The 461,373-nt window shown below is 70.6% G+C and carries 398 protein-coding genes, 2 tRNA genes and 12 pseudogenes; 199 read left to right on the forward strand and 213 right to left on the reverse strand.

All coding sequences use genetic code 11. The features are described 5' to 3' along the window. The first annotated feature begins 238 nt into the window (after positions 1–238). Positions 239–991 (forward strand): hypothetical protein, encoded by a 753-nt coding sequence (locus ACN28F_RS09300; protein ID WP_421357473.1) that lies wholly within the window; start codon positions 239–241, stop codon positions 989–991. A gap of 60 nt (positions 992–1,051) precedes the next feature. On the opposite strand, the gene ACN28F_RS09305 is transcribed toward ACN28F_RS09300, so the two are convergent. Beyond that, the gene (locus ACN28F_RS09305) at positions 1,052–1,699 is read right to left on the reverse strand and encodes a DUF4360 domain-containing protein (protein ID WP_289207632.1); all 648 of its coding nucleotides are present in this window, start codon (positions 1,697–1,699) and stop codon (positions 1,052–1,054) included. Between the two features lie 466 nt (positions 1,700–2,165). On the opposite strand from ACN28F_RS09305, the gene ACN28F_RS09310 reads away from it, so the two are divergent. Then, positions 2,166–2,816 carry a DUF4360 domain-containing protein gene (locus tag ACN28F_RS09310; protein WP_421357474.1) on the forward strand — a complete coding sequence of 217 codons (651 nt, stop codon included), beginning with the start codon at positions 2,166–2,168 and terminating at the stop codon, positions 2,814–2,816. A 96-nt stretch (positions 2,817–2,912) separates the two neighbouring features. On the opposite strand, the gene ACN28F_RS09315 is transcribed toward ACN28F_RS09310, so the two are convergent. After that, entirely contained in the window at positions 2,913–3,902 is a 990-nt protein-coding gene (locus ACN28F_RS09315; protein ID WP_421357475.1) for a DUF6745 domain-containing protein, read from the reverse strand. Positions 3,903–4,135: 233 nt separating this feature from the next. Here ACN28F_RS09315 and ACN28F_RS09320 point away from each other — a divergent pair, with 233 nt between their 5' ends. Both ACN28F_RS09320 and ACN28F_RS09325 read left to right on the forward strand, forming a co-directional pair. Then, entirely contained in the window at positions 4,136–4,792 is a 657-nt protein-coding gene (locus tag ACN28F_RS09320; RefSeq protein WP_421357476.1) for a hypothetical protein, read from the forward strand. A 39-nt stretch (positions 4,793–4,831) separates the two neighbouring features. After that, positions 4,832–5,455 carry a hypothetical protein gene (locus ACN28F_RS09325; protein ID WP_421357477.1) on the forward strand — a complete coding sequence of 208 codons (624 nt, stop codon included), beginning with the start codon at positions 4,832–4,834 and terminating at the stop codon, positions 5,453–5,455. Positions 5,456–5,526: 71 nt separating this feature from the next. Here the strand turns inward: ACN28F_RS09325 and ACN28F_RS09330 are convergent, their stop codons facing one another. Next, entirely contained in the window at positions 5,527–6,216 is a 690-nt protein-coding gene (locus ACN28F_RS09330) for an SDR family oxidoreductase (RefSeq protein WP_289207637.1), read from the reverse strand. Between the two features lie 60 nt (positions 6,217–6,276). Between ACN28F_RS09330 and ACN28F_RS09335 the strand changes: the two genes are divergently transcribed. Further along, positions 6,277–6,654 (forward strand): MerR family transcriptional regulator, encoded by a 378-nt coding sequence (locus ACN28F_RS09335; protein WP_289211091.1) that lies wholly within the window; start codon positions 6,277–6,279, stop codon positions 6,652–6,654. Positions 6,655–6,686: 32 nt separating this feature from the next. On the opposite strand, the gene ACN28F_RS09340 is transcribed toward ACN28F_RS09335, so the two are convergent. Both ACN28F_RS09340 and ACN28F_RS09345 read right to left on the reverse strand, forming a co-directional pair. Beyond that, positions 6,687–7,538, reverse strand: coding sequence for a cytochrome c biogenesis CcdA family protein (locus tag ACN28F_RS09340; protein WP_421357478.1), 852 nt, complete (start codon positions 7,536–7,538; stop codon positions 6,687–6,689). Continuing rightward, on the reverse strand, positions 7,539–8,126 hold the full coding sequence (locus tag ACN28F_RS09345; protein WP_421357479.1) for a redoxin domain-containing protein: 588 nt from the start codon (positions 8,124–8,126) through the stop codon (positions 7,539–7,541). 177 nt (positions 8,127–8,303) lie between these two features. Between ACN28F_RS09345 and ACN28F_RS09350 the strand changes: the two genes are divergently transcribed. Next, a complete protein-coding gene (locus ACN28F_RS09350) occupies positions 8,304–8,912 on the forward strand; it encodes an MOSC domain-containing protein (RefSeq protein WP_421357480.1) in 609 nt (202 codons plus the stop codon). A 15-nt stretch (positions 8,913–8,927) separates the two neighbouring features. Here ACN28F_RS09350 and ACN28F_RS09355 read toward each other — a convergent pair whose 3' ends face one another. After that, on the reverse strand, positions 8,928–10,550 hold the full coding sequence (locus ACN28F_RS09355; protein ID WP_421357481.1) for an L-lactate permease: 1,623 nt from the start codon (positions 10,548–10,550) through the stop codon (positions 8,928–8,930). Positions 10,551–10,727: 177 nt separating this feature from the next. Between ACN28F_RS09355 and ACN28F_RS09360 the strand changes: the two genes are divergently transcribed. Together ACN28F_RS09360 and ACN28F_RS09365 are read left to right on the forward strand one after the other, a co-directional pair. Then, positions 10,728–11,756, forward strand: a complete 1,029-nt coding sequence (locus ACN28F_RS09360) for an MDR family NADP-dependent oxidoreductase (RefSeq protein WP_421357482.1) — start codon at positions 10,728–10,730, stop codon at positions 11,754–11,756. 25 nt (positions 11,757–11,781) lie between these two features. Continuing rightward, on the forward strand, positions 11,782–12,210 hold the full coding sequence (locus ACN28F_RS09365) for a MerR family transcriptional regulator (protein ID WP_421357483.1): 429 nt from the start codon (positions 11,782–11,784) through the stop codon (positions 12,208–12,210). A 12-nt stretch (positions 12,211–12,222) separates the two neighbouring features. On the opposite strand, the gene ACN28F_RS09370 is transcribed toward ACN28F_RS09365, so the two are convergent. Continuing rightward, the gene (locus ACN28F_RS09370) at positions 12,223–12,537 is read right to left on the reverse strand and encodes a response regulator transcription factor (protein ID WP_421357484.1); all 315 of its coding nucleotides are present in this window, start codon (positions 12,535–12,537) and stop codon (positions 12,223–12,225) included. Positions 12,538–12,931: 394 nt separating this feature from the next. Beyond that, the gene (locus ACN28F_RS09375; protein WP_421357485.1) at positions 12,932–13,474 is read right to left on the reverse strand and encodes a class IV adenylate cyclase; all 543 of its coding nucleotides are present in this window, start codon (positions 13,472–13,474) and stop codon (positions 12,932–12,934) included. Positions 13,475–13,641: 167 nt separating this feature from the next. On the opposite strand from ACN28F_RS09375, the gene ACN28F_RS09380 reads away from it, so the two are divergent. The 4 genes from ACN28F_RS09380 to ACN28F_RS09395 all read left to right on the forward strand — a co-directional run bounded on the left by ACN28F_RS09380 (position 13,642) and on the right by ACN28F_RS09395 (position 15,101). Then, a complete protein-coding gene (locus ACN28F_RS09380; RefSeq protein ID WP_278118340.1) occupies positions 13,642–13,893 on the forward strand; it encodes a type II toxin-antitoxin system Phd/YefM family antitoxin in 252 nt (83 codons plus the stop codon). Between the two features lie 3 nt (positions 13,894–13,896). Then, complete coding sequence (locus ACN28F_RS09385) at positions 13,897–14,313, forward strand: type II toxin-antitoxin system VapC family toxin (protein ID WP_421357486.1); 417 nt, start codon at positions 13,897–13,899, stop codon at positions 14,311–14,313. Between the two features lie 225 nt (positions 14,314–14,538). Then, positions 14,539–14,820: a type II toxin-antitoxin system prevent-host-death family antitoxin gene (locus tag ACN28F_RS09390; RefSeq protein WP_421357487.1), complete on the forward strand. Its 282-nt coding sequence runs from the start codon at positions 14,539–14,541 to the stop codon at positions 14,818–14,820. Further along, a complete protein-coding gene (locus ACN28F_RS09395; RefSeq protein ID WP_421357488.1) occupies positions 14,817–15,101 on the forward strand; it encodes a type II toxin-antitoxin system RelE family toxin in 285 nt (94 codons plus the stop codon). The genes ACN28F_RS09390 and ACN28F_RS09395 overlap by 4 nt, the downstream gene beginning before the upstream one ends. Positions 15,102–15,314: 213 nt before the next feature. On the opposite strand, the gene ACN28F_RS09400 is transcribed toward ACN28F_RS09395, so the two are convergent. After that, on the reverse strand, positions 15,315–15,956 hold the full coding sequence (locus ACN28F_RS09400; protein ID WP_421361330.1) for a GNAT family N-acetyltransferase: 642 nt from the start codon (positions 15,954–15,956) through the stop codon (positions 15,315–15,317). Beyond that, on the reverse strand, positions 15,950–16,315 hold the full coding sequence (locus ACN28F_RS09405; RefSeq protein ID WP_421357489.1) for a hypothetical protein: 366 nt from the start codon (positions 16,313–16,315) through the stop codon (positions 15,950–15,952). Before ACN28F_RS09405 ends, ACN28F_RS09400 begins: the two co-directional genes overlap by 7 nt. Before the next feature lie 415 nt (positions 16,316–16,730). Between ACN28F_RS09405 and ACN28F_RS09410 the strand changes: the two genes are divergently transcribed. Further along, positions 16,731–17,771: an NAD-dependent epimerase/dehydratase family protein gene (locus tag ACN28F_RS09410; RefSeq protein ID WP_289207648.1), complete on the forward strand. Its 1,041-nt coding sequence runs from the start codon at positions 16,731–16,733 to the stop codon at positions 17,769–17,771. Here the strand turns inward: ACN28F_RS09410 and ACN28F_RS09415 are convergent. After that, positions 17,757–19,121, reverse strand: coding sequence for a helix-turn-helix domain-containing protein (locus tag ACN28F_RS09415; protein ID WP_421357490.1), 1,365 nt, complete (start codon positions 19,119–19,121; stop codon positions 17,757–17,759). The genes ACN28F_RS09410 and ACN28F_RS09415 overlap by 15 nt on opposite strands. A 182-nt stretch (positions 19,122–19,303) precedes the next feature. On the opposite strand from ACN28F_RS09415, the gene ACN28F_RS09420 reads away from it, so the two are divergent. Genes ACN28F_RS09420 through cutA form a run of 3 tightly spaced genes read left to right on the forward strand, consistent with a single transcriptional unit; the run spans position 19,304 to position 20,849 of the window. Next, a complete protein-coding gene (locus tag ACN28F_RS09420; RefSeq protein WP_421357491.1) occupies positions 19,304–20,077 on the forward strand; it encodes a DddA-like double-stranded DNA deaminase toxin in 774 nt (257 codons plus the stop codon). Continuing rightward, positions 20,074–20,484, forward strand: coding sequence for an Imm1 family immunity protein (locus ACN28F_RS09425; RefSeq protein WP_289207651.1), 411 nt, complete (start codon positions 20,074–20,076; stop codon positions 20,482–20,484). Before ACN28F_RS09420 ends, ACN28F_RS09425 begins: the two co-directional genes overlap by 4 nt. 35 nt (positions 20,485–20,519) lie before the next feature. Beyond that, on the forward strand, positions 20,520–20,849 hold the full coding sequence (gene cutA / locus ACN28F_RS09430; protein WP_421357492.1) for a divalent-cation tolerance protein CutA: 330 nt from the start codon (positions 20,520–20,522) through the stop codon (positions 20,847–20,849). Between the two features lie 88 nt (positions 20,850–20,937). Here the strand turns inward: cutA and ACN28F_RS09435 are convergent, their stop codons facing one another. Both ACN28F_RS09435 and ACN28F_RS09440 read right to left on the reverse strand, forming a co-directional pair. Next, positions 20,938–21,570 carry a GNAT family N-acetyltransferase gene (locus ACN28F_RS09435; protein ID WP_421357493.1) on the reverse strand — a complete coding sequence of 211 codons (633 nt, stop codon included), beginning with the start codon at positions 21,568–21,570 and terminating at the stop codon, positions 20,938–20,940. Further along, a complete protein-coding gene (locus ACN28F_RS09440; RefSeq protein WP_421357494.1) occupies positions 21,555–21,929 on the reverse strand; it encodes a hypothetical protein in 375 nt (124 codons plus the stop codon). Before ACN28F_RS09440 ends, ACN28F_RS09435 begins: the two co-directional genes overlap by 16 nt. Positions 21,930–22,581: 652 nt before the next feature. Between ACN28F_RS09440 and ACN28F_RS09445 the strand changes: the two genes are divergently transcribed. Together ACN28F_RS09445 and ACN28F_RS09450 are read left to right on the forward strand one after the other, a co-directional pair. Next, the gene (locus tag ACN28F_RS09445; protein ID WP_421357495.1) at positions 22,582–23,760 is read left to right on the forward strand and encodes a transcriptional regulator; all 1,179 of its coding nucleotides are present in this window, start codon (positions 22,582–22,584) and stop codon (positions 23,758–23,760) included. A gap of 4 nt (positions 23,761–23,764) precedes the next feature. Then, complete coding sequence (locus ACN28F_RS09450) at positions 23,765–24,475, forward strand: SDR family NAD(P)-dependent oxidoreductase (RefSeq protein WP_421357496.1); 711 nt, start codon at positions 23,765–23,767, stop codon at positions 24,473–24,475. An 80-nt stretch (positions 24,476–24,555) separates the two neighbouring features. On the opposite strand, the gene ACN28F_RS09455 is transcribed toward ACN28F_RS09450, so the two are convergent. From ACN28F_RS09455 to ACN28F_RS09470, 4 genes are all read right to left on the reverse strand, one after another. After that, positions 24,556–26,097, reverse strand: a complete 1,542-nt coding sequence (locus ACN28F_RS09455; protein ID WP_421357497.1) for a PIN-like domain-containing protein — start codon at positions 26,095–26,097, stop codon at positions 24,556–24,558. Between the two features lie 101 nt (positions 26,098–26,198). Further along, positions 26,199–27,716: a type I restriction-modification system subunit M gene (locus ACN28F_RS09460; protein WP_421357498.1), complete on the reverse strand. Its 1,518-nt coding sequence runs from the start codon at positions 27,714–27,716 to the stop codon at positions 26,199–26,201. After that, positions 27,713–29,104: a restriction endonuclease subunit S gene (locus tag ACN28F_RS09465; protein WP_421357499.1), complete on the reverse strand. Its 1,392-nt coding sequence runs from the start codon at positions 29,102–29,104 to the stop codon at positions 27,713–27,715. The genes ACN28F_RS09460 and ACN28F_RS09465 overlap by 4 nt, the downstream gene beginning before the upstream one ends. Next, positions 29,101–32,598, reverse strand: coding sequence for a type I restriction-modification enzyme R subunit C-terminal domain-containing protein (locus tag ACN28F_RS09470; RefSeq protein WP_421357500.1), 3,498 nt, complete (start codon positions 32,596–32,598; stop codon positions 29,101–29,103). The genes ACN28F_RS09465 and ACN28F_RS09470 overlap by 4 nt, the downstream gene beginning before the upstream one ends. A gap of 362 nt (positions 32,599–32,960) precedes the next feature. Between ACN28F_RS09470 and ACN28F_RS09475 the strand changes: the two genes are divergently transcribed. The 6 genes from ACN28F_RS09475 to ACN28F_RS09500 all read left to right on the forward strand — a co-directional run bounded on the left by ACN28F_RS09475 (position 32,961) and on the right by ACN28F_RS09500 (position 38,037). Then, complete coding sequence (locus ACN28F_RS09475) at positions 32,961–33,794, forward strand: SDR family NAD(P)-dependent oxidoreductase (RefSeq protein ID WP_289207667.1); 834 nt, start codon at positions 32,961–32,963, stop codon at positions 33,792–33,794. Positions 33,795–33,888: 94 nt separating this feature from the next. Then, positions 33,889–34,725 carry a hypothetical protein gene (locus ACN28F_RS09480; RefSeq protein ID WP_289207668.1) on the forward strand — a complete coding sequence of 279 codons (837 nt, stop codon included), beginning with the start codon at positions 33,889–33,891 and terminating at the stop codon, positions 34,723–34,725. Beyond that, entirely contained in the window at positions 34,722–35,504 is a 783-nt protein-coding gene (locus ACN28F_RS09485; RefSeq protein WP_289207669.1) for an HpcH/HpaI aldolase family protein, read from the forward strand. The genes ACN28F_RS09480 and ACN28F_RS09485 overlap by 4 nt, the downstream gene beginning before the upstream one ends. A gap of 38 nt (positions 35,505–35,542) precedes the next feature. Next, positions 35,543–36,337 carry a 2OG-Fe(II) oxygenase gene (locus tag ACN28F_RS09490; protein WP_289207670.1) on the forward strand — a complete coding sequence of 265 codons (795 nt, stop codon included), beginning with the start codon at positions 35,543–35,545 and terminating at the stop codon, positions 36,335–36,337. 74 nt (positions 36,338–36,411) lie between these two features. Beyond that, a complete protein-coding gene (locus ACN28F_RS09495; protein ID WP_289207671.1) occupies positions 36,412–37,125 on the forward strand; it encodes a hypothetical protein in 714 nt (237 codons plus the stop codon). 66 nt (positions 37,126–37,191) lie between these two features. Continuing rightward, the gene (locus ACN28F_RS09500; RefSeq protein ID WP_289207672.1) at positions 37,192–38,037 is read left to right on the forward strand and encodes a hypothetical protein; all 846 of its coding nucleotides are present in this window, start codon (positions 37,192–37,194) and stop codon (positions 38,035–38,037) included. Positions 38,038–38,187: 150 nt separating this feature from the next. Here the strand turns inward: ACN28F_RS09500 and ACN28F_RS09505 are convergent. From ACN28F_RS09505 to ACN28F_RS09515, 3 genes are all read right to left on the reverse strand, one after another. Further along, positions 38,188–38,264: transfer RNA gene (locus ACN28F_RS09505), tRNA-Met, on the reverse strand. A gap of 187 nt (positions 38,265–38,451) precedes the next feature. After that, positions 38,452–41,448 (reverse strand): UPF0182 family protein, encoded by a 2,997-nt coding sequence (locus ACN28F_RS09510; protein WP_421357501.1) that lies wholly within the window; start codon positions 41,446–41,448, stop codon positions 38,452–38,454. A gap of 131 nt (positions 41,449–41,579) precedes the next feature. Next, positions 41,580–42,602: a YlbL family protein gene (locus tag ACN28F_RS09515; RefSeq protein ID WP_289207674.1), complete on the reverse strand. Its 1,023-nt coding sequence runs from the start codon at positions 42,600–42,602 to the stop codon at positions 41,580–41,582. A gap of 126 nt (positions 42,603–42,728) precedes the next feature. Here ACN28F_RS09515 and ACN28F_RS09520 point away from each other — a divergent pair, with 126 nt between their 5' ends. Beyond that, positions 42,729–44,027, forward strand: a complete 1,299-nt coding sequence (locus ACN28F_RS09520) for a zinc-dependent metalloprotease (protein WP_421357502.1) — start codon at positions 42,729–42,731, stop codon at positions 44,025–44,027. Between the two features lie 26 nt (positions 44,028–44,053). On the opposite strand, the gene ACN28F_RS09525 is transcribed toward ACN28F_RS09520, so the two are convergent. Further along, positions 44,054–44,644, reverse strand: a complete 591-nt coding sequence (locus tag ACN28F_RS09525; protein WP_289207676.1) for a hypothetical protein — start codon at positions 44,642–44,644, stop codon at positions 44,054–44,056. A 115-nt stretch (positions 44,645–44,759) separates the two neighbouring features. Further along, positions 44,760–45,290, reverse strand: coding sequence for a M48 family metallopeptidase (locus ACN28F_RS09530; protein WP_289207677.1), 531 nt, complete (start codon positions 45,288–45,290; stop codon positions 44,760–44,762). 484 nt (positions 45,291–45,774) lie between these two features. Here ACN28F_RS09530 and ACN28F_RS09535 point away from each other — a divergent pair, with 484 nt between their 5' ends. From ACN28F_RS09535 to ACN28F_RS09545, 3 genes are all read left to right on the forward strand, one after another. Then, entirely contained in the window at positions 45,775–45,942 is a 168-nt protein-coding gene (locus ACN28F_RS09535; protein WP_281553399.1) for a DUF5679 domain-containing protein, read from the forward strand. Positions 45,943–46,134: 192 nt separating this feature from the next. Next, positions 46,135–47,199 (forward strand): hypothetical protein, encoded by a 1,065-nt coding sequence (locus tag ACN28F_RS09540; protein ID WP_421357503.1) that lies wholly within the window; start codon positions 46,135–46,137, stop codon positions 47,197–47,199. 10 nt (positions 47,200–47,209) lie between these two features. Further along, positions 47,210–48,538, forward strand: a complete 1,329-nt coding sequence (locus ACN28F_RS09545) for an ABC1 kinase family protein (protein ID WP_289207679.1) — start codon at positions 47,210–47,212, stop codon at positions 48,536–48,538. A gap of 373 nt (positions 48,539–48,911) precedes the next feature. Here ACN28F_RS09545 and ACN28F_RS09550 read toward each other — a convergent pair whose 3' ends face one another. The 3 genes from ACN28F_RS09550 to ACN28F_RS09560 all read right to left on the reverse strand — a co-directional run bounded on the left by ACN28F_RS09550 (position 48,912) and on the right by ACN28F_RS09560 (position 52,088). Next, on the reverse strand, positions 48,912–49,316 hold the full coding sequence (locus tag ACN28F_RS09550) for a WhiB family transcriptional regulator (protein ID WP_289207680.1): 405 nt from the start codon (positions 49,314–49,316) through the stop codon (positions 48,912–48,914). Between the two features lie 140 nt (positions 49,317–49,456). Then, entirely contained in the window at positions 49,457–49,849 is a 393-nt protein-coding gene (locus ACN28F_RS09555) for a hypothetical protein (protein WP_421357504.1), read from the reverse strand. A 64-nt stretch (positions 49,850–49,913) separates the two neighbouring features. Continuing rightward, positions 49,914–52,088 carry an ATP-dependent DNA helicase UvrD2 gene (locus ACN28F_RS09560; RefSeq protein ID WP_289211093.1) on the reverse strand — a complete coding sequence of 725 codons (2,175 nt, stop codon included), beginning with the start codon at positions 52,086–52,088 and terminating at the stop codon, positions 49,914–49,916. 187 nt (positions 52,089–52,275) lie between these two features. Between ACN28F_RS09560 and ACN28F_RS09565 the strand changes: the two genes are divergently transcribed. The 4 genes from ACN28F_RS09565 (at position 52,276) to ACN28F_RS09580 (ending at position 54,627) form a co-directional block, all read left to right on the forward strand. After that, complete coding sequence (locus ACN28F_RS09565) at positions 52,276–52,521, forward strand: mycoredoxin (protein WP_282225713.1); 246 nt, start codon at positions 52,276–52,278, stop codon at positions 52,519–52,521. Positions 52,522–52,680: 159 nt separating this feature from the next. Further along, on the forward strand, positions 52,681–53,820 hold the full coding sequence (locus ACN28F_RS09570; protein ID WP_289207682.1) for a helix-turn-helix domain-containing protein: 1,140 nt from the start codon (positions 52,681–52,683) through the stop codon (positions 53,818–53,820). 41 nt (positions 53,821–53,861) lie between these two features. Then, the gene (locus ACN28F_RS09575; RefSeq protein ID WP_282225711.1) at positions 53,862–54,098 is read left to right on the forward strand and encodes a DUF397 domain-containing protein; all 237 of its coding nucleotides are present in this window, start codon (positions 53,862–53,864) and stop codon (positions 54,096–54,098) included. A gap of 271 nt (positions 54,099–54,369) precedes the next feature. After that, a complete protein-coding gene (locus tag ACN28F_RS09580) occupies positions 54,370–54,627 on the forward strand; it encodes a hypothetical protein (protein WP_289207683.1) in 258 nt (85 codons plus the stop codon). 166 nt (positions 54,628–54,793) lie between these two features. On the opposite strand, the gene nudC is transcribed toward ACN28F_RS09580, so the two are convergent. Genes nudC through ACN28F_RS09605 form a run of 5 tightly spaced genes read right to left on the reverse strand, consistent with a single transcriptional unit; the run spans position 54,794 to position 59,733 of the window. Continuing rightward, complete coding sequence (gene nudC, locus ACN28F_RS09585; protein WP_289207684.1) at positions 54,794–55,789, reverse strand: NAD(+) diphosphatase; 996 nt, start codon at positions 55,787–55,789, stop codon at positions 54,794–54,796. After that, positions 55,786–57,141, reverse strand: coding sequence for a M16 family metallopeptidase (locus ACN28F_RS09590; RefSeq protein WP_289207685.1), 1,356 nt, complete (start codon positions 57,139–57,141; stop codon positions 55,786–55,788). The genes nudC and ACN28F_RS09590 overlap by 4 nt, the downstream gene beginning before the upstream one ends. Then, the gene (locus tag ACN28F_RS09595; protein WP_421357505.1) at positions 57,138–58,448 is read right to left on the reverse strand and encodes a M16 family metallopeptidase; all 1,311 of its coding nucleotides are present in this window, start codon (positions 58,446–58,448) and stop codon (positions 57,138–57,140) included. The genes ACN28F_RS09590 and ACN28F_RS09595 overlap by 4 nt, the downstream gene beginning before the upstream one ends. A 56-nt stretch (positions 58,449–58,504) precedes the next feature. Further along, positions 58,505–59,485 (reverse strand): hypothetical protein, encoded by a 981-nt coding sequence (locus tag ACN28F_RS09600; protein WP_289207687.1) that lies wholly within the window; start codon positions 59,483–59,485, stop codon positions 58,505–58,507. Between the two features lie 47 nt (positions 59,486–59,532). Next, positions 59,533–59,733, reverse strand: coding sequence for a hypothetical protein (locus ACN28F_RS09605; protein ID WP_289207688.1), 201 nt, complete (start codon positions 59,731–59,733; stop codon positions 59,533–59,535). A gap of 385 nt (positions 59,734–60,118) precedes the next feature. On the opposite strand from ACN28F_RS09605, the gene ACN28F_RS09610 reads away from it, so the two are divergent. Together ACN28F_RS09610 and ACN28F_RS09615 are read left to right on the forward strand one after the other, a co-directional pair. Continuing rightward, entirely contained in the window at positions 60,119–61,975 is a 1,857-nt protein-coding gene (locus ACN28F_RS09610) for a glycoside hydrolase family 15 protein (RefSeq protein ID WP_289207689.1), read from the forward strand. Next, positions 61,972–63,372: a glucose-6-phosphate dehydrogenase gene (locus ACN28F_RS09615; RefSeq protein ID WP_289207690.1), complete on the forward strand. Its 1,401-nt coding sequence runs from the start codon at positions 61,972–61,974 to the stop codon at positions 63,370–63,372. Before ACN28F_RS09610 ends, ACN28F_RS09615 begins: the two co-directional genes overlap by 4 nt. Here the strand turns inward: ACN28F_RS09615 and ACN28F_RS09620 are convergent. The 6 genes from ACN28F_RS09620 to ACN28F_RS09645 form a co-directional block, all read right to left on the reverse strand. Beyond that, positions 63,325–64,674, reverse strand: a complete 1,350-nt coding sequence (locus ACN28F_RS09620) for a DEAD/DEAH box helicase (RefSeq protein ID WP_289207691.1) — start codon at positions 64,672–64,674, stop codon at positions 63,325–63,327. The genes ACN28F_RS09615 and ACN28F_RS09620 overlap by 48 nt on opposite strands. A gap of 160 nt (positions 64,675–64,834) precedes the next feature. After that, positions 64,835–65,038, reverse strand: coding sequence for a transcription antiterminator/RNA stability regulator CspE (gene cspE / locus ACN28F_RS09625; protein ID WP_123605346.1), 204 nt, complete (start codon positions 65,036–65,038; stop codon positions 64,835–64,837). Positions 65,039–65,278: 240 nt separating this feature from the next. Beyond that, positions 65,279–68,674, reverse strand: a complete 3,396-nt coding sequence (locus tag ACN28F_RS09630) for an ATP-dependent helicase (RefSeq protein ID WP_289207692.1) — start codon at positions 68,672–68,674, stop codon at positions 65,279–65,281. Beyond that, entirely contained in the window at positions 68,671–72,135 is a 3,465-nt protein-coding gene (locus ACN28F_RS09635) for an ATP-dependent helicase (RefSeq protein ID WP_421357506.1), read from the reverse strand. Before ACN28F_RS09635 ends, ACN28F_RS09630 begins: the two co-directional genes overlap by 4 nt. 58 nt (positions 72,136–72,193) lie before the next feature. Then, positions 72,194–72,739 (reverse strand): TIGR00730 family Rossman fold protein, encoded by a 546-nt coding sequence (locus ACN28F_RS09640; RefSeq protein WP_289207694.1) that lies wholly within the window; start codon positions 72,737–72,739, stop codon positions 72,194–72,196. A gap of 10 nt (positions 72,740–72,749) precedes the next feature. Further along, positions 72,750–73,661, reverse strand: coding sequence for a TIGR00730 family Rossman fold protein (locus tag ACN28F_RS09645; RefSeq protein WP_289207695.1), 912 nt, complete (start codon positions 73,659–73,661; stop codon positions 72,750–72,752). 237 nt (positions 73,662–73,898) lie between these two features. On the opposite strand from ACN28F_RS09645, the gene ACN28F_RS09650 reads away from it, so the two are divergent. Continuing rightward, positions 73,899–74,051, forward strand: coding sequence for a hypothetical protein (locus ACN28F_RS09650; protein WP_282225699.1), 153 nt, complete (start codon positions 73,899–73,901; stop codon positions 74,049–74,051). Positions 74,052–74,106: 55 nt separating this feature from the next. On the opposite strand, the gene dapE is transcribed toward ACN28F_RS09650, so the two are convergent. Beyond that, on the reverse strand, positions 74,107–75,180 hold the full coding sequence (dapE, locus tag ACN28F_RS09655) for a succinyl-diaminopimelate desuccinylase (RefSeq protein ID WP_289207697.1): 1,074 nt from the start codon (positions 75,178–75,180) through the stop codon (positions 74,107–74,109). A 124-nt stretch (positions 75,181–75,304) separates the two neighbouring features. Here dapE and dapD point away from each other — a divergent pair, with 124 nt between their 5' ends. Continuing rightward, complete coding sequence (gene dapD, locus ACN28F_RS09660; protein WP_421357507.1) at positions 75,305–76,258, forward strand: 2,3,4,5-tetrahydropyridine-2,6-dicarboxylate N-succinyltransferase; 954 nt, start codon at positions 75,305–75,307, stop codon at positions 76,256–76,258. 178 nt (positions 76,259–76,436) lie between these two features. On the opposite strand, the gene ACN28F_RS09665 is transcribed toward dapD, so the two are convergent. The 5 genes from ACN28F_RS09665 to fdxA form a co-directional block, all read right to left on the reverse strand. After that, on the reverse strand, positions 76,437–79,856 hold the full coding sequence (locus ACN28F_RS09665; RefSeq protein ID WP_289207699.1) for a S8 family serine peptidase: 3,420 nt from the start codon (positions 79,854–79,856) through the stop codon (positions 76,437–76,439). A 248-nt stretch (positions 79,857–80,104) separates the two neighbouring features. Continuing rightward, the gene (locus tag ACN28F_RS09670) at positions 80,105–83,251 is read right to left on the reverse strand and encodes a putative bifunctional diguanylate cyclase/phosphodiesterase (protein WP_421357508.1); all 3,147 of its coding nucleotides are present in this window, start codon (positions 83,249–83,251) and stop codon (positions 80,105–80,107) included. Positions 83,252–83,532: 281 nt separating this feature from the next. Beyond that, entirely contained in the window at positions 83,533–84,204 is a 672-nt protein-coding gene (locus ACN28F_RS09675) for an SIMPL domain-containing protein (RefSeq protein WP_289207701.1), read from the reverse strand. A gap of 9 nt (positions 84,205–84,213) precedes the next feature. Further along, the gene (dapC, locus tag ACN28F_RS09680) at positions 84,214–85,335 is read right to left on the reverse strand and encodes a succinyldiaminopimelate transaminase (protein WP_421357509.1); all 1,122 of its coding nucleotides are present in this window, start codon (positions 85,333–85,335) and stop codon (positions 84,214–84,216) included. Positions 85,336–85,355: 20 nt separating this feature from the next. Then, complete coding sequence (fdxA, locus tag ACN28F_RS09685) at positions 85,356–85,682, reverse strand: ferredoxin (RefSeq protein ID WP_282225692.1); 327 nt, start codon at positions 85,680–85,682, stop codon at positions 85,356–85,358. Between the two features lie 80 nt (positions 85,683–85,762). Between fdxA and ACN28F_RS09690 the strand changes: the two genes are divergently transcribed. Continuing rightward, positions 85,763–86,884, forward strand: a complete 1,122-nt coding sequence (locus tag ACN28F_RS09690; RefSeq protein ID WP_421357510.1) for a GNAT family N-acetyltransferase — start codon at positions 85,763–85,765, stop codon at positions 86,882–86,884. Here the strand turns inward: ACN28F_RS09690 and ACN28F_RS09695 are convergent. The 3 genes from ACN28F_RS09695 to mshB all read right to left on the reverse strand — a co-directional run bounded on the left by ACN28F_RS09695 (position 86,853) and on the right by mshB (position 88,766). Further along, on the reverse strand, positions 86,853–87,317 hold the full coding sequence (locus ACN28F_RS09695) for a hypothetical protein (protein WP_289207704.1): 465 nt from the start codon (positions 87,315–87,317) through the stop codon (positions 86,853–86,855). The genes ACN28F_RS09690 and ACN28F_RS09695 overlap by 32 nt on opposite strands. Positions 87,318–87,390: 73 nt before the next feature. Further along, complete coding sequence (locus ACN28F_RS09700; RefSeq protein ID WP_289207705.1) at positions 87,391–87,849, reverse strand: hypothetical protein; 459 nt, start codon at positions 87,847–87,849, stop codon at positions 87,391–87,393. 23 nt (positions 87,850–87,872) lie between these two features. After that, complete coding sequence (gene mshB, locus ACN28F_RS09705; protein ID WP_289207706.1) at positions 87,873–88,766, reverse strand: N-acetyl-1-D-myo-inositol-2-amino-2-deoxy-alpha-D-glucopyranoside deacetylase; 894 nt, start codon at positions 88,764–88,766, stop codon at positions 87,873–87,875. A 78-nt stretch (positions 88,767–88,844) separates the two neighbouring features. On the opposite strand from mshB, the gene ACN28F_RS09710 reads away from it, so the two are divergent. From ACN28F_RS09710 to ACN28F_RS09745, 8 genes and pseudogenes are all read left to right on the forward strand, one after another. Beyond that, positions 88,845–90,968: a prolyl oligopeptidase family serine peptidase gene (locus ACN28F_RS09710; RefSeq protein WP_421357511.1), complete on the forward strand. Its 2,124-nt coding sequence runs from the start codon at positions 88,845–88,847 to the stop codon at positions 90,966–90,968. A 25-nt stretch (positions 90,969–90,993) separates the two neighbouring features. Continuing rightward, positions 90,994–92,430, forward strand: a complete 1,437-nt coding sequence (locus ACN28F_RS09715) for a TldD/PmbA family protein (protein ID WP_289207708.1) — start codon at positions 90,994–90,996, stop codon at positions 92,428–92,430. Further along, the gene (locus ACN28F_RS09720; RefSeq protein ID WP_421357512.1) at positions 92,427–93,887 is read left to right on the forward strand and encodes a TldD/PmbA family protein; all 1,461 of its coding nucleotides are present in this window, start codon (positions 92,427–92,429) and stop codon (positions 93,885–93,887) included. Before ACN28F_RS09715 ends, ACN28F_RS09720 begins: the two co-directional genes overlap by 4 nt. 477 nt (positions 93,888–94,364) lie before the next feature. Next, positions 94,365–95,171, forward strand: coding sequence for a hypothetical protein (locus tag ACN28F_RS09725; protein ID WP_289207710.1), 807 nt, complete (start codon positions 94,365–94,367; stop codon positions 95,169–95,171). Between the two features lie 13 nt (positions 95,172–95,184). After that, positions 95,185–97,122, forward strand: coding sequence for a fumarate reductase/succinate dehydrogenase flavoprotein subunit (locus ACN28F_RS09730; protein WP_421357513.1), 1,938 nt, complete (start codon positions 95,185–95,187; stop codon positions 97,120–97,122). Continuing rightward, positions 97,122–97,878, forward strand: a pseudogene (locus ACN28F_RS09735) (succinate dehydrogenase/fumarate reductase iron-sulfur subunit); the annotation flags it as partial. The gene ACN28F_RS09730 and the pseudogene ACN28F_RS09735, both read left to right, overlap by 1 nt. An 80-nt stretch (positions 97,879–97,958) precedes the next feature. Beyond that, positions 97,959–98,180: pseudogene (locus ACN28F_RS09740) on the forward strand (succinate dehydrogenase/fumarate reductase iron-sulfur subunit); the annotation flags it as partial. Positions 98,181–98,463: 283 nt separating this feature from the next. Continuing rightward, positions 98,464–99,240: a GH12 family glycosyl hydrolase domain-containing protein gene (locus ACN28F_RS09745; RefSeq protein ID WP_289207713.1), complete on the forward strand. Its 777-nt coding sequence runs from the start codon at positions 98,464–98,466 to the stop codon at positions 99,238–99,240. On the opposite strand, the gene ACN28F_RS09750 is transcribed toward ACN28F_RS09745, so the two are convergent. Further along, on the reverse strand, positions 99,234–99,668 hold the full coding sequence (locus ACN28F_RS09750; RefSeq protein WP_421361332.1) for a (deoxy)nucleoside triphosphate pyrophosphohydrolase: 435 nt from the start codon (positions 99,666–99,668) through the stop codon (positions 99,234–99,236). The two genes, ACN28F_RS09745 and ACN28F_RS09750, sit on opposite strands and share 7 nt — an antisense overlap. Positions 99,669–99,835: 167 nt before the next feature. On the opposite strand from ACN28F_RS09750, the gene ACN28F_RS09755 reads away from it, so the two are divergent. From ACN28F_RS09755 to ACN28F_RS09770, 4 genes are all read left to right on the forward strand, one after another. Beyond that, positions 99,836–100,147 (forward strand): 4a-hydroxytetrahydrobiopterin dehydratase, encoded by a 312-nt coding sequence (locus tag ACN28F_RS09755; RefSeq protein WP_289207714.1) that lies wholly within the window; start codon positions 99,836–99,838, stop codon positions 100,145–100,147. Positions 100,148–100,220: 73 nt separating this feature from the next. Continuing rightward, positions 100,221–100,583: a PH domain-containing protein gene (locus ACN28F_RS09760; RefSeq protein ID WP_282225679.1), complete on the forward strand. Its 363-nt coding sequence runs from the start codon at positions 100,221–100,223 to the stop codon at positions 100,581–100,583. A gap of 54 nt (positions 100,584–100,637) precedes the next feature. Further along, positions 100,638–101,741 (forward strand): hypothetical protein, encoded by a 1,104-nt coding sequence (locus ACN28F_RS09765; protein ID WP_421357514.1) that lies wholly within the window; start codon positions 100,638–100,640, stop codon positions 101,739–101,741. A gap of 443 nt (positions 101,742–102,184) precedes the next feature. Beyond that, entirely contained in the window at positions 102,185–102,793 is a 609-nt protein-coding gene (locus ACN28F_RS09770) for a hypothetical protein (protein WP_421357515.1), read from the forward strand. A gap of 95 nt (positions 102,794–102,888) precedes the next feature. Here the strand turns inward: ACN28F_RS09770 and ACN28F_RS09775 are convergent, their stop codons facing one another. The 3 genes from ACN28F_RS09775 to ACN28F_RS09785 form a co-directional block, all read right to left on the reverse strand. Beyond that, the gene (locus tag ACN28F_RS09775; RefSeq protein WP_289207717.1) at positions 102,889–103,128 is read right to left on the reverse strand and encodes a GntR family transcriptional regulator; all 240 of its coding nucleotides are present in this window, start codon (positions 103,126–103,128) and stop codon (positions 102,889–102,891) included. A 381-nt stretch (positions 103,129–103,509) separates the two neighbouring features. Then, positions 103,510–103,905, reverse strand: a complete 396-nt coding sequence (locus ACN28F_RS09780; protein WP_289207718.1) for a PIN domain-containing protein — start codon at positions 103,903–103,905, stop codon at positions 103,510–103,512. Next, entirely contained in the window at positions 103,902–104,141 is a 240-nt protein-coding gene (locus ACN28F_RS09785; protein ID WP_289207719.1) for a hypothetical protein, read from the reverse strand. Before ACN28F_RS09785 ends, ACN28F_RS09780 begins: the two co-directional genes overlap by 4 nt. Before the next feature lie 74 nt (positions 104,142–104,215). Here ACN28F_RS09785 and ACN28F_RS09790 point away from each other — a divergent pair, with 74 nt between their 5' ends. Next, positions 104,216–104,590, forward strand: coding sequence for a Uma2 family endonuclease (locus ACN28F_RS09790; RefSeq protein WP_421357516.1), 375 nt, complete (start codon positions 104,216–104,218; stop codon positions 104,588–104,590). Here the strand turns inward: ACN28F_RS09790 and ychF are convergent. From ychF to ACN28F_RS09815, 5 genes are all read right to left on the reverse strand, one after another. Further along, positions 104,580–105,665 (reverse strand): redox-regulated ATPase YchF, encoded by a 1,086-nt coding sequence (gene ychF / locus ACN28F_RS09795; RefSeq protein WP_282225676.1) that lies wholly within the window; start codon positions 105,663–105,665, stop codon positions 104,580–104,582. The two genes, ACN28F_RS09790 and ychF, sit on opposite strands and share 11 nt — an antisense overlap. A gap of 33 nt (positions 105,666–105,698) precedes the next feature. Further along, complete coding sequence (locus ACN28F_RS09800) at positions 105,699–106,205, reverse strand: hypothetical protein (RefSeq protein WP_421357517.1); 507 nt, start codon at positions 106,203–106,205, stop codon at positions 105,699–105,701. An 81-nt stretch (positions 106,206–106,286) separates the two neighbouring features. Further along, positions 106,287–106,751, reverse strand: coding sequence for a hypothetical protein (locus ACN28F_RS09805; RefSeq protein ID WP_289207722.1), 465 nt, complete (start codon positions 106,749–106,751; stop codon positions 106,287–106,289). A 116-nt stretch (positions 106,752–106,867) separates the two neighbouring features. Further along, positions 106,868–108,454, reverse strand: coding sequence for a hypothetical protein (locus ACN28F_RS09810; RefSeq protein WP_421357518.1), 1,587 nt, complete (start codon positions 108,452–108,454; stop codon positions 106,868–106,870). Further along, positions 108,451–109,374, reverse strand: a complete 924-nt coding sequence (locus ACN28F_RS09815) for an ABC transporter ATP-binding protein (RefSeq protein ID WP_289207724.1) — start codon at positions 109,372–109,374, stop codon at positions 108,451–108,453. The genes ACN28F_RS09810 and ACN28F_RS09815 overlap by 4 nt, the downstream gene beginning before the upstream one ends. Positions 109,375–109,538: 164 nt before the next feature. Here ACN28F_RS09815 and ACN28F_RS09820 point away from each other — a divergent pair, with 164 nt between their 5' ends. Genes ACN28F_RS09820 through ACN28F_RS09840 form a run of 5 tightly spaced genes read left to right on the forward strand, consistent with a single transcriptional unit; the run spans position 109,539 to position 116,586 of the window. Further along, complete coding sequence (locus ACN28F_RS09820) at positions 109,539–110,771, forward strand: MFS transporter (RefSeq protein ID WP_421357519.1); 1,233 nt, start codon at positions 109,539–109,541, stop codon at positions 110,769–110,771. Between the two features lie 51 nt (positions 110,772–110,822). Next, a complete protein-coding gene (locus ACN28F_RS09825) occupies positions 110,823–112,373 on the forward strand; it encodes a DNA-3-methyladenine glycosylase 2 family protein (RefSeq protein ID WP_289207726.1) in 1,551 nt (516 codons plus the stop codon). Beyond that, positions 112,373–112,894: a methylated-DNA--[protein]-cysteine S-methyltransferase gene (locus ACN28F_RS09830; RefSeq protein WP_289207727.1), complete on the forward strand. Its 522-nt coding sequence runs from the start codon at positions 112,373–112,375 to the stop codon at positions 112,892–112,894. The genes ACN28F_RS09825 and ACN28F_RS09830 overlap by 1 nt, the downstream gene beginning before the upstream one ends. A gap of 30 nt (positions 112,895–112,924) precedes the next feature. Then, positions 112,925–114,709, forward strand: a complete 1,785-nt coding sequence (locus ACN28F_RS09835) for an ABC transporter ATP-binding protein (RefSeq protein ID WP_421357520.1) — start codon at positions 112,925–112,927, stop codon at positions 114,707–114,709. Continuing rightward, positions 114,706–116,586 carry an ABC transporter ATP-binding protein gene (locus ACN28F_RS09840; protein ID WP_421357521.1) on the forward strand — a complete coding sequence of 627 codons (1,881 nt, stop codon included), beginning with the start codon at positions 114,706–114,708 and terminating at the stop codon, positions 116,584–116,586. Before ACN28F_RS09835 ends, ACN28F_RS09840 begins: the two co-directional genes overlap by 4 nt. Positions 116,587–116,608: 22 nt before the next feature. Here the strand turns inward: ACN28F_RS09840 and ACN28F_RS09845 are convergent, their stop codons facing one another. Together ACN28F_RS09845 and ACN28F_RS09850 are read right to left on the reverse strand one after the other, a co-directional pair. Then, the gene (locus ACN28F_RS09845) at positions 116,609–117,439 is read right to left on the reverse strand and encodes a class I SAM-dependent methyltransferase (protein WP_289207729.1); all 831 of its coding nucleotides are present in this window, start codon (positions 117,437–117,439) and stop codon (positions 116,609–116,611) included. Positions 117,440–117,566: 127 nt separating this feature from the next. Then, complete coding sequence (locus ACN28F_RS09850) at positions 117,567–120,959, reverse strand: beta strand repeat-containing protein (RefSeq protein ID WP_421357522.1); 3,393 nt, start codon at positions 120,957–120,959, stop codon at positions 117,567–117,569. 275 nt (positions 120,960–121,234) lie between these two features. Between ACN28F_RS09850 and ACN28F_RS09855 the strand changes: the two genes are divergently transcribed. Further along, complete coding sequence (locus ACN28F_RS09855; RefSeq protein WP_421357523.1) at positions 121,235–121,852, forward strand: GNAT family N-acetyltransferase; 618 nt, start codon at positions 121,235–121,237, stop codon at positions 121,850–121,852. 101 nt (positions 121,853–121,953) lie between these two features. Continuing rightward, a complete protein-coding gene (locus ACN28F_RS09860) occupies positions 121,954–122,709 on the forward strand; it encodes an SGNH/GDSL hydrolase family protein (RefSeq protein WP_421357524.1) in 756 nt (251 codons plus the stop codon). 51 nt (positions 122,710–122,760) lie between these two features. On the opposite strand, the gene ACN28F_RS09865 is transcribed toward ACN28F_RS09860, so the two are convergent. Together ACN28F_RS09865 and ACN28F_RS09870 are read right to left on the reverse strand one after the other, a co-directional pair. After that, positions 122,761–123,402, reverse strand: coding sequence for a hypothetical protein (locus ACN28F_RS09865; RefSeq protein ID WP_421357525.1), 642 nt, complete (start codon positions 123,400–123,402; stop codon positions 122,761–122,763). 36 nt (positions 123,403–123,438) lie between these two features. Continuing rightward, the gene (locus ACN28F_RS09870; RefSeq protein ID WP_421357526.1) at positions 123,439–124,209 is read right to left on the reverse strand and encodes a hypothetical protein; all 771 of its coding nucleotides are present in this window, start codon (positions 124,207–124,209) and stop codon (positions 123,439–123,441) included. A gap of 93 nt (positions 124,210–124,302) precedes the next feature. On the opposite strand from ACN28F_RS09870, the gene ACN28F_RS09875 reads away from it, so the two are divergent. Both ACN28F_RS09875 and ACN28F_RS09880 read left to right on the forward strand, forming a co-directional pair. Continuing rightward, on the forward strand, positions 124,303–125,547 hold the full coding sequence (locus tag ACN28F_RS09875) for a DNA recombination protein RmuC (RefSeq protein WP_421357527.1): 1,245 nt from the start codon (positions 124,303–124,305) through the stop codon (positions 125,545–125,547). Positions 125,548–125,718: 171 nt separating this feature from the next. Continuing rightward, positions 125,719–128,976: a S8 family serine peptidase gene (locus ACN28F_RS09880; protein WP_289207735.1), complete on the forward strand. Its 3,258-nt coding sequence runs from the start codon at positions 125,719–125,721 to the stop codon at positions 128,974–128,976. 124 nt (positions 128,977–129,100) lie between these two features. Here the strand turns inward: ACN28F_RS09880 and ACN28F_RS09885 are convergent, their stop codons facing one another. From ACN28F_RS09885 to ACN28F_RS09895, 3 genes are all read right to left on the reverse strand, one after another. Beyond that, the gene (locus tag ACN28F_RS09885) at positions 129,101–130,000 is read right to left on the reverse strand and encodes a sulfotransferase domain-containing protein (RefSeq protein WP_289211097.1); all 900 of its coding nucleotides are present in this window, start codon (positions 129,998–130,000) and stop codon (positions 129,101–129,103) included. Positions 130,001–130,156: 156 nt separating this feature from the next. Next, positions 130,157–130,606, reverse strand: a complete 450-nt coding sequence (locus tag ACN28F_RS09890) for a hypothetical protein (RefSeq protein WP_289207736.1) — start codon at positions 130,604–130,606, stop codon at positions 130,157–130,159. A gap of 5 nt (positions 130,607–130,611) precedes the next feature. Beyond that, on the reverse strand, positions 130,612–131,619 hold the full coding sequence (locus ACN28F_RS09895; RefSeq protein ID WP_289207737.1) for a 4-hydroxy-3-methylbut-2-enyl diphosphate reductase: 1,008 nt from the start codon (positions 131,617–131,619) through the stop codon (positions 130,612–130,614). 91 nt (positions 131,620–131,710) lie between these two features. On the opposite strand from ACN28F_RS09895, the gene xseA reads away from it, so the two are divergent. Both xseA and ACN28F_RS09905 read left to right on the forward strand, forming a co-directional pair. Next, positions 131,711–132,940, forward strand: coding sequence for an exodeoxyribonuclease VII large subunit (gene xseA, locus ACN28F_RS09900; RefSeq protein ID WP_289207738.1), 1,230 nt, complete (start codon positions 131,711–131,713; stop codon positions 132,938–132,940). Between the two features lie 13 nt (positions 132,941–132,953). After that, positions 132,954–133,229: an exodeoxyribonuclease VII small subunit gene (locus ACN28F_RS09905; RefSeq protein ID WP_289207739.1), complete on the forward strand. Its 276-nt coding sequence runs from the start codon at positions 132,954–132,956 to the stop codon at positions 133,227–133,229. 19 nt (positions 133,230–133,248) lie between these two features. Here ACN28F_RS09905 and ACN28F_RS09910 read toward each other — a convergent pair whose 3' ends face one another. The 5 genes from ACN28F_RS09910 to ACN28F_RS09930 all read right to left on the reverse strand — a co-directional run bounded on the left by ACN28F_RS09910 (position 133,249) and on the right by ACN28F_RS09930 (position 136,634). Next, complete coding sequence (locus tag ACN28F_RS09910) at positions 133,249–133,761, reverse strand: AtzH-like domain-containing protein (RefSeq protein ID WP_421357528.1); 513 nt, start codon at positions 133,759–133,761, stop codon at positions 133,249–133,251. Beyond that, the gene (locus ACN28F_RS09915; protein WP_421357529.1) at positions 133,758–134,447 is read right to left on the reverse strand and encodes a cysteine hydrolase family protein; all 690 of its coding nucleotides are present in this window, start codon (positions 134,445–134,447) and stop codon (positions 133,758–133,760) included. Before ACN28F_RS09915 ends, ACN28F_RS09910 begins: the two co-directional genes overlap by 4 nt. An 8-nt stretch (positions 134,448–134,455) precedes the next feature. Beyond that, complete coding sequence (locus tag ACN28F_RS09920; RefSeq protein ID WP_421357530.1) at positions 134,456–135,145, reverse strand: cysteine hydrolase family protein; 690 nt, start codon at positions 135,143–135,145, stop codon at positions 134,456–134,458. Positions 135,146–135,254: 109 nt separating this feature from the next. Continuing rightward, entirely contained in the window at positions 135,255–135,920 is a 666-nt protein-coding gene (locus tag ACN28F_RS09925) for a GntR family transcriptional regulator (RefSeq protein ID WP_421357531.1), read from the reverse strand. Between the two features lie 78 nt (positions 135,921–135,998). Continuing rightward, positions 135,999–136,634, reverse strand: coding sequence for a DUF4245 domain-containing protein (locus tag ACN28F_RS09930; RefSeq protein ID WP_421357532.1), 636 nt, complete (start codon positions 136,632–136,634; stop codon positions 135,999–136,001). A gap of 202 nt (positions 136,635–136,836) precedes the next feature. On the opposite strand from ACN28F_RS09930, the gene glpX reads away from it, so the two are divergent. Continuing rightward, positions 136,837–137,877: a class II fructose-bisphosphatase gene (gene glpX / locus ACN28F_RS09935; protein WP_289207744.1), complete on the forward strand. Its 1,041-nt coding sequence runs from the start codon at positions 136,837–136,839 to the stop codon at positions 137,875–137,877. A gap of 55 nt (positions 137,878–137,932) precedes the next feature. On the opposite strand, the gene ACN28F_RS09940 is transcribed toward glpX, so the two are convergent. The 6 genes from ACN28F_RS09940 to ACN28F_RS09965 all read right to left on the reverse strand — a co-directional run bounded on the left by ACN28F_RS09940 (position 137,933) and on the right by ACN28F_RS09965 (position 143,488). After that, on the reverse strand, positions 137,933–138,901 hold the full coding sequence (locus ACN28F_RS09940; protein WP_421357534.1) for an NAD(P)/FAD-dependent oxidoreductase: 969 nt from the start codon (positions 138,899–138,901) through the stop codon (positions 137,933–137,935). A 111-nt stretch (positions 138,902–139,012) separates the two neighbouring features. Continuing rightward, positions 139,013–139,660, reverse strand: coding sequence for a rhomboid family intramembrane serine protease (locus tag ACN28F_RS09945; RefSeq protein ID WP_282225647.1), 648 nt, complete (start codon positions 139,658–139,660; stop codon positions 139,013–139,015). 147 nt (positions 139,661–139,807) lie between these two features. Further along, on the reverse strand, positions 139,808–140,494 hold the full coding sequence (locus tag ACN28F_RS09950; RefSeq protein WP_289207746.1) for a transglycosylase SLT domain-containing protein: 687 nt from the start codon (positions 140,492–140,494) through the stop codon (positions 139,808–139,810). Between the two features lie 301 nt (positions 140,495–140,795). Continuing rightward, a complete protein-coding gene (locus ACN28F_RS09955) occupies positions 140,796–142,070 on the reverse strand; it encodes a PhoH family protein (protein ID WP_289207747.1) in 1,275 nt (424 codons plus the stop codon). 601 nt (positions 142,071–142,671) lie between these two features. Next, on the reverse strand, positions 142,672–143,121 hold the full coding sequence (locus tag ACN28F_RS09960) for a hypothetical protein (protein WP_421357535.1): 450 nt from the start codon (positions 143,119–143,121) through the stop codon (positions 142,672–142,674). A 22-nt stretch (positions 143,122–143,143) separates the two neighbouring features. Further along, a complete protein-coding gene (locus ACN28F_RS09965; RefSeq protein WP_289207748.1) occupies positions 143,144–143,488 on the reverse strand; it encodes a hypothetical protein in 345 nt (114 codons plus the stop codon). A 265-nt stretch (positions 143,489–143,753) separates the two neighbouring features. On the opposite strand from ACN28F_RS09965, the gene ACN28F_RS09970 reads away from it, so the two are divergent. From ACN28F_RS09970 to otsB, 3 genes are all read left to right on the forward strand, one after another. Further along, positions 143,754–144,194, forward strand: coding sequence for an XRE family transcriptional regulator (locus ACN28F_RS09970; RefSeq protein ID WP_289207749.1), 441 nt, complete (start codon positions 143,754–143,756; stop codon positions 144,192–144,194). 166 nt (positions 144,195–144,360) lie between these two features. Then, entirely contained in the window at positions 144,361–144,735 is a 375-nt protein-coding gene (locus ACN28F_RS09975) for a hypothetical protein (protein WP_289207750.1), read from the forward strand. A gap of 103 nt (positions 144,736–144,838) precedes the next feature. After that, positions 144,839–145,663 (forward strand): trehalose-phosphatase, encoded by an 825-nt coding sequence (gene otsB, locus ACN28F_RS09980; RefSeq protein ID WP_289207751.1) that lies wholly within the window; start codon positions 144,839–144,841, stop codon positions 145,661–145,663. A gap of 78 nt (positions 145,664–145,741) precedes the next feature. Here otsB and ACN28F_RS09985 read toward each other — a convergent pair whose 3' ends face one another. From ACN28F_RS09985 to ACN28F_RS10000, 4 genes are read right to left on the reverse strand one after another with little or no spacing between them, the layout of a single operon-like run. Then, a complete protein-coding gene (locus tag ACN28F_RS09985) occupies positions 145,742–146,512 on the reverse strand; it encodes an isoprenyl transferase (RefSeq protein WP_289207752.1) in 771 nt (256 codons plus the stop codon). Positions 146,513–146,522: 10 nt separating this feature from the next. Further along, positions 146,523–147,695 carry a geranylgeranyl reductase family protein gene (locus ACN28F_RS09990; RefSeq protein ID WP_289207753.1) on the reverse strand — a complete coding sequence of 391 codons (1,173 nt, stop codon included), beginning with the start codon at positions 147,693–147,695 and terminating at the stop codon, positions 146,523–146,525. A 12-nt stretch (positions 147,696–147,707) separates the two neighbouring features. After that, positions 147,708–148,613, reverse strand: coding sequence for a hypothetical protein (locus ACN28F_RS09995; RefSeq protein WP_289207754.1), 906 nt, complete (start codon positions 148,611–148,613; stop codon positions 147,708–147,710). A gap of 20 nt (positions 148,614–148,633) precedes the next feature. Further along, positions 148,634–150,481, reverse strand: a complete 1,848-nt coding sequence (locus ACN28F_RS10000) for a phosphoenolpyruvate carboxykinase (GTP) (protein ID WP_289207755.1) — start codon at positions 150,479–150,481, stop codon at positions 148,634–148,636. Between the two features lie 328 nt (positions 150,482–150,809). On the opposite strand from ACN28F_RS10000, the gene ACN28F_RS10005 reads away from it, so the two are divergent. The 3 genes from ACN28F_RS10005 to ACN28F_RS10015 all read left to right on the forward strand — a co-directional run bounded on the left by ACN28F_RS10005 (position 150,810) and on the right by ACN28F_RS10015 (position 152,550). Then, positions 150,810–151,346 (forward strand): GtrA family protein, encoded by a 537-nt coding sequence (locus tag ACN28F_RS10005; RefSeq protein WP_421357536.1) that lies wholly within the window; start codon positions 150,810–150,812, stop codon positions 151,344–151,346. 68 nt (positions 151,347–151,414) lie between these two features. Further along, positions 151,415–152,044 (forward strand): GtrA family protein, encoded by a 630-nt coding sequence (locus ACN28F_RS10010; RefSeq protein ID WP_289207757.1) that lies wholly within the window; start codon positions 151,415–151,417, stop codon positions 152,042–152,044. Positions 152,045–152,052: 8 nt separating this feature from the next. Then, positions 152,053–152,550, forward strand: coding sequence for a MaoC/PaaZ C-terminal domain-containing protein (locus ACN28F_RS10015; RefSeq protein WP_421357537.1), 498 nt, complete (start codon positions 152,053–152,055; stop codon positions 152,548–152,550). A 68-nt stretch (positions 152,551–152,618) separates the two neighbouring features. On the opposite strand, the gene ACN28F_RS10020 is transcribed toward ACN28F_RS10015, so the two are convergent. From ACN28F_RS10020 to ACN28F_RS10030, 3 genes and pseudogenes are all read right to left on the reverse strand, one after another. After that, positions 152,619–153,206 (reverse strand): PH domain-containing protein, encoded by a 588-nt coding sequence (locus tag ACN28F_RS10020; RefSeq protein WP_421357538.1) that lies wholly within the window; start codon positions 153,204–153,206, stop codon positions 152,619–152,621. 158 nt (positions 153,207–153,364) lie between these two features. Continuing rightward, positions 153,365–154,294, reverse strand: a pseudogene (locus ACN28F_RS10025) (biotin--[acetyl-CoA-carboxylase] ligase); the annotation flags it as partial. 20 nt (positions 154,295–154,314) lie between these two features. Next, complete coding sequence (locus tag ACN28F_RS10030) at positions 154,315–154,806, reverse strand: hypothetical protein (protein ID WP_289207761.1); 492 nt, start codon at positions 154,804–154,806, stop codon at positions 154,315–154,317. A gap of 132 nt (positions 154,807–154,938) precedes the next feature. Here ACN28F_RS10030 and ACN28F_RS10035 point away from each other — a divergent pair, with 132 nt between their 5' ends. Next, positions 154,939–156,531: an acyl-CoA carboxylase subunit beta gene (locus ACN28F_RS10035; protein WP_289211098.1), complete on the forward strand. Its 1,593-nt coding sequence runs from the start codon at positions 154,939–154,941 to the stop codon at positions 156,529–156,531. Positions 156,532–156,573: 42 nt separating this feature from the next. Here ACN28F_RS10035 and ACN28F_RS10040 read toward each other — a convergent pair whose 3' ends face one another. Continuing rightward, positions 156,574–157,299 carry a M50 family metallopeptidase gene (locus tag ACN28F_RS10040; RefSeq protein WP_289211099.1) on the reverse strand — a complete coding sequence of 242 codons (726 nt, stop codon included), beginning with the start codon at positions 157,297–157,299 and terminating at the stop codon, positions 156,574–156,576. Positions 157,300–157,372: 73 nt separating this feature from the next. Here ACN28F_RS10040 and ACN28F_RS10045 point away from each other — a divergent pair, with 73 nt between their 5' ends. Next, positions 157,373–157,897 (forward strand): Uma2 family endonuclease, encoded by a 525-nt coding sequence (locus tag ACN28F_RS10045; protein ID WP_421357539.1) that lies wholly within the window; start codon positions 157,373–157,375, stop codon positions 157,895–157,897. 21 nt (positions 157,898–157,918) lie between these two features. Here ACN28F_RS10045 and ACN28F_RS10050 read toward each other — a convergent pair whose 3' ends face one another. The 4 genes and pseudogenes from ACN28F_RS10050 to ACN28F_RS10065 all read right to left on the reverse strand — a co-directional run. Continuing rightward, the gene (locus ACN28F_RS10050) at positions 157,919–158,599 is read right to left on the reverse strand and encodes a hypothetical protein (protein ID WP_289207763.1); all 681 of its coding nucleotides are present in this window, start codon (positions 158,597–158,599) and stop codon (positions 157,919–157,921) included. After that, positions 158,596–160,137: a glycoside hydrolase domain-containing protein gene (locus ACN28F_RS10055; RefSeq protein ID WP_421357540.1), complete on the reverse strand. Its 1,542-nt coding sequence runs from the start codon at positions 160,135–160,137 to the stop codon at positions 158,596–158,598. The genes ACN28F_RS10050 and ACN28F_RS10055 overlap by 4 nt, the downstream gene beginning before the upstream one ends. 131 nt (positions 160,138–160,268) lie before the next feature. Continuing rightward, positions 160,269–160,475, reverse strand: coding sequence for a hypothetical protein (locus tag ACN28F_RS10060; protein WP_289207765.1), 207 nt, complete (start codon positions 160,473–160,475; stop codon positions 160,269–160,271). Positions 160,476–161,617: 1,142 nt separating this feature from the next. Further along, positions 161,618–162,820 (reverse strand): annotated as a pseudogene (locus ACN28F_RS10065) (protein kinase domain-containing protein); the annotation flags it as partial. 185 nt (positions 162,821–163,005) lie between these two features. Between ACN28F_RS10065 and ACN28F_RS10070 the strand changes: the two are divergent. From ACN28F_RS10070 to ACN28F_RS10080, 3 genes are read left to right on the forward strand one after another with little or no spacing between them, the layout of a single operon-like run. Then, on the forward strand, positions 163,006–163,230 hold the full coding sequence (locus ACN28F_RS10070) for an acyl-CoA carboxylase epsilon subunit (protein ID WP_289207767.1): 225 nt from the start codon (positions 163,006–163,008) through the stop codon (positions 163,228–163,230). Between the two features lie 23 nt (positions 163,231–163,253). Continuing rightward, entirely contained in the window at positions 163,254–163,898 is a 645-nt protein-coding gene (locus ACN28F_RS10075) for a Maf family protein (protein WP_289207768.1), read from the forward strand. A gap of 18 nt (positions 163,899–163,916) precedes the next feature. Continuing rightward, positions 163,917–164,570: an O-methyltransferase gene (locus ACN28F_RS10080; protein ID WP_289207769.1), complete on the forward strand. Its 654-nt coding sequence runs from the start codon at positions 163,917–163,919 to the stop codon at positions 164,568–164,570. 150 nt (positions 164,571–164,720) lie between these two features. On the opposite strand, the gene ACN28F_RS10085 is transcribed toward ACN28F_RS10080, so the two are convergent. Genes ACN28F_RS10085 through ACN28F_RS10095 form a run of 3 tightly spaced genes read right to left on the reverse strand, consistent with a single transcriptional unit; the run spans position 164,721 to position 167,139 of the window. After that, positions 164,721–165,485 carry an ABC transporter permease gene (locus ACN28F_RS10085; RefSeq protein WP_282225624.1) on the reverse strand — a complete coding sequence of 255 codons (765 nt, stop codon included), beginning with the start codon at positions 165,483–165,485 and terminating at the stop codon, positions 164,721–164,723. A 16-nt stretch (positions 165,486–165,501) separates the two neighbouring features. Beyond that, the gene (locus ACN28F_RS10090) at positions 165,502–166,461 is read right to left on the reverse strand and encodes an ATP-binding cassette domain-containing protein (protein ID WP_289207771.1); all 960 of its coding nucleotides are present in this window, start codon (positions 166,459–166,461) and stop codon (positions 165,502–165,504) included. 54 nt (positions 166,462–166,515) lie between these two features. Continuing rightward, entirely contained in the window at positions 166,516–167,139 is a 624-nt protein-coding gene (locus ACN28F_RS10095) for a PadR family transcriptional regulator (RefSeq protein ID WP_421357541.1), read from the reverse strand. Between the two features lie 109 nt (positions 167,140–167,248). Between ACN28F_RS10095 and ACN28F_RS10100 the strand changes: the two genes are divergently transcribed. After that, entirely contained in the window at positions 167,249–169,000 is a 1,752-nt protein-coding gene (locus tag ACN28F_RS10100) for an acetyl/propionyl/methylcrotonyl-CoA carboxylase subunit alpha (protein ID WP_421357542.1), read from the forward strand. 14 nt (positions 169,001–169,014) lie between these two features. Here ACN28F_RS10100 and ACN28F_RS10105 read toward each other — a convergent pair whose 3' ends face one another. From ACN28F_RS10105 to ACN28F_RS10120, 4 genes are all read right to left on the reverse strand, one after another. Next, positions 169,015–169,320, reverse strand: coding sequence for a hypothetical protein (locus tag ACN28F_RS10105; protein ID WP_289207774.1), 306 nt, complete (start codon positions 169,318–169,320; stop codon positions 169,015–169,017). Positions 169,321–169,329: 9 nt separating this feature from the next. Beyond that, positions 169,330–180,402 (reverse strand): LamG-like jellyroll fold domain-containing protein, encoded by an 11,073-nt coding sequence (locus ACN28F_RS10110; RefSeq protein WP_421357543.1) that lies wholly within the window; start codon positions 180,400–180,402, stop codon positions 169,330–169,332. Positions 180,403–180,658: 256 nt separating this feature from the next. Continuing rightward, positions 180,659–180,961 carry a hypothetical protein gene (locus ACN28F_RS10115; RefSeq protein ID WP_289207776.1) on the reverse strand — a complete coding sequence of 101 codons (303 nt, stop codon included), beginning with the start codon at positions 180,959–180,961 and terminating at the stop codon, positions 180,659–180,661. Between the two features lie 10 nt (positions 180,962–180,971). Further along, positions 180,972–192,050: a LamG-like jellyroll fold domain-containing protein gene (locus ACN28F_RS10120; RefSeq protein ID WP_421357544.1), complete on the reverse strand. Its 11,079-nt coding sequence runs from the start codon at positions 192,048–192,050 to the stop codon at positions 180,972–180,974. A 331-nt stretch (positions 192,051–192,381) separates the two neighbouring features. Between ACN28F_RS10120 and ACN28F_RS10125 the strand changes: the two genes are divergently transcribed. Beyond that, the gene (locus ACN28F_RS10125; RefSeq protein ID WP_421357545.1) at positions 192,382–193,818 is read left to right on the forward strand and encodes a GuaB1 family IMP dehydrogenase-related protein; all 1,437 of its coding nucleotides are present in this window, start codon (positions 192,382–192,384) and stop codon (positions 193,816–193,818) included. A gap of 30 nt (positions 193,819–193,848) precedes the next feature. Here ACN28F_RS10125 and ACN28F_RS10130 read toward each other — a convergent pair whose 3' ends face one another. From ACN28F_RS10130 to ACN28F_RS10140, 3 genes are read right to left on the reverse strand one after another with little or no spacing between them, the layout of a single operon-like run. After that, the gene (locus ACN28F_RS10130) at positions 193,849–194,712 is read right to left on the reverse strand and encodes a transglutaminase family protein (protein WP_289207779.1); all 864 of its coding nucleotides are present in this window, start codon (positions 194,710–194,712) and stop codon (positions 193,849–193,851) included. A gap of 43 nt (positions 194,713–194,755) precedes the next feature. Beyond that, positions 194,756–195,721: an alpha-E domain-containing protein gene (locus tag ACN28F_RS10135; RefSeq protein ID WP_289207780.1), complete on the reverse strand. Its 966-nt coding sequence runs from the start codon at positions 195,719–195,721 to the stop codon at positions 194,756–194,758. Beyond that, positions 195,715–197,328 carry a circularly permuted type 2 ATP-grasp protein gene (locus ACN28F_RS10140; RefSeq protein WP_421357546.1) on the reverse strand — a complete coding sequence of 538 codons (1,614 nt, stop codon included), beginning with the start codon at positions 197,326–197,328 and terminating at the stop codon, positions 195,715–195,717. Before ACN28F_RS10140 ends, ACN28F_RS10135 begins: the two co-directional genes overlap by 7 nt. A 265-nt stretch (positions 197,329–197,593) precedes the next feature. Between ACN28F_RS10140 and ACN28F_RS10145 the strand changes: the two genes are divergently transcribed. Further along, positions 197,594–199,129 carry a hypothetical protein gene (locus ACN28F_RS10145; RefSeq protein WP_421357547.1) on the forward strand — a complete coding sequence of 512 codons (1,536 nt, stop codon included), beginning with the start codon at positions 197,594–197,596 and terminating at the stop codon, positions 199,127–199,129. 159 nt (positions 199,130–199,288) lie between these two features. On the opposite strand, the gene ACN28F_RS10150 is transcribed toward ACN28F_RS10145, so the two are convergent. The 3 genes from ACN28F_RS10150 to ACN28F_RS10160 are packed head-to-tail and all read right to left on the reverse strand — an operon-like array spanning position 199,289 to position 200,183. After that, positions 199,289–199,765, reverse strand: coding sequence for a hypothetical protein (locus ACN28F_RS10150; RefSeq protein WP_421357548.1), 477 nt, complete (start codon positions 199,763–199,765; stop codon positions 199,289–199,291). Then, entirely contained in the window at positions 199,762–200,016 is a 255-nt protein-coding gene (locus ACN28F_RS10155; protein ID WP_421357549.1) for a hypothetical protein, read from the reverse strand. The genes ACN28F_RS10150 and ACN28F_RS10155 overlap by 4 nt, the downstream gene beginning before the upstream one ends. Then, on the reverse strand, positions 200,013–200,183 hold the full coding sequence (locus tag ACN28F_RS10160; RefSeq protein ID WP_421357550.1) for a hypothetical protein: 171 nt from the start codon (positions 200,181–200,183) through the stop codon (positions 200,013–200,015). Before ACN28F_RS10160 ends, ACN28F_RS10155 begins: the two co-directional genes overlap by 4 nt. A 178-nt stretch (positions 200,184–200,361) precedes the next feature. Between ACN28F_RS10160 and ACN28F_RS10165 the strand changes: the two genes are divergently transcribed. Further along, entirely contained in the window at positions 200,362–201,195 is an 834-nt protein-coding gene (locus ACN28F_RS10165) for a GntR family transcriptional regulator (RefSeq protein WP_289207785.1), read from the forward strand. A gap of 37 nt (positions 201,196–201,232) precedes the next feature. Here the strand turns inward: ACN28F_RS10165 and ACN28F_RS10170 are convergent, their stop codons facing one another. The 3 genes from ACN28F_RS10170 to ACN28F_RS10180 form a co-directional block, all read right to left on the reverse strand. Further along, complete coding sequence (locus tag ACN28F_RS10170; protein WP_289207786.1) at positions 201,233–201,670, reverse strand: DUF5615 family PIN-like protein; 438 nt, start codon at positions 201,668–201,670, stop codon at positions 201,233–201,235. Continuing rightward, positions 201,670–202,305, reverse strand: a complete 636-nt coding sequence (locus tag ACN28F_RS10175) for a DUF433 domain-containing protein (protein ID WP_289207787.1) — start codon at positions 202,303–202,305, stop codon at positions 201,670–201,672. The genes ACN28F_RS10170 and ACN28F_RS10175 overlap by 1 nt, the downstream gene beginning before the upstream one ends. Before the next feature lie 533 nt (positions 202,306–202,838). After that, positions 202,839–204,257, reverse strand: a complete 1,419-nt coding sequence (locus ACN28F_RS10180; RefSeq protein ID WP_289207788.1) for an NAD(P)H-quinone dehydrogenase — start codon at positions 204,255–204,257, stop codon at positions 202,839–202,841. Between the two features lie 133 nt (positions 204,258–204,390). On the opposite strand from ACN28F_RS10180, the gene ACN28F_RS10185 reads away from it, so the two are divergent. Next, positions 204,391–204,846 (forward strand): gamma-glutamylcyclotransferase, encoded by a 456-nt coding sequence (locus tag ACN28F_RS10185; protein ID WP_282225613.1) that lies wholly within the window; start codon positions 204,391–204,393, stop codon positions 204,844–204,846. A 73-nt stretch (positions 204,847–204,919) separates the two neighbouring features. Here the strand turns inward: ACN28F_RS10185 and ACN28F_RS10190 are convergent, their stop codons facing one another. Both ACN28F_RS10190 and ACN28F_RS10195 read right to left on the reverse strand, forming a co-directional pair. After that, positions 204,920–205,660 (reverse strand): SCO6745 family protein, encoded by a 741-nt coding sequence (locus ACN28F_RS10190; protein ID WP_289211100.1) that lies wholly within the window; start codon positions 205,658–205,660, stop codon positions 204,920–204,922. Between the two features lie 106 nt (positions 205,661–205,766). Then, positions 205,767–206,654 carry a hypothetical protein gene (locus tag ACN28F_RS10195; RefSeq protein WP_421357551.1) on the reverse strand — a complete coding sequence of 296 codons (888 nt, stop codon included), beginning with the start codon at positions 206,652–206,654 and terminating at the stop codon, positions 205,767–205,769. 146 nt (positions 206,655–206,800) lie between these two features. On the opposite strand from ACN28F_RS10195, the gene ACN28F_RS10200 reads away from it, so the two are divergent. Next, positions 206,801–207,922 (forward strand): DUF4349 domain-containing protein, encoded by a 1,122-nt coding sequence (locus ACN28F_RS10200; protein WP_289207790.1) that lies wholly within the window; start codon positions 206,801–206,803, stop codon positions 207,920–207,922. 37 nt (positions 207,923–207,959) lie between these two features. Here ACN28F_RS10200 and ACN28F_RS10205 read toward each other — a convergent pair whose 3' ends face one another. Further along, the gene (locus ACN28F_RS10205) at positions 207,960–209,222 is read right to left on the reverse strand and encodes an amidohydrolase (protein ID WP_289207791.1); all 1,263 of its coding nucleotides are present in this window, start codon (positions 209,220–209,222) and stop codon (positions 207,960–207,962) included. Between the two features lie 474 nt (positions 209,223–209,696). Here ACN28F_RS10205 and ACN28F_RS10210 point away from each other — a divergent pair, with 474 nt between their 5' ends. From ACN28F_RS10210 to ACN28F_RS10225, 4 genes are read left to right on the forward strand one after another with little or no spacing between them, the layout of a single operon-like run. Next, positions 209,697–211,802, forward strand: a complete 2,106-nt coding sequence (locus ACN28F_RS10210; protein WP_289207792.1) for a protein kinase domain-containing protein — start codon at positions 209,697–209,699, stop codon at positions 211,800–211,802. A gap of 4 nt (positions 211,803–211,806) precedes the next feature. Further along, positions 211,807–213,561, forward strand: coding sequence for a phospho-sugar mutase (locus tag ACN28F_RS10215; protein ID WP_289207793.1), 1,755 nt, complete (start codon positions 211,807–211,809; stop codon positions 213,559–213,561). Between the two features lie 58 nt (positions 213,562–213,619). Next, a complete protein-coding gene (locus tag ACN28F_RS10220; protein WP_421357552.1) occupies positions 213,620–215,602 on the forward strand; it encodes a hypothetical protein in 1,983 nt (660 codons plus the stop codon). Between the two features lie 27 nt (positions 215,603–215,629). Next, positions 215,630–216,121: an NUDIX hydrolase gene (locus ACN28F_RS10225; protein WP_289207795.1), complete on the forward strand. Its 492-nt coding sequence runs from the start codon at positions 215,630–215,632 to the stop codon at positions 216,119–216,121. Between the two features lie 20 nt (positions 216,122–216,141). Here the strand turns inward: ACN28F_RS10225 and upp are convergent, their stop codons facing one another. After that, positions 216,142–216,774, reverse strand: a complete 633-nt coding sequence (gene upp, locus ACN28F_RS10230; protein ID WP_421357553.1) for a uracil phosphoribosyltransferase — start codon at positions 216,772–216,774, stop codon at positions 216,142–216,144. Then, positions 216,755–218,056 carry a glycosyltransferase gene (locus tag ACN28F_RS10235; protein ID WP_289207796.1) on the reverse strand — a complete coding sequence of 434 codons (1,302 nt, stop codon included), beginning with the start codon at positions 218,054–218,056 and terminating at the stop codon, positions 216,755–216,757. The genes upp and ACN28F_RS10235 overlap by 20 nt, the downstream gene beginning before the upstream one ends. 125 nt (positions 218,057–218,181) lie before the next feature. On the opposite strand from ACN28F_RS10235, the gene deoC reads away from it, so the two are divergent. Genes deoC through ACN28F_RS10250 form a run of 3 tightly spaced genes read left to right on the forward strand, consistent with a single transcriptional unit; the run spans position 218,182 to position 221,418 of the window. Continuing rightward, positions 218,182–219,147 (forward strand): deoxyribose-phosphate aldolase, encoded by a 966-nt coding sequence (deoC, locus tag ACN28F_RS10240; protein WP_289207797.1) that lies wholly within the window; start codon positions 218,182–218,184, stop codon positions 219,145–219,147. A gap of 5 nt (positions 219,148–219,152) precedes the next feature. Next, positions 219,153–220,583 carry an aldehyde dehydrogenase family protein gene (locus ACN28F_RS10245; protein WP_289211101.1) on the forward strand — a complete coding sequence of 477 codons (1,431 nt, stop codon included), beginning with the start codon at positions 219,153–219,155 and terminating at the stop codon, positions 220,581–220,583. Beyond that, complete coding sequence (locus ACN28F_RS10250; RefSeq protein ID WP_421357554.1) at positions 220,576–221,418, forward strand: aldehyde dehydrogenase family protein; 843 nt, start codon at positions 220,576–220,578, stop codon at positions 221,416–221,418. Before ACN28F_RS10245 ends, ACN28F_RS10250 begins: the two co-directional genes overlap by 8 nt. Positions 221,419–221,446: 28 nt before the next feature. On the opposite strand, the gene ACN28F_RS10255 is transcribed toward ACN28F_RS10250, so the two are convergent. Continuing rightward, positions 221,447–221,638: a hypothetical protein gene (locus tag ACN28F_RS10255; RefSeq protein WP_289207799.1), complete on the reverse strand. Its 192-nt coding sequence runs from the start codon at positions 221,636–221,638 to the stop codon at positions 221,447–221,449. On the opposite strand from ACN28F_RS10255, the gene ACN28F_RS10260 reads away from it, so the two are divergent. Continuing rightward, positions 221,637–221,888, forward strand: coding sequence for a hypothetical protein (locus tag ACN28F_RS10260; RefSeq protein ID WP_421357555.1), 252 nt, complete (start codon positions 221,637–221,639; stop codon positions 221,886–221,888). The genes ACN28F_RS10255 and ACN28F_RS10260 overlap by 2 nt on opposite strands. 90 nt (positions 221,889–221,978) lie before the next feature. Here the strand turns inward: ACN28F_RS10260 and ACN28F_RS10265 are convergent, their stop codons facing one another. The 5 genes from ACN28F_RS10265 to ACN28F_RS10285 form a co-directional block, all read right to left on the reverse strand. Then, the gene (locus ACN28F_RS10265) at positions 221,979–222,587 is read right to left on the reverse strand and encodes a dihydrofolate reductase family protein (protein ID WP_421357556.1); all 609 of its coding nucleotides are present in this window, start codon (positions 222,585–222,587) and stop codon (positions 221,979–221,981) included. Between the two features lie 32 nt (positions 222,588–222,619). Then, positions 222,620–223,378: an SRPBCC family protein gene (locus tag ACN28F_RS10270; protein ID WP_289207802.1), complete on the reverse strand. Its 759-nt coding sequence runs from the start codon at positions 223,376–223,378 to the stop codon at positions 222,620–222,622. 7 nt (positions 223,379–223,385) lie between these two features. Further along, a complete protein-coding gene (locus ACN28F_RS10275; RefSeq protein ID WP_289207803.1) occupies positions 223,386–223,994 on the reverse strand; it encodes an ArsR/SmtB family transcription factor in 609 nt (202 codons plus the stop codon). A gap of 171 nt (positions 223,995–224,165) precedes the next feature. Then, positions 224,166–225,146, reverse strand: coding sequence for a serine hydrolase domain-containing protein (locus tag ACN28F_RS10280; RefSeq protein WP_421357557.1), 981 nt, complete (start codon positions 225,144–225,146; stop codon positions 224,166–224,168). A gap of 93 nt (positions 225,147–225,239) precedes the next feature. Further along, a complete protein-coding gene (locus ACN28F_RS10285; protein WP_289207805.1) occupies positions 225,240–226,238 on the reverse strand; it encodes an NAD(P)-dependent alcohol dehydrogenase in 999 nt (332 codons plus the stop codon). A gap of 193 nt (positions 226,239–226,431) precedes the next feature. On the opposite strand from ACN28F_RS10285, the gene ACN28F_RS10290 reads away from it, so the two are divergent. Genes ACN28F_RS10290 through ACN28F_RS10300 form a run of 3 tightly spaced genes read left to right on the forward strand, consistent with a single transcriptional unit; the run spans position 226,432 to position 229,482 of the window. Then, positions 226,432–227,655, forward strand: a complete 1,224-nt coding sequence (locus ACN28F_RS10290; RefSeq protein ID WP_421357558.1) for a sensor histidine kinase — start codon at positions 226,432–226,434, stop codon at positions 227,653–227,655. Continuing rightward, complete coding sequence (locus tag ACN28F_RS10295) at positions 227,652–228,317, forward strand: response regulator transcription factor (protein WP_289207807.1); 666 nt, start codon at positions 227,652–227,654, stop codon at positions 228,315–228,317. The genes ACN28F_RS10290 and ACN28F_RS10295 overlap by 4 nt, the downstream gene beginning before the upstream one ends. A gap of 34 nt (positions 228,318–228,351) precedes the next feature. Beyond that, positions 228,352–229,482, forward strand: coding sequence for a Fic family protein (locus tag ACN28F_RS10300; RefSeq protein ID WP_281553284.1), 1,131 nt, complete (start codon positions 228,352–228,354; stop codon positions 229,480–229,482). 4 nt (positions 229,483–229,486) lie between these two features. Here ACN28F_RS10300 and ACN28F_RS10305 read toward each other — a convergent pair whose 3' ends face one another. Further along, on the reverse strand, positions 229,487–229,699 hold the full coding sequence (locus ACN28F_RS10305) for a hypothetical protein (RefSeq protein ID WP_421357559.1): 213 nt from the start codon (positions 229,697–229,699) through the stop codon (positions 229,487–229,489). Beyond that, positions 229,696–230,298: a hypothetical protein gene (locus tag ACN28F_RS10310; RefSeq protein ID WP_421357560.1), complete on the reverse strand. Its 603-nt coding sequence runs from the start codon at positions 230,296–230,298 to the stop codon at positions 229,696–229,698. The genes ACN28F_RS10305 and ACN28F_RS10310 overlap by 4 nt, the downstream gene beginning before the upstream one ends. A 162-nt stretch (positions 230,299–230,460) precedes the next feature. Between ACN28F_RS10310 and ACN28F_RS10315 the strand changes: the two genes are divergently transcribed. The 6 genes from ACN28F_RS10315 to ACN28F_RS10340 all read left to right on the forward strand — a co-directional run bounded on the left by ACN28F_RS10315 (position 230,461) and on the right by ACN28F_RS10340 (position 234,474). Continuing rightward, positions 230,461–231,315: a helix-turn-helix domain-containing protein gene (locus ACN28F_RS10315; RefSeq protein WP_421357561.1), complete on the forward strand. Its 855-nt coding sequence runs from the start codon at positions 230,461–230,463 to the stop codon at positions 231,313–231,315. A gap of 26 nt (positions 231,316–231,341) precedes the next feature. Further along, positions 231,342–231,539, forward strand: a complete 198-nt coding sequence (locus ACN28F_RS10320; protein ID WP_421357562.1) for a DUF397 domain-containing protein — start codon at positions 231,342–231,344, stop codon at positions 231,537–231,539. Positions 231,540–231,570: 31 nt separating this feature from the next. Continuing rightward, positions 231,571–232,068 carry an HAD domain-containing protein gene (locus tag ACN28F_RS10325; protein ID WP_421357563.1) on the forward strand — a complete coding sequence of 166 codons (498 nt, stop codon included), beginning with the start codon at positions 231,571–231,573 and terminating at the stop codon, positions 232,066–232,068. Between the two features lie 221 nt (positions 232,069–232,289). Then, on the forward strand, positions 232,290–232,901 hold the full coding sequence (locus ACN28F_RS10330; protein WP_281555434.1) for a nucleotidyltransferase domain-containing protein: 612 nt from the start codon (positions 232,290–232,292) through the stop codon (positions 232,899–232,901). Between the two features lie 80 nt (positions 232,902–232,981). Next, the gene (locus ACN28F_RS10335; protein WP_421361335.1) at positions 232,982–233,878 is read left to right on the forward strand and encodes an ADP-ribosylglycohydrolase family protein; all 897 of its coding nucleotides are present in this window, start codon (positions 232,982–232,984) and stop codon (positions 233,876–233,878) included. After that, positions 233,833–234,474, forward strand: coding sequence for a hypothetical protein (locus tag ACN28F_RS10340; RefSeq protein ID WP_421357564.1), 642 nt, complete (start codon positions 233,833–233,835; stop codon positions 234,472–234,474). The genes ACN28F_RS10335 and ACN28F_RS10340 overlap by 46 nt, the downstream gene beginning before the upstream one ends. 50 nt (positions 234,475–234,524) lie before the next feature. Here the strand turns inward: ACN28F_RS10340 and ACN28F_RS10345 are convergent, their stop codons facing one another. The 7 genes from ACN28F_RS10345 to ACN28F_RS10375 form a co-directional block, all read right to left on the reverse strand. Continuing rightward, positions 234,525–234,917, reverse strand: a complete 393-nt coding sequence (locus tag ACN28F_RS10345) for a VOC family protein (RefSeq protein ID WP_421357565.1) — start codon at positions 234,915–234,917, stop codon at positions 234,525–234,527. Beyond that, a complete protein-coding gene (locus tag ACN28F_RS10350) occupies positions 234,914–235,198 on the reverse strand; it encodes an ArsR/SmtB family transcription factor (RefSeq protein ID WP_421357566.1) in 285 nt (94 codons plus the stop codon). Before ACN28F_RS10350 ends, ACN28F_RS10345 begins: the two co-directional genes overlap by 4 nt. 154 nt (positions 235,199–235,352) lie before the next feature. After that, positions 235,353–238,337: a choice-of-anchor M domain-containing protein gene (locus ACN28F_RS10355; protein ID WP_421357567.1), complete on the reverse strand. Its 2,985-nt coding sequence runs from the start codon at positions 238,335–238,337 to the stop codon at positions 235,353–235,355. 134 nt (positions 238,338–238,471) lie between these two features. Next, complete coding sequence (locus ACN28F_RS10360; RefSeq protein WP_421357568.1) at positions 238,472–239,188, reverse strand: hypothetical protein; 717 nt, start codon at positions 239,186–239,188, stop codon at positions 238,472–238,474. A 33-nt stretch (positions 239,189–239,221) separates the two neighbouring features. Then, complete coding sequence (locus tag ACN28F_RS10365) at positions 239,222–240,451, reverse strand: M48 family metallopeptidase (RefSeq protein ID WP_421357569.1); 1,230 nt, start codon at positions 240,449–240,451, stop codon at positions 239,222–239,224. Between the two features lie 41 nt (positions 240,452–240,492). Then, positions 240,493–241,092: a TIGR03086 family metal-binding protein gene (locus ACN28F_RS10370; protein WP_289207824.1), complete on the reverse strand. Its 600-nt coding sequence runs from the start codon at positions 241,090–241,092 to the stop codon at positions 240,493–240,495. A gap of 39 nt (positions 241,093–241,131) precedes the next feature. Further along, entirely contained in the window at positions 241,132–242,040 is a 909-nt protein-coding gene (locus ACN28F_RS10375) for an alpha/beta fold hydrolase (protein ID WP_289207825.1), read from the reverse strand. A gap of 175 nt (positions 242,041–242,215) precedes the next feature. Here ACN28F_RS10375 and ACN28F_RS10380 point away from each other — a divergent pair, with 175 nt between their 5' ends. Continuing rightward, positions 242,216–242,701 (forward strand): hypothetical protein, encoded by a 486-nt coding sequence (locus tag ACN28F_RS10380; protein WP_421357570.1) that lies wholly within the window; start codon positions 242,216–242,218, stop codon positions 242,699–242,701. 118 nt (positions 242,702–242,819) lie between these two features. Beyond that, positions 242,820–243,389 (forward strand): hypothetical protein, encoded by a 570-nt coding sequence (locus ACN28F_RS10385; RefSeq protein ID WP_289207827.1) that lies wholly within the window; start codon positions 242,820–242,822, stop codon positions 243,387–243,389. 106 nt (positions 243,390–243,495) lie between these two features. On the opposite strand, the gene ACN28F_RS10390 is transcribed toward ACN28F_RS10385, so the two are convergent. Beyond that, positions 243,496–244,551 carry a hypothetical protein gene (locus ACN28F_RS10390; protein ID WP_421357571.1) on the reverse strand — a complete coding sequence of 352 codons (1,056 nt, stop codon included), beginning with the start codon at positions 244,549–244,551 and terminating at the stop codon, positions 243,496–243,498. 254 nt (positions 244,552–244,805) lie between these two features. Here ACN28F_RS10390 and ACN28F_RS10395 point away from each other — a divergent pair. From ACN28F_RS10395 to ACN28F_RS10410, 4 genes and pseudogenes are all read left to right on the forward strand, one after another. Next, positions 244,806–245,228: pseudogene (locus ACN28F_RS10395) on the forward strand (helix-turn-helix transcriptional regulator); the annotation flags it as partial. Between the two features lie 17 nt (positions 245,229–245,245). Beyond that, positions 245,246–245,524, forward strand: a pseudogene (locus tag ACN28F_RS10400) (VOC family protein); the annotation flags it as partial. A gap of 87 nt (positions 245,525–245,611) precedes the next feature. Continuing rightward, positions 245,612–247,939, forward strand: coding sequence for an ATP-binding cassette domain-containing protein (locus ACN28F_RS10405; protein WP_421361337.1), 2,328 nt, complete (start codon positions 245,612–245,614; stop codon positions 247,937–247,939). A 96-nt stretch (positions 247,940–248,035) separates the two neighbouring features. After that, positions 248,036–249,004 carry a hypothetical protein gene (locus ACN28F_RS10410; protein WP_421357572.1) on the forward strand — a complete coding sequence of 323 codons (969 nt, stop codon included), beginning with the start codon at positions 248,036–248,038 and terminating at the stop codon, positions 249,002–249,004. A gap of 2 nt (positions 249,005–249,006) precedes the next feature. Here ACN28F_RS10410 and ACN28F_RS10415 read toward each other — a convergent pair whose 3' ends face one another. Further along, the gene (locus ACN28F_RS10415) at positions 249,007–249,438 is read right to left on the reverse strand and encodes a DUF3817 domain-containing protein (RefSeq protein ID WP_421357573.1); all 432 of its coding nucleotides are present in this window, start codon (positions 249,436–249,438) and stop codon (positions 249,007–249,009) included. A 68-nt stretch (positions 249,439–249,506) separates the two neighbouring features. Between ACN28F_RS10415 and ACN28F_RS10420 the strand changes: the two are divergent. Continuing rightward, positions 249,507–250,130 (forward strand): annotated as a pseudogene (locus ACN28F_RS10420) (SDR family oxidoreductase); the annotation flags it as partial. Here ACN28F_RS10420 and ACN28F_RS10425 read toward each other — a convergent pair. From ACN28F_RS10425 to ACN28F_RS10435, 3 genes are read right to left on the reverse strand one after another with little or no spacing between them, the layout of a single operon-like run. Beyond that, a complete protein-coding gene (locus tag ACN28F_RS10425; protein WP_289207834.1) occupies positions 250,115–250,480 on the reverse strand; it encodes an MmcQ/YjbR family DNA-binding protein in 366 nt (121 codons plus the stop codon). The pseudogene ACN28F_RS10420 and the gene ACN28F_RS10425 overlap by 16 nt on opposite strands. Before the next feature lie 21 nt (positions 250,481–250,501). Further along, positions 250,502–251,308, reverse strand: a complete 807-nt coding sequence (locus ACN28F_RS10430) for a trans-aconitate 2-methyltransferase (RefSeq protein WP_289207835.1) — start codon at positions 251,306–251,308, stop codon at positions 250,502–250,504. Positions 251,309–251,319: 11 nt separating this feature from the next. Next, positions 251,320–252,783, reverse strand: coding sequence for a GNAT family N-acetyltransferase (locus ACN28F_RS10435; RefSeq protein ID WP_421357574.1), 1,464 nt, complete (start codon positions 252,781–252,783; stop codon positions 251,320–251,322). Positions 252,784–252,853: 70 nt separating this feature from the next. Between ACN28F_RS10435 and ACN28F_RS10440 the strand changes: the two genes are divergently transcribed. The 3 genes from ACN28F_RS10440 (at position 252,854) to ACN28F_RS10450 (ending at position 256,200) form a co-directional block, all read left to right on the forward strand. Continuing rightward, entirely contained in the window at positions 252,854–254,173 is a 1,320-nt protein-coding gene (locus tag ACN28F_RS10440; protein WP_421357575.1) for a hypothetical protein, read from the forward strand. Between the two features lie 86 nt (positions 254,174–254,259). Next, the gene (locus ACN28F_RS10445) at positions 254,260–255,207 is read left to right on the forward strand and encodes a hypothetical protein (protein ID WP_421357576.1); all 948 of its coding nucleotides are present in this window, start codon (positions 254,260–254,262) and stop codon (positions 255,205–255,207) included. A 63-nt stretch (positions 255,208–255,270) separates the two neighbouring features. Next, the gene (locus tag ACN28F_RS10450; RefSeq protein WP_289207839.1) at positions 255,271–256,200 is read left to right on the forward strand and encodes a diacylglycerol/lipid kinase family protein; all 930 of its coding nucleotides are present in this window, start codon (positions 255,271–255,273) and stop codon (positions 256,198–256,200) included. A gap of 74 nt (positions 256,201–256,274) precedes the next feature. On the opposite strand, the gene ACN28F_RS10455 is transcribed toward ACN28F_RS10450, so the two are convergent. Then, entirely contained in the window at positions 256,275–256,493 is a 219-nt protein-coding gene (locus tag ACN28F_RS10455) for an RICIN domain-containing protein (protein WP_421357577.1), read from the reverse strand. A gap of 105 nt (positions 256,494–256,598) precedes the next feature. Between ACN28F_RS10455 and ACN28F_RS10460 the strand changes: the two genes are divergently transcribed. Continuing rightward, positions 256,599–256,739, forward strand: a complete 141-nt coding sequence (locus tag ACN28F_RS10460) for a hypothetical protein (RefSeq protein WP_353850592.1) — start codon at positions 256,599–256,601, stop codon at positions 256,737–256,739. Between the two features lie 137 nt (positions 256,740–256,876). Here ACN28F_RS10460 and ACN28F_RS10465 read toward each other — a convergent pair. The 4 genes and pseudogenes from ACN28F_RS10465 to ACN28F_RS10480 all read right to left on the reverse strand — a co-directional run. Then, positions 256,877–257,080, reverse strand: a pseudogene (locus tag ACN28F_RS10465) (hypothetical protein); the annotation flags it as partial. Between the two features lie 165 nt (positions 257,081–257,245). Next, a pseudogene (locus tag ACN28F_RS10470) lies at positions 257,246–257,854 on the reverse strand (RICIN domain-containing protein); the annotation flags it as partial. Positions 257,855–258,258: 404 nt separating this feature from the next. After that, positions 258,259–258,840, reverse strand: coding sequence for a DUF1707 SHOCT-like domain-containing protein (locus ACN28F_RS10475; protein WP_289207841.1), 582 nt, complete (start codon positions 258,838–258,840; stop codon positions 258,259–258,261). 57 nt (positions 258,841–258,897) lie between these two features. Beyond that, positions 258,898–259,974, reverse strand: coding sequence for a MerR family transcriptional regulator (locus tag ACN28F_RS10480; protein ID WP_421357578.1), 1,077 nt, complete (start codon positions 259,972–259,974; stop codon positions 258,898–258,900). Between the two features lie 139 nt (positions 259,975–260,113). Between ACN28F_RS10480 and ACN28F_RS10485 the strand changes: the two genes are divergently transcribed. Together ACN28F_RS10485 and ACN28F_RS10490 are read left to right on the forward strand one after the other, a co-directional pair. After that, positions 260,114–260,758, forward strand: a complete 645-nt coding sequence (locus tag ACN28F_RS10485) for a DUF1349 domain-containing protein (RefSeq protein WP_421357579.1) — start codon at positions 260,114–260,116, stop codon at positions 260,756–260,758. Next, positions 260,755–262,083 (forward strand): hypothetical protein, encoded by a 1,329-nt coding sequence (locus ACN28F_RS10490; RefSeq protein ID WP_289207843.1) that lies wholly within the window; start codon positions 260,755–260,757, stop codon positions 262,081–262,083. Before ACN28F_RS10485 ends, ACN28F_RS10490 begins: the two co-directional genes overlap by 4 nt. Before the next feature lie 65 nt (positions 262,084–262,148). Here ACN28F_RS10490 and ACN28F_RS10495 read toward each other — a convergent pair whose 3' ends face one another. Together ACN28F_RS10495 and ACN28F_RS10500 are read right to left on the reverse strand one after the other, a co-directional pair. Then, complete coding sequence (locus ACN28F_RS10495; protein ID WP_289207844.1) at positions 262,149–262,580, reverse strand: DUF4345 domain-containing protein; 432 nt, start codon at positions 262,578–262,580, stop codon at positions 262,149–262,151. Next, positions 262,568–263,389, reverse strand: a complete 822-nt coding sequence (locus tag ACN28F_RS10500; protein ID WP_421357580.1) for an NAD(P)H-binding protein — start codon at positions 263,387–263,389, stop codon at positions 262,568–262,570. Before ACN28F_RS10500 ends, ACN28F_RS10495 begins: the two co-directional genes overlap by 13 nt. A gap of 169 nt (positions 263,390–263,558) precedes the next feature. On the opposite strand from ACN28F_RS10500, the gene ACN28F_RS10505 reads away from it, so the two are divergent. The 5 genes from ACN28F_RS10505 to ACN28F_RS10525 all read left to right on the forward strand — a co-directional run bounded on the left by ACN28F_RS10505 (position 263,559) and on the right by ACN28F_RS10525 (position 268,250). Continuing rightward, complete coding sequence (locus ACN28F_RS10505; RefSeq protein ID WP_289207846.1) at positions 263,559–264,584, forward strand: AraC family transcriptional regulator; 1,026 nt, start codon at positions 263,559–263,561, stop codon at positions 264,582–264,584. Continuing rightward, positions 264,527–265,297: an alpha/beta hydrolase gene (locus ACN28F_RS10510; protein WP_289207847.1), complete on the forward strand. Its 771-nt coding sequence runs from the start codon at positions 264,527–264,529 to the stop codon at positions 265,295–265,297. Before ACN28F_RS10505 ends, ACN28F_RS10510 begins: the two co-directional genes overlap by 58 nt. Beyond that, on the forward strand, positions 265,294–265,890 hold the full coding sequence (locus tag ACN28F_RS10515) for a hypothetical protein (protein ID WP_421357581.1): 597 nt from the start codon (positions 265,294–265,296) through the stop codon (positions 265,888–265,890). The genes ACN28F_RS10510 and ACN28F_RS10515 overlap by 4 nt, the downstream gene beginning before the upstream one ends. A 272-nt stretch (positions 265,891–266,162) precedes the next feature. Then, positions 266,163–267,128, forward strand: a complete 966-nt coding sequence (locus ACN28F_RS10520; protein ID WP_421357582.1) for a hypothetical protein — start codon at positions 266,163–266,165, stop codon at positions 267,126–267,128. 633 nt (positions 267,129–267,761) lie between these two features. Then, positions 267,762–268,250 carry a hemerythrin domain-containing protein gene (locus ACN28F_RS10525; protein WP_421357583.1) on the forward strand — a complete coding sequence of 163 codons (489 nt, stop codon included), beginning with the start codon at positions 267,762–267,764 and terminating at the stop codon, positions 268,248–268,250. A gap of 69 nt (positions 268,251–268,319) precedes the next feature. On the opposite strand, the gene ACN28F_RS10530 is transcribed toward ACN28F_RS10525, so the two are convergent. The 3 genes from ACN28F_RS10530 to ACN28F_RS10540 form a co-directional block, all read right to left on the reverse strand. Further along, entirely contained in the window at positions 268,320–268,940 is a 621-nt protein-coding gene (locus ACN28F_RS10530; protein ID WP_289211104.1) for a TetR/AcrR family transcriptional regulator, read from the reverse strand. 92 nt (positions 268,941–269,032) lie between these two features. Then, positions 269,033–269,704 carry a DUF4166 domain-containing protein gene (locus ACN28F_RS10535; protein WP_289207850.1) on the reverse strand — a complete coding sequence of 224 codons (672 nt, stop codon included), beginning with the start codon at positions 269,702–269,704 and terminating at the stop codon, positions 269,033–269,035. Beyond that, positions 269,701–270,369 carry a hypothetical protein gene (locus ACN28F_RS10540; protein ID WP_289207851.1) on the reverse strand — a complete coding sequence of 223 codons (669 nt, stop codon included), beginning with the start codon at positions 270,367–270,369 and terminating at the stop codon, positions 269,701–269,703. Before ACN28F_RS10540 ends, ACN28F_RS10535 begins: the two co-directional genes overlap by 4 nt. A 358-nt stretch (positions 270,370–270,727) precedes the next feature. On the opposite strand from ACN28F_RS10540, the gene ACN28F_RS10545 reads away from it, so the two are divergent. After that, positions 270,728–271,726, forward strand: a complete 999-nt coding sequence (locus tag ACN28F_RS10545) for a S1 family peptidase (protein ID WP_421361339.1) — start codon at positions 270,728–270,730, stop codon at positions 271,724–271,726. 100 nt (positions 271,727–271,826) lie between these two features. Beyond that, the gene (locus ACN28F_RS10550) at positions 271,827–272,399 is read left to right on the forward strand and encodes an RBBP9/YdeN family alpha/beta hydrolase (protein WP_289207852.1); all 573 of its coding nucleotides are present in this window, start codon (positions 271,827–271,829) and stop codon (positions 272,397–272,399) included. Here ACN28F_RS10550 and ACN28F_RS10555 read toward each other — a convergent pair. Both ACN28F_RS10555 and ACN28F_RS10560 read right to left on the reverse strand, forming a co-directional pair. Next, positions 272,374–272,958: a DUF4232 domain-containing protein gene (locus ACN28F_RS10555; RefSeq protein ID WP_289207853.1), complete on the reverse strand. Its 585-nt coding sequence runs from the start codon at positions 272,956–272,958 to the stop codon at positions 272,374–272,376. The two genes, ACN28F_RS10550 and ACN28F_RS10555, sit on opposite strands and share 26 nt — an antisense overlap. Next, the gene (locus tag ACN28F_RS10560; RefSeq protein WP_289207854.1) at positions 272,955–273,365 is read right to left on the reverse strand and encodes a hypothetical protein; all 411 of its coding nucleotides are present in this window, start codon (positions 273,363–273,365) and stop codon (positions 272,955–272,957) included. Before ACN28F_RS10560 ends, ACN28F_RS10555 begins: the two co-directional genes overlap by 4 nt. Positions 273,366–273,588: 223 nt before the next feature. Here ACN28F_RS10560 and ACN28F_RS10565 point away from each other — a divergent pair, with 223 nt between their 5' ends. Beyond that, on the forward strand, positions 273,589–273,768 hold the full coding sequence (locus tag ACN28F_RS10565) for a DUF6767 domain-containing protein (protein ID WP_282225551.1): 180 nt from the start codon (positions 273,589–273,591) through the stop codon (positions 273,766–273,768). A 13-nt stretch (positions 273,769–273,781) separates the two neighbouring features. Here the strand turns inward: ACN28F_RS10565 and ACN28F_RS10570 are convergent, their stop codons facing one another. After that, the gene (locus tag ACN28F_RS10570; protein WP_421357584.1) at positions 273,782–274,525 is read right to left on the reverse strand and encodes a Type 1 glutamine amidotransferase-like domain-containing protein; all 744 of its coding nucleotides are present in this window, start codon (positions 274,523–274,525) and stop codon (positions 273,782–273,784) included. Positions 274,526–274,654: 129 nt separating this feature from the next. Here ACN28F_RS10570 and ACN28F_RS10575 point away from each other — a divergent pair, with 129 nt between their 5' ends. The 6 genes from ACN28F_RS10575 to ACN28F_RS10600 all read left to right on the forward strand — a co-directional run bounded on the left by ACN28F_RS10575 (position 274,655) and on the right by ACN28F_RS10600 (position 283,240). After that, the gene (locus ACN28F_RS10575) at positions 274,655–275,035 is read left to right on the forward strand and encodes a BlaI/MecI/CopY family transcriptional regulator (protein WP_289207856.1); all 381 of its coding nucleotides are present in this window, start codon (positions 274,655–274,657) and stop codon (positions 275,033–275,035) included. 7 nt (positions 275,036–275,042) lie between these two features. Beyond that, on the forward strand, positions 275,043–276,005 hold the full coding sequence (locus ACN28F_RS10580) for a M56 family metallopeptidase (protein ID WP_289207857.1): 963 nt from the start codon (positions 275,043–275,045) through the stop codon (positions 276,003–276,005). Between the two features lie 5 nt (positions 276,006–276,010). Next, on the forward strand, positions 276,011–277,792 hold the full coding sequence (gene cydD / locus ACN28F_RS10585) for a thiol reductant ABC exporter subunit CydD (protein ID WP_421357585.1): 1,782 nt from the start codon (positions 276,011–276,013) through the stop codon (positions 277,790–277,792). Then, positions 277,789–279,612, forward strand: a complete 1,824-nt coding sequence (gene cydC, locus ACN28F_RS10590) for a thiol reductant ABC exporter subunit CydC (protein WP_421357586.1) — start codon at positions 277,789–277,791, stop codon at positions 279,610–279,612. Before cydD ends, cydC begins: the two co-directional genes overlap by 4 nt. A gap of 117 nt (positions 279,613–279,729) precedes the next feature. Further along, complete coding sequence (locus tag ACN28F_RS10595) at positions 279,730–280,734, forward strand: DNA primase (protein ID WP_289207860.1); 1,005 nt, start codon at positions 279,730–279,732, stop codon at positions 280,732–280,734. Positions 280,735–280,765: 31 nt separating this feature from the next. Next, a complete protein-coding gene (locus ACN28F_RS10600) occupies positions 280,766–283,240 on the forward strand; it encodes a transposase (RefSeq protein ID WP_421357587.1) in 2,475 nt (824 codons plus the stop codon). A gap of 256 nt (positions 283,241–283,496) precedes the next feature. Here the strand turns inward: ACN28F_RS10600 and ACN28F_RS10605 are convergent, their stop codons facing one another. From ACN28F_RS10605 to ACN28F_RS10625, 5 genes are all read right to left on the reverse strand, one after another. After that, the gene (locus ACN28F_RS10605) at positions 283,497–284,084 is read right to left on the reverse strand and encodes a GTP-binding protein (RefSeq protein ID WP_123605491.1); all 588 of its coding nucleotides are present in this window, start codon (positions 284,082–284,084) and stop codon (positions 283,497–283,499) included. Position 284,085: 1 nt separating this feature from the next. Then, complete coding sequence (locus ACN28F_RS10610) at positions 284,086–284,463, reverse strand: DUF742 domain-containing protein (RefSeq protein WP_282225544.1); 378 nt, start codon at positions 284,461–284,463, stop codon at positions 284,086–284,088. Positions 284,464–284,580: 117 nt separating this feature from the next. After that, positions 284,581–284,985, reverse strand: coding sequence for a roadblock/LC7 domain-containing protein (locus tag ACN28F_RS10615; protein ID WP_289207862.1), 405 nt, complete (start codon positions 284,983–284,985; stop codon positions 284,581–284,583). Further along, a complete protein-coding gene (locus tag ACN28F_RS10620; protein ID WP_421357588.1) occupies positions 284,982–288,554 on the reverse strand; it encodes a nitrate- and nitrite sensing domain-containing protein in 3,573 nt (1,190 codons plus the stop codon). The genes ACN28F_RS10615 and ACN28F_RS10620 overlap by 4 nt, the downstream gene beginning before the upstream one ends. A 524-nt stretch (positions 288,555–289,078) precedes the next feature. Then, the gene (locus tag ACN28F_RS10625) at positions 289,079–290,161 is read right to left on the reverse strand and encodes an adenosine deaminase (RefSeq protein ID WP_421357589.1); all 1,083 of its coding nucleotides are present in this window, start codon (positions 290,159–290,161) and stop codon (positions 289,079–289,081) included. 64 nt (positions 290,162–290,225) lie between these two features. Between ACN28F_RS10625 and ACN28F_RS10630 the strand changes: the two genes are divergently transcribed. Then, positions 290,226–291,074, forward strand: coding sequence for a putative RNA methyltransferase (locus ACN28F_RS10630; RefSeq protein WP_289207865.1), 849 nt, complete (start codon positions 290,226–290,228; stop codon positions 291,072–291,074). A 23-nt stretch (positions 291,075–291,097) separates the two neighbouring features. Here the strand turns inward: ACN28F_RS10630 and ACN28F_RS10635 are convergent, their stop codons facing one another. The 9 genes from ACN28F_RS10635 to ACN28F_RS10675 all read right to left on the reverse strand — a co-directional run bounded on the left by ACN28F_RS10635 (position 291,098) and on the right by ACN28F_RS10675 (position 301,398). After that, a complete protein-coding gene (locus tag ACN28F_RS10635; protein ID WP_289207866.1) occupies positions 291,098–291,778 on the reverse strand; it encodes a DUF4272 domain-containing protein in 681 nt (226 codons plus the stop codon). A 132-nt stretch (positions 291,779–291,910) separates the two neighbouring features. After that, positions 291,911–293,224, reverse strand: coding sequence for a thymidine phosphorylase (locus ACN28F_RS10640; RefSeq protein ID WP_421357590.1), 1,314 nt, complete (start codon positions 293,222–293,224; stop codon positions 291,911–291,913). 132 nt (positions 293,225–293,356) lie between these two features. After that, entirely contained in the window at positions 293,357–294,166 is an 810-nt protein-coding gene (locus ACN28F_RS10645) for a cytidine deaminase (protein WP_289207868.1), read from the reverse strand. A 125-nt stretch (positions 294,167–294,291) separates the two neighbouring features. Continuing rightward, on the reverse strand, positions 294,292–295,566 hold the full coding sequence (locus ACN28F_RS10650) for an ABC transporter permease (protein WP_421357591.1): 1,275 nt from the start codon (positions 295,564–295,566) through the stop codon (positions 294,292–294,294). A gap of 6 nt (positions 295,567–295,572) precedes the next feature. Continuing rightward, the gene (locus tag ACN28F_RS10655; protein ID WP_421357592.1) at positions 295,573–296,991 is read right to left on the reverse strand and encodes an ABC transporter permease; all 1,419 of its coding nucleotides are present in this window, start codon (positions 296,989–296,991) and stop codon (positions 295,573–295,575) included. Then, positions 296,988–298,511, reverse strand: coding sequence for an ABC transporter ATP-binding protein (locus ACN28F_RS10660; RefSeq protein ID WP_421361341.1), 1,524 nt, complete (start codon positions 298,509–298,511; stop codon positions 296,988–296,990). The genes ACN28F_RS10655 and ACN28F_RS10660 overlap by 4 nt, the downstream gene beginning before the upstream one ends. Before the next feature lie 142 nt (positions 298,512–298,653). After that, entirely contained in the window at positions 298,654–299,724 is a 1,071-nt protein-coding gene (locus ACN28F_RS10665; RefSeq protein ID WP_289211107.1) for a BMP family lipoprotein, read from the reverse strand. A gap of 319 nt (positions 299,725–300,043) precedes the next feature. Beyond that, positions 300,044–300,385, reverse strand: coding sequence for a hypothetical protein (locus tag ACN28F_RS10670; protein WP_289207871.1), 342 nt, complete (start codon positions 300,383–300,385; stop codon positions 300,044–300,046). 62 nt (positions 300,386–300,447) lie between these two features. Then, positions 300,448–301,398: an alpha/beta hydrolase family protein gene (locus ACN28F_RS10675; protein WP_421357593.1), complete on the reverse strand. Its 951-nt coding sequence runs from the start codon at positions 301,396–301,398 to the stop codon at positions 300,448–300,450. A gap of 230 nt (positions 301,399–301,628) precedes the next feature. Between ACN28F_RS10675 and ACN28F_RS10680 the strand changes: the two genes are divergently transcribed. Further along, a complete protein-coding gene (locus ACN28F_RS10680; RefSeq protein ID WP_421357594.1) occupies positions 301,629–302,615 on the forward strand; it encodes an NAD(P)-dependent alcohol dehydrogenase in 987 nt (328 codons plus the stop codon). 113 nt (positions 302,616–302,728) lie between these two features. Here the strand turns inward: ACN28F_RS10680 and ACN28F_RS10685 are convergent, their stop codons facing one another. The 3 genes from ACN28F_RS10685 to ACN28F_RS10695 all read right to left on the reverse strand — a co-directional run bounded on the left by ACN28F_RS10685 (position 302,729) and on the right by ACN28F_RS10695 (position 315,754). Then, positions 302,729–303,160 (reverse strand): hypothetical protein, encoded by a 432-nt coding sequence (locus ACN28F_RS10685; protein ID WP_421357595.1) that lies wholly within the window; start codon positions 303,158–303,160, stop codon positions 302,729–302,731. A 63-nt stretch (positions 303,161–303,223) separates the two neighbouring features. After that, the gene (locus ACN28F_RS10690; protein WP_421357596.1) at positions 303,224–314,176 is read right to left on the reverse strand and encodes a LamG-like jellyroll fold domain-containing protein; all 10,953 of its coding nucleotides are present in this window, start codon (positions 314,174–314,176) and stop codon (positions 303,224–303,226) included. A gap of 285 nt (positions 314,177–314,461) precedes the next feature. Beyond that, positions 314,462–315,754 (reverse strand): CehA/McbA family metallohydrolase, encoded by a 1,293-nt coding sequence (locus tag ACN28F_RS10695; RefSeq protein ID WP_421357597.1) that lies wholly within the window; start codon positions 315,752–315,754, stop codon positions 314,462–314,464. Between the two features lie 488 nt (positions 315,755–316,242). Here ACN28F_RS10695 and ACN28F_RS10700 point away from each other — a divergent pair, with 488 nt between their 5' ends. After that, positions 316,243–316,803 carry an NADAR family protein gene (locus ACN28F_RS10700; RefSeq protein ID WP_421357598.1) on the forward strand — a complete coding sequence of 187 codons (561 nt, stop codon included), beginning with the start codon at positions 316,243–316,245 and terminating at the stop codon, positions 316,801–316,803. A gap of 175 nt (positions 316,804–316,978) precedes the next feature. Further along, positions 316,979–317,383 carry a VanZ family protein gene (locus ACN28F_RS10705; protein WP_421357599.1) on the forward strand — a complete coding sequence of 135 codons (405 nt, stop codon included), beginning with the start codon at positions 316,979–316,981 and terminating at the stop codon, positions 317,381–317,383. Between the two features lie 12 nt (positions 317,384–317,395). Here the strand turns inward: ACN28F_RS10705 and rnhA are convergent, their stop codons facing one another. After that, entirely contained in the window at positions 317,396–317,899 is a 504-nt protein-coding gene (gene rnhA, locus ACN28F_RS10710; protein WP_421357600.1) for a ribonuclease HI, read from the reverse strand. Between the two features lie 110 nt (positions 317,900–318,009). Between rnhA and ACN28F_RS10715 the strand changes: the two genes are divergently transcribed. After that, positions 318,010–318,624 (forward strand): TetR/AcrR family transcriptional regulator, encoded by a 615-nt coding sequence (locus ACN28F_RS10715; protein ID WP_421357601.1) that lies wholly within the window; start codon positions 318,010–318,012, stop codon positions 318,622–318,624. Positions 318,625–318,716: 92 nt separating this feature from the next. On the opposite strand, the gene ACN28F_RS10720 is transcribed toward ACN28F_RS10715, so the two are convergent. Then, positions 318,717–319,166, reverse strand: a complete 450-nt coding sequence (locus tag ACN28F_RS10720) for a MarR family winged helix-turn-helix transcriptional regulator (protein ID WP_289207882.1) — start codon at positions 319,164–319,166, stop codon at positions 318,717–318,719. A gap of 123 nt (positions 319,167–319,289) precedes the next feature. On the opposite strand from ACN28F_RS10720, the gene ACN28F_RS10725 reads away from it, so the two are divergent. From ACN28F_RS10725 to ACN28F_RS10750, 6 genes are all read left to right on the forward strand, one after another. Then, positions 319,290–320,006: an alpha/beta hydrolase gene (locus ACN28F_RS10725; RefSeq protein ID WP_289207883.1), complete on the forward strand. Its 717-nt coding sequence runs from the start codon at positions 319,290–319,292 to the stop codon at positions 320,004–320,006. 94 nt (positions 320,007–320,100) lie between these two features. Next, positions 320,101–321,498 carry an MFS transporter gene (locus ACN28F_RS10730; protein ID WP_289207884.1) on the forward strand — a complete coding sequence of 466 codons (1,398 nt, stop codon included), beginning with the start codon at positions 320,101–320,103 and terminating at the stop codon, positions 321,496–321,498. Between the two features lie 76 nt (positions 321,499–321,574). Continuing rightward, the gene (locus tag ACN28F_RS10735) at positions 321,575–322,165 is read left to right on the forward strand and encodes a SigE family RNA polymerase sigma factor (RefSeq protein WP_421357602.1); all 591 of its coding nucleotides are present in this window, start codon (positions 321,575–321,577) and stop codon (positions 322,163–322,165) included. After that, entirely contained in the window at positions 322,101–323,240 is a 1,140-nt protein-coding gene (locus ACN28F_RS10740; protein ID WP_289207886.1) for a hypothetical protein, read from the forward strand. Before ACN28F_RS10735 ends, ACN28F_RS10740 begins: the two co-directional genes overlap by 65 nt. A 419-nt stretch (positions 323,241–323,659) precedes the next feature. Then, positions 323,660–327,580, forward strand: coding sequence for a glycosyltransferase (locus ACN28F_RS10745; protein WP_289207887.1), 3,921 nt, complete (start codon positions 323,660–323,662; stop codon positions 327,578–327,580). A 47-nt stretch (positions 327,581–327,627) separates the two neighbouring features. After that, the gene (locus ACN28F_RS10750) at positions 327,628–328,377 is read left to right on the forward strand and encodes a hypothetical protein (RefSeq protein ID WP_421357603.1); all 750 of its coding nucleotides are present in this window, start codon (positions 327,628–327,630) and stop codon (positions 328,375–328,377) included. A gap of 311 nt (positions 328,378–328,688) precedes the next feature. On the opposite strand, the pseudogene ACN28F_RS10755 reads toward ACN28F_RS10750, so the two are convergent. Further along, positions 328,689–329,623, reverse strand: a pseudogene (locus ACN28F_RS10755) (helix-turn-helix transcriptional regulator). Between the two features lie 117 nt (positions 329,624–329,740). Here ACN28F_RS10755 and ACN28F_RS10760 point away from each other — a divergent pair. Further along, complete coding sequence (locus ACN28F_RS10760) at positions 329,741–330,472, forward strand: alpha/beta fold hydrolase (RefSeq protein ID WP_289211109.1); 732 nt, start codon at positions 329,741–329,743, stop codon at positions 330,470–330,472. A gap of 15 nt (positions 330,473–330,487) precedes the next feature. On the opposite strand, the gene ACN28F_RS10765 is transcribed toward ACN28F_RS10760, so the two are convergent. Beyond that, complete coding sequence (locus tag ACN28F_RS10765) at positions 330,488–331,093, reverse strand: TetR/AcrR family transcriptional regulator (RefSeq protein WP_289207889.1); 606 nt, start codon at positions 331,091–331,093, stop codon at positions 330,488–330,490. 306 nt (positions 331,094–331,399) lie between these two features. On the opposite strand from ACN28F_RS10765, the gene ACN28F_RS10770 reads away from it, so the two are divergent. The 12 genes from ACN28F_RS10770 to ACN28F_RS10825 all read left to right on the forward strand — a co-directional run bounded on the left by ACN28F_RS10770 (position 331,400) and on the right by ACN28F_RS10825 (position 345,004). Continuing rightward, positions 331,400–332,350, forward strand: coding sequence for a CPBP family intramembrane glutamic endopeptidase (locus ACN28F_RS10770; protein ID WP_289207890.1), 951 nt, complete (start codon positions 331,400–331,402; stop codon positions 332,348–332,350). Between the two features lie 106 nt (positions 332,351–332,456). Further along, the gene (locus ACN28F_RS10775; protein ID WP_421357604.1) at positions 332,457–332,954 is read left to right on the forward strand and encodes a YcxB family protein; all 498 of its coding nucleotides are present in this window, start codon (positions 332,457–332,459) and stop codon (positions 332,952–332,954) included. A gap of 129 nt (positions 332,955–333,083) precedes the next feature. After that, positions 333,084–334,394, forward strand: a complete 1,311-nt coding sequence (locus ACN28F_RS10780; RefSeq protein ID WP_421357605.1) for an ATP-grasp domain-containing protein — start codon at positions 333,084–333,086, stop codon at positions 334,392–334,394. Next, a complete protein-coding gene (locus ACN28F_RS10785; RefSeq protein WP_421357606.1) occupies positions 334,391–335,245 on the forward strand; it encodes a Rossmann-like domain-containing protein in 855 nt (284 codons plus the stop codon). The genes ACN28F_RS10780 and ACN28F_RS10785 overlap by 4 nt, the downstream gene beginning before the upstream one ends. Then, the gene (locus ACN28F_RS10790; RefSeq protein ID WP_421357607.1) at positions 335,242–336,294 is read left to right on the forward strand and encodes a PLP-dependent cysteine synthase family protein; all 1,053 of its coding nucleotides are present in this window, start codon (positions 335,242–335,244) and stop codon (positions 336,292–336,294) included. The genes ACN28F_RS10785 and ACN28F_RS10790 overlap by 4 nt, the downstream gene beginning before the upstream one ends. Then, positions 336,291–337,310, forward strand: coding sequence for a dipeptide epimerase (locus ACN28F_RS10795; protein WP_421357608.1), 1,020 nt, complete (start codon positions 336,291–336,293; stop codon positions 337,308–337,310). The genes ACN28F_RS10790 and ACN28F_RS10795 overlap by 4 nt, the downstream gene beginning before the upstream one ends. Continuing rightward, a complete protein-coding gene (locus tag ACN28F_RS10800; RefSeq protein ID WP_289207896.1) occupies positions 337,307–338,569 on the forward strand; it encodes an MFS transporter in 1,263 nt (420 codons plus the stop codon). Before ACN28F_RS10795 ends, ACN28F_RS10800 begins: the two co-directional genes overlap by 4 nt. Continuing rightward, complete coding sequence (locus ACN28F_RS10805) at positions 338,566–339,453, forward strand: class I SAM-dependent methyltransferase (protein WP_421357609.1); 888 nt, start codon at positions 338,566–338,568, stop codon at positions 339,451–339,453. The genes ACN28F_RS10800 and ACN28F_RS10805 overlap by 4 nt, the downstream gene beginning before the upstream one ends. A 40-nt stretch (positions 339,454–339,493) precedes the next feature. Continuing rightward, positions 339,494–341,056 (forward strand): ABC transporter substrate-binding protein, encoded by a 1,563-nt coding sequence (locus ACN28F_RS10810; protein ID WP_421357610.1) that lies wholly within the window; start codon positions 339,494–339,496, stop codon positions 341,054–341,056. After that, positions 341,053–342,003 carry an ABC transporter permease gene (locus ACN28F_RS10815; RefSeq protein ID WP_289207899.1) on the forward strand — a complete coding sequence of 317 codons (951 nt, stop codon included), beginning with the start codon at positions 341,053–341,055 and terminating at the stop codon, positions 342,001–342,003. Before ACN28F_RS10810 ends, ACN28F_RS10815 begins: the two co-directional genes overlap by 4 nt. After that, complete coding sequence (locus tag ACN28F_RS10820; RefSeq protein WP_421357611.1) at positions 342,000–344,441, forward strand: ATP-binding cassette domain-containing protein; 2,442 nt, start codon at positions 342,000–342,002, stop codon at positions 344,439–344,441. Before ACN28F_RS10815 ends, ACN28F_RS10820 begins: the two co-directional genes overlap by 4 nt. Further along, complete coding sequence (locus ACN28F_RS10825) at positions 344,438–345,004, forward strand: GNAT family N-acetyltransferase (protein ID WP_289207901.1); 567 nt, start codon at positions 344,438–344,440, stop codon at positions 345,002–345,004. The genes ACN28F_RS10820 and ACN28F_RS10825 overlap by 4 nt, the downstream gene beginning before the upstream one ends. A gap of 31 nt (positions 345,005–345,035) precedes the next feature. On the opposite strand, the gene ACN28F_RS10830 is transcribed toward ACN28F_RS10825, so the two are convergent. Continuing rightward, the gene (locus ACN28F_RS10830; RefSeq protein WP_421357612.1) at positions 345,036–345,620 is read right to left on the reverse strand and encodes a helix-turn-helix transcriptional regulator; all 585 of its coding nucleotides are present in this window, start codon (positions 345,618–345,620) and stop codon (positions 345,036–345,038) included. Between the two features lie 54 nt (positions 345,621–345,674). Continuing rightward, positions 345,675–345,983 carry a helix-turn-helix transcriptional regulator gene (locus tag ACN28F_RS10835; protein WP_421357613.1) on the reverse strand — a complete coding sequence of 103 codons (309 nt, stop codon included), beginning with the start codon at positions 345,981–345,983 and terminating at the stop codon, positions 345,675–345,677. Between the two features lie 63 nt (positions 345,984–346,046). Between ACN28F_RS10835 and ACN28F_RS10840 the strand changes: the two genes are divergently transcribed. Both ACN28F_RS10840 and ACN28F_RS10845 read left to right on the forward strand, forming a co-directional pair. Then, the gene (locus tag ACN28F_RS10840; RefSeq protein WP_421357614.1) at positions 346,047–346,988 is read left to right on the forward strand and encodes an alpha/beta fold hydrolase; all 942 of its coding nucleotides are present in this window, start codon (positions 346,047–346,049) and stop codon (positions 346,986–346,988) included. A 65-nt stretch (positions 346,989–347,053) separates the two neighbouring features. Continuing rightward, a complete protein-coding gene (locus tag ACN28F_RS10845) occupies positions 347,054–348,454 on the forward strand; it encodes a DM9 repeat-containing protein (protein ID WP_353850478.1) in 1,401 nt (466 codons plus the stop codon). A gap of 67 nt (positions 348,455–348,521) precedes the next feature. Here ACN28F_RS10845 and ACN28F_RS10850 read toward each other — a convergent pair whose 3' ends face one another. Further along, a complete protein-coding gene (locus ACN28F_RS10850; RefSeq protein ID WP_421357615.1) occupies positions 348,522–349,559 on the reverse strand; it encodes an NAD-dependent epimerase/dehydratase family protein in 1,038 nt (345 codons plus the stop codon). Here ACN28F_RS10850 and ACN28F_RS10855 point away from each other — a divergent pair. Further along, the gene (locus tag ACN28F_RS10855; protein WP_281553203.1) at positions 349,537–349,974 is read left to right on the forward strand and encodes a MarR family winged helix-turn-helix transcriptional regulator; all 438 of its coding nucleotides are present in this window, start codon (positions 349,537–349,539) and stop codon (positions 349,972–349,974) included. The genes ACN28F_RS10850 and ACN28F_RS10855 overlap by 23 nt on opposite strands. Here the strand turns inward: ACN28F_RS10855 and ACN28F_RS10860 are convergent. The 3 genes from ACN28F_RS10860 to ACN28F_RS10870 form a co-directional block, all read right to left on the reverse strand. Beyond that, positions 349,916–350,359, reverse strand: coding sequence for a pantetheine-phosphate adenylyltransferase (locus ACN28F_RS10860; protein ID WP_421357616.1), 444 nt, complete (start codon positions 350,357–350,359; stop codon positions 349,916–349,918). The two genes, ACN28F_RS10855 and ACN28F_RS10860, sit on opposite strands and share 59 nt — an antisense overlap. A gap of 72 nt (positions 350,360–350,431) precedes the next feature. Further along, positions 350,432–351,025, reverse strand: coding sequence for an HD domain-containing protein (locus ACN28F_RS10865; protein WP_289207905.1), 594 nt, complete (start codon positions 351,023–351,025; stop codon positions 350,432–350,434). 469 nt (positions 351,026–351,494) lie between these two features. Beyond that, complete coding sequence (locus tag ACN28F_RS10870) at positions 351,495–352,622, reverse strand: helix-turn-helix domain-containing protein (protein WP_421357617.1); 1,128 nt, start codon at positions 352,620–352,622, stop codon at positions 351,495–351,497. Between the two features lie 126 nt (positions 352,623–352,748). Between ACN28F_RS10870 and ACN28F_RS10875 the strand changes: the two genes are divergently transcribed. From ACN28F_RS10875 to ACN28F_RS10890, 4 genes are all read left to right on the forward strand, one after another. Beyond that, a complete protein-coding gene (locus tag ACN28F_RS10875; RefSeq protein WP_289207907.1) occupies positions 352,749–352,994 on the forward strand; it encodes a toxin HicA in 246 nt (81 codons plus the stop codon). Continuing rightward, complete coding sequence (locus tag ACN28F_RS10880; RefSeq protein WP_289207908.1) at positions 352,994–353,338, forward strand: type II toxin-antitoxin system HicB family antitoxin; 345 nt, start codon at positions 352,994–352,996, stop codon at positions 353,336–353,338. The genes ACN28F_RS10875 and ACN28F_RS10880 overlap by 1 nt, the downstream gene beginning before the upstream one ends. Positions 353,339–353,428: 90 nt before the next feature. Continuing rightward, the gene (locus ACN28F_RS10885) at positions 353,429–353,965 is read left to right on the forward strand and encodes a hypothetical protein (protein ID WP_289207909.1); all 537 of its coding nucleotides are present in this window, start codon (positions 353,429–353,431) and stop codon (positions 353,963–353,965) included. After that, on the forward strand, positions 353,958–354,452 hold the full coding sequence (locus ACN28F_RS10890; protein ID WP_421357618.1) for a hypothetical protein: 495 nt from the start codon (positions 353,958–353,960) through the stop codon (positions 354,450–354,452). Before ACN28F_RS10885 ends, ACN28F_RS10890 begins: the two co-directional genes overlap by 8 nt. Before the next feature lie 239 nt (positions 354,453–354,691). Here the strand turns inward: ACN28F_RS10890 and ACN28F_RS10895 are convergent, their stop codons facing one another. The 3 genes from ACN28F_RS10895 to ACN28F_RS10905 form a co-directional block, all read right to left on the reverse strand. After that, positions 354,692–355,243 carry an SMI1/KNR4 family protein gene (locus tag ACN28F_RS10895; RefSeq protein WP_289207911.1) on the reverse strand — a complete coding sequence of 184 codons (552 nt, stop codon included), beginning with the start codon at positions 355,241–355,243 and terminating at the stop codon, positions 354,692–354,694. 52 nt (positions 355,244–355,295) lie between these two features. Next, entirely contained in the window at positions 355,296–355,571 is a 276-nt protein-coding gene (locus ACN28F_RS10900; RefSeq protein ID WP_289207912.1) for a hypothetical protein, read from the reverse strand. Positions 355,572–355,662: 91 nt separating this feature from the next. Then, the gene (locus ACN28F_RS10905; protein WP_421357619.1) at positions 355,663–357,411 is read right to left on the reverse strand and encodes a hypothetical protein; all 1,749 of its coding nucleotides are present in this window, start codon (positions 357,409–357,411) and stop codon (positions 355,663–355,665) included. Positions 357,412–357,792: 381 nt separating this feature from the next. On the opposite strand from ACN28F_RS10905, the gene ACN28F_RS10910 reads away from it, so the two are divergent. Together ACN28F_RS10910 and ACN28F_RS10915 are read left to right on the forward strand one after the other, a co-directional pair. Next, entirely contained in the window at positions 357,793–358,248 is a 456-nt protein-coding gene (locus ACN28F_RS10910; protein ID WP_421357620.1) for a hypothetical protein, read from the forward strand. A gap of 33 nt (positions 358,249–358,281) precedes the next feature. Beyond that, entirely contained in the window at positions 358,282–358,980 is a 699-nt protein-coding gene (locus tag ACN28F_RS10915; protein ID WP_421357621.1) for a Clp protease N-terminal domain-containing protein, read from the forward strand. A gap of 96 nt (positions 358,981–359,076) precedes the next feature. Here ACN28F_RS10915 and ACN28F_RS10920 read toward each other — a convergent pair whose 3' ends face one another. Then, the gene (locus tag ACN28F_RS10920) at positions 359,077–359,526 is read right to left on the reverse strand and encodes a hypothetical protein (protein ID WP_421357622.1); all 450 of its coding nucleotides are present in this window, start codon (positions 359,524–359,526) and stop codon (positions 359,077–359,079) included. Between the two features lie 343 nt (positions 359,527–359,869). Between ACN28F_RS10920 and ACN28F_RS10925 the strand changes: the two are divergent. After that, positions 359,870–360,306: pseudogene (locus ACN28F_RS10925) on the forward strand (NUDIX domain-containing protein). Between the two features lie 191 nt (positions 360,307–360,497). Here the strand turns inward: ACN28F_RS10925 and ACN28F_RS10930 are convergent. Next, entirely contained in the window at positions 360,498–360,995 is a 498-nt protein-coding gene (locus tag ACN28F_RS10930; RefSeq protein ID WP_421357623.1) for a hypothetical protein, read from the reverse strand. Between the two features lie 242 nt (positions 360,996–361,237). On the opposite strand from ACN28F_RS10930, the gene ACN28F_RS10935 reads away from it, so the two are divergent. Continuing rightward, on the forward strand, positions 361,238–361,432 hold the full coding sequence (locus tag ACN28F_RS10935) for a hypothetical protein (RefSeq protein ID WP_289207917.1): 195 nt from the start codon (positions 361,238–361,240) through the stop codon (positions 361,430–361,432). A 158-nt stretch (positions 361,433–361,590) separates the two neighbouring features. On the opposite strand, the gene ACN28F_RS10940 is transcribed toward ACN28F_RS10935, so the two are convergent. Beyond that, positions 361,591–361,821, reverse strand: coding sequence for a GPP34 family phosphoprotein (locus ACN28F_RS10940; protein WP_421357624.1), 231 nt, complete (start codon positions 361,819–361,821; stop codon positions 361,591–361,593). Between the two features lie 344 nt (positions 361,822–362,165). Between ACN28F_RS10940 and ACN28F_RS10945 the strand changes: the two genes are divergently transcribed. The 8 genes from ACN28F_RS10945 to ACN28F_RS10980 all read left to right on the forward strand — a co-directional run bounded on the left by ACN28F_RS10945 (position 362,166) and on the right by ACN28F_RS10980 (position 371,060). Next, positions 362,166–363,200 carry a metal ABC transporter substrate-binding protein gene (locus ACN28F_RS10945; protein ID WP_421357625.1) on the forward strand — a complete coding sequence of 345 codons (1,035 nt, stop codon included), beginning with the start codon at positions 362,166–362,168 and terminating at the stop codon, positions 363,198–363,200. A 3-nt stretch (positions 363,201–363,203) separates the two neighbouring features. Continuing rightward, on the forward strand, positions 363,204–363,566 hold the full coding sequence (locus ACN28F_RS10950) for a hypothetical protein (protein WP_289207924.1): 363 nt from the start codon (positions 363,204–363,206) through the stop codon (positions 363,564–363,566). A 55-nt stretch (positions 363,567–363,621) separates the two neighbouring features. Next, on the forward strand, positions 363,622–365,025 hold the full coding sequence (locus ACN28F_RS10955; RefSeq protein WP_421357626.1) for an IS701 family transposase: 1,404 nt from the start codon (positions 363,622–363,624) through the stop codon (positions 365,023–365,025). A gap of 90 nt (positions 365,026–365,115) precedes the next feature. Beyond that, positions 365,116–366,504, forward strand: a complete 1,389-nt coding sequence (locus tag ACN28F_RS10960) for an IS701 family transposase (RefSeq protein ID WP_421357627.1) — start codon at positions 365,116–365,118, stop codon at positions 366,502–366,504. A 239-nt stretch (positions 366,505–366,743) separates the two neighbouring features. Beyond that, positions 366,744–368,066, forward strand: a complete 1,323-nt coding sequence (locus ACN28F_RS10965; protein WP_421356934.1) for an IS701 family transposase — start codon at positions 366,744–366,746, stop codon at positions 368,064–368,066. Next, positions 368,063–369,391 carry a non-ribosomal peptide synthetase gene (locus ACN28F_RS10970; protein WP_289207927.1) on the forward strand — a complete coding sequence of 443 codons (1,329 nt, stop codon included), beginning with the start codon at positions 368,063–368,065 and terminating at the stop codon, positions 369,389–369,391. The genes ACN28F_RS10965 and ACN28F_RS10970 overlap by 4 nt, the downstream gene beginning before the upstream one ends. A gap of 81 nt (positions 369,392–369,472) precedes the next feature. Next, positions 369,473–370,726, forward strand: a complete 1,254-nt coding sequence (locus ACN28F_RS10975) for an MFS transporter (protein WP_289211111.1) — start codon at positions 369,473–369,475, stop codon at positions 370,724–370,726. A 73-nt stretch (positions 370,727–370,799) separates the two neighbouring features. Beyond that, positions 370,800–371,060 (forward strand): pentapeptide repeat-containing protein, encoded by a 261-nt coding sequence (locus ACN28F_RS10980; protein ID WP_289207928.1) that lies wholly within the window; start codon positions 370,800–370,802, stop codon positions 371,058–371,060. Between the two features lie 192 nt (positions 371,061–371,252). Here the strand turns inward: ACN28F_RS10980 and ACN28F_RS10985 are convergent, their stop codons facing one another. From ACN28F_RS10985 to ACN28F_RS11000, 4 genes are all read right to left on the reverse strand, one after another. Continuing rightward, complete coding sequence (locus ACN28F_RS10985; RefSeq protein WP_421357628.1) at positions 371,253–371,993, reverse strand: GOLPH3/VPS74 family protein; 741 nt, start codon at positions 371,991–371,993, stop codon at positions 371,253–371,255. Further along, on the reverse strand, positions 371,990–372,247 hold the full coding sequence (locus ACN28F_RS10990; protein ID WP_421357629.1) for a flavin reductase: 258 nt from the start codon (positions 372,245–372,247) through the stop codon (positions 371,990–371,992). Before ACN28F_RS10990 ends, ACN28F_RS10985 begins: the two co-directional genes overlap by 4 nt. Beyond that, on the reverse strand, positions 372,244–372,501 hold the full coding sequence (locus ACN28F_RS10995) for a hypothetical protein (protein ID WP_421357630.1): 258 nt from the start codon (positions 372,499–372,501) through the stop codon (positions 372,244–372,246). Before ACN28F_RS10995 ends, ACN28F_RS10990 begins: the two co-directional genes overlap by 4 nt. Positions 372,502–372,565: 64 nt before the next feature. Then, entirely contained in the window at positions 372,566–372,979 is a 414-nt protein-coding gene (locus ACN28F_RS11000) for a DivIVA domain-containing protein (protein ID WP_421357631.1), read from the reverse strand. A gap of 943 nt (positions 372,980–373,922) precedes the next feature. Between ACN28F_RS11000 and ACN28F_RS11005 the strand changes: the two genes are divergently transcribed. Beyond that, positions 373,923–375,242 carry a hypothetical protein gene (locus ACN28F_RS11005; RefSeq protein ID WP_421357632.1) on the forward strand — a complete coding sequence of 440 codons (1,320 nt, stop codon included), beginning with the start codon at positions 373,923–373,925 and terminating at the stop codon, positions 375,240–375,242. Next, positions 375,239–376,114, forward strand: coding sequence for a phosphotransferase enzyme family protein (locus ACN28F_RS11010; protein WP_421357633.1), 876 nt, complete (start codon positions 375,239–375,241; stop codon positions 376,112–376,114). The genes ACN28F_RS11005 and ACN28F_RS11010 overlap by 4 nt, the downstream gene beginning before the upstream one ends. Positions 376,115–376,427: 313 nt before the next feature. Here the strand turns inward: ACN28F_RS11010 and ACN28F_RS11015 are convergent, their stop codons facing one another. After that, positions 376,428–377,903 (reverse strand): Fic family protein, encoded by a 1,476-nt coding sequence (locus ACN28F_RS11015; protein ID WP_421357634.1) that lies wholly within the window; start codon positions 377,901–377,903, stop codon positions 376,428–376,430. 847 nt (positions 377,904–378,750) lie between these two features. Here ACN28F_RS11015 and ACN28F_RS11020 point away from each other — a divergent pair. Continuing rightward, complete coding sequence (locus tag ACN28F_RS11020; protein ID WP_421357635.1) at positions 378,751–379,767, forward strand: hypothetical protein; 1,017 nt, start codon at positions 378,751–378,753, stop codon at positions 379,765–379,767. Next, positions 379,764–380,459: a 2'-5' RNA ligase family protein gene (locus ACN28F_RS11025; protein WP_421357636.1), complete on the forward strand. Its 696-nt coding sequence runs from the start codon at positions 379,764–379,766 to the stop codon at positions 380,457–380,459. Before ACN28F_RS11020 ends, ACN28F_RS11025 begins: the two co-directional genes overlap by 4 nt. A 481-nt stretch (positions 380,460–380,940) precedes the next feature. Here the strand turns inward: ACN28F_RS11025 and ACN28F_RS11030 are convergent, their stop codons facing one another. Continuing rightward, on the reverse strand, positions 380,941–381,681 hold the full coding sequence (locus tag ACN28F_RS11030; protein WP_421357637.1) for a hypothetical protein: 741 nt from the start codon (positions 381,679–381,681) through the stop codon (positions 380,941–380,943). Between the two features lie 528 nt (positions 381,682–382,209). Here ACN28F_RS11030 and ACN28F_RS11035 point away from each other — a divergent pair. Then, positions 382,210–384,783, forward strand: a complete 2,574-nt coding sequence (locus ACN28F_RS11035) for a DEAD/DEAH box helicase (protein WP_421357638.1) — start codon at positions 382,210–382,212, stop codon at positions 384,781–384,783. Between the two features lie 11 nt (positions 384,784–384,794). Here ACN28F_RS11035 and ACN28F_RS11040 read toward each other — a convergent pair whose 3' ends face one another. Together ACN28F_RS11040 and ACN28F_RS11045 are read right to left on the reverse strand one after the other, a co-directional pair. Next, positions 384,795–385,634: an abortive infection family protein gene (locus tag ACN28F_RS11040; RefSeq protein ID WP_421357639.1), complete on the reverse strand. Its 840-nt coding sequence runs from the start codon at positions 385,632–385,634 to the stop codon at positions 384,795–384,797. 218 nt (positions 385,635–385,852) lie between these two features. Further along, the gene (locus tag ACN28F_RS11045; protein WP_421357640.1) at positions 385,853–386,188 is read right to left on the reverse strand and encodes a DUF3459 domain-containing protein; all 336 of its coding nucleotides are present in this window, start codon (positions 386,186–386,188) and stop codon (positions 385,853–385,855) included. A gap of 355 nt (positions 386,189–386,543) precedes the next feature. Here ACN28F_RS11045 and ACN28F_RS11050 point away from each other — a divergent pair, with 355 nt between their 5' ends. The 3 genes from ACN28F_RS11050 (at position 386,544) to ACN28F_RS11060 (ending at position 390,225) form a co-directional block, all read left to right on the forward strand. Next, on the forward strand, positions 386,544–387,899 hold the full coding sequence (locus tag ACN28F_RS11050; RefSeq protein ID WP_421361344.1) for a hypothetical protein: 1,356 nt from the start codon (positions 386,544–386,546) through the stop codon (positions 387,897–387,899). Beyond that, entirely contained in the window at positions 387,899–388,816 is a 918-nt protein-coding gene (locus ACN28F_RS11055) for a phosphotransferase family protein (RefSeq protein WP_421357641.1), read from the forward strand. Before ACN28F_RS11050 ends, ACN28F_RS11055 begins: the two co-directional genes overlap by 1 nt. 917 nt (positions 388,817–389,733) lie before the next feature. Next, positions 389,734–390,225: a hypothetical protein gene (locus ACN28F_RS11060; protein WP_421357642.1), complete on the forward strand. Its 492-nt coding sequence runs from the start codon at positions 389,734–389,736 to the stop codon at positions 390,223–390,225. A 48-nt stretch (positions 390,226–390,273) separates the two neighbouring features. On the opposite strand, the gene tnpC is transcribed toward ACN28F_RS11060, so the two are convergent. Next, the gene (gene tnpC, locus ACN28F_RS11065) at positions 390,274–391,677 is read right to left on the reverse strand and encodes an IS66 family transposase (protein ID WP_421357643.1); all 1,404 of its coding nucleotides are present in this window, start codon (positions 391,675–391,677) and stop codon (positions 390,274–390,276) included. A gap of 184 nt (positions 391,678–391,861) precedes the next feature. Here tnpC and ACN28F_RS11070 point away from each other — a divergent pair, with 184 nt between their 5' ends. Then, positions 391,862–392,197 (forward strand): hypothetical protein, encoded by a 336-nt coding sequence (locus tag ACN28F_RS11070; protein ID WP_421357644.1) that lies wholly within the window; start codon positions 391,862–391,864, stop codon positions 392,195–392,197. 232 nt (positions 392,198–392,429) lie between these two features. On the opposite strand, the gene ACN28F_RS11075 is transcribed toward ACN28F_RS11070, so the two are convergent. Next, positions 392,430–393,341, reverse strand: a complete 912-nt coding sequence (locus ACN28F_RS11075; protein ID WP_421357645.1) for an alpha-amylase family glycosyl hydrolase — start codon at positions 393,339–393,341, stop codon at positions 392,430–392,432. Positions 393,342–393,831: 490 nt separating this feature from the next. Here ACN28F_RS11075 and ACN28F_RS11080 point away from each other — a divergent pair, with 490 nt between their 5' ends. Further along, positions 393,832–394,962: a hypothetical protein gene (locus tag ACN28F_RS11080; protein WP_421357646.1), complete on the forward strand. Its 1,131-nt coding sequence runs from the start codon at positions 393,832–393,834 to the stop codon at positions 394,960–394,962. Positions 394,963–395,040: 78 nt separating this feature from the next. On the opposite strand, the gene ACN28F_RS11085 is transcribed toward ACN28F_RS11080, so the two are convergent. The 6 genes from ACN28F_RS11085 to ACN28F_RS11110 are packed head-to-tail and all read right to left on the reverse strand — an operon-like array spanning position 395,041 to position 401,933. Next, complete coding sequence (locus ACN28F_RS11085; RefSeq protein ID WP_289207947.1) at positions 395,041–396,027, reverse strand: hypothetical protein; 987 nt, start codon at positions 396,025–396,027, stop codon at positions 395,041–395,043. Then, positions 396,024–396,374, reverse strand: coding sequence for a PadR family transcriptional regulator (locus ACN28F_RS11090; RefSeq protein ID WP_289207948.1), 351 nt, complete (start codon positions 396,372–396,374; stop codon positions 396,024–396,026). The genes ACN28F_RS11085 and ACN28F_RS11090 overlap by 4 nt, the downstream gene beginning before the upstream one ends. A gap of 53 nt (positions 396,375–396,427) precedes the next feature. Further along, positions 396,428–398,275 (reverse strand): glycoside hydrolase family 13 protein, encoded by a 1,848-nt coding sequence (locus ACN28F_RS11095; RefSeq protein ID WP_421357647.1) that lies wholly within the window; start codon positions 398,273–398,275, stop codon positions 396,428–396,430. A 3-nt stretch (positions 398,276–398,278) separates the two neighbouring features. Beyond that, positions 398,279–399,139 (reverse strand): sugar ABC transporter permease, encoded by an 861-nt coding sequence (locus ACN28F_RS11100; RefSeq protein WP_421357648.1) that lies wholly within the window; start codon positions 399,137–399,139, stop codon positions 398,279–398,281. Continuing rightward, positions 399,136–400,677, reverse strand: coding sequence for an ABC transporter permease subunit (locus ACN28F_RS11105; RefSeq protein ID WP_421357649.1), 1,542 nt, complete (start codon positions 400,675–400,677; stop codon positions 399,136–399,138). The genes ACN28F_RS11100 and ACN28F_RS11105 overlap by 4 nt, the downstream gene beginning before the upstream one ends. Continuing rightward, positions 400,677–401,933, reverse strand: a complete 1,257-nt coding sequence (locus ACN28F_RS11110; protein WP_421357650.1) for a sugar ABC transporter substrate-binding protein — start codon at positions 401,931–401,933, stop codon at positions 400,677–400,679. The genes ACN28F_RS11105 and ACN28F_RS11110 overlap by 1 nt, the downstream gene beginning before the upstream one ends. 154 nt (positions 401,934–402,087) lie before the next feature. On the opposite strand from ACN28F_RS11110, the gene ACN28F_RS11115 reads away from it, so the two are divergent. Both ACN28F_RS11115 and ACN28F_RS11120 read left to right on the forward strand, forming a co-directional pair. Then, on the forward strand, positions 402,088–403,149 hold the full coding sequence (locus ACN28F_RS11115) for a LacI family DNA-binding transcriptional regulator (RefSeq protein WP_421357651.1): 1,062 nt from the start codon (positions 402,088–402,090) through the stop codon (positions 403,147–403,149). Positions 403,150–403,440: 291 nt separating this feature from the next. After that, a complete protein-coding gene (locus ACN28F_RS11120; RefSeq protein WP_421361346.1) occupies positions 403,441–405,123 on the forward strand; it encodes a glycoside hydrolase family 13 protein in 1,683 nt (560 codons plus the stop codon). A gap of 220 nt (positions 405,124–405,343) precedes the next feature. Here the strand turns inward: ACN28F_RS11120 and ACN28F_RS11125 are convergent, their stop codons facing one another. The 4 genes and pseudogenes from ACN28F_RS11125 to trpS all read right to left on the reverse strand — a co-directional run bounded on the left by ACN28F_RS11125 (position 405,344) and on the right by trpS (position 408,381). Next, positions 405,344–405,763, reverse strand: a complete 420-nt coding sequence (locus ACN28F_RS11125; RefSeq protein ID WP_289211115.1) for a hypothetical protein — start codon at positions 405,761–405,763, stop codon at positions 405,344–405,346. Positions 405,764–405,790: 27 nt separating this feature from the next. Further along, positions 405,791–406,726, reverse strand: a pseudogene (locus ACN28F_RS11130) (YhjD/YihY/BrkB family envelope integrity protein); the annotation flags it as partial. Between the two features lie 78 nt (positions 406,727–406,804). After that, complete coding sequence (locus ACN28F_RS11135; protein ID WP_421357652.1) at positions 406,805–407,353, reverse strand: 2'-5' RNA ligase family protein; 549 nt, start codon at positions 407,351–407,353, stop codon at positions 406,805–406,807. A 2-nt stretch (positions 407,354–407,355) separates the two neighbouring features. Continuing rightward, complete coding sequence (gene trpS, locus ACN28F_RS11140; protein ID WP_421357653.1) at positions 407,356–408,381, reverse strand: tryptophan--tRNA ligase; 1,026 nt, start codon at positions 408,379–408,381, stop codon at positions 407,356–407,358. 188 nt (positions 408,382–408,569) lie between these two features. On the opposite strand from trpS, the gene galE reads away from it, so the two are divergent. Genes galE through ACN28F_RS11155 form a run of 3 tightly spaced genes read left to right on the forward strand, consistent with a single transcriptional unit; the run spans position 408,570 to position 411,335 of the window. Next, on the forward strand, positions 408,570–409,556 hold the full coding sequence (gene galE, locus ACN28F_RS11145; protein WP_421357654.1) for a UDP-glucose 4-epimerase GalE: 987 nt from the start codon (positions 408,570–408,572) through the stop codon (positions 409,554–409,556). Beyond that, positions 409,553–410,740, forward strand: coding sequence for a galactokinase (galK, locus tag ACN28F_RS11150; RefSeq protein WP_289207954.1), 1,188 nt, complete (start codon positions 409,553–409,555; stop codon positions 410,738–410,740). The genes galE and galK overlap by 4 nt, the downstream gene beginning before the upstream one ends. 43 nt (positions 410,741–410,783) lie before the next feature. Then, a complete protein-coding gene (locus tag ACN28F_RS11155; RefSeq protein WP_289207955.1) occupies positions 410,784–411,335 on the forward strand; it encodes a hypothetical protein in 552 nt (183 codons plus the stop codon). Positions 411,336–411,393: 58 nt separating this feature from the next. On the opposite strand, the gene ACN28F_RS11160 is transcribed toward ACN28F_RS11155, so the two are convergent. From ACN28F_RS11160 to ACN28F_RS11195, 8 genes are all read right to left on the reverse strand, one after another. Beyond that, entirely contained in the window at positions 411,394–412,683 is a 1,290-nt protein-coding gene (locus ACN28F_RS11160) for a sulfate adenylyltransferase subunit 1 (RefSeq protein ID WP_289207956.1), read from the reverse strand. Continuing rightward, on the reverse strand, positions 412,683–413,594 hold the full coding sequence (cysD, locus tag ACN28F_RS11165; RefSeq protein ID WP_421357655.1) for a sulfate adenylyltransferase subunit CysD: 912 nt from the start codon (positions 413,592–413,594) through the stop codon (positions 412,683–412,685). The genes ACN28F_RS11160 and cysD overlap by 1 nt, the downstream gene beginning before the upstream one ends. Positions 413,595–413,681: 87 nt before the next feature. Further along, positions 413,682–414,515, reverse strand: a complete 834-nt coding sequence (locus ACN28F_RS11170) for a 3'(2'),5'-bisphosphate nucleotidase CysQ (RefSeq protein ID WP_289207958.1) — start codon at positions 414,513–414,515, stop codon at positions 413,682–413,684. A 112-nt stretch (positions 414,516–414,627) separates the two neighbouring features. Beyond that, positions 414,628–415,215, reverse strand: coding sequence for an aminoacyl-tRNA hydrolase (pth, locus tag ACN28F_RS11175; protein ID WP_289207959.1), 588 nt, complete (start codon positions 415,213–415,215; stop codon positions 414,628–414,630). A 75-nt stretch (positions 415,216–415,290) separates the two neighbouring features. Next, positions 415,291–415,959, reverse strand: coding sequence for a 50S ribosomal protein L25/general stress protein Ctc (locus tag ACN28F_RS11180; protein ID WP_289207960.1), 669 nt, complete (start codon positions 415,957–415,959; stop codon positions 415,291–415,293). A gap of 334 nt (positions 415,960–416,293) precedes the next feature. Then, the gene (locus ACN28F_RS11185) at positions 416,294–417,274 is read right to left on the reverse strand and encodes a ribose-phosphate diphosphokinase (protein WP_289207961.1); all 981 of its coding nucleotides are present in this window, start codon (positions 417,272–417,274) and stop codon (positions 416,294–416,296) included. Positions 417,275–417,337: 63 nt separating this feature from the next. Beyond that, the gene (gene glmU / locus ACN28F_RS11190; protein WP_421361348.1) at positions 417,338–418,831 is read right to left on the reverse strand and encodes a bifunctional UDP-N-acetylglucosamine diphosphorylase/glucosamine-1-phosphate N-acetyltransferase GlmU; all 1,494 of its coding nucleotides are present in this window, start codon (positions 418,829–418,831) and stop codon (positions 417,338–417,340) included. A gap of 81 nt (positions 418,832–418,912) precedes the next feature. Next, positions 418,913–418,984 (reverse strand) — tRNA-Gln (locus tag ACN28F_RS11195). A gap of 212 nt (positions 418,985–419,196) precedes the next feature. Here ACN28F_RS11195 and ACN28F_RS11200 point away from each other — a divergent pair. Continuing rightward, complete coding sequence (locus ACN28F_RS11200; RefSeq protein WP_289207963.1) at positions 419,197–420,168, forward strand: acyl-CoA desaturase; 972 nt, start codon at positions 419,197–419,199, stop codon at positions 420,166–420,168. A gap of 165 nt (positions 420,169–420,333) precedes the next feature. Then, positions 420,334–420,939: a TetR/AcrR family transcriptional regulator gene (locus ACN28F_RS11205; protein WP_282229564.1), complete on the forward strand. Its 606-nt coding sequence runs from the start codon at positions 420,334–420,336 to the stop codon at positions 420,937–420,939. Between the two features lie 39 nt (positions 420,940–420,978). Here ACN28F_RS11205 and ACN28F_RS11210 read toward each other — a convergent pair whose 3' ends face one another. The 6 genes from ACN28F_RS11210 to ACN28F_RS11235 form a co-directional block, all read right to left on the reverse strand. Then, a complete protein-coding gene (locus ACN28F_RS11210) occupies positions 420,979–421,449 on the reverse strand; it encodes a DUF4383 domain-containing protein (RefSeq protein WP_289207964.1) in 471 nt (156 codons plus the stop codon). 101 nt (positions 421,450–421,550) lie between these two features. Then, positions 421,551–422,006: a DUF4383 domain-containing protein gene (locus ACN28F_RS11215; protein WP_289207965.1), complete on the reverse strand. Its 456-nt coding sequence runs from the start codon at positions 422,004–422,006 to the stop codon at positions 421,551–421,553. A gap of 91 nt (positions 422,007–422,097) precedes the next feature. After that, positions 422,098–423,963 (reverse strand): ABC-F family ATP-binding cassette domain-containing protein, encoded by a 1,866-nt coding sequence (locus ACN28F_RS11220; RefSeq protein ID WP_421357656.1) that lies wholly within the window; start codon positions 423,961–423,963, stop codon positions 422,098–422,100. Continuing rightward, positions 423,963–424,919, reverse strand: a complete 957-nt coding sequence (locus ACN28F_RS11225; RefSeq protein WP_421357657.1) for a 4-(cytidine 5'-diphospho)-2-C-methyl-D-erythritol kinase — start codon at positions 424,917–424,919, stop codon at positions 423,963–423,965. The genes ACN28F_RS11220 and ACN28F_RS11225 overlap by 1 nt, the downstream gene beginning before the upstream one ends. Positions 424,920–424,982: 63 nt before the next feature. Beyond that, complete coding sequence (gene rsmA / locus ACN28F_RS11230) at positions 424,983–425,867, reverse strand: 16S rRNA (adenine(1518)-N(6)/adenine(1519)-N(6))-dimethyltransferase RsmA (RefSeq protein ID WP_289211117.1); 885 nt, start codon at positions 425,865–425,867, stop codon at positions 424,983–424,985. Next, positions 425,864–426,757, reverse strand: a complete 894-nt coding sequence (locus ACN28F_RS11235) for a TatD family hydrolase (RefSeq protein WP_421357658.1) — start codon at positions 426,755–426,757, stop codon at positions 425,864–425,866. The genes rsmA and ACN28F_RS11235 overlap by 4 nt, the downstream gene beginning before the upstream one ends. 163 nt (positions 426,758–426,920) lie before the next feature. Between ACN28F_RS11235 and ACN28F_RS11240 the strand changes: the two genes are divergently transcribed. Continuing rightward, the gene (locus ACN28F_RS11240; protein ID WP_289207969.1) at positions 426,921–428,222 is read left to right on the forward strand and encodes a hypothetical protein; all 1,302 of its coding nucleotides are present in this window, start codon (positions 426,921–426,923) and stop codon (positions 428,220–428,222) included. 6 nt (positions 428,223–428,228) lie between these two features. Here ACN28F_RS11240 and metG read toward each other — a convergent pair whose 3' ends face one another. Next, positions 428,229–430,031 (reverse strand): methionine--tRNA ligase, encoded by a 1,803-nt coding sequence (gene metG, locus ACN28F_RS11245; RefSeq protein WP_289207970.1) that lies wholly within the window; start codon positions 430,029–430,031, stop codon positions 428,229–428,231. A 41-nt stretch (positions 430,032–430,072) separates the two neighbouring features. On the opposite strand from metG, the gene ACN28F_RS11250 reads away from it, so the two are divergent. Beyond that, a complete protein-coding gene (locus tag ACN28F_RS11250; protein WP_421357659.1) occupies positions 430,073–431,101 on the forward strand; it encodes a hypothetical protein in 1,029 nt (342 codons plus the stop codon). A gap of 95 nt (positions 431,102–431,196) precedes the next feature. Then, positions 431,197–432,915, forward strand: a complete 1,719-nt coding sequence (locus ACN28F_RS11255) for a dolichyl-phosphate-mannose--protein mannosyltransferase (RefSeq protein ID WP_421357660.1) — start codon at positions 431,197–431,199, stop codon at positions 432,913–432,915. A gap of 310 nt (positions 432,916–433,225) precedes the next feature. Here the strand turns inward: ACN28F_RS11255 and ACN28F_RS11260 are convergent, their stop codons facing one another. Both ACN28F_RS11260 and ACN28F_RS11265 read right to left on the reverse strand, forming a co-directional pair. After that, positions 433,226–434,815 carry a sensor histidine kinase gene (locus ACN28F_RS11260; protein WP_289207972.1) on the reverse strand — a complete coding sequence of 530 codons (1,590 nt, stop codon included), beginning with the start codon at positions 434,813–434,815 and terminating at the stop codon, positions 433,226–433,228. Beyond that, complete coding sequence (locus tag ACN28F_RS11265; RefSeq protein WP_421357661.1) at positions 434,815–435,567, reverse strand: response regulator transcription factor; 753 nt, start codon at positions 435,565–435,567, stop codon at positions 434,815–434,817. The genes ACN28F_RS11260 and ACN28F_RS11265 overlap by 1 nt, the downstream gene beginning before the upstream one ends. 204 nt (positions 435,568–435,771) lie before the next feature. On the opposite strand from ACN28F_RS11265, the gene ACN28F_RS11270 reads away from it, so the two are divergent. Genes ACN28F_RS11270 through ACN28F_RS11280 form a run of 3 tightly spaced genes read left to right on the forward strand, consistent with a single transcriptional unit; the run spans position 435,772 to position 438,932 of the window. Further along, positions 435,772–436,659 carry a polyphosphate polymerase domain-containing protein gene (locus tag ACN28F_RS11270; protein WP_421357662.1) on the forward strand — a complete coding sequence of 296 codons (888 nt, stop codon included), beginning with the start codon at positions 435,772–435,774 and terminating at the stop codon, positions 436,657–436,659. 6 nt (positions 436,660–436,665) lie between these two features. After that, positions 436,666–437,343, forward strand: a complete 678-nt coding sequence (locus ACN28F_RS11275; protein WP_289207975.1) for a DUF4956 domain-containing protein — start codon at positions 436,666–436,668, stop codon at positions 437,341–437,343. After that, complete coding sequence (locus tag ACN28F_RS11280; RefSeq protein WP_421357663.1) at positions 437,343–438,932, forward strand: CotH kinase family protein; 1,590 nt, start codon at positions 437,343–437,345, stop codon at positions 438,930–438,932. Before ACN28F_RS11275 ends, ACN28F_RS11280 begins: the two co-directional genes overlap by 1 nt. 23 nt (positions 438,933–438,955) lie before the next feature. Here ACN28F_RS11280 and ACN28F_RS11285 read toward each other — a convergent pair whose 3' ends face one another. Next, positions 438,956–439,810 carry a serine hydrolase gene (locus ACN28F_RS11285; protein ID WP_421357664.1) on the reverse strand — a complete coding sequence of 285 codons (855 nt, stop codon included), beginning with the start codon at positions 439,808–439,810 and terminating at the stop codon, positions 438,956–438,958. A 119-nt stretch (positions 439,811–439,929) separates the two neighbouring features. Between ACN28F_RS11285 and ACN28F_RS11290 the strand changes: the two genes are divergently transcribed. The 5 genes from ACN28F_RS11290 to ACN28F_RS11310 all read left to right on the forward strand — a co-directional run bounded on the left by ACN28F_RS11290 (position 439,930) and on the right by ACN28F_RS11310 (position 451,326). Then, positions 439,930–440,343 carry a TIGR03618 family F420-dependent PPOX class oxidoreductase gene (locus ACN28F_RS11290; RefSeq protein ID WP_289207978.1) on the forward strand — a complete coding sequence of 138 codons (414 nt, stop codon included), beginning with the start codon at positions 439,930–439,932 and terminating at the stop codon, positions 440,341–440,343. 128 nt (positions 440,344–440,471) lie between these two features. After that, positions 440,472–443,480, forward strand: a complete 3,009-nt coding sequence (locus ACN28F_RS11295) for a glycine--tRNA ligase (protein ID WP_421361351.1) — start codon at positions 440,472–440,474, stop codon at positions 443,478–443,480. Positions 443,481–443,875: 395 nt separating this feature from the next. Next, entirely contained in the window at positions 443,876–449,641 is a 5,766-nt protein-coding gene (locus ACN28F_RS11300; protein ID WP_289207979.1) for a ThuA domain-containing protein, read from the forward strand. Between the two features lie 73 nt (positions 449,642–449,714). Next, complete coding sequence (locus tag ACN28F_RS11305) at positions 449,715–450,263, forward strand: hypothetical protein (RefSeq protein ID WP_421357665.1); 549 nt, start codon at positions 449,715–449,717, stop codon at positions 450,261–450,263. A 148-nt stretch (positions 450,264–450,411) separates the two neighbouring features. After that, positions 450,412–451,326 (forward strand): sulfotransferase domain-containing protein, encoded by a 915-nt coding sequence (locus ACN28F_RS11310; RefSeq protein WP_289207981.1) that lies wholly within the window; start codon positions 450,412–450,414, stop codon positions 451,324–451,326. A gap of 176 nt (positions 451,327–451,502) precedes the next feature. Here ACN28F_RS11310 and ACN28F_RS11315 read toward each other — a convergent pair whose 3' ends face one another. The 3 genes from ACN28F_RS11315 to ACN28F_RS11325 all read right to left on the reverse strand — a co-directional run bounded on the left by ACN28F_RS11315 (position 451,503) and on the right by ACN28F_RS11325 (position 454,340). After that, positions 451,503–452,411 carry an ABC transporter substrate-binding protein gene (locus tag ACN28F_RS11315; protein ID WP_289207982.1) on the reverse strand — a complete coding sequence of 303 codons (909 nt, stop codon included), beginning with the start codon at positions 452,409–452,411 and terminating at the stop codon, positions 451,503–451,505. Between the two features lie 215 nt (positions 452,412–452,626). Continuing rightward, the gene (locus ACN28F_RS11320) at positions 452,627–453,391 is read right to left on the reverse strand and encodes an ABC transporter permease (protein WP_289207983.1); all 765 of its coding nucleotides are present in this window, start codon (positions 453,389–453,391) and stop codon (positions 452,627–452,629) included. Between the two features lie 97 nt (positions 453,392–453,488). After that, positions 453,489–454,340, reverse strand: coding sequence for an ABC transporter ATP-binding protein (locus ACN28F_RS11325; protein WP_289207984.1), 852 nt, complete (start codon positions 454,338–454,340; stop codon positions 453,489–453,491). A 720-nt stretch (positions 454,341–455,060) separates the two neighbouring features. Between ACN28F_RS11325 and ACN28F_RS11330 the strand changes: the two genes are divergently transcribed. The 4 genes from ACN28F_RS11330 (at position 455,061) to ACN28F_RS11345 (ending at position 460,195) form a co-directional block, all read left to right on the forward strand. Next, the gene (locus ACN28F_RS11330; RefSeq protein ID WP_281553125.1) at positions 455,061–455,966 is read left to right on the forward strand and encodes a LysR family transcriptional regulator; all 906 of its coding nucleotides are present in this window, start codon (positions 455,061–455,063) and stop codon (positions 455,964–455,966) included. A gap of 236 nt (positions 455,967–456,202) precedes the next feature. Then, on the forward strand, positions 456,203–457,336 hold the full coding sequence (locus tag ACN28F_RS11335) for a glycerate kinase (RefSeq protein ID WP_421357666.1): 1,134 nt from the start codon (positions 456,203–456,205) through the stop codon (positions 457,334–457,336). Between the two features lie 258 nt (positions 457,337–457,594). Continuing rightward, positions 457,595–458,995 (forward strand): MBL fold metallo-hydrolase, encoded by a 1,401-nt coding sequence (locus ACN28F_RS11340; protein WP_289207986.1) that lies wholly within the window; start codon positions 457,595–457,597, stop codon positions 458,993–458,995. Positions 458,996–459,112: 117 nt separating this feature from the next. Beyond that, on the forward strand, positions 459,113–460,195 hold the full coding sequence (locus ACN28F_RS11345; RefSeq protein ID WP_289207987.1) for a tartrate dehydrogenase: 1,083 nt from the start codon (positions 459,113–459,115) through the stop codon (positions 460,193–460,195). On the opposite strand, the gene ACN28F_RS11350 is transcribed toward ACN28F_RS11345, so the two are convergent. Next, positions 460,176–460,583, reverse strand: coding sequence for a transposase (locus ACN28F_RS11350; protein WP_353850479.1), 408 nt, complete (start codon positions 460,581–460,583; stop codon positions 460,176–460,178). The genes ACN28F_RS11345 and ACN28F_RS11350 overlap by 20 nt on opposite strands. Positions 460,584–460,745: 162 nt before the next feature. Here ACN28F_RS11350 and ACN28F_RS11355 point away from each other — a divergent pair, with 162 nt between their 5' ends. Next, complete coding sequence (locus ACN28F_RS11355) at positions 460,746–461,258, forward strand: alpha/beta fold hydrolase (protein WP_289207988.1); 513 nt, start codon at positions 460,746–460,748, stop codon at positions 461,256–461,258. Positions 461,259–461,373: the final 115 nt, after the last annotated feature.

Consider the following 461,373-nt stretch of genomic DNA (forward strand, 5'->3'; position numbering starts at 1 on the left):
CACCTCTCGCACGGACCGGCATCGATAACCGCCAAACGGCGGACCCGGTTCCGCCGTCCCACCGAGGACGGTCGGCGCTGCGGTGGACACCGACGCGTGCGGACATCGGATAAGCTGCATCTCCCACGCCACGCGCGGGTGATCCCGGTGGCCGGCGGGTTCCCTCCCCGTCACCGTCTCGCCGGCCACCGCCACCCGACCGCGTCCGGCCTTGATCGACAGTGGCACGATCGGCGGCATGGATCATGGGCGCGACGGTCTCGAACTCTCCATCGGGTACCCGACCAGCAAACCGACCAGGCTGGCGATGTTCTCGGTGCTGGGTGCCCTTGCGGTGATGGCGTCCTGCGTCGGTGGTGGGGTCCTCGGCGCGATGGCCGGGGACGGTACGGGCACCATCGCGCCGATGCTCGTCGGTGGCGGGCTCGCCGCCGGCGCGGCGACGGTGATGGGGCTGCCGATCGCCCGCACCGCCCGTACCGGCGCCTGGCTGGCTGGCACCCGGCTAACCGTCCGAGGGCTCGTCAGCCGCACAGTGGACCTGACGGTGGCCGAGTCGGTCACCCTGCGGACCGCACCCGACCCGACCGCCACCGCAGCGGACGCCACCGCGACGGACGCCACCGCGACGGACGCCACCGCAGCGGACGCCACCGCACGGGACAGCGCGACACCGGCGTCGGCTGAGCCAGCGGGAACCGGCACCGCTGCGGCGGGCCCGAGCCGTTCCGCGCCGTCGCGACGGCGGTCGGCCGCACCTGGGCGACGCTCCGCGCCGGTAGCTCCGCGCACTCCCACGATCACCGTCGTCGGACCGGACGGCACCGTGACACTGCCGCTGCGCAGCCGCGACGGCACCATGCTGCCGGGTGCCGAGATGGTCGCCCTGGCCCGGGCGTTTTCCGCTGCGTCCTGCCCCGGGGCGCACGAGGCGGTGCACTGGCTGCACACGATGGGCTCGGAGCCGCGTACCGCCGGGGTCGGGCTCTGAGCACGGCGAGGGTGACCGGTCGACGGACCGGTCACCCTCGGGTCGGTACGCGCTACGGCGTCACGGGCAGGGTTGCCAGGCGAGGTGGTACATGGTCTCGATGCTGCCGTCGGTCGAGTCCATCGTCAGGAAGCTGGTCCCCGACGACGAGCCCCGGCTCAGCCGCAGTTCGGTGTTGATGTTGAGGTTGCGCTTCTCACCGCAGGGGTGCCAGACCACCGAGGCGATCGGGACCTCGTCGGTGACCATCCAGTTGTCGTCCAGCGGTGCGGCGATCGGGTGGTTGCTGAACGTGCTCTGGGTCATGCCCTGGAAGTAGTAGTTGGCCCGTTGCGACGCGACAGCGCCCCGGTTGAGCAGGCCGTACCCTCGGTAATCCACCTTGACGATGGCGAAGGTGTAGCCGGCCGGGGCGTGGACCAGCACGTTGAGCTGGCAGTTGCGGCGTCCGTCGGTGACGGAGATGCCGGGTCCGGCCTGGACCAGGTAGTCGCTGTAGATCGTGGTGAAGGCGGTGTTGTCCGGCGATACCGCCACATCAGCGGTGCCCGGCCGGCAGCCGGAACCGGCCATCGCGACCAGGTCGATGACGACCTGGTCGGGGGGCGGATTGTCCATGACACCCCGGGCGGACGCGGGCGCCCCCACGACCAGTGACGAGGCGAGTAGTGCAAGCACCACACCGCCACGCGTCAGCAGTTTACGCATGAAACCTCCTCCGATGCAGGAAACGGCGCTACATGCCGGACAAGCTACTGATGGGCATAGACGGATGTCAACACAAATTTGGCAAAGGAGATCGGCTGATAAATTGCGGGAGTTCGACGGGTTACGGCACCTTCGAGCACCGCAAGAAAAACGGTCAGATAGTTGCAAAACACTACAGAACAGGCCAGCAGCCGACCGAGAGCAGTCGGTCACCAGACCAACATCCGACATGATCCTGACCGAACAGATTCCCAGGTCAGAGGCCAGCCAAGATTAATCGGATATCGACTTATGCTGATGCTTGCGCGGCTCCCATGGCATCGCTACCATCTTGCGCAGAACACCCCCGGACAAGGTCCCAACAATCAATTCTTGATCCACAGTACGGTCTGCGAGCGGCACCCGCCAGCTCGGCGACGAAGCACGTGCGCATCCTCGAACACCAATTGCAACCGAGAGGAACGGAATGAAGAAAGTCCTCGTCGGCACGAGACACGGGTTCCTCGCCGCGCTCGGCGCGGCTCTCGCGCTGTCCCTGGCCACGCCGGCCCACGCGGCACCCGTCACGACCCCCCACACGCCGGACAGCGACATCACCGTCGAGGTGCTGGCCGCCAACGGCTCCGGCTGCGCCCCAGGGACCGCCGTCGTCGTCGCCAACCCTGACAAGTCCGGGTTCCGGATCCGCTACTTCGACTTCGTCGCCAGCGCCGGACGGGGCGTCGACACGACCGCCAGCCGGAAGAACTGCCAGCTGGGTGTCCTGGTCAAGGTGCCGGCCGGCTGGACCTTCGCGGTCGCCACCGCCGACTACCGGGGTCGCGCCCGGATCCCCGCCGGCGCGACCGGCCGCCAGCGCACCCACTACTACTGGCAGGGCTCGTCGGAGAGCAGCCGCACCGAGGCGACGTTCGGTGGTCCGTACAACAGCTACTGGTCCACCGAGGACGTCGCCCCGGTGCTCTACTACCTGCCCTGTGGCCAGCAGCGGGTACTCAACATCAACACCGAGCTGCGGGTCGAGGCCGGCACCGCCACCACGGTCGCCAGCATGTCGATGACGACCACCGAGGGTGACGTCGACACCCTGTTCAACCTCAAATGGGAGCGGTGCTGAACCGCAGGCCGACCAGACACTGACACCGTCGACCGATCGGCATGACATGCGCGACGGGCGCGGGCGGGACACCTGCCCGCGCCCGTCGCATGTCGGTCAGCCCGGCACCGCCCGCAACGACGGAGACCACCCGTCGCGATACCTGATCGGTGCCGCACCGTCGCGCGCCAGGCGGCGCTCGTCGTGCCAACCGCCCGGCACCGGGTCGGTACGGAGCACCACCGGCCGGTCGACGAGCACACAGGTCCGCTCCCCCGGCCACCACCAGCCGGCCTGACGGGCCAGCGTCGCCCACTCGTCGAGCTGCGCCTCGTCGGCCCGGCGGTAGTGGGCCAGGCCGAGCCGACGCAGCGCGTCGTAGTACGCGACCCAGTACGCGTCCTGCTGCCCGTACCAGGCACTGGGCACCGGCCGACCCGAGGCCGCGAGTGCCGCGCGGACCGGCAGGACGAAGCCGTCGACGAGACTGACCCGCAACGCCGCACAGATTCCCTGGCGCAGCACGACCCGCAGCGGGACACCTGCGGCGAACGCCTCGGCCGGCGGCAGCACCGGCCAGCGGGTCCCCGGCGGGTCCGCACCGCCGGCATCGGCCCGTCGGTCGGCCGACCGACGACCGCCGCCCCGGCCGCCCGACCGGCCACGCGACTGCGGTGGCGGAGTCAGATCAGGATGGCCGGCACCGTCGTCCAGCGCGGTGCGCAGCCGGGACCACCCTGCGACGAGGTCGCTGACCAGCGGCGGTACGCCCGGCGGCGGTCGACCGGTGACCCAGCGGTGCAGCATGTCGTGTGTGGGCAGTCCAGCCACCAGTGACAACGCCTCGTGTGGTGAGTCGACCCAGCGGAATCGGGGGCGCTGACGGCGGCGCCGGGCGTAGAGGCGGGCCACGATGTCCTCTGTGGCGGGCCGGTCGGCCGGCGCGGTGTCGAGCCCGTGGTCGAGCCACTCGCGCCGGATCGGTTCGGCCGCCCACCACCGGGCGAGAGCCCGCTCGGCGTAGCCGGCAGAGGTGGTGGAGGTGGTGGAGCCGACAGAGATGGTGGAGATGGTGCCGGCGGCGTCACGCCGCGTCGGCGCGGTCATCGCGCGAGGGCGAAACCGCCCTTCCAGTGGGAAGAAATCATGTCGGCAATGGTGACGTATCGCGATCCCGCGCGCAACCAGGCACCCCGCGCAACCAGGCACCCGTGCCGGCCACCCGACCGGTGGCATCCGGCGAGTCGGTCACCGCGTACCGCTGACCAGCCGATCCCTGGCTGCGGGCCCGGCCGGTAGCGTGGCCGAGCGTTGGCGTTGCCGCAGGTGAACGAGGGGTCGTGGCGGAAAGCTCCGGGTCCACGCGTCGTTGGCTACTACCCGGTGCGGCCGTCGCCGCCGCGCTGGCCACCGTCGGAGGGTGGTGGCTGTGGCAGAGCCTCGACGACGCGTCGACGACCGCGACCGGCACCGGCACCGGCACCGGCACCGGCACCGGCGATGGTCCGGCCGTGACAGCGACGACCGAGGTACCGCAGTCCGGCGCGGCACCGGCCTGTCCGCCCGTCGAGCAGGCCGTCGCGGTCGACGCCGGCGCCACGGTCACCGCCTCCCTGACGTTCGACTCGACGCTCGCCGCCGGTGAGCACGTCGCGGTCGCCCTGTCACCGGCCGACGTCGAGCCCGGGCAGCCGCAGCAGACCCGGCTGCTCGTGCTCGGCTGCACCGCCGACAGGTGGGAACAGGTCTTCGTCACAGCGCTGGACACCACCGCGTGCGAGATACTGCTGACACCGGTCACGGTGCGCGGTGGCGGGGAGCAGGATCTGGTGTTCGGTCGCCGCTGCGGCAGCGGCGGGTTCCTGGACTTCGACGTACTCGGGTTCACCGGCCCGGCGACCTTCGGCGTCCTGCACTCCGAGACCGGCCTCGCGGCCGGGCAGGTGACCCAGGACGGTGGCCGCCTGCTCGTCGCCACCGGCAGGAGAGGACCCTGACATGGCGCGACGGGAAATTCCAATGAGGAGGAAACGCTGATGCGCCGTACCAGGAACCGGGTCGTCATCGGATCGGCCGTCGTGCTCGCCCTCCTCGTCGTCGGCACGGTCTGGCTGTGGAACCGGCCGGATCCGACGCCGCCGGGCGGGTCTGCGGCGCCGACCGGGGGCATCGACGGGGCGACCGAACCGACGGCGGGCGGCGACGCCGGCCCGGCGGACGAGGAGCTGCTGATCACACCGGAGGGGATCGGTCCGCTGCGCCTCGGCGCCAGTGTCGCCGAGCTGGCCGGCGACGGCAGCCTCGGCACCGAGCCCGGCGAGGCCTGCCCGGACCGGCTGGTCGGCACCGCGCAACTGGCCGGGGTGGTGGTGCACACCGCTGTGGACGGCACCGCCGCGATGATCCTCGTCCAGGACCGTCCGCTGTCCACCGCCGACGGTATCGGCGTCGGGAGCACCGCGGCGGCGCTGCGCCAGGCGTACGGGGTGCGGCTTGTCCGGCACACCGCCGCCAACAACCCGTACGCGGAGAACTACGTGGTCAGCGACAGTGCGTCGGGGATCGGTTTCACCGTGTCCCAGGACGCGTTCGGCAAGATCCTGGTCGCGCCCACCGACGTGCTACGGGCCGTGTTCGACGCCGGCGAGTTCCACTGCTGACCCTGCCGACCCCGCGCGTGCCCGGCTGACCGACCGGTGTCACGCCGGCCGGTTGTCACGCCAGGCGGTTGTCACGCCAGGCGGTAGAACTCGCGGGGGTCGGTGGCGAGCGACGCCTTGACCGCACCGGCCGCCGCATCGGCGAGGATCTCCCACTGGCCGGCCTCCAGTCCGTCGAGGGCTGCCTTCGCGATCACCGCCGGGTCGCTTTTCGGTACGTCGTACCCAGCCATCATGTCGGTGTCGACGGCGGCCATCAGCAGTCCGGTGACCTGGGTCCGCTGCGCGGCCAGCTCCAGCCGGACGGCGTTGGTGAGGTTCCACTGGGCCGCCTTCGCCGCCGCGTAGCCGCCGGCACCCGGGTAGGCGCTCCAAGACAGTGCCGACAGCACGTTCAGGATCGCGCCGCCGGCCAGTTGAGGGGCGAAGGCCCGGATCATGGCGAGGGTGCCCCAGAAGTGGGTGTCCATCTCCCGGCGGACCAGGTCGAGGTCGCCGCCGACGAGGTCCGCACCGGTGGAGATCCCAGCGTTGTTGATCAGCAAATTGACGTCCCCGGCGGCCTGCGCGGCGGCGGCCACCGAGTCGGGGTCGGTGATGTCCAGCCGCAGCACCCGCACGCCGGGCAGGTCGACGGACTCGGGGCGACGGGCAGTGGCGTACACCGTTGCGGCGCCGCGTTCGAGCAGCTGGGCGGCGAAATGTCGACCGATACCACGGTTCGCCCCGGTGACCAGGGCGGTTGCTCCAGAGATCTGCATGCCGGCTACGCTAAAACCTGACGTTGACGTCAGAGGCAAAGGATTGTGAGGCAGACCACTGTGCGGATCGGCGAGCTGGCTGAGCGGGCCGGGGTGAGCACGCGGGCGTTGCGCTACTACGAGGAGCAGGGCCTGCTGGTCGCGCAGCGCAGTCCGGCAGGTCAGCGCCACTATCCGGAGTCGGCCGTCGAGCGGGTCCGGCTCATCCAGCGGCTGTACGCGGCGGCCCTGTCCAGCCGTACCATCGCCGACCTGATGCCCTGCGTCGACGCCAAGGTCAACACGCCGCAGTCGCGGGCCCGGCTGGCCGCCGAACGCGACCGCATCGACGCGCGGATCGCCGAGCTGACCGCGGCCCGACGCCGGCTCGACGAGGTGATCGCCGCCGCCGCGCACCCGGCCAGCGGCTGTGTCTACCAGCCGGGGCCAGCGGACTGAACCGGCCGACGGCCGACCGGGCCGCCGGTGGCCTACCGTTTGCGGCGCTTGGCCCGCCAGCCCAGTCCGGCGACGACGAGCAGCAGGACCAGCACCCCGACCAGGGTCACCGGGCCCGCCCGGTCGAGCAGGTCGGCCAGCGACCGCTGGACCACCGCAGCGCCGTCGATGACCGGATCGCCGGGGTCGGCACCGTCCAGCACCCGGATCTCGTACCAGCCGTACCAGGCGACGTAGCCGCCGGCGACGACGAGCAGCGCCCCACCGACGCGCGACAGCAGCGGGCCGGCGCGGCGGAGCCGGCGCAGCAGTCCGTCGCGGGCCAGCGCCACGGCGACGGCGGCGACCGCGACGGTCAGGCCCATCCCCGCGGCGTAGGTGACGAACAGCGCCACGCCGGAGGTGACCGACCCGGCCCGCAGGCTGGTCACCACGATCGCCAGGAACGGCGCGATCGTGCAGGACAGCGAGGCCCCCGCGTACGCCATCCCGAACACCACCATGGACAGTGTGGACGTGCCGCTGCCCGGGGCCCGGGACACGACGGCGCCGAGTCCGGGCAGCTGCCGACCGAGCAGCACCATGACACCCAGCACGACGAGCAGCGCGCCCATGCCGATGGTCAGCCAGGGCAGCTGCCGCTGCACCGCGCCGGCCACCGGGGCCACGACCAGACCGAACACGCCGAAGACGGCGACGAACCCGATGGTCATCGCGGCGGTCGCGGCCAGGGCCCGACCGATGGCGGCGTCCCGGCCGGTGCCGGCCTTGCCGTCACCGACGACGAGAAACGACAGGTACGCCGGCAGCAGCGCGAACCCGCACGGGTTGACCGCCGCGAGCATCCCCGCCGCCAGAGCCAGGGCCAGCGGCGCGTCGGTCACTCAGTCCGCCAGCAGTCGGTCGAGGGTGCCCGGCAGTTCGTCGACGTCGACATGCCCCCGGTCGACGACCTCACCGGCGGCGTCGAGGACCACGAAGGTGCTCTGCGCGGTGATGCCGAACTTCTTCCACACGACACCCTGCTCGTCGGAGAGCTGCGCGAACCCGGCCAGCTTCGCCAGCGCGACGAAGTCGCGCATCGCCGGTTCGCCGTCGAGTCCGGCGACGCCGAGCACGGTGGCGCGGTCGCCGTAGTCGGCGGCGAGGGCGTTCACCCGGTCGGCCTGACCGAGGCAGGTGGTGCACCAGGGTGCCCAGAACCACAGGACCGCCGGCTTGCCGGCCAGGCTGCGTCCGTCGAACGTGGCCCCGTCGAGGGTCCGCGCGGTGAAGTCGTGGCTCTCGGCGGCCGGCTGGTCCGAGGTGGCCGGCTCCTGCGACGTCGTCGGGTCGTCCGCCGTACCGCCGGTGGCGGGCGTTGCGGCGGCCGGCGACGGGTCGTCCGGGGCGTCGTCGGCCGCGTCGCCGCAGCCGGTCAACGACAGCGCGACGACCGCGACGAGGGCGGCGATCCGGTGCCGTACGTCCATCCGTGCCTCCTGGGCAGATAGGGGCTGCGACTGACATCCTCCCCGACCCCGGATGCGGCACGGTAGTCCGGTCCGGGTCCGAGTCCGGTCCGGGTCCGAGTCCGGGTCCGGTCCGCGCACACCGGCGGCCGGGAAACCCCATCGACGGTACGGGCATGCTCTGGGACACTGACGGGCATGGAGCAGGCCAGGGCACACACCATGGCACCCCGCCAACTGTCCACCGCCGAGCTGACCGCCGGCCTCGCCGAGGTGGCCCGGTCCCCCCGCGACGCCGGCACCCTGGACCTGGTGGTCCGCCGGCCGGCCGTCGACGAGCGGGAGGTGCTGGCCGAGGGCACCCTCGACGTCACCGCCGGCCTGGTCGGCGACTGCTGGGCGGCGCGGGGCAGCTCGGCGACGCAGGACGGGTCGGCCCACCCGGGCCGGCAACTCACCGTCATGAACTCCCGCTTCGTCCGGCTGATCGCCGGTGACGACCCGCAGGACTGGGCGCTGGCTGGCGATCAGCTCTTCGCCGACCTCGAACTGCACACCGACGCGCTGCCGCCGGGCACCCGACTGGCGGTGGGCGACGAGGCGGTCATCGAGGTGACGGCCGAGCCGCACAACGGGTGTGCGAAGTTCGCCCACCGCTACGGGCGGGACGCGCACAAACTGGTCTGGAGCGAGGAGGGTCGCCAGGCCCGGCTGCGTGGCCTGTACACGCGGGTCGTCGTCGCCGGGGTCATCCGGCCGGGCGACCCGATCCGGGTGCTCGGCCCGGCCGACGCCGACCGGCCCTGACCGGCGAGGTCGCCGTCAGGGCACCATCCAGCTCAGCACCGGGGTCGACTGCAGGCCGACCAGCAACGCCATCGCGCAGATCAGCACCACGCTCCAGCCGAACATCCGGCGGAACAGGTCACCTTCCCGGCCGCTAAGCCCGACCGCGCTCGCCGCGATCGTCAGGTTCTGCAACGAGATCATCTTCCCGATGACGCCGCCGGAGGCGTTGGCGGCGGCGAGCAGCACCGGGTCCAGGCCGGCGCGCTGCGCGGCGGTTACCTGCAGCGCGCCGAACAGCGAGTTCGATGAGGTGTCCGAGCCGGTGAGCGCCACCCCCAGCCAGCCGAGGACCGGTGAGAGCAGGGCGAACAGGCCGCCGGCGCCGGCCATCCAGGTGCCCAGGGTGGCGGTCTGCCCGCTGCCGTTCATCACGAACGCCAACGCCAGCAGCCCGCAGACGGTGAGGATCGCCCACCGCAGCGACGCCAGCGTCTGGCCGTACGCGACGATCGCGGCGCGCGGGGTGATCCGCAGGATCACCATCGTGATCAGGCCGGCGGCGATCAGCAGGGTGCCGGTCGAGGAGAGCCAGTTGAACCGGAAGACCGGCAACGACGACGGTTCGCCGGAGACGGTCAGCAGGTGCAGACCCGGCCAGTCGAACAGGATGGTGACCGCGTTGAGCGCACCGGAGACCACGGGCACCTGCGACAGACCGAAGATCGCCACGATCACCAGGTACGGGGCGTACGCCCGCCAGACCTCGGCCGGGACGTCCGGCTGGTCGACGCGCTCCTCGACGGCGTCCGGCTGGTCGGCGCGCGTCGCGTCGTCATCGGTACGCCGGGGCGGCCAACTGCGTGCGGTGACGGCCACGACGACGGCGCTGACCAGGCCGGCGACGATGTCGGCCAGGGCCACCGAGAAGTAGTTCGAGGTGAGGAACTGGGCCAGCGCGAACGACAGCCCGCAGATGACGGCGATGTGCCAGGTCCGCCGCAGCCCTCGGCGACCGTCGACCATGAAGACGAGCAGCAGCGGAATGAACAGGGCGATGACCGGCACCTGACGCCCGGCCATCGCGCCCAGCGTGTCCGCCGGCAGGTCGGTGACTCCGGCCAGGGTGGTGATCGGCAGGCCGAGCGGCCCGAACGCGGCCGGCACGGTGTTGGCCACCAGCGCGACGGTGGCCGCCTTCATCGGACCGAAACCCAACGCCAGCAGCATCACCGTGGTGATCGCGACCGGGGTGCCCTGCCCGGCCAACCCTTCCAGGACCGAGCCGAAGCAGAACGCGATCACCATCGCCTGCACCCGCTGGTCGTCGCTGACCCGGGCGAACGAGCGCCGGAGCACGTCGAAGTGTCCGCTCGTCACGGTCATCCGGTAGATCCAGATCGCGGTGCCGAACGTCCATACCAGCGGGAACAGCGCGAAGGTCGCCCCCTGGCCGGCGGTCAGCAGCGCCTGCCCGGTCGGCATCGCGTACGCCAGGATCGACACCCCCAGGGCGACGGCGAGGGCGCCGAGCGCGGCCAGCCAGGCCCGGACCCGGAACACGCCGAGCAGCAGAAACAGTGTGACGATCGGCAGTGCGGCGACGAGGGCGCTCCACGCCAACGAGCCGGCCAGGGGGTCCAGGGTCGGCCGGTACACGCACGCCTCCGGTGAGCAGGACGTCGCCCGGCTCGATGCCGTACGCGATCTTGCTCATTGTCTCCGATCGATCACTGCGCGTCCCCGCAGAAATTGCGCAGTCGTGGGCAGCGCCGCGGCTGCGACCCCGGGACTTCGCTTGACCCTGACGCGCGGGTCAAGGTCTACGGTCGCGTCATGCCCTCGACACCCTTGACTCACCGGGAGGTGCGGCTCGCCGCCGTCCCGGACGGACTGCCCCGACCCGAACACTTCACCGTCGCGCAGGCCCCGACACCACGCCCCGGACCGGGCGAAATCCTCGTCCGCAACCGCGCCTTCCTGGTGTTCGCCGCGCTGCTGCGGACCATGATCGGCGCTGCGGCGGCGGGGTTGCCCGGGGTGCGTCCCGGCGAGCCGCTGCCGGGGCCGGCGATCGGCGAGGTCGTCACCGCCCCCGACGGCAGCGGGTTCGCCCCGGGCGACCTCGTCGGGCACGACCTCGGTTGGCGCGAGTACGCGACGGTGCCCGTCGACCGATGCCGGCCACTGGGGAACTCCCTCGCGGACCCCGTCGCACACCTGTCGCAGGGCTGGACGGCGTACGGCGCACTGACCCGGGCCGTCGACGTACGCCCGGGCGACACCGTCCTGGTCACCGGCGCGGCCGGTGCCGTCGGGTCGCTCGCGGGTCAGATCGCCCGGCTCCTGGGCGCGGGCCGGGTCATCGGCACCACCGGTTCGACGGAGAAGGCCGACCGGCTGACCGCCGACCTCGGGTACGACGCCGTGGTCGTGCGCGGCGCGGGACCTGTCGCGAAGCAGCTCGCCGACGCCGCGCCGGACGGCATCGACGTGCTGCTCGACACCGTCGGCGGCGAACAACTCCAGGCAGCCGTGGCCGTAGCCCGTCCGCACGCCCGGTTCGTCCTCATCGGGGCGCTCTCCGCGCAGTTGGCCGCCGAAGGTCTGGGCATCAGCGCCCCGGTCGAGCTCGACCTGGTGCCGGTCGTGCTCAAACGGATCCACCTGCACGGTTTCAACGCCGCCGACCATCCTGACATGCTCGGCGAATGGACCGAGCGGTTCGGCGGCTGGCTGCGCGACGGCCGCATCCAGTTCCCGCATGTGCGGCTGCCCGGAATCGACCGGGCACCGGAGGCGTTCCAGCAAGTCGCTGAAGGTCGGCACATCGGTGCCGTCATAGTGGAGCTGGTGCCGTCATAGTGGAGCTGGAGCATCGGGAGTAGGAATGCGGATCGGGGACGCGGCGGCAGCGGCGGGGACGACGCCACGGGCGCTGCGCTTCTACGAGCAACGCGGGCTGCTGCCGCCGCCGTCGCGCACCCGCACCGGGCAGCGGACGTACGGCCCCGCCGACGTCGCCCGGGTCCGGATCATCCGGGAGACGCTGTCGCTCGGCCTCACCGTCGAGGACATCGCGGCGCTCAGCGACCGGCTGCACCTGCTCGACGGCGACACGTTGCCTCAGCACATCCTGCCGGCGCACGTCCGGATTCCGGAGGCGGCCGAGACCTTCGGCCGACGACTGGAGGTCATCGACCGGCAGATCGCCCGGCTGATTCAACTCCGCCAGCTGCTGTCCGTCTGTCATGCGCAGCTCACCGACGTCCCGGCAGGCGACGTCGGCGGCGTCGGCACTCAGCCGACTTCGAGGTGAGGCGCAGGCACGCTACGACGCGGAGCCGGGCGCGACGAGCCCGCTCTGGTAGGCCAACGCGACCGCCTGGGCCCGGTCGCGCAGCCCCAGCTTGATCAGCATCCGGCCCAGGTGGGTCTTGACCGTGGCCTCCCCGACCAGCAGCCGACGGGCGATCTCCGCATTCGACAGGCCGTGGGCGGCGACCAGGACGAGCACGTCGCGTTCCCGCCCGGTCAGCGCGGACAGCCGGCCGGGCACGCCGATCGACGGCTCCGGTCGGGCGGCGAAGTCGTCCGAGGTGATCTCGCGGGTGGCGGCGACCACCATGTACGCAGGCCAGTACATCCTCTCCCCCGACGGCCGGTTCGGCCTGCTGATGCAGACCGACGGCAACCTCGTCGTCTACGACAGCTCCGCCGCTGGCGCGGTGCCGCTGTGGGCGTCGAACTGGTCGGCCTGGCGCCCCAACTCATCAGGAGCTGCCAGGCCGATGCCCGGTCCGAGGCGGTGTCGGCGTACCGCAAGCTCTCCCGCTGGGCCTGCGCAGCCGGCCGCGCCGCAGAGCTTGAGCCTGCAGGTTGGGGGAGCCTCGTCGCAACAGCCCCCGGCCCCCGGCGGACCGGTAGTGCGGTAGAGCAATATTCCTGTGTGAATAATTATTCCACACAGGAATACCGTGCAGGTCGACTTTCCGGCAGACCGAGCAGCGCAAGGATCTGAGCCAACTGCGGCCCAGCGGTCAGGCTGAGGCGAGGGCCACGCGGACCAGCGAGTCGTACGTCTCGTCGGTGCGGGACGCCGCGACGCCGAGTGCGGCGACGAACGCGGCCAGCTCGGCCTGCACCGCCTCGCCGGGCACGCCGTCACTGACGATGCGTTCCAGCTCAAGGAAGGTGCCGAGGCCGGCGACGTCGTCGACGCACAGCACGCCGTCGGGCAATTCGGCGGTACGGCGTACTTTCGCGATCCGCACGGTCGGGCGGAAGCCCATCGCCAGGATCGCGGCGTGCATCTGTTCGCGGTCGGCCACGATCGTCTCGTACTCGTCACAAGCCAGCGCGTTGTCGGCGGGACGCTTGAGGGTGAAGGTGTGTCGGCCGCCGACGGTCCGCAACCGTACGAAGGGGACGCCGAACTTGCTGTCACCGTACGACCAGCTTTGCGGCGCGTACGCCTGATCGTCCTGCACGATCGGCGGACCCGGCTCGATGCCGCGCGCGGTGAGCGCGACGAGCAACGCTTCCCGGTCCTGGACGCGGTACTTGACCTCGACCTCGCGCACCGCGCCTCCACCTGCCCGTCGCCACACTGACTGCGCAGCGTCGCACAAGCGTCACCGAGCCGGCAACGCGGCACGCCAGCGGCTACCCGCGTCGACGCAGGAGAAAAGCGGTACAAGCCTCCGACAGCAGGTATAGTCTAGTCAGACTAGACGGAGGTACGGCTGAGATGCACTGGCAGGTCCAAGAGGCGAAGCAGAGGTTCAGCGAGGTGCTTCGCGCAGCCGAGCGGGGTGAGCCGCAGATCGTGACGAAGCACGGCGAGGAGGTGGCCGTGGTTATCGACATCTCGGAGTACCGCCGTCTCCGCGGCGAACAGACCAGCTTCATGGAGTACCTTCGCAGCAATCCCGACATGGACGACGACTTCGAGATCGAACGCCAGCAGGATCTCCCCCGCGACATCGACCTGGCTGGCTGACCGTTGGCATTTCTGCTGGACACCAACGTGGTGTCGGAACTGCGTAAGTCAAACCCGAACCAGAACGTCATCGCGTGGAACAAGACACATTCGGCCGCCGAGGCCTACCTGAGTGTGCTCGTGGTAGGTGAGATCCGGCAGGGAATCGAGCGGCTCCGCCCGCGTGACCCGCAGCGCGCCGAGTCACTTCAGCGCTGGCTGACCGGTCTGATCGCGAGCTTCCGAGATCGGGTGCTGCCCGTGACGACCGAGATAGCGATCGAGTGGGGCCGGATGAACGTCCCGCCTGCACCACCACCGGTCGTTGACGGACTGATCGCGGCGACCGCGAAGGTCCACCGCCTCACCCTGGTCACCCGCAACGTCGCCCACGTCTCTCGGACCGGGGTCAGCACCGTCAACCCCTTCGATCCGCACTGACAGGCGGGACACCTCACACGCAGACGTGTGGCCAGCGACGGCCGCTTGGGTGCCTGCCTCACCTCGATGTAGTAGCGCCTGCACCTCGATCGCTCGGCCGCGACCGGCCGGCCGCGTCAAGGCCGGCACCGCCGATTCACGGGACAAATAAGCACAAAGCACTCATAGGTAAGTACGTGTTGGCGAACGATGGCGTACGACTTGTACAAGGCGTACGATCCGTACGTGACCGCAGAACCGATCAGACCCGAGCAGGAGCTGAGCATCTCGGCCGCCCGAAATGAGTTCGCCGACATCGTGTCCCGTGCCCACTACAGCGGCCGGATCACCTACGTCACTCGACGGGGTCAACGGCTCGCCGCGATCGTTCCTGCCGACCTGGCCGAGGCGATCGAGCGTGCCGAGGACGCCGCCGACGTCGCGGCCGCCCGCGAGGCGCTGGCCCGCATCGACGCGGGCGAGAAGCCTGTCTCGTTGGCAGAGCTTCGCGCCGAGCTCGGGTTGTGACCGGACCGACTCGGCGGCCGCCGTACGAAATCCAGCTCGATACGAAAGCTGCCAAGCTGCTGCGCAAGCTGGACCGACCCGTCCAGTCCCGACTTGTCGCGGCCATCGCCGCCCTCAGCATCGATCCACGACCACACGGGGTCAATGCCCTGACAGGACACCCTGGGCTCCTGCGAATCCGCGTCGGCGACTACCGGGTGGTCTACCAGATCGACGATGGCAAGCTCATCGTTCTCGTGGTGCACCTCGGCCATCGCAGCGACGTCTACGACCTGTTTTAGCCCGACGGCATCGGCGGCGACCGGCACCCGCCAGCACCGAGTACTTCGACGGCCGGTGCCCGAATCCGCCCCGCTTCTTATCCGCCACCATCGACGTGAGGCTGAGACACCCTAAAACGTTAGGTGTCTCAGCCTCACGTCGATGAAGCGCTGCGCTGCCCGACACAGCCGGCAGTAAGCCGGTCAGGGCAGCAACCAGCGACCACCCCTGGTTCAGCCGACGCGGAGGGCGGCGGCCATGGGTGGTTGGTCGACCGGGTCACCGGAGCGGCGCATCGCCCACAACGGCGGCCCACCCGCCGGCAGGTGCGCCACGCGGACGACGCGGTAACCCTGGCGTTCGTAGAACGCCCGCTGCCGCTGGCTGCTCGCCTCCACCACCGCCGGCATCCCGATCCGGTCCAGCCGGGCGTGGTGCGCGGCGAGCAGCGTCGACCCGATCCCTTGGCGTCTCAGCCAGGGGACGGCCGCCAGGAACGCCAGATGATGATGCCGGCCGGTCGGCTCCAGCCGGCCGGTCGGCTCCAGCCGGCCGGCAGTGAACGTATAGTGCGCGTACGGTCCGTGCCGGTCACCACACGACCGCAACCTGCGCCGCTGATGCTCCGCGCCCAGCAGCCGGTCCACCGGATGCGGATACCAGATCGCCACCCCGTCGCAGTGCCCCACCACGTCGACGATCCCGTGCCGCACACCGAACTCCAACTCGGCGGTGAAGAACCGGTGCATCGTCAGATACCGCAACGCGTGATCATTGATCAGCCACGCCACCACCGGATCCACCACACTGGCCTGCGCCAACAGCTCCCCCAACGGCTCCACGTCGGCGGCCGTCGCGGCCCGTACGGTCAGCATGGCCGCCACGTCCACACCAGGAACCGGTCGAACAGCTCGGCCGCCGTGACGTCGGGCAGGTCGAACGCCGCCTCGGTCATCCGCTCCACCGCGTACGTCGCCAACGCGACCGGCCCGAACACCCCCGCCAACTCGACCCGCGCCACCAGACACGGCCACGACTCGCCGCAGCCGGCACACGACCACGACGGCCGCACCGCCACATGACCACCGCCGCCACCGCTGTCGGCCGCCGGGTCCGCACCGGAAACATCGCGGTACGCAGCACCCGCGATCCGGCCGACCCCAGGTTGCCCGTCATGACGGACGACCAGCACCCCACCACCGGCAGCGGCCAGTTCCCGCAACCGCTCCCTCACCGCGACCACCGACCACGGTTCACCCGAGCCGCATCCACCGCAGCCCGACCCACAGCACCGGCCCGAACAGCCCCCGCCGCACCGGGCACGCCGGCCGGACCGGTCGGACTGAACCGCACCGAATGCCGAGGCGCACACTCCGGACACCGCAACGTCGCCCCGCAGCTCGGACACCACCGCCGCTTCAACTGAAACGTGAAGAAGCCAAGCATGAATCCGGCAGCTATGCCCACCATGGTGAACGCCAGCAGTCTTCCCACAGTCGTCTCCCGCAAGTTCGAACGGACACGAATCACGTGCCCACCGAGCGAACCCGCCCGATCTCGTTGTCGGCTACGGATCGCGCCGACGGCAGCAATCGGCTGACACTCCGGGCACATCAGCCGTCGATCCATCGGTGCGCCATGATGAGGACATGCGGCTGCTGATCCTGGGCGGGACCTGGTTCCTTGGACGCCACCTGGCTGAGCGGGCACTCGCCGCCGGCTGGGCGGTCACCACCTTCAACCGGGGCACCTCAGCGGCCGACACCCCAGGGGTATCCGCTGTCCACGGCGACCGGGAGAACCCCGAAGACCTCCACCGGCTGGCCGACCACGGCCCGTGGGACGCCGTGATCGACACCATCGGCTACGTCCCGAACCAGGTCCTGGCCGCCGCGTCGGCACTGGCCCCCGTCGTCGGGCACTACGTCTACCTGTCCACTGTCAACGTCTACACCGGCTGGCCCGACGTGCCACTCGACGAAGACTCCCTTGTCTTCGACTGCCCGCCGGACGCCGGAGCCGGCTTCGGTGCCGACCTCGGCTACGCCAGCCAGTACGGCGCGCTCAAAGCCGGCTGCGAACAGGCCGTGACAGCCGCACTCGGCACCGACAAAACGACGATCCTGCGCCCCGGCGTGATCCTCGGCCGCTACGAGTACGTCGGCCGGCTCACCTGGTGGCTCGCCCGCGCCGCCCGCGGCGGACAACTACTCGCGCCCGCCCCGGCGACACTACCGATTCAGCCGATCGACGTACGCGACGTCGCCGACTTCGCCCTCCGCTGTGCCCGCCACGGCACGTCGGGCACGTTCAACATCACCGCCCCGCCAGGCCACGCCACCTTCGCGGACCTGGTCACCGGCTGCATCACGGCAACCGGATCGGACGCGGAGCCGATCTGGGCGGACCCCGCCTGGCTGACCGCGCACGGTGTCGAGCAGTGGACCGGCCTGCCACTGTGGCGTACCCACGTCGGGGTGTGGGCCGTCGACAGCTCACGGGCACACGCCGCCGGACTGCGCTGCGCACCGCTGGCCGCGACCATCGACGACACCTGGGCGTGGCTGACTGACGGCGGCAGCTGGATAGTCGGCGAGGGCGAAGCTGCCCGCGCCGCCGACCACGGCCTGCCGCAGGAACGCGAACGCGAACTGCTGACCGAGTGGCAGCGCAGCTCAAACGCCCGGTAGCGCCGGAAGCTCAGGCCGTACGGCCACGAACGCGGCGGCCCGATCGACGGTGGACCGGGCGATCGAGCTGCCACGCCACCGGCGGTCGTTGAGCGAGCCTCGTAGCCTGTCGATCCGGCCGATCAGTCCAGCGCGACGCCACTGCGGCGGCATCGCCCACACCGGCGCGAGCGTCGGCTCCACCGCGTCGAGTTGCCCGCCGAGCAGCAGACAGGCCGCCAGGTCGACGCGGGCTTCCGCAACGACCGTCGGCCACTGCGCCCGGATCGCCGCCGCCAGATCGAGAGCCCGCCGCGCCGCATCGGTCGCCTGCCCGACCTGGCCGACCTGCAACAGCGCGGTCCCGTCGCAGCGGGCCTGCTGCTCAATCGTGAATCCGAACTCGCCGCCGACGACGTCGTGCAGCTCGTCACGACCGGCCTGGCTGCGGGCGTCCGCTGCGATTGCGATCGCGGACACTACCGCGCCCGCATCTCCTCGGTACGCCAGGGCCCGAGCAAGGACGCTGTACGCACGGACCCGCGCGACACCTGCCGGAGCGAGATCGGCGGCGGCCTGTGCGTAGTGAACGGCGTCGTCGACCTGACCGGTCCAGTAGGCGATCGTCGCCTGCATCCCTCTGGCGTAGGCGCACGCACCGGCGTGGCCGACGATCTCGCCGTAGGCGTAGGCCGCTCGGGCGTACTGCATCGCTGGTGACCACAGGCCAAGGTCGACGCTCTCGCTGGCCAGCAGCGCCGCCGCCTGGGCGACGATCAGGTACAGCTCGGTCTGCTGGGCCGGCCGGCGGGTGTGCTCCAGCAGGCGCACCGCGAGATCGCGGATGCGGAGCGTCTCGCCGACGATCTGCTGCAGCTCCAGCTCCGGGAAGCGCCGCGCCAGCCGGCTGACGTCGTCGCGCAACTGCTCGATAGCCACATCTGACACTGTCAATGCACCTGCGTTCAAGGCATGTTCACGGGTCTCGTGCGCGGCCTGCACGATCGATCGGACTGCTGCGCCTTGGCCAAACTCCGGCGAGACCTCCGGGATCGTCTCGGGCGGGAACCGGCTGGCCATTTGATCAACTTTATGCTGCCGGTGCTGCGACTCGACACGGTCAAACGCCGCCAGCAAGTCACCACCGGCACCCAGCAGCTTGTCCGCCCGCTGCCAGAAATCTCGTGGCGCTCGCTGACGACCGGTCTCCACATTCGCCACGCTGCTGCGGTGGTAGTGGATCAACCTCGACAACTGATGCTGCGTGTGGCCCGCCGCCTGCCGCAGCACCGCCAACCGACGACCCAACCCGCGACGCACCTGTAGAAGATCATTGATCGGCGACTCTTGATCAACCCGACCCTCGGACATACACAAATGATCTCGCATCCGCCGCCCAACGTGGAGGTGCCGGTTGTCAACATTTTGTCGGCGGGCTCCGAAGATCGTTTACGTTGCGCAGCTGCAGCTACGGTGACCTCATGGCCTCGACCGACCCGACGATCCGCCCATCCGGCCGCCCGGACGAAACCGTCAGCTGACAGGTCAAGCAGATGAGCATGGCCGAACTCGGCAATCGCCTGCAACGGATACTCGACGAGATCACCCGCGAGAAAAGCCGTATTGCTGCCATTGTTGCCATTCTTTCGGAGGAGCAGTCCAAGGCAAGAATTCTCCTAGTCGGAAGCGACCAGCTCTCGACAGGCGGGGTCGTCAGCATGGTCCACCTATCGTCGGAAAGGTTGCAAGAAGCAGCCCAACTGCTACACAGCGCTGCGACAACGCTTGTCGATTACGCCGGCAGCATCGGAATAAGGCTCAGCATGTCCCCGACGAGCCAGCCAAGCACCGCGCCGTCACCGTCACCGTCACCGTCACGCCAGGATACCGCTCCTGCCACCTCTACCAAACCCGACGAACATTCGAAGAGCATCCCAAAGTGGATCACAGAAACAAGCCACCGGCTACCGGACCGAAAGCCAAAAGACCCAACATCCGGAATAGCATTCATCGACGGCAAACAGATTCCGATGAGATCCGGCCGAGATCCAAACGCCGCCGCAGACCTAAAGCCCAGCTACCGGATGATAGCCACCACTACAGATCACCTCGAAGCGAAACTTGCCGCGTGGATGCGTCGAGAGCAAACCAAGGAGGCCAGCCTGATCACGAACAACGCGCCCTGCGACTATGAGCCGTACGGATGCGACGCCATTCTGCCCCGACTGCTACCGGCCGGCTCCAGGTTGACGGTCTTCGTACGCGATGATGACGGGCAGGTCAGGTTCTGGCGCACCTACACTGGCAACGGAAGGGCGATCGCATGAAGGTGAACTGGGCCTACGACAAGGGCAGCCGCAGAGAACACCACAGCGCTGCCGCAACAGACGCCGCAGTACTGGACTCGCTGCTGCGCGAGATCCAACAGCGCGCCGAGCCCGTTGTCGTGACCATCTATGACGAGAGACCCACTGACCCGGACGAGCTGCCGCCCGGTCTGCAACTCGGACTCGGCCACCCCACGCACGCCTTCGTCGGCTACGTCGCCGACGACGGGTACCACCTCACCGCCCCAGACGTCCAGCCGCCGGCTGCCGACATCAGCTTCGACCTAGGCGGCGTCCCGACCGAGTACCCCGCCGAGCACCTCCGCCTTCGACCCGAGACCGCCATCGCGGCAGCAGTCACATACCTACGCTCCGGCGGCGAACCGCCCACCCTGCCAACTCGATGACCTGATGAAGGTCGCCTGCGAAGGAGGCAGCACCGATGTCCGATCCTCAGCATTGCCAGGTCGTCACCGCCACCGACTCCCGTGCGGTGGCAGAGGCACTGGCTGATACTGCGGTCGCGGCGCGGCTGGCTGCTTCCGCGCAGGTCGCCGGCCCGATCAGGAGCACCTACTGGTGGCAGGGCGAGGTTGTAGCTGCCGAGGAGTGGCGGGTGACGTTCAGGACCACGGTCACCCGGTACGCGGAGTTGGAGGAGCACATCCGGGCACGCCACAACTACGACGTGCCCGGCATCGTGTGCATGCCGATCGTTGCCGGACACGCACCGTACCTGCAGTGGATGGCCGCCGAGACGCAGGAGCGCTGACCGCTCACGCCACGTGGGTCAGGAGCCGGTCGTCCAGCTCGGCGAGCCATCGGACCTGTCCGGGTCAGGTGACCCAAGCCGCCCCAGTTCAGCCGACCCGTAGGGCGGCGGCCATGGGTCGTTGGTCGACCGGGTCGCCGGAGCGGCGCATCGCCCACAGCGGCGGCCCACCCGCCGGCAGGTGCGCCACCCGTACGACGCGGTAGCCGTGGCGTTCGTAGAACGCCCGCTGCCGCACGCTGCTCGCCTCCACCACGGCCGGCATGCCGATCCGATCGAGCCGGGCATGATGCGCCGCGAGTAGCGTCGACCCGATGCCCTGGCGTCTCAGCCAGGGTGCCGCCGCCAGGAACGCCAGGTGGTGGTGCCGGCCGGTCGGTTCGAGGCGGCCGGCGGTAAAGGTGTAGTGCGCGTACGGTCCGTGCCGGTCACCACACGACCGCAACCGCCGCCGCTGATGCTCCGCACCGAGCAGCCGGTCGAACGGATGCGGGTACCAGATCGCCACCCCGTCGCAGTGCCCGACCACATCGACGATCCCGTGCCGGACGCCGAACTCCAACTCGGCAGTGAAGAACCGGTGCATCGTCAGATAGCGCAACGCGTGATCACCGATCAGCCAGGACACCACCGGATCCACCACACACGACTGCGCCAACAACTCCCCCAACGGCTCCACGTCGGCGGCCGTCGCCGCCCGTACGGTCAGCACGGCCGCCACGTCCACACCAGGAACCGGTCGAACAACTCCGCCGCCGTCACGTCGGGCAAGTCAAACGCCGCCTCGGTCATCCGCTCCACCGCGTACGTCGCCAACGCGACCGGCCCGAACACCCCCGCCAACTCGACCCGCGCCACCACACACGGCCACACGTCACCACAGCCGGCACACGACCACGACGGCCGCACCGCCACATGACCACCACCACCGCCGCTGTCGGCCGCCGGGTCCGCACCGGTCACATCGCGGTACGCCGCACCGCCGACCCGGCCGACCCCGGGTTGCCCGTCATGCCGGACGACCAGCACCCCACCGCCAGCGGCGGCCAGATCCCGCAACCGCCCCTTCACCGCGACCACCGACCACGGTTCACCCGAGCCGCATCCACCGCAGCCCGACCCACAGCACCAGTCCGACCAGCACCCGCCGCACCGGGCACACCGGCCGGACCGGTCGGACTGATCCGCATCGAATGCCGAGGCGCACACTCCGGACACCGCAACGTCGCCCCACACACCGGACACCACCGGCGGCGTGCAACATTGAGTAGGAACCCCGCGACGAAGCCGACGATGATCCCCGCCAGTAAGCAGAGGAGAAGCTGAGGCACTGGACGCCCTTCCGTCAGATGTGAAGATGGTGCGCCTTCGCCCTCATGTCATGATCAGCTATTGGTAGGGCGCCTTGACGCCCACTCAGCAAAGCGCCGCTACGGACCGACGCTCCACCCGTCAGCTGTTGTCTTGGTGTTGTCTCCACACCCGACCGAACATAAAACGTCCTTTTAGTGCGGCTCGATCGTCACGGTCTCCGGTAGGTTGATCCGAGACGAGAGGGGAACCGTGAGAAGCGATCTATCCCAGAACCAGTCTCGAATCTTGGTGCACCCCGCTGGCCTACGTTCGGCATGATCGAAATTGGAGTCAGCAGGATCTGGTCGACAAGATCGCCCGGCGGCTCAACACCGCTGCCCGACGCGAGAAAGCGTGGCGCTGGGAGCGTTGGGGCGTCGTGCCCGACCTGGCGACACAGTGCGCGCTCGCCGACGAACTTGGCGTACCGCGACAGGCGGTCCGCGAGCTGAGTTGGCCGCACTGGCTACCGGTCGGTCAGCGGATCGACACCGACACCCCTTGGACGATCGACGGCGGATTGACGCTGTTGAGAGAGACGGCGGGAGCAGCAGTGATGGATCGGCGCGGGTTCATGATCCTCGGTGTCGGCGCAGCAGCGACACTCGCACAGCAGTGGCTCACGCTCGACCCGCCACCGTTGCGATCGGCACTGGACGGCGGTCCGCTCGACGCCTCACTCGTCGACTGCTTCGAGCAGCGCCTCCCTACGCTCCGACAGATCGACGCGCTCCTCGGCGGTGGCAGCGTCCGTGACGTCGTGGACGCGGAGCTGCAACTCGTCACCGACCTGCTGAACAACAGCTCCTACTCCGACAGCATCGGCCGACGGATGTTCGCGGTGGCGACTGAACTCGGTCGGATCGCTGGCTGGGCCAGCTTCGACGCCGGCCACCAGGCCGCCGCCGAGCGCTACTGGGTCGCCGCGCTCCACACCGCACACCTCGCCGCCGACCGGACCGCCGGCGCGAACATCCTCAAGTGCATGAGCCTGCAACGAGTCGACAGCGACCGGGCAGACGAAGCACTCGCACTGGCAACCGCCGCCGTCGACGGAGCCGGGGACGCTCCACCGCGGGTCCTGGCAATGTTCGCCACGCGCCAGGCCCGCGCCCACGCCGCCCTCAACGACGCCAGTGCAGCGGAGCGCTGCCTCACCAGCGCCGAAACGCACATGGCCCGAGCCGATGACGAGCCCAGCCCTGCCTGGGCCGACTACTTCGACCAAGCCGAGTACTGCGCCCAAGTCGCGGCCTGCTACCTGATGCTCGACCGCCACCAGAACGCCGACCACTGGCTCGCCCAAGCCTTGGACCTGCAACCCACGACCCGCAGCCGCGACCGCGCCACCTACCTGATCTGGCGAGCGGACGTCACAGCCAGCCTCGGCGACGTCGAACAAGCCTGCGCCTACGTGCACCGCGCAGCACCCGAGGTCGTGAAGACCCGCTCGCTACGAAACCACCACCGGCTGATGGGCATCCACACCCGGCTCGCCAAGTACGACACCCCCGCCACCCGCGAGTTGGACGAACGCGTACGGAGTCTGGTCGCATAGCCCCATGACATCGGACGTCCAGCGGGTAGCCGTCGTCACCGGATCCAACCGAGGGCTCGGCCGAGCAATCGCCCAGCAGCTCGCACAGGCCGGCCTCCACGTCGTGGTCACCGCGAGAAGCGAGGAAGCCGCAGAACGGACAGCCGCCGAGCTGACCGGGCTCGGCCTGCCGGTCTCGGGCCACCAGCTCGACATCACCGACCCCGCCAGCGTCGCCCGCGCCATGGCCGACGTCGGCTACCAGTACGGCAGACTCGACGTCCTGGTCAACAACGCTGCCATCGCCATCGACCGAGGCCAGGCCGCCAGCGCAGCCGACATGGAGAAGGTCGCTGCGACCCTCGACGCGAACCTCATCGGCACCTGGCGCTGCTGCACCGCCGCCATCCCCGAGATGAAGAAGAACCGGTACGGGCGGATCGTCAACGTCACCAGCCACATGGGCACGTCCGCCGAGATGGGCACCGGCAGCGTCTCCTACCGAATCTCCAAAGCAGGAGTCAACGCGCTCACCCAGATCCTCGCGGCAGAGCTACACGAGCACAACATCCTCGTCAACGCCGCATCGCCGGGGAAGGTCGACACCCGCCTCGCCTACGGCAAAGCCGACCACACCCCTGACGAAGCAGCCGACACCTTCACCTGGCTCGCCACACTCCCCGACGACGGACCCACCGGCCAACTCTTCTATGCCCGCAACCCACTCCCCTGGTAGCAGGGCTGGATCGATCAAGCGTTGCGTCACCGAACTTTCTCGCTGCGGGCACTTGTTGCAGATCGACCCAGAACCAACCACTAGACCTTGGTTCGGTAGAACTCGACCGACTCCGCATCGATCCGAACGCCGCGCGACTTGAACCCGGCCGCACTGATGGCCTTCCCTAGGGAATTCTGCGCCGAGTACCAGTACGGAAGATGTCTCCTTGCCGAGGGCGCGAGCGCGTCCCCAATGATATCCTCAACTTTCCCAAATGTCATTCTTACCGAGTCAGTATCGAGCGCATCAAGATAGTCGGTCAACGGCTTATATTTTCCAACAGCTTCCACCTCCACATTTTGCGATTCCACATCGCGAGAGGATGCGTCAGCGAGAATAGGAGATGCCCTCAAACCAAGGATCTCGGTAACCTCCGGAGGGATTCGTACCGCGTGAAGCCGACCGGGTCCACGATACAGTGGGGTGAGCATGGGCGTTACCGAAGCAGGGATGAGCTTCTCGGCTTGCAGATCGGCCGTGATGCGAGCGGTCGGCCGCGTGAACCCGCGCAGCAATCGATCCTCACTGTAATCACAAAGCACATAAACAGCGTCACGGTCAATTGTCCCACCCTGACGAGCAGCCTCAAGAATCACGTCAGCGAGATCCCGGCGACCCTCCGCGCGCAACCGTTCCAGCAGCTTGTCTACAGCTTCTTGCGTCCACTCCCCACTCTCGTCGATGTCCGTACGACTGGCACCCGCATCCTCGGCAGACCCTGGATTGACCTGGACATCGAGAGCATCCGAGTAGACCAGCAAATCTCTAGGGCGCATCAAAAAAAGATGCCGACCAGTAAGGTCAAAGAACTCCTTTACCATCTCCTGGCGCGGTCCGATCAGATCCACCCCTCGCCGCCACCACCAATCCTCCTTCTCATCATTGGTAACAATAAGTAAATCCATCTGACGCCCGCCCGCCTCCTCACATGCCTGGATGTAGACCAAGAAGTCTCCCGCCGCACCCTCCACGTTTTGGTCAACTTTATCGGAATCCATGTAACCCGGAGGCACAGAATCGTCAGCCCGCCTATTTCCCTCGGCGATGAGATCGTTCCAGCGCTCGTCGTCCGGCCGAGCAAGCACCTTGCCATTTAGCAACTCTGCCAGCTTACCCAGAACCGAGTCTGTGTCCGCTGGAGTAGATGGGTGAATCAAATCCGGCGCAGCGCGATCAATGGCCTCCTGGAGAGAGTGGAACACCCGATCCAACGAGGCGCACATGTCCCGCAATTCGGACTCATTCAACGCAACCTTCTTGGACCACGCATCAAGGGCACGAACCGCACTCTGCCGACTCTTGTCTAGCGCGGCACGAGCATCGTTGGTAGCTTGTTCCGGATTCCCAATCGCCTTGAGGCGATTGCGATGAAACTCAAGAACCGCCTGATAAGGAACAACGAGACGGTTGCCCAGCTTCTCAAAAATTGCCAGCAGGTCGTTCGTGGTACGAGAGTTGTAGCGGTAGAGATTAAGGAGCACATTGGCATCAACCGCGACCAGCGCAGACGTCAGCGCGCCACGCTTCTCATCATCACCAACAACACGATAACCTTCAAATCCATCGAATATTCCTACCATTACCACACCTTCTCAATATAAACCATGTAGATATCAATAGCCAGTAATCATTTCAGCATCGTGTCGCCACTCAGCAAAGGATCACCTTGGGACGTAGTCGTTTAAATTGCCTCAGATGACGATTCAACTCTGGCGCCTGGTCGATTTGTGAGCGCGTCGGCGATGGCGGTGAACTCGCGTAGGGCGGCTTGCAGGTCTTCGACGATCTCCTGGGCGATGACCTCGGGTGGCAGCAGCGCGTCGGCGTCCTCCAGCGACGCGTCCTTCAGCCAGGTGATGTCCAGGTTGACCTTGTCCCGGCTCAGCAGCTCGTCGTAGTCGTACGCCCGGAACCGCTCGCTCTCCACCCGCTCGGACCGGTCCTTACCAGGCAGGTAGCAGTCCCTGACGAACTCCTCCAGGTGCTCCCGGCGCAGCGGGTTCTGCTTGAGCGTGAAGTGCTGGTTGGTCCGGAAGTCGTACACCCAGAGCTTGCTGGTCCACGGCTCCTCGCGGGCGCGCTTGCGCTCGAAGAACAGCACGTTGGCCTTGACCCCACCGGCGTAGAAGATGCCGGTCGGCAGCCGCAGCATGGTGTGCAGGTCGTATTGCTTGAGCAGCCGCCGCCGGATCGTCTCCCCTGCACCGCCCTCGAACAGCACGTTGTCGGGCAGGACCACCGCGGCCCGCCCGTCGATCTCCAGCATCGAGGCGATGTGCTGCACGAAGTTGAGCTGCTTGTTCGACGTCGTCGCCCAGAAGTCGGCGCGTTCGATCTCGCGCTCCTCGCGGCTGGCCCGCCCGTCCTCGCCGATCATGCGGATCGACGAGCTGCGCCCGAACGGCGGGTTGGCCAGCACCAGGCTGACCTTGTGCGACGGCTCCCGCCCGAGCGAGTCGCGGACGTCGATCAGCGACGGGCCGCTCGGCGTACCGATGCCGTGCAGCAGCATGTTCATGGCCGCGAGCCGCGCGGTGCCGTCGACCAGCTCGGTACCGGTGATCCCGCCGTTGGCCAGGTGCCGGGCCTGGTCGCGGGTCAGGCTGTCGCCGTGGTGCCGCTGGATGAAGTCGTACGCCGCCAGCAGGAACCCGCCGGTGCCGCACGCCGGGTCGGTGATCGTGTCGTCCGGGGTCGGCTGCACGCAGTCGACGATCGCCTCGATCAGCGCACGCGGCGTGAAGTACTGCCCGGCACCCGACTTGGCATCCTCAGCGCCCTTGGCCAGCAACTCCTCGTACGCGTCGCCCTTGACGTCGACGCCGGCCTGCGACCACTGCTCCTTGTCGATCAGGTCGACGATCAGCTTCTTGAGCTTCGCCGGGTCCTGGATCTTGTTCTGCGCCTTGCGGAAGATGGTGCCGAGCGTGCCGGACTCCTGCCCGAGCCCGCTCAGGATGTTGCGGTACTGCACTTCCAGCCGGACACCGTCGCTGTCGAGCAACGTCTGCCAGCTCAGGTCCGCCGGCACGATCTGCTCCGGCTTGAGCGGCCGATTGGCCCGCTCGTCGGCCATCTTCAGAAACAGCAGGTACGTCAGCTGCTCCACGTAGTCGATCGTGGAGACCCCGTCGTCGCGCAGCACGTCGCAGTAGTTCCACAGCTTCTGCACCAGCCGGCGCGAATCCACGTTGCTCACAGCGGCAACTCTCCCTGCTGAAAATCGGTCCCAATCGCCCTGGTCGCGGGCGCTGCCAGCTCCTTGGACGTACGCCGACCCCGCTGCTTCGGCACCACCACCCGTTGAGCCCGGATGCGCGCCAGCAACTCCGACGCCGGCTCATCCGCCGGATCCTGCTCCACCAACCGCCCCGCAAACGCCTCCGCCAGCAACGAACTCCGGAGACCGGCACTCCGCTTCCTGGCCGCTTCCAAAGTGGTGATGGAGCGAGTCACTTCCGATATTGAACCGATCGACTCAACCACCTCTCGTTGGCGCTCAAGCGACGGGACAGGTATCTCCACCGCCCCCAGCAACGACTGGTTGATCTTGTAGATCCCTGCTGTTGTGCGAACAACAGCCTCGATCTGCCTACGCACCCATCGGGAATTCCAGACAACCGAGAGGAATTTGCGTTCCACCAAGCTCTGATCCACCCGGACCCGAATCAGGGTATCGGGGAACGCAACTGGACGGGGAGTTCCCTCCACCAGACCTCCACGACCAACCAGACGGCGGGATCCGTTCCCACGACTTACTAGGAAATCCCCCTCGCGCACCAGGAACGGCTGCGCCTCTAGGGCATCCCAGTCTCCCTCCTTGAACTCTGACGCATCAACGACATCACCCTTGACGGCGGTAAGGCGCAGCACAGGAAATCCGCCGTGCCGGGATGGAACCGATCTCCCGTTGATCATTGGCTCTGATAGGACGCTCCGCAGAGGACGGCTCTGCCCAAGGTACGGCTCAATCAGTGACGCCGTAAGGGACTCACAAAAGGAAAGTGCCCTGACGCGTGCGGTCGCGACCGCACGGTTGGCCACCGCGATGCGGTCAAGACTCACGTCGAGCGCGGCGACGATGCGGCGCTGCTCGGCGAGCGGCGGGACCGGGATAGGGATTTTACGAATCTCACCCAATCCCAAGCGCGGCCGGCCAACACCGCGCGTCCGAGTAGCGGCATACCGGCGACTTTCCGGAGAAATCAGGGTCTTGAGAATCCACCGAGAGTCGACGGATTCGTGAAGGCGGACACGGATGCAGTCAGCTTTGACGATCGCTGGCGCCTCCAGCGCCGGGACGATGCATGCCCGAGGAAGGTTGTTGCCCAGGGAGGCAATCACCAGATCGCCTCGACGAACGTCATGCGCCTTTAGCTCGTCATAGTGTTCCAGGCTGATATAGGCACGCTCGTCAACAAAGTCTCCGTCGCCGATGTTCTGGAGGCGGATAACACGAGCTCCACCATCGGTGTAGTGCGCCGACGTCAGGTTGGAGCCGAATGGGCCGTCAGTAATGGCGCGAGGCTCGGCAGCTTGAAGGTCGTCGAGAGTAGCCCACTCCCAGCCACGAGGGAGGTCGCTCATGCGGTGAGTTCCTGGTTGAGTTCGGTGAGGAGGGGTTGAGCACGGTCGTTGCCGAAGGCTTGGAGGTAGCCGTCGATGCCGCCGCGTTCGGTGAACGGGGCGCCGTCCAGGTCGTCGGGGGTGACGGCAACGCTTGCCGCTATCACGTTCTTGATCCTTTCCAGCCACCAGAGTTGTTCGGAGGTGAAGGCCGCGCCGGCCTGTTCCTGGCGCAGCAGCCAGGCGTGGAAGCGTTCTTCGACGACCGACCGGTAGGGGCGCAGCTCCTGGTCGAGGCCGAGCTCGTAGCGCACGAGGGTGATCAGGTCGGTGACGCCGCGGTCGCCGGGTGCTTCGGCGGTGCGGCCGAGCAGCACGTACGCCTGCCACAACCGGTCCGGGGTCCACGCCTGCGGCGGCCGGGAGATCCGCGCGGCCAGCTCTTTGAGCTGCTCGAAGTCGACCCGGCCTTTGCCGTCGAAGAAGACCTGCAGCGCGGTGATCTCGTCGCGGTGTTCCTCCAGATAGGAATGCCAGCTGCGGACGACCTTCTGGGCGCGTTCGGCGGCCGGCACCCCGGCGGCCGAGACCAGCCGGTCGGCGTTGACCTCGTCGATGGTGATGTCGTGGGCGCGGCGGATCTCCAGGATGCGCTGCCGCAGCTGCGGTGCGGCGGCCAGCGGCCGGAGCGCTTCGGCGAGCAGATCGCGTACCGCGTCGGGGCCGGCGGTGTGCGCAGGAATCAGCGATTCGGGGGCGACGGCGTCGGTGAGCCGGCGGGCGATCGCGGCCAGGGGTTGGCCGTCGGCGAGGTCGGTCAGCTCGGCGCGTTCGTCGTCGGTGAGTTGGCGGTCGAGTCGGGCCAGTCGGGCGGCCAGGGTCGCCACCTCGTCGACGTCGGCGGTGAGGGTGCCGGCCTTGCCGAGCAGTTCCTTGAGCGAGATCTGTGCTTCGGTGCGCCGGTGCAGCGGCACCGCCTCGTCCAGCTCCTGCTCGGTGACGCCGACCGCGTCGACGATGACGAACCGGTCCTTGACCTGGGCGTCCGGGGTGACGGACTGGAAGTCGGCGGGGTCGATGGTGCGTGCGCCCCGGCCTTTCATCTGCTCGAAGTAGGTGGCGGTGCGGACCGGGCGTAGGAACAGCAGGCATTCCAGCGGCCGGACGTCGGTGCCGGTGGCGATCATGTCGACGGTGACGGCGATCCGCAGCTCCGGGCTGTTGCGCAGCGCCTGGATCAGCTCGTCGGGGTTGTCGCCGGTGCGCCGCGACGCGTACGTGATCTTGGTGGCGAAGTCGTTGCCGCGGCCGAACACGTCGCGGACCATGGTGACGATCTCTTCGGCGTGGTTGTCGTCCCGGGCGAAGATCAACGTCTTGGGTACGGTCGTGCGGCCGGGGAAGATCTCGGTGAAGAGTCGGTCCCGGAAGGTCTCCAGCACCAGTTTCAGCTGGCCACGGGAGATCACCGTGCGGCCGACGTCCTTACCGACGTAGCTGAAGTCCTCCTCCAGCTCCTGGTAGCGCTCGGCGCGGGTCCGCCGGTCGCGCAGCGGCACCACCGTCTTCGCCTCGATGGTCGAGCCGGCGTCGGTGATCTCGGTGCGGATGCGGTAGACGTCGAAGCCGACGTTGACCCCGTCGGCGACGGCCTGCTCGTAGGTGTACTCGGAGACCAGGTTTTGCTGGAAGAAGCCGAGGGTCTGCTTCACCGGCGTGGCGGTCAGCCCGACCATGAACGCGTCGAAGTACTCCAGCACCGCCCGCCACTTGCCGTAGATCGACCGGTGGCATTCGTCCACGATGATGAGATCAAAGGCCTCCGGCGGGATCGCCGGGTTGTAGGCGACCTGCGCCGGTTCGTCCAGCTCATAACTGTCGTACGCCTGGTCGTCGACGTCGACGTCCGGCAGCTCCCGCCCGACCAGCGCGCCGTACAGCCGCTGGATCGTGGAGATGACCACCGCCGACGAGTCCGACATCCCCGACCCGGCCAGCCGGTCCACGTTGTACAGCTCGGTGAACTTGCGCCCATCCCCCGGCGCGGCGTAGCCGGCGTACTCGCGCAGCGTCTGCCGGCCCAGGTTGTTGCGGTCGACCAGGAACAGCACCCGGACTGCCTTGGCGTGGTGCAGCAGCCGGTAACTGCTGGTCACCGCCATGAACGTCTTGCCTGCACCGGTCGCCATCTGGATCAACGACCGGGGCTTGTCTGCGGCGAGGGAGCCTTCGAGGCCGCGTACCGCGTCGATCTGCGCCTGCCGCAACCCTTCCTCCGCAAGCGGCGGCAGTTCCCGCAGCCGGGCCCGCAGCGTCGGGGCCGACGGGTCGTCGTCGGCCTCGCGCATCCAGCGCGCGAGCGTCTCCGGCTGGTGAAAGGCGAAAACTTCGCGGGTACGCGGCTGCGGGTCCAGCCCGTTGACGAACGCCGTCTCGGTGCCGGTGGCGACGTAGCCGAACGGCAGCGGCGCGTCCCGCCGCCAGGCCGAGATCCGCTGCGCGGCGGTCAACCCGCGCAGGTAGCGGTCCAGCTGCGCCTCCACGCCACGCGGCGCGGTCCCCTCCCGCTTGGCTTCGACCACCCCGACCAGTTTCTGCTGTACGTACAGCAGGTAGTCGGCCCGGCCGGTGGCCAGGGTCACCTCCCGGACGGCGACACCGGTCCCCGCGTACAAATTGATCTGGGTTTCGTCCTGGACCTGCCAGCCGGCGGCGGTGAGCTGCCGGTCGATCTCGGCCCGGGTCTGCACCTCGTTGAGCGGCTCGGCCGAGGCGCGCCGGGCGCGGCTGATGAACGCCTCGCGGTTGGCCGCCGACACCTTCGCCGGCGCACGGGCGGCGAACTCCGCACTGGCCGCCGTCATCTGCGGCTCCAGGTCGGCGACCAGCTCGGCGGCGACCGTACGGCGGGCCGCGGACTCGGTGACCGCCCGGTCGGCCGCGGCTTCGGCCGCCGCCTGCGCCGCCGCCACCGACGGCTGCCCGTCGAGCAGCAGTTTGGCCTCGGCCAGCTCGTGGCGGTAGCGGTCCAGCTCGGCCCGCAGACCGTCGACGACGCGCTGCGGCACCTGCTGTGCCGGCGGGCTGGGCGGCACGAAGCCGATCGGGCTGCGGTCGTTGGTCAGCGCCCGGTGGAACCAGACGCCCAACTCGAAGCAGTAGCGCAGCAGCTCCAGCGCGGTCCGCACCTGGTCGAGGTGGTCGTGCACCGCCTGGTTGCCGACCGTACGCAGCCGGTGGAACGCCTCGTTGATCTTCGGTGTGAGTACGCCGGCCGCGTTGAGCGCCTGCACCTGATCGACGAACCTGTCGCTGCCGGCCCGGGTGCCGGTGCGATTCACCAGCTCACGGGCGAGAGTGTCGCCGAACGCCCGCGCCTTGAACATCGCGGCCTGGGCGTCCACGTAGATCAACGACTCGGTGCCGACGCCGTAGAACACCAGCAACGGATGATCCACAAGGAACCCGAAGTTGGCAGACTGGTTGGCGAGCAGCCGGATGCGTTGAAGATCCACAACTCTCCACAGAGGGTGTTGAGCGGTGCAGAACGCTACACGGTATCGACGCCGGCAATCCTTGTCACCCCACCGAAGGGCGGGTGTGGACCGACCGGCCGGCGTAGCCGCCACGGGCCACCGGGCAGACCACTCCCGGCCGACGGTCAGCCCACCCCGTCCACTGGCCGGACCGCCCCGGCCACCGGACGAGTTGCCGCAGGTCGCGACACCGCACAAGATAAGAAGCCCAGATGCTACGAATATGCTCTAATCACCTGATAGCGGCATCCATCAGCAGATCTAGATGATTCCCGAGTGTTCCTGGATCGATCTTCGCGATATTCCTGCATCACGACCACGTTTCACGTTTGGGAGTCACGATGGAGGACCACCAGGCAGGCGTCCCATCGCTGGCCGAATTGACACGACTGCATCCAAAACACCTCTTCGACCTCTCCGGCCGTACCGCACTTGTCACCGGCGCCGCCGGCGGTCTCGGCCAATGGCTCGCGGCCGGCCTCGCCGCCGCCGGAGCCCACACCGTCCTCACCGACCGCGACGCCGAACGGTTGAAGGTCACCGCTGACGCGTTGTCGCCACAGGCCGACACCAGCACCGACGTGGTCGACCTGCACGACCAGCGGGACTGCCAGGAGCTGATCGACCGGACCGTCGAGCGTCTCGGCCGGCTCGACGTGCTGGTCAACTGTGCCGCGGTCAACAGCAGGTCGCCGACGCTCGACGTCGACCAGTCCACCTTCGACCGGATCATGGACAACGACCTGAAGGTCCCGTTCTTCCTGGCCCAGGCGAGCGCCCGGCACATGATCGACCAGGGTGGCGGCTCGATCGTGCACGTCGGCTCGATCAACAGCAGTTTCGGGCTGGCCCGGGTCGCCGTCTACGGTGCCGCCAAGGCCGCGCTGTCCCAGCTCACCCGGGTGCAGGCGGCGGAGTGGGGGCGGCACCGGATCCGGGTCAACTGCCTGGCTCCGGGATTCCTGAAGACCCCGTTGTCGGAGCCGCTCTGGGCGGACCCGGCGATCGCCGACTGGATCCTCGACCGGGTCCCGCTGGCCCGACCCGGCCTCCCGCACGAGATGACCGGCCTGCTCCTGCTGCTCGCCTCCGATGCCGGCGCGTTCCTGACCGGGCACACCTACTATGCGGACGGGGGATTCCTGGCGGGTGGGGACTGGTCGATCGACGGCTGACGCTTGCGCGACTGACACTTGCGCAATGGACATTGTCTAACGACGATGGACTAACACGTTTCATCAGTTGATATTGGACCCGGGGCCCTGCTGCATGATCAAGAATTCCCGACGTCCGGACGCCGACGTCGCGGGAACGGTATCACTCTGGCTGTTCGGTGCGTTCACTCTGGTCGCACTCCCGATCGGTGTCTTCAACCTGTTCACCACCGCCCCGGTGGAGCTGCCCGTCGAGTTGACCATCGGCTACATGTTCGCGACATTGACTGCTTTTGCAGCATACGTCCATGGTCGGCTCGATCACCTCGCCGATCAGCAGGCGAGCATCCTCAACCAGCCGGCGCAGGGCGTCGAGGTGTTCCACACGAGTGAAAAATTCCTCGAAAAGCTGATGGAGATCAGCATCGGGGCCGAGACGGTCAGCACCCTCAACCTCTCCCCGGCGCGCGGCGAACACAGCAACCTCGACGTCTACTTCCAGCGCCTGCACGCCTACATCCGCGCCAGACGCTCCCCGCTGCGCAGCTTCCGCAGCATCGCCAGCATCGACAGCAACCAGAAGCTGCGCTTCCTGCTGGCCCGCTCGCTGGAGCTGACCGCCACCGGCCGCGCGTCGTTCGCCGTGTTCCGCCAGACCACCACCGGGCCACTGCTGCACCCGCTGAGCATGCACATCACCGTCAAGGACGGTCAGTCGTTCGTCTTTTTGTTCCCGCCGGTCAACCTCACCGGGGCGATGGACTCCGTACTCATTCGCAACGAGGCTGTCGCCCAGGTGATGCTCGGCCACTTCGACAAGCTGTGGCACGCCGCCCTGCACATCAACGAAGGTCGTCGGGTCTACGCGGCGAACCTCGACCTGCTGGCCGACCTGCACCCCGAACTGCGGGACACCGACGAATTCCACCGACTCAGGGAAATGGGATCATGACGCTGTCCGCACTGCCGAACCGGCTCGCCACCGCACCACCACTGATCGGCACCCTGGTAACGATGGAAAATCCAGAAGCCGCCGAAGCACTCGCCATCAGCGGAATGCACTGGCTGTTCGTCGACGCCGAACACTCCCCCACCCTGGACACCAGGGCGATTCAACGGATCGCCCAGGCGGTCGCCGGACGTGCGTACGTTATCGCCCGGATCCCGGTCGCCGGCGAAGGCTGGATCGCCCGGATCCTCGACAGCGGCGCCGACGGCGTCATCGTGCCGCACGTACGCTCCGCCGACGACGCCCGCCGCTGGGTCCGGGCCGCGAAGTACCCGCCGTTGGGCACCCGCGGCGTCGGCATCGCCCGCGCCCACGGCTACGGCATGGACCTGGCCGGCTACCTGTCCCGCGCCAACGACGCCACCGCGCTGATCCTGCAGATCGAGGACGCCGAGGCGGTCCGCCACATCGACGACATCGTCGCCGTACCCGGCTACGACGCCGTCTTCATCGGCCCGTACGACCTGTCCGGCAGCCTGGGCCGGCTCGGCAAGGTCGACGACCCGGCGGTCCGTGCCGCCGTACAGCAGGTCCGCGCCGCCTGCGGTGCTGCGAAGGTGCCGTTCGGCATCTTCTCCGGCACCGCCGACGCCGCCGCCGACGAACTGGCGCACGGTGCCAGCTTCGTCGCCATCGGCTCCGACATCGGCCTGATGGCCGGCACCGCCCGCGCCACCCTGGACAGCCTGCACCGCAAGTGGCAACCGGACGACCACCCGTGAGTCACCGACGAGCACCGGTGACCGACGACCACAACTGAATGGAGACGGCCGTGATCCTGGACTCCCCCACCCTGGACACCGCTACCCTCGACGCACTGACCAGCGGGGCAGCCCTGATCGCCCGGGTGCGCGGCTACACTCCGGCGCAGGTCTGCGCCGACGTCGTCCCCGCGCTGCTGGACCACCTGGACCGGGCCGCCGGCACCACCAGCCGCATCTACCGCAGCAACGTCGGCACCTTCAGCGAAGCCCAGAAGGACGCCGAAGCTCTGGCCCACTACCGGTCCCGCGCCGCCGACACGTTGCGCGCCGTCCGGGCCAGCTGCGCCCCGTACGCCTCCCCCGTCGACCGGCTCCGCTGCGAACTGGACGAGAGCTGGCCGGCCGGCAGCCAACTGCTGCGCCACGGCGGCACCCCGCTGGTCTTCGGGATGCTGCGGGTCTGGCAGGACGGCGCACATGCCCTGCCGCACATGGACATCCTGGCCCGGGCCGCGCCCCGGGTGCCCGGGGCCCACCGCTTCACCGGCCAGCTCGGCGTCAACCTCTTCCTGCAGGCACCAGCCGGCCAGGACGACGGCCTGCTGCAGCTGTGGGACGTCGACCCGTACACGGTCGACCGGACCGACCACGGCGTCGCCGGCACCTACGGCTACCGCCGCGACCTGCTGGGTGAACCGGCGGTGTCCCTGGCACCGCGCACCGGCGACCTGGTGCTGCTGCGCAGCGACCGGGTGCACGCCGTCACCCCCACCCACCACGGCCGCCGCGTCACGCTGTCCGGCTTCATCGGGTACGCCGACCCGGCTGACCCGCTGCGCCTGTGGAGCTGACCGCTCCCTGCGACTGTGGAGCTGACCGCCGCGACCCGCTCGTACGGTGGCGTCGGACCTCTACCGTCGACAAGGTGACCGACGGACCGGGAGACGTCGACCCGGCGGCGCTGCGGGACCGGCTCCGCGCCTACCGTCGCCGTGCACGACGAGCCCGCCTGCGCCGGACGCTGCCGCCCAGCGCCGCCATCCTGGCCTGCCAGCTGACGATGGTCGCCGGCTTCGGGGCGATCGGCCGGCACGTTCCACGGATCACCCAGGACGAGGGTGCCCTGCGATGGGCGATGCTGTTCGGTGCGCTGGTCACCGTCGCCGGCATCGCCGGGGTGATGGGCGTGTTCAACCGCCTGGTCGACGAGGACGACCTCGGGGCGGCGCTGCTGACCGGGGTGCTGCTGGTCGCCGCCGCCGGCTACGCCTTCTGCGTGTCGGTCTCCGCGCACCACGACCGGGAAATCCTCCGTATAGGGCCGTCCGCCGTCGCCGTGGTGACCGAGGTGTCCCCGACCTACCAGCCGCTGCCGGGGTTCGGGGACCCGTACCAATCCTACCGGATGCGGCTCCTCGACGGTGACCGGCGGGAATTCACCGTCTCCGGCGACGTCGGCGAGTTCCAGCTCGACGAGCGGACCAAGGTCCAGGTCGACCCGGCCGGCATCCTCTACCCGAAGCTGCCCCGCGACGTCGAACCCGACCACACCTGGCTCTGGATCGCCGGCGCGATCCCGGTCACCCTCGCCGTCGCCAGCGCCGCCCTGCTCTTCACCGCCCTGTGGCGGGAATGGTAGGCACGGCGCCGGGCAGCCGCCCTGCCCGGGGCAGACACCGGCACCGGCCGGGTGAATGATGGCCCGGTGAGCGAGTATCAGTTCTACGACTTCCTTGCCATCGACCGGCCGCTGGACAAGCAACAGCAGGCCGAGCTCCGCGAACTGTCGACCCGGGCGGTGATCACCGCCACCAGCTTCACCAACTCGTACGAGTGGGGTGACCTCAAGGCCGAGCCCATGGCCATGGTCGAGGAGTACTTCGACGCGCACCTCTACTTCGCCAACTGGGGCACCCGGCAACTGGCGCTCCGGCTGCCGCTGCGGCTGCTCGACCTGACCACCGCCCAGCAGTACTGCTGGGCCGAGCCGGCCGAGGCGTACCAGTCGGACGACCACCTCATCCTCAACTTCACCAGCACCGATGAGGACTCCGACGACAGCGTCGACCGCGACGGTGAAGGCTGGCTCGCCGACATCGTCGGCATCCGCGATCAACTCGCCGTCGGCGACCATCGCGCCCTCTACCTGGCCTGGCTGTTCCTCATCCAGGGCGGCGAGTTCGGCGACGAAGCGACCGAGCCGCCGGTGCCGGCCGGACTCGGTCGGCTCACCGGTCCGCTCCGCGAATTCGCCGAGTTCCTGCGGATCGACCCCGATCTGATCGCGGCGGCGGCCCAGGCCAGCGCCCCGGTGACGGCGCAGACAGCCGCCGACTCGGCCGACTCGGCCGAACTGGCCGACTGGGTGGCCGGGTTGCCCACCGAAGCCAAGGACACCGCGCTGGTCGAGCTGCTCTGCGGCGACGGCCCGACGGTCACCGCCGAGCTGCGCCGACGGTTCCGGGCCGACACCGGCAAACTCCCGGACAACACCGTCACTTCCCGCACGATCGGCCAGCTGCTCGACATCGCCGAATCGCTACGGAGTTAGTTGGCGCTGCCGTCTGGGCCCAGGCGCGCTGCCGCCGCCGTCGTCGTCTGGGCCCAGGCGCTGCCGCCGCCGTCGTCATCTAGGCCTGGGACGCAAGACGGTATGCACACGAAACGGCCCGCCAGGGAGTCCCTGGCGGGCCGTTCACCGTGGTAGCGGGGACAGGATTTGAACCTGCGACCTCTGGGTTATGAGCCCAGCGAGCTACCGAGCTGCTCCACCCCGCGGCGATGCGTTAACACTAGCGCACACCGTCCGGCCGCCGCAAAACGACCCCCAACTCCCCCGCCACACCACCCAAGATCCCGGCGATCTTGCACTTATCGTTGGACAATCCGGACATATCTTCTCGATAAGTGCAAGATCACGGGGGGCAGTGGGTCAGTCGGCAGGGGTCAGCCGGGGCAGGCGAGGTCAGCCGGTGGGAGAAGGATCGGCGGCGGGGGGTGGAGCGGCGGCGCCACCGATCCCGGCCGCCCGCTGGGCCTCCTGGAACGCCGTCATCGCCGCGTCCAGCCGGGCCAGCGCCTCGCCGTACCGCTGGAAGTCACCTGCCGCCTGCGCGGCGCGGGCCTCGTCGATCGCGGCACTGACCTCGGCGGCGGCCGCCTGCAGCTCCGGCGTCACCAGACCCGGATCGGTCGGCGTCGTCGGCGGAGGCGTCGGCGGCGTCGGGGTGCCACCCGGCTCCTCACCCTCGCCCTCGCCTTCCTCACCCTCCGGCGGTGTCGTCGGCGCGCCACCCTGCTCAGCCTGCTCGATCAGCTGCCGGATGCCGTCCTGCACGCTGTTGGCGAGCACCACGTACGAACCGCCGTCACCGTAGGAGAGCAGCACCCGCTGCAGCAACGGGTACGCGTTCGTCTGGTTGCTCTTCACGTACACCGGCTCGACGTAGAGCATGCCGTTGCCGAACGGCAGCGACAGCAGGTTGCCGTACTGCACCTGCGCCTGGTTGGACGAGAGCAGGTTCAGCTGCTGGCGGATCGCCGCGTTGTTGGTCATCCGCTGGTGCACCTGCACCGGGCCGGAGATCGCCGTCTGGTCCGGCAGCTCCAGCACCTGCAGCTGCGGCTGCCCGTCGACGTACGAACCGGAGATCAACGCGGCCAGGTTCTGCCGGCCGGCCGGGGTCACCGCCGAGGTCAGCTGGAAGCGTGGCTCGTCCTGCTCCGGCCACTGGGTCAGCAGGTAGTACGGCGGCTGCTTGACCTCGGTGTCCGGGGCGTCCGGGACGTTGGGCACCTCCCAGAAGTCCTGCCCGGAGAAGAACTCCGCCGGGTTGGTGACGTGGTAGCGGGCCAGCAGGTTGCGCTGCACCTTGAACAGGTCCGCCGGGTAGCGGAAGTGGTCGACCAGCGACTGCGGCGTCTCCGCCTTCGGGATCACCAGGTCACCGCCGAACGCCGCGTTCCACGCCTTGAGCACCGGGTCGTTCTCGTCGAACTCGTACAGCCGCACCGTGCCGTCGTAGGCGTCGACGGTGGCCTTGACCGAGTTGCGGATGTAGTTGACGTTCTCCCGGGCCAGCACGAACGTGCCCTGGCCGGTGAGCTCGTCGGCCGTCTCCACCTGCAGGTTGACCCGCTCCGAGTACGGGTAGGTCGCCGAGGTGGTGTAGCCGTCCACGATCCACTGGATGCGCCCGTCGACCACCGCCGGGTACGGGTCGCCGTCGAGCGTCAGGAACGGCGCGACCTTCTCCACCCGGTCACGGGGGTTTCGCACGTACAGCAGCTTCGAGTTCTCGTTGACCGCCTCGGAGAGCAGGAAGTTGGTCTCCTGCTCCTTGATCGCGTACAGCAGCTTGCGGCCGAACGAACCGACCTCGACGCCGCCGGAACCGGAGTACGTGTAGTACTGCTCGCCGCCGCTGGAGGTCGGCCGGTCGAACTCGACGTTGGTGTCGCCGGGCGAGCCGACGATCGCGTAGTCGGTGCCGTCCATCTGCTCGCCGTAGTAGATCCGCGGCTGCTCGACCGGGATCTCCTCGGTCGACGACGAACACTGCTCCTGGGCCTGGTCACCGAGGAAGCCGGAGACGAAGTACGGCTGCCCGCCGCAGACCACCCGGTTGGCCGGCGCGCCGACCATGCCGTACCCGTGGGTGAAGACCGTGTGGCGGTTGATCCAGTTGCTCTGCTGCTCGGTCAGCTCGCCGTAGTTGATCTCCCGCATGCCCACGACGTAGTCCTGGGTCTGCTCGTCGATGGTGTAGCGGTCGATGTCCAGCTTCGTGCCGAAGTCGTAGAAGCCACGGACCTGCTGCAACTGGGTGTAGGTCTCGGAGACCAGCTGCGGGTCCAGCAGCCGGATGTTGGGCACCACGGCCGTGTCGGTGGCCAGGCTCTCCGGCGGCGTCAGGTTCGTCGCCGGGTACGGCGTCTGCTCGCTGATGTCGAGCCCGAACGCCTCCCGGGTGGCGACGATGCCGCGCTCGATGAACTGGGCCTCCTTGTCCCGCAGGCTCGGGTTGACCTCGAAGGTCTGCACCGCCCACGGGTAGATGCCGCCGATCGCCACCGCCGAGATGCCCAGCAGGGCCAGCGAGATGCCCGGCCAGACCAGGTTGCGCATCACCGCGTTGGAGAAGACGATGATCGCGATCGCCACCACGATCGAGATGTAGGCCAGGATCTCCTTGGCCGGCAGCAGCGCGTTGATGTCGGCGTAGCCGGCTCCGTAGATGCGGGCCTGCTCGTTGTACTCCAGCAGCATGCCGCGCCGGTCCAGCACGTACGCCACGGCCTTGAGCAACACGAAGACCGCGACCAGCGTGGTCAGGTGGGCCCGCGCGGCGTTCGTCATCCGGTCGCCAATGCCCTGCAGGCGTACGCCGCCGTAGATGTAGTGCATCGCCAGGCCGCCGAGCACCGACAGCACCACGGCGGTGAACGCCAGGCCGAGCAGGTAGCGCAGGAACGGGTACTCGAACACGTAGAAGCCGATGTCGATGCCGAACTCCGGGTCGGTGATGCCGAACTCCTGGGAGTTGCGGAACAGCAGCCACTGGCTCCAGCGGTTCTGCGCGGAGAGCCCGGCGAAGAGGCCGACCAGCGCCGACAGCACCGCGATCCAGACGCCGATGCGCGGCGTCAGCAGCATCCGGTACCGCTCCAGGCTGACCTGTTCCGGCGAGTGCGGGCGCAGGGTGGGCCGCAGCCGGTACGCCAGCCACAGGTTGACGGCGATGACCAGGGCGACCGCCAGCCCGACGACGGCGAACAGCAGCAGCCGGGTGAACAGCACGCCGGTGAAGACCCCGGTGAAGTCCACTTCCTGGTACCACAACCAGTCGGTCCAGGCGTTCACCCCCCAACCGAGCAGGGTGAAGAGAAGGAAGATCCCGATCAGTACGCCGACCGTGACGCGGCCACGACGGCTCATTCCGGGCATAGGGCTGCTACGCATGACCACGATTGGCACTCCGCACGTTGGTGTGATCCGCTGGCGATCAGGGACCAAGACTACGGGGTGTGTCCACCTCAGGGCCGGTTGAGGTCGACCTGACCGGTGTCAGCCGCCCGCGCCCGGCGGTGGTGTCAGCCGTCGCAGAGCGTCGGCTGGCGCCCGGCGCGCAGGTCCGCCAGCGCGTCGAGCGCCTCGTCGAGCGTCGCCACCCGCAGCAACGGCAGATCCGGTACGGCGTTCGCCACCGCCTCGGCGCAGTTCGCCTCGGGCACCAGGAACGCCACCGCACCAGCCGACTTCGCCCCGACCAGCTTCTGCGGGATGCCGCCGATCGCGCCGACGTTGCCCTGCGCGTCGATGGTGCCCGTACCAGCGATGATCTTGCCGCCGGTGAGGTCCTCCGCCTCGATCTTGTCGATGATGCCCAGGGCGAACATCAGCCCGGCGCTGGGCCCGCCGATCTCGTCCAGGTCGATGGTCAGCTCGAACGGCCGGGGCTGGTCCTCGGTGATCTCGACACCGATCCGGGGCGGGCCGCCGTCGGTGGCCCGGGTGGTGATCTCGGCGGTGCCCGGCTGGTCGGCGCGGGTGTAGCCGACGGTCAACGTCGTCCCGACCGGCTGCGCCCGGATCAGCTCCGTCAGCTGCGTGGCCGAGGTGACCGGGGCACCGTCGACCGAGGTGATCACGTCGTCGGTCTGCAGCACCCCGACCGACGGCCCGTCCGGCGTGACCGCCCGCACCAGCACCTGCACCGGGTAGCCGAGTTGGCGCAGCGCGGCGGTCTCGGCGCTGGTCTGCGAGGCGGCGAAGTCCTCCGCGTTGCGCTCCTCGACCTGCTCACGGGTCTGCCCCGGCGGGTAGATCACGTCGTACGGCACGACCGCCTCGGAGTCGCTCCACCAGCCGGCGATCGCCTCCCGCAACCCCACGTTGGGCCGTACGCCGACCGTGGTCAGCCGCAGCTGGCCCGCCGAGGTGGAGGTGTCGATGCCGGAGATCTGGATGACGTCCTCGCCGTCGTCGGCACCGAGGGTGTCCACCGTCGGGCCGGGGCCGAGCACCACGTACGGCACCGGGGCGGCGAAGACCCCGTACGCGAGCAGTGCGGTGAGCAGCGCGCCGAGGAGGACCGTGACACCGCGACGTCTCATGCGCCGAGCGTACCGATCGCCGTCGCGTCGGACGCCGCCGCAGCCGGGGTTCCCACCCGGTCCGCTTCGCGCTGAGCGGAACTCAGCTGGCCTGTCCGGCCGCGCCGGCCGCGTACCGTGGGGGACGTGCCTGATATTCCGTTCGGCTTCCAGATTCCCGGAGGCCAGCCGCCAGACCCCAACGACCCGCAGCAGCTGCAGCAGTTCATGGCGCAGCTGCAGCAACTACTCGCCGCGCCGGGCAGCGGCCCGGTGAACTGGGATCTGGCCCGCCAGGTGGCGGCCAGCCAGCTCTCCGCCCAGGGTGACCCGGCGGTCAACCCGCACGAGTGGCACACCGTCTCCGAGGCGCTGCGCGTGGCCGACCTGTGGCTGGAGTCGTCGGCGGCGCTGCCGTCGGGGATCCGCACGTCGGTGGCGTGGAACCGCAACGAGTGGATCTACCGGACGCTGGACGTCTGGCGCAAGCTCTGCGACCCGGTGGCCGGGCGGATGGTCGGCGCGATGGGTGACCTGGTGCCGCCCGAGGCGCGCGGCCAGCTCGGGCCGATGCAGGCGATGATGACGACGCTCGGCGGCGCGCTGTTCGGCGGCCAGCTCGGTCAGGCGCTCGGCTCGCTCGCCACCGAGGTGCTCTCGGCCAGCGACATCGGGCTACCGCTGGGACCGGCCGGCACGGCCGCGCTGCTGCCGGCCAACATCAAGGCGTACGGTGCCGGGCTCGAACTGCCCGAGGACGAGGTCCGCCTCTACGTGGCGCTGCGCGAGGCCGCCCACCAGCGGCTGTTCGAGCACGTCCCGTGGCTGCGCGGGCACGTGCTGGCGGCGGTGGAGACGTACGCCTCGGGGATCACCGTCAACCGGGAGGCGATCGAGGACGCGCTCGGTCGGGTCGACCCGACCAACCCGGAGTCGATGCAGGAGATCGCCATGGAGGGGATCTTCACGCCGGAGGACACCGCCGCGCAGAAGGCCTCGCTGGCCCGGATCGAGACCGTACTGGCCCTGATCGAGGGCTGGGTGGGCCACGTCGTGGACAGCGCGTCGGCCGACCGGCTGCCGAACGTGGTGAAGCTGGCCGAGGCGTTCCGCCGGCGGCGCGCCGCCGGCGGGCCGGCGGAGCAGACCTTCGCCGCGCTGGTCGGGTTGGAGCTGCGGCCCCGCCGGCTGCGGGAGGCCGCGGCGTTGTGGGCCGCGTTGACCACCCACCGGGGTGTCGACGGGCGGGACGCGGTCTGGAGCCACCCGGATCTGCTGCCGTCGGACGCCGACTTCGCCGACCCGGACGCGTTCGCGCGTGCCACGTTCGACTTCGATATCGGCGACATCGACTTCAGCTCGGCACCGCCGGAACCACCGGCCCGGCCGGACGCGCCGGACGCCGGACCGGACACGCCGCAGGCCGGACCGGACAAGCCGGAGTAGGCGTTCGGCCGGTGTCGGCGCGGTGCTCAGCCGGCGGTCAGCAGGGACCGGGTGGTCTCCCAGCCCTCGACCGCCGGGTCGAGGGCGGCCAGGTCGGCCGGGCCCCGCAACCGGTGCCACGCCGGTGTCACCGCCACCAGCGCCCGGCGCGGCGCGGCGGCGCGGAGCGACTCCGGGTCGGCGGTCAGCTCCAGCGGTGGCAGCCAGTCCGGGGCCGGTAGGCGGGCGGCCACACCGAGCAGTCCGCCGCCGTACGCCGGTGCGACCGCCACCGGTCTGGTGGTGATCGGCCGCAGCAGTTTGCCGATCAGCAGGCCCGGCAGGTCGGGGGCGTCCGCCGCGAGCACCGCCGCCTGGTCGTAGCCGGCGGCCGCCGTGGCGGTCAGCGCGGCGCTGACCGAGGCCTCCGGCAGGGTGTGGATCGGCATGTCCGGCCAGGCGATCGACCGGGCCAGCGGCAGGTCCTCGGCGACGGCGGCGATCGCTGGTTCCAGCTGGCTGAGGGTGGCGAGCAGGTCGACCATGTCCTCGGCCAGGGCGGCCCGCCAGGTGGCGAGGTCGGTGCCGGGCGGCGACCAGCCGACCGGGCTGAGCAGGATCACCACGGCACGACGCACCCGCCCACTCTAGTGCGGGGCGCCGGTCGCTGCCGGTGCGGCAGTGCCGGCGCCGTGCGGCTGGGGTCGGGACGGTACGGCTGGGTTCGGGGCCGTGCGGCCGGGGTCGGGGCCGTCAGTCGGCCAGGACGAAGCCGGTGGCGGCGGCCACGCCCTCCAGGTAGCCACGGGCCCGCTCGGCCTTGGGGTAGCGGCCGACGAGCTCCCAGAAGCGGGCGTTGTGGCTCGGCACGACCAGGTGCGCCAGTTCGTGCAGCAGCACGTAGTCGATCACCCAGTCGGGCATCTCCTGGATCCGGTGGGAGATGCGGATGGTGCGGTCCGCCGGGGTGCACGACCCCCAGCGGCTGTTCTGGTTGGTGACCCAGCGCACGGTGGCGAGCTCGGCCACCCGGGCGTGCTCGGGCAGGTAGCGGTCGACGAGCCGGCGGGCCCGGCCGACGAGTTCGCTGTCCGAGCGGCGCAGTCGCTCCTCGCGGGCGGCGAGGCGGGCGAGCATCCGGTCGACCCACTCGCTCTCCTCGGCCCGGGAGAACTGGTCCGGGATGAGAATGACGACCCGTTCGCCTTCCCGGTACGCGGACACCGTCCGGCGCCGGCGCTGACTGCGCCGCACCTCGACGACCGGCTTGCGCGCCCCCGCCATCAGCGGCCCGCGCAGCCCCGGGTTTCGCTCACGATGGCACGCTAATCCGTACTGACCAGGTGAACGCAAGAGGCAACACGGTGTAGCGCGCCGGAATCACCCCTTTTGGGGGCGATTGTCGCGAAAAAAGTTAACCACTCGACCGCCCCACCTGGCGCCCGAGCCGCTATGGATCACCGTAGGCGATCGCGAAGAACTTTTCACCTCCGCCCCCCCCGCCGACAGGGCACTCGCGGAGCTTCTACCGGCGTGTCACTGCGAATCTGACTTATCCGATGTATTCCGGCATGCACACTCTCGACGTCGACTTACTCACAGTGTCGGCGAATTGTTGACATGGAACCGCCCAGTCCTGGGTAGGGTCCGCGGACCGGCGGTCAACAGTGGCCGCGGAGAAATCCCAGCGCGCGGCGCCGCAACGGTGGCCGCGCGCGGGTGCACGCCGGGTCTGCAACCACCCGGCGACGAGACGAGGAGGGGCACCGTGGCCGACCAGGCCCAGACCTACAACGGTTACTGCGTGAAGTGCAAGGAAAAGCGCGACTTCGAGGGCACCGTCGCGGTGTCGAAGACCGGGATGAACATGGCCAAGGGCAAGTGCCCGGTCTGTGGCACAACAGTGAACCGGATCTTGGGCAAGGCCAAGGTCTGAACCGGCGCTGCGGGAAGGGGCGGCTACGGCCGCCCCTTCCCGCTGCGCACCGTCGGTGACGACACCCACCGACAGAGTTACCGACGGGTTGTGGAAAACTCGCCGATTCCTGTGGACAACCGAGGGCACGGCGGCCGCCGGCTGTGGACAACGATCCGCACACCGTTCCGTTACGGTGACAGTCTGTCATCCATGACCGCCGACCCCCTGCTCCGGCCGACCCTGCTGCCCGGCCTGGCCCGCCTCTGGCGCGATCCGCACACCCTGCAGCTCGGCGCCGACCCACGCCACGCCGTGCTGCTCGAACTCCCCGACCCGGCCCTGTCCCGGCTGCTCGACACCCTCGACGGCAGTCGCCCCGCCCGCGCCGTCCTCGACGTCGCCGGCCGGCTCGGGATCCCCCGTGAGCAGGCGCAGCAGCTGCTCGACACGCTCGCCGGCCACGGACTCGTCGTCGGCGCGCACACCCTGCTCCCGGCCAACCTGCCCGCACCGGCCCGACGCCGGCTCACCACCGAAGCGACCGCACTGGCGCTGCGCCGGCCGGGCAGCCCTGCCACGCCCGCCCAGATCCTCCGGCGCCGCCAGCGCGCCCGGATCGTGCTGACCGGTAGGGGCCGGCTCGTCCGACCGCTCGCCGTCACCCTGGCCGAATCCGGGATCGGGCACCTCGGCCTCGACCTGCCCACACCGGAACACGTCCGTGACGACGTCGCCCGCGCGGTCGAGCAGGTCGCCCCGGAGACCCGCACCGCCCCGGTGCGGCCCGGCCCGCTCGGCCCGGCCGACCTGGTCGTCCTGCTCGGCGTCGACCGCCCGGCCAACCTGGTCGCGGCGGGCCTCGCCCGCCGCCGGCAGGCGCACCTGCTGATCGACGTCCGGGACCGTACGCCGGTGGTCGGCCCGCTCGTACCCACCCCCGGCGCGCCCTGTCTGCACTGCCTCGACCTGCACCGGCAGGACCGCGACCCGGGCTGGCGGCAGCTCGCCGCCCAGCTGTGCGCGATCGGCCCGGCGACCACCTGTGACGCCGCCACCCTGCTCGCCGCCGTGAGCATCGGCACCGCCGAGATCCTGAGTTTCGTCGACGGTGGGAGCCCGGAGACCATCGGAGCGGCGGTCGAGGTGCACGCCCCCGCCCAGCTGCGCCGACGGGCCTGGTCGGTGCACCCGCGCTGCCCCTGCCAGCGCCGGCCGGCCCCCCGCCGTGGCATGAGCCACGCTCAGGGAGGGGTCACCGTACGCGATCGTCGGTAACAATGGCCAGGTGACCGATATCCCGCGCTGGGCCGTGTCCAGGACCGCCAAGCTCGCCGCGCTGCCGCTGGGCTTCGCCGGCCGTACCGTCCTGGGGCTGGGCAAGCGGGTCACCGGGCTCGCCTCCGACGTGATCTCCACCGAGATCCAGGAACGCACCGCCGAGCAGTTGTTCAGCGTCCTCGGACAGCTCAAGGGCGGTGCGATGAAGGCCGGCCAGGCGCTGTCGGTGTTCGAGGCGGCGCTGCCCGAGGAGCTGGCGGCACCGTACCGGCAGGCGCTGACCAAGCTCCAGGAGGCGGCCCCGCCGCTGCCGGCCGGCAGCGTGCACAAGGTCCTCGCCGAGCAGCTCGGCGCCGACTGGCGGGAGAAGTTCGTCGAGTTCGACGACCACCCGGCCGCCGCCGCCAGCATCGGGCAGGTGCACCGGGCCCGCTGGCACGACGGCTCACCCGAGGGCCGACCGGTCGCGGTCAAGGTGCAGTATCCGGGGGCCGGCGACGCGCTGCTCGCCGATTTCAAACAGCTGTCCCGGCTGAGCGCCATGTTCCGGGCGATCCAGCCGGGGCTGGACATCAAACCACTGCTCAACGAGTTGCGGGACCGGCTCGCCGAGGAGTTGGACTACGAGCTGGAAGCCGAGTCGCAACGGGCGTTCGCGTCGGCGTACGCCGACGACGACCAGATCCGGGTGCCGGCGGTGCTGGCCGCGGCACCCCGGGTCCTGGTCACCGAGTGGATCGACGGTACGCCGCTGTCGAAGATCATCTCAGCGGGCAGCGCCGAGGAACGGGACCGGGCCGGGCTGCTGATGGCTGTGCTGCACTTCTCCGCACCGGCGCGGGCCGGGCTGCTGCACGCCGACCCGCATCCGGGCAACTTCCGGCTGATGGCCGACGGCCGGCTCGGGGTGGTCGACTTCGGGGCGGTCGCCCGGCTGCCGGGCGGGCACCCCGAGCCGATCGGGCGGCTGGTCCGGCTGGCCCTCGACGGCGACGCCGACGCGGTGGTGGCCGGGCTGCGCGACGAGGGTTTCATCAAGCCCGACGATCCGATCGACGCGCCCGCGGTGCTCGAGTTCCTGCTGCCGATGCTGGCGCCGCTGGCCGCCGAGGAGTTCCAGTTCACCCGGCAGTGGCTGCGGGAGGAGGCGGCCCGACTGGCCAACCCGAAGTCACCGGCGTACCAGTTGAGCCGGCACCTGAACCTGCCGCCGGCGTACCTGCTGATCCACCGGGTCACGCTCGGCTCGATCGGGGTGCTCAGCCAACTGGAGGCGAGGGCGGCGTACCGCGAGGTCGTGCAGCGGTGGCTGCCGGGCTTCGCACCGGTGGACTGAACCACCAGCGCAGGACGGTGGACTCTGACAGCGTGCGGGCCGCGCAGTGCGTGCACTGCGCGGCCCGGTAGTCGATGGTGTCGTAGGTGCTGCCGGTGGCGCACCGCATGCGGTGCGCCACCGGCGCGGTCAGCGCCCGCCCAGGGTGCGGGCCCAGTGCTGCCGGGCCTGCATCGCGACGGAACGGGCGGGTCGGGTTGCCTCAGTACGCGCGGTGCCGGCCTGAGGCGATCGCATTCGCGCCCGGGAGAGCGCTTCGTAGAGTAGATGCATGACGGTTTCTCCAGTTACGGTCGGTGCGCTGTAGCCCGGTAGCGCCGGGCTGTCGGTTCGGGCCGGCGGCGCGCCGTCGATCCTCGTGGTCGGGTGCATGTCAGGCCGCCACCTGCACGGCCCGACGGGAGTCGCGGACTCCGTCGGCTGCCATCCGGGTCTCGACCTCGACCCGCAGGGCGGCGTCGCGGGCCAGATCCTCCTTGCGGGGGCGGCCACGCGGCCGCTTGCGCGGCACGACCGCGCCCCGCTCGAAGATCTCGCCGCCCCAGACGCCCCACGGCTCGGCCCGCTCGACCGCGCCGGCCAGGCACTCCACCCGCAGTGGACAGTCCACGCAGAGCGACTTGGCCAGTTCCAGCTCGGTCGGGGAGTCGGAGAACCACAGGTCAGGGTCGAACTTCCGGCACGGCAGGCCTGCCAGCACCTCCGACTGGCCGGTTCCGGCCGGCCGGCAACCCGGCTGGGGGACGCTGCGGTCGAGAGTGGCCAACGCCAGACTCATCGCCCGGTCACCTCTTTCTTTCGCTTCGATCTCGTAGATCGCTTCCGACGTGCTCGTACCTGTGCGGTCGCAAAAAATTAAGGCCGCGGATCCCGGTTACGGGTTCCGCGGCCTCGAGGTGAGCCGGTTGGTCTGATGGTTCAGACCGGCCTTCCTCGAGGGGGAACACCGCTGGCAGCATCCATGAACGGCTTCTTGACCGTCGGGATGGTGGTGCGGAGGCTGCCTTCGGAGCTGTTGATGCCATTGGTCGCCGTCACTACCGACGCACCACGGTGCCGCAGCCATGCCTGGGCCACCTGGGCCCGCTCGGCACCGACCAGACGTCGCGCGGCCAGGCCGGCGGACGCCTCGGTCACCCCGAGTGGGAGCTGGTGGAACTGCTGGGACTGGGCCTGGTGCGCCCCGGATCCTCCGGTGGGCGCGACGGCGGCCAGATAGCCGCCGACCGTCGGAGCGCAGGCAGCGGCCAGCGTCGACGTCGGGATCATGGTGATCTCCATCGTCGCCACCTCCTGCCTGAAACTCGTCACGGATAACCCTCCCACCCCGGTCGAGCAGCCAGAACGACCACTGCTCGCGAGGTGTGACCTGAGGCTAAGCCTCTTGCGTGGCCGGGGGCAAACCATTTTCCGGGTCGGATTCCGAACTTTTTTGCAGCTCAAGATCATCTACGCTGGCGCCAGCCACCAGCGCGGCCACCGACGGGCCGTAAAGGCCCAGCTTGCGTGGCCCGATCCCGGCGATCGCCAGCAGCTCGGCGTCGGTGCCGGGACGCCGCTCGGCGATCGCCACGAGCGTCGCGTCGGTGAACACCACGTACGCCGGCACCCGCTGCTCCCCGGCCGCCCGCGACCGCCAGGTCCGCAACCGCTCCAACAGCTCCTCGTCGAGATCCGACGGGCAGCCCGGACACCGGCCGAGCTTGCGGTCCACGCCGGCCAGCAGGGTCGCCCCGCAGACCCGGCAGGACACCGGCTGGCCACGCCGCCGCTGCGACCCGGCGCCCGCCGTACCGTCGCGCTTCGCTCCGCCGCCGGAGCCGCCGGAGCGGTCCAGCTGCGGCAGGAACCGGCACGGCCGCCGGGCCCGCCCACCCGGGGACCGCGACTGGCCGTACGACAACCACAGCCACTGCCGCGCCCGGGTCACCCCGACGTAGAGCAGCCGCCGCTCCTCCTCCAGCTGCTCCGCCGTACGGGCGTAGGTGGTGGGCAGCGTCCCGTCGGCCAACCCGACCAGGAACACCGCGTCCCATTCCAGACCCTTGGCCGAGTGCAGCGAGGCCAGGGTCACCCCGGCGACCGTCGGCACGTGCTGCGCCGCCGCCCGGCGGGCCAACTCGGCGCAGAAGTCGGCCAGCGACACCGGCCGTTCGCTGACCGCCGCCTCCCCCACCGGCACCACGACCGGCGTGGCGGCGACCTCCTCGGCCAACTGGACCAGCGCCGCCAGCGCCTCCCAGCGCTCCCGGGCCGCGCCGCCGGGCGGCGGCTGCCCGGGCGCCCAACCGGCCCCCTCCAGCGCGGCGACGACCGCCTCCACCAGCGGCGTCTCCCCCGGCGTCGACCGGACCGCCGCCCGCAACGCCACCATCGCCTGACGTACCTCGGCACGTTCGAAGAACCGCTCCGCGCCCTGCACCACGTACGGCACCGCCGCCTCGGCCAACGCCTTCTCGTACGCCTCGGACTGGGCGTTGGTCCGGAACAGCACGGCGATCTCGGCGGCCGGCGTACCGCCGGCGATGAGCTCGGCACAGCGGGCCGCGACCGCCGTCGCCTCGGCCGGCTCGTCGGTGAAGATCCGTACGTCCGGCTCCGGACCGGGCGGCCGTTGCCCGACCAGCTCCAGCCGCAACCGGGCCTCGGTGCCCCGGGCCTGCGCGATCACCGCGTTCGCCAGCCCGACCACCTGCGGCGTCGACCGGTAGTCACGGACCAGCCGGACCACCACCGCGTCGCGGTGGTGGCGGGCGAAATCGATCAGGTACGTCGAGGTGGCACCGGTGAACGAGTAGATCGTCTGGCTGGCGTCGCCGACCACGGTCAGGTCGTCGCGCCCGGCCACCCAGGCCTGCAGCAGCCGCTGCTGCAGCGGGTTGACGTCCTGATACTCGTCGACCACGAAGTGGCGGTACTGCGCGCGGACCTGCTCACCCACGTCCGGGTGCTCCTCGATGCCCCAGATCGCCGCGCGCAGCACGTCCTCGAAGTCGATCACCCCGGAGGAGCGCTTGATCTTCTCGTAGCCGGCGTACACCTCGGCGACCTGGGCCGGGTCGTGCGGTGTCTCGCGCAGCGCCTTGGCCGCCGCGACGGCGTACTCCCCCGGCTCGACCATCGACGACTTGGCCCACTCGATCTCGCCGGCCAGGTCGCGGGCCGCGGCCCGGTCGGTGCGCATCCCGACCCGCCCGGCGGCGAGCGTGACCAGTCGCACCTTGCTGTCCAGCAGCTCCGGCATCTGCCGACCGCCGAGCAGCCGGGGAGCAAAGTAGCGGACCTGGCGCAACGCGGCGGCGTGGAACGTGCGGGCCTGCACACCGCCCACGTCGAGCGCGCCGAGCCGGGCCCGCATCTCGGCGGCGGCCCGGGCGGTGAAGGTGACCGCCAGCACGTGCCGGGCGTCGATCTCACCGGAGAGCACCCGGTAGGCGATCCGGCTGGTGATGGCCCGGGTCTTACCGGTGCCGGCACCGGCCAGGATGCAGACCGGGGCGGCCGACGCGGTCACCGCCGTACGCTGCTCCGGGTCCAGCCCGGCCAGCAACCGCGCGACGCGCGCGGAGGCCGGCCCGCTCGCCGGCCCGGCGTCCGGGTCCCGGTCGGGGGTCGGGGCTGAGTTGAGGTTCGCGGCCACGGGTAGGAATCATCGCAGCCCCGCCGGACGTTGCACCGGACAGCCCGGGCACCGCCCGGGCCGATGCCCTGTCGCCGTATCCCGGAGGACCTCTCTGATGTTGACCATGTATTCGACCAGTTGGTGCGGCTACTGCCATCGACTGAAGTCGCAGTTCGACCGGGAGAAGATCCCGTACGAGGTGATCGACATCGAGCAGGACACCGCCGCCGCGACGTACGTGATGGGCGTCAACGGCGGTAACCAGACCGTCCCGACGATCCGTTTCCCCGACGGTTCGGCATTGACGAACCCGAGCATCGTTCAGGTCAAGCAACGACTCGCCGACCTCGGGGCGAGCTGAGTCGCACTCACGGTCCGTCCGCCGCCATGACGCACGTCGCTTTTGCTAACACGCCCCCCAGCGGACCCCACGAAGGCAGCAACCGGTCCATACTGTTTCGGGCCGCGACGCACAACGCCGCGACATAGGCGGATACCAACGGATCGGGGGGAGTTTCCGGTGCAGCCCGAGCAGCCCATACCCAGTCCGACGCTGCGTCGCCGCCGTCTCGGCAGCGAACTGCGGCGACTGCGGGAAAGCGCCGGGCTCACCGGCGAACAGGTGATCGAGCGGGTCAACTGGGCGTCCGCCTCCAAACTCTCCCGGCTGGAGAACGGGCGCAGCCGACCCGGCGTCGGCGACGTGATGGACCTGCTCGACCTGTACGGCGTCACCGGAGCCGATCGCGACGAGCTCGTCGCGATCGCCCGGGACGCCGGCAACACCCGGGCCTTTCTCAGCTCGTACAAGGTGATGACCAGCCGGCAGCGGGCGTACGCCGAGCTGGAGGCCGGGTGCACCGAGATCCAGGAGTACGGCGCGGTCATCATCCCCGGGCTGCTGCAGACCTCCGCGTACGCGAAGGTGCGGATCATGTCGGCCCGGCCCCTGGTCGGGCCGGGTGACCAGATGACGATCCTGCGCCAGGCGGCCAGCAGCAAGTCCGCCAACCAGAAACAACCGGCCGGTGCCCGCCGCCAGGCCGACGACCCCGACACCGAGGTAGCGGCCCGCCAGTCGCGGCAGTCCATGCTGCTGCGTGACAACGGGGTCCCGCGCTACACCGCGGTGCTGGAGGAGTCCGCGCTGGGGCTGCGCTGCGGCCCGCCGGACGTCATGGTCGCCCAGCTGCAACACCTGCGGGCCATGGCCCAGCTCGACAACGTCACGCTGCGGGTGCTGCCGCCGGGCGCGACGGTCGCCTCCTGGTACCTGTCGGAGACCGCCTTCTCGATCTACCACTTCGCCGACCCCGAGGATCCCAGCGCCGTCGCGATCGAGACCCTGGCCGCCGACATCATCGTCAACGACGCCCCCGTACTGGAACGCTACGGCCAGGTCTTCGACTGGCTCTGCGAGGCCGCCCGCAGCCCGGCGGAGTCGATCGACTGGCTCGCCGAGGAGATCGCCCGGCACGTCGCGGCCGGTGCCACCGAGCTCAGTGCCGTCGGTGACGACGAACCTTCCCCCGCCACCCCTGCCCCGCTGTCCCCGCCGGCCACCGGCGGGACAGGCCCCGGCCGACCGGCCGGGCCGCCGATCCAGCGTGGACCGCGCGAGCGTCCCACGCGCCGGACCGAGCAGGCGACACCGGAGTGACGGTGTGCCCTCGCCGGTCCGCTTCACAGCAAGGAGCAGGAATGAACCCAGCAGATCAGTCCGTCGTGCGGATCGTCGGCGGCGCCTCGCCCACCTGGCGCACCAGTAGCCGCAGCCAGAGCACCAACTGCGTGGAGGTCGGGGAACTGGCTGGTCGCAGTACGCCGGTGCTGATGCGCGACAGCAAGGACCGGTCCGGGCCGGTGCTGTCGTTCGACCGCACCACCTGGCGTGAGTTCATCGACAGCGCCAAGGACGGCGAGTTCGACCTGAGCTGACGGGCCGGTCGAGCCGGGTGGCCGCCGCCACCCCGACCCGGCTCGGTTCCCGCACCCAGCAGCGCGTGCACCGGTGTCGATATCCCCCGAACGGGCACCGGAGACAGGCCGATCGTCAGGTTTAACCGGTCTGCGATCCGGGTTCTCCCCTTATCGAGACACTCGATGGAAATTCCAGACAAGGATCTTTCGCGCGAGAAAATTTCGCATGCGGAATCGTCGCGGAACCTGTCGACTGTCCGATCATCGGTCACGGTTCCCGGAGTCGCCCATGCGATATCTGATCGTCCGCACGGAGATCCGCGCGGTCGCCCACCACGAACTCGTCACCGCCGTCATCGACGGTCGACGTGTCCGCGACGAACAGACCACTCCCGAGCAACGCCGACAGACGTTGCGCGCCACCGACCGCGAATCCGCGATGCGGCTGGCCCGCGCCCTGTCCACGGTCGGCTCGGTCCGCTCCGGCCGGCACCGGGTCAAGGTCGTTCCGGTGCCGGGCGATCCGACACCGACCGCGCCGCACTAGCTGCGGCCCCCGACGACCGTCGTCGCACCGGCCGGCCCCCGCCGCAGGGCGCGCCCGCCGCCACCGGGTCACGACGGTCCATGGCTTCGGCCCGTGGGCATCGCGGCAACGGTGTCCACGGGCCGGGGTCAGGCTGACAACAGGATCACCGGCCCGACATCCAGGGTCAGGCCGACACCCAGCGGCGGATCAGGAAGGCGGCGATCGACGCGGGTCCCGCCAACTGCACCTCGAATCCGTCGCCGGCATCGACCCGCTCCCCGGCCAGCACCGCCGCGAGCTGCGCCCGGGTGAACCAGTGGGCCCGCCGGATCTCCGCCGGATCCACCCGGACCGGCTGTTCGGCGTCGACCAGGCCCAGATAGCCGAGCATCAGCGTGCCCGGGAACGGCCACGACTGGCTCGCCACGTACGTCAACCCGGTCAACGTCACGCCCACCTCCTCGGCCACCTCGCGGGCCGCAGCCGCCTCCGCCGACTCGCCCGGCTCGACGAACCCGGCCAGGCAGGAGTAGAGCCGCCCCGCCCCGGCACCGGGCCGGTCGTGGTGGTTGGCCAGCAGACACCGGCCCGCCGGCCCGGCGACCCCGTCGGTCACCAGCACGATCACCGCCGGATCAGTCCGTGGCCAGTGCCGGGTGCCGGCGTCGTCGACCCGTGTCCAGCCGCCGTCGGCACAGCGGGTGCCCAGACCGGTCGACGACGCGTACGGATGCCGGGCATGCCAGCCGGCCAGCGCCGCCGCCGTCGTGAACAGCCCGGCGTCGCGGTCGCCGAGCAGGTGACCGACCTGCCGTACCGTGGCCAGCCGGGCACCGGCCGGCCACGGGGGCGACCCCGGTGACGGCTCCAGGGGCGCGTCGACGGCGAAGTACGGGGTGCCGTCGTCGTCCGTACCGAGAAAGATCCGCTGCTGCGCCGGCACCGCCGGCGCACGGTCCGCGTCGAGCAGAACCAACGCCACCCCGGCCCCGTCGTCGCAGACCACCGCCGGGCCGCCGGCAGCCGAGTCCACCACCAGCACCCGGGCCCGCGGCCACGCCTGCGCCAACCACTGCGGGTCGGTCCGGTGCCGCGCCGCCCGGTCGACCGCGCGCCGGGCCAGCGCCGGCTGGTCAGCCGGATCGCCGGTCGCGCCCTCCGGCGGCGGTACGTCGCTCACAGTGCGGTGCCGGGCAGCTCGACCTGCGTCAACGCGGCCACCGGCCCGGCGATGCGTGCCACGTCACCGAGCACCACACCCGACGCCCGCGCCGGCGCCAGGTAGCGGGTCGCCGCCTCGGCGACCTCGTCGCGGGTGACCGACGCCAGCCGGGCGATGTGCTCGGCGAGGAACTCCAGCGGCAGACCGAACCCGGCGTACGTGCTGGCCAGGCCGGCCAGCCCGGCCTGGGTGGACATGCCCAGCTGCAGGGTGCCGACCGCGTACTGCCGGGCCTGCTCCAACTCCTCGGCCCCGGGCGGCAGCGCCGCCAGCCGGCCCAGCTCGTACATCGTCTCCAGCAGCGCGGGAGCGGTCACCTCGGTCGCCACGTCGGCGGAGAGCATCAGCACCGAGCCGGCGATCGAATGCTCCACCATCGAGTACGGGCCGTAGGTGTAGCCCTTGTCCTCCCGGATGTTCTCCACCCAGCGGGACGAGAAGTAGCCGCCGAAGACCATGTTGGCCAGCTGCAACGCCGCGTGGTCCGGGTGCCGGCGGTCCACCGCCGGCAGCGCGATGCGCACCGACGACTGCACCGACCCCGGCCGGTCGACCAGCAGCAGCGGTGCCGGCCGGGGATCCGGTGCCGGCGGCAACGTCACCTGCCGTCCGACGGTGGACCAGCCGGCGAGCGCCTGCTCGGCGACGTCCAACGCCCGCTTCGGGGCCACGTCACCGACCAGCACCAGGTGCGCCCCGGCCGGCTGCACCCGCTCGGTGTGCAGCGCCCGCAGCGCCGCCGCCCGGACCGCCCGGACCTGCGCCACGGAGGGCGTCGGCTCGGCGTACGGGTGCCGTCCGTACAACCGGCGGGTCAACGCCGTCCGGGCCAGATGCGCCGGCTGGCTCAGCGCGACCTGAATCCGGTCGGCGAGCCGGTCCCGTTCGATCGCCACCTCGTCGGCCGGGTACGTCGCACCGGTCAGCACCTCGCCCAGCAGTTCGAGCATCCGCCGCAACCCGGTGACCAGCCCGGCACCGGAGATGAGCAGCCGGTCGGCGTCGAGCCCGGCGGCCAGTCCGCCACCGACCGCCTGCAGGTCGGCGGCGAGTCGCACACCGGAGCGCTCGGCGGTGCCGGAAAAGATCGTCTGCGACAGTACGGTGGCCCGGGCCAGCGGGGCCCGGGCGAACGGCACCCAGAGCCGGACCTCGACCAACGGCACCGTCGCCCGGCGGATCGCGATCACCCGCAGCCCGGTGTCCAGGGTCCGCTCGGCCACCGTGGGCACCGGCGGGGTGCGGGTCGGCCCCAGCGCAGGCAACGGCCGCCGGGGCTGCGGCTGCCCGGCCGTACCGGCGGCGGTCACCGGGCACCTCCCGCAACGATCTCGAGCACGGCCCGCCGATGCGGACGTAACGTGGCGGCGGCCTGCCTGATCTGCTCCTCGGTGACCGCGCCGATCAGCCGGGGCAGCTCGTTGATCAGCTCCGGGGCACCGCGCTGCTGCTCCAGCACCGCGATCCGCAGTGCGCGGCCGAGCACCGCGTCGGTGTCGCGCAGCAGGTGGGTCGCCATCCGGGCCTTGACCCGGGCCAGCTCGCCCCGGTCGAAGCCGTCGGTGACGAGCCGGTCCAGCTCCTCGTCGACCGCGGCGAGCACCCGGTCGGCGTCGCCGCCGGGCGGCAGGTGCGCCTGCAGCACCAGCACCGTCGGATCCCGTACGTCGAACGGCTCCCCCTCGAACGACAGGTAGCCGCCGACGCTGGTCACCGACCGGTCGACCCGGACCAGCCGGTCCACCAGCCGCGCGGCGTCGCCGTCGGTGAGCACCTCGGCGAGAACCACGTACGGCAGGTAGCCGGGCAGGTCGTCGATCGGGTCCGGCACTCGCCAGGCGACAGCGACCGCCGGCAACGGCGCCAACGCGTCGGTGTACGTCGTCCGGCGTTCGCCGGTCAGGTCGGGCTCGGTGAAGCTGGGCCGGGGCGGCGCGGGCCGGGCCGGCACGTCCCCGAAGTGCCGTTCGACCAGCGTCGTCGCCTCGGCGACGGAGACGTCGCCAGCGACCGCGAGCACCGCGTTGCCGCTGGCGTAGTAGCGGGTGAAGAAGTCGGCGGCCTCGCCGACCGTGGCGCTCTCCAGATCGACGAAGGACCCGTAACCGTCGTGCGCGTTCGGGAAGCTGTCGAACATCACCGGCGGCAGCAGCAGCCACGGGAACCCACCGTACGGTCGGTTGAGGACGTTGACCCGGATCTCCTCCTTGACCACGTCGACCTGGTTGCGCAGGTTCTCCTCGGTCAGCTGTGGGCCGCGCATCCGGTCGGCCTCCAGGAACAGCGCCCGTTCCAGCGCGTTGCTCGGCAGCACCTCGTAGTAGTCGGTGTAGTCGAGGTGGGTGCTGCCGTTGAAGGTGCCGCCGGAGCCCTGCACGTGGCGGAAGTGCGCCAGCTTCTCCAGGTTGGCCGAACCCTGGAACATCAGGTGCTCGAACAGGTGCGCGAAGCCGGTCCGGCCCGGCGGCTCGGAGCGGATCCCGACGTCGTAGACGACCGCGACGCCGACCACCGGGGCGCTGCGGTCCGGAGCGACGACCACCCGCAGACCGTTGGCGAGGGTGAACCGTTCCACCGGGTACGCGGTCGCCGGGATCCGCACTGTACGTGGTGCCACGCCACCGACCCTAGCCTGTCACCGCCGACCCGTGCCGCACCTGAGCCCAACGAGCGCTACTCGACGCGCACCGATGCGTACAGGTCCTCGACCATCCAGTCGAGGTGACGGTGGGTGCCCGGGATCGACAGGAACAGCACGGCCGCCGTGGGCCGCCCCACGTCGATGCAGGCCACCGCCACGAGTTCGTCGGTGGCCTGCAGCCCCGGCTGGGTGAAGTGCAACCGGAACACGGTCAACCAGGCGGGCCGACCGCCGATCGCGGTCCGCTCGTCACGGATCAGGTCCGCGCGGTTGGGCTGCGGGTAGTACTCGGCGCGGACGTCGGCGGCCACCTGCCGGCCGATGCATTCCAGATCGACGGTGAGCGCGTCGTTGTCGGCCACCGGCACGGCGGCGGACAGGATCGAGGCGTGGTAGTCGCTGAACCCGTTGTACTGCGCCTCGGTGACGAAGTGCTGCCCCACCTTGTACGGCACCTGCAGCGAACCGGCGTTCCACACCGCCCGCCACGGCTGCCACGGCTCGCCGTAGCTGGTGTAGGAGATGCCGGCGTCCGGGTCGACGGTGCGTGGCCCGGTCGGGTCCGGCAGCGCCGGCCCGGGGTCGGCCGGTGGCGGCGGTTCGCTCGCGGTGGGGGTGGCACCGGCACAGAGCTGCGCCAGCGGCGGCCGGACGTCGTCCGGCGGCGGCGGGGTCCGGAACGGATCCGGGTTGCCGCTGAGCACCAGCGCCAGGACGGCCACCAGGCCGACGGCCAGCACGGCCGCGGCGGCACCGCCGAACCACCACAGTCGCCGGTTGTCCGACCGTGGCGGGCCACCGGGCGGACCGGCCGCCGGTGGCGGCTGGGGCACCCCAGCACCGCCGGCCGGCGGGGGGTACGGCAGGCCGGGACGGGTGACCGCACCGGCGGCCCAGTCACCTGGCCGGCTGACCGCACCGGTGGCCCGGTCACCTGGCCGGGTGACGGCTCCGGTGGCCCGGTTCACGGCGGTCCCGGGCGGCGGCCGGTCCGGTAGCGGCGTGGCAGACATCTTCCTTAGTGAAACACCTGTGGTCGCGTACCCGGGCAGGGCCCTGGTCAGCGTGGCGGGGCCGCGTCGATTCCGGTCGTCGCCGGCGAGTGCTGCGGCGCGCGCATCTCGACCACGGACGGACTGGTGGTGGCCGCCGGTCCGACGTACCAGGGGGTGAGGACGGACGCCAGCGCCAACGCGACACCGAGCAGCGCGACGCCGACCACGAAGAGGACCTCCCTCGTCGCACTGGTGTCGGCGGCCATCTCCACAAGACCTCCTGCCGGGGTGACGCTCGGCGAGCCCCGTACTCGCGCGCCATCGACAGGATCCCGGCAACGCCCGTACCGTGCAGTCGGCCATCGGACGAAAAGCGTGGATGTCTCGCGGATCCGCACGACCGGACGATCATCGGCACGGTCCGTCCGGACCGCCCGGTCAGCGACACAGCCGGACCCGTCCGGCCGTACGGCCGACACCCGGCTGGTTACGGCCTGCGACACCTGGCAGGTTACTGCCGGCGAGCAACCGTGACGAGAGGTGACCAGTGAATCACGGCACGACAGGTGAGCGGAAGTCCCCACCGGGGTAGGTGGCCAGACAGGCGCCGGACCACGAGGTCGGGCGACCGCCGACGACGAGGAGACGCCCGTGACGGACCAGTTGGCGGAGACCGCCGCCCGGCCGGTACCCCCGTTCACCGACGGATACCCGCAGATCGCCGACCACGGCCTGATCGGCGACGGACAGACCGCCGCCCTGGTCGGCGTGGACGGCACCGTACGGTGGCTCTGCCTGCCCCGGTTCGACGGCCCGGCGCTCTTCGCCGGCCTGCTCGACACCGACCGGGGTGGTGCCTGGACACTGCGTCCCGCCGGGCTGCGGTCGGTACGCCAGGAGTACCTGCCGGACACGGCGGTACTGCGTACCGAGTTGCACACCGCCACCGGCAGCTGCGAGGTCCGCGACGCGCTGCTGGTGGCCGGCGCCAGCGCACCGACCGGCCCGGCCGGGTTCGGCACCGCCTGCGGTGAGCTGGCCCGGCTGGTCACCGTCACCCACGGCGAGGTGGACCTGGAGATCGGGCTGACCGGCCGGGGCGGACTGCGCTCGCGCGCCGACACCGACCAGATCCACCTCGAGTTCCCGGCCGGCGACGGTACGCCGCTGCGGCTGACCGCCAGCCGGCCGGTACCCGGACTGGACCGGCTGGCCGGCCGGGTGCGGCTGACCGCCGGCGAACGGCTCGGCCTGGTGCTGCGCTGGGCCGACGGGCAGACCCGCCACACCGACGCCGAGCAGGTGGCGGCCGCGCTGGACCGTACCGCCGACGCCTGGCGGGCCTGGGCCAGGGAGATCACCTACCGTGGCCCGTACACCGACCTGGTCCGCCGCAGCGCCATCACGCTCAAACTCTGCGACGACCACGACGGCGGCGCGGTCGTCGCCGCGCCCACCTCGTCGCTGCCCGAGGCGATCGGCGGCGAACGCAACTGGGACTACCGTTTCACCTGGGTCCGCGACGCCGCCTACACCGTGTACGCGCTACGCCGGGTCGGGATGGCCAGCGAGGCCGACGCCTTCCTGTCCTGGGTGCTGCGCGCCTGCACCCAGGACGGACGCCCCCGGGTGCTCTACACCCTCGACGGCACCGCACCGCCGACCGAACACCTCGACCCGCAGCTCGCCGGCTACCGGGGTTCGCGGCCGGTGCGCTGGGGCAACGCGGCCGCCGACCAGATCCAGCACGACGTGTACGGCGAGATCCTCGACTGTGCCTGGCAGTGGGCCCGCGCCGGCGGTGAGCTCAGCGACCAGCGGTGGGCCAGGCTGACCCGGTTGGGCCGCTCGGCGCTGGAGCACTGGCGTACCCCGGACCACGGCATCTGGGAGATCCGTCAGGAGGGCCGGCCGTTCACCTACTCGGTGGCGATGTGCCAGGTCGCGGCCGACCGGATGGCCCGGCTGGCCACCGCCACCGGCCGCCGCGACGAGGTGGAGCCGTGGCGGCGGGCCGCCGCCGAGATCCGCGACACGCTGCTCGCCGAGGCCTGGGATCCGGTCGCCGGGCACTTCACCGAACACCTCGGTCAGCCGGGCACCGTCGACGCCAGTCTGCTGGCGCTGCCGCTGCGCCGGGTCGTGGACCCGGCCGACCCCCGGATGGTCGCCACCGTCGACGCCGTCGTACGCCGCCTCGGTGCCGGCGGCGACCTGCTCTACCGGTACCTGCCGGACGAGTCGCCCGACGGGCTGGCCGGCCATGAGGGGGCGTTCCTGCTCTGCTCGTTCTGGTGGGTCGACAACCTGGCCGGCAGCGGCCAGCTGGACCGGGCGACCGAACTGTTCGAGCGGCTCTGCGCCCGGGTCAACCACGTCGGGCTGCTACCCGAGCAGATCGACCCCGCCACCGGCGCGTTCCTGGGAAACTTCCCGCAGGCGTTCAGCCACATCGGGCTGATCAGCAGCGCGGTCAATCTGGCCCGGTACGGAGGGAGGCGCCCGTGACTGCGACCGTGATCGTGCTCGGTGCCACCGGTGACCTGACCACCCGGTACCTGCTGCCCGGCCTGGCCCAGCTGCGGGAGCTGGGGCGGCCCGTCGACGGGCTGCGGATCATCGGGGTGGCCCGCGACGACATCGACGAACGGCAGTTCCGTCAGCGGATCAGCGTCGCCCTGCGCGAACACGCCCCGACGGTCGGCAACCGGGCCCGCGCGGCGCTGGCCGACGACGCCGGCTACCTGCACGGCGACGTCACCGACCCGGAGGTGCTGCAGGCGGCGCTGCGGGCCGCCCGTACCGGTGGGTCCGCCAGCCGGGGCGACGACGCGGTGGTGGTCTACCTGGCGCTGCCACACGGGCTGTTCGAACCGGTGGCGGTCGCGCTGGGCCGCTGTGACCTGCCGCCCGGTATCCGGGTGGTGGTGGAGAAACCGTTCGGCGAGGACCTGGCCAGCGCCCGGCGGCTGAACACGGTGCTGCACCAGGTGCTGCCCGACGACCGGGTGTTCCGGGTGGACCACTTCCTGGCCAAGCAGACCGTGCTGAACCTGCTCGGGCTGCGGTTCGCCAACCGGGTGCTGGAGCCGCTGTGGAGCAACACCCACATCACCGGCGTCGACATCGTCTTCGACGAGACGGTCGACGCCCAGGGCCGGGCCAGCTACTACGACCACGCCGGGGCGCTGCGGGACATGGTGCAGAACCATTTGCTGCAGCTGCTCACCCTGGTGGCGATGGAACCGCCGCTGACCATCGACCCGGCGGACCTGGCGGTGCGCAAACTCGACGTGCTGCGGGCGGTCCGCCCGATCCGGGACACTGACGTCGACCACTGCACGCTGCGGGGCCGCTACACCGCCGGCACGGTGACCGGCCGAGGCGGCGAACGGTCGGTGGCCGGCTACGTCGACGGGCCCGGCGTCGACCCGGCCCGGGGCACCGAGACGTACGCCGAGCTGACCGTCTACATCGACAACTGGCGGTGGTCGGGAGTGCCGTTCCGGCTGCGTACCGGCAAGGCGATGGCCGCCGACCGGCGGGAGATCGTGGTGCGGTTCGCGGACGTGCCGCACGCGATCTTCGCCGACCGGGACAGCCAGTGCAACGAGCTGCGGCTGCAGCTGGACCCGGACCGGATGTCGTTGAAACTCAACGTCAACGGCATCGGTGACCCGTTCGACCTGGAACCGGTCGAACTGGTCACCGAACTCGCCCGCCAGGCGCCCAGCCCGTACGGCCAACTGCTGATGGCGATCATCGAGGGCGACACCCGCCTGTCCGCCCAGGCCCAGGAGGCCGAGGAGAGCTGGCGGATCATCGAACCCGTGCTCGACGGCTGGGCCGCCGGGCGGTCACCGCTGCGGGACTACCCGGCCGGCAGCACCGGACCGCGACGCTGACCCCGCCGGCCGGCGGCGTCCGCCGGGGCGGCGGGCCGGGCGACGGGCCCCGCCGGAGCCGGCGGCCTGCGCCGTCGGCCGGGCGGGCGGGGCGGCCAGGGTGACCGGCACGCCGCTGGGCGTACGGGCCCCGGTGACCCGGGTCAGTTCCGCGTCGACCGGGCCGACCCGCGCCGACTGCGGACGGATCCGCGCCGCCGCGAACAGCCGGTCCACGTCGCGGCGCTGCTCCGGCAGGACCAGGGTGGCGACCACACCGGTCGCGCCGGCGCGGGCGGTCCGCCCGCCCCGGTGCAGGTAGTCCTTGTGGTCGGCCGGCGGGTCCACGTTGAGGACCAGGTCGAGGTCGTCGATGTGGATGCCCCGGGCGGCGACGTCGGTGGCGACCAGCGCGGTGACCTGCCCGGAGCGGAACTGCTCCAGGATCCGGTTGCGCTGGCCCTGGGACTTGCCGCCGTGCAGGGCCGCCGCGCGCACGCCGGCGGCGAGCAGCTGGCGGGCCAACCGGTCGGCCCGGTGCTTGGTCCCGATGAACATGATGACCCGGCCGTCGCGGGCGGCGATCGCCGCCGCCGTGGCCGGCTTGTCGGCCGCCGACACGTGGAACAGGTGGTGGCTCATCGCGGCGACCGTCGCCGTACCCGGGTCGACCTGGTGGGACACCGGGTTGCTGAGGAAGTCGCGGACCAGCCGGTCCACGCCCCGGTCCAGGGTGGCCGAGAAGAGCATCCGCTGCCCACCGGGCGCGACCTGGCGCAGGATCATGGTGACCTGCGGCAGGAAGCCCATGTCGGCCATCTGGTCGGCCTCGTCGAGGACCGCCAGGGTGACCTGGTCGAGGCGGCAGGCGCCCCGATTGACCAGGTCGTTGAGCCGCCCCGGGGTGGCCACGACGATCTCCGCGCCGGCCCGCAGCGCGTCGGCCTGCCGCTGCAGCGACAACCCGCCGACGACGGTGACGCAACGCAGCCGGGCGGCTCGGGCGTACGGTTCCAGCGCGGCGGTCACCTGCTGGGCCAGCTCCCGCGTCGGCACCAGGACCAGCGCCAGCGGCCGGCCGGCGGTGGCCCGGCGACCGGCGGTACGGGCCACCAGCGGCAGCCCGAAGGCGAGGGTCTTGCCGGAGCCGGTGCGGCCCCGGCCGAGCACGTCGCGGCCGGCCAACGAGTCGGGCAACGTGGCGGTCTGGATGGGAAACGGTGCGGCGATGCCGTTGGCGGTGAGGACCGCGCACAGGTTCGCCGGTAGGCCCAGGTCCGCGAAGGACGGGGTCTGGGCACGGGACAACGTGGTGGTGCTCATGATCGGGTCAGCCTTCCGCTGGTTTGGCACGTAGCGAGGAAGGCGCGACGGCGGCCGGGCCGCCAGCGGTCACAAGCACGAACCAGGTGTGTGTCTGCCGTAGCCCGGCCCCCACCGGATGGTGGGAGCCGGACCGCACGTACGGAAAGTACGAGGTGGTTCAGAGCGGGCGGATGTTGGCCGCCTGCGGGCCCTTCTGGCCCTGGGTGATCTCGAACTCCACCCGCTGGTTCTCGTCCAGGCTGCGGTAGCCGGAGGACTGGATGGCGGAGAAGTGGGCGAACACGTCGGCGCCACCCTCATCCGGGGTGATGAAGCCGAAGCCCTTGTCCGCGTTGAACCACTTGACGGTGCCTACTGCCATGTAACTGCTCTCCTTGACGGAACGATCGGTCCCGAGACTGCCTGCGGGCCGATGGGAGATCCGCGCTCGTCACGCGGATCGGCGTCGCGGTGCTGATCGCCCCATCCGGAACGTTCTCCGGACACAACAAAGAGCGCCTGGGCCGAGATCCCACAGGCGCTCGCACTGTCACTGTGACCGGCCGGTCGGGTGAACCCGAGGGCGGCACGGGGAACCAAAACTGCAACGTCGACCACGCTATCACGGATCCGGCGTTTCACCCAGCATTGGCAACTCACCGATCAGTGCGGCCAGGCCGGCCCGGTCCAGCAGGTCCGCCGGACGCACGGTGACCCCGTCGCGGACGTAGTGGAACGCGGCCCGGACCTGCTCCACCGGCACCCCGGCCAGATCCGCCCAGGCCATCCGGTACGCGGCGAGCTGCACCGTGGCGGCGGTCTCGGCCACCCCGGTCGGCCGGCGACCGGTCTTCCAGTCCACCACGTCGTACCGGCCGGCCGGGCCGGCGAAGACGGCGTCCATCCGACCCCGCACCACCACCCCGGCGATCACCGTGGCGAACGGGACCTCCACCTCGACCGGCACCCGGTCGGCCCACTCGCTGGCCAGGAAGCGCTCCTGCAGCTCCTGCAACGCCTCGTCCCCCGCGGCGTCGGCGTCGGCCGCGCCCGGCAACTCGTCGACGTCGAGCAGCCGGTCGGCCCCGAACCGCTGCTCCAACCAGGCGTGGAAGGCGGTACCCCGGCGAGCGTGCGGGTCCGGCCGGTTCGGCAGCGGCCGGCGCAGCGTACGGGCCAGGGCGAACCGGTCCCGGCGCAGCGCGACCAACTGCGACACCGACAACTGCTCCGGCAGCGGTACGTCGACCGGCCCGACGCCGTGGGCCAACTGGTCGCGTTCGGCGAGCAGGATCCGCGCCTCCCGCCACCAGCCGTCGGCGACGGCGGCATCGGCGGCGGCATCGGCGGCCGGCTGGTGCGCCCCGGCGGCGGCAACCGGGTGGTCCGCCGCCCGGTCCATCGCCTGCCGGACCAGCCCGGCGGCCTCGGCGATGCGCGGCCGCAGCGCACCCAGCGGATCCGCCGGCCACTCGGCCCGTACGGTCACCTCGTCGACCGGGTTCGTCGCCCCCGGCAGCGGCTCCGCCGCCCAGTGGTCCACCACTCCGGCCCCGGCCAGGCAGTCGTCGTGGATCTGCCGCAGGAACGCCGACGGCCCCCGGTGCCGCTTCACCCCGGCCCCCCACCAGTAGCCGGAGCAGAGCAGCAGCCGACGAGGACGGGTCACCGCCACGTACGCCAGCCGCCGCTCCTCCCGCTCGTCGTGCTCACGCCAGCGCTTGCCGAACTCGGTGAACTCGCGCTCCACCGCCTTCTGGTCCTCAGCGTCGTCGAGGTCGAGCACCGGCAGGCCGTCGGCGTCACCGCGCAGCGGGAACGGCAGCACGCCCAGGCCGTACAGGTAGTGGTCGGCGCCGCGCACCGACCCCGGCCAGACGTCGCGGGTCAACCCGGCGACCGCCACCACGTCCCACTCCAGGCCCTTGGCGGCGTGCGCGGTGAGGATCTGCACCGCACCGGAGACCACGTCGACCTCACCCGGGCTGAGCCCACGCTCCTCGTCCTCGGCGGCGGCCAGGAACGCCAGGAACGCCGACAGGGTCGCCGTGTCCGACTCGCCGGCGAACCGGGCCGCGACGTCACCGAGCGCGTCCAGATGCCCCCGGGCCAGGCCGGCGTCCCCACCGCCGGCCCCGCCGGCCCGGACCGCCACCTCCACGTCCAGGCCGGTGGTCCGCTCCACGTCCGCGATCAGATCCGGCAGCGACTGGTCCAGGCGTTGCCGCAGCAGGGCCAGCTCCCGGCCGTACGCGCGCAGCCGGGCGTAGCCCTCCGCCGAGTAGAGCTGGGCCGGCCCCGGATCGGCCAACGCCTCCACCAGGCTCGCCTCGTCCAGGTGGTCGACGACGATCTCCGGCTCGGCGGTGCCCGAACGGGGCAGCTGCCGGCGGGCGTCGGCGATCGCCCGCGCCCGCCGGTGCAGGGCCACCAGGTCCCGGGGACCGATCCGCCACCGGGCACCGGTGAGCAGCCGCAGCAGGGCCGCGCCGTCGGTCGGATCGGCCAGCACGCGCAGCGTACTGACGACGTCACGGACCTCCGGGGTGTCCAGCAGGCCGCCGAGACCGACCACCTCGACCGGCAGCCCACGGGCCCGCAGCGCCGCCTCGATCGCCGGGATCTGACTGCGCACCCGGACCAGGACCGCGCTGGTCGGGCGGGACTCGACCGGGATCTCGTCACCTCGGCCCGGATCCGCGCCGGCCGCCCCCCGCCAGGCCGCCAACATCCCGTCGGCGATCCACTCCGCCTCGTCGAGCACCGTGTCCAGCAGCGCGCAGTGCACCGTCGCCGCCGGCGCGCCACGCGCGGTGCGGCCCGGGATCGGCGGGTCGACCTTCGCGGCGGCCGCCAACGCCGCCACCCGCGCCCCCGCCGAGCGCAGCGGGCCGGACAGCTCGTTGGCGACGCTGAGGATCTCCGGCCGGTTACGCCAACTCGTGGTCAACGTCAGCGCCCGGGCCGGGGTACCGTCGACCCGGGCGAACTCGCCCGGGAAGCGGTCCAGGGTGCCGGCGCTCGCCCCCCGCCAGCCGTAGATCGACTGGCACGGGTCACCGACGGCGACCACCGGATGCCCGCCGCCGAACAGCGACCGCAGCATCACCACCTGGGCGTGGCTGGTGTCCTGGTACTCGTCGAGCAGCACCACCCGGTAGCGGTCGCGTTCCAGCTCGCCCACGGCCGGATGGTCCCGGGCCACCTGCGCCGCCCGCGACATCTGGTCGCCGAAGTCCATCGCCTCGAAATCGGCCTTGCGCTGCTGGTACGCCCGGACCAGCGGTAGCAGCCGCAGCCGGATCTGCTGGATGGTCAACGACCGGCGCACGTCGGCGTAGACCCGACCCGGCCGCGACTGCACCTCGGCGAAGAACCGGCCGGTCCAGCCGGCCAGCTGGTCCGGGGTGACCAGGTGCTCGGCCAACTCGCCGGCGAGGGCGAGGACGGCGTCGGTGACCGTACCCGGCGCCCGGTCCACCTCGGACATGTCACCGTCGTAGTTGCGGACCAGGAAGTCGACGATCTGCCAACGGGACGCCTCGGTCAGCAGCCGGGCCGACGGCTCGAAGCCGGCGCGCAGCCCGTGCTCGGTGACCACCCGGGCCGCGTACGAGTGGTAGGTGGCCACCACCGGCTCGCCGGACAGCGGATCCTCCTCCGGCCGGCGACCCTGCCGGCCGAGCTGGCGGACCAGCTGCCCGAGCCGGGTACGGATCCGGTGGGCCAGCTCCCCGGCCGCCTTACGGGTGAACGTCAGACCGAGCACCTGCTCCGGGCGTACCTGGTCGTTGGCGACCAGCCAGACCACCCGGGCGGCCATCGTCTCGGTCTTGCCGGACCCGGCACCGGCGACCACCAGCAGCGGCTCCACCGGGGCAGCGATGATCGCCGCCTGCTCCGGCGTCGGCGGCGGCAGCTTCAGCAGCCGGGACAGCTCCTGCGGGGTGTAGCGGGGCCCGGCGTCGGCCCGACGACGCGGCGACGGGGTGGCGGCGAAGAGCGACTGCTGGGTCATCCGCGCTCCTCTGACTTCCCGGCGGGCGGCGGCCCCCCGGGCGGCGGCCCGGCCGACGGTGGTTCCACGACCTGCCGGCCCTTGCCGGAGACCGGACAGCTGGTCTTCACCGGGCAGACCCGGCAGGAGGAGTTGGCCACCGCCGAGAACGTCGAGGCGGCCATCGTCTGCGCCGTGCGGCGGACCATCGCCGTCGCCCAGCCGGCGTCGTCGGTGTCGGCCAGCGGCTCCTGCTGCTGCTCCTTCGCCTCCTTCACCGGGGTGCCGAGCTGCACCAGGGCGGCGCCACCGGAGTCGTCGCCGTACTCGACGAACGCCCCCGCCTCGACCGCCGCCTGGTAGGCGCCCAGCTGCGGATGCTCGGCCAGCTCGGCGGCGGTCACCGCGGTCGACTTGCCGGTCTTGAGGTCGATCACCACGAGCCGGCCGTCGGCGTCGACCTCCAGCCGGTCCACCCGACCGGTCAGCTCCACCGGCCGGGTCGGGTCGTCCAGCCGTACGGTGAACTCGTGCTCGATGGCGAGCAGCCGGCGCGGGTTGCCGGCCAGCCAGCGCAGCAGCTTGTCCACCATGCCTTCGGCGCGGGCCAGCTCCGGACCGGCCATCCAGCGGGCCGCCAGGTCGATCGCGTCGAACCGGGCGGCGACGTACTCCAGCAGTTTCGCCCGGTCGACGCTGGCGTCCTCGGCGAGCATCGCCGCCGCGTGCACCAGGTTGCCGACCCCGGCCGCCGCGCTCGGCTCGCCCCGCCCGCCGTGGCGTTCCAGCAGCCAACGCAGGCTGCACCGCAGGGCGCTCTCCATGGTCGACGGGGTGACCCGCACCGGTTCACCGTCGTCGACCAGCGGCCGGTCGTCGGACAACGGCCGCAGCCCCCACCAGTCGTCGGGGTGGGCGCCGGGCACCCCGGCGACGGCCAGCCGGCCCAGCACCGCCGCGGCCTCGTGCCGGCGCGCCGGCGCCGCCGCCTGGTCGGTGACGACGGTACGCAGCTCCGCCACCAGCGCCGGCAGGGTCAACGACCGGGGCGGCCGGCCGACCGGCAACGTCGCCGGTTCCTCGCCGTCGGCGTCCACCGCCGACACCCCCAGCTCGTGCAGGAACCGGCTCGGCTGCTCCTCGTGGTCCAGGCCGCCGACCCCGGCGGAGGCGACCGCCGTCACCAGCAGCCGCCGCCGGGCCCGGGTCACCGCCACGTAGAACAGCCGACGTTCCTCGTCGAGCAGCGCCGAGGTCTGCGCCACCAGCGACGCGCTGAGCCCGGCCCCGTCGGAGCGGCCGCTGAGCACGTCCACCAGCCGTTCCGAACCGAGCAGGCTGCCGCGCAGCCGCAGGTCCGGCCAGACGCCCTCCTGCACCCCGGCGACCGCCACCACGTCCCACTCCAGGCCCTTGGCGGCGTGCGCGGTGAGCAGCCGGACCGCCTCACCCCGGTCCCCGGCGGGCGCCAGGGTGTCGGCCGGCAACTGCTGGCCGAGCACGTGGTCGAGGAAGACCTCGGTCCGGGCACCCGGCAGCCGGTCGACGAACCGGGCCGCCGTGTCGAACAACGCCATCACCGCGTCGAGGTCCCGGTCGGCGGCGGCGGCCCGCCACCGCGCCCCGGTGTCGCTCACCCCTCCGGCCGGTACGGCACCCGCCGGCCCGCCCTGGGTCCGGCCCCGCACGATCGCGCCGAACCAGCGGTCGGCCAGCCCACTGGCCTGCCACACCGCCCAGAGCACGTCCTCGACGGTCGACCCCGGCCGGGCGGCGGTCTCCCGGGCGGTGGCCAGCAGCGAGGCGACCGCCTGCGCCGGGGCCGCCCAGCGGCGTTCGATCGCCGCCAGCTCCGCCGGATCCCGCAACGCGTCGACCAGCAGCTCACCGGAGGGGCGTCGGTCGCCGGCGGCCAGCGCCAACGCCCGCAGCCCCTGCCGCAGTCGCCGTTCGGCCAGCGGATCCGCCCCGCCCAGCGGGGAGTGCAGCAGCGCCACCGCCGCCTCCTCGTCGAGCCGGGCCGGCTCCAGGGCGCAGCGCAGCAACAGCAGCAGCGGCGCCACCGCCGGTTGCCGGTGCAGCGGCAGGTCCTCGGCGTGCACCACGGTCGGTACGCCGGTGATGTGCAGGGCCCGTTGCAGCGGCGGCAGTTGCAACGTGGTGGACCGGACGATCACCGCCATCCGCGACCAGGGCACCCCGTCGACGAGGTGTGCCACCCGCAGCGCGTGGGCCAGGTAGCTGGCCTCGCTGGTCGCCGAGCGGAACACCCGTACCTGGGCGTGGTCGGTCGCCGCCGACCCGCCTGGCGGCGGGGCGGCCTGGCCCGGCTCGGCCTGGGCCGGTGGACGCAGGTCACGGTGGCCGGCCGGACCCCGCAGCCGGCGGGCCACCCGACGCGTCACCGCCAGCAACGCCGGGTCGGCCCGGTAGCAGACCGGCAGCACGATCTGCCGGGCCGGCGCGCCCGACGCGGTCCGCAGCCGCAACCCGAACGCCGGCACGATGCCCGGATCGGCGCCCCGGAACGCGTACGTCGAGGAGTCCGGGTCGGCGAACGCCACCAGCGGTCGGCCACCGCCGGCGATCAGCTGCAGCAGCTCCACCTGGGCAGGATCGGTGTCGGCCAGCTCGTCGACGTAGACGAAGGCGAGCCGACGGCGCTCCGACTCCAGCAGCTGCGGGTCGTCGACCAGCAGCCCGGCGGCGGCCCGGACCAGCTCGGCGTGGTCGTAACCGATCGAGCCCCGGTTGCTGACGTCACGCAACGCCAGTACGGCGACGTACTGGCGCAGGAAGCGGGCGGCCGCCGGCCAGTCCGCCCGGCCCAGCCGCTCGCCGAGGCGGGCCAGCTCGACCGGCCCGACCCCCCGTTCGGTCGCCCGCTGCAACAGGTCACGCAGCTGGGTGGCGAACGCCCGGGTCGGCAACGCCGCCCGCAGGTCCGCCGGCCAGCCCACCGGGTCACCCAACTCGTCGCCCGGTGGCGGCTCGGCGGTCCCGGTGACGGTCCCGGTGGCGGTCGTGGTGGCCTCGCCCGGCTGCGGGCCGGCGACGTCCAGCAGCTCCCGGATGATCAGATCCTGCTCGGGGCCGGTGAGCAGCCGGGGCGAGGGCTCACCCCGCTCGGCGGCGGCCCGGCGCAACAGGCCGAACGCGTAGCCGGGAAACGTGCGTACCAGCGGTTCGTGCAGCACCCGCCGCGACCCGCCGGCGACGGCCGCCTCGATCCGCCGCCGCAACGCCACGGCCGCCCGCCGGTTGAAGGTGAGCACCAGGATCCGTTCCGGGTCGGTCCCTTCGGCGACCCGGGCGGCGACCGCTGCCACCAAGGTGGACGTCTTGCCGGTGCCCGGCCCGCCGACCACCAGCAGCGGACCGTCGGTGTGCGCGACCACGGTCTGCTGCGCGGGGTCGTCGAGGCGCGCCGGCGCGGCCGGGGCCGGCCGACGGACCAGCCGGTACGCCTGCACGCCGCTCATCTCACCACGACGCGGCGACACCACGCGGCGCGCGGGTCCACGCCCGCCCGGCGCCCGGTCAACCGAGCCGGGACTCGATGGCGTCCAGCGCGGCCGGCACCGAGTCGACGACGATCAACAGGTCCAACGCCGTACGCCCGACGAAGGCGGTGTCGGCCAACGCCGACAGCCAGGTCAGCAGGCCCTGGTAGAAGCCGTCCGGGTCGACCAGGACGACCGGTTTGCGGTGCAGCCCCAGCACGGCGGTGGTCCAGACCTCGAACAGCTCGTCGAGGGTGCCCAGGCCACCGGGCAGGGTGACGAACGCGTCCGACTTCTCGATCATCAGCGTCTTGCGGCTGGCCATACCGTCGGTGACGACCAGTTCGTCGGACCGGGTGTCGGCCACCTCCAGGTCGACCAGGGTCTGCGGGATCACCCCCAGGGTGTAGCCGCCGCCCGCGCGGGCGCCGTCGGCCAGTGCCCCCATCATGCCGACGCAGCCGCCACCGGATACCAGGCTGTGGCCGCGCGCGGCCAACTCCCGCCCGGTCTCGGCGGCCAGGTCCAGCCAGCGCTGGTCGAGTGTGCGCGACGAGGCGCAGAAGACTCCGATCGCGGTCACGGTGCTCCCCTCATCCCGCCGGCCGGTGATCACCGGCCGGACCCCGGTGGTCGGCCTGCCGTTCGGCGGCGGCCTGCGCCGACGCCGTCTCACGCAGCGAGGCCTGCTCGGCGGCGAGCGCCGCGTCGGCGTCGACGATGTGCCGCACCGCCTCGTTCACGTCGTCGGTCAGGCAGAGCAGGTCGAGGTCGGCCGCGCCGATCTTCCCCTGCTCCTGCATGGTGTCACGCAGCCAGTCGAGCAGGCCGGCCCAGTACCCGGTGCCCATCAGGACGACCGGGAAGCGGGTCACCTTGCCGGTCTGCACCAGGGTCAGCGCCTCGAACAACTCGTCCATCGTGCCGAACCCACCGGGCAGCACCACGAACGCCTGCGCGTACTTGACGAACATCGTCTTGCGGGCGAAGAAATAGCGGAAGTTGATGCCGACCTCGACCCATTCGTTGATGCCCTGTTCGAAGGGCAACTCGATGCCGAGCCCGACCGAGACCCCGCCGGCGGTGGTGGCTCCCCGGTTCGCGGCTTCCATCACGCCCGGACCACCGCCGGTGATCACCGCGTAACCGGCGGCGGCCAGCGCCGCGCCCAGTTCTTCGGCGAGCCGGCACTCCGGACTGTCCGGCCCGCTACGGGCGGATCCGAATACGCTGACCGCCGGCGGCAGATCGGCCAGGGTGTCGAACCCTTCGACGAACTCCGACAGGATGCGTAGCGCCCGCCAGGAGTCCTTGGTCTGCCATTGGGCCCGGGCCCGCGAATCGAGAAGGCCCTGATCGGCGGTGCCGCGCCGGACCGCCTCCCGGCGCAGCGTCACCGCACCCCGATGCCGTTCCGGGCCGGATTCCGCCGGCGCCGCAAGGGTTTCGTCCGACGGCGCAACCGATTCGTCACCTGCCGTGGGCCCGTTGAGTCGATGGTCCATCCGACCAACCGTAGTGGGCGATATCGCGACAGCGTCGGTCCGGGCGCTCGCGTGTCCAGTCCGGACCGGTCCGGGTCGCCGCCGCCGGAGCTGTCGCGGACCGGACGGATTTCCGCGAATTCGGCGTGAGGTGCAACCAAATCGGCTGCGCTTACGTCTTCATTGGCAGATACTGGGAACGCCCGTGCGGCGGGGAGGACGTCGCACGAGGTGCCTTCGGGGGGAGGAGCAACAATGATGACACGTAGCGAACTGATCCGCGTCCGCCGTCAGATGCACCGTCGGATCCGGGCCGTGGTCGCCGAGCGTCGGGTGGCCGGGGGGCGGCCCGACCCGGTGGAGCCGGCGACCGACCCGGTCACCGAGTCCGAGTCGCTGCTACTGCGCTGAACTGGTCGGCCCCGGCGGTCACGCCGGGGCCAGCCAGCAGGTACCGGCCCGGCGGTCACGCCGGGGCCAGCCAGCGGTGGAGCGTCGCGGCGCCCTCGCGGATCTTGTCGATCTCCACCCGCTCGTCCCGGGCGTGGGCCAGGTTGGGGTCCCCCGGGCCGAAGTTCAATGCCGGGATGCCGAGCGCGGCGAACCGGGCCACGTCCGTCCAGCCCAGCTTGGCCACCGCCGGCTGGCCGACCGCGTCGAGGAACTCCCGCGCCGGGGCTGCGGTCAGGCCGGGCAGCGCGCCGCCGGCGCAGTCGACGATCTCCACCGCGAAACCGTCGAAGACCTCCCGGACGTGCTGCTGCGCCTGCTGCTCGTCACGGTCCGGGGCGAACCGGAAGTTGACCTCGACCGCGCACCGGTCCGGGATCACGTTGCCGGCGACCCCGCCCTCGACCCGGACCGCGTTGAGCCCTTCCCGGTAGTGGCAGCCGTCGATGGTGACCTCGCGGGCCCGGTACTCCCCGAGCCGCCGCAGCACCTCACCGGCGGCGTGGATGGCGTTGACGCCACGCCAGGACCGGGCCGAATGCGCCCGGCGACCGGTGGTCACCACCATCGCCCGCAACGTGCCCTGGCAGCCGGCTTCGACCAGGCCGTACGTCGGCTCGTGCAGCACCGCGAAGTCGGCGGCCAGCCACTGCGGGTGCGCCTGCGCCACCAGGCGCAGCCCGTTGAACCGGGAGTCGATCTCCTCGGCCTCGTAGAACAGGTACGTCACGTCGTACCGGGGCGCGTCCACGGTGACGGCCAGGTGCAGCGCGTGCGCCACCCCCGACTTCATGTCCGAGGTGCCGCAGCCGTGGATCGACCCGCCTTCCACCCGGGACGGAAAGTTGTCCGCCAACGGCACCGTGTCCAGGTGCCCGGCGAGCACCACCCGCTGCGCCCGGCCCAGTTCGGTACGGGCCATCACCGTGTTGCCGTACCGTCGGGTGGTCAACCACGGCACCCCGGCCAGCACCTGCTCGACGCAGTCGGCGATCCGCTGCTCGTTGCGCGACACCGACTCGATGTCGACCAACGCACGGGTCAGCGTCACCGGATCGGCCAGGACCTCGGGGGTCAGCGGGTTGTCCATGGCTGGCACGGTACCGTCTCGACAGGGCCGGCCCGTCCGCTGACCGCCCGGTTCGCCCGGATCGACCGCGCACCCGGACCACGGCCGGCGGTGACCCGTACCACGATCGGAAGGCGACAGTTCGGTGACGGTTTCGACGCAGCCCGCCTGGGGCATCGGCCTGGCCACCAGTACCGAGCAGGGACAGGTGCTGGACACCTGGTTCCCGGCCCGTCAGCTGGGCCTCGGGGAACGCCCGCCGGCACCGGCCGGTGAGCCCGGCGAGCTGCCGGCCGGCGTGGTCGGCCCACGCGCGCTGCCGGGGCTGCGTACCGAGGTCGTGGTGGTCGAGATCGGCTCGCTGGCCGACCCGATCAAGGACGTCCCCGACGCGTACCTGCGGTTGCACCTGCTGTCACACCGGCTGGTCCGGCCCAACGAGCTCAACCTGGACGGCGTCTTCGGCCAGCTGGCCAACGTGGCCTGGACCTCCGCCGGGCCGTGCCCGCCGGAGCGGGTCGACGAGCTGCGGATCGTCGAGCGGGCCGCCGGGCGGCACCTGGCCGTGTACGGGGTGGACAAGTTCCCCCGGATGACCGACTACGTGGTGCCGTCCGGGGTGCGCATCGCCGACGCCGACCGGGTCCGCCTCGGCGCCCACCTGGCCGCCGGGACCACCGTCATGCACGAAGGTTTCTGTAACTTCAACGCCGGCACGTTGGGCACCTCGATGGTCGAGGGCCGGATCGTCGCCGGGGTCGTCGTCGGTGACGGCTCCGACGTCGGTGCCGGCGCCTCGATCATGGGCACCCTCTCCGGCGGCGGCACCGAGAAGATCCGGATCGGCGAACGCAGCCTGCTCGGCGCGAACGCGGGCATCGGCATCTCCCTCGGCGACGACTGCGTGGTCGAGGCCGGTTGCTACGTCACCGCCGGTTCAAAGGTCACCCTGCCCGACGGTCGGGTGGTGAAGGCGCGCGAGCTGTCCGGGGTCGACGGGCTGCTGTTCTGGCGCAACTCGGTGACCGGTGGGTTGGAGGCCCGCCCCCGCACCGGCGCCGGGATCACCCTCAACGCCGCCCTGCACGCCAACGACTGACCACCCCCACCTGCCCCCACCCCTCCGCCGCCCCACCCTCACCCACCCCTCACCCCCGCGATCTTGCACTTATCGACGGACAATCTGGACATAAGTTCTCGATAAGCGCAAGATCGCGGAGAGCGGGGCGGGGCGGGCGGGGCGGGCGGGCGGGAGCGGGGTGGGCGGGGACGAGGGGTCAGCGCACCGTGATCCGGTACGCCTGGATGATCGTCTGCTGCACGGTGTTGCCGTCCCGGTCGGTAACCGAGGCCCGCAGCGACACGAACCCGTCGGCGTCCGGATGGTGCACCGACGCGGTCCATCCGGCCTTGGCCGACCGTACCTGCGCCGGCAGCCAGCTGTCGCCGCCGTCGTAGGAGACCTCGACCACCGGTTTACGGACCCCGATGCCGGCCACACCCGGCTGGTGGGCGATGGTGAACGGGATCTGCGCCGCCCGGCCGGCCGGGGCGGTGTTGCCCGCGTCCACCGCCGGCGCGAACCGCACCGCCATCACCGGCAGCGCCGCAACCTGACCCCGGGTCACCGGCCCGGAGGCGAAGGTCCACACCCCGCTGACCGAGGTGGAGAAGTCGCTGACGTCGTGCGTCGCGGCGACCTCCAGCCGGTATTCGGCCTCCGCCCGGGGCACCTCGAACCAGCCGTACCCGGGGTATTCGCTCTCCCCCACCAGCTTGCCGTCGCGGTACAGCGCGGTCCGCCCGCTGTCGGTCAACGCCGATCCGGGATGGCCGTCGGCGTCACCGAACAGCGGCACCTCCACGGCGATCACGTCACCGTCGCGGCGCACCCAGCCACCCGGGTACGTCGTGTCGGCGAACACCGGCCCGTAGGGTGCCACGTTCCAGGTGTCCTGGATCTGCCGTCCCGGCGGGTACCGCTGCGGCATGGAGGTCAACATCGCGGTGAGCTCGCCCCACTGCTGGCCGGGCACCTTCCGGGAAAACTCCAGGTAACCGTTCCAGGTCAACGTGTCGGCGACGCTGTAGTGCTCCACCCGTACGGTGGGCAGTTCGACCGGGGCGACCAGTGCCCACCCGCCGGGGTCGCGCTCGCCGTGGCTGCCGAAGACGGTCCGGTCGGTCGCGTCACCGTGGGCGACGCCCCGGAACCGGTGCCGCACGGTGGCCAGGTCACGCGGGCGGTAGTGCCGGGTGAACCCGGTCGGCAACTGGTCGACGAAGTGCTCGGTCAGGCCGTAGAAGTACGGGCTGCCGACGAAGCCGTCCGCGCCGTCCGGTCGCAGCCACTGGCTGGCGATGGTGGCGGCGAACTCCCCGCGCCGGGGCGGGGCACCGAACTGGCCGGCGGTCAGCCCGTCGAAGGTGTCCGAGAGCAGCCCGACCCCGGCCCCGGCGTTGTTCCGGGTCCAGTAGGCGAAACCGACGTCGACCAGGGCCGGACGGGCGGTCGGCTCCGGCACGGTGACCCGTACCGGCTGGCCGCGCCGACCGTCGAAGGTGACCGCCGTGTCGGCGGTGACCTTCAGGTTCGGCCGGACCAGGACGGCCAGCTCGAGTTCGGCGTCGTCGCCCTCGCCGATCCGGCGCTCGATCATGCTGGACAGGCCGTACCGGCCGGCAGGCAGCCGGACCGTGACCGATCCGGAGCCGTCGGCGCGCCACGGCATCGCGTCGTACGGCTGGTCGAGCCCGATCGCGACGGTCCAGTACGCGTCGGTCGGGGCCCCGGTCTGGTCCAGGTGCGCCAGGGTCAGGTCGTAGCTTTCCACCTCGCGGTTGACGCCGAACGGGGTGACGACGCGGACCCCGTCGGCGCCGGTGGCGACCAGGTGGCCCGAGTAGTAGCCGTCGGGCCCGTCGACGCTGGTGTCGGCGGTGACGACGACCTCGGCGGTGCCCTGGGCCGGTACGGTCACCTCGGTCGCGCCCGCGCTGAACACGCCGGCCGGTGCCGGCGTACCGGTTGGTCCGACGGCGTCGACGGCCAGCGCCAGGGTCTGGTCGGTGCCGGTGGTGTTACGGTAGGTGACCGTCTTCGTGACGGCCTCGTCGTCGTGGTGCGGCCAGGCGGTACGGCCGAAGGAGACGCTCGCCGGGGTGGCGACGACCCGTTGGGTGATCGCGCGGGCCACGTCGACCCGGCCGGCCCCCTGCGGGTAGGCACCCGTACCGGGCTGTGGTGCCGCCGCGCCCATCAGCGCGGCCTTGAGCCGCTGCGCCGACCAGCCGGGGCGGCGCTGGGCCAGCAACGCGACCGCGCCGGTGACGTGCGGCGTCGCCATCGAGGTGCCGGAGGCGGCGACGTAGTGCGCGTCGACCGGGGTGTCCAGCGTGGTGCCGGCGGCACGGGCGGCGACGATGCCGACGCCCGGCGCGGTGATGTCCGGTTTGACCGCGTCGTCGCCGGTGCGCGGGCCCCGGCTGGAGAAGTCGGCCAGGGTGTCGTCGCGGTCCACCGCGCCGACGGTCAGCGCCGCGTCGGCGCTGCCCGGGGAGCCGATACTGGCGTCGGTGCCGGAGTTGCCGGCGGCGATGACGAACAGTGCGCCGGTCTGTGCGGTCAGCGTGTCGACCGCCTCCTCCAGCGGGTCGATCTCCGGGGTGTCCTGGCCGCCGATGCTGAAGTTGATCACCGTGGCCTGCTGGTCGGCGGCGGCCCACTGCATACCGGCCAGCATCGCCGACTCGGTGCACCAGTAGGACTCGCAGACCTTGCCGGAGACGATCGTGGCGTCCGGGGCGACCCCCCGGTTGGCTCCCTCGGAGGCGGCACCGCTGCCCGCGATGATCGACGCCACGTGGGTGCCGTGGCCGACGACGTCGGCCGGGTCCGGGTCCTCGGTGAAGTTCTCCGCGTCGGCGACCCGGCCTGCCAGGTCCGGGTGGTCGGCGTCGACGCCGCTGTCCAGCACGGCCACGGTCACCCCGGCACCGGTGAGCCCGGCGTCGTGGGCCGCTGGCGCGCCGATCTGGCCGACGCTGTGCTCCAGCAGCAGCCGCCGCTTGCCGTCGAGCCAGATCCGGGCGATCCCGGATCCGGCGGCCAGCGAGCGGGACGCGGTGGTCGGCGACCCGGCGGTGGCCCCGGTGACCGCCGTCCAGAGGTCGCCGGCGGTGGCCTTGTCGGCGCTGACGGCGGCCCCGCCGATGGCGGGCAGGTCTCGGGTGATCCGGGTGCCGGCGAGCGCGCCGGTCGCCCGACGGGCGGCGGTGGCCGGGCCGGCGTACTCGACGAGCAGCGGCAGCCGGTCGGTGGCGGCGTCGTGGTAGCCGTACGTGATCAGGTTGGTGACGTTGAACAGGCGTCGGTCGAGCACCCCGGCGCGGATCAGCGGTTGGGCGTCGGTCGGGACGACGTACCGGCCGTCGGCGAGCTGGTAGGTGTGGAAGCGCAGGTGGCGGCGGCCGGGGGCGGGTGCGACGGCGGCGCCGCGGTCGGTCACGGTGATCCGGTCACCGGTGATCAGCGTGACGGTGGTGGCGCCGAGGTCGACGGCGGCTGGGGACGCCGCGCCAGCGGCGGCCGGGCTGGACGGTCGGGCGGCGGCGGGTGCGGCCCCGCCGACGCCGATCAGGCTCGTCGCCAGGACGGCGGCGAGGGTGGCGGCGGTCGTTCTCCTGACTGGATGCAACTGAACCTCCCCGGTAGACGTCGAGTGACGTCAGGGTCGTGATCCGAAGCCCCAGGATTGCATATTCAGTATGTATGTCGATGCCCCAAAACTCGGGACAATAGGGACCGATATCGACGCGCAGTGATCAACTGACCACCCAGGAACGATCAGCCGTCCGCCCAGTCGTCCGCCCAGCAGACGGCCGGCTACGGACGGGCCGGCTACGGACGGGCCGGCTACGGACGGGCCGGCTACGGACGGGCCGGCTACGGACGGGCCGAGCCCACCGGCCGGCCGCCGGCCACCCACGCCGCCGCCGCCGGCTCCGGCAGCGGCCGGGAGAAGAGATAGCCCTGCCCGAAACCACAGCCGAGATCGCCGAGCAGATTCCGCTCCGCCACCGTCTCGATCCCCTCGGCCACCACGGCGAGCTCGAGGTTGTGCGCCAGCCGGATGATCCCGTCCACCAGCGACCGCTGGCGCGCGGAAAAGGCCATCTCCGCCGTGAACGACCGGTCGATCTTCAGTACGTCGATCGGCAGCTGCCGCAGATAGCTCAACGACGAGAAGCCGGTGCCGAAGTCGTCGATGGCCATCCGTACCCCGAGTTCGCGCAGCTGCGCCAGATCGGACCAGATGTCGTCCTCACTGCCCAGCAGCAGGCTCTCGGTCAGCTCCAGCATCACCTGCTCCGGCGGCAGGCCGGCCTCGGTCAGCGCCCGACGTACCGTGCCGACGAACCCGGTGACCCGGAACTGCCGCGCCGAGACGTTCACGCTGATGTACGGCGCGTCCCCCGGCGCCGCACCCACCTGCCACTGGGCGGCCGCCGCGAACGCCCGACGCAGCACCCAGTCCCCGATCGACTCGATCAGGCCGGTCTCCTCGGCCACGTCGATGAACTGGTCCGGGCGCAGTAGCCCCAGCGTCGGGTGCTGCCACCGCAGCAACGCCTCCAGGCCGACCGCGCTGCCGGTGGCCAGTTCCACGATCGGCTGGTACTCGACGACGAAGTCGGTCTCCGGTGCCGCCCGTTCCAACGTCGTGCGCAGCTCCATCCGCCGGACCAGGCTGACGTGCAGGGCCGGCTGGTAGCGCCGCCAGCGTCCCTTGCCCGCCCCCTTCGCCACGTAGAGCGCGAGGTCGGCGTGGCGCAGCAGGTCGTCGGTGCCGCCAGCGTCCTCGGTGGTGGCGACACCGACGCTGACCGCGCCGCCGACCAGGCGGCCGGCCAGCCGGAACGGCTCCGCGAAGGCCGCCACCACCCGCTGGGCGGCCTGCTCCACCTCGGCCGCGTCGACCGCGTCGTCGATCAGAGCAGCGAACTCGTCCCCGCCGAGCCGGGCCGCCGTGTCGGCCGATCCGAGCGTCGCCGCCAACCGGTTGGCCACCGCGACCAGCAACTCGTCGCCGGCCTGGTGTCCGAGGGTGTCGTTGACGACCTTGAAGTCGTCCAGATCGATGAAGAGGACACCGACGGTGTGCCCGCCCCGGTGGGCCCGCGCCACCGCCTGCTGCACCCGGTCGTGGAAGAGCACCCGGTTCGCCAACCCGGTCAGCGAATCGTGGAACGCCCGGTGGGTCAGCTCCTGCTCCAGCCGCCGCCGCTCGGTGACGTCGCGCAGGGTCAGCACCAGGCCCCGTACCGTGCGGTCCGACCGCAGGTCCCGGCAGCTCACCTCGACCTGTACGGTGCTGCCGTCGGCGTGCCGCAACCGCCAGTCCTGCCAGTCGTGTGGCTCGCCGGAGGTCCGGACCAGGTCGAGTCCGTCGATCACCCGGTCGTGATCCTCCGGGTCCACCAGGTCGGTCACCGGTCCGCCGTCCGGTGCCGGGCGGCCGAGCACCGTGCTCACCGCCGGGCTGGCGTACCGGATCCGGGCCTGCCCGTCGACGATCAGGATGATGTCGGCGCTGTTGAGCACCAGGGTGCGGAAGTACGCCTCGGCGTCGCGCCGGTTGATCTCGTCGCTGAGCCGGACCCGTTCCAGCGCCGTCGCGGCGTGACTCGCCAGCACCTCGATGCTGTCGCGCAGCGTACCGAGGACCGGCGTCTCCGCCGCCACCAGCAGCACGCCGGCGCGCGGACCCGCGACGTCGTTGACGCCGGCGGGCCGCCGGCCGGGCTGCGCGGGCACCGTCGCCGGTGTCGTCGGGCGGCGCTCCGGCAGCACCAGCGGGCAGAGCAGCGCGAACGGAAACGACCCGAGTTGCCGGGCCAGCCCCGGGGTGAGGGCCGACCGGCGCAGCATCCGGGACCGCCGGACCGCCGCGCTCGGCGGCAGCAGCGCGTCGCCCGCAGTCGCCGGCACCGACGGCCCCCAGATGCTGGTGGCCAGTGCCGGCACCCCGCCGGCACGGTTGACCACCAGCACCAGCCGGTGGGCGACGCCCTCCGGAACGATCTGCGCCAGGCCGGCACGGACCGCCCGGTCCACCTCGGCCGCGTCGGCGGCGGAGACCAGGGCCGCGCAGGCGTTGCGCAGCCCCTGCTCGCGGCGCACCGTCTGGCGGTGCGCCGCCAGCACGTCACCGAACCGGCTGAGCACCAGCGCGAAGACCACCGCCGAGGTGATGGCCAGCATCGCGCCGTCGCGGACCTGCCCGGTCAGCGACTCGACTAGCAGGATGGTCGGCGCGATCAGCGTGGCCAGGACGAGCAGCACCGCCCACGGCCGACTCACCTTGCCCTGCTCCAGCTCGGCCGGCTCGGACAGCTGCGCCATCGACGGTTGCAGCCCGGCCGCCCCCCAGGTCAGGTAGAGCAGCAGCCAGCCCAGCTCGATCGGTCCGCCCGGCTGCCACGGCCCGCCGAGCGTGGTCAGCCCGTACAGGATGTCGCTGACCAGCATCCCGGCCGCACCGGTCAGCAACAGCAGCAGCGCCGGAGTGCGACGATTCGTGGCCAGCAGCCGAATCGTCACCGCGAGGACCAACAGATCACCGAGCGCGTACGCGGCGAGCAACGACCGTTCGACCGGGCTCAAACCGTCAGCGGTGATGTACGGCCCGACGATGAAGATCCAGGCGAGCAGCGCCGCGGTGCACAGAAATGTGAGAACGTCGAGCAATCTGGCCCGATCGCCGATCTCCCGATTGCCCTGGGTCAGCAGGAACAACCCCACTGCGGTGAGGACGAAAACCGCGAGGTAGAAAAGCTCGGCGAGCACCGCGCCGGGACGCAGGGCGTACGTCGTGTCGCCGGCGGCCAGAGCGACCACCGCAGCCGCCAGGCACCACCAGGCGGCCGGCCGCTTCGGCCGGTGCCGCCGCAGGCCGACGACGATTCCACCGGCGCTGAACGCGCCGAGGAGCGGCCAGAGGACCGGATGCCAGGCAGGGGCCGCGAAGATCCCCGCCGACAACAGGATCATCACACCGACGTACGCGCCGGTGAATTTTCGGACCGACACGAGCCTCCCCTCTGGCCGGACGCGGACGAACGCCGGACGACGGTCGACACGCCGGTGCCCGGCGCACATCCGGCACGCGGCTACACATCCACCGCTCGGTTTACCAGTCCGACAAGGAGTTGGCCATACTTCTGCCGGTCAATGGTCGTCGAACGATGGGTCGTAAGGGACCCGGATGCGATTTCCCGATTGCGTCGGCGACCGTCCGGTAATACGGCACCACCTGGGCTGATCATTGGCGCCGGGCGGCGCAGCGGTCACCGCGCCAGGCTGCGCGGCCGTCACCGCGCCAGGTCCAGTACCGCCGGGGCGGAGATGGTGAACCGGGCCTCCACGACGGCGTGCACCGTCTGCGTCTGCGGATCGAGGTCGAGATGCGGGACATCGTCGGCGGCCAGCTCCGTCGCGGCGAACGTCCGGCCGGCGGCGCGCAACATCATCGGCTGCGGTGCCGCCATGCCGTGATCGGCCAGCTCCACCAACCCGGTCACCTCGGCACCGAGGGCCTCGGCGTAGTCGCGGGCCCGGGCGATCGCCTCGTCGATCGCCGCCCGACGCGCCTGGCCGTGCACCGGACTGGTCGGCCGCAGCGCCCACCAGGGACCGCTGACCTGCACCTGGTCCTGGTCGGCCAGGCGCAGCATCAGCTCACCGAGAATGGTGAAGTCGACCACGGTGACGGTGGTGGTCACGCTGGCGTGGTAGGCGGCGACCCGCTCACCGGAGCGTTTCCACTCCGGACGTACCTGCAGGGCACCGGACTCGCGGCGCTCGATCGCCGGACCGTACCCGTCGATCAGGGCACGCACCGCGTCGCCCCGCTCGGCCAGTCGGGCCAGGGTGCCCGGCCGGTCCTTGCCACGTGCCGAGGCCGTCACCGCGAACCGGGCGAGCTCGGGGGCGACCTCACGGACCACCTCGCCGCGTACCGCCACCACCGGAGCGCCCGCCATCGCACCAGCCTAGCCGAGCCGGGCCACGGCGGCGGCCACCCGCTCGTCGGTCGCCGTCAACGCGACCCGGACGTGCCGCTCCCCCGCAGGTCCGTAGAAGGCGCCGGGTGCGGCCAGGATGCCCCGATCGGCGAACCAGTCGACCGTCGCCCAGCTGTCCTCACCCCGGGTGATCCACAGGTACAGGCCGGCGGTCGAGTGGGTCACGGTGAAGCCCGCCCCGGTCAGTGCCGTACGGAGCAGTTCCCGGCGGGCCGCGTACCGCTTCAGCTGGTCGGCCACGTGGGTCTCGTCGGTCAGGGCGGCGATCATCGCCGCCTGCACCGGCGCCGGCACGATCATCCCGGCATGTTTGCGGACCGCGAGCAGCTCGGCGACCAGGGCCGGATCGCCGGCGACGAAACCGGCCCGGTACCCGGCCAGGTTGCTGCGTTTGGACAACGAGTGCACGGCGAGCAGACCGGTCAGGTCCCCGCCGCAGACCTCGTCGTGCAGCACCGAGACCGGCTCGGCCTCCCAGCCCAGCGCGTGGTAACACTCGTCACTGGCGACCACCGCGCCGCGCTCGCGTGCCCAGTCGACGACCTTGCGCAGGTGGCCGGTGGGCAGCACCTGCCCGGTCGGATTGCCGGGCGAGTTGACCCAGACCAGACCGACCCGGCTGATCGGCCCGAGGGCGGTGAGCGAATCGGTCCGCACCACCTCGGCACCGGCCAGCCGTGCCCCGACCTCGTAGGTCGGGTAGCAGACCGACGGCACCACCACGACGTCGCCGGGGCCGAGCCCGAGCAACGTCGGCAGCCAGGCGACCAGCTCCTTGGAGCCGATCGTCGGCAGCACTCCGAGCCCGTCGACGGACGCACCGCACTCCCGGACGCACCAGTCGCGGATCGCCCCGCGCAGCGGCGGGCTACCCGCCGTCAGCGGGTAGCCCGGGGTGTCGGTGGTGCCCCGCAACGCCGCCTGGACGGTGGCCGGCACCGGGTCGACCGGCGTGCCGACCGACAGGTCGACGATGCCGTCCGGGTGGGCGGCGGCACGGACCTTGACCGGCTCCAGCCGGTCCCAGGGAAAGTCCGGCAGACCGGCGGCGAGGGATCCGCCACCGGTCACGGTCCGCCGCCCGGCCACGAGCTCCGCCGGCGTCGCGGTCAGTGCCCCTCCCCGCGCGGCGGCTGCCCCGCGACGAACGGAGTGTCCTTCTCGATCTTGCCGACCTTGGAGGCGCCACCGGGCGAACCGAGATCCTCGAAGAACTCGTAGTTCGCGGTGGTGTAGTCCTTCCACTGCTCCGGCACGTCGTCCTCGTAGAAGATGGCTTCCACCGGGCAGACCGGCTCGCAGGCACCGCAGTCGACGCACTCATCGGGGTGGATGTAGAGCATCCGGTTGCCCTCGTAGATGCAGTCGACCGGGCATTCCTCGATGCACGCCTTGTCGAGCACATCGACGCACGGCTCGGCGATGATGTATGTCACTGGCCTTCCTTCCCGCACGACATGCCGCGATCGCCCGCGGCCGTAACGAGCCTAGTATCTCGCCGGGGAGGGGGTCGATCGTGCTCCGGAGACAAGATGTGGGACGCCGCGTGGTAGTCCGCACGAACACCGGTACCGGTGCGGACCGGCCGCGCTACACCGACCTGCTCGGCCTGCTCGTCGAGTTGACCGGGACCGACCTCACGGTGCTCACCCGGCACGGGCCCCGGCAGGTCCCGCTCGCCCGGGTGCACCGGGCGAAACTGGTGCCACCAGCACCGGCCGCCGCCGCCGGAAGCCGGGCCGAAGCCACCGCCGGAAGCCGGGCCGGAGCCACCGCCGGAAGCCGGGCCGGAGCCGGGGCGATGGCCGACCCGGCCGAGGTACACCGACTGGAGGCGGCGGCCAACGAGTCGTGGCCGGCGCCGGTGCAGCAGCGGCTCGGCGACTGGCTGCTGCGGGCCGCCGACGGCTGGACCGGTCGGGCCAACACCGCGCTACCGCTGGGCGACCCCGGCCGGCCACTGGCCGACGCGGTCGACGCGGTGACCGACTGGTACGCCGCCCGTGCCCTGCCGGCGCAGTTCAACGTACCGTTGCCGGCCGCCGCCGACGTGGCCGCCGTGCTCGCCGACCGGAGCTGGCAGGCCCGGCCGCTGGTACTGGTCCAGACCGCCGACCTGGCCGACCTGCGCACCCGAGCCGACGCGATGAACGCCGGCCCCGACGCGATGAACGACGGCGCGACGGCCGCCCGCGCCGACCTGCCGCCGGTACGGCTGGCGTACGAACCGGACGCGGACTGGCTGAGCGTCGTGGCGGCGCGCAAGTCCGCCGGGGAGTCACTACCGGCCGCCGCCCACCAGCTGCTCACCGGCGCGCCACACGTCCGGTTCGCCCAGATCCACGACGCCGGCACCCTGATCGCCGTGGCCCGGGCCACGGTCAGCGCCGACCGTCACTGGTGCGGCGTGTCGCTGCTGGAGGTGGCCCCGGCCGCCCGGCGTCGTGGCCTGGCCCGCCATCTGCTGGGCACGATCGCCGGCTGGGCGCACGACGACATGGGCGCACGACGCGCCTTCCTCCAGGTCGAGCAGCGCAACCCGGCGACGGCGCTCTACACCCGGCTGGGCTTCACCACCCACCACGTGTACGTGCCGTGGGGTCAGGTCAGCGACGCACCACCCGGCGGGGCTTGCTGAGCTTCGTCTCGGCGTAGCGCTGCAGCGACTGCGACCGGTGGTCCAGGCCGAGCGTGATCAGCACCAGATAGCCGAGCAGCGCGCCACCGGCGGAACACCCGCCGTAGAGCCACACCTGTGAGAAGAAGGCACCCGCGCCGTTGGCGAACGGATGCCCGCCGCTGACGAACGGGCCGACCAGGACGGTCAGCAGCAGGCCGATCAGCACCGCCAGCGCCAGGTCGCCACCCCAGCGCTCCACCGGCCGGCGCCGGCCCCAGACGAACGCGACCGTACCGAGCACGAGCCCGATCACCACGAACATCGCCAACGTCAGCCGGTCCTGCGCCTCGGTGTCGGTGCCGAACGCGAACCGGGCGACCAGTCGGGCCACCACGTTGATCGCGAACAACCCGACGGCCAGGATCCCGACCGGCAGCCACCGCTGCCTCATCTCCACCTCCCGGATGCGGAACCGGGAACACTCTCCCGGTACCGGGAATAGTAGAAGCCGTGACCCTTCGGCGTCAGCTCCGCGCACCCGGGCCGGGTGCCGGACGTGGCGACAGGATCGCCCGGAAGGCGATCACCGCGTACGCGATCGCCCCGGCGAAGATCGTCGCGAAGCCGACCCAGTTGTCCCCGGCCAGCAGGATGTCCCCCTCGGTGGTCCCGCCGGCGGCGAGCACCATCACCGCGAACCAGGCGGCCGCCGGCACCGCCACCGCCCACCGGGCCCCCACCGCCCGGATGGCGAACCAGCTGACCAGCACGTTGCCGACCACCGCCAGCAGCACCGACAGGCCGACCAGGTGACCGCCGAGGCGGACCGTGGCGAACTGCAACTCCAGCACCGCGGTGAGCACCGCCGCGACCACCGCGACGGCACCACCGAGGACCCGTACCGTCAGATCCGCCAGCCGGTGCAGCCGGCCCGGTACCGTCGGCGCGGCCGCCGGCACCGGCTGCTCCTGCGTCGCGGACATCGGACCGGACCCACCGGGCCAGGTCACCGCTGCGGCACCTCGGCGACCGGCAGCCCGGCGAACAGGTCGCTCTCCCAGCCGTACGGCCCCTCACCGGGACCGCGTTCGCCGTGGGCGAGGGTGAAGTACTCCATGCCCATGAACTCGCCACCGATGTTGCCGGCCAGCGCGTACAGCCAGGAGTCGGCCGGGATCTGGGTGGCGTGCGCCCGCATCGCGGCCAGCTTCGCCGGGTAGTGGTCGGTGCCATCGACACGGGCGGCGATCTCCGGATCGGGGGTGCCGAACGGCAGGTCGTCGACCTGCTCCACGCCGGCGAACGGATTGTTCGCCGCGCCCCGGAAAGCGTCGATTCCGGCCGCCAGCACGCTCTTCGGCATGGCCGTGAAATAGATCTTGTCGGGAGCGATTCCCTCGGCCGCGGCCAACTCGACCGCCCGCATCGTGACCCGGTGCGCCTGGATGTGGTCCGGGTGGCCGTAGAAGCCGTTGTCGTCGTAGGTGATCACCACCTGGGGGCGGACCTCGCGCACGACCTCCATCAGGTATCCGGCGGCCTCGTCGAGGTCGGCCTGCCAGAACGCCCGCGAATGGTCGTTGGTCGCCAACCCCATCATCCCGGAGTCACGGTAGCGGCCGGCACCGCCGAGGAACCGGTGGTCGGTCACGCCCAGGGCGGCGCAGGCGGCGGCCAGCTCGGCGATCCGCAGGCCGCCGAGCTGATCGGCGGCACCGGCGGCCAGACCGGCGAACTCGGGTACGTGGATCTCACCTTCCTCGCCGAGGGTGCAGGTCACCAGCGTGACGTGGGCACCGGCGGCGGCGTACCGGGCCATCGTGGCACCGGTGCCGATCGTCTCGTCGTCGGGATGGGCGTGCACCAGCAGAAGCCGATGGGCGGCGGCAAGGTTGGTCACTCGGGGAACTTTACGCCGGACGGGCACCTGCGCGAATTACCGGTCTCATGGCGCACCAGCCGGTTCTACGATCCGGGAGTGGAAATTGCGCAATCGACCGTCCGTACCGGTGATTCCGCCCGTGGCGCGCCCCGGGCGGTGACCGTCGGCGCCGACGGCGCCCGCGTCGTGTTCCTGCGTTCCACCGGGCCGCACGACGAGGCCGACAGTCTCTGGGTGCTGGACACCGACAGCGCCGAGGAACGCCGGATCGCCGACCCGACGGTCCTGTCCGCACAGCGCGGTGGCACGACGCAGCGCGGTGCCACCATCGACCGCTACGTCACCGACCCGGCCGCCCGGATCGCCGTGTTCGCCCTCGCCGGCCGGCTGTGGCGGGCCGACCTGGTCGGCGGCGACGTCGTCGAGGTGCCGGTGGTCGGCACCGCCGTCGACGCCCGGCCCGACCCCACCGGCGAACGGATCGCCTACGTGTCCGACAGCGACGCCGCCGACACCGCCACCCGGCCGGCGACGACCGCCCCCGGCAAACTGCGGGTGATCCATCCCGACGGCCGTGACACGCTGCTCGCCGGCGAGGCCGGCGACATCACCTGGGCACTGCCCGACCCGGGCGCCGCCGACTTCGGCCGCGACCGTGGCTACTGGTGGTCGGCGGACGGGCAGACCATCCTCACCGCCCGGGTGGACCGGTCCCGGTTGCCCCGCTGGCGGTACGCCGACCCGGCGCAGCCGCAGCAGCCCGGCCGCACCGCACCGTACCCACTGTGCGGCGGACCGGTCGCCGAGGTGACCCTGCACCTGCTCGACCTCGACGGCGGCTGGGTCGACGTGCACTGGGACCGGGAGACCTACCCGTACCTGGTGTCGGTCGACTGGTCCGACGGCGGCCCACTGATCACCGTGCTGCGCCGGATGCAGCAGCACGGGCTGGTGCTGTCGATCGACCCCCGCACCGGCGAGACCCAGGTGCACGCCGAACTCGCCGACCCGCGCTGGGTCGAGCCGATCCCCGGCACCCCCTGCTACCTGGCCGACGGTCGGGTGCTGGTCGGCGGCGAACTCGCCCACGACGGCTACGACGCCCGCTGCCTGTTCGCCGACGGCACCCTGCTCACCCCGGCCGCGCTGTACGTACGCCGGGTGGTGGGTCGACTGCCCGGCCGGCAGACCAGCCCCGACCTGCTGATCGAGGCCAGCGACGGGGAGCCCAGCGAGCAGCACCTGTACCGGGTCCGCACGGCGGCCTCCTCCGGCGGGTTGGACGCCGCCCGGGTCACCAGCACACCCGGCTGGCACGTCGGCGCGGTCGGCGGCGACGTGCTCGCCGTCGGCTCGGCCGCCCTGGACCAGCACGGCACCCGGTGGACGATCTGGCGCGGCGACACCGAGATCGGCGTACTGCGCAGCCTGGCCGCCCTCGGCCCGACCGCGCCCCGGCCGGCGCTGCAGCGGGTCACCGACCGGCGGCTGCCCGCCGGCGTGCTGTACCCGCAGAGCCACGTCGACGGCCGGCGACTGCCGGTACTGCTCGACCTCGACGGGGGGCCGGGCCGCCAGCAGGTCCGGGCCCGGCGGGCCGACTGGCTGGGCCGGCAGTGGTGGGCCGACGCCGGGTTCGCGGTGGTCGCCGTCGACGGCCGCGGTACGCCCGGAGTCGCCCCGAGTTTCGAGAAGGTGGTGCACCGCAGGCTCGCCGACGTGCTGCTCGCCGACCAGGTCGACGCGCTGACCGCGCTCGCCGACAAGCACCCCGACCTGGACCTGGACCAGGTCGTGGTGCGGGGCACCGGGTTCGGCGGCTGGCTGGCGGGGCTGGCCGTGCTGCGCCGGCCGGACATCTTCCGGGCGGCGGTGGCCCGCGCACCGATCGCCGACTGGGCCCTGCTGCGCGCCGGGTACGCCGAACGCTACCTGGGGGCGCCGGAGACCGACGGCGAGATCTACCCGCACCACAGTCTGGTCGCGGTCGCGGCGGAACCGCTGGTCGGCGGCGACGAACCGCGCCCGCTGCTGCTGGTGCACCCGCTCGACGACGACGACGTCCCGGTGGCGCACACCCTGCGGTTGTCGGCCGCGCTGCTGGCCACCGGCCGGCCGCACACGGTGCTGCCGGTGGCCGCCGGCACCGACCCGGACTCGGCGGCGGTGCGCCGCGCGGAACGGGAGTTCCTCCGGCAGGCGTTGGGATCGATCGGCTGAGCCGATTGTCGAATAGGGTCGACCGATGACCCACTTCGACGTCGCGACGGCAGCCGTGCAGGCCGCCCTCGACGCGGGCGCCCGGTACGCCGACGCCCGGCTGATGCACCGCCGGTACGAGTCGATGACCGCCCGCAACGGCGAGATCGAGGCGCTGGTCCAGCACAGCGACGCCGGGCTCGGTGTGCGGGCACTCGTCGGATCCAGCTGGGGCTTCTACGCCGTACCGGATCCGTCGCCAGCCGCCGCCCGCGCGGCCGGCGGGCGGGCCGCGAAGATCGCCGCCGCCAGCGCCCTGGTCCCGGGGCCGCCGATCGACCTGGTGCCGGCCGGTGCCGGCACCGCCAGCTGGGCCAGCCCGTGCCTGGTCGACCCGCTCGCGGTGCCGTTGTCGGACAAGGGTGACCTGCTGGTGTCGGCCACCGCGACGATGCGGGAGCACGGCGCGGACCTGGCCGAAGGGCTGTACCAGATCTGGGACACCGAGAAGTGGTTCGTCTCCAGTGAGGGCCACCGGATCGACCAGCGGTTTCGCGAGTGCGGGGCCGGGCTCTCGGCGACCGTGATCGGCGACGGCGAGACCCAGCGGCGGTCCTATCCGTCGTACCGGGGCCAGTACGGCACCAGCGGCTGGGAACTGGTCGACAGCCTGGACCTGCCGGCGCACGCCGCCCGGATCGCCCAGGAGGCGCGGGCGCTGCTGACCGCGCCGCCGTGCCCGGCCGGGGAGACCACGCTGATCCTCGGCGGGGAGCAGATGGCGCTGCAGATCCACGAGTCCGTCGGACACGCCATCGAGCTGGACCGGATCCTGGGCTGGGAGGCGGCGTTCGCCGGGACGTCCTGGCTGGACCTGGCCCAGCTGGGCAGCCTGCGGTACGGGTCCGAGCTGATGAACGTCACCATCGACCCGACCATCCCGGGGGCGTTGGGCAGCTTCGGGTTCGACGACGAGGGCAGCCCGGCGGTCAAGCGGGACGCGGTACGCGCCGGCCGGTGGGTCGGCGTACTGGCCGGGCGGGACTCGGCGGCGGTCGCCGGGCTCGACCACGGCGGCAGTGTGCGGGCCGACGGCTGGTCGCGGCTGCCGATGGTGCGGATGACCAACGTCGGCCTGGAACCGGGCCCGCACACCCTGGACGAGATGATCGCGGCGACCGACGACGGCGTACTGATGGACTTCAACCGGTCCTGGTCGATCGACGACAAGCGGCTGAACTTCCAGTTCGGCTGCGAGATCGGCTGGGAGATCAAGAACGGAAAGCTGGGGCGGATGCTGCGCAACCCGACGTACACCGGGATCGGCCCGGTGTTCTGGCGGTCGATGGACATGCTGTCGTCGGAGAGCGTCGCCTGGGGGACGCCGAACTGCGGCAAGGGCCAGCCCGGCCAGGTCGGGCACACCGGGCATCCGGCGGCCCCGGCCCGGTTCACCGACGTCCGGGTGGGGGTGCGCGGATGAGTCTGGACGCGGGGACGACCGGGGTGGCGCTGTCGCCGGCCGAGACCGAACTGGCGGTGCGGGTGGTGGAACTGGTCCGCCGGGCCGCCGGGCCGGAGGCGCAGGCCGAGGCGTACGTCGACCACCGGGCGCTGGCGCTGACCCGGTTCGCCAACTCGTTCATCCATCAGAACGTGGCCGAGGCGACGACCACGGTGTGGCTGCGGCTGCACGTCGACGGTCGGACCGCGATCGGCTCGACGACGCTGACCGGCCCGGACGGACTGGCCGACCTGGTCGAGCGCACCCTGACCGCCGCGCGGCTGTGCCCGCCGGATTCGGCCTGGCCGGGGCTGGCCGGGCCGGCGCCGCTGCACGCCGCCGGCACCTGGGACGAGGCGACCGCCCAGGCCGGGCCGGACCAGCGGGCCGCCCGGGTGCGCGACTTCGTCGCCGCGGCCGACGGCCTGGAATGCGCCGGCTACTGCCGTACCGTGCACCGGTCGACCGGGTTCGCCAATTCTGCCGGGCAGACCGCCGGTGGTCGTACGGCGGAGGCGGCGATGGACGGCATCGCCCGGGTCGACGGGGTCGACGGGGTGGCCCGGTTGGCGGCGGCCCGGCTGGCCGACGTCGACGGCGCGCGGCTCGGCGCGCGGGCGGCGGTCAAGGCGCGGGCCGGGCGGCACCCGGTCGACCTGCCGGCGGGCCGCTACCCGGTGGTGCTCGAACCGACGGCGGTGCTGGATCTGCTGCAGATGCTGGCCCACTACGGTTTCGCCGGCAAGGCGCACCACGAGCGGCGGTCGTTCGTCACCCTCGGCGAGCGGCAGTTCGACCCGGCGATCTCGCTGATCGACGATCCGGCGGTCGGCGGCGGGGTGCCGTTCGACGCCGAGGGCACGCCGACCGACCGTACGGTGCTGGTCGACGCGGGCCGGTCGGTGGCGCTGACCCACGACCGGCGGACCGGGGCGGCGGCCGGGATGGCGTCGACCGGGCACGCGGTGCCGGGCAGCGTGGTCTGGGGGCCGGCGGCCCAGCACCTGCGGCTGGTCCCGGCCGGCCAGGTCGACCAGGGTCCGGCCGGCGACGGTACGGCGGACGCCGCCCCGGTGGTCGGTGCCGGTGCGGCGGACACGGGGCCGGCGGCGGACGGCAGCGCGGCGCTGCTCGGTGGAATGGAGCGCGGCCTGCTGGTCACCGACCTCTGGTACACCCGGGTGCTCGATCCACGCAGCCTGGTGGTGACCGGCCTGACCCGTAACGGAGTGTGGCTGGTGGAGTCGGGTGAGATCGTCGCGGCGGTGGCGAACCTGCGGTTCACCCAGTCCTATCCGGAGGCGCTGGCCCCGGGGGCGGTACGTGGGCTGGGTACGCGGCTGACCCGGCTGCCGGACTCCTGGGACGCCACCTCCTGGCACGCCCCGGCGCTGCACCTGGCCAGTTGGCAGATCACCGGCGGTGCCGCCGGCTGACCATCCGGGTCGCCGGCTGACCGACCGTGCCGCCGGCGACCGTCGGTGTTGACGACATCTCGATCAATAACTTAGGTTAGGCACACCTCACTCTGGTGGGTCCGCGACGGGCGGTGCGGGCTGGTCGACCGCGCCGCCCGTCACCCGTACCAGTGGGTGCCGGACCACCCCGCCGACGGTTGACAACGGCCGATCTGTGACCGACGCCGCTACGGATCCAGTGAGGTTCTGCACATCCGCCCACCCAGCGGCGGGCCGGGCTTTCGTAACCGACGCGATACCGGCGAGACTCCCTTGCGCATACGTCCGTCGGTACGGGGCGTAACGTGTGCACCGGACTGCGCCAGCCGTCGAACGCGCGGCGCGGGATTGGAGCACGCGGTCGCACGGCAATCTGGGCTCTGCCCTGCTCGCCACGGACCGGCCGAAGATATCCGGGTCCGCCTTGGGAAAGTCGGGCCCCGTCAGGGAGACAGGATGACGACTACGGCAACGACGCCGGGGCAGGCGCGGGCGCGCGCCGCCATCGCGGCGAAGACGTTGCGCACCGACCGGTGGTGGCTACCCCCGCTCATCACCGTCATCGGACTCGGTGCCTGGGTCACCTACGCCACTGTCCGTGTTTTCATGCACGACTTCTACTGGGTCGAGGAGCACCACTACCTGACCCCGTTCTACTCACCCTGCGTCACCGAACGCTGCGTACCGGAGGCCGCGCACTTCGGCCGGTTCCTGCCCGGCTGGTGGATCATCCCGGACGCCGCGCTGACCCTGCCGTTCCTGCTGCTGTTCCGGCTGACCTGCTACTACTACCGCAAGGCCTACTACCGGGCGTTCTGGCTCAGCCCGCCGGCCTGCGCGGTGCCGGACGGCCACCAGCGCTACACCGGCGAGACCCGCTTCCCGCTGGTCTTCCAGAACGCGCACCGGTACGCCTTCTACGCCGCCGCGATCATCTCGCTGATCAACACCTGGGACGCGGTACTGGCCTTCGACGGCGAGAACGGCTTCGGCGTCGGCCTGGGCAACGTCATCCTGCTCGGCAACGTGGTCATGCTCTGGGCGTACACGCTGTCCTGCCACTCCTGCCGGCACATCGCCGGTGGCCGGCTCAAGCACTTCTCCAAGCACCCGGTGCGCTACCGGATCTGGACGTTCATCTCCAAGCTCAACGTCCGGCACATGCAGTTGGCCTGGATCACCCTCGGCACCCTGGCGCTGACCGACTTCTACGTGATGGCGCTGTCCGCCGGCTGGTTCAGCGACCTGCGGTTCTTCAACTAAGGGCTTGGACGATATGACTACCCGAATCGAACGACACCACTACGACGTCGTGGTCATCGGCGCCGGCGGCGCCGGGCTGCGGGCGGCGATCGAGTCCCGACTGGCCGGCAAGCGCACCGCGATCATCTCCAAGTCGCTGTTCGGCAAGGCCCACACGGTGATGGCCGAAGGCGGCGCGGCCGCCGCCATGGGCAACGTCAACAGCCGGGACAACTGGCAGGTGCACTTCCGCGACACCATGCGCGGCGGCAAGTTCCTGAACAACTTCCGGATGGCCGAGCTGCACGCCAAGGAGTCACCGCAGCGGATCTGGGAGCTGGAGACGTACGGCGCGCTGTTCGACCGTACGAAGGACGGCAAGATCTCGCAGCGCAACTTCGGCGGCCACGAGTACCCGCGACTGGCCCACGTCGGTGACCGCACCGGCCTGGAGCTGATCCGTACCCTCCAGCAGAAGATCGTCTCGCTGCAGCAGGAGGACAAGCGGGAGTACGGCGTCCACGACGCCCGGATCAAGGTCTTCGCCGAGACCACCATCACCGAACTGATGCTGGAGGACGGTCCGGACGGCCCCCGGGTCGCCGGCGCCTTCGGCTACTACCGGGAGAGCGGCGAGTTCGTCCTGTTCGAGGCGCCGGCCGTGGTGCTGGCCACCGGCGGGGTCGGCAAGTCGTACAAGGTCACCTCGAACTCCTGGGAGTACACCGGTGACGGGCACGCGCTCGCCCTGCGGGCCGGCGCCAACCTGATCAACATGGAGTTCCTGCAGTTCCACCCGACCGGCATGGTCTGGCCGCCGTCGGTCAAGGGCATCCTGGTCACCGAATCGGTCCGGGGCGACGGCGGCGTGCTGCGCAACACCGACGGCAAGCGGTTCATGTTCGACTACGTCCCCGACGTGTTCCGCAAGCAGTACGCGGAGACCGAGGAGGAGGCGGACCGCTGGTACACCGACCCGGACAACAACCGGCGTCCGCCGGAGCTGCTGCCCCGTGACGAGGTCGCCCGGGCGATCAACAGCGAGGTCAAGGCCGGCCGGGGTACGAAGTCCGGCGGCGTCCTGCTGGACATCGCCAGCCGGCTGCCGGCCGAGGAGATCCGTCGCCGGCTGCCCTCGATGTACCACCAGTTCAAGGAGCTGGCCGACGTCGACATCACCAAGCAGCCGATGGAGGTCGGGCCGACCTGCCACTACGTGATGGGTGGCGTCGAGGTCGAACCGGACACTGCGGCGGCCACCGGCCGGGTCAGCGGACTGTTCGCCGCCGGTGAGGTCTCCGGCGGCATGCACGGCTCCAACCGCCTCGGCGGCAACTCCCTGTCCGACCTGCTGGTCTTCGGCAAGCGGGCCGGCGAACACGCGGCGGCGTACGCCGGGAGTCTGGACCGGCGGCCGAAGGTCTCGGCCGAGGAGGTCGAGCACGCCGTCGACCAGGCGCTGGCGCCGCTGTCGCGCGACACCGGGGAGAACCCGTACACCCTGCAGCAGGACCTGCAGGCGGTGATGGGCGACCTGGTCGGCATCATCCGCCGCGAGGGCGAGCTGGCCGATTCCCTGGTCAAGCTGGCCGAGCTGCGGGAACGGGTGACGAAGGTCAGCGCGGCCGGCGGCCGGCGCTACAACCCCGGCTGGCATCTGGCGCTCGACCTGCGCAACATGCTGGTCGTCTCCGAGTGCACCGCCGAGGCGGCGCTGGAGCGCACCGAGTCCCGGGGCGGACACACCCGGGAGGACCACCCGACGATGGCCCCGCAGTGGCGCACGGTCAACCTGGTCTGCTCGCTCGACGGCGAGACGGTCAAGCTGGAACACAAGCCGCTGCCGAAGATGCGCCCCGAGCTGATCAAGCTCTTCGACCGGGCGGAGCTGGCCAAGTACCTGACCGACGAGGAGCTGGCGGAGTTCGACGCGCTGGCGCAGGACGCGCTCGCTGAGGAGGCGGACAACTGATGGGCACGAATCGCCACTTCAGGGTGTGGCGGGGCGACGAGAACGGCGGCGAGCTGCAGGACTACCAGGTCGAGGTGAACGAGGGCGAGGTCGTCCTCGACGTCATCCACCGGCTGCAGGCCACCGAGGCTCCCGACCTGGCCTGCCGGTGGAACTGCAAGGCCGGCAAGTGCGGCTCCTGTTCCATGGAGATCAACGGCATGCCGAAGCTGGGCTGCATGACGCGGATGTCGACGTTCGAGGAGAACGAGACGATCAGCATCACCCCGCTGCGTACCTTCCCGGTGATCCGGGACCTGGTCACCGACGTGTCGTTCAACTACCAGAAGTCGTTGGAGACGCCGGCGTTCAGCCCGCCGGAGGACCTGGCCCCCGGCGAGTACCGGATGCAGCAGGTCGACGTGGAACGCTCACAGGAGTTCCGCAAGTGCATCGAGTGCTTCCTGTGCCAGAACACCTGCCACGTGGTCCGTGACCACGAGGACAACAAGACCGCGTTCTCCGGTCCCCGGGTGTTCATCCGCGCCGCCGAGCTCGACATGCACCCGCTGGACACCAAGACCGACCGCAAGCAGTACGCGCAGGCCTCGCAGGGGCTGGGCTACTGCAACATCACCAAGTGCTGCACCGAGGTCTGCCCGGAGCACATCAAGATCACCGACAACGCGATCATCCCGATGAAGGAGCGCGTCGTCGACCGGCGGTACGATCCACTGGTGTGGCTCGGTAGCAAGATCTTCCGGCGGGGGCAGAACGGCGCGGCGGACAACGGATCAGGGCTCGGTCAGTCCGGCCTCGACCAGCCCGTCGGCACCGTGGCGGCGACCGCGGTGCCGGCCGACGGCGACCACAGCCCGGAAGCGGACGCCGCCCGGGGCGTCAACTGGCACCGGCAGGTCCCCCGTCCGCAGGCCGCGGCGGTGGACGAGAAGGGTCACCTGCCGATCAGCGAGCTGGCCTTCGACAAGCCGGCCGCGCCGTCGCCGTTCGGCGAGGACGTCACCTTCCCGCTGCCGGACAAGTCGCTGAACTACCACCACCCCGACCAGGACCGCTGAACGCGGCCAGCACCCGACGCAGGACCGCTGAACGCGGCCAGCACCCGACGCAGGACCGCTGAACGCGGCTCTGCCGTTCTGATCGACATCGCCCCGGTTGGCGCGCGGAAGCGCCGACCGGGGCGATGTCGCGAGTTGCCAGCAATCCATCGACAGTCGTAGCATCCTCGGCGGAGCCGGGAACGAATCTCGTCGATCGTTTTCCGTCGTGGGCGGTGTCGGGCCGCCGGGCCCACGGCACCAGTCCGCCATGCGGGCTGCCCGCCGAAGGAGCTCCACGGCAATGTGTGCACTCAGGCGCTTCCGCCTGCTTTCGATCATCTTCGCCGCGGTCGTCGCCCTCGGGGTCACCGTCGTCTGGTTCGCACCGGTGGCGGACGCCGGCGAGCTCTGCGGACGGACAGACACGGTCAGCATCGCCGACAAGCGGTACGTGGTGATGAACAACGTCTGGGGAGCCGGCACCCTGCAGTGCCTACGGGTCACCGAGGAGGGCCGGTTCACCGTCAGCCGATCCGAGCACGACAAGCGCACCGGGTCGGCGGCCGCGTACCCGACGATCTACCAGGGCTGCCACTGGGGCAACTGCACGGTCGGCAGCGGGCTGCCGATCAAGGTACGGCAGCTGCGGTCGGCCCGCTCCGACTGGACGTTCGACGCCGCCGACGCCGAGGGCCGGTGGAACGCCACGTACGACCTGTGGTTCCACACGGACGCGAACGCCCACCGCTCGCCGGACGGCGCGGAACTGATGGTCTGGCTGGACCACGACGGCGGTGCCGAACCCGCCGGCACGCTGGTCGCCAGCGACGTCACCCTGGCCGGGGCGACCTGGGACGTCTACCACGCCGACTGGCACTGGAACTACGTCGCGTACGTGCGGACCAGCCCGACCGACCGGGCGGAGGATCTGGAACTGGCGGCCTTCACCCGCGACGCCGTGGGCCGGGGGTACATCGACCGTGACTGGTACCTCACCGGAATCGAGGCGGGCTTCGAAATCTGGCACGGCGGCGCCGGACTCGGCTCCCGGTCGTTCGAGGTCAAGATCAATTACTGAGGCTGACGCAGGTACGGCCCGAGTATGGCGACGATGGGCTGGTCCGCCGGCAGCCAGGTGACCTGGTCGAGTTCGTCGGCGGCCAGCCATCGCAACTCGGCGTGCTCCAGCGCGGTGGGCTGAGCCGACCCGAGCAGGCTGGCCAGGTAGACCCGCAGAACCGACCGACCGTGCCCGAGCACCTGGTCACCGCCGAGCCGCTGCCCGACCGCGACCGCCACGCCCAACTCTTCGTGACACTCCCGGACCAGTGCGTCGATCTCCGACTCACCGGTTTCCACCTTTCCGCCGGGAAATTCCCATTTTCCCGCCGTGCTCGGCGGGTGTGCCCGCGCGCAGGCCAGCACCTGCCCATCGCGGACGATCGCCGCCCCCACCACTACCTGACGCCTTGACTGCCCGGTCCGCACAGCAGACCAGCCTGCCAGATCAATCAGCAATTCGGGTAACCCTGCTGTCTGCACGGACAGTAGATGACGGAAGGGTGGACGTGGACACACCAGCCAGTCAGCGGCCAGACTGGGGGCCACCGACCAAGACACAGGATGGCGACGATTTGGCCACAAGCCGGCAACGACGCCTGGGAGGTGTGGCTTTGCGAGCAATCTGGCCCGGCCGGGTAGGCCGCGACTACCTTAGCGACGCGCTGACCCAGCTGGACGGGTGGACCCAGGACGGCCAGCAGATCCATCGGACCCTGCTGCTCGACGACAGCCAGCACGCCGAGCTGACCGAGCGGATCAAGGTCGCGGCCGACGCCCTGCACCTACGACCGCAGGTACGTCGGGCGGACGGGCACACCCAGATCTGCCTGGGTGATCCGGATGGCGACAAGATCACCGAAGGTGACGTGACGCTCGCCGCCCGGATCGAGGACGCCTACCGTACGATCATCGACGCCGCCTGATCCGACTCCCCTGGCTTGCATCGCGGCCGGTCACAATCAGGGCCGGCTTGTCGATGCGACCTACCCTCGGATCATGGCGAATGTTGCGTACGACCGACGCGAGCAACTACGGCAGATCGAAAGTGGGCTCCTCGACGGCGAGCAGGTGATCGCGGTCTACGACGCGATCGGCACCGGCACCGGCTTCATCGGGCTGACCAACCGCCGCGTGATCATCCAGGACAAGTCCTTCGTCGGCAAGAAGGTCGCCATCACCAGCATCCCGTACTCGAAGATCACCAGCGTCAGCGTGGTGAGCAACAAGTCCTGGGGTGGCTCGTACTTCTCCACCGGCGCCATCGCCATCAACGTCGGCACGCACACCTACGAGGTCGAGTTCCGGGGCGACCAGAAGTCACACCACGTACACAACGTGATCCTGCACTACATCTCGTGACCGGGCCCCATCGGTCGCCAAATGCCCTGGACCAGGGTTGTTACGGTGCCGGTCGTGAAGCGGATCATGCTTGGCGCCACCGCCACCGGACTTGTTCTGACCCTGTTCGCCGCCGGCTGTGGCGACACTGACAGCGACGACGCCGCCGGCCCGTCGCCGGCCGGACCGGCGGGGTCCGCCAGCGCGGCTCGACCCACGTTCGCCGAACGGCTGGCGCTGCTACCGCAGCGACTCGCCGACGACGAGATCGTGCTGCAGATGGCCGATCTCGACCGGGCGGCCGAGCTCGCCGGGCTGGCCCGGCCGACCGACCCCGCCGACGCCGAGGCGGTCCGCGGCTACCTCGCGGCGTTGTCCACCGGCGCGAGCGCCGACGGACCGGCGGAGGTGGCTGCGCTGCTGCCTCAGCAGGCGGTACCGGCCGGGAACCCCGACCTCGCCGGGTTCGCGGCCGAGCTCGGCTGGTCGGTGCTCGACGTCTCCTGGTACGTCGAACACAGCAATCCGCCGAACGTGATGAGCGTGCTCGGCGGCCGCTTCGACAGCGACCGGAAGACCGACGCGATGGGTGAGCCCACCGACGGCGGATGGCAACTCGGCAACGCCGACGGCAGCATCGACCTGGCCGGACGCACCGTCGCCCGACCATTCGGTCAGCCGCTGCACCTGCGGCTGGCCGACGGCAGGCTGACAGTGGCCGGCAACTCCGAGACGGCGACCGCGCTCGACAACGGGGCCGCGTCGTTCGCCGACACGCCGGCCGCAGTCGCACTCGCCGAAGCAATGGACGCCGAGCAGGCGTACTCGGTGTTGTTCCGGGTCGGCGGCGACTACGGCGGCGGGCGGGCCGGGCAGACGCTGCCCGCTGCGTTCGACGGGGTCGCTGGCGGGCTCGCCCACGACGGCGCGCCCGTCATGGTGCTCGCCTATGCCCATGCGGACGCCGACTCCGCGAAGGCCAACGCGGAAGCCTTGGTCACCCTGCTGGAACAGGGCAGCTCCAGCACCGGACAGCCCTGGTCGCAGCGGTTCACCGAGCCCGAGGTACGCCAGGACGGCGACACGGTGGTCGTCCGGCTGCGCCCAGCCGACGGCACGCCGGCGTCGATCGTCTACCAGCTGTTGCAGCGGCAGGAGTCACTGATCACCCACGAGTGACGCCGTCCCTTCCGCCTCGGCCGCCCGCACCCGGAAATGACCCGGCCGCCGACGTGGTTGTATCTGCCCAGCCCCGACCGGCCTGCCCGTCCCCCCGCGTGGGTGTCCTGGCGGACCGGTACTGCGGTAGAGCAGTATTCCTGTGAGGAATAATTATTCCTCTGAGGTATATCGTCCGGACGGGTGTCCCTGTCCGGTGCCGTCACGGTCGGTGACGTGGCGGACCGCGAGGCCACTGCGGGGAATGACCGGCCGGCCCACGTGGTTGGACATGGTCGCGACGCACGGAAGGCCAGCCCCGAGCGGGCGAGCAGCCGCCGCCGCGTCCCCGTACCACCCGGACGACCGTTTACCGCACACCCCACACGACCGCCCGCCCCGGCACGCTTCCCGGGGCCCGGGTGGCGGGTGTGCCCCCTCGGAAAACGGAAGGTGGACCCCCCATGACCACGATCATCACCCGCACCCTGCGCACCACCGCTCTGGGCATCGCCGGTCTCACCCTCGCCGGCGGCGCGATCGCCGGCCCCGCCCTGGCCGCCGACCACGCCCCCACCGCCCTCGCCGCACCCGTGTCCGCCGCAGCCGCGAGCGACAGCGGCAGTGTCGACACCGCCAAGCTCATCCCGCACGGCGTGCAGGGCGAACAGTCCCGCATCGACCTGAGCAGCGAGCAGACCGACAACGTCAAGGGCATCATCGCCGCCACGAAGAAGGCGGGCATGGACGAGCGGGCCGCCGTGGTCGCGATCGCCACCGCGCTGCAGGAGTCGAAGCTGGAGAACCTCGGCCACCTGGGTGACCGTAACGACCACGACTCGCAGGGCCTGTTCCAGCAGCGGCCGTCGTCCGGCTGGGGCACCGTCGAGCAGATCACCGACGTCGAATACTCCACCACCGCGTTCCTCAACGGGCTGAAGGCCGTCGACGGCTGGCAGGACATGCCGCTGACCCAGGCCGCGCAGACCGTGCAGGTGTCGGCGTACCCGGACCACTACGCCCAGTGGGAGACCCAGGCCGCCGAACTCATCGCCCAGCACTGGAACAGCTGACCCGGCCCCAACTGACCGCAGCAGCCTGACCCCAGCACAACGACCGAAGGGCCGGACCCCGTACCCGGGGTCCGGCCCTTCGACGCATTCCTGACTCAGGACTGCCTATCCGGGGTGACGAATGTGCCGCGCCCGGTGAAGGTGACCACTCGGCCTTCCTCGCGCAACGCGTCGAGTGCAGCCCGCACGGTGCCGCGCGCCACGCCGTACGTCTGCGCCAGCGTCACCTCGCCAGGCAGCTTGTGCCCAGGCGGCCACTCGCCGCTGTCGATCCTCGCCTTCAGGGCGTCGGTCACCTGCTCGGCAAACGAACGCGGCGACCAAGGGTCGATCATTCCAACAGGCTGCCACCTGTCCAGCCGAGCCGTTCTGTCTATCTCGTTCACTCTATGGACAGGGTGGACAGGTTCAACTAGTGTCGGATTCACGAAGACAGAGCGGCCCTCGGCTCGCGTGGTAGCGCTCGCCGAGGGCCTTGACGCGAAACGAGGTCGCGCCCGTGAACATTCTGCCCGAGACGCCGTCGCCCGGCGGCCAGCCCGAGACTTCACCCACGCCGCGAGCCCCCAAGCGAAGCACGCGCGGCGATGTGACGACCCCTCAGGAGCCGGGGATCCTGGTGGTCGGGCCGAGAGTGCTGCCGGAGCACGGGACGGTCCAGATCTGGGCCGACTCCGGCGAAGGCGCCAAGGCCCTCTACCGACTGAGGCGCAGCTCTACAGCCTGATAACCCGGACCCGCCGCCCGCACAACTTGGTCATGTCGTCGACATCCGATGTCAGAACGACCACAGGCGCAGGAAGTCGAAGCGCCACCTCGGCGACCATGGCATCGATGGCGTACTTGTGCCCGTGCAGCCCCGCCGCCTTCAACAACTCCACGCTACGGCAGGCGCTTTCCTTTGTCACCGCCTCCACTCGGACCCGGGACAGCAGCCAGCCCAGCCGCGCAATGTCTACCTTGGAGTGCGAAACCTCAATGGTCGTGGCAGCCGAGACGGCAAGGTCTGCCCCGTCACGCTCGGCCTGCTCCAGCAGGCGCATCACCTTGCGATCCCGATCGATCCAGCCGGCGAGACCTTGCGAGTCGAGCACGAGTGACTCGAGGCTCACGCCGCGCGCTCCGTCTCCCCGGTCCCGTGCAGGAGCGTTCGCGCCTCGGCCATCTCCTGGTCGGTGAACGCCCCGAATTCAGCCTGATAGCCGTCCAACTCCTCACGAAGGAGCCTTCGCCGCTCGGCCCGCTCGGCCAGCTCGGTCAGGTAGCCGGAGACGTTGTCGGTGTGCGTCTTCATGCTCTCCAGCAACTCTGCCGGCAGCGTGATCGTGACCTTCTTCGTCCTCGCCATCCCGCGACCATACCATGGTATTACCGCATACTGGAGCACGCATGGCTCCGACTACCGATGTTGCGGTGAAGAACATGACCGCAGTGCCCGAGTGGATGCGACCGCCCTGCCCCGAGGGGAGGTACGCCGATGACCTCGACAAGCTCGCCGAGGCGCCTCGTCACACCGAACTGATCGATGGAGCACTCGTCTTCATGGTGTCCCCCCAGCGGGTCTGGCACGCACGTATCGTCACCGCGCTGGTGAACAGTTTGACCGACCAGGCACCGCCGGGCGTCGAGGTCGACCGGGAGATCACGATCCGACTCGACAGATGGAACCGCCCGGAGCCCGACCTGGTGGCCGCAGCGGCGGCCTACGATCCGTTCCGGACCTACTACACGTCCGAGGAGACTCTGCTGGTCGTGGAGGTGACCGGTGCGGGCACCCGCCCCGGGATCAGACGTTGAAGCGGAACTCGACGACGTCGCCGTCCTGCATGACGTACTCCTTGCCTTCGATCCGGACCTTGCCGGCCGCCTTCGCCGCCGCCATGGTCCCGGCCGCGACCAGATCGTCGAACGAGACGATCTCGGCCTTGATGAAGCCGCGCTGGAAGTCCGAGTGGATCACCCCGGCGGCCTCCGGCGCGGTCGCCCCGACCGGGATGGTCCAGGCCCGTGCCTCCTTCGGCCCGGCGGTGAGGTACGTCTGCAGCCCCAGGGTGCGGAAACCGACCCGGATCAGCTGGTGGAGCCCCGGCTCGCTCTGCCCGATCGACTCCAGCAGCTCCAGCGCCTCGTCGTCGGGCAGGTCGATCAGCTCGGACTCGATCTTGGCGTCCATGAAGACCGCCTCGGCCGGGGCGACCAGGGCCCGCAGCTCGTCGAGGAGCGCGGCGTTGCCCAGCTCGTCCTCGTCGACGTTGAAGACGTACAGGAACGGCTTGGTGGTCAGCAGGTGCAGCTCGCGCAGCTCGGCGACGTCGATGCCGGCGGCGGTCGCCCCCGCGTACAGCGTGGTGCCGCCGTCGAGCAGCTCGGCGGCGGCCTTCGCCGCGGTGTGGATCGCCACCCGGTCCTTGCGCAGCCGGGCTTCCTTCTCCAGCCGGGGCAGCGCCTTCTCCAACGTCTGCAGATCGGCCAGGATCAGCTCGGTGTTGATCGTCTCGATGTCGTCACCCGGCGACACCTTGCCGTCGACGTGCACCACGTTGGGGTCGGCGAACACCCGCACCACCTGGCAGATCGCCGAGGCGTCACGGATGTTCGCCAGGAAGGCGTTGCCCCGGCCCTGCCCCTTGGACGCGCCCCGCACCAGGCCCGCGATGTCGACGAACGACACCGGCGCCGGGATGATCTTCTGCGAGCCGAAGATCTCCGCGAGCTTGTCCAGCCGCCCGTCCGGCAGCCCCACCACGCCGACGTTCGGCTCGATCGTGGCGAACGGGTAGTTCGCCGCGAGAACGTCGTTCTTGGTGAGCGCGTTGAACAGGGTGCTCTTGCCGACGTTGGGCAGGCCGACGATGCCGATGGTGAGACTCACGTCGGTCGAGTCTACGCAGCGCCCAGCGGCGGGTCAGGCGCAGGCGGCCTTGAGCTTGTCGGTCGCCTCGGTCAGCAGCCCGGTCACCTGACCCATCGGGGTGTTGTCGTCCGGGTCGTTGATCTGGGCGACGACATCGGCGGCCTCGGTCAGCGCCTGCTGTACGTCGGCGTCGACCGGGTCGACGGCGAGCGACTGCAGCATCCCGGTCCAGCCGGCGAGCTTGCTCCGGAACTCGGACTCGGCGGTCTCCGGCGCCGACCCGCCCTCGACCGCTGCGGCGATCAGCTTGTCGAAGTCGTCCTCGATGTTCGCGGTGTTCGCCTCGCTGGCCGGCACCGCCATGTCGCACGCCGCCTTCGTGGCCACGGCGGCCTCGTCGTCGGCGGAGCCGGCCGGTTGCGCGTCGGCCGGGGCGCTGGCCGACGGCTGGGGGCTCGGGTCAGCTGCGGCGTCGGTGTCGGTGTCCGCGCCGCCGCAGCCGGCCAGGGTGAGTGCCAGCGCCGTGGTGACGGCGGCGGTGATCAGGGTACGTCGCATCGTGATCCGTCCAATGGGGGTGAGCAAACTGGAGCAGGCTACCCAACGCCCGCACCCGCCCCAGGTCAACCCCTCCCACCCTCACTGGCAGACGGCACCCAGCTTCTCCGGTACGGCCGTGACCGCAGCGATCTGCTCGTCGGTGAACGGGGTCTCCCCCACTTCGGTCGCCGCTTCGATCGCGGTGGTGCTCTCCGCCAGCACGGTCCGCAGCTCCTCGTCGACCGGACCGGTCGCCAGCGAGGTCAGCGTCGCCGACCAGGCCCGCATCTGCGCCTCGAAGTCCTCTGCCGACACCTGCGTCGCGACACTGGCGTCCTCGGGGAAGAGCAGCTTGGCGTCCCGCTCGAACCCGGTCGCGAAGTCGTTGCTCATCGAGACCGCCTGGTTGCAGGCGGCGTTGGTGGCGGCCAGGATGTCGGCCTCGCTGGCGGTGGTGTTGGCGGGGGGCGGCGACGCGGAGTTCGTCGGCGGTTCGGTGCCGCAGGCGGCAAGGCTCAACAGCAGGGCCGAGCCGAGGGCGACGCTGGCCAGTAGGTGACGCATGGGATCTACCGACTCCTTGATCGAGGTGGGGCGAACCGCACCAGCTTATCGATCGATCCCGACATCCACCCGATCAGGTCGATCGAGATCAGCGGATGCCTCGGGTGGCGTACCGGTCAGCTGGTGAACCGGGTCGACACCCGGCGGGCCAGCAGCGTCGCACCGACGACGGTCACCGTCGCGCCGAGCGCGGCGTACCCGCAGGCGGGCCAGTAGGCTCCGGCCGCGCCGGCCTGCTGGGTCAGGCTGACCGCCGCCGGTGGCAGCAGCGCCACCGGCCAGGACGCCGCCGCCGGCCACTGTGCGGGCACCGGCAGCCAGGGCAGCGCGGCAAGGACCATCACCGCGCCACCGAACAGCTTCAGCAGGGCCAGCCCGTGCACCTTGTTCGCCGCGTACCCGGTGACCGCCAGCAGCACGAGCACCGCCTGGCCGGCGGCGACCAGCACCGCCGGGACCAGCCAGCGCGGGTCCGCGTCGGCCAACCCGCTGAGCGGTACGGCGATCAACAGGCCGACCGTCGTCAGCGCGGCGGTGACCCCGACCCGGTAGCCGAGGTAACGCTGCAGAGTCACCGGGGTGACCCGGATCAGCAGCAGCCGTCGTTCGTCGACGTCGTCGAGCAGCAGCAGCGCCCCGACCATCCCGCCGATCACCGGTACGTGGGCGAGCACCAGCAGGGCCAGCAGCAGGTCGCGGTGCGCGGCGAGGTCCACGCCGTACCGCTGGTCGACGAAGGCGGTCGCCGACGGCACCCCGAACCGCAGCGCCACCGCGAGCAGCAGCGGGGCGCAGAGCAGGACGGCCAGCAGCCGGTCCGCGCCGAGCGCCCGCAGGTCGACCCGCAGCAGCGCGGGCAGCCAGCCCACCGGCCACCCCGACCGGGGCACCGGCCGCGCCGCCGGCCGGGCGGGGGTCACCGCCGATCGCCGGGCGGCGTCCGGGGCGGCGAAGACCCGGTCGAACCGCCGGAGGGCGAGCAGTGTCGCCCCGACGATCCACCCGGCGGCGTACCCGGTCGACGCCCCGACCTGCCACCAGCTGACGGCCGCCGTCCCGGCGAGCCCGGCCCGGATCAGCTCGGCGGTGCCGGTGGTCGGCACCAGTTGGCCGACGGGATGGTCGAGCAGTCCGGTCAGGTACGCCAGTGGCACGGCGAGACCCGGCAGCAGCACCAGCGGCGCGGCGGTCAGGTATCCGGCGACTGTCGGCTGCCGCAGCACCAGCAGCAGCGACGCGAGGAGGATCAACAGCGCGGTCAGCGCCACTCCGAGCAACGCCAGGCCGGCTGCGGCGACGGTCGACCACGTACCGCCGTCCCGGCCGACGACGACGGCGATCGGCACCGCCGCGACCACCGACAACCCGGTCAGTACGCCGAGTTTCGCCCCGACCTGCTCGCCGGCGCGCAACGGTGTGACCCGCAGCGCGGCCAGTGCTCCCTCGGCGCGTTCGGTGATCAGCAGCAGCGCGATGAAGAAGGCACCGAAAGCGGCGGTGTCGACGAACAGCAGGACCGGGCCCAGGGTCCGGGCCGCCGGGGCCGGTACGGCGAGCAGCGGCACCGTCCACCCGAGGGCGAAGACCGCCGCGACCGCGACGATCCGGTAGCGCCACTCGACACGTACCTCCAGTGCCACGGCGGTGGCCAGCCGTCGCAGGCTGCGGCGTGCAGCGGCGGCGCGGCGGCGCGACCGGTTCACGGCGGTGGGCCGGCGGCGTCACCGGTCGGCGCGGGCGCACCGGCGGCGGTGACCGCGACGAAGACCTGTTCGAAGGTGGCTTCCCGGGTGTGCATGGTCTCGATCCGGCCGGCCCGCAGCAGCGCGGCGAAGTCGCCGTCGGCACCGAGGGTGGCCAGGTCGTACTCCCGCCGGGCCAGGGTCCCGTCGGCGCGGTACTCGACCAGTACGGTCGACCGGCCGTGGCGCAGCCGGTGCCCGCGCGGGGTGTCCACGGCGACGACCCGGCCGTCGACGACGAACGCCACCCGGTCGCAGACGCTTTCGGCGGTGGTCATGTCGTGGGTGGTCAGCAGGACGGTGCGGCCCTGCGCCGCCTGCCGGCGGATCAGCTGCCGGACCGCGCCGGCGTGCACCGGGTCCAGCCCGGAGGTGGGCTCGTCGAGGAAGAGCACCTCCGGTCGGTGGATCAGCGCCCGCGCCAGGTTGAGCCGCAGCTGCATGCCCTTGGAGAAGCCGGCGACGGGCCGGTCGGCGTCGGCGGCGAGATCCACCTGGTCGAGCAGCACGTCGGGTGGTTCGGTCGGCGACCGGTACAGGCCGGCGACCGCCCGCAGGTTCTCCCGGGCGGTCAGCCGGGCGAAGTGCGCGGGTAGTTCGAAGCTGACGCCGACCCGCTCGTACAGCTCGGGCCCCCAGCTGTGCAGCGGCCGGCCGAGCAGCTCGGCCCGGCCCTGGTAGTCGCGCAGCAGCCCGGTCAGCACCCGGGCGGTGGTCGACTTGCCGGCCCCGTTGGGCCCCAGCAGGCCGAAGACCTCGCCGGCGGCGACGCTGAACGAGACGCCGTCGACGGCGTACCGGGGTGAGTCGCGGTAGCGCACCCGCAGCTGGTCCACCACGATCGCGGACGGTGGGCTGGCAGCGGGCGGGGACGCGGGCACGGCGGCCTCCCCGGGACGGCCGGACGGTGAGCATCGTCATGTTACCTAACAGTTTCAAGTGATCTACCGTCTGTGCAGATGGCTGCCGGCATCGTCCGGCACCGGCCGGCCTGGTGGGCGGCGACGGGGAGGCGGGGAACGTGGTGACGGACAGGTCGACTGTCGTGGCGCGGCCGACGGTCGAGCGGGCCCGGATCGCGGTCGGTGTCGCGTTCGGGGTCAGCGGCCTGGCTTTCGCGTCCTGGATTTCCCGTACGCCGGCCATCCGCGACGCGCTCGAGCTGACCAACGCCCAGTTCGGCCTGCTGCTGCTGTGCATGTCGGCGGGGGCGGTCAGCGCGCTGCCGCTGTCCGGGCCGCTGGTGCACGCCATCGGGCCGCGTCGCACCGTGCTGCTCGGCACCTCGGCGGTGACCGTCGGGATGCTCGCCGTCGCGCTCGGTGTGGCGATCGGGTCGTCGCCGCTGGCCGGCGCCGGTCTGTTCCTCACCGGCACCGGGGTGAGCAGCTGGGACGTGGCGATGAACGTGGAAGGCGCCGACGTCGAGCGCCGACTCGGTCGGCCGCTGATGCCCCGCTTCCACGCCGGCTTCAGCCTGGGTACGGTCTCCGGCGCGCTCGCCGGGGCCGGCTGCGCCTGGCTCGGCGTACCGGTGGACTGGCAGCTGGCCGCCACCGCGCTGCTGGCGATCGTCGCGGTCGCCGCCGCCGTCCGGATGTTCCTGCCGGTGCCGGCCCGGGTGCCCGGTGAGTCCGCGCCCCGGTCAGGGGTGCTGCGGGCCTGGGCGGAGCCGCGCACCCTGCTGATCGGTCTGGTGGTGCTGGCGTTCGCGTTCACCGAAGGGGTGGCCAACGACTGGTTGACGCTGGCGGTCGTCGACGGCTACCGGGTGGGCGACGCGGTCGGCGCGGTCGCGTTCGGGGTCTTCGTCGCGGCGATGACCGGTGCCCGGATGGTCGGCGGCACCGCCCTGGCCCGCTGGGGCCGGGTGCCGGTGCTGCGCGCCACCGCCGTGCTGGCCGTCGTCGGGTTGACGTCGGTGGTGTTCGGCCCGTCGCTGCCGTGGGCGATGGTCGGGGCGCTGCTGTGGGGCGCGGGCGCGTCGCTCGGCTTCCCGGTCGGGATGAGCGCGGCCGCCGACCAGGCCGACCGGGCGGCGGTACGGGTGTCGGTGGTCAGTTCGATCGGCTACACCGCGTTCCTTGCCGGCCCGCCGCTGGTGGGTTTCCTGGCCGAGCAGGTCGGCATCCTGCGGTCGTTGCTGGTGGTGCTCGGCGCGTTGCTGATCGGTCTGCTGGTGGCCGGCGCGGCCCGTCCGCTGCCCGACGGCGACGGCGACGGGGCCGAGAACGGGGACGGTGCCGAGAACGGTGCCGGGGCCGGGGCCGGGAGGTAAGGTCCGATTCCCGCCAGCCGCAGCGTCGGCGCGGCAGGCAGGATTCGACCCATGGAGCTCGACTTCGAGCGGTGCTACCGGGCGGTGGACAGCCGCGACCAACGCTTCGACGGCTGGTTCTACACCGGCGTGACCTCGACCGGCATCTACTGCCGGCCGTCGTGTCCGGCGGTCACCCCGAAACGGGTCAACGTCCGGTTCTTCGTCTCGGCGGCGGCCGCGCAACAGGCCGGGCTGCGCGCCTGTCGCCGCTGCCACCCGGACGCCACACCGGGCTCGCCGGACTGGGACCTGCGGGCCGACCTGGTGGGGCGGGCGATGCGACTGATCCGCGACGGGGTGGTGGACCGCGACGGGGTGTCCGGACTGGCCCGGCGGCTCGGCTACACCGAACGGCACCTCAACCGGGTGCTGACCGACCAGCTCGGCGCCGGCCCGTTGGCACTGGCCCGGGCCCAGCGGGCGCAGACCGCCCGGATCCTCATCGAGCGGACCGCGCTGACCGTCACGGACATCGCGTTCGCCGCCGGGTTCGGCAGCGTACGCCAGTTCAACGACACGTTCCGGACGGTGTACGGGCTCGCGCCGACGGTGCTGCGGGGCCGGGTCCGCGCCGCCGGGACCGGCCCGGACCGGGCCGGTGACGCCGACACGCTCGGGGCGATCACGGTCCGGTTGGCGTTCCGCCAGCCGATGCCGACCGACGCCGTACTGGATTTCCTGGCGGCGCGGGCGGTGCCCGGCGTGGAGGCGGCCTGCGACTCGGCGTACCGCCGGGCGTTGCGGCTGCCGCACGGACCCGGCACCGTCGCGGTGACCCCGCACGCCGACCACTTCGCCGCGACGTTCCGCCTGGCCGACCTGCGCGACCTGGCCCCCGCGGTGGCTCGCTGCCGGGCGTTGTTCGACCTGGACGCCGACCCGGTGGCGGTGGACGCGACGCTCGGCGCGGAGCCGGCGTTCGCGCCGGTCGTCGCCGCCACGCCAGGGATGCGGGTGCCGGGCACGGTCGACGGCTTCGAACTGGCGGTCCGGGCGGTCGTCGGCCAGCAGATCTCGGTCGCCGCCGCCCGCCGGGTCCTCGCCCGGCTCTGCGCGGCGGCCGCCGGCGACCCGACGGCACCCGACGGCGACGACCCGACGGCACCCGACGGCGACAGACAGCCGGTCGCCGACGAGCTGGTGCCGTTCCCGTCGCCGACCGAACTGCTGGAACTGCCCGACGCGGCGTTCGCGATGCCGGCGGCGCGGCGGGCGACGCTGCGTACGCTGGCTGTCGCCGTCGCCGACGGCACCGTCGAGCTCGACCCCGGCGCCGACCGGGCCGAGCTGGTCGACCGGCTCGGCGCGCTGCCCGGAATCGGGCCCTGGACGACCGGGTACGTGGCGATGCGGGCGCTGGCCGACCCCGACGTCCTGCTCGGCACCGACCTGGGCGTGCGCCACGGCGCCCGGCTGCTCGACCTGCCCACCGCGGTGTCCGGGCTGACCACGCACGCCACCCGATGGCGGCCGTGGCGGTCGTACGCGACGTTGCGCCTGTGGCAGTCTGTCACTATCCACAATCGATTGGCGCTGGTCGGCGCCGGAAGGAATCCCTGATGCTACCTGTCACCCTGGACGCGGCGGCGGTGCCGACGCCGGTCGGCCCGTTCACCCTGGTCGTCGACGCCGACGGTGCGGTCCGGGCCGGCGGTTTCACCGACGGCACCGGGCCGCTGCTGCCGCTGATCACCCCGGTCGTCCGGGCGTCGGTGCGCGAGCGGGCCGAGCTGGGGGCGGTCACCGCCGCGGTCCGGTCCTATCTGGCCGGTGAGCTGACCGCCCTCGACACCCTGCCGGTCCGGCAGTACAGCGGCGAGTTCCTCAACGACGCCTGGTCGGTGCTGCGGGAGGTCAAGGCGGGCCAGCCGGTGACCTACCGCGAGTTCGCCACGTTGGCCGGTCGACCGGCGGCGATCCGCGCGGCGGCGAACGCCTGCGGTCGCAACGCGGTCGCCCTGATCGTGCCCTGCCACCGGGTGTTGCGCAGCGACGGTTCACTGGGCGGCTACCGATGGGGGTTGTCGATCAAGAAATGGTTGCTCGATCATGAGCGAGAGGTGACCGATCGGGGGCAGTGAAGAAACGCCGGTACCGGCTACCGTCTTATTGTGGACGACGCACTCGATCGATCATCGCGACCCCGACCCGCCGTCCACAATCTCTGGCGGCTCCGCCGCTACCTGCGTCCGTACCTCGGCCAGCTCGGCTGGCTGCTCGGTGCCGCCGCCGCCGCGACCGCCGCCGGCATCGCCATTCCGCTGGTCATCGCGGGAGTGGTGGACGGTCCGGTGGCGGCCGGCGAGCCCACCGGGCTGTTGCTCCTCGGTGGACTCGCGCTGCTGCTCGGCGTGGTCGAGGCGGCGCTGATCTTCATCCGGCGGTGGACGCAGAGCGCGTCGTCGATCGGGATGGAAAGCACCATCCGCGACGACATCTACGCCCACCTGCAACGGCTCCCGGTCGCCTTTCACGATCAATGGCAGTCCGGGCAGTTGTTGTCCCGTGCCACCAGCGATCTGTCAGTAATCCGTCGATTCCTTTCCTTCGGGTTGCTCTTTCTGCTACTCAACACGGCGACGTATGTCACCGTCGTCGCGCTGCTGCTGCACCTGCACTGGCCGTTGGGGCTGGTCGTGGCGGCCAGCGCCGTCCCGCTGTATCTGTTCAGCCGCCACTTCACCCGGGCGTACCTGCGGATCTCCCGCCGGCTGCAGGATCAACAGGGCGACCTGGCCACCCTGGTGGAGGAGTCCGCGCAGGGGCTGCGGACCATCACCTCGCTGGGCCGGGGGCCGTTGCTGACCGAACGGTTCGCCCACCGGGCCCGCGCCCTGCACGACACCGCGGTCGGCAAGGGGCGGCTGCTCGCCCGCGCCTCCGCCCGCTACGACCTGGTGCCGAACATGGCCCTCGCCGTGGTGCTGGTCGCCGGTGCCGCCGCCGTCGTGTACGAGCAACTCACCATCGGGCAGCTGGTCGCGTTCGTGACGTTGCAGCTGATGCTCGTCTGGCCGATCCGGTCGCTCGGCTGGATCATCGCCCAGGCGCAGGAGGCGATGACCGCCGCCGACCGGATCCACGAGGTGCTGGACACCCCACCGACGATCACCGACCGGCCCGGCGCCACCGGGATCCGGGTCGACGAGGTCCGCGGCGAGCTGCGCTTCGAGGCAGTGACCTTCGGCTACCCGGGCGCGCGGGCGCCGGTGCTGCGCGGCGTCGACCTGACCGTACGCCCGGGTGAGACGCTGGCCATCGCGGGCCTGACCGGCTGCGGCAAGACCAGCCTGGTCTCCCTGGTGCCCCGGCTGTACGACGTGACCGGCGGACGGATCACCCTGGACGGGCACGACCTGCGTGACCTGCGCCTGGACGAGCTGCGCCGCTGCGTCGGCGTCGCCTTCGAGGACCCGACGTTGTTCTCGATGTCGGTCCGGGAGAACCTGACCCTCGGCCGCCCCGACGCCACCGACGCCGAAGTGCGCGCGGCGCTACGCCTGGCCCAGGCCGACTTCGTCGACGACCTGCCGTGGGGGTTACGCACCCGCATCGGCGAGCAGGGGCTGTCACTGTCCGGCGGGCAACGGCAGCGGCTGGCGCTGGCCCGCGCGGTGCTCGGCCGTCCCCGGGTGCTGGTCCTCGACGATCCGTTGTCGGCGTTGGACGTGCACACCGAGGCGCTGGTGGAGAAGGCGCTGCGCCGGGTGCTCGCCGGCACCACCGCCCTGCTGGTCGTCCACCGTCCATCCACAGTGGCACTCGCCGACCGGGTCGCGCTGCTGGCGGAGGGGCGGATCGTGGCGGTCGGCACCCACACCGAGCTGCTCGCCACCGTGCCCGCGTACCGGGCGGTGCTCTCCGCCGACGGACACGGCCTCGTCAGGTCAGCGTGACCAGCGGCAACGGCACCGTCGGAGGGCAGCCGGACTGGCGGGGGGTGGCCGACGACCGGATGGACCACCTGAGCGGGTCCGACCAGGCTGCCGGTGGCGACCCGGCCCGGCTACGGGCCCGCAGCCGCGCCCTGCTCGGCTCGTTGACCCGGCCGCACCGACGGATGATCGGCGTCGCGGTCGCCCTGCTGCTGCTGCAGAACGCCGCCGCGATGGCGGGACCGTACCTGGTCATGGTCGGCATCGACCAGGCCATCCCGCTGCTGCGCGACGACGGCACGGTCGGCCCGCTGGCCGCGGTCGGCCTCGCCTTCCTGGCCGCGACGATCGCCGAGTACGCCGGCAAGCGCACCTTTCTCATCCTGTCGGCCCGGATCGGGCAGGCGATCCTGCTCGAGCTGCGCCAGCGGGTGTACCGGCACTTTCTGCGGCTGTCGGTCGACTTCCACGAGCGGTACACCTCCGGCCGGGTGGTCGCCCGGCTGACCAGCGACATGGACTCGATCGCCGAACTCGTCGAAGGCGGCATCGACGACCTGGTGCTGGCCGGGCTCTCGGTGGTCTCGGTGGCCGGCATCCTGCTGTGGCTGGACACGCCGCTGGCGGTGGTGACGCTACTGGCGTTCCCGTTCCTGCTGTGGATCTCGGTCTGGTTCGCCCGCGCCTCCACCGTGGCCTACCGGCGGACCCGGGAGGCCGTCGCCCTGCTGATCGTCCACTTCGTCGAGTCGCTGGGCGGCGTACGGGCGGTGCACGCGTTCGGCCGCGAGGCCCGCAACCAGGAGATCTTCACCGAGGTCAACGACGGCTTCCGATCGGCCAACCTGCGGGCGTTCCGGCTGATCGCGATCTACTCGCCGGCGTTGAAGGGGATCGGCAACGTCGCGGTCGCCATCGTGCTCACCTACGGCGGCTGGCAGGTGCTGCAGGGCGAGACCGAGATCGGAGTACTCGCCGCGTTCCTGTTGTATCTGCGCCGGTTCTTCGAACCGATGCAGGAGCTCAGCCAGTTCTACAACTCGCTGCAGTCGGCCACCGCCGCACTGGAGAAGTTGTCCGGGGTCCTCGACGAGCGACCCGAGGTGCCCGAACCGGCCCGCCCGCGACCGCTGCCGGTGCCGGTACGGGGCACGGTCGCGCTGCACGCGGTCACCTTCGGCTACCGGCCGGACCGGCTGGTGCTGCCAGAGCTGACCGTACGGATCCCGGCAGGGCAGACGGTCGCCCTGGTCGGGGCGACCGGGGCCGGCAAGTCGACGATCGCGAAGCTGGTGGCCCGACTCTACGACCCGCAGTCCGGCGCGGTCACCCTCGACGGCGTCGACCTGCGCGACGTCGCCGGGTCCGACCTGCGCCGCCACGTGATCATGGTGACCCAGGAGAACCATCTCTTCGCCGGCAGCGTGGCGGACAACATCCGGTTCGGCCGGCCGGACGCCACCGACGCCGAGATCGAGGCCGCCGCGCGGGCGATCGGCGCGCACGAGTTCATCGTCGAACTGCCCGACGGCTACGCCACCGACGTGCACCGTCGCGGTGGGCGGCTCTCCGCCGGGCAGCGGCAGCTGGTCGCGTTCGCCCGCGCGATGCTCGCCGACCCGGCGGTGCTGATTCTCGACGAGGCGACCTCGTCGTTGGACGTACCGACCGAGCGGCTGGTGCAGCGGGCGTTGCAGACGATGCTGACCGGTGGTCCCGCCGGGCGGGGGCGGACCGCGCTGGTCATCGCCCACCGGCTGTCCACCGTGCAGATCGCCGACCGGGTGCTGGTCCTCGACGGCGGTCGGATCGTCGAGGACGGGGCACCGGCCGACCTGGTCGCCGCCGGCGGCCGGTACGCCACCCTGCACGACCAGTGGCGCGACAGCCTCAGCTGAGGCACGACCAGGCGCGACAGCCTCAGCTGAGCTTCACCGCCTGCAGCGTGTAGCTCAGCGGCAGCCGCTGCGGGCGTTCGGTCAGCCGCCACTCGCCGTCGTCGCCCCTGGTCATCCGGCCGGGCAGCGCGTTCCACGGCACACTGTCGTGCTCGACCAGGTCGGTCACCCGCAGCCCGGCAGCGGTCAGTGCGGTGAAGATCTCCCCGATGCCGTGGTTCCACGAGTGCGTCAGGTTGTGGGTGAAGTTGGCGTCGGTGTCGACGTAGGTGCCGGCCTCGTCCCACACCAGCGGCTGCTCCGTCTCGAAGTACGGCAGGTCCAGCACCAGCAGCCCGTCCGGACGGGTCTCGTCGATCGCCCACAGCGCCGGATGCCCCTCGCGCAGGAACAGCCGGCCACCCGGTCGCAGCAGGCCGGCCACCGTCTCGGCCCAGCGGCGCGCGCTGGGCAGCCAGCAGAGCGCCCCGATGCCGGTGAAGACCAGGTCGAACCGGCCGGCACCGAGCACCTCGACGGCCCGGTAGACGTCGGCTTCGACGTACTCGATATGGGTCTGCGCGGCGGCGGCGATCCGGCGGGCCTCGGCCAGCGACGCCCCGGACAGGTCCAGGCCGGTCATCGTCGCGCCCAGCCGGGCCAGCGACAGAGTGTCGGTGCCGATGTGACACTGCAGGTGCACCCCGCGTACGCCGGTGAGGTCACCAAGGCGCGGCACGTCGAACCGGACCACGTCGCTGAGCCCGGTCGGGTCGGCGAGCAGCTCGGCGACCCGGTAGTCCGGTGACGCGGCGTGTGCCGGAGCGCGTTCGTCCCAGCTGGCCCGGTTGATATCGAGGTAGTCGGCAGTCATGTGGCTGACGATGCCACCGCTTCCCGATCCCGACATCCCGTTTATCGGTACGGCGAACCGACAGCGGCGAGCGGGTGGCCCGGAGAGTCGTTCGTCCCCGGACCACCCGCTCCGTCCCCTGTCGTCGTCACGCCATGTTCGCGCGCCTCCGGGCAAGGAGAAGCAGCGCGATACCCATGGCCACGAGTGCACCACCGCTGGTGATCAGATTCGTGGTCGCGCTACCGGTGACCGGCAGCCCCACGTACCGGAAGGCGACCGCGTTCGAGGTGCCGTTCGGTGTGGTCACCGTGATGGTCGTGTGCTTGACGTCGCACGGCGGAGTGACGAAGGTCAGCGAGGTCCCGGAACTGTTGACCGTGACCTTGTTCGCTGGGATCGTCTTGCCGCAGATCGTCACGGTCGTCTGGCCCGGGATGAAGCCGCTGCCTCCGACGACCACTGTGGTCCCGCCGTTGGCCGGTCCCTGACCGGGGTCGACCGAGTCGATCACCGGTGCCGGGCCACCCGAGTAGGTGAAGCCGTCCGGAGCGACCGCGTCGTCACCCGGCAACACCACCACCACATCAACCGGACCCACCGGCCCCGGCGGCGTCACCACCGTCAACGACGTACCCGACGGATCCACCACCAGATCAGTCCCCGGCACACCACCGAACGTCACATCAGTCGCCCCAGTGAACCCGGAACCCGTGATCGTCACCGTGGTACCACCCGTGTTCGGACCCGAATCCGGCACCACCGAATCAATCGTCGGCGGCACATAGGTGAAGATCCCCGCATCCGCAGTACCAGCCGGGAACACCAACACCACATCAGCCGGACCAGCAGCACCCGGCGGAGTCACCACCGTGATCTCCGTACCAGCCGGATTCACCGCAAACCCCGTACCCGCCACGCCATCAAACGTGACACCGGTAGCCCCAGTGAAACCCGAACCAGTAATCGTCACCGTCGTCCCACCAGACGTCGGCCCGAAATCAGGATCCAGACCCGTCACCACCGCATCCGAACCATCAGCCAGATACGTGTACGCCAACGGATCAGTCGAACCACCATCAGTGGTCACCACCACATCGACCACACCAGGCGCATGCGCCGGAGTCACCGCCGTCAACGACGTACCCGACGGATCCACCACCACATCAGTAGCCGGCAACCCGTCAAACGTCACCGCCGTGTCACCCGGCACAAACCCCGAACCCGTGATCGTCACCGTCTGACCACCAGACTGCGGACCAGAATCCGGATCAATCGACGACGCAGTCGGCGGCCCGACCACATAGGTGAAGCCGTCCGGAGCGACCGCGTCGTCACCCGGCAACACCACCACCACATCAACCGGACCCACCGGCCCCGGCGGCGTCACCACCGTCAACGACGTACCCGACGGATCCACCACCAGATCAGTCCCCGGCACACCACCGAACGTCACATCAGTCGCCCCAGTGAACCCGGAACCCGTGATCGTCACCGTGGTACCACCCGTGTTCGGACCCGAATCCGGCACCACCGAATCAATCGTCGGCGGCACATAGGTGAAGATCCCCGCATCCGCAGTACCAGCCGGGAACACCAACACCACATCAGCCGGACCAGCAGCACCCGGCGGAGTCACCACCGTGATCTCCGTACCAGCCGGATTCACCGCAAACCCCGTACCCGCCACGCCATCAAACGTGACACCGGTAGCCCCAGTGAAACCCGAACCAGTAATCGTCACCGTCGTCCCACCAGACGTCGGCCCGAAATCAGGATCCAGACCCGTCACCACCGCATCCGAACCATCAGCCAGATACGTGTACGCCAACGGATCAGTCGAACCACCATCAGTGGTCACCACCACATCGACCACACCAGGCGCATGCGCCGGAGTCACCGCCGTCAACGACGTACCCGACGGATCCACCACCACATCAGTAGCCGGCAACCCGTCAAACGTCACCGCCGTGTCACCCGGCACAAACCCCGAACCCGTGATCGTCACCGTCTGACCACCAGACTGCGGACCAGAATCCGGATCAATCGACGACGCAGTCGGCGGCCCGACCACATAGGTGAAGCCGTCCGGAGCGACCGCGTCGTCACCCGGCAACACCACCACCACATCAACCGGACCCACCGGCCCCGGCGGCGTCACCACCGTCAACGACGTACCCGACGGATCCACCACCAGATCAGTCCCCGGCACACCACCGAACGTCACATCAGTCGCCCCAGTGAACCCGGAACCCGTGATCGTCACCGTGGTACCACCCGTGTTCGGACCCGAATCCGGCACCACCGAATCAATCGTCGGCGGCACATAGGTGAAGATCCCCGCATCCGCAGTACCAGCCGGGAACACCAACACCACATCAGCCGGACCAGCAGCACCCGGCGGAGTCACCACCGTGATCTCCGTACCAGCCGGATTCACCGCAAACCCCGTACCCGCCACGCCATCAAACGTGACACCGGTAGCCCCAGTGAAACCCGAACCAGTAATCGTCACCGTCGTCCCACCAGACGTCGGCCCGAAATCAGGATCCAGACCCGTCACCACCGCATCCGAACCATCAGCCAGATACGTGTACGCCAACGGATCAGTCGAACCACCATCAGTGGTCACCACCACATCGACCACACCAGGCGCATGCGCCGGAGTCACCGCCGTCAACGACGTACCCGACGGATCCACCACCACATCAGTAGCCGGCAACCCGTCAAACGTCACCGCCGTGTCACCCGGCACAAACCCCGAACCCGTGATCGTCACCGTCTGACCACCAGACTGCGGACCAGAATCCGGATCAATCGACGACGCAGTCGGCGGCGCCGGCGCGGCTGGGCGTTCGCAGGTGGCCTCCGCGATGATGACTTCACCGACTGGAATGCTCACCGGGATCCCGAGGACCTCTCCGGTGAGAGTCGCGGTAAGCACGATGGTGGCCGCCGCCGCGCTGTCGGCGGTGACGGTCTCGGTACGCGACAGCGACACGTCGAGCGTCGCTCCGACCAGACCAGGCACCGTCACCGCGGCGCTCACGTCGAGGCTCGGCCCATTGGGAATTAGCACCTCGGGTGAGCCGAACACGGTCAGCCCGACCAACGTCGTGTCGGCCGTCTGCGGCCCGACGAACGGGCAACTGACAGCGGCCTCGACCGCCGAGGCGGTCAGCACGTTCACGCCGAGGATGTCCAATGACACGTCGGCGACTGAGGATGAGGCGAACGACGAGATCGGGCCTCTGGTCGCGCTCACCTCCAGGACGGTGCCGTCGGCGGCGACGCCGATGGCACCCGGCAGAGTGATGTCAATCAGGGTCTCGGTCTCGGTGCCGCCGGCGGGTGGGGCGTCCACCGACCCGATCACCGCGCTGGCCTCGATCACCGGAATGCCGAGCACTTCTGCGGACAGGTCGACGATCACGCCTCTGGCATGCGCGTCGCCGGGGGCGGCGTAGGCCGGTGTGGTCACCGCCAAGCCGCCAGCGGTCCCAAGTAGCGCGGCCAGGGAGAGGCCGGCGACTCGTTTCATTGTTGACTGCACGTTTCCCTCGTCTCGTCCTCAACAGGTGCCGGACGGGCCTCAGGGCCCATCCATCACAAACAAGAACGATCACAAATCGGGCAAGTGGCGCAAAACGCGAGACGGTCATGTGGTTCGAGACGTCTGTCGACCGCGAGTGCGCTGGCCGGACCGCGAGGCGTCGGCTGAACGAATCCATTTCCGCCATTCGCCGGATGCCACCCGGGCCAGCGGCTAGGGTTGCCGTCCGTACGCCACCGGAACGCAGCCCGTATAGTCGGCCGGTGCAGCATCCCGGTTCACCCGACACCGCACCCCCGCCGCAGGTCGCCGTGGCCACCGCCGCCGACCGTGGCCGCACCGTCGACACGCTGGTCGCGGCGTTCGTCGCCGACCCGGTGCTGCGGTACCTGTTCCCTGACGACGCCAGCTACCCGCACTGCGCCGGGGCCTTCTTCGGCCGGCTGTTCGACCGCCGGGTGCCGCACGGCACGGTCTGGACCGTCGGTGGCGGCGACGCGGTGGCGATGTGGCAACGGCCGGACGTCGACGCCGCCGACACCGGATCCGGCGACACCGACGACCTCGCCGAGGTGCTGCCCGCCGACGCACTGGCCCGGGTCCGCCGGTACGACATGGCCGTGCACGCGGCGCTGCCGGCCACCCCGTTCTGGTACCTCGGGGTGCTCGGCACCCGGCCGGACCGGGCCGGCCAGGGGTGGGGTGGGGCGGTGATGCGGGCCGGGCTGCGCCGAGCCGCAGCCGACGGCCTGCCCGCCGTCCTGGAGACCAGCAACCCGGCGAACGTGCAGCGGTATCAGCACGCCGGTTGGCAGGTGGTCCGGCAGATGGCGGCCGACCCGCTGACCATCTGGATAATGCAGCACTCCGGTCTGGACTGATCCGGCGGGATCCGCGTCACAGCGGTGCGCGGTCACCGGCGGGTAGCTTGATGGCCGCGCGTGGCGGGGGCCGGTGTGGTCCACGGGGACGGGAGGTCGCGGTGCGGTACGTGGCGATCGGTGACAGCTTCACCGAAGGGCTCGGCGACGAGCTGCCCGACGGCACCACCCGGGGCTGGGCCGACCTCGTCGCCGCCGGGCTCGCCGCCGCCCACGGCACGACCGTGCAGTACGCGAACCTGGCGATCCGGGGCCGGTTGCTGGAGCCGATCGTCACCGACCAGCTGGACCGAGCGCTGTCGATGTCCCCCGCCCCGACGATGATCACGCTCAACGGTGGCGGCAACGACATGATGCGCCCCGGTGCCGACCTGGACCGGCTGCTGGCGCTCACCGAGGGCGCGGTCCGCCGCTGCGCCGCCGCCGGCGTACGGCTGGTCCTGCTCAGCGGCGGTGACCCGAGCGCGCGGTTGCCGTTCGGCAACGTGATGCGCCGGCGCGGGGTGGCGCTGACCGCCGCCACCGCGGACCTCGCCGCCCGGCACGGCCTGGAGTTCGTCGACGTGTTCAGCGACGTCGAGATCCGCCGCGAGCAGTACTGGTCGACCGACCGGCTGCATCTGAACTCGGCGGGGCACCGCCGGGTGGCGAGCCTGGTGCTCGACGGGCTCGGGTACGCGACCGAGGCGCACGTGGTCGAGCCGGCACCGGCCGGTACGCGACGAGGTCTGCTGGCCGAGGCCCGCTACTACCGGGAGTTCGTGGTGCCGTGGGTGCACCGGCGGTTGCGGGGCCGATCCTCCGGCGACGGGCGGACCGCGAAGTACTTCGACTGGGTGCCGGTCCAGCCGGCCTGAACCGACCGCGCGGCTGGGGCTGCTCGGCCCGGCCAGCAATGTCCCCGGGCGTCACCAGCCGCGCAGGAAGCGCAGGCCGAGCAGGAAGGCCACCACCGCCGGACCGGCGAGCAGGGTCACCGCTTGCAGCCGGTACGGTATCTGGTGCCGGCCGAGGTCGACCGCGTTACCGAGGACCGCGACAGCCGCCAGCATCATGAACGCCCCCCACCAACCGGTGCCCGCGAGATCGACGACGCCGGTGGTGATCAGCAGGAACGTCGCACCGAGCCCGGCACCGGTCAGGCTCAGCAACGCGACCGTACGGTGTAGCCCGCCGCCGAGCGGATGCTCCGGCCGCCAGTGGTAGGTGCCAGCAATCGCCAGGCACGGCAGGATGATCATCACCGGCCAACCGACGCCCGTCAGCCCCAACATGAGCAGCGTCCCGACGGCGAAGACCAGGGCACCGGCGCAGGCGATCACGTACCCGCCGAAGGCCCGACCGCCGCCCCGGGCCAGCAGCGGCCCGCCGCAGGCAGCCAGCAACGCACCAGGTACCAGGACGAAGCCGGCCCACCAGTGGAACCGGCCCGTCGCCTGGGCAAGGGCGGTCACCGTACCGGTGGCCAGGGCCCCCGCGCCGATTCCGGCGAGCCAACCGCGTCGAGTCTGACCGTTCGTGTCCACGACGACGACTCTGCCGGCCGGCATGCCGGCGCACCATCCGGCTAGCCCTACCTCCGACGGTCAGAAATCCCCGAACCCGCCGAAGTCACCGCCACCGAAATCGCCGCCACCGAAGTCCTCGCCACCGCCGAAGTCCTCACCGCCGGAGAAGTCCTCACCGCCGGAGAAGTCCTCGCCACCGGCTCCGGCGTCGTCACCGGCGGCGGCGCCGGCGTCGTAGCCGGGGTCGCCGAACGCCGGGGAGAACAACGCGCTGAAGATCAGCATGCCGCCGAGGGCACCGGCCGCACCGGCCAGCGCCGGCTTCCACAGCGGCTGGGAGTACCAGCCGGCGGGCACCGGCCGACCCTGGTGGTAGCCGCCCGGGTAGTAGTGCGGGGTCTGCGGGCCCGGGTTGGGCCCGGCCCGGAAGGTCTGCCCCTGCACGTCGACCTCGCGCTCCTTGGTGAGCTGCCCGGCACCCCGGGCGGCGGCCAGTGGCGGCAGCTCCGGGCCCGGGTCGATGCCGAGCGCCACCCGGGCGGCCCGCACGTAGGCCAGCCCTTCCAGGGCGGTCTCCCGGGCCAGCTCGAACTGGGTGACGCTGCGGGCCTGCTCCAGCTGCGAACCGGCGGCGTTGTAGCGCTCACCGGCGTCCAGCAGGGCCTGCTTGACCGCCGGGGCGTCGCCGTGCAGGTTCATCACCTGCCCGCCGAGCCGTTCGTACCAACGCTGCGCCTCGGCGCGGGCGTCGGCCAGCGCGCGCTCCTTGCGGGCGGCGCTCTCCCGCCGCCACCACAGCGCACCGCCGGCGAGCAGCGCCACCAGAACCAGGAGCAGAAGAAATTCCATGCCTACGACGGTAGCCGCCCTGATCCACCACCAGCCAACACCACCGCCAGCCGACACCGCCGGCACGACGGGCGTACGTCGTGGGTGTTTGACATGCTTCCCGACGTGGATGTCTCGACGGTGGCGGTGGTGGTCGTCTGTCTGGGTTGTGGTGGGGCGCTCGGCTGGCTGGCCGCGCGGGCCCGGTCGGCGACGGAGATCGCCCGCCTGGCCGCCACCCTGCAGGCGACCAGGGACGGTGAGGGGCGGCTGGAGCAGTCGCTGCGGGCCCTGTCGTACGAGACCACCGCCCAGTCGCAGGAGGCGGTGGCGCGGGCGGTGGCGCCGCTGCACGACACGCTGCGCCGCTACGAGCAGCGGGTCGCCGAGCTGGAGCACGACCGGGTGGACGCCTACGCCGAACTGCGCGAGCAGGTGCGGGCGATGACGACGGTCTCCGGTGAGCTGCGGACCGAGACCAAACAGCTGGTGGCCGCGTTGCGCGCGCCGCAGGTGCGGGGCCGGTGGGGGGAGCATCAGCTGCGCCGCATCGTCGAGGCCGCCGGGATGCTGGAGCACTGCGACTTCGCCGAACAGGTCACGGCGACCACCGACGAGCAGTCGGTCCGGCCCGACCTGGTGGTGCGGCTGCACGGCGGGCGCAGCGTGGTGGTCGACGCGAAGGCGCCGTTCGACGCGTACCTGTCGGCGATGGAGGCACGCGAGGAACGCACCCGTGACCAGCAGTTGGACGGCCACGCCCGGCAGCTGCGGGCGCACGTGGACGCGCTGGCCGGCAAACGGTACTGGTCGGCCTTTGCGCAGACCCCCGAGTTCGTGGTGCTGTTCGTGCCGGCCGATCCGTTCCTGGACGCCGCGCTGCAGCGGGATCCGACGTTGTTGGAGCACGCCTTCAGCCGGGACATCGTGCTGGCCACCCCGGCGACGTTGGTGGCGTTGCTGCGGACGGTGGCGTATTCGTGGCGGCAGGAGGCGTTGGCCCGCAACGCGGTGGCGGTGCATTCGCTGGCCCGGGAGCTGTACGGGCGGTTGAGCACGCTGGGCGAGCACGTGACGAAGCTGGGCAACGCGTTGGGTGGCGCGGTCACCGCGTACAACCGGGCGGTGGGTTCCCTGGAGGCGCGGGTCCTGGTCAGTGCCCGCAAGCTGGCCGACCTCGGAGTGTCCGACGCCGAGCTGGCCGCGCCGGCCCAGGTCGAAGTGGTGCCCCGGCAGGTGCAGGCACCGGAGCTGGATCCGGTGGCCTCCGGCACGGTCGACGACAGCCGGCCGTACCTGACACACGACGCATCGGACACGTCCCGAGTGGACCGGTTGAGCAGGAAAACTCTCGATTGACCTCACTCATTGCAGGCAATTCGCTACCACAGTCCCTGCCATTCAAAAATGTGCATGTCACGGGCTGGTCACAACGCGGTGAGAAGTAGTGACAGCGATCGTCCGGAGCACAAAGGATGCGGTCACACGTGTCCTGCACCCCAGGGCCCAGTTCTTCCGGAGGAAGAGAACGTGAGTAAACCCCGCATCTGGAGGCGGCGAACCTCTGCCGCGCTCCTGGCATCCGTCATGGCAGCCGGTGCCGTGACGCTGGCGGGTGGTGCGTCCACCGCGAGCGCCAACCCGTCGACCGAAGCCGACGTTTTGAAGGACACCCCTGCCGATACGTTGGGGTCACGCGACCTTGACCTGCTCGCCGAGGCCGAGGCCAAGAGTGAGCAGAGCGTCACACTGCTGGTCGCCACCGACAAGGGCCAGGCCCCGAAGGTCGCCGCGGAGCTGAAGAAGCTCGGCGGCGTCATCGGCAACCAGGTCGACGAGGTCGGTTACGTCCGGGCCCGGGTGCCGACGGGCAACGTCATCAAGGCATCGAAGCTCGCCGGCGTCGCCGCGATCGACCTCAACGAGACCATCCAGCTGCCGGACCCGACGCCGGAGAGCCTGCCGGCCGCTTCCTCCGTGGCCACCGAGTCGACCGGTCCCGGACCGGACACCGGTGCGGTCAACCCGTACATGCCGACGAACGAGACCGGCGCGGTCTCGTTCAAGAAGAGCCACCCCCGCTGGGACGGACGCAACGTCGTCGTCGGCATCATGGACTCCGGCGTCGATCTGGACCACCCGGCGCTGCAGACCACCACCACCGGTGAGCGCAAGATCGTCGACTGGGTCACCCCGGTCGACCCGGTGTACGAGAACGACGGCACCTGGCGGCCGATGCTGACCCAGGTCGCCGGCCCGAGCTTCAGCTACGCCGGGGTGACCTGGACCGCACCGGCCGGCACCTACCGGATCAACCTGTTCTCGGAGAACATCACCGTGGGCGGAGCGTCCGGCGGTGACGTCAACCGCGACGGCGACACCACCGACCGGTTCGGCGTCCTCTACGACCCGGCCACCGGCGACGTGCGGGTCGACACCAACCAGAACTTCGACTTCACCGACGACGCGCTCATGCGCCCGTACAACGAGCGTTTCGACGTCGGGCACTTCGGCGCGGACGACCCGGCCACGCCGATCTCCGAGCAGGTGCCGTTCGTCGTCGAGTACCGCACCGGCGTCGACACCACCCCGGTCGGCGGCCCCGGCCTGGTCGACTACGTCAACATCGGCCTGATCTCCTCGTCGCACGGCACCCACGTGGCGGGCATCGTGGCCGCCAACGACATGCTCGGCAACGCCGACTTCGACGGCGCGGCGCCCGGCGCCAAGCTGGTCTCCTCCCGGGCCTGCACCTTCGCCGGCGGCTGCACCGCGGCGGCGCTCACCGACGGCATGGTCGACCTGGTCCTCAACCGGGGCGTCGACATCATCAACATGTCGATCGGCGGCCTGCCGGCGCTCAACGACGGCAACAACGCCCGTGCGACGCTCTACAACATCCTGATCGACGAGTACGGCGTGCAGATGTTCATCTCCGCCGGCAACTCCGGCCCCGGCACGAACACCATCGGCGACCCGTCGGTAGCGTCCAGCGTGGTCAGCGTCGGCGCGAGCATCAGCAAGGACACCTGGCTGGCCAACTACGGCTCCGAGGTCAACGTCCGCAACGGGATGTTCAACTTCTCCTCCCGCGGCCCGCGTGAGGACGGTGGCTTCAAGCCGAACATCAGCGCGCCGGGCTCGGCCATCTCGACGGTCGCCGGCTACGAGGCGGGCGGCCCGGTCCCCGAGGCCGGCTACCCGCTGCCACCGGGCTACGCGATGTACAACGGCACCTCGATGGCCGCCCCGCAGGCCACCGGCGCCGTCGCGCTGCTGCTGTCCGGAGTGAAGGCCAACGACCTGGAGGTCAGCACCGCGCAGCTGCGGCGGGCGCTCTACAGCGGCGCCCGGTGGATCAACAACGTGCCGGCGCACACTCAGGGCAACGGCATGCTGCACGTCGCCGACACCTGGAAGCTGCTGCGCGAGGGTGTCACGACCGCGGAGTACACCGTGGACGCTCCGGTCTGCACCCCGATCTCGGAATTCCTGGCCACCCCGCACCGGGGCACCGGCGTCTACAACCGGTGCGCGGCCGACGCCGGCGGGCACCGGCCGGGCCAGTTCAAGTCCTACCCGGTCACCATCACCCGGACCACCGGCCCGGACGTCGACCTGCTGCACAAGCTCGACTGGGTCGGCAACGACGGCACCTTCGCCGCCCCGGGTCAGGTCGTCCTGCCGCTGAACGAGCCCGTCACGATCAACGTACGGGCCACCCCGGCCAGTGGCGTGCGCAGCGCCATCCTGCGGGTGGACAACCCGTTCACCTCGACCGTGGACTTCGAGTTCATGAACGCGGTGGTCGTGTCCAACGCGCTGACCAGCCCGGAGTACGGGTTCAGCGCCTCCGGCAGGGTCGCCCGCAACGGCTTCACCTCGTACTTCGTCACCGTGCCGGAGGGTGCGACGGCGCTGCAGGTGAACCTGTCCGGAATCGCCGAAGGGTCGCAGACCCGGTTCCTCGCGATCAACCCGTACGGTGTGCCGTTGGAGTCCGGCAGCAGCCTGATCTGCTTCACCAACTTCTCCGACCCGAACGTCTGCAAGCCGGACGAGCGGGACTACCAGAACCCGCTGCCGGGTGTCTGGGAGATCGAGGTCGAGTCGCGGCGGACCTCGCCGATGCTGCAGAACCCGTACACCCTCACCGCAGAGGTGCTGGGCGTGGCGGTCGACCCGGCCACCACCGTGCTGGAGGATGTCACGCCCGGTGAGGCGACCCCGATCGAGTGGGAGATCAGCAACACGTTCGGCCCGGTCACCGTCGCCGGCCAGGGCGGATCGCTCGGCTCGTCGAACAGCGAGCGGCCGACGATCGCCGACCTCGAGACGCAGTCCTTCCAGGTGACGGTTCCGGCCGGGGCGACCCGGTTGTTCACCAAGATCGGCAACACCAGTGATCTCGGTGCCGACCTGGACCTGTTCGTCTACCGTGCCGGGACGCTCGTCGCCTACAACGCCGACGGTGACTCGGAGGAGCAGGTCACGATCAACAACCCGGCACCGGGCGTGTACGACATCGAGATCGAAGGATATTCGGTGCCCACCGGCACGACCGAGTACGACTACCTGGACGTGTTCTACTCGACCGGGCTGGGCACGATCGAGGTCGACCCGACAGCGGTCGATCTGGACAACGGTGACAGTGCCACCATCACCGGCAGTGTCACGGTCGACGCCGCTCCGGCGGCCGGTCGGGAACTGTTCGGCGAGATGCTGGTCGTCACCGATCTGGGCGCGGTCATCGGACGCGGCGGCGTCTCGGTCAGCTCGGTGAGCTGACCGCTCGGCCAACCAGCAGAAGGGGCCCATCCCGTAGGGGATGGGCCCCTTCTCGCGTACCGGCGCGACGAGTGCCCGGCGCGGACCCGCCGGGTCGACGCGACCCGGCGTGCCGTTACGGCCGCTACGCCTCGGTCCGGTCCTGTTCGCGGGCGCGCAGCGACTCCTCGCGGCTGGGATAGCCGCACCGCTCGACGAGATCACCGGTCGCCGCGACGAAGGCTTCGTAGATGTCGTCGTCGAAATGGTTGAGCCAGTCGCCAGCCTTGCCCTTGCGGTAGTGGGCCTTCGCCTCGGTCTCCAGGCGGGTCTTGCGCATCCGGGCGAACCCGTGCCGGTCGAGCAACGCCGTCAACTCCGCCGACGGCAGCACGATCCCGCAGTGGCGCATCAGCTGGTCGACCTCGTCGACCTGCCGCTCACCGGTGAGATCTTCGTACTTGAACAGCCGGAAGGTCTCCGCGGGGGGCGCGACGACCCAGGAGCGCAGCGCCGAGAAGAGGTTGGTGTCCTTCAGATGCTGGATGACGTACAGCAGGCCTTCCTTGCGCGGAAGCTCCTGCAGGATCTTGCGATGGTGCAGGATGTCACCCATCGGGGTGTGCGAGTTCCGCAGCGAGAAGTACCCGGAGACGACGATGTCGCGCGGATCCCGGGTGATGAAGAACGCCCGGTACTTTTCCGGCTTGGGGATGGCGCTGAAGCGCTTGTACCCGACGAAGAGCGACGAGGCCATCCGGCCGGGCGGGATCGCGTCGGGGTAGCGCCGCCGGTGCACCCGCTGGTCGAAGGGCAACAGCCCGGAGTAGCGGTACACCACCGGGTCACTGACCAGCGCCTTGACCCACTGGCTGGCCGTCTTGCGCACCGTACAGTGATAGACGTTGTCGTATTCGCTGCGCGCCACCACCGGAACCGTCAGGCGGCTTCGCGCGTTCCGCGTCTCCAGCATCGTCCACCGCACCGCGATACGCACGGGACTCGGCGTGTGGTGCTTGGCGAACGTCCAGGTCCGATTAATCAGCGTCTTAGCCCTTGTCTGTGCCCGGGCGAGGGTCACCTCACCTCAGGGGGAGATGATGATGCACGCGGGCGGCCCGGTCAACCTGGGCACGCGCGGTGCATCCGCCGTCGCCAGGGGTGCCCACGCCGCGTCGGTCCGGGCCGAGGTGACGCCGGCTCAGGCCGGTTCGACCCGCTGCACCACGAACGGCACGCCCTGCTGGCAGGTGGTCATCAGGTCCGCCTGGACGTGCCCGGTGACCCGCACCCGGGCACCGGCCCGGACCAGGTCCGCCGGCCCGCCCACCAGCAGGTAGCCGTCCAGCAGGAAGCAGTTGTGCTCGACGCCGGGCTGCACCGTACCGGTCAGGGTCATCGGCCGGGCGGAGCCAGTCGGCAGGTCCTCCGGCGGACCCGGGGTCTGCGGGGTCGGACTCACGGTGACTCCTCCACTCGGTGGCGTCGGGGCCGACGTCGAGGGCGCGGCCGTGGTCGGCGGCGAAGTCACGGCCGTGGTCGGCGCGGGGTCGGTCGGGTCCGGCTCGGTGCCGGGCCCGCCGGCGCCGCACCCCGACGCCAGCATCAGACAGACCAACAGCAGTGGTACGCCGATCCGAGTCGCTCTCATATGATCTAGGACGCGACGGCGCGGACGTCCGTTCCCGCAGCCGCCGCCTTCATGTCCCGCCGCAGCTCGGACGGGAGCGAGAAGGCGATCGTCTCCTCGACCGTGGTGACCGTCTCCAGGTCGGTGAAGCCCCGCGCGGCGAGGTGGTCGACCACCTGCTGCACCAGCTCGTCGGGCACGCTGGCGCCGGAGGTCAGCCCGACCGTCGTCGCGCCGACCAGCCAGGCGTCGTCGATCTCGGCGGCGTAGTCGATCAGATGACCGGACCGCGCGCCGGCGTCGAGCGCCACCTCGACCAGCCGGACCGAGTTCGACGAGTTGCGGGAGCCGACCACCAGCATCACGTCACACTGCGCCGCGAACTGCTTGACCACCTGCTGGCGGTTCTGGGTGGCGTAGCAGATGTCGTCGGTCGGCGGTGACTGCAGCATCGGCAGCCGGCGCTTGAGCCGCGCCACGGTCTCCATCGTCTCGTCCACCGACAGCGTGGTCTGGGACAGCCAGACGACCTTCTCCGGGTCCCGTACCGTGACCGAGTCGGCATCGGCCGGGCCGTCGACCAGCTGAATGTGCGCCGGGGCCTCGCCTGAGGTGCCGATCACCTCTTCATGGCCTTCGTGCCCGATGAGCAGGATGTCGTAGTCCTGGGCGGCGAACCGGCGGGCCTCCTGGTGCACCTTGGTCACCAGCGGGCAGGTCGCGTCGATCGCCTTCAGCGAACGCTCCCGGGCCTGCTCGTGCACCTCGGGGGCGACGCCGTGGGCAGAGAACACCACGGTCGCCCCGTGCGGGACCTCCTCGTTCTCCTCGACGAAGATCGCGCCCTGGGCCTCCAGGGTCGAGACGACGTGCTTGTTGTGCACGATCTGCTTGCGGACGTAGACCGGGGCACCGTACAGCTTCAGCGCCTCCTCGACGGTCTGCACCGCCCGGTCGACCCCGGCGCAGTAGCCCCGGGGGTTGGCCAGCAGCACCCGCTTGGGTCGGACCGGATTCGCCTCACGCTCGCTCACCCGGCCGAGTCTACGTGCCGTCCGCCCGGACGGCAGAGCACGAGCGGCAGGGCGCGACGGCGTTGTCGGGGTCCGCCCGTACCCTGGCCGGGTGACCGACACCGAGACGACGCCGCGCAGCACCGCGGACGATCCGTGGCCGGTCCGGGTGGTCAGCCAGAAGATCAGCGCCTGGATCGGCCGGCTCGGCTGGGTCTGGGTCGACGGCCAGGTCGCGCAGATCAGCCGCCGGCCCGGCGCGACCACGGTGTTCCTGACCCTGCGGGATCCGGCGGCCGACCTGAGTCTGACCGTCACCACCCACCGGGACGTGCTCGACGCCGGTGCCCCGGAGCTGGCCGACGGTGCCCGGGTGGTGCTGCGCGCCAAGCCGGAGTTCTACCCGGCCCGGGGCACGCTGAGCCTGCGCGCCGACGAGATCCGCCAGGTCGGTCTGGGTGAACTGCTGGCCCGGTTGGAGAAGCTGAAGCGGCTGCTGGCCGCCGAAGGACTGTTCGACCGGGCCCGCAAACGCCGCCCACCGTTTCTGCCGCAACGTATCGGGCTGATCACCGGTCGGGCCTCGGCCGCCGAGCGGGACGTGTTGACCAACGCCCGCCGCCGCTGGCCGGCGGTCGACTTCCGGGTGGTCAACGTCGCCGTGCAGGGCCCCACGGCGGTGTCGCAGATGCTCGACGCGCTCGCCGTGCTCGACGCGGACCCGTCGATCGACGTGATCGTCGTCGCCCGGGGCGGCGGCAGCGTCGAGGACCTGCTGCCATTCTCCGACGAGGCACTGTGCCGGGCGGTGTTCGGCTGCCGGACCCCGGTGGTCAGTGCGATCGGCCACGAGACGGACACCCCGCTGCTGGACTACGTGGCCGACGTACGCGCCTCCACCCCGACGGACGCCGCGAAACGGCTGGTGCCGGATCTGGCCGAGGAGCAGCGGTTGATCGCCCTGGCCCGGCACCGGCTGGACCGCGCGGTGCTCGGCATGCTCGACCGGGAGTCGCACCGGCTGGAGATGGTGCGGTCCCGGCCGGTGCTGGCCCGCCCGCAGGTGCTGCTGGAGGGCCGGGCCGGTGAGGTCGACGTGCTGCGTGACCGGGCCACCCGCTGCGTGGCGCACCGGCTCGCCGCCGGCACCGCCGAGCTCGGGCACACTCTGGCCCGGCTGCGGGCGCTGTCACCGGCGGCGACCCTCGACCGGGGTTACGCGATCGTGCAGGACGCCGCCGGCCAGGTGGTCCGCTCCCCCGACGACGTGGCCGCCGGTGACCCGCTGCGGCTCCGGCTCGCCGGTGGCGACCTGCCGGCCGTCGCCGCCCGACGTGATTGACGAGGCAACCCAGGTGAGTACGAAGAAGGCAGCCACCGCCAGCGCCAGTGCCGCAGGCGGGTCGACCGGCGAAGCGGCCGCGACGGCGGAATCGTTGAGCTACGAGCAGGCCCGCGCCGAGCTGGCCTCGGTGGTGGAGCGGCTGGAGTCCGGCGGTACGTCGTTGGAGGACTCGCTGGCGCTGTGGGAACGCGGCGAGCAGCTCGCCGGCATCTGCCAGCGCTGGCTCGACGGTGCCCGCCAGCGCCTCGACACCGCCCGTCAGTCCCGCCCGACCACCGACTCCTGACACCGCCGCGATCTTGCACTTATCGCGAAGAAATGTCCGAATTGTCGGTCGATAAGTGCAAGATCGCGGCGGGTTGGGAGACGTGGGCGCTGACGATACGCCAGCCGGCGGGGCCGCGTACCCAGGTCTGCGACTGCCGACCAGGGTCGGCGGGGTCAACGGGGTCAACGGGGTCGGCGGGGTCGGCGGGGTCGGCGGGGTCGGCGGGGTCGGCGGGGTGGTAGTCGAACCGGCAGGTGACCACGGCGACGTCGGCACCGAAGGTGGTCACAAGCACCTCGTGCAGCCGCCGGCCGGGCGGCAACGGCGGTTGCGCCGCCCGCCAGCGGCGCTGCTCGTCGATGCCGTACTGGTGGTCGGCGATGCCGAAGCGCACCGTGTGCTCCGACGACCAGAACCAGCCGACGATCGCCGCGACGTCGTTGTCGACCAGCGCCTTCTCGTAGCTGTCGAAGGCTTCCCGGACCTCGGCGCACACGTCAGGGCGGTTCACCTCGGCGCCCAGATCCAGGGGGTTCACCTCGGCGCTCACGGGGTGGCCGTCCCGAGGGCGGCGAGCAGGTCGGTCGAGTCGGCGACCCAGCCGAAGATGCCACCCTGCGCGGCGATCATCTCCAACCCGACGGTGTGGAACTGCGGGAAGTACGAGCCGACGCAGTCGGCGAGTACCAGGCACTCGTAGCCGCGGTCGTTGGCCTCCCGCACGGTGGTGTGCACGCAGACCTCGGTGGTGACGCCGGTGACCAGCAGACTGGTGATCGATCGTTCGCCGAGCAGGCCGTCGAGTTCGGTGGCGTAGAAGGCACCCTTTCCCGGCTTGTCGATCACCGGCTCACCGGGGACCGGCGCGAGCTCGTCGACGATGTCGTGGCCGTACTCGCCACGGATCAGGATCCGGCCGTACGGTCCAGGGTCACCGATGCGCCGGCTCGGCGCCCCACGTTGGCGCTTCGCGGGTGGGCAGTCGGACAGGTCGGGCAGATGTCCTTCGCGGGTGTGCACCACGGTCAACCCGAGCGCCCGGGCGGCGGCCAGCACCCGGCGCAGCGGGTCGATCGTGCGCCGCAGCTGGCTGACGTCGTTGCCGAGGCTCTCGCCGAAGCCACCCGGCTCCAGGAAGTCGCGCTGCATGTCGATGACGAGCAGCGCGGTGGTGGCCGGTTCGAAGGCGTACGCCGCCGGCCGGGCCGGCACCTGCACCAGATGACGGTGCGCCACGGGCCTGCTCACCGCTCGGTCGCCGCGATGACGTCGTCGGCGGTGGCCACGGCGCCGAACACTCCGCCCTGCATGGTGACCATGTGCAGGGCGGCGGTGTGGTTGCCAGGGTCGGTGGCACCGGTGCAGTCCGACAGGATCAGGCACTCGTAGCCGCGGTCGTTGGCCTCGCGCATCGTCGTGTGCACGCAGACGTCGGTGGTGATCCCGGTGAGGATCAGGTGGGTGATCCCGTGGGTACGCAGGACCAGGTCGAGGTTGGTGGCGTAGAACGCGCCCTTGCCGGGCTTGTCGACGACGACCTCGCCGGCCACCGGGGCGACCTCGGGCACGATCTCCCAACCGGGCTCGCCCTTGATCAGGATCCGGCCGCTCGGGCCGGCGCCGCCGATCTCGGCGCCGATGCGGGCCGACCGCCACTTCTTGTTGGCCGGCAGGTCGGACAGGTCCGGCGCGTGCCCTTCGCGGGTGTGCACCACGAGCATGCCGAGGGAGCGGGCGTGGGCCAGCAGCCGGGCAGTGGCCGGCAGGCCGGCCCGGGTGAGGCTGATGTCGTAGCCCATGGCGTCGACGTAGCCGCCCGGGCCGCAGAAGTCGGTCTGCCAGTCGATGCAGAGCAGCGCGGTGCGTTCGACCGGCGCGGCGCCGTCGTACGGCCAGAGGTAGGGGTCGGCCTTGACCGGACCGATGCGGGCCATCGCGCCTCCTTCGTCAGTACAGTCGATTGTCGACCGTACTGTTTCCGGCAGCGCATTCTGCGGTAACGAGCGTGTGACGCCGTCACCGGCCGAGCGATGGCCGGGCTGGTCAGCCGAGGTACGTCCGGGCTCCGTGGGCGGCCAGCTCCCGCAGCACCACCGCCGGGTCGCCCGCCTCGATCGCGGCCAGCAGCCGCTCGTGCCGGTGTACGCCGTCGACCGGCTGCGCCACCTCGGCCTCCCGACGCAGGTTGATCGCCATGTACAGCTGCAGCTTCACCAGCACCGACTCGTAGACAGCGGTCAGCTGCTGGTTGCCGGCCAGGCCGACCAGTTCGACGTGGAACCGCCGGTGTGCCTCGGCGATGCGCAGCCGGTCGGCGACCGCCGTCGCCAGCCGCATCTCCTCGATCGCCGCCCGCAGCCCGCCGAGTACGCCGGCCCGGCGCACCGGCAACGCCGTCTCCACGGCGTACCGCTCCAGAACGTCGCGGACCGCGTACAGCTCCTGGACGTCCCGGTCGGACAGGGTCGCGACCCGCACCCCGCGCCGCGGCACGTGCTCCACCAGGCCCTGCTGGGCGAGCAGGCGCAGCGCCTCACGCAGCGGTGCCCGGCTGATCCCGAGCCGGCGGGTCAGGTGCTCCTCGACGAGCCGCTCCCCCGGTTCGGTCTTGCCGCTGAGGATCTCGCGACGCAGCCGCCGCACAGCCAGCTCCACGAGGCTGATGCTCTCCAGCTCACCATCCACCGACGATGCGGCCACGTCGCTCACCCCGTTGAGTCTGCCACCCGGGCCGCGCAACCGGTTTCCCGCCCGTTTCCCGCGCCAGCGCGGCCGATCGACCGGGCCTCACCTGGCGGCGAGTGCGGTGGCCAACGCGGTGAACTCGCTCTCCGTCGCGCTACCGACCAGCAGGACGCTGCGCTGCGGGGTCAGCCACACCAGGGCGCGTTCGCCGGGCCGCGCCGCGTACCACTGCCAGGTCGCGGCCCCGATCTGGACCTGACCCTGCGGCTGCGCGGTCGCGGTCAGCTCGGCCACCAGCAGCTGCGGGACCGGCCGGGAGCTCTGCACCAGCTGCAGTGCTCCGCCGTCGGCGGTGACGTAGCCGATCCGCAGGGTCGGCCCCTCGGGGCCCGCCGGCCGGTACCCGGCGCTCACCGGATGCCAGTCCGGGCCCAGTCCGGCCGGCTCCAGCACCGGAAACTCGCCGGCCGACCGGGCCTGTTCGTAGGCCGGGCCGGGGTCGATCTCCACCGGCTCGTCGCCACCCAGAAGGACCTGGTACCCGACGAACACCAGCAGGATCGGCACCAGCAGGACGGCCAGCGACATCGCCATGTCCCTGGGCGAACGCCCCGACCGGTCACCGCCAGCGGTCGACGCACCAGCGGTCGGCCCGGCGCCCAGGGTGGTGCTCGGGGTGGCGGCGGCTCCGGCAGCTCGCTGCGCGGCGGCCCCGGCGGTCGGCTCGGCTGCGTCCATCGTTCCATCGTCCCAGCCCACGACGGTCCGCCGCGTGGGGCCCCGGCGACCCGCCCCGGTGCACCCGCACCGGCACGCCCGCGGCCGGACGTGCCAGGATTCCTCCAGGACCTGGCGCCGCCGGGGCGGGGTCGGCACGCACCCGCCGACAGCCGCCGCGCTCCAGGGCCCACGCCCCGCACCGTCGCGAGGAGGAGCCCCGATGCCCGAAGCCCGTACCCGACAGCCGCAGAATCTCGACCGTAACCTGGCCCTGGACCTGGTCCGGGTCACCGAGGCCGCCGCGATGGCCGCCGGCCGTTGGGTGGGTCGTGGTGACAAGGAGGGCGGCGACGGCGCCGCCGTCGACGCGATGCGCAAGCTGATCAACTCGATTCAGATGCGCGGGGTGGTGGTGATCGGCGAGGGCGAGAAGGACAACGCCCCGATGCTGTACAACGGCGAACAGGTCGGCGACGGCACCGGTCCCGAGGTCGACGTCGCGGTCGACCCGATCGACGGCACCACGCTGATGAGCAAGGGCATGCCCAACGCCCTCGCCGTGCTCGCGGTCGCCGAGCGGGGCGCGATGTTCGACCCGAGCGCCGTGTTCTACATGGAGAAGCTTGCCGTCGGCCCGGACTGTGCCGACGTCATCGACATCGACGCCGGTGTGCGGGAGAACCTGCGCCGGATCGCCAAGGTGAAGAAGTCCAGCATCTCCGACGTGACGGTGAGCATCCTGGACCGGGAACGCCACGGCGAACTGGTCCGGCAGGTCCGCGACGCCGGCGCGCAGATCCACTTCCTCTCCGACGGTGACATCGCCGGGGCGATCTCGGCCGCCCGCGACGAGTCGGACGTCGACGTGCTGATGGGCATCGGCGGCACCCCGGAGGGGATCACCGCCGCCTGCGCGCTCAAGTGCATGGGCGGGGCGATCCAGGGCAAGCTCTGGCCCCGCGACGACGACGAACGGGCCAAGGCCGTCGCGGCCGGGCACGACCTGGACCGGGTGCTGGACACCGACGACCTGGTGACCGGCGACAACTGCTTCTTCGTCGCCACCGGCGTGACCTCGGGCGACCTGCTGCGCGGCGTACGGTACCGGGCCGGCGGTGCCTACACCCAGTCGATCGTGATGCGGTCCAAGAGCGGCACGATCCGGGTCATCGACTCCTACCACCGGTTGGAGAAACTGGCGCTCTACTCGGCGGTCGACTTCGACGGCCGACCGATCGCCGAACTCGACGCCGGCGACTGAGCAGCGCCGACATCTGCCAACGCCGGAACTGGCAGCGGCAGCGCGGGCCGGCGGGTCAGGTCCCGTCGGAGGAGTGACCGGGGAACAGGTGCGCGCTGGGGTCGATGGCCACGGCGGCGTTGTTGACCGCCGTGGCCGCCTCGCCGAACCCGGTCGCGATGAGCCGTACCTTGCCCGGGTAGTCGGCGATGTCGCCGGCGGCGAAGACCCGGGGCAGGTTGGTGGCCATCGCGCTGTCCACCCGGATGTGCCGCTTGTCGAGCGCGAGGCCCCAGGTCGTGAGGGGCCCGAGATCGGCGGTGAAGCCGAGCGCCGCGACCACGGTGTCCGCCGGCACGGTCTGCGGGCCGCCGTCGCCGGTGGTGATGTCGACGCCGGTCACCCGGGTGGTGCCGTGTACCGCTGTGAGCTGGGCGTTGACGACGATGCGGACCGGTAGGGCACGCACCCGCTCGACGGTCGCGGCGTGGGCCCGGAACCGGTCGCGGCGGTGCACGATGGTGACCGAGCGAGCCAGTGGCTGCAGGGCCAGCGCCCAGTCGAACGCGGAGTCACCGCCGCCGACGATCACCACGTCGTGCCCGGTGAGGTCGGCGAGCCGGGGCACGAAGTAGACGATCCCGTCGCCGGTGAACTCGGCCGCCGCCGGCAGCGGTCGGGGGGTGAAGCTGCCCATCCCTCCGGTGATCACCACCGCACCGCAGGCCAGCCGCGCACCGTCGGCCAGGCCGAGCACCGGCCGGCCGTCGACCAGGTCGAGGGTGTCGGCGCGGACACCGAGCAGGTACTCGGGCTGGTACGGCGCGGCCTGCTCGACGAGGTTCGCCACCAGCTCCCGACCCTTGATGACGGGGAACCCGGCGATGTCGAAGATCGCTTTCTCCGGGTACATCGCCGCCACCTGACCGCCCGGGGCCGGCAGGGCGTCGATGACGGCCGTGGACAGCCCCCGGAATCCGGCGTAGTAGGCGGCGAACAACCCGGTCGGCCCGGCACCGACGATCGCCACGTCGACTGCGCGCATCCCACCACCGGACCTCTCGCCGTCGGGTCCGCGTCGACCCGTTCGTCGAACGTAGGTCCGCCGCTGCGGCGCGGCAACCCCTTCCCACCTGCGTGGACGCCTCCGCCCAGGTCAGGGCATGGTGAGTGGGTCCGACTCGTACGGGTCGTAGCTGCGTCGGCGGAACAGGATCGCCGCGAGCACCCCGCCGACGAAACCGAACAGATGCCCCTGCCAGGAGATCAACGCGTCGGTGGGCAGGATGCCGACCAGTTGCCAGCCGTAGAGCAGGCCGACCAGCAGCACCACGCCGAGGTTCCACCAGGTGCGTTCGACGATGCCGCGCATCAGCACCAGGCCGAGGTAGCCGAAGACGACTCCGCTGGCGCCGACGACGACGGTGTTCGGTGAACCGGTGAACCACACCCCGATGCCGCTGACCAGGATGATCACCAGGGTCGAGTAGAGGAACCGCCGTACCCCGGCGGCCAGCACGAAGGTGCCGAGCAGGATCAGTGGCACGCTGTTGCTGTAGAGGTGGTCGAAGCCGTGGTGCAGGAACGGGGCGAAGAAGACCCCGTCGAGGCCGGCGATGCGCCGGGGAATGATGCCGGCGCTGTAGTCGAAGCCGGCATTGAGCCAGACGTCGAAGGCCTCGATGACGAAGAGCACCGGCACGACGGCGCACATCGCGACGAAGGCCCGGCCGAGCGAGGCGTAGAAGGCCTCGGTCCCGAACCGGTTCGGGTCGCCGCTGGAGGATGACACGCCGTACGCCATCCTCAAGTAGCTATCAGGTCCGCGCAACCGTTGCCACCCGAGCGCGCGGACGGGCGGAAAAACCCGGCGGCGGTACGGAGTCCTCCGTACCGCCGCCGGGTGTCCTGCGCTGTGCCCGGGTGTCGGACCGGGTCGCAGCCGAGCTGGTCAGTACCAGCCCTCGGCCTGCGACATCTGCCACGCACCGCAGGGGTTGGTGTAGCGGTTCGCGATGTAGCCGAGACCCCACTTGATCTGGGTCGCCGGGTTGGTCTGCCAGTCGGCACCGGCCGAGGACATCTTGTTGCCCGGCACCGCCTGGGGGATGCCGGTGGCACCGGAGGCCGCGTTGTAGGCCTTGTGGTTCCAGCCGCTCTCCTTGTTCCAGAGCTTGTTCAGGCAGGCGAACTGGTCGAGGCCCCAGCCGCGCTCCAGGGTGAGGGCGCAGCCGATGGCCCGGTTGCCGCTGAACTCGTCGCAGGAGGCGGGAATCTCGCCGGTGAACGGCACGGTCGCGCCAGAGTTGGACGGCTGCTGGGCCGTCTGTTCCTGCTTCTGCTGGGTGACCTGCTCGGCCCGCTTGACCTTGGCGGCCTCGGACTTGGCGGCAGCGGTGGCCTTCTCCGCTGCCTCCCGCTCTGCGGTTCGGCGCTGCACCGTGACCCGCTGATGCTCGGCGCGGCGTTGCCGGAGCAGTTCGAGCTCGACCTGCTCGGCCTGTGCCGCCAACCGGGCGTCACTGATGCGTTGCTGGGTGTCCCGGTCACTCTCCAGGTAGAACCCGCCAGCGACGCCTGTCACCAGCAGGCCGACGGCGAGTGCCCGGAGACCGAACCGACTCCACAGCCGACTCACGAAGTGGTCCCTTCGTCGGGGGCAAGGGCACGGCGGTACGCCGACCGCAGCGCCCGGCGAGGGGCGCGGCGGGGCGGGCACGCCGTGAGCGCCCGACCGGGTGGGTCGCGCGCCGGCCGACCGTGATGGGGGTCGGTCGGCGCGCCACCACCGACGTCCGTCGACAGGCCGCCGCCGGTGCGCGCGCTCGCCGACCACCATCGCGCACGGTGAGGCCCTTGGGAAACGCGTGATCGTCATTGTGACATTGGTCACGCCGCACTTCGGGGTGAATACGGACGTAACACCCCCACGCAGTGGCTCAGCGTGGGATGTCCTCCAGCAGATCGGTAACCATTTCGGCGATGGGCGACCGCTCCGAACGGGTCAGGGTGACATGCGCGAACAGGGGATGGCCCTTCAGCGCCTCGATCACCGCGGTCACGCCGTCGTGCCGCCCGACCCGCAGGTTGTCCCGCTGGGCGACGTCGTGGGTGAGCACCACCCGCGACCCCTGGCCGATCCGGGACAGCACGGTCAGCAGGACGTTGCGTTCCAGCGACTGTGCCTCGTCGACGATGACGAACGCGTCGTGGAGGCTACGGCCCCGGATGTGGGTCAGCGGCAGTACCTCGAGCATGCCGCGGGCGAGCACCTCCTCCATCACGTTCTCGTGCACCACCGCGCCGAGGGTGTCGAACACCGCCTGCGCCCAGGGCGACATCTTCTCCGACTCCGAGCCCGGCAGGTAGCCGAGCTCCTGGCCGCCGACGGCGTACAGCGGACGGAACACGATCACCTTCTTGTGCCGGCGCCGCTCCATCACCGCTTCCAGTCCGGCGCACAGGGCCAGCGCCGACTTGCCGGTGCCGGCCCGCCCACCCAGCGAGACGATCCCGATCGTCTCGTCGAGCAGCAGATCGAGGGCGATCCGCTGTTCGGCGGAGCGGCCCCGCAGGCCGAACGCTTCCCGGTCACCGCGGACCAGCCGTACCGTCTTGTCGGCCATCACCCGCCCGAGCGCGGAACCACCGGTGCCGTGCAGCACCAGCCCGGTGTGGCAGGGCAGCCCGGCGGCGCTGTCCAGGTCGACCGCGTCGCCCCCGTACAGCTGGGTGACCTGCTCGTCGGTGGGTTCCAGCTCCGCCATGCCGGTCCAGGTCGGGTCGCTGGCCTGACCGTGCCGGTACTCGTCGGCGACCAGACCGACCGACGCCGCCTTGACCCGCAGCGGCATGTCCTTGCTGACCAGGACGACGTCGCGACCCTCGGCACCCATGCTCAGCGCGACCGACAGGATCCGGGTGTCGTTGGACTCGTTGCGGAAGCCCGGCGGCAGCACGTCGGTGTCCGCGTGGTTGAGCTCGACCCGCAGGGTGCCGCCGACGTCGTTGGCCGGCACCGGCTGGTCCAGCCGGCCGTGGCGGACCCGCAGTTCGTCGAGCATCCGCAGGGACTGCCGGGCGAACCAGCCCAGCTCCGGGTGGTGCCGCTTGCCCTCCAGCTCGGAGATGACCACCAGCGGGATCACCACCTCGTGCTCGGCGAAGCGGTGGAACGCTCCCGGGTCGGACAGCAGGACCGAGGTGTCCAGCACGTACGCACGGGAGGGGGTGGCGGGCTCCGATCGGTCGGTGCCGGCGGACGTGCCCGTCGACCGGGACGCGGTGGACGCGTCCGAGGTGCGGCGGCGGGTCCGGCTGCGGCTGGACGGGACAGTGGCGGTCGGGTCCTGATCGGCCCGGGGGGTGGTACGTCGACTCGTCACAGGCCTGCTCCGTCGGGCGTGCACCCGGTCCGCCCGCGATCCGGCTCCACCGGGGCCCGGGGGCACGGGTCGGATGCGGAACCCATGCGAACAGCAGGTCCGGAGCGTCCGGCTGGTCCAGGACGACCCTGAACCATGCTTAGACGCTAGCTGCCGGATCCCGGCCTCGGCTAGGCATCCGAGCCGATCTTCGAAGCCGTTCCCACCCGTCGGCCGTCCCGGCGGCCCGCCGTACCGGTCCGCGAAACAGCGTGGACACGTGCCGGACACACTCCTGACCCGCCCTCGTGCGGGGTGGCCGGCCGGGATGCGCACCCCCTGCACGCATCCCGGCCGGGAGGAGCCCGGCGCGGTGACGCCGGTGCTCCCCGCGCGGCGGCGCGTCCGCCTCAACGCCGACGCCGCGCTCGGGAAAGTCTGTGGTCACGGTTCAGGGACGACGCCCGACGAGCACCTCCCGGGCGTGCCGACCGCTACCGGCCGTTCCGGTACCGGCGGCACCGCCGGTCGGCCCGGCACCGCCGGCGAAGGACGCACCGGTGTACGTCGTGCCCTGGCGGGCGGCGGCGGTCACCGGTGCCGTCGGACGCTCGACCGGCACCGGCACCGGGGCCGGGGCCGGGGCCGGGGCCGCCAGCGGCGGGGTGCCGGCCAGTGGGGCGCCGGCCGTTGCCACCGGGACGGCCTCCGCCGACGGCATCGAGGTGATCGCTGTCCGGGTCTGCCGGCGGCTCCAGGCACCTCGGTCCCCGTCGAAGTAGCCCTGGCGGTAGCCGAAGCGGTAGCCGATCCGGTAGCTGAGCTGTCCGTGCAGCCGGCCGGCGGCATAGCTGGACGACGCCAGCAGCAGCACGAGGAAGACCGCGAAGAACGGGCTCATCCGGTCGCCCCGATCCGTCTGATCATTGTTCCTCCGAGTCGCACGACGTCGGGTCGTCGGTGAGAAGCCGATCGACGTCGTCGGTCCGCACCTCCTCGACCAGCTCCACACTGATCCGGCAACCGCCCAGCACCACTTCCGCCGTCGAGGCCCGTCTGATCTCCCCGCCGGCGTCGTACACCCGCACGCTCAGCTCCGGGCAGCCCAGATGCGAACGCCAGGCGTTCCACTCGCCCCGGTCCCCGACGTTGAGGGACAGGTAGCGACATCCCCGGGCGAGGTAGAGCCGCCATGGCGCACTGAGACCCGAAGCCACGGCGTCGGCGATCAGGCCGAAGGCCTGGGCACGGGTGGCCAGCTCGGTCACCGAGCGGTCTCCGTCACGCGTAAGGGACAACTCCACTCACTAAGCGTCTCAAGCACGTGACGTAGAGTAAAGCGTCACGCGCAAGTGACAGCATCATCTTTTCGGTTGATTAGCGTCACCTCAGCAACGTCCTTAGACTGCACCCGTGACACCCCTCTCGACAAGGGATAATTTCCCGACAGAGATTCACAAAGCTCTGTCACAGACGCAGTACAGGAGAGTGCCCGCCCCCAGGCGGAACGGCGAATCGCCGTACCGTCGGCCGGTGCCGGACAGCTCCGCTGGGCGGAAGATCGCCTTCGCCGCCTTCGTACGCAAGGCGCTCGCCGACGCGCGGGCGACCCGCGCCTGGACCGGCTCCGAGGTCTCCCGCCGCACCGGTGTCTCCCGACAGACCATCAACCGCTGGGTACGGGGCGAATGGTCCAGCGACCCGGAGGCCGAACGGGTGGTCGCCTTCTGTGACGGGCTCGGCATCAACCCGACCGTCGCCTTCGGTGTCCTCGGCTGGGACCGGGCGACCGACGCCCGGCCGACACCGAGCGCCCCACCGATGGATCCGGACGTGGAGGCCCTGCTGCGGCGGCTGGTCGATCCCAACGTCTCCGATGCGGAGAAGTTTCACATCAGGGAGACAATCCGGTATCTCGCCTACCGACCCCCACTACCGGCCGAACCTCGCAAAGGCCCCAAGCGAGCAGGGTAGTTCTCAGATGGCGAAAGAAAGCCGATCAAGCAGCCCGATTCCGCCCCACTTGCACGCTGAGTCACGATAACGTTCCTCTCCGTACTGCTTGGGCTCGTTCGTCGGCGGGGGCGACGGGACAAGGCCGGACACAGCCCTGCGGGACAGAAGGGGGGGGTCGATACCGATGACCCTCAAATGGTCGGCAGTAGTGATCGCGGCCGTCGCGGTCACCCTTTGCGCCACCACGAATATCGTCGTCGCTCTCCTGCGGACCGGACAGGTGCCGCCGGTGGTGAACATGTTCGCCATCGCCTGCGCGGCCGTCGCCACCCTGGTGGCGGTCATCGCACACCTGAATGACCGGCAGCAGGGGCGGCTCACCGCGCTCACCGAATTCCTCGTTGCCCGGCTCAATGAAGTCGACGCCCACGTGGGCGATCGCAATGCCGGGTTCGTCGAGGGGTATCTGCTCCGACAAGGTCACCAACAGGACGCGGCAGTCGTGCAATTTCCACCGCGGATGCATGGTCGTCGGCTGATGGGTGGGGGCGACGACTGACCGCCCGGCGGTAGGCGGACCGTAGTCGACCGCGCCGGCGTAGCCCGATGTTCATCCGGCGAGAGGTCTGGCACTGCGTTCGCCAGCAGGTACGCTGACGCCCGTGCGGCCGTTCGATGCAGGAAACCAGCGCTTGGCCCGTCCGCTGACCGCGGAGCAGGCATGGCGAGCCACCATCGATCGCGCCGACCGGTGCGTGCTGTTCTTCGACTTCGACGGCACCCTCGCCCCGGTCGGCGACGATCCCACCTCGGTGCAACCGGCACCCAAGGTGCTGGCGGCGATCGAGTCACTCACCGGGGTGGTGCAGCGGATCGCGATCGTGTCGGCCCGCCCCGTCGAGTTCCTCCGCGACCAGTTCGCGGAGATAACCGACGTCGACCTGTACGGGCTGTACGGGCTGGAGCACAGCCACGGCTCCGGGCCGACGGTGACCGAGCCGGCGGCACTACCGTGGGTCCCCGCGATGGCCGAGCTCGCCGACCGGGCCCGAGCCGAACTACCGGCCGGCACCCTGGTCGAGTACAAGCGGCTGTCGGTGGCGCTGCACTACCGGACCGCCCCCGAGCTGGGGGGCGTCGTCGAGTCCTGGGGCCACGACCAGGCCGAGCGGCTCGGTCTGCGCAGCCAGAGCGGCCGGATGGTGCTCGAGCTGAAGCCCCCGGTCGACCGGGACAAGGGCAGCATCATCGGCGAGGCCGTCGGCACCGCCAGCTGCGCCTGGTACTTCGGCGACGACGTGTCGGACATCAAGGCCTTCGCGGCGCTACGGGCGCATCAGGAAGCCAACCCGGACTTCTTCGGGGTGTGCGTGGCGGTCGCCAACTCCGAGACCGGGCACGACGTGTCCGCTGCCGCCGACCTCACCATCGACTCACCCGAGGCACTCGGCGACTTCCTGACCTCTGCGGTGCTCGCCCTCGACTGACCGGCCCGCCAGCCAGCTACCTGCCCGTTGCCTGTCGGCCGACCCCTGCGGGCTCACGTCGGCCGACCCCCTGCGGGCTCATGCACCGTAGCGACGTTGCCGGTTGGCGTAGGACCGCAGCGCCCGCAGGAAGTCCACCCGCCGGAAGTCCGGCCAGTTGACGTCGCAGAAGTAGAACTCCGAATGCGCCGACTGCCAGAGCAGGAAGCCGGAGAGCCGCTGCTCACCGCTGGTCCGAATGACCAGGTCGGGATCGGGCTGGCCACGGGTGTAGAGGTGCTCGGCGATGTGGTCGACATCGAGCACCTCGGCCAGCTCCTCCAGCGTCCCACCGGACTTGGCGTGCTCGTACAGCAGGGACCGGACGGCGTCGGCGATCTCCCGACGGCCGCCGTACCCCACGGCGATGTTGACCTGCGCGCCGTCGGACCGGGTCTGGGTACGCTCCTGGGCCGCCTTCAACGCAGTCGCGGTGGCACCGGGCAGCAGGTCCAGCGCACCGACGATCCGCAACCGCCAGGGGTTACCGTCCTCCGCCAGCTCGGTGACCAGATCCTCGATGATCTTCAGCAGCGGATCCAGCTCGCGGGCCGGTCGACGGAGGTTGTCCGTGGCCAGCAAATAGAGCGTGACGTGGCCGATGCCGGCCTGGTCACACCAGTTCAACAGGTGCTTGATCTTCGCCGCACCGACCCGGTGCCCGTCGTTGGGGTCGACGAACCCCATCTCCCGGGCCCAGCGGCGGTTGCCGTCACACATCACGCCCACGTGGCCGGGCACCGGCTTGCCCGCCAGTCTGGCCATGAGCCGTCGCTCATAGACCGAATAGAGCAGGTCCCGCAGAGTCATCGTAAGCAGACTAGCGACCGGAACGCCGTCGCGCGGTATCGGCTGCCCGGCGGATCGTCAGTTGCGCGGCGAGCCGACGCACCGTGACGGCGTCCAGCCGGCCGTCGCCGAGACCGAGTTCGACGATGGTGTCGAAGACGTGCCGGTCCCGCGTCGCCGCCGCGACGGCGGCGTCCACCGTCGTCGGCCGCCGGGCCAGCCAGGCGCCGAAGGCGCTGTGCCGCAGATGCCCGCCGAGGCGTCGACGCAGCGCCTGCCGGTAGCGGCGGGCGGCGACCGTCGGCGTACCGGCCGCCGCCGCACCGGCCAGCGCACCGGACAACACCGCGTAGAAGATGCCCTCGCCGGTGAACGGGTTGATCAGCGACAGCGCGTCGCCGGCCAGCACCAGCCGGCCGGCACCCACCGGCGGCCGCCGGGTGGACAGCGGCAGATGATGCGCCCGCAGGTCGGTGACCTGCGCCAGGTCGGTGCCGGGCAGCAGCGCGCACAACCGGTCCAGCAGCCGCGCCCGGGTCAACGGCCGGCCGCGCAGCACCTCCCCGTACCCGACGTTCGCCCGGCCGTCACCGATCGGAAAGGCCCAGGCGTACGCCGGCCAACCGGCCGCCGTGGTGACGATCCGCTGTTCGCCGGGGCTGGTGACGGCCCCGACCGGCGCGTAGCCGCGAATCGCCAGGGCCAGATGTCCGTCCGGGTTGGGGCCGTGGCCCAACGCCCGGCGTACCACCGATCCCGCGCCGTCCGCGCCGACCACCGCCCGCGCCGCGATCTCGCCGTCGAGCAGCACCAGGTCGTCGCGGACCGTGACCCGCCGTACGGTGTGCCGGCGCAGCCGCGCGCCGGCGGCGACCGCGGCGGCGACCAGCCGGGCGTCGAAGACGGCCCGCGGCACCGTGTACGCCGGACGGACCAGCTCGGCGGCGACCTGCCCGCCGTGCGGGGCGACCAGCCGGAGCCGGCCGACCGGGGCGAACCCGTCGACCGGATCGGGCACGGCCAACCCGGCCAGCACGTCGAGGGCGTGCGGTGCGATGCCGTCGCCGCACGGCTTGTCGCGGGGAAACTCCGCCCGGTCCAGCAGCAGCACCCGGGCACCGGCGCGGCGGGCGGCGATCGCCGCGGCGGCACCGGCCGGCCCGGCACCGACCACCGCGACGTCGACGACCGACGTACCGTCCACCTGGACCTCCCGTCAGGCCGGGTCGGTGCCGGCGACCTCCCGGTCGGCACCGGATGTCCCCCGGCCGTGCTCGACGCTGGTCGCCGGCCGGCCACGCTCGGCGCGACCGACCCGCCACACACCGTAGAGGGCCAGCGCCACCGCCACCACCAGCGGCGCGCCGTCGCGGACCAGCCCGTCCACGCCGAGCAGCCACCAGCACAGCGGCAGATCCACGGCGAGCACCCCGAGGCTGACCAGGACCAGCAGCCAGCGTGCCCAGCGCCGGCCGCGCAGCATGAAGAACGACACCAGCAGCACCAGCCAGCTGGTGGCGGTGGCGACCGCGATCCAGGCCACCACCGCCGGGGTGGCGGTCAGCCGGCCGTCGACCAGCACCCCGATCGACACCAGGGCCGGCACCAGCATCAGCGGGGGGTAGGTGAACGCCGCCACCCGGGCGATGAGCAGCCCGGCGGCGACCGGCGGCCGCCGGGGCGGCGCCTCCCGCCAGGCCGGGCGGGCACCGTCGAGGACCAGCCGGGCGGGATGGCGTACCAGATGGGCACCGACCACCGGTGAGCGGTACAGCAGCCAGACCACGGCCACGCAGAGGCCGACCACCAGGCCGAAGCCGGCGACCTGCGGCAGCAGCGGTACGCCGGAGCGGGGCACCACCAGCCGGCCGAGGGCGAAGACCGTCGTCACCGCCAGGATCAGCCCGAACGGTCGCGCACCGGCCCGGGCCCTGCGCACCTGCCGGATGAGGATCAGGAAACCGACCGCCCGCAGCAGCGCCCACCCGGACCGGACCGCCATGGCGAAGTCCTGCTCGGCCGCGTACTGCCAGTTGAGCAGGTCGACCACGACGGTGGCCGCGGCGGTGACGGCGAGCAACCAGACCAGCAGACGGACCGGAGCTGGAAGGTCTGCCGCCACCGGCGCAGGCTAGCCGACGCTCACCCGGCGGCGTCCAGTCGGACCCGCAGCGCGTCCAGCTCCGCCCAGAGCACCCCGGGGAGTTTGTCGCCGAACCGCTCGAACCATTCGGTGATCTGTGGCAGTTCCGCGCGCCACTGCGCGGGGTCGACGGCGAGCGCGGCGGCCACGTCGGCCGGGTCGACGTCCAGGCCGGTCAGGTCCAGCGCGTCGACGGTCGGTACGTTGCCGATCGGGGTGTCGACCGCCGCGCCCGTGCCGTCGAGCCGCTCGACGATCCACTTGAGCACCCGGGAGTTCTCCCCGAAGCCGGGCCAGAGGAACCGGCCCTCGTCGTCGCGGCGGAACCAGTTGACGTAGAAGATCCGGGGCAGCTTGGCGGCGTCGCCGTCGACACCCTTGCCCATCTCGATCCAGTGCCGGAAGTAGTCCCCGGCGTGGTAGCCGATGAACGGCAGCATCGCCATCGGGTCGCGGCGGACCACGCCGACCTCGCCGGTGGCCGCTGCGGTGGTCTCCGAGGAGAGCGTGGCCCCGAGGTAGACGCCGTGCACCCAGTCACGCGCCTCGGTGACCAGCGGTACGGTGGTCCGCCGCCGGCCGCCGAACAGGATCGCGTCGATCGGTACCCCGCGCGGGTCGTGGTACTCGTCGGCCAGGATCGGGCACTGGGTGATCGGGGTGCAGAACCGGCTGTTCGGGTGGGCGGCGTCGGTGCCCCGGCCCGGATTCCAGTCCTGGCCCCGCCAGTCGGTCAGGTGCGCCGGCGGCTCCCCCATCCCCTCCCACCAGACGTCGCGGTCGTCGGTCAGCGCGACGTTGGTGAAGATGGAGTTGCCCCGGTCGAGGGTCCGCATGGCGTTGGCGTTGGTCCGCCAGTCGGTGCCGGGGGCGACGCCGAAGAGCCCGTACTCGGGGTTGACCGCCCAGAGCCGGCCGTCGTCGCCGAAGCGCATCCAGGCGATGTCGTCACCGATCGTCTCGACCTTCCAGCCGGGGATGGTCGGCTCCAGCATCGCCAGGTTCGTCTTGCCGCAGGCCGACGGGAAGGCCCCGGCGATGTAGCGGACCCGGCCGTCCGGGGCGGTCAGTTTGAGGATCAGCATGTGCTCGGCGAGCCAGCCTTCGTCGCGGGCCATGACGCTGGCGATCCGCAGCGCGTAGCACTTCTTGCCGAGCAGCGAGTTGCCGCCGTAGCCGGACCCGTACGACCAGATCTCCCGGGTCTGCGGGAAGTGCGAGATGTACTTGGTCTCGTTGGCCGGCCACGGCACGTCGGTCTGGCCCGGCTCCAGCGGCGCGCCGACCGAGTGCAGCGCCGGTACGAACTCGGCGTCGTCGCCCATCGCGGCGAGCACCTCGGCGCCCATCCGGGTCATGATCCGCATCGAGGCGACGACGTACGCGCTGTCGGTGATCTCCACCCCGAACATCGGCGACGGCGCGTCCAGCGGGCCCATGCAGAACGGGACGACGTACATGGTCCGCCCCCGCATGCAGCCCCGGTACAGCTCGGTCATCACCCGCTTCATCTCGGCCGGGTCCATCCAGTTGTTGGTGGGTCCGGCGTCGGCGGCGTCCGGCGAGCAGATGAAGGTGCGTTCCTCGACGCGGGCCACGTCCGTCGGGTCGGTACGGGCCCAGAAGGAGTTGGGGCGGCGTTCGGCGTCGAGTCGCACCAGGGTGCCGGCGTCGACGAGTTCGTCGGTGAGCCGGTGCCATTCGGCGGTCGACCCGTCGACCCAGACCACGCGGTCCGGCGTGGTCAGTGCGGCGATCTCGCGCACCCAGGACAGCAGGCGGGGGTGGTCGGTGGGAGCGGGGCTCGGACTGTTCGACGGTACGGGCGTGGTGGCCGTTGCAGTCATGGCGATCTCCTCGATGGTCGGCGCTGACCTCGTTCCTGGAGTGCACCGCACCGGCGGCTGGACTGGTCCAACCGCCGGGATACAGGTCCGGGAGTTGGACTCAGGGTAAACCGATCGACCGTTCAGGACAGCTGAGGAGCTTGTGAAGAACTGCACAAGATGTCGACGAATGCAATCTGACGAGCTGTTTCTCGCTCCCACGCGCAGCTCCACGCACATTCTTCCGGTCTTCGGCCACCCGGAACGCCAACTACAGACGGTAGTCGGCGCGGACGGCAATACCGGTGCCGTCCACCGCCGACGGGTGACACCCGCTACGCTCGGGGCCGTGTCCGTGTCCGCCACCGGCGAGCCATCCGCGCCCGCCTCCCCTCCAGGGTTGATCCACCGGCTCCGCGACCGGTTCGGCCAACTGGTACGCGAGCTGGGCAAGTTCGGCATCGTGGGCGGGATCGCCTTCATCATCGACATCGTTGGGTTCAACGTCGCCGCCAGTGTGCTCGGGCTGGGGCCGTTGACCGCCAAGACGCTGTCGACGGTGGTGGCCGCCACGGTGGCCTTCGTCGGCAACCGGTTCTGGACCTGGCGGCACCGGGGCCGGTCCGGGCTCGCCCGGGAGTACGGGCTCTACTTCTTCTTCAACGCCGTCGGTCTGGGCATCGGCCTCGGCTGCCTGGCCATCAGCCACTACGGGCTGGGCAGCATCTGGCCGGAGGTGTTCCGTACCCTGCTGGCGGACAACATCGCGGCCAACGTCGTCGGGGTCGCGCTGGGCACCCTGTTCCGGTTCTGGGCCTACCGCCGGTTCGTGTTCGTCGGCACCGCTGCGGCCGTGGTCCCGGCGGCGGCGACCGAACGTGAGTAACCGCACGTCGCGCGGGGCTGATCGCCGGTCGACCCGAGTGGGGGACCGAACTACCGTATGGTGATCTGATGCGAGTACTCAACCTTCTGCCCGAGCGCTGGCAGAAGTTCGTCCGCGAGGTCGTCAAGTTCGGCACCGTCGGTGGCATCAATACGGTGATCAACTTCGCGGTGTTCAACGCGCTGGCACTGACCGTACTCAGCGACGGCCAGTTGAAGGCGACGGTGGTCGCGGCCATCGTGGCGACCACCAGCTCGTACTTCATGAACCGGTACTGGACCTACCGGGACCGGCCCAAGTCGGCGCTCCAGCGGGAGTACGTGCTCTTCTTCCTGTTCAACATCACCGGCCTGCTGATCGAGGTCGGGATCCTGGCCCTGGCGAAGTACGGCTTCTCCATCCACGGGCTGCTGGCGCTGAACATCATCAAGATCGTCGGCCTGGTCCTCGGCACCATCTTCCGATTCTGGGCGTACCGGACGTTTGTCTTCCGGCCGGCACCTCGGGCGGCCGCCGGCGGACCCGCCCCGAGCGACCCGGCGCAGCCGACCGGCCGCGTCCCGCAGCAGCTGCACCGTGACCCGCAGTTGTCGACGTCGGTCCAGGTGCCGGACAGCCCCGCGCTGCTGGCCGAACCGGGCGAGGCCCGCCACCCTGCGGAGATCGCCACAGCGGCGTCCCGCCCGGCCCCCCACTGACCCACGTCGTGCGCTCCGGCACCGGTGCTGACGCCGACCTGTTCTTCGAGGACCTCGCCCCCGGCGGATCCTTCGACCTCGGCGTCACCACGGTCGACGGCAGCGAGATGGTCAGCTTCGCGCAACGGTTCGACCCGCAGTGGTACCACGTCGACGCCCGGCTGGCCCGGACCAGTCACCACGGAGCGTTGATCGCCAGCGGCTTCTTCACCGTCAGCCTGTTCATGCGGGCCTACGTGGACGCGGTGCTCTCCCGGGCGGCCGCCGACGCATCCCCCGGACTGGAGGAACTGCGCTGGCTGGCACCGGTGTACGCCGGTGACCGGCTGGCCGGTCGCCTCGACGTGCTCAGCCGTCGGCTGTCCCACGCCCGGCCGGGTCTCGGCACGGTGACCCTGGTCGGGTCGCTGACCCGGCTCGACACCTACGACCGCCCCGAACGGGAGGTGCTGCGGACCCGGTTCCGCGGCTGGTTCGCACTGCGCGACGACGGCCCACCGGCCTGACCCGGCCTGACGCGGACCGGGTCAGGCCGACCCGGCCCGCGTCGGGCCGGGACCCGGCCGGGCGTGGGTCAGGTGGCCGCCGGAGTGTCGTCGGCCCGGTCCTGGCCCCGGTCCTGGCGGACCTCGTCGAGGATCTCCCGCATCTCGCCGTCACCCAGGCTGTGCCGGTCGTGGTGGTTCTCCACCAGTTCGTACAGGGTGGTCTGCACCCGACCGACGCCGGGAATGTCGGCCAGCACCGTCTGCCCCCGCTCACCGGCCGACTCGATCGTCAATGTGCCGCAGCCCAGCAGCCGTTCGCTGAACCGCTGGCTCATCGAGTGGTCGTTGACCCGGTTCAGCGGGATGTCCCGCCGTTCCCGGGAGAAGACTCCGTGCTGCAGCACCACCCGCTCGTTGGTGAAGACGTAGTGGGTGGTCCGCCAGATCAGGAACGGACGGACCGTCAACCACGACACGGCCACCAGCCCGGCGACGGCGATCGCGTACAGCGCGACGGTGCCGCCGGTGCCGCCGGGCAGCAACAGGAACCCGGCCACCACGGCGGCCACCACGAGCACCAGCACGGCTACCGGCCCCACCAGGGCCTTCCAGTGCGGGTGCAGATGCAACACGACATGCTCGTCATCGGTGAGCATGTCCTCGGGAAACGCCACGCCAACCTCCTCGCCCACAACCGGGCCGTCGGCCCGGCCGGCGCGCCGCACACCGGCGCCGGCAAGACCGTAGCGGCTTCCCGCCACCGCGACCGTCAACCGTGCGTACCGTTTCCCGGCGCGTCGTCGGCGGCTGACCCGTCCACCGCGTCGGCGGCCCGTACGTGCAGCACGTCACCGGCGGCCACCGGCAGGTCACCGGCGGCGGTCCGGACCACCAGCCGACCGCCGTCGTCGACGGTGACGGCCACCCCGGTCCGGACCACCCCGGTCGGTAGCGTCACCCGGACCGCACGGCCGATGGTCGCGCAGTGCCGCAGGTACGCCGGCCGCAGCCCGGCCGCCGTCGGGTCACCACCGGCGGCCCGCCACCGCCCGTACCAGCTTTCGACGCCGCGCAGCAGCGCCCGCAGCAACGGGTCGCGGTCGGTCGCCGCCGCCCCGGCCAACTGCAGCGAGGTGGCCGGCAGCCCGGAGCTCGACGGCGGCAGCTCGTCGACCTTCAGCGTCACGTTCAGTCCGATGCCCAGCACCACCGCCGGGGCTCCGCCGGTCGGCGACGCATCCGACTGCGGTTCCTCCCGTGGTGTCGCCGGAGCGGCGAGGGCGGCCGGTCCGACCGGAGCCGCCTCGGCGAGGATCCCCGCGCACTTCGCCTCCCCGATCAGCAGATCGTTGGGCCATTTCAGCCGGGCCGGCAACTCGGCAAGTCGGGACACCGCCTCGACCAACGCGACCCCGGCCAGCAGCGGCAACCAGCCGTAGCGGGCCGGTGGCACCGCCGGCCAGCCCCGCGAGGGCCGGGCCAGCGCCGGACGCAGCAGCAGGCTCACCGCCAACCCGGCGCGGGGCGGCGAGACCCAGTCGCGGCCCAGCCGCCCCCGCCCGGCGGTCTGTTGTTCCGCCGCCACCACCAGGCCCTCGGCTGCTCCGGCCCGCGCCGCCGCCAGTACGTCGATGTTCGTCGACCTGGTCACCGGCCGGACCTCCAGGTCCGTCCAGAGTCCACCAGGGACGACCAACGCCCGGCGCAGCCCGCGCTGATCGAGCGGCGGACGGTCCAGATCGGTGTACGGCGAAGCGGACATCCGCCCAGCCTACGGCGCGATCACGGAAACCGACGGAGACCGTCCGGTACGGGCGCAACGCCCCGGTACGGGGTACCGGCGACTGTCGTACCGATCACCGGCACGGTGGCCGGCGGCGGCCCCGCCGGCGTGGCACCCTGCCACGGGGTGCCTTCCGACGGGGTGCTGACGGCGCCCACCGCGCCCGGCCGGGGCGGGAGGTCGCCGGCACCCCGGCCGCCGCGCCGCTGCCGGGGCACCGACGCCGTCGGGGCCACACCCACCGGTACGCGGCGACGCGGCAGCCCGGCCCGGCCGGCACGGCGACGCCCACCCCGCCGGTGCCGGGGCGCGGGCCGCCGGCCACCCGGCCACCGGTCAGCAGACGGATCTGTCTCCTCGACGGTCCACGCCCCGGTGGCCTCGTCGACGGTCCACGCCTCGGTGGCGGGCCGGGCCGGGCGCAGCATCGGCCACATGACCAGCAGCACCGTCAGACCGGCGGCGAACAGCGCGACTCCGAACATCGTCACGGTGGGGTAACGAACCGGACAACAACCAGGAAACGTCGCCGTCGCACCGGAGCACCGAGCGGGTTGAGGCGAACCGCACACCGACCGCACCTGCCCGACGCGCCGCGCGTCGATACCATCCGCGGTGTGGGCGTGACGAGTGAGCAGGCAGGGACCGGAACCGACCGCCACAGCACCGCCGGCAAGTTGGCGGACCTGGAGCGCCGGGTCGACGAGGCGGTGCACGCCGGCTCGGCCCGCGCGGTGGACAAACAGCACGCCCGGGGCAAACGCACCGCCCGGGAACGAATCGCCATGCTGCTCGACGAGGGGTCCTTCGTCGAGTTGGACGAGCTGGCCCGGCACCGGTCGACGAACTTCGGGCTGGAGCGCACCCGCCCGTACGGCGACGGGGTGGTCACCGGCTACGGCACCGTCGACGGCCGGCAGGTCTGCGTCTTCGCCCAGGACTTCACGGTCTTCGGCGGCTCCCTCGGCGAGGTGTTCGGCGAGAAGATCGTCAAGGTGATGGACCTGGCGATGAAGGTCGGTTGCCCGGTTGTCGGGATCAACGACTCCGGCGGCGCCCGGATCCAGGAGGGCGTGGTCAGCCTCGGGCTGTACGGCGAGATCTTCTTCCGCAACGTCCGCGCCTCCGGCGTGATCCCGCAGATCTCCCTGATCATGGGGCCGTGCGCGGGCGGGGCGGTCTACTCCCCCGCCGTCACCGACTTCACCGTCATGGTCGACAAGACCTCGCACATGTTCATCACCGGCCCGGACGTGATCCGGACGGTGACCGGCGAGGACGTCGGGATGGAGGAGCTCGGCGGGGCCCGGACCCACAACGCGACCAGCGGCAACGCCCACTACCTGGCGACTGACGAGGACGACGCGGTCGACTACGTCAAGGCGCTGCTGGCGTACCTGCCGAGCAACAATCTCGACGACCCGCCGACGCTGCCGGCCACACCGGAGGCGACGGTCACCGACGCCGACCGGGAGTTGGACGTCATCGTGCCGGACTCGGCCAACCACCCGTACGACATGCACCGGGTGATCGAGCACGTCGTCGACGACGGCGAGTTCCTGGAGATCCAGCCGCTGTACGCGCAGAACATCATCGTCGGCTTCGGCCGGATCGACGGCCGACCGGTCGGCGTGGTCGCCAACCAGCCGCTGCACTTCGCCGGCTGCCTGGACATCGGCGCCTCGGAGAAGGCGGCCCGGTTCGTCCGGACCTGCGACGCGTTCAACATCCCGGTGCTGACCTTCGTCGACGTGCCCGGCTTCCTGCCCGGAACCGACCAGGAGTGGGACGGCATCATCCGCCGGGGCGCGAAGCTGATCTACGCGTACGCCGAGGCGACCGTCCCGAAGGTCACCGTGATCACCCGCAAGGCCTACGGCGGGGCCTACGACGTGATGGGTTCCAAGCACCTCGGTGCCGACCTCAACTTCGCCTGGCCGACCGCGCAGATCGCGGTGATGGGCGCCCAGGGCGCGGTGAACATCCTCTACCGCGCGGAGCTGGCCGCCGCCGCCGACCCGGCGGCGGTCCGGGCGCAGCGGATCGCCGAGTACGAGGAGCAGCTGGCCAACCCGTACGTCGCCGCCGAACGCGGCTACGTCGACGCGGTCATCGCCCCGTCGCAGACCCGGCTGCAGGTGGCCCGGGGGCTGCGGATGCTGCGCGGCAAGCGGGAGACGCTGCCGCCGAAGAAGCACGGCAACATCCCGTTGTGACCGGCGGCCCGTACCAGCGAGGCGGCAGACCACCGGTACGGGTCAGCCGCCGGTCGACGGCAGGCTCAGCTCGGGCAGCCACGGGCCGGCCAGCAGCAGCGCGCCGACGATCAGCGCCGCGACGTTGACCAGGCCGAACAGGCCCACCCAGACCAGGCCCGGCACCCGGGTCAGCCAGGCCAGCTGGTCGGCGTCCGACTCCGGCGACCGGCCCTGGGCACGTAGCCGCTGCAACTCGCCGACCGGCCGGATCCCGCCGATCAGCAGGAACCACACCCCGGTGTACGCGAACGCGGCCTGCACCTGCGGGGTCGCGAACCAGGAGACCGCGAAGACCACCCCGCCGGTGACCAGGATCGACACGATGCCGAACATGTTGCGGATCATCAGCAGCATGGCGAACAGCAGCGCGACGGCGATCCACAGCAGCAGGGTGATCCGGTTGCCGCCGAGCAGCCAGGCACCGGCCAGGCCGACCAACGACGGCGCGACGTAGCCGGCCAGCAGGGTGAGGATCATGCCGGGCCCGGTCGGCCGACCGGCCGACAGGGTCAGCCCGGAGGTGTCCGAATGCAGTCGGATGCCCTTCAGTTTGCGCCCGGTGACCAGCGCGATCAGTGCGTGGCCGCCCTCGTGGGCGATGGTGATCGCGTTGCGGGCGATCCGCCACGGCAGCCGTACGACGACCACCGCCACGGCGAGCACCGCCGTGATCAGCACCAGCAACGGCGGCGGGTCGGGCTGCGCACTGAACAGGCGGTTCCACATATCCGTCAGCCCGGTGATCGACACAGCCCGGGAGCCTACCCACCGCGTACCGGCCCCACCAGAGCGCCGGCAGGTGCAACCATGGCCGTACGTCGTCGGCCACACCATGTCGACAGCAGTCAGCGGTCAGGAGGTGCCGGACGTGAGCGTCGCCGCGCTGGACGAGCACCACGGTCCGTGGACGGAGGCGGAGTACCTCGCTCTCGGCGAGACCGCCAACCGCATCGAACTTCTCGACGGGAGCCTGATCGTGGGCCCCGCCCCGAGCAAGCGTCACCAGGACCTCTCCCGTCGCCTGGCGAACGCCCTGGAGGCTGCCGTCGGTGCGGCAGGCCCGCTGGTCTTCGAGGCGGTGAACGTACGGTTGCGAACGGGCAGGTTGGCGGTCCCGGACCGGGTGGTGGCTGACACCGACGACGAGGGGACCGTCGTGGAGGCTGCCGAGGTCCGGCTGATCGCCGAGATCGTTTCACCTGGCAACGAAGCCAACGACCGTCTCATCAAGGTGCAGACGTACGCGGCCGCCGGCATCGGCTGGTACCTGATCGTCGAGCAGAGTCCGCAGCGTCTGGACCCCGGCTCGCTGCTGCGGCGGTGACCGCTGGCCCTCGCTCGGCGGTCAGTGGCGGCGCTGCAGCGACTCCAGGGTCCGCGCGGCGGCCCGGCGGCCCGGCACCAGCGGGTCCGGGACGGCCCCGGCACCGGTGCCCGGTCCGCGCCGGGCGTCGACGGCGGCGGCGACCGCGGTCAGCCGACGGTCCCCCGGCGGTACGTCGATCCGGAAGTGGCTCTCGTGTGGCGCCTGCCGGTCGTCGCCACCCCAGCGGACCACCCCGGCGCACTCGGCCAGGATGTCGCGGATCACGACCAGCTGCGCGGGGAAGAAGCCACCGGTCACGCCGACCGGGTAGCGGGCCGGGTGCAGGGCGATCGCCGTACCGCTGCGGTGCGCGGCGGGGCCGGTGGGCTGCCAGCCGGACGCGTCGCCGTCGCCCAGCGGTGCGACCTCGTAGTGGAAGCGGCGGGCGACGTGCCGCAGCACGGTGGCGACGGCACCAGCGGCCAGCAGCACGGTGGCATCGCTGCCCTCGATCCGCACCGGTGCGACCTGCCCGGCGTCGACCGCCGGCCAGCCGCTCACGGTCGGGTCGGCCGGTGCCGCGCCGACCGCTGGCGCTGCGGGATCAGCGGGTGCGGCCGCGCCGGCGGCCGGCAGCCCGGCCGCGCCGAGCAGTGCGCCGCCGGTGACGGCTCCGCTGGCCGCGAGCAGCCTGCGGCGGGGCATCATGGTCGAGGTCATCGGGTCGCCTCCGTTGTCGCGACGGTGGTCTCGACCGAGGAGACCCCCGGGTCGGTGCCCGGCCGGTGGATGTTCTTGTCGATCTCGATGGCCCCGCTGCCGGTGCCGACCGTGAGGGTCTGGATCTGGTTGAACGACCAGTTCTCCGGCAGCGGGAAGCCCATGTTGCCGGAGAACCCGGTCGACATGCCGGAGACGAACGACCACAGTGCCTGGGTCTGCTGGCTGACCTGGGCGCAGACGTTGCGGGATCCGTAGACACCGTGGACGTACCGGTTGCCGGCGGCGGCCAGCCCGGCCACCACCCCGGTGAAGTACGGCACGATGTGTGACGCGATGTCGGCCCCGGTGGCGTCGTAGTCCACCGCGAAGTAGATCACCGTGCCGGCCCGGAAGCCGTAGCCGAGCGCGGCGGCGTGGGCGTCCAGCGCATCCTGGTACCCGGTGGCGTAGGTGAAGTAGGAGACCTCTTCGCCGTAGTACTGGGAGATCGGGAAGACCTTCAGGCCGTTGCGGAAGATGGTGTCGAGCTCACCCGGCTGGATCTTCTTGTTCAGCGTGCCCCAGGGCTTCTCGTCGAGGTACCGCCCGACCACGCGGTAACCGGCGGCGTACAGGGCCTGGGCCCGAGCGTCGGTGACCGTGGTGATGCAGTCCGCAGCGGTGCCGGGACGGCTCGGGTCGCCGGTGGAGACCAGCAGTTGGCACCAGGTCGCGAAGTCACCGGCGCCGGTGACCGGCAGCACGGAGAAGGACTGGAAGTCGCGTACCGCCGCCGCGACCGTGGCGGTGTAGCTGGCGGTGAAGGTCTCGTACGTACCGCCGGCGGCGAGCCGAATCCGGTTGACCACCATCGCGGCGGTGAAGATCTGCACGAACACCCCGGTCGAGCCGACGCTGAGGTGGTGGTTGCGCAGGCCGGCCTGGGTCCCCGGGCCGAAGACCCCGGTGGCCTGGTCGTCGGTCATTCCCAGCTCGAACTGGATGGCCAGGAACAGGGCCTTCTGGACATCCCGGGAGAAGTGTCCGTCGCAGGGGGCGACGAAGAAGTCGCGGCGGTGCACGTACCGGCCGTTGAGCCACTGCTGGATCTGCCGGACCGCCGCCGACCCGCCGGGCAGCAGGACGTAGGCGTCCATGGTCAGCATCGCCTTGACCACCTTCGGCGAGGCGGCGCCACCGACGATCGGCCCCAACCCGGCGTCGGCCATCATCGCGGTCACCGCAGCCTGGGTGTTCGGGCCGAAGGTGCCGGTGATCCCACCCGCGTGGTAGCCCTTGCAGAAGCAGGCCGCCTGCAGGATCCGCACCATGTTGGTGTTCGGGTCGCCGATGCGGATGCCGCCGCGCCGGGTCAGCAGGGACAGCGTCGTCGGGCCGAAGTTGTCGACCAGCCCGGCGATGCCGAGCTCATGCTGCAGAGCCCGGGTGAGGGCGTACATGGTGGGCCAGCCGGTGCGCCCGTCCTCCGCCACGACCTGGTAGCCGGGCACCTGACGATAGGTGGCGTTGACCCATTGCTGGGCAGCCAGAACCATTGGATCCAACTCGTCTCCCCGGGTGCGCCGCCGGTTTCGCCGGTCGGCAGATCGAGTCCGCAGCGTCGCGCCGCCCTCAGGCTAGCCGGCACATAGACCACAATCAACGATTACGGGGAGAACTGACGTCGTTACGACAGGGGGTCCACCGCTCGGCGGGCACCGCGACCGACCAGCTGGGACGCCCCGACCACGGCTCCGACCACGGCGACGACGCCGGCCACGACCAGCAGTACGGTCAGCAGCCCCACGCTCGCGACCAGCAGGGCCACGTCGGCCAGCGCCACCAGCATCCACAGTGCCAGGCTCGGCTTGGCGATCCGTCGACGGTTGCTCATGTCGCACCTCCTTCCGTCGTGTCCAGGGTGGTACCCCGAAGATCGGAAGTTCATGCGTACTGTGCGGCGGCTCAGCTCCCGGCCGGGCGGAAGCGGCTCGCCATCAGGTCGAAGTACACCAGGTCCTCCTGCCACCGGTCGGCCGTGGTGGACCAGTAGATCGAGTAGGCCTTGTCCGGCGCGGTGACGAATCCCCGGTTGCGGACCTGCAGCCGGTTGCCCCGGCTGGTGGTGTAGCGGAACTCCCAGTCGGCGGCGGACAGGAAATAGTCGACGGCCTCGATCCGGACCCGCTCGTAGTTGTTGTAGCCACCCCGCCGGGTCTGTTCCTGGCTCTCCCAGTCGGCGACCGGGTCGGGCTTGGGGCTGTCGGTCTGGTCGATGATGATCAACCGCCCGAGCTGTGCGGTCTCCCGGAACTCGACCCGGCTGCCGTCACGGGACACCGACCAACCCTCCGGCACCGGAACGGAGAACCCGGTGGGATCCTCGTGCAGCCGCCAGCCGGCCGGCAGTGGTCCGGCCGCAGGCGCTCCCGTCGTCGGCGGCGGCGGTGTCGGCGACTCCGCTGCGCTCGGCGACGGCGCGGCGGACGACGGCTGCGGTGATGCTTCGGCACTCGGCGCGCTGGTGGCGGCCGCCGAGGGCACGGCCGGCGACTCCCCCGGCGCGGTGCCGAGCTGTCCGCGCCGCTCACCCTCGTCGCCGAGGCTGAGCATCGCGACGGTCACCAGCAGCACGAGTACGACGATCCCGGCGGCGCTGCCGAGCAGAACGTTGCGTGGCACCGCGCCGACCGTGCGGGCGGCCCGGTCGAACAGCAGCGCCGGGGTCGACCAGTTCTGCCGCTGCGGCGCCGGCTCCGGCCGGTGGTCCACGCTGGTCGCGGTGGCGCCGGCAGGGGCCGGCGCGGCAGTTGCCGGCGGCTCGGCGGCAGCGGGGCCGCTGCGGTCGGCCGACTCGGCGACGCCGGGTGCCACTGCGGTCGGCTCGTCGGTCGACGACCCGGCGGCGGGGGCCGTCTCCTGGTTCGTCTGCGGCTCGTCGGCCCGGGGCTCGTCGGCCTGGACGATCTGGGTCGGCTCAACCTGAGTCGATTCAGCTGGCGGCTGCTTCGCCGAGGTCTGCTCGGTCGGAGACTGCGCGGCCGGCGGCAGCACGGTCGTTTCGGCCGGTGCGGGGGCGGTCGGTTTCGGCACCGGAAGCACGCTGGTCTCGGCGGCCGGCGACCTGACCACCTTGGTCTCGTCCGCCGCGACCGACGGCGTCCCGACCACCTTGGTCTCGTCCGAAGCCGCAGCGGGCCGGGCGACCGGGCCGTACTTCGCCGGCCCCGGCACCACTGGCAGCGGGGTCGGCAACGGCGAGACCGGCGAGACCGGCCCCGGCGACACGGGGGTACGCGGCGCGGCCGAACGCGGACCGGGGACGATCCCCGACCGTGACTCGCCGGGCCGCACCTCCCGGGAGCCGAGCGGGCTCGGTCGACGTACGCCGTCGAGCAGTGACCGGCCCCGACGCGGACCGCGCCCGGCGGCCCGGGTCAGCAGGCGCTCCGCCTCGTCGGCCTTCATCCGGGTCTGCGGGTCCTTGCGCAACAGCCCGGCGAGGACCGGCTTGAGCGGCCCGGCGCGGCGGGCCGGCGGCGGCGGCTCGGTGGCCAGCGCGGAGAGCGTGGCGATCGCGGTCGGGCGGGCGTACGGCGACTGCCCTTCGACGGCCGCGTACAGGGTCGCGCCGAGCGACCAGAGGTCCCCTTCGGGCCCGGCGCTACCGGTGCGGGCGCGCTCCGGGGCGATGTACGCCGGCGAGCCGAGCACCAGGCCGGTGCGGGTGACGTTCGGGTCACCGGGCACGGTGGCCAGCCCGAAGTCGGTCAGCACCACCCGACCGTCGTGGCCGATGAGCACGTTGCCGGGCTTGACGTCGCGGTGCATGACCCCGGACAGGTGCGCCGAACGCAACGCGCCGAGCACGCCGAGACCGATCTCGGCGGCCCGACTGGCCGGCACCGGGCCGCTGTCGGCGAGCAGGTCCTGCAACGACTGTGACGGTACGTACTCCATCACGATCCACGGGTCACCGTCGGTGCGCAGCACGTCGAAGACCCGTACGACGTTGATGTGGTTGAGCCGGGCGATGGCCCGCGCCTCCCGCAGCGAGCGTTCCCGCATCTCGCGGCGCTCCTGGTTGGTCAGCCCCGGCGGCGGCACCAGCTCCTTGATGGCGACGTCGCGGTGCAGCACCTCGTCACGGGCCTTCCAGACCCGGCCCATGCCGCCCTGACCGAGCGGCTCGACCAGCCGGTAACGGTCAGCAACAAGTTGCGGGGGCACAGCGGACATCCAAATGACCGTACCCGGAAGATCTGGGTGCCACACGATCGGCACGCGGCCGGTGTGAGCCGCGCGTCATATTGTACGATCCGGCAACCCTGCGGCCAGCCCAGCGCGCCAGTGATGATCACCATTCACCTTCGGCCCGGCGACGACCGGTCGACCGCGTCGGCCGGCCCGCGTAGCCTGGGGCGATGACCGAGGCGCGGCACGACTGGCGGATCACCCGGGGGTCACCGACCGCCGAGGAGCTGGCCGCGCTGGTCGGTGCCGTGCTCAGCCGTACCCGTCCGGTTTCCGACAGTGGCCCCGTCACGGAGCCGGCGGCGGCCCGCTGGGCCCGCAGTGCCCGGCCTGACCGTGGCCCGCTGCCGCGACCCGGCCCGGACGCCTGGCGCGCGGCGGCGTCGCCGCGCTGACCGGCCAGGTAGCCTGACCGACCGTGTCTACCTCGCTGCGTCCCCGTCTGGTCCTCGCCTCGGCCAGCCCGGCCCGGTACGCGCTGCTGCAGTCCGCCGGGATCACCCCGCAGGTGCTGGTGAGCGGCGTCGACGAGGAGTCGGTGACGCTGGAGCGCCCCGACGAGCTGTGCCTGGCCCTGGCCCGGATGAAGATGGCCGCCGTCGCCGACCGGCTGCGCCCCGACCACGTCGAGGGCGACGCCGACCTGCTCGTCCTCGGCTGCGACTCGGTGCTGCACTTCGACGGCGCGGTGTACGGCAAGCCGGCCGACGCCGCCGACGCCGCGCAGCGCTGGCGGCGGATGCGTGGCCGCAGCGGGGTGCTCTACACCGGGCACGCGCTGACCAGCCTGGCGAGCGGGGTCCGGGCCGAACGGACCGCCGCGACCGTGGTGCACTTCGCCGACGTCACCGACGACGAGATCGCGGCGTACGTGGCCACCGGGGAGCCGCTGCGGGTGGCGGGCTCGTTCACCATCGACGGGGTGGGTGCGCCGTTCCTCGACCGGATCGAAGGCGATCACGGTACGGTCGTCGGGTTGTCGTTGCCGCTGCTGCGCCGGCTGGTGGCCGACGTCGGCCACCGGATCACCGATCTGTGGGGCGCGGCCGACGAGGACCGGTGACCGGCTAGCGTCTGGGGCATGACCACCAAGACGTTGCCGATGACGGATGCGCTGCAGGCGTACGTCGTCGCCCACGGCACCCCGCCGGACGAGATCGTCGGCGACCTCATCGCCGAGACCGCGACCAACCTGCCGGAGAACGCGCAGATGCAGGTCGCGCCCGAACAGGCCGCCCTGATGACCATGCTGGCCCGGCTGGTGGGTGCCCGCCGCGCGGTCGAGGTCGGCACCTTCACCGGGCTCTCCGCGCTCGCGATCGCCCGGGGCATGGCCGCCGACGGTCAGCTGATCTGTCTGGACGTCTCCGAGGAGTTCACCTCGGTGGCCCGCCGCTACTGGCAGCGGGCCGGCGTCGACGACCGGATCGAGCTGCGGATCGGGCCGGCCGCCGAGTCGCTGCGGGCGTTGCCGACCGAGCCGCACCTGGACCTGGCATTCATCGACGCCGACAAGATCAGTTACCCGGTGTACTGGGCCGAACTGGTGCCCCGGATGCGTCCCGGTGGACTGATCGTGGTCGACAACGTGCTGCGCCACGGCCGGGTCCTGCAGCCGAACAGCGAGGAGGACCGTGCGATGGTCGCCTTCAACCGGCAGGTCGCCGACGACGACCGGGTCGACGTGGTGATGCTGGCCATCGCCGACGGACTGACCCTGGCCCGACGCCGCTGAGCACCGGCCCGACGCGGACCGACCTGCGGCCGGAGGCGGGCCGGGCCGGGCGGCGGTAGCCTGGGAGTCGCTGCCCTCTGCGCCGTTGCCGTGCGCAGAGGGCAGCCCGACCGCCCAGGGCTGGCCGCCGTCGACCGGGCGCGGCCGCCGCTACCGGACGCTGCGGGCGAAGGCCCGGGCCGCCCAGGTCACCGCGAGAGCCGCCAGCGCCATGGTGATCAGCAGTCCCTGCCAGACCGCGTCGTCGCCGATGTTCCCGGCGAACAGGGCACGGGTGCCGTCGACCGCCCAGGAGAACGGGTTCCACTGGGCGACCCGCTGCAGCCACAGGGGCGCGAAGGCCAGCGGCAACAGGATGCCGGAGAGCAGCAGCACCGGCTGGGCGACGGTGTTCATCAGCGGGGCGAGCGCGTCCTCGCTGCGGACCAGCAGGGCCACGCCGTACGACACGGCCGAGGTCATCAGCGCGATCAGGGCGAGCAGCAGGTACGCCAGCAGCAGGTTGCCCAGCTGCACGGTCAGCCCGAACGGGATCGCCAGCACCGTGATGATCACCGCCTGCAGCAGCAGCGAGACCACGTCGCGCAGGCTACGCCCGAGCAGCAGGGCGAGTCGGCTGACCGGGGTGACCCGGGACCGCTCGATCACCCCGGCCCGCAGCTCGGCGATCAGGCCGAACCCCTGGAACAGCCCGCCGAAGATGGCCAGCAGCACCAGCAGGCCGGGCACGAAGATGCGGTAGATCTCCGCGTCGGTGCTCGCCCCCATCGGGGCCAGCGCCGGCTTGAGCAACGGCGCGAACAACAACAGGTACATGATCGGCTGGAACACGCCGACGAAGATCCAGACCGGGTTGCGCAGCAGCAACGTCGCCTGTCGTTGGAAGATCAGCCAGGTGTCGCGGGCGAATTTCATCTCGTGGTCTCCGAATTCAGCTTTCGCGCAGCGAGCGGCCGGTCTTGGTGAGGAAGACGTCGTCGAGACTCGGCCGGTGCAGCTCGATCGAGCCGAGGTCGAGGCCGGCACCGTCGAGGGTGCGCAGGATCTGCGGGATGGCGGTGGCACCGTCGTCGACGAACAGCCGTAGGCCGCCGTCGTCGGGGGTTTCCAGCTTGACGACGTACGGCTGGGTGTCGAGCAGTTGCGCGGCGGTGGCCGCCTGGCCCGGTCGCAGCCCGACGCTGACCACCTCGCCGGCGATCTCCCGCTTCAGCGCGGCGGGGGTGCCCTCGGTGACGATCTCACCGTGGTCCATGATCGCGATCCGGTCGCAGAGCGCGTCGGCCTCGTCGAGGTAGTGGGTGGTGATGAAGACGGTCATGCCTTCGGCGCGCAGCCGACGGATCTCGTCCCACATGTGGGCCCGGCTCTGCGGGTCGAGCCCGGTGGTCGGTTCGTCGAGGAAGACCACCTTCGGCTCGTGGATGATGCCCAACGCGATCTCGACCCGGCGGCGCTGACCACCGGAGTAGGTCTTGCACTTGCGGTCGGCGTACTCGGTCAGCTGGAACGCGGCGAGGGCCCGGGTGGCGCGGCGCTGCGCCTCGGCCTTGCCGATGCCGTACATCCGGGCGTGCATCACCAACTCCTCGCGGCCGGTGACCTCGTCCCAGGTGCTGCCGCCCTGGGCGACGTAGCCGATCCGGCGGCGCACCTCGCCGGGGTCGCGCAGCAGATCGGCCCCGGCGATGACGGCTTCGCCGCCGTCGGGCTCGATCAGGGTGGCGAGCATCCGCAGGGTGGTGGTCTTGCCGGCGCCGTTGGGCCCGAGGAAGCCGAAGATCTCACCCTCCTCGACCAGCATGTCGACGCCACGGACCGCGTCGACGGTCTTGGCACCGCGCCCCTGCCGGGAGCGGAACGATTTCCGCAGCCCCTTGGTCTCGATCATCAGTGTGCTCCTGGACTGCCCGAAGATTAGTCAAGCTTGAGTATTCCACCCGGGTCACAGCGGATCCCGGTCACCTGCGTCGACGTCAGCCTGCCAGCCGGCCCAGGCCGCGTCAGCCGACTTCTCGGCCGGCTGGTACGACGCACCGGCGGCGATCAGCTCGGCGACCCGCTCGCACCAGGCGATCTCCCCCTCGGTACGCGCGATCGTCAGCTCCAGCATCCACCCGACGTACGACGGTTTCTGCCGGGGCCAGCCGCCGACCAGCTCGTCGCGGGCGACGGCGTTGCCGGCCCGCAGCGTCGCCGCCCTGGCCCGCAGCGCCGCGACCGCCTCCGCCCGGGGCATCGCCGGCAGGAACGCGAAGGCGCTGAGGAACGGGTCGGCCGCCGGCCGGCAGTCCGACCAGTGCCGACGCAGCAGATCGTCGAACTCCTCGACGCCGGCGGCGGTGATCTCGTAGCTGGTGCGGGCCGGCCGGGAGCCGACCTGGGCGGTACCCACCTGCCGGAGCAGGCCCTCCTCGGCGAGGGTGCGCAGCGCGTGGTAGATCGAGCCCGGTGCCACGTTGGCCCAGCTGTCCGCCCGCCAGCTCAGCAACTCGCGGCGCACGTCGTAGCCGTGCACCGGTTGCATCCACTTGACCAGGCCGAGAATCATCATCCGAGTGGCAGACACGGCGCCGAGCCTATTGAACGGTGCCTCATCCCACACCGAAGCGCAGGTCAGATCGATCACGCAGGCCGTTAGACTCCCGCATTAGTCCGTGAGCAAGGGAGAACAGGGCGTGCGCAAAGTTCTCGTCGCAAACCGGGGCGAAATCGCGGTCCGGGTCATCCGGGCCTGCCAGGACGCCGGCCTGACCAGCGTCGCGGTCTACGCCGACACCGACCGCGAGGCTCTGCACGCCAGGCTCGCCGACGAGGCGTACGCCCTGGACGGGGAGACCGCCGCCGACACGTACCTGCGGATCGACAAGCTGCTCGACGTCGCCGCCCGGTCCGGCGCCGACGCCGTCCACCCCGGCTACGGGTTCCTCTCCGAGAACGCCGACTTCGCCGCAGCCGTCATCGATGCCGGGCTGACCTGGATCGGCCCCAGCCCGCAGGCGATCCGCGACCTCGGCGACAAGGTCACCGCCCGGCACATCGCCCAGCGGGCCGGCGCGCCGCTGGTGCCCGGCACCGCCGACCCGGTCGCCGGGCCCGACGAGGTCGTCGCCTTCGCGCAGCAGTACGGCCTCCCGGTGGCGATCAAGGCCGCGTTCGGTGGCGGCGGGCGCGGCCTCAAGGTCGCCCGCGAGATGGCCGAGATCGCCGACCTGTTCGAGTCGGCGACCCGCGAGGCGGTCGCCGCGTTCGGCCGGGGCGAATGCTTCGTCGAGCGCTACCTGGACCGGCCCCGGCACGTCGAGGCGCAGGTCCTCGCCGACCAGCACGGCAACGTGATCGTCGTCGGCACCCGGGACTGTTCCCTGCAACGCCGTCACCAGAAGCTCGTCGAGGAGGCACCGGCGCCGTTCCTCACCGACGCCCAGCGTGCCGAGATCCACGCCAGCGCCAAGGCGATCTGCCGCGAGGCCGGCTACCACGGCGCCGGCACCATCGAGTACCTCGTCGGCGTCGACGGCACCATCTCCTTCCTGGAGGTCAACACCCGGCTGCAGGTGGAGCACCCGGTCACCGAGGAGACCGCCGGCATCGACCTGGTCCGCGAGCAGTTCCGGATCGCCGCCGGGGAGCCGCTGCGGTTCACCGAGGATCCGGCACCGCGCGGGCACTCCATCGAGTTCCGGATCAACGGTGAGGACCCGGGCCGGGGTTTCCTGCCCGCGCCCGGCACCATCACCGCGCTGCGGCTGCCCACCGGCCCCGGGGTACGGGTGGACACCGGCGTCGTCGCCGGTGACGTCATCGGCGGCAACTTCGACTCGCTGCTGGCCAAGCTGATCGTCACCGGCGAAACCCGCACCGAGGCGCTGGAACGCGCCCGGCGGGCCCTGGACGAGATGGTCGTCGACGGGATGGCCACCGCCCTGCCGTTCCACCGCCTGGTGGTGCGGGATCCGGCGTTCACCAGCGAGCCGTTCACCGTGCACACCCGGTGGATCGAGACCGAGTTCGACAACTCCGTCCCGGCCTTCACCGCACCGGCGGCGGCCGACGCGCCGACCGGGGCCCGCGAGACCGTCGTGGTCGAGGTGGGCGGCAAGCGGCTGGAGGTCAGCTTCCCTGCCGGCTTCGGCGGCGGTACGCCGACCGCGCCGACCGCCGCCCGACAGCCGGCCCGCCGCCGGGGCGGCACCAGCGCGGCGGCCGCCACCAGCGGCGACGCCCTGGTCTCGCCGATGCAGGGCACCATCATCAAGATCGCCGTCGCCGACGGTGACCAGGTCGCCGAGGGCGACCCGGTCGTGGTGCTGGAGGCGATGAAGATGGAGCAGCCGCTCAACGCGCACAAGGCCGGCACCGTCAGCGGTCTGGCCGCCGAGGTCGGCGCCGTCGTCGGCGCCGGCGCGACGATCTGCACGATCAGCTGACCGTGCCGGCGTGATCACCCCGGGACGGTCCAGTGCCCGGAGTCGCGGGGCGGTGCCGGCCGGGGAACCCAGCCGGACCGGTCCGCGTCGTCGCTCCAGTCGGGGACCGCGCCGTCGTAGTAGACGAACATCGCCCAGTAGTGCCGGTCCTCGTGCAGGATCATCTCGTCGTCACCGGAGAAGTCCTGCCCGTGCCAGCGCTCGTTGATCCGGGCGATCGCCTCGGCACGGGAGATGCCGAACAGCTCGACCATCTCGGCCGCCGTCGCGTCCAGCAACTCCCGGACCTCGACCGACAAGGCCAGCTGATACTCGTTCACGTCACTCTCCTACGGCTGCAGGGCCGCAGTCAGTATCCGACCGGCGTCCTTGCCGTAGAAGACGACCTGGTTGCCCTTCCAGTGCGCGGGGAGTCCCTGCCGGACGAACTTGTCGACGTTCATCAGCATCGGCCCCTCCACCACCTGGTACCTACCGAGCGGGTTGCCCCGGGCACCGGTGCGGTAGTGCTTCACGACGCCGGCCAGATCCGGGCTGTCCATGGCGAACTTCTTCGTCGCCAGGGCGTCGAGCTTCGCGTTCGGCACCTTGAAGTGCAGCACCACGCCGTCCCCACCGAACCGCGGACTCCCCGCCCAGTCGGCCGCCTGCTGCCGCGAACGGGTGGTGTAGAAACCCTTGCCGAAGTCCATCCTCGACCGTGACGAGAATCCGGTGTCCACGCCGTTGGCCCGGATGTTCTCCGCCGCCTGCCGGCTCGTCCCGTGGTAGAGGTCCGTGTAGCCGCCGCAGTTGTGCACCAGGACCGGCCGGTCGGCCGCCACCACGTAGTAGGTGTGGACGCCGGCGACGGTGAGGTCGTTCATCCATTTCAGGCCGGTCCAGACCCGGACCGCGGTGACCCGCTGGGTGGTTTCGCCGTCCGGGCTGCGCAGCCGGTCACCGGGGCGCAGGTCGGCGGCGTCGGTCCACCGCCCGGTGTCGGCGTTCCAGAACGGGTGGTGCGCGGTCGTCTCGACGACCGTACTCTCGCCGGTCGTGGTGTCGGTGACCGTGACATCGGTCAACTCCCGGTCGGCGTGGCGGTGCAGCACCCGTACCGACCGGGCCGAGCTCTGCCCCGTGGCCGGGTCGGTCGCCAACACCTCGTCGCCGAGCTCGACCTCGCCGATCGACTTGCTGGTGCCGTCGGCCATCCGTACCCGGGTGTCCGGCGCGAAGCTGTGCCGGACACAACTGCTCGCCGCACCGGCTAGGTCGTCGACCCGGCTACCGCCGGCGCGGGCCGCGTCGTCGGCGTAGTCGGCCGCCTCCCGGGTGGCCCGGCTGGTGCCACGCGATACCGCCCGCGACAGGTCGTCGACCTTGCGTCCCACCGCCTTGCCGGCCGACGCGACGGCCTTGCCGGCCGACGCCGCAGCCTTGCCGACGCTGGTGCCGGCGACCTTCTTCGCCCCGGCGGACCCGGCCTTGCTCAACGCCTTGCCCGCTGCCGGGCCCATCATCGGCAGCGCCGCGCCCAATCCACCGACGACCCCACCCAGTACGGCGGTGCGCAGCAGCTCGACGCCGGTCTGGCCCTGCATGGCACCGGTGACCAGGGCACCGGTCACGCCGGAAGCCACCCCGCAGGCGACCGCTCCGACCCCGGTCCAGCCGATCGCGACCATGCAGGCGGCCTCGACGAAGAACCCGACCAGCGCGCCGACGATGTCGGCCTTGTGCTCGACGATCCAGTCCCTGGCCGTCCGGGCCCACTGGCCGACCTGGTCGACGGCCCCCTTGATCGCCTCGGCCATCTTCTTGTACGCCTGTGACAGTGCCTGCTTGACGTCGTTGAACTTCTCGGCGATCTGTTCACGGGCTGCCTGCGCCCACTCGGAGACCCGCTCCCACGCCTGCTGTACCCCGGCCTTCACCGTGTTCCAGGCCTGCTGCACGCCGGAGGAGATCTTCTTCCAGGCGTTGCGCAGCCGCTTGCCGAAGTGACCGGTCGGGTCGGTGACCGTCAGCGAGTTGCCGTCGCCGTACTGGTAGCGGTTGGCCCGGATCGAGTCGGGCACCGGGCTGACGGTGACGCTGTCGCGGCTGTCGAACTGGCCGACGGCCGGGTCGTACCAGCGGGCGTGCATGTTGACCCGACCCGACCGGGGATCGGTCCACTCCGACTGGTAGCCGAGGTTGCCCTCCATGCCGCTGGCGGCGGTCACCTCACCCAGCGGCGAGTAGGTGCGGTGGCCGGTCACCGACGTACCGGCGGTGTTGAACTGGGCGACGATGTCGTCGTGCAGGTCGGTCCAGAGCATCCGGCTGGTGCTGCCCGCCCGGACCGCGACGGCACCGCCGTCCGGATCCCGCAGGTACTTCGCGGCGCCGTCCATGGCGAGGTCGTTGCCGAGCCCGGTGTACCGGAAGTCGCTGCGCAGCGCCCGGCCCAACGCGTCGTAGGTGTACTCCCGGGCGTTACCGCCCTCGGTCGGCTGCTGGCTGACGATCTGGTCGAACGCGTCGGCGACCCCGACCGCGGTGGTACCGCCGGTGACGGTCTGCTTGCGGGTGCCCCGAGCCGTGTAGGTGTAGCTGGTGCCGGTGCTGTCGGAGACGAGCCGGTTGCGGGCGTCGTGGACGTAGTCGACGTCGCCGACCCCGGTCCGGTTGCCGGCCGCGTCGTACCGGTAGCCGACCGTGGTGTTGCCGTTGTTCCACGAGGTCAGCCGGTCGGCCAGGTCGTAGGTGTAGGTGTTGCTGACCGTCGACGAGCCACGGGTGACGGTCTTGCTGGTCTCGTTGCCGTTGGCGTCCCAGCCGTAGGTGATCGTCCCGAGGACCTGCCCGTTGGACCGCACCAACCGGTCACTGGTCAGCCGGTGCAGATCGTCGTAGGCGAACACCCGCCTGTTGTTGGTGCCGCCGTAGGACATCGACGACACCGCCGACATCTCGTCGTAGGCGTAGCTGACCGACACGCCGGCGCTGCTGTTGCTCAGCGACGCCAACCGGCCGGCGCTGTCGTAGCCGTACTGGGTCAACCCGGCCTGGTCGTCGCGCGACGCCATCGACCCGTCCGCCGTGTAGGTGAACGCCGCGTCCCCGGACGGGCCGGTCACCGACAAGGGCAGCCCCCGGTCGTCGTAGGCGACCCGGTTGGTGCCGCCGGACCCGGAGAACTCCACCAGCCGACCGGCCGGGTCGTAGCCGTACGTCCGGTCCTGGGTCGCGGCCTCGGCACCGGAGCCGGACTGGCGCTCCAGCCGACCGGCGTCGTCGTAGACCAGGGTCCGGGTCACCCCGCCCGGGGCGCGCTGCGAGACCGGCTGACCGGCCACGTCGTACACCGTGGTGTAGGTGCGGTCCGCCGCGTTCGGGTACGCCGCCGTGGCCGGCTCGATCCGCGACTGTGGCAACCCCCACACGTTGTACGTCGTCCGGAACGCCTGCCCCCGCCCGTCGGTGAACCGGGTCGGGTTGCCGGCCAGGTCGTAGCCGTACGACGACTCGATGGTGGTGCCGGCAGCCACCGGCTCGGACTGGGTGCGCGGCAGCCCGGTCGCGTCGTAGCTCAACCGGGTCGTGCTGCCCCGCGCGTCCGTCGCCGACACGGTGTTGCCGGCGGCGTCGTAGGTCCAGGCCGACGTGGTCAGCGCGGCCCCGCCGGTCGCCCGGTACGCCGCCGTCGCCCTCGGCTGGGACAGCGGGTCGTACGTGGTGGTGGTGTACGTGCCGTCCGGGTTCGTCTGCTTCACCGGGCGGCCCAGGGCGTCGTGGTCGACCCGGCTGGTCTGCCCGGCACCGTCGACGACGCTGGTCAGCTCCCCGGCGGCGGTGTAGCCGTACCTGGTGGTCACCCCGGCCGGCGTGGTCACCGTCGACAGCCGACCGGCGGTGTCGTAGCCCATCGTCGTGGTGTGCGTCTGCCCGGTCTGGCGGACCGCCTCGCTGACGCTGGTGGTCCGCCCCAGCAGGTCGTAGCTGCTGCCGGTCACCGCCCCGGTGGGGTCGGTCACGGCGAGCAGGTTGCCGGCCAGGTCGTAGCGGGCGGTCGTGGTGGCACCGTCCGGCGCCACCTGGGTCACCACCCGGCCCAGCTGGTCGTAGGTGAACCCGGTCTCCCGGCCCAGCGGGTCGGTCTGCGACACGACCTGGCCGAGGCTGTCGTACGCCGCCGTGAAGACCGGGACGACCGGGGTCGACCCGCCCGGCGGGGTGTACGCGGGCAGCCGGGTCTCGTACGGCCGGCCGGCCCGGTCGAACGCGTTCCGGGTCACGTTGCCGTTCGGGTCGGACTCCGCGGTGACCTCACCGAACGTGTTGTAGCCGATCCGCTCCACCGGTCGGGCGGTGACCACCGCCGCGTCGAGTTCCCCGGTCTCGGCCTGCACCTGCGGGCCGGTCGTCACCGCCGGCCGATCGGCCTCGTCGTAGGCCACGTTCGTGGTGTTGCCCAGCGGATCCAGCGCCGCCGTTGCCAGACCACCGTCGTCGAGCACGTAGCTGGTGCGCGACACCGTGGCGTCGGCCGCCGGTACGGTGCCGGCGACCACCCGGTCGGCCCAGCCGGCGTCCGCCGACACGCCCTGGTACAGCTGCAGGTCGGAGACCGCCCCGTCGAGCCCGGTGCCGATCCGCAGCCCGCCCATCGCCACGCTGTGGAAGCGGGCGCCGGTGAATTCGTCGACCTTGTCACCGTCAAGGAACACGGTGAACTTGTCGGCCTGCGGGTCGACACCGACGGCCAGGTGCTGCCACTCGTTCTCCTGGACCGAACCTTCCCCGAAGGGACAGTCGCACCGGATGAGCGAGGCGATCTGCTGCTCGTTCGTGGCCACCCGCCATCCGTCGATGGTGTGGTCGAACCGGAGCTGGAAGGCGAAGTCGCGGTGGGCGGTGGACGCACTCAGCCGCGCGGCACCGGGCACGGTCAGCACCGCGCCGGACTTGCCGTCGTTGTCGACCCGCACCCAGGCGGCCACGGTGTACGGCCGGGTGGTGTCCACCGCCGGCGCGGCCGTGGTGATCTGCGACGTCGACGCACCGGTGAACGCCGCGACCCGCCCCCGCTGGGCGTCGTTCTCCCAGTTCACGCCGGTGGCCGTACCGGGGCTGTTGCCGGCCGAGTCGGCGGCCGCCGTGCCGCTGGTCTCGTCCAGCCGCCAGCGGGCCACCGGCGTCGTCGTCCGGTCCGTCTCCCGGTACCGGGTCTGCGAGACCTCCCGGCCGAGGATGTCGTACGCGTGGTCGGTGACGGCCAGCGTCGCGCCGGAGCCGTCCCGGGCGACGCTGGACAGCACCTGGTCACCCGGCGACAGCGTGGTCTCGGTGACCCGGTGCAGCCCGTCGGGGTCGAGCACGCTGCGGGTCTGCCGGCCCGCCGCGTCGTAGGCGTACGTCGTGACGGTCTGCCCGTTGTCGGTGCGCTGCTCGACCAGGTTCCCGGCCGCGTCGTAGCTGTTGGCCTCCAGCAGGAACGAACTGTCCCCGTCGGTGCGGGTCACCGTCGCGGGCCGCCCGTCGTCGGTGTACGTGTACTCCGTGACGTGCCCCATCGCGTCGGTGGTCGACGCCAGCCGGCCCGCCGGGTCGTAGGAGTTCGACTCCACCACCAGATCCACGGCAGGAGTCGGGTCGTTCGGGTCCCCGGTGTAGCCCTTCAGCGTGCGCGACAGCAGGTCGCCGTTGACGTCCACCTGGTAGGCGTTGACCGTCCCGTCCGGATCGGTCTGCTCCACCACGTGCCCGTAGACGTCGTAGCGGTAGCCGGTGGTGGCGCCCATCGGGTCGACGGCCTGCGACCGGCGGCCGTGGCCGTCGTAGGACCATTCGCTGACCCGGGCCACGTCCCCACCGGTGGCGTCGCTGACCCGCTGCTCGGTCAGGAACCCGTCCGGGCTGTACGAGTGCTGCGTCACCGCCGTGTGCACCGCGCCGGTCACCCGGTCGGTCACCGCCGGATCGGTCCGGGTCGCCACCCGCCCCATCGCGTCGTACGTGTACGTGGTGGTCCGCCCCTGCGGGAACGACGGCGTCACCACCGTCTCGGTCAGTTCCCGGCCCAACCGGTCGTACGTGTAGCTGGTGGTCGCGCCCGCCGGGTCGACCACCGTCGCCAGGTCACCGGCCGAGGTGTACGTGAGCAGCTGCCAGCCCTTCGACGGGTCCAGCACATGCGTGGGCAGCCCGGCCGGAACGCTCCCGCCGGTGGTGTAGACGATCTCCGTACGCCGGCCGAGCGGATCCACCGTGCTGCGCAGGTTGCCGTTGAAGTTGTCGTAGAAGTACTGCGTCCGGTAGGTGTCGTCCTGCGCGCTGAGCGAGCCCGGCCCGCGTAGCGCCGTCAGCCGGTCGCTCTTGGGGTGCGTCGGGTCGCTGCTGTAGAAGGTGTAGGTGGAGTAGCTGCTGGAACACTTCTCGGCGGCCTGGTCCTGGCAGGTCACCTCCTGGATGGTGTTGCCGCGCTCGTCCTGCACCGACCGGGTCACGATCCCGTTCGGGTCGTACTCCAGGCTGGTGAACCCGCCGGTGTCGTACCCGTACAGCGTGGTGCGGCCCAGCGCGTCGGTCTGCGACACCTTCCGCCCGGACACCAGGTCGTAGGAGTACGACACCTGATGCCCACCCGGGTCGGTCACCGACACGATCGTCACCGGGTTGGCCACCGTCGTGGTCAGCGCGTCGCGCGCCGCCGCGTCGGTCTGCGTCGCACCGGGCGGCAGGGTGTCCGCCGGCAGCTGGCCGGCCGCCGTCTCCGACAGCGTGGGTGCGTCCGTACCGCCGCCGGTCGCGGCGGTGACCACCAGCGGCACCGTCTGCCCGACCGACCCGTGGTGCAACGTCACCTCGTCGGCGCCCAACGCCCGGTCGTAGAACGCCACCTCCGCCAGCGACCCCGCGTAGTACGCCGTCGCCCCGGCGGCCAGCCCCGACCAGCCGTTGCCGGTGTACCCCGCGCCCAGGTAGCCCTGCCCCTGCGGGCCGGCGGCCGGCAACGCGCCGGTGCTCGACTGCACCGGCACCCCGTCGAGGTACAGCACCTGCGTCGTGGCGTCGGCGGCGTTCGTCGTGGTCAGTACGGCGTGGTGCCACGCACCGTCGTTGACCGGTGCCGGCGAGGTCAGCGCCAGCGCCCACCGCTGGTTGGCCTGGCTGGTGGCGCAGCTGCGGATGGCCAGCGCGGTGCCGTCCGTGGTGGACGAACCCGGCACCTCCAGGCAGCGGCCCGCCCCGGTGTTGCGCCAGCCGCCCTGGTGCGGCGTCCACTTCTGGTTGGCGCTGGTCGAGCAGGTCTGCGCCTGGACCAGGGTGCCGTTGCCGGTGGCCTGACCGGTCAGGCCGAGGCACTTGTCGCCGCGCCGCAGCTGTCCACTGCCGCCGACGTACCGCCAGCTCTGGGCGGGCGTGGCGGCGCAGGTGCCGACCTGCACCTTGGTGCCGTTGGTGGCCAGCTCCGCGCATTTGCCGGCGAGCCCTGACGTCAGCGGCCCGGTCGGCTCGGTCGACGGGGCCAGGCCGCGCAGCCGACCGTCGGCGTCGATCCACAACACCGGCGAGCCCGCCGACGGCGTACCGCCCACCGCCGCGTCCTGCGTGCCCAGCAGCACCCCGGCGGTCGCGGTGGTCTTGAACCACAGCTCCTGCGACTTCGCGCCGGTCGGCGCGACCCGGCCGCCCGGGACCGCCGCCAGCGACGACGCCCCGTCGAACGACACCGCGGTGCCGTCGGCGAACGGACCCGCCGCGCCAAGTGTCACCGCGCTGAACGTCGCGGTCTCCTGCCACGTCTCGTTGACGGCGTCGACCCCGGCGGCGTCGCGCAGCCGCCAGTAGTCGGTGGGTGCCGAGCCCAGCACGGCCGCCGCGTACAGGGCGCTGGTGCCGGCCACCCGGGGCGTGCCCATCGTCCAGGTCCCGCCGTTGCCGTCGGTCAGCTCCGACAGCTTGCCGGTGACCGGGTCCGTCGACAGCGACGCCAGGGTCCGCCCTTCGGCGCTGGTCACCGTGGACAGCTGCCAGCTCTGCGCGCGCGCCGTACCGTTGATCTCGGTGACGTCGGCGTCGGTCAACGTCCGGTCGAAGAACGCCACGTCGGCGATCTGGCCGGTGAAGAAGTTCGCGTGCCCGGTGTTGTTGGCGGAGCCCTGATGCGGCTGGTCGGGCCAGTTCCCACCGACGAACCCGGCACCCACGTACTCGTACGCCGACCCGCCGATGTCGAACATCTCGATCAGGCCGTCGCGGGACGCCTGCCGGATGCCGTCCAGGTACAGGGCCTGGCTGGCGCCCGCCCCGGCCAGCACCACGTGATGCCACTGGCCGTCGTCGACCCGACCGGACGACTGCATCGTGGTGCCGGCGAAGCCGTCGTAGAACTTCGCGTGCAGCTTCCCACTCGTCCCGACGTAGATCGACGGCGTGTAGTTGCGCGACGTCGTACCGTCCGAGATCGGATCGTGCTGGTACGAGAACAGCACTCCGGCCCGCGACGTCGCGCCGGTGCGGAACCACATGCTGACCGACTGGTACGCACTGTCGTTGACCAGCCCGCTGGGCAACCGCACCCGCGACGACGTGCCGTCGAACGCGGTCGACGTCGACGTCGAGCCCGGCCACACCGTCGGTGTCGCGCCCGGCGTCGTGTTCTCGTAGAACGCCACGTCGGTGCCGCCGCGTTCGAGCACGTCACTGGCGGCCCAGGTGGATCCGCCGGGTTCGTTCAGCCGCCAGTACGACGACGGTGCGTGGTTGCGCACCGCGTTCGCCCCCTGGTTGGCGTCGTTGCCCCAGCCGTACGTGGTACACGCCGACGTCGGCGTACACGCCTTCGTCAGGCGGTCGTGGCTGCCGTAGGTGTACTGCCACACGTAGCCGCTACCGCCGGCGGTCGGCGCGTCCGTCGTCACCTTGGTGACGTGCGACCCGACCGACGGGCTGGCGGTGCCCGCCCAGGTCAGCGTCAGCGACCGACCGGAGGCGTTGGTCAGCTTCGAGATCAGTCCGCTGCCGTTGTACGTCGCCGTCAGGGTCCGGCCGTTGGCGTCGGTCACCGCCGTGAGCCGGAAGACCCCGCCGCCGGCGGACCGGCCGAACACGTACGTCTGGCCGTGTTTGACGGTCAGCCGGTACCCGGTGACCGTCGTACCGGACCTCGTCTCGGTCAGCACCTCGTACCGCCCTGGCGGCGGCACGAACGTTCCGTCCGAGGTGGGGCCGAACGCGGCCTCCGAACCGTCCGGGTACGTCACCACGACGCTCTGCAGCGCACCGGACGTGCTGGTCCGCCCGGTCACCTGGGCGTCGAGCAGGCTCGACCAGCCCTGCCCGAACGCCCCCGACCGCCGGGTGTCCAACGTGTTGTACGACCGGGTGATCGCCAGCTCCGGGCCCACCCCGGCCACCTGTGCGTCGGTCGCCGTGGTCGTGTAGTTGCCGATCTCCGGGTGATAGCCCACCCCCGGGTTCTGCGCCAGCCGGGACCCCAACGCCGGCTGCGGCACCCGGGTGTAGAACGTGTACCTCGGATACCGGGCGCCGTAAACGGCACCGTCGAACGGCTGCACCACCCACGAGTACTGCTTGTTCGACCGCAGCAGCCCGGCAGGGACGTCGTAGTAGGAGCCGGTGCCCTCGAGGACGCGCAGGACCGTGCCGGCGTCGTCGTGCAGCCAGAGCTTGTAGCTCACCGGCCCGGAGTTGTCCGGGTCGTGGCCACGCACGTACAACCGGGGGGTCAGCGTCGACACGACCGCGCCGTGCACCGGGGAGCGCCGGCTCACCTGCGGCGGCAGGTTGGCCGTCATGGTCAGCTCCAGCCGGGGCGCGTACGCCCCGTTGCCGTAGTTCGCCGAGGTGAACCGCGCGCCGGAGGCCAGGACCTGCTCGTCGTCGATCAGCGCCAGACCGAGGTTGCGCTGCCCGAGCGCCCACCCCGAGATCAGCTCACGGACGTCGACCTGCACCCACTGGCCACTCGTCGGGCCCGCCGACGGGTTGGCGCACGCCTGCCCGTTGTCGGTGTAGTAGCGGTACCGCACCGAGCCCGGTTCGATGTCCGGCCCGGGCAGGCCGGCGGTCGCCAGCTCACCGACCGTCCACTCCTGATCGACCAGGCCGACCTGCAGGTCCTTGACGTCGCAGCGCACCCGGTGGTTCAGGAACAACCGCAGGTACGCCGAGGCGATGATCGGCTTGGCGGGGGTCAACGCGGACGAGATGTCGAAGTTGAGGAACGTCCGGGAGCCGACTCCCCCGTTGTAGCCCACCTGCAGGTGGTTGCCGTTCTGCACGGTCGCGCCGGTGCCCGGGTCGGAGTCGACGAACACGTCCCCGTCGGGGCCGGTGGTCACCGTCGGATCCACCCGTACCGGGAAGACCCGCGCCGGGTCGGTCAGCCACGACCGGTCGGCGATCAGCTTCAGTGCCGGCCCGCCGTCGACCTCGGTCAGCTCCATCGTGACGGCCGCCGACCGCGCCGGCAGCCCGGTCTTCGCGTCTACCGACGAGTCTTCCATGTACGCCGGCGGGATCGACGCCACGACGGTGCCCGCGTCGTCGACCAGCTCGACCGACCCGGCCGAGGAGATGTGGGCCGTCACGCCCCGCAGGGTCAGCGGGAACACCCACTCCGATGCGGCCTGCGGCGACGCCAGGATCAGCGTCTCCTTCACCCCGTCCGGCCGGGCCACCAGCTCCAGGTCCGTGCCGGGCAGCACCTGCCGGTACGTCGCCGTCGCGCCGTCGACCTCCGGGGTCACCGCCGCCGCGTCGGCCAGGCTCCACCCGAACCCGCCGCCGCCGGGCAGCGGCAACTCGACCAGCGGCTCCCCCGCCGCCGTGTCGGATGCCGCTGCCCCGCCGGATGCCGCCCCAGCGCCGGATGTCGCCCCCAGCGACACCCCCATCGGGTTGTCGGTGACCCCCCACCGGTCGCCCCGACGCACCAGGGTCGGATCGATCGGCCGCCACGACCCGTCCGCCGCCCGGTAGTTGACCTGACCGGTGCTCAGCTGCGCCGTCGTCGAACCGTCGGCGTTGTCGTACACCGTCATGGTCGACCGCGACGACCGATCGTCGCGGCGGCTCGTCGCCGGATCGTGGCGGGCCGCCGTCACCGGCGTCACCGACCCGTCCACCGCCGGCTGGCCGGCGTACCCGGGCAGCCCGTCGACCAGCCGCTGCGGCGCACCCGCCCCACCGGCGGCCCGGGTCGCCGCCGCCGAGGTGTACCCGCCGGGGCCGGCACCGTCGCCGACCGGCGACACCGGGAGCTCAGCCGTCGCCGGGCCGCCCCATGGCAACCAGCCCGGCCGATCGGTGATCCACGACGTCAGCCACCCCACCGGGAACTCGCCGTCGGCGGGCACCGCCCCCGGCGGCACCGACGACGACAACCCCACCAGCGCCGCGGCCACCACCGCGACCCCACCGGCGCACCGCCGCCACCTGGCGAACGTCCGGGTGGTCCCTGTTCGACGACGGCGGTGTGGCTCTTGGCTCGTTCCCATCGGTGGCGGCCTTTCTCGCTGCGGTACGCCGTTCGCCCAGTTAGGACCAGGAACAGATCGTGCCGGCTCGGAGCCGCCGAGTAATGAGGGAAATCTGAGGAAGCCGTTGGGGAATACCAGGGAAGCGCTGAGCGCGCGCCAGCAGCCGGCCGGCCCGGCGTGATCACCCCGGGACGGTCCAGTGCCCGGAGTCGCGGGCCGGCACCGGCCGGGCGACCCAGCTGGACCGGTCCGCGTCGTCGCTCCAGTCCGGTACCTCGCCGAAGTAGATGATCATCGCCCAGTAGCGCCGGTCCTCGTGCAGGACGATCTCGTCGTCACCGGAGAAGTCCTGCCCGTGCCACTGCTCGTTGATCCGGGCGACGGCTTCGGCACGGGAGATGTCGAACAGCTCGACCATCTCGGCCGCCGTCGCGTCCAGCAACTCCCGGACCTCGGCCGACAGGTCCATTTGATAGACATCCATCGTCCTTCTCCTACGGCTGCAGGGCGTCGGTGAGCACCTGGCCGGCGTCCCTGCCGTAGAAGACCACCTGGTTGCCGGACCAGCGGGGCGGCGCCCCCAACCTCAGGAAGCCATCGACATTCATGAGCATCGGACCTTCAACCACATCGTAGTTGTTCGCCAGGTTTCCGCCGGCACCGGTGCGGTAGCGGCGCACGGTGTTGGTCAGGTCCCGGCCACCGCGCCGGTTGAACGTCTTCGTGAACATGGCGTTGAGTTTCGCGGTCGGCACCCTGAAGTGGAGGACCACTCCGTCCCCGCCGAATCGCTTGCTGGCCCATTTCTGTGCCTGCTGCTGCGAACGGGTGGTGTAGAACCCCTTGCCGAAGTCCATCCTCGACCGGGTGGAGAAGCCCGGGTTCACGCCGTTGTTCCGGATGTTCTCCGCCGACTGCCGGCTCGTCCCGTGGTACAGGTCCGTGTAGCCGTCACAGTTGTGCACCAGCACCGGCCGGTCGGCCGCCACCACGTAGTAGGTGTGGACGCCGGCGACGGTGAGGTCGTTCATCCATTTCAGGCCGGTCCAGACCCGGACCGCGGTGACCCGCTGGGTGGTTTCGCCGTCCGGGCTGCGCAGCCGGTCACCGGGGCGCAGGTCCTCGGCGTCGGTCCACCGGTTGGTGTCGGCGTTCCAGAACGGGTGGTGCGCGGTCGTCTCGACGACCGTACTCTCGCCGGTCGTGGTGTCGGTGACCGTGACATCGGTCAACTCCCGGTCGGCGTGGCGGTGCAGCACCCGTACCGACCGGACCGAGCTCTGCCCCGTGGCCGGATCGGTCGCCAACACCTCGTCGCCGAGCTCGACCTCGCCGATCGACTTACTGGTGCCGTCGGCCATCCGTACCCGGGTGTCGGGGGCGAAGCTGTGCCGCACGCAGCTGGCGGCCCCGTCGGCCCGGTTCCCGCCGGCGCGGGCGGCGTCGTCGGCGCGTTCGGCGGCTTCCCGGGTGGACCGGCTGGTGCCCCGGGACACCGCCCGGGACGCGTCGTCGGCCTTGCGGCTGACCGCCCGGCTGAACGACCGGGCCCCGGCGGCAGCCTTCGCGCCGACCCGGGCGCCGGCCTTGCCGACGCTCGTGCCGGCGACCTTCTTCACGCCGGTGGAGGCGGCCTTGCTCAGCGCCTTGCCGGCGACCGGGCCCATCATCGGCAGGGCGGCGCCGAGACCACCGGCCAGGCCGCCGATCACCGCGTCCTGCAGCAAATCCATGCCGGTCTTGCCCTGCATCCCACCGGTGACCAGGGCCCCGGTGATGCCGCCGACCATGCCGCAGGCGACCATGCCGACCCCGGTCCAGCCGATCGCGACCAGACAGCCGGCCTCGACGACCATGCCGACGATCGCGCCGACGATCTCGGCCTTGTGTTCGACGATCCAGTCCCGGGCCGTACGGGCCCACTGGCCCACCTGTTCGGCGGCGGCTTTCAGCGCCTCACCGGCCTTGATCAGATCCTGATAGCTCTGCTCCACCGTCTGCCTAATGGCGTTGGCCGCCTCGACGAGCTGTTCCTGCGTCCACGTGGTGGCCGCCTCCAGGCCGTCGCCGACCCAGTCGAGAAAGTCGGTGAAGTCGTCCCACGCGTCGCCGGCCCAGTCGACGGCGTCGTCCCACCTGTCGCCGGCCCAGTCGGTGAAGTCGTCCCACGACCTCGCGAACGGTTCCCCGAAGTGGCCGGTGGGGTCGACCACCGTCAACGGGCTGCCGTCGCCGTACTGGTAGCGGTTGGCCCGGATCGAGTCCGGCACCGGACCGACGGTGAGACTGTCCCGGGCACCGAACTGCGCCGTGACCGGGTCGTACCAGCGGGAGTGCATGTTGACCTGCCCGCTGCGAATGTCGGTCCACTCGGACTGGTAGCCGAGGTCACCGAACATGCCGCTGTCCGCGGTCACCTCACCCAACGGCGAATACGTACGGCTGCCGGTCACCGACGCCCCGGCCGGGTTCAGCTGGGCGACCACGTCACCGTGCAGATCCGTCCACACCAACCGGCGGGTGTTGTTGTGCCGCGCCCCGACCACACCACCACCCGGGTCCCGGGTGAAGAACGCGTTGGAACTGTCCCGGGCGAGGTGGTTACCGAGACCGGTGTACTCCCACCCGTCCCGAAACGCCCGACCCAACCCGTCGTAGTCGAACACCCGCGCGTTACCACCCGCCGGGGTGTGCTCGGCCACCTGGTCGAACGCGTCCGACACCGTCGTCGCCGCACCAGCCGCGCTGCGGGTGCCGCGCGCCGTGTACTGGTAGCCGACCCCGGTGCTGTCCGACACGAGGCGGTTACGGGCGTCGTACACGTAGTCGACGTCGCCGATCCCGGTCCGGTTGCCCGCCTTGTCGTAGCGGTAGCCGACGGTCGTCTTCCCGTCGTCCCACGACGTCAACCGGTCCGCCAGGTCGTAGGTGTAGGTGTTGACCGTCGTGGACGAGCCACGGGTGACGGTCCTACTGGTCTCGTTGCCGTTGGCGTCCCAGCCGTAGGTGATCGACGCGATCGTCGACCCACCCGAGGACACCAGCCGGTCGCTGGTCAACCGGTGCAGATCGTCGTAACCGAACACCCGCCGGTTCCCCGACGTCCCGAACGTCATCGACGACACCGCCGACATCACGTCGTACGTGTAGCCGATCGCGGTGCCCATGTCCGTGTTGTTCACCGACACGAGCCGGCCCGCCCCGTCATACCCGTACTCCGTCAACCCCGCCGCGTCGTCGCGCGACTCCATCAACCCGTCCGCCGTATAGGCGAACGCCGCGTCCCCCGACGGGCCGGTCACCGACAACGGCAACCCCCGGTCGTCGTACACGACCTGATTGGTGTCCCCCGGCGCGGAGAACTCCACCAACCGACCCGCCGCGTCGTACCCGTACGTCCGATCCGTGGTGGCCGCCTCCGCGCCCGACCCGGACTGACGCACCAACCGGCCCATCTCGTCGTAGACCAGGGTCCGCGCCACCCCGCCCGGCACCCGCTGCGACACCGGCTGCCCCGCCACGTCGTACACCGTGGTGAACGTCCGGTCCGCCGCGTCCGGGTACGCCGCCGTCGCCGGCTCGATCCGCGACTGCGGCAACCCCCACACGTTGTACGTCGTCCGGAACGCCTGCCCCCGCCCATCGGTGAACCGGGTCGGATTCCCCGCCAGGTCATAGCCGAACGACGACTCGATCGTCGTCGTCGCATCCACCGGCTCCCGCTGGGTCCGCAGCAGGCCCGCCGCGTCGTAGCCGAACCGCGTCACGGTGCCCCGCGCGTCCGTCGCCGACACCACGTTGCCCGCCACGTCATAGGTCGAGGCCGCCGTCGCCAACGCCGCCCCACCACCGGCCGCGTACGCCGCCGCCGACACCGGCCGCGACAACATGTCATAACCCGTCGTCGTGTACGTACCGTCCGGATTCATCTCCCTCACCGGCCGACCCAGGCCGTCGTGGACGACACCGCGGGTCTGCCCCGCGCCGTCGACCACAACTGTCAGCTCACCGGCCGCGTTGTAGCCGTACCCGGTCGTCACCCCCGCCGGCGACCGCACCGACGACAACCGCCCGGCGACGTCGTAGCCCACCGTGGTGGTGTGCACCTGACCGGTCTGCCGCACCGCCTCACTCACACTCGTGACCCGACCCAGGAAGTCGTAGCTGCTGCCGGTCACCGCACCCGTCGGATCCGTGGCCGCCAACAGGTTGCCCGCCAGGTCGTAGCGCGCCGTCGTCGTGCCGCCGTCCGGTGCCACCTGGGTCACCACCCGGCCCAGCTGGTCGTAGGCGAACTCCGTGACCCGGCCCAACGGATCGGTCTGCGACACCACCTGACCGAGGCTGTCGTACATCGCCGACGCCACCGGCGTCACCGACGACGACCCACCCGGCGGCGTGTACGCCGGCAACCGCACCTCCACCGGCCGGCCCACCCCGTCCACCCCGTACGTCGTCACCGCCCCGTTCGGATCCGACTCCGCAACCACCTCACCGAACGTGTTGTAACCGACCCGGGCCACCGGCCGGGCCGACACCACCGGACCATCCAACTCACCCGACTCCGACTGCACCGCCGGACCCGTCGTCACCACCGCCCGGTCGGCCTCGTCGTACTCGACGAACGTGGCGTGACCCAACGGATCGATCACCGACGTCGCCAGACCAGCGTTGTCGACCACATAACTGGTCCGCGACACCCCCGCGTCCGCCGCCGGCACCGCACCCGCCATCACCCCGGCGGCCCAGTCGTCGTCGCCCGGCACCCCCTGATACACCTGCAGATCAGAGATCGCCCCCTCGTGGCCGTCGCCGATCCGCACCCCGCCGGCCGCCACGCTGTGGAAGCTGCTGCCGGTGAAGTCGTCGACCTTCTCGCCGTCGAGGAACACGATCCACCGGCCGGCCTGCGGGTCCACGCCCACCGCCAGGTGCTGCCACTCGCCCGCCTGCATCGAGCCCTGCCCGAAGGTGCGGCTGTGTCGTATGTAGGCACCGCCTTTGAACACGAGCTGCTCGGTCGTCAGCGCCCGCCACGCGTCGACGGTGTGGTCGTAGTTGAGTGCGAACGCGGGTGCGCCCCGCTCGGCCACGTTCGTCCGGGCGAGGCCCGGCATGGCAAGCACCGAAACAGGCGCTCGCAGATCGTCCAATCGCACCCAGGCAGCGACCGTGTACGGCCGGGTGGTGTCCACCACCGGCGCATCGGTGACGATCCGCGACGACGAGCCGTTGAACGACGCGACCCGACCCCGCTCGGCATCCGACGCCCAGGTCACGTCCGTGGCCGTACCCGGACTGTTCCCCGCCGAGTCGACCGCCGTCGTCCCACCCGCCTCGTCCAACCGCCACCGCGCCACCGGCGTCACCGACCGGTCCGCCGACAGGTACCGGGTCTGCGACACCGGCCGGCCCAACACGTCGTAGGCGTAGTCGACGACCGACAACGCCTCCCCTGCAGCGTCCCGATCCACCCGCGACAACACCTGGTCGGTCCGGGACAGCGTCACCTCGGTCACCCGATCCAGGCCGCCCGGATCCAGCACGCTGCGCACCTGCCGGCCCGCCGCGTCGTAGGCGTACGCCGTGACGGTCCGCCCGTTGTCGGTCACCCGCTCGACCAGGTTCCCCGCCTCGTCGTAGCCGTTGCTCTCCAGCAGGAACGAACTGTCCCCGTCGGTGCGGGTCACCGTCGCGGTCCGCCCGTCATCGGTGTACGTGTACCGCGTCACATAGCCCATCGCGTCGGTGGTCGACGCCAACCGATTCGCCGGGTCGTACACATTCGACTCCACCACGAGATCCACCGGCGGTGTCGGGTCGTTCGGATCCCCGGTGTACCCCTTCAGCGTCCGCGACAACACATTGCCGTTGACGTCCACCTCGTAGGCGTTCACCACCCCGTCCGGATCGGTCTGCTCCACCAGGTGCCCGTACACGTCGTAGCCGTAGCTGGTCACCGTCCCCTCGGCGTCCACCGCCTCCGACCGACGCCCACCCCCGTCGTACGACCAGGTGCTGACCCGGGCCACATCCCCACCGGACGCGTCACTGACCCGCTCCTCCACCAGGAACCCATCCACGCTGTACGAGAAACACGTCACCGCCCGATGCACCGCCCCGGACACCCGATCCGTCACCAACGGACCCGTCCGCGTCACCACCCGACCCACCGAGTCGTACGTGTACGACGTCGTCCGCCCCTGCGGGTACGACGACGTCACCACCGTCTCCGTCAACGTCCGACCCAACCCGTCGTACGTGAACGTCGTCTCCGCAGTCGCCGCGTCCGACACCCACGCCACATCACCAGCCGAGGTGTACCTGATCGTCTGCCAACCCTTCGACGGATCCAGCACATGCCACGGCAGACCGGCCGGGGCGGGCCCACCGTCGACCGCGGGCACCTCCGTACCGTCGGTGTATTCGATCTCCGTCTTCCGGCCGAGTGGGTCCCGCACGGTGTGCAGGTTGCCGGTGTTGTCGTAGGCGTACGTCGTCAGGTAGGTGTCGTCCTGCGCACTCTGCGAGCCCGGCCCCCGCACCTTGGTCAGGCGGTCGCTCTTCGGGTGCGTCGGGTCGCTGCTGTAAAAGGTGTAGGTGTAGTAGCTGCTGGAGCACTTGTCGGCGGCCTGGTCCTGGCAGGTCACCTCCTGAATGGTGTTGCCTCGCTCGTCCTGCACCGACCGGGTCACGTGCCCGTTCGGGTCGTACACCAGGCTCGTGAACCCACCCGTGTCATAGCCGTACAACGTCGTCTGACCCAACGCGTCGGTCTGCGACACCTTCCGCCCGGTCACCAGGTCGTACGAGTACGACACCTCGTTGCCACCCGGATCGGTCACCGACACGATCTTCACCGGATTCGACACCGTTGTCGTCTGCGCGTCCTGCGCCGCCTCGTCGACCCGCACCGCACCCGGCGGCAACGCCTCGATCGGCAACGCTCCCGCCGCCGTATCCGACAACCGGGCTTCGACAGCCCCGTCACCCGCCGCGGTCACCACCAACGGCACTGCCCGACCCACCGACTGGTAATGCAGCGCCACCTCGTCCGCGCTCAACGTCCGGTCGTAGAGCGCGACCTCCGCCAATGCACCCGCGTAGTACGCCGTCGAGTCCGAGGGCAGCCCCGACCACCCGTTGCCCGTGTACCCCGCACCCAGATACCCGTGACTGAGCCTTTCGACCCCGCCGGCCAGGGAGCCGGTGCTGGCCTGCACCCGCACACCGTCGAGGTACAACGCCTGGACGGTGTCATCGTCGGCGGCGGTCTTGGTCAGCACCGCGTGGTGCCACTTGCCGTCGTTGACCGGCGCCGCCGACACCAACGCCAACGCCCACCACTGATTGGCCTGGTCGTTGCAGTTGCGGATCGCCAGCTGGGTGCCGTCCGTGGTCGACGAGCCCGGCACCTCCAGGCACCGGCCCGCCCCCGAGTTGCGCCAACCGTTCCCGGACGCTCCCCACTTCTGGTTCGCGCTGCTCGAACAGGTCTGCGCCTGGACCAGCGTGCCGTTGCCGGTCGCCTGACCGGCCAGGCCCAGACACTTGTCACCCCGACGCAGCTGCCGGCTGCTGCCGACGTAGCGCCAACTCTGCGCCGTCGCACCGTCGCAGGTGCTCAGTTGCACCTTCGTGCCGTCGCCCGCCAACTCGGCGCACTTGCCGGCGAGCCCCGACGTCAACGGCCCGGTCGGATCCACCGAAGCGGACAACCCCCGCAACCGGCCGTCGGCGTCGATCCACAACACCGGAGACCCCACCGACGGCGCACCGTCCACCGCCGCGTCCTGCGCCCCCGCCAGCACATCGCCGGTCCCCGTGGTCCGGAACCACAGCTCCTGGGACCGCGTCCCGGCCGGCGCCACCCGCTCTCCCGGCACCGACACCAGCGACGATGACCCGTCGAACGACACCGCCCTGCCGTCCGCGAACGGACCCGCCGCCCCCAACGTCACCGCACTGAACGTCGCGGCCGTCTGCCAGGTCTCGTTGACCGCCTCCACACCGGCCGCGTCCCGCAACCGCCAGTAGTCCGTCGGCGCCGACCCCAGCACCGCCGCCGCGTACACCCCGCTCGTCCCCGCCACCCGCGGCGTCCCCAACGCCCAGGTCCCACCGTTGCTGTCGGTAACCGACGCCAGCTTCCCGGTGACCGGGTCCATCGACAACGACGCCAGCGTCCTGCCTTCGGAGCTGGTCACCTTCGACAACTGCCGGCTCTGACCCCGCGCCGTCGCGTTGATCTCAGTGACCTCGGCCGAGGTCAAGGTCCGGTTGAAGAACGCCACATCGGCGATCTGCCCGTCGAAGAAGTTCGCATGCCCGTGGTGGTTCGGCGAACCATGATGCGGCTGGTCCGGCCAGTTCCCCCCGACGAAACCAGCACCCACGTACTCATGCGCCGACCCACCCACGTCGAACATCTCGATCAGGCCGTTGCGGCCCGCGTGCCGGAGCCCGTCCACATACAGCGACTGACTCGAGCCGGCTCCGGCCAGCACGACGTGATGCCACTGCCCGTCGTCCACCCGACCGGACGACTGCATCGTCGTCGAGTTGCCGTCATAGAACTTCGCGTGCAACTTCCCACTCGACCCGACATAGATCGACGGCGTGTAGTTGCGCGACGTCGTACCGTCCGAGATCGGATCATGCTGGTACGAGAACAACACTCCTGCCCGGGACGCCGTCCCCGTCCGGAACCACAGACTGACCGACTGGTACGCACTGTCGTTGACCAGCCCGCTGGGCAACCGCACCCGCGACGACGTGCCGTCGAAGTCGGTCGACGTCGACGTCGAACCCGGCCACACCGTCGGCGTCCCACCCGCCGACGTCCCCTCGTAGAACGCCACATCGGTGCCGCCGTTGTCCAGCACACTGCTGGCCGCCAGGGTCGAGCCGGACGGTTCGTTCAACCGCCAGAACGACGACGGCGCATGGTTCAGCACCGCGTTCGCCCCCTGGTTGGCGCTGTTACCCCAGGAGTACGTGGTGCACGAGTCCGTCGGCGGACACACCTTCGTCAGGCGGTCATAGCTGCCGTACGTGTACTGCCACACGTACCCACTGCCACCGGCGGTCGGCGCGTCCGTCGTCACCTTCGTCACATGCGACCCGACCGACGGACTCGCCGTCCCCGCCCACGTCAACGCCAACGACCGCCCCGACGCGTTGGTCAACTTCGACACCAGTCCGCTGCCGTTGTAGGTCAACGTCAAGGTCTGGGAGTTGGCGTCCGTCACCGACGTGACCGTGAACGCGCCGTCACCGGCCGCCCGGCCGAACACGTACGTCGTCCTGTGCTTGACGGTCAACCGGTACCCGGTCACCGTGGCGCCGGACTTCACTGCGGTCAACACCTCGTACCGCCCCGGCGGCGCCACGAACGACCCGTCCCTCCTCGGCCCGAACACCGACTCCGACCCGTCCGGATACCGCACCACCACATCCAGCACCGCGCCCGCCGAGTTGGTCCGCTCGGTCACCCGGGCGTCCAACAGGCTCGACCAGCCCTGCCCGAACGCCCCCGACCGCCGGGTGTCCAACGTGTTGTACGACCGGGTGATCTCCAGCGCCGGCCCCACCCCCGCGACCTGCGCATCCGTCACCGCCGACGTGTAGTTGCCGATCTCCGGGTGATAGCCCACCCCTGGGTTCTGCACCAGCCGGGACCCCAACGCCGGCTGCGGCATCCGCGTATAGAACACGTACTTCGGATACCGGGCGCCGTAGACAGCCCCGTCGAACGGCTGCACCGCCCACGAGTACTGCTTGTTCGTCTCCAACAACCCGACCGGGACGTCGTAGTACGACTTGGCGCCCTCGTTGACGTGGATGACGGTCCCGGCACTGTCGTAGATCCAGACCTTGTAGCGCACGGTGCCGGACTCGTCGAAATCGCGGCCGCGCACGTACAACCGGGGCGTCAACGTCGACACCACCGCACCATGGGCCGGCGCCCGCTGGTCCACCTGCGGCGGCAGGTTGTTCGACAAGGTCAGCTGCAACCGCGGCGCGTAGTCACCGCCGGCATAGTTCGCCGAGGCGAACAAGGCCGCCGCCGCCTCAGACAAGTCCTCCTCGTCCAACAGCGCCAGACCAAGATTCGGCTGACCGAGCGCCCAGCCCGAGATGAGGTCCCGGACATCGACCTCGACCCACTGGCCGACGGACGGATTCGCGTTCGGGTTCTCACACGCCCGCCCGTTGTCGGTGTAGTACCTGTAGTGGTTCGGTCCCAGATCGATCTTCGGGCCCGGATGGGCGGCGGTCCGCAGATCACCGACCGTCCACTCCTCCTCGACCAGCCCGACCTTGATCCGTTGGACGTCACACCTCGCCCGGTAGTTCAGATACAGCCTCAGGTTCGCCGAGGAGATGAACCAGCCCGACTTCGCAAGCTCCGACGGTATGGTGAACTTGAGAAACGTCCGGGACAGGACGCCGTCCCGGTTGCCGATCGCGAGACGGTCGCCGTTCTGCACGGCGGGGCCGGTGTCCGGATCGGTGTCGACGAACACGTCCCCACTCGTCGAGATCAGCGCGCCCACGTCCGCCCGCGCCGGGAACACCCGCGCCGGATCCGTCAACCACTCCCGGTCGGCCACCAGCTTCAGCGCCGGGGCACCGTCGACCTCGATCAGCTCCATCGCGACCGCCGCCGACCGCGCCGGCAACCCCGTTTCCGGGTCGACCGACGAATCCTGCATGACCGCTGGCGGGATCGACCCCACCACCGAACCGGCGCCGTCGACCACTTCGACCGACCCACCCTCACCGGCCCGGACCGACACCCCGTCCAGCGTCAGCGGAAACACCCACTCCGACCCGGCCTCGCGCGACGCCAGCACCAGCCCCTGCCGCACCCCGTCCGGCCGCGCCACCACCTCCAGGTCGGTGTCCGCGAACACCTCCGGGTACGTGGCCGTCCTGCCGTCGACCGCCGGCACCACCGCCGCCGCACCAGCCAGACCCCAGCCCACCGACCCATCATCGGGCAGCGACAACTCCACCAACGACTCACCGGCAGCAGCGCCCGCCAGCGACACCCCCAGCGAGTTCTCCCGCACCACCCACCGGTCACCCCGACGCACCAGAGTCGAGTCCACCGGCCGCCACGAACCATCCGCCGCCTCGTAGTTGACCTGCCCCGTACTCAACTCCGCCGTCGTCGAACCATCCGTGTTGGTGTACACATCGGCTTTCGGCCCCGATGCCACCGCGTCCCGCACACTCGTCTCCGGATCGAACCGGCCCACCGTCACCGGCGTCACCGACTCGCCCACCACCGGCTCCCCGGCGTACCCCGACAGACCGTTCACCAACCGCTGCGCCGAACCCGCCCCACCCGACGCCCGCGTCGCCGCCGACCCCACGTACCCACCCGAACCGGCACCGTCACCGACCCGCGCCGCCGGCAACTCCACCGCCGGCCCACCCCACGGCAACCACCCCGACCGACCGGTGAACCACGACGACAACCACCCCACCGGGAACTCACCGTCCGCCGGCACCGCACCCGGCGGCACCGACGACGACAACCCCACCAGCGCCGCGACCACCACAGCGACCCCACCGGCCCACCGCCGCCACCGAACGAACGTCCCCGCTGTCCTCAAGCGACGCCGACGGTGAACAGCACGACTCGCAGACATCAACGACTACCTCTTCCCACCTCGAGACATTCGGCCGCGCAGCGGTCGACCGTAGGGAATCATCTACGGAGGACGATGTAGGAACTTGAGGGAATGCTGAGGATCGCCTGTTGAATCACTGTAGGTAATTCTGAGGAAACACCTCCGACTCTTGATCGTCAGGGCTTGACCTGGATCTGCGGGCTCGCCGATCGGCTCCGGAACTACCGCGCCGGGCCGCCCGGGCGGGCATGATGGCCGGGTGCGGTTCATCTCCGGCGCGGCACCCGCGCACGACCTGACCTACAACGACGTCTTCCTGGCCCCGAACCGGTCCGACGTCGCCTCCCGGCTCGACGTCGACCTGGCCACCGCAGACGGCACCGGCACCACCGTTCCGCTCGTCGCCGCCAACATGACGGCGGTCGCCGGCCGGCGGATGGCCGAGACCGTGGCCCGCCGGGGCGGCCTCGCGGTGATCCCCCAGGACATCCCGATCGAGGTGATCGCCGAGGTGATCGCCTGGGTCAAGCAGCGCCACCTGGTCTACGACACCGCGCTGACCCTGGGCCCGGCCGACACCGTCGGCGACGCCATCCACCTGCTGCCGAAACGGGCCCACCGGGCGGTGATCGTGGTCGACGACGGACGGCCGGTCGGCATCGTCACCGAGACCGACTGCGCCGGAGTCGACCGGTTCGCCCAACTGCACGAGGTGATGTCGACCAACCTGCTGACCGTCGCCGGGTCGGTCGATCCGCGTACCGGGTTCGACCTGCTGGCGCAGGGCCGCCGCCGGGTCGCCCCGGTGGTCGACGCAGACGGGCAGCTGGTCGGCGTGCTGACCAGGGCCGGAGCGCTACGGGCCACGCTCTACCGGCCGGCGGTCGACGCCGGCGGCCGGCTCCGGGTCGCCGCCGCCGTCGGGATCAACGGTGACGTCGCCGGCAAGGCGGCCGCGCTGATCGACGCCGGGGTGGACACCATCGTGGTCGACACCGCGCACGGCCACCAGGAACGGATGCTGGCCGCCGTGCGTACCGTCCGCAAGCTCGACCCGCCGGTGCCGGTGGTCGCCGGCAACGTCGTCACCGCCGCCGGGGTCGACGACCTGATCGACGCCGGCGCCGACATCGTCAAGGTCGGCGTCGGGCCGGGTGCCATGTGCACCACCCGGATGATGACCGGGGTCGGCCGGCCGCAGTTCTCCGCCGTACTGGAATGCGCGGCGGCGGCCCGCCGACGCGGCCGGCACGTCTGGGCCGACGGTGGGGTACGCCACCCCCGCGACGTGGCCCTCGCTCTGGCCGCCGGCGCGGCCAACGTGATGATCGGCTCCTGGTTCGCCGGCACCTACGAATCCCCCGGCGACCTGTACACCGACGCCGACGGCCGGCGGTACAAGGAGAGCTTCGGGATGGCCTCGGCCCGGGCGGTCAGCGCCCGCACCGCCGACGACAGCCCGTTCGAGCGGGCCCGCAAGGCGGTCTTCGAAGAGGGCATCTCGTCGGCGCGGATGCTGCTCGACCCGGACCGTCCCGGCGTCGAGGACCTGATCGACGAGATCGTCGCCGGGGTCCGCAGCGCCTGCACCTACGTCGGTGCCGCCACCCTGGAGCAGTTCCACGAGCGGGCCGTCGTCGGGGTGCAGAGCACCGCCGGCTACACCGAGGGGATGCCGGTGGCCGGCAGCTGGTGACCCACCGGAGCTGCCTGGCCGGGGTACGGCTCAGCGCAGCCGGGTGATCGCCACCTCGACGCCCTGGCCGGTGTTCGCCGGCCCGGCGTAGACCCCCTTCAGCGGCGGCACGTCGCCGTACTCCCGGCCCCGGCCGACCACGACGTGCCGCTCGCCGACCGGGATCCCGTTGGTCGGGTCGAACGCCGTCCACCGGCCGGCCCACCACTCCACCCAGGCGTGGCTCTGCCCGACCACCCGGTCCCCGATCGCCGCGTCCCGGCTGGGGTGCAGGTAGCCGGAGACGTACCGGGCCGGCACGCCCACCACCCGCAGCAGGCCGACCACCAGGTGGCTGATGTCCTGGCAGACACCTTTGCGTTGCCGCCAGGCGTGCACGGCGTCGGTCTGCACCCCGGTCGAACCGGTGGCGTACTCGACCTCGGAGCGCACCCGCTCGCAGATCGCCAGCGCCACCGCGTGCGGGGTGGTCTGGTCGGCGCGCACCGACTCGGCCAGCCCGGTCAGTTCGTCGTCGAGCGCGGTGCGCGGCGTCGGCAGCAGGAACTCGTGCCACTGGTCGACGCGGTCCGGGCGGGCCAGCTCGTCCCAGTCGGCGCCGGCCCGCTCGTCGAGCAGGTCACCCGGGGGCAGGGTCTCCACGACCGAGGTCGCGGTCACCTCCAACGTCTCGTGTGGACTGTGTACGTCGAAGGCGGTGACCACCGTCCCCCAGTAGTCCTCGTACCGGTAGGTCCGCGCCGGCGGGAACACCTCGACCCGCGCCTCCAGCACCGCCTGACGGGCCTCGTTACGCGGCGACATCCGGGCCTCGTTGTACGACGACCCGACCTTGCCGGCGTAGCTGAAGCCGGTCCGGTGCTCCACCTTGAGCCGCCACGAATCCACGCTCACGCCACCACTCCCTCGCCCGGTGGGCCGCCGCTGCCGACGCCCGTCACGCCACCGCCTCCGGGAGCCAGAGCACCGCCGAGGTCTGCCGGAAGTAGCGCCGGGACACCGCGTCGTTGAGGTGCGAACAGGTCCGTTCCAGGCTGTCCAGCACCGTACCCAGGTCGGCGAGCAGCTCGTCGGCACCCCGGAACTCCAGGTTGGTGCGGGCCCGCCCGAGGATCCGCTGCGCGTCGGTCATCACCCCGGCCCGACCGGCCACCCCCGGTCCCGACCCCGACCCCGCAGCCGGCTCCAGCTCCGCCAGACAGGACCCGGCGGCGGTCAACGCGGCGAACACCGACCGGGGGAACAGCCGGTCCAGCAGCAGGAACTCGGCGGCGTACCGGTCGTCGAGCGAACCCCGGTAGGTGCGCAGGAACGTCTCCCATGCGCCGCACGAACGCAGCAGCGTCAACCAGGACGGAATGCTGCCGCCGGCCCGTACGTGCGTGGACAGCAGCCGGGCGGTCATGTCGACCCGTTCGATGCTGCGCCCGAGCACCAGGAACAGCCAGCCCTCGTCGCGGCTCATCGTCGCGTCGGTGAGCCCGGCCATCAGGGCGCACCGCTCCCGTACCCAGCGGAAGAAGGCGTGCACCCCCTGCTGCTCGACCCGGCGGCGGGCGTCCGGCAGCCCGTGCCAGGTGGCGTTGAGGCACTCCCACATCTCCGACGAGATGGTCTCCCGGGCACCCCGGGCGTTCTCCCGCGCGGCGGCCAGCGAGCCCACCACCGAACTGGCGTTGCGCTCGTCGAGCCCGAGCAGGCCGACCACCCGCGAGGAGGAGCACGGCTGGTCGTCGACGTCGACCCCCATCACCCCGAGCAGCGACCGGCACGCGGTCTCCTCGGCCACCCACGGGTCGGAGATGATCCGGTGCAGGTGCACGTCGAGGATCCGGGCGGTGTCCTCGGCCCGTTCGACGTACCGGCCGATCCAGTAGAGCGACTCGGCGATCCGGCTCAGCATCGACCCTCCTCCTCGCGTACCCGCTGCTCCTGCTGTTGCTGTTGCTGTTGCTGGGCGGAGGTCGCGGCGGCGCCCGGCCCCGCATCCGGGGTCGGCGCCGCCGGGACCGGATCGACCCCGCCGAGGGTCAGGTCGGCCAGCACCGGGGCGTCGTCCGGGTGCGGCGTCGCGGTCGGCGACGCCAGGATCCAGGTGTCCTTGGAGCCACCGCCCTGGCTGGAGTTGACCACCAGCGCACCTTCCGGCAACGCCACCCGGGTCAGGCCGCCGGGCAGCACCCAGACCCGTTCGCCGTCGTTGACCGCGAACGGCCGCAGGTCGACGTGCCGGGCCCGCAACCGGTTGCCGATCAGGGTCGGCACCATCGACAGGGCCACCTCCCGCTGGGCGATCCAGCCGCGCGGGTCGAACACGATCTGCTCCCGTACCCGGGCCAGCTCCTCGTCGCTGGCCTGCGAACCGATCACGATGCCGGAGCCGCCGGAGCCGTCGACCGGTTTGAGCACCAGCTGGTCGAGCCGGTCGAGGACGTGGGCGAGCACGTCCGGGCCGTCGTCGAGGCGGTACGTCTCGACGTTGGGCAGGATCGGCTCCTCGCCGAGGTAGTAGCGGATCAGCTCCGGCACGTACGTGTAGAGCAGCTTGTCGTCGGCGACGCCGTTGCCGACCGCGTTGGCGATGGTGACCCGGCCGGCGCGGGCGGCGTTGAGCAGCCCGGCGACGCCGAGCACCGAGTCTGCCCGGAAATGCACCGGGTCGAGGAAGTCGTCGTCGATGCGCCGGTAGATCACGTCGACCCGGTGCTCACCGCCGGTGGTGCGCATCGCGACCTCGTTGCCGACGCAGACCAGGTCCCGTCCTTCGACCAGCTCGACCCCCATCTCCCGGGCCAGCAGCGCGTGCTCGAAGTAGGCCGAGTTGTGCACCCCGGGGGTGAGCACGACGACCGTCGGGTCGGCGACCCCGACCGGCGCGGCGGCCCGCAACGCCCGCAGCAGTTGCGCCGGGTAGGACTCCACCGGCTGGATCCGGGTCGAGGCGAAGACCTCCGGCAGTACGTGGGCCATCGCCCGCCGGTTCTCCATCACGTAACTGACCCCGGAGGGCACCCGTACGTTGTCCTCCAGGACCCGGAAGGTGCCCTGCTCGTCGCGGATCAGATCGACCCCGGCGACGTGGATGCGGACCCCGTTGTGCGGCACGATGCCGGCCGCCTCCCGGTGGAAGTGCGCACTGGTCACCACCAACCGGCGGGGCACGATGCCGTCGACGAGGACCCGGGCCGGGCCGTAGATGTCGGCCAGGAACGCCTCCAACGCGCGTACCCGCTGGGCGACCCCGGCCGAGACGGTCCGCCACTGGTCGGCGGCGATGATCCGGGGCACGATGTCCAGCGGGAACGGCCGCTCGACGCCCTTGAGCGCGAAGGTGATGCCCTGATCGAGGAAGGCGCGGGCGAGCACGTCGGCGCGCACCCCCAGCTCGGCGCTGGACAGCGGCTGCAGGGTGGCGTGCAACGCCTCGTAGGTGTCCCGGGGCATGCCGGGCTCGCCGAACATCTCGTCCCAGCCGGGGCCGAGGTGGTAGTCCTCGAACAGATCGGCCATCGGCCAGCCCCGCCCTTCCTCCGGCGACCGCGGTCACCCCGTGTCTGGGCCCTGCACCATCCCATCACGATGTGCGCCAGCCTGCATCTTCACGTTCTCGCACGGTACGCCGGACTCGTTGCGTACGGGTAACACGACCGGCTGGGCCAGCGGTGGCACCGCCGCTAGGGAACCACCGGGCCTCGCGGGCCGCCGGGGTCGGTGCGGTCACTGGCCCGGCGCCATGCCGCGTCGTACCGGACATGACCCACAGAATCAGGACACGGTGGCGGCACCGGATGAATCGGTGATCGCTGCCGGCACGGCGGCGGTGGCGGCGGGCGCGTTGCTGTTCGTGACCCTGCCCCCCGCCGACGCGCAGACCAACGAAAGATCTGCCGGCAGTCCCGACCCCGCAGCGGCCGGACCGTACGCCGTCGCGTCCCTGGACTACACCCTGGGTGACGCCGCCTTCCGGGTCCCCGGCTACCTGGTGGAGCCGCCGTGGGACTGGGACGGCGACTGGGAGAATCCCGACCTTCCCGAAGCCGAGATCGAACTGACCGGCAACGTGCACTACCCGACCTCGGCCGACGGGGCGTCGCCGCTGGTGGTGCTCCTGCACGGCTACTGGACGACCTGCGCCGACCGCGAGGCGGCCGACATCGCGGCGGCGCGCGAGGCGGTCCTCGGCTGGGAGGACATCTACGACGACCCCGAGTGGCAGAACGCGATGGGACGGCTGATGCAGTGGCCGTGCGTACCCGGCGTGTCACCGCTGCCCAGCTACCGCGGCTACGACCACCTGGCACAGCGGCTGGCCAGCCACGGCATGGTGGTCGTCTCGATCAGCGCGAACGGCGTCAACGCCGCCTCGATGAACGGGGCGGACAACGCCCGGTCGCTGCTGATCAACAAACATCTGGAAATGTGGAGTGAACTGACCCGGACCGGCGGCGGGGAGCTGGCGGGCCGACTCACCGACCCGCAGACCGGCGCCGCCGCGACGGTCGACTTCACCGGCCGCATCGACCTGAGCCGGGTCGGCACGATGGGGCACTCCCGGGGCGGACGCGCCGTGGCCTGGCACGCCGCCGACGTGCACCGCGACGAGCTGCCGGCCGGCGTACGCATCGCCGGGGTCCTCTCGCTCGCTGCGGCCGGCGCCGGCACGGCGACCAACGAAGGATCCCCCTGGGCACCGATGTACCGGGTGACCTCGGCTCCGCTGGCCGTCTGGATGGGCTGGTGCGACAACTTCCAGGGCGAGGACTACATCGACCTGGCCACCGGCGCCACCTCGAAGCCGATCTACAGCTGGTACGTCGACGGCGCCAACCACAACTTCCTCAACACCCAGTGGTCGCCGTCGAGCGGCCAGGTCACGGCCCACGACGACTTCGAGGAGTTCTACGGCGACCTGCGTCCCGGCCCCGGGCTGTGCTTCAACCCGGAGCGCAAGCGCCCGCCGGGCGGCTGGCCGCAGGACCCGGACGTCGGCGACACGGAGGACGGCGACACGGACGTCGGTGACACGGAGGACGGCGACCCCGCGTACGGCGGCGGCCGGGAAGGTTCAGACCCGGATCAGGGCGACCCGGACGGGGAGCCGACCTGGGACCCGGTCGACGATCCCGACGTACGAGTGGTCCGCCAGCTCACCGAGGAGGAGCAGCGCCAGGTGCATGTCGGCTACGCCACCGCCTTTTTCCGCCACACGCTGCTGGGCGACCACCGCTTCGAAGCCGTGATCAGCGGGGAGCGGCATCCGTACGCCACCATCACCGACGTCGACGCCACTCGAATCGACCCGCAGCGCTGAGCGGTGCGTCGAGGTGAGGCTGGTCCACGTCAAATCGCACTGGTGACGTGGACCAGCCTCACCTCGACGCCGCCGGCCTCCCGGGTCAGCTCTTCCAGTCGTCCCAGCTCGGACGGCTGTCGAAGCCGCCCCGGCTGTCCAAGGTGAGCCGCCCCGCAGTCAGATCCGCCGGCCGTGCCACCACGGCGGAGAGGGCGGTGTCGCACGGCCGAGCATCGGAGGCTCACCGTCGGCTGGCCGAGATCCACCTGGCTGTCGCCCACGCATGCGCGTCCAGAGGACGAACCGCTCGTACAGCACGCCGCCGTCCTCGCCGGTCTCGGCCAGCGCGGTCTGCATCATCGTGGCCAACTCGACGACCATCCGGAGCCGGTCGCCGGCGTACGCGTCGACGAGTGCGGCCCGTGCGGGCGGGCATGGCCACGGTGTGCCGGCCGGGCAGACCGTGCACGTCCAGGACGGCCGCCGTGGCCCACCGAGGCCGTGATGGCGGCGAGCCCAGGCCAGCTGTGGGCAGTCGGCGGTGCCGGCGCATCCGGTGTGGCAGGGTCGGCCGGCGTCGTGGGCGGCGAGGGCCGCGCAGGCGGCATCGTCGAGGTCCCGGCCGGTGACCGGCCCGTCGTCCATCGCGGTCACGTCGCCGACCCGTTCCAGGTCCAGGACACGAAGCGCTCGTACAGTTCGGCAGGATCGGTGACGCCGGCCTCCTCGGCGGCCATGGGGAGCATCTCGCCGATGTCGACCGAGAGCGCGATCGGCTCGCCCGCGTACGCCTCGGCAAGCTGGATCCGGGCCGGTGGGCACGGCCAGGGCGTGTCCACCGGGCAGGCCGCGCACATCCAGGACGGGCGGTGCGGCGTGTGCACCACCCCGGGCCGCACCGTCACCGCAGGTAGTGCCGGCCGGCGTTGCCGCCGCGCCGTTCGGCCCGGTCGGTACGGGTCGCCGGCCGGCCGGTGCCGGGCCGGGCGGGCTGGTCGGCGTACCGGCGGCGGCCCGGCACTGGCCGAACGACGTCGACCGTGCCGGGTCGCAGGAACCACTTCCCGATCATCTGCGCGCTCCTCGAGTCGAAGGAGGCGGCGGCCCGGCGGGCACGGGGGTTCCGCGCCGGACCGCCGCCGATCTACGGCCCGGCCCTGCGGATCCGCGCGCTGGAACCGAAACAGGACCGGGCCATGACGGGCTGTTCGAGCCCATCGCGCTTTGCGTACGCAAAGCATGGACCGAGTGTGATCCTGTCCACGCCTAGACTTGGCGGCATGGCGGGCTACCGGGAGATCGCCGATGCGCTGCGGTCGGCGATCGAGCAGGGCGAGCTCGCGCCTGGCGCGAAAGTGCCCACCGAACACGAGCTCGCCGAGACCTACCGGGTGAGTCGTGAGACAGTCCGACGAGCGTTGGCCGATCTCCGAGCCGCCGGGGTGATCGAGTCGGCGCGAGCCGCCGGGACCCGCGTGGCGGCCGCACCGGTGCGGCTCGCGCTGACCCGGTACGCGGCAGTGGCCGATCCGGACCGCGCCCGGTCAAGCCTCGGCCCGTGGGAGACAGCGTGCGCCGATCAGGGCGTGACCGGCACCGTCGAAACCGTGTCGGTGGAGCACCTGCCCGCGCCCGCGCACATAGCCGCTCACCTCGACCTGCCGCCTGGCACAACGGTGGTACGTCGGCAACGTCATCATCTTGCCGACGGTCATGTGGCCCAACTGCAGGAGGCTTGGCTACCTGCAGCACTGGTCGCCGGCACCCCGCTGGCGGGCCGGGGCAAGGTGGTCGGCGGCGTCTACGCCGCGCTGACTGCAGCCGGCGTCCACCTGGGCACCGCATCGGAGGAACTGTCGGCACGGCCGGTCACCGCCACGGAGCGGGAAACGCTGAACATGGCGACGGTCGGCTGGGTACTCGAGGTCTGGCGAACGACCCGGGACATCAACGGCCGACCGGTGGAGTCGCTGCACGTGGTGTCGGACGCGCGCCGGGTGCGGTACGTCTACGACGACCTGCCCCTCCGATCGGCGCGTGCCGATGATCGACCCGGATCAGGCGGGGACGCCGGCAGCGACTGATTCCAGTGGTGCCGGAGGGTCAGCGCCCCTGGCAAGCTCAGCGCGGCCAGTAGCGTGGGGGGTCCCGGCGTGGATCGATGATCTCGTAGCGCTTCCTGGTCGGATCGATGCCCGTGATGTGGACGAGCCGTTGCCCGTCCGCGTTGCTCAGGACGTCGATCACGCCCGGCATGGCGGCCACGAGGCTTCCGACGGCCACGGCGAGTCCATGGAGGCCAGCGTGTCGTTGTTTGTAGGAGATCCGGTGGAGGCCTGACCTTTTGACCTCGCGGCACTCGTCAGGGTCGGCCATCTGGGCGGCGTCGTTGGTGACGATCGCGTCGTACCCTGCTTTACGCGCGTCGCGGTAGACCATGTCGTCGGGCTTACCGGACCACTTGATCAGATGAACATGGTCGACGTCGTGACCTCGCAGGACGTGCTTGAGCACGTCGACGACCTGACGAGGGACATCTTCGTCAAGAAGTATTTGCATTATGCCGATTTCCGCCTGGAGGTCCGTTCTACGTAGTCGGCGAACGAGACGGCATCGCGGGCTGCGGCTGCGGTCACGCCAGGATAGAAGTCCTTGACCTCCTGGGGCGGTACGCCGTCCCGAACAAGGCCTGCAACCAGCTCATAGCCGACGCGGGTTCCAGCGATGACCGGATGGCCGCCGCGAACTGTCGGCTTCACGGAGATCATCTGGCGAGGTCGGGTCAAGTTGGGGACCTCCATGTCTCCGAGCGGGAAGGACTGGAGCACGTCGCCGAGCTTGATGACAGTCAGCTGCTGGCCAGGTTTCTCGACCAGGTCGATCGCCCCTTCGCCGTCCTCTTGAACGAGCGCGACACTTCGTCGACCCTGCTCGACAAGCTTGTATCGGGAGAGGTGATCGACCTCAACGATCTCGCGGAGATTGTTCAGTGCCCGCCGGATGGTCTGCAGCGGCCGCTTCTCTCTCAGCAGGACGAATGCGCGCAGGGCGATGATGTCGCGAAACGAATACAGGATGGGCCGCTCGGCCGAGATCTCGGGGACCAGTATCTGGTCCTGCCCTCGACGCCAATAGGACAGCTGCCCGACGGTGGCACCGGACAGCGCAGAAGCCATGCGCGGTTCGTACGCCATGGCCATCAGACTGTCACACCGCCCTGGGCACGTGCGTACCCAGACACTCGTATTCGTATTTTTTGTCGGATATATTCGGTTTCACGCACCCTTGACTTCTGGATCCAGGCACGGCCTCTGCGGCTTCAGCGCTCCCGTCCACCTCCCTGGGCTGAACTCTGGCTCAGGTCGGCCTCCCGGTGAGTGGACAGGGACAAATTCCTGAAACACCGGGCGGCGCCCGGCGCAGCGGACTGGCCGGTCCGCCAGCCTCGGGCAAGATCGATGTGAGCGCCTTGGTCGTCATCCGGCGAGTTTGACGACCAAGGCGCTCACATTGATCTTGGGCCAAGGGTGCGCGCGTCGGTCGAGGGCCCAGGCGAGGGCTCAGACGAGGGCTCAGACGAGGGCGGGCTGCCGGCACGGGACCTGCCGGCAGCCCGGGCACCGTCCGCGACCACCGGGAACGGGGAGATCCGGGGGTAGCGGCCACCGCCGCGTCAACCGTACGCGGTGGTGGCGGCCTCCTGCCGCCCCGAAAAGTTTCCAGTTAATTACTCTTCGTCATGCCACATCAGCTGACGTGCGGCTTCAGCGATTGATCCGGACAACGAAGGATAAATTGTGATTGTGTGCGCCAACTGACTGACCGTCATGTGGTTCTCGACCGCGACGGTGATCGGCATGATCAACTCGCTGGCCTTCGGCGCCACCACCACCCCGCCGATGATCTGCCCGCTCGCCGGGCGGCAGAACAGCTTGACGAACCCGTCGCGCAGGTCGGCCATCTTGGCCCGGGCGTTGCCGGCCAGCGGCAGCATCACCTGCCGGGCCTGCACCCGTCCGTCGTCGACCTCGTCCTGAGAGACGCCGACGGTGGCCAGCTCCGGATCGGTGAAGACGTTCGCCGCGACTGTACGCAGCCGCAGCGGCACCACCGCCTCGCCGAGCGCGTGCCACATCGCGATCCGCCCCTGCATCGCGGCGACGCTGGCCAGCGGCAGCACCCCGGTGCAGTCGCCGGCGGCGTAGATGCCCGGCACGTTGGTCCGCGACACCCGGTCGACCGGCACGTGGCCGCTGGGCGCGACGGAGACGCCGTACTCGGCGAGCCCCAGATCGGCGGTGTTGGGCACCGAACCGACGGCGATCAGGGCGTGCGAGCCGGTCACCGTACGGCCGTCGGCGAGCCGGACCTCGACGCCGTCACCCGCGCCGCCGTCGCCGGTCCGGGTGACCGCCTCGGCCCGCGAGTTGTTCAGGATCGTCATGCCGCGCGCCCGGAACACCTGCTCGATCGCCATCGCGGCGTCGGCGTCCTCGTGCGGCATCACCCGGTCCCGGCTCGACACCAGGGTGACCGGCACCCCCATCGCCAGGTAGGCGCTGGCGAACTCGGCACCAGTCACGCCGGAGCCGACCACGATCAGGTGCTCGGGCAGCTCCGGCAGGTCGTAGACCTGACGCCAGGTCAGGATCCGTTCGCCGTCGGGCACCGCAGTCGGCAACTGCCGGGGCGTCGCGCCGGTGGCGACCAGTACGGTCGACGCCTCGATTGCGTACTCTGCGTCACCGTCATGCGGGCGGACCAGCACCCGGTGAGTGTGACCGAGCGTGTCCTCGCCAAGTCGGGCGGTACCGGCGACGAACGTCACACCGGCTTTCACGAGTTTGCTGTGCACGTCGGCCGACTGGGCGAGCGCGAGTCGCTTGACCCGGGCGTGCACCGCGGCGGCGTCGACGGTCACGGCGTCGAGCCCTTCGGAGTCGATCCCGAACTCCTCGGTGTCCCGGTAGCCGGTCACCACTTCTGAGCTGGCGATGAAGGTCTTGGACGGGACGCAGTCGGACAGTACGCAGGCCCCGCCGGCGCCGTCGGCCTCGACGACCGTGACCTCGGCGTGCAGTTGGGCCGCGACCAGGGCCGCCTCGTAGCCGGCCGGGCCACCACCGATTATCACTATCCGCTTCAAAACGACTTTCTCCCCAAGTTGGACTTTAGCGGGACGTTCCACCCGCCCGGGACCGTCTCCCGACGGCGCGCCCGACACGCGACACGCTCACTCGTATTCTCCCCCACCCCCTCGCCGGGCTATCGTCATCGCCGTGCGTCATTACGCCGCGTACGGCTCAAACCTCGACCCCGCACGAATGCGTGCTTACTGTCCGCATTCGCCCATGGTGGGTACCGGCTGGCTGGAAGGCTGGCGGCTCACCTTCGCCGGCGAGGGGGTGATCGGCTGGGAGGGGGCGGTCACCACCATCGTGGAGTCGCCCGGCGACCGGGTCTTCGTCGCACTCTACGACGTCCACCCCTGGGACGCCGCGCAGCTCGACGAGGTCGAGGGGGCGCTGTCGGGCACCTACCGGCGGCTGACCGTGCGGGCGGTCACCCTCGACGGCGAGATCACCGCCTGGGTGTATGTCTTCGACGGGTACGAGGGCGGGCTGCCCACCGCCTGGTACCTGTCCGAGATCGCCAACGCGGCGGAGAAGGCCGGTGCCCCGGACGACTACGTGGCGGCGCTGCGCGACCGGCCCACCCGTACCGCCACCGCCTGACCCGTCACTCACCGCGTACCGCTGGCCGCTGAGCGCTGGCTGCTGAGCCGCCACGGCCACCGGCGCGTCCGGCTCAGCGTCGGCGTACGTGTGCCGCCGCGCCGGCGAGCAGCGCGACCAGCTCCCGACGGAGCCCCTGGCCGAGCACCGTGAACGCCTGCCCGGCCAACCGGTTCGTCACCTGGTCGGCCCAGAGCCGGCGACGGACCAGCGGCCCGGTCGGCGGCCACGGCGGGGTCCAGCCGGCGGCCACCGCCCCGCTGGTGCCCTCCGGGCCGGCGAGCACCGCCTCCAACGGCGTCAACCCCGCCACCCGTACGGCGATAAGGTGGGCTCCGGCCCGGTGCTCACCGAGCAGCCGCACCGCGACGGCGGCCCGGGCCCCGGGCGTGGTGTCCGGCAGCGGCATCGCCCGCCAGGCGGCGAACAGTGGCATCCCGGTGGCGTCGGCCGCCCGCACCACCGGCTCGGCCAACTCGACCAGCCGCTCCACGACGGCGAGGCCGCCGAGCTGCTCGGCCCCCCACCGGCAGCACTCGGCCAGGCTCACCGAGGCCGCCTCGACCGGGGTGGTGACCGCGCAGGCGGCCTCCCAGCCGTCGGTGACCGCCTCGGGGGCGATGACGCCGATCGCGGCGGTCACGGTCGCGGCGGAGACCGGCCCGAGCACCCCGGCCCGCCCGGCCACGTGGAACGCCCACCCGCCGAGCCCCAGCTGACGGGAGCGGCGCAGGGTCTGCGGACATTCGCTGTACGCCGCCGTCAGCTCGTGCAGGCTGCGCCGACACGCGCCGGCGGCCTGGTCGGGATTCACCGCGTCGCCGCCCTTCGCCGCGCCGGCCGAGGTCGGCGGTCCCAGCTGCCGGTCCCGGCAACAGTACTGACCGATGTCGACCCTGTCAGCCACCGCAGTGGACAGCTCAACCGTGCTCCGGCAGATCCTCCAACGCGGCGGTCACGTCGCCGACGTACCGTCGGGCGGCGCTGACCGCTCGCTCCGCAGTCTTGCGGGCCACCTTACGCCGAGCAAGCTCCTGTTCGGCATCGGCCCGGCGACGTTCCCATTCGGCCAGTTGGCGGTGTGCCTCGGCGACTGCCTCGGCCGCCTCGTGCTCGGCGGCGGCGGCACGGGCCAGATCGGACTGAGCGGTGCGCTGCCCGGCGGTGGCCTGGTCGAGCTCGGCGGTGAGCCGACGCCGCCGGTCGGCCGACTCCCGCGCGGCCCGGTCGGCAGCGGCCCGGTCCCGCTCCGCCCGGTCGGCGTCGGGCTCGTCGGCCACGATGTCGTCCGGACCGACCAGGCGCAGCCGGGGGCGGGGCACCTCACCGAACCCGGCGTAGTCCACCGCCCGGATCAACCGCCCGGAACGCACCTGAGCCGCGATCTGCTCGTCGGACAGGGCCGCCGACAGGGTGGCCTCGACCTCGGCGAGGGGCAGCTTGCCGGCGGCGGCCGCCGGGTCGGCGTCGGCGGCGAGCGCCCGGGCCTGCGCGACAAGTGACTCGATCACCGCCCGTCGGCGCGTCGACAGCTCCCGCAGCGCCGGCCCGCGCAGTTGCCGTTGCGCCGACCGCAGCTGCCCGGACAGCTCCACCAGCCCGTCGATCAGGTCCGGGCGACGCAGCGCGAGCAGGTTGACCAACCAGGCGGCGACCGTCGGCTTGCGTAGCTGCCCGATCGCACGGGCGGCGGCCGGGTCGCTGCCCCGGGCTGCGGCGACCGCCTCGGTCCGGGCTGCCACGAACCGCCCGGGCGGCAGGGTGTAGAGCCGCCTGGCCACCTCGGCCGGTGCGGCGCCACCGCTCACGTCCCGCTGGTGGTCAGTCGCACCGTGACCTCCCGACAACCGAATCGTGACCTGCCGCTTCGCAGTGTGCCGGAACCCGCCGACGGTCGTGGCGCGTCTCAGCGACACCGGGTGACACATCTGTGACGAGCCCAAGGAGACACCCCTTGACAACGAAGAACAAGCGTATTCACCGGCGGGTCGGGCACCGGGGCGGCGTCGCCGTCGGCGTGGCCCTGCTCGCCGGATTGCTGGTGCTGGCCGGTTGCTCGGCGTCGGAGGACTCGGCGGGCAGTACGGCGGACATGCCGCAGCGGGAGGTGGTCGGAGCGGCGGCTCCGGGCCCGGACGGCCGGCCGGAGGGCGGCGCGGCCGACGACGGCGCCGACGGTGGCGGCAGCGCACCGGAGGAGGCAGCGGCGGGTGCGGGCGACCGCGGCGGCAACGCCGGCCCGGACGCCGCCAGCCCGGTCGACCTGCGGGTCGGCGAGCGGTCGATCATCTACTCGGGGTCGATCACCGTCGAGGTGACCGATGTCGCCGGCAAGGCCAGCGAGGCGGCGACGATCGCGTCGTCGGTGGGCGGCTTCGTCGGCCGCGACCAGCGGTCCGAGTACGACGATCAGGGCCGCGCCACGTTGGAGCTACGGGTGCCGGCGGCCGAGTTCGACCGGGTGGTCGACCGGCTGTCCCGCCTCGGTGAGGAGCTCAGCCGCGAGTTGAGCGTGCAGGACGTCACCGAGGAGGTGATCGACCTGGACGCCCGGATCACCACCCAGGAGGCCCGGGTCCGCAGCGGACGGGCCCTGCTCGCCCAGGCCGAGACCCTCGCAGACCTGGTGATGCTGGAGGGCGAACTCGCCAAGCGGGAGGCCGATCTGGCGTCGCTGCAGGCGAGGAAGCGTGGGCTGGCAGACCTGGTGACGTTGTCCCGGATCACCGTCGAGCTGGTGGGGCCGGGCACGCCGCCGACGGCGCAGGAGCCGCAGACCGGGTTCCTGGCCGGGCTGGCCGCAGGCTGGGGAGCGTTCACCGCCTCGGTACGGATCCTGGTGACCGTGTTCGGGGCGTTGCTGCCCTGGCTGGTGGCGCTCGGCGTACCGGTGCTGGGGTTGCTCTGGGTGCTGCGGACCCGGCGCCGCCGGGCCGGGTCGGCGCAGACCGGACCGGCGCTGCCCGCAGCGGCGGGCACGACCGGGTCAGCCGCCCCGGCGACGACCGCGACCACGTCGGCGGCACCGCCGGCACCGCGTCCGGCGGCGGAGGAGTCGACCCCGACGTCGGGGTGACGACCCGCCGCTCGGGAGTGACGACCCGGTGACCGGGTCAGTCGGCCGCGGCCGACGACTGCAGGACGGTGTGCACGAGCAGGCGGACGCCGACGGCGATCGCCCGCTCGTCCACGTCGAACGACGCCCGGTGCAGGTCGCTGCCGGGTTCGGTCCGCCCGACCCCGAGCCGGGCGAGTGCGCCGGGCACGTACTCCAGGTACCAGGAGAAGTCCTCGCCACCCATGCTCTGCGGGGTGTCCGCGACGGCCGCCGGGCCGAGCGCGGCGGTGGTGGCCGCAGTGAGTACGTCGATCGCCCGGGCGTCGTTGACCACCGGTGGCCGCCCGCGCAGGTACTCGACGTCGACGGTCGCCCCGGTCGGCGCGACCACCTCGCGGATGATCTGGGTGACGATGTCCGGGGCCGCGTCCCAGGTGGGGCGGTCCAGCACCCGCAGGGTGCCGGCGGCGCTGGCCTCGTTCGGGATGACGTTGTACTGGGTGCCGGCGGAGGCCTGCCCGAAGACCAGCAGCAGGCCGGAGTTGGCCGGGACCCGGCGGTTGACCAGCGCCGGCACCTCGGTGACGAGGCGGCCGAGCGCGTTGACCAGGTCGACGGTCAGGTGCGGGCGGGCGGTGTGTCCGCCGGGTCCGGTGAGCCGGACGCTGATGTTGTCGGCCGCGGCGGTGATCGGCCCGACCCGCAGGCCGACCTTGCCGACCGGCAGGTTGGGGTCGCAGTGCAGGGCGAAGATCTGCTCGACGTCGGCCAGGCCGCCGGCGGCGATGACCTCCAGCGAGCCGCAGGGCAGGATCTCCTCCGCCGGCTGGAAGATCAGGCGGACCCGCTGGCGCAGTACGCCGCGCTCGGCCAGTTGGGCCAGCAGCAGCGCCGTGCCGAGCAGGACGGTGGTGTGCACGTCGTGGCCGCAGGCGTGGCAGGCGTCGGCCACGGTCGACCGGTACGGCACGTCCTTGACGTCGGTCAGCGGCAGCGCGTCGATGTCGGCGCGCAGCGCGGTCACCGGGCTGCCGGCGGGGCCGGCGTCGATGTCGCAGATGACACCGTTGCCCTTGGGCAGCAGCCGGGGGGTGAGGCCCATCGTGGCGAGCTGGTGGGAGATGAAAGCGGCGGTCTCGAATTCGTGACCGGACAGCTCAGGGTGGGCGTGCAGGTGCCGCCGGGTGGCGATCAGCTCCGGTCCGCGTACATCGAGCAACTGGTCCAGTCCGGCCGGCAGGGGGTGGGCACCTGGCAGTGGATCGGGCCAGGACGACGCCATCTCGCTGCCGGTGGGCAACGTCAACGCACTCGTCACGTCAGATTCTCGATCACTGTGGATGGGATGGGACTCCGACAGCCTAGACCGGGGACGGTAACGCTGCGCAACATCATTCGGGTAGTGACCGCATCGCGTATTGTCATGGAATGCCTGGTAGAGGCGTTCGGACCGCTGCGGTCCGCCCCGATTGTCACCATCGTGGGCAGCCATGGGTCCCACACCTCCTACACCGAGTAACGACCTACGCAGCGTTGCGGATGTCGGTTCGACCGAAAACTGACAGATATCTGACTCTTGCAGCGACGTCCGCCACAGGGCCTCCGACACCTGTAACGGCGCAGTGAGGAGTTCGGCACCGAGCGTCCGATCCGGTGTACATTGAGCTATCGCACAACGACACAGAGTGGACTTCTCACCAACCTCGGCGCGTGACTTTCGTTCCGTCGAGGTACCCAGCAAGATAGAGGGGTTGGTTCCCCAGCCCCTCAACTTCTCTCGGCGGCTTTTCCTGTGACTCAGATTCCGACGTGGAGTGGCGGACCAGTCAGCTCTACCAGCACACGGGCGGCGCCCGGCACCACCATCGGTGGCCGGTACTCGTTGCGTGCCGCGGTCGGGCACGGTGGCATGGGCACCGTCTGGCGCGCCTCCGACACCCTGCTCCGACGTGACGTGGCGGTCAAGGAGGTCGTCCTCCCCCCAGGGCTGGCCCCCAGCGACCGCGACGCGATGTACGAACGCACCCTGCGGGAGGCCCGCGCGGCCGCCGCGCTGCAGCACCCGGCCGTCGTCCAGGTCTACGACGTCGTCACCGAAGGTGGCCGGCCGTGGATCGTGATGGAGCTGCTGGACGCCCGCAGCCTCGCCGACATGGTGATCGAGGACGGCCCGGTCGCCCAGCGCGCCGTCGCCAAGATCGGCATCGCGCTGCTCGGCGCCCTGGAGGTGGCCCACGCCATCGGGGTGCTGCACCGTGACGTCAAGCCCGCCAACGTGCTGATCTGCACCGACGGCCGCTGCGTCCTCACCGACTTCGGTGTCGCCCGGATGCCGACCGAGGTGCAGCTGACCACCCCTGGCATGGTGCTCGGCTCGCCGCACTTCATCTCCCCCGAACGCGCCATGGGTCAGGACTTCGGGCCACCGAGTGACCTGTTCTCCCTCGGCGTCACGCTCTACACCGCCGTCGAAGGGCGGCCCCCGTTCGACAAGGGCGACCCGATCGAGACCATGCACGCAGTGGTCGAGGACCCACCGGCACCGCCGGTGCGCTCCGGCCCGCTGACCGAGGTGCTGCTCGGCCTGCTGGAGAAGGACCCGGCCCGGCGTTTCGACGTACCGACCGCCCGCAGCATCCTGCGCGAACTGCTCGCCGGCCCGCTGGCCAGCAAGGCCCCGGCCAACCTGGTCACCGACCCGTACGCGGTCGTCCAGCCGCAACAGCCGCCGGCCTGGCGTCAGCAGGCGCCGGCCGCGCCCGCACCGGCCCAGGCGCAGCCCACCGGCAAGATCGGTGGACGGGCCATGATCGGCCCCGACGAGTCGCTCACCGACCGCCTCGCCGAGCTGCGCAGGGCCGGTCGGCAGATGCCCAGCGCCGCCCAGTGGTCCGCCGCCGGGCTGGACAACGCCAACCCGACCTCGCCGGCCGCCGGCCCGGTCAGCCCGGCCGCGCCGCACAGCCCCACGGTGCCGCACGGCCCGACCGCCCGGCACTCGGCCGCCCCGACGGCGCACCACCCGACTGCCGGTGCGGTCGACCCGGCCGCCGACCGGACCGCGCCGATCGGCCAGATCACCCCGGCGGGCCGGGCCAGCAGCGCGCCTGCGGTGCTCAGCCCGACCGGGGCGATGCCGGCACCCACCTGGAGCGAAGGGCCGCCTGGCGGGCAGTCGGGCTGGTCGTCGCCGCGCGCCGACCGGGCCGCCGGTAGCGGCGCCACCGCCGGCGCCGTGCTCGACAAGGCGATCGCCGGGGTACGCCAGACCAGTGCCCGCGCGGTCACCACGGTCAAGGGCTGGGACCGCAAGGTGCAGATCGGTGCCGCCGCCGGCGCGACCCTGCTGATCCTGCTGCTGTCCGTGACGCTGTTCAACACCGGCCAGCAGGAGCCCCAGCAGCCGACCCTCACCTCTCCACAGATCACCGAGGAGCCGCCGCCGGCGATCCCGACGAAGACCGTCAACGAGCGTGGGGTCTCCGTCGCCGTACCGGAGAGCTGGGAGAAGGCCAGCGGCGGGCTCTACACCGACTTCGCCGACCCGGACGACCCCGGCCGCAAGGTGCGGATCGTGGTCGAGCCGTTCGGCTCCTCGGCCCAGCGGTGGGCCGAGGTCGCCGAGAACGGTCTCAAGAAACCGGACAGCCAGTCCTGTGCCCGCCCGTACGCTCAGCTCGACATGACCACCGAGGTCGAGTTGGCCGGTCGGGAGGCCGCCCAGTTCGAGTACACCTGCGGCGACGGCGACAACAAGCGGCACGGCGTCTGGCGGGCCGTGGTGGCGGGCGGCAAGGCGTACTCGTTCTTCCTGACCACTCCGGACGCCCGGTTCGAAGAGAGCAAGCCGATCTTCGACGAGATGGTCCGGACCTTCCAGCTCACCGAGGCCGGCTGAACGGATGGCAGCGGACGTGCCGGCACCGGCCGGTGACCTCGACGGCCTGCGTACCCGGGTGCTGACCTGGCTCGACGACGAGCCGGACCCGGCCGCCCGCGCCGAGCTGCAGACGCTGCTGGCGGCGCTGCCGGGCAGCGCCGCCGAGCTGGCCGACCGGTTCGCCGGGCCGCTCACGTTCGGCACCGCCGGGCTGCGCGGGCCGCTGCGGGCCGGCCCCAACGGGATGAACCTGCAGGTCGTGACGAGGGCGGCGGCCGGGCTGGTGGGCTGGCTCGCCGCGCACGACGCGACCGGGCCGCTGGTGGTCGGCTACGACGCCCGGTACGGGTCACGCGCCTTCGCGGTCCGGACCGCCGAGGTGGCCACCGGGGCCGGGCGGGACGCCTACCTGCTGCCCGGTCCGTTACCGACACCGGTGCTCGCGTACGCCGTTCGGGCGCTCGACGCCGCCGCCGGCGTGATGGTCACCGCCAGCCACAACCCGCCGCAGGACAACGGCTACAAGGTCTACCTCGGCGCGGGGCTCGGCGGTGCCACCGGAGCCGGCGCGCAGATCGTGCCGCCGGCGGACCGGCAGATCGAGGCGGCGATCCGGGCCGTCGGCCGGCTCGCCGACGTGCCGCTCGGCGGCCCCGGCAAGACCCTCGACGACGAGATCGTCACCGGGTACCTGCGGGCCGCCGCGCAGGTGGTCCAACCGACAGCGGCGACGGCCGCGTTGACGGTGGCGTACACGCCGCTGCACGGGGTCGGCGCGGCGGTGCTGCGCGACGCGTTCACCACGGCCGGCTTCGCCGCCCCGCAGGTCGTCGCCGAGCAGGCTGAGCCGGACCCGGACTTCCCGACCGTGGCGTTTCCCAACCCCGAGGAGCCGGGCGCGATGGACCGGGTCATCGCGCTGGCCCGGGCCACCGGTGCCGACCTGGCCATCGCCAACGACCCGGACGCCGACCGGTGCGCCGTCGCCGTGCCGGTACGGTCCGGTGCCGGCGCGGCTGCCGGCACCGGTGCCAGTGGGGATGGTGCCGACGCCGTGGCCGAGTGGCGGATGCTGCGCGGCGACGAACTCGGGGTCCTGCTCGCCGACCACCTGATGCGCCAGGGCCGGCACGGCCGGTACGCCACCACGATCGTGTCGTCGTCGCTGCTGCGGGCGATCTGCGCGGCGCGCGGCGAGCCGTACGCCGAGACCCTCACCGGGTTCAAGTGGATCGTCCGCGCCGGTCTCGACTCCGCCGACGACGCCGACGTGCCGTTGGTCTTCGGGTACGAGGAGGCGCTCGGCTACTGCGTCGCGCCCGACCACGTCCGCGACAAGGACGGCATCACCGCCGCGCTGACCGTTGCCGAGCTCGCCGCCGGACTCAAGGCGACCGGGCGGGACCTGGGCGACCGGCTCGACGAGCTGGCCGCCGAGTTCGGCGTACACCGGACCGATCAGCTGGCGGTGCGGGTCGAGGCGCTCAGCGAGATCACCGACGCCATGGCGTACCTGCGGGCCCACCTGCCGGCGACGCTGCTCGACGAGCCGGTCGCCTCGGTGACCGACCTGCTGCCCGACGCGGACGTGGTGATCCTGCGCAGCGCCGGCGCCCGGGTCGTGGTGCGACCGTCCGGTACGGAGCCGAAGCTCAAGGCGTACCTGGAAGTGGTGCAGCCGGTGCGGGACGGAGACATCGCCGCGGCCCGCGATCGGGCCGGTACGGCGTTGCGGCGGCTCCGTGACGAGACGGCGGTCGCCCTCAACATCAGCTGATGTCCGGATATCACCCGTTAGGCGATACCAGTACCTGTAGCGGGTCGTTTATCTGGGTATGCTGGCTCGCCGCTGCTTCGCTCACCTGACCGCCGCGACGCACCGGCGGTCCACGTTCTCCTTCGACCGACAGGTCCGGCTGCTCCGGCTGGCCACCCGCCCCGGCCAGGTCGCCCGCCACTGGTTCGCCGTACGGCTGCGTCCGGCGGCCACCGACACCGACGGCCAGCCGCGCCGCTGGACCATCCTGGACGGCCGGCCCGCCCTCGCCGTCGTGGACACCGCCGTCACCCCGCTCAACGCCCACCGGCGCAACCTGCACCTGGTCACCGACGCGCTGGCCCGGGCCGGCGTGTCCTACTTCGTCATCCCGGACAGCGACGGGCTGCGCAGTCGGGTCGGCGTACCGCAGCGCGAGCGGGGTGCCGCACTGCGCGCCCTGGCCGGCACCGGCGCGTTGACCGCGTCCGTCCCCGGTGGCCGGCCCCGGCCACTGCCGGCACGGGCCGGCCGCCAGCTGCGTCGGGCCCCGGTGGTCCAGGTCTTCCAGCCGGTGGCCAGCCCCGACGGCCGGCTCGCGTACGGCGGCCAGGCAGCCTGCGAGATCGAGTTCTGGGCCGTCGACGGCGACCAGCTGCGGGCCCCGCGCGGCAACGGCTTCACCACCGCCATGCCGACCGGCTCCGCCCCGGTACGCCTGACCGAAGCGGAGGTCACCGCGTTCGCGCCGGACGACGAGATCGGCCGGCACCTGTCCCGCGCCCCGTTCACCCGACGCCCCGCCGACTGGCCGGACTTCCCGGTCGACCTGGTCTGCTGCTGGACCGACCCGGGTGATCCCCGCTGGCGCACCCGCCAGCAGCGGGTCATGTCCCGGCTGCCCGGCGTGCTGCCCGGCGCCCGCCGCGCCGACCGGCACCGCCGGGCCGCGACCGGCAACCTGACCAGCGGGTCCGTCGGCTGGGACGACAGTCACGGGCTGCGGCACCTGCTGCGGTCGGTGCACCTGTACGCCCCCTGGATCCGCCGGATCTTCCTGGTCACCGCGTACCAGCTCCCCGGCTGGCTGGACCTGGACGATCCCCGGTTGACCGTCGTGGACCACCGTGACCTGCTCGGCGGGCACGCCGTACTGCCCACGTTCAACCCGTGCGTCGTCGAGTCGGCGCTGCACGAGATCGACGGCCTGGCGGAACGGTTCCTCTACCTGCCCGACAACGTGTTCCTCGGCCGCCCCGTCAGCCGTACGACGTTCTTCGAAGCCAACGGCGTGCCCCGGGTCCCGACCGGTACGGCGACCGGGCCGGACGCCACCGTCCGGGGGATCGTCGCCGACCACTTCGACCGGCTGGTCACCACCACGGTGCCGGCCGGGGTGCCGCTGCCGCTGCGCCGCTCCACCCTGGCCGAGATCTGCACCAGCGCGCCGGACCTGGTGGAGCGGATCCGTGGCCACCAGGTGCAGCGTGGCGACGACGTGTCGCTGGTCCGGTCGCTGCACCACCACTGGTCGTTCCTGCGCGGCACCGCCGTGCCGGGCCAGTGGCGGCACACCGTCATCGACCCGGCCGTCCGGGGTGCAGTCGCGCACCTGCACCACCTGCTCGACCAGCGAGACGTGGACACCTTCAGGCTGGTCGGCTCCGCCGACGGGGCGTTGGGCGCCGACTTCCTGGACCACTACTTCCCGACGGCCTCGCCGTTCGAGGTCAGCGCCGAGGTGGCCGCCGCCCGCGCCCCGTTCACCGCCACCGAACTGGCCCAGCGGCTGTTGCGGCCGCAGGTGGGTCGGTTCCCGGCCGGCCCACAGCTGCGCCTGACCCCGGCCCTGCCGGCGGCCCCGGGCCAGGCGGCACCGGGCCAGGCGGCGACGGCGGTGGCACCCCACCAGCCGACCAGCCGTACGGCGGAGCAGCTACCGTGGACGGACCGACCCGCTCCAGCCGACGCCGACCCGCAGCCCGCCGCCGACGCGGACCGGCGACTCGACGCCCACGTGCACGCCGACGCGGACGCCCTGGTCGGACGTCGCTGCGGCTGAGGTGTCGACGGCCCCTATGGTGTCCAGGTGCAGGCCATCATCGCGACCCTCGGTTACGTCCTGTCCGCCGACCGCCGCCAGGTGCTGATGCTGCGCCGCGACGCCCGCCCCGACGACATCCACTACGGCTACTACAACGGGCTCGGCGGCAAGCTGGAGCCGGGCGAGGACGTCGTCACCGGCATCCACCGGGAGGTGCGGGAGGAGTCCGGCCTCGTCTGTGAGCAGGTCGAACTGGCCGGCACCATCTCCTGGCCCGGCTTCGGCCGCAACGGGGAGAACTGGTTCGGTTTCCTGTTCCGGATCCCGGCCTGGTCCGGTCATCCGAAAACCGCCTGCCCGGAGGGCACGCTGGTCTGGACCGACCTGGCCGACGTCCTCGCCGGCCAGGTCCCGATGTGGCCCAGCGACCGGCACTTCCTGCCGCTGGTCTTCGCCGCGCGGCCGACGGTGTTCCACGGCGTCATGCCGTTCGCCAACCACGAGGCGACCAGCTGGAGCTGGACGACCGCGAGCTGAACCGACCTGGAAAGTCCGCCTCAGAAGCGCGGCATCCCGCCGAACTGCCGGTCACCGGCGTCACCGAGCCCCGGCACGATGAACATCTTGTCGTTGAGCCGCTCGTCGATCGACGCGGTGACCAGCCGCAACGGCAGGCCGGAGCGGTCCAGCCGGTCGATGCCGGCCGGCGCGGCGAGCACGCACAGCACGGTGATCTCGGTGGCCCCCCGGTCGACCAGCAGTCGGCAGCAGTGCTCCAACGAACCGCCGGTGGCCAGCATCGGGTCGAGCACCAGCACCGGGATGCCGGCCAGGTCGGCCGGCAGCGACTCCAGGTAGGCCCGGGGCTCGTAGGTCTCCTCGTCCCGGGCCAGGCCGACGAAGCCCATCGACGACTCCGGCAGCAGCGCCAACGCCGAGTCGGCCATGCCCAGGCCGGCACGCAGCACCGGCACCAGCAGCGGCGGGTTGGCCAGCCGGGTCCCGTCGGTCGATGCCACCGGCGTGGTCACCGGGTAGGACTCCACCGGGAACGAGCGGGCCGCCTCGTACACCAGCATCGTGGTGAGTTCGTGCAGCGCGGCGCGGAACGCCGCCGAATCGGTCCGGACATCGCGCATCGCGGTCAGCCGGGACTGGGCAAGGGGATGGTCAACGACGAGTACGTCCACGGTCGTTGAACCTACTCGTCAACCCGGCGGCGGACGCATACACCTCACGGATGGCGTCGGCGTACCGGGCCGGGGTGTGTTCGGCGCAGCGGCAGGCCGCCGCGACGGCCTGCCGACGGGCCGTTTCCGGGTCGAGCAGCAGCCGCAGCACGCCGCCGGCGAGCGCACCGGGTTCGGCGTCGGTGCGCAGGGCGGAGCCGGCCAGCGCACCGTGCGCGTGCAGCGCCCGGTCGACCAGCACCACCGGTACGCCGGCCAGCCCGGCCTCCTGCAGGACGAGTGCCTGGGTGTCGGTCTGCGACGCAAACGCGAACACCTCGGCAGCGCCGTACGCGGCGGCCACCACCTCCGGTGCCTGCTGCCCGGTCAGCACGATCCGGGCGGCCACCCGGGGCGGCAGCGCCCGCAGCAGCCCGGCCAGCCAGCGGGGCTCGTACAGCGCGCCGACCAGCACCAGCCGGGCCGTCGGGCAACCGGCCAGGATCCGCTCGAACGCGGCGATCAGCAGGTCGATGCCCTTCTCCCGGTTGATCCGCCCGACGTAGAGGACCACCCGGTCGCTGGGGGCGATGCCGTGGCCGTACCGGAAGGCGTTGATCTCGCGGGCGGTGGTCCGCCGGGGGGCGACCCCGGTGGGTACCAGGTGCACCCGGTCGGCCGGCACCGGCAGGTGGATGCGGTCCAGCACTGCCCGGGTCGGCACGACGACCGCGTCGGCCCCGCCGAGCAGCAGCGTGTTGGTGGCGTCCATGGCGGCCCGACGGCGGGCGACCGCGCCGCTGGCCATCGGGCGGTGGTCCCGGGTGTGCCCGGCGGGTGCCGCCGCCGGGCGCGGTACGCCGAGCCGGCGGGCGTAGAGCCGGACGCCGGCGCTGAGCGCCCGCGCCGGCACCCGGTACGCGTCGGCGTAGGCGTGCAGGTCGGTGTGGTACGTCTGGACCAGCGGCAGACCGAGCCGGCGGGCGGTGAGGACGCCGAGCAGCCCGACCGGGCCCGGGGTGTGTACGTGCACGACGTCCGGGCCGACGGCGGCGATCTCGGCGATGGTGCCGGTGGCGGCGGCACCGCGCAGCAGCCACGGGGACAGGCGCAGGTCGGCGACGCCGCAGGGCAGCGCCCGCAGCCGCAGCACGTCCGGCTCGGCCGGCTGGTCGGGGTGCCGGGGCACCACGATCAGCCCGGGGTGGCCCGCGTCGGTCAGCGCCGCCGCCAGGGTCCGCAACGAGGTGACCACCCCGTCGCGGCGGGGCAGGTACGTGTCGGTGAAGTGCACTGCTCGCACGTCAGGGACGGTGGGCCACCGTGTTCAACATGATGTAACGGTAGGCCAACGGGGCCCTTAAGTCTGCTCGTCCGATCAGCCGACGACCAAGATCGTCAACTTGTCGACGACGTAGACTCGCGGACATGACAGCGGTGACCACACCTGCACCGACCGGCCACGACCTGGTTGATGTGGGGCGCAGCGCGGCGACCCTGCGCGCGTTCCTGCACGGCCTGCCCGGCGTCGACCAGATCGGGGCACAGCAGCGGGCCGCGATGCTCGGCACCCGGTCGGTCAAGACCACCGCCAAGGCGCGGGCGATCGACCTGGCGATCCGGATGGTCGACCTGACCACCCTCGAAGGCGCCGACACCCCGGGCAAGGTCCGGGCGCTGTGCGCCAAGGCCCGCCGCCCCGACCCGACCGACCCGGGCTGCCCGTCGGTCGCCGCGGTCTGCGTCTACCCGTCGATGGTGCCGACCGCCGCCGCCGCGCTCGCCGGCTCCGGCATCCACCTGGCCAGCGTGGCCACCGCGTTTCCGTCGGGGCAGGCGCCGCTGGCGGTCAAGCTGGCCGACACCGCCGCCGCCGTCGAGGCCGGTGCCGACGAGATCGACATGGTGATCAACCGGGGGGCGTTCCTGGCCGGCCGCTACCACGAGGTGTACGCCGAGATCGTCGCGGTCAAGCAGGCCTGCGGCGACGCCCACCTCAAGGTCATCCTGGAGACCGGGGAGCTGGCCACCTACGACAACGTACGCCGCGCCTCCTGGCTGGCGATGCTGGCCGGCGGCGACTTCATCAAGACCTCCACCGGCAAGGTGCCGGTCGCCGCGACCCTGCCGGTCACGTTGATCATGCTGGAGGCGGTCCGGGACTTCCACACCGTCACCGGCCGGCGCATCGGGGTCAAGCCGGCCGGCGGGATCCGGACCACCAAGGACGCGATCAGGTACCTGGTCATGGTCAACGAGACCGTCGGCGCGGACTGGCTCACCCCGGACCTGTTCCGGTTCGGCGCCTCCACCCTGCTCAACGACCTGCTGATGCAGCGTTCGAAGCTCACCACCGGGGTCTACTCCGGTCCCAACTACGTCACCCTGGACTGATGAGCGTGTTCGACTACGCACCCGCACCCGAGTCCCGCTCGATCGTCACCCTGCGCGACTCGTACGGCCTGTTCATCGACGGTGAGTTCGTCGACCCGGTCGACGGTGGCGCGTTCAAGAGCGTCAACCCGGCCACCGAGGAGGTCCTGACCGAGGTCGCCGAGGCCGGCACCGGCGACGTGGACCGGGCGGTGGCCGCCGCGCGGGCCGCGTACCAGCGGGTCTGGGGTCCGATGCCCGGCCGCGACCGGGCCAAGTACCTGTTCCGGATCGCCCGCATCCTCGCCGAACGCGGCCGCGAACTGGCCGTACTCGAGTCACTGGACAACGGCAAACCGATCCGCGAGTCCCGCGACGTCGACGTGCCGTTGGCGTCGGCGCACTTCTTCTACTACGCCGGCTGGGCCGACAAGCTGCCGTACGCCGGTTTCGGCCCGGACCCGCGCCCGCTCGGCGTCGCCGGGCAGGTCATCCCGTGGAACTTCCCGCTGCTGATGCTGGCCTGGAAGATCGCCCCGGCGCTGGCGGCCGGCAACACGGTGGTGCTCAAACCGGCCGAGACGACCCCGCTGACCGCGCTGCTGTTCGCCGAGATCTGCCAGCAGGCCGATCTGCCGCCCGGCGTCGTCAACATCGTCACCGGGGCCGGTGCCACCGGGCAGGCCGTGGTCGGCCACGCCGACGTCGACAAGGTCGCCTTCACCGGCTCCACCGACGTCGGCCGGCAGATCGCCCGCGCGGTCGCCGGCAGCCGTAAGAAGCTGACCCTGGAGCTGGGCGGCAAGGCCGCCAACATCGTCTTCGACGACGCGCCGATCGACCAGGCCGTCGAAGGCATCGTCGACGGCATCTTCTTCAACCAGGGCCACGTCTGCTGCGCCGGATCGCGGCTGCTGGTCCAGGAGTCGATCGCCGAGCCGCTGCTGGAGTCGTTGAAGCGGCGGATGGCCCGGCTGCGCGTCGGTGACCCGCTGGACAAGAACACCGACGTCGGGGCGATCAACTCGGCTGCCCAGCTGGACCGGATCCGTACCCTGGCCGCCGCCGGCAGCAACGAGGGCGCGCAGGCCTGGTCGCCGCCGTGCGAGCTGCCCGAGCAGGGCTTCTGGTTCGCACCGACCCTGTTCACCGGGGTCAGCCAGGCGCACCGGATCGCCCGCGAGGAGATCTTCGGCCCGGTGCTGTCCGTGCTGACCTTCCGCACCCCGGACGAGGCCATCGCCAAGGCCAACAACACGCCGTACGGGTTGTCGGCCGGGATCTGGTCGGAGAAGGGTTCCCGGGTGCTGTGGGCCGCCGACCGGCTGCGCGCCGGGGTGGTGTGGGCGAACACGTTCAACAAGTTCGACCCGACGTCGCCGTTCGGCGGCTACCAGGAGTCGGGCTACGGCCGTGAGGGCGGCCGGCACGGGCTGGAGGCGTACCTCGATGTCTGACAGTGGCGGCGTCGCCACCCGGGTGGCCGTACGCAAGACGTACAAGCTGTTCATCGGCGGGAAGTTCCCGCGCAGCGAGTCGGGACGGACGTACCAGGTGCAGGACTCCAACGTGGCGCTCGCCTCCCGCAAGGACCTCCGGGACGCGGTGGTCGCCGCGCGGGCGGCGGTCAAGGGCTGGTCGGGCGCGACCGCGTACAACCGGGGTCAGATCCTCTACCGGGTCGCCGAAATGCTGGAGGGCCGCCGCGAGCAGTTCGTCGCGCTCGGCGAGCCGGCCGACGAGGTGGACGCGGCGATCGACCGCTGGGTCTGGTACGCCGGTTGGTCGGACAAGCTTCCCCAGGTGTTCGGCGGCGCGAACCCGGTCGCCGGGCCGTACTTCAACCTGTCGACGCCGGAGCCGACCGGGGTGGTCGGGGTCGTCGCGCCGGCCGAGCCGTCGCTGCTCGGCCTGGTCAGCGTCGTCGCGCCGGTGATCGTCGGCGGCAACACGGCGGTGGTGCTGGCCTCGCCGACCCGGCCGTTGGCGGCGGTCACCCTGGCGGAGGTGCTGGCCACCAGTGACCTGCCCGGCGGGGTGGTCAACATCCTGACCGGCGCGGTCGCCGAGACCGCCCCGTGGCTGGCCGGGCACCTGGACGTCGACGCGCTCGACTTGACCGGGGTGGCCGATCCGGAGGTGGCGACCGAGCTGGAACAGGCCGCCGCTGGCAACCTCAAGCGGGTACTGCGCCCGGCGGCCGGTCCGGTCGACTGGCTGGCCGATCCGGGTACCCGACGGATGACCACGTTCCTGGAGACCAAGACCGTCTGGCATCCGAAGGGCAGCTGACCATCCGTCCGTCGGTCAGCCCGTCGGGTCAGGCCGGCTCGGGAATCGGTCCGGGGCCGTCCGGGTCGTCGTAGATCGGCGTCTCCGGGATCGGCTCCGGCTCGACCGGAGCCGGGGGCAGTGTGTCCGGGGTGTCCGGGGACAGCTCCCCCGGGTCGTCCGGCACCGGCGCGTCAGGGTCTATCGGCGGGTACGTCTCAGGTGCCGCTGGCTGCATCATGTCGGCACTTTTCCCGATTCCGACCGGCGGTAATCCTTCGGGTGGTGACCTGGTCAACTCGCTGTCGCCGGACGACCACCACGCCACCGCCACCCGCAGCTACCCGCGCCCCGGCCGCATCCCGGGTAGCGTGAACGTCTTCGTCGCCACCCTGCTCGACCCGGCCGACGGCACCTTCAAGCCGGTGCCGCAGCTGCGGGAGCTCTTCGCCGACGTCCAGACCCGGCCGGGACGCATGGTCAGTCGTTGAGTGCGGGCGACGCCGGGATCGGATGCGCGCCATCGGACGGTGCTGCGGCGTGTCGCGTCGATGGAGCGCAGTGGATCAAGAGACCACGGGTCAGTCCAAGGCGAAGGAGCCGGTCTCGATCTCGCCAGCCGGCTGGTAGGTGCACATCAGCACGCCGGTGCTGGATACCGAACTGCCGACCAGCCGCAACGCCGCCGGTGCGGTGCCGTCGCCGAACAGCCGCTTGCCGGCACCGACGACGACCGGGAAGGTCCAGATCCGGAACTCGTCGACCAGGCCGTGCCGGATCAGGGTCTGCAGCAGGTCGGCGCTGCCGTGCACCTGCAACTCGGGGCCGTCGGTGCGTTTGAGCGCGCCGACACCCTCGGCCACGTCGCCGTCGATCAGCGTCGAGTTGCGCCACCGCAGGGCAGGCCGGCCACGGGAGGCAACGTATTTGGTGGCGTCGTTGAGCGGCTTGGCGTCCTCTTCCGGGGCATTCGGCCAGTGGGCGGCGAAGATGTCGTACGTGCGGCGGCCGAGGACCAGGTCGAACGGCGTACCCATGGTTTCGCCCATGGTCTGGCCCATCAGCTCGTCCCAGTAGTTCACCGACCAGCCGCCGTGACGGAATCCGCCGTCGTCGTCTTCGCCGGGGCCACCGGGTGCCTGCATCACCCCGTCGAGGGTGAGGAACGTGTTGACGATGAGTCTGCGCATCGGATGACGACCTTTCGGATGGCTGGTGGCGGTCACGAGGTCGGCAGCTGGTCCAGCCATCGCTGCCAGGACTGCTCGGTGTGGACGGGTTCGGCGTCGGGGTCGAAGACGTGGTGGCTGAGGAACAGCGCGTTGCCGCGCTCGCGTCCGGAGTGGACGAAGCGGTAGAGCCCACCGGCGGTGCGTACGCCGAGGAACATCGACGGCGTACTCAGGTCGACGACGCCGTCGATCGGTGCCGTGCCGGGTACGGCGAGGCGCACCGGCGCACCTTCGGTGAGCGGGTGGGTCACGCCCAGCGAGGCGGCGACCGCCGGCCACACCCGGTCCGCGTCGCCGGCACCGGGCCGCAGCACGGTCACCGGGATCGCCGTGCGGCCCGGAAAATACCGCAGGTACGCGGCGAGGGTGCCCAGGTAGAGGTCCCAGCCGACCGTCATCGCCTCGTACTCGGTCTCCCAGTTGTCGCCGAGTACGCCGCTCTGCACCATCCGCAGCACAGTGCTGCCCTGGTCGCGGCCTTCGATGAGGTATTCGGTGGCCATGAACGAGCCGTCGTCGGCGGTAGCGGTACGGTCGGCGAACCGCTTGCCTGGTTCCCAGCCGACGATGGTGGCCTCGTCGGTGTGCCCGGCGATGGTGAGACGCGCCGTGCCGCCCTCCCGGGGCTCGATCTCGCTGCGGCCCATGAACCAGGAGTCGAGTCCGGGGCCGGTGGCGATGGCGTCCCACACCTGCTCCGGCGTTGCCGGCAGCTCGATTTCCTTGCGTAGCTCGAATTCGTGTCCCATCGCGGACTCAACCTTCCTGTGCGGTTCCGGTGCTCGGCGTCTCGGCGCTCGGGTGCAGGGCGACGACGAGGCGGTGCGACCGGCCACCGGGGACCGTTTCATCGTGGTATCTGGCGACCAGGGCGGTGACCGTGTTGGCCAACTCCTCGGCGAAGGCGGCCCGGTCGGCGGCCGAGGCGAAGCGGATCTCGCCGTCGACGGCGAAGGTCGCGACCCGCTTGTTCGCCCGCTCCGCGCCGGTGATCAGCGCGCCGACGTCGCGGACCAGCCGGGCGGCGACGGCGAGCAACCAGCGGGCGGAGAGCCGGTCGGGGGCCAGGGCCGGGTCCGGCGCGACGGCGGCGAGCGCGGCCGGTGAGATCACGTACGCACTGGCGGTGGCCCGCATGATCCGCTCGGTGACGTTGCCCTTGCGCCGCCGCTCGACCAACTCGACCAGGCCGTGCTGTTCCAACGCTTTCAGGTGGTAGTTGACCTTCTGCCGGGGCAGGCCGATCCGGGCGGCGAGCATGGTCGCCGAAGCAGGCTCGGCCAGCTCGGCGAGGATCCGGGCCCGGATCGGGTCGAGCGAAACCTCGGCCGCCGCCGGGTCCTCGATCACCGCTACGTCCAACATGCGACCCAGGCTGCCACCGAATATAAAAATTGTCAAGAAAGTAGAAGTGTTCGGTGAGCTGATCGTCGGTTACTCCCCAGCTCGACTGGCTGGGCAAGGTCAGCTCGACTGGCTGGGCAAGGTCAGCTCAACGACCGGTCAAGGCCGACTCGCTAGGCCCAGATCAACCGGCTAGGCCAGGTCGAGCGCGGGTAGGACGACCTGTTCCAGCACCGCGACCGGGGTGCGCCACTGATCGGGGTCGTCGTAGTTGCCGGCGGTCACGACGACGACGAGCTCCAGGTCGGGCAGGACGATCAGGCGCTGACCGCCGTTGCCCATCGCCGAGGCCGTCCGGTGACCGGCGACGGTCTGCAGATACCAGTGGTAGCCGTACTCGGCGGACCACCCGGTCGACAGACGCGGCTCGAGCATCTCGCTGATCCAGCTGGCCGGCACCAGTCGACGGCCGGCCCAGACCCCGCCGGCCAACACCAGCTCGCCGATCCGGGCCAGGTCACGCGGGGTCAGCCGCAGCCCGGACGCGGGCGAGGCCACCCCGTCGTCGCCGGCCATCCAGTGGAACTGCTCGACGCCGAGCGGCGCGAACAGCTTCGCCCAGCCGTACGCCTCCAACACCTGCCCGGTGCCGTCGGCGATCAGCTTGCCGAGCAGCGCGGTGGCGCCGCCGCAGTAGGCCCAGCGCTCGCCGGGTGGGCCGACGACCGGCCGCTCCAGCACGTACCGGTAGCGGTCCGGGGCGAGCTCCATGGCGATCTCACCGTTGTCCGGCGAGTCGTACGGCAGGTCCTCGCGCCAGTCCAGCCCCAGCGACATGGTCAGCGCGTGCGCGACGGTCAGCCCGGCCCGGTCCGGGTCAGCCGCCAGATCCGGGTACTCGGGAAACTGCCGCAGCAGCGGCTGCGCCGGGTCCGGAACCAGGCGCTCGCCGAGGGCGATGCCGTACAGCAGTGCGGTCACGCTCTTGGTGACCGAGCGCAGGTCGTGCAGCGTCGTCGGGCCGAACTCGACGACGCCCAGTGAGTCGCCCCAAGCGAAGTCGCCGCCGGTGCCGTAGTGCTCCCACAGGAGCTGTCCACCACGTACCACCACGACCGCGTGCAGCCCGTCGACCTGCCCGGCCTGGTCGGCCTCGGCCAGCAGCTCACCCATCCGACTTGTCGTCACACGCCACCCCCGTCACCGTCCAAGGAGGATATGCCAGACCGTCGATCCGCGCTGTCCGCTCCACTTCCCGCCTGGCGATCACATGGTGACGACGACCTTGGCGCGGGCGTGTTCGGTCTCGACGTATCGGATCGCGTCGGGCACCTCGCTCAGCCGGAACGTCCGGTCGACGACCGGGGTCACCGTACCCGCCTCGACCAGGTCCCGCAGCGTCGCCAGGTGCCCCCGGCCCGCCGTAGCCATCGGCGCGACGATGCGCTGACGGACGAAGCCGGCCACGATCCGGGCCCGGATGAACAGCGCCAACGGCCCGAGCAGGCTGCCGCCGGTCGACACTCCGCCGCCGCACAGCACCAGCGTCCCGGCCCGGGTCAGCACCCGCCGGCAGTCGGTCAACGACCGGTTGCCGACCAGGTCGAGCAGCACGTCGTAGCGGCGGCCGGCCCGGACGGCATCAGTACGGGTGAAGTCCTCCCGGGTGTAGTCGACGACGTGGTCCGCGCCGAGCGACCGGACCAGCTCCACGTTGCGGGTCCGGCACACCGCGGTCACGTGCGCGCCGTACGCCTTGGCCAGCTGCACCGCGAAGGTGCCGACCCCGCCGGACGCCCCGTTGACCAGGACGTGCTGCCCGGCCCGCAGCTCGGCGGCGTCCCCCAGACAGACCAGGGCGGTGGTGGCGGCCAGCGGCACCGCCGCCGCCTGCGCGAAGCTCAGGTTCGCCGGCTTCGCCTCGACCAGACGCTCCGCCACGCACAGGTACTCGGCGAACGCGCCGCCGGCGGGGCCGGCCTCGCCGTACACCTCGTCACCGGGGCGGAACCGGGTCACCGCAGCGCCGACCGCCTCGACCCGGCCGGCGAAGTCCTGACCGCGCACGGCCGCGCGGGGCCGGCGCAGCCCGAACGACAACCGGGCCAGGTACGGGTCGCCGCGCATCGCGTGCCAGTCGTACGCGTTGACCGAGCTGGCGTGCACCCGGACCAGCACCTCGTCGTCGCCGGGGGTCGGGGTGTCGACGTCGCGCAACCGCAGCACGTCGGGTGAGCCGTACCGGTCCTGGACCATCGCCTTCATCGCTGAATCTCCTCACTGGATTCGCTGATGGACACAGCATGTCGGCGAAGGCCGGGGCAGCACGTCGGTGCGGCGGCGGCACCACGACTGCGCCCGACGCGGTAGCACGGCGACGGACTACTCCCCCGGGCGTACGCCGGGCTGCCTCCGTCAGGGCTGCCGTAGTCGGCGCCCACCGCCTTACAGTCGGCGCATGACCCGGTCACACCCCGACACCGACACCGACACCGACGCGGGCGACTCGGCGGCCCGGCCGGGGTCGCGGCCCGGACCGGGCCTGGCGGTGCTGACCGCGATCGGGCAGCCGGTCGGGACCGCGATCGCCGCCAGTTGGCAGTCCGGCGGCGTCTCGATCATCGGGTACGCCCTGCTGGTGTTCAGCGGGCTGGCGCTGGCCGACCGGCACCGGTCCCCCCGGCGCAACTTCCTGATCGTGGTCGCCGCGACCCTGGCGTACCACCTGCTGGACCAGCCGGCCGGGGTGACGCTGCTGGCCCCGATGATCGCCGCGTCGGCGGCGCGCGCCGCCGGCCACCGCTGGCTGGTCGGGGCGGCGGCGGTGACGGCGTACGGCATCTGGGTGCTGGTCACCGGGGCGACACCGCGGCAGGCGCTGCTGGCGTTGGCGCTGATCGTCGCCGCCGGGCTGGTCACCGAGATCGGCACCCTCGTCGCCGACCGGGTCCGCGAGGGCGTCGCGGAGCAACGCCGGCTCTCCGAGGAGCGGCAGCGTCGCCGGGCCACCGAGCAACGGCTGCGGATCGCCGCCGAACTGCACGACGTACTCGGTCATCATCTGTCGCTGATCAACGTACGGGCCGGGGTCGGTCTGCACCTGATGGACCGCGACCCGGAACAGGCCCGCGCGGCGTTGGAGGCGATCGCGCAGTCCAGCGCGGAGGCGTTGCGCGAGGTCCGGACGATGCTCGACACGCTCTACCCGCGCGGTCAGGCCGCCCCGCGCGCCCCCGCACCGGGGCTGGACCGACTCGGCGAGCTGACCGACGACGCGGCGGTGCCGACCCGGACGGTGATCGACGGTACGCCCCGACCGCTGCCGGCGGCCGTGGACCGAGCGGCGTACCGGATCGTGCAGGAGGCGTTGACCAACGTGCGGCGGCACGCCGGTCCGGGTGCCGCCGCCACCGTCACCATCGGATACCGGCAGGATGCGGTGATGCTCCAGATCGACGACGACGGCGGCGGTGCGCCAGGGTCGGCTGCCGCCGCACCGGGTGCGGCTGCCGTGGCGGCTCTTGCCCCGGCGGGTAACGGCATCACCGGGATGCGGGAGCGGGCCGCAGCGCTGGGCGGCGAGGTGACCGCCGGTCCCGCGCCGGACGGCGTCGGCGGCTGGCGGGTACGGGCCCACCTGCCACTGGATCCTGACTCGCGGGCTGAGGAGACATCGACGTGATCCGGGTGCTACTGGTCGACGATCAGGTGCTGGTCCGGGCCGGGTTCCGGGCGCTGCTGGCCGCCGAGGGAGACATCGAGGTCGTCGGTGAGGCCGGTGACGGCGCGCAGGCGGTCAGGTTGGCCGGGCAGACCCGACCGGACGTGGTCCTGATGGACATCCGGATGCCCGGGGTGGACGGGTTGACCGCCACCCGGCAGATCGCAGCCGACCCGCGACTGTCCGAGGTACGGATCATCGTGCTGACCACGTTCGAGCTGGACGAGTACGTCGGCGAGGCGCTGCGCGCCGGGGCGGCCGGCTTTCTGGTGAAGAACACGCAGCCGGCCGAGCTGATCCAGGGGGTACGGGTGGTCGCAGCCGGCGACGGTCTGCTGTCGCCGAGTGTGACCCGGCGGGTGATCGAGCAGTTCGCCGCCCGTACCGCCGCTCCGGCCGCACCCCGGCGGTTGGCCGAGCTGACCGAGCGGGAGCGGGAGGTGGTGGCGTTGGTCGGCACCGGGCTGTCCAACGACGAGATCGCCGCCCGGCTGGTGGTCAGCCCGGCGACGGCGAAGACGCACGTGTCCCGGGCGATGGTCAAACTCGGTGCCCGGGACCGCGCCCAGCTGGTCGTGTTCGCGTACGAGGCCGGCCTGGTCCGCCCCGGCTGGTTACCCTGATCCGTAGATGCCACTGCTCTTGTAGCATAGTGGCATGCTCTACGCGATGCCGCAGCTCGACGCCGCCGACCGGCGGGTGCTGCACGAGTTGGACCAGATGCGTGCCGACCTGCGGCTGCAGCTACGGTCCACCCCACGCTGGGCGGGTCAACTGCGGCGGAGCCTGTTCGCCGCCGCGATCCAGGGCTCGAACACCATCGAGCACATCACGATCAGCGGTTCGGACGCCCGAGCACTTGTCGAGCAGGCGCCCATGTCGGCGGAGACCAGCGACGAGGTCCGCCAGGCGGTCGTCGGCTACCGCGATGCGATGACGTACGTGCAGCAGACGCCTGAGTTGGACTTCTTCGAATACTCGCAGACTCTGCTCTCGGCCTTGCACTTCATGATCACCAAGTATCAGCCGGCGAAATGGCCCGGCCGTTATCGGACCGGCGGGATCTTCGTAACCAGTGCCGACCCGCTGGAGCCCGTGTACACCGGCCCGGACGCGGAACGGGTCCCCGGGCTGATGGGCGAACTGGTCGACTGGCTCCGCCACGGCGACCTCGACGCGCCGGCGTACGCGCGAGCGGCGATGGCCCACCTGAACCTCGTCGGCATCCACCCCTGGCGCGATGGCAACGGGCGTACGGCCCGCGCCCTGCACACCCTGGTGCTGGCCCGCACCGGCGAACTCGCCGCCGAGTTCTCCTCGATCGAGGAGTGGCTGGGCGAGCAGATCAACACGGTCCAGTACTATGAGGCACTGCGGTCCGCTCAGGACGGCAGCTTCCAACCGGATCGCGATGCCCACCCCTGGCTGCGGTTCGTGCTGGCGGCGCATCACCGGCAGGCGCAGCGGGTGAAACGGCGCTCCGAGTGGACAGTTCGACTGTGGATGGATTTGGAACGCCTCACCGAGCAGCAGGGCCTGCCCGGACGGGTCGTCTCGGCGCTCTACGCCGCCGCCGCCGGCGAGCTACGGCGGACCACGTATCAACAGGACGAAGGCCTCAGCCGCGATCAGGCCATCCGCGACGTGCAGGCGCTGACCCGCGCCGGCCTGCTGACGCCGCGCGGCAACGCGACCTCCCGGGTCTATCTGCCCGCCGGGGCGGCGGCCGAGATCGCCCAGGCCGCGACCGCAGCCGTACGCGGGCCGGGCCGCGACCCCTACCAGTAGCCACTCAGGGGATCACCTGGGGAGGGTGCTGTTCGGTGTACCAGGCGGGCGGTTCGGGTGCGGCGGTGGTAGCGGTGATCCCGCCCCAGCGGTCGCGGCAGACGTACGACAGGTCGGCGTGAATCCAGACGCCGTCGTTGTCGCGCAACACCGGCCGGCAGCAGTGCCGGCACGGCGCGACCCTCGGGTACGGCGGCGTGACCGGGGTGCCGGTCACGGTAGTGCGCCGTCAGCGTCGCCGGTGCCATTGGCGTCGCCGTCGCCGTCGACCCAGCACAACCCGCCCAGCCCGGCCGCCCGGTGGAACCCCGGGTGGTGGCGGACCTCCGCGCACACCTCACCGTCCGGGCCGCGTACGCCGCAGAACAGCGGCTCGTTGACGTTCCACGCCTCTGCCCGGGACAGCAGCGGCGCGTGCTCACCCAACTCCGGACACAGGATGGTCAGCCCTTCGGCGTACGCGACGGCCTGCTCCCGCGCGGTGTCGAAGTCGACGGCGGCGAACGTCAGGTGCAGCGTGTACCGGCCACGCCGGTCGTACCGCAGCCAGTCCGGCAGGTTGCCGATCCCGCCCGGACCGTCCCCGCTGCCGTTGACCCGCGCTGCCGGGCGGCGACGCTCACGCTCGTTGAGGTAGCGGTTGACCAGCGCTTCGGCGTGCCCGGCCGGGCCGACCTCGGGGCCGAGGGCGTGCGCGACGGCGGCCCGCGCCGGTTCGGACAGGTCAGCCCGATCGAGTACGGCGAACAGGTCCCGGTTGCGCTGCGTCGGATCGAGGGTCGGGTCGGTCCAGCGTGCTGAACGGTTGTCGGTCACGGACACCTCCAGGCAGTGGCGACATCATCCTGCGCTCAGGATGCATCCACGTACAAAAAAATACAACGTCGCAATGAACTTCCGTTTGGGAAATCTCTAGTACATACTTCGATCGAACTCACATCGCCGCTGCCAGACCCGGATGCACCCGGAGGTGTTCTCGTGGCACAGGTTCCGAGCCCGACGATCCGCGCTCGCCGGTTACGCCGGGAGCTACGTCGGCTCCGCGACGCGGCCGGTCTGACGGCCGAGGAGGTCGCCCGCCGCTTGGGCTGGCACCGCACCAAGGTCATCCGGCTCGAACACGGCCATTCACGGATAACGCTCAAGGACACCGAGCAAATGCTGGCCCTCTACGAGGCGTCCGACGAGGACCGCGAGTCCTTGACCGCGCTCGCCAAGCAGGCCAGGCAGAAGGGCTGGTGGAGCGCGTACGGCGACGTACTGCCCGACGACTACGTCGGATTCGAGGCGGAGGCCACCGCGATCAGCAGCTTCCAGAGCCTGTACGTGCCAGGACTGTTGCAGACCGAGGAGTACGCCCGCGCCATCATCCACGCCGGGCGCAGCACCGCCGACGCGGACGAGATCGACCGGCGGGTCGCCGCCCGGCTCGCCCGCAAGTCGCTGCTGTCGCGGGACGTGCCGCCGAGGCTCTGGATCGTCCTCGACGAGGCGGCAATCCGCCGGGTCGTCGGTGGCCCGAAGGTGATGCGTAACCAGCTCACCCGGCTCATCGATGCCTGCGCCCAGCCGTCGATCGAGCTGCAGATCGTGCCCTTCGGGGCAGGCGCGCACGCCGCCATGGCCGGCCCGTTCACCATCCTCGGCTACGCCGACCCGATCCTCGACCCGCCCATCGTCTACATCGAGAACGATGCGAACACCCTGCTGCTGGAGGAGGACACCCACGTGGCGCGATATAAACTCATGTTCGATCATCTGTGCGCCAAGGCCATGGACCCGGACGAGTCCGGCAGGTTCCTGGCTCGGGCGGCAGAGGAGCTTCCCGACTGACCCAGACCGGCCAGAGGAGACGCGGGATGACCGCACCAGATATGTCCCGCGTTCACTGGCGCAAGAGCAGCCGCAGCAGCGCCAGCGGGTCAGACTGCGTCGAGGTGGCCACGCTGGCCGGCAGCACGATCGGCGTACGGGACTCGAAGGACCCACACGGCCCGGCTCTGCTCTTCCCCACCGGAGCTTGGACGGCGTTCCTCACCACGGTGTCCAGCCGCTGACCCGGCCGGTCAGCCTTCCGCTACGACGCCCGTGCCCGCCGACCGCCCGTACGTCTTCCTCGACGTCGACGGAGTGCTGATTCCCCTCGCCGCTCGCGCGACCAGCCGGTCACCTTCGCCCCACCGTGCGGCTCATCTTGACTCGATCGGCAATCCGCTGCTGGCGCGGGTCGATCCGGAGGACGGCCGCCGGCTGCTGGCACTCGATTGCCAACTCGTCTGGGCGACCACCTGGATTGACGAGGCGAACGAGGTCGTCGCACCACTGCTCGGCCTGCCGGAACTGCCGGTCGTTGCATGGCCGGACTCCGACGACGAGCCCCCGCGCGGCATGCACTGGAAGACGCCGTTCCTCACCAGCTGGGCGGCCGGACACGCCTTCGTCTGGCTCGACGACGAGATCACCGACCTGGACCGACACTGGGTGTCCGCGCACCACCCAGGCAAGGCCCTGCTGCACCGCGTCGACCCGCATCTCGGCCTCACCGACGCCGAATTATCCACCGTCGGCCAGTGGCTCGCGGCCTGACTGCAGCAGTGCCGCGTCGATGTGAGGCTGAAACACGCTACGAGCGCGTCGTGAGGTATCTCAGCCTCACATCGATGAAGCGCTCCAGCCCTCGCCATGATCACTTAATGCTCTGCTGGGAGAATGTCGGCGTGTCGCCCAGCAGAGCGTCAAGTGATCATGGCGAGCCACAGTACGCCGAACGCCGTGCCGCCTGGGCGAACGCGGTCACCTCGCCGGAGCTGTTCACCGTCGCTGCTGTCCTCGTTGGCCGGGTCGTCGGCTGCGCGGCGACCCGGGCGTTCTGGCAGCTGGACAAGCCGCCCACCCATCTCGACGGGCCGGCACCGGAGCAGTTCTCCTGGGAGTTCGAACGGTTCTGCACCCTGGCGCTGCAGGGCAACCCGACCGTCCTGGAGGTGCTCTGGTCCCCGCTGGTCGAGACGTTGCGCGAGGATGGCGAGGAGTTGCTGGCCACCCGGCAGGCGTTCCTGTCGACCCGGCTGGCCCAGACGTACGGCGGCTACGCCCGCGACCAGCTCGACCGGGTGACGGCCCGCCGCGAACGCACCGGCGAGACCAACCACAAGCAGACCATGCACATGATCCGGCTGCTGACCGCCGGCGCGCACGTACTGCGCACGGGGCAGGTCCTGGTCGACGTGGGACCGTTGCGGGACCGGCTGCTCGCCCTCCGGCGCGGCGAGCTGCCGTGGGCGGCGGTCACCCGCTGGGCGGCGGACCTGCTGGCCGAGCTCGACAACGCGGCGGCACGCACCGCACTGCCGGAACAACCCGACCGGGCCGCCGTCGACCGGCTGCTCATCGCCGTACGGGAAAGGAACCTGGGTTGACTGTCGACGTGCCGCCACGGGCGCAGGATGACAGCCAGGGCTACCGGGCCGCCGCCGCAACTGGCAGAGTCTGCGTCAACATGACGTCGCTCGACCTCTGCTCCGACAGTCTGGACGGGCTTTCCGTCGGTGATGCCCTCGGCGCCCAGTTCTTCGTCCCCGGCACCAGCCTTGCCGCGTTGCTCGACGGGGACCCACCGGCCGGGCCGTGGCCCTGGACCGACGACACCGAGATGGCCTGCTCGATCGTCGCCGAGCTGCGGGAGCACGACGGCATCGACCAGGACCGTCTGGCGGCCCGGTTCGCCGAGCACTTCGAGCCGTACCGTGGCTATGGTGCCGGCGCGGTGGTCCTGCTGCGCCAGGTACGCCAGGGCGTCGCCTGGCGGGACGCGGCCGGCGCGGCGTTCGACGGCCAGGGATCGATGGGCAACGGCGCGGCGATGCGGGTCGCCCCGCTCGGCGCGTTCCACGCGGGCGACAACCGTACCGCCGCTTTGCAGGCCTGGCGGTCGGCGGAGGTCACCCACGCCCACCCGGAAGCCATCATGGGCGCGGTGGCGGTCGCCGTCGCGGCGGCCGAAGCCGGCTGGTCCCGGCTGACCCGGTCCCGGCCAGAGCCGGCCGAGCTGCTCGACGTGGTGCTGGCCCACCTGATCGACGGCCGACTGCGGGCAGGGATCGTCCGGGCCAGACGGTTGCTGGGGGTCAGCGTCGCCGAGGCGGCGTACGAGTTGGGCAACGGGTCGCAGGTGCTGGCCTTCGACACCGTTCCGTTCGCGCTGTGGGTCGCCGCGACCCGGCTCGACGACTATCCGGCGGCGATCCACGCCTGCGTCGAGGCCGGCGGTGACGTCGACACGACCGCGGCGATCGTCGGCGGCGTCGTGGCCGCGTACACCGGCTCCGGACCCGGCGGAATTCCGGCGCGGTGGCTGGCCCGCCGCGAACCACTTCCCGACCACGTACGCCGATGACGTCCCTGCCTGCCATGCAGCGATCAGCGGATCCGGCTGACACGGCGGTCAACAACATCGTCCTCGTCACCGGCGAGGAGGGCGCCGGAAAGTCGACGATCCTGCGTGCGCTGCTCCCCTGCACGACTGACGGCACGCGGGTCGACGCCGAGGACATCGGGCAGACCAACCCGTGCCCGATGGACGACGGGTTCTTCGATCTGCTCCGCCGCAACATCGCAGCTCTGGTGACAAACTTCTGGGCTGCCGGCTATGTCAATGTCCTCACCGGCAGCTTCCTGCGCGACTACGACGACTATCGGGCGTTCCAGCAACTCCTGCCGCCTCAGACGGCGGTGTTCCTGGTCGAGTTGCTGGTCGACCGAGCCGTACGCGACCAGCGCCGGCTCACCCGGGCGAAGCGGACGACACAGCGATGGCGTGACCGGGTCGATCTGATCCCGGAAGATCGGACCATCCGCGAGGCTCTCGATGCCGACTACCGCTACATCGGCATCGACACGACAACATCGGACGTTGCCGAGACTGTACGGCGGATCATGGATGAAATCCCGGAGATCTACGTCCCGCCGATGCGGTGTCGACCGGCTCAGTAGTGGTCGGACCGAACCAGAACCTGGCTACCTCATCGCGTCGAGATCAGGGGTCAGGCTGGGCTGACCAGTTGGATGAGGTTGCCGCAGGTGTCGTCGAGTACCGCGCCGACGAACGGGCCCATCGGCGTGGGGGTCTGGATGAAGGTGACCCCGTCGGCCTGCAGCACCCGGTAGGCCTCCTCGACGTCGTCCACGGCGAACGATGCCGCCGGGATTCCCTGCTCGGCGAGCGACTGCTTGTACGCCTGGGCGGCCGGGTTCTCGTCGGGCTCCAGCAGCAGTTCGACGCCGTCCGGGGCGTCGGCACCGACCACGGTGAGCCACCGGTGTTCCCCGACCGGGAAATCGGTCTTGGGGACGAAGCCGAGCTTGTCGGTGTAGAAGGCGAGCGCCTTGGCCTGGTCGTCGACGAAGACGCTGGTGATGTAGATGCGGGCTTTCATGGGTTCTCCATATCGCTGAGCGGCCACCGCTCGATGATCGAGCGCAGCGGCCGGGTGTCGAGGTAGTGGAGTTTGGTGCGGCCGACCCGTTCGCAACGGACGAGCCCGGCCTCCTCCAGCACGGCCAGGTGCTGCGAGATCGCCTGCCGGGTGGAGGTGGTGCCGTGCTCGGTGAGCAGGCGGGTGCAGATCTCGAACAGGCTCATCCCGCCCTTGCCGGCGAGCTCGTCCATGATCCGTCGCCGGGTCGGGTCGGCAAGTGCCCGGTAGAGGACCGTCACCCGCCCCACAATAGGCAAGTCTGTACTTGCATATCAAGTCCCACCTCCGGAAAACTGGGAAAGCGGTGGCCGTGAAACGCGTCGAGGTGAGGCCGATCCACGTCACATCGATGCGTGACCTGGATCAGCCTCACCTCATGGCTGGTGACAGCCGTCAGATCGCGGTGAAGGTGATCGTGGCGACGTAGGTGCCGGCGGCGACGTCGGTCGGTGCCTCGATACGCAGGCCGGCGCCGAGCTCACTGGTGCCCCGGGCACCGGCGGCACCGATCGCGAGCGGGCTGCTGTCCAGCAGGCCCCGGCCGGCGTCGAAGGCCGGAGCGATGCTCGCCCCCGCCGTCACGGCACCCGCGCCGGGCTGCGACACCACGCGCGGAGTCCAGCCGAGGAACCGACCGGACAGCGTCTGCGTACCGGCGACGAAGTCGCTGACCTGGCCGGACGCGGTCCAGCCCGGTGCCGATGCCCGAGCGTCGGTGACCCGTACCGGCCGCAGTTCACCGGTCGACACCCAGCGGTCGGCCTCGGCGCTGAGCGCGAAGTCGCTCATCAGCACCTGGTCGTCGGCGTCGACGCTGATCACCAGGGTGCCGTCCGGCACCGCGGCGATGATCTCCTGACTGGTCGCGCCGACCCCTCCGCCGTGATCGTCCACGGCGAGGGTGACCGGTGCCGACGGCCCGTACGCGGTCTGCCCGGTGGGTGTCACCACCGCGACGCTGAGCTCGCGACTGTGGTGCCCGGCGGTGACGGTGAACGAGTACTCGCGGCCGGTCGCCCCCGGGATCGGGGAGGCCTCGGCCGCGTCCGGTGCCTTCTCGAACCACTGGTAGCCGGTCAGCACCGTGTCGGCGGACACGTCGGCGGTGAAGGTCGCGACGTCGCCGACGGCCACCGACGTCTCGCCGGTGACGGTCACCTGCTGGCGCGGCGCCGCACCGTGGTCGTCGACGTGGATCGTCACCGGCTCGGCGACCATCGGCTCGGTGCCCTCGACACCGAAGGTCAGGGTGGCCCGGACCTCGACCCCGTCGAGCGCCTGCTCGGCGACGACGGAGTGCGTCAGACCGGACGCGCCGGGCAGGGTCGTCCACTCGTCACTGCCGGGCCAGCGCCACTGCCAGTCGACCGTGTCACCGTCGGCCAGCGGTGGGTCGGCCAGCAGCTGAAGGTTGATCGGGCTGCCCTGGTGGTAGTGGTCGCTGAGTCCGTTGAAGAAGAACAGCTGCGTCGACGGGTCCGCGTCGGACACGACGATCTTCGTGCCCGTCTGCCCGGCGTACACCTCGGTCGAGCCGTAGTCCCAGACCGCGGCGAGGGTCAGCTGGTGATTGTCGAGGTCGAGGGTGACCGGCAGCTCGATGGACAGTGCCGCGGCGTCGGCCCCCTCCTGCAGGGTCGTGCCCTGGTACGTGGTGAGGTCCAGCAGGACCCAACGGTAGAGCAGGCCCTCCTTGGCCGGGTAGACGGTGCCGGCGGCCCGCAGCGTCTGACCCACCCGGTAGACCCCCTGGATGCCTTCGACCAGCACCTCCCGGGCGCGGATGTCGACCGGCAGCGGCGCGGACTGGGCGACAACGAGACCGTCACGGACCACCTGCAGCGCCCACTCGCCACTGGTGTTGGCGTACGTCGGCTGCGCCCGGTAGGTGGTGGCGTCGACCTGGCTCACGTCGGTGCGCGGCGACCACGGGGAGCCGAACCGCTCGACGAACCGCAGGCTCTCGTCGGCGGCGAGTTCCCGGCCGCCCACCCGGAGCAGCACGTCGTCGCCGAGGTACAGCGGGTCGGTCGCAACGAAGCCGAGGGACAGTGGCTCCACCATGGACTGTACCCGGATCGGCACCCAGCTGGTCGTGGCCAGCGTCGTGCTGCCGGCGCGCAGCCGGACCCGTATCTCGTACCCGTCGTGGGCGACGTCGACACGCTGCTCGACGATGCCCTGCGCCGCCTGCCCACCGGTGCCGGTGAAGACGTACCCGTTGCTTGTCGCGCCGACCGGACGGATCGCCCAGCGGAAGTCCTGCCCCTCGGCGAGGGTGGCGCCGACCACCCGGGCCTGGAGCAGGTCGCCGGGCCGGTAGCTTTCGGCGATGCCGACGATACCGAATTCCACCCCGGAGTCGTCGGTGACGGTGACCTCCAGCGACGCAGAGGTGGAACCTGCGGCGAGGTTGCCGACCGCCGGTACGAAGGACGCGGTGAGCGAGTGTGCCCCGACCGCCAGGTCCGGTACGACGAACTCGGCCGATCCGCCGTCGACCGGCGCGTGGCCGAGCACGGTGGCACCGTCGCGGAACTCCACGTACCCGTCGGTCTCCGCAGGCGTCACCGTCCCGGTGAGGGTGACCGGCTCGCCGACGGTCAGCGCGGTCGTCGACGCCGTCAGTGCGGTGGAGGTGGCCACGACCTCCGGCAGGTCACCGACCACGAAGGTGTAGGTGGCGGTGGCGGCCATCGGGGTGGCGCCGGCGGTGGCCGTGGCGGTCACGGTGAGCCGGTAGGTGCCGGCGGCGGTGAACGCCCAGTTGGCGTGCATGTGGGTCCGGCCGACGCTGAACGTCTTGTGGTCCTCGTCGGAGGACCACAGGCGGGTCGGAGTGCCGAACGACCCGGTGCGGAACAGCTCGATGTCGCCGGGGCCGTCGAACCCGCTCAGTGTGAAGGTCGTCTGGTCGCCGGCGACCGCGCCGGCCGGCACCGACTCGGTAGAGAAGCCGGGCCAGAGCTGCCCGCCGCCCGGGTTCGATTCCGGCGCGATCCAGACCTGCTCGCCGGCGGCGGCGATGAACTCGTAGCCGGCGGGGACAGGGCTGGCCGCGTCGTCGTCGATGTGGAACCAGACGTCGTCGGCGGCGAACCGGGTGCCGGTGCCTTCGGCGACGTCCGCCTTGGTGCCGAGGGCGAGGACGCCGTCGTCCAGGAAGGTCGAAATCGCGTCGGTGTGGATGTCCTGCAGTACGCGGTACTGCTGCGGCGCGGGTGCCGGGCCGGGTGCGGCGGCGGCCTGCGTGGTGGGGAGCAGCAACGCGCCGGCCGATACGGCGGCGGCGACGGCGACGGCCCCGGCAGCCAGTCGTACCGCTGGGCGCTGAAGTCGCCCAGCCTGTCGATGTATGAGCGAGCGTCTCGGTTTCATGATCAATCCCTTCTCCGAGCGCAGCCTATAGTTAACGAAAATCATTCTCAATAGGCGTTACTGTGCTGCTCAACTCAGAGATCGGGACGCGATGGCGCGCAGCGAAGGCACCGAGCCGTCAGGTGTCCGAGCCGTCAGGTGTCCGAGCCGTCGTCGGTCGCGGTGGCGGTCGTCGACAACGCGGCGGCGAGCGTGGTCGCGGCGCTCAGCCGCGCACCCAGGCCCGCCAACCGTGGCCAGCCGTCGACCACGACCTGCAGGGCCCGCCCCTCGATCCGGATCGGACGGTCGGCCCAGCCGCGCAGGTCACGTAGCTGGTACAGGGCACTACGCACCGGCCCGGTCAGCGCCCGCCCGACGGCGTCCGGATCATCGTGCGGCAGGACGGTGAACCTACGCAGGAACTGGGCGTCGTCGTCAGGCAACGAAACAGCCGGCCGACGCGGCGGAAAGCGGCCGGAACGGAAGCTGATCCCCATCGCCGGCAGCGGCTCGTCCAGTTGGTCGAGCCCGACGAGCAGTGCGACGTACCGCAACGACACCTCGTCGTGCTGGTAGTCGCACCAGATCAGCGCCACTTGGTGCCCGTCGTGCGTACCGACCAGGGCACAGCGGCGCTTCTCGTCCGGGATGACGGTGGCGAGCCCCCGCCAGGTCAGCTCCGCTGGCGGGTCGGACTCGACCCAGCCGCTTCGCCCGGCTTCGCGCAGCAGGTCGGCGCGCAGGGCGTCGATCTCCGACTCCTCGGCCCGCCGTTGGGCGGCCACCATGACCCAGATGAGCGCCCCGGCCACCGCGGTGGCCGCAGCCGAGATCGCCACGACACCCAGGAACACCGCACTGTCCGACATGAATCCATCATATAGACGACCGTCGAGAATGAGTCACAGCTCGTAGTGGTCGGCAAGCCGTCGGCGGATGCCTTCGACGTACGGTGCGATCTCGGCATCGATCCGCGCGGCGTCGGCTTCGCTGAGCACGACGCGGGGCGCCTGCGGCGGACGACCGGAGAGCACCTGGTGCCGACGCCCCGGCGCGGAGTGGCTGGCCAGCAGCGAGGCGTCGGTACGGATGCTCAACTGCCGCAGCAGCGGTAACCGCTCCTGGTGGCGCTCCCGGGCCCGCATGACATCCGTACGCCACTGACGCAGCGCGCCACCGACGTTGCCGGTCGGGGCCAGGTACGGCACGAGCAGGGGAAGCTGGGCCAGGACGTCCAGCAGCGCCAGGGCTCCGGTCGTACCGGCCGCTCGCGCCGCGATCAGGTCAGACCGCAACTCCACCCGGCGCCGGTCGTGCGCGTCTACGACGTTGAGTCCGAGATGGGCGATGAACAGCAGCCAGCAGAGCGCCCCGGCGACGAGCTGCCAGACGGTGTAGAACAGCGCGTAGACGCCGTCGACGTCCCGGTCGTGGGCGTCGCCCGCCGGCGGCTGCACGGCCACCGCCATTACGCCGAAGGTGCTGGTCGCCGGCTGGGTGAGCAGGATACGCCGGGAGTCCTGGTGCAGCAGGTGGCCGAGTTCGTGGCCGAGCAGCGCCACCAGTTCCGGGCCCCGCAGCGCGACGAGCAACGGCGTACCGATGGTCAGGATCCGGGTCCGGCGGAAGCCGACCACCGCGACCGAGGCGTTCCAGTCCTCATCGAGCGCGACAATGTGCGGGCGGGGCGCTCCGCACCGGTCGGCGACCTCGTTGATCAGCGCGTGCAGCGTCGGCGCCTGAGCAGGGTCCAGCCGGTGCCGACCGCGCAGGGTCCGTCGCACGCTGGACAGCCGGGGGCGCAGCCCGTAGCCGACGGCCATCAGCACCACCCCGAGCAGGATCGCCGGGAAGAACCCACTGGTGAACACCAGCCACAGGCCGGCGGCCCACAGGGCGAGGGTGAGCAGCACGATGATCACCGACACGGCGCAGAGGAACAGGTGACCGGTTCCGGGCCCGCCCACCGGTTCCGCGACGGACCGTTCGGCGAGCCACCGGTCGGCGCGCAGGCCCGCCCGGCGGTCGATCCTGGTGACCGACCGAACCAGCCAGCCGCCGTCGACCGGCCCGATGTCGTCCAGGTTCCGCTCACACCGTTGACACCACGGTCGGAGACCATCGACCGTCACCAGGGCAATCTGGCACCGTGGGCACAGGGTCCCGTCCACAGCTACCGCGACCGGCCCCACGCCTGCGCGTCCCGGCCCAGCAGGGCGAGCAGCTGGGTCTGGCGGTCCGGGTCCGCCCCGAGCTGCGGTGCCGGCGCGAAGTATCCCGGCGGCAGGGCGCCCGCCACCGGTTCGATGAACGCGTGGGCGGCTTCGACCAGCACCGGGTCGAGGGTGGCGTCGACGCCGATCGCCTGGGCCAGATCCCAGCTGTGCACCAGGTTGTCGTTGAAACACAGCCCGGCCAGCCGTCGGCCGCGCATGTCGCCGACCGGATGGTGGACGACGGCGTCGAGCACTCCGGGGCGGGCGAACGCCTCGACCGCGACGTCGACCGAGTGGCGTACCGCCGCGAGTGGATCGCCGCCCAGCACGTCGAAGTCCGGCCGGGCGATGTCGAGCCGGCCGAGTTCGGCCAGCGGGATGCCGGCGAGCACCGGGACCACCGCGAGGTTGCCGCGGACCACGTGGTCCACCAGCGCCCGTACGTCCCATTCGGAGCACGGCGTCGGGGCGCTCCACTGGTCGTCGCCGACCTGGGCGACGAGGTCGCAGAAGTGCCGGCTGGCCTGTTCGTAGCGGACGACGAAATCGGTACGCAAGAGGTCCCTCCGCGGCAGTCCCGGACCGGACTCCGCAGCCTACCCGCCGCCTGTTCCAGATCGTCCAGCCGCCTGGTGCGCCTCCTCGCCGGTCAGGAACCGCTGGACGGACCGGGTGTAGCCGATGGGGATGTGCCCGGTGTCGGGCAGCAGGACGACGGTCGCCTGCGGCAGCAGTCGGCGCACCCGGCGAGCGGTCTGCCGGGCATCCAGCAGCCGGTCCTTCGCTCCGGCGACGACCAGCAACGGCACGTCGAGACGGCGCAGTCGGTCGTCGCTGAAGATCGGCAGCCGGTCGCCTCGTCGCCGGTAGCTCCGCTGGATGAGCAGCAGGAAATCGGCCAGCTCCGCCGACTCGGGCAGCTGCCTGACATCGGACGCCGCCGGGGGCGGGCCGAGTACGAGTCGGACGGCCGCGCGCCGACCCCATTCGCCGAACGGTAGGAAGAAGAGCGACCCGATCACCGCACCGTTCTTCTGCCGGCCGATACCGCCGGGTACGAGCAACGCGAGCCGGGTGATCCGCTGCGGTCGGCGCAGCGCGTAGTCGAGCGCCAGCCAGCCGCCCAGCGAGGCACCGACGAACGCCGCCTGGCCGATGTCGAACGCGGCCAGCACGTCGTCGAGCCACTCGGCGTAGCAGCCGGAGGTGAGCGGCGGCCGTGCCGGTGCGCTGAGCCCAGGTTCACCGATCACGTCGACGGCGTACACCCGGTGGGTCTGCGCCCAGGTCTCGATGTCGCCGATCCACGCCGCCGAGTTGAAGCTGCCGCCGTGTAGCGCGACGACCGGCGGGGCGTCCCGGGGACCGCTGACGACGACGAACGTGTCGCCGTACCGGGTGGGGACTGTCGACTCGGTCGCCGGCACCGGCCAGCGCCGCAGAAGTGTCCGGTACCGCTGCTCGACGGCACGGCGGGCGTCCACGGACCGGTAGATCGCGTTCATCGCCGACCTCGCGGGTGTGGGTCGACGCAACTCAGGAGATCCATGCCGTCAAACTACCTCTCCACTCCCTATAATCCAAATATCTGATCATCATAGGTAACGATAGGGACAACGAGCATGGCGGCAGCATCCCGCAGCGACGCATCGAGGTGCCGACGCGTGCCAGGATGTGGCGGTGTCGTACGCCCCTCACCCCGGCCACCCGCCGGTCCCCGGCCCGGTGTCCCTGCTGGTCGCCTACCCGCATCCGATCCCGCCGCCGCCGGGCTGCGCCGTGCTGGTGGTCTCGGTCAACCGGGGCCCGTACCTGGTGCCCGCGACGGCCGCCGGCCGGTTCAAGATCGACGGCCGCGACGTCCCGATCCCGCACGAGGGCACCTGGCACGTGGCGGTGCCCGCCGGGCAGCACGACGTCCGGTACACCGATTTCATGGGCCTGCCGGTGATCACCACGACGGTCGTCGCGCACCCCGGCGCGGCGCATCCACTGTCGTTCCGGTTCGGCGGCTGGCGCAACCGGGTGCACGACGGGTACGGCACCGACGTGACGAGGTTCGGCATGTGGTCGAACTATCTGATCGCGCTGGTCACGCTGGTCGTCGTCGGGGTGCTGTGCTGCGGCGGGTTCGGGCTCGTCGCCGCGCTGTCCGGGTCGTCCTGACCGCCGACGCGAGCAAGCCCGCGTCGGACAGATCGGACAGCTACGGGAACCGGCTCCGCTGCGTACGCGTCCAATCGCTGTACAGATTCCGATGCCCCTCGCCAAGGAGGAGGTGGCCATGCAGGAGCATCGCAGGTACGCCGTACGGTTCGCGCTCGTCTCGCTCGTCCTGGCGCTCGCCACCGCCGGTTGCGCGGGCACCGGCACCGGCAACCCGCAACCGGCACCGGAGGAGGGTACGACGATGGAGCCAGCACCGGAGGCCAGTGCCGACGCCCTCGGCTGCGGGCAGCCGTTGCGCATCCCGGACGACGCGGCACTGACCGTCGACGGGCAGTTCCCCTCGACCGTGTCCGGCACCGACCGGGACGTCACCGGCACCGTCGAGGTCACCAGCCACCGCGCCGTCCGGGGCGTGGTGAGCCCGCGGGCCGAGGTGTTCCTGGTCCAGCAGGGCCGGATCGCGGCGGTCCCGGTGGCCCAGGACCTGATGGGCGTTCAGTGGGATCTCGCCGCCGGCGACGTCGAACAGCTGCCCGGCGACGTACCGCTGGTCTCGTGCGAGCCGGCCGGCGGGCCGGTACCGGCCGGCGACTACGAGCTGTACGCGCGGGTGGCGATCGCGCCGGACGACGGCACCGAACGGCTGGTGTCCTACGGCGGCCCGTGGCCGCTGCAGGTCACCTGAGGACGCGACCGAGGGCCGGACGAGGCTGGGCCGGGGACCGCTGGATGGTCCCCGGCCCTTTCATCTGTCGACGTGAACGTCGGTGCCGTGTCGGTGTGGTTGTCGGTCAGCCGGTGACGATGCTGACGCCGTACGCGGCCGCGACGTCGATGTAGCGTTCCGCGTAGCTCGTGACGCCGTTGCCGGCGATCACGTTGCCCCGGATCCAGGCACCACCCGAGGAGTCCTTCACGTAGAACGGGCTGCCCGAGTCGCCGCCGGCCGGCTGCGTACCGCCGGTGAAGACGATCACCGGCGACTTGCAGCCGGTGGAGGTGCAGACCTGACCGGTGATGCTGGTCGCGGTGTGTCCACAGTGCTCACCGGTGGTGCGGCCACTGTGGCAGTAGTCGGTGAAGCCGACGTACGCGGTGCCGGCCGCCACCACCGGGGCGCTGGAGGTACTGGTCACGCCGCCGGTGAAGATCCGTCCCGAGTAGGACCGGCCGCCGACCAGCTCCATGTCCTGGGCGTGGCCGCTGACCGTGGGCAGCCGCCGGTTCGACACGACGCCGTACGGGTTGGCCCCCGACTCGGTCAGCACGTTGATGCCGTTGGCGAAGCAGTGTCCGGCGGTGACCGAGAAGCGTGTGCCGGCACCGTTCTGTACGGCGTACCCGGCCGAGCACCAGGCCACCCCGGCGGTCTGGGTGATGCCGCCACCGCCCCAGTACGGCTGGATGTCGTCGCGACGGTGCCAGAAGTCGCTGATGGTGGACCGGTTCACCTGCACGGCGTTGGCCGCCTGCAGCTGTCCTGCGGTCGTGCCGGTCGGCTTCGTCAGCGCCGCCACCACGTCGGCGGGCGCGTCGGTGTCGACGACGATCCGGCCGGTGGTCGCGTCGAGGTAGCTGCCGAAGGTGTACTTCGTGCCTTGGGTGGCGACGTAGTCGGCGATCCGTCGCTGAATGACCGCCAGGGTCGCCGTCGCGCCGGCCGGGGCGGCGACGGCGGCGCGGGCGCCGCGATCGGGCGCACGCCGCTCGTCGACCTGGGCCAGCGCCCCACGGGTGACCTGCTTGGCCTCCTCGGGGGCGGCGGACGCCGCAGCGCCGCCGAGCACCGTCAGCGCGACGGTTGCCGCGGCAACGGCACCGACGAGCGCCCTCGTTCTCTTGTACATGCGTTCCTCCATCGAGATTTTTTCGTGGCCGACTGCCACGACCCCACCCATGAGAAATCACAGCGAATAAGATCGATAGCTTTATGTCGTCGTTGTGACAATCGGAACGACCGACCATTTTTGACAAATCAACGACTCGCGCGGGCCGATCGGAAAACAATTCAATTTCACGATTTGTCGGCGACAGCGGACACCGGCCGGCCGGACTGGGCCAGGCTGGGCGGATCCGACCGGGACGTGGCACCATCGCGCAGGTGACCAGCGGCATCGCCGAGTCGCGCCGGCTGCGCGACCTCGCCCTCCTGCGCCGGGTCCGGGACCGGATCGACCGCGAGTACGCCCGACCACTCAACGTCGAGGCGCTGGCCCGGGGCGTGCACATGTCCGCCGGTCACCTCAGCCGGGAGTTCCGGGCGGCGTACGGGGAGTCGCCGTACTCGTATCTGATGACCCGCCGGGTCGAACGGGCGATGGCGCTGCTGCGACGCGGCGACATGACCGTCACCGATGTCTGTTTCGCCGTGGGTTGTTCCTCGCTCGGCACGTTCACCACCCGGTTCACCGAATTGGTGGGTATGCCGCCGGGTGCGTACCGCAGACAGGCCGCCGACGCCACCGTAGGGATCCCGTCCTGCGTGGCCAAGCAGGTGACCCGGCCGGTCAGGAATCCGTCACCGGTCAGGAATCAAGAAGTCCGGCCGGGCGGCCCGGCACCAGCGCCATCGTGCTTCACCCGCCGGCGGTCGACCCGGGGATCACCGACGACGAACGGCGCGTCGTCGCCGAGATGATGGCCAAGGGCACCTATGCCGGCATCCTGCTGGCCACCGACGACCTCGACGGCGCCTTCGAACGGCTACAGTCGGCCGACGCCGACATCGTCCAGGAGCCGACCGAGCAGCCGTACGGAGTCCGCGACTGCGCGGTCCGCGATCCCGCCGGCAATCTGATCCGTATCCAGCAACGCCGTTGATCCGTATCCAGCAGCGCAGTTGACCAGGGAGTCACATTGAACGAGGGCCCGACGCCGACCGTGCCGCACGTCGCCGACCGGCACGACATGATCCGGGTGCACGGTGCCCGGGAGAACAACCTGCGCAACATCGACGTCGAGCTGCCGAAACGACGGCTGACCGTGTTCACCGGGGTCTCCGGCTCGGGCAAGAGTTCCCTGGTGTTCGGCACGATCGCCGCCGAATCACAGCGGTTGATCAACGAGACGTACAGCGCCTTCGTGCAGGGTTTCATGCCGACACAGTCCCGACCCGACGTCGACGTGCTCGACGGGCTGACCACCGCGATCATCGTCGACCAGGAGCGGATGGGCGGCGACGCCCGCTCCACGGTCGGCACCGCGACCGACGCCAACGCGATGCTGCGGATCCTGTTCAGCCGGCTCGGTCAACCGCAGATCGGCCCGCCCGGCGCCTTCTCCTTCAACGTCGCGTCGGTGCGGGGCAGCGGCGCGGTCACCGTCGACCGGGGCCCGAACAGCAAGGCGGTGAAGGCGACGTACAGCCGGCTCGGCGGCATGTGCCCGCGCTGTGAGGGCCGGGGCTCGGTCACCGATTTCGACCTAACCGCGCTCTACGACGACAGCAAGTCGATCAACGAGGGTGCGTTGACCATCCCCGGTTTCAGCACCGAGGGCTGGTACGCCCGGATCTACGCCGGCAGCGGCTTCCTCGACCCGGACAAGCCGATCAGCCGGTTCACCAAGAAGGAACTCGACGCGCTGCTGTACAAGGAGCCGACCCGGATCAAGGTCGACAACATCAACGTGACGTACGAAGGGCTGATCCCCCGGATCCAGAAGTCGTTCCTGGCCAAGGACGTCGACGCGATGCAGCCGCACATCCGGGCCTTCGTCGAGCGGGCGATCACCTTCACCACCTGTCCGGACTGCGACGGCACCCGGCTGACCGAGGCCGCCCGGTCGTCGAAGATCGGCGGGATCAGCATCGCCGACGCCTGCCGGATGCAGATCAGCGACCTCGCCGAGTGGGTGGCGGGCCTGTCCGAACCTTCGGTCGCGCCGCTGCTGGCGTCGCTGCGGCACACCCTCGACTCGTTCGTCGAGATCGGCCTCGGCTACCTCAGCCTCGACCGCCCGTCCGGCACCCTCTCCGGCGGCGAGGCGCAGCGCACCAAGATGATCCGCCATCTCGGCTCGTCACTGACCGACGTCACGTACGTCTTCGACGAGCCGACGATCGGGCTGCACCCGCACGACATCGCCCGGATGAACGACCTGCTGCTGCGGCTTCGGGACAAGGGCAACACGGTGCTCGTCGTGGAGCACAAGCCGGAGACGATCGCGATCGCCGACCACGTCGTCGACCTCGGGCCCGGGGCCGGCACCGCCGGCGGCCAGGTGGTGTTCGAGGGGACCGTCGACGGGCTGCGGGCCAGCGGTACGCTCACCGGCCGCCACCTCGACGACCGGGCCACGCTCAAGGAGAAGGTCCGGATCCCGACCGGCACGCTGGCGGTACGCGGTGCGACGGCGAACAATCTGCGCGATGTCGACGTCGACATCCCGCTCGGCGTACTGGTCGTGGTGACCGGGGTCGCCGGGTCGGGCAAGAGTTCCCTGATCCACGGTTCGATCCCGCCGGGTGAGGGCGTGGTGTCGATCGACCAGGCGGCGATCCGGGGCTCCCGGCGCAGCAACCCGGCGACGTACACCGGTCTGCTCGATCCGATCCGTAAGGCGTTCGCCAAGGCCAACGGGGTGAAGCCGGCGTTGTTCAGCGCCAACTCCGAAGGGGCCTGCCCGACCTGCAACGGCGCCGGGGTCATCTACACCGACCTGGCGATGATGGCCGGGGTCGCGTCGGTCTGCGAGGACTGCGAGGGCCGCCGGTTCCAGGCGGCGGTCCTGGAGTACCGGCTCGGTGGCCGCGACATCAGCGAGGTGCTGGCGATGTCGGTGACGCAGGCCGAGGAGTTCTTCGCCGACGGCGAGGCCCGTACGCCGGCCGCGCACGCCGTGCTGCGCCGGCTCGCCGACGTCGGGCTCGGCTATCTCAGCCTCGGCCAGCCGTTGACCACGCTGTCCGGCGGCGAGCGGCAGCGGTTGAAGCTGGCCACCCACATGGCGGCCAAGGGCGGCGTGTACGTCCTCGACGAGCCGACCACCGGCCTGCACCTGGCCGACGTCGAGCAGTTGCTCGGCCTGCTGGACCGGCTCGTCGACTCCGGCAAGTCGGTGATCGTCATCGAGCACCACCAGGCGGTGATGGCACACGCCGACTGGATCATCGATCTCGGTCCGGGTGCCGGTCACGACGGTGGCCGGATCGTCTTCGAGGGCACCCCGGCGGATCTTGTCGAAGCCCGCTCGACGCTCACCGGCGAACACCTCGCGGCCTACGTCGGCCGGTGAGGGACCGCTCGCCTGGCAACGTCGCTCCGGTAGGTTCGATCTTCGACAGGCAGGCCGGGTGATGTGGAGTACGAGTTGGCGCGACCGTTCCGTCCCGTGACATCGCCACCGCCGGTGGAGATCGAGGAGCTCTTTCCCGAGTTGCGGGAGCATGCGGCGACCGCGACCCGGCTGCACCCCCGGCCAGGTGATCCGGGAGTCGACGACAGCTCGATCGGCGGGCCGCTGCGCTGGCCGGCCGGCGAGCCGTGGCCACACTGTACCGACCAGGACCACTACGTCGACCAGCTGTTGACGCCCGACACGGTCCGCCGGACACGCCGGGTCTACGCGGCGGCGAAGGCCCGCGCGGCGGCCACCGGGCAGAAGTACACGTTGACCGAGGCCGAGCAGGCCGAGGTGCCGGAGTTCGACTACACCGAGCCGTTGGCGCTGGCGAAGCGGCCGATCGCGTTGGTGCCGGTGGCCCAGCTGTTCCGACGGGACGTCCCGGACCTCGACTGGCCGGCGCAGGCCGACCTGCTCCAGGTGCTCTGGTGCCCGCTGGATCACCCGGACGCCGGCTACAACCCGCGGGTCGAGCTGCGTTGGCGGCGGATCGCCGACATCGACGGCCAGCTCGACCCGGTGCCGGAGCCGACCGTGGTGAACGAGAACTACCTGCCGACACCGTGCGTGGTGCACCCCGAGCCGGTCCGGGAGCACCAGTACGTCGATCTGCTGCCGGAAAACCTCAAGAAGCGGCTGTACGCCTGGGAGAAGCAGTCCGGTCTGCGGTACCAGAACGACTTCTCGCTCGCACCGGGCTGGAAGGTCGGCGGTTTCGCCAACTGGTCGCTGTCGGACTGGCAGCCGGTCGACTGCACGACATGCGGCACACCGATGACGTTGCTGCTCACCGCAGACTCGGGTGAGCGCACCGGCAGCCAGCGGTGGCGGGCCACCGGCGAGGAGGCCGGCGCGCCGATGAACCCGGTCGACGTGCTCATCGGTCGGGGTTACTCGTTGTACGTCTTCGTCTGCCCGACGTCGGCGGCGCATCCGGCCGCGACCGCGATGCAGTGAGCTCAGCGCACCACCTCGGCGGCGTCGACTCCCCCGGGCACGCGGTCGCCCGACGCGACGACCGGGGCCGGGTCACGGTCACCGTCACCCTGGACAGCTGACCCACCTCCCTGGCCCTGCCGGGCTGCCCCACCGCCGCCGAGCAGGCCGCGCCGGCGGGCCCACCGCTCGAAGACGAGCGTGGCGAACGGCGGCACCGCGCAGACCAGCGCGACGATGGTGACCGGCACCCGCCACCGGTGCACCCAGGCCACGGCCAGCGTGAGCAATCCGTACGCGGCGAAGAGCGCCCCGTGGATCGGCCCGAAGATCTGGACGCCGAGTTCGTTGCCGGGCGGGCCGTACTTGACCGCCATCCCGACCAGCAGACCGGCCCAGGAGAATGCCTCGGCGATCGCCGTCACGACGAACAGTCGGGTCACCTTCTCGCGCATTTCGCCGATGCTAGCCGCACCGTTGACCTCAACCAGGGTGGAGGTGCTCTGCTGTGCGGCATGAAACCCGGGACCTGGCCACGGCGCAGCAGGTCGCCGACGCGATCAACCGTCGCGGGCCCGGTCACGCGGAGGCGCTGCGCTGTGACCTGGCCGATCCTGCCTCCGTACGGCGGTTCGCCGCCGCCGTGGCCGACCGGACCGACCGGCTCGACGTGCTGATCAACAACGCGGCCGGCTACCTCGACGGCGAGGACCTCGGTGCCGGATCCGACGACGACATCACCACCGTGATCGCCGGCGGGGCGACCGGCACCGTGCTGCTGACCAAGCATCTGCTGCCGTTGCTGCGCCGGTCGACCCGCCCGGACATCGTCCTGATGGTGTCCGCCTGCGGTGAACCGGGACATCACCGCTCCGGCGCCCACCCGGCGTTCTACGCCGCCAAGCACGCCCAGGCCGGCTTCGCCGGCATACTGTCGCACCGGCTGCGGCAGCAGGGTATCCGGGTGATCGCCCTCTATCCGCCGGATTTCGTCCAGGACGGCCCCCGGCGGGCCGACGGCGAGCTCACCGCCCGGTCGGTCGTCGACTGCGTGCTGTTCGCGGTCGACGAGCCACGGGACTGCTTCATCCGCGAGTTCCACTTCGAGCAGGTGCGGTCGGTGCCGCCGGATCAGGCGGGAAGCTGATCCGCCACTTCGTCCGGGGCGCGCATCCGCCAGGCATCGGTGACCAGCTCGGCGAGCCGGTCGACGTCGACCCGCTCCAGCCGCAGCATCACCAGCGGCAGCCCGTCGTAGCCGGGGGTGGTGAAGAACAGCTCCGGCTCGCCCAGCAGCAGCGCCTGTTTCTCGGCCTCGTCGCCCACGTAGAGCACCGCGACATCGGTCCGGATGACCCGGGGCCGGCCCGGCAGGCGCTCCGGATAGGACCAGATGAAACCCTTGCCGCCGACCCGGAAGTCGAAACCGTCGCTGTCGATCTCGACCACCTGCGGCAACGCCGTCGCCAGCCGGCGGACGTCGTCGGCGTCTGCCATCGCCACCTCCCGCCGGACAGGTTAGCGGGCCCGTCCGACAGACGGCCGAGGTCGCCGGGTCGCCACGACGAACACCCGCCGGAACGGGAAGAAGACCAGGCCGTCGCGGATCGGGTACCGGCTCGCCAGCTCCTGCCCCAGCAGTTGGCGGAACGTCGCCCACTCGGCGTCACCGAGCGCGGTGCGCACCGGCCGCGCCGCCGTTCCTTCGACCCAGGCCAGCACCGGGTGCGCCGCCGGGTCGTCGTCGGCGGCGGGCAGCAGATGCAGGTACGTGGTCTCCCACGCGTCCACCAGGCAATCTGAGCGCAGCAGCCGCGCCGCGTACCCGGCGGGGTCGCGCACCACGTCGCCGCCCCGGATCGTGGGCAGCCGGTCGCGCCACCTCGGGTCCGCCGCCACTGCGCGGATCGCCTGGTGCGACGGGGCGTCGAAGTTGCCGGGCACCGCGAAGGCGAGCACGGCGCCCGGCGGCAGCCGGTCCGCCCACCGGGTCAGCAGTGCGGGATGTCCGGGTACCCACTGGAGCACGGCGTTGCAGACCACCAGGTCGAGGTCCGGCTCAGGGTTCCAGTCGACCACGTCGGCGACGTCGAAGCGCACCGGGGATCCGAGCGCGCGGGCGGCGGCGATCATCTCGGCGGAGGAGTCGAGGCCGGTCACCGTGGCGGCGGGCCAGCGCTCCAGCAGGCGTACGGTCAGGGTGCCCGGGCCGCAGCCGAGGTCGACGACGGTGCCCGGGTCGTCGACGGCGATCCTGGCCAGCAGGTCGTCGAAGGGGCGCGCGCGATGGTCGGTGAAGCGCAGGTAGGCGGCCGGGTCCCACATCGCGACCTTCCTCAGGTCCGTACGGATGTCCGTCCGTCACGGTACGCCGGCCACTCGTCGGCGAGCATCGCGAAGTCGAGCTCCGTACTCCATTCGCCCTTGAAGAAGTCGTTGCGCACCAGCCGGGCCTCCTGGCGCATGCCGAGGCGCCGCGCGAGCCGGGCCGACGGTGTGTTGCGCTCGTCGATCCGGGCGACGATGCGGTGCAGGCCGAGCTGGTCGAAACCGAGGCCGAGCAGGGCGCGGGCGGCCTCGGTGGCGTAACCCTGGCCGCTGGCGTCAGGGTGTACGACGTACCCGATCTCGCCGCCGCGCTGCGCGCGGCTGTGCCAGAAGAGCACCACGTCGCCGATCAGCCGGCCGGTCGCGGCGACCTCGATACCGAGGGTGAGCGCCTGGCCGTCGTCGGTCAGCCCGGTGTTCGCCCACATCGTCGCCAGCCGGGCGACGACGTCGTCGCGGGTCATCGGCGCGAACGGCACGTACCGGCAGACCTCCGGCCGGCTGCGGTAGCTCAGCAGGTCGTCGACGTCGGCGGCGGTCAGTGGCCGCAGCAGCAGCCGCTCGGTACGGACCGGGTAGTCGGGGTGCAGGCCGGCGGGTGCCGCCGCCACGGTCGCCCACGTGGTCGCGGTGCCGGCCGACACGTCGCCGCCGGGCAGGCGGTAGACGGAGACGTGCGCGGGCGACTCGGCGGTGAACTCGGCGCCGGACCAGTCGGCGTGCCGGGACTCCAGCTCGAGGCCGGCCAGCTGCGCCATCAGGTCCATCTCGGCCGGCCAGACGTAGCGGTGCGGGCTGCGGAACAGGCTCACCTGCCCCTTGCCGTCGATCCGGAAGTGGTGCGACACCAGGTGCTGGCTGAGCAGGTCGTAGGTGTCCAGGCCGACGTAGCTGTCGTCGGCGTGGAAGACGGTGGCCTCCCTGCCCGGCGGCAGCGTACGCAGTTGCGGCACCTCGAGTTCGACCACGAACCGGCCACCGGGGACGAGGTGGCGGGCGGCGTTGCGGAAACAGGCGACCTGTTCGGCCTGGCTGAGCAGGTTGGAGATGGTGTTGTAGACCAGGTAGACGAGCCGGTACCGGCCCGGTGCGGTGGCGGTGGCCATGTCGCCGACGATCACCGGGATCTGCTGCGCGGTCGCCTTGGTCCGCAGCTGCCGTAGCATCGGCCGGGACAGCTCGATGCCGGTCACCGGGACTCCTCGGGCGGCCAGCGGCACCGCGACCCGACCGGTGCCGACAGCGAACTCCAGCGCCGGGCCACCGTCGGCCAGGGCGACCAGCCGGTCCACGGTCGGGTCGAGCGTTTCGGCGGCGAACATGCCCGTGCCGGGGGTGTCGTAGTGCCGCGCGGTCTCGTCGTTCCAGATGTCGTCGGCCCGCATACCGTCCACCATCGCCGCCGCTGGTGGCGGCAGTCCAGCGGATTCCCACCCGGCACCGACCGACACGGTGAGACGCAGGTCACTCACGAGGAAGAACCGGGGACCTCTACGGTGCCGTCTTGCCGGGTGTGAACATCAACGAAGCGGCGGCGGGGCGATGATTGGACGGATCTTCTTCGTGGAGGTGCGGCGGACCGCCGCGCTGTGGTTCGGTCTCGGGCTGGCCTTCGCGGCGGCGTTGCTGACCGCTGACCCGGAACGCTGGGACGGTGCCTGGATGGCGACGGTCCTCGCCCACCACGCCGGTCTGGACCTGCTGTGGCCGCTGGCCCTCGCCGCCGGGGCCTGGCAGGGCCGACGGGACCACGCTGCCGGCATCGCCGACCTGCTCGCCGCCACTGCCCGCCCCGGATGGGCCCGGGTCGCCCCGCAGACGGCGGTGGTCGCCGGCTGCCTGACCGGTGGGTACGTCGGCGGGCTGCTCGACGGGCTCGGCCGCGCCCTGCTGGCGGCCACCTATCATCCGCCGGGCTGGTACTGGCCGCTGCTCGCCGGCTCGCTGAGCATCGCCGCTGCCGGACTGCTCGGCCTCGGCGTCGGCCGGCTGCTGCCGTCGCGGCTCACCGCCGCGCTGCTCGCCCTGGGCGGCCTTGCCGCCGTCGTGGTCCTCGCGATCGGATCGGCCGACAGCGACCGTCCGGTGCTGCTGCTCGGTCCGGCCTACCTCGGCGACACCGACCAGTACTCCATCGTTGACACTCGGGTCGTCGCCGGCAAACTGGTCTGGTTCGCCGCCCTCGCCGCCACCGGGTTCGCGCTGTACGCCGCCGGCGGCCGGCGGGCCCGGCTGCTGGCCGCCCTGCCCACCGTCGTCGGCCTGGTCGCGGCGTTGGCGTTGTTCCCGCCACCGGGAGCGGCCGTCCGGCCGAACCCGCAGGCGACCGCACTGGTCTGCACCGACGAGGCACCCCGGGTCTGCGTCACCCGGCTGCACGAACCCGCGCTGGCCCAGATCGTCGAACCGGCCCGGCGGGCCCTGGCCCTGCTCAGCCGGCTGCCCGACGCACCGACCCAGGTCGTCGAGGAGCCCAGCCGGCACGGTACCCCGGTCGTGCAGCACCGCGACAGCGTCCACCTGGAACTCGTCGTATACGGCGACGGGACAGTGATCACTGGACAGCAGTCGATCGAGGACACCATTCTCGACGGTGCCGGCACCTGGGCCTGCGGCGCCGCCGCCGACGACGTCGCGGGCTGGGAGCCGATCCAGGCCGCCCGCGCCGCCGCCGGCCTGTGGTTGCAGGGCCGCGACGCCGGGCCGGACGAGTTCTGGCCTCCGGTGCAGCAGATGGTCGTCGACGCGCTGGCGGGCCTGCGGGCGTTGCCGCCGGACGAGCAGGTGGCCCGGGTGGCCGCGCTGCGGGCCGCCGCGCTCGACTGCCGGCCGGACCTGTACGACGTACTGACCGGGCCCTGACCGCCGGACCAGGTACGACCGCTGGCCACCGGGGCCGGCGGGGCCGGCGGACAGGTCTTGTCGGACCCTTCGACTACGGCGCGAACATGCCGGACCACAGAGGAACGGAGGTCGCGGACGCCGGGCGGGATCCGATCGACCGGCTGGCCCGCGACCGTACCGTCGCGGCCTGGCTCGGTGGTCTCGACGAGACCGAGCTGTGCGGTCTGCTGACCGACGCGACGGCGCTCGGCACCGGGATCGGCGGCACGACGGCGTCGATCGACGTGGCCGGCGGCCCGGTGTTCGTCAAACGCGTCCCCCTGACCGACCTCGAGTTGCGCGTCGAACACCACGGCTGCACCCGCAACCTGTTCGAGCTGCCGACCTTCTACCAGTACGGCGTGGGATCCGCCGGGTTCGGTGCGTGGCGTGAGCTGGCCGCCCACCGGACCGTGTCGGAGTGGGTGCGACAAGGCCGGTGGCGAGTTTCCCGCTCCTGCACCACTGGCGGATCCTGCCGGTACGCCCCGAACCGATGGAACCCACATCGATCGACAGGTGGATCGTCCGCTGCGGCCGCTTACGCGATGGTCGACCGGTCGCTGGAAAGCACCACCCGGCTCCTCGCTGAGAATGACTTCGCGCATTTCGACGCGCACACGCACAACCTGCTGACCGACGGCCACGAGATCTACGTCGCCGATTTCGGCCTGGCCGCGCACGCCGACTTCGACCTCGATCCGGCCGAGCACGCGTTCCTGCGGCGGCACCGCCACTACGACCGCTGCTACACCGCCACCCACCTCGTCTTCGCGGTCATCGGCAACGCGTTGCGGGAGCCCTGGCCGGCGTGTCTGGACTACCTTCGGTCGCGGCCGGGTGACGACCATCCACGGCTGCCACGGGAGGCTGTCACGCTGGTCCGGCGGTACGCGGCGGTAGCGACGATCATGGGCGGGTTCTGGCAGGCCGTGATCCGCGACCGGACCGCGCCCTACCCGGCCGACGCGCTGGCCGACGCGCTCGCGGCGGCATCGGCGTCGCCGGCCTGACCGCCGCCCGGCGCACTCCCCGCCCGAAAGTGTCCGCACAGGCAGTGGCGATAGGGTGCGACGGTGCGGACCAAGCAGGAGCTCAGTGACGCCATCCGGCGGCAGCGGCGGGCGGTGCTGATCGTCAACGCCAAGTCGCGGCGGGGTCGGCAGCTCTACAGCGACGCCCGCCAGCGGCTGACCGCCGCCGGCTTCGACCTGCTGGCCACGTACCCGGTCGACGAGCCGGGCGAGCTGGAACGCAACCTCGACGAGGCGGTCGGGCTGGCCCCGGACCTGCTGGTCGCCGGCGGCGGGGACGGCACGATCGGGGCCGCCGCCCGGTTGCTCGCCCACCGCGACATCGCGCTCGGGCTGCTGCCGCTGGGCACCACCAACAACTTCGCCCGCACCCTGGGCATCCCGCTCGACCTGGATGACGCCGTCGGCGTCATCACCGGCGGCAAGGTGATCGACGTCGACCTGGGCCTCGCCGGTGACCTGCCGTTCGCCAACCACGTCGGCATCGGGTTGTCCGCCGACGTGATGCTGCGTACCCCGCCCCGGCTCAAACGGGTGGTCGGCAAGCTGGCCTACCCGGCGACGGCGGCGGCGTTGATGGCCCGGCACCGGCCGCTGCGGGTCAGCGTCCGCGCCGAGGGCCGGACCCGCGAATTCACCACCCATCAGCTGTACGTCGCCAACGGCGGTCACCAGGCGGGGCGGCCGATCACCGCCGACGCCAACGCCGACGACCGGCTGCTGGTGGCGTACCCGGTCGGTGGGCCGACCCGCCGCAGCCTGTTGGGCGCGACGGTGCGCAACGCCGCGACCGGCCATCGCCGGACCCTGCGCCACGACCCGTTCCTCGCCGTCGGTGAGCTGCTGGTGGAGACCGACCGCCCGGCGCGGGTCGAGATCGACGGCGAGTTGTCGGGTCGGACGCCGGTCCGGCTGCGGGTCGACGCCAACGCGTTGCGGGTGATGGCGGCGGCCGACGTCGTCGACCGGTGACCGGGCTGGCCGGTGACCGGTGACGGGCTGGCCGCCGGGGTACCGACGACCAGCCCGATCCTGACCGGCACCGGTCAGACGAACTGCCAGAGCGTGTGGCTGGCTCCGGTGTCGTCGGCGGTCACGATCTGCGCTCCCTGCGCGGTGGATCCGCCGGCGACCCCGAGCACCTTCCCGCCGTTGGCGCACTGGATCCGGAAGTAGCCGTTGGACCGGTACCGCAGCCGCCAGCGGTGGTCGTTGGTGCCGTTGTCCGCCCACTGCAGCACCCGCGCCTCGGTCGCGGTGGACATGTTCTGCACCCCGAGCACCAGGTTGCTTTTGGCGTTGACCAGCCGGAAGCTGGCCGTGCCGGGGTTGCCGCCGCCGGGCGTGGTGGCCCAGTAGACGGTGTAGTTGTGGCCGTGCGCGTCGTGGAACGGCCCGAGGCCGACGTCGCCCCGTTGGCGGTCGCGGTGAACGCCAACGAGCTGGTGCTGGTCCGGGTGATCGACGCGACGTCGAGGTTGGGCAGGGCACTCAGCGCGGTGTTGCCGTAGTTCCCGGAGAGCACCACCGGGCCGTACGTGATCGCGGCGACGTCGGGGTTGTCGTTGGCCGGCACCATGATCACCCGCATCGGCAGCCGGACCGTCACGGTGTCACCCGAGGTCCAGGACCGGGTGAGGGTGGCGTAGCTGCCGGGCGTCGTGGCAATGCCCTGCTGGGTGCCGTTGACGCTGACCGTCGCGCCGCTGGTCCAGGCGGGAATCCGGATCCGCATCGTCCAGGTGCCGGCGGCGTTGCCGGTGACGGTGAGGGTGGTGGTGTCGCTGACCGGGTAGCTGGTCGTCTGGGTGACGGTGATGCCGCGCTGCGCCCAGTTGAGCACCGACGGCATGAACAGGTTGACGGTCAGCGTGGTGCCGTCGTGGAAGTAGACGGAGTCGGCCAGCGCGGTGTTGACCTCCAGGCCGGTGCCCTGGCAGCACCAGAAGGAGTCGTAGTCGGTGCTGTAGGTGCCACTGCCGGCGACGGGTCTGTCAAGTTTTCCCTACAGACCCGTACTCGGTGGTGGTGTGGTGGGGCCCGGGTCGGGGTTGCCGCCGCCGTCGACGCGGACGAGTTGCCACTGCTGGTTGGTGCCGCCCCAGTCGTCGTACTGGACGATGTTGCCGCCGTCGGCGGTCGACGCGTTCTGTACTTCGAGGGCCTTGTTGCTGTGCCGGCTGATCATGCGGACGTGGCCGCCGTCGGAGTCGGCGAGGCGCCACTGCTGGTTGGTGGCGTTGTGGTCGGTCCACTGGACGATGGCCGCGCCGTTGGCGGTGGACCAGTTGTAGACGTCGAGGACCTTGCCGGAGAGCCGGGACTTCAGTCGGTAGTAGCCGCCGCCGGAGTCGACGAACTGCCACTGCTGCTGGTTGCCGTTGTTGCGGGTCCACTGGGTGATCCGGGCCCCGTCGTTGGTGGCGAGGTTGTAGACGTCCAACGCCTTGCCACTGTTGCGGTTGACCAGGACGTACCACGCGTTGGTGTCGACCGTCGCCGCCGAGGCGGACGTCGTCGTCACCGCGACGATGCCGCCGCCGGCCAGGACCGCCGCGACCGCCGCCGCGATGCGCCGGGTCCATCTCCGGTCGGTGGTACGCCTGGTCTGGTCTGTTCCTGCCATGTCTTCCTCCGTCACCGCAGGCCGCGCGGTGCAGCCGCACGCCTGGCGGCACCACGGGGCCCGCTGGCCGCAGTTGGCCTAGCCAGTGAGCGTTAACATCCGGCCCCACCAGCCCGGTTGGCGGAGCTGGCACCAGCCCGGGGCGGCGCCAGCCGGCTCACTCCCGGTCGCGCCCCGACGGGTGTTCCATCGACTGTGAACGATAACACTACGCCCTTCAATAGGTAACAGGCGTGTTTCGTAGGGCCGGAACACCGGCCGCCACCCGGCTAGCGTTTCGCTCGACCGACAGCAACGTTTCAGCCGCCCGACACCGGTCGACATCCGCCCGTCAGGCTGAAACTGTTATCGATAACATCGGTGGCTGGCGATATCGGGCGGGAGGTCGACGGGCACCCCGTCACCTACCAACGCCACCGCCAGAACCGGTACTCGTAGCGCACCGTCAAGGAGCCGGCGACCGTGCTGCCGGTGACGACCAGATGCGGGGCCGTCGCGCCCGGCTCCGGCACCGCCGGCACCTTGACCCGTGCCGAACCCGCCGACGTGGTCACCCCGTCGACGTTCGCGGTCGCCCCGGGCGGCAGCACGATCGTCGCCGACCCGGCCTGGGTGGACAGCTCGACCTCCACCACCCGGTGGCTGAAGACGGCGTGCCGCATGTCCAGCAGCGCCGAACCCGCCTTGGCCCGCACCACCAGCCGGCGCGGCACGCTCCACCGGCCGGTACGCCGCAACTGCCCCGCCTGGCTGCGTAGCTCCACGACGTCGGCGGCGGCGACCGGGTCGACGGCGGGCAGGTCGGCGACGAAGGGTTCCACCTCGCCGAAGGTCCGTGCCTGCAACACCGCGTCGACCCGGTCGGAGAACTCGGTAAGGGTCAGTCGGCCCTCGGCGACGGCCGCGTTGAGCCGGGCGACCACCGCTTCCCGGTCCGCATCGGACATCCGCAGTTCCCGCCGCGACGGCACGACCTCGCCACTCATCCGACCACTTTACGACGCGGCGCCGTACCGGCGTCAGTGCGTAGGTCGGTGGGTTCGTCAGTGCCGGATCGGCATCAGCAGTGAACAGCTCCGGTCGTCGTCGGGCAGCCGCACGGCCAGCGGCTGGATCGGCCCGTCCAGGTCGAGCACCAGCTGACCGCCACCGGCGGCTTCCACCGCCTGCAACAGGAACTCCCGGTTCACCGCGACGTACCGGTCCGGCGCGACGCGCCAGGCGGCCTCGTCGACGCATTCGACCGTGCCGCCGTCGGTCGCCGCCAGCACCGCGACCGGGTGGGTGACGCCCTGGTGTTCGCGGACCACCAGCGGGGCCCGGCCCGGCTCCAGCGCCTGGCGCAGCGCGGTCGCGTCGACGGCGAACTCCCGACGGCCACCGGCACCCCGGGCCGGCAGCAGCGCCCGGTAGTCGGGGAAGTCGACGTCCAGCGGCTCGACGGCGATCCGCCAGCCAGGTGCCGCGCCTTCGACCCGGTCCCGGCCGAGGGTCAGCTCGACCTGCGGATTGCGGTCCAGCTGGCTGCGGACGCCGTCGACGAAGACGCCCGGCAGCAGCACCGACACCGGCGGACCGTCGACCGCCGTCGGCGTGAGTTCGGCGTACGCCAGCCGGAACCGGTCGGTCGCGGCGAACCGTACGGTGTCGGCGGTGACCTCGACGTGCACCCCGGCCAGGGCGGGGATCTCCGGGTCGCTGCCGACGGCGAACCGTACGGCGGTCAGGGCGCGGGCCGCGTCGACGGCGTCGACGGTGACACGGGTGGTGGGCATGGTCACTTCGTTCTCCTCGGCATCGAGCAGGGCATGGATGCGGGAGAGCTCCCGGCGGGCGTCGGCGAGCCCGTCGACCAGACGCAGCAGATGGACGTCGAGCAGCCGGCGGACCACCTCGACGTCCGGCAACGCCCGTACCGCCTCGGTGATCTCGGCCAGCGGCAGGCCGACCCGACGCAGCCCGGCCAGCAGCCGGGCGGCGCGCAACTGGTGCGCCGCGTACCAGCGGTAGCCGGTGTGCGGGTCCACCGTCGCCGGGGTCAGCACCCCGGCGGCGTCGTAGAACCGCAGCGCGCTCACGGTCAACCCGCTCGCCCGTGCCGTCGCGCCGATGCTGCGCATGTCGCTCTCCACATCCAGGACTCTGCGGCCTCGACCTGGTCGAGGGTCAAGCCGGCCGGTGGGTCCACCCCGGGGTGCCCGACCGTGGGAGTATCACAGTCCCAGCCGGAGTCCGTGACGCGATGCGCCCGGAGGCACCATGACACCGCAGACACCGTCCCCGCCACCGACCCCGCCCACGCCGGTGATCGCCGGCCTGCCGGCGCTGGCCTGGCAACACGTCCCGGTCGCAGCCGGCTACGACCCCGACCGGCAGGCACTGTCGATCACGGCGGGCGCCGGCACGGACTGGTTCGTCGACCCGGTCGGTGCATACCGTACGCATGACGCGCCAGCACTGCTGTTCGACTGTCCGGCGGGCGAGTTCGCCCTCTCGGCCCGGGTCACGGTCGACTTCGCCGCCGCGTTCGACGCCGGAGTGCTGTGCCTTCGCCTCGACGAGGAGCACTGGGCGAAGCTCTGCTTCGAGTTTTCACCGCAGGGGCAGCCGATGGTGGTGACGGTGGTCACCAACGGCACGTCGGACGACGCGAACACGGTCACCGTCGACTCGTCCACTGTCCACCTTCGGGTGCTGCGCAAAGGGCTGGCGTACGCGTTCCACTACTCCCTCGACGGGGTGTCGTGGCAGTTCGCCCGGTTGTTCCGGCTTGCCGGCGACGCGGCCGGGTCGACCCGGGTGGGCTTTCTCGCCCAGTCCCCCACCGGGCAGCGCTGCGCCGCCACGTTCGAGCGGATCGCCCTGGTCGACGAGGTTCCCGACGACCTGCGCGGCGGCCAGTGACCCACCCGGGCGGTGTCGCCGAGGCGATCGACCGGTCCACCGTGCACAGTCGACGCGGTGACTGGGCGGGCGCGATCGACCACCAGCGCCGGGCCGTCGCGCTCGCCGACGAACTGGTCGCCGCCGCACCGGACGACGCGGCACTGCGTGCCGGGCTGGGCGGGCTGCACTACCGACTCGGCTCGCTGCACCTCGCCGCCGGGGACCCGGCCACGGCGGTGGCCGCGCTCGACGACGCCGAGCGGGCGTACGCCGGATCGGTCGGCACCGTCGCCGACGCGGAGCTGTCGCTGGCCGATGTGCTGGCCCGTCGCGCGCTGGCCCAGTCGGTACGGGGCTGGGCCGCCTCGGCGGAGGTCGACGCCGACGGCGCGGTGGCCATCTACCTGGCGGTGACCGGCGGCGACCCGGCGCACCCGCAGCGGCGGGACCTGGCCCGGACGCTGGCGACGAACGCCGCGACCCTGGCTTCCGACGGTGACCCGCAGGTCGCCGTCGCCTCGGCGAACGCCGCGCTGGGCTACTACGGCCAGCCCGACAGTGATTCCGGCGGCGGCGACGACCCCGACACGACCGACGACAGCGTCGCCGCTGGGGCCGACGGCGACACGACTGACGACAGCGACAGCGCCGACGGCGGGTACGTGTTCAGCGCCGCCGCCGTGTCGGCGCTGCTGAACTTCGTCGACGGCCGGGTCGTCGACGGATTCCTACCGGCGGCGACGATCGTCGCCAGGCTGCCGCCGGACGAGGACCGGCAGGCGCTGGAGGCCGAACTGCGGGTGGTCGACGGGATGCTGTCGGCCGCCGGCACGCCGGTGCCGTTCCCGCCGGAGTTCGGCCGGAGCCTGGCCCGGCTGGTGCTGCCGAACCTGCGGGGTCGCGGCCTGCTGTGGGTGCCGTCGTCGCAGTGGCTGGACCGGGCGGTCGCGCCGACGCTGCCGGCGGCGGTGCAGCGGCACGCCGGCGCGGCCGGGCAGCCGACGCTGGCGCAGGAGCTGGCCGGCCAGGACCGGCCGGAGCTGATCTGGACGACGCCGATGCGATGGTGGTCCGGCCTGTCGCTGGACACGGTGTCGCGGTTGGCGGCGCTCGCCGTCGAGGTGCTGCCCCGGGCGTACGGCGACGGGCGGCGGCTGGTGTTGGCGGCGCACACGCTGTTCGCCACCGCGCACCGGCCACGGCAGGGGCAGCCCGTGCCGGGGCCGACGGCGTACCTGCCGACCTGGCAACGGCTGCTGGAGGTGGCCGTCGACCAGTGCCGGGTGGCCGGCGACGACGCGCTCGCCGCCGACCTCGACGGATGGCGCGCCCGGGTCCGTTGACCCGGGCCCGACGACCCGGCCCGACGGCCGCGCCGACGACCTGGCCCGACGACCCGAGGCGCGGCTCAGCCGCGCTGGCGGTACAGGACGTGCCCGCAGGCCGCCCCGAGGATCAGCTCGGCGACCGTGGCCGCGACCAGCCCGGTCGCCGGCAACCCGTCCACCGCCATGCTGAACAGCCGGGACAGCCCGTACGCCAGGTAGACCGCCGCGCCGACCAGCGCGGCGGTGAAGGTCAACCGGCGGACGAACGCCCCGAGGGCGACCAGTACGCCGGTGGCCAGCAGCGCCCCACCGGCGGCCCGGATCTCACTGAGCAGGCTGGGGTTGCCGCCGAACTCGATGTCGTTGCCGGCGTGGAACGCCTCCGGGGCGGCCAGGACCGCACCGCCGATGCCGACCACGACCAGACCTGCGACGGCGAGGATCACCGCCTGCGTACGGCTACGCGGCACCGCCCCGGCCCGGCCGGCGGCGGCGGCGGTCACTGCTGCCACGCCCCGACGGCGGCGGCCTGCCGGCAGAAGTCGGCGAAGTCACGGGGCGGGCGGCCCAGTGCCCGCTCGACGCCGTCGCCGAGTGCGGCGTTGCGCCCGTCGAACACCTCGGTGCACAGGTCGGTGAGCAGTCGCGCGTAGTCCGGCCCGACCTCGGCGACCAGGCCGAGGTGGAACTGTTCGGCGGTGACCGGCAGGTAGGTCACGGCGCGTCCGGCAGCGTCGGCGATCTCCGCCGCCGCCTGCGCGAAGGTCAGCAGCCGTGGCCCGGTGACGTCGTAGGCCCGCCCGGTGAGCCGGTCGTCGGTGAGCAACGCGACGGCGACGTCGGCCACGTCGTCCAGGTCGACGAACGGCTCGGCCACGCCGCCGGCCGGCATCGCGATCGTGCCGGTCAGGACCGGGCCGAGCAGGCTGCCTTCGGTGAAGTTCTGGTTGAACCAGCTGGCGCGGACGATGCCGTAGGTCAGACCGGAGTCGGCGACGATCGCCTCGCAGCGCTGGGCGTTGGTCTCGCCACGGCCGGAGAGCAGCACGAGTTTGCGTACCCCGGCGTCGCGGGCGGCGGCGGTGAACTTCTCGACCAGGGCCGGGGCCTCGGGCGCGGCGAGGTCCGGGTGGTAGCACAGGTAGACCGAGTCCACCCCGTCCAGCGCGGGCGACCAGCTCGCCGGGTCCTCCCAGCGCAACGGCTGGGCGCTGCTGCGGCTGGCCCGGATCACCGGGTGGCCGAGTGCGGCGAGCCGGTCGGCGACCCGCCGGCCGGTCTTGCCGGTCGCCGCGGTGACGAGCACTGACGGTCGTGACATGAGGAACTCCCGTTTCGGGTCGGCGCGGCCCACCGGGGAACAGGAGGCCGCTTGTCGTGTCACCAGCCTGCCGTGGCTGCCGTGGCCGGACAATGATTGTGCTGCCGGCATTATTTGCCGATCGTCCAGAGCAGTGGACGATCGGCACAACACCAAGGATGCTGGGCAGGTGTGGACGACACCCAGTTGCGTGGTCCCGCCGGTCAGCGACCCGCTCGGCGAGACGCTGCACATGTTCCGACTGACCGGCACCCTCTACTGCCGGGCCGAGTTGACCGCGCCGTGGGGGGTCGACGTGCCGGAGCTGCCCGGCTGCATGACCCTGCAGGTGGTCACCGCCGGCCGGTACTGGTTGGAGGTGGCCGGGGCCGAGCCGTACCTGATCGGGCCGGGCAGCTTGACGCTGATCCCGCACGGCGTACCGCACCGCTTCCGTAGCGCCCCCGCGACCCCGACGCTGCCGCTGTTCGACATTCCGGTGCAGCAGCTCAGCGACCGGTACGAGATCATGCGCCACGGCGGCGGCGGGGAGCTCACCCAGGTGACGTACGCGGTGCTGCGCCCGGACCACGTCGCCGCCCGCCGGTTGATCGCGCAGCTGCCGGCGGTGCTGCACCTGGACCGGTTCGACGACGACGAGTCGGGCTGGCTGCACAGCACGCTGCGGCTGGTCGCCCGGGAGGCGCAGGCGCTGCGGCCGGGCGGCGAGACGATGCTGACCCGCCTGGCCGACGTACTGGTGATCCAGGCCATCCGGTCCTGGTTGGACGCCGCGCCGGAGGCCCGGCAGGGCTGGCTGGCCGCACTGCGCGACGACCAGATCGGCCGGGCGTTGACCGCGCTGCACCGGGCCCCGGAGCGGGGCTGGACCGTCGACGCCCTGGCACGGCAGGTGGACATGTCCCGGTCGGCGTTCGCAGCCCGCTTCACCGACCTCGTCGGCGAGCCGGTGATCCGCTACCTGGCGACCTGGCGGCTGCAGCTGGCCCACGACCACCTGCAACGCAGCGACGATCCGCTGCCCGTGGTCGCCCGCCGGTTCGGCTACCAGTCGGAGGCGGCGTTCTGTCGGGCCTTCAAACGGGCGTACGGGGTGCCACCGGGTCAGGTCCGACGACGAACCGGCACACTGGGCGGATGGCACTCCTACGGGTCGACTTCTTCTCCGACGTCCTGGAGCAGGGCACCTCGATGACCGTTCTGCTGCCGCAGCAGAGCAGGACCAGGATCGGTGCCCCCGCGCGCGGCGGCGACAGCGCCGCACCGGTGCTCTACCTGCTGCACGGGCTGACCGACGACGCCACCGCCTGGACCCGCTACAGCTCCATCGAGCGCTACGCCGAGGAGCGGGGGCTCGCCGTGGTGATGCCTCAGGTCAACCGCAGCATGTACGCCGACGAGGCGCACGGCGCACCGTTCTGGACCTTCCTCTCCACCGAGCTGCCGGCGGTGGTCGAGGGGTTCTTCCGGGTTTCCCGGCGGCGCGAGGACACCTTCGTCGCCGGCCTTTCCATGGGCGGGTACGGTGCGCTGCGCTGGGCGCTGCGCCGGCCCGAGCGGTTCGCGGCGGCGGCCAGCCTCTCCGGCGTACTCGATGTCGGCGCCCGTCAGCACGGCCCGCCGGTGTCGGCGACCGACCCGCTGATGCACCGGGTCTTCGGCGACCGGGAGGTCACCGGCAGCGACGACGACCTGTTCACCGTCCTCGACCGGGCCGACCCGGCGACGCTGCCTCGGCTCTGGGTCGGCTGCGGCACCGAGGACGAGTTGTATCCGGACAACGTACGGTTCCGCGACGCCTGCGCGGACCGGGGTGTCGGAGTCACCATCGACTTCGGACCGGGCGACCACCTGTGGAGCTACTGGGACGCCAAGATCCGCGACGTGATCGCCTGGTTGCCGCTGTGACCGACCCGGGTGCGGGTGGCGACCCTGCTGCGGGCCAGCCGGCGGCAGGCGACGACCCGGCGACGACGGTGGCCGGCTCGTTGGCGGACCGGCTCGCCACGGTGACCTTCACCGACCTGACCACCGACCAGGTCACCGCCCTGCTCGTCGACGCCGTCGCCGACTGGGGTGCCCGGCAGGGCTGGCGGGTGTACCGCCGCGCGGCCAGTGTCCTGCCGCTGCCGCCACCGATGGCCGACAGGCACTCGGTCGTCGACGTCGCCTGCGCCCGGCCCGGTGGCGCTCCGGTCGTGGTCGAGATCGACCACACCGATCGGCGCCGTACGGTGGAGAAGCTGCTCGCCGAGGCCGCCGCCGGCCGCGTCGCGATCTGGGTCCGCTGGGGCACCCGCAGCTTCACCGCCCCACCTGACCCGGTCCATCTGGTCACCCTCGCGGTCACCGCGCGCACCGCCACCGACCGGGGCGTACGGCTGTTCAGCCGGCAGCCGACCCGCCAGCTCGCGCCGCCGCCGCACCGGGCCGGCCCGGTCGCCGCCGGCCCGCCGGAGTCCCTTTTCGACCCGGCGGGCGCGGCGCACACCCCGGGCTGACGCCCGGTCGAGCCGGACGCACCGCTGCGGGTACCGGAGTCATCCCCGTTGTCCACGTGGTTACGTGAACCGGCCCCGGCCCCACAGACCGGGCTGCGGAGGGCGGCACGGTGGCACACGCCTCCGGCTCAGGAGCGGATCACGTCGGATCACGCCGGGAACCAGTGTCAACCGCCGGTGCCCGGCTGCGAAACTCAGCACACATGACAAAATCTGCCGCTGGTGTCACGAAGTGGACAAGGTGACGTTCCTTGGAAGGGCGGTGACATCTGGTGTCCGTGACGGAGATCAAGTCCGAACTGCGCGCACTGCGGGCCGGCCGAGGGGTGTCCGCCGCCAACCTGTCCGGCCGGATCGGCGACCACCTGCGGGCGCTCTGCGGCACCGGTGGAGCCGGCCGGGCCGACGACCCTGCCCAGTTGCGCGAACGGGTGGTGGCCGAGCTCAACGGTCAGGCCCGGCAGTTGCCCGACGACATGGCGCTCGCCGCCCGGGTCGCCCTCGGGCTGCACCCGCAGGCCCAGGAGACCCATTTCCGGGGCCGGGTCGCCTGGCTGGCCCGGCAGCTGGGTCGCGAGGACCGGACCGCACTGCGCCGGATCAACGAGGCGGAGGTACTGCTGGCCGAGGCTATCGGCCGGGAGCTGGGCCGACGCAGCGCACAACCGGCCGGCGCGGGCTGGCACGTCGACCGGCTGCGGGTACTGGTGCGACTGGACACCCCGACGATGGAGGCGTACGAGGAACGCCGGATCGTGGCCGACCACGACGGTCTCGACCAGATCACCCTCGGCATGTCGCTGCCCTGCCCGCCAGGCAGCACCGGCCTCGACATCGAGGCCGGTGTCCACTGGGGCGGTCGGACGATCCGGCACGAGCGACCGCTGCCCCAGCGCTCACAACTGGTCGTCGGGCTGCCCCGGCCACTCGCCGCCGGTGAGTCGTGCGACTTCTGTGTGGTGACCCGGCTGGGCCCGAGCCAGGTCGCATACCCGCATTACGTCCTGACCGCGACACGACGGTGCCGACGCTTCGAACTGCGGGTGCGATTCGACCCTGACCGAATGCCCAGTTGGGTGCGGCGAGTGACCGGGGAGCCGGTGCGGTTGCTGGATTCACCGCAGCCCGGAAGGGAACTGATTCAGCCGGACGCGGTCAGTGAGGTGTACGCGGAGTTCGACGAGCCGGAGCTGTATCTCGCGTACGGCGTGCAGTGGTTTCCCACGGCCCGTCGGTAACGTTGACCGGGGCCCAGGAATGCTTCAGTCGGTCTCCATCGTGCATCACCTCCGCTGACATCGACCTGCGGAATCCAGGAACGTCATGGCCGGCCTCGGACAGCCAGCATGGACCGCCCGCACGGTGCGGGAGGCCAACGTTGACAGCAGTGTCCGACGGCGTGAACGGGTACCGAGTCGACAGGTCACCACCAGCGTGACGACTGGCGGCTGAGAATCGGTGGACCACTTCGGGGCCACCCGGTAAGTGGATTGGCGGGGACCGGGAACCTGGCTGCGCGGCCCAGCCGCGGCAGCGGGCGACTATCGAGCGAAACGACGTCGGATCGCTGGTCTGGTCATCGACAAATGCAGGCGCGAATGCGAAGGCTGAACATGTGGTCTGTCTCCCCGTGAGTTCGACGTAGGACAATCCTATCAACCGCCCGCCACCTCCGCCATCGAAAATACGACCCCCTGGCAATAGCCGATCCACAGTCGATCCAGGTGGACGAGGGTGACGCCGGACCGGGTCGACAATGGGTGCTAAGGTCGCCTCAGCGTCGCGTGTCGGTGGCAGTCCGTGTCAGACATGGAGGCGCCGGACCGAAGGGAGCACGACAATGATCACCGTCGTCCCTTCGCCCGTCACCCATGGGTGAGGGCGATTCGACGGGTACGGGCGCGGCGGCCAGGCTGGTGGCCTGGAGCCGGGAGCTGCGTACCACCCACGACAAGCTGCGCGACGCGCTGGCCGTGACCAGACAGGCGGTGGCCGCCGGCGAGCCGGTGGCACCGGCGACCAGGCAGTTGCTGCTGTACTGCCACGGCTTCTGCGCCGCGCTGACCGCCCACCACGAGGGCGAGGACCGCGAACTGTTCCCCGCCGTCGCCGCACAGCACCCCGAGTTGCGCGACACGCTCTACTACCTGCGGCAGGACCACTCGATGATCGCGCACCTGCTGGGCGGTCTGCAGGCGGCGGTGGACTCCTGCGCCACGCCCGCCGAGCTGGACCGGCACCTGGAGGGCCTGGCTGCCGTCATGGAGTCGCACTTCCGGTACGAGGAACGCCAGTTGCTGCCGATCCTGGAGACGCTGACGTTGGCGGCGGACCCCCGTACCGTCCTCGGGCCGCTGTGACCGCTGCGTTGTCCGCCGCTGCGTTGTCCGCCGCCGGCCCGGCCGCGCCTGATGGGCCGGGTACGCGGGCTACCGCGAGCGTGGGCCGGAGCGACGACGGGAGCTCAGCCGGCCACGGACGGCGCGCCGGGCGATCGGCCCCAACTCGTCGACGACGTCGGCGAGCACCGCCAACTGCTCCAACGTGGCCACAGCGGCATCGGCACCCGACCGGTCGATGCCGTCGTACAGCTCCAGGCCGATGAACCCGGCCGTGACCGCGCGGGCCAGCCCGGCCGGGTCCGCCAGCTCGGCCAGCGGCGACCCGGCCAGCACCCGGCACAGCACCTGCTCGATCTCGTCGGTCCACAACCGCAGCGCGGCGGCCGTCGGTGCGGCGAGCCGGTCGTCGACCTGCGCGCCGGCGAGCAGTTGGGCGAGCACGGCCAGGCTGCCGTTGCGACGCTCCTGCTCGTGCAGGTCACGACCGAGCTCCAGCAACTCCCGCAGCGACCGGACGGCCGCGAACCGGTCCCGGTAATGCGCGACCCGGGCGGCGGTGGCCGCCTGGCAGGCGGCGGCGAGCAGGTCGTCGAGCGTGCCGAAGTGGTAGAACACCAACGCCTGGTTGACTCCGGCGCAGGCGGCGACGGTGCGGGCGGACACCCCGGCGATGCCGTGCTGGCGGATCGCCTGCAATGCCCCGTCCATCAGGCGCTGCCTGGTGGCGCTGGCCGGGGCCCCGGCGCGCGTGCGGCGGCCGACCGGCCCGGGGTCGGGGCTCACCGGCCGGGGATCAGAGCTCATATGCGGGGATTCTCCCGCACCGGACGCACGGCAGCGGGTACCGGGGCCGTCCCCGTGTCCACGTACCGTGTCGTGAACCGGCCCCGGTACCCGAAGACCGGACCGAGGAAGCGGTTGGTCACCCGTACCTCGATCCGGAAGCAGTCGTCGGCGTCGTCCCACCACTCCCGCACCTCGGCCGCGCCGGACAGGGCGACCGGGAACCGGTGGCCGGCGTACCGCTGCTCGCCGGTGCGGATGGTCAGCGCGCCGCGCCGGTCGACCCGCAGATCCAGCAGCACCCCGTAGTGCTGATGGGTGCCCAGGTAGTCGACGATGGCCGACCGCTGCGGGCTGTAGACCATCGTCGCGTCGAATCGGCGACGCCGGTGTGGCGCGATGTCGAAGGACCGGACGAACGTCACGGTCTCCCGGCCGAAACTGTCGCGGTACGCGTAGTTCTCGATGCAGAACGGGACGTTGCTGCCCTGCTCGGGGAAGAGGATGTGGCGGGTCGCCCCGAGCCGCAGCAACGGCAGGGTGACCGCCGGGCCGTGCCAGATCCGGTCCATCACGCCGGTGCCGACGCAGCCGGTGGACTGCGCGCTGCTGATGCCGAAGCGGCGCTGCAGGTGGGGATGCAGCCGGTCGAAGTCGGCGCCGAGCGCCCGTTGGAAGATCGAGGTCACCGGGTTGCCTTCTGTTCGATGTGGACCGCCGGGGTTCGGCGATAGTGGCGTGGCCGGCACCGTCGGGCCGCCGGGGTGCCGGGCAGTGGCGGTGCGAGCACGGCCAGCGGTACGGCCAGCAGCGCGAGCCGCTGGTCGAGCGCGACGGCGACGGCCACCAGGGCCAGCCGGCCGGCGGCCTCGGCCAGTGCCTGGTCGCGGCTGCGCTCCGGCGGTACGCCGCGCTCCAGCCACAGGCGTAGCCGGTCGAACGACCAGGCGGTGGCCCAGCCGAAGACGGGACGGAAGATCCGGTCGGCGACCGGTCCGCAGCGGCCCCACCCGGGGGTGTAGTCGTAGCCGGTCCAGAACCGTACGCCGTCGGCGGTCGGCTGGTAGCGCCAGAAGCCGTGGCCGGAGCGGATCAGCGACAGCCGGTGGTCGCAGGCGAACCGCAGCACGGAGGTGGCGGAGCCGTCCGGTCGACGACGTTCGCCTGCGGACTGTCCGGTGCCGGTGATCGTCAGGCCGGGCAGCAGCCGGGTGGCGTACCGGAACCGTTCGTGCGGACCGTACGGCTCGATCCGGGTGAAGCGCAGGTCCCACCGGCTGTGCCGGGCCGGGTCCTGGGTGTGCTGCCACACCCGTTCGATCGGCGCGCGGATCAGCGTCTCGATGTACAGCACCAGTGATCGCCCCCAATTTGAGCAGTCGCTCAAAACAGAGGCTAGCACCAGGTTGAGCAGTCGCTCAAGATTGACGGACGGCGGCACCGCCATAACACGGGGTACCTCTCCCCAATGTTAGTTCTTGTGGCCTTCCGGCTGGGATGGGAGCCTTTGGGGCACGAGATCGAGGGAGATGGATAGTCAAAGTTGTCCATCCCTCTCCAGGCACGCCGACCGGCGTACCGCACCCCTCTCCAGGCACGCCGACCGGCGTACCGCACGCACCCCCACACCACAGGAGGCGCACGTGCCAGCCATCAGCACCCCCGTCAAGCGCGCCGCGGCCACCCTCGCCGCCCCGCTGCTGCTCGTCGGAATGGCCCTCTGGCCGTCGGCGGCCCAGGCCGCACCCGTACCACTGTTCGCCGCCGGGGCGGACACCGCCGCCGAGATCAGCGCCGAACTCGGCGACCGCTCAGCCGGGGCGTACCTCGACGAGGCCACCGGTCGGATGGTCGTCACCGTCACCGACGCCACCGCCGCCCGGGCCGCCCGCCAGGCCGGCGCCGTCGCCAGGACCGTCACCTACAGCAGCGCCGACCTCGAAGCGGTGACCGCCCGGATCGAACGGGCCGCCGCCTTCGTCGGCACCGCCCGCGCCATCGACCTGGCCGCCAACCAGGTCGTGGTCACCGTGGACAGCACCGTCACCGGCCACCGGCTGGCCCTGGTCGAAGCGGCGGTCGCCGCCGCCGGCGACGCCGCCCGGCTGGAACACACCGACGGCGAGTTCAGCCTGATGATCGCCGGCGGCGAGGCCATCTACGGCAGCAACGGCTCCCGGTGCTCCCTCGGCTTCAACGTCCGCACCTCCACGGCCAACTACTTCGTCACCGCCGGGCACTGCACCGCCAGCGCCGCCACCTGGTACGCCAACTCCAGCCGCAGCACCGTGCTCGGCAGCCGGGTGGTCTCCAGCTTCCCCGGCAACGACTACGGCATCGTGCAGTACACCAACAACAGCATCGCCCGCCCCGGCGCGGTCTACCTCTACCCCGGCAGCCAGTCGATCACCTCGGTCGGCAACGCGTACGTCGGCCAGTCGGTCCGCCGCAGCGGCAGCACTACCGGAGTCCGCTCCGGCTCGGTCACCGGCGTCAACGCCTCGGTCACCTACCCCCAGGGCACCGTCCGGGGCCTGATCCGGACCAACGTCTGCGCCCAGCCCGGTGACAGTGGCGGTGCGTTGTTCGCCGGCACCGTCGCGCTCGGCATGACCTCCGGCGGCAGCGGAAACTGCACCACCGGCGGTACGACGTACTTCGCCCCGCTCAACGCGGTCTTCGCGGCGTACCCGACGCTGCGGCTGGTCTGACCGCCGGCACCAACACCGTGCCGGGCCGTCCAGGGTCGACACCCCTGGGCGGCCCGGCCGGGCGGCGGCCTCGAACGCCGGACCGGCGTACCCTCGATCGATGGTCCGCCATCTTCTGGTCCCCGGCCGAGGGTTCCCCCGCCCCGAACACTGGCTCAACCGGTGGGCGGCGGCCAACCCCGGCTACCGGTGGGCACCGCCGCCGCCCGGACCGCCGTACGTGCTGGCCGAGCGGCTCGCCGCACTGCACGCGGCGATCACCGCCAGCGACGAACCGGCGGTGCTCATCGCACACAGCGCCGGCTGCCTGACCGTGGTGCACTGGGCGGCGCGCCACCACGGCCCGGTGGCCGCCGCCCTGCTGGTCACCCCGCCGTATCTGGACCCGGGGTGGCGGCCCGGCCCGGACGACCCGACCGACCTGTACGCCGACGCGGTCCCCCGGCAGCGACTGCCGTTTCGCACCGTCCTGGTCGCCAGCCGCACCGACCCGTACACGACGGTCGAGGAGTTCGCGCGCTACGCCGCCGACTGGGGCGCCGAACTGTACGACGCCGGCGACGCCGGGCACATCGAGACCGCCAGCGGCTACGGCCCCTGGCCGGCCGGCGAACGACTGGTCGCCGCGCTGACCGACGGCGCGCCGATCAGTCGGCCGGCGCCCACGGACTGACCGCGACCCGACCGGTGGTGCCGATGTCGAGACCGCCGTCGGGCTCCAGCACCTGCGCCGGTACGCCGACTCCCGGCGCCACGCGCAGGAAGGTGCCGTGCATCGGCGGCACCCGTACGTCGTCGACGGTGTTGCGCCAGACCAGCGCCGCCGCCGCCCGCTGGCCGGGCAGCACCGTGACCGGCTGCGGGCTGCGGGCCAGGCTCTCGACCCGGGCGATCACCTCGGCACCTTCGACGACCTCGACCGCGAGCGGTTGCCGCTGTTCGTCGAGCACCACGATCTCCGGGAAGCCGTCGACGTGCACCGGCTCGTCGGCGCAGTTGACCAGCCAGATCGACAGCACCCGCAGCCCCATCGCGGCGTTCACCTCGCCCAGGCTCAGCAGCGCCCCGGAGGCCGGGCAGTCAGGGGACGGCTCCACCGACGGCAGCGGGGTCGGCGAGGGGGTCGGTGTCCAGTCGTGGTCCGGCGGCTGCGGCCCGGGTTGCGGCAACTGCCCGGCGCAGGCACCGAGCAGCGTCAACGTCAGCAGCGCCGCGATCCACGGATGCCTCACCGGTCGCCCGCCGCGTCGGGGCCGGCAGCGCCGCTGTCCCCGTCGTCGTCCTCCCCGTGCCCGTCGTCGTCCTCGTCGTCGTCGAACGGTTCGTCGATCCACCGCCACCACGCCTGGTCGCCGTCGATGTGCAGCAGGAACTCCGGCACCGCCACCCCGTCCGGGTCGATCAGCACGACCGCCGCCCGCACCTGCTGGTACGCCCGATCCCAGGCACCGTCGTCCGGGCCGTCCTCGACCACTCGCAGCGCCCGCAGCTCCGCGTCGAAGATCGGCCGCAACGGCGCGAACGCCCCGGTGGGCCGGACGGTGGCGTACAGCCAGGGGAAGTCCCCGTCGGTGACCGCCAGGTCGGCCAGCAGCACACCGGCATGGTCCCGCAACGTCCAGCTCGCCCCTGCACCCACGCCTCGCGTCCTCTCCATCGACCGCCGTCGCGCGGCACGTCCACCGCCGTCGCGCGGCACGTCCACCGCCGTCGCGCGGCACGTCCACCGCCGTCGGCACCGTAGTACGGTGCCGCACCTCGTACGCCGGCCGCGTACACCCGGCACGTAGGTCCGCAGGTCCGGGCCGTGAGGTGCCGTTCGACCCTGCCGGCCGGCGGGCCCCGGCGGCGACGATGGTGGCATGACAGCGCAGGTGAAACACCGACGTCCCGAGGCCAAGTGCCCGATCCGGCCGGGCGAACCCTGCACGCTCTGCCTGCCCGGCGCCACCGGGCCGGCCGACTGCGGGCTGGTCTACCTGGTGATGAGCGACGACGAGCTGCGCGCCGGGCTGCACGAGTCCCGGCGGGTCGCGGCATAGCCGCCGCCCGCCGTCAGCCGGCGGTACCGAGCAGGCGGGTCGGCAGTGGCCGCTGGACGGCCGTCCCGGCCTGCGGGCCCGGCTCGACCCGGTAGGCCCCGGCACCGGGCAGGCAGCTGACCGCTTCGGCCAGTTCGGTGTCGACGTAGTGCAGGCCGACCCCGTCGTCGGTGGCGTACCCGGCCGGCAGTCGGCCGGCGGCCACGCACTCCAGGTAGCGGGCCCGGCGTGGCTGCTCGGCCAGGTCGTGGTGCACCCCGTTGCTGTACGGCAGCATCGCCAGCAGGTCGGTCACCGGGTCGAGCCGGTCGGAGAACGAGTCGGTCAGCCCGCCGACGTGCCAGCAGAGGCTGCCCGCGCTGCCGCCGCCGAGTACCACCCCGGCGTCCCAGCATTCCCGCAGGATCTCGTCGACCCGGTGCGCCCGCCACACCGCCAACATGTTGACCACGCTGCCACCGCCGACCCAGATCAGGTGCTGGTCATGCAGGAACGCCCGGATGTCGTCGACGTTCGGCCGGGGGAACAGTTGCAGGTGCGACGCGACGGCGTGATCGGCGTCGGCGAGGGCTGCGTAGAAGGACTCGATCGTCTGCGGGTCGTCGCCGACGGCGGTCGGGACCAGGCAGACCTTGGCGACCGGAACCCCGGTCAGCGAGATGGCGTGCTCCAACAGGGCGCTCCGTCGGGGTACGCGATATCCCGGTGGCGGGTGCAGAATCCCGGAGACGGCGAAGATCTGACGCGGCGGGGCCATCCGTCCATGATGCACGGGTGTGGCAGCCCACCGGGGTGGCCGGCCGGGCCCGGCACGCGGCGCAGGGCGGGCCCGGCACCGTCGCCGGCCCGCTGAGCTGCCATCTACTACCGGCGGTAGGCTTGACCGGTGACGCGACTCGGCGACCTCGAACGCGCGGTGATGGACGTGCTGTGGGACCGCGACCCGGCGGCCGGGCCGGCCACCGTACGGGACGTCGCCGAGGCCCTGCAGGAGCGTGACCTGGCCTACACGACGGTGATGACCGTCCTGGACCGGCTCGCCGGCAAGGGCATGGTCAGCCGGGAACGGGCCGGTCGGGCCTGGCAGTACCAGCCGGCGGCGAGCCGGGAGGCGCACATCGCGCAGCTCATGCTCGACGCCCTCGACCTGGCCGGCAGCCGCGACGCGGCCCTGGTCCGCTTCGCCAGGTCGGTGACCGGCACCGAAGCCGAGGTGCTCCGGGCCGCCCTCACCGACCAGGCGCAGGCGGCCGAGCGGCAGGGCTGAGCCGACCATGGCGTACGCCGTGCACTTCGCCGCCGTGATCATCGCCTGCTACCTGGCCGCGCAGGCGCTCACCCGGTCGACGTGGTGCGGTCCCGGCTGGACGTGGCGCAGCCCCCGGGTGGCGATCCTCTGCTGGCAGGCGCTCGGCCTCGCGGTCGGGCTCGCCGCGATCGGGCTGCCGTTGGCGGTCGGTCTCGCGCCGTACGGCACCGGCCCCGGCCGGGCTGCCGGACTCTTCGCAGGCGACCTCGCCACCGCCGTCGCCCACCTCGTAGGGGGCCACGGCTGGCCGACCGGGGCCTTCCCGGTCGGGCAGGGCCCGCTGCGGCTGGCGCTGGTCGGTGCCGCCGGCGCGATCGCCGTCGTACTGCTCGGCTCCACCGTGCGCAGCCTGCTGGCCGCCGTACGGGCGCAGCGGCGGCACCGCGACCTGCTCGCCCTGGTCGGGCGCGCCGACCCGGCCGCGCCCGGGGCCCTGGTGCTGGACCACCCGAGCGCCGCCGCCTACTGCCTTCCGGGGGTACGCCCGACCGTGGTCGTCAGCGCCGGCGCGCTCGACCTGCTCGGTCCGGGTGAACTCGCCGCCGTCCTCAGCCACGAGCGGGCGCACGCCGACGAACGGCACGACCTGGTGCTGCTGCCGTTCACCGCGTTGTGCCGGGCGTTGCCCCGGCTGCGGTGGTTGCGGGCGGCGCACGACGCGGTCGCGCTGCTGGTCGAGATGCGTGCCGACGACAAGGCCCGCCGCCAGCACACCGACGCACCGCTCGCCGCCGCGCTGCGCCGGTTCGCCGCCACGACGGACCGGATCACCCCGGCCGGTGTACTCGCGGTCGCCGACCGGGATCTCGACGCCCGGGTGCAGCGGTTGCTGGGCGACGCTCCGGCACCCCGGCTGCGGCCGGCGGCGGCCAGCCTGCTCGCCGCCGCGCTGCTGCTGATGCCGGTCTCGCTGTACCTGGCCGGTTGACGTCGATGACGAGCCCTGCGGCTCCCGCCACCGCAGCCGGCGGTTCGCCACGCCGCCGCCCGTTCGACCCCCGGCTGCTGCGTCAGGTGCCGGCTGCCCGGCTGCCGTTGGCGGCGCTCGGCCTGCTCGGGGTGCTCGCCGCGGTGTTGATCATCGCCCAGGCGACGACGCTCGCCACGGTGCTGGCCGCTGCAGCCCAGGGTGAACTCGACCGGGCCGCCCTCGGCGGGTTCCTCGCCAGCGTCGCCGGCCGGGCCGCGCTGGGCTGGGCGCAGGGCGTCCTGGCCGCCAGCGCCGCCGCCACGGTCACCGCGCAGCTGCGGGTCGACCTGTTCACGGCGATCCACCGGCGCGGGCCGGCCTGGGTGTCCGAGCAGCGGGCCGGCCAGCTCGCCACCCTGACCGGCCGGGGTCTGGACGCCCTCGACGGCTATTTCACCGGGTACCTGCCGCAACTGGTGCTGAGCGTGACCGTGCCGGTCGCCGTACTGGCCCGGCTGGTCTTCGCCGACTGGAGTTCCGCGCTGATCGTCGCGGTCACCCTGCCGCTGATCCCGATCTTCGGCGCGTTGCTCGGTTGGCACGCCCAGGCGGCGACCGAACGGCAGTGGCGGCGGCTGACCCAGCTCGGCGGCCACTTCCTGGACATGGTGGCCGGCCTGGCGACGCTGCGGGCCTTCGGCCGCGAGCGGGACCAGGCCGAGGTGGTACGCCGGATGGCCGACCGGCACCGGGTCGCCACCATGACCACGCTGCGGGTGGCCTTCCTCTCCGCCCTGGTGCTGGAGCTGGTCGCCACCCTCGCTGTGGCGTTGGTGGCCGTCCCGGTCGGGCTCCGGCTGCTCACCGGCGGAATGGCGTTGTCCACCGCGCTGCTGGTGCTGCTGCTCACTCCGGAGGCGTACCTGCCGCTGCGGGCGGCGGGCAGCAAGTTCCACGCCAGCATGGAAGGCCTGACCGTCCTCGACGAGGCACTGACCCTCATCGCCGACGCCGACGCCGACGCCGGCACCAGTGCCGACCGGGCCGGGGCCGCGACTGTCGACCAGGTCGGGGACGCGACTGTCGACCAGGTCGGGGCGGCGGCACGGGCCGTCGTCCGGTCGGCCCCGGCCGAGATCCGGTTCGAGGCGGTCACCGTCGCCTATCGACGCACCACCGCGCTGCACGACGTCGACCTGACGATCCGGGCCGGCGAGCGGATCGCCGTCGTCGGGCCCAGTGGTGCCGGCAAGAGCACCCTGCTGCATCTGCTGCTCGGCTTCGTCGCCCCGACGTCCGGGCGGATCACCGTCGACGGGGTCGACCTGACCGAGCTCGACATCGACCAGTGGCGCCGACAGCTCGCCTGGGTGCCGCAGCACGCCCACCTGTTCGCCGCGTCAGTGGCCGACAACATCCGGCTCGGCTCACCCGACGCGCCACCGGCGCAGGTGACCGCCGCCGTACAGGCCGCCGCGCTGACCGACGTCGTGGCCGCACTGCCGGACGGCCTCGACACCCGGCTCGGTGAACGCGGCCATGGCCTGTCCAGTGGGCAGCGGCAACGGGTCGCACTGGCTCGGGCCTTCCTCCGGGATTCGCCGGTGGTGCTGCTCGACGAACCGACCGCCCGGCTGGACGGGGAGTCCGAAGCCGCAGTGCTGGCCGGCTCCCGGCAACTGATCGCCGGGCGGACCGCGCTGATCGTCGCGCACCGCCCGGCCCTGATCGACGGTGTCGACCGGGTCGTCCGGCTGGACGCCGGCCGCGTCAGCGCCCGGCACCTCAGCGGAGCGGCCTCGTGACCGCCGGGCCACACCGCGACGCGGCCACCGGGCCACACCGCGACGCGGCCGCCGGAGCACGCCGTGACCGGCCGCCGGAGCTGACCGTGCTGGCCCTGGCCCGGCCGTACCTGGGTCGGCTGGTCGGCGCCGGGCTGCTCGCGGCGGCGACCGAGATCGCCGCGTTGGCGCTGATGGCGACGGCGGTGTGGCTGCTGATCACCGCGGCCGGCCAGCCGCCGCTGGACACCGTCACCGTGGCGATCGTCGCGGTACGGGCGTTCGCGATCGGCCGGGGCGTGCTGCGCTACACCGAGCGTCTGGCCGGGCACGACGCCACCCTGCGGGTCGTCACCGAGGTACGGTTCCGGATCTTCCGCGCGCTGGCCGCCCGCCGGCAGACGGCCACCGACCGCTCCGGCGACGCGCTCAGCCGGCTGGTGTCCGACGTCGAGGCCGTGCAGGACCTGCTGCTGCGGGTGCTGGTGCCCGGGGCAGCCGCCGCTGGCGTGGCGGTGCTCGCGGTGGCGGGTACGGCCGTGGTCGACCCGGCCGCCGCGCTGGTGCTCGCCGCCGGGCTGGCGGTGGCCGGTATCGGGCTGCCAGCGGTCGCCACGCTGCTCACCCGGCGCACCGCCGACCGGGTGGCACCGTTGCGGGGGCACCTCGCCGCCGACAGCACCGACCTGACGTACGGCGCGGCCGACCTGGCCGCGTTCGGTGGCACCGCCGCCGCGCTGGACCGGACCGCGCGCCGGGTCCGGGAGCTCGCCGGCCTGCAACGGCGGCTGGCCGTCACCGGCTGGGCGGTCGACGGTGTCGGGGTGCTCGTCGCCGGGGCGACCGCCGCCACGGTCACCGTCGTCGCGGTGCGCGACGGCGTGGCCGGGGTGCTGGTCGGCGTACTCGCCGTCGGGACGTTGACGGCCGTCGAGATGTGCCTGGCGCTGGTCGCGGCGGCCCGCCAGTGGGCGCAGCTGCGCGGCGGGCTGCGACGGGTGGCCGAGCTGGTCGGCGAGCCGGTCGACAGTGCCGGTGGCGGGCAGTCCGACGGCGACGGTGACCGGCCGGCCCCGGCGGCGGGCGTGGCGGTCGCCCTCGACGGCGTGTCGGTGCGCTACCGCGCCGGCACCGTACCGGCGCTGGACCGGCTCGACCTGCGATTGCCGCCGGGGCGGCGGGTCGCCGTGGTGGGGCCGAGCGGCGCCGGCAAGAGCACCCTGCTCGGCGTACTCACCGGGGCGGTCGACCCGCACGAGGGGCGGATCACCGTCGACGGCACCCACCTGGCCGACGTACCGGCCGGGCGGCGGCACCGGCTGGTCGGCGGGCTGCTCGCCGAGGCGTACGTGTTCAACGCCACAGTTCGCGACAACCTGCTGCTGGCCCGACCGACGGCGACCGAGTCCGAGCTCGCCGCCGCCTGCGCGGCGGCCGGCCTGCTCGACTGGGTCCGGGAGCAGCCGGACGGGTGGCGGACGATGGTCGGCGCGGTCGGCAGCCAGCTCTCCGGCGGTCAGCGGCAGCGACTCGCGCTGGCCAGGGCGTTGCTGGTCGATCCGGCGGTGCTGGTCCTCGACGAACCCACCGAGGGTCTCGACCCGGCCATGGCCGACGCCGTGCTGGCCGATGTGCTGGCCGCCGCCGCCGGGCGGACCGTCGTCCTGGTGACCCACCGGCTGGCCGGACTGGAATCGATGGATGAGATCCTGGTGTTGGCGGCTGGTCGGATCGCGCAGCGCGGCAGCCACGCCGGGCTGGTCGACCGGCCCGGCTGGTACCGGGAACAGTGGATCATGCAGCAGACCGCCGAACGTGGCTACCTGACGGCGACCAACTGACGGCGGGGCGGGGTGCGGGCACGCCATCCGGCGGGCTTCCCACTAGGGTGTGCGCAGAGTCACCCACCCGACAGTCCGGGTTCGGGCGCCGTCACCGGAACACAAACGGAGGTCAGCGTGGCCAAGTCGCCGAACCAGCCCGATGCCGACCGGCTCGCCGCCGGATCAGTCGAACCGGGCGCTGCCGATCCTGGGCCCGCCGACGACCTCGGACCCACCGACGACCTGGAATCCGCGACGGACGACACGCTCGACGACGCCGAGGACGCTCCGGTCGTGACGGCCACCGGCGACCGGTCGCTGTGGGCCGATGTCCGGATCGACCCGGTGGAGATCGCGCTGCCGGCCGGTGTCGGGCTCACCCTGCGGGCCTACCGCCCGGCCACCCTGCTGACCCCCACCGACATCTCCGAACGCGAAGAGGACGACCCGTTCGCGGCCCGTCGACGGGCCGCCGAGGCCGAGGACGACGACGACGAGACCGTCGTGATCCTCGACGAGGAGTTCGCCGCCGAACTGGCCGAGGAGGAAGCCGCCGAGCAGGAACGCGCCCGTGGCGAGCGACGCGGGTCCGGGACCGACGCGGCGAGCGACGAGGCCGACGACGACCCGGCCGACGACGACGCCGACCTTGGCGAGGACGTACCGGTCTTCCTCAGCCAGCGCGGCAAGCTGCTGCTGTTCAAGACCCCGCAGGCGCTGGTCAGCTTCGTCCGCTCCGGCGCACCCCACGACCTCGCCCAGTTGGACACCTGGACCGAGCTGGTCGACCGCCTGGAGCCGGCGGACGTCGCAGCGCTGCCCGAGGACACTTACGAGCTCGATCTCGTGGTGGAGAACCTGCGGGGCGGGCACGACACCTGGGACGCGGCGCTGCTGATCCAGTCCGGCGAGGTGGCCAGGGACCTGGCGTACGCGCTGCGGATGCCGTCAGTGCTCGACATGCTCTCGGCCGGATCCAGCCTGGACGATCTTGACGAGGCGTTAAGGTCGACGGTTGACGGCGGCATCGGGGGCTTCATGGCGCGCCGGCGACTGAAGAAAATCGGGGCACAAACCGCAAGTCTCGGTTGGCGCACGATTATCGGCAAGATCTCTGCCGCTACGGACTGGCGCGACTGACCCCTCACCAGGGAGCATCAGTCCTTGGCACATGGCAGGTGTCCGGGAGGAGGACGGCGCGGTGGCGCTCGTGCGGGTGTACTGCGGTCTGGTATCGGCGGACCGGTCTGTCCGGTCGGCTCCGGCCTGGCCGGCCCTGACCGCTGCCGTCGTCGACGATGCCGGCCGGCTGCTCGACATCTGCGACATCGGCGACGATCCTGCCGGCTACGCCCGGCTCAGCGGACTGCTGATCGAGCGGGCCAGCGGGCCCGGCGGGGCGGCGATCGCCGCCGACAGTGACGACCACCTGGTGACCTCGTTGCTGACCGCCGCCGGCCGACCACTTGCTGTCGCCGACGACGATGCCGCCGACGACTACGCCGAGCGGTTCGCCGACGACGAGTCACTCGACGAGATGTCCGCGCCACCCGCCCAGCGGCTCGCTGTCGGGCTCGCCCGGGCCCTGCAGGCCGGAGCGATCAACGCCGTCCCGTTGCCGGTCTCCCGCGACCTCGTCGCCTATCAGCCGGTGCTGGCCGCACACGCCGCCCTGGCCAACGGTCGCCAGGCCGCCGCGGTCGCGCTACGCGAGGTGCTACGGGAGCTGTATCCGGCAGCCCTGCGCGCCTACCCGGACCCCGCCGAGCCGGTCGCCCTCGCGGTGCTCGACGCACTGCCGGAGCCCGGCATGCTCAGCGGCACCAGTTCCCGCAACCGGGAGCTGTCCGTCGCCGCCGACGCGGTCGCCGCGCATCTGGCCGCCGACGGCGTGGCCGACAGCGCCACCATCGACGCCGCTGTCACCGCGCTGCGGGTCGCGATCGTCGAATCACCTCGCCGTACGGCCGTCAACAAGGCGCTCACCTCCGCGACCGCCGAGACCGTCCGGCACGCCGTGGCCGCCGTACGGTCCTGCGACGCCGCCGCCGACGCGCTGATCGCCACGCTGGCCGCCCGGGTCACCGACCCCACGCCGCTCAGTGCCCGGCGGACGGTCCGGCGGGCCGCCGACCAGCCGGCCACTCCCAACCTGCACGCGGTGCCCGGCTCCGGCGAGGCCGGCCCGGCCAGCCGTACCCCCGCCGGTGGCCGGCGGGCCCGGCCCCAGCCGGTCGGCGCCTCCACCACCTCACCGCAGCCGATGACGACGCTGCCGGTCGCACCGGCTCCGGTCGCTCCGCCGCCGAGCGCGCCGGCACCGCTGACGCCGTTGGCCCCGGTCGGCCGCCGCGCGGCGGCCGACCCGGCCGCCGACCGACCGGTCTCCGCACCGCCCCCGCCGCCGGGGATGACCCCGATCTCCGCACAGCGCCCGGGCATCGCCCCGGTGGACGCCGGCGAGCCGTTCCGGGCGACGCTCACGACCGCCGCGATCAACGATGCCCGCGCCCAGCGACGGCCCACCCCGATCGTGCCGCGACCCAACACCCGTACCGGGGCCGGCCCGGCCGGGGGGCCGCCCAGCGCGGCGCCGATGTCCGCTCCCCCGGCGGGTACGACGCCGGTCTCCGGCAGCCCCGTCTCGGCCAGCCCGGTCTCGGCCAGCCCCGTCTCGGCCAGCCCGGTCTCGGCCAGCCCCGTCTCGGCCAGCCCGGTCTCCGGTACGCCGCTGTCCGGTATCCCGGCCTCCGGCCCGCCGCGGCCGCATTCGCCGTTGGCCGAACCACCGACCGGGGGGTTCTCGGCGACGGACTACAGCCTGCCGGTGCCGAACGGCCACCCGGACCATGGCACGCCGCGTACCCCGGGTTCCCGGTCCAACTGGCCGCTCGTCGGTCAGTCCAGCGAGCCGGATCAGCAGCACACGGCCTACCCGCGACCCGGTGACGGCAGCGGGCTGGGACTGCCCGACACCGGCAGCACCGGGCGGGTGAAGCCACCATGGCTGGCCGACGATCTCCCGCCGGAGCCGCCGATGCTGCGGCTGGTGGAGCCGGCGATGGCCGAGCGCCGACCGGACGACTACTCCCGCCCACCGGGCGGTCTGCCGGTGGATACCGCGCCGCTGCGCCTGGTCGACGGTCAGCAGCCCGACTACGGCCGCGGCCGCAGATCGGCCGTCGAGCCGCTCAGCGCTCCGCCGGTGGCCGATGAGGGCGACGGTGATCTACTGATCTTCGCCGCCGCGCGGTCGGCGTGGTTCGTCCGCCATCCCGAGGGCGACGGCGTGGACTTCTCCACTCCGATGGACACCGGCTGGCGCGCCGCCGAGCAGGCGGCCCGACCGGCGACCGGGACCGAGACGCATGCCGGTCTGCCCAAGCGGGTGCCCCAGGCGAACCTGGTGCCGGGGTCACCACTGCGCGACGAGCGCCCACTACGGATCGTCCGGGACGCCGCGAGCATCGCCGAGCACACGAACGGCTATTTCCGTGGCTGGCGGCGGGGGCAGGAGATCGGCGGGTACGCCGTCGGCGGTCGACCGGGTCGGGAAGCGGCCGGGGGCTGGGACTTCAGCCGCGACCAGAGTGGTCAGGGCGACGGCCGCGAGTTCGAGTACCGTCCGGCCGGCAACCGGTCCTGACCCGACCGGACAGCACCGCACAGCGCGCAGAAAACGGCCCCCCTTCACCCAAGGGGGGCCTTCTCGCCTGCCAACGGTCGTTGGGACACGGTCGTTGGACACGCGGTCGTTGGACACGCTGGCGGCCTACCGCACCGCGTCGCCGGCCGACGCGGACCGCTGTCGCTCGGCCTACCCTGGACGGTGAAACGCCGGTACCGGCGGCACCTGTCAGGTGCCGCCGGTGACGGTGGCGGAAGCTGCGACCGGAGACCGGTCAGGCTGGGGCGACAGCACGCTGACGACGCATGGTCAGCACGTACTCGACCAGCGAAATCAGCACGTGCTTCGTCGACTCGCGGTTCCGCGCGTCGCAGGGCACGACCGGTACGTCGCTGGAGATCGCCAGCGCGTCCCGTACGTCCTGCGGATCGTGGTACTGCATGCCGTCGAAGCAGTTGATCGCCACCAGGTAGGGCAGCCGACGATGTTCGAAGAAGTCGATCGCCGCGAAGCAGTCGGCAAGTCGACGGGTGTCGACGAGCACGACGGCACCGATCGCTCCCCGTACCAGCTCGTCCCACATGAACCAGAAACGCGTCTGGCCCGGCGTGCCGAACAGGTAAAGGATGAGGTCCCGGTCGATCGAGATCCGTCCGAAGTCCATGGCGACCGTCGTGGTCGTCTTGCCCGGCACCTGTCGCGTGTCATCGACGCCCACGCCAGCCGAGGTCATGATCGCCTCGGTGGTCAGTGGCGTGATCTCCGAGACCGAGCCGACCAGCGTCGTCTTGCCGACGCCGAACCCACCGGCGATCACGATCTTCGCCGATGTCACTCGCCCGGCCATGGGGCGGTGCGCCATGTCAGAGCCTGCGAAGTCCACTCAGCACCCTCTCCAGCAGTTCCGTGCCCACCGCGTCGTTCGTGTCGTCCAGGGATGTCGGCTCGTACACCGCGACCAGGCCGTCCGAGGCCATGTCCGCGATGATGACCCGGGCTACTCCGAGTGGAAGCTGCATCCGCGCCGCGATCTCCGCGAGCGACTGCAGCCGGCCGTCACACAGCGCGGCAATGTATTGGTGCTCCCGGCCCGTGCCGCCCTTTGTGGCACCTGCGGACCGGCCACGCACCGTTGTCTCCACGAGAGCCTCGAGAGCGATTTCCAGCTTTGGCCGGGTACGACCACGGGTAACGGCGTACGGCCTGACCAACGCGCCAGTAGGTTCATCACGTTCGGTCATCTGCCGTCACCCCCTCTCGTCCTGCCACAGCCCCACCCGTCGGGAGCTCGTAGTGTTCAGTTCTTCCTACCGGCCGGCGCAGGCCCAGGGGGACCGGCACCGACCTCGTCCGTGCGGTCAGCCCAGCATTCCGGCGGCCGTGCGGGGCGCCGGGGTCAGCGCGTCACCGACGCGGTCGACGAGCAACGCCATTTCGTACCCGACCTGGCCGACGTCGCAGCTGCGGGCGGCCAGCACCGCGAACGACGAGCCGTCCGAAATCGACATCAGGAACAGGAAGCCGTTGTCCATCTCGACCACTGTCTGCAGCACTGCACCGCCCTCAAAGCAGCGGGCCGCGCCCTGGGTGAGGCTGACCAGGCCGGAGGCAATGGCCGCGAGCTGGTCGGCCCGGTCCCGGGGAAGGTCCCGGGACGAGGCCAGGAGCAGACCGTCCGCCGACACCGCAATCGCGTGAGCGACCCCGGGTACGCGGTCGGCGAAGTTGGCCAGCAACCAACCGAGATCCTGCGTAGTTGTCATCCCTCATGCTCCTTGCCAGCCTGCGAGGATTGCTGCCCTCCCGGGGTCGCCCCCGGGTTGGTCGAGTGGTCGTCCTTGGGCTGTGTCCGGCCGCGTTGCACACCACGGTGGTACGCGGACAATAGCCCACGGACCGCTTCAGGGGTACGACGCTGCACCGAACTTGTGGCCTTCTCTACGCCACCAGGTACCAGTTGCGCCATCGGAACCCGCTTCGGGAGTCCCGCCTGGGTCTTTTCCTCCACCGAGACCTCGGCGGCGGCACTCGCCGCACGCCAGCCGTCGTCGGCGGCCGTCTGCCAGCTCCCGGTCCGTCCCTCACCGCCACCGCCACCGCCGGTGGAGCGCGACGCTGCGGCGACCGGCTCGGGACGCCGGGGCAGCGACGAGTTGCCGGCTCCGGCTCCCGACGGGGTGGGTGCGGGTGCGGGTGTGGGTGTGGTTGCCTCCGGCGGCGCGGGTCGGCTGGTGTCCACCTTGGCGATCGGTTGGGTCGTCGCGGTGGAGGTGGCCCCGGCACCGGACGGCTTGATCATCGCCGCCGCGGCGGCCCGGGCCTCTTCGGCCGTGGGTCGGCGGGTGCGGAACCAGGCCGATTCCAGCTCGCGGAAGATCGGCAACTCCATGGTCTCGTCCGCGAACTTCTTCGGCCCCGCCTTCTGCGGCGTCACCACCGGGTGGGGTGCCGTCACCGAGTTGTCGCCGCTGGTACGGGCGACCCTCGGCAGTTCCGCTGTCATGTCCAGGGCTGCGGCGAGCTTCTCCGGCACCGGCGGGGCTACCGCGTCGCGGTCGGCCGCGACCGGCGGCCAGGCGGGCGGTGCGGCACCCGGCGGGTTGGCCGACTGCGGCGGCCCGACCGGCTGCTGCGGCGGTGCCGGCTGCTGGTGCGCCGGCCGCTGGAACGGCGCCTGCTGCTGGTAGCCGGTGGGCTGCTGGTAGGCGTTCGGCTGCTGGTAGCCGGTGGGCTGCTGGGCCGCCGGAGTCTGCGGTACCGGCGGCGCGGAGAACGGGCGGACCGGCGGCGCGGAGACCGGCGGGACCGACACCGGTGGCGGTGCGGAGACCGGCGGTACGTACGGCTGACCGCTCACCGGGTGGTGACTCGGCTGCCCGTGGGTCTCCGGCGACGCCGGGATCTGACGCGGGACACCGCTGGTCGGGGCGGCACCGGTGACCTCGCCGTCGACCGTCCAGTGGTCGTTCGAGCGACGTTGCGGCAGCGGGTCGGTGCGCTGGCCGTTGGTCGGCAGTGCGTTGAGCATCTCCGCGCCGTTGGCACCGTTGGCACCGTTCGTACCGTTGGTCGCCCCGGTCAGGTCGGACCAGGCCGGCATCGGTCGCGGCGTCGCGGGCTTGGTGGCACCACCGTTGATCGGTGCCGGCTCGAACGGGCGCGGTGGCGGGCCGACCGGTGCCGGCGGCTCGCTCGGCTGGCCACCGAGCAGGCCGCTGCCCGGCGCGCCGCTGCCTTCCAACGCGAGGGGTGCACCGAACTGCTGGTGGCCGGCGAGCGCCGGGGCTTCCGTACCGCCGGATCCGAACGCGCCGGGGCCGGTCCGGCCGGCCAGCGCCCGGGGAATCAGGACCGCGGTCGGCAGGGTGACGTCGGCGATGGTGCCGCGATCGGTCGCTGGGCGCAGCTCGACCTTCACGCCGTGCCGGTTGGCCAGCCGGGCGACCACGACCAGGCCCATCATCCGGGACACCGCGACGTCGACCATCGGCGGGTTGGCCAGCCGTTCGTTGAGGTCACGCAACTGGTCGCCGCTGATGCCGATGCCGCGGTCCTCGACGTAGAGAGCGGCCCGGTCGCCGACCCGACGGGCCTCGACCATGACGTGCGAGTCCGGCGGCGAGAACGCGGTCGCGTTGTCGAACAGCTCGGCGACGAGGTGCACGAGATCGTTGACCGCGTGCGCGGCGACCTCGATGTCCCGGTCGACGACTCCGAACTCGATCCGGGTGTAGTGCTCGACCTCGGACTGCGCGGCCCGGAGCACGTCGATCAGGGCCGCCGGTTCGCGCTGCACCCGGGTGGAGTCGGCGCCGGCGAGAACGAGCAGGTTCTCGTCGTTTCGCCGCATTCGGGTGGCCAGGTGGTCCAGCTGGAAGAGCTCGCTCAGCCGGTCCGGGTCCTCCTCGCCGCGCTCCAACCGGTCGAGGTGGCCGATCAGCCGGTCGACCAGAATCTGCGACCGACGGGCCAGGTTGACGAACATCGTCGACACCGAGGACCGCAGCGCGGCCTGCTCGGCGGCGGTCCGGACCGCCTCCAGGTGGACGGCGTTGAACGCCTCGGTCACCTGGCCGAACTCGTCCTTGCTGCGCACCGGCAGCGGCTCGGCGATCTGGTTGGCCAGCTGCACCGGGGAGGTCTGGGCGGTGACCTGCGGGTCGCGCAGCCGGGCGACGGCCTGCGGCAGGCCGTACTGGGCGACCGCGAGCGCACCCTGACGCAGCTCCCGCAGGGAGCGGGCCATCGACCGGGCGACGAGGGCGGCGAAGAGAATCGCCAGGAGCAGGACGACGAGCAGCAGGATCGTCTCCACGAGGAGTTGCTGCTGGACCTCGTCGCGCAGGATGGTGGCCTCGTTGACGACGTCGCTGTCGATCTTCTGCTCGACCGTGCGGATCAGGTCGGCGTGCCCGATCAGCGCCGCGTCCCAGGCGTCGGCGTCGAAGGGCGTGTCCCGCATCGACTCTTCGCTCTGGCCACGGATGAAGCCGCCGTAGGTGTCGGCTTCCCGCAGCGCCGGACCGGCCACCGTCTGGTTGTAGAACTCCAGGTCGTCCTGGGTGGCGGCGGCCTCGAAGCTCTGCCGCGACTGGGACTGGCCGGCCCGGGTGCTGATGTAGTCGGTCCGCAGCGCGGGGGTCAGGGCGTCCTGGCTGAACGCCCGGAGCACCACCACCCGCTCCCGGGACAGGAACTCCTTGTTGCGGGCCAGCGAGGCGGCGGCCCGCATGTGGTCGCTCAGCTCGGTGTCGCTGGCCAGCTGGGCCGCCGAGTCGCGGATGTCGAGCAGGTCGCTGAGCAGCACCTCGTACGCGCGGGCCGCCTCGGTCAGCCGGAAGGTCCCGTCGGCGGTGGCGCTGTTGACCACCTGGCTGCGCACGCCGGGCAGGTCGGCGAGGTTCTGGTCGATGCGGGAGAGCAGGTTGCGGAAGTTGACCGGTAGGTCGGTCAGCTCCGCACGGCGCTGCGAGTACGGCGTACGGGCCTGCTCGACCTCGCCGTGCAGTGCGTTGTAGACGCCGAGGTAGCGCTCCTGCAGCTCGGCGTTCTCGGTGCCCAGCAGCAGCACCGCCGCGGCCCGCTCGTTCTGCAGGTCGTGCACCAGGTCGCCGGAGGCCGCCGCGAGAGTGGACAGCGTGCGCGCCTGCGACGCGTTGCTCGCGGTCTCCAGGTGGTCGATGAGGCCATTGGTGCCGACGACGATCGTGGCCAGGGTCGGCACGATCATAATCAGACCGAGCTTCGACCAGATCGGCAGATCATTGAGCCGGCCCACCGGCCGGCGGAGACGCGACAGGAAGGAATCTGCCGTCTTCGGCCGCTCGCTCACGTCACCGCCCTCCTCATCGGTGCCGGCGGGATGCACCGGGCACCGCCCATCGGCCGACCCGGGCGGATCGGACCCCCGAGATTCCATCACGACACCACGCAAAGAGAAAGCCCAGGTGGTCTGTCACCGCGAGTGTGATCCGATGGTTATCCCGGCCAACAACAATTCGCACTGTAGCGAGCACTCTCAGTAATCACCACTTCCCGCTGGATCGTCTGCGGGACAGCCCCGCCCACGACCGTGCGACGAGCCATCGTACGCCCTCGCTCCCCCCGCGTCGCCACCCCTCAGGACGTGCCGATATCTCGGCGAACCGCGCCGGGGCGCCAACCGGGCGGCGGGCCCCGATGGCCCGAACGGTGGATCCGGCGACCGGTGCCGGCACGACCGCCGGTGAGATGAGTCACCACAGTCCACCGAGCACACCATCTGTCGACGGCACCCCTCGATCCACTCGTCGGACCGCCGGGCCGCACCCCGAGTCGCGACTCAGCCCATCACCCGGGTCAGCCGATCACCCCGGGTCAGCCGATCAGCTTCGCGTAGGCCGGTTTGATCACGTCGTCGATGATCGCCAACCGCTCGTCGAACGGGATGAACGCACTCTTCATCGCGTTGACCGTCAACCATCGCAACTCCGACCACCCCCACCCGAACGCCTCCACCAACAACCACATCTCCCGCGACATCGACGTCCCACTCATCAACCGGTTGTCCGTATTCACCGTCACCCGGAACCGCAGATCACGCAACAACCCGATCGGATGCTCACCAATCGACCCCACCGCCCCCGTCTGCACATTCGACGACGGACACAACTCCAACGGAATCCGCTTGTCCCGCACATACGCCGCCAACCGCCCCAACCTCACCGCACCACCAGCACCCACCTCCACATCATCCACAATCCGCACCCCATGCCCCAACCGATCCGCCCCACACCACTGAATCGCCTGCCAGATCGACGGCAACCCAAAAGCCTCACCCGCATGAATAGTGAAATGAAAATTCTCCCGCTGCAGATACTCGAACGCATCCAGATGACGCGTCGGCGGAAACCCCGCCTCCGCCCCCGCGATGTCGAACCCCACCACCCCCGCATCCCGGTACCGCACCGCCAACTCCGCGATCTCCTGCGACCGCGCCGCATGCCGCATCGCCGTCAACAACGTCCCCACCCGCACCACCCGACCCGACGCCGCCGCCCGCGCACACCCGTCCGCGAACCCCGCCACCACCGCCTCCACCACCTGACCCAAACCCAACCCCCGCGACAGATGCTGCTCCGGCGCGAACCGCACCTCCGCGTACACCACCCCGTCCGCCGCCAGATCCACCGCACACTCCGACGCCACCCGGAACAACGCCGACTCCGTCTGCATCACCGCCACCGTGTGCGCGAACGTCTCCAGATACCGCTCCAACGACCCCGAATCCGCCGCCGACACGAACCACCGACCCAACTCCACCGGATCCGACACCGGCAACACATGACCCACCTCATCGGCCAACTCCACCACCGACTCCGGACGCAACCCCCCATCCAGATGATCATGCAACAACGCCTTCGGCGCCCGAACGATCTCCGCCAACGAAACAACCGTCATGGCTGGAGGGTAGTAGGTCGACCCGCCCGTACCGGCGGGGGCGCGGGCCGGCAGGATGACCAGGATGCTTGCCGACGTGCTGCCGTACCTGCGCTGCCCGGTCTGCCACGGACCGTTCGGGGCCGACGATGCCGGCCGGACGCTGCGCTGCGCCGCCCGGCACAGCTTCGACGTGGCCCGGCACGGGCAGGTCGACCTGCTCACCGGTCGGGTACCGCACACCGGCGACACCGCGCAGATGATCGCGGCCCGCGACGAGTTCCTGCGCGCCGGCCACTTCGCGGCGATCACTTCCGGTCTGGTCCGGGCCGCGACCGCGCGGCCGCACCCGACGGGACCGACGGCCGGAGCCGCCCCGCTGGTGGTCGACGCCGGCGCCGGCACCGGTTTCCACCTGGCCGCGGTGCTGGACGCGCTACCCGACGGCGTCGGGCTCGCGCTGGACATCTCCAAGGCGGCGGTACGGCGGGCCGCCCGCGCCCATCCGGCGGCCGCCGCCGTCCGATGTGACACCTGGCGTCGGCTGCCGGTGGCCGACGGCTGCGCCGACCTGCTGCTCAACGTGTTCGCCCCGCGCAACGGCGCCGAGTTTGCCCGGGTGCTGCGGCCCGGCGGGACGCTGATCGTGGTCACGCCGCTGCCGGAGCATCTCGGCGAGCTCGTCCGGGCGCTCGGGCTGCTCGGGGTGGACCCGGCGAAGGAGGACCGGTTGGCCGCCACGCTGGACCGGCACTTCGCCGAGGTGTCCCGACGGACGGTAGGAGACCGGCTGACGCTGAGCCACCGTGACGCCGACGCGGTGGTCCAGATGGGGCCCAGCGCCTGGCACACCGCTCCGGCCGTAGCGGCCGCGCTGCCCGATCCGGTCGAGGTCACCGTCGCGGTACGGCTGACCACCTACCGGCTGCGCTGAGCGTTCCCACCGGGCGCGGTCGGTCAGGTCGACAGATCGACCTCTTCCCACCCGGCCGGCGGGTCGTGGTACGGACCGTGGAAGATCACCGCCCATTCCAGGGCCCAGCGTCGTTGCCCGATCGCGTTGGCGTCCACCACGCCGGGCAGTGGATCGCCCCGCCGTTCCGCCTCCAGGTACCCCCAGTCCAGGCAGTAGTAGAAGTCGAGCAGCACCGCCGCCTCGGCCGCGTCGCGAGGAGCGACCAGGGTCCGCGACCGCCACTGGGCGAACGTCTCGCCGGCCGGCAGGTTCGGTAGCAGCGCCATCAGCCGCTCGTCCGAGGCGGCGACCGGGTCCAGGTGCCGGGTCAGACCCAGCACCCAGGCCAGGGCGAAGATCGCGTCGTGGTGCAGGACGAACGACCGGTGGTCGCCCCGGCCGCCGATGACGAACTGCCACTCCGGCGCGGTGACCAGTTCCACCAGGTGCGAGTTGAGCAGCCAGCTCATCGCGGCCTGCGGGGGCATGCCGAAGCAGCGGGCCAGCACCAGGTGCAGGATCGCCGTACGGGCCTCGATCTCCGGGGTGGGCCGCAGCTCGACGCCGTCGCCCGGCTCCCAGACCAGGGGGAAACCGTCCGGAGGCAGTGGCAGGCGGAGCCGACGCAGCTCGTCGAGACTCTCCGCGCGAATGGCCCGGGGGTCAGGAGCGAGTACGATCACAGGCTTCGTTCCCTGCTAGTCGGCGCCGGCTGCTCTCCTGGACGAACCCCCCGGCGAGGGAGGATATCCGCTCTGTCACGGGTACCACGACAAGGGGTGTCCGATACGGGGTGTGGCGCGGGTGGCGGCGGCTCAGCCGATCCGTTCGAGCACCAGGTCCGGTGCCGACGGCGGCTGGTCGGCGATGCGGATCCCGCCGGTCGGGCCGATCGCGGCGACGATGTCGGGTGCCACGTCGGCGATCCGGGCCGGGTCGTCGGCCCGCAGCTCGACGATCGGGTCACCGGCCCGGACCGCGTCCCCGGGCCGCCGGTGCAGGATCACGCCGGCGGCGGCGCTGACCGGATCCTCCTTGCGGGCCCGACCAGCGCCGAGCCGCCAGGCGGCCAGCCCGATCAGCCGGGCGTCGACGGCTGCGAGGTAGCCGTCCCGGTCGGCGCGGATCAGTTCCGCCTCGGCGGCGACCGGCAACGGGGCGTGCGGGTCACCACCCTGGGCGGCGATCATTGCCCGCCAGGTGTCCATCGCCCGGCCGTCGCGCAGCGCCGCCGCCGGGTCGGCGTCGGGCAGCCCGGCGGCGTCGAGCATCTCGCGGGCCAGGGCCAGGGTGAGGGCGACGACGTCGGCGGGCCCGCCCCCGGCGAGGACCTCGACCGATTCGGTGACCTCGACGGCGTTGCCGACCGCCCGGCCCAGCGGGGTGGACATGTCGGTGAGCAGGGCGACCGTGCGCACGCCGTGCGCGTGGCCCAGGTCGACCATGGTGCGGGCGAGTTCGCGGGCGTCGGCGACCGACGACATGAACGCGCCGGTGCCGACCTTGACGTCGAGCACCAGGGCACCGGTGCCCTCGGCGATCTTCTTGCTCATGATCGAGCTGGCGATCAGCGGGATCGCCTCGACGGTGCCGGTGACGTCGCGCAGGGCGTACAACTTGCGGTCGGCCGGGGCGAGCCCGTCACCGGCCGCGCAGATCACCGCGCCGACGTCGCGCAGTTGGCTGACGAACCGGGCGTTGGTCACCTCGGCCCGCCAGCCCGGGATCGACTCGAGTTTGTCCAGCGTGCCGCCGGTGTGGCCGAGCCCACGGCCGGACAGCTGCGGTACGGCGGCCCCGCAGGCGGCCACCAGCGGGGTCAACGGCAGGGTGATCTTGTCACCGACGCCGCCGGTGGAGTGCTTGTCGACGGTGGGCCGGGGTACGCCGGACAGGTCGAGCCGCTCTCCGCTGGCGATCATGGCGGCGGTCCACCGGGCGATCTCGCCGGTGTCCATGCCGCGCAGCAGGATCGCCATGGCCAGCGCGGACATCTGCTCGTCGGCGATCTCGCCCCGGGTGTACGCGGCGATCGTCCAGTCGATCTGCGCGTCGCTGAGTCGGCCACCGTCGCGCTTGGTCCGGATCACGTCCACGACACTGGCGATCTTGGAACTCTCGTTCGACAATTCGGTTATACCTTTACAAAAGGCCGAGATCTCGACGGATCCCGGAAGGGGAAGGGGACGGTACGCAGAGGCAGACGGCCAGCCGCCGGGCCAGCCGGTCAGCCGGACAGGCGGTCAGCCGGCCGCCGCCGGTCAGCCGGCCCAGCGGGCGCTGACCTCGGCGGGCGGGTCGCCCTCACCGGCCCAGGAGACCGCCCCGTCGGCGTCGACCACCACCACCCGGTGCGTACGGGCCCGGCCCCAGGCCACCGCCGACTGCGGCGACGGCCAGCTGGGCGCCTCCTCCAGGATGCCGGAGCCGGTCGCCTCGCCGGTGGACTCCGACCGCTCCCAGTAGCCGGTCCAGACCAGCTCCCCGCCGGCCGAGTCCGGGTGCACGAAGACGGTGCCCCGCCCGCGCCACTTGGCCAACCGGGCCGGTACGGCGGTGTCCGGTGCGACCACCGGCCGGCCGGCGGCGTCGGCCCGCCCGACGTGCTCCGTGCCGACCCGGTGTCCGCCGGAGGCGCCCCGCCCGGTACCCCGTTCGGCACCGCCGCCAGGGGCCAGGGCCGCCGCCGCGAGGTCCGCCGGCCCGAACGCGTTCGGCAGCAGCTCGGCCACGGTCAGCGGCGCGGGCAACGCCTCGACCAGGCAGTCCGGCCCGCCGTGCTCCCACAGCAGCTGCCGGCAGCGCCCGCACGGCATCAGCGGCTGGCCGTCACCACCGACGCAGGACAGCGCCACCAGCCGACCACCGCCGCTGCTGTGCAGCGCCGAGACCACGCCGCACTCGGCACAGAGCACCACCCCGTACGCGGCGTTCTCCACGTTGCAGCCGACGACCACCCGGCCGTCGTCGACCAGGGCGGCCGCGCCGACCGGGAAATTCGAGTACGGCGCGTACGCGTGCCGCATCGCCTCGGTCGCGGCCCGCCGCAACTCCACCCAGTCGATCTCCACGACTGCCCTCCTCGACCCCGGTGCCGGCTACCGCCACCACCTCCCGACCACCCGACGCGGGTGGGGCCCGTCGGGGCACCCACCTCGTACCTGACCGGCCAGTAGTAAACGGTAGCCGGCCCTGATCAGGCCTTGATGTAGGGCTTGCCGTCGGCGGCCGGTGCCCGCACCCGGCCGACCAGTCCGGCGACCGCGAGCAGCGTCGCCAGGTACGGCAGCATCGCCAGGAACTGGCTCGGGATGGCGCTGCTGATCGCCCCCAGGTAGGCACCGAGCTGGTCGGCGAAGCCGAAGAACAGCGAGGCCAGCAGCGCCCCGGTCGGGCTCCACCGGCCGAAGATCATCGCGGCGAGGGCGATGAAGCCCTTGCCGCCGATCATGTTCTTGGTGAACGAGTAGAGCAGCAGGGTGTACGACCCGCCGCCGATCCCGGCGACCATGCCGGCCAGCAGCACGTTGCGGTAGCGCAGCCCCAGCACCCGGACGCCGAGGGTGTCGGCCGCGATCGGGTGCTCGCCGACCGACCGGGTCCGCAGCCCCCACCGGGTCCGGAACAGCGCCACGTTGATCACCACGACGAGGATCAGCGCCAGGTAGAGGAAGATGTTGCCGCGAAACAGCGCCGGCCCGATCACCGGGATCTGCGACAGCAGCGGAATCTCCCAGGTGCCGAAGTGCGGCGGCTGGTTGTAAGCCGGCTGGTCGGTCTGCATGAGCCGCTCGTAGAGGAACCCGGTCAGGCCGACCGCGAACAGGTTCAGCACGATGCCGATGACCACCTGGTCGACCAGGTAGCGGATGGCGAACAGGGCCAGCAGCAGTGAGATGAACGCTCCACCGAACGCGGCGGCGATCAGCCCGATCCAGACGCTGCCGGACATGGTCCCGATCAGCGCGCCGGCGAAGGCACCCATCAGCAGCTGGCCTTCGATGGCCACGTTGACCACACCGGAACGTTCGCAGAGGACCCCGGCCAGCGAGCCGAAGATCAGCGGCAGGGCCAGCAGGAACGTGCCGCGCACCATGTTGACCATCGGCATGAAGTTCTGCCCGGTCGGCGCGGTGGAGATCTGCCAGCACAGGAAGCTGAGCACGAAGCCGACGACGCCGACGGCGAGCAGCGACCTGTACCAGCGGCCGTACGGGCTGAGCAGCACCGCCCCGGCGACGAGCGCGACCAGGCCGAACAGCACCGCGCCGACGGTGCCCGGGATCCGCAGCGCCGCGCCGCCGGCGGTCTCGCTCAGGGTGAACCGGGCCTCCTGCGGGTCGGCCAAAGCGCCGAAGACGGCCGCGGCGACGGCGCCGGCCACGACCAGGCCGGCCCCGGTGATCCGGGTACGGTTCCAGAACCGTGCCGTGACGGCGACCGGTGTGTCAGTTGCGATCATGGTGGACAACGCCGGTCACCAGCCCTTCGCCATGCTGGTCTGCAGCCGGGCGGTGCGGGCCGCCCGGAGCTGGAAGATCGCCTTCACCAGAGCGGGGGCGGCGATGAAGATGACGATCAGTGCCTGCAGTACAGTGACCAGCTCCAGCGAGATCCCGGAGCTGGACTGCATGGCGTTGCCGCCGGCCCGCAGCGCCCCGAACAGCAGCGCCGCCAGCGCGACCCCCCAGGGTCTGACCCGGCCGAGCAGGGCGACCAGGATGCCGTCGAAGCCGATCTGGGCGGCGACGAGCGGGGTCAACGCGTTCGCCGTACTGCCGAGCACCATGTTGGCGCCGCCGAGCCCGGCCAGCCCACCGGCGATCACCATCAGCAGGACGTACGTGCCGGTGACGCTGATCCCGGCGGTACGGGCGGCGTCCGGGTTGGCGCCGACCGCGCGCAGCTCGAAGCCGACCGTGGAACGGTTGAGCAGCCAGGCCACGGCGGCGGTGGCGGCGATCGCCAGCAGGATGCCGGCGTGCACCCGCAGCCCGTCGCCGAGCAGCCGGGGCAGCTGGGCGGTGGCCTCCACCGGCCGGCTGATCGCGTCCGGCCGCTCCTCGTTCTGTACGCCGGGCTGCACGATGATCCAGGTGAGGAAGTACAGCGCGACGTAGTTGAGCATGATCGTGGTGATCACCTCGTGGGCACCGGTGCGGGCCTTGAGGAAGCCGGGGAAGAACCCCCACAGCGCCCCGCCGAGCGCGCCGGCCAGGACCGCGACGACCAGGTGCAGCACCGGGGGCAGCGGCAGCAGGAAACCGGCCAGGGCGGCCACGATGACACCGATGATCGCCTGCCCCTGGGCGCCGATGTTGAACAGCCCGCCCCGGAACGCCAACGCCACCGACAGACCGGTGAAGACCAGCGGGGTGGTGTAGGTCAACGTCTCGGAGATCGGCCGGAACACCGCCGACCATTCGGCGTCCCCGCCGGCCCAGGCCCGTACCGTGTCGGGGTTGATCACCGCGCCCTTGAACAGGTTCGCGTACGCCTGGCTGACCAGCGCCCAGCTGTCGCCGAGCGCGTCACCCGGTCGGGCGAAGAAGTAGGTGTAGGCGGCGAGCACCTCCGGGTCGGAGACGACCATCAGTACGCCGCCGATGACGACGGCCAGCAGCAGGGCCAACGCGGTCACGGTGACCGTGTTGGCGGCCCACAGGTGGTGCAGGAAGCGCTGGCCGAGGGATTCGCCGTCGGGGGCCGGACCGGTCGGTGCGGGGCCGGCGGGGGCCGGACCGTCGGCGACGGTGCCGGGCTGGCCGTCGGCCGATGTCGCGGCCTGCGGGCTGGCGGCGTCCGCGCTGGCCGCGTGCTGCGCGGCGGCGGCCGGTTCGGCGCCGGCGGGCGGCTTGTCCGGCGAGCCTGCCGGCACGCCGTTCTCGCTGGTCATTGCGTCCCTTCTTGCTGTGCCGTGACACCGGCCATCAGCAGGCCGATCTGTTCCCGTGGGGTGTCCGGGCCGACGACGGCGATGATCCGGCCGCGGTACATCACCGCGATCCGGTCGGCCAGCCCGATCACCTCGTCGAGTTCGCTGGAGACGACGAGGACGCCGGTGCCGGAGTCGCGTTCGTGGATGATCCGGCCGTGGATGAACTCGATGGAGCCGACGTCGACGCCCCGGGTCGGCTGGGCGGCGATGAACAGCTTCAGCGGCCGGGACAACTCCCGGGCCACGATCACCTTCTGCTGGTTGCCGCCGGACAGGGTGCCGACAGCCGCCTGCGCCGACGACGTACGGACGTCGAACTGGGCGATCCGCTCGGTCGCGGCGGCGGCGATGGCCGCCGGGCGCAGGACCAGCCCGGAGCCGTACGGCGGCTGGTCGTACAGGTCGAGCACCAGGTTCTCGGCGACGCTGAACTCCTTGACCACGCCGTCGACGCTGCGGTCCTCCGGCACGTAGCCGACCCCGGCACGCAGCACCCGCTTGGTGCTCCAGCCGTCGACGCGCTCACCGTTGAGGGTGACCGTGCCGGCCAGCACCGGCCGCAGGCCCATGATCGCCTCGACCAGCTCGGTCTGGCCGTTGCCCTGCACACCGGCGATGCCGAGCACCTCACCGGCCCGGACGGTCAGGTCGACGCCGTCGACGACCCGTACGCCCCGGTCGTCGTCGACGACCAGGCCGGCGATGTCGAGCACCGGCTCCCCCGGCTGCGCCGGGGTCTTGTCCACGGTCAGGCTGACGCTACGGCCGACCATCAGCGCGGCCAGTTCGTCGCGGCTGGCGGTCGGCTCGGCGGTGGCGACCGTACGGCCCCGCCGGATCACGGTGATCCGGTCGGCGATCGCCTTGACCTCGCCGAGTTTGTGGGTGATGAAGACGATCGACTTGCCGGCCGCCTTCAGCGACCGCATCACGGCGAGCAGTTCCTCGGTCTCCTGCGGGGTGAGCACCGCGGTCGGCTCGTCGAGGATCAGCAGGTCGACCTCGCGGGTGAGCGCCTTGATGATCTCCACCCGCTGCTGGATGCCGACCGGCAGGTCCTCGATCACCGCGTCCGGGTCGACGGCGAGGCCGTACCGGTTGGAGACCTCCAGCACCTCGGCGCGGGCGCGGCGGTGGTCGAGGAAGCCGAGCAGCCCGGCGCGGGTGCGTTCGGCTCCGAGCATGACGTTCTCGGCAACGGTCAGCACCGGCACCAGCATGAAATGCTGGTGCACCATGCCGATGCCGGCGGCGATGGCGTCGCGCGGACTGCGGATCTTGATGGGGGTGCCGTCGACGACGATCTCGCCCTCGTCCGGCTGCAGCAGGCCGTAGAGGACGTTCATCAGGGTGGACTTGCCGGCGCCGTTCTCGCCCAGCAGGGCGTGGATCTCGCCGGGTTCGACGGTCAGGTCGATGTGATCGTTGGCGACCAGGTCACCGAAGCGTTTGGTGATGCCGCGCAGTTCGAGTCTCAGCGGAGCCTCCTGGGAGACCTCCGGGCCACCGGTGTGCGCCCGGACGGGTCGATGGCTGAGGCCGCCCCTGTCACCGGGGTCTGCGGACCCTGGTGACAGGGGCGGGTGTCGCGAGGTGCGCCGTCAGCGGCGCCGCGGGTCGTTACTCCGGCTGCGCGTCGGAGGTGACCTCGATGGTGCCGGCGATGATGTCGGCCTTGAGCTGCTCGACCTCGGCCTTGAGCTCGTCGGAGACCTTGTCCTCGAACTGGTTGTACGGGGCCAGCGAGACGCCGTTGTTCTCCAGGTTGCCCAGGTAGCCCGGGTCGGCGCTGAGCGTCTCGCCGTCGGCACCGGCCACCACCGCCTGCTTGACGGCGTCCCCGATGTTCTTGACCACCGTGGTCAGGAAGACGTCGCAGTACTGCTCGGCGCTCTGGCAACCGTCCACGTCGACCCAGATCACGCTGTACGCCCCACCGGCGGCCTGTGCGGCGGCGGCGGTGCCGAGGCCGGCGCCACCGGCGACCGGCATGATCACGTCGGCACCCTGGGCGACGAGGCTGTCGCCGACCTTCTTGCCCTCGTCCTGCTTGACGAAGTCGTTGGTGAACGAGCCGTTCTGGGTGGCCTTGTCCCAGCCCAGCACCTGCACGTCGGCGCTCTTGACCTGGTTGTAGTGGGCGACGCCGTCGACGAAGCCGTCCATGAAGATGGTCACCGGCGGGATCGGCAGACCGCCGTAGGTGCCGACGATGCCGCTCTCGGAGTACCCGGCCGCCAGGTAGCCGGCGAGGAACGCCGCCTGGGCGGTGTCGAACTGCATCGGGTACACGTTGGGCTGACCGGTCGTGGCGTCCACGATGCCGAACTGCTGGTCGGCGTTGGCCTCGGCGACCGCCTTGGTGGCGTCGCCCATCAGGCCGCCGACGGCGAGGATGAAGTTGCAGTCCTCGTTGACGTAGCCGGTCAGGTTCGGCTCGTAGTCGGCCTCGGCGCTGGAGGCGACGTACTTGCCCTCGACCGCGTCGCTCTCGTCCTCGGCGGCCTGGATACCGGCCCACGCCGAGGCGTTGAACGACCGGTCGTCGATACCACCGACGTCGGTCACCATGCACGCGGAGTACGTCTCGGTGGTCCCGTCGCCACCGCTGCCTTCGTTATCGGGCGCCTCGCCACACGCGGCAGCGGTGAGAACCAGCCCACCCGCCGCGAACACCGAGACGATCCGCATCCCACGCGTAGAGCGCAAGACGGTCTCCTTCCATTGCACACCGCCACTGTCGCGGCATCGCGTCACCACCCGGCCGGTCGGACCGGACGTACTTTGGACGGGAGCGTACGCGCGGACCCGTCCACCGGCCGACAATCGTGCACGACTGTTGAGCCGCCGTTACCCTCGCGTAACTCTCCCGCGCGGGAGGTCACTCGCGGATCCGCAGGGTCGCTCCCGCCGCCGACCTTATCGGGGGCGGCGGCGGGTCGCCGGGGGTTCACCCGGTCGTGACCGACCCGGGTGACGGCACGATCGGTGGCCGGGCGGTGGCGTGGCGTCAGCGCCAGAAGACGGCGACAGCGGCGTTGACCAACGTCAGCCCGATGATCGCCAGGAAATGCCCCTTGTTGACCGATTCGCGCTTACGGGAGAAGAAGACCATCGCCAGGATGGCCAGGGCCAGCACCAGTTTGGTAACGAGTTTCGCCGGTGCCGGTTCGTCGCCGTCGCGCAGCGGCGCGGACAGCCCGATGCCGGTGACGACCTGGATCACCGCACCCCAGAGCATCGCCGGGTTGATCCGGAACCGACCGGTGATCCACTGGGCGACGGCCCCGCCGAGCAGCAACGCGAACCCGATCAGGTGGGCGTAGAGCAGTACGAGTCTGAGAGCTTCCACTTGCTCATCCTCGCGCACCGTGCCGTTCCCGGCCGCCCCCGGGTCCGGCACCTCCTACCCGTTCAGAGCAGCGGGCAGCTGTCGATGTACTCGGAGAAGGCGCGGTCGTCGGCCGGCGGCGGGCAGAGGAACTGCTCGTACCGCAGGTCGTCGTCGACGAACCGCTTCAACCAGGCGACACTGGACGAGGCGATCGTGGCATTCGGGATGTTGGGCGCGAAGTGGCTGGCACCCCGCAGTTCCAGATACGCCGACTCGAGGTCGTCCGGGAAGCTCGCGTGGAACCGTTCCGAGTGGCGCCGTACCGAAGCGATGCCGTCCCGCTCTGCGCCGATGATCATCGTCGGCACCTGCAGGTCGGACCAGTTCTTGGTGAGGTTCCACGGGGTCAACGGGATGGCTGCCCGCAGTTCCGGCCGGGCGTCCGCCGCTTCCAGGGCTCCTCCCCCACCCATCGAGTGTCCGATCACTGCCAACCGGTCGGCGTCGACCCGGTCCTGCACCGGACTGTCCTGAGTGAGGAAGTCCAGCGCGGCGAGCATCTGCCGGCCCCGACTGGCCGGCTGGTCGGTCGTCGTGTTCGTGTCGATGTTGAACACCACGAAGCCCTGCGACGCCAGCCTCGGCGCCAGCCACGCCATCGACGACTGCCGGGCAGTGAAACCGGGCGCGATCACCACCCCGCCGAAGGTGCCCTCCGTGGTCGACGTCGGGAAGAAGATGGTCCCACCCCCGAAGCCCGAGGCCTGGGAACGACGTACCACCGTCTCGTCGATGTCGAACGGACCGTTGGCCGCCGCGATGCTGGCCGCCGACGGCGCCGGTCCCCGCTCGAACGGGCTCTCCGCCGCCTGCGCGGTCGGCGCCAGTACGACGCCGGCGGAGATCGCCGCCGCCGCCGCGCCGCCCACGAAGAGGTTCCGCAGCCGGAGCCAGCCCGGCCGGTTGCGCGGGCGGCGCCGCCGCCCGCGCGGCGACCGGTAGGCCGCCGTCGATGCTGTCTGTCCTGTCACGATCCTGCTGCCCTTCCTCGTCGCCACAGGGATGTTTACGCAGGTCAATAGGGCTGTCCTGCACCTGTCGCAACTCGGGGTACGGCGGTCGGACACCGGCGGATCATGGGATTGGCCGAACGTCTGAACACCTCGGTACGGACAGCCAGGTACCGCTGCTGTCCTGGTGATCGGAGGTGGTCCCGCCCCCTCTCAGCACGCTCACAGCGTGCCTGCACCATCATCGCCACATGCGAGCGGTGATGTTCGACGCGTACGGCCCGCCCGACGTACTCACCCAGGTCGACCTGCCGACGCCCGTACCCCGCAGCGACCAGGTGCTGGTCCGGGTGCACGCCACCACGGTGACGTCCGCCGAGTGCGGGATGCGCAGGGGCGAACCCCGCTGGGGCCGGGCGATCATCGGCGTACGGCGTCCACGCAAGGGGATCCGGGTGCTCGGGCTGGAGTTCGCCGGCGAGGTCACCGCGACCGGGCCGGCGGCCAGCCGGTTCCGGGTCGGCGACCGGGTCTTCGGCTTCACCGGCTTCGGTGTCGGGGCGAACGCCGAGTACAAGTGCCTGTCGGAGCGGGCGTCGATGACGACGATGCCGGCGGACGCTACGTACCCGCAGGCGGCTGCGACCGTCGACGGCTTCACCACCGCCTGGCACTTCCTGCACGACCTGGCCGACCTGCGTCCCGGTCAGAAGGTGCTGGTCGTCGGTGCCTCCGGCAGCATCGGCACGTACGCCGTCCAGCTCGCCGTGCACCTCGGCGCCGAGGTGCACGGCGTGTGCAGCGGCCGCAACGCCGAACTGGTCCGCTCGCTCGGCGCACACCGGGTGTTCGACTACACCGCCGAGGACTTCACCGCCAGCGGCGAACGCTACGACGTGGTCTTCGACACCGTAGGTCGCAGCTCATTCGCCCGGTGCCGGCCGGTGCTGAACCGGCGCGGCCGCTACCTGCCGACGACCGGGCTGATGACGAACAGCCTGCTGGCTGCCGGCACGGCCGTCACCGGCGGCCGGCGGGTCCGGACCGGGATGTCGGTACGCAAGCACGCCGCCCTGGCCGCGCTGCGGGACCTGCTCGGCGACGGCCGGCTCCGGGTCGTCATCGACCGCAGCTACCCGTTGGCCGAGATCGTCGAGGCCCACCGGTACGTCGACAGCGGGCACAAGGTCGGCAACGTCGTGATCACCGTCGCGGACAGCGATGCCCCGGCTACCTAGTTGCGGAGACAGGCGATCACGCTAATCTCCGCTTGAAGCAGCTCGTCGAGAAGCGTTTCCTGCGACAGCTCGTCCCACGCCACCGCATCAGGACCATCGAGCACCGGCGCGGCCTACCTGCCCGCCCATTCCCGGGCATTTGCCGCGCGTAGCAGGGTCGGTGCCGAGTCGGCTCCGATCCGCGGGTGGATCGCCCTGAGGTAGCCGGCCTGCCCGGTCAGGGCCTTCCGGAGGCTGGTCAGCGTGTGCGCGGACTGCGGGACCTGGTTACGTGGGCCGAGTTCCGCGGCCGCGACGAGATCCGGCAGGTCGGCGACCAGGGTCTTGGCGCCGACGTCCATCGCGACCTGGGTCAGCACGAGCTTGTCGGCCGGGTCGAGCATGACGGCGTACCTGGCCACCGGCGAGGTGAACGTGACAGTCTGCGGGACGACATCGTCGTACACCGGTCCGACCAGCCCGAACTCGTCGCCGAGGAAGCTGAACGCGGTTCTCGCTTCCTCGGCGAACGACTTCTGGACGGTGACGAACCCCTTACCGGCCACCGCACGTCCACCTTCCACCCCGGTCACCCCGACCGGGACCGTCTCCTAGGGTCGGACTGTCTCCTACGGTCGGACCTTGGTGACCAACCAGTGGTCACCCACGGGCGCCCACCCGTAGCCCTTGTCCCGAAGGTACTTCAACTCCCGCTGGAACACGTTCCCACCCGCATAGTTCGGAACGTTGGGGTTGGTCACGATCCGCACCTCGTTGCCGTTGGCGAAAGCGTCGTTGATGAACCGCTTGTTCCGCGTCCAGTTCCAGCCACCCACGCCGCCCTTACCGTTGTTCAACGTCCCCCTGATGTTCAGGAAGTCCGCGTCGAAGGCTCCACTGGGCCGATCGAGCATGTACCGCTTGATGTCCGCGAACCGGCCGAGCAACGTGGTCTTCCGGCTGCAGTTGTGCACCAGGACCGGCGCCTCACCAGCAAGGACGTAGTAGGTGTGGACGCCGCCGACGGTGAGGTCGCGCATCCACTTCAGGCCGGTCCACACCCGGACCGCCGCGACCCGCTGGCTGGTCTCGCCGTCCGGACTGCGCAACCGGTCACCGGGCCGCAGGTCCGCGGCGTCGGTCCACCTGTTGGTGTCGACATTCCAGAACGGGTGCCGGGCGGTCGTCTCGACCACCGCGCTCTCACCGGTGTCCGTGTCGGTGACCGTGACGTCGGTCAACTCCCGGTCGGCGTGACCGTGCAGCACCCGCACCGGCCGGGCGGCGCTCCGCCCCGTGGCCGGGTCGGTGGCCAGCACCTCGTCACCGAGCTCCACCTCGCCGATCGGCTTGGTGCTGCCGTCGGCCATCCGCACCCGGGTGTCCGGGGCGAAACTGTGCAGCATGCAGCCGGCGGCACCGTCCGCCGTCCCGTCGGCGGCATCGTCGGCCCGGCTGCCACCAGTCCGGGCGGCATCGTCGACCCGGCTCCCGCCGGCGCGGGCGGCGTCGTCGACGCGTTCGGCGGCTTCCCGGGTGGACCGGCTGGAGCCGCGGGACACCGCCCGGGACGCGTCGTCGGCCTTGCGGCTGACCGCCCGGCTGAACGACCGGGCCCCGGCGACGGCCTTCGCGCCGACCCGGGCGCCGGCCTTGCCGACGCTCGTACCGGCGACCTTCTTCGCCCCGGTGGAGCCGAGCTTGCCGAGGGCTTTACCGGCAGCGGGGCCCATCATCGGCAGGGCGCCGCCGAGGCCACCGGCCAGGCCGCCGATCGCGACGTCCTGCAGCAGCTCCAAGCCTCTCTTGCCGTCGATGAGGCCGGCGACCAGGGCATCGGTCATGCCGCCGACCATGCCGCAGGCGACCGCCCCGACACCGGTCCAACCGATCGCGACCAGGCAGCCGGCCTCGACGACCATGCCGACGATCGCGCCGACGATCGCGGCCTTGTGCTCGACGATCCAGTCACGGGCCGTACGGGCCCACTGTCCGATCTGGTCGAGACCGGCTTCGAATGCCCGGGCGGCGTCCTGGTACGTCTGCTGCACGTTCTGTTTGATGTCGTTGACAAGCTTCGTCGCGTCTTCGTACCGGTCGCCGACCCAGTCGGTGACGTCTTCCCATCTGTCGCCGGCCCAGTCGGTGAAGTCGTCCCAGCCCTTCGTCAACCGCTCTCCGACGTGGCCGGTGGGGTCGACCACCGTCAACGGGCTGCCGTCGCCGTACTGGTAGCGGTTGGCCCGGATCGAGTCCGGCACCGGGCTGACGGTCAGGTTGTCGCGGGCACCGAACTGCGCCGTCACCGGGTCGTACCAGCGGGCATGCATGTTGACCTGCCCGCTGCGAATGTCGGTCCACTCCGACTGGTAGCCGAGGTCACCGAGCATGCCGCTGTCCGCGGTCACCTCACCCAACGGCGAATACGTACGGCTGCCGGTCACCGACGCCCCGGCCGGGTTCAACTGGGCGACCACGTCACCGTGCAGATCCGTCCACACCAACCGGCGCGTGGTGTTGTGCCGCGCCCCGACCACACCACCACCCGGATCCCGGGTGAAGAACGCGTTGGAACTGTCCCGCGCGAGATGGTTACCCAGACCGGTGTACTCCCACCCGCCCCGCAACGCCCGACCCAACCCGTCGTAGTCGAACACCCGCGCGTTACCACCCGCCGGAACGTGCTCAACCACCTGGTCGAACGCGTCCGACACCGTCGTCGCCGCACCAGCCGCGCTGCGGGTGCCGCGCGCCGTGTACTGGTAGCCGACCCCGGTGCTGTCCGACACGAGGCGGTTACGGGCGTCGTACACGTAGTCGACGTCGCCGATCCCGGTCCGGTTGCCCGCCTTGTCGTAGCGGTAGCCGACCGTCGTGTTCCCGTCGTCCCACGACGTCAACCGGTCCGCCAGGTCGTAGGTGTAGGTGTTGACCGTCGTGGACGAGCCACGGGTGACCGTCCTACTGGTCTCGTTACCGTTCGCGTCCCAGCCGTACGTGATCGACGCGATCTTCGACCCACCCGAGGACACCAACCGGTCGCTGGTCAACCGGTGCAGATCGTCGTAGGCGAACACCCGCCGGTTGGTGGTACCGCCGAAGGTCATCGACGACACCGCCGACATCACGTCATACGTGTAGCCGATCGCCGTGCCCATGTCCGCGTTGTCCACCGACGCCAACCGGCCCGCACCGTCATACCCGTACTCGGTCAACCCCGCCGCGTCATCCCGCGACGCCATCAACCCGTCCGCCGTGTACGTGAACGCCGCGTCCCCCGACGGACCGGTCACCGACAACGGCAGGCCCCGATCGTCGTACACGACCTGATTGCTGCCCCCCGGCGCGGAGAACTCCACCAACCGACCCGCCGCGTCGTAGCCGTACGTCCGATCCGTGGTGGCCGCCTCCGCACCGGAGCCGGACTGACGCACCAACCGGCCCGCGTCGTCGTAGACCAGGGTCCGCGCCACCCCACCCGGGGCACGCTGCGACACCGGCTGCCCGGCCACGTCGTACACCGTCGTGAACGTCCGGTCCGCAGCATCCGGATACGCCGCCGTCACCGGCTCGATCCGCGACTGCGGCAACCCCCACACGTTGTACGTCGACCGGAACGCCTGACCACGACCGTCAGTGAACCGCGTCGGATTCCCCGCCAGGTCATACCCGAACGACGACTCGATCGTCGTCGCCGCATCCACCGGCTCGGACTGCGTCCGCAACAGACCCGCCGCGTCATAACCGAACCGCGTCACCGTGCCCCGCGCGTCCGTCGCCGACACGGTGTTGCCGGCGGCGTCGTAGGTCCAACTCGACGTGGCCAACGCGGCCCCACCGGACGCCCGGAACGCCGCCGCCGACACCGGCCGGGACAACATGTCGTAACCCGTGGTGGTGTACGTACCGTCCGGATTGACCTCCTTCACCGCACGACCCAACCCGTCGTGGACGACACCCCGGGTCTGCCCCGCACCGTCGACCACACCCGTCACCTCACCAGCAGCGTTGTAGCCGTACCCGACCGTCACCCCCGCCGGCGACCGCACCGACGACAACCGACCGGCGGCGTCAAAACCCACCGTCGTCGTGTGCACCTGACCGGTCTGCCGCACCGCCTCACTCACACTCGTGACCCGACCCAGGAAGTCGTAACCACTACCGGCCACCGCACCCGTCGGATCCGTGACCGCCAACACATTGCCCATCAGGTCGTAGCGCGCCGTCGTGGTGCCACCGTCCGGCGCCACCCGCGTCACCACCCGACCCAACTGGTCATAGTCGAACTCCGTGACCCGGCCAAGCGGATCCGTCTGCGACACCACCTGCCCCAGACTGTCGTAACTCGCCGTCCTGACCGGAGTGACCGGGGTCAAACTCCCCGGCGGCGTGTAGCTCGGCAACCGCACCTCCACCGGCCGACCCACCCGGTCCACCCCGAACGTCGTCACCGCCCCGTTCGGATCCGACTCCGCAACCACCTCACCGAACGTGTTGTAACCAACCCGCTCCACCGGCCGGGCCGACACCACCGGACCATCCAACTCACCCGACTCCACCTGCACCGCCGGACCCGTCGTCACCACCGGACGATCCGCCTCGTCATACTCCACAAACGTCGCCTGACCCAACGGATCCACCACCGACGTCGCCAGACCAGCGTTGTCGACCACATAACTCGTCCGCGACACCCCCGCATCCGCCGCCGGCACCGCACCCGCCATCACCCCAGCGGCCCAGCCATCGTCGCCCGGCACCCCCTGATACACCTGCAGATCAGAGACAGCCCCCTTGAGCCCGCCACCGATCCGCAGACCGCCCCGCGCCTGGTTGCTCAGCGCCAAAAAGTGACCGATGTAGACGCCGTCGAGGTACACCGTGGTCGATCCGGAGAGCGGGTTCAGCCCGATGGCCACGTGCTGCCACTCGCCCGCCTGCACCGTGCCCTGGCCGAAGGTCTGATCGCGGGTCACGTAGGCGCCCGGGCCCACCTGCTCGGTCATGGTCATCCGCCATCCATCGGTGGCGGAGTCGAAGCTCAGTTGCAAGGCGGCAAGGAACGCGGCCCAACTCAGGCGGGCGGAGCCGGGTATCTCCAGTACCAGAGCGTCAGCCGCGACGTCGTCCACCTTCACCCAGGCGGCGACCGTGTACGGCCGGGTGGTGTCCACCACCGGTACATCGGTCGTGATCAACGACGACGAACCATCGAACGACGCGACCCGACCCCGCTCGGGATCCGACGCCCAGACCACGTCCGTGGCCGTACCCGGACTGTTACCCGCCGAGTCGACCGCCGTCGTCCCACCCGTCTCGTCCAACCGCCACCGCGCCACCGGCGTCACCATCCGGTCCGCCGACAGATACCGGGTCTGCGACACCGGCCGACCCAACACGTCATACGCGTAGTCGACGACCGACAACGCCTCCCCCGCAGCGTCCCGATCCACCCGTGACAACACCCGGTCAGCCGGCGACAACGTCACCTCGGTCACCCGATCCAGACCACCCGGATCCAGTACGCTGCGCACCTGCCGACCCGCAGCGTCATACTCGAACGCCGTCACCGTCGCACCGTTGCCGGTCACCTGCTCGACCAGGTTCCCCGCCTCGTCGTAACCGTTGCCCTCCAACAGGAACGAACTGTCACCGTCCGACCGGACCACCGACGCCGTCCGCCCGTCATCGGTGTACGTGTACCGCGTCACATAGCCCATCGCGTCCGTGGTCGACGCCAACCGACCCGCCGGGTCGTACACATTCGACTCCACCACCAGATCCACCGGATCCGTCGGATCATTCGGATCCCCGGTGAACCCCTTCACCGTCCGCGACAACACATTCCCGTTGACATCCACCTCGTAGGCGTTCACCACCCCGTCCGGATCAACCTGCTCCACCAGACGCCCGTACACGTCATAGCCGTAACCGGTCACCGCCCCCTCAGCGTCCACCGACCCCGACCGACGACCGTGCCCGTCATACGACCACGTACTGACCCGGGCCACATCCCCACCCGACGCGTCACTGACCCGCTCCTCCACCAGGAACCCGTCCACGCTGTACGAGAAACACGTCACCGCCCGATGCACCGCACCCGACACCCGATCCGTCACCAACGGACCCGTCCGCGTCACCACCCGACCCACCGAGTCATACGTGAACGACGTCGTCCGCCCCTGCGGAAACGACGACGTCACCACCGTCTCCGTCAACGTCCGACCCAACCCGTCGTACGTGAACGTCGTCTCCGCATTCGCCGCGTCCAACACCCCGGCCACGTCACCCGCCGTGGTGTACGTGATCTCCTGGGATCCGGCGGAGAAGTCCAGCACCCGCAAAGGCATACCTGCCGACCTGCCAGACACGCCATAGATGATTCTCATCTGCCGGCCGACCGGGTCCCGCAACTCGGTCAGGTTGCCCTTGTGGTCGTATGAGTAGCGGCTGAGGTATTCGTTGTCCTGCGCGCTATCCGAGCCCGGGCCGCGCAGCTCAGTCAGCCGGTCGTTCCGCGGATCCGCCACGTTGTCGCTGTTCCAGAAGTAGCGGTAGTAGCTGCTGGAACACTTGTCCGCAGCCTGATCCTGGCAGGTCACCTCCTGGATGGTGTTGCCCCGCTCGTCCTGCACCGACCGGGTCACATTCCCGTTCGGGTCGTACACCAGACTCGTGAACCCACCCGTGTCATAGCCGTACAACGTGGTCTGACCCAACGCGTCGGTCTGCGACACCTTCCGCCCCGACACCAGGTCGTACGAGTACGACACCTCGTTGCCGCCCGGATCGGTCACCGACACGATCTTCACCGGATTCGACACCGTCGTCGTCTGCACGTGCTCCGCCGCCTCGTCGACCCGCACCGCACCCGGCGGCAACACCTCGACCGGCAACCCACCCGCCGCCGTCTCCGACAACCGGGCTTCGGCAACCTCATCGCCCGCCGCCGTCACCACCAACGGCACGGTCCGACCCACCGACTCGTAGTGCAACGCCACCTCGTCCGCGCTCAACGCCCGGTCGTAGAGCGCGACCTCCGCCAACGAACCCGCGTAGAGCGCGACCCATATTTCCTCCGGGAACCCCGACCAACCGTTGTCCACGTACCCCGCGCCCAGGCTCGCGCGGCTGAGCGGAGGTGCCCCATCGAACGGCTCGGCACTCGTGGTGGTCTGCACGTGCACGCCGTCCAGGTACAGCGACTGGGCCGTGCCGGTGGATTCCTTGCTCGCGGTCAGCACCGCGTGGTGCCACTTGCCGTCGTTGACCGGCACCGCCGACACCAACGCCAACGCCCACTGCTGGTTCGTCTGACCGTTGCAGGACCGGATCGCCAACTGGGTGCCGTCCGTGGCCGACGAGCCGGGCACCTCCAGGCACCGGCCGGCACCCACATTGCGCCATGCGTCCCGGTCCGGCGCCCACTGCTGCCTCGAGCTGCTCGAACAGTCCTGCACCTGGACCAGGGTGCCGTTGCCGGTCGCCTGACCGGTCAGACCCAGACATTTGGTGCCTTGGCGCAGCTGCTGGCTTTCGCGGTCGAAGAGCCAGCTCTGCTCCCACTCACCGTTGCAGGTGCGCAGCCGCACGCTGTTGTCGGCCTTGTCCCACTCCGCGCACTTGCCGGCGATCCCCGTCAACGGCCCGTTCGGATCTTCCGACGGCGTCAGCCCCCGCAACCGGCCGTCGGCGTCGATCCACAGCGCCGGCGAAGGGATGCCACCGAGCGTGGGCAGCGGCGCGCCCACCAGTACCCCGCTGGTCGCCGTGGTCTTGAACCACAGCTCCTGGGACCGCGGCCCCGCCGGCATCACCCGCCCCCCTGGCACGTACACCGACGACGATTCCCCGTCGAACTCCGCCGCCGTTCCGTCCGCGAACGGACCCGCCGCCCCCAACCTCACCGACTCGAACGAATCACTCGGCTGTCGCGTCTCGTTGACAGGTTGCGCACCGGCCGCATCCCGCAACCGCCAGTAGTCCGTCGGCTCGGAGGACAGCACCGCCGCCGCGTACACAGCGCTCGCCCCCGCCACCCGCGGCGTCCCCAACGCCCAGGTCCCACCGTTGCTGTCGGTCACCGACGCCAGCTTCCCGGTCACCGAATCCATCGACAGCGACGCCAGCGTCCGCCCTTCGGCGCTGGTCACCTTCGACAGCTGCCAGCTCTGGCTCGTCGCCGCCGTGTACAGCTCGGTGACGTCCGCTCCGGTCAGCGAGTGGTCGAAGTACGCGACGTCCGCGACCTGCCCGTCGAAGAAGTTCACGAATCCGAGGTGGACAACGGGGTTGTGAAGGCTCTGGTCCGGCCATTTTCCACCCAGGAACCCGGCGCCGACGTACTCGTTGGCCGCCCCGCCGTACTGGAACATGTCGATGATGCCGTCGGCGGTGTCCTGGCGCGCTCCGTCGAGGTAGAGCGCCTGGCTGTCACCCGCTCCGGCCAGCACCGCGTGATGCCACTGCCCGTCGTCGACCCGCTGGGCGGTCACCATCGTGTCGAACTCGCCGTCCCAGAACTTCGCCCGCAGCTTGCCGCTCGCGCCGACGTACATCACCGGTGTGAAGCCGTCCTCCGTACTTCCCGCTGTGATCGGATCCTTCTGGTACGAGTAGAGCACCTGATCGGTGTCGGTCGTCCGGAACCACAGACTGATCGACTGGTAGGCCCCGTCGGTCACCAGCCGACGGGGCAACCGCACCCACGACGACGAGCCGTTGAAGTCGGTCGACGCGGAGGTCGATCCCGGCCACACCCCCGGCACCACGCCCGCTGACGTGTTCTGGTGGAACCCCAGGTCGGTGCCGCCGTTGTCCAGCACGCTGCTGGTCGCCCACCTCTCGCCGGCGGGTTCGTTCAACCGCCAGAACGACGACGGCGCATGATTCAGCACCGCGTTCGCCCCCTGGTTGGCGCTGTTACCCCAGGAGTACGTGGTGCACGAGTCCGTCGGCGGACACACCTTCGTCAGGCGGTCATAGCTGCCGTACGTGTACTGCCACACGTACCCACTGCCACCGGCGGTCGGCGGGTCCGTCGTCACCTTCGTCACATGCGACCCGACCGACGGACTCGCCGTCGCCCCCCAGGTCAACGTCAACGACCGCCCCGACGCGCTGGTCAGCTTCGACACCAGCCCGCTGCCGTTGTAGGTCAACGTCAGGGTGTTCCCGTTCGCGTCGATCACCGAGGTGAGCTTGAAGACCCCGCCACCGGCGGCCCGGCCGAACACGTACGTCGTCCCGTGTTTGACGGTCAACCGGTACCCGGTCACCGTGGTCCCGGACCTCACCGCGGTCAACACCTCATGCCGCCCCGACGGTGGCGCGAACGACCCGTCCGTGTTCGGCCCGAATCCTGCTGCCGACCCGTCCGGATAGGTGACCGTCGCGGTGCGCAACAGGCCGGTCCAGTTCCGGCGTTCCACCACCTGGGTGTCGAGCAGGCTCGACCAGCCCTGCCCGAACGCCCCCGACCGCCGGGTGTCCAGGCTGTTGTACGACCGGGTGATCTCCAATGCCGGCCCCAGCCCGGCGACCTGCGCGTCCGTCGCCGACGTGGTGTAGTTGCCGATCTCCGGGTGGTAGCCCACCCCCGGGTTCTGCACCAACCGCGACCCCAACGCCGGCTGCGGCGCCCGCGTGTAGAACGCGTACTTCGGGTACCGCGCGCCGAGGACACCGTTGACAATTGCCCCAATAATGTCCTCGGGCTGCACCGACCACGAATACGTCTGGTTCCATTTCAACACGCCGGGCGGAATGGTGAGCGAGGCAGATTTCATCCCCGGTGGTTGCGATGCGGTCCCGGAGAAGATGACGTCACCGTCACTGTCATGAACGTAGATGTGGTAGACCATGCCGAGAACGCCGTCCAGGTCGCGACCCGACATCAGCAGCTCCGGCGTCAGCGTCGAGATCACCGTCCCGGGTCCCGGGGAGCGTGCCTCGACCAGCGGTGCCAGGTTGCCGCTCAGCTCCAGCACCAGCTTGGGCGCGTACTGTCCGGAGCCGTAGTCGGACGAGGTGAACAGCGCCCAGGTGACCGGACTCGTCGCCGCCACGGCGTCCAGCGCGAGCCCGAAGTTCGGGGCACCGAGCGCCCACCCGCCGATCAGCGACCTTCCCAGCCCGTACGTCCCCCACCGGCCGACGGACGGATTCACCGACGAGTTGGTGCACACTGCCTGCGCCGAGGCCGCCGCGACCAGGCTGGGCGCGTACCTCGTGTCGACGCCCGGCCCGGGATAGGAGGCGGTCGCCAACTCGTCGACCGTCCACTCCTTCTCGACCAGGTGGCTGCCCACCGGCAGCTGTTCACAGACCGGCCGGTAGGTCAGGTACAGCTCGAGCTGTGCGTTACGGATCGTCGGCGTCGTGTTGATCAACTCCGACGAGATGTCGAATTCGAGGAAGGTGCGGGCCTTGACTCCGTCCTCGTCCACCCCGATCGCCAGGTAGTTGCCGTCCTGCACGGTCTCGTCGGTGTCCGGGTCGCTGTCGACGAACACGTCGCCGTCGGTGTCGACCTCGGGGTCGGCCAGCACGGTCGGGTCGACCCGCACCGGGAACACCCGGGCCGGGTCGGTCAGCCAGGCCCGGTCCGCGACCAGCCTGATCGCCGGCCCGCCGTCAACCTCCACCAGCTGCATCGACACCGCCGGCGACTGGGCCGGCAGGCCTGTTTTCGCGTCGACCGACGAGTCCAGCATGAACGGCGCCGGAATCGACCCGGCCACCTCGCCCGCGTCGTCGACCAGCTCGATCGATCCGCCGTCGCCGGCCCGGACCGTCAACCCGGCAAGGACGAGCGGGAACACCCATTCCGACGCCGCGCGCGGTGACGCCAGGATCAGCGTCTCCTTCACCCCGTCCGGCCGTGCCACCAGCTCCAGATCGGTGCCCGGCAGCACCTTCGGATAGATCGCGGTCGCACCGGTCACGGTCGGCGTCACCGCCGCCGCACCGGCCAGACTCCACCCCAGTGACCCGCCCGCCGGCAGGGTCAGCTCCACCAGCGGCTCAGGCGAGGCCTCGGCCGTGTCGGCCAGCGAGATCCCCAGCGAGTTGTCCGTCACCGTCCACCGGTCGCCGCGCCGCGTCAACGTCGAGTCGACCGGCCGCCACGACCCGTCCGCCGCCTGGTAGTTGACCCGGCCCGTGGAAATTTCCACGGTCTTCGAACCGTCTGCGTTGACGTACACGTCCATGTTCGACCGCGACGCCCGCGCGTCCCGCCGGCTCGTCTCGGGCTCGAACTGACTCCCGGTGTCCGATGTCACCGTCCGGTCCACCGCCGGCTGCGTCGCCCACCCGGGGAGACCGTCGACCAGCTCCTGCGCCGAGCCCGCGCCACCGGACGCCCGGGTCGCCGCCGACGACACGTAGCCACCCGGGCCTGCACCGTCACCGACCCGCGCCGTCGGCAGCTCCACCGGCGACCCGCTCAACCCCAGCAGCCACGACGGCCGATCGGTGAGCCAGGAGGTCAACCAGCCGATCGGGAACTCGCCACCCGGCTGCACCGCGCCGGGCGGCGCCGACGCGGTCAGCCCGACCAGCACGACCAGGGCGGTCGCCACCCCGGCCGTGCATCGCCGCCAAACGGCACGCAGCCACGCCTGCTCTGCTCGAGTCCGCTGCTGAGTACTCCGGCCCGTGCCCATCGGCGGCGACCTTCCCCTTGGCATTGCGATCCGTCAATCGGAATCGCGATACATCGTGCAGGACCGTGCACGGAGAGACTTGAGGAAGATCTGAGGAAATTGTTCGTGAGTTTGTCTGAGGGACCTCGCGAGAGACTCCGGCCGGAGTTCGGGCAACCGGTCCAGCCAGGACACCTCGTCGCTCGGCGGCGGCGGACGAAGTCAGGGTTGCAGCCACCATGGACTGCTGTACGCCACCCCGAAGTCGTTGCACGGGTGCCCGGCCGGGCCGGGCGTCGGGTTGGCCAGCTCCGGGTCGGAGACCCGCAGCACGATCCAGTCGCCGTCGGCGGCGTCGAGCGGCACGGTGAAGTCGGCGACCGACCCGGAGACGGTGTCGACGACGTCGACGACGGTGGGGGCCGACGTACCGGGGCGCAGGACCTGGATCCGCAGCGGCTTGCCGTCCCAGACCGCACCCCGGTCCAGGTCAACCCGGAACCGGACGTCACCGGCGGTCAGCCCGATGACTCCGCCCATCCGTACGCCGTTCGCGGTCGCGTCCAGGCGCAGGCCGGAGACCCGGGTGGCGAAGCAGCGGCGGGCCGCCATCGCCTCGAACACCGCCGCGCGGGTGTTCTCGGTGACCCAGAGTCCGCTGCGACCCTTGCCTTCGTGGAACCCCCAGGTGCTGCCGTGCTCGTCGGTGACCCCGGCCAGACCGGGTCGCCAGCCGGCGTTGAGGCAGGCCACCAGCGGTGAGGTCGTCCGGGACGACCAGCCTTCGAACAGGTAGTCGTCGGTCCGGTTGAACATTTCCAGGCCGACGAGTTGCGGGCGGGCCGCCGCCTCGTACGAGAAGTTGTCGAACCGGCCGATCTCCCGCCCTGGGTGGTTGAAGCTGGCCAGGCCACCGGGCCGGCCGGTCAGCCACCGGTAGAGGCTGCCGGGGCTGCCGGCCCGCAGCAGGTCGGCGAAGTCCGAGGTGTTCCACACGTTGATGTGGCCCTGCAGCGGGTGCGACCACTCGAAGCCACGGATCGCGGTGAACTGACCGGGGTCGTCGGCGGCGTTGGCGAGGTTGCCGGTGGTGTTCCACTCCGACTGGCTGAGCCCGCTGATGGCGAACATCGTGGCGTGGTCGGTGAGCGCGGCGACGTCGAGGCCGGCTTCGCGCATCGAGGCGAACGCCTGGTCGGCGCTGCCGTCCCCGTCGGACATGACGGTGTGGTTGTGCAGGTCGGCGTGGACCAGGGTGGTGCCCTGACTGATCCGGGACGCACGGGACGCGCCGGGCGCGGCCACGGCCGGCGTACCTGCGGTCATGGCGGTGGCGGCCCGCGCGGTGCCGGGGACGGCGGCGAGCATCAGCATGCCGCCGGCGGCGGCGAGCATGGACCGACGTCCGAGGCCGCCGGCCGCGTGCCCGGCAGCGTCGATCTGGCCGTACGGGACCTGGCCGGGCTGGTGGTCGTCGGATGGGTGGTGGCAGTGGTGGGGGTGTGATCCACTCATGCCAATCATTAGATCGATATAAGTCTTTCCAGCACGCTGCGCCGGGCTGGCCGGCGGGCGAACACCAGGCGTCACCCCGCACGTCTCGGAAACGAGTACGGCCGCACAGATCATCCCTACGCATGTACACAGCACAATCACTTGTGCTGAAGGGTGCTACCCGATCGCGGCGACCCAGCACGGCTGGGCAGTATCGCTGGAACTCTTGAGCCTCAAGGCAACGTGGGGTGAAGGTCGTAGCGCCGCCGGCACCTGGGCGACCGTCCACGCACCGGAGACGGGCGTCTGCGGCGGCACAGCCACCCCGACGACCTCGTGGTACCGACCTTCGCCGAGGTGGTAGCTCGCCTCGGCCAAGGTGTCGTCGGCGGACGGCGGCAGGGCCGCGCACCGGTCGAACAGTTGCCGCCACGCGGCGCGGACCACCGGTGCGTACGGGCGGTGAAACGGCTGGCGTCGTCGAACCCTTCGGCGGCAGACTGGCGGCCATGTTGGCACAGGTACGGGACGTTGCCGATCGGATGGCCGCCGGTCACCGGGTCAGGTTCCTCTTCTTCTGGGGCCATCAGCCGGCGGCCGACGGCAGCGTCGGGGCGGAGTGCCTGAGCCAGTGGTCGCCACACAGCTTCGCTGTAGACGGTGTCGCGTTCGCCACCGCCGAGCACTACATGATGTGGCGCAAGGCGGTCCTGTTCGACGACCGGGCCATGGCGCAGCGGATTCTCGTCGCACCCCACCCGCGCGCCGCCACGGTGCTCGGCGGCCGGGTCGCCGGCTTCGACCAGCGCAGCTGGAACGCTCACCGGGTCCCGATCGTGGTCGCCGGCAACCTGGCCAAGTTCAGCCAGCACCCCGACCTGCGCGCGTACCTGCTCGCCACCGGGGAGCGGGTCCTGGTCGAGGCCAGCCCGATGGACCGGATCTGGGGCATCGGGCTCACCCGCGACGACCCGGCCGCCGTCGATCCCACCCGCTGGCGGGGACTCAACCTGCTCGGCTTCGCCCTGATGCAGGTGCGGGAGACTCTGCGGGAGCGGGCCGGCGGATAGCCGCCGACGTCCGGGAGCGCGACGGTCGAAGGGTGGCGCGGGATGCCGGGGACGATCACCGGCGTGGTCCTCTGCACGATCGCCGTACTGCCGTTGGCCGCTCTGGCGTGCGTGGGCGCTGGCCTACCGACGGACCGTCGCCGGGGCCGCGCCCGCGCGAGCCTGGCGGCACGCGGTGGCCGAGGTCGGCATCGGGTACGGCACCGTGCCCTGGGTCTGGATGATCATGTTGCCGGGCGAGCAGGCCGGCGCCGTCGACGGTCGGCTGAGCCTGGTGCCGTTGCGGGACCTGTGCACGGTCCTGGCCAGCGATCCGGTGACGGTCACCGTCCAGGTCGTCGGCAATCTGCTGGTCTTCGCCGCGCTGGGGTTCTTCGTCCCGCTGCGGTTCGCGGCGCTCGCGTCGGTGCCGCGTGTCCTGGCCCTCGCGGCCGGCTGCTCGGTCCTGGTCGAGACCGCGCAGTACGTCCTGCCGCTCGACCGGGTTTCGTCCGTCGACGACGTGCTGCTCAACACCGCCGGTGCCGGTCTGGCCGCGCTGGCGTCACGTCCCTGGTGGTACGGGCACGCCGCAGCGTAGCCGTGGCCGGGTTCACCGCCGGGTACGGCGACGCGGCTGCGGCACCGGCGGCACCGGGACGCCGGCGGCCTCCAGCGCGTCCCGCTGGCCGCGCGCGGCGAGCCGGTCGGCGCGTTCGTTCTCCACATGGCCGGCGTGGCCCTTGACCCAGTGCCAGACGACCTCGTGGTGGCGGGCGACGGCGGCGTCGAGTTCCCGCCACAGGTCCTCGTTCTTGACCGGCTCGCCCGCTTTTGTCCGCCAGCCGTTGCGTTTCCAGTTCGCCATCCACGACATGACACCGTTACGGACGTACGTGCTGTCGGTCCAGAGGTCGACGGTGGACGGACGGGTCAGCGCGGCCAGCGCCCGGATGGGGGCGGTGAGTTCCATCCGGTTGTTCGTCGTCGCGCCGGCCTCGCCACCGCAGAGTTCCTTTTCGGCCTCGCCGTAGCGCAGCAGCGCGCCCCAACCGCCCGGCCCCGGATTGCCGCTGCACGCGCCGTCGGTCCAGATCTGCACCCGTGTCGTCGCCACCCCCGTCACCGGGACAACCTACCGTGGCCGAGCATCAGGATCTTCACCCTGCTTCTCGTACGATAAGCTGAAATGGAGATCATCTCCGTTTTGACCGACACGAGGTGCCCATGACCGACAAGCCGCTGCGCGCCGACGCCCAGCGCAACCGCGTCGCCCTGCTCGCAACGGCCCGGGAGCTCTTCGCCACCGGGGCCTTCTTCGACCTGCGCTTCGATGACTTCGCCCGGCTCGCCGGAGTGGGCACCGGCACGCTGTACCGCCACTTCCCCACCCGGGAGGCGCTGGCCGAGGCGGTCTACCGCGAGGAGGTCGCCACGCTGTGCGCCCGCGCCCGCGACCTGCAGGCAACGCTGCCCGCCGCAGAGGCGTTGACGACCTTCCTGCGCGGCATGGTCGACTACCTGCAGGCCCACGCCGGCCTGGCCCGGACCCTGGCCACGCTGATGACCACCGGAGCGGCGGCGAGTGCCGGGTCCGGCACCCTCGCCGAGGGCAGTCGGGCGCTGGAGCAGGCCGTCACCGACCTGGTGGCCGCCGCCGCCCGCAGCGGCGCGATCCGCGACGACGTGGGCGCCGGCGCCATCATGATGGCCCTGCACGGCATCGGCGCGGCCCACGACCGCGACGACTGGCGGGCCGAGGCCGACGGCGTCGTCACCCTCCTCCTGGACGGGCTGCGCCGGCCACCATCGGACACCACCCAGTCACCCGGGCGCCCGTAGAACGGGCTGCGCCGGTAGACCAGCGGCAGCGGCAGCAGACGGCTCGTCGGCCCGACCCAGGGCCGACGAGCCGAGCTTGTCGCAGGTGAGGTTCAGTACTTGTCGCGGCAGGAGTCCGCGTCGGCGACCTTGGCCAGCAGCCGCTCGAGCTGATCTCGCTCGTCGGGGGAGAGCGCGGCGAACAGGTCGTCGTCCGCGCTGTTCAGCGCCGAGTCGACGGACCGCAGCGCCGCGGTGCCCTGTGGCGTGATCGTGACGATGTGCCGGCGGCGGTCCGCCGGGTCACGCTGCCGGGAGGCCATGCCCAGGCTCTCCAACTCGTTCAGCACCGCGACGAGCGCGCTCGGGTCGACGCCGAGAAGGTCGACGAGCGCCTGCTGGCTGACCGGCCCGTCGGCCAGGTGGGTCAGCGTGAAGACACACCGCATGGTCAGGCCCTGGGCGGCCAGGGTGTCACGGACGCGGGCACTGGCGACCGCGCCGCGACCGGCGAGGAGCACGCCCAACTGTGCCAGTGGCTCGGTGCGCGTCGTCGTTGCCATGTGACCCATCATACCCAGCCCTCGATTGTATGGGTCAAACAATCGTTGTAGTGTTCCAACCATTGGCCGACACTGACCATCGGAGCGGCCCAGCCACCCTCGTCAGCTCATCGAAGGAGAAGCATGTCCACCTACCTTCTGGTGCACGGCGCCTGGCACAGCGGTGCAGCCTGGCAGCGGGTGGTCCCGCTGCTGGCCGAAGCCGGACACCGGGTCCTCACTCCGTCACTGACCGGCTACGGCGACAAGGCTCACCTGCTGAGTCCGGCCACGGGTCTCGACACCCACGTCGAGGACGTCGTACGGCTGATCAAGGACGAGGACCTGACCGATGTGGTGCTGGTCGGACACAGCTACGCCGGGATGGTCGTCACCTCGGTGATCAACGAGGTCCCGGAACGGATCGCGCAGCTGGTCTACCTCGACGCCATGGTCCCCACCGACGGCGAGAACGTCGTCGACGTCATTCCGCTGACCCAGTTCCTGATCGACCAGGCCGCCCAGACCGACGCCCCCTGGCGCATCCCACCGCTGCCGGAGCGGCCCGACACCGGGCTGTTCGGCGTGACCGATCCCGCCGACAAGGCGTGGCTGCGCACCCTGCTCTCCGACGCCACAGTCCTCTCCTTCCAGCAGCGGGTCCGATTGGACAACCCGGCGGCGGACCGGATCCCGCGTACGCACATCGAGTGCACCGTCGGCGCCCCGCCGCACCGGCGGCCGGTGCCCCCGGTCCAGCCCAACGGCACCCCCGCCCAGCGGTGGGAACTGGCCACCGGGCACGACTGCATGGTCACCGCGCCCGTCGAGCTTTCCGACCTGCTCCTCAAGCTCGGCTGACGCCGCACGGCCGCCCTGCCCACCCCGGCGTCGCGCGTAGGCAGGGCGGCCATCGGCGACAGTTTCCGCCCAGAACACGCGAAACGGAACTGGTGTGACCCCTCCTGATGTGACCCGACAAAGACTCCGGTCGCCGCGTGGAGCGTTCGCCGCCCTGCTGTGCGCGGTGCTGTCGTTCTCGCTCCTGCAGACAATGGTGATTCCCGCGCTACCGGAACTGCGTACCGAGTTCCGCGCCTCGCCCTCGACCATGTCCTGGGTGCTCAGCGCGTTCCTGCTGACCTCGTCGGTCGGCGCGGTCCTGCTCGGACGGCTCGGCGACATGTTCGGCAGGAAGCGGCTGATGCTGGTCAGCCTCGCCCTCCTCGGGCTCGGCACGCTCGTGTCGGCCCTCGCCGCCGACGCGGGCACGCTGATCGCCGGCCGGGCCGTCCAGGGACTCGGCGCGGCCAGCTTCCCGCTCGCGTTCGGCCTGGTGCGAGACATGTTCGACCGCGACCGGGTGCCCGTGGTCATCGGCACGATCAGCGCCACCTTCGGCATCGGTTTCGGCATCGGCCTCGTCGTCGCCGGCCCGATCCTGGACCACCTCGGCTGGTCCTGGATCTTCTGGATCAGCCTGATCGCGGTCACGATCGCGTTCGCCGCCGTTGCCGCGTCGATCAGCGAGACCCCGACCCGACATCCCGGCCGGATCGACTGGCTGGGCGCGATCCTGGTGACGGCGGGGCTGGCTGCGGTGCTCCTCGCGATCAGCCAGGCCCGGACGTGGACACTGACCGCTACCGCCGCGCTCGTCGTGTCCGGCGCTGTGGCGCTCGCGGTGTTCGCCGTGGTCGAGCGACGCGTCGACGAGCCGCTGATCGACCTGTCGATGCTGGGACGGCGGTCGGTGCTGGGCGCGAACCTCGTCGCCCTGCTCATCGGCTCCGGGCTCTACAGCGCGTTCAGTCTGGTCCCGCAGTTCGTCCAGACGCCGGCCGACGCAGGCTACGGATTCGGTGCCACGCCGACCGGATCCGGGCTGTTCCTGCTGCCGATGGCCGTCACGATGCTGATCGCCGGTCCCGCCGCCGGGCGGCTCGGTGCCCGTACCGGCTTCAAGAGCATTCTCGTGGCGGCCTGCGTGATCAGCCTGGCCGGCTTCGTCGTGATCGCTGCGGGACTCGACTCCGCGTGGGCCATCGCGACCGGTGCCGGCATCATCGGTGTCGGCGTCGGCTTCTCCTTCTCCTCGGTGGTCAACCTCGTCGTTTCCGCCGTCCAGCCGCAGGAGACCGGCGTGGCCACCGGCGTCAACACCATCATGCGCACGATCGGCGGGGCGCTCGGTGCCCAAGCGGGGCCGGCGATCGTGACGTCGGCCCTGGTAGCCGGCACGTCCGTGCCGGCCGAGTCCGGCTACGCAGTCGCCTTCGTCGTCTCGGCGGCAGTCATGGCCGCGGCGGCGCTCGCCGCGCTGGCGGTCCCAGGTTCTCGCCTCGCCGCCTGAGCGGAGAAATCTTGCCGGGGCGTGCAGCGTTCGGGCGGGCTGCGGACGTCCTGTCACCATCGGAGGGAGCAACCCGGTGACACCAGAGCACCAAGATGAATTCCGTGAGTTCGTGGCTTCCCGGATGGGCGCGCTGCGGAACCTGGCGTTCCTGACCTGCGGCAACTGGCACGCCGCCGAGGACGCGGTCGCCAACGCACTGTCGAAGCTGTATCCGCGCTGGGGACGCCTCGACTACCCGGACAGCTACGCCCGGACCATGGTGATCCGGGCTGCGATCGACGAGGTCCGTCGGCCGTGGTGGCGCCACGAACGACCGGCGGGTGACGCCATACCCGATCTCCCCCACGCCGACCCGAGCGGAGCCGTCGACGACCGGTTACGGATCCGTACGGCGCTGCGCGCGGTGCCGGTCCGCCAACGGGCCGTGCTCGTGCTGCGGTTCTACCTGGACCTGACGGCGGAGGAGGCCGGGAAGGCCCTCGGCCTACGGGCCGGCACGGTCCGGAGCCAGACAGCAAGGGGTCTGGCGAAGCTACAGGCAGCTCTCGCCGCCGAAGGTATTGCCCTGGAGGGGATCACGGAGCATGAGGAGTGGCCCGATGCGAATGCAGGATCTGGTGGACCTGGCGACGTCCGAGTCACCGCCGCCGCGCTACAGCGTTGACGACATCGTCGAATCGGGGCGGCGCGCCCAGCGTCGTCGCAGGTTCGGTTGGCTGACCTCCGGCGCGACGGCTGTCGCGGCCGGCGTCGCGACGGCCATCATGGCACCGTCGCTGCTCGGCGGAGCGTCCCCACCGGTCACCGGCGACCCGTTCGGCGAGGCAACGGCTGCGGGTGCGGCCCAGGCCGCTGCGGTACCGGGGCCACCCTTTACCTTCACCTTCGCCGGCTACCGGGTCGGAGAACTGCGGGTCGCGGACCCGGTCATCGTGTCGACCGCCTACCAGCTCACCAGGGTGTACGCGGACGGCATGACGACCAACGACAAGTCGGAGAAGGAGGACTCGGGGCTGAACCCCGGGCGGGACGAGCCGAGCCTGCACGCCTACCTGACGGTCTACCGGCCCGGCGCGTACGACCCCACGACGCTGGTCGACGCGCAGAGCGTGACGGTCGCCGGCCGCCCCGGGCTCGAACTCGACAGACGATGGCTGAACTGGGCGGCGCACCGGACTCTTGCCTGGGAGTACGCCGAGGACGCCTGGGCGGTGATCGACTCCATGTCCGACAACGCCAGCTTGCCGTCGGCGGAGGATCTGCGCGACCTGGCCGCCGGATGGCGCCCCGCCCCGCCCACGCCGGCCAGGGTACCGATCACGTTGGACTACCTACCGGCCGGATACAGCCTGGACGAGGCCGCGATGCACACGATGACCGGGCTGAACGGCATCGCTTCCGCTCGCAACGGTGACTACGCGGGTCTGCTGTTCAGCAGCCCGGCCCAGCCGACCGCTGGCCTCACCGGGCCGTACGGTACGGGGCTGGACGAAGGACCGCCGGGGAGTTTCTTCATCTACGTCGGGCCGGCGGAGAACTCCAACCAGCAGCCGTCGCCCGGGATCACCTGCCTCGTCGGATTCTGCAACAGGGTGTACGCGGACGACAGCGTGAAGGTGCAGGTTGCCAGCAGCGGTCGGCTGTCGAACGCCGAGATGACGAAGATCCTCGACGGTATCTCCGTCGGGGACGTGCACGACGACAGCACCTGGATCGAGGTGGGCGCCGCGATCCCCTGACAGGTTCCTCCGCAACGGCGACGCTCACCCCTCACTGCGGGGGTGGGCTGTCGTGTCCACGCAACGCTCGGACTACGCCCCGGATTCCGTCTCGCTCGTCTCGGCGGCTAGTGGTGCTTTGTTAGGTCTGTCGATGTCGTTCATCCAGACTCAGGCGGACGAGGACGCACCACCCCAACCGGCCGCTCGCACCATCCAAGCGACATCGGGGACCACAAATGGGACATTACCATCGTAAATTGATCTCGCAGGGTGAGTCTGGTGGCCGCCGTGTGGCAACCTGTATACGTGCTTCGGCTCAGCGCTGACAATCGGATCCATGGTCGACCGCCGCTCTGGATCAGCCTCGCTTGCCCTCGACGGGACACCGTCGACGATGTCGTCACGGCGGGTGCCTCGCAAGCACCGGACCCGGTGTCATGACCCCTTCCGACATTAGGCAAATCCGCTTCTACGAGCGCCTCGGCGGTAGTTGGCGTGATCTTGCAGACCACCTTGGCATCCCGCCCGTTGACCAGGCACGGTTCGTGTCAGGCTACGAGGCGCGTGGGATCTGGCACTGGCTGGACGAACGCGACCTGCGCGATCGGCTGCCCGCAGCGCTGCGGGCGGTACGCCGCCCAGATCTTGCCGAGTTACTCGGATCGGTCCAACCACCAGCTGACCGGGTCGCCAACATTGTCTCGAAGCCGTACGACCTACTGACGGCACCAGACGGGCTCGTCGGCAGGACCGACATTCTGGCCACGCTGAAGGACTTCGCCGTCGCCGACTCGCCCGCAAGACGCATCGTCGTGCTCCGCGCCGTAGGTGGCATGGGCAAATCTGCCATTGCCTGGACCTTCTGGGACCAGATTGTCCCGGCCCTGCCCCTCGCAGATCGCCCAGAGGTTGCAGTTTGGTGGTCATTCACAGATCTTGACGGGACCGTAAGTGCCCTGATCAGCAAGCTGGCTGATCAGGCATCGTCAGACGTTGCCGGTGGGCCGGTCGAGCGCGCAGTACACACGCTGCTAAACCGTCGTTGCCTTCTGGTCATCGACGCGCTGGAACGCCAGCTCGAAGCTTTCAGTTCGATGGTTTTCCGAAGCGATCTTGAAGTCGGTCAGCAGCCGATGTCCGACCTGGCTGGTGACCGACGACGGATAGTCGACCCTCGACTGGTAGACCTACTTTCCGCCGTTCGCACCGGCAAGCGGTCACAGATTGTCATTACCAGCAGACTCATGCCGATCAACCTCGAGGCGGCACCAGATCGACCACGGTACGGAGTGGAACTTGTCAACGTGCCGCCACTCACTACGACAGACGGACAGCGCCTACTATCGAGCTTTGGATTACCAGAAGACAAATTACTCATGGCGCGACTAGACGAATCTACCGGAATGCATCCCTTGCTCCTCCAACTTGCAGCCCGATTTCTCGCCTCGCGCCGCGTAGACTCCTCCGAAATAGTCACCACCGTTGCCACCGAAGGTCTTCCAACAAATCTGAAGCAGGAAATCGACCGCGCACGAGCTACTTTCATGAACTCCATCCTGCAGCAACTCTCCTCGGAAGAGGTCCTTGTCGCGCAGGTCGTGGCGGCCTCCACCCAGCCGCTGGCAACCGGGGAGGTCCGAGCGATGGTCACCCGCCTCAGCACAGATCCGATCGACGTACCCAGGGTATTGGGGAGTCTAGCGGATCTCTCGCTTGTCGCCTCGGATCGTCGCCCTCTCGGCGACACCCGCTGGGCGATCCATCCGGTCGTACAGGGCGCTATCCGCGCCCTACAGACGGCCACCGCACCAGACACCATCGTTCAGGCAGTAGCGATCGAGTTCACGTCGGCCCTGAATCGTGCCTATACAGATGTACGCGGCATCTCAGATTTGCAGCGCCCAATTGAGCTATTCAATGCCTTGTGCAGCCTTCAGCGATACGATGACGCGGCCATACACTACATCCGGTCACTGCATCAGCCACTGACTTTTGCCTGCCCACGGGACCATCAGGAGCGATTGATCCTGATCGGAAGGCTCTTCCCTAACGGCTGGCGTGCGGAGACACCGATTGGCGACAGTCGACTCCAAAGCATCATTCTCAATGCGGCTGCGTTGGCCCACCAATGGGTGGGTCAGAACCGACTTGCCGCCGATTTGCTGAAGCGGGCCGTTCAGGCCGAGGAGAGCAAGCAAAACGCAACGTTGTGGAGCAATTTGGCCTCGATCCTGATGTACACCGACGATCTCGCTGAGGCCTACCGCGCGGCGATGACGGCTATCCGCTGCAGTTGGGGCAGCGGTGAATCCCGTATTCCGATCACCTACCTTGCCCTGATTCTCCGGCAAGCAGGCCGACCGGCTGATCGACTCACAGCGCTGCTGAAAGCACCCGCATCGGGTAGAATATCACCAGCTTGGCGCGCCCTCCGGCTCGGCGATCTGGCACTGTGGAACGGCAAGCCGGAGGAGGCGCTGGCGCTAGGAGAGCAGTCACTGGCCTACGCACAGAGGCAGGTTCCACCATTCGAGGCAAGCCTCATCGAAGCATCGCGACTGATCGGCCAGTCCCTCGTTGCCCTCAGTCTGTTCGACGAGGCAGTCCCCGTTCTGGAGGAGGCGCTACGCCGCACCCGTGACTTCGCTATTGTGCAAGAGGAGCTACCAATCCGGGTGTCGTTGGCCAGAGCATTGCTGATACGGTCTCCCGAACGCGTTGAAAGAATCATCGCGGACGGATTCGAACGCTACGATGCCATCGACTATAGATGGTTCACAGTAGAAGCAGAACTTGTCCTTGCCGATCTCCATCAGCGTCGTGGGGACGCCGATCGGGCGGCTATTCATCGGCGGTCGGCGCTTGATCTAGCTGTTGGCCCGGACGGTTGGAGCTACGTCCACGGCCCGCTGCGGATCGGCGTACAGAGCCACGCAGGATATTCCTTCATCGATCCGCAGCCAGCGATGGCAGAGGTTGACCAGCTGCTGGACAAGTTTCAGGCTATGGCCGATACCGGCAGCGCCTCATCAGGAGCCATACAGGACGACTCAACGGTGGTGAGTGCTGAAGGAAAGCGCGCCAATCTTCCACGTTCCGGAGGTTATCAAGGTGCCGCGCCTCCGACGATGATCCGCGCACAAACCGGGTTCGGGCATCGGCGACAAATCCTTGCGATCGGCACCGAATGGAGATCCGGCAACGGCGGCTTGAGCACTCTCAATCGCGACCTATGCACCGCACTCGCCGCCGCCGGGCAAGACGTCACCTGCCTAGTCCTCTTTGCAACCGACGCTGATCGGGCAGCTGCAGAGGCAGGCGGTGTCCGACTCCTGATCGCCGATTCAACTCCCGGCGGGGGTGGACTTGAAGCCCTGTCGCGACGCTCGGTGCTCCGCGCCGACTACGTCCCCGAAGTCATCATCGGCCACGGCAGGATTACTGGTCCGGCCGCGTTTCGCCTTGCTGAGGACTACCCCCAAGCCAAACGTCTTCATGTTATCCACATGGCACCAGACGAGATCGAATGGTACAAGGCGAAGAGCTCGCCGGGCTCGGAGACGTCGACCGACGTCGGTGCCCTCGCCGAAGATCGCCTCTGGGTCGAACTGGAACTGGCCCGAGACGCCAATCTGACTGCCGCCGTCGGGCCACGGCTATTCGAACGCTATCAGGGGTACCTCCACGAGGCTCCGACCCGGATAGTTCGCCTCGATCCGGGCTTCGATACCGGCAGTGTCCCGCACCCTGGTCCACCACCAGGTCAGCCTTGGCGGATTCTGGTCGTCGGCCGGGCTGAGGATGCCAGACTCAAAGGGCTCGATCTCGCCGCTCAGGCGGTTGCGCAAGCCGTAAGGTATCGCGACACAAACGCTGCCCGCCTTGAACTTGTCGTCCGTGGTGCCCCCGATCGACACTCCGCCGAGCTTCGGAATAGCTTGCTGGCCTGGGCAGGCCCAGGACCGTTGGACGTCGTGGTCCTCCCGTACTCCTTGAACGAAGCACGGCTGAGCCAAGACCTGCGTGCAGCTAGCTTGGTGCTGATGCCCTCGCGGAAGGAGGGTTTCGGCCTTGTCGGCGTCGAGGCGATCAAGGCAGGTGTACCGGTGTTGATCAGCCGAGACACTGGCCTCGGCGAGCTTCTGAAGGAAGTTTGGCCAACGGACAGGATCGGGCAATTGCTTGTTCCGATCACAGGCGACAATACCGAGGACGCGCCAGCTTGGGGTAGAGCTATTGACCGAGCGCTTGGCGATCGCGAGGCGGCATTTGCTCGCGCCGAGCAGCTACGTGTTGATCTGATTCGGCAACGCTCCTGGGCATCCACAGTGGCTGGATTGCTTGCCGAACTAGGGTAGAATGCTTCCAACAGGGAGAACACGGTGGCGGACGGAGCGATGCGCACTTGAACGGAGTCGTCGAGCAACTGGCTCTTGGTGTCGCTGCCAGCGCAATCGCTGGCAGCGCGGTCTGGGGATATCAACAGCTGCGTACGGGTAACCGTATCCGCACTGAACGTAGTTTCCTTGGACTGCCGATGAAGGGCGCCCATCCCATCCGGATAATCGTTGGAGATCAGGCAGGCACGACCGGGCAGGTCAATCGGACCGACATGGCCGCCGTCTTTGAGCTGGCTTTCCTGCTACGCAACACTGGCGCCGCCGTCGATCTGCAAACTGCAGAAGAAGCCCGAGTTCGACGCGCTGACGATACTGAGTTTTGCGTCGGCGGCCCACACTCTAACACACGTACCGCCGCAGCAATTCGACGACACTTTCCTGGTCTCGTTTTTCCTCCATTCGATCCAATCAACGGGACCCACTGGACGTTGTCGGTTGGTAAACGAAGGTTGTTGGGCGTCAAGGGTCAGGTGGAGTACGTCATGCTTGCCCGGATACAGCGGACGGGTCGGCCGCATCTGTTTATCGTCGCCGGGCAGGCAGCCGTGGCCAATCACGCCGCAGCGGCGTACTTCGCCCAAGAGGTGCCCAGCCTGCGCCGCCGATTCGGCGACACCAGCACCTTCTGTCTGGGGCTGCGGGTGCTGGATTCGAAGATCTATGGTCATCACGAGGTTGAAGAACTGGCTGACCTGACAGCTGAGGCACAGGGGCATGATCCGGAAGAGGAAAGAGGCGCTGCAGCGGCTGAATAGGGCCGCGCTCGACGAACGCGGCATCGCCTACAGCGTCCAGGTCAAAGGCGAGGCCCTCGCGCAGCCCGCCGACCGGCCGGCCACCGCATCACCCACGACACCGACGGCAGCCTGCCCGAACGGTGGCTGGTCCCCGAATGGCCTGCGACACGACCCAAAAGCGGCTGCGTCGGCCTGACCCCCTACCGCACGATCCGCGAGTTGCAATCCCTACTCGCCACCTGGGCCGACGCATGCCCCACCTGCCACCAAACCGTCACACCCTCGACCCTCGACCGGCAACAGACATCGACAGACCCAACGAAGCACTACTAGCCGCCGGGCATGGTCCCGTGTGATGGAGGCGGGAGTGCCGCGCTGAAGCGGGCCGCGACCGTGGCGACGGCGGCCCGCAGCTGCGGGCCTGCTTCGACGGTGAAATCGAACGGTACGGCGGCCAGCCACTCCTGGGCGTAAATCGCGGGGTTGCGGGTGCTGCCGACCAGGACGCACCGGTCGCCGGCCGGAGTGAGGCGGCCCATCGGTGGCCGGATCCATGGGGCGACCTGCTCGTACGGCGCGTGGAACACGACCCGGGTGGGGTACTGCCAGCCGACGCCGAGATGCTCCTCGAGGGCGGCGACCGGGTCCAGGTCGTCGGGTGGGGTAAAGCCGTGCGGCAGCTGTCGTACGGCACGTACCCGGTCGATCCGGTAGGTGCGTACCGCGTCGGCGCGGTGCGAGTGGCACAGCAGGTACCAGCGTCGGTGCCGCACCACGACCGCCCACGGGTCGACCTCGGCGTCGTACTGCTCGCCGCTCTCACCCCGATAGGTGACGATCACGCGGCGTCGGTCGGCGACGGCGGTGACCAGGGCGTTCGTGATGGCGGGGTCGGGGCGGGCGGTATGCCGGTCGGGGGTGGCCGAGGCGTACCCCCGTAGTGCCGCCGCCTGCCGTCCGATGCTGTCGGGCAGGGCCCGGATGACTTTGCTGAGTGCCGCGCCGATCGGGTCGTCGGGGTCGATCGCGGCCGGCTGCCCGTCGAGCACCGCCATGACCAGGCCGAGGGCCTGTTCCTGGGTGAAGACGACCGGTGGCAGCCGGGTGCCCCGGCCGAGAGCCGGTAGCCGCCGTACGGCCCGCGGACCGATTCGACCTCGATGCCGGCTTCCCGAAGGATCCCGATGTAGCGTCGCGCGGCTCGCTCGGTCACGCCGAGGGCGGCGGCGAGCTGGTCGGCGGTCGTTCCGGGGCGGTCCCGCAGGATTTCGAGGGTCCGGATGGCGCGGGCGGTAGGGCTCGTTCCGGTGCACACAAGCCCAGACCATACCGGAAGTAGAACGTCCGGAATCGCGGTTAGCGTGAGGCCATGACTGATGCCATGACCGCAGAACAGATCGTGCTCGTCGGCGGCTTGTGGCTCGACGGGTCGGCGTGGACCGACGTCGCCGCCGAGCTGGAAAGGATGGACCGGCGTACGGTGCCGGTGACCCTGCCAGGGCAGGGCGACGGGAACACCTCGGCTACGCTGGCCGACCAGCTGGCCACGGTGCTCGCCGCCGTGGACGCAGCCCCCGGCCGGTCGATCGTGGTGGGGCACTCGGCGGCGTGCAGCCTGGCCTGGATGGCGGCCGACGCCCGGCCGGATCGGGTGGCGAAGGTCGTGCTGATCGGCGGGGTTCCCGCAGTCGACGGAGACACGTACGCCAACTTCTTCGAGGTCCGTGACGGTGTCATGCCGTTCCCGGGCTGGGAGCCGTTCGACGGCGCGGATGCGGCCGACCTGGACGAGCAGGCCCGGCGGGACTTCGCGGCGGCGGCCGTCCCGGTCCCCGAGGGCGTGGCCAGAGGCGTCGTACGGCTGACCGACGAGCGGCGGTTCGACGTACCGGTCGTGCTGGTGTGCCCGGAGTTCACACCCGCCCAGGCACGGGACATGATCGCCGCCGGGCAGGTGCCCGAGCTGGCCCGGGTCACGAGCCTCGACCTGGTCGACATCGACTCCGGGCACTGGCCGATGCTCACCAAGCCCGCCGAGCTCGCCCGGATCCTCGCCGAGGTCCAGCGGCACCTGGGTGTCGGTGCGCGGGACACTCCGGTGACGCGCGGCTGACACGCGGCGAGGAGGTCAATTCTGGGCGTTGAGGACGCAGTCGACGGCCATGTAGAGGGTTTCGGTTTCGGCGGTCAGAATCGAGTCCTCGGCGGGCAGAGCCCGTTCGACGGAAAGCCCGTTGAGGACGGTGAGCAGGAATCTCACGCGACGTGCGTGGTCTTGCCTGGGGAGCGCGCCTTCGTCGGCGAGAACCGTCAGCCAGTACTCGATACGGCGCCACCCTTCCCGTTCCAAGGCGAGATACCCGGCGCGCACCTTCTCGCTCGGTTCGGGTGCGATGAACATCTGGTATGCGTTGCCCCACGCCTCACGTGCCTGCTCCCCGACGCCGGCGGGGGCGAGCACTTGCCGGAGACAGTTGACCAGTCGATCCCGGGCGGGTAGCGATCGGTCGTGGATCGGGTCGTCCGGGAACATCTGGCCGTAGATCCTGGCGAGCACGGTGTCCTGCAGGGCTCGTTGGGTCGGAAAGTGGAACCTGAGCGAGCCCGTGCTCACCCCGGCCCGCGCCGCGACCGCCCGGACGCTCAACCGCGCTGTCACATCCTCGGCGAGCATCGCGGCCGCGGCCGCGAGGATCCGTTCCCGTGAGCCGGTACTCCGGTCGTCCTGTGCCATCCGCCACCTCCTGACACAGCGTACTAGCACGCCGTGCTAGCTTTGCCACTAGTACAGCGTGTTAGTGGCAGCGGCGGTCGACGATGAGCGAGGCGACGTGATCGAGGACTGGCGGCAACGGCGGGCAGCCAAGCGCGTCAAGAGCGGCGACGGGCGGGCGTTGAAACGCCTCCGCTGGTGGCAGCTGCCCTTCCGCGCGCTGTTCTACCTCCCGCGGCCGTACTGGGCAGCACCGAGCGGGCGCTCCGCCTGCGGTACAGCGTGCTCGACCACGCCGGGAAGTAACCCACTCCACAAGAGGAAGCCGTGACCACGACAATCAGCACGAACTCACTACTCGCTCCGGCCGAACCCCGCGATCAGCCGTCAGTTCCGCAGGGAGTCGAATACCACCGGGTACTGGCCGGCGACAAACGCCGGATCGGTCGAGGCATTCTCGCGATCGTCCTCCTGCTGGCCGGAATCGTCATCTTCCCGACGGTGATCGGCAGGGCGACGGCGCTCATCGACGTACGGATGGGCAACACCCCACCGATCCTGGGTGGCACCGACTACACGCCGCTCGCCCACGCCAGCGCGATGCTCGCTCTCGGCCTGCTCGTTCCGTGGAGCATGCTCATCCAGCGGTGGCTCTACGGCGTGCCCGGCTCGTCCCTGCACTCCGTGACATCGCGATTCCGCTTCGACCTGCTCGGCAGATCGTTGCTCATCTTCGGTCCCGCCTGGCTGGTGGTCAACGTCCTCGGAGCTCTCACGCCCGTCGACGAGTCCCCCTGGTCGCAGACCGACCTCATCGCCATCTTCGTCGCCACGATGCTCCTCACCCCGCTCCAGTCGGCGGGCGAGGAGTACGGCGTACGCGGGCTGATCTTCCGCGTGATCGGAAGCTGGACCCGCAGCCCACGGGCGGGACTCGTCGCCGGGGTGCTGGTCTCGAGCGTGCTGTTCACGGCCGTCCACGGTGCGACGGATCCGTACATCATCGTCTGGTATTTCGTGCTCTGGAGCGGACTGGCCGTCATCACCTGGCGCACCGGTGGGCTGGAGATCGCGGTCATGCTCCACGCCGTACTCAACACGTTCACCTTCATCCTGGCCACCTCCCTGCGGGTGGACCTCGGTAGCGCACTGCAGGACCGCTCAGCCGGAGTCGGCACGCCGTACCAGCTCGTCCCCACCGTCGCGGTCATCGTCATCGCCGCGATCATCTGGTGGCGCACCCGAAAGACCGGACCAGCGCTCACCCCTCAGCCGTAGTCAGGTCGCGCCGGAGCCGGCTGATCGACGCGGGCCGCCTGTACATCCGTGTACGTCGCGGCCCGCACCGCTATCTGACTGCGGGTACGGGCACTATCGTGCTGGGGTGCGCATCCGATTCGACGTCCCGGCCGATCCCGACTATCCGGGCAGGGCGGCCGCCGCGCTCAGCCGGGTGCGGCTGGCCAAGTACGGCTACATCGGCGCGGGCCTGGCGGCGACCGGGGTGGCCGCTTTCGTCGCCGCCCGGGAGTACGGCTGGGGCGAGCAGTTCTCGCTGCTGTGGATGTCGCTGGTCACCGCCGGTGTGCTGTCGATGCTGTACGGGCCGTGGGTGCGCTCACGGGCCCGGCGCCGGTCCAGCGAGTACGCGGTCGACGGCGGCTACGACATCACCGACGACACCATCACGATGCGCAGCGGTTCGGAGTTCAGCGACATCGCCTGGGACGCGGTCAGCCAGGTCCGCGACACCCCCGGCTTCTGGATCGTGTACGTGGGCCGGATGCCGGCGACGGTGATCCCCCGCGAGTTGATGTCCGCCGACGACGTCGAGACGTTGCGTGACTTCATGACCAGGCGCGGCCTGCTTCAGGTCCAGTAAGGACAGTTTCAGCCTCCACCCGAGCGCCCGGTACACACCGCGAGCGCGCGGCCAGGCGCGCCCAGGGCTACCGACAGCAAACGATAACCGTTATCATAACCACGCCTGTTTCCCGGGGAGGAGGCGCCGATGGCGCATGTGTTGCTGCTGGAGAGCTGGGTCGGAGCGATGAGCCACCTGCTGCCCAGGGCGGTGCTGGAGGCCGGGCACCGGTTCACCTTCCTGACCCGGGACCTGCACCACTATCTACGTGGCGCGCCGGCCGGGGGTGCGCATCCGCTGCTCGCCGCGCACAACGTGCTCACCGCCGAGACCAATGACCTGCCCCACCTGCTGGAGCACGCGGTCCGGCTGCACCAGGCGCTGCGTTTCGACGGCGTGCTCACCTCCTGCGACTACTACCTCGACACCGCCGCCTGCCTGGCCACCCACCTGGGTCTGCCGGGCGCGGACCCGGAAGCGGTGCGCCGCGCGTACCGGAAGGACCTCGCCCGGGCGGCGATGGACGTTGCCGGCGTGCCGCAACCCCGGTACGCGCTGGCGGAAAGCTGGTCCGCCATGTCGCAGGCGGCCCGGGAGCTGGGTTTCCCCCTGGTGGTCAAACCGGTGGACCTTTGCGCCGGCATGTACGTGCGCGAAGTCGCCGACGAGGCCGGGCTGCGGGCGGCGTTCGACGCTCTCGCCGGGTTCCCGGTCAACGCCCGACGCCAGCCCCGGGTGCCGACGGTGCTGCTGGAGGAGCTGCTGTCCGGCCCGGAGGTGAGCGTGGAAACGGTCACCGTGGACGGGGACACGACGGTCGTCGGGGTGACCGACAAGAGCCTCGGTGGTGCCTCAGGGTTCGTCGAGACCGGGCACATGTTCCCGGCGGTGCTCGACCCGGCGACCGCCCGCAGGGCCAGTGAGGTGGCGGTGGCCGCGCTGACGGCGGTCGGTCTGGACCGCGGGGTCGCCCACACCGAGCTGCGGTTGACACCGTCCGGGCCCCGGGTGGTGGAGATCAACCCCCGGCCGGCCGGCAACCAGATCACCGAGCTGGTGCGCCGGGTCACCGGCATCGACCTGCCCATGGTGTACGCGCAGCTGGCGCTCGGTGAAGACCCCGACCTCACCGCGACCGACACCGGCGTACGCAGTGCGGCGATCGCGTTCGTGCTGCCGCCGCGCCCCGGTGTCGTCGCCCGGATCGACGGGACGCGGGCCTGGCAGGCGGACCCACGGGTCGTCGACTGGTCGGTGAAACCCGAAGGCCACCGAGCCGGTGACGCCAGCAGCAACAACGGCTACCTGGGCCACGTGATGGTCGTCGACACCGCAGGAGCCGGCGCGCGGACCACCGCCGACGGCCTGGCCGCACAGGTACGCGTCGGATACGTCGACGAGGACAGTGCCACCGACCGGTTGCGGTCCGCCGACGAGCCGGCCGGAGCCGCCGTATGACGGCGTCCACCGCTGGCAGTTCGGCAACGTCCGTGTCGCCGGCGCGGCCGGCGTACCGGTCCCTCGCCGCGCTGATCGACGCGGTACGGGTCGGACGCCACGGGGCGGACCCGACCCGCCGACAGGTCAGCGTGGGGTTCGTGACCAGGCAGGGCGCGCGGCACGCGACCCGGCTGCGGGGTTACCGCAACGAGGTGCTGAGCCTGCGGGTCGACGCGGCGGTCGGTTCCTGCGCGGTCGAGCCCGGCGAGCTGCCCGACGAGGTCGTCTACGACTGCGTCGGCGCCACGGTCGCCGACCTGCTCGCGCATCCGCTGCTGCCGGTGCGGGTGGCCGCACTGGACGCGTACCTGATGGCGCAGCGGCCGCACGTCGACGCGGCGGACGCGGCGGTCACCGTGCCCGCCGGTAGCTCGCTGGCCAAGTCGCAGGCCCGCGCCGCCGCCGTGGTCGACCTGCTGCCGGCGACCAGCGGCACGGTCCTGGTCGTCGGGGTGGTGAACTCGCTGCTGGCCGGGCTCCGGACCGCCGGACGGCGGTATCTGCCGTGCGACCTGGCCGGCGGCCGTACCGAATGGGACGAACCGTGCCTGCCCGACGCAACGGCGCTGCTGGACCGGTGCGACGCGATCCTCGCCTCGGGGATGACACTCGGCAACGGCACGTTCGAGCCGCTCCTGACCCACGCCGCCACCGAGGGCAAGCCGTTCGTGGCATTCGCGCAGACCGGCAGCGCGGTGTTGCCGTGGTTCATCGGAGCCGGGCTGACGGCGGTGTCAGCCGAGCCGTACCCGTTCTTCTGGCTCGACGGCGGCCCGACGAACCTGTACCGGTACGGGGTGCCCGGGTGAGCGCGCCGCAGCTGCTGAACCTGGTGGGGCACACCCCGCTGATCTACGTCGAAGCGCCGCTGCCGCACCCGCACGGCGGCTTCTGGGCGAAGGTCGAGTCCGCCGCGCCGGGTGGGATGAAGGCCCGCGCGGCGGTGGCGATGCTGGCCGGTGCGCGACGGCGTGGCGAGCTCCGCGACGGCGCACCCGTGGTGGAGTCGACCAGCGGCACCCTCGGCATCGGCCTGGTGTTCGCCGGGCAGGCCCTCGGCCACCCGGTGGTGCTGGTCGTCGACCGGGAGCTGGAACCGTCGATGCGGGCGCTGCTGCACGCGTACGGGGCCCGGCTGGAGGTGGTCGACCGGCCCCATCCGACGGGTGGGTGGCAGCAGGCCCGCCGGGAGCGGCTGACGCAGGTACTGGCGGCGCTGCCCGGCGCATACTGGCCGGACCAGTACCACAACCCCGACAACGTCGCCGGGTACGCGAGCCTCGGTGACGAGATCGCGGCCCAGGTCGACGCGGTGGACGTGCTGGTCTGCAGCGTCGGCACCGGTGGGCACAGCGCCGGGCTGGCCCGGGCGCTGCGCCGGCACTGGCCGCAGCTGCGCCTGATCGGCGTGGACACGATCGGTTCGACGATCTTCGGCCAGCCGGCCCGGCGACGGGTGATGCGTGGGCTGGGCAGCAGCATCTATCCGAACAACGTGGACTACCTGGCGTTCGACGAGGTGCACTGGTTGGGCCCGGCGGAGGCGGTGGACACCTGCCGCAGGCTGGCCCGGACGGCGTTCGTCACCGGCGGGTGGTCCACCGGCGCGGTCGCCCGGGTGGCCGCCTGGACGGCGCGCACCCAGCCGCAGACACGGGTGCTGACGGTGTTCCCGGACGGCCCGCACCGCTACCTCGGCTCCATCTTCGACGACGGCTGGTGCGCCCGGCACGGGCTGCTCGGCCCTACCCCGGGACATCCGGTCGAGATACCGCACCCCGGTGCGGTGGAGGTCACCCGGTGGAGCCGCTGCCGGGTGGTCGACGACCCGCTACGCCACGAACGGGTGCCGGCGTGAAGCTGTCCTGGCACTCGTACCAGCTGGTGCTGCGCGAGCCGCTGCGGATCTCCCGGTCGGTGATGGCCCATCGCGAAGCGGTCCGGCTGACCGTCACCCACGACGGGGCCACCGGCCACGGCGAGGTCGTCACCAGCCGCTACTACGGCCTCGACCGGGCCGCGATCGAACGTACCTGTGCCGGCTGGACCGGCCGGCTCGCCGGCTACCCGGATCCGGTGGCCCTGCGCGGCGAGCTGAACACGTTCGACGGGCCCGCCGGAGTGCTCTCGGCGTTGGACGCCGCCGTGCACGACCTGCTCGGCCAGGCCCGAAAGCTGCCGGTGCACCGGCTGCTGGCAGCGCCGACGCCGACGCCGGTGGCCACCGCGTACACGATCGGGCTGGTGCCGGTCGCGGACGCGGCGGCGACCGCGCGGCGGCTGGTCGCCGCCGGGTTCGCGGTGCTGAAGGTGAAGGCCGGCGCCGCCGACGACGTGGCCCGGGTCGCGGCGGTACGCGCGGAGGCACCTTCGGCCCGGCTGCTGCTCGACCCCAACGGCGGCTGGTCCGCCGAGCAGGCGGTACGGCGACTCGACGCGCTCACCCCGTACCGGATCGACGCCGTCGAGCAACCGATCCCGCCGGGGCGGCCCGACCTGCTGGCCCGGGTGGCCGCCCGCACCGCGATCCCGGTCGTCGCCGACGAGGACGCCGAGAAGCTGGCTGACCTGGACCGGCTCACCGGCGCGGTCGCCGGGGTCAACGTCAAGCTGGCCAAGTGCGGTGGGATCGCCGCCGCCACCCGGATCGTCGAGGCGGCCAGGGAACGGGGCCTGGACATCATGCTCGGCTGTCTGGTCGCCAGCACCCTCGGCGTCGCGCCGGCCGTGCACCTGGCCGGCCTCGCCCGCTGGGTCGATCTGGACGGGCACCTGCTGATCGCCGACGACCCGTGGACCGGGATCGGCGGCCACGACGGCGTGCTGCGGCTGACGGACGCCCCCGGACTGGGCGTGGCGGAGGCGGCGCGGTGAGAGCGACCTGGACGACGCTGACCAGCTTCCCGCCGGCGATCCGGCTGCTGGTGGTCAATCAGCTCGGCGTCAACGTCGGCTTCTACATGCTGCTGCCCTACCTGGCCGGCTACCTGCGTGACGACATCGGCCTGTCGGCCACCCTGGTCGGCCTGGTCCTCGGCGTGCGCAACCTGAGCCAGCAGGGGCTGTTCCTGGTCGGCGGGTCGGCCGCCGACCGGCTCGGCGCACGCGGCGTGATCATCGCCGGCTGCGGGCTGCGGGCGGTCGGCTTCGCGGTGTTCGCGGTCGGCGGGTCGCTGCCCGCGCTACTGGCCGCCTCGGTGCTGACCGGGCTGGCCGGGGCGCTGTTCAACCCGGCGGTACGGGCCTACCTCGCCCAGGCCGCACCCGAGCGCCGGGCCGAGGCGTTCGCCCTGTTCAACGTCTTCGCCAGCGCGGGTGCGCTGCTCGGGCCGCTGCTCGGCAGCGCGCTGCTGCTGGTCGACTTCCGGGCCGCCGCGATCGGCGCGACGGTGGTGTTCGCCGCGCTGACCGTGGCGCAGCTGCTGGTCCTGCCACCGCACCCGGTGACCAGCAGCGGGCAGAGCGTCGGCCGGGACTGGCGGGAGGCCCTGACCGACGGCCGGTTCCTGGCGTTCACGGTGGCGTTGAGCGCGCTGTTCGCCCTGCAGACCCAGCTCTACCTGGTGCTGCCGGTGCAGGCCGAGGCCGCCGCCGGCACCGCGCTGGCGGTGGCGGCGCTCTTCGTCGTGTCCACGGTGGTCACTCTCGTCTGGCAGGTACGGCTGACCGGCTGGCTGCGTCAGCGGTGCAGCCGTGGGGTGTCCATCGCGGCCGGGATGGCGGTGGCCGGTCTCGGTTTCCTGCTGCCGCTGCTGCCGGCGGCCGGCCCGCCGCCGGTGCGGGCGCTGCCGACGCTTGCCGCCGCGCTGGCGCTGGCCGTCGGGGTGATGATGGCGCAGCCGTTCGTGCTGGAACTGGTGCCCGGCTTCGCCCGCGACGGGCTGACCGGCACCTACTTCGGGGTGTTCTACCTCGCCTCGGGGGTCGTGGCGGCACTGGCCACCACCGCCGTCGGCCGGTTCATGCAGACCGGCGGCCAGCCGGACGGGGCGGCACCGGGCGTACCCGCCGGGGCGTGGCTGCTCTGCGCCGGGCTGGGCCTGGCCTCCGGCGCCGCCGTGTGGCTGCTGCACCGAGGGGGCCTGCTCACCCCACGAACGGTGCCGGCCGTTGCCGGAAAGGCGGCCCGGTGAGCGAGCCGGTGGTCGGGGGCGAAACACTGGTCACGGGCGGACCGGTGGTGACGGGCGGACCGGTGGTGACGGGCGGACCGGTGGTGACGGGCGGAAACCTGCTCACCGACAACCCGCAGCTGTACGAGGCCCAGTTCCCCGACCCGCAGCACCGGGCGGCGACGTTCGTGGCCGACCTGGTCGACCGGTTCGCGCCCGGCCCGCCCGGCCGGCGGCTGCTCGACCTCGGCTGCGGCACCGGCCGCGACGCCGGACACCTCGCCGGCATCGGCTACGACGTCACCGGGCTGGATCTGTCCACCCGGATGCTGGCGTACGCCCGCCGCCGCCACGGGCGGGTCCGGTTCGTCGAAGGTGATCTGCGTACCTTCGACCTCAGCCACCACTTCGACGTGATCACCTGCCTGGACAGCGCGCTGCTGTACTGCCACGACAACGCCGACCTGGCCGCCGCGCTGGCCACCTGCCGGCGGCACCTGGCCCCCGGTGGGCTGCTCGTCGCCGAGATGCGCAACGGCGCGTACTTCCTCGGCAACACCGACCTGCTCGACGGGCCCAGCATCCGGTCGGTGCGCTGGCAGGGCGTCACCTACACGTCCCGTACCACCTTGTGGATCGACGCCGCCGCGCAGCTGCTGCGCCGCCGCCGGGTGTGGACCTGGCCAAGCGCCGAACAGGAACTGGTGCAGACCTCCGCGTGGCGGCTGCTCTTCCCGCAGGAGCTGCGCCACCTGCTGGACCGCGCCGGGTTCGACGTCCTCGCCCTGTTCGACTCCCCCGGCCCGCGTACCGAACCGCCCTGGCATCCCGGCGCCGAGCTGGCGACCGGCCTACGCGGCGACCGCCTGCACCTGGTCGCCCGCCGCCGCGACGACGCGGCCTGAAATCCCCGCTGAAAATCCCCGTTGGAAGGAAAGAACTGACATGTCGACTGCTGCCCGACTACGTCGCCGAACATTGCTCGGCGGCGGTGCCGCCGTGACCGCCGCGCTCCTCGCCGGTTGCGGCGACGACACCCCCGCCGGTTCCGACAACGCCGCAGGTTCCGCCACCCCGAAGCGGGGCGGCCGGCTGCGGGTCGCGTTCGCCGGTGGCGGTGCCACCGAGAGCCTCGACCCGCACCTGGCGAACCTGTTCAACGAGGCGTCCCGGGCCAAGGCGATCTTCGACAAGCTCGCCGACTACGGCCCGGACGTGTCGATCCAGCCCCGGCTCGCACTGAGCTGGGAGCCCAACGCCGACCTCACCCGCTGGCGGGTGCCGCTGCGCGAGGCGACCTTCCACGACGGCCGGCCGGTGCGGGCCGCCGACGTACTGGCCAGCTACGCCCGGATCACCGACCCGGACCAGGCTTTCCGCGCCAAGGCCAGCCTGTCCCTGATCGATCTGCGGGCGAGCCGGGCCGTCGACGACCGTACGGTCGAGTTCGCGCTGACCCGTCCGTTCGCCGAGTTCGGCAACGTGCTCGCCGCGTTCGGCGCGTACATCGTGCCCGAGGGAAGCGAATCGTTCGACCGGCCGATCGGCTCCGGACCGTTCACGTTCAGCAGCTTCACCCCCGGCACGTCGCTGCTGCTGGCCCGGTACCCGGACTACTGGGACGGCGCCTCGCACCTCGACGAGCTGGAGTACGTGATCGCCAACGAGGAGTCGGCCAGGATCAACGCGCTGCTCGCCGGGCAGGTCGACTACGCGCACGACATCAGCCCCACCACGGCCCGCAGCTACGCCGCCGACGAACGGATCGCCATCACCCGGATGGCCAACAGCGGCCTACAGGGTTTCACCATGAAGCTGGACCGGCCTCCGTTCGACAACCGGGACCTGCGGGAGGCGATGTTCCTGCTCACCGACCGGCAGCAGCTCGTCGAGACGGTCCTGTCCGGTTCCGGGCAGGTCGGCAACGACCTGTTCGGCAAGGGCTACCAGTACTACGCCGACGACATCCCGCAACGCGAACCCGACCTCGACCGGGCCCGGGCGCTCATCGACCGGGCCGGCGCAAGCGGCCTGCGGATCCCGCTGGACACCGCGCCGGTGGCCGCCGGGTTCGTCGAGGCGGCCAGCGTCTTCGCCGACCAGGCCCGCGCGGTCGGGCTGAACGTCGAACCGGTGCAGCGAAACAAGGACACGTACTGGCGGGAGGTGCTCGACAACGGAGTGATGGCCTGCTTCCGCTCCGGTGCCATGCCGATCGAGACCCACATCTCGCAGCGGCTGCTGAGCACCTCCACGACGAATGCCACCAAGTGGACGCGGCCCGAGTTCGACGAGCTCTACGCCACCGCCGTCTCCTCGGCCGACGAGGCGGGCCGGCGGCAGGCGTACGGCGACATGCAGCGGATGCTGCACGCCGAGGGCGGGCTGCTGGTGTGGGGCTTCGCCGACTTCCTCGTCGCCACCACGCCCCGGGTCGGCGGCGTGTCCGCCGAGGCACCCGCCAACACCCTCGACTGGGCCCGCTTCGACAAGGTGTGGCTGGCTTGAGCCTGGCCCGCTACACCGTACGGCGGCTACTGCTCGGCGTCGGGCAGGTCGCCGGCATCACCACCATCGTGTTCGTGCTCACCGAGGCGCTGCCCGGTGACGCGGCGGTGGTGATCGCCGGTGACCAGCCCGACCCGGAGCGGATCGCACTGATCCGCGAACAGCTCGACCTCGACCAGCCGCCCTGGCAGCGGTACCTCGACTGGCTCGCCGGGCTGCTGCACGGAGACTTCGGCGTATCGCTGATCTCCCAACGGCCGGTCCTGGACATGATCGTCGGCAGTGCCGCCGCGACCGTACTGCTGGCCGCCGCGACGCTGCTCGTCCTCGTCCCGCTCGCGATCGGCCTCGGCATGCTCGCCGCCCGACACGAAGGCGGCCGGCTCGACCGCGCCATCAGCGCCGTCGCCGTCGGTCTCTACGCCGTGCCGGAGTTCGCCCTGGCCATCCTGCTGGTCGCGGTCTTCGGCGTACAGCTGGGCTGGTTTCCGCCGACCGCCGTCGGCACCGGCCCCAACCTGCTCACCCAGCCGGCCGTGCTGGTCCTGCCGCTGCTGGTGCTGCTGGCCCGACCGATCTGCTCACTCAGCCGGCTGACCCGCGCCGGCATGGTCGACGCGCTGCGGTCCGAGTACGTCGCCCACGCCCGCCGGCTCGGCCTCGGCACCGGTCGGCGGTGGCTGGCCCACGCGCTGCCCACCGCCGCCGCCCCGGTCGTGCAGCAGCTCGCGCGTACCACCGACTGGCTGCTCGGCGGCGTCATCGTCGTCGAGGCCGTCTTCGTCATCCCCGGCCTGGGCACCGCCCTGGTCGACGCGGTCGCCGCCCGCGACATCCCCACGGTCCAAGGGCTGTGCGTGATCGTGGCGGTCACCACCGTGGTCGTGAACCTGGTCGCCGACCTCGTCGCGTTCCGGCTCGCCCCGCGCACGGCCGGTGCCCGATGACCGGCCGGGTTCCGCGCGTGCTCACCGGGGTCGTCCTGCTCGCCGTACCGCTGCTGCTGGCCCTCGCCGGTCCGACCCTGGTCGATCTGGCCCTGGTCGGCGACGGCGCGGCCCGGACCCGCCCGTTCGACGACAGCGGAATGCTCGGCACCGACTTCGTCGGCCGGGACGTCACCGAGCAGATCCTGCTCGGCGGCCGGTCCGTCGTCGCGGTCGCCGCAGCCGCGACCGCCCTGGCCTACCTGGTCGGCGTACCCGTCGGTCTGTTCGCCGCCCTCACCCGCCGCCGCTGGCTCGACGAGGCGCTCATGCGCCCGCTTGACCTGCTGCTCGCCGTCCCGTCCCTGCTGTTGCTCATCCTGCTCGCCGCGACCGCACCCCGGGGACCGGTGACGCTGGTGGCCATCGTCGCCGTCATCGCCCTGCCGGAGATCGCCCGGATCACCCGCGCCGCGGCCCTGCCGCTGGCCCACGGCACCGTGATCGAAGCGATGCGCCTCTATCAGGAGACATGGTGGCGACGGGCGGTCGGCTACGTCGCCCGGGGCATCCGCCGGGTCCTGCTCGCCGACGCCGGGGTCCGGTTCATCGGTGCCGTCTACCTGGTCGCCACCGCCAGTTTCCTGGGCATCGGCGTCGCTGCGGACGCCGCCGACTGGGCGGTCATGGTCGACCGCAACCGTACCGGGATCTTCCTGCAGCCATGGGCGGTCGTCGTGCCCGCCGCACTGCTCGTCGCGCTCGCGGTCGGAGTCAACCTGGTCACCGATCAGCTGCTGGCCACCCGGCACGAGACGACCGGCCCGACGGACACCCGCCCGTCCGGCCCGTCCGGCCCATCCGGCCCGTCCGACACATCCGGTCCTTCACCGTACGGAAGGAATCCGACGATCCGGGTCGACGGCCTGTACGCCGACGCCGGTGGACAGCGGTTACTGCGCGACGTGTCGTTCACCGTGGCGGCCGGCGACGTCCTCGCCGTCGTCGGTCCGTCCGGCAGCGGTAAGACGACCCTCGGGCGGGCGCTGCTCGGCGAAGCCGGACCCGGCGTCCGGCTCGCCGGCACCATCGAGATCGACGGTCGCCCGGTCACCCCTGACGCGCCGCCGGCAGGCGGCACCGTCAGCTACATCCCACAGCAACCAGCGGCCGCGCTGACTCCCGTACGCCGGATCGGTCCGGTGCTGCGCGAGATCGCCCGCCGGCACACCCCGGCGCCATCTCGCGGAACGCGGCGTGTGCTGATCCGGCAGGCGGTCCGGGCGGTGCTGGCCCGCGTCGGCCTGCCGGACGACCGCGACCTGCTCCGGCGCTACCCGCACCAGCTCTCCGGCGGCCAACAGCAACGGCTCGTCATCGCGCACGCCCTGCTGGCCGGTGCCCGCGTCCTGGTCGCCGACGAACCGACCACCGGGCAGGACAGCCTCAACCGCCGCGACGTCGCCACCGAACTGCGCCGTCTCGCCGCCGGCGGCGTCGCGGTCGTCCTGCTCACCCACGACCTGCACCTGGTACGGGCAGTTGCCGACGGCGCCCTCGTGCTCGACGAAGGTGCCGTCGTCGCCACCGGTCCACCGGACGCGGTGCTGCATCGCACCGGCCCGGCCCGCCCGCCGACGACTCCGACCGCCGACGCGCCGGGCGGTACCGGCCAGCTACTGCGGGTCACCGGGCTCCGCGCAGTGCACCAGGGCGACACGGTCCTGCACGGGATCGACGTGGCCATCCGCCCTGGGCAGCGCCTCGCCCTGGTCGGCCGCTCCGGCAGCGGAAAGACCACCTTCGCCCGGTGCCTGGCCGGACTACACCCGCCGAGCGGCGGAAGTGTCGAACTCGACGGTCGCCGGCTCGCCGGCACGATCGACCGGCGGGAGCCGGCCGACCTCGCCGCCGTGCAGTACGTCTTCCAGGATCCACGGGCCAGTTTCCAGTCGTATGCTCCGCTGCTCGACCAGGTCGCCCGCCCCGCCGTACGGCTGCACCGCCAACCGACCGTCGAGGCGCTGCGGACCGCCCACGACCTGCTGCGTCAGGTCGGGATCGACGATGCTCTCGCCGCCCGCCGCCCCGACCGGCTCTCCGGCGGTGAGCTGCAACGCGCCGCTCTGGCCCGCGCCCTGGTGGCCCGACCCCGGCTGCTGGTCTGCGACGAGATCACGTCCGGTCTCGACCGCGTCAACCAGGACCGGATCCTCGACCTGCTCGACGAAGTGTGCCGCACCCACCGGCTCGCGCTGCTGGTCATCACGCACGACCCGGACGTGGTCGACCGGCTCGCCGACCACGTCACCGTGCTCGACCACGGCCGGGTCGTGGAACACGGTCCCGCCGCCACCGTGCTGCGCGCCGGCCGGCAGCCGCTGACCCGCGCACTTTTGGACCCCGACATGCCACGACCCGCAACCACGTTGAGTACCGACGAGATAGGCAGGACATGAACGACCAGAACATCGGTCCGTACGAGATCCGCACGGCCACGCCGCAGCACCTCGAGGGTGCCCGCAGCGTCATGCTCGACACCTTCTACCACGTCTTCGGCTACGGCTATCAGCCGCAGTGGCACGCCGACGTCATCGATCTCGCCGGCACCTACCTACGGCCCGAGCGGCATGCACTGTTCGTCGCGGTCAAGGGCGACGAGGTCGTCGCCACCACCGCCGTACGCGCCGCCGCGCCGAACAGCCCACCACATCCCCGCTGGCTCGTCGACCGTTACCCCGCGACGAGCACGGCCCAACTGTTCCGGGTCTACGTACGCCCCGAACACCGCCGCAACGGACTGGCCCGCGCACTTGTCCGACGCGCCGTCGCATTCGCCACTGAACGGCCCGGCTATCAGACGGTCTACCTGCACACCGATACCCGCGTCCCCGGCGCGGAGGGATTCTGGCGAAGCGTCGCCGACGTCGTACACGACCCCCGCGACGGCAGCCCGCACGCCTCCCAGGTCGTTCACTTCGAAATCCCGATCTGCCACCGCAGCCTGCCCCAGACCGGGTGACGGGTCCTCAGCCGTACCGCTCTGCTGGCTCTCAGCCGTACCGTTCGACGAGCGCGGTGCCGATCGCGGCCAGCTGGTCCCGCACCCCGGCGGGGCCGGTCACCTCCAGCCATTCGACCTGCCAGGCGAGCTCGCCAGCGAGGGTGTACTCGCTGTAGCCACGGATCACGACCTCGACGCGGCCGTCGGCGGTGGGACCGCCCACCTCGAGCCGGTCGCCGAGCGCCATCCGGAGCGTGGCTATGCCGTCGGGCGCGCAGACCGCCTGGATCTCGACGGGCATCCGCCGGCGGTCGACCTCGTCGGCGATCTCCCGCCAGCTCTCGGCGAGGTCGAAGTCCGCGGGCCGGTGCACCGGATCGTCGGTCGGGTCGACGGACGACACCCGGTCGATCCGAAAGGTCCGCCGGCCGGTCTCCGTGGTGGCGACGAGGTACCACCACGGATCCTTGGCGACGATGCCCAGCGGGTGGACGGTCCGCTTGGTGTCGGCGCCGGTGCTGTCGACGTAGCCGAGCCGCACCTGGACGCCCCGGATCACCGCGTCCTGGAGTTCGTCGAGGAAGCGCGGTGGTGGGCGGTCGGCCCGGCTCGCCCCCCATCGTTGCGGGTCCACGACGGTCGACGACGCTGCGGCCTGCGCTTGTGCTCGGAACGGCTCCGGCAGGGCCTAGACGAGCTTGCGCAGCGCTGCTTTCACCTCCGGGGTCGCGGCCGAGGCCGGGCCGGCGACCAGGAACAGGGCGCGGGCCTCGCTCGCGGTCAACCCCGACAGGTCGGTACGGGCACCGCCGACGAGGCGCCAGCCACCGCCCCGGCCCTGCGTGGCGTAAACGGGCACCCCGGCCATGGCCAGGGCGTCGAGGTCGCGGCGGGCGGTGCGCTCGGAGACCTCCAACTCCCGGGCGACCTCCGCCGCCGTCACCTGCTCGCGCTGCTGCAGCAGCAGGAGTACGGCCACCAGCCGGTCGGTGCGCATGCCGCCAAGATTGTCAGATAGACCGGTCATGAGGTGACCGGTTATGGTCGGCAGGATGGCGGCATGAACTTTCCCGAGCCCAGTCTTGTCCCCGTCAACGGCGTGAAGCTCGAAGTCTTCGAAGCCGGCCGGCAGAATGCTGGCAAGCCGATCGTGCTCTGTCACGGCTGGCCGGAGCATGCCTACTCGTGGCGTCACCAGATGCCGGCCCTCGCTGAAGCGGGCTACCACGTCATCGTCCCGAACCAGCGCGGCTACGGCAATTCGTCGCGCCCGAGCGAGGTGACCGACTACGACATCGCGCACCTGTCGGGTGATCTCGTCGCGCTGCTCGATCACTACGGGTACGACGATGCCACCTTCGTCGGCCACGACTGGGGTGCGATGGTCGTCTGGGGGCTGACCCTGCTGCATCCGGACCGCGTCAACAAGGTGATCAACCTGAGCCTGCCGTACCAGGAGCGCGGGGAGACACCCTGGATCGAGCTGATGGAAGCCATACTCGGCGGCGACTTCTATTTCGTCCACTTCAACCGGCAGCCGGGTGTCGCGGACGCCGTGTTCGACGAGAACACCTTCCAGTTCCTGCGCAACCTGTACCGGAAGAACCTGCCCCTGATGGAGCCTCGGCCCGGTATGGCGTTCATCGAGCTGGCCCGAGCGGAAGCGCCACTCGGTGAGCCGGTGATGAGCGACAGCGAACTGGCCGTCTTCGTCTCCGCCTTCGAGTCGACCGGTTTCACCGGCAGCATCAACTGGTACCGCAACCTCGACCGCAACTGGCATCTGCTGGCGGACGTCGACCCGATCATCCAGCAGCCCACGCTGATGATCTACGGCGACCGGGACATGATCGCGAAGTCCGACCGACTGGCCGACTTCGTGCCCAACGTGGACGTGGTCACCCTGGACTGCGGTCACTGGATCCAGCAGGAGAAGCCGGACGAGACGACCCGGGCGATCCTGACCTGGCTGGAACAGCAGGACGCCACCCGGGACAGGTAGACCCTGACGGCGTCCTGACGACCCAGGGTGGCCGTCGACCCGAGGAGCTGAACTATCCTTCATGGATGGAAGAATCCGAAAGCGGATACCGTTGGGAGACCGCCAGCGCAGGACAGATCCCGGCCGGCGCGGCACCCCACGGCTACGAGGAGGACGGCGCGCTGCTCTGGGTGTGCCGCGCCGAGCTGCACGGGGGTATGCACCCGGGCCGGGTCCGTCCTGATCTTGGTGCCGCCCTTATCGCCTGGGGCGGCGCGGAGGTCAGCGTCGACGAGTACGAAGTGCTGATGGATCGCGGCGTCTGGGGCATCGGGTCAGACGGCGCAGTGCCGTCGGACGCGACGCCGGTGGGCCGGGAGCACAGCGGCGAACCGCTCTACGTCGCCCGTGCCGCGGTCGCGCCCGGCGCGCTGCACGTCGGCAAGGTGCGGCCCGCTTTCGGCGCGGCCAACATCGGGTACGGCAAGAACGAACGCACGGTCGCGACGTACGAGGTGCTGCTGGACCCGCAGCCGGCTCCTGCCGCACATGTCGACGACCGCACCGGCGTCCAGATGGAGCCCACCTACGCCGACTTCGGCACCGACCCGGCGCGCACCGGCAACGTGACCATCACCGGCATCGACCGGTCGTGGAACGCCGACGGTCACCTGGCCATCAATGCATGCGGCTCGGTCGAGCTGGAGTTCGACGTACCCGATCCGGGCGTCGTCGGCGAGGCATGCGTCGCCGTCGTGGCGCTCGCGTCGATGCTCTCCGGCTCGCCCGGACACGCCCCGCTGACCGTTCGCCTCAACGGCAGGCCACTGGCCGACCGGCTGCGGATCCCGAACGGCGGCGGGCTGCCGCAGCGGCTGATCTTCGCGGTCTCGGCCGAGGATCTGCTGGCCGGCCGCAATACGCTGCGGGTGGAAAGCGGTGGCGACGCCAAGAGCATGCTGTGGCTGTACCGGGTGACGATCGACCCGATGCACGCACATGACCAGGCCAGGTCGGCGCTTGAAAGCCAGCTGATCGCAGATCCGGTGCTGAGGTACGCCACCAGCCGGGGTGAGGTCACTCTCTTCATCGACCGGGGCGAGCATTGCCTGCTCGAGCACGTGGCCTGGGCGGACGAGTCCGGCGCCGAGTACGCCGTCACCTTCGAGGCCCAGCAAGCCGCCTTCTACGGCTGGTGTCGCCGGCCGGGCAAGCGACCGAAGGAGTTCCGGGGCCAGCTCATCGAACGTAGTCCCGCCACCAGGGATACCTCGCGATACGTGGCCCAGGAAGGCTGGGGTGGTGGCTGGTATCCCTCGCACGACCTCCTGCTCGCGGTGGGGGTGGGTGGTCGCCCGCTCACCCGGTTGGCCTGGCGCGACAACCGGGGCGGAAACGGCACGATCGCCTTCCGTGACGACACCTTCCTGGGGACCCACCAGCGGGTCGGAGAGGGCCCTGTCGGCTACCGGGGCCGAATGAGGTAGGAGCATCGCTGCCGGGCATCCCGGCCAGGCCGGACCACACCCCCTCACCCACACAGTCGGCCGGGAGTTACCGCTGGTTTCCCGCGCGCAGCCAGGCGATGTAGTCAGCGGCAGCCGCGGCGGTGTCGTACTGGGGGTTGAATCCGGTGTCCTCGCGCAGGCGGGTGATGTCGAGCCAGCTCACCGGGCGGCCTCCGCCCGAGGCAAGTTCGCACTGGAAGCCGGGCTCGACAGAGGCGATCGCGGTGACGACGTCGGCGTTGCTTGTGGCGCGACCAGAGGCGACGTTGTACGTGGAGTTGGTCAGCTTCTCGGCGAGCTGCAGCAGCGCGAGTGCGCGACCGGTGTCCTTGACGTAGAGCAGGTCGAGAGCGTCTTCGGCGTGCGGCGGCGCGAGGAGTCCGGACAGGTCGGGTTCGCTGCGCCGGGCTGCGGCATGAGCCAGGGAGGGCGCGGCGAAGAACGGGTCGGGCAGGTGTCCGCCGGGACCCCAGGTGCCGCAGATGCGGGCGTTGATGATGTCCACGTCGGTCACGTCTGAGAGGTGGCCGGCGAGGAGTTCGGTGATCTTCTTGAACGTCGGGATGGCGTGGACGTGCCCCAAGGGGATCGGCACGTCCTCGGTGAGCGCACCTTCAGAGGTGAAGCCGTAGACGCCGATGGTGCTGGCGGTGACGACGCGGCGCACACCCCAGGTCTGCGCGACGCGGACGATGTTGAGGAACGCCTCCAGGGCTCCTCCCGTCGCTCCGATCGGGTCGACGTCGGTCGCCGGCCAGGGCAGGGCGAGGGCGAGGTGCACGATTCCGGTGATCGGGTACCGCCGGCCGACGGCGAGCAGCGCGTCGAGGTCGGCGACGTCGGCCTGGACGACGTGGATGGGCAGGTCCGCCAGGTGTGGGGGGATTTGGGGGGTGCGGCGCTGGAGCAGGACGCACTCCTCGCCGGCCTCGGCGAGGGCGCGGACGGTGTGGGAGCCGATGAACCCGACCCCTCCGGTAACGATGATCATGACAAGCCTTTCGCAGTAAGTCTGATCGTCAGCGGTACTGACGATCAGACTATGCCCTAAGATGGGAGCCGTGTCCACCGAGCCGAGCGCCACCGCTGACCCGCACGAGGTCCTGGGGTACCTCCTCAAGCACGCGGCCCTGAAGCTCACCGCGTTGACCGACGCAGCGCTCGAGCCACTGGGGATCGACAGCAAGGACTTCGGAGCGCTCCGGGTCCTGGCCCACCGGGAACCGACCTCGCAGCTGCAGGTGGCGCAGACCCTCGGTATCGACCGCACCACGATGGTCGCCTTGCTGGATGTGCTTGAGCGCAAGGGCATCATCACGCGACGACCGGACCCCACGGACCGGCGCAGGAACGTCGTTGAGCTCACCGAACAGGGGTTGCAGACCTACGACGCGGCACAGGTGGCGTACGGGAAGGCCGAGAGCGCGTTCCTGGCCGGGATCAGTCCGAGTGCGACAAGTCAGCTTCGCCGGACACTGCGGACCCTCGTGGAGAACTGACCCGACCCCCAGCGTCGTACGACGCACGGGCCGACTTCGCCGCATGCTGTGCTCGTGCGACGGTGGACGAGATGGCGGCCAGCTGCGGACGGGTCGGCAACCAGACGGTCCGGACACCGAGCCGCTCGTTCATCGCGGCGAGCTGGTGCTCGTAGTGGACGTCTGCAGCCGTACGCACGCCACGGACGATGACCGTGGCACCACGGCGCAGGCAGTAGGTGGCGGTCAGGCCGGCCCACGCGTCGACCTCGACGTTGCCCCAGTCCGCCGGGAGGGCGTCGCGCACGCGTACCGCCCTGGCCGTGGCCTCGGCGGTCGGTTGCTTGTCGGCGTTCACCGCCAGCAGCACGATGATCCGGTCGAACATCACCCGGGCACGGGCCACCAGGTCGCCGTGCCCCGGGGGTGAACGGGTCGAACGTACCGGGATAGACCGCCAACGAACCGCGCACCGACGTCAGCCGTCCGTGATGGGGTAGCTGTTCTGGAAGGCGAGCCGCTGGTCAGCGTCCGCCGCGATGCCGTCAAGGTGATCGTCGAGGTTGACGAAGGCCTGCCAGGGTTCCTGCCCGGAGGCGGCAGCGAGACGGTCGACGACGAGTTGTTCGAGGTCGACGACCCGTTTGGCTTTCCAGATCTTGTCGGCGAGGCTGACGAGCAGGTCTTCGCACTCGATGCCGGGCGACTGCCAACTGGCGTGCGTCGCGGCGAAGCGCGCCAGGTACGGGCCGATGCCGGCGTCGAGCAGGATCTGTTGACCGGCCGGCTCGTGCCGCGAACCCGGCCCGGACAACTCCGCCACGTGAACGGTCTTGCCGATGTCGTGGGTGGCAGCGCCGAAGAGTACGGCGTCGCGATCGACGGCCAGGGCCGGGTAGTGGACGGCCAGCCAGCCCGTGAGCTGGGCGGCGACGTCGTGTACGGCGCGCAGATGCGCGGCCAGCCGCGGCGGCGCGTCGAGCCTGAGCAGAAGGTCACCGACCGGAGCCGGCAGCGGCCGCAGCGGCCGCAGCGGCGGATCATCCAGGGCATGGCGCAGCGTCAACGGCATATCTGCTCCATGGCGCTCGGCTGTTGGGTCCCGGCGAACAATCGTAGGGCGCAATCAACTGACCACGTGCCGCCGGTAGCGCGCAGCCCGCTGATCGGTCCGCCAGCACCAGGGGCGTTCGGGCAGTTCGACCTTGCGTCGTACGTTGGCCGGGCATCTGGTGTCCGAGGGGTACCGGACAACCTGGACCGATCGGGTGGTCCTGATCCCTGAGGGTGAAACCGGCTGACCGCGTGGATGCCCGCAAACCTGCGCCTGACCTGGGCGGAGGTCGCGGAGCCGGAAACGATCGAGGCCCAACTCTGTCCGGAGCGTGCACCCGCCGCTCAACGTTCGCGGAGTCGACCCCGGGCACCTCCAGGCGGCTGTGGTCGCAGCCCGGAGCTCGTACAACTCCAGCAGCCGCTTCGGATGCTCCGTCGAGGTGACGCCTACGCACGTCAAAATTGCCCCGTGAGGTGTCCGAGCGTCACCTCGATGCACGTCGGCCGTCAGCCGCGCTTCGATGGGCATCTGATGCGGGGGTGGGCAGATCGTCGAGGGTCACGGTGCCGTGCAGCAGCTCGACGACCCGGTCGGCGCTGATCACGCCCCGCCGGTAGGCGCGCATCGCCGCCTGCGCGTACGCCGGGGCGAGCGCCGGAGACCGAAGCTCCTGCGCGAACCGCGCGCCACGTACCTCGATGTAGTCGCCGACGGTCGGCCGCTGCACCTGCAACAGGTCGCGCTCGGCCCGGGAGATCAGCTCCAAGGTGTACGCGTGGGAAACAACCGCCGACCAGTTCACCCGATACTCGGCCGACAGGACGAACAGTCGTTGACGGGGGTAGTCCCACTCGCCCGAAAGCTCGGCCCAGCGGGCAATGACCGACGGCCCGGGCATCAGGAAGTGGATCGCGAAGGCGTCGATCAACGCTTCCCGCTCGGACCGGCCGGAGCCGCCACTGACGTCCGCCGCGTACTCGTCGGCGAGCAGGTGGTGACCGAGCTCGTGCGCGAGATTCACCCGCCGCTGACCGGCGATCGCGGCACCGTTGACCAGCGCCACGCCCACTTGACCGGTCCGCAGATAGCCGCCGTCGATCACCCCCGGACCCAGGTCGAGCGAGAACGCGAGCAGGCCCAGCCGTTCGACCATCGCCTGCAGGTCGACCAAGGGGCCGTCTCCGCAGCCGAGCAGGGCGCGCGCTTCGGCCGCGCCGGCTTCCGCTTCGGCGAGTGTGGTGACGCCCGATTGCAGGCCTGTGGCCGCCAGCGTCAGTGCTCCGACGTCGGACAGCAGCTCGACGTCGCGGCTGACCTGGTCCAGCGCGTCTTCCAGTCGCTGCACGTCATGGTCGGCCGAGATCCCGGCCCGCCTGCTGGCGAGGGTCTCCGCCGGGACGGTGAGAAACCACTCGACGGTACGGCCGAGCAGCTCGGCGATCCGCGACAGCTCAAGCGCGTCCAGTTGACGCTGGCCGAGCTCGACACGGGTCAACGCCGAGCGGTGGATGCCGAGTCGTTCGGCCAGCTCACGCTGGCTGAACCCGGCCAGCTCGCGGGCGGCTGCCACCCGGCCACCCACCGCTGCCCAGCTTCGCAGCCGTGCACGCATCACAGCCCCACTCCCGCCTCAATGGTGCGAAAATCGCACTACTGAAGGATAGATCGGCAAGATCTAGTGCGCCTTCCATGCCCCGACAGGTTGCAGCTGTAGTACCACCGGCGGTACCATCAAGCCATGCCGTCCGTAGAGAAGCTCGTCGAAGCGATGCGAAGAAGCCAGCAGAACATCGCCTACAACGACCTCTACCGGGTGTGCGAGCACTACTTCGGGAAGCCGCGACAAGACAGCAGCTCCCATGCGGTGTTCAAGATGCCCTGGCCAGGCGACCCTCGAGTCAATATCCAAAACGACAAAGGCAAGGCCAAGGCGTATCAGGCGCGGCAGGTGCTCAAGGCGATCGAGAAGAAGGAGGTGCTGTGATGCAGTCCGCTGACCGGCCCGAGGTGTCTCACTTCACCTACCGCGTCACGTGGTCGGCCGAGGACGGCGAGTTTCTCGCTACCTGCGCCGAGTTCCCATCCCTCTCGTGGCTGGCATCCACCCAGATCAAGGCTCTCCAGGGAATCCAGGATCTACTGCGTGAAGTGCTCGCCGACATGGAGGAGCAGGGCGAGCAGGTGCCGCAGCCGTTCGCTGACCGCAGCTACTCAGGCAAGTTCAACCTCCGCGTCGGAGAGAGCCTGCACCGCGAACTGGCTATCCGCGCCGCTGAGGATGGCATGAGCCTCAACCAGTACGTCTTGCGAAAGCTCAACGCTGCCTGAACATAGAGCTACCGGCGACCAAGCCCCGCGAGATGGTCCGGCCAGAGAACCCTGTCGCGCCGCGTTACGGCGAGGGCGATGATCGGGTCCATGACCAGCTTCCCGGCGCAGGCGCGCCGCGTACGCGACAGCACGCTTGCGCCACAACGCAGGCTGTCCGCGTTGCGGGAGTGCACCCAGCACTGCGCGCCGTACGGATTCCGCGCCACCTGGCACCACCTGGTCGTCTCCGCGCGCATCCCGCGCCGGCCGGTCGACGACCCCGGCGCGCTGGTCCGCGCCGTCGACGAACTACAGCGGGTGCGCGACGTGGTCCTGCCCCGCGGAGCCGAGTACGCCGGCCAGCGCCGTCAGGAGAAGTTGGCTGGCCGGCGGTGCGTACGGACTTCGCCGCCCTGGAACTCGTGGGGCTGGTCGGACATCGCCTACTGCCCCGACCCGGAACACCACCCGACAGCACCACTGGAGACGGTCGTCCGGGCGGTCCTCGACCGCCAAGCAGCCGGCGTCAACGCCGATACGCACTGCCTAGCGTGCGGCAAGGAACGGCGCCAACCCGGCCGCGCCTGCCCGACCTGCGGCGTCCATCCAGCCGGTCGCGCCGGACGCTGGTATGACGGTGGCTGACATCGACGAGCTGCTGCCACCCTCGCGTTCGCCTCGGGACTACCTGGATCTCGTCGCCGATCCTCGGGTCGACCAGGCGGTGTTGCACACCCTGGCAGCCAGCCCGTACTCGTTCGTGCGCCAAGCGGTCGCCGACCATCCGCTCGCCGACGCACGAACCCTGTCCACTCTGCCGACAGACGACCTCGACCGGTGGGATCGCAACCGCCTGGTCGCCACAATCGCGCGGCACCCGAACGCCGACCGGGCGGTGCTGCTCGGCGTACTGGCTGAGACGTTGATGATGCTACGGCTGCCTGACGTCAGGCCGTATGCCTGTGCCCTCGCCCTCGCGGAGCGTCCCGAGCTTGAGCCTTTCGAGGTGTCAGCCCTCAACGATCAGCCTGGCGCCTCCCGTTGGATGCGCCGCGGTGTGCGTCGTCGTCTGGCCATGCGTCCACCAGCCCACCGGTCGTTGTCGTCACCGGACTACGCCGATCGATCGTGATCTGGCTCCTGCCTACTGCGCCGCGCGTGCTCACGTGCCGGCGGGTGGCCGGGCTGGCTGGTCTGGCATCCAAATGTGTCGTCGAGGTGAGGTTGACGCACGTCAAAATCGCGAGGTGAGGTATCTGAGCCTCACCTCGATGAAGTCCCCGCCGCCTCAACACCCGTGTCCGCCGCCCGCAGTACGGGCGACGAGCTCTGTCGTCACTTATTCGGGCGATCCCATGACGTCCGCTTCTCTCAGCACTCGTCGTCGTACTCGCTCTCGGGCCGCAACGCCAGCAGGAAGGACACGAAGTCTGGGGCGAGCACGGTCACCTGGTAGTCCCACTCTTGATCTACATGGACCACCTGCGGCTCGCCGTCCGGGCCGCAGTCCCGGTAGTCGAACGCGATCATGTCGTGCCCAGCAGAGGGGCAGGTCGCGAAGTACACGCCGATCGGCGGATAGGCCCATTCCTCGATCCAGAACCAGCTGCCGGCTTCACCTGCCAGCGAGTATCGCTTCTTCCTCCCGATCCCCATGATGCTGTCTACGGCGACGTGATCCTGCGCCCATGTGGTCCGGCTCGGCGCAGGGCAGCACGGGTCACGCGGTATCCCGCCGTTGTGCGACCTCATCAGCGTCAGGTACGACGTCGGCAGACGGAAGCCCAGTTCGGCCTGCACCGATGCGATCAGAGCGTCCGACGGCGGCGCGTCGACGTAGGTGTCAAGCGCGTACTCGCTGTCGTCCCAGAACGAGGCCACAGCAAGGCCAGGATAGGCGTGCTGGACGAATTCATGGAGCATAGTGCTCCTTGCGACCGGTGACGATTGCCGTGCTGTACCTGTCAGCTGGCCATCATGGGCTGCTGGATCGCAGCGACGCTTCGATGGGCATCGGGTGCGGGGAGGGCAGGTCGTCGAGGGTCACGGTCCGGTGCAGCAGCTCGACGACCCGGTCCGCGCTGATCACGCCGCGCCGGTAGGCGCGCATCGCCGCCTGCGTGTACGCCGGGGCGAGCGCCGACGGCTGAAGCTCCTGCACGAACCGCACGCCACGGACCTCAAGGTAGTCGCCGGCCGTCGGCCGCTGCACCTGCAGCAGGTCGAACTCGGCCCGGTAGATCAGCTCCAAGGTGTACGCGTGGGAACGGCCGCCGACCAGCTCACGCGGTATTCGGCGGCCAGGATCGACTGGATCGAGGCCTACTCCACATCGCAAGCCGTCAGATCGGGCCAGTCGCCTCCATAGACGCCGTGCCGCCACTCTCGCCTTTCCGACTCGCCTCGCCGGGGGCGTGGTGCCGCCGTTGAAGCTCATCGCGTTCAATGTCCGGGATCGTCATCGACTCCGCGAGCACGGCGGCGAGCATGTCGACCTGGGTGCTGTCGATGTCGGCGTGGAAGAACCACCGGATGTTCTCATCGCGGGTGATGAGGTCGACCGCCAAGCGCCCACTCTTGTCCTGCAGCGTCGGTACTCGGACATATCGCACCCGGTCCACCGGGACGTCCTCACGGATCTCGCCTTGCTCGAGGAACGCGTTCGTCATGGCCGTGATGATGCGACGATCCGTGACGGCGACCAGTGTCTTTGCCGCCGCCTTGTCCCTCGCTGCCGCAAACCTGTCCTTTGCCCCGCTGAAGATCGCCGAGATCGAGCCGAGACCGTCGAGCTGGTCGGAAAGGCCGAGGACACGTAGGGTCTCATCGTCCTCCAGGAACCACCGCAGAATGCGGAGGTACGGCTCGATATCTAGCGATTTCGGTGCGCAGACGACGCCCGGAGCCTCAAGCGGAGGGGCTGGCGGATGCAGAGCATCGGCAAGCGGCTCGATCGCCTTGAGAAGGCGGGCGGAGGTCCGGCGGGCTGCGATCGAGTCCTTCCGTTTCCCCGGTAGCGGCAGCGTGTCGCGGCCGGGGAGCTCGGCGAGGATTCGTAGCTCCCGCGTCAGCGAGTCGATGAGTCTCGTCGTCTCGGCGAGAGCGGAGTCAAGCTCCGTACGGGTGTCGCGGACGATGACGTCGACGAGCCGCGCCTCGTCAGCGTCATCGCGGCCGGCTGCCCTCGCCTTCCCCACACGTAGCGCCTGATACCCGGTCCACGCCTTGACGGAGGACAGGAGGGCATAGGCGTCGAAGACGATCGCCTCCGCGTTTGTCTGGAGATACTCACGGCCGCGACGTACCTCGGTCCGAGCGATCTGCGCCACGTGGCCGCGGACATGCCCTCGGTACAGTTCAAGCTGCTTGCGCAGTGAGGCTTCGCTGCCCGCGACGCTGTCCCACAAGGACGGTGGGACCGATTCGATCTCTCGTGCGTGGTCAACTGCGCGTTCGACGGTGGCGACGAGCCCGGTCAGCTCGGCCCACTGCTCGTTGCGAATGGCGGTGAGCACCTGACTTGTCAGCGCGATGTTGGTCCTGACTAGGCCCGTGATCTCGCTCAGCTGCATCTGAAGGGCGACCATGGCCAGCGCTGGCCCGACCGCCGCCGCGATCTGCGCCGCGCTCGCCGCAGTCACGGGGATGAAGCGGGCCTGAGCAACGATGCGACCAGGGGTCATCACCGCTCCGAGGTTCGCGCCATCCTTGACGGCAAGTGTCGCGCCGGCCCTCAGTAATCCCTGGGTCTCGCCGCTGATCCGGTAGAGCCCCTGTGCGCTGGCGAATGCGTTCCTGAGGTTTCCGGCCACGGTCGCTGTGCTTCCGATCGAGGCCAGGACGGTCGAGATCTGCTCACGGTCGGCGGCCGGCACAAGGCCAAAGTCGATCAGGGCGGGCCTGAGCTCCGCCGGGACCTCACCGAAGACCACAGCAGCTCCGGGGAACACCTCAGCCAGGACCATCGGTGTCGTCGTTGAGTCGATGTCCGTGTCGGCTGTCGGATCGTCCACCGCAGGTGAGTCGACGGAGCTGCTCCCGGCGCCGTGCTCGGGCTCGGCGGTCTCCATCGAGTCCGATAGGTCCTGCATGTGATCTCCTCCGGCAAGGGCGTGCACTGGCAAGCCGCCGTCGGCGTTCGGAGCCGAAGCGAAGGTTCGACGCCTGCGAGTGCAGTGAAAACCTGCATCCGGTCGCTGCGCGAAACGTCAAAATTCAACCGCGCCGCGACGGGAGCGCGACGCTGGCCACTGTAGCCCTGCCGACCACACCACGCCATCCCGCATTCCGTCCGGAAGTCGACTTGCACGATTCCACAAAAACACCCAGAACTCCGCTGAACGGGCGCAGATGAGAAGCGCCTGGTTGTGCCATCCATCACCGCCGGCTACGTACTCCTGCGCAACTCGGCTCAGGATAGGAGCGGCACTCCGTCAAGGAGCTCGGTTGCTGATGGTCGCGATACTCGCGTCATGGACGCGGTAGGCGTACGGCCGGGTGGCAGCCTGGTGGGGACTCTGGCCAGCGCCTACCGGCGGACGGTGCGCGACGGGCACCTGGTGGTGAGCTCAGCCCAGGTGCTACGCCGAGGCGTGATTCGAGTTCCTGAGCTGGACGGCTTCCCACCGCCGTGGTCACGGGCCTGGCGGCAGGGGCCGGAGCCAGTCGACGACGAGCCGCCACCGCATCGGTCGCGCCTGTTCCCCGAGTTCGATCAGCAGGTGGAGCTGTTCGCCGAGGGTGCGCTGCGGGAGGCGACCCACAACGGCGGTCCCGGCGAGGCCGTGTTCTCCGGGCTGGTCCGGCACGCCGTCTACGAAGCTGTTCACGAGGCGAGCCGCCTCCACGGGGCGCCCGCTGGAGTCCGCCACCTACTGGCGGCGATGTACGCCGTGCCAGGTAATGCTGCCGCCCGGCTCACCGAGTAGATGTGGGTGCCCGGCCACGGGGATGATCGTCTGTTGAGCCGCCAGTTACCCCGGTACCGCGCTGGCGACCCTCCACCGAACTGGGCTCCGGAGATGCTCAAGGTGATGGGCGTCCTCCCGACGACGATTCCGGTCGTGCCGCAGACCCTCTGGAAGGCCGTCGTGACTACCGGCGGATACTTCCTGCTGCGTCGCCCGTTCCATCGGCACGGCACCCGCTACGGACATGTCATTCCGATCATCGTGGAGCGGGATGCCGCCCTACAGGCAATCCGGCTCGGCCGCACGCGCACCGGCACCGTCGAGGTGTTGTTGAGCATCCTGGACCTGCACGAGCAGCTACACGCTGCCGGCGTGGACCTGCCGGAGCCGGTCGCCCAGCACAACACCGCCGGTCAGATCCTGCGTACGCAGGGAGTCACCTTGCTCGCCGCGACCGTCGCCGCTGCCCGCTCGCTGGACACGCCGCAGGTCGGTGCCGATCCGACTGCGGTGCGGTCGCCGCCACGACCGACGGCCAGTCGAACCGCACCGCCGCTGGATCCCGATGCCGAATCCGCACTCCGTACGGCGAGCATGGCCGCACGGGAGTCCGGTCACCCGTTCGCCGGCACGACACACCTGCTGGCGGGCATCCTGCGGGACCGCGACGGCCCAGCCGCTCGACTACTGCGCGGCCTCGGTGCCGACCCCGAGGCCATCTTCGAGCAGACATCCGTACGGCCAGATTGACGAACCGCGCAGCACACCGCTCCCGTGGCGGATGCGTGGGCTACCCGTTCTCTTGGCTGAGCTGGAGACAGGAACGGCTTCCGGGGACAGCCAGGGTCACAGAACCCTGACGCCGGCTCTCGTGATGTGCGCCGCGAGAACCCTGTGTCCTCCATCGTCGCGCCAAGCTTCGGCGCGCCCACTCTCTCGCAGCAGTTCGTCACCTGCCACAAGGGTGCCGTGATCCCATTCGGCTGGCCAGCCGTCGAATCTGCGCACCTCGACGAGGCCTCGGGCCACCAACGAGACCAGGCCCGGCCCGAGGATTTCAGCTAACCAACTCGCTGACTCGGCCTCGTCCCAGCCGAGTTCCCACAGGGGAAGCGGCGAATCCTCCAAGGGGCAGAGGACCAGTTCCTCTGCCCGGTCCAGACCTTCATCCACGGCCGTCGGGGACCTCCTCGGTGCGGTCCGGCGCTCCGCGCGCCTGAGCTGGATCAGCCGCGAACCGCTCAGATTGGCGGGCGGCTCTGCCACTGTCGGAACCTGAATCATCAGGTTCGCCACCCAACTCACCCGTACAGGCTTCACGATCTCGCGACGCCGGACCACCGATTTCGTTACGCAGCAACTCTTCGACGCGTTCGGATATGTCGTCACGCCCGCTCCGACCGGCCGCACGTGCAGTAAGCGTTCGCTGGCCGGTCGGGCCGGAATCGGCCGAGGGGCGCGCCGCCTCACGGACGTCGGCGACGGTCAGGTCCGGCGAATCCTCCACGATGCCAGCCTCGCTCATCTCGTCAGCGACCATTCCTCCGTCATGGCAGCACCGTATCCAGCCGACCGGCAGCTCTACGGATCGACGGCACCCTGCGGCGGGCAGCAGTACGCTGCTCGGGTGGCCGTACGAGTGGATGCTCGGATCGCCGCCGTGATCCTGGTCGATCCGGCAGGTCGGTTGTTGTTGCAGCTCCGTGACCGGCAACACCCGCGTCGACCCGTACCGCTGGTGTCTGCCGGGCGGGAACGTCGATCCGGGCGAGGATCCACTGACTGCCGCTCACCGAGAGTTGCTGGAGGAGACCGGCCTCACGGAGCCGGAGCTGCGCCTGTTCTGGCAGGGACTCGCCCCATCGGCGAAGTTCCCCGGCGCGGTCGGCGAGTTCTCGATCTTCTACGCGCCGACCGACGCCACGGACGAGGATGTGGTGTGCGGGGAGGGTGCCGCGATGCGGTTCGTGGCCGGCACCGTCCGTGCGCACTCTGGAGTTCGGACGGGCGTACGGCGAGATCGTCCCGCGCTTCCTGGACTCCCCGCTGTACCGCGAGCTGATCACCGCCGGTTGACCCGATGGCGGGCGGCCGGGTGGATCGCTGCCCCGGCTGGGCTCCGTTCGTCAGGAGGCGCGCGTGGATGCCCGGCACCGCGAGCAGATCGTCGATCGCCGCATAGAACCCCTCGAAGCTATCGATCCGGTCGAACTTCCCCAGGTATCGGCGAAACGCCTGGCTAAACGTGCTCGGGATAGCTTGCCGGTTCAGGCCACCGTGACATAAAGGCCAGTCGAGAGCCAGCCGAGAACGGCCACACCGTACAGCAGTCGGAGAGCCTCGGTTTTTGTCCACGCCAGGCCGAAACGACGCGGTGGCGGAATCCGGCCGTGCGGAAGCACGCTGGGGGCCGAGCCGGCCTCGATCTGGCGCAGTCCGTAATAGTCTTGTTCCAGGAAGGCCGCCCATTGTCGGAAGTGCCGACAGTTCTCCATGTTCTTGCGTTCCCACCGGTAGATCGCGAAGGTAACGAGTGCCGCGAAAAGACTCAGAAGCACAACCGCAACTTGAGGAACCGCCGTCGCGGGCGAGCGCATCAGCAGGACGATCCCGATTCCGGTCACTAACGGAATCGCCGTCATGAGCTTGAGGCTGATCTCGTCAGTCGCTCTCGTGTGAGCACACAACTCCTGGTAGACGATATTCAGATCGCCTTGGCCGAGCGGGAACGGCTGACCCGGTGTCACCTCGTGATTGTCTTCCATCATTGCTCCGATCCAGTGACCAGGTTGGACCTCTCAACACCCGGATCATCACACCAAGCGACAAACACCCTGGTAGCAGGCCTCGGCACATGATCAACTTACGACGATACCTTCTTGCACGTCTATCGTACGATGCGCACATGGCTGTTGATCACAAACCGTGACCGGCGCCGCAGAGCACAGAAGCCAGTACAGTCGAGCTGGAGAACGCCCGCGTCGGCTATCAAGCAGCGGTTTCTTTGATGGCAGTTGAGGGCAACCTGGTGTGGGCACGTTACGGGCTGATGGCCCTCGCGCATACGATCATCCTGACGGCAATCGGGCTGACATCCGGCGCACAGCAGCCAACGAGAACCATCACTTTGGTCGGCCTCTCGCTGGTCGGACTCACGCTGTGTGTCGTCTGGTGGCTGGTCAACGACATCGGCTTTCGCTAATTCTTCTACTGGCTGTTCGCGGCACGCAAGCTAGAGGAGCGCCATTTAGGTCCCTTGCGCACCCTCAGCAGAGGCATTCCCCTGCCCGGTCACCAGACACAACCCGCCCAGCCGCGCCTCAAAGGCAGGCAACGGCTCACCGCGCTGTAGGCGTACGGTCAGCCGGGCCAGGCCCAGGCGGCCCGGTTCATGTCCGCCGGCACATGGACCACGGCGGTGGTCAGCAGCCGGCGGCGTACCATCCGCGGCCGGACCACCCCCGCCGCCGCCAAACGGTGCGCGACCTGGCCGTGAGCCCGCGGCGCCAACAATGCCAACCACGTTCCTACCCGCCGGCGTAGCGGCTCCGCCTCCAGCCAGCGCAGGATCCAGCCGCCGAGCGCGTCCACCGGCACATGACCATCAGCTCCGCGAGGGCCGGCTCGCACGGCCACGGCCGGCGGCAGGCCCGACACCGCCACGAAGTTGTCGCCAGGATGCAGCTCCGCTGCCGCGCGCGCACCAGGTGAATCAGGATGGGTCGGTGCACCTCCAGACGGAGTCCGGTTCTTGACAGTCAGCCGCCCAAGTGCTCCGCCAGGGTGCGATTCGAGCCTCTGAGCTGGGCTGCAACTGGACTGGCCCACAGCAGCTATCTGATCGAGGACGCGCGATCATCCGTTCGTACAACTGATAGTCATTTCGGTTAGCCGTAACGTAGTGGCCCACGGCCCCCCAGACAAGGAGGACTGCGATGGCGCGCTGGCGACCGGCAGCCGTGCTGGCACTGCTGAGCGTGCTGGCCGTAGTCGGCGGTTGCGTGGACGAAAATGAACCACCTCCACCGCGACACCAGCTCGATGTCGTCGTCAACATCTTCCCAATTCACTGGTTGGCCGAGCAGATCGGCGGCGATGTCGTCTCCGTACAGTCGATTGAGGCAGAGCCGCACGAGCACGGCGACGAAGCCGACCACGAGACCCAACTGTCCGAGCCAGACAAGGAGCTGATCCGGCAGGCTGACGCAAACCTATTCGCTGGCAACATGTCCTCTGACCTGCGCAAGACGCTCACTGACTGGCAACAAAAGAACCCAGAAGCGCGCCTCTACGATATCTCCGAGCTCAAAAAGCTCGACCTGAAACCAGGCCCACCTGAGCTGGCGGAAGACCTGGTCGCCGACGGCTTGGACCCGCATTTCTGGATGGATCCCCTGCGGATGACACACGCCGCACAATGGGTGAATAACCAACTCCTCTCCGCAGTTTCCCTGGATGAAGCACTCAAGACATCCGCGCCGGAGTACAGGGAGGAGATGCAGGGTCGGCTCGAAGACGTCAAAGAAACGCTCGAGAAGCTGCACGACGAGCTCGACGACCCGATCCTGAAAGGGTGCAGCGGCCGGTCCATCGTGCCTGAGCACCCGGCGTTCATGTACCTGGCCGAGCAGTACGACCTGCATCAGTTCGCCGTATCGAGTCTGTGGAGCAAGGACCTAACCCCCCAGGTACGCAGCCAACGGGAGAAGGATCTCGAGGAACTCTTCCGGTCCGACCCGAAGCCTGCGTTCTTCTACACCATCGACAAGGATCTCAGCAACAAGGACCGCAACGAGTTGTCCAGACTCGCCAGCGAGTATGGCGAGACACCCGGCTTCCTCGATTCACTGGAAGAGAGACCCGCGCTCACCGATCCAGACGGCAAGAAGATCGATGACTATCCTGAGGCCATGCGGGCGAACGCGCGCAACATCGCGACCGAGTTTCGATGCGGCTATGCAGGGAGTTGAGCGATGTCCGTTGTCGTCACCTCGGTGATCGGAGTTGTCGCGGTCGCACTGATCCTCGTGGCCGTCATCCCCTGGTACACACAGCAACGGCTCCGGGGCGCGGACGACAAAGCCTACGAACGGTTCACAGCCGCCACCGAACTCCGACGCGTCGTGGTCGAGGCGACCGTCGCGGTGCTGCTGCTCGTCGGCGCGGTCACGGCGATCAACGAGTACCGCGCGACCAAGGCCCGTCAGGACAGCGAACGGTTCGCGCAAGTCATCGAGCTGCTGGGATCGCCAGACGCGCCCACCCAGATCGGCGCCGTCTACGGCATGGAAGGTGTCGCTAGTACGGCAGCCGCCATTAGGGCTGTGACCAGGTAGGACGCGTTGGCAGGGTGGTGCAACGTAGACGCAGCCGCCTGTTGATCATGTGTTTGTGAGGACTACAAGATCGAAGGCGGCTGCTGCTGCCAGGGTAGCGGCCGACCGCGCTGAGCGCGCACGGGCCGAGCTGTTGGAGCGAACGCGGTCCTGTTTCGTCCAAGTGCGGACGTGGCTGCACGCGGGCCGGTACGTGTCGGCGCTGGTCAGCAGGATGCCGAAACGCAACGGGTGGACCATCGCCGAGCATGTCGGGGATGCCACGCCGGACCGGACCCAGCGGTTGTTGAACAGGGCGGTGTGGGACACCGAGGGTATGGCGAGCCAGGTACGGCGGTACGCGGCGGCCGGGTTGGACACCGCTGCCGGCCGTCGGCGGCGGCGTGGGCTGGCGGTCGGGGCGTTGGACGAGACCGGGCACCCGAAGCAGGGCACGGCGACGGCCGGGGTGAAACGGCAGTACATGGGCTGCGCCGGTCGGGTCGCCAACGGCATCAACACGGTCCACCTGGCCTATGTGCGGGAACGGACCGGGCACGCCCTGGTCGCAGCCCGGCGGTGGATCCCCGCCGAGCAGATCACCGACCCGGACACCGCCGCGCGGACAGGGCTGCCGACGGACACGCAGTTCCGCACGAAGGGCCAACTCGCGATCGACCTGTGCACCCACGCCTACGCCGACGAGCTGACCTTCGACGTGATCTGCGGTGACGAGGTGTACGGCGGCTGCACCGAACTGAGGGAGTTCCTCGAAGCCCGTGGGCAGGCGTACGTGCTGCGGGTCGCCTCGACGTGCGTGATCCAGACGCCGTCCGGTGACAGGCTGACCTGCGCGCAAGCCGTTACGGAACTCGCCGGCAGGCGCGGTCGTGGCTGGCAGGTCCGCTCGGCCGGTGCCGGGTCGAAGGGACACCGCTGGTACGCGTGGGCATGGATCGCCACCGCCTCACCCCGCCACCACCTCCTCGTGCGCCGTCACCTGGCCACCGGCGAACTGGCGTTCCACTACTGCTTCGTGCCCGAGGGGCAACCGGTGGTCGTGTCGCGGCTGGTCCGCGCCGCCGGGCTGCGGTGGCCGGTCGAGGAATGCTTCGAGTTCGGCAAGGACCACTTCGGCCTGGACCAGTGCCAGGCCCGCCTCCACGACGCGATCGCCCGGCACACCGTACTGGTCATGGCCGCTCTCGCCGTCTGCGCGGTCACCGCCGCGCGGTTACGCCACCGCACCGACAGCCAGGCACCCCCACCGGTCACACCCGACCAGCCGCCACCGGCCGAGCCCGGACTGATCCCACTGACCGTGCCCGAGATCGGACGGCTTCTCGCCGACGTCCTCCACCACCCACAACCACCCGACCACGCCCTCAACTGGCTGACCTGGCGACGACGACACCAGGCCCGCGCCCGCTGGTTCCACCAACGCACCCGCCTCAACCGCGAATACGCCCTGGTCAACTAGCAAATGGCGGCTGCCGTACTAGTAGTACTTTGTTAGGTCGTTGTGGCGTGTCGCTTGTGCGGGCATCTCGGCGGTGTTTGGCTGCGGTGCGTGGATGAGCTGGATCTGGTTCGGGTACGGGCGCAGTTGGAGGACTTCGCGGCCGGGGTGTTCTCGGGAATGCGACGGTCGGACCAGCGGGCGACCGGTCTGCGGTATCTGCGTGGGCTGATGCTGGACGGCCGGCGCAAGTCGATGCAGCCCATGGCGCAGCGGCTCGGGGTCGACCACCAGCAGTTGCAGCAGTTCCTGACCTCGTCCACCTGGGACGTCGCCGGCGTGCGGCGGCGGACGGCCACGGCCGCGGTCGACCTGGTCGAACCGCGGGTGTGGGTGGTCGACGACACCGGATTCCCGAAGGACGGTAGGGCCTCGGCGTGTGTGGCCCGGCAGTACTCCGGCACCCTCGGCAAGGTCGCCAACTGCCAGATCGCCGTGAGCGTCCACGCCGCGACCGACACGGCGTCGGCGGTGCTGAACTGGCGACTGTTCGTGCCGGAGTCCTGGGACGAGACCTGCGTGCCAGGCCCGGACGGCAAGCCCGAGAACACGCACGCCCGCAGGCTGCGCCAGCAACCGGTCACCCTCGACCAGGCCGGGGCGAAGAAGCCACACGCACGGGTGCGGCTGCCGCCCGCCGAGCAGATCGATCAGATCCGCAGACGCCGGGCGGCATCGAAGGTCCCCGACACCGAGCGGTACCGGCCGAAGTGGATGATGGCCCTGGAGATGCTCGACGAGCTGGCCGAGTGGGGGCTGCGTCCGCCGCTGCTGACCGCCGACGCCGGCTACGGCCAGGTCGCCGAGTTCCGTCAGGGCCTGACCGAACGCGGTATCGCCTACATCGTGGCGACCACCTCGTCCACGACCGCGCAACCCGGCGACGCCCACCCCGTGCCGGTGCCCTACGCCGGTGTCGGTAAGCACCCCACACCGCGCTACCCCCAGCCGGCCCGCAGCCTGAAAGACCTGGCCCTCGCTCACGGCGCCGACGCCGCGCGTCTGGTGCGCTGGCGTCCCCGGCAACCCACCCGTGACCGCAGCCCGGACCGGCCCGCCGGCGAGCTGTCCGGGCACTTCCTCGCAGTACGGGTGCGTCCCGCCGGCCGGGTGATCCGACGCGGATCACAGTGCGGCGATGACGGCGTCCTGCCCGAATGCTGGCTGCTCGTGCAATGGCCTCCCGGCCACGACGAACCCAGCGACTACTGGCTGTCCGACCTGCCCACCGACACACCACTCGCCGACCTGGTCCGCCTGGCCAAGAGCCGCTGGCGCGTCGAGCACGACTACCGCGAACTCAAGACCGCCCTCGGCCTTGACCACTTCGAGGGCCGCTCCTGGATCGGCTGGCACCGCCACGTCACTCTCGCCACGGCCGCCCAACTGTTCCTCACCCGACTACGGACAGCCCGCCCGAAAGCGGCGGGGCGGACCTGAGCCTGTACACCGTCCTACGCGGACTGCAGTACCTACTCGCGACCTGGCTCGGGTTCTGCCCCCTCTGCCACCAACTGGTACCGACCTAACAAAGTACTACTAGTAGGGCAGCCGTACTTCGTGACCTGACCGGTGCGGTGGGGTGTGGACGGACAGGGTGTGCGGCGACGGAGACGGCCACCGCATGATCGTCCGGTGTTGTGTGGACAACGAAGGATCACGAGGTGGCCGCAGCGGCCATGGTAGAGGCCGGTCGTGTCGAGGAGAACCTCGCCACGCTGATGGGAGACCTCGGCGCGTGTTTCGCCCGGGTCGAACCACTACGGCAGGCCGGCAAGTACGTCCGTGGCCTGATCGCCGACCTGCCACGCAAGAACTGCTGGACCCTCGCCGAACACGCCGGGGACACCACCCCCGACCGGATGCAACGACTCCTCGAACGCGCGGTCTGGGACACCGACAAGGCGATGGGCGTGGTCCGTGACTTCGCCGTGGCACGCCTGGCCGACCCGGACGGCGACAACACGCTGATCTTCGACGAGAGCGGCGTGGAGAAGACCGGCACCGGCACGTGCGGCGTGACCCGCCAGTACGTGGGCTGCGCGGGAAAGGTCACCAACGCCGTCAACCTGGTCAACGCCACCTACGCCACCCGCGCCGGCCACGCCCTGGTCGGCTCCCGCCTGTGGATCCCCGCCGCCCACCTCGACGACGACGCCCGCCGCGCCGCCACCGGCGTCCCCGCCGACACCGAGTTCGCGACCAAACCCCGACTCGCCACCGACCTGCTCACCGAGACACTCGACGCCGGCGTACCCGTGCGGTGGTGCACCGCCGACGCCGTCTACGGCCGGGACCGGCGACTACGCGACACCTGCGAGACCCGGGGAATCGGCTACAGCCTCGGCGTGCCGTGCTCGTTCCGGATCACCCTGCCCGGCTGGAAGACGAAGATCCGCGCCGACACCGCTGCCACCACCCTGACCACCGACACCGCCTGGCAGACCATGTCCTGCGGGGCGGGTTCCAAAGGCGACCGCTGGTACGCGTGGGCGTGGATCGCCACCGCCAGCCCCCGCCACTACCTGCTCGTACGCCGGAGCCTGGCTGACCCCGACGACCTGGCCTACTTCTACTGCTGGATACCGGAGCGCCTTCCGGCGACCCTGACCGCGTTGGTGAGGGTGACCGGCCGGCGGTGGACGATCGAGGAGGACCACGGCTTCGGCAAGGACCACTTCGGGTTCGACCAGTTCCAGAACCGCCTCCACACCCCGATCATGCGGCACATAGTGCTGGTCATGGCCGCGCTCGCCGTCTGCGCGGTCACCGCCGCCGACGCCGCGGCCGGGACCACGCCACCACCCCGACCCACCCACCCCAGCGAACCACCACCGGCCGACCTCGGACTCGCCCGGCTGACCGTGGTCGAGATCAAACGGCTGTACAACCTCGCGACCAGAGCCTGGCACAGCCTCGAACACCATCTCCGCTGGTCCTGGTGGCGCCGCCGCCATCAAGCCCGCGCCCGCTGGTACCACTACCGATCCAGACTCACATGATCAAGTCACGAAGTACGGCTGCCCTACTAGTGTACACCTCGGGGACCACAGGAACACCGAAAGGCGTGGGGGTCTCATATCGAAATGTCGCCGGGCTGATCGCCGCTCTTGGGAGCCTGATTCCGGCTGAAGGTAGGGAGGGTGGTAACGTTATGGCTCCGGCATTCGACGGGTGGCTATGGTCGACCCTCATACCTTTGGCCCATGGTCGGGGAGTGGCACTCGCCGACCCACGCGACGGATTGAACAGTCTCTTTGGAGGTACTGTCGATATCGTTACCGCGACGCCGTCACTGCTGGCGGCGCACGAGCCGCCTGCTAAGAGCGCCGGGCTGCGGACGGTCGTATCCGCAGGTGAAGCGTGCCCTCCCGCCGTCGCGCAGCGGTGGTCCGATGGCCGCCGTTTCATCAACGCATACGGTCCTACTGAGACGACGATTTGCGCGACGTGGGCCGACACTGAAGCGGGTGACGACCCGGAGACGATCGGTCGACCTTTGCCAAACTATCGCCTTCAAGTGCTCAACAGCGATCTCCAACCGGTTCCGAATGGATCCGTTGGCGAGCTGTTCATTTCGGGTGTCGGCGTTGGCCGAGGCTACCGAAATCAGCCGGGCCAGACAGCTTCCCGGTTCCTGCCCGATCCGACTCGAGCCGGAAGCCGGATGTATCGCACAGGTGATTTGGTGCGGACCCGGCCGGACGGGGCGTTGGAATTCGTTGGGCGTGCCGATCAGCAGATCAAGATCCGCGGCTACCGAGTAGAACCTGCGGGCGTCGAGGCCATCGCCCGAGCCGTGCCCGGGATCCGAACTGCGGTCGCGTTCGGCATTCCGGATTCCGGAGGAACTTCCCTCGGACTGGCCGTGGTCCCCGACCAGTCGGTGGAGGACTCGATCGAGGGACAGGTACTCACCAAGTTGCAGGCCGCTCTCCCCGACTACATGATCCCGACGCGAACGATCGTTCTGCGCGAACTGCCGCTCACGGTTGCCGGTAAGGTGGATGACGCGAAGCTGGCTCAGCTTGGCAGTCAAGCCGATCAGCGGACAACGGACGGAACAGTCCCCTCCTCCCCCAACGAGCTCCTGATCTCCCAGATCTGGTCCGAGGCCCTCGAGAAGCCAGTGGAAACCATCGAGGCAAACTTCTTCGAGCTCGGAGGCCACTCGTTGATCGCTGCCCGGGTCGTTGCTAGGCTTCGTTCCGCCACCGGAGTGAAGGTCACCATGCGTCAGCTCTTCGCGGCGCCGACCGTCCAGTCCCTAGCGACGACATTGGATCGGCTAGCCGGCGAACAAGCGCCTACAGTGTTGCGGCGCTAGGACTTGACGACAAGCCGGCACTCCGGTACTTCGGGACGAAGTCGGGAGGCTATCATCGACACACGGCAGAACGTCAATCCAATCACCCCTGAGAAAGAAGGTCCGTCAGGCACAGGCGGTTCGGAGCGACGTCGCCTACCTAGATCGTATCTGATATGGCTTGCCGGGATCCTCGCCTCACTCGTCGGGAACTCCTTGTTCTACTTCGCGCTCGGTTGGTCGGCGAGCGCGTACGGGGGAGCAGTCGCGGGCCTCGTTCTCACAACGATTACGCTACCTCGGGTGCTGTTGCTCCTGTTCGGTGGAGCGGTCGGCGATCGGATGAGTGCACGACGGGTTCTCATCCTTGGCGACGCAACGATGCTGGTGCTCTCCGTCGTCCTGGCCGCAACGGCTTTCCACCTCGGAACACCGCCGTGGTTGCTTATCGTTGCCGGCACCTTTGTCGGGATCGTCGATGCCTTCTACCTTCCTGCGTCCGGTTCGATGCCTCGCCGTCTGGTAGACAAGAACCAACTCGCTCAAGCCCTGGCGCTCCGCAAGGTAGGCGGTCAGCTGGTCGCGTTGGGTGGCGGCCCCCTTGGCGGAATCTTGGTCGGGTTGGCCGGGCTGGCCGGTGCCGCTTTGGTCAATGCGGTGACGTTCGCGGTAGTGCTGGTCGTGCTGATCACTATTCGGCCGCAGTCGGATAGGACCGAGGTTGGGTCGAGTAGAGGGTTGTTGGAGGATGCCTTCGACGGAGTCCGAGTCGGCTTTCGCGACCCCCTTTTACGGCCCGCATTGCTCCTGACCGGAGCGGCCGCAGGATTCCTTCTACCCGTATTGCCCCTGCTCGTCCCGTTGCTGGCGCGTCAGGAGCATTGGGGAGTGGCAGTCGCCGGCCTAATACTGGGCTCCCAGAGTATCGGTATGGTCGCTGTCACTTTGGCCGTCGTCCGCCGCGGCTCGCTCGGTCGTCCCGGCCTGCTCTCTACGTGGGGTCTCATCACCGCCTGTGTCGGAGTTCTGGGGCTGGCGGTGGCTCCCAGCGCCGCGGTCGCTATCGGCGCAGGACTGGTCATGGGGGTCGGGAACGGCATGTTCGTCTCGCATATCACTCCGCTCATCTTGGCCGAAACACCGGACACCCATCTATCCCGGATACAAGCCCTGTTGACCCTGCTTCAAGCGCTTGCTCTGCTCGTCATGAACAACGTACTGGGCAACATTGCCTCGCACTGGAGTGTGACAGCTGCGGTTGTGATCTGTGCTCTTGCGGGCATGGGTACCGGCCTACTCGGCCTCGTCTCCGCGCCGCTTCGCACTGCCCGCGCCGACTCTACAGACTCGGCGTGACACTGCCTACGGCGGATCAGTACCGGCCACGCCACCGAGGAGCGATCCGGCGGACGTCGTTGTCGACCCGGTCGTGCAGGCGGCGATTCGAGTCCTCGGCAGGGTTCCCTATCGCGAAGACCGCCGGCTGGATCTGAGCCGCTCCAATCTGCGCGGCATCGACCTGCTCGGCGGCGACTTCCGTAACACATCCTTCGACGAATCCAACTTGTTTCAGATCAATGCGTCCGGAGCGGATCTACGCGGGGCGAGCTTCAACGGTGCGGTCAGCGGCCGAGAGCTCTGCGACGCCCGCCTGGGTGACAACCGAGGACTGCCCGCCGATGACTGCTGAAGTGAGCGGTATCAAAAGCCCGTTTGCTGAAGGTGCCTAACCGCCTTCGCCAGGGTGCCGGCCGTTCGGAACGTATATAGCCGTTCCCCCGGTCGGTCAGGTAGACGACCTGCCGGACTCAGGTGTCTCGCGCGCCGCAGCGGCGAGCCGGCCCTCAACCGGATCGGCAACTCAGCCGACCGCCGTTCTGTGTCAACCCGGCTCACCGCAGTGGCGGCGGTGGGCGGCGCCGTCGAGGCGGTGGCGGGCGATGGTGAACAGTTCGGCGATCTCGGCCGGCAACCGGGCTGCGGTCTCCCGGTGCAGATGCCGGCGGGCCGCCGCCGGCAGGCCGGTGAGCACGAAGTCGTCCAGCCCGGTCACCAGACACAACCCGCCCAGCCGCGCCTCAAACGCCGGCAACGGTTCGCCGCGCTGTAGGCGTACGGACAGGCGAGCCCAGGCCCAGGCGGCCCGGTTCATGTCCGTCGGCACATGGACCACGGCGGTGGTCAGCAGCCGGCGGCGTACCGTCCGGGGCCGGACCACGCCCGCCGCGGTCAGCCGCCGCGCGACCTGGCCATGCGCCCGCGGCGCCAACAACGCCAACCACGTCCCTACCCGCCGGTGTCGCGGCTCCGCGTCCAGCCAGCGCAGGATCCAGCCGCCGAGCGCGTCCACCGGTACGTGCCGCGCGGCCAGCCACAACCGGCCCTCGTGCACCCGCAACGCGCCCGCGTCGACCAGGTCGGCCAGCAGCGCGGCGGCCAGACCGTACCCGACCGGCCCGGCAGGCAGACGCGGCCGACCCGTCACATCATCGGCCGCCAACAGGAAGAACTCGTCCGCCAGCAGCGGCGACCGGCCCCGTACCGCCACAGCCGGCACCGGCACCCCACCACCGGACGCAACAGCGGCGGCGGCCGTGGTGGCCTGGGTGCGGTAGACCGTCATGCCGGCTCCCGCCGCCGCGCCCAGGCGATGAACCGCGCGTACGTCTGCTCCGGAGTCAGGCCGGGCAGGTCACGGGCGGCTTCGGCGGCGAGCTGGGCCACGTACATGCATCGGCCGATCCGGTCAAAGCTCGCCATCAGCTCCGCGCGGGCCGGCTCGCACGGCCACGGCCGGCGGCAGGCCCGACACCGCCACGACGGACGCCACGCCACATGCCCGACCCGGCCCACCACGGCCACCACCCGCGCGGTCACCGCCGCACCCGCCGCCGCGCCCGGCCGGGCCACACCCAGGTCCGCCGCAGGGTCACGGTCCGCGCCGGCTGCGGCGCCCACCGACGCCCGGCCGCCTCGACCTGCGCGGGCAGCAGCCCGCCGGTCGGACACGCCGGGCAGGTCAGGGTACGGCCGCAGCCGGGACACCAGCGGTGCCGATGCCGGCACAAACTGAACCCGACCACCGCGCCGACCAGCACCGCGATCGTGGCGGCGAGCACCACATCCAGCATCAACGTACCTCTCTCCCTGCATCGTCCACTGTGTCAACCGGCCGGCGGGTCCGGGTCGACCGGATCAGGCCGGCATCCCGGCCTGGAACTGCCGCGACTGCCAGTCCCGCAACGCCTGCTTGATCCGCACGTTCTCGTCCCGGGTGACCGCCAACTCGGCCCGCACCGCCGTCAACTCGTCGGCGACCAGGTGCAGGAAGGCGCGTACCTCGGTCGGGTCGCAACCGCGCCGGGTGCGGACCGCGAACCGCCGGTCGCGGACCAGCCCGGCGCTGATCGACGGCCGCACCACACTGGCGCCGTAGTAGAGGTGGGTGCCGGCGTTGCCGCCGCGCCGGGCCGGCGGACGCGACCCACCGCCAGCAGCGGCGGCGGGAGGCCGGGCGGCTGGGCGGGCCTGGTTGGCGAGGCTGGCGAGCAGCCGGGACTGCCGCCGGGTACGCCGAGGGAACAGGACAAGGTCGAGAAGTCTGCGCACGGGTGGGACCGCCCTTTCGAAGGTCACGGGATCGCCGCTACATCGCGGTTCGGTGGGGAAGGTGGGATGGGCGACCCGACCCCGAACGGGGGCGCGGAGGTCGGGCCGCCCGCCCTGCACACGCAGCCACAAACGGCGGTACGCCCACAGGGCCGCTGGTACGGGCGCCCGACGGCTCATGTCCCGCCGAACGCCGACAATCGGGGTTCACTTCTGGGTTGCGTGCAGTGGCCGGCGGTGCCGCGTGCACCGGCTCGGCCGGGGGCGTCGATGGGGGTCGCCGAGGTAGCGCCGATCGTCGAAGGAGCAGCTGAGCGCCGCTCCACGAGGGTCGACGCCACCCCGGCGGGTCTCCCGCAAAGGCCGAGCTGGGGCACGATTTCGGCATGCCCGCACGTCAGTTCGAGCCGCACTACCGGCGCATCATGGCCGACATCCGGCAGCGCATCCTCCGGCACGACCGGGACTTCGTCGTCGGGCAACCGGGGCGGCACGCACCGCGTCCAGCATCACAACCCCTTTCTGGGTACGTCCACTGTGTTGGCCGGTGGGTCTGGGCTTTCGCGGGGCCTGCCGCCGCCGGTCACGGGGGCTTCCCGGCGGCGGCAGGCCGCGTCGGGGTCCGGCAACATCAGCGGTACGGCGTCCGTGCCGAACCCCGCACACACCGTTGCCGATGACTGACCGGCTGCGGTAGGCGTCCTGCCCGGGACGGGGTGACGCTCCCGCACCACTGGAAGGGATGCTTCCCGTTGCGGGAACCATCCCCTGCCTCCCCTCTTGACAATTCTCCGTTGACGTATTCCCTGGCAGGATCAGAAATTGCTCGACGCAGATGGTTGAAGGCGGCATTCACCAGGTGGGATACTGTCCAAAATCGATTACCGCCACAGGCAGTTCGCGCCAAGCACGCATCAGTTGAGCGCCACACTTCGGGGGTGTCATGCAGAACCATCCGCTCACCGCAGCACGCGAACGCCTGGGCCTGACCCGCCGGCAACTCGCCGACGCCGTCAACAAGATCCTCTACCCCGACCCCGGACAAGCAGCCCACAGCGCCTTCACCGCCAACTACCTGGGCAAACTCGAAAACGGCAAGATCCGCTACCCCGCCGAGGACTACCGCACCGCTCTGCGCATCGTCCTCAACGCCGACACCGACGACGAACTCGGATTCCGCCGTCGGGAAATCAGCATGCGAACGAAAGGCATGCTCGCCGTTCGATCAAATCGATACGAGTCCCCGGCAACAGGGCTGAGTCCAGCCGCTGCGTCGTTGACATCCGACGCCATCCCGTTGATGTCGTTGCTCGGTCCACCGGTCGTCGACGAGTTGCCGCGTCAGGTCAGTCAGGAACACATCACCCAGGTTCTTGAGGCAGCGGAGATCTTCGAGCAGTGGGACAACGCGCACGGCGGCGCGCTGGTCCGGGAGATCGCCGACGACAAGCTGCATCGCATGTCCCGGCTGCTGGAGGTGAGCTGCCCGGCGCACCTACGCCCCGCGCTGCACAAAGCGCTGGCCCAGTTGGCGGGAGTCGTGGCGTTCATGCTCTTCGACGCCTACCACCACGAGGCGGCCCGGCAACGGTTCACGTTCGCCCTGCGCTGCGCCAGCATCGGCGGCGGCTGGCACCAGCGCGCGATGCTGCTGTCCAGCCTGGCCCGGCAGGCGGTGTGGTGCGGTCAGCCCGACGACGGGCTCACCCACATCGAAATGGCCCTGGTCCGCGCCGACTGGCTCACCGCTTCCGAGCGCGCCATGCTGCACACCGTACGAGCACGGGCACTCGCCAAACTCGGGCCGGGCCGAGCACAGGAGGCGCTGGCCGCCGTCGGTGCCGCCGACGAAGCGTTCGCGCACGCCGCACCGGCGGAGGACCCGCCGTGGATGTGCTTCTACGACGACGCCCAGCACCACGGCGACACCGCCCACGCACTATTTGACGTGGCCCTGCACACCAGACTCGTCACGGAGTCGGCCGACCGATTCGCCTACTCGGTGGAGCACCATCTTCCGGCGTACCTGCGGTCCAGGGCGATCTCCCGGATCAAGCTCGCCTCCCTCACGATGGTGCAGGGTGACCCGCTGGAGGCCGTGGCGATCGGCAACCTGGCCCTCGACGACGCCGGGCCGGTCCGGTCGCTGCGCGCCGCCGACGACCTGCGGGAGCTGCACCGGATGGCCGGGCAGCACGGCAAGCTCACCGAAGTAGAGGAGCTGCGCGCCCGGATCCGGGAGACGGTCGGAGCCGTCGCATGACGGACCCGCAGGAAGCGCTGCTGCTCGCCTGCCAGCAGGTCGGGGTCGACGCGACCGGTGCTGAGCTGATCCGGTCTGCGGAGAACGTCATCTACCGGCTGCCCGGCGGCATCGTCGCCCGCGTCAGCCGCGACGGGCAACTCGCCACCGCAGGCAAGGAAGTCCGGGTGTCCCACTGGCTCAACGAATCCGGGATACCGGCGGTCCGCGCGATCGAGGACCTGCCGCAACCAGTCGCGGTCGACGGGCGAGCAGTCACCTTCTGGCACGAGCTGCCGCCGCATCGGGAAGGCAGCATCGGCCAGCTGGCCCAGGTGCTGCAACAGCTGCACCGCCTACGACCCCCGGCGAGTCTCGACCTGCCTCCGCTGGCACCGTTCGTACGCCTGGAACAGCGCATCGCCGAGGCGACCGTGTTCGCAGCCGACGACCGCGCCTGGCTGCTCGATCACCTCCACGGCTTGCAGGAGCGCTACCGCAACCTTCCCCCCGGCCTCCCCCATGGTGCTGTGCACGGCGACGCCTGGGCCGGCAACATCGTCGACACCGACGCCGGACCCGTCGTGCTCGACCTCGAACGGTTCGCCTTCGGCCCGCCCGAGTGGGACCTGGTCTCCGTCGCCGTCGACCACCTGACCTTCAGCGCCGAGTACGCACCCGGCTGGACCGAGTTCTGCCGGCACTACGGCTACGACGTCACCGGCTGGCCTGGGTGCTCGGTGCTCCGCGACGCGCGAGAGCTGCGCAAGGTCACCTTCGCCGCTCAACTCGTCCGAGACAACCCAGCCCTACGCGACCAGGCGCACTACCGCCTCGCCTGCATCCGCGGCGAACAGGGCGACCGCCCCTGGGGCTGGCAACCGCTCCCGTGATCATTAGTCGCAGTCTTGGATCAAGTGTTGATCAAGGCCGAGGTTGGTTCCAGATCGCCAACGCTCGCCACCCGGCCAACCCGATGCCGGGAACAGCAGCGCGGCCTACCCAACCTCGACCTCAACCTCGACCTAGTCCCGCCGGCCACCCGCTAATCACGGTGCAGCGGCTCACCACCGCTGAGCAAAGTCCCACCCGACGTGGCCGCAGCGTTGGTCAACCACGGACGCTGGCGGTGCGTCGATCTCTCTCCCCCCCCATCCCGGTGAAGGTCAACCACTCGCCTGGCTCAACGGACACTGGGCCGGCCGCTTACGCGAGCGCTTGAGTGAACTTAGCAATCGACGCCGACAGACAACTATCAATCAAATGGTCGACCTGAGCCCAGACTGAATCCAAAGTAAGCTCACCCGTGATGGCTACCTGATCAAACTCGCTCGGCTCGAAAATCCACTCATAGGCAGGCGCCTGCCCTTCACCCTCCGTGAATAGCCGCTCCGCTTGAATAATTACTGCACCGACTCCGGTGTCACCCGAACCAACTCGAACGACGGCAACCAAGAGCCTGAGTCGCTCCTCAAGGAGCTTGAGGGTCAATGTGTTCCACCATGAGCCTTCTGACAAATTTGCAAAGAACTGGTGACGCCGAGCCAATTTGACGAGCTGCCCATGGAATTGAAGTGCCTCGGCAGTGCCGACATTGGCGCGCCGAACCCAAACACCAACATTAGAGTCGTTCCGGCGGAAGGCTTGTTCAAGATCAGGGCCGAGAAGCTTGAGCTTAACCTCAATCCTGTCGCTTATCTTGAGAGCCAGTGCCGCTAGAGCCTCCGACTTCTGGCGACGGTTCGCCTGCTGAATGTCAGCAAGTTTAGCCGATGCCGCGCGAGCGACTTCAAGCACCGATCCGGTCGATACCGCCTGCAGCGGTGCCTGAAATTGGCGAATCATTGCTTGACGCTCAAGGTCAGCAAACAGGAGCACCAATGGCTCCAGGTCGCCATCATTTGCCGCATCGAGTTGGTCGATATAGCGGGACCGCATATCGCGACCCACAACCAAAGGCGCGTAGTGCGCCTTAAGTAGCTCCAAGAGCACGAGCGCTCTTGCTACGCGGCCATTTCCATCCTGGAAAGGATGAATTGAAATAAAGCGATGATGCAGCCAGGCTGCACGAATAATCGGATGAGATTGATCATCTTCATAGAACTGAACCAGCGACTCCATCTGATCCTGAACCCGCAACGGCGGACAGTACTCCAGGATTGATCCATCAGGGCGTTTCACATGATTTGGCGCCGCCTTCCATTCGCCATGCAAGAGCTTTGCCTTGACAGGCATTCCCAGGCTATCCGTTGCGTCATACGTTGACTGATGACGAGTTATCAAGGCGTGCAGTTCTCGAACAAAAGAGACCGAAAAGCCCCGGTCACCCCTCGCCGCCTCGCTTACAAATTCAAGCGCTTCGTACTGATCCTTGATGATCGAAAGGGCCTCACTGCCAACCGATCCGCCGGCTCGTTCGATAACACCTTGGCTGATTCCTTCGGCCACAAGCGCTTCGGTAACACCCCAGTCTACATCGTATAGGCGCTCAATGATTCCCGTCTCGATGGCATGCGACCTAAGTGCTCGAAGACGGGTGTCTTGAAAGCTCTCTGGATCGTTTTTCGCCGCCTCGCGCCATGCCTGCTGTAGCGGCTCAAGCTGCCTCAACAGGCTCGCCGTCCGCTCGCCGACCTCAGGGACGCCAGTAATCTCTTCCCAGGAATGATCCTTAGCTGCCACGGGGGCAGTCTACTGATTGCCGCCGACCAGTGGGGTTAGGGTCATTGCCTGCCGGCTCAAAGAGCCCTGAGCTGGCGGTTCTTGCGTAGATGACCTGTGCCCGAGCCAGCAAGATGATCAAGCAGACCTCAACACCTCCTGCTGCAGCCCGCACCAGGATCCGGACCCGACGATCAAGCCGTTACCGCTCGGCCTGCTGTAGGCACCTTGTCCCGCTCAGATCCGGCCCGGCACACCCCGTAGACCGGTAGTCCGGCTTCCACAGAGCCTGCCGTCGTCGGTTGCGGCCGGCTTCCGGCGGTGGCTCGCAGCGCTCCCGCGCTACTGGAAGGGATGCTTCCCGTTGCGGGAACCATCCCCTGCTTCCCCTCTTGACATTCCGTCGTTGACGTATCCCCTGGCAGGGCAAGGAATTGCTCGATACAGATGGTTGAAGACGGCATTCACCGGATGGGATACTGTCCAAAATCGATTACCACCACAGGCAGTTCGCGCCACCACACATCGATCGTGCGCCACACTTCGGGGGTGTCATGCAGAACCATCCGCTCACCGCAGCACGCGAACGCCTGGGCCTGACCCGCCGGCAACTCGCCGACGCAGTCAACAAGATCCTCTACCCCGACCCCGGACAAGCAGCCCACAGCGCCTTCACCGCCAACTACCTGGGCAAACTCGAAACGGCAAGATCCGCTACCCCGCCGAGGACTACCGCACCGCCCTCCGCATCGCCCTCAACGCCGACACCGACGACGAACTCGGATTCTGCAACCCTCGCGCGGTAGCACGGCAGGATGCTGCTGTTGTCGAATCGGAGATCAGTGCCGTCTCCGGCAGCAGGAGGGTTGTGCCCGTTGCCCGTAGCGTCGGTAGTGCCGAAGGGCTGGTCGAGCAGCCCTCGGTCATCCTGGCCCGGATTCGCGAGAACAACGACGCGAGTGTCAACCACGCTCTGCTGGACACTCTGGATCTCTACGTTTCGGATGTCGTCGCACGTTACGAGGAGGAAGGGCCACTCGCGCTCGCCACCGACGTGGTGCGGCAGCGACGCTGGGTGCAGAGCCTCATCCCGCTGCAGATGCAGCCTCGGTACAGCGCCCGGCTGCTCACCATCGCCGGGCAGCTCTCCGGGCTGCTCAGCTACATGTCGGTCAACCTGGGGCGGTTCAGCTCCGCGCGGGCCTACGGGATCGAGGCGTTCCAGCTCGCCGACTACGCGGAGGACTGGGAACTCAAGGCGTGGGTCCGGGGCACGCAGAGCTTCGCCGAGTTCTACGACGGGCAGTACCGCAAGGCGCTTGCTTACGCCGTGGACGGCCGCCGGTTCGCTGGCCGCGGAGCGCAGGCGGTACGCCTCACCATCAACGGCGAGGCACGCGCACACGCGAAGCTCGGCCAGACGCAGGAGGCAGAACAGGCGATCAGCACCGCGTACGAGGTGCTCTCGGACCTGTCACCCGAGCCCGGCATGAGTTCATGCGTCTCGTTCGGCCTCTACAGCGAGGCACGGGTGGCGTCGAACGCGGCGACGGCATACCTGGCGCTGGGACGCACTGAGCAGGTTCTCGACCTGGCCGGCCGCGCGGTCACGATCGTCGACACGTCGCCTTCCGTGTGGAGCCAGGCTCTGGTCCGGCTGGACTTGGCGACCGCGCTGGTAGGCGGGGACCGACCCGACGTCGAACAGGCCGCCGAAGTCGCCCGCCAGGCCATGCGAGCCTGTCAGGACAACCAGATCGAGTCGATACGTCAGCGAACCCGCGACCTCACCACGATGGTTAGGGAGAAGTTCGACGATCCCTGCGCCGAGTCGTTCGTCGACGAGGTGCACACGTGGCTCGACGAAGGCCGAGGGAACCGATGACGATGCAGCCCGGAGCGTTGGACCACGACCACGAACGCCCCTGGGCCAACCAGGAGTGGGCGCGGTTCCAACAGGTCCAGCGGATGGTCAACCACTGGGACCGCCCGGGGTGGACGCCGGGCCGGCGCTCCTACCACTGGCTTGTGATGCTCGGCCACCTCCCAGCCCTTACCGCCATGGCGACCCACTGCCAGGCGCAACTGCGCGACCTACCCCACCTCGACCTGGTCCCACCAGCCAGCCTGCACATCACAATGCAGCGACTCGCCTTCACGGACGAAGTCTCACCCGATGTGGCCACGGCAGTGGTCAACGACGTACGTAGACGCTGCGTCGACTTCCCCGCCATCCCTGTCGAGATCGGCCCGCTCGTCGGGTCGCCCGGAGCAGTCCGCTTCAGTGTCGGTCCGCCGGAGCCGATCAGCAGGCTCCGTAACCTCATTCGCGAGTCTATCGCCGAGGTACGCGGCCCGGCAGCCCTCCGTGAACGGGCAAGCAAGTTCATCCCACACGTCAGCATCGCCTACCACAACACCCCCGCCGACGCGCATCCCCTCATCCAGCGAGTAGCTAGCCTTCGGCACCTCCGCCCAGCCACCACGGTCATCCAGTCCGTTGACCTGGTCGAGCTACACCGCGAGGGCCACCAGTACATCGCGTCACAGCACGCCGAAATCTTGTTGGTCAGCTGATGACCGGATCGTCCGGGCGGTTCACCGAGCAGGCGATGACAGCGGCGACGCATCGGATCGCCGCCGACTCGGCGTAGTCGCGCTCCGCTAGGGCCGCCACACCACCAGCAAGGCTCCTGAACTGCACATCCGGCGACGACCACCACTTGGGTTGAGACTAGCGGGCGTCGCCGTCGGCGAGACACTTCGGCCGGGCCGGCGCACATCAAGCGCTCGCCTCGGCTTACGGTTACGACGTCACCACACTCCAGCCTGGTTGGCCCTCCATGCAGTCCGCGAGTTGGAGACAATCGCCGCCGCCGTACAACTGCTCGCCAGCACAACTGGTACAGCTGACGAGTTTCACATCCGTCCAGCCTCCGCCCGCCAAAAGGACGATCCGCTGAACCCCTATGTTGACCCCAATGCTATCTAGTGCTCCGCGTCTGATGTCATTTTGCGGTTGAGCACGAGACCACGGGAGTGACGCTGTTATGGCCGATCAACATCGACGCGATATCTGCAAAATCGCCTCAAGCTCAGAACACACAAATGCATAGAGTGCACCACCCTCGTGGCATACCAGAGACGGGATCTTCGAGGTCTTCCCGGGCTTATGTGGATAGAAGGTAATTACGGCAGATCCACCTATCCGATACATTGCATGCGTCCGGACGCCGGGATAGTAGTAGGTCTCGATCTCCGCACCGCCCGACTTACGCAGGCTCTCAAATTCCTGCCTGGAACTCTCGATTCGGGATGCCAGCATATCTGAACTAGTCTGCGTTTGACGAGCCAAGCCGTCAATTATAGCCGTGACTTGCGGATCTGACAAGAAGATCCGAATCAGCGCCCCGGGCCTCACCGAAACCTCTTCCAAGAAGGACCGGTTTCTGCTCAGCCACGCACTCCCATGGACAGCAAAGATGTCAACTTGTTTGACCTCTTTAAATAGCGATCGATAGTCGACGTCTAAAAAAGATGCCGCGACTTGCCTGAGGCCAGCCGACTCTATGTCTGCGCCTAGTCGAGTAGCCTCCAAGACCTCGGCAACAAATGCCCGCTTACCGACAAGTTCCCAAAGTGCGCCCAAGCATACCGACGCAACCAAGAGGCCGCCGACGTTCTCAAGGAGAGCCTGCAGAGAAGGGTTCCGCATCCAGGAGGGGGAAGCTCTACCCCCGAGGTGCAATAAGAGAAGCCCCACCAAAAGAGCAGCAAGTGCGATGAGCACGATGCGCAAGGTGAGGATTTTCCGATATGGGCGATACATCCCTCTCCTGTTCCTTTGAAATTCCCGACTGGTCCACATCTAGCCCATCCGCAGGCAACGATATTGCCTCAATCCCGGCATCAGAAGATGCTATGCCCGAAGGCAAGTCACTAAGTGTCGGGAAGTCGACATCACGCATATTCAGACGCGCGGGACTCATGACATCAATCGGAATCGAGTCGATGATGTTGCTACCAACTGCGGCCCGGGTGCGACGCAAGGGCTGCGGTCTGAGGTCGACGTTCACCTACGTGACAGTCCACCTCAGGTGTGATAGAGCGAGCGTCACCGCACGGACCGGCGGCCCAGATCAGGTTGCCCGCCGCAGCTCCGCGCGCATCCAGCGTTCAAGGGCCAGTAGCCGGCTGGCATCCCGCACAACTTCCCTCGGGACGTAGAGCGTGGCACAGTATACGATCACCTAGGTTCTCGTCCCGAGTTGTCGAGAGCCGGACCGGGCAGGGTACCCGACCGAACGAGAGGCAGGCACTGACTGACATGCCGTTCGTAGGCAAAACGCGGAAGACACAGCAGCAGTTCGATACGCCGGAGGAGCTGTACCTCCGGGGTGCGCTACCGCGTACGTCCGACGCCGTCAGTGGGCTGTGGATCCATCAAGGCGATGTACTTCGTACCTATGCCGAGAAGCACGGTTCCACTCCTGACCTTGCACTTGAGCTTCCGACTGGAACTGGCAAAACGCTACCAGGTCTACTGATCGCCGAGTGGATGCGGAGGAAGTCGGAAGGGCCGGTGTTGTATGCTACCCCGACCAAGCAGCTCGCCCGCCAGGTTCTCGCAACGGCTACGACCGAGGGTATGGCTGCCCGACTCCTAGTTGGTAACCATCGCCTTTGGAGCGCAGCTGATGAGGCTGACGTCGATGGCGGCGAGGCGATCGCCATCACGACGTACAGCTCGATCTTCAACAGTAGCCCGAAGCTGCCGGTGCCGCGTCTGATCGTGCTAGACGACGCGCATGCCGGTGAGCAGTTCGTCGGCGAACAGTACGCCATCACAATCCGCCGTTACGGAGCGGAAGCGGTGTATCTCGCTATCCTCGATGTACTCCGACCGTTTCTCTCCGGACTACAGATTCAGCGGCTCCAGGGGCAGCCTGACCCCGGAGCACATCACCAGGTGCGCCTGATTCTTCCTGCCGTCGCGTCAGACGCTCTGCCGAAGCTCGATGTGGCGCTGTCTCAGCTCGGCGAGCCGTACAAGTTCCAGCTCGCCATGATCCGGTCGGGACTCGCCGCCTGCTGCGTCTACCTGTCATATGGAAGCATCCAGATTCGCCCGATGATCCCGCCGACATTCGAAAACAAGGTGTTCTCCGATGCCAGGCAACGCGTCTATCTCTCAGCGACGCTGGGCGCCGGCGGCGAACTCGAACGGGCGTTCGGCCGTGCCGAAATTACTCGGATGCCGTTGCCGACCAAGACGCCGCCGCGGTCCGGTAGGCGTCTGTTCGTCTTCCCTGACCTGGTCCAGGATAACGACGCCGTCAGCCTCACCAGAGAGATCATTGGCATCACGGACAAGGCGCTCGTGCTGACGCAGGAGTCTACGGAGGATACAGAGGATACGGCCCGCGCGCTGGCCGGCGAGGGCATTCCAGTGTTCGGCAAGGATGCAGTCGAAGACGGGCTGTCAACCTTCGTCCAGGCAGAGAAGGGCGTTCTGGGGTTGGCGAATCGGTACGACGGCATGGACCTTCCTGGCGACGCCTGCCGAGTGGTGGTGCTCCTCGGTAAGCCAGACGCTGTCAGCCTGCAGGAAAAGTTTCTGAGCGAGCGCGCTCGCGCAAACGCGGCCCTCTCCGAGCGCATGCGAACCCGCATCGTACAGGGCGCAGGTCGGTGTACCCGTGGTCCGAACGACTACGCTGTTGTCGTGATAGCCGGAACCGATCTCACGCGCTACTTCTCACGCCTTGAAAACAAGACGGCGCTGGAGCCCGAGCTGCAGGCGGAAATCCAGTTCGGCTGGGAAAACAGTAAGAATCAGAACCCAGCTGACATCATTGACAACGTCCGCACCTTCCTCGAGCACGGTGCCGACTGGCGCGAGGGCGGCGAGCCACTCGTCGCCGAGTTCCGGGAGGAAGCCGAAAAGATCGACCCGCCCGGCGCCGTCGCACTTGGCGAGTCGGCGAGGCTTGAGGTCAGCGCCTGGCAGCTAGCGTTCGGAGAGAACTGGATCGAGGGAAGCCGGCAGCTCGAAGAGGCCGCTCGCACGGTCGGCAAGGGTGCTGAAGTGACTCGCGGGTATCGTGCGCTACTCCTCTACATTGCCGGAGTCTGGCTACACCTCGGCGCTGAGAGCGAAGCGCACAGGGCACACGCTCGTCAGCTGATCCGTGACGCCGAGAGGGCGACTCGCGGCACCTGGTTCAAGGAAATGAAGGACCTTCCTGACACAGAGGAAGTGTCGCTGGCCGGCGCAGACACCGTCGCAATCAACGCCATCGTGGCCCGGCTGATGGGTCAGCTCAAGCCGAACAAAATCAAGGTTGATCTACAGGCCATGTGTGCGGGTCTCGCCCAGGACAACGCTGCTCCGTACGAAGAGGCCCTGACGACACTTGGGACCTACCTCGGCGCCAACGCTTTCAAGCCCGCCGGGCAGGGACGCTGTGACTCGGCTTGGCTCTGGGACACCGCGATGTGGCTGACGATCGAGGCCAAGTCTGAACAGCACTCCGACGGATTTCTTCCGCTGAAGGACATCCGACAGGCCAATACCCAGATCGATCAGCTAGCAGCAGATCAGGGCTTGGATCACCCGCCGGCCGGCAGCCCGACGCTACTCGTCTCTGACCGGCTAACCGTCGCGCCTGAGCATGCGCCGGTCGCGAACCCTAATGTCTATCTAGCATCCACCGAGACAGTTAGGCAGATTGCCGGTGACGTCGATGCCGTGTGGAGAGATCTCCTTGCCACGACGGCTCAACAAGAGCCGGTGCACATCTTCCGGCGCCATGTGCAGGACCTTCTTACAGAGAACGGATGTCTGCCAACGCAGGTGCTCGACCGCCTCATGCAGGAACGGATCAGACCCGGCGAGTAAGAGACTTACTCTTAATGCCGGTGCCCGTGCTCACCTATTTCCGGTGCAGATGGAAGTTCCACCGCGTGGCCGGCATCCTGCATCACGGAATCCACTGCGGATTTCCTCCATGGTGCGTTCGGATCTGTAAGGGTGTCTAGGAGGAGTTGACACCAAGTCCGTGCAGCTCCGACGGCTAGGTGCGCGTGTCTAGCGTGTAGCCCTTGACGGGCGTCGGCGCGTCCGTGGCCGGTGCCCCAGCCCTCGTTGCGTAGCTCGTTTACACCGAGCGCGACCGTCATCAGCCCACCGAGCACCCGCTTGACCGACGAGCTACCGTCAGGGCCGGCTGCTTGCTGCGGGTGAAGTCGCAGTTCACGTTGGGCGAGGTCAACCAAGGCGGGAAACTTGATTGTCTTCTCGTCAAAGGTAATCCCGATCTCTACGAGAACTGTCTTTGCTGTGGCTTCGATCAGTTCCTTCGCCGAACCAATAGCCTGTGCAGGGTCCTGCGGCAGGGCACGATCGATACGCTCGAAGGAATCTAAAATAGCTGCCGGATCACGCAACCCCACCAGCGAACGAGGGAGGCTCAGTGGCAGAGGCGTTGGTAGCTTCAATCGACTGTCATTACCTAGCTTGAACCCATAACGTTCTAGAAAAGTTCGGGCCGCGTCCAACGCTTCATCCGTCAGCGCAGTCAACAGCGTCTCGTACACACGAAGGACACGCTCAACCTGTACAGGATCCGTCCAATCGACGTTGTCTTCGTACTCGCGCCAGAGCCCACGGCGGACACCTTGTTCATCATTCGGGTCGCCAGACGGAATGAACCCCTCGTCCTGCCACATGTTCGCGATCTCGCGATGCACGGACCACCCGGAGGCAAGATCACGGAAGTAGCGTCGGACTGGAACCGGTACGAGCGGACGAACACCCACGGACGGGAATCCTATCGGAGTCTGAACCCGCACGGTCAACGCGATATCGCCATGCGTCTCAGATCGGTAGTAGCCCGTGAGTCAGCTTCCGGCAACAGCATTCGAACGTGGTTGGTACGGAGCTCATGGTCCTGCCGAGGGAGGGTGCGTCAGGGGAGGCGCCAGAGTTGGAAGGTCGGGCCGTCGGCTGGCAGGGTCAGGGTGCCGTCGGCGGCCGGGCGTAGCGGTGGTGCGCCGCCGTACAGATTGACCAGTGCCGGAGCAGCAGCGGACGGCAGGGCCACCAGACCCGTCAACCGCACCGGAGCACCCGACGCCCGCCGGGCCAACGCCAACACCGACCCGGACGGCGACTCCCGCAGATAGACCAGGGCGTCGTCATCGGCGTACACCCAACGCAGCCCACCGTGCCGCAGCTCCGGCACCTCCCGACGCAACGCCACCAACGCCCGGTACACCCCGAACGCCGCCAACGCCGTCGACATGACGAGACCGGCGCACCCCGTGGATCGGTAGACGTGGCTTCCGCGGAGTCTGCCGCCGTCGGTCGCGGCGGTTTCCGGCGGCGGGTGGCTGTGCTCCGCGCTACTGGAAGGGATGCTTCCCGTTGCGGGAACCATCCCCTGCTTCCCCTCTTGACATTTCCGCGTTGACGTATTCCCTGGCAGGGACAGGAATTGCTCGACGCAGATGGTTGAAGGCGACATTCACCAGGTGGGATACTGTCCAAAATCGATTACCGCCACAGGCAGTTCGCGCCACCACACATCAGATCGTGCGCCACACTTCGGGGGTGTCATGCAGAACCATCCGCTCACCGCAGCACGCGAACGCCTGGGCCTGACCCGCCGGCAACTCGCCGACCAGGTCAACAAGATCCTCTACCCCGACCCCGGACAAGCCGCCCACAGCGCCTTCACCGCCAACTACCTGGGCAAACTCGAAAACGGCAAGATCCGCTACCCCGCCGAGGACTACCGCACCGCCCTCCGCATCGCACTCGACGCCGACACCGACGACGAGCTCGGCTTCCGGCCAGCACGCGAGCTAAGGACCACAGTCGCCCTTGTCCGAAGGGTCTACCCTCGACCGGCGGGACATGAGGTCGACTCGACTGGCGGACTCCCGGAGGACGAGATGCGACCCAAGCAGATGCCAGATCAGGGCAAGGCCGGAGAACCGGATGCGAACCGTCGTGCCCTGCTCCGAGGAATCGCGGCGGTCGCCGCCTCGGCCGGTCTACTCGGTGGCTCCGCTGATAGCGGATCGCGGCGACTCGGCCACGGTGACGTCGACCGGCTCGACGCCGTGATCTCCCTCTACCGGTCCATCGACTACGAACGCGGCGGCGGCGCTCTGCACCGCGACGTCGCTCAGCTGGCCGACTCCGCATCAGCCCTACTGGACCAGCCGCACCCGCCGACGCTCGGCCCTCGGCTGCTGCGGTCGGTCGCGTCAGCTCGGCAACTCGCCGGCTGGACCGCGTTTGACGCCTGCCGACATCTCGACGCGCAGCGACACTTCCTCCTGGCCGAGCGGCTGGCCGTCGCCGCCAACGACGTGCTGCTCACCGCACGGGTGCGCTACTGCCAGGCCCGCCAGTTCCAGCACCTCCGGCACAACAAGGACGCGCTGGAAACGCTTCGGCTGGCCCGCGACGAGGTAGGCCGACAGGTCACCCCGGCTGTCAGCGCGATGCTCCACGGAGCCGAGGCCGCTTCGCTGGCCGCTCTCGGCGACGGACCGTCGGCAACACGCGCCCTCGAAGCAGCCACGGACGAGTTCGACTGCCTCAACCCGGACAACGAACCGGACTGGATGCGCTTTTACGACCGCGGCGAACTCCTCGCCCAGTACGGGCGGGTGTACCGCGACCTCGCCCGCAAGGACAACAGCAACCGGTACGGCGAGGCTGCCACCCGCACCGTCGCGCAAGCCATCGACACCTTCGGCTCGCAGAACGTCCGCAGCAGCGCGCTCAACGGCGTCAGCCTGTGCAGCTCGCTGTTCCTGGCCGACGAGCCCGAACAGGCAGTCACCGTCGGCGCCCGCGTTATCGAACAAGCTCGGCAGCTCAGCTCGCCCCGCATCCTGGACCGCATCCACAACCTGAGACGGGATCTCAAGCGCCACGAGCACATGTCCACCGTCGCCGACTTCTCCCGCACCGTAGCTGTGGTAGGCGCAGGCAGCTGATGACCGAATCGGCCGGACGGTTCACCGAGCAGGCGATGAGAGCAGCGATGCACCAGATCGCCGCCCGACTCGGCGTCGCCGCCGGCGACGCCCAACTGCTACGGATGACCAACAACGCCGTGTACGCGCTCCCCTCAGCCGGCCTCGTCATCCGCATCACCCGATCCCACGCCCTGCACGACCGGGCGCTGAAGGTCGCCCGCCTGGCAACCTGGTTCGCAGCAGTCGACGCCCCGACCATCCGCCTCGTCCCCGACATCGAGCAACCGGTACGGGCCAACGGCCTCTCCGCCACGGTGTGGCGGCTCGTCGCTCCCACGCCACGACCGCCGACCGTCGAGGAACTTGGTCAGGTACTCCGCGAGTTCCACTCCCTCGGCTTACCACCGTTCCCGCTACCCGAGTGGGACCCGGTCGGCGACGTCCGCACTCGTCTCATCGACGCGGAAGCGCTGAACCCCGACGACCGAGACTTCCTGCTGGAGTGGTGCGACCGGCTCGCACCACGCATCGCGGATCTGAACGCCCAGGCTCGCGGCCTGGTCCACGCCGACGCGCACGTCGGCAACCTGCTCCGCGAAGCCGACGGCCGCGTAGTCCTCTGCGACTTCGACCCGACCTGCATCGGCCCATGGCAGGTCGACCTGGCCGCCGTCCCCGTCGGGGAGATCCACTTCGGCCGGGCCGGCGCACACCAAGCCCTCACTTCGGCGTACGGCTACGACGTCACCACCGACCCAGCCTGGCCGACCCTCCGCGAAGCCCGCGAACTCAAGATGATCGCCGCCGCCGTACCCCTACTCGCCAGCACCCCCGGCGTCGCCGATGAGTTCGCCGTCCGCCTGGCCTCCGTCCGCAACAAAGACGACACCGTACGCTGGACCCCCTTCGTAGACCTCACCAGTCGAACCGACTAGGTCTCGCCAAGGTCCAAATCGAAGAGACCGACCATAGAAGTCCTGACAGGACAGCCCGGCTGCGGCACCCGGGCCCGGCAAGCCGGTCTGTAACTGCCTCCCTACAGCCTCACAACCGCCCCGTCACGCCTTCCACCCAGCGATACCACCACCAGGATCGCGCTTGCTGGTTACACCAACGCACTCGACTCAACTGCGGTTACCCCTGGTCAGCTGGCAAATTGCGGCCAGCGCACTAGTCACGATAGGATCGGTATCACATGTTCCAAACACGGTCAAGACTATCCAATACTCGAACAAACTTTAGCAGTTACTCAGTCCACAGCGAACATTCCGAGTATTTACAAATAGTCATGATCGACTCGCGCAACGCCTTGAAGCACGCCACACACCCCAGGTACGGTCGACGAATCGAGGCAACATGAAGGAGTGGTGAGGTCTTGCACGCAGTCATCAGAGTAGCCCGAAGCATTATTCTCCTAGTCGCACTAACAAGCATCTGCCTATCATTCTCAACAGCAGCTACAGCGAGCCCAGCGGATCACAGAGCGATCACACCATCCTTCATCGAGTCGGTTGATCCGGCCGAACAACCACTCAACTTCGAGAACAACGATGAGATGTCAGTTGCGTGGGATGCAGTGTATGACAAATATCTGACTGCAGGCATGTGGGCCGCAGCAGCCGTCTCCCAGGCGGCGTTTACCGCATATTGCATTTCGGCGGTTCCATCTCCGCTTCAGCCAGCCTGCCACCTGATTGCCAACAGCGGGTTGCTCTCCCAATTCCAGAGCATGGGTCCGCCAAACGGCCGCTGTCTCAAGATTGCACCAAGACTAGGACTGCCTCCCTACCAACTCAGCTACATAAGCTGCTAATCGATCACCATCGAACCAGGAGGCTTCATGATACGAGGGATGCAACGACTAGCGGTTTCGGCCGCCGGAGTAGCGCTAACACTTGCCTTCGGACTGATCAATCCAAGCTCGGCCCAAGCCACACCGGAGCAACCGGCGGTAATTACAAACCCGAGCCTTCAGGCGGCAGCCGAAGCCTTCGCAGAAGCAACAAGTCGACTAACACCAAGCATTGTGCGAGCCGACGATGGAACGCTTGAGCTAGAAACTACCGCGGCCGACTCGGGAATCAACCCGGAGACGTTCGATCAGGTCGTAGCAAGCTTGGACGAACTTAACCAAGCCGTCCTTCGCGGAGAACTTCTGACAAACGAACAGTTGCAAGTTTTTCCAGCAAGTCCATCCATCTTTCACAACGGAGTAATCTACTACTGGTGGGGAATGGAGGTTCACTTCACCGCAACCACAACCAGCAAAATAACGAATGCAATGAATGCGGGCGCCGGATTCTCCGCGATAGTAGCAATTGTCCTCCCTGTAGTTGGAACGTGACTGGATAGGTGCGTGGGACCTTGGAATACCGCAAGCGCGCGAGGTGGGTCAGGCGGTTGTGGGAATCCAAGGGCTGCCGGCGGCGGCTCGGGTGAGTGCGTCGAGCATGTTGATGCCGTGTCGGGTGGCGGTGGCGGTGTAGCTGCGGATCGCGGCGAAGTGTTCGGCTCCGGTCATGGTGCGCATGCTGCCGGAGACCTTGATCCGGAGTTTCGGCATGCGGATGGTCCGCTCGGCCGGGTTGTTGTCGAACGGCACGGCCGGGTCGGTGACGAAGCGTAGGTAGTCGGCGCGTCGGTCCCGTAGTCGCACGAACAGGGCGTGGTACTTGCGGTGCAGCTTGTCGGTGCGGGTGGCGGTGGCCTCGGCGCCGAGCACGACGGCCGAGCGCAGCAGGTGGGTCTGTTCGGCGAGGTCGGCCGGGTCGGGTTCGCAGCCGTCGGCGCGGGCCGTGACCGTCAGGCGGTTCAGTCGCCGCAGGGCGTCGATGGCCTGGCCGGCGAGGTCGGCGACCTGCCCGGTGGCGGTGTCGACCACGTAGACCAGTTCGCGTAGGACGTGGGCGTTGCACAGGGCGTGGACCGCGTCGGTGTAGGTGTCGTACGGGGCCCACGCGTCGTGCACGGCGACGCCGGTGTATCCGGGTAGCACGCCGGCGTCGTCCATTGCGGCGGTGCCGCGTCGGCGGTGCACGGTGAGGAACACGTCGGTGGGTGTGGAGGCGGAGTGCAGCCAGGCGAGGCGGCCGTCGACGCGCATGCCGGTCTCGTCGAAGTGCGCGACCGGCGCGTGGCGGACGCGGTCACGGATGACGGGGAGCACCGTGTCGATGACGCCGAGGGCGGTGCGGGTGACCCAGGCGGTGATGGTGGCTGGCGCGACGGGCAGGCCGAACAGGTCACGGATCGCGTCGGCGGTGCGGCCGATGGACAGGAACTGTCCGTGGAGCAGGTAGACGCCGATCGCGGCGATCCGTGGTCCGTAGACGGCGGGCGCGGTGGCCCCGGCCGGTGTCGCGGCGGTGGTGTGGTGCCCGCACGGGCAGGCGACGGTGACGATCTGGTGCTCGGTCACCACGACCCGGGGCTGGGGGATGTCGAACACCTGCCGGCGGGTGACCGTCACCTCGGCGGCGTTGGTCAGGCCGTCACCGCAGCCGCCACAGATGTCCGGCACGTGCCGGACGATCACGTCCGGTTCGGCCACCTGGGACAGGGTGGTGCCCTCGCCCCCGGCCGGGCGGCCCGGCCGGCGACCCGAACGGCCCCGCAGCGACTTCGGCGCCGGTTTGGCCAGCCCGTCGCTCGACGGCGGTTTCGACGAGTTGCTCGACGACTGCTTCAACCGGGCCTCAAGCTCAGCGATCCGCGTCAGGGCCTGCTCCAGCCGTGCGGCCAGCCCGGCGTTCAACGCCAGCAGCTCGTCATACGACGGCGGCGGATCGGCGGGCACGGCTGGTCAGCCTACCAGCATCCACAGCAGACAGCACCACCGGGATCAGGAACCTATCCAGTCACGTTGGAACAATCGCGGCCACCGTTGTTGCAGGCCTTTTTGTCATTGGGGCTAGTGCTCTGGGCTTTTGCTCGAATAGCAACGGCGTCATCGTAAGCCATCCGTATGTTGGCCCAGTTTGGTGCAGCGGACACTAGCTGCAGAAAGAACTCAAGAGCAAGCCAAACTGGCTCGCCGAAGCCCACTGGGTTACGGCGAGCCAAGTGGCATTCATTCAACACAACAGCAACTACTAACCCAAGGACAAGAATTGTTGCGAGCCACACGGTACATCTGCACTCTACTGGCAGTGATCTTCACATCACTAAGCATAATATCGTTTTTTGTCAATTTTAATGAGATAGAGAGCAAAACATCTGCGCTCGGAGTTCTCGGGTTTGCGTTTGGCATGATCGCTGTCGTCATCAAGCTGAAGGCAAACCAGAACAAAGGCGTCATGAACCCCAAAGAAGATTGAGCTATTACACCAGCCACCAGGAGAACCAACCCTTATCAGGTCGTGACATCGCGTCGATTTTAGGTCCAACCGGGCACGGGTTCGACTTCCGTGCATAGACGAGCGAGAACGCGCCTGGATCAGGTCGCGGTCGACAATGTCGCAGCCGAGGTGTCGATCGGTTTTTCCGGAATCACCATCAGCGGATGGGTTCGATGGGCAACTAGTGGCGTTCACCGGGCAGGGCGCAGCGTCAGGGGAGGCGCCAGAGTTGGAAGGTGGGGCCGGCGGCGGGCAGGGTCAGGGTGCCGTCGGCGGCCGGGCGCAGCGGTGGTGCGCCGCCGTACAGGTTGACGAGGGCCGGAGCAGCAGCGTCCGGCGGGGCCACCAGACCGGACAACCGCACCGGAGCACCCGACGCCCGCCGGGCCAACGCCAACACCGACCCGGACGGCGACTCCCGCAGATAGACCAGGGCGTCGTCATCGACGTACACCCAACGAAGGCCGCCGTGCCGCAGCTCCGGCACCTCCCGACGCAACGCCACCAACGCCCGGTACACCCCGAACGTCGCCCCATCCCACGAGCCCGGCCGGTCCCACGGCATCGGCGTCCGCGAACCCTCCCCGTTCTCCCCCCGCAACCCCAACTCATCCCCGGCGAACACCATCGGCGTCCCCGGCAACGTCAACTGCAACCCGGCCGCCACCTCCTGCCGCCCCGCGTCCCCCACCACCGTCCGCACTCGGGCCGAATCATGCGAGCCGAGCAGCTGCCACGAATGCACCAACGACCGCCACGACACCAACGCCCCGAAGGCCCGCATCGTCGCCAACGCCGCCGACCCGGACCGGGCCGGCACCCCACCCGGTACGCCGAGGAAGTCCGGCAACTCCAACGATGATGACCGCAGCCAGCTCCACACCGGCCGGGTGAACCCGGCATAGTTCATCGTGCCGTGCCAACCATCGGCGTCCAGGTCACGGGTGAAGTCGTGCCCGTGCTCGGCGACGATCAGCCCGTCCGACCGGGTCTCGGCCACCGCCCGGCGCAGCAACGCTGCCACCTCCAGGGTGAGCGCGTCGGCACCGCGCCGGCCGGTCATGTTGGCCACGTCGATCCGCCAACCGTCCAACCCGTACGGCGGCAACAGCCACCGCCGCACCACCGCCGCCGGCCCATCGACGAAGCGTCGCCGCAGCTCAGCACAGAAGAAGTGCCGAGAAGTCTGGGTTCGAAACTAAATACAACTCTTACCCCGATATATACGTAAAGTCCCGTCTGCGGATCATTCGAGCAGCCCGGGATGCCTGCGGGGAGGCATCAGGGCCGTGCCTGACCTCGCAGGTGGCAAGGTCCGACATTCGCAGCCTTCACTGGTCTGCTCTTGAGCTGTAGCATCGATTGTCACCTGTGGACTTGGTCCACCCCTGCAGCGAATGCGCCCTGGCGAGAGGAACCCTTTGAACCCCTCCAACCACACAGGAAACCACGACCGCCGAAGAAGCTACAGCCGAGGCGCTGTCGCTTTTGCAGCGCTACTTGCGCTCCTACTGGCCGCCGCCCCAGCCAACGCGGGTGACGAGAAACAGGAAGACTCCGTTTCGCCAGACGCACAATCAACCGAGAACCTAGACCCAGAAACACTCGATATAATGCTTCGCCAGAACGCGCTGCAGCCGGCGGTATCCGAGCTGTACGAAGCCCATTTAGCGGAGCCGGCCGCTGGGTTTGCGTCGATCTCCTTCGAAGGTGACGGGTTAGCCCTTTACTACAGCGGAACACCGACGGCTCGCATGGAGGGCGCGATCGCCTCGGCCCGTCGTCTTGGTCGCGTCGAAATCAAGTCTGCTCCCTACTCGTTGGCCGAAATGGAGGCCGACGCAGCAGCTATCAGCGACGCCAACGCCAGAGCAGGCGGCAATTTGCAGTCAGTAGGGATGCGGTATGACGGTACGGGACTGGACGTTGAGCGCCTTCCAGTTGATGCGGAGCGGCGGATTTTGCGCACGACAAATCAATCTACGTTGACAGATATATCCACAATCCTCAGCGGGCTTTCCCTGTCAGTTCCCGTGACCGTCAGCACCGCTACTGAGGAGGTTAATATCCTCGCCAGCAGAGTGGCGGATACCTCACCCTGGAACGGTGGCGGACGCTGGGAGTCCTGGCGGGGCAGCGACCATCGGATGAGTTGCACCACCGGATTCGGGATCAACGCATACTCCCGCACCTGGATACTAACCTCCGCCCATTGCGCAACAGCCCCGGACGTTGCCTACCAGGGCGTTTTTGCGGGCGGTTCGGGCACGACCTTCAACCTGATGGGTGGCGTAACGGGAGAGTCCTGGGAGTATGACTTGATCCTCATCGACACGCCTGGCTTCTATCGAATGTTCGACGGAGGTCCGACGACGAGCAACTACAAGACCGTCAACGGGTGGGGCTACCATGCAGCCAACGAACTGGTATGCCAGTCGGGTGCCGCCAGTGGTGTTATATGCGATCTGCGCACTGGCAGCAGTACGAATATTGTCGTGAGCTGTTCCAGTCCGGATTCCGACGGCGACTGCGGCTATACAATCAGGGGCCTGATCCGCACTACACAGACGTCTGGAAATACCGCAGCACGTGCCGGCGACAGTGGCGGACCGGTCTTTACTCTTATCGGCAGCACCGGCGTGCGAGCGAAGGGAGTAGTGTCTGCCGGTGGCGGCTCCACCATGTATTTCCAGGACTGGGCCGACGTTATCCGCCTGTACAATGGATACCCGCGAACTCCGTAACGCTTGGCGGGGAACCCTGATGATGTAGCCGTATCTATCATGGCCCGGTACCCCTGAGCGGGGTACCGGGCCATGACCTTAACTGCCGATTCGCTCCTTAGCGCGAATGACGAAAATCCCGGCTGCGAGCACTGTCGCGGCAACGGCTGCGGCCACCACGAGTGCCGCTGCAGGGGAACCAGTCAGAGCAGCCTGAGGCATCACGGTTGATAACGCATTGTCATAGCCAAGCAGCAGCGCTGTCGCTAGCAGCACCACGACGGTTGCCAGCAATACTAGGGCCCTGCCGCGTTGGACCACCGGCAACGTCAGCACTGTGACTACGCTGAGCAGCAAGATCATCGATGCAGTGCCGATTGCGAGGTTTACCTCCAACTGAGTCCCGACCTCCACAAAGGCTCCGGACTGTCTCGCCAGGATAGGCTCCAACGTGGCGCTCAGTGCAGTGCAGACCCCCGCAACGGCCGCTGCTATCCAGGTCCGAGCCGAAAGCCGATCTTGCTCCGTTCCCTGCAGAAACGAACCAGCCAGCAGGACGGCGACCACAGCGGCGAGAAGCAACTGCCACCCGGCTCCAGACGGGTCACCGACACCGATGACCAGCATCGCGAGCTCGGCCACGACTGCCATACCCGCCACTGCCGCAGCGACAGATCGCTTTCCTACGGCCAGAGCTACAACTATCAGCAACCATCCGGCTAGTCGCGCCCAGCCAACGGTGCCGATGACGGTGATTGGAGCCTGTTCAGCAAACCGCCAAGACCAGACGCCCCCTTCAACGGCAGGGCGAGCCTGACGAGCTAGCACCAGAACTGCAGCGAGCGTACCGACGGCTGCCGCTGCAGGGAGCCATGCACCCGCGCCGGTCGCGGTGCGAACGGCCCCCATCCGCCGCATGATCGCAGCCTGTACCACATCGACCACCTCTCCGAGCCGAGGGCGGGACTGCCCGGGTTCGGCACCGTCCATCAAAACGCCAAGGATCTCTGCACCGTACTGCTCACGAAATTCAGGCGGGTACCACTGCAGCAGCCGCTGGTAGCGGCGCTCTAACGCCCGGCTCACGCTAACGATCCAGCGACGCCCGGAGCAGCAGGTCGAGGGCGCGCCTGCAGTCGCGTGGTCGCAGTTCGAGCTTGTCGTTGCATGCGTTCGGACTCTTCAGCAAGCCGTTGGGCGCCAGCACCGCTGAGCCGGTAGTAGCGGCGCAGCCGCGAGTTGACCACTTCCTCAGCAGCTACCTCCACCAACCCTTCCGCGCGTAGCCGGTCAAGGATCGCGTACAACGAGCCCGCCTTCAGGTGCACTAGGTCGCCAGAGATCTGGCGCACCTCTTCGATCAGCGCGTAGCCGTACAGCTGCCGGTCCGCCAGCGCGGTCATCACCAGGAACGCCGGTTCGCCGATTTTCATGCGTTGAGCATATACATCTCAGATGAATATACAAGGATCTCGGAGTCCACGGGTCAGGGGAGGTGCCAGAGTTGGAAGGTGGGGCCGGCGGCGGGCAGGGTCAGGGTGCCGTCGGCGGCCGGGCGCAGCGGTGGTGCGCCGCCGTACAGGTTGACGAGGGCCGGAGCAGCAGCGTCCGGCGGGGCCACCAGACCGGACAACCGCACCGGAGCACCCGACGCCCGCCGGGCCAACGCCAACACCGACCCGGACGGCGACTCCCGCAGATAGACCAGGGCGTCGTCATCGACGTACACCCACCGCAGCCCGCCGTGCCGCAGCTCCGGCACCTCCCGACGCAACGCCACCAACGCCCGGTACACCCCGAACGTCGCCCCATCCCACGAGCCCGGCCGGTCCCACGGCATCGGCGTCCGCGAACCCTCCCCGTTCTCCCCCCGCAACCCCAACTCATCCCCGGCGAACACCATCGGCGTCCCCGGCAGCGTGAACTGCAACCCGGCCGCCACCTCCTGCCGCGCCGCGTCCCCGACCACCGTGCGGATCCGGGCCGAATCATGCGAGCCGAGCAGCTGCCACGAATGCACCAACGACCGCCACGACACCAACGCCCCGAAGGCGCGCATCGTCGCCAACGCCGCCGACCCGGACCGGGCCGGCACCCCACCCGGTACGCCGAGGAAGTCCGGCAACTCCAACGATGGTGACCGCAGCCAGCTCCACACCGGCCGGGTGAACCCGGCGTAGTTCATCGTGCCGTGCCAACCATCGGCGTCCAGGTCACGGGTGAAGTCGTGCCCGTGCTCGGCGACGATCAGCCCGTCCGACCGCGTCTCGACGACCGCCCGGCGCAGCAACGCTGCCACCTCCAGGGTGAGCGCGTCGGCACCGCGCCGGCCGGTCATGTTGGCCACGTCGATCCGCCAACCGTCCAACCCGTACGGCGGCAGCAGCCACCGCCGCGCCACCGACGATGACCCGTCGACGAAGCGTCGCCGCAGCTCGGCGCTGCCCCAGTTGAGTTTCGGCAGCGACTTCACGCCCAGCCACGACTCATAATCACCGTTGTCGCCGAAGTAGTACAGCTCCCGCTCCGCCGAGGTTACGTCCGACACGGCGGCGGTGAACCACGGGTGGGCGTCGCCGGTGTGGTTGCTGGTGATGTCGCCGAGCAGCCGCCAGCCGCGAGCGTGCACCGCCGCCGACAGCCGTGCCAGTGCCTCGTCCCCGCCGAGCAGCGGGTCGACGTGGTCGAACGCGGCGGCGTCGTACCGGTGGTTGGACCGGGCCGGGAAGATCGGCGTCAGGTAGACGGTGTTGACGCCGAGCCGCTCCAGGTGGTCGAGCCGCTCCCGGATGCCGTCCAGGTCACCGCCGTAGAACTGGGCCGGCGTTTCCGGCCCGCGCCCGACGACCGGGGTGTCCCAGTCGCATCGGATCGCCCACTCCGGCAGCTCCCGCCCGTCAGCGGCAGCCGACCGGGCGAACCGGTCCGGGAAGATCTGGTAGATCACCGCGTCGGCGGCCCAGGCCGGCGGCGCATCGTGGGTGACGAGCCGGAAGTCGGTGGCGTCCGGCACGTCGTGGTCGACCTCGCCGACCCCGGTCAACCAGCGCCGCCCACCCCCGGCCAGCAGGAAACGGTACGGCGTGACCGGGTTACGGGCCTCCACCTCGCCCCGCCACCACACGTCCCCGTTCGGATCCTGCCGGTCGACCACCGCCTCGGAGAAGCGCGGCTCACCGTCGGCTGTGGAGCGTACCCACAGCTTGTCGACCGGCCGCGCACCCGCCGGCACCCGGACGAAGACCGACACCCGATCACCCAGGTTTACCCCGGCGGCGGCACCCGGCGAATACAACGACGATCCGTCGTGGTGCGCCTCGAACAGCTGGCCCACAAGCTAACCCTTCACAGACCCGGAGGTGAGACCGGAAACGATGTAGCGGCTGAGCAGCTGGAACACCAGCACCGTCGGGACCGCCGTCAGCAGGGTGCCGGCGGCGAAGATCCCGAAGTTGTTGTTCCGCTCCCCCGCCACCAGGCCGTACATGCCGACCGCCAGCGTCTTCGCCTCCGGGTTGGTGAGGAAGACGTTGGCGATCAGGAACTCGTTGATGGTGTTGATGAACGCCAGCAGCCCGGTGACCGCCAGGATCGGCGCCACCAGCGGCAGCATGATCCGGAAGAACACCTGGGCGTGCGACGCCCCGTCCATGGTGGCCGACTCGTCCAACTCCCTCGGCAGGGTGTCGAAGAAGCCTTTCATCAGCCAGGTGTTCACCCCGAGCGCGCCACCGAGGTAGAGCAGCATCAGCCCCCACGGGGTGTTGAACCCGATCGTCGGCCACAGGTCGGTGATCGTCGAGAAGATCAGGAAGATCGCGACGATCGCCAGGAACTGCGGAAACATCTGGATCAGCAGCAGCGACAGCAGACCGACCCGCCGGCCGCGGAACCGCATCCGGGAGAAGGCGTACGCCGCCAGCGACGACAGGAACACCGACGCGAACGACGCCAGCCCGGCGATCAGCAGCGAGTTGCCGAACCAGCGGCCGAACGACGTGTCGGCGAACAGCCGGCGGAAGTTGTTGCCGGACGCCCCGGTCGGGAACAGGTCGGTCGACGACAGGGTGCCCAGCGGGTTCACCGCCGCCGACAGCACGAACACGATCGGGAACAGCGAGAACGCCACGGCCAGCAGCGCCACCAGGTGCCGCCAGCCGACCCGACCCAGCCAACGGGTGAACGTACGCCGCTTCATCCGTACACCTCTTCCTGTTGCCGGGTGCGCCGGAAGCTGACCGCGGAGATCACCGCGACGAGCGTGAAAATGAAGATCGAGATGGCGGCGGCGAAGCCGTACTGCGCGCCGGCCGCGCCGAACGCCAACCGGTACGTGTAGGTGATCAGCAGGTCCGTCGCGCCGACGCTCGGGTTGTCCGCCGGGAACGGCCCACCCTCGGTCGTCAGATAGATCGCGTTGAAGTTGTTGAAGTTGAACGCGAACGAGGCGATCAGCAGCGGCGTCAACGCCACCAGCAGCAGCGGCAGCGTAACCCGGCGGAACGCCTGCCACGGGTTCGCGCCGTCGATCGAGCTGGCCTCGGTCAGCTCCTTCGGGATGGCCTGCAACGCGCCGGTGGCAACCAGGAACATGTACGGATACCCGAGCCACAGCTGTACGCCGATCACCGCCAGCCGGGCCGACCAGTCCTGCCCGAACCAGTCCACAGTCAACCCGAAGAACTGGTTGATCAGCCCGAAGTCGGTGTTGAACATGTCCCGCCAGACCAGCAGCATCGCGAACGACGGCATCGCGTACGGCAGGATCAGCAACACCCGGTAGAGGTTGCGCCCGCGTATCCGGTCGGAGTGCAGGGCGATGGCGCAGAGCAGCCCGAGGACGAACGTGCCGCCGGTGGAGCCGATCGCGAAGGCGAAGTTCCAGACCAGGGTGCCGAGGAACGGCCCGGAGATGCTCCGGTCGGTCAACACGCGGGTGAAGTTGTCCAGGCCGACGCCGACCCGCCAGCCCTGCAGCAGCCGGTCACCGTCGGCGGAGACGAACGAGCCGGCGTCGTCGTCGGCCGTCCACACCGTGCCCGTCACGGTGTCGGTGACACAATCACAATCGTCGTCGTACGCCCGGACCGCGACCCCTTCGTACGCCCGCGACAGCCCGATGGAGCGGATCGCCCCGTCGTCGGTCGGCACCGCCAGGTCGGTGATCTCCTGGCTGCGGGCACTGGCCTGACCGGCGTTGAGCAGCGTGTACCCGTCGGCCGCCGTCACCTTGCCGGCGTCGGTGACGGTGACGTCGCCGGCCGGCAGCTCGGTCAGCCCGTCGGCGTCACCGGCGTAGACGACCCCGTCGGCCGGGTCGACGACCAGCAGCACCAGGTCACCGGTGGCCGGGTCGCCGACCGTGGCGACAGTCATCGCGTACTCGATGGATCCTGGCACCTGGACCACCGACGTGGCCTGGATGGCCGCGATCGCCTCAGTCTTGCTGCCCCGGTGTCCGTCGCCGAAGTTGGTGAACGCGGTGGAGGCGGTGTAGAGCACCGGGAAAATCTGGAAGGCGATCAGGAACAGGGTGCCGGGGATCAGGTACTTCGCCGGCACGTGTCGCCGACCCAGGTAGAGGTAGCCGATGCCGGCGGTCGTGACGACCAGGATGCCCAGCCCGACCCACGCCTCGGCGGCGATCAGCGGGAACGCCGCCCAGATCGCGATCGCCGCGACCAGGCCGAGCAGCAGCGCCTTGGCCAGCAGACCGCCGGCTCCGGTGGTTCGCATTACTTGATCTGTTCGGCGATCGTCTGACCGGCGGCGGTCATCGTGCTCGCCACGTCGGCACCGCCGACGATCGCGGCCTCGGCCTTGCCGAACGGGTCCCAGATGGCGGCCATCTCGGGGATCGCCGGCAGCACCGCGCCGCCCTGCCCGGCCTGCTGGAACTTCGCCAGGTCCGGGTCGGCCCCGGCGACCTGGTCGAGGGCGGCGGTCAGCGCCGGCGGGCGCGGCTCGGCCTCGTAGAGCGCGACGGCCAGGTCGGTCTGGGTGGTGTAGTTGGCGACGAACTCCTGCGCCAGGGCCTTGTTCTCGCCCTTCGCGGCGACGTAGAACGTCTGCACGCCGACGAACGGCTGCGCGGGTGCGCCACCGGCGAAGCCGGGGACCGGGCTGATGTCGTACGCGATGTCAGCGCCCTTGGCGTCGGTGATCGCCCACGGCCCGGAGACCAGGAAGGCGCATTTGCCGCTGGTGAAGGTGGCGATCGAGTTCTCCGGGGTGATGGAGCGCTTCAGCGCGCCTTTGCCCTTCTCGCCCAGCGTGGCGATCTTCTCGAACGCGGCGATCGACTCCGGCGTGCCGACGCCGAGCTGCGTCGGGTCGTAGTCGCCTGCGGCGGTGGTGCCGAACAGGCTGCCGCCGGCCGAGGTGTAGAGCGGGTACAGGTGGTAGGCGTCGCCGTTCTGCCCGACCTGCAGGCAGAGAATCTCCGACACCTTGCCGTCGGCCTTGAGCTGCTCGCCGGTGGCGACGAGCTCTTCGATCGTGGCCGGGGCGTCGGGGGCGAGCGCGGTGTTGCGAATCAGGGCGACGTTCTCCATCGCGTACGGGACGCCGTAGACCTGGCCGTTGAAGGTGACCGCCTGGATGGCGACCTCGGCGAAGCCGGCGGTCTGGTCGCCGGTGAGCTGGACCGGCTCGATGGCGCCGTTCTGCACCAGGTTGCCGATCCAGTCGTGTGCGCCGACCATCACGTCCGGGCCGCTGCCCTGCTGCGACGCGGTGACGAAGGTGGTCTGCTGGTCCTTGCTGATCGCCTGGACCTCGACGGTGACGCCGTTGTCGGCGCCGAACTTCTCGGCGAACGGGGCGAGGGCGGCGCTGCGCTTGTCGTCGGCCCAGATGACCAGGGTGCCGCCGGTGGCGGCGTCGGGGCTGTCGGTGGTGGCGGGTTCGCCGTCGCTGCTGCCGCAGCCGGCGGCGGCCAGTGCGAGCGCGGCGGCCAGCCCGGCGGCCACCGACGTGGTACGGACGCGCATCGGGACTCCTGTCCTGGAAGTTATTGCAGTACGGTGCCGCGATCACGGCACTGGTTTCGTCGTGTGTTGCCGGGACGTTAGCAAGATGTTGCAGGCAATGGAAGAGATTGCAGGGACCGTCGCAAGAACTTGCCGGTGCGCTACCGTGAAGGCCATGCGCGCACGACTGTCCGACATCGCCCGCCAGGCCGAAGTCAGCGAGGCCACGGTGTCCCGGGTGCTCAACGACCGCCCCGGGGTGGCCGCCGAGACCCGCCAGGCGGTGCTGACCGCGCTCGACGTCCTCGGCTACGAACGCCCGGCCCGGCTGCGCAAACGCAGCGCCGGCCTGGTCGGCCTGGTCGTGCCGGAGCTGGACAACCCGATCTTCCCGGCGTTCGCGCAGACCATCGAGTCCGCACTGGCCCAGTCCGGCTACACGCCGGTGCTCTGCACCCAGACCCCCGGCGGCGTCACCGAGGACGAGTACGTGGAGATGCTGCTGGACCGGCAGGTCGCCGGCATCGTCTTCGTCTCCGGCCTGCACGCCGACACCGCCGCCGACCACGAGCGCTACCGCAAACTGATCGCCCGGCCGCTGCCGATCGTGCTGATCAACGGGTACGCCGAAGGCATCGAAGCCCCGTTTGTCTCCTGCGACGACCGGGAAGCCGGCGAGCTGGCCGTGGAACATCTCGTCTCCCTCGGCCACCGGCGGATCGGACTGATCACCGGGCCGGACCGGTTCCTGCCGGTGCAGCGCAAACTGGCCGGGTTCCGGGCGGCGATGCGGCGGCTGGTCGGCGCCACCGACGCCGAGATCGACGAGCTGACCGCCCTGTCACTGTTTGGTGTGGAGGGTGGCAAGGCGGCGGCGAACCGGTTGCTGGACAAGGGTGTCACCGGTATCACCTGCGGATCGGACCTGATGGCGCTCGGCGCGATCCGGGCCGCCCGCCAGCGCGGCCTGTCCGTGCCCGGTGACGTGTCGGTGGTCGGCTACGACGACTCGCCGCTGATGGCGTTCACCGATCCGCCGCTGACCACGCTGCGCCAGCCGGTGATCGCGATGGCGGTGGCGGCGGTAAGGGCCCTGGTCGACGAGATCAACGGGCACGCCGCCCCCAACTCGGAGTACGTGTTCCGCCCCGAACTGGTCTCCCGAGGCTCCACCGGCATCGCCCCCCAGGTCACCCACCTCGCCGCCGCCGCGCTCACCGCCCCCGCCACCCCCTGACCCACCGCCCATGATCGCGACGATCTTGCAGTTATCGAGAAGATATGTCCACTTTGTCTCACGATAAGTGCAAGATCGCGGTGATCATGGAGGGGTGGACGGGGCGGGATGAGGGGGTGAGCTTCCTTGCGCAAGGGTTGCTTGACTCTTGCAGGAGCGGGCAGGCATCCTCGATAGCGAGCCCAGCACCCGCAGCACGCTGACTCGATAGCGAGCCCAGCACTGCTCCGCTCCACGCTGACTCAACGGCGAGGCCAGCACGCACACCGACAGGACGGGGACCCCGTGACGATCGATCCTGCCCAGGCCAACCCGCGCACCGCCAGGGACGACTGGTGGCGGACCGCCGCCGTCTACCAGGTGTACGTACGCAGCTTCGCCGACTCCGACGGCGACGGCATCGGTGACCTGCAGGGCATCCGCAGCCGCCTGCCGTACCTGCGGGAGCTTGGCGTCGACGCGCTCTGGCTGACGCCGTTCTACCGCTCCCCGATGGTCGACGGCGGCTACGACGTCGCCGACTACCGCCAAGTGGACCCGATGTTCGGCGACCTCACCGACTTCGACGAGATGATCACCGACGCGCACGCGCTCGGCCTGCGGATCATCGTCGACATCGTGCCGAACCACACGTCCGACGTACACCCGTGGTTCGTCGCGGCGCTCGCCGCCGCGCCCGGATCGGCGGAGCGCGACCGGTACATGTTCCGCGACGGCCGTGGCGAAAACGGTGACGAGCCGCCGAACGACTGGGAGTCGATCTTCGGCGGGCCGGCCTGGACCCGGCTGCCCGACGGCCAGTGGTACCTGCACCTGTTCGACCCGGCGCAACCCGACCTCAACTGGCGCCACCCCGAGGTCCGCGCCGAGTTCGAGCAGATCCTGCGCTTCTGGCTGGACCGGGGCGTCGACGGGTTCCGCATCGACGTCGCCCACGGGATGATCAAGGCCGACGGGCTGCCGGACATCGGCTGGACCTCGGCCACCACCGGCCGCCGGCAGATCGAGCTGCTCGGCAAGGGCCGGCTGCCGTACTTCGACCAGGACGAGGTGCATGACATCTACCGCGCCTGGCGGCCGATCCTGGACAGCTACCCGGGCGGGCGGATGGCGGTCGCCGAGGCGTGGGCGGAGACCCCGCAGCGGCTGGCCCGCTACATCGGCCCGGACGAGCTGCACCAGGCGTTCAACTTCGACTTCCTCGACGCCACCTGGTCGGCCGACTCGTTCCACAAGGTGATCGACACCGCGCTCGCCGAGGCGTCGATCGTCGGCGCGCCGACCACCTGGGTGCTGTCCAACCACGACAAGCAGCGGCACGTCACCCGGTACGGCGACGGTGAGGTCGGGCTGCGCCGGGCCCGCGCCGCCGCGCTGCTGATGTTCGCCCTGCCCGGCAGCACCTACCTCTATCAGGGTGAGGAGTTGGGCCTGCCGGAGGTTCTCGACCTGCCCGACCACCTGCGCCAGGACCCGGCGTTCAGCCGTACCGGGCGCAGCCGCGACGGCTGCCGGGTGCCGCTGCCGTGGAGCGGCGACACCCCGCCGTACGGCTTCGGGCCGGCCGGCTCGGTCGAATCCTGGCTGCCGGCCCCGGCCGGCTGGGCGCCACTGACCGCGCAGGCCCAGGCCGGCGACCCGGACTCGACGCTGGAGCTGTACCGGCGGGCCCTCGCCATCCGGGCCGAGCACCCGGCGCTGCGCGACGCCCCGGCCGGCGACGGCACCGGGCTGACCTGGCTGGAGACCGAGCCGGGCGTGCTGGCGTTCCAACGCGGTGACGACGCCAGGTCCGCCGACGGCGGTCCGGGCGACGATGCGGCCGGGCTGGTCTGTGTGGTCAACCTCAGCGGTGCCCCGGTCTCGGTCCCCGGGTACGGCGCGGTGCTGCTCGCCAGCGCACCGGTGTCGACCGGGCCGGACGGGGTGCCGGTACTGCCGATCGATGCCGCCGCCTGGTTCTCGCCGCGCTGAACACGGTTTAGCGCACCGGGAACCGGGTAAGCATCGAGTAGAACCTGGTCGTTCGTCGAGCTGGTATCGCCGCCGGGCGACTGGGCAGTGGAACCCCTTGTGGTGGGGGGCGAAGGTGGTGACTGATGCCCCGGGGCGGGAAACGGCCCCGGGGCATCACCGTGTCCGGGCCCGACGCGGGTACGGCACGCGCAGGTGACCGCGGCACGGTCACCGCAGCTCAGTTCAGGTTGGTCAGGATGCCGGCGATGCGGGCCATGCCGGCCCGTACGTCGTCGGGTGACGGCGGCGGCGAGGGCTCCACGTGCCGTTCCTCCGGCTCGGCGTCGGCGCCACCGACCAGGTCTTCGAGGTCGTCGTACTCGCCGGCCTCTTCCTGACCGGCCGCCTGGGTGGCGGCGATCTCGGCCCGGATCTCCTCGACGGTGACCAGGGTCAGCAGCGGTTCGACGACGGCCATCAGCTCCTCGTCGGCCACCACGGTCTCGGCCAGCGCGAGGGCGTGTGCCCGCTCGTAGGGTCCGCACACCACCGGCTCCCAGTCGCCGTCCTGCTCGCCCAGCGGGCCGAACGTGATGATCCACGGCATCGTGTGCGCCGGCGAGTCGTCCGGCAGTTCCAGCGTGACTAGTGCACCCACGCGACCGATCATCGTGGCCCGCCGCGTACCGCCGGTGGTTTTCGGGTTATTTACCACTTTTGGCGCGACCGCTTCTGGCTCGGCGGCGGCCACGCTGCGGTCCGGGGCGGCGGCGTCGACGACCCGGCCGTGTCGGCTGGTCGCGGCGAGCGCCGCGCCGAACAGCAGCAGCTGGTTCAGCAGGTAGAGGTAGATCAACAGACCGACGGCGCCGGCTACCACCGTGTACGCGGGGTTTCGCTCGAACCGGACCACGTAGAACCGGCCCACCGTGTTGAGCACGGTGATGCCCAGCGCCACCCCGATGATCGGGACGACCAGCCGTCGGGGCGCCAGCCGCAGCCGCGGCACCACGACCAGCAGGGCGGCAGCCAGCACCATGTTGATCACGACGGCGAGCAGCGTGCTGGAGACGGTGGTGGCGACCGAGTGCTCGCCGAGGATCCAGCGCAGCAGCGAACGCAGCGCGTCGATCGCCCCGACCGAGACACCGAGCAGCAGGAACACCCCGACCAGCACGACCAGGTCGACCACCTGCCGTACGCCGATGTAGCCCGGCTGCTGGTCGAGGCGGTGGATCAGCCGCTGCGACGAGCGGATCGCCTCGACCCAGCCGATGCCGGTGAGCCCGAGCAGCACCAGGCCGACGACGCCGACCCGGCCGCTGTTCTGCTGAATCTGCGTCAGGTCGAGGAACGGCAGGTTCTGCAGCAGGAAGTCGGCCACCGCCGCAGCCACCTCGGCGTTGCCCTCCACGATCGCGCCGAACGCCCAGTAGGCGACCAGACCGAGGGCGAACACGGCGAAGAAGCCGTAGTAGGCGATGGCCGCCGCCAGCCGCCCGGCGAGCACCTCGTTGTACCGTTCGCCGGCCCGCCACACGTGGTCGACGCGGGCGGACCGGGCCCGGACCCGGTCGATGCCACGGGTGGCGGCGGCCTCGGCCCGCTCGATGAGGTTCACGCCCGTCATCCTGGCCTATCGCGGGCCCGGTGCGCCGTCAGGCGCGGTCAGCCGGCCGCAAAGGCCCGTCAGGCGCGGTCAGCCGCCGAGGGCGAAGTCGCGGCGCGGCTGCCAGCGGCCTTCGCCGCTGTGCGAGAAGAGGGTGAACCCTTCGACGTCGAACTGCGCCTCGAACCCGGCGAGGTCGTCGTAGACCTTGTCGAGGGCCTCGGCCGGCACGTTCTGCGCGACGGTGACGTGCGGGTGGTACGGGAACGGGCTGTTGCGGACCAACTCGTCGACCGAGCCGATCTCGGCGGCGATCAGCTCGCATTCGCTGATCCCGGCGGCGACGGCGACGAAGACGACGTCGGTGATCGGCCGGAACGTGCCGGTGCCGCGCAGATGCAGCGGGTACGGCGGGTGGGCCGCCGCCACCGCCGCGAGGTGCGCCTCGACCTGCGCGAGCTGCTGTTCGACGATGTCGGTCGGGCCGAGCAGGGTGATGTGCGCCGGCACGTACTCGGCCGCCGGGTCCCCGGCCTCGGCACGCCGCCGGGTGAGCAGCTCACCCCAGGGCTGCGGGATGTCGATCGCGACCCCGATCCGCAGCTGCCCCGGCGCCGGCGGCGCACCGATCGCCGTCACGTTCAGGGGGTCCCCGTCGGTTGCAGGAAACCGACCCGGTCGTACACGGTGGCGAGGGTCCCGGCGGCGACCGCACGGGCCTTCTCCGCGCCGACGGCGAGCAGCTTGTCCAGCTGGGCCGGGTCGTCGAGGTAGCCGCGGGTGCGCTGCTGGATCGGTGCGACGAACTCCACCACCACCTCCGCCAGGTCCTTCTTCAGGTCCCCGTAGCCGCGACCCTCGTACGCGGCGGTCAGCTCGTCGAGCGCACGGCCGGTGAGCGCGGCGTAGATGGTCAGCAGGTTGCTGATCCCGGGCTTGTTCTCCGGATCGTAGAGGATCTCCCGGCCGGTGTCGGTGACCGCCGAGCGGATCTTCTTCGCCGAGCGCGCCGGATCTTCCAGCAGGTCGATGATGCCGGCCGGCGACGACGCCGATTTGGACATCTTGGCGTGCGGGTCCTGCAGGTCGAGGATCTTGGCGGTTTCCTTGACGATGTACGGCGCGGGCACGGTGAGGGTGGCCCCGAACCGGGTGTTGAACCGCTGGGCCAGGTCGCGGGTGAGTTCGAGGTGCTGGCGCTGGTCCTCGCCGACCGGCACCGCGTCGGCCTGGTAGAGCAGGATGTCGGCGGCCTGCAGGATGGGGTACGTGAACAGCCCGACGCTGGACCGTTCAGCGCCCTGCTTGACCGACTTGTCCTTGAACTGGGTCATCCGGTTCGCCTCGCCGAACCCGGTGATGCAGCTCAGCACCCAGCCGAGCTGGGCGTGCTGCGGCACCTGCGACTGGACGAACAGCGTGCAGCGGTCCGGGTCCAGGCCTGCGGCGAGCAGCTGGGCGGCGGCCACCCGGGTCCGCTGGCGCAGCACGGCCGGGTCGTGGCCGGCGGTGATCGCGTGCAGGTCGACGACGCAGTAGAAGGCGTCGTGGCTGTCCTGCATCGCCACCCAGTTGCGGACCGCGCCGAGGTAGTTGCCGAGGTGGAACGAGTCGGCGGTCGGCTGGATACCGGAGAGCACCCGGGGGCGGGAGGCGAGCTCGGACATGTCGACAATTCTGACAGCATCAGTGGTACGTGGTTCGCCCGGCTCGGCCAGGGTCGGGTACGGCCGGGTTCGCCCGGCTCGGCCAGGGTGGGTCGAGCCGGGTGCCACCAGCGTCGGATGTTCGACTCTGTTGGATCGTGGCTGAATGTGATGGAATACCGGGCGGACGGCCTGGCGAGAAGGGACCGATGGTGAAACTCCTGGTAACCGGCGGGGCCGGCTACATCGGCAGCGTGGTGACCCGGCTGCTGATCGACGCCGGGCACGAGGTGACGGTGCTCGACGACCTGCGTACCGGGCACCGGGTGGCGCTCGCCCCCGAGGCGACGTTCGTCGAGGCCGACGTGCACGACGTGGCGACGGTGCTCACCCCGGACGCCGGCTTCGACGGTGTGCTGCACTTCGCCGCGCTGATCGCCGCCGGCGAGTCGGTGGTCCACCCCGAGTGGTACTGGCGCAACAACACCGTCGGCTCGCTGGCGCTGATCGACGCCGTCCGGGCCGCCGGGGTACGTCGGTTCGTCTTCTCCTCCACCGCCGCCGTCTACGGCAACCCGAGCGAGATCCCGATCACCGAGTCCGCCACCAAGGCCCCGACCAACCCGTACGGTGCGACGAAACTCGCCGTCGACATGGCGCTGACCAGCGAGGCCACCGCGCACGGGCTGGCCGCGACGTCGCTGCGCTACTTCAACGTCGCCGGCGCCTGCCTGCGCCCCGACGGCACCGCGCTGGGTGAACGCCACGAACCGGAGACCCACCTGATCCCGATCGCCCTGGAGGTCGCCGCCGGCCGCCGCGACAAGCTGCAACTGTTCGGCGACGACTACCCGACCCCGGACGGCACCTGCGTGCGCGACTACATCCACGTCGAGGACCTCGCCCGCGCCCACCTGCTCGCCCTCGACGCGGCTGTCCCGGGCGAACACCGCATCTACAACCTGGGCAACGGCAGCGGTTTCTCCAACCGCGAGGTCGTCGAGGTCGTCCGGCAGGTCACCGGCCACCCGGTGCCGGTGGAGATGTCCCCGCGCCGCGCCGGCGACCCGGCGACCCTGGTCGCCTCGTCGGCCAGGGCACACGACGAACTCGGCTGGCGTCCGCAGAAACCGACGCTGGCCGAGATGGTCGCCGACGCGTGGGCGTTCCTGCCGTACCGGCAGGTGCGGTCATGACGGTCGCCCGCCGCGCCACCGACGGCTTCACCCGGCGGTACGGCGGCCCACCGGCCGGGGTCTGGGCCGCCCCGGGCCGGGTCAACCTGATCGGCGAACACACCGACTACAACGACGGCTTCGTGCTGCCGTTCGCCCTGCCGCACCGCACCGTCGTCGCGGCGAGCCTGGCGGAGCAGGCCGAGCCGGCAGAGCAGACGGACCAGGGCTGGACGGTCTGGTCGGAGCAGTCCGACGAGCAGATCGTGATCAGTGCCGCCGACGCCGACCGGCCCGGCGCGGTCGACGGCTGGGGCGGCTACGTCGCCGGAGTGATCTGGGCGCTGCGCGAGGCCGGGTACGCCGTACCGGCCGCCCGGCTGGCGATCGCCTCCGACGTACCGCTGGGTGCCGGCCTGTCCTCGTCGGCCGCGCTGGAATCGGCGGTGCTGACCGCCCTGGCTGACCTCGGCGGTGTCGGCACCGACCGGCTGCCGGTCGAGAAGCGGCCGGCGCTGGCCCAGCGGGCGGAGAACGTCTACGCCGGGGTGCCCTGCGGGATCATGGACCAGTCGGCGTCGATCCGCTGCCGGGCCGGGCACGCCCTCTTCCTGGACTGCCGGTCCCTCGACGTGGAACAGATCCCGTTCGACCTGGCCGCCGCCGGGCTGGCCATCCTGGTCGTCGACACCCAGGCCCCGCACCGGCACGTCTCCGGCGAGTACGCCGCCCGCCGGGCCGCCTGCGAGCAGGCTGCCACGGTGCTCGGCGTACCGGCGTTGCGCGACGTCGGCGTCGACGCGCTGCCGGCGGCGCTGGACCGGCTGCCCGACGACACGGTCCGCCGCCGGGTACGGCACGTGGTGACCGAGAACCAGCGGGTGCTCGACACCGTCGCGTTGCTGCACTCCGGGCGGGTCCGGGAGATCGGGCCGCTGCTGACCGCCTCGCACGCCTCGATGCGCGACGACTTCGAGATCACCGTGCCGGAGGTGGACGTCGCGGTGACCGCGGCGCTGGCCGCCGGGGCGTACGGGGCCCGGATGACCGGCGGCGGGTTCGGCGGCTGCGTGTTGGCGCTGGTCGATGCCGACGCCGCCGGGCCGGTGGCAGCCGCCGTCACGGCGGCGTACGCCGACAACGGTTTCGCCACACCGGTCAGCTTCACCGCCCTGCCCTGTGCCGGAGCCGAACGGATCCACTAACCTCGCCGCAACACAGTAGACCGGCGACGGTGGAGGTTGCCCCGTGGTGCAGCAGTTGACCGACCGGCTGTCCGGGGACACCCCGTTCCTGGTCCGGATCGACGGGTCGAGGTTCCTGGCCACCGCCGGCGCGCTGGCCGGCGTCGGCTGGCTGCTGGCCGGCGGCCTCCTCGGCGGGGTCGGCTACCTGGTCGCCCGGGAGGCGCAGGTGGGCCGGGCGTTCACCGCCGCGCTGGTCGGCGTACCGGTGCTGCTGCTCGGCGCGGTGCTGGCCGTGACGGTGGCGTTGTGGCACGGGCGGTTCACCGGCCGGGGCCCGGTGCTGGCCGCCGACCGGACCGGGGTGTGGGTGGCCAACGGCAGTTTCCGGGTGAACCCGGTCTGGTTGCCATGGGACGCGGTGTCGGCGGTGCTGGTCCGGCGTACCTGGTGTGAGGATCTGATCTGCATCGACGCGCAGACCCCGCATCCGGCGGTCCCGCCGGGTGCCCGGTTGATGGTGCCGACGATGCTGCTGGACCGGCGCAGCGCCGACATCGTGGCGGTGCTCAGCGCGCTGGCCGGCGGCCGCGCACCGGTCTACGGCCGCTGGTGAGTCCAAGGGCCGGGTCGGGCCCGCCCGGTGACGGCGGGCCCGGCCCGGGGTGCCCTGGTCAGCCGGCTTCGATGATCATGCCGGCGGCGGCGGTCCGGTTGGTCGACTCGTCGACCAGAATGAACCCGCCGGTGGTGCGGTTGCGCCGGTACTCGTCGGTCAGCAGCGGCACCGTGGTGCGGAACGTGACCCGGCCGATGTCGTTGAGGCCGAGCTGGCCGGCCGTCTCGTCGCGGTGCAGACTGTTGACGTCCAGCCGGTACTGCACGCCACGGACCACGGCGCGGGCGCTGCGGGTGGTGTGCTTGATCGCGTACTTCGCACCGACCTGCAGCGGCCGTGACTCGTCCATCCAGCAGATCATCGCCTCGATGTCCTGGGCCGGGGTGGGCGCGTTGTGCGGCCGGCAGATCAGGTCGCCACGGGAGATGTCCAGTTCGTCGGTGAGGCGTACGGTCACCGACATCGGCGGGAACGCCTCGTCGACCGGTCCGTCGGCGGTCTCGATGCTGGCGATGGTGCTGGTCAACCCGGACGGCAGCACCATGATCTCGTCGCCCGGCTTGAGCACCCCGGAGGCGACCTGCCCGGCGTAGCCCCGGTAGTCGGTGACGACCGTCGACTGTGGCCGGATCACGTACTGCACCGGGAACCGGACGTCGACCAGGTTGCGGTCCGAGGCGATGTGCACGTGCTCCAGGTGGTGCAGCAGCGACGGGCCTTCGTACCAGGGGGTCTTCTCCGACCGGGTGGCGATGTTGTCGCCGTGCAGCGCGGAGATCGGGATGACCGACAGGTCCGGCGCCTCCAGCTTGGCGGCGAACGTGGTGAACTCGTCGGCGATCGACTCGAACACCGACTGGTCCCAGTCGACCAGGTCCATCTTGTTGACGCAGAGCACCAGGTGCGGCACCCGCAGCAGCGAGCAGAGGAACGCGTGCCGGCGGGACTGCTCGACCAGACCCTTACGGGCGTCGACCAGGATCAGCGCCAGGTCGGCGGTGGAGGCACCGGTGACCATGTTGCGGGTGTACTGGATGTGCCCGGGGGTGTCGGCGATGATGAACTTGCGCCGGGGGGTGGCGAAGTAGCGGTACGCCACGTCGATGGTGATGCCCTGCTCCCGCTCGGCCCGCAGGCCGTCGGTGAGCAGCGCCAGGTTGGTGTACTCGTCACCCCGGGCCGCGCTGACCGCCTCGACCGCTTCCAGCTGGTCGGTGAAGAGCGACTTGGTGTCGTAGAGCAGCCGGCCGATCAGGGTCGACTTGCCGTCGTCGACGCTGCCGGCGGTGGCGAACCGCAGCAGGTCCATGGCCCGGGTGGTGGGGGCGTCAGCCGTCACCGTCATCAGAAGTAGCCCTCCCGCTTGCGGTCCTCCATGGCGGCCTCGCTGACCCGGTCGTCGCCACGGGTCGCCCCGCGCTCGGTGATCCGGGTGGCGGCGACCTCGTCGATCACCTTGTCGACGGTGTCCGCCGGGGAGCGCACCGCCGCCGTGCAGGAGGCGTCACCCACCGTACGGTAGCGGACCTGTTCGATGAACGGGGTCTCGCCGGAGCGGGGCTGGATGAACTCGTTGACGGCGTACAGCATGCCGTCGCGTTCGATCACCTCGCGCTCGTGGGCGAAGTAGATCGACGGCAGCTCGATCTGCTCGCGGGCGATGTAGTGCCAGACGTCCAGCTCGGTCCAGTTCGACAGCGGGAAGACCCGGATCGACTCGCCCGGGTGGTGCCGGCCGTTGTACAGCGACCACAGCTCCGGCCGCTGGTTCTTCGGGTCCCACTGGCCGAACTCGTCGCGGAACGAGAAGACCCGCTCCTTGGCCCGCGCCTTCTCCTCGTCGCGGCGGGCCCCGCCGAACAGGGCGTCGAACCGGTACTTCTCGACCGCCGCCAGCAGCACCGGCGTCTGGATGCGGTTACGCATCCCGTCGGGCGACTCGCGGACCAGGCCGGACTCGAGCGCCTCCGGCACGCTGGCCACGACCAGCTGCAGGCCGAGCTCGTCGACCCGGCGGTCCCGGTAGTCGAGCACCTCGGCGAAGTTGTGCCCGGTGTCGACGTGCATCACCGGGAACGGGATCCGGGCCGGAGCGAACGCCTTCTGCGCCAGGCGCAGCATCACGATCGAATCCTTGCCGCCGGAGAAGAGCAGCACCGGGCGCTCCAGTTCGGCGACGACCTCGCGCATGACGAAGATGCTCTCCGACTCCAGCGCGTCGAGGTGGGAGACACGGTACGCGGCGGCGCCACTCATCACAGCCACCTCCGGTCGTGGCGGGCGGTCCGAAGCTTGGTCATCCGAATACCAGACCTTTCCGGTTGGCAAGCTGGAGATCAGAGGTCAGGATACCTGCAGATGCTGCCGCAACGCTGCGAGCAGTTTGCTGGCAAGATCTCGTCGACAGACCACAAGATCCGGCAGTCGTGGGTTGGCCTCGTTGTACCGCAACGGGGTGCCGTCGATCCGCGAGGCGTGCAGGCCGGTGGCGGTCGCCACGGCGACCGGCGCGGCCGAGTCCCATTCGTACTGGCCGCCGGCGTGCACGTAGGCGTCGGCGTCACCGGCGATCACCGCGGCGATCTTCGCCCCGGCCGATCCCATCGGCACCAGCTCGGCGTCCAGGTCGGCGGCGAGCGCCGTGACGAACGCCGGCGGGCGGCTGCGGCTGGCGGCCAGCCGGATCGCGCCGCCACCCGCGCCGGGGGCCGGCATCGGCGGGTACGGCGGCGGATGCTCGGTGCTGATCGTCCGGTGCTGGGCCGGCAGTCCGACCGCCCCGGCGACCAGCCGGTGCGGCGTGGACCCGTTGCGGGACCAGAGCGCCACGTGCACCGCCCAGTCGGCGCGACCCTCCTCGGAGAACTCCCGGGTGCCGTCGAGTGGATCGATGATCCAGACCCGGTCGGCGGTCAGCCGCGACGGGCCGGCGGCGGCGGAGTCCTCCGCCGACAGGGCCTGACGGGAACCGTCGTCCTCCTCCGACAGCACCGCGTCCGCCGGGCGCCAGCGGGCCAGCTCGGTGCGGAGCAGGTCGTGCGAAACCTTGTCACCGGCCGCCTTGAGAGCGGCCGGGTCGGCGTACCCCAGCTCCTGACGGACCTGCAGCAGCGACTCGCCGGCGCGTCCGGCGAGCCATCGGGCGAACGCGGCGTCGGTTACCGGTGGCGTGCTCATCTGGCTCCTCTTCTGCCTACCCGGCGACGCCGGGCTCTCCCCCCGCAGTCCACGGACAGGGTCCTGCCCGGTTCACGATCCAACCGCCCAGATGTAACGCCACGACTAACCTTCACGTGCTGTGGTACGTGTTCTGGGCCCACTCGAGACCCCGGACGACCACCGCTTCCACCAGGTCAGCGGCCCGATCGACGAGAAATTCGAGTTCCTTGCGTTCAGTTGTCGAGAAATCCGACAATACGTAGTCGGCGGGGTCCTGCCGGCCGGGCGGACGCCCGATACCGAACCTGACCCGCAGGTACTCCTTGCTGCCCAGCGACCGGGACATGGAGCGCAGCCCGTTGTGACCGCCCTCACCACCGCCCTGCTTCGCCCGCAGCCGACCGTAGTCGATGTCGAGCTCGTCGTGAACCGCCACGATCTGATCGACCGGCACCTTGTAGAACTGGGCCAGCGACGCGACCGGCCCGCCGGAGAGGTTCATGTAGGTCAGCGGCTTCGCTAGGACCAGCTTCGGCCCGCCGAGGCCGAGCCGACCCTCACCGGTCTCGGCCGCCGCCCGGCGGTGCCGGCCCAGCCGTACGCCGAGCCGGCCGGCGAGCAGGTCCGCCACCATGAAACCGACGTTGTGCCGGTTGCGGGCGTACTCCCTACCGGGGTTGCCGAGCCCGACCACCAGCCAGGGTGCCGTCTCCACCACACCTCCCGAAACGGATCAAGGCGTCGCCGCGCTGGCATGGCCAGCAGCGGGACGCCCGGATCGTTGAACGGCTGGTCAGGCCTGGACGGGCTGCTCGGCCGCCGCCTCGGTCGGCTGCTCGGGGGCGCCTTCCCCGGCACCTTCCTCGGCCGCCGGCTCCTCGGCCGCCACGCCGGCCTCGGCGTCGAGCTGCTCGGCGGTCGGCGCGGCGGAGACCACGACCAGCACCGTCTCCGGGTCGACGGTCAGCTCCACGCCCTGCGGCAGGGTGACGTCGCCGGCGGTGACGTGCGAGCCGGCCTCCAGGCCCTCGATCGAGGCTTCCAGCGACTCCGGCAGCCGGGTCGCGTCGGCGCTCACCGACAGGGTGTCGTGCTCGTGCATCACCAGGGTGTTCTTCGCCGGCTCGCCGACCAGCTGCACCGGCACGTCCACGGTGACCTTCTCGCCGCGACGGACCAGCAGCAGGTCGACGTGTTCGAAGGTGTCCTTGATCGGGTCACGCTGGATGGCCTTGGTCAGCGCCAACGCCTGGGTGCCGTCGGTGATGTCGATGGCGAACAGCTGGTTGGCGCCACCGTGGCGGATCGCGGCGGCGAACTCACGGGCGGGCAACGCGATGTGCTTGGGCTTCTCGCCGTGGCCGTACAGCACGGCGGGCACCTTGCCGGCCCGGCGGGTACGGCGGGCACCACCCTTACCGAACTCGGTACGGGGCTCGGCGCTGATCTTTACCTCGGACACGGGAGTACTCCTGGAGTTTGGCAGTGCGTGCGGGGGAACCTGATCCGGCTCCGGGGAGTCGGATGCGATGTCAGCGGTGCCGGGCGAAGGGGCACGCGGGGCGCTCGTCCAATGGGCAGTGCCCGGAGCACCGCGTCGATCACGGTGCTTCCGTGCGGCAGCGCTTGGTCAGCAGCGGCCCGCAGGGCACCCTCGCCGTGGCAACCGCACTAGTCTACCCGAGCCTGGTGAACGGCTTCAGGCAGTCCCCGGGTCGGCCCGGCGGGCTCCTCCTTGAGGCGTGGCGCTCAGCCCGACGGGCGTGGCGCTCAGCTCAGCCCGACGGACGTGCCGCTCAGCTCAGCCCGCCGAACAGGGTGGTCACCGATCCGTCGTCGAACACCTCGCGGATCGCCCGCGCCAACAGCGGTGCGATGGACAGCACGGTGAGCTTGTCGAGCTGCTTCTCGGCCGGCAGCGGCAGCGTGTTGGTCACCACGACCTCGCTGATCCGGCTGTTCTTCAACCGCTCGGTGGCCGGGTCGGACAGCAGCGCGTGGGTCGCCGCGACCGCGATGTCCGAGGCACCGGCCTCGTAGAGGATCTCGGCGGCCTTGGTGATCGTGCCGCCGGTGTCGATCATGTCGTCGACGATCAGGCAGACCCGGCCCTCCACGTCGCCGACCACCCGGTTGGCGACCACCTGGTTGGGCTTGAGCGGATCCCGGGTCTTGTGGATGAAGGCCAGCGGGCAGCCGCCGAGCCGGTCGGTCCAGCGCTCGGCGACCCGTACCCGGCCGGAGTCCGGGGCGACGACCGTCATCGGCCGGCCGGCGAAGCGCTGCTCGACGTAGCCGGCCAGGATGTCCATCGCGAAGAGGTGGTCCACCGGGCCGTCGAAGAAGCCCTGGATCTGCGCGGTGTGCAGGTCGACGGTGAGGATCCGGTTCGCCCCGGCGGTGCGCAGCAGGTCGGCGATCAGCCGGGCGGAGATCGGCTCCCGGCCCCGGTGCTTCTTGTCCTGGCGGGCGTACGGGTAGAACGGCAGCACCACGGTGATCCGCTTGGCCGAGCCGCGTTTGAGCGCGTCGACCATGATCAGCGTCTCCATCACCCAGCGGTTCACCCCGTGGGTGACCGACTGGACGACGAACGCGTCCGAACCGCGGACCGACTCCTTGAACCGGACGAAGATCTCACCGTTGGAGAACTCGTACGAGTCGGCCGGGGTGGGCGCCACGCCGAGCACCTCGCCGATCTCCTGGGCCAGCTCGGGAAACCCCCGGCCGGAGAAAAGCATGAGGCTCTTGCGGTTCTCGGCGACGATGCTGCCCATCGAGATGTCTGCTCCCGTCCGGGTGATGGCGGTCGCCGGCCTGGTGGGTCAGGCGCCGCTGGACTAGTCAGTCGCAGTATCTCCCGGAACGGTGCCGCTGGCATCGTGATGGTGGGCCGCCTCACCGTCGGCGGCGGCCCGGCGGGCCGCTTCCGCCGCCGGGGTGCCGGCCCGGCGGGACTGCACCCAGCCCTCGACCACCCGCTGCGACGCCCGGGTGACCGCCAGCGCACCCGGCGGGACGTCCTTGGTCACCGCGCTGCCCGCGCCGACGTACGCGCCGGCACCGATCTCCACCGGCGCGATCAGGCTGCTGTCGCAGCCGACGAAGGCGGCCTCCCCGACGGTCGTGCGGCTCTTGCGCACCCCGTCGTAGTTGACGAAGATCGTCGCCGCGCCGATGTTGGCGCGGGCACCGATCGTGGCGTCGCCGACGTAGCTCAGGTGCGGCACCTTCGCCCCGGCACCCAGCTGCGAGTTCTTCACCTCGACGAAGGTGCCGACCTTGGCCCGCTCGGCCAGGTCGGCGTCCGGGCGCAGGTAGGCGTACGGCCCGACGCTGGCGCCGGCACCGACCCGGGCCCGTACGGCGTGCGAGCGCAGCACGGTGGCGGCCGGGCCGACGCTGGTGTCGATCAGGGTGACGTCCGGCCCGACGCTCGCCCCGGCGCCGACCGTGGTGGCCCCGCGCAGCTGGGTGTTCTGGTCGATCACCGCGTCACGCCCGACGTCGACGGTCACGTCGATCCAGGTGGTCGCCGGGTCGAGGATGCTCACCCCGGCCCGCATCCAGCCCTCGTTGACCCGGTCGGCGAGCAGCCGGCGCAGCCGGGCCAGCTCGACCCGGTCGTTGCAGCCCAGCGTCTCGGTGACGTCGTCGGCGACGTGGACGCCGACCGGGGCACCGGCGGCGGCGAGCAGGCCGACCGCGTCGGTGAGGTACTCCTCGCCCTGGTCGTTGTCGGTGGTCAGCTTGCCCAGCGCGTCGCGCAGCCGGACCGCGTCGAAGGCGTAGATGCCGGCGTTGATCTCCCGGATCCGGCGCTGCTCGGTGCTGGCGTCGCGCTCCTCGACGATGCGTTCCAGGCCACCGACGGCGTCCCGGACGATCCGGCCGAGCCCGGTCGGGTCGGCGACCTCGGCGGTCAGCACGGTCGCCGCCGCGCCGGCCGACTCGTGCGCGGCGATCAGCTCGGCCACCGTCTCGGGGCGCAGCAGCGGCACGTCGCCGTTGAGCACCACTACGGTGCCGGTGGCGTCCGGCGCGGCCGCCATCGCCAGCCGGACGGCGTGCCCGGTGCCGTGCTGCTCGGCCTGCAGGACCGGCAGCGCCGCCGGGGCGATCTCCGACAGGTGCGCGGTGACCTGCTCGGCGCGGTGCCCGACCACGACCAGGGTCTGCTCGGCGGCGGCCGCCGAGGCGGCGGCCAGCACGTGCCCGACCAGGGTCCGGCCGAGCAGTGGGTGCAGCACCTTGGGCAGGTCTGACTTCATCCGCTTGCCCTCGCCGGCGGCGAGGACGACCACGGTACGGGACCGGGGCTGGACCACGAGGATGCTCCCGTCAGGGCGGCGGCGATCTGGCTTGACCTGGCACGACACCTGTCACCGCTGCGGCGGGGGCGATGTCGTGGGAAGCTCGGCCGCTAGGACTCGAACCTAGAATATCGGGACCAAAACCCGAGGTGTTGCCAATTACACCACGGCCGATCGTGCTACGGGCACAGCTTATCGTGCCGGGCCGGTCCCGGCGCACCGCCGTGGCCCGCACGGGTGGCGGGCGGGAATCAACCGTAGAAAACTACGGCTCCGTAGGTTACGGTGACGTAGGCGTAAGTTTCCGATCTTCACCGCTGGCCGCCGCACTGGGCTTTCGCACGTACCGGCGTAAGCGGTTGAACCCGTCACCGCTGCGAGGTGCCATGTCCACTGCCCTACTCGAGCCGCCACAGACCACCCCCGGACCCGCCCCCAAGCCGCTGACCGTCGGCAAACAGTCACTCGGCGTACTGATCGCCCTCGGGGCCTTCGTGGTCATCCCGTTCCTGGCGGTCCTGGCCGCCGTCCCGGTCGCCTGGGGCGGCTGGCTCGGCTGGTCCGACGTGATCATCGGTGGGGTCTTCTACGTGGTCGCCGGACTCGGCATCACGGTCGGCTTCCACCGCTACTTCACCCACGGGTCGTTCAAGGCCAAGCGCTGGCTGCGGATCGCGCTGGCGCTCGCCGGGTCGCTGGCCATCGAGGGCAACATCATCCAGTGGGTCGCCGACCACCGCCGGCACCACGCCTACAGCGACATCGAGGGCGACCCGCACTCCCCGTGGCGCTTCGGCACCAGCGTCTGGGGTCTGACCAAGGGCCTGCTCTACGCCCACGTCGGCTGGCTGTTCCACCGTGACCTGACCAACCAGGAGCGCTTCACCCCTGACCTGCTCGCCGACAAGGACATCCGCCGCATCGACCAGTTCTTCCCGGCGCTGGTCGTGTTCACCATGGTCGCCCCGGCGGCGATCGGCGGCCTGGTGACCTGGTCCTGGCAGGGTGCGCTGACCGCGTTCTTCTGGGCCGGCCTGGTCCGGGTCGCGCTGCTGCACCACATCACCTGGTCGATCAACTCGGTCTGCCACGTCTACGGCGAGCGCCCGTTCGAGGTCCGCCAGGGCGACAAGGCGTCGAACTTCTGGCCGCTGGCGATCCTCTCCTTCGGCGAGAGCTGGCACAACCTGCACCACGCCGACCCGACCTGCGCCCGCCACGGCGTCCTGCGCGGTCAGATCGACATCTCCGCCCGGGTCATCTGGCTGCTGGAGAAGTCCGGTGCCGCGTCGAACGTCCGCTGGCCCAAGCCGGAACGCATCGCCGCGAAGCGCATCAAGTCCGTCACAGAGGTCTGACCGGGACAGTGCCGGGCACCCGCCCGGTAGCCCGGCACTGGCAGGATGGGCCGAGTGACTGACAACCCAATCACCAACGGTGACGTCGCGCGGCCCCGGACACCCGCGTCGCCGGCACCGCCGCCACCACCGGCGGTGCCGGCCAAGCCGAGCTCCCGGGTCCGCATGTCAGCCGCGCAACGCCGGGAACAGCTGATCACCATCGGTCGGCAGCTGTTCGCTGAGCGGGGCTTCGACGCCACCTCGATCGAGGAGGTCGCCTCCCGGGCGAAAGTCTCCAAACCGGTCGTATACGAGCACTTCGGCGGCAAGGAGGGCCTGTACGCGGTCGTCGTCGACCGCGAGGTCCGGGCGCTGCTGGACCGGATCACCACCGCGCTCACCGCCGGACATCCACGCGAACTGCTGGAACAGGCCGCGCTGGCGCTGCTGGACTACATCGAGACCGAGACCAACGGCTTCCGGGTGCTGGTCCGCGAGTCGCCGCTGCTGTCGGCCGCCGGCAACTTCTCCAGCGTGATGAACGACGTCGCGCACCAGGTGGAGCACATCCTCGGCGCCGAGTTCAAGAGCCGCGGGTACGACCCGAAACTCGCCGAGCTCTACTCGCAGGCCCTGGTCGGAATGGTGGCACTCACCGGCCGCTGGTGGCTGGAGGTCCGCAAACCGCGCAAGGAGACGGTCGCCGCGCACCTGGTCAACCTGGCCTGGAACGGGCTGTCCCACCTGGAGGCCAGGCCCACCCTGCTGACCCGCCGCCGGACCCGCTGAGATCCGCTGATCCGCTGCGATCCGCCGGTCAGCGGCAGGTCAGCGGCCGGCCCGCTGCGGGTGACGCTGCTGATCGTCGTCGGCATCGGCGGGTTCGACCGGGCCGACCTTGTCGTACAGCCCGGTGGCCAGGAAGACCATGCCGAACAGCAACGACACGACGACCGTGGACATCGAGAAGTTGAGGAAGTTGGCGCTGGTCCGCAGCAGGCCGAGCATCAGCAGCCCGGTCACCATGAAGACCACCGCGATGGTCAGGTTGGCGAAGTGCCCGGCCTGACCGCCGATGAGCGCCCCGATCAGGATCAGCCCGCCGTACGCGACCGACGACAACGAGAACGCCAGGTTGGTCCGCAGCCCGAGCACCCACACGTCGTCGCGGGCGAACAGCGGGTCGCCCCAGGTGGCGAGCACTCCGGCGATGCCGAAGATCAGGACGTACAGCCCGGTCAACCCGGCGATCGTCCGGTAGACCGGGCGCAGCGGATGGTTGACCGGGATGTGCGCCATGGCTGCCGCTCCTGTCGCTGGCCGTGGCCCACGCGACCGGCACGCGGGCACCTCCGCAGCGGATTGTCCCCCGCTGGTCGGGCCGTTCGCAGGCGAACGGCTCAGAGCAGCAGGCGGCCGTCCTGCCAGGCCTTGGCCTCGTCCTCGGTGCCGACCTTGCCGTACATCGCCGCCATCAGCAGGACCAGCCCGACGATCATGACCACGACGCAGGTGCTGACCGTGAAGTTGAGGAAGTTGGCGTCGGTACGCAGCACCGCCAGCTCGGCCAGGCTCAGCGCCATCAGCCCGTACGCCAGGATCTTGTTGATCGCCGTGTCGACGTTGCGGCCGATCCCGACGCCGGCCAGCACCAGCACACCCAGCAGCAGCGACACCGCGGCGAACCCGAAGTTCGCGCCCTGCCCGAGCACCCGCGTGTCGTCCTGGGCGAACGGCGCGTCGCCGGCCGTGACGATCAGCCCGACGACTCCGAAGATCGCCAGATAGAGGCCGGTGAGCGCGCCGATCGCCCGGTAGATCGGCCGGGCCGGGTGGTTCACAGGGGTGTGCGCCATGGGTCTGTCTCCAACGCCGGACGGGGGGTGGTCGCCGACGATTGTCGCTCATGGGTCAGCGGCCACGAAGGGTGGCCCTGCCCGGCGCGGCCTAGCTCACCTGCTCGGCCAGCGCCAGCCACTCCTCCTCGACCCGACCGCGTTCGGCCTGCACCTGACGCAACCGGGTGTCGAGCTCGGAGAGGCGGCTGAAGTCGGTGGCGTGCCGGGCAAGCTCCTCGTGCAGCGCCGCTTCCTGCTGCTCCAGTTTGCCGACCTGGCGTTCCAGCCGGGCCAGCTCCTTGCGGGCCGCCCGCAGGTCCCCGGCGCTGCGCCCGGCGGCGGCCCCGCCGGACCCGCCGGTGCCGCCAGTGCCGTCGCCGGCCGGCGACGATCCCATGGCCGACGCGGCCGAGCCGGCACCCGAGGTGGCCGAGCCGGTGGCCGAGGCGGCCGAGCCGGTGCTGCCCGCCCGCGCCAGGTACTCGTCCACCCCGCCCGGCAGGTGCACCAGGCGACCGTCACCGAACATGCCGTACACCTCGTCGGTGACCCGCTCGATCAGGTAGCGGTCGTGGCTGGCGACGATCAGCGTGCCCGGCCACGAGTCGAGCAGGTCCTCCAACGCGGCCAGGGTGTCGGTGTCCAGGTCGTTCGTGGGCTCGTCGAACAGCAGCACGTTCGGCTCGGCGGCCAGCAGCCGCAGCAGCTGCAGCCGGCGGCGTTCGCCACCGGACAGGTCCCCCACCGGCGTCCAGAGCCGCCGGTCGGTGAAGCCGAACATCTCGGCGAACTGGGTGGCGGCCAGCTCCCGGTCACCGAAGACCACCCGGCGGGCGACCTCCTCCACCGCCTCCAGCACCCGCAGCTCGCCGGGCAGTTCGGCCAGCTCCTGGGACAGGAACGCCGGACGGACGGTCGCGCCGGTGACCAACTGGCCCTGCTGCGGGGTCCGTGCCCCGGCCAGCAGCCGCAGCAGCGTGGTCTTGCCGGCGCCGTTGGCGCCGACGATCGCGATCCGGTCCCCCGGGCCGATCCGCCAGGTCAGGCCGTCGAGGATCAGCTTCTCCCCGGCGTACGCGGTGACGTCGTCGAGTTCGTAGACCTGCTTGCCGAGCCGGGCGGTGGCCAGTCGGTGCAGCGAGACGGTGTCCCGGGGCGGGGGCACGTCGGCGATCAACGCGTTGGCCGCCTCGATGCGGAACCGTGGCTTCGACGTACGGGCCGGTGGTCCGCGCCGCAACCAGGCGATCTCCTTGCGCAGCAGATTCTGCCGGCGGGCCTCGGTGGCCGCCGCCACCCGCTCGCGTTCGGCGCGGGCCAACGTCCAGGCGGCGAACCCGCCCTCGTAGGCCCGGACCGTCTGGTCGGCGACCTCCCAGGTGTCGGTGCAGACCTCGTCGAGGAACCACCGGTCGTGGGTGACCACCACCAGCGCGCCCCGGCGCCGCTGCACCAGGTACGCGGCGAGCCAGGCCACCCCGGCGACGTCCAGATGGTTGGTCGGCTCGTCGAGGATCAGCAGTTCGGCGGGGCGGATCAGCAGCGCGGCCAGGGCGATCCGGCGCCGCTCGCCGCCGGACATCGGCCCCACCGGCTGGTCCAGGCCGAGATGGCCCATGCCGAGACCGTCCAGGACGGTCCGCACCCCGGCGTCACCGGCCCACTCGTGCTCCGCGCCGAACCCCTCGGGCAGCCAGGCGGTGCCGAGCACCACGTCCCGGACGGTCGCCGTGGCGTCCAGCGTCAACGTCTGCGGCAGCGCGGCGACCCGCAGGTCCCGCCGGTGGGTGACCCGCCCGGAGTCGGGCTCCTCGGCCTTGGTCAGCAGCCGCAGCAGGGTCGACTTGCCGGCGCCGTTGAGGCCGACCACCCCGATCCGGTCGCTGTCGTCCAGGCCGAGGGAGACGTCGGTGAGCAGTTGACCGACCGCGCCGTAGCCCTTGCCGACCCGGTCCAGATTGACGATGTTCACCATCAGACCAGCCTGGCCCCGGCGACGGCACCGTGCACCAGGTGCACCGTACGGCAGACCCCGGCGTCGGTCAGCGTGTCCGCCACGGTCTGCGCGTCGGCACCGTCGGCGGTGAGGAACACGCAGGTCGGGCCGGACCCGGAGACCAGACCGGCGAGCGCGCCGGCGGCCACCCCGGTGTCCAGCACCCGGGTCAACGCCGGACGCAGCGACACCGCCGCCGGCTGCAGGTCGTTGCCGAGGGCACCGGCGAGCACGTGCGGATCCCGCTGGCGCAACGCGGCCAGCAGGTCGTCGGCCGGGCCGACCGGGGCCGGAGCGGCACCGACGGCCCGCAGCCGGTCCAGCTCGGCGTAGACCTGCGGGGTGGACAGGCCGCCGTCGGCGACCGCGACGACCCAGTGCCAGGTGGTGGGGCGGGCCAGCACCGGGCTGACCGCCTCGCCCCGCCCGGTGCCCAACGCCGTACCGCCGTGCAGCAGGAACGGCACGTCCGAGCCGAGCCCGGCGGCCAGCCCGGCCAGCTCGTCGCGGGACAGCCCGATCCCCCACAGTTCGTCACAGGCGACCAGTGCGGCGGCGGCGTCGGCGCTGCCGCCGGCCAGGCCGCCGGCGAGTGGGATCTGTTTGCGCAGGTGCAGCCGGGCGTGGGCCGGCACCCGGGCGTGCGCCGCGAGCGCGCGGGCGGCTCGCAGCACCAGGTTGGAGTCGTCCAACGCCAGCTCGCCGGTGCCTTCGCCGTCCATGGTCAGGATCAGCGTGTCGGCCCGGCGGGCGGTCAGCTCGTCGTAGAGCGCGATCGCGTGGTAGACCGTGTTGATCTCGTGGTAGCCGTCCGGGCGCAGCGGGCCGACCGCCAACTTGAGGTTGATCTTGGCCGGCACCCGTACCTTCACGGAAGCGCGGGCACCGCGCCGGGAACGCTCGTCGTCGTCGCCCGGCCGCCACGCCTCGGTCACCGGGGGAATCCCCCGCTGACGCGGGCGGCACGCGGAGCTCTCGTCACGATCACGGCAGCCAGCCTACTCGGCCGCCGGAGCGGCCACCGGCGCCGCTGCGGCGATCGCGGCGAACTGCGCCACACCCAGCGCCTCACCCCGCGCGCCCGGTGCCACCCCGGCCGCCGTCAGCACCTGCGCCGCCCGGTCCGCGCCCTGCGCCCAGCCGGCCAGCGCCGCCCGCAGCGTCTTGCGCCGCTGCGCGAACGCCGCGTCGACCACGGCGAACACCCGACGCCGGAACCGCTCCGACGACTCCCCCGGCGGCACCGGCGGCGGCTGCCGGCAACTGAACGCCACCAATCCGGAGTCGACGTTGGGCACCGGCCAGAACACGCTCGGCGGGACCCGGCCGGCGTGCCGGGCGGCCGCGTACCAGGCCAGCTTCACCGACGGTACGCCGTACGTGCGCGAGCCCGGACCGGCGACCAACCGGTCGGCGACCTCCTTCTGCACCATCACCAGCCCGTGCGTCAGGCTCGGCAGCTCGGCGAGCAGGTGCAGCACCACCGGCACGGCCACGTTGTACGGCAGGTTCGCCACCAGCGCGGTCGGTGCCGGCGTACCGAGATCGGCGGCGGTGATCCGCAGCGCGTCGGCGGTGTGCACGGTCAACCGGGCCAGGTCACCGCCGCAGTCGGCGACGGTCTGCCCCAGCGCGCCGGCCAGCACCGGGTCGATCTCCACCGCGTGCAGGTGCGCCACCTGGTCCAGCAGGCCCAGGGTCAACGAGCCGAGCCCCGGGCCGACCTCCAGCACCACCGCGTCCGGCGGCAGGTCGGCGGCGGCCACGATCCGCCGTACGGTGTTCGGGTCGTGCAGGAAGTTCTGCCCGAGCCGCTTCGTCGGCGCCACCGACAGCCGGCCGGCCAGCTCCCGGATCTGCGCCGGGCCGAGCAGCCCGGTCACCGGCCCGCCCACGGCCCGAAGACCCGGTCACCGGTGGCCGAGATCGCCGCGCACAGCTCGTCGAGCCCGGTGCCGGTCACCTCGGCCAGCGTGCGGACCGTGTGCGGCACCAGGTAGGAGGCGTTGGGGCGGCCCCGGTGCGGCACCGGCGTCAGGTACGGGGCGTCGGTCTCCACCAGCAGCTGGTCCACCGGGGTCACGGCGGCCGCCGCCCGCAGCCCGGCGGCGTTGCCGAAGGTCACCGTACCGGCGAAACTCAGCACGAATCCGCGCCGGACGCACTCGGCGGCGAACTCGGCGTCACCGGAGAAGCAGTGCATGACCACGGTCTCCGGAGCGCCTTCGTCGTCCAGCACCCGCAGCACGTCGGCATGGGCGTCCCGGTCGTGGATCACCAGTGGTTTGCCGTACCGCTTGGCGATCGCGATGTGCGCCCGGAAGCTGGCCTGCTGTGCCGCGAGGCCGTCCGGCCCGGTCCGGAAGTGGTCCAGCCCGGTCTCGCCGACGCCGCGTACCGCGTCGGCGGCGGCCAACGACTCGATGGCGCGCAACGCCTCGTCCAGGTCGGCCAGCCGGGGTGCCTCGTTGGGGTGCAGCGCCACCGTGGCGACCACCGCCGGCACCCGCGCCGCGAGGTCGGCACCCCAGCGCGACGAGTCGAGATCCACCCCGACCTGGACCAGCCGGTCCACCCCGACCGCCGCCGCCTGCGCGAGCAGCGTCGCCACCGGATCGCCGGCGTCGCGGCCCGGCACGGCGGGTTCGGCGACGGTCAGGTCCAGATGGGTGTGACTGTCGATCACCGGTACGGGCAACGGCTCGGGCGGCGGCGGGAACTCCCCGGCCCGGCGGGCCGCCCGTGCACGGCGGGTCTCGGCTGGCTGCGTCATCGCCGATTAGCATCACACGCCCCGGTCCGCCCCCGGCACCGGCCCACCCGCGCCTGGCCGCACCGGCCCACCCGCGCCGGCCGCACGGCGGCGGCGGTAATGGACATCCTGAGGTAACCACGCGTTCATCCGACGCGGTGACTCGACGACTACCTTCGGCGAAGTGACCGTGAGCTCTGCGCGCGGCGGCGTCACCGACGCCCCGATCGGCCTGCGGCTGCGTTTCGAGGGCGCGGTCTACCCGGCCGAGGAGATCGCCCGAGGCGCGGCGTACCGGCTGACCAGTGCCGACCCGGCCCCCGGTTTCCGGCCCGACGACCGTGGCCGGTGGTTCCGGTTCGTGCACGCCTGCGAGGTCGGCCAGGTACCCGGCGGACCGGCCGCCGCTGCCAGCGGTGGTGCCGCCGACGTCACCGGCGGCGGTGCGCTGGCCGAGGGCGCCGACCGGGTCGAGGCGACCCCGGACAGCCCGCTGATGGTGCCGCTGACCAAGGCGGCCAGCTGGCACGACCTGCACCAGCTGAGCCAGACGCCGGCCGGTGACGGCGACCCGGCGATCACGGCGGTACGCCGTACCGCCACGGTGCGGCGCGGCACCCGGATGATGAAGGTCCTCTCCGGCCGGCAGGCCGCCGGTTACCTGCGCGGCTGGTCCCCCGCCGGCTTCTGCTACCGCGAGTACGACATCGCGCATCTGCGTACCCCGGCCGACCTGGCCCTGCTGCGCACCGACGACGGGGCCGGGCGGGACAACCTGGACGTGGCGTACGCGCTGCGCTGGCGGGCCATCGGGGCGGCCGACTACGAGGTCCCGGTCGGTCCGGCGTACCAGGGTCTGGTGGCCATGCCACCGCGCGACCGGATCGGCCCGCCGGTGCTCGGCACCGGGTTCACCCCCAGCGAGCACCACCTGATCCCGGAGTTCGTCACCGCCGGCTGCACGGACCTGCCGCTACCGGCCAACGCCACACTGCTGGCGTACACCCCGGACGGCACCGAGGTGGTGCTCTACACGTACCAGCCGGAGCAGCGCGGCTGGATCCGGATGGCCGGCCCGCAGCGGCGGCACCTGCTCGACGGCATCCCGGACGTACCGTCCGACCAGGAGTACCTGCGCACCGGCGACCTGCCGCAGTCGACCCAGCTGGTCGGCACCTACCAGGGGCAGCCCTACGAGGCGGTCGCCGACCCGCCCCGCGAGTTCCGGGTGCTGGCGATGACCCGGGCCGCCCGCTACCCGGTGGAGTCGCTGGCCCGGCGGCTGCGCTTCACCACCTGGCGGGACGCCCGCTGCCAGGTGCTGCGCCAGGAGTCCGGGTGGAGCCGGCTGCGGCTGTGCCGGCCCACCCCGGAGGCGGTCGCCGCGCTCGGCGCCCAGTGCCACGAACGTGGGCTGTACGAGGTCTGGGCACCGACCGTGGAGATCACCGACGAGAGCCCGACGGACCTGCCGTACGAGTGGTGAACCGGCTCAGCCGCTGAGCCGGGCCAGCTCCTCGTCGACGATCGACTCGTCGAGCTTGCGGAACACCGGCTTCGGCGCGGCCAGCGGCCGGCCGACCTCGACCGGGCGGGACTCCCACCGGGCGCCCTCCTGGTAGTCACCGGTGAGGATCGGGTACGCCGGACCACCGTCGAGGTCGTCGACCTCGACGATGCGCGGCATCGGCGCGTGCACGCCGGTGCCGCCGAGCAGCTCGTGGATCTGCTGCGCCGAGTGCGGCAGGAACGGGGTGAGCAGGGTGTTCGCGTCGGTGACCACCTGGAGGGCGACGTGCAGGATGGTGCCCATCCGGGGCTTGTCGGCCTCGCCCTTGAGCTTCCACGGGGCCTGGTCGGACAGGTAGCGGTTGGCGTCTGCGACCACCCGCATCGCCTCGCCGATGGCCTGCTTCTGCCGGTGGCGTTCGATGAGGGCACCGACCGTGCCGAACGCGGCCCGGCTGGTGGCCAGCAGCGCCTCGTCGGCGGCGGTCAGCCCCGCCGGGTCGACCGGCGGGATCGCGCCGAAGTTCTTCGCCGCCATCGAGATCGACCGGTTGACCAGGTTGCCCCAGTCGTTGACCAGTTCGTCGTTGTTGCGGCGGCGGAACTCGGCCCAGGTGAAGTCGGTGTCCTGGCTCTCCGGTCCGGCGACGGCGATGAAGTAGCGCAGTGCGTCGGCGTCATAGCGGGCCAGGAAGTCGCGGACGTAGATGACGACCTGACGCGACGAGGAGAACTTGCGCCCCTCCATGGTGAGGAACTCGCTGGAGACCACCTCGGTCGGCAGGTGCAGCCGGCCCAGCTCGCCGGGCTCGCCGTCGCGGCCGCCCTCGCCGGAGTAGCCGAGCAGCAACGACGGCCAGATCACCGAGTGGAAGACGATGTTGTCCTTGCCCATGAAGTAGTAGGCGCGGGCGTCCTTGCCCTGGGCGTCCGCGGTCCACCAGCGGCGCCAGGCGTCGGGGTCACCGGTGCGGCGGGCCCACTCGATCGAGGCCGACAGGTAACCGATCACCGCGTCGAACCAGACGTAGATCCGCTTGTCGCCGCGCTCGCGCCAGCCCTCCAGCGGGATCGGCACCCCCCACTCCAGGTCGCGGGTGATCGCCCGGGGCTGCAGGTCGTCGAGGAGGTTGCGGGAGAAGCGTAGGACGTTGGGCCGCCAGCCTTCGCGGCTGTCCAGCCAGCGGCCGAGCGCCTCGGCGAACGCCGGCAGGTCCAGGAAGAAGTGCTCGGTCTCGACGAAGTTCGGCGTCTCGCCGTTGATCTTGGACTTCGGGTTGATCAGCTGGACCGGGTCGAGTTGGTTGCCGCAGTTGTCGCACTGGTCACCCCGGGCCGCGTCGTAGCCGCAGATCGGGCAGGTGCCCTCGATGTAGCGGTCCGGCAGCGTCCGGCCGGTCGACGGCGAGATAGCCCCGAGCGTGGTCTTCGGCACGATGTAGCCGTTGCGGTGCAGCGTCTCGAACAGCTCCTGGACCACCCGGTAGTGGTTGCCGGTGGTGGTCCGGGTGAACAGGTCGTAGGAGAGCCCCAGACCGTGCAGGTCCTCGACGATCACCCGGTTGTAGCGGTCGGCCAACTCGCGGGGGGTGAGCCCTTCGCGGTCCGCCTGCACCTGGATCGGCGTACCGTGCTCGTCGGTGCCCGAGACCATGAGCACGTCGTGGCCGGCCATCCGCATGTACCGGCTGAACACGTCGGAGGGGACGCCGAAGCCGGAAACGTGGCCGATGTGGCGGGGCCCGTTGGCATAAGGCCAGGCGACCGCCGCGAGAACGTGACTCATGGCACCAGCCTAATGATTGTCACCGGGCGTACGCGAACGGGTTGACGAGCCTTCCCACCGCGCCCGGTGCCGGGCCGTACCGGCGCGACACGCCCCGGGGCTTCGCCCCCGCCCCGCCCGTCGGGGTGTCAAATGGCGGGGTGACCGGGGAAGCAGCCGTACCGGAGCCGGGCGAGGCCCGGTCCGACGATCAGGCTGCTCGGCCGGCGCTGGCGCCGACCGAGCAGTCGTCCCGCGTGCCGCGACGCCGGCCGCCACGCCGGTCGCGGCTGCCGAGCCCGTGGGCGGCGGCCGGCCCCGAGGCCACCTGGTGGCACGGCGGCACCCCACCCGACCCGGTGCCCTCCCCGGTGTCGTCGCCGGTGTCGGGAACGAGGCCGACACCGGCGGCCGAGGCCGAGGCCGCGATCACGGACGAGGCCGACGCACCGGCGGCCGATCCACCGCCGGTCACGGTCCGGCCGGCCGGGCCGCCGGCCCGACCTGGTACGCCGACACCGCCGGCCCGATCCGGTACGCCGACACCGCCGGCCCGATCTCCGGCGCGGGCCAGCCGCCGCCGGCGTCGGCGGCGGCGGACCCGACGCCCGGCGACCGGGCTGGCCTGGATTCTGCTGGTCGCCGCAGCGGCGGCGTTCCTGGGCTGGGTCAGCGCCGAGCCGCTGTGGCTGGCCGCCGGCCGCGGAACGGCCGGCACCGCGACGGTGACCGGCTGCACCGGTGACGGGCTGGGGCAGCGGTGTCTCGGCGAGTTCGTGGCACCCTCCGGGGACCGGGCCGGGCCGGTCCGGTTGCTCGGCGTACCACCGCTGGACCGCACGGCCGGCACCGAACTGGCCGCCTGGATGCTGCACCTCGACCGGGACACCGCGTACGTGGCCGCCGACCTGGCCGGGCTGCATCTGCGGTGGACGGTCGGTTGGGCGCTGATCGCGCTGCTCGCGCTGGTGCTGGTCTGGGGCAGCGGGGCCCGACGCCTCGCCAGCCGGGCGGCCCGGCGGGGGGCGACGCTGCTGGCCTTGGCGGCGCCGCTGCTGTTGGGTGCCGGATTCCTGGTGGCCGGCTGGTAGCGGACCCCCACGTCGATCATCGATATCGACGACTCGAAATATTAACCGGGGCCGGTAGCTCCCCGTGGCGCTGTCCGGCAGCCTACGATCACGGGGTGATTCCGGCGACAGCTTCCAGCGCGACGAGCGGTGAATCAGAGGTTTCGGTCACGGCGGCCCGGCCGGCCAGCCCGCCGGACGCCGGCCGGGACCCCTCCGGTGGCGCCGACCCGACCGGCGACCGGGGGTCGGCGGTCGGCGGTGGTCTGCCGGCCGTGGTCCGCCGCCGGCTGGCGCCGCTGGACAACCGGCTGCGGCCGTGGTCCTGGCTGGCCACGGCGGCGGTCGTGCTGATCGCCGCCGTGCTGCGGCTGGTCAACCTCACCCACCCGCCGGGCCTGGTCTTCGACGAGGTCTACTACGCCAACGAGGGCAACGAGCTCCTGCAGTACGGCTTCGAGTGGGACGAGCAGAACAACACCCCGGCGTACGTCGTCCATCCCCCGCTCGGCAAGTGGATCATCGCGCTCGGGATCCGGCAGTTCGGCTTCAACGAGTTCGGCTGGCGGATCGCGGCGGCGGTCGCGGGCATCCTGATGGTGCTGATCCTCACCAGGACGGCGGAGCGGCTCTTCCGGTCCACCGTACTGGGCTGCACGGCCGGGCTGCTGCTCGCGCTGGACGGATTCCACCTGGTGCTGTCCCGCACCGCACTGCTCGACATCTTCCTGGCGTTCTTCGTCCTCGCCGCGTTCGCCGCGCTGGTGCTCGACCGGGACTGGAGCCGGCGACGGTGGCTACGGGCCATCGAGTCGGGGCTCGACCCGAGCCTGCCCGGTCGGGCCGGCCGCCCGTCGGTCGCGGTCCCCTGGTGGCGGCTGTTGGCCGCGCTGCTGCTCGGCTGCGGGCTCGCCGTCAAGTGGAGCGCGTTGTGGTTCATCCCGGTCTTCGGCCTGCTGGTGGTGCTCTGGGAGGTCGGTCTGCGCCGCTCGGTCGGCGTCCGGCGGCCGTGGCGGGACACGATCGTCGACGAGGTGGGCTGGCTGCTCTTCGGCGGGGTGCTGATCCTCGCCACGTACATCGTGAGCTGGTCGGGCTGGCTGGGCACCGACGGCGGCTATCTGCGGCACTACCGGGCGGACAACGGGATGAGCGAGGCCCCGGTGATCGGGGCGCTGCAGAACCTGTGGCACTACCACACCCAGGCGTACGGGTTCCACAGCACGCTGGAGACCGAGCACCGGTACCAGTCGTGGCCGTGGCAGTGGCTGCTGCTCGGCCGGCCGGTGGCGTTCTACTGGTCCGACCAGACCAACTGTGGCGCGCCGAGCTGTGCCGGCGAGGTGCTGCTGCTGGGGACGCCGCTGCTGTGGTGGTCGTTCCTGCCGGCACTGGCGGCGCTGTTCTGGCTGGGCATCGCCCGACGGGACTGGCGGGCCGGGGCGATCCTGGCCAGCGTCGCCGCCGGTCTGCTGCCCTGGTTCTACTACGCGACCGAGGGCCGGACGATGTTCTCCTTCTACACCGCCCCCGCGCTGCCGTTCCTGGTGCTGGCGGTGACGTACGTGCTCGGTGCCATCGCCACCCCGGCCGATGCCCGGCTGGCCGAGGCGCTGCCGGGTGGCCGGGGGGCGATGGGCGGTACGCCCGGCGCCGAGAGCGCCGGGCAGGATCCGGCGAGCAACGACCGGCGGATGATCGGGGCGGTGATCGTCGGAGCGTACGTGCTGCTGGTGGCGGTCTGTTTCGCGTACTTCTATCCGATCTTCGTCGGCGAGGCGCTGCCGTACGAGGACTGGTCGAGCCGGATGTGGCTGGGCGGTCGCTGGATCTGACCGGCCGGCGAGGGGTCGCCGTCAGCCGATCATGGACCTACCGCACACATTAGTCCACTGTGCTCGATTGAAGATCGACGAACCGCAGGTGGAGCGGGCCACGGGAAGGGCGCTACGCACAATAAAGCGCGCCCCGATCGCCTGCCACGGGGGAAGCGGGCGATAGGGGCGCGCATGGAAATCTTAAGCCAGGCCAACCGCACGGCACAACGGGGCAACCGTAGCTAGTTTGCGCTTCAGCACGCACCGGAACAACGGACCAAACAGGCATTTAACTACTTAGGCCGATTTGCTGCCCCGTGCCGGCAGGTCACCGCCGGAACGCCGCCACCGGCCGGCACGACACCGGGCCAGGCAGGAGCACCCGGAACACCGCGCCGCCGCCGGGCCGGTCGAACAGCTCGATCCGACCGCCGTGACCGTCCACGATGGCGGCGGCGATCGCCAGCCCGAGCCCGGACCCACCGCCACCGGCCCGGGACCGGCTCGGATCGACCCGGTAGAGCCGTTCGAAGATCCGACCGGCGTGGACCTGCGGCACCCCGGGGCCGGTGTCGGCCACCTCGAACACGGCCACCGGCACGTCGGCCGGCAGGTCCCGGCCGACCGCCGCGAGCAGTCGGCCGGGTGCGGCGTCGACCCCGACCCGGACGGTGCCCACCCGTACCGTGATCTCGGCCTGCGGGCCGGCGTGCTGCTGGGCGTTGGCCACCAGGTTCGCGGCCACCTGGCGTAGTTGCGGTTCGTCACCGGCGACCGAGACCGGTTGCAGGTCCGGTACGGCGTCGGTGCCGGAGCCGGCCGCCACCATCCGCACCGGCCGGTCGGGGTTACGGGCGTACGCGTCGCGGATCGTGTCCGCCGCGACGGCGAGCAGGTCCACCGGTCGACGTACCGGCTGCCGGCGGTGGTCCAGCCGGGCCAGCATCAGCAGGTCCTCGACCAGCAGCCCCATCCGGGCGGCCTCCGCCTCGATCCGGCGCATCGCCTCGTCCAGCTCGGGGCCGGGCGGTGCCCCGCCGCGCCGGTACAGCTCGGCGAAGCCACGGACCGACGTGAGCGGGGTGCGCAACTCGTGCGAGGCGTCCGCGACGAACTGCCGCAGCCGCTGCTCGGAGGCGGTCCGCGCGGCGACCTCGGCCTCGATCCGGTCCAGCATCGAGTTCAGCGCGCCACCGAGCCGGCCGACCTCGGTGTGCGGATCGGCGTCGGCCACCCGACGGGACAGGTCACCTGCGGTGATCTCCGCCGAGATGTGCCCCATCCGGGTCAACGGGCGCAACCCGAGACGGACCGTGGCCGCAGCGCCCAGGCCGAGCAGGAACAGGATCAGCAGCACCACCGCGACGTCGATCACCAGCAGCGTGTCGGCGGTGGCGTCGATCTGGTGCAGCGACACCCCGAGCACCGCGACGCCGCCGTCGGCCCGGCCGACGACGAGGACCCGCCAGGAGTCGCCGTCGTCGGTCGCCGCCACGGTGTACGGACCGGCGGTGCCCGCCTGCGCGGTCAGCTGCGGATAGTCGCCCAGCCGGGGCAGCGCGACGTCCGGATCGGAGACAGCCTGTTGGACGAGGGTGCCGTCGGCGTCGTACAGCAGAACCACCTGGGCGGGCTGCAGCGAAGGGCCGGCGAACAGCCGGGGCCGGCGTCCGTCCGGGTCCAGCGACGGCGGTGCCGCGCTGGCGTACGGTCGGCTCATCAGCCGCAACTGCTCGTCGACCCGGTCGGTCAGGCTGCGCCGCAGCAGGACGAGCCCGGCCGAGTTGGCCAGCACCAGCGCCACGGCGGTCAGCGCCGCGGTCACGACGACCAGCCGGGACCGCAGGGTCCAGTGCGACCACCGGCGTACGGCGAACCGGCGTCCGCTCGGGCGGCGGACCGGCACCGGTGTCGGCATCAGTCGTCGGCCGAGCGGGGCAGTCGCAGCGTGTAACCGACACCCCGGACGGTGTGGATCAACGCCGGCTCCTCCTGGTCGATCTTCTTGCGCAGGTAGTAGACGTACGACTCGACGATCCGGCCGTCCCCGCCGAAGTCGTAGCTCCACACCCGGTCCAGGATCTGACTCTTGCTCAGCACCCGGCCGGCGTTGACCATCAGGTACCGCAGCAGCTTGAACTCGGTGGGCGACAGGTCGACGCGCCGGCCGCCCCGGCGCACCTCGTAGGCCTCCTCGTCGAGCTCCAGGTCGGCGTAGCGCAGCACCCGGTCAGCGGGGCCGGGCTCGGCGGTCACTCCGGCGCGGCGCAGGATCGCCTGGATCCGCAGCACCACCTCCTCCAGGCTGAACGGTTTGCTGACGTAGTCGTCGGCGCCGACGGTCAACCCGGCGATCCGGTCCTGCAGGGCGTCACGCGCGGTCAGGAACAGCACCGGTACGGGCCGGCCGCCCCGGCGCATCGCCCGCGCCACCTCGAACCCGTCCAGGTCCGGCATCATCACGTCGAGGACCATCAGGTCCGGTTCGAACTCCTCGACGGCGACCAGCGCGGCCCGGCCGCCGTCGACGACCCGTACGTCGAACTGGATCAGCCGGAGCGTGGCGGCGAGCAGCGCGCCGATGTTGGGTTCGTCGTCGACGACCAGGATCCGGGGGTGCCGGCCGGTCCCGGTCCCGGCTGAGCGGCTGCTCGCGGCGGTTGGCGTCATCAGGCATGCCTACCGGCCGAGCCTCGGAGCGGGCTGGGAGCCGGCTGTGGGTTGCCGGGAAGCAGACGTCTGCGCCAGCCGACACCGCCGCTTCAGATCCCGTACACCTGAGGTTCGCAGTCCGTTCCGAGGTTGTTTTGATCTCGCCGGTGTTTCCTCACCTTCGCACCGAATCGGCCCTACCTGAAGGTGAGGACTCCGCCTATGCGCCCCGAACCGGCGTCAGCGACATCGACCAGTCCCGGCGACGACCGGGCGGGGCACGCGCTGCGTGGCGCCTCCCGGCTGCACGCGTTCAACCGGTACGAGATCAAGTACCTGGTCGACAACGCGGCGGTGCCGGCGCTGCGCGAACGGCTCGCCGCCCGGCTCGACCGGGACAGCCACGCCGGCGTCGACGGGTACGGCGTGTGGAGCCTCTACTACGACACCGACGACCTGCGCTTCTACTGGGAGAAGATCGAAGGGCTGCGGTTCCGCCGCAAGATCAGGATCCGGCACTACGGCGACCGGACCGGCATCGACGACGACACGACCGTCTACGTCGAGATCAAGCAGCGGGTGAACCGGGTGACCCAGAAACGACGGATCGCCCTGCCGTACCGGCTGGCCCGCCGGCTCTGCGACGACCGCGCCATGATCGAGCACGCCCGCCCGCAGCGGGGCTTCGTCCAGGAGGTCCTCGGCCTGGTCTCCGGCCTGCGACTGCGCCCGGTGGCGATCACCGGCTACCAGCGGCAGGCCTTCGTCGGGTCCGGGGCCGACCTGGGCCTGCGGGTCACCCTCGACACCCGGGTACGCGGCCGCGACCGGGACTTCCACCTCGGCGCCGACGCCGAGAACCGGTTCATCGTGCCGCCGTCGCGTTCGATCATGGAAGTGAAGGCGAACGAGCGGGTCCCGTACTGGCTGACCGACCTCGCCGCCGAGGCCAACCTGTCGGTGGTCCGGGTCAGCAAGTACTGCCAGAGCGTCGAGGCGTTCGGCCGGGCACCCCGGTCGGTGTTCCACGTCCCGGACGACGAACCCGCACCGGTCGTCGACCGGTCGGATGACGAACTGCTCTCTATCGGCGCATCGGCGAAGGGCTGAACCGACATGGAAATCACCTTCCAGGACCTGTCCAGCACGTTCAGCCTCGGCGACATCGCCGCATCGCTGGCACTGTCCTTCGTGCTCAGCGCGATCATCGGATGGGTCTACCGGGCCACCCACCGCAACGTGTCGTACAGCCAGTCGTACGTGCAGACCCTGGTCATCCTCGGCATGCTGATCTCGTTGATCATGCTGGTCGTCGGCTCCAACATCGCCCGCGCGTTCGCGCTGGTCGGCGCGCTGTCGGTGGTCCGCTTCCGCAACGCGATCAAGGAAACCCGTGACGTCGGCTTCATCTTCCTGGTGATGGGCATCGGGATGGCCTGCGGCACCCGGTTCTACCTGCTCGCGGTGGTCGCGACGATCGCCATCTGCCTGATCATCGGGGTGATGTCCCGCTTCAACTGGTTCGCGCTCAACGTGCAACGCCAGGTGGTCAAGGTGCAGGTACCGCCGGACGGCGACCACACCCAGGGGATCCAGGACGTACTGCTGCGGCTGACTTCCGAGTTCGAGCTGGTCAGCATGGAGTCGATCCGGGGCGGCGCGTTGACCGAGTTGATGTACACGGTCCGGCTGAAGAAGGGATCCGAGCCCGGTGAGTTGATCTCGGCGCTAGGCGAGCTGACCGGCGGGCAGCGGGTCACCGTGCTCACCGGCTACGACCAGACGGACCTCTGATGGCCCGCCGACGGCTCCGACATCGGATACCGGTCCGCGTTCGGCACAACTACCGGCTGCTGGCCAGCTGCGCGACGTTCCTGCTGATGATCACGGTCGTGCTGGGCAGCACCCGGGTTCGGCCGTACGTCACCAGCGCGGCCGACGCCGCGACGGACGTGGTGACGGTCGACATCGCCGGCACCGTCGACCTGTTCGACTCGACGGTGGCCCACGAGATCACGCTGGTCTTCGCCGACGCGGACTACCAGCGGATGCTCGACGCCTACTTCGACGACGGCGAGAAGGAGTATCTGGAGGCCGACCTCGTCGTCGACGGGACCACGATTCCGAGCGTGGGCATCCGACTCAAGGGCAACTCCACGCTGGGCGGGCTGACCCGCGACGGTGAAACCGCCCAACGCGGTGGCGGCCAGTTCGGCGGCGGCCAGGGCCAGCCAGCAGGCGGCGGCCAGCCCGACGGCGCGGCGCAGGGCGGCGGCCGGCAGTTCGGCGGCGGCCAGGGCATGGGCATGGCCGGACTGGCGGCCGAGAAGCCGGAGACGCTGCCCTGGCTGATCAGCTTCGACGAGTTCGTCGAAGGGCGGCGTTACCAGGGGCTGCAGGAGATCGCGGTGCGGGTCGGCGGGATGGGCGGCGGTGCCGCCGTCGCCAACGAGGCGCTGTCGCTGTCGCTGCTGGCCACCGCCGGGATGACCACCCAGCGGTACGCGTACGGCGCGTTCACCGTCAACGACCGGCCGACCACCGCCCGGCTCGTCGTCGAGCACCCCGACGAGCAGTACGCCGCCGGGGTCGGATCCAACGGCGTGCTCTACAAGTCCCTGGCTTCCGGATCGTTCAGCTACCAGGGCGAGGACCTGATCGACTACCAGGACGACTTCAAGCAGGTCAACCTGACCGGCAGCCAGGACCTGCAGCCGGTGATCAACCTGATCCGCTGGGCGAGCGAGGCCTCCGACGAGGAGTTCGACGCCGAACTGGCCGACCATGTCGACGTCGAGTCCTTCGCCCGGTACGTCGCCGCGCAGAACCTGCTGCTCAACTTCGACGACATGGCCGGTCCGGGCCGCAACTACTACCTGTACTACGACCTGACCACCCGGAAGTTCACGGTGATCAGCTGGGACCACAACCTGACGTTGCGCGGCGACGCGACGCTCGGCCCACACGACGCGGTCAGCATGGGCGGCGGTCGGTTCGGCGGTGGGCAGGCGCAGGAGGGCGGGTTCCAGCCGCCGGAGGGTGTCGAACCGCCGGACGGGTTCCAGCGCGGCGACGCCGGTGCGGGTGGCCCGGGGCAGCAGGGCGGTACGGCACAGCAGGGCGGCGGTCCCGGTCGGTCGATGGGGCACCCGCTCAAGGAGCGGTTCCTGGCCAGCGACGCGTTCACCGAGGTGTACGAGGCCGCGTACCGCGATCACTATCAGCGGATGTTCGCCAGCGGCGCGGCGACGGCCGCGCTGGACGGCCTGGCCGCCGTCCTGGCCACGGTCGACGGCGCCGACGCCGACGCGGTCACCGCCGAACTCGACCAGCTGCGGACCGTGGTGACGCAGCGCACCGAAAGCCTGCGCGACCAGGTGTAGACCGGCCGGGTGGGCGGGGGCGGTCAACCGCTGGCGCCCACCTGGCCCGTCGGCACCGCGTCGAGCAGCAACCGGCCGAGAACGGCGTGCGCCTCGACCGCCGGGTGAGTGGCACCGTAGTTGTCCGGGTCGTCGAGGCCGTCGGCGAAGAACGCGTACACCAGGGCCGGCGCGCCGTCCGCGTCGGCGATGATCCCGACCTCGTGCCGGGCGGCCGCGTTGACGTCGGCGTCCACGTCGGCACCGTGCTTGGTCGCCACCCGGGCACGCTCGGCCGACGACATGGTCCGCCGTACGCCGTCGTGGTAGCCGGCGGCCCCGCGCAGCACCCGCAGCAGGAACCGGCAGGACCCGGCGCTCAGCAGGGTCCGCCCGGCCAGGCCGACGAGCAGGTCGTGGGTCTCCCGGGGGGTGGTGACGCCGAGGAGGAACCGGTGCGGGTCGGCGACCGGTTCGACCCGGGTATGGGTGAGACCCTTCGCCGCCAGGATCTCGTTGATCTCCCGGGCCGCCGCCACCCGGCCGCACAGCCGTACCGCCGTGTTGTCCGACACCAGCAGCATCGCGGTCAGCACGTTGGCGACGGTGACGGTGTCGCCCCAGACTCCGTGCAGATGGTAGATCCCGCTGCCGCCGAGGATGTCCGGGGCGGCCAGGTCGAGCCGGTCGTCCAGGCGCAGCAGGCCCCGGTCGACCTTGTCGAGCACGGCCACCGCCACCGCCAGCTTCTGCACGCTGTAGCCGGGCACCACCCGGTCGGCGTCGTCGGCGAACACCGGCTCCCAGCCGCCGTCGCCGGTCACCCGGCTGACCAGCGCGCACCACTGGCCGCCGGCGCGGCGACGCTGCCGCGCGTAGCCACGCCGGATCCGCTCCACGCTGCGGATTCTGCCACCGGCCACGGCCCGGCCGGCGCGGCCGTAGAGTCGGCGGCAGCGGCACCGACGCCCCGGACGTCGGCCGCTTGCGCCTACCACCGGACTGGAAGGAGCCACCCATGGCCAGACCCCCGCTGCCGCAGGACATGGTCGAGATGCTGGGCCGGCCCAATCCGGCGGTGATGGGCACGGTGAGCCCGCGCGACAGCGCGCCGGTGACCGTCGCCACCTGGTACCTCTGGGACGACGGCCGGGTGCTGCTGAACCTCGACGGCCGGCGCAGACGGCTGGCGCATCTGCGGACCGACCCCCGGGTGTCGCTGACCGTGCTCGACGGCGACTCCTGGTACCGGCACGTGAGTCTGCACGGCACGGTGGAGCTGATGCCCGACCCGGAGCTGACCGACATCGACCGGCTGGCCCGGCACTACACCGGGGACCGCTACGCCGACCGGGAGCATCCCCGGGTGTCGGCGTGGCTGACGGTCTCGACCTACCACTCCTGGGGCTTCGACAAGGCGCTCGGCGACTGACGTACGGAGGCCGGGGAACCGGCGGTGGCCGGGTAAATAGAATGGCCCGGAATCATCCGCCGCCGGCGCGACACCCCTGCCCCGGGGTCGCCTGCCGGCACCAAACCTGGGAGTCGATCGTGCTGACGATGCAGGACGCGCTGGCCCGCCTCGCGGCGTACTGGGCCGAGCAGGGCTGCCTGACGGTCCAGCCGATGAACACCGAGGTCGGCGCCGGTACGCTCAACCCGGCCACCTTCCTGCGGGTGCTCGGGCCGGAACCGTGGCGGGTCGCGTACGTCGAACCGTCGGTGCGTCCGGACGACGCCCGGTACGGCGAGAATCCCAACCGGATCCAGACCCACACCCAGTTCCAGGTGATCCTCAAGCCGGAGCCCGGCGACGCCCAGGAGCTCTACCTGGGCAGCCTGGCCGCGCTCGGCATCGACGTCGCCGCGCACGACGTCCGGTTCGTCGAGGACAACTGGGCATCGCCGGCGCTGGGTGCCTGGGGGCTGGGCTGGGAGGTCTGGCTGGACGGGCTGGAGATCACCCAGTTCACGTACTTCCAGCAGGCCGGTGGGATCAACCTGGACGTGCCGTCGGTGGAGATCACCTACGGCATCGAGCGGATCATGATGGCGCTGCAGGGGGTGCGGCACTTCAAGGAGATCGCCTACGCGCCCGGCGTCTCGTACGGCGAGATCTTCGGACCGGGCGAGTACGAGATGAGCCGCTACTACCTCGACGACGCCGACGTCGCCACCAACCGGCAGCTGCTCGACCTGTACGCCGCCGAGGCGCAGCGGATGATCGACGCCGGGCTGCCGGTGCCGGCGCACAGCTTCGTGCTCAAGTGCTCGCAGGCGTTCAACGTGCTCGACGCCCGGGGCGCGGTCTCCACCGCCGAGCGGGCCACCGAGTTCGCCCGGATGCGCCGGCTCGCCGGCGAGGTGGCGCAGTTGTGGGTGCGTCGACGCCAGGAGCTGGGGCACCCGCTCGGTGTGGTGGCCCCGGCCCAGCCCGGCCAGGCGGACACCTCGGCGGGGCCGGCGGACACCGGACAGGCGGACACGTCGGGCGGACCGGCCGACGCGGCCCGGCAGCTGGTGTTCGAGATCGGCACCGAGGAGATGCCGCCGTCGGAGGTGCGTTCGGCCCGCCAGCAGGTCGCCAAGCTGGTCACCGACCGGCTGGCCGCCACCCGGCTGGCGCACGGCGACGTGCGGGTGCTGGCCACCCCGCGCCGGCTGGTCGCGATCGTCGACGCGGTCGCCGCCCGCGAGCCGGACCACACCCGCACGGTACGCGGCCCGAAGGTCGTCGCCGGGTTCCGCCCGGACGGCACGCCCACCCCTGCGGCGGCGGGCTTCGCCCGGTCCCAGGGGGTCGAGGTGAGCGAGCTGGCGCAGGTGGAGATCGGCGGCGTACCGCATCTGGCGGTGTTGCGCGACGAGCCCGGCCGCCCGGCCGCGCAGGTCCTCACCGAGGTGCTCGCCGGGGTGGTCACCGGCCTGCGGTCGGCGAAGAACATGCGCTGGCGGGATCCGCAGTTGGCCTTCACCCGGCCGGTCCGGTGGCTGCTGGCGCTCTGGGGTGACGTGGTGGTGCCGGTGGAGGTGTCCACGGTGGCCGCCGGTCGGACCACCCGGGTGCACCGTACCGCCGCCACGTCGACGGTCCCGGTGGCCGACGCGGAGAGTTACCTGACGACGGTGCGCGACGCCGGCATCGTGGTGGACCCGGACGAACGCCGGGAGATCATCGCCGCCGCCGCCGCCGGGGAGCTGTCCGGCAGCGTCGGCGGCCGGGTCGACCTGGCCGGCGAGGCCGGGCTGCTGACCCAGGTGGTGGATCTGGTCGAGCAGCCGACGCCGCTGCTGGGCGGCTTCGAGCAGCGGTACCTGGAGCTACCGGAGGCGGTGCTGGCGACGGTGATGCGCAAGCACCAGCGGTACCTGCCGGTGCGCGGCGCCGACGGAGCGCTGCTGCCGCACTTCGTGGCGGTCGCCAACGGCGCCATCGACACCGACCTGGTGCGGGCCGGCAACGAGGCGGTGCTGCGGGCCCGCTACGAGGACGCGGCGTTCTTCTACCGGGCCGACCGGGCGACCCCGGTGGCCGAGCTGCGGTCGCGGCTGGACCGGTTGACCTTCACCGACAAGCTGGGGTCGATGGCCGACCGGGCCGACCGGATCGCCGGGCTCGCCGGGGAGTTGGCCGAGCTGGTCACGCTCTCCGAGGTGGAGCGGCGGACGCTGGCCCGGGCCGCCGAGCTGGTCAAGTTCGATCTCGGTTCGCAGCTGGTCACCGAGATGACCAGCCTGGCCGGGGTGATGGCCCGCGACTACGCGGCGCACGCCGGCGAGTCGGCGGAGGTCGCCGAGGCGGTCTTCGAGGCGGAGTTGCCGCGCAGCACCGGGGACCAGTTGCCGCAGTCGCTGCCCGGCGCGGTGCTGTCGCTGGCCGACCGGTTGGACCTGGTGACCGGGTTGGCCGCCACGGTCGGCATGCCGACGGGCAGCAGTGACCCGTTCGCCATCCGGCGGGCGGTGCTGGGGTTGCTGGCGGTGCACCGCAGCCAGCCGGGGCTGGCCGGGGTCTCGCTGGCCGCCGGGCTGGCGCTGACGGCCCGGTGTCAGCCGGTGCCGGTCGACGACGCGGTGCTGGCCGAGATCGGCGAGTTCCTGACCCGCCGGCTGGAGCAGCTGCTCACCGAGGAGGGTCAGCCGGTGGACCGGGTCCGGGCGGTGCTGCCGCACGCCGACCGGCCGCAGCTGGTGGACCGGCTGCTGGCCCAGTTGGACCGGCTGCTCGGCGACGCGCAGTTCCGGGCGTTGGCCGAGGCGGTGCAGCGGGCCCGGCGGATCGTGCCGGCCGAGGTGCCGGCCGGCTACGACCCGGCGCTGCTCACCGAGCCGGCCGAGGTACGGCTGCACGAGATGGTCAAGCAGGTGCAGGCCGATCTGGACCACACTGTGGATCTGGACCGGTTCACCGAGATCGCCGGCCGGTTGACCGACCCGGTCAACGCCTTCTTCGACGACGTGTTCGTGATGGCCGAGGACCAGCGGCTGCGCCAGGCCCGGTTGGGCCTGCTCGCGACGGTCGCGGGGCTGGCCGCCGACGTCCTGGACTGGCCGCAGCTTCGGATGTGACCGTCGCACGCCCAGATCGTCTCGGGGTGTAACGCCCGCCGGGCCGCTCCACGCTCGACCCTGGGGCGGCCACGACAAGGCCGCCGACCTGCCCTTTTCACACCCCGCCGGTGTCGCAACGACCGCCGGCGGGGTGTTGCGCGTGACCTCGGTTATAAAACCGTTACATATTCAACTCTTGCCGGAAACAGAGCCGGCAGTCCCTAATTTGTCCAACGGCTTAACAAAACATCGGTGAACGCGTCGTGGCAGCACGTTCACCGAGCACGACGGGAAGGCCATCGGCCGGGTCGACCCGGCACCCCTGTTCACCAGGACGAGGAGACCCCGTGTCCCGAACCCGCCGACGCCATGCTCCGCGTGGCCCCATCACCGCCGCACTGCTATCACTGTCCATGTTGTCCACAATGCTGCTCGGCGCCCCCGCCGCGCAGGCCGCCCCGACCACCCCTGGTACCCCGGCCGAGCAGCCCGCGCCGGCCGCAGTCGACGACCCGTACTCGGTCCTGGTCTTCTCCAAGACCGCCGGCTTCCGGCACGCCTCGATCCCGGCCGGTATCGCCGCGATCCAGCAGCTCGGCGCGGCCAACAACTTCACCGTCGACACCACCGAGAACAGCGCCGCCTTCACCGACGAGAACCTGGCCAACTACCGGGCGGTGATCTGGCTCTCCACCACCGGTGACGTCCTCGACCCCGACCAGCAGGCCGCGTTCGAGCGCTACATCCAGGCCGGCGGCGGGTACGTGGGCATCCACGCCGCCTCCGACACCGAGTACAGCTGGCCCTGGTACGGCGAACTCGTCGGTGCCTACTTCGCCAGCCACCCGGCCAACCAGACCGCCACGGTCAAGGTGGAGGACAACGCCCACCCGGCCACCGCCGGGCTGCCGGCCGAGTGGTCCCGCTACGACGAGTGGTACAACTTCCGGACCAACCCGCGTGGCGACGTGCACGTGCTGGCCAGCCTGGACGAGTCCAGCTACTCGGTCGGCTCCGGCGCGATGGGCGCCGACCACCCGATCGCCTGGTGCCGCGACTACGACGGCGGCCGCGCCTGGTACACCGGGATGGGTCACACCGACGAGTCGTTCGCCGAACCGGAGTTCCTGACGCACCTGCTCGGCGGGATCCAGTCGGTGGCCGGCGTCGTCGAGTCCGACTGCGGCGCGTCGCTGACCGAGAGCTTCGAGAAGATCACCCTGGACAGCAACACCAGCAACCCGATGGAGCTGGACGTAGCTCCGGACGGGCGAGTCTTCTACATCGAGCGCGACGGCCGGGTGCAGATCGTCAAGCCGGACACCGGCAGCACGGTCACCGCGATCGACCTCGACGTGTTCACCGGCAACGAGGACGGCCTGATCGGCATCCGGCTCGACCCGGACTTCGCCGACAACGGCTGGGTCTACCTCTACTACGCCCGCAACGACGGCGTCGCCCGCAACCTGCTGTCCCGGTTCACCGTCGTCGGCGACAGCATCGACCTGGCGAGCGAGAAGGTCGTGCTGCAGGTCGACACGCAACGCAACACCTGCTGCCACGCCGGCGGCACCATGGCCTTCGACAGCGACGGCAACCTGTACCTGGCCACCGGGGACAACACCAACCCGTTCGAGTCGAGCGCCTACACCCCGATCGACGAGCGGGCCGGCCGGCAGGACTACGACGCGCAGCGGACCTCCGGCAACACCAACGACCTGCGCGGCAAGGTGATCCGGATCCACCCGGAGGACGACGGGACGTACACCATCCCGGAGGGCAACCTGTTCGCACCGGGCACCGCGCAGACCCGCCCGGAGATCTTCGCGATGGGCTTCCGTAACCCGTTCCGGATGGGCATCGACCCGGCCACCGACACGCTCTACGTCGCCGACTACGGCCCGGACGCCAACTCGGACAACCCCAACCGGGGCCCGCGGGGTCTGGTCGAGTGGAACATCGTCGACACTCCCGGTAACTACGGCTGGCCGTACTGCACCGGGACGAACGAGGCGTACAACGACTACCAGTTCCCGTCCGGCCCGAGCGGCGCCAAGTTCGACTGCTCGGCCCCGGTGAACGACTCCCCCAACAACACCGGCCTGACCAACCTGCCGCCGGCGATCCCGGCCACCGTCGACTACGGCTACAGCGGCGACCCGCGCTACCCCGAAATCGGTGGCGGTGGCGCGCCGATGGGCGGCCCGGTCTACCGCTACGACGCCGATCTGGTCTCCGACCGCAAGTGGCCGGCCTACTACGACGGCAAGGCGCTGCTCGGTGAGTGGAACCAGTCGAAGATGTACACGATGCAGGTCAGTGCCGACGGCACCGAACTGATCGACATCAACCAGCTGCTGACCGGGATGAGCTTCATCCGGCCGATGGACTTCGAGTTCGGCCCGGACGGCGCGCTGTACATGATCGAATGGGGCAGCGGCTTCGGCGGCAACAACGACGACTCCGGGGTCTACCGGATCGACTACATCGCCGGGGCCCGCGCACCGATCGCCCAGGCCAGCGCCACCCCGACCTCCGGGCCGGCACCGCTGACCGTGCAGTTCTCCAGCGCCGGCTCCCGGGACCCCGACGGCGGGGACCTCACCTACGCGTGGACGTTCGGTGACGGTGCCACCTCGGACCAGGCCAACCCGAGCCACACGTACGCCGAGGCGGGCAGCTACACCGCACAGCTCACCGTGACCAACCCGAACGGGCGGACCGCGGTGGCCAACGTACCGGTGACGGTCGGCAACACCGCGCCGACGGTGGAAATCACCTTCCCGCCGGCCGGTGGCTTCTTCAACTGGGGCGACCAGGTCGAGTACACCATCACCGTCACCGACCCGGAGGACGGCGAGATCGACTGTGACCGGGTGCAGCTGCAGGTGCTGCTCGGCCACGACGAGCACGCCCACCCGCTGGACCAGCACACCGGCTGCTCCGGCGTGGTGCAGACCCAGCTCGCCGACGGTCACGGCGCCGAAGCGGACGTCTTCACCGTCTTCGAGGCCACCTACACCGACAACGGCGGCGTCGCCGGCGCCGGGCCGCTCACCGGCCGGGCGATCGAGCTGCTGCAGCCCAAGCGCAAGCAGGCCGAGTACTACACGGTCACCGGGCGGGTGGCGGACGCCACCGGCGGCGGCGACCCGGGCGTCCAGGTGGAAGCCTCCAGCGACCCGGCCGGCGGCGGCGACAACATCGGATTCATCGAGGACGGCGACTGGTGGTCGGTCGACCCGGCCAGCCTGACCGGCATCGACGAGATCCGGTTCCGGGTCGCCTCGGCGGCCAACGGCGGTCGGATCGAGGTCCGGGCCGACGCGGCCGACGGTCCGCTGGTGGCCACGGCCACCGTACCGGGCACCGGGGGCTGGCAGTCCTGGACCAACGTCACCGCACCGGTCACCGGCGCGCTGGACAGCGGAACGCTGTTCTTCGTCGCCCGGGACCCGGCCGGCGGCACCGGTTCGCTGTTCAACGTCAACTGGATGGACTTCATCGGCCGGGGCGTGACCGACAACGCGCCGCCGCAGGTCACCGTGACCGCGACCCCGACGTCCGGCACCGCGCCGGTCACCGTCGCGTTCACCGGTACGGCGACCGACGCCGAAGGCGACACCCCGTTGACGTACGCCTGGGACTTCGGTGACGGCGGCACCGCCGACACGCTGGAGGCCAGCCGCACGTACGCCGTACCGGGGACGTTCACCGCCGTGCTGACGGTGACCGACGCCCGGGGCGCGCAGTCCTCGGCGTACACCCAGATCCGGGTGGAGGCACCGAACACGTCCTGCTTCGGGGCGCGCTCGGACGACTTCCTCGGCGACGAGCTGGACCGCGACCGGTGGACGATTGTCCGGGAGAACCAGCTCTACTCGGTCTCCGACGGCGTACTGCGGCTGCCGACCGGCGTCGGTGACCTGTACGGCTCCCGCAACGACGCCACCAACCTGGTGCTGCAGCCGGTGCCGTCCGGTGCCTGGCAGGCCACCACCAAGGTCACCCTGCCGGTGACCGCCAACTACCAGCAGGCGGGTCTGCTGCTCTACGGCGACGACGCCAACTACGCGAAGGTGGATCTGCTCTACAACGGTTCCCGCCGGGTGGAGTTCATCCGGGAGACCGCCGGTACGCCGCGCAACGAGGGTGCCGACGCCACCGACGCACCCGCCGGTGACACCATCTACCTGCGGTTGACCAGCGACGGCACGAACGTCACGGCGGCCATGTCGGCCGACGGGCAGACGTTCACCCCGGTCGGTCGGTCGGCGGCGCTGGCCGGCATCGTCAACCCGCAGGTCGGGGTGTTCGCCCTCAACGGTGGCACCGAGGCGCCGGTGGTCGACGCCTTGTTCGACTGGTTCCAGTTCACGCCGGACGCGCCGGACGGGCCGGTCGAGGCCTCCGACGAGTTCGACGGCGACGCGCTGGACAAGTGCCGGTGGGACGCCATCGTTCGGGAGGACGCGGCCGCGTACCGGGTCGCCGACGGGGCGTTGACCATCGACGTGCCCAACGGGGACATCTACACCGGGGACAACACCGGGCCGACGAACTTCATCCTGCAGACCGCCCCCGAGGGCGACTGGACGATGGAGACGAAAGTCGACGGCAGCCTGCTGAACGAGCAGTACCAGCAGGGCGGTCTGCTCGTGTACGCCGACGACGACAACTACCTGAAGTTGGACTTCGTCACGGACAACTCGGCAGGCTCGGCGGTCAGCCGGCGGATCGAGTTCCGCAGTGAGATCGACGCCGTGGTCCAGAACCCGCAGCCGCAGGTCACCGGGTTGACCTCCGGGGTGTGGTACCTGCGGGTGTCCCGGGCTGGTGACGTCTTCACAGCCGAGTACTCGGCGGACGGCACCACCTGGACGGCGTTCGAGTCGCTGACCAGCACGGCGGTCGGGGCCAACCCGAAGATCGGGGTGTTCACCCTCAGCGGCAACCAGACGGCGTCGAAGCCGGTCTCGTTCGACTACTTCCGGTTGACCACCCCGTCGACGGAGGAGGACACCACCGCACCGGTGACCAGCGCGACCGTCACCGGGTCCGGCGAGCCGGTCGACGGCTGGTACCCGGGTGACGTCACGGTCACCCTGGCCGCCACCGACAACGACGGCGGCAGCGGGGTGGCGGGCACCGAGTACTCGCTCGACGACGAGACCGGCTGGACGACGTACACCGCGCCGGTGACGGTGACCGGCGACGGCGAGCACGAGCTGCGGTTCCGCTCCACCGACGCCGCCGGCAACGTCGAGGAGGCCGGGTCGGTCACGTTCAAGATCGACGGTACGGCGCCGGTCAGCTCTGCGGAGTTCGCCCCGGCGAACGACAACGGGTGGCACGACGGCACCATCCCGGTGGTGCTGGCGGCCACCGACGCCGGTTCCGGCGTGGCGCTGCTGGAGTGGTCGCTCGACGGTGGTGACTGGACGCCGTACACCGAGCCGGTGGCGATCAGTGGTGACGGCGAGCACGAGCTGCTGTACCGGGCCACCGACGCGGTCGGCAACGTCGAGGCGCTCAAGTCGGCCGTGGTCAAGATCGACGGCACGAAGCCGACGCTGCTGATCTCCGGCGTGGCCGACGGTCAGCTCTACGGCGACAGCCAGGACGTCCGGGTGTCGTGGCAGGCGGTCGACCCGACCTCCGGTATCGCGACCGTGGTCGGCACGCTCAACGGCCAGCCGTACGCCAACAACACGCTGCAGGCCATGTACGACCTGCCGCTGGGGATGCACGAGTTGACGGTGACGGCGACCGACAAGGCGGGCAACCGTACCGCCTCGACGGTCCGGTTCTTCGTGACCACGTCGTTCCGGGACATGCAGAGCCTGATCGACCGGTTCAAGGCGACCGGGCAGCTGTCCAACCTCGCGCACCGCAAGCTGTCCAACAAGCTGGACGCGGCGCGGCTGTCCGAGGCCGAAGGCAAGGACAAGCGGGCGGTGCAGCAGTTGACCGCCTTCAAGGCCCTCGCCACCGACCCGGCGTTGGTGACCGACACCGACGTGCGGGACACCATGGTCCGCGACGCGGACGCGATGATCGTGCGCCTCGGCGGCACGGCCAGCGCGGCCGGAGTGCAGGCCAACGGTGGTAAGCCGGTGACCGGTGCGGGTCGGCTCGCGGAAGACCCGACCCGGATCGATCCGGACCAGCAACTCTGATGGTGGTCGGCCCCGTCCCGCCTGCGTCCGTGGGTGGGGCGGGGCCGACCCTTTTTCCGTACGAGGAGTGATTATGCGGCTGATTCGTGGGCTCGCCGTGGTGCTGGTCGGCCTACTGCTGGTGATCCTGCCGGCGGCCGGCCCGGCGGCGGCGCAGACCGGGCAACTCGATCTGGACGTGGCCAGCGACGGTGCGCTGGGGGTGACCATCGAGGTCACCGATTCGGCGGGCAACCGGCCGGCGGAGGCGATCCGGCTGGTGTTGACCGCCACCGGTGCGGACGGCCAGACGGTCGGCCCGATGCAGGTGCAGCCGTCCGGTGAGGGGCAGGGGTTCTACTCCACCGGCCCGATTCTCCAGCCGGGCGACTGGCAGGTGACGGTCACCACGCCGACCCCGTACGCGGGCGAGGCGATCATCGACGTACGGGCCACGCCGGCCCAGTCACCGCCGCCACCGCCGGCAGCTGCGGCGTCGGATGCCGAGGGGGTCGCGTCCGCCGACGGATGGGCGTGGCTGATCCGCGTCGCGGTCGCGATGCTGGTGCTCGCCATCCTGGTGGTGCTGGTGGTCGGGCTGGTGACGCTACGGGCCCGGCGTAACGCCTTCCGGAACAACTGAGGCCACGCCCGGTAAACGTTGGGACCGGACCCCGGTGCCTGCCCTCCGTCGCGGCACCGGTGTCCTTTTGTGGCCGATTCGCACCGATACCCTACATAGTAGAGTCGATCGTCCAGACGGGACGACGACTGATGCAACTGGAGGAACGGTGCGCGAACCGACCGAGCGGTACCAGAACGCGATCATGGACAGTGCACGGTGGCAGGGGTTTCCCTTTCGCCCGGGTGACATCGTCATCTCGACACCCGCCAAGTGCGGCACCACGTGGACCCAGACGATCTGCGCGTTGTTGATCTTCCAGACGCCGGAGCTGCCCGGCCGGCTGGACGACATCACCATCTGGCCCGACATGAAGACCCGCAGCCAGGCCGACGTGTTCGCGTTCTACGAGGCGCAGCAGCACCGACGCATCATCAAGACCCACACCCCGTTCGACGGACTGCCGATCCACGACGAGGTCAACTACATCGCCGTCGGCCGGGATCCGCGTGACGTCGCGCTGTCCTGGGACGCGCACTTCCAGAACACCGACTACGACGTGGTCCTGGCGCTACGCGACGCGGCGGTCGGCAACGACGACCTGACCGGCGAGCTCACCGACGACGCGCCACCGCAGCTGGAATCCGAGTACGATCGGTTCTGGGCCTGGATGGAACACCCCGACGTGCAGATCGGCCTGCCGTCGATGCTGCACCACATGTCGGGTTTCTGGGCGGAGCGTGACCGGTCAAACGTCCTGCTCCTGCACTACGACGAGCTGAAGTCCGACCTTGAGGGCCAGATGCGGGCGATCGCCGAACAGCTCGACATCGAGGTGCCCGAACAGCGCTGGCCGGAGCTGGTGCAGGCGGCCACCTTCGATTCCATGCGCAGCCGCGCCAAGGAATTCGCCCCCGTCCTGGCGATGTGGCGGGACCCGAAGCAGTTCTTCAACCGGGGCGCCACCGGCCAGTGGCGTGACCTGCTCGACGACGGCGACCTGCGGCGCTACGAGGAGCAGGTCGCCAAGCTCGCCGTACCGGAGCTGGTTGACTGGCTGCACCGCGGCCCGATCACCGTCTGATCGGGTGCGCGGTCGAGTTGGTCGGCCGCGCGGCCCGATCACCGGACAGGCCGAGCTGATTCCGCAGCCGGATCAGGCCGGGTCAGTCGTATCGGTCCTCTGGGTGGCCAGTGCGTCAGACGAGCCGTCGGCGGTCGCCGACGGCTCGTCTGACCGTATGGCGGTGGGTTGTGGCGTCAGCTGCCGGCGCTCTCGTGGACGGTGGGGAAGGTGAGGTCCTTCCAGCTGTCCGGTGTCTCCGAGATCATTCCGATTTCCTCCATGAAACCGGCGATGTCCTGAAGACCGTGCGGCTCGGTGGTGTAGGTGATCGCCGGGTTGGTGAGGTACTTCTCGAAGCTCTCAGGTGTGGTCTTGCCACCGGAGTTCGCCGAGAGCTCAGCCGCCGCCGCCGCCGGGTCGTCCGCGAGCGCGGCGATCTGCTCTTCCAGGATCGAGTAGAGCCGGGTCGAGAACTCGGTGTTCTGCTCGTAGTACTCGTTCATCATGAATACACCGTTGAACATGATCGGCCCGAAGAGGTCGCTGCTCTTCAGCACGACACGCATGCCCTGATCCTGCTCGTCGAACTGGAACGGCGGTGAGGTCAGGTGCGCGGCGATCTGTCCGCTCACCAGGTTCTGCAAGCCATCCGGATGGGACATGGGCACGATGTTCGTGTCGAGCGCTTCGGCGTCGCCGAGCTGGTCTTGGGCTCCCTTTCGAAGGACCAACGCCTGAATCGACGTCAGCGAGGGCATCGCAATCTTGTCGGAGGACGTGAAATCACTGAGCGACGTGAGCCGTTCGTCCTTGGCCATCAGCCAAAGTTCCGCGTCGTTGAGCGAGGCCAGGTACCGCCAGTCGACCCCCTTGTCCCGGGCCAGGATCATCTGTGCCGCGCTTCCGGCGCCGACCTGGATGTCGCCTGAAATCATGCCGTCCTGCACTGCCGCGCTCGACGATAGCTCCGTCCACTCGAAGGTCGTGTTGGGAAACTCCTTCTCCAGGGTGCCGTTCTGCTTGAGTAGAATGAGCGGAGCGTATGACAGGCCCGGCTGGTACGCAATCGTCACCTTGGCCGGCATACCGTCGCCGGCCTGCACGTCGGCGTCGTTGGAACCGCATGCGGCCGAGGTCGACAAAAGTGCGGCCAGAGCGGTCGCGGCAACATATCGGGATCGCCGAGCGGCTCGAGAACTAGCTGAAATCATAGGGTGATCCCCACCTTGTCTGCTGATATTGGACGGAGGGTCGGGCGGACAGTGTGTTCCACCTACAGTGGTGGCGGGAACCGGATTCCGACAGGTTGGCGGACCGGCTATGTCTTCATTCCCCATCGAACGACAGTGCGCCGCTCGATCAGAATGAAGACCATGTCGATCAGTAGGCCGATGACCGCGATCGTCACCAGGCCGGCGAAGACGTCGGGGATGTCAAGGTAGTAGCGGCTGTTGTTGATGAAGTAGCCGAGGCCACCCCCGCCTCCTGCGACGCCGAACACGAGTTCGGAGGCGACGATGGTGCGCCAGCCGAAGGCCCAGGCAGTCTTGACTCCCGAGATCGTGTGTGGCAGGGCGGCCGGGAAGAGTACCTCGGAGATCATGCGCCAGCGCTTGAGCCCGATGTTGCGGCCGACCGCTATGATCGTCCGGTTCGCCGTCCGGAAGCCGGTGTTGACATTGATTGCGATCGGCCAGATCACCGCGTTGGCGACCACGAACACCAGAGCCGTCTCACTGAGCCCGAACCACAGGATCGCCAGCGGCAGCACGGCGATCGACGGCAGTGGGTTCAGCATCGAGGAGAAGACGACGAGTACGTCCTCACCGAAGCGCGTCCACACCGCGAGCGTGGTCAGCACGACGGCGATGAGGCTGCCGAACAGCATGCCGAGCAACAGGACCCGCATGGTGGTGCCGGTCGATCGCAGCAGTTCACCGTTCTGGAAACCCGCGACCAGGGCCCGACCCACGTCTGCGGGTGAGGAGAACAGCAGAGGGTTGACGCCCGATATCGTGACGTAGAGCTGCCACCCGGTCAGCAGCAGGACGACGACGAGAACCCGGCGCAGCCACACCGGCATCGCCCCCCACCGCCAGTCCCTGACACTGCGCGGTGGGGCGGCGTCGGCCGACGGCGCGGCCGGGACGTCCCCCTCGGTACGGGTGATGGTCGATTGTTCAGTCGGTGAACTCAGCGACATCCTCGTCAGCCCCCTTCCCGTCCCGGTGCAGCAGGCTGCCCAGATGTGTCCGTACGCTGCGGTACTCCTCTGAACCCACCACCTTGGCTTCGTCGGTGATCTGGACGGTCTCACGGACCACCGAAGGCGGGTCGGTCAGAACGACGACCCGGTCACCGAGAACAATTGCCTCCTCGATGCTGTGGGTGACGAACAGGATGGTGACCCCGGTTCGTTTCGCGATGGCGTTGAGCTCCGCCTGCAGGCGGGCCCGGGTGAGCGCGTCCAGAGCCCCGAACGGCTCGTCCATCAGCAGCATGACCGGCTCCAGCGCGAAGGCGCGCGCGATCGCCACCCGCTGCTTCATTCCGCCCGAGAGCTGGTGGGGGTGGCGGTCGAGGGCTCGACTCAGCCCCATCATCTCGAGGTAGCGGCGCGCCTGCTGGTCCGCGTCGGACCTCTTACGACCGTTGCGACGCAACGGGTATGCGACGTTGTCGAGTACGTCACGCCAGGGGAACAGCTGGTCGAACTCCTGGAAGACGACCGCCCGGTCCGGCCCGGGGGCGAGTGTGCGTCGACCGGCCACGGTGATCGTGCCGTCAGCGAGTTCGAGGAACCCCGCGATGGTCTTGAGAAGGGTCGACTTTCCGCATCCGGACGGGCCGATCAACATGATCGTCTCGCCAGCGGTGACGTCGAAGCTCACGTCTGCCACAGCTCGGGCGAACGTGCCGTTGACCCAGTAGCCGATCGAGGCGTGGGACACGCTGAGCAGCGTGTCGGGCCGTTCGTCGGAGGGCGGGACGGCTCGTTCCGGGTCGGCGCGCAGCGGGGACGGATGGACCATACAGGACTCCCTTGGACTCGTCGGCTAGGCGACTGGCTCTGGTTGGTGGCCGTGGTGGTGGGAACGGTCGGGACCGTTCGTCGGCGCGCTGACACGCCAGTCGGGGGTCGGCGGCGATCCAGTTCTCGGACGGGCGCGGACGCGCCGGCCTGTTTCTCCTGGTCGGCCGGTGGTGGGGATCTGGGCACGTGATTCCTCCAGAGCTGACTGTGTCCTGCAGCACAACAGTTAACTCGGCCGACATAGTGACGTCCAAGACGCTGCATCGATCTCATTCATAGGCACGACCTATCGAGGAGCCCTCAGCGATCGCGCGCGCGAAACTGCGAATCAAACGCCCAAAGCGCCCATAGCAGACAGAAGCGCGGATGGGCCGCGGCCATTGACGGACCGGTAGTTTCGGCGCGGCCACCCGCCGGTTCCCGCCGAAACCGTACGGCTCGTGGCGGCGCGGACGTGGCTGCGGCGTTCGATCGACCGTCGGCCGCTACCCTCGGTCGACACTCCCACTCGTAGCCAGCGCCTATCTAACGAATCCCGAACGGGGTCTGGACCTATCGGCCGCCACCTGGTTGCATATCGCCAGGTCAGGCCGATCTGATCATGAGAATCAGCGAAGGGTGCGCGCGCATGACAGATTGCAGCCTGAGAAGGGCGGCACCGACCGGGAGGCATTCTCAGCTGCCCCAGACCCGTACCGGCAGCCGGTGCTGACGCGCGATGGACGCCCGCCAGCTCCGATACTTCCTCGCAGTCGTCGACGCTGAAGGCTTCGGCAAGGCAGCCGAGAAGCTCTACATCGCGCAACCGTCACTGTCACAGGCCATCGCCGGACTGGAGCGCGAGCTGGGCGTCGCGCTGTTCCACCGGGTCGGACGCGGCGTGGTGCTCAGTGACGCCGGCAAGCAGCTGATCGGTCCGGCCCGGCAGGTCATCCGCGACCTGGCGACCGCACAGGCCACCATCGACGCCATCAAGGGGGTGGCCCGAGGCCGGGTTGAGGTCACCTCGATGCCGTCCGCCGGCATCGAGCCCCTGGCACCGATCATGCAGCGGTTCGCCGCCGCTCACCCCGACGTCACTGTCAGCGTCAACGCCGCCTTCGTACCGGACGAGGTGATCGACGCGGTGCGTACCGGTGCCGTCGAGATCGGCCTGCTCGGCGCGCCCGACATCGTCCGGGTCGCCGAGCTCGACGTCGTGCCCCTGGAGAACCAGCCTTTGATGCTGTTCACCGCTCCCGGTGGCCCTTTCCATGGCCGCGACCACGTCACCGCCGACGATTTCGACGGACACCGGCTCATCGCCTCCCAGCCCGGTTCCCTCATGCGACAGCTCGTCGATCACATCCTGGCGCAGGGAAGTCAGGCCCGGCTCGTCGCCGAGGTCGCCCACCGGACGTCCATCCTTCCCCTCGTCCTCGCCGGGGTGGCCGATGCGATCCTGCCCGCCGCGTGGAAGGATCTCGCGATCAGGGCCGGGGCGGACGTGCTGCCGATCCGCCCCACGGCGTACCTGCGGATCGTCCTGGTCAGTCGCCGCACCCAGCTGACGCCCGCCGCGCGGGCATTCATCGACATCGCCCGGAGGTACCGCGACGAGCGGCTCGACCAGCCGGCGGCCTGACCGACCAGGCCGACGTGTGCGGCCCGTCGACGCCCGCACCGACGCGCTGAACAGCGCGGTGCCCGGCCCGGCCGCCATGCCCGCACGCCAGGTGACGGATCATCCAGCCGATCTCATAGGCCGCACCTATGAGAGGGGTAGATCGTGCGTGTTGGACGCCGCACCCGGGTCCACCCAAGGTTGGTGAGGCTTCCGGTCCACCCGGCAGCCCTGTCCACCAGCAGCGGGAGGCCGACATGCCCACCACCAGGACGACGTGTCTCGTGGCACCGGACAAGTTCAAGGGGTCACTCGACGCGACGAACGTCGCTCTGGCGCTGCGTGCCGGGCTACGGGCCGTCCGACCCGGCGTCCAGGTCGAGTGCCGTCCGATGGCCGATGGCGGCGACGGCACCGTCGCGCTCCTGTCAGATGTCGGCTTCGACCTGGTTCCGGTGGAGGTCGACGGGCCGACCGGCCAGACCGTACGAACGAGTTACGCGGTCCGCGGCGAGGTGGCGGTCGTCGAGCTCGCCGACGCGTGCGGGCTCAGCCAGCTACCCGACGGCGTTCCCGCCCCCTTGGACGCCTCGTCGTACGGACTCGGGCAGGTCATCGTCGCAGCGGTCCGCAGCGGCTGCCGTCACCTCGTCATCGGCCTGGGTGGCAGCGCCAGCACCGATGGCGGAGCCGGCCTGCTGCAGGCGCTGGGCGCCCGGGTGCTCGACCGCGATCAGCAGAACATTCCGCGCGGCGGTCGCCGGCTCGCCGAGGTAGCCTCCGTCGATCTGAATCCCGCGCACGACCTGTTGCGTGGTGTCTCAGTGACGGTGGCCGCCGACGTTGACAATCCCCTGCTTGGTAGCCGAGGCGCGGCCGCCACGTACGGACCGCAGAAGGGTGCCGACCCCGCGCAGGTCAACCTGCTTGAGCAGGCTCTGAGCCGGTTCGCCACAGCAGTCGGACAGGCAGCCGGTGCGGGGCTGGCCGCAGCGCCCGGGGCTGGGGCCGCCGGCGGCGTCGGATTCGCCGCCCTGGCACTCGGTGCGACCATTCGCCGGGGTATCGAGGTCTTCCTGGACCTGACCGACTTCGCCACGGCCCTGACCAGCGCCCGTCTGGTGATTACCGGAGAGGGGCGCCTCGATCAGCAGAGCCTGGCCGGGAAGACTCCGGTGGGGGTTGCGGCAGCGGCGCACGCCGCAGGTGTGCCGGTCGTCGCGGTGGCCGGCCAGTCGACGCTCGATGCGGCCGACCTCGCTGCCGCCGGCTTTGCTGGCGCTTACCCGCTCACCAGTATCGACCCCGACCTCGACCGATGCCAGTCGGATGCCGCTGAGCTGCTCACCGAGATCGGACGACGGATAGCCCTGGACCATCTCACCGGTTGACGCTGAAGCCGGTGCCGGCTCGACGCACGTCGGGCCAGGTGACGCACGTCGCCACGACCCATAGGGCCGCGCTATCGCGTCGAGAGGACACCGGTCTTGGACGTGGCGACGATCACATTGGTTGAGTGAGTCGATCTCAGCTCCGACCCGCACCCCGTCCCCGCACCCCGTCCCTACTCCATGCCTGCACCCCGTCCCTACTCCATGCCTGCACCCCGTCCCTACTCCATGCCTGCACCAGGCAATGAGAGGAATCCGATGAAACGAAGGTTGTTCCTCGCCTCGGCCACCGCGCTGTCGGGCGCCGCCGTCGGCTCGGCAATCGTCACTGAACCGGCACTGGCGACCAAGCTCGGCACCGGCTGGAGCCCGTCCAAGGGCGGCGGTAGGCGCCTCTCGGACGCCGGCATCGCTGCCCGGCTGCGGCTCTTCGGCCCGGAGAACGTCGACCCTCAGACCGGTGCCCTGCCCGAGGAGCGCGTGGTCGCATCGTGGCTGTCCAACTCGTCGTTCGCCGTCGCGGTCGGCGGCCGCCTGCTGTACCTCGACACGTTCATCAGCCGGCTGGAGGTGGAGCGTGGCCGTACTCCGCTGGTGATCGCCGACCTCGTCGATGCCCGGCCTGACGCTGTTCTGCTCGGCCACGGGCACGGCGACCATGCCGACAACGCGGCCTACATCGCGGCCATGACCGGTGCAACCATCTACGCCTCGGAGGAAACCTGCGCCGTGCTGGCCGCCGACTTTGCTCGGCTGAAGGCTGACCCGCTGGTCAACACCGATCCGCAGACCCGGATCCCCTCTGACGCCGTCCTGCGGACCGTGCCGGTCACCAGCGCCGACTCCGTTCCCGGTACCGAGATGGTCCGGCTCGACGTACTCGAACCCTTCGCTCAGGTGGTGGCCTTCCGGCACCTGCACTCGGTCGCGGTGCCGCAGGACCCGGAGTACCCGCCGCCGCGTACCGAGATTCTCGTCGACCCGCGCGACTCGGCCCTCTTTCCGTCGGGGACTTCGCTGACCCCGGGGTCCAACCCGCAGCCCGGGCAGATGAACCTGCGCACCGGCGGCGGCTCCGGCGGCACCGTGAGTATCTACTTCCACATCACCTTGCGGCACGGCAGCAACTTCAGCTTCGGGTGGCAGAACACCGCAGGCGCGCTGAAGGAGGGCATCGGCAACGGCTGGCCCGGCACCCCCGAGGATGGCGAGCGCATCCGGGGCCGCCTCGCGTCGCTGCCCCAGACCGACCTGCATCTGGCAACGGCATCGACCGCCAACTACACCAACAACGGTCTGCGCGACCTCATCCACTACCAGTCGATCGTCCGTCCCCGCATCTACGTGCCGAACCACCTGACGTCGGGCACCCGGACTCGGGAGGGCTGCTCCCTGGCGGTGTACGCCGGCTACCTCGAGCAGATGAACCTCATGGGTGTGCCGGATGCCGACCGGCCGCACGTGCGGTGGGTCATCGACCCCGTGGACTACCTGCAGCCGCTCTCCTTCGACACCGACGACGACACGTGGCGCGATCGGAGCAAGAAGGACAGGATCAAGGCCCTCGACCGGATCAAGTTGGGGCGGCCCCGCACCGTCAAGGCCTTCGCCGGTACGCAGCGCATGACGGCCGAGCACACCCACAGCTGCGAGGCGTAGTGCAGCAGGAATCATAGGCTGGACCAATGCATCCGATCGGATAGCGGTGTTGGACGCCTATCGAGCATCCGGGTTCACTGATTTGTGCCTACCATCTACCACGAGGCCGGAGTTGCCATGAGCAATCAGCACCACTTCCGTATCGCCGTCATTCCCGCCGACGGCGTCGGTCGGGAGGTAGTCGCCGCTGGACGGGACGTACTTGACGCACTGGAAGGGCGCTCCGGTGGTCGTTTCGGATTCCAGTGGGCGGAGTTCCCGTGGGGTTCGGACTACTATGCCGAGCACGGGATCATGATGCCTGAGGACGGTCTGGACACGTTGCGCGACTTCGACGCCATCTATTTCGGTGCCGTTGGGTGGCCCACGGTACCTGACCACATCAGCCTGTGGGGTCTTCGCCTGCGCATCTGTCAGGGATTCGACCATTGGGCGAACGTCCGGCCGGTGACTTTCCTGCCAGGCGTCACCAGTCCACTACGGAAGGCTGACACCGTAGAGCTCGACTGGGTCGTCGTCCGAGAGAACACCGAAGGCGAATACGCCGGCCTCGGCGGACGCAACCTCTCCGCCCGCGGTGCGGGCGGAGAGGTTGCCGTCCAGTCCGCCCTGTTCACCGAGGTCGGCTGCGAACGGATCATGCGGTTCGCGTTCGACCTCGCTCGCACCAGGACCCGCAAGAAGGTGGCCAGCGTCACCAAGAGTAACGCCCAGCAGTACGGTATGGTCCTCTGGGACGACACGTTCCGGCGGGTCGCCGCAGACTATCAGGACGTCGAAACGGAAAGCGTCCTTGTGGACGCGATGGCGGCCAAGTTCGTCCTACACCCGGAGGATCTCTCGGTCGTCGTCGCGTCCAATCTCAACGCGGACATCCTTTCCGACCTCGGCAGCGCTCTCGCGGGTAGCCTCGGCCTCGCCCCGAGTGCGAATCTCAATCCGGAACGGCGGTACCCGAGCATGTTCGAGCCGGTTCACGGGTCCGCGCCCGACATCGCCGGGATGGGAATCTGCAATCCCATCGGCGCCATTGGCAGCGCAGCGATGATGCTGACCCATCTCGGCCTGCCCGACGAGGCCAGGAAGATAAACGCCGCGATCGAGGCGACCACGGCACAAGGGCTGCTGACGCGGGATATCGGCGGCAGCGCCAGCACCAAGGCTGTCACCGAAGCCATCATCAAGAACCTACCAGATTGACCACTGGGCACCCAGGTCCGGCTTGACTTCCTCCCCTCCCCAAGGGACGGGATTCCCTGGGTCGCCCCAGGAAGTTCCTGCTTCGCCGACGACCGCCCGTCCGAGAGGAGGACTCCCCGTGAGGTCTTACACCGCCTCCACAGGCAATCACGGAGAGCCCCTCCGCGAGGATGTTGCGGGCCGCGTCGATGTCCCGGTCGTGGGCCTGCCCGCACCGGCAGGTCCACGACCGCACCTGCAACGGCATCCGCTCGGCCAGTGCGCGGCAGCCCGAACACAGCCGGGTCGACGGGAACCAGCGGTCCACGACCACCAGATCCCGGCCGTAGTGAGGTCGGTCCGGAGCGCTTGTCGGTGTCGCCACCAGTAGGTTTCCCCGAACCGCCACCCGAACCCGCCGTGCGCCTCACAACGCAACGGGCTCTCCACAAGCCCCATCAGGTCACCTCGTTGTTCTCACCAGGCGGATGGCCAGGAGCTGGGGATCTACGCCCCGCGATGGACCTCACCGGCGATGCCCGACGGCCACCGCCACCGCGACAATGACCCGATGAGCCTGGATGTCCGCGCCGACGACGGCTGCCGACTGTGGGTGGAGCAGTCCGGCGACGGTCCGCCGCTGGTGCTCTGTCACGGTGGTCCGGGTATGTGGGACTACTTCGAACCGCTCGCCCGGCTTCTCAACGAGCATCTCCGCGTCATCCGGTGGGATCAGCGCGGCTGTGGGCGATCGCAGCGGCGCGGGCCGTACAGCGTCGCCCGCTTCGTCGCCGACCTCGACGCGGTACGCGACCAGCTGGCCGGACCGCGCATGGCCCTGCCCGGTCACTCGTGGGGTGCCCACCTGGCGTTGCGGTACGCCATCGACCACCCCGAGCGGGTCGGTCAGCTGATCTACGTCTGCGGGACCGGCATCGACGCTGAACGCAGATGGCATCCGCACTATGGGCGGAAGCTGCGGCTACGGCTCGGGGATCGTCTGGCCCGGTGGGAGACCCTCGACTCCCGCGCCCGCACGACGTCAAGGTCCTCGACCACGATGAGGACGTTGTCCATCCGCTGAATCGCCACGCCAGCCTCCTTGACGCCCCATTTGGACGGTGTGGGGTCCACCTGAGGGTATCCGCAGGCGGGCCAGAAGACCGGCGACCCGTTCCGGTCCCTGGCGGAAGCCTCAG

Origin of the sequence: Solwaraspora sp. WMMA2101, assembly GCF_049179175.1 — a bacterium.
In the GTDB taxonomy this organism is placed as follows: Bacteria; Actinomycetota; Actinomycetes; order Mycobacteriales; family Micromonosporaceae; genus Micromonospora_E.

Excerpts from the sequence above, each read along its gene's own strand:
- ACN28F_RS09300 (WP_421357473.1), top strand. The coding sequence starts at position 239 with ATGGATCATGGGCGCGACGGTCTCGAACTCTCCATCGGGTACCCGACC.
- ACN28F_RS09305 (WP_289207632.1), bottom strand. The coding sequence starts at position 1,699 with ATGCGTAAACTGCTGACGCGTGGCGGTGTGGTGCTTGCACTACTCGCC.
- ACN28F_RS09310 (WP_421357474.1), top strand. The coding sequence starts at position 2,166 with ATGAAGAAAGTCCTCGTCGGCACGAGACACGGGTTCCTCGCCGCGCTC.
- ACN28F_RS09315 (WP_421357475.1), bottom strand. The coding sequence starts at position 3,902 with ATGACCGCGCCGACGCGGCGTGACGCCGCCGGCACCATCTCCACCATC.
- ACN28F_RS09325 (WP_421357477.1), top strand. The coding sequence starts at position 4,832 with ATGCGCCGTACCAGGAACCGGGTCGTCATCGGATCGGCCGTCGTGCTC.
- ACN28F_RS09330 (WP_289207637.1), bottom strand. The coding sequence starts at position 6,216 with ATGCAGATCTCTGGAGCAACCGCCCTGGTCACCGGGGCGAACCGTGGT.
- ACN28F_RS09345 (WP_421357479.1), bottom strand. The coding sequence starts at position 8,126 with ATGGACGTACGGCACCGGATCGCCGCCCTCGTCGCGGTCGTCGCGCTG.
- ACN28F_RS09350 (WP_421357480.1), top strand. The coding sequence starts at position 8,304 with ATGGAGCAGGCCAGGGCACACACCATGGCACCCCGCCAACTGTCCACC.
- ACN28F_RS09360 (WP_421357482.1), top strand. The coding sequence starts at position 10,728 with ATGCCCTCGACACCCTTGACTCACCGGGAGGTGCGGCTCGCCGCCGTC.
- ACN28F_RS09365 (WP_421357483.1), top strand. The coding sequence starts at position 11,782 with ATGCGGATCGGGGACGCGGCGGCAGCGGCGGGGACGACGCCACGGGCG.
- ACN28F_RS09370 (WP_421357484.1), bottom strand. The coding sequence starts at position 12,537 with ATGTACTGGCCTGCGTACATGGTGGTCGCCGCCACCCGCGAGATCACC.
- ACN28F_RS09380 (WP_278118340.1), top strand. The coding sequence starts at position 13,642 with ATGCACTGGCAGGTCCAAGAGGCGAAGCAGAGGTTCAGCGAGGTGCTT.
- ACN28F_RS09400 (WP_421361330.1), bottom strand. The coding sequence starts at position 15,956 with ATGCTGACCGTACGGGCCGCGACGGCCGCCGACGTGGAGCCGTTGGGG.
- ACN28F_RS09410 (WP_289207648.1), top strand. The coding sequence starts at position 16,731 with ATGCGGCTGCTGATCCTGGGCGGGACCTGGTTCCTTGGACGCCACCTG.
- ACN28F_RS09415 (WP_421357490.1), bottom strand. The coding sequence starts at position 19,121 with ATGTCCGAGGGTCGGGTTGATCAAGAGTCGCCGATCAATGATCTTCTA.
- ACN28F_RS09420 (WP_421357491.1), top strand. The coding sequence starts at position 19,304 with ATGAGCATGGCCGAACTCGGCAATCGCCTGCAACGGATACTCGACGAG.
- ACN28F_RS09425 (WP_289207651.1), top strand. The coding sequence starts at position 20,074 with ATGAAGGTGAACTGGGCCTACGACAAGGGCAGCCGCAGAGAACACCAC.
- cutA (WP_421357492.1), top strand. The coding sequence starts at position 20,520 with ATGTCCGATCCTCAGCATTGCCAGGTCGTCACCGCCACCGACTCCCGT.
- ACN28F_RS09450 (WP_421357496.1), top strand. The coding sequence starts at position 23,765 with ATGACATCGGACGTCCAGCGGGTAGCCGTCGTCACCGGATCCAACCGA.
- ACN28F_RS09455 (WP_421357497.1), bottom strand. The coding sequence starts at position 26,097 with ATGGTAGGAATATTCGATGGATTTGAAGGTTATCGTGTTGTTGGTGAT.
- ACN28F_RS09465 (WP_421357499.1), bottom strand. The coding sequence starts at position 29,104 with ATGAGCGACCTCCCTCGTGGCTGGGAGTGGGCTACTCTCGACGACCTT.
- ACN28F_RS09475 (WP_289207667.1), top strand. The coding sequence starts at position 32,961 with ATGGAGGACCACCAGGCAGGCGTCCCATCGCTGGCCGAATTGACACGA.
- ACN28F_RS09480 (WP_289207668.1), top strand. The coding sequence starts at position 33,889 with ATGATCAAGAATTCCCGACGTCCGGACGCCGACGTCGCGGGAACGGTA.
- ACN28F_RS09485 (WP_289207669.1), top strand. The coding sequence starts at position 34,722 with ATGACGCTGTCCGCACTGCCGAACCGGCTCGCCACCGCACCACCACTG.
- ACN28F_RS09490 (WP_289207670.1), top strand. The coding sequence starts at position 35,543 with ATGGAGACGGCCGTGATCCTGGACTCCCCCACCCTGGACACCGCTACC.
- ACN28F_RS09510 (WP_421357501.1), bottom strand. The coding sequence starts at position 41,448 with ATGCGTAGCAGCCCTATGCCCGGAATGAGCCGTCGTGGCCGCGTCACG.
- ACN28F_RS09515 (WP_289207674.1), bottom strand. The coding sequence starts at position 42,602 with ATGAGACGTCGCGGTGTCACGGTCCTCCTCGGCGCGCTGCTCACCGCA.
- ACN28F_RS09530 (WP_289207677.1), bottom strand. The coding sequence starts at position 45,290 with ATGGCGGGGGCGCGCAAGCCGGTCGTCGAGGTGCGGCGCAGTCAGCGC.
- ACN28F_RS09540 (WP_421357503.1), top strand. The coding sequence starts at position 46,135 with ATGACCGCCGACCCCCTGCTCCGGCCGACCCTGCTGCCCGGCCTGGCC.
- ACN28F_RS09550 (WP_289207680.1), bottom strand. The coding sequence starts at position 49,316 with ATGAGTCTGGCGTTGGCCACTCTCGACCGCAGCGTCCCCCAGCCGGGT.
- ACN28F_RS09565 (WP_282225713.1), top strand. The coding sequence starts at position 52,276 with ATGTTGACCATGTATTCGACCAGTTGGTGCGGCTACTGCCATCGACTG.
- ACN28F_RS09575 (WP_282225711.1), top strand. The coding sequence starts at position 53,862 with ATGAACCCAGCAGATCAGTCCGTCGTGCGGATCGTCGGCGGCGCCTCG.
- ACN28F_RS09580 (WP_289207683.1), top strand. The coding sequence starts at position 54,370 with ATGCGATATCTGATCGTCCGCACGGAGATCCGCGCGGTCGCCCACCAC.
- ACN28F_RS09600 (WP_289207687.1), bottom strand. The coding sequence starts at position 59,485 with ATGTCTGCCACGCCGCTACCGGACCGGCCGCCGCCCGGGACCGCCGTG.
- ACN28F_RS09605 (WP_289207688.1), bottom strand. The coding sequence starts at position 59,733 with ATGGCCGCCGACACCAGTGCGACGAGGGAGGTCCTCTTCGTGGTCGGC.
- ACN28F_RS09620 (WP_289207691.1), bottom strand. The coding sequence starts at position 64,674 with ATGAGCACCACCACGTTGTCCCGTGCCCAGACCCCGTCCTTCGCGGAC.
- cspE (WP_123605346.1), bottom strand. The coding sequence starts at position 65,038 with ATGGCAGTAGGCACCGTCAAGTGGTTCAACGCGGACAAGGGCTTCGGC.
- ACN28F_RS09630 (WP_289207692.1), bottom strand. The coding sequence starts at position 68,674 with ATGACCCAGCAGTCGCTCTTCGCCGCCACCCCGTCGCCGCGTCGTCGG.
- ACN28F_RS09635 (WP_421357506.1), bottom strand. The coding sequence starts at position 72,135 with ATGAGCGGCGTGCAGGCGTACCGGCTGGTCCGTCGGCCGGCCCCGGCC.
- ACN28F_RS09645 (WP_289207695.1), bottom strand. The coding sequence starts at position 73,661 with ATGGACCATCGACTCAACGGGCCCACGGCAGGTGACGAATCGGTTGCG.
- ACN28F_RS09650 (WP_282225699.1), top strand. The coding sequence starts at position 73,899 with ATGACACGTAGCGAACTGATCCGCGTCCGCCGTCAGATGCACCGTCGG.
- dapE (WP_289207697.1), bottom strand. The coding sequence starts at position 75,180 with ATGGACAACCCGCTGACCCCCGAGGTCCTGGCCGATCCGGTGACGCTG.
- ACN28F_RS09675 (WP_289207701.1), bottom strand. The coding sequence starts at position 84,204 with ATGGCGGGCGCTCCGGTGGTGGCGGTACGCGGCGAGGTGGTCCGTGAG.
- ACN28F_RS09695 (WP_289207704.1), bottom strand. The coding sequence starts at position 87,317 with ATGAGGCAGCGGTGGCTGCCGGTCGGGATCCTGGCCGTCGGGTTGTTC.
- ACN28F_RS09700 (WP_289207705.1), bottom strand. The coding sequence starts at position 87,849 with ATGTCCGCGACGCAGGAGCAGCCGGTGCCGGCGGCCGCGCCGACGGTA.
- ACN28F_RS09715 (WP_289207708.1), top strand. The coding sequence starts at position 90,994 with ATGACCCACTTCGACGTCGCGACGGCAGCCGTGCAGGCCGCCCTCGAC.
- ACN28F_RS09720 (WP_421357512.1), top strand. The coding sequence starts at position 92,427 with ATGAGTCTGGACGCGGGGACGACCGGGGTGGCGCTGTCGCCGGCCGAG.
- ACN28F_RS09725 (WP_289207710.1), top strand. The coding sequence starts at position 94,365 with ATGACGACTACGGCAACGACGCCGGGGCAGGCGCGGGCGCGCGCCGCC.
- ACN28F_RS09730 (WP_421357513.1), top strand. The coding sequence starts at position 95,185 with ATGACTACCCGAATCGAACGACACCACTACGACGTCGTGGTCATCGGC.
- ACN28F_RS09745 (WP_289207713.1), top strand. The coding sequence starts at position 98,464 with ATGTGTGCACTCAGGCGCTTCCGCCTGCTTTCGATCATCTTCGCCGCG.
- ACN28F_RS09760 (WP_282225679.1), top strand. The coding sequence starts at position 100,221 with ATGGCGAATGTTGCGTACGACCGACGCGAGCAACTACGGCAGATCGAA.
- ACN28F_RS09770 (WP_421357515.1), top strand. The coding sequence starts at position 102,185 with ATGACCACGATCATCACCCGCACCCTGCGCACCACCGCTCTGGGCATC.
- ACN28F_RS09775 (WP_289207717.1), bottom strand. The coding sequence starts at position 103,128 with ATGATCGACCCTTGGTCGCCGCGTTCGTTTGCCGAGCAGGTGACCGAC.
- ACN28F_RS09785 (WP_289207719.1), bottom strand. The coding sequence starts at position 104,141 with ATGGCGAGGACGAAGAAGGTCACGATCACGCTGCCGGCAGAGTTGCTG.
- ACN28F_RS09790 (WP_421357516.1), top strand. The coding sequence starts at position 104,216 with ATGACCGCAGTGCCCGAGTGGATGCGACCGCCCTGCCCCGAGGGGAGG.
- ACN28F_RS09800 (WP_421357517.1), bottom strand. The coding sequence starts at position 106,205 with ATGCGACGTACCCTGATCACCGCCGCCGTCACCACGGCGCTGGCACTC.
- ACN28F_RS09805 (WP_289207722.1), bottom strand. The coding sequence starts at position 106,751 with ATGCGTCACCTACTGGCCAGCGTCGCCCTCGGCTCGGCCCTGCTGTTG.
- ACN28F_RS09825 (WP_289207726.1), top strand. The coding sequence starts at position 110,823 with ATGGAGCTCGACTTCGAGCGGTGCTACCGGGCGGTGGACAGCCGCGAC.
- ACN28F_RS09830 (WP_289207727.1), top strand. The coding sequence starts at position 112,373 with ATGCTACCTGTCACCCTGGACGCGGCGGCGGTGCCGACGCCGGTCGGC.
- ACN28F_RS09845 (WP_289207729.1), bottom strand. The coding sequence starts at position 117,439 with ATGACTGCCGACTACCTCGATATCAACCGGGCCAGCTGGGACGAACGC.
- ACN28F_RS09850 (WP_421357522.1), bottom strand. The coding sequence starts at position 120,959 with ATGAAACGAGTCGCCGGCCTCTCCCTGGCCGCGCTACTTGGGACCGCT.
- ACN28F_RS09865 (WP_421357525.1), bottom strand. The coding sequence starts at position 123,402 with ATGCCGGCCGGCAGAGTCGTCGTCGTGGACACGAACGGTCAGACTCGA.
- ACN28F_RS09870 (WP_421357526.1), bottom strand. The coding sequence starts at position 124,209 with ATGGAATTTCTTCTGCTCCTGGTTCTGGTGGCGCTGCTCGCCGGCGGT.
- ACN28F_RS09875 (WP_421357527.1), top strand. The coding sequence starts at position 124,303 with ATGCTTCCCGACGTGGATGTCTCGACGGTGGCGGTGGTGGTCGTCTGT.
- ACN28F_RS09890 (WP_289207736.1), bottom strand. The coding sequence starts at position 130,606 with ATGAGAGCGACTCGGATCGGCGTACCACTGCTGTTGGTCTGTCTGATG.
- ACN28F_RS09920 (WP_421357530.1), bottom strand. The coding sequence starts at position 135,145 with ATGGCCCGCATCGGTCCGGTCAAGGCCGACCCCTACCTCTGGCCGTAC.
- ACN28F_RS09930 (WP_421357532.1), bottom strand. The coding sequence starts at position 136,634 with ATGGACGCAGCCGAGCCGACCGCCGGGGCCGCCGCGCAGCGAGCTGCC.
- glpX (WP_289207744.1), top strand. The coding sequence starts at position 136,837 with ATGCCCGAAGCCCGTACCCGACAGCCGCAGAATCTCGACCGTAACCTG.
- ACN28F_RS09940 (WP_421357534.1), bottom strand. The coding sequence starts at position 138,901 with ATGCGCGCAGTCGACGTGGCGATCGTCGGTGCCGGGCCGACCGGGTTG.
- ACN28F_RS09945 (WP_282225647.1), bottom strand. The coding sequence starts at position 139,660 with ATGGCGTACGGCGTGTCATCCTCCAGCGGCGACCCGAACCGGTTCGGG.
- ACN28F_RS09960 (WP_421357535.1), bottom strand. The coding sequence starts at position 143,121 with ATGAGCCCGTTCTTCGCGGTCTTCCTCGTGCTGCTGCTGGCGTCGTCC.
- ACN28F_RS09975 (WP_289207750.1), top strand. The coding sequence starts at position 144,361 with ATGACCCTCAAATGGTCGGCAGTAGTGATCGCGGCCGTCGCGGTCACC.
- ACN28F_RS09985 (WP_289207752.1), bottom strand. The coding sequence starts at position 146,512 with ATGACTCTGCGGGACCTGCTCTATTCGGTCTATGAGCGACGGCTCATG.
- ACN28F_RS10000 (WP_289207755.1), bottom strand. The coding sequence starts at position 150,481 with ATGACTGCAACGGCCACCACGCCCGTACCGTCGAACAGTCCGAGCCCC.
- ACN28F_RS10010 (WP_289207757.1), top strand. The coding sequence starts at position 151,415 with ATGCGAGTACTCAACCTTCTGCCCGAGCGCTGGCAGAAGTTCGTCCGC.
- ACN28F_RS10040 (WP_289211099.1), bottom strand. The coding sequence starts at position 157,299 with ATGTGGAACCGCCTGTTCAGTGCGCAGCCCGACCCGCCGCCGTTGCTG.
- ACN28F_RS10050 (WP_289207763.1), bottom strand. The coding sequence starts at position 158,599 with ATGACCTCGACCATGATGCCCCGCCGCAGGCTGCTCGCGGCCAGCGGA.
- ACN28F_RS10055 (WP_421357540.1), bottom strand. The coding sequence starts at position 160,137 with ATGGTTCTGGCTGCCCAGCAATGGGTCAACGCCACCTATCGTCAGGTG.
- ACN28F_RS10060 (WP_289207765.1), bottom strand. The coding sequence starts at position 160,475 with ATGAGCAACCGTCGACGGATCGCCAAGCCGAGCCTGGCACTGTGGATG.
- ACN28F_RS10070 (WP_289207767.1), top strand. The coding sequence starts at position 163,006 with ATGACCGAGGCGCGGCACGACTGGCGGATCACCCGGGGGTCACCGACC.
- ACN28F_RS10080 (WP_289207769.1), top strand. The coding sequence starts at position 163,917 with ATGACCACCAAGACGTTGCCGATGACGGATGCGCTGCAGGCGTACGTC.
- ACN28F_RS10085 (WP_282225624.1), bottom strand. The coding sequence starts at position 165,485 with ATGAAATTCGCCCGCGACACCTGGCTGATCTTCCAACGACAGGCGACG.
- ACN28F_RS10090 (WP_289207771.1), bottom strand. The coding sequence starts at position 166,461 with ATGATCGAGACCAAGGGGCTGCGGAAATCGTTCCGCTCCCGGCAGGGG.
- ACN28F_RS10115 (WP_289207776.1), bottom strand. The coding sequence starts at position 180,961 with ATGGATGTCTATCAAATGGACCTGTCGGCCGAGGTCCGGGAGTTGCTG.
- ACN28F_RS10135 (WP_289207780.1), bottom strand. The coding sequence starts at position 195,721 with ATGCTGAGCCGGATCGCCGAGTCGCTCTACTGGATCGGCCGGTACGTC.
- ACN28F_RS10140 (WP_421357546.1), bottom strand. The coding sequence starts at position 197,328 with ATGGCCGATCTGTTCGAGGACTACCACCTCGGCCCCGGCTGGGACGAG.
- ACN28F_RS10160 (WP_421357550.1), bottom strand. The coding sequence starts at position 200,183 with ATGATCGGGAAGTGGTTCCTGCGACCCGGCACGGTCGACGTCGTTCGG.
- ACN28F_RS10170 (WP_289207786.1), bottom strand. The coding sequence starts at position 201,670 with ATGCAAATACTTCTTGACGAAGATGTCCCTCGTCAGGTCGTCGACGTG.
- ACN28F_RS10175 (WP_289207787.1), bottom strand. The coding sequence starts at position 202,305 with ATGGCGTACGAACCGCGCATGGCTTCTGCGCTGTCCGGTGCCACCGTC.
- ACN28F_RS10215 (WP_289207793.1), top strand. The coding sequence starts at position 211,807 with ATGGCAGCGGACGTGCCGGCACCGGCCGGTGACCTCGACGGCCTGCGT.
- ACN28F_RS10220 (WP_421357552.1), top strand. The coding sequence starts at position 213,620 with ATGCTGGCTCGCCGCTGCTTCGCTCACCTGACCGCCGCGACGCACCGG.
- deoC (WP_289207797.1), top strand. The coding sequence starts at position 218,182 with ATGACAGCGGTGACCACACCTGCACCGACCGGCCACGACCTGGTTGAT.
- ACN28F_RS10250 (WP_421357554.1), top strand. The coding sequence starts at position 220,576 with ATGTCTGACAGTGGCGGCGTCGCCACCCGGGTGGCCGTACGCAAGACG.
- ACN28F_RS10260 (WP_421357555.1), top strand. The coding sequence starts at position 221,637 with ATGTCGGCACTTTTCCCGATTCCGACCGGCGGTAATCCTTCGGGTGGT.
- ACN28F_RS10255 (WP_289207799.1), bottom strand. The coding sequence starts at position 221,638 with ATGATGCAGCCAGCGGCACCTGAGACGTACCCGCCGATAGACCCTGAC.
- ACN28F_RS10265 (WP_421357556.1), bottom strand. The coding sequence starts at position 222,587 with ATGCGCAGACTCATCGTCAACACGTTCCTCACCCTCGACGGGGTGATG.
- ACN28F_RS10270 (WP_289207802.1), bottom strand. The coding sequence starts at position 223,378 with ATGGGACACGAATTCGAGCTACGCAAGGAAATCGAGCTGCCGGCAACG.
- ACN28F_RS10275 (WP_289207803.1), bottom strand. The coding sequence starts at position 223,994 with ATGTTGGACGTAGCGGTGATCGAGGACCCGGCGGCGGCCGAGGTTTCG.
- ACN28F_RS10280 (WP_421357557.1), bottom strand. The coding sequence starts at position 225,146 with ATGGGTGAGCTGCTGGCCGAGGCCGACCAGGCCGGGCAGGTCGACGGG.
- ACN28F_RS10285 (WP_289207805.1), bottom strand. The coding sequence starts at position 226,238 with ATGAAGGCGATGGTCCAGGACCGGTACGGCTCACCCGACGTGCTGCGG.
- ACN28F_RS10290 (WP_421357558.1), top strand. The coding sequence starts at position 226,432 with ATGACCCGGTCACACCCCGACACCGACACCGACACCGACGCGGGCGAC.
- ACN28F_RS10300 (WP_281553284.1), top strand. The coding sequence starts at position 228,352 with ATGCTCTACGCGATGCCGCAGCTCGACGCCGCCGACCGGCGGGTGCTG.
- ACN28F_RS10320 (WP_421357562.1), top strand. The coding sequence starts at position 231,342 with ATGACCGCACCAGATATGTCCCGCGTTCACTGGCGCAAGAGCAGCCGC.
- ACN28F_RS10335 (WP_421361335.1), top strand. The coding sequence starts at position 232,982 with ATGACGTCGCTCGACCTCTGCTCCGACAGTCTGGACGGGCTTTCCGTC.
- ACN28F_RS10345 (WP_421357565.1), bottom strand. The coding sequence starts at position 234,917 with ATGAAAGCCCGCATCTACATCACCAGCGTCTTCGTCGACGACCAGGCC.
- ACN28F_RS10355 (WP_421357567.1), bottom strand. The coding sequence starts at position 238,337 with ATGAAACCGAGACGCTCGCTCATACATCGACAGGCTGGGCGACTTCAG.
- ACN28F_RS10360 (WP_421357568.1), bottom strand. The coding sequence starts at position 239,188 with ATGTCGGACAGTGCGGTGTTCCTGGGTGTCGTGGCGATCTCGGCTGCG.
- ACN28F_RS10375 (WP_289207825.1), bottom strand. The coding sequence starts at position 242,040 with ATGAACGCGATCTACCGGTCCGTGGACGCCCGCCGTGCCGTCGAGCAG.
- ACN28F_RS10385 (WP_289207827.1), top strand. The coding sequence starts at position 242,820 with ATGCAGGAGCATCGCAGGTACGCCGTACGGTTCGCGCTCGTCTCGCTC.
- ACN28F_RS10390 (WP_421357571.1), bottom strand. The coding sequence starts at position 244,551 with ATGTACAAGAGAACGAGGGCGCTCGTCGGTGCCGTTGCCGCGGCAACC.
- ACN28F_RS10405 (WP_421361337.1), top strand. The coding sequence starts at position 245,612 with ATGATCCGGGTGCACGGTGCCCGGGAGAACAACCTGCGCAACATCGAC.
- ACN28F_RS10415 (WP_421357573.1), bottom strand. The coding sequence starts at position 249,438 with ATGCGCGAGAAGGTGACCCGACTGTTCGTCGTGACGGCGATCGCCGAG.
- ACN28F_RS10425 (WP_289207834.1), bottom strand. The coding sequence starts at position 250,480 with ATGGCAGACGCCGACGACGTCCGCCGGCTGGCGACGGCGTTGCCGCAG.
- ACN28F_RS10430 (WP_289207835.1), bottom strand. The coding sequence starts at position 251,308 with ATGTGGGACCCGGCCGCCTACCTGCGCTTCACCGACCATCGCGCGCGC.
- ACN28F_RS10440 (WP_421357575.1), top strand. The coding sequence starts at position 252,854 with ATGATTGGACGGATCTTCTTCGTGGAGGTGCGGCGGACCGCCGCGCTG.
- ACN28F_RS10445 (WP_421357576.1), top strand. The coding sequence starts at position 254,260 with ATGCCGGACCACAGAGGAACGGAGGTCGCGGACGCCGGGCGGGATCCG.
- ACN28F_RS10455 (WP_421357577.1), bottom strand. The coding sequence starts at position 256,493 with ATGTCCACCGCGACCGAGGCGCGGGTGCTGCAGTGGGCGGACAACGGC.
- ACN28F_RS10475 (WP_289207841.1), bottom strand. The coding sequence starts at position 258,840 with ATGAGTGGCGAGGTCGTGCCGTCGCGGCGGGAACTGCGGATGTCCGAT.
- ACN28F_RS10480 (WP_421357578.1), bottom strand. The coding sequence starts at position 259,974 with ATGCGCAGCATCGGCGCGACGGCACGGGCGAGCGGGTTGACCGTGAGC.
- ACN28F_RS10485 (WP_421357579.1), top strand. The coding sequence starts at position 260,114 with ATGACACCGCAGACACCGTCCCCGCCACCGACCCCGCCCACGCCGGTG.
- ACN28F_RS10500 (WP_421357580.1), bottom strand. The coding sequence starts at position 263,389 with ATGTCACGACCGTCAGTGCTCGTCACCGCGGCGACCGGCAAGACCGGC.
- ACN28F_RS10510 (WP_289207847.1), top strand. The coding sequence starts at position 264,527 with ATGGCACTCCTACGGGTCGACTTCTTCTCCGACGTCCTGGAGCAGGGC.
- ACN28F_RS10525 (WP_421357583.1), top strand. The coding sequence starts at position 267,762 with ATGGGTGAGGGCGATTCGACGGGTACGGGCGCGGCGGCCAGGCTGGTG.
- ACN28F_RS10530 (WP_289211104.1), bottom strand. The coding sequence starts at position 268,940 with ATGGACGGGGCATTGCAGGCGATCCGCCAGCACGGCATCGCCGGGGTG.
- ACN28F_RS10545 (WP_421361339.1), top strand. The coding sequence starts at position 270,728 with ATGGCCCTCTGGCCGTCGGCGGCCCAGGCCGCACCCGTACCACTGTTC.
- ACN28F_RS10550 (WP_289207852.1), top strand. The coding sequence starts at position 271,827 with ATGGTCCGCCATCTTCTGGTCCCCGGCCGAGGGTTCCCCCGCCCCGAA.
- ACN28F_RS10565 (WP_282225551.1), top strand. The coding sequence starts at position 273,589 with ATGACAGCGCAGGTGAAACACCGACGTCCCGAGGCCAAGTGCCCGATC.
- ACN28F_RS10570 (WP_421357584.1), bottom strand. The coding sequence starts at position 274,525 with ATGGCCCCGCCGCGTCAGATCTTCGCCGTCTCCGGGATTCTGCACCCG.
- ACN28F_RS10580 (WP_289207857.1), top strand. The coding sequence starts at position 275,043 with ATGGCGTACGCCGTGCACTTCGCCGCCGTGATCATCGCCTGCTACCTG.
- cydD (WP_421357585.1), top strand. The coding sequence starts at position 276,011 with ATGACGAGCCCTGCGGCTCCCGCCACCGCAGCCGGCGGTTCGCCACGC.
- ACN28F_RS10600 (WP_421357587.1), top strand. The coding sequence starts at position 280,766 with ATGGCAGGTGTCCGGGAGGAGGACGGCGCGGTGGCGCTCGTGCGGGTG.
- ACN28F_RS10605 (WP_123605491.1), bottom strand. The coding sequence starts at position 284,084 with ATGGCGCACCGCCCCATGGCCGGGCGAGTGACATCGGCGAAGATCGTG.
- ACN28F_RS10610 (WP_282225544.1), bottom strand. The coding sequence starts at position 284,463 with ATGACCGAACGTGATGAACCTACTGGCGCGTTGGTCAGGCCGTACGCC.
- ACN28F_RS10615 (WP_289207862.1), bottom strand. The coding sequence starts at position 284,985 with ATGACAACTACGCAGGATCTCGGTTGGTTGCTGGCCAACTTCGCCGAC.
- ACN28F_RS10625 (WP_421357589.1), bottom strand. The coding sequence starts at position 290,161 with ATGACGGTTGTTTCGTTGGCGGAGATCGTTCGGGCGCCGAAGGCGTTG.
- ACN28F_RS10630 (WP_289207865.1), top strand. The coding sequence starts at position 290,226 with ATGCTTGCCGACGTGCTGCCGTACCTGCGCTGCCCGGTCTGCCACGGA.
- ACN28F_RS10655 (WP_421357592.1), bottom strand. The coding sequence starts at position 296,991 with ATGACCAGCGAGAACGGCGTGCCGGCAGGCTCGCCGGACAAGCCGCCC.
- ACN28F_RS10665 (WP_289211107.1), bottom strand. The coding sequence starts at position 299,724 with ATGCGGATCGTCTCGGTGTTCGCGGCGGGTGGGCTGGTTCTCACCGCT.
- ACN28F_RS10680 (WP_421357594.1), top strand. The coding sequence starts at position 301,629 with ATGCGAGCGGTGATGTTCGACGCGTACGGCCCGCCCGACGTACTCACC.
- ACN28F_RS10695 (WP_421357597.1), bottom strand. The coding sequence starts at position 315,754 with ATGAGTGGATCACACCCCCACCACTGCCACCACCCATCCGACGACCAC.
- ACN28F_RS10700 (WP_421357598.1), top strand. The coding sequence starts at position 316,243 with ATGTTGGCACAGGTACGGGACGTTGCCGATCGGATGGCCGCCGGTCAC.
- ACN28F_RS10715 (WP_421357601.1), top strand. The coding sequence starts at position 318,010 with ATGACCGACAAGCCGCTGCGCGCCGACGCCCAGCGCAACCGCGTCGCC.
- ACN28F_RS10720 (WP_289207882.1), bottom strand. The coding sequence starts at position 319,166 with ATGGCAACGACGACGCGCACCGAGCCACTGGCACAGTTGGGCGTGCTC.
- ACN28F_RS10725 (WP_289207883.1), top strand. The coding sequence starts at position 319,290 with ATGTCCACCTACCTTCTGGTGCACGGCGCCTGGCACAGCGGTGCAGCC.
- ACN28F_RS10740 (WP_289207886.1), top strand. The coding sequence starts at position 322,101 with ATGCGAATGCAGGATCTGGTGGACCTGGCGACGTCCGAGTCACCGCCG.
- ACN28F_RS10745 (WP_289207887.1), top strand. The coding sequence starts at position 323,660 with ATGACCCCTTCCGACATTAGGCAAATCCGCTTCTACGAGCGCCTCGGC.
- ACN28F_RS10760 (WP_289211109.1), top strand. The coding sequence starts at position 329,741 with ATGACCGCAGAACAGATCGTGCTCGTCGGCGGCTTGTGGCTCGACGGG.
- ACN28F_RS10765 (WP_289207889.1), bottom strand. The coding sequence starts at position 331,093 with ATGGCACAGGACGACCGGAGTACCGGCTCACGGGAACGGATCCTCGCG.
- ACN28F_RS10780 (WP_421357605.1), top strand. The coding sequence starts at position 333,084 with ATGGCGCATGTGTTGCTGCTGGAGAGCTGGGTCGGAGCGATGAGCCAC.
- ACN28F_RS10785 (WP_421357606.1), top strand. The coding sequence starts at position 334,391 with ATGACGGCGTCCACCGCTGGCAGTTCGGCAACGTCCGTGTCGCCGGCG.
- ACN28F_RS10810 (WP_421357610.1), top strand. The coding sequence starts at position 339,494 with ATGTCGACTGCTGCCCGACTACGTCGCCGAACATTGCTCGGCGGCGGT.
- ACN28F_RS10820 (WP_421357611.1), top strand. The coding sequence starts at position 342,000 with ATGACCGGCCGGGTTCCGCGCGTGCTCACCGGGGTCGTCCTGCTCGCC.
- ACN28F_RS10825 (WP_289207901.1), top strand. The coding sequence starts at position 344,438 with ATGAACGACCAGAACATCGGTCCGTACGAGATCCGCACGGCCACGCCG.
- ACN28F_RS10835 (WP_421357613.1), bottom strand. The coding sequence starts at position 345,983 with ATGCGCACCGACCGGCTGGTGGCCGTACTCCTGCTGCTGCAGCAGCGC.
- ACN28F_RS10840 (WP_421357614.1), top strand. The coding sequence starts at position 346,047 with ATGAACTTTCCCGAGCCCAGTCTTGTCCCCGTCAACGGCGTGAAGCTC.
- ACN28F_RS10845 (WP_353850478.1), top strand. The coding sequence starts at position 347,054 with ATGGAAGAATCCGAAAGCGGATACCGTTGGGAGACCGCCAGCGCAGGA.
- ACN28F_RS10865 (WP_289207905.1), bottom strand. The coding sequence starts at position 351,025 with ATGCCGTTGACGCTGCGCCATGCCCTGGATGATCCGCCGCTGCGGCCG.
- ACN28F_RS10870 (WP_421357617.1), bottom strand. The coding sequence starts at position 352,622 with ATGCGTGCACGGCTGCGAAGCTGGGCAGCGGTGGGTGGCCGGGTGGCA.
- ACN28F_RS10875 (WP_289207907.1), top strand. The coding sequence starts at position 352,749 with ATGCCGTCCGTAGAGAAGCTCGTCGAAGCGATGCGAAGAAGCCAGCAG.
- ACN28F_RS10880 (WP_289207908.1), top strand. The coding sequence starts at position 352,994 with ATGCAGTCCGCTGACCGGCCCGAGGTGTCTCACTTCACCTACCGCGTC.
- ACN28F_RS10885 (WP_289207909.1), top strand. The coding sequence starts at position 353,429 with ATGACCAGCTTCCCGGCGCAGGCGCGCCGCGTACGCGACAGCACGCTT.
- ACN28F_RS10895 (WP_289207911.1), bottom strand. The coding sequence starts at position 355,243 with ATGCTCCATGAATTCGTCCAGCACGCCTATCCTGGCCTTGCTGTGGCC.
- ACN28F_RS10905 (WP_421357619.1), bottom strand. The coding sequence starts at position 357,411 with ATGCAGGACCTATCGGACTCGATGGAGACCGCCGAGCCCGAGCACGGC.
- ACN28F_RS10910 (WP_421357620.1), top strand. The coding sequence starts at position 357,793 with ATGGACGCGGTAGGCGTACGGCCGGGTGGCAGCCTGGTGGGGACTCTG.
- ACN28F_RS10930 (WP_421357623.1), bottom strand. The coding sequence starts at position 360,995 with ATGGAAGACAATCACGAGGTGACACCGGGTCAGCCGTTCCCGCTCGGC.
- ACN28F_RS10935 (WP_289207917.1), top strand. The coding sequence starts at position 361,238 with ATGGCAGTTGAGGGCAACCTGGTGTGGGCACGTTACGGGCTGATGGCC.
- ACN28F_RS10945 (WP_421357625.1), top strand. The coding sequence starts at position 362,166 with ATGGCGCGCTGGCGACCGGCAGCCGTGCTGGCACTGCTGAGCGTGCTG.
- ACN28F_RS10950 (WP_289207924.1), top strand. The coding sequence starts at position 363,204 with ATGTCCGTTGTCGTCACCTCGGTGATCGGAGTTGTCGCGGTCGCACTG.
- ACN28F_RS10965 (WP_421356934.1), top strand. The coding sequence starts at position 366,744 with ATGGTAGAGGCCGGTCGTGTCGAGGAGAACCTCGCCACGCTGATGGGA.
- ACN28F_RS10970 (WP_289207927.1), top strand. The coding sequence starts at position 368,063 with ATGATCAAGTCACGAAGTACGGCTGCCCTACTAGTGTACACCTCGGGG.
- ACN28F_RS10985 (WP_421357628.1), bottom strand. The coding sequence starts at position 371,993 with ATGACGGTCTACCGCACCCAGGCCACCACGGCCGCCGCCGCTGTTGCG.
- ACN28F_RS10995 (WP_421357630.1), bottom strand. The coding sequence starts at position 372,501 with ATGCTGGATGTGGTGCTCGCCGCCACGATCGCGGTGCTGGTCGGCGCG.
- ACN28F_RS11005 (WP_421357632.1), top strand. The coding sequence starts at position 373,923 with ATGCAGAACCATCCGCTCACCGCAGCACGCGAACGCCTGGGCCTGACC.
- ACN28F_RS11010 (WP_421357633.1), top strand. The coding sequence starts at position 375,239 with ATGACGGACCCGCAGGAAGCGCTGCTGCTCGCCTGCCAGCAGGTCGGG.
- ACN28F_RS11025 (WP_421357636.1), top strand. The coding sequence starts at position 379,764 with ATGACGATGCAGCCCGGAGCGTTGGACCACGACCACGAACGCCCCTGG.
- ACN28F_RS11035 (WP_421357638.1), top strand. The coding sequence starts at position 382,210 with ATGCCGTTCGTAGGCAAAACGCGGAAGACACAGCAGCAGTTCGATACG.
- ACN28F_RS11045 (WP_421357640.1), bottom strand. The coding sequence starts at position 386,188 with ATGTCGACGGCGTTGGCGGCGTTCGGGGTGTACCGGGCGTTGGTGGCG.
- ACN28F_RS11055 (WP_421357641.1), top strand. The coding sequence starts at position 387,899 with ATGACCGAATCGGCCGGACGGTTCACCGAGCAGGCGATGAGAGCAGCG.
- ACN28F_RS11060 (WP_421357642.1), top strand. The coding sequence starts at position 389,734 with ATGCAACGACTAGCGGTTTCGGCCGCCGGAGTAGCGCTAACACTTGCC.
- ACN28F_RS11080 (WP_421357646.1), top strand. The coding sequence starts at position 393,832 with ATGCTTCGCCAGAACGCGCTGCAGCCGGCGGTATCCGAGCTGTACGAA.
- ACN28F_RS11090 (WP_289207948.1), bottom strand. The coding sequence starts at position 396,374 with ATGAAAATCGGCGAACCGGCGTTCCTGGTGATGACCGCGCTGGCGGAC.
- ACN28F_RS11100 (WP_421357648.1), bottom strand. The coding sequence starts at position 399,139 with ATGAAGCGGCGTACGTTCACCCGTTGGCTGGGTCGGGTCGGCTGGCGG.
- ACN28F_RS11105 (WP_421357649.1), bottom strand. The coding sequence starts at position 400,677 with ATGCGAACCACCGGAGCCGGCGGTCTGCTGGCCAAGGCGCTGCTGCTC.
- ACN28F_RS11110 (WP_421357650.1), bottom strand. The coding sequence starts at position 401,933 with ATGCGCGTCCGTACCACGTCGGTGGCCGCCGGGCTGGCCGCCGCGCTC.
- ACN28F_RS11115 (WP_421357651.1), top strand. The coding sequence starts at position 402,088 with ATGCGCGCACGACTGTCCGACATCGCCCGCCAGGCCGAAGTCAGCGAG.
- trpS (WP_421357653.1), bottom strand. The coding sequence starts at position 408,381 with ATGTCCGAGCTCGCCTCCCGCCCCCGGGTGCTCTCCGGTATCCAGCCG.
- galE (WP_421357654.1), top strand. The coding sequence starts at position 408,570 with ATGGTGAAACTCCTGGTAACCGGCGGGGCCGGCTACATCGGCAGCGTG.
- galK (WP_289207954.1), top strand. The coding sequence starts at position 409,553 with ATGACGGTCGCCCGCCGCGCCACCGACGGCTTCACCCGGCGGTACGGC.
- ACN28F_RS11160 (WP_289207956.1), bottom strand. The coding sequence starts at position 412,683 with ATGACGGTGACGGCTGACGCCCCCACCACCCGGGCCATGGACCTGCTG.
- cysD (WP_421357655.1), bottom strand. The coding sequence starts at position 413,594 with ATGAGTGGCGCCGCCGCGTACCGTGTCTCCCACCTCGACGCGCTGGAG.
- ACN28F_RS11170 (WP_289207958.1), bottom strand. The coding sequence starts at position 414,515 with ATGAGCACGCCACCGGTAACCGACGCCGCGTTCGCCCGATGGCTCGCC.
- ACN28F_RS11185 (WP_289207961.1), bottom strand. The coding sequence starts at position 417,274 with ATGGGCAGCATCGTCGCCGAGAACCGCAAGAGCCTCATGCTTTTCTCC.
- ACN28F_RS11200 (WP_289207963.1), top strand. The coding sequence starts at position 419,197 with ATGTCCACTGCCCTACTCGAGCCGCCACAGACCACCCCCGGACCCGCC.
- ACN28F_RS11205 (WP_282229564.1), top strand. The coding sequence starts at position 420,334 with ATGTCAGCCGCGCAACGCCGGGAACAGCTGATCACCATCGGTCGGCAG.
- ACN28F_RS11210 (WP_289207964.1), bottom strand. The coding sequence starts at position 421,449 with ATGGCGCACATCCCGGTCAACCATCCGCTGCGCCCGGTCTACCGGACG.
- ACN28F_RS11215 (WP_289207965.1), bottom strand. The coding sequence starts at position 422,006 with ATGGCGCACACCCCTGTGAACCACCCGGCCCGGCCGATCTACCGGGCG.
- ACN28F_RS11220 (WP_421357656.1), bottom strand. The coding sequence starts at position 423,963 with ATGGTGAACATCGTCAATCTGGACCGGGTCGGCAAGGGCTACGGCGCG.
- ACN28F_RS11235 (WP_421357658.1), bottom strand. The coding sequence starts at position 426,757 with ATGACGCAGCCAGCCGAGACCCGCCGTGCACGGGCGGCCCGCCGGGCC.
- metG (WP_289207970.1), bottom strand. The coding sequence starts at position 430,031 with ATGAGTCACGTTCTCGCGGCGGTCGCCTGGCCTTATGCCAACGGGCCC.
- ACN28F_RS11260 (WP_289207972.1), bottom strand. The coding sequence starts at position 434,815 with ATGCCGACACCGGTGCCGGTCCGCCGCCCGAGCGGACGCCGGTTCGCC.
- ACN28F_RS11265 (WP_421357661.1), bottom strand. The coding sequence starts at position 435,567 with ATGACGCCAACCGCCGCGAGCAGCCGCTCAGCCGGGACCGGGACCGGC.
- ACN28F_RS11270 (WP_421357662.1), top strand. The coding sequence starts at position 435,772 with ATGCGCCCCGAACCGGCGTCAGCGACATCGACCAGTCCCGGCGACGAC.
- ACN28F_RS11275 (WP_289207975.1), top strand. The coding sequence starts at position 436,666 with ATGGAAATCACCTTCCAGGACCTGTCCAGCACGTTCAGCCTCGGCGAC.
- ACN28F_RS11280 (WP_421357663.1), top strand. The coding sequence starts at position 437,343 with ATGGCCCGCCGACGGCTCCGACATCGGATACCGGTCCGCGTTCGGCAC.
- ACN28F_RS11290 (WP_289207978.1), top strand. The coding sequence starts at position 439,930 with ATGGCCAGACCCCCGCTGCCGCAGGACATGGTCGAGATGCTGGGCCGG.
- ACN28F_RS11295 (WP_421361351.1), top strand. The coding sequence starts at position 440,472 with ATGCAGGACGCGCTGGCCCGCCTCGCGGCGTACTGGGCCGAGCAGGGC.
- ACN28F_RS11300 (WP_289207979.1), top strand. The coding sequence starts at position 443,876 with ATGTTGTCCACAATGCTGCTCGGCGCCCCCGCCGCGCAGGCCGCCCCG.
- ACN28F_RS11305 (WP_421357665.1), top strand. The coding sequence starts at position 449,715 with ATGCGGCTGATTCGTGGGCTCGCCGTGGTGCTGGTCGGCCTACTGCTG.
- ACN28F_RS11320 (WP_289207983.1), bottom strand. The coding sequence starts at position 453,391 with ATGCCGGTGTGGCTGCGCCGGGTTCTCGTCGTCGTCCTGCTGCTGACC.
- ACN28F_RS11325 (WP_289207984.1), bottom strand. The coding sequence starts at position 454,340 with ATGGTCCATCCGTCCCCGCTGCGCGCCGACCCGGAACGAGCCGTCCCG.
- ACN28F_RS11330 (WP_281553125.1), top strand. The coding sequence starts at position 455,061 with ATGGACGCCCGCCAGCTCCGATACTTCCTCGCAGTCGTCGACGCTGAA.
- ACN28F_RS11335 (WP_421357666.1), top strand. The coding sequence starts at position 456,203 with ATGCCCACCACCAGGACGACGTGTCTCGTGGCACCGGACAAGTTCAAG.
- ACN28F_RS11340 (WP_289207986.1), top strand. The coding sequence starts at position 457,595 with ATGAAACGAAGGTTGTTCCTCGCCTCGGCCACCGCGCTGTCGGGCGCC.
- ACN28F_RS11345 (WP_289207987.1), top strand. The coding sequence starts at position 459,113 with ATGAGCAATCAGCACCACTTCCGTATCGCCGTCATTCCCGCCGACGGC.
- ACN28F_RS11355 (WP_289207988.1), top strand. The coding sequence starts at position 460,746 with ATGAGCCTGGATGTCCGCGCCGACGACGGCTGCCGACTGTGGGTGGAG.